This is a genomic window from Arthrobacter sp. NicSoilB11 (assembly GCF_019977375.1).
GTDB lineage: Bacteria > Actinomycetota > Actinomycetes > Actinomycetales > Micrococcaceae > Arthrobacter.
On the sequence record NZ_AP024657.1, the window covers coordinates 56437 to 514077 of the forward strand.

The following is a 457641-nucleotide window of genomic DNA, read 5'->3' on the forward strand; positions in this document are numbered from 1 at the left end:
TCGAAGACGTCCAGGATGGGGTTCCACCGGTCCGCGAAGTCCTGGTAACCGGCGTCGATCATTGCCTGCGAGGCCGGCGGGAACATGGCGACGGCCTTCCAGATGGACGAACCGGTGAACCCCGTCACGGTCTTGACGCCAAGCCGTGCGGCCGCCCGCGCGGTGTCCTTCATGGCCTCCGCCGCCCGCCGGCGCACCCCTTCAGGCTCGCCATTGCCCCAGACTTCCGCGGACAGGATGCCCTGGTGGCGCTCATCGATAGGGTCATCGCAGACGGCCTGGCCCGTGAGGTGGTTGGCGATGGCGAAGACCTTGAGGTTGTTCTTCTCGAGGATGTCCAGCCGGCCCTGGAGGTAGTTGTCGTCCTCCGCAGCCCGGCGGGGGTCCAGGTGGTCGCCCCAGCAGGCGATTTCCAGCCCGTCAAAGCCCCACTCGCCGGCAAGCCGGGCCACTTCCTCGAAGGGCCGGTCGGCCCACTGGCCGGTGAACAGCGTGATTGGTCGTGTCATTGGGTGTTCCTTGGTTTCTTGAAGCTGTAGGTCGCTCAGACTTTTTGCCACTGGCTGGAATTCGCGGCGCTGGACTCCACTGCGGCGAGGACCCGCTGTACCTGCAAGGCGTCGCCGAACGACGGTTCCGGTTGGCGGCCCTCGCCGATGGCCGTGACCAGGTCCACCACCTGGTGGGTGAAACCGTGCTCGTACCCCAGGCCGTGGCCCGTGGGCCACCAATGCCCCACGTACGGGTGCTCGGGCTCGGTGACGAAAATCCGGCGGAAGCCGGCGTCCGGCGATTCGGCCGAATCGTAGAAGGACAGGACGTTCATGTCCTCGAAATCAAAGGCGAGGGAACCCTTGGTGCCGTTGACCTCCAGCCGCATGGCATTTTTCCGGCCCAGGGCGTAGCGCGTTGCCTCAAAGACGCCGATCGCGCCCGCGGAGGCGCCGCCGTCGAACTTTGCGCTGAAGATGGCCGCATCATCAACGGTGACGGTCCCGCGGGGGGTGTCACTGCTGAGGTCGCCGTGGCCCCCAAGGCCCACCAGGTCGCCTGCCAGCGGACGTTCCCGGACAAACGTTTCCAGCATTGCCGACACCCCGCTGATGTTCTGCCCCGTGACCCACTGGGCGGCGTCGATGCTGTGTGCGCCGATGTCGCCCAGGGAGCCGGAACCGGACTTGTCCTTGTCCAGCCGCCAGGTCATGGGGGCGTTGGCGTCGGAGAGCCAGTCCTGCAGGTACTGGGCCCGGACGTGCCGGATGTCGCCAATCCGTCCTTGCTCCACGAACCGCTTGGCCAGTGCCAGTGCCGGGGTGCGGCGGTAGCTGAAGCCGCACATGGAGAAGACGCCATGCTTTGCGGCGGTCTCCGCTGCCAGTGTCATCCGCTCGGCTTCCTCCACGGAGTTGGCCAGCGGCTTTTCGCACAGCACGTGCTTTCCGGCCTCGAGGGCTGCGATGGCAATCTCTGCGTGGGTGTTGCCGGGCGTGCAGATGTCGATGAGGTCGATGTCGTCGCGCTCGATCAGGCGCCGCCAGTCGGTCTCCACCGACTCCCAGCCCAGCTTGTCAGCTGCCGCGCGGACGCCGTCGGCATTCCTGCCGGCGACCGCGGTGAGCTGTGGCTGCAGCGGCAGGTCGAAGAACCGTGGCGCGGTCCGCCAGGCGTGGGAGTGGGCGGCACCCATGAAGGCGTAGCCCACCATGCCGACCCGCAGGGGTTTGGCGGTGGTCATGGACGTGTCCTTTCTACTTGCTGAAGCCGGCCGTCAGGCCTGCCAGCAGTTGGCGGCGGCCGATGACGTAAAGCACCAGGATGGGCAGCGTGCTGAGCATCACCGAGGCGAGAACGGCCGGGATATTGACGCTGAATTCACCCTGGAAGCTCCACAGGCCCAGGGGCAGGACGCGCAGGCTGGGGCTCTGGGTCAGGACCAGCGGGAGCAGGAACCCGTTCCAGACATGCAGGCCGTTGTAGATGGCAACGGTCACAATAGCCGGGCGGGTCAGGGGCAGGGCGAGCCGCCACATGGTCTGCCACTCGCTGCAGCCGTCCAGCCGCATGGACTCGAACAATTCGTTCGGGACGTCGCGGATGAAGTTGGACAGGATCAGCACTGTGAGGGGGATGGCAAAGGCAATGGACGGCAGCATCAGTGCCAGCAGGCTGTCGTACAGGTTGAGCCGGATGATCATCAGGTAGATCGGGATGATCGTCGCCTGGAGCGGGATGGCCAGCCCCATGAGGAACATGCCGTTGACCAGCTTGAGGAACCTTCCGCTGCCCCGGACGATCGCGAACGAGGCCATGAACGAGATCAGCACCGTGGGAATTACGGAACCGAGCGTGACGATGACGCTGTTCATGAAATATGTGGCGAAGTCTTTCTCAAGGACCAGTTGGTAGTTCTCCAGCGTGGGCGAGGTGGGAACGGCCAGGGGATTCTGGCCGAAGTATCCCGCCTGCGTCTTCAGGCTGGTGATCACCACGTAGTAGATCGGGAGGATGATAATGGCCAGCCAGATCCACCCACCGAGGCCGCCGGGGATGTTGAGCCGCCTCAGCCGTTGGCCGAGTCCCTGCTTGGGTGCGGCGGAACCGGCCGTGGTTCCGGTCCGGGCCTCCTGCGAATTGCTTTTCAGGACGGTACTCACCCTACAAACCTTCCAATTGGCTGCCTTGTTTGTCCTTGCCGCCAAGACGCTGGAGGAACAAGGCCAGTGCAAGGCCGATGATGACGAGAATGACGGCGATGACGCTGGCCGGGCCCATGAGGTTGGCCCGGAAGCCCCGCAGGTACATGTCCAGGGCCAGGATCCGCGTGGAGTTTCCCGGTCCGCCGCCCGTGAGGACGAAGATCAGGTCGAAGTAGGTCAGCGAACCCACCACCATCAGCGTGGAGGACGTGATGATGGTGTATTTCAGCTGGGGCAGGGTGATGTGGAAGAACTGCTTGATGGTTCCGGCACCGTCGATCTGCGCTGCCTCGTAAAGGGACTTCGGGATCTGCCGCACCCCGCCCTGGTAGATGAGGGTGTGGAACGGGACGAACTGCCAGGCGATGACGAAGATGACCAGGCCTACGGCCAGTTGGGGTACCCCCAGCCAGTCCTGTGCCAGGAAGGGCAGCCCCAGGCCGGTTGCCAGGCCGAAATTCGGGTCCAAAAGGGCCTTGAAGGCGATGGCGACGGCGGCTGAGGACAGCAAGAGGGGCAGGAAGTACAGGACGGCAAGGGCAGCCCGGTAGCGCTGGCTTCCCGCCGTGAACACCCCCAGGAGCAGGCTGATGGGAGTCTGGACCAGCCACGAAACGATCATGATCAGGAAGGTCAGGCCCAGGGCGTTGTACAGTCCCGGATCCGCCAGCACAGAGAACCAGTTGTCCAGTCCAGCTGCCCCGATGGCACCGATTCCGTCCCAGCTGCTGAAGCTGAGGATGAGCACCCCGGCCAGCGGGATGACTGCGAACACCAGGAAGAAGAACAGTGCCGGCAGGGTCAGCCACGCCAGGGCGGCCCTGCGCTGTTCGGTCTGCTTGGAATCTTTCGCCCTCGTGGCGGCCCGCGGGGCAGTGGAGACGGCGTTGCTCATTTCCCTAGGGTGCCGTTCATGTTCTCGGCGAACTGCTGCGGCGTGATCGACTTCAGGAACAGCTGGTCGATGTTGTTCAGCAGGGCCTCAGCTGCGGTGGGGCTCAGCGCCTGGTCCCAGGACTGCTGGAAGTTGGGTGCGTTCTTGGCCATGTCGTAGACGAAGTTCAGGAACTCCTTGTCCGGGGAGGTGTTCAGCTTGTCTTCGATGCCGTTGACAATCGGCACGGAGCCGGAGTTGATGTAGGCGTCGACCACGGTATCGGTCAGGATCCCGTCCTTGAAGAACTTCTTGGCGGATTCCTTTTCCTTGTCGCTGGCCTTGGAAGAGATTGACATGTACGCCGCGGGGTTTCCGACGCCGTTCTTCGGGTCGCCCTTGCCGCCGGCAACCGTGGGGAAGGGGACGAAGCCCAGCTTTCCGTCCTGCACAAAGTTCTGGCCGGCCTTCTTCATGGCGCCATAGGTCCAGGAACCGTGCAGCATCATGGCTGCCTTGCCGGAGAACAGGAGGGCCTGGTCTGCCTGCGAGTCGGCAGTGATGGAGGAGAAGCCCTTGATGAAGCCGTCAGCAGAGACCAGCTCCTGGATCTTGGTGCCGGTCTCGATCACGGCCGGGTCCATCCAGGAATTGGGCTTGCCCTCGAAGATCGCCTTGAAGACGTCCGGCCCGCCGATGCGGTCCAGGAGGTATTCAAGCCACATCATGGAGGTCCAGCGCGACTGGCCGCCCAGGGAGAACGGGGCTACGCCCATGCCGTTGAAGGTCTTGACCAAGGACATGATGTCGTCCCAGGTCTTGGGCGGCTGGACGCCTGCCTTCTGGAACAGTTCCTTGTTGTAGAACAGCACGATCGGGGCGACGTACTGGTTGGGCAGGGCGTAGATCTTGCCGTTGACGGTGGCTGCACCGAACACGGACGGGAAGAACTTCTTCTTCAGGTCCGGATTCTGGTCGAACCAGCTGGTGAGGTCCTCAACCTGGTTGGCCTCGGCGTAGGTCTTCAGGCCACCGCCGCCCCAGCCGTAGATGATCGTGGGTGCCTGGTTGGCGCCGATGGCGGTCTTGATCTTGGTCTTGTAGGCGTCGTTCTGGAAGTACGTGACCGTGATCTTGTCGGCGGAGTTTGCCGAGTTAAAGGCATCCACGGCTTTCTGCATGGTGGTCTGGTTCGGCTCGCCGGACAGGTACCACATGCTGGCGCCCCCGCCGCCGCTGGAGGCACCGGGGCCGGACGTCCCGCAGGCAGTGGTCGCGGCAACGGCAAAGGGAGTGAGGGCAGCGAGGGCGAGAAAAGACCGCCGGGAGGACTGGGGTTGCTTCATTGCTTCTCCATTGTGAATTTGCGTCGGGGTACGGGGCGTCAGCTCCGCCGTTCGTTCGAAACATTTCGAACGGTGATATAAGTCACGCTGTAAACTAAAGCCCTAATTATCGGCGGCGTCAAGGGATCGTAGAGGATCTTTTCTGTCTACTCCCTATGTCCCGGTGCTCTTGACCGGAGAAGGCCCCACTCTGCACAATGAAAACGTTTCCCCACTTTCGAAAGATTGCGAACCGATGACGAGCAAATTGCAGGAGCGGACCAAACCCACGCTCGCTACCGTGGCCAGGCAGGCAGGGGTTTCGGCGCCTACGGTGTCCAAAGTGGTGAACGGGCGTGAGGACGTGGCCCCCGAAACCAGGGCCCGGATCCTTGCCGCACTGGAGCAGGCGGGCTACCAGTCGCCTGTCCAGCGCCGGGCGGCCGCCGAAAGCGGGACCGTGGTGGAAGTAGTGATCGACGTGCTCGACTCCGCATACACCATCCAGGTCCTCAACGGCATCCTGCAGTTCGCTGCCGCCGCCGACGTCGAAATCCTGGTCAGCGTGACCGGCCAGTCCACCCCCGCCCGCCACACCCCCGAGCGCCGGGCGCAGCGGATGCTCGAAGAGGGCAGGGCCGGGATGATCGTGGTGACCTCGGCCTTCAGCGAGGCGCAACTGCACGCGTTCAGGCGCCGCCACATCCCCGTCGTCGTCATCGACCCGCTTAACCCGCCCTCCGCCGACGTCGTCAGCGTTGGGGCCACCAACTGGGCCGGCGGCAAAGCTGCCACCGAGCACCTGCTGGGACTGGGACACCGCCGCATTGCCTACATCGGCGGCATAGAGGGCGCTGAATGCAACCAGGCGCGGCTGCACGGATACATGGCAGCCCTGATGGCACAAGGGATCAAGGTGGACCCCCAGTACGTTGTTTCCGGCGGCCGGTTCCGGACGGAGAGTGGGGTCAATGGATTCAAAGAGCTGCTGAAGCTTGACCCACGCCCCACGGCGATCTTCGCCGGAAGCGACACCATTGCCCTGGGCGTCCTCAGCGAAGCGCGGCGCCACGGAATCAGGGTTCCCGAGGACATCAGCCTCATCGGCTTCGACGGCACCAACCAGGGTGAGCAGTCCGTTCCATCGTTGAGTTCCGTGGCCCAGCCCCTGGAGGAGATGGGGCGGGCGGCCCTAAGGTCGCTGCTGCGGCAGGTGCAAGGCGAAGTCCTCGATTCCCACCGAGTGGAACTGGCAACCCAGGTAATCGTGCGGGAATCCACCGCCCCTCCCGCGGACTGAAAGACAACCATGAAAATCACCCATCTCGACACCGTGGTCGTGGACTTCTACCGGACGAACCTCATCTTCGTCCGGCTTACAACTGACGAGGGGCTCACCGGCATCGCCGAGGCGACCCTCGAAGGGCAGGAACATGCTGTCCTCGGGGCGGTGGCTGTCCTTGCCGAAGCCGTCAGGGGCAAGGACCCCACGCGGATCACCCAGACCATTTATGAGCTCAACCGCGACGCCTACTGGCGCGGCGGTCCGGTATCCATGACAGCCCTGAGCGCCCTTGAGATGGCGATGTGGGATGTTTCGGCGCGGGCATTGGGCGTCCCGGTCCACCGGATGCTGGGGGGACAGGTCCGCGACCGGGTCCGCGCCTACGCCAACGGCTGGTTTTCCGGGGCCATCACTCCGGAGGATTTCGCCGAGGCCGCTGTACGGACGGTCGGCCAAGGCTTCCGCGGCCTAAAGTGGGACCCTTTCGAGGCCGCGGACCTTTTCCTGGAACCGCGGGACCTGGGGCGCATGCTTGAACCTGTTGAGGCAGTGCGGGCGGCAGTGGGCGACGACGTTGAACTGTTCATAGAAGGCCATGGCCGCTTTGATGTCCCCACAGCCATCCGGGTGGCCCGCGAACTTGAACGGTTCCAGCCGGTGTTTTTCGAGGAACCGTGCCCGCCGGACGGGATCGACGCCCTCGTGGAGGTGCGCAGCAGGTCCCCTGTTCCCATTGCCGCGGGGGAGAGGTGGATGGGCCGGAACACCTTCATTCCCGCCCTGGCCCGCAACGCCGTGGATTACATCCAGCCGGACGTCACGCACGCCGGCGGGCTGCTGGAACTGTCATTCATTTCCACTCTGGCGGCAGCCCATTATGTGCCGTTCGCACCGCACAACCCCAGCGGGCCACTCAGCACTGCGGCAACCCTGCAGCTCGGGGCCACACTGCCGAATTTCCGGTACCTGGAGATCATGGCCACGGACGTGCCGTGGCGCAGCGACATCTCCAGTGAGCGCCTTCAGCTGACGGCAGACGGCGATGTCATGATCCCCGAAGGCGTTGGGCTGGGCATCGACCTCGACTATGACGCGATCGCGGAGCATCCTTTCACGCCGCATCCCATGCGGATCTTCAGCGACGTGGTGGCCGATATCCGGCCGCCGGACGCCCGGTCCTACTTCAACCTCGCAGGCGCAGGCGTCCGCTGACGCGTCGGACAACGAAAAAACGGCGGCGTCCGCCCGGCCTAATAACCGGACGGAGGCCGCCGCTGCGGGTGTGCCTAGCGCTTGACCGCCTCGAGCTTGAGCAGCTTGGCGATAACGCCGTCGAGTTCGGAGTCGTCGAAGATCTTCTTCCAGTCGTCCTTGATGATGCTGTCCTTGCCGTACCAGGGTTGGCTCCAGGATGGCGTGCTGCTTGACGGTGACCCAGTGCACGTCGATGACGGGAGCGTAGATGGTGCGGATGACGGCCTCGGCAGAGTCACGGGAGGCGCCGGACTTCAGATTGTTTCGCTTGGGAGGTGTCCGTAGAATCTGCCGCCTCGACGGCCAAGATCAGTGCCGCCCTGGGCTCCCTGGGGCGCCTTGGAAATCCTGGGCATCGTGGTGGTCCGTCCCGGCTCCGACACCTATCTTAGGGACGGCGTCTCCGAACTCCTGCCCCGGACCCTCAGTTGGGGACTGATGCTGGGTGCGCCGCGGACGCGTGAACTCGTTGAGCTGCGCGGCGGCCTGGAAGTCCAGGCTTCCCAGCTGCGCTGAAGGAACACACGGAGATCTATGAGGCTCTGGCGGTCCGCGATGCGGAGGCCGTCACGGCCACCATGCGATCGCATATGCAGACCGCGTCCCGGCGCCTGCTGGCCGGTTTCGACGCCTCGCAGTAGGTTCCCGCGTATCAGTTGAGCGAGGCCGCCAGCTTTTCCCGCTGTGGATCGTCGCCCGTCCGGCGCGGGCCCACTGAACCGCGGCGCACCAGGGTGGCCGTGAACTGCGCCGGAGCGGCGGGCGGCAGCCCCTCCATCTGGCGGATCAGTGCCTTGGCTGCCGCCACGCCCATGTTGTAGACCGGCTGGGCGATGACCGTCAGGGGCGGCGTGGTGAGCCTGGTCCATGCGAAGTCGTCGTACATCAGGAATGACACATCGGCCGGAATGGACAGGCCCAATTCCTGGATCGCTTCCACCACGCTGAGGGCAATCAGGCCGTCCGAAGCGACCACTGCCGTGGCTTGGTCCGGGCCCCGGAGCACTTCGCGGGTGATGCTGCGGATCGAGTCGGCATCGCCGGCATTCAACCTGACCAGGTCTTCCGGGAAGGGCAGCCCCGCCGCAAGGAAAGCGTCCCGCATCCCCTCGATGCGGTCCGCAATCTGGGAGGACTCCAGGGTCATGCCCGGCGTGTAGGGGGTGTCCGTCCGCAGTGTGGAGATGAAGGCGATACGCCGGTGCCCTGCCTCGAGCAAATACTGCGTAGCTTCCCTGGAAATCCGCGCCATGTCCACGGCCATGGTCTCCACCTTGAGGTCGCCGGCGGTGCGGTCGATGAACACCAGGGGGCGTCCGGACCGGTGCACCTCCTGCAGGTGTTCGGTGTCCACTGATGATGCCGGGGCGACGATGAGGCCGTCCACCCGCTTGTCCAGCAACACCCGCACCGCGTCCACTTCCGCCGCCCGGTCCTCGTCGGTGTTGACCAGGATGACGTTGTACCCGGCCTTCTTGGCAGTGTCCGTGATGCCCCGGGTAGCAAGGCCGAAATGCGGGTTTTCGATGTCACCCACCACCACGCCGATGGTGTGCGATTTTCCGGTGTTCATGCTGCGGGCCAGCTCGTTGGGACGGTAGGAAAGCGCCTCGGCAGCGGCGAGGACGCGCTCGCGGACGTCGTCGCTGACCGCGCCGTAATTGCCCAGTGCACGGGCGGCCTGTGCCTTGGAGACCTGCGCAGCTTTTGCGACGTCGGCAACGGTTACGTCCCGCCGTCGTGCTCCATCACCGTTCATCTTCACCTTTCGACGGGGTTGTTGACGCCCCATGTGACATCGGCTACATTTCTATCAATCGATGTGAGTCCGGTCTCAATCCTAAGCTGTGAGACCGGACTCAACAAGAGCATCGACGACTTTCTTCGGCGGCCCTGACAGCACCGCCTTCCCACCAACGATTGGACAACGCTGTGAAGAAAAAGAATCTCCGACCTGCCGGATTTGCCGCGGCAGCCCTGGCCGCGGTCCTGGCGCTCTCCGGCTGCAGCTCCACCTCCGCCGCCTCCACCACAGAGAACAACCCCTACGGACTGATCCAGCCAGGCACCATCCGGGTGGCAAGCCTGGGTGACTCAAAGCCGTACACCTTCGCCGATGCCTCCGGAAACTTCACCGGCTTCGACGTGGAACTCTTCAAGGACGTGGCCCACCGGGCCGGTGTGGACAACGTGGTCTTCACCGGGCAGGACTTCTCGGGGCTCCTTGCCGCAGTGGCAAACGGACAGTTCGACGCCGGCGTCGCAGCCATCGGCATCACCGACAAGCGCAAGGAAACCGTGGACTTCTCGGACGGTTACCTGGCCGGCTACCTCACGGTCATCACCACCAAGACCTCCGGCATCACCAGCGCGGACGGGCTGGCCGGCAAACGCCTGGGCGTGGTCCAGGGAACCCTGCAGGAAGCCTATGCGGTGAAGAACTTCACCTCGGCCAGCCTGGTCCGCTTCCCTGACAACAACACCGCCATCGCCGCCGTGAACAGCGGAACGGTGGACGCGCATTTCCTGGATTACGAGGCCGCCAAGGCTTACGAGGAGCAGCACGGCCTGGTCAGCGCCGCGGACATCCCGTCCTTCGACGCCCCGGCCGGGTTCGCAGTGGCCAAGGGCAAGACGGCCTTCAAGGAAGCCCTGAACAAGGGCCTGGCCGCAGCCATGGAGGACGGCACCTGGAAGAAGCTCTACCAGAAGTGGTTCCCGGGCTCACCGATGCCCGAGCAGTACCTGCCCAAGGCCGAGCAGACCGCATCACCCTCGCCAAGCAAGTAGCCCCCAAGCATTATTTGCCGGGCTGTCAGGCCTTATGGCCACCTGGCCGGGCGGGCCGCCGTAAGCGGCCTGCCCGGCACCTCCCCTTCATCTACGTCTGAGAGCAATCATGGACTGGCTCAACACCATCATCCGTACCTTCTTCGACTTCGGCGCTATGGCCGAGGTCCTGCCCCAACTCCTGGCGGTCGGCCTGCTGAACACGCTGATCATTTCCATTGCCGCCACCGTCCTTGGCACGGTGCTGGGAATGGTGGTGGCCGTCATGGGCATCTCACCATCCAAGTGGCTGCGGGTCCCGGCCAGGATCTACACGGACCTTTTCCGTGGCCTGCCCGCCATCCTCACCATCCTGCTGATCGGCCAGGGCTTTGCCCGCCTGAGCCAGTCGATCTTCGGCCCGTCACCCTACCCGCTGGGCATCATCGCGCTGAGCCTGATCGCCAGCGCCTACATCGGGGAGATCTTCCGCGCCGGGATCCTCAGCGTGGACAAGGGCCAGGGCGAGGCCTGCCGTGCCCTGGGCATGAGCTACGCCAAATCCATGGCCCTGGTGGTGGTACCCCAGGGCGTCCGCCGGGTCCTCCCGGCCCTGGTGAACCAGTTCATCGCCATCGTCAAGGACTCCTCCCTGGTGTACTTCCTGGGCCTGCTGGTCACCGAACGCGAACTCTTCCGCGTGGGCCAGGACGCCGCCGTGCTGTCCGGGAACCTTTCACCCCTGGTGGCCGCCGGACTCCTCTACCTGGTGATTACCGTCCCGCTGACGCACCTGGTGAACCACTTCGACAACAAGTTCCGCACCGGCCGCCGCCGCGCCGCACCACCCACCAGCGGCCTGAAGGAAGTCAAGGAACTCGACGCGGCATCGCCGCTCACAGCCGGGAGCAACACATGAACACCCCCACCCCCACCACCATGAATGCGGCCACCTCGGAGGAACAGTCGTTCCGCGGCTCAAGCCTGGAACTGCGCAACCTCACCATGGCCTACGGCGACATCGAGGTACTGCGCAACGTCAGCCTCACCGTGGCGCCGGGCACCACCACCTGCATCATTGGCCCCTCAGGATCCGGAAAATCCACCCTGCTGCGCGGCGTCAACCGGCTGCACGAACCCAAGAGCGGGAACGTCCTGCTCGCTGGCGACAGCACCCTGACCGTCAACCCGGACACACTCCGCACCCGCATCGGCATGGTGTTCCAGCATTTCAACCTCTTCCCGGACCACACCGCCGAGGAAAACGTGGCCCTGGCCCTCTGGAGCGTCAAAGGCATGCCCAAGGCCCAGGCCATGGAACGCGCCCGCCAACGGCTCGCCGAGGTTGGCCTCGCCGAACGCGCCGACCACCGCCCCCGTGACCTCTCCGGCGGCCAGCAGCAACGCGTCGCCATCGCGCGGGCCCTGGCCATGGAACCCGAAGTGATGCTCTTCGACGAGGCCACCAGCGCCCTGGACCCCGAACTGGTCAAGGGCGTCCTGAACCTAATGGCCGGCCTGGGCCGCCGGGGCATGACCATGCTCGTCGTCACCCACGAAATGGGCTTCGCCCGGAAAGTGGCAGACCAGGTGGTCTTCATGGATGAAGGCGAAGTAGTGGAGGCCGGGACACCCGCCCAACTCTTCGACAATCCCCGCAGCGAACGCCTCCAGCGCTTCCTTTCCGAGGTGCTCTGATGGGTGCGGTTGCAGCGGCACCCATCCGGACCGCCGTCGTCGGTTTTGGAATCTCCGGCAAGGTCTTCCACGCGCCCCTGGTGGCGGCCAACCCGGACTTCTCGCTGGACGTCATCGTCACTGCCCAGCCGGAACGTGCGGCGGAGGCGGCACGGCTGTATCCGCAGGCACGGATTGCCGGCACCCCGGAGGAGCTGTTCGCCCTGGCCGCGGACCTGGACCTGGTCATCCTGGGCACCCCGCCGCACACGCACTACGGGCTGGCCGCGACAGCCATCGCCCACGGCCTGCATGTGGTGGTGGACAAGCCTTTCGTCCCCACGTCCGACTTGGGCGGGGAGCTGATCAGCAGGGCGGCCGACGGCGGGGTGCAGCTAACGGTGTTCCAGAACCGCCGGTGGGATGCAGACTTCCTCACCCTGCAGAAGGTGCTGGCGTCCGGAGACCTTGGCGGGGTCACCAGCTTCGAATCGCGGTTCGAATGGTGGCGGCCCGAAGGCTTCGGAAACTGGCGGGACACCGTGTCCCTGTCCGAGGGCGGCGGCATCCTGCACGACCTCGGCGCGCACCTGATCGACCAGGCCATCCACCTATTCGGCCCGGTGGAACGGAGCTACGGCGAGACGGCCAACCGCGGTCCGCATCCGGACGCGGCGGATACGGAAGCGTTCGTGTCGTTGCTGCACGCCTCCGGCGTCCGCACGCGGCTCTGGATGAACGGCATGGCCGCCCAGGCCGGGCCGCGGTTCCACGTCCTGGGTTCCCGCGCCGGCTACACCAAGTGGGGCCTGGACGGACAGGAACCTGCCCTCGCTGCCGGGACGCCGCCGTCGGACCCCGCCTATGGTGTGGAACCCCAGGAGCGTTGGGGGCTCCTGGGCGTGGACGGGGCAACGGCGGCCGTCCCCGCCGAACGCGGCGCCTACCCGCAGTTCTACGTCCAGCTGGCCGCCGCCCTGCACGGGAACGGGCCGCTGCCGGTGGATCCCGCCGAACCGCTTGAGGTGCTGAAGGTGATCGAGGGCATCCACGCCCTGACCTGACGCCACACCCAATTTCCCCTGCTTTCCCTGACGCGTCGTCAGCGTCTTCCGCAACCACGAATTCCACAGAAAGGGACACCATGTCCTCTCTTCCAGCCACCAAGCGCGTTGCCGTCATCGGCGGCGGCATCCTCGGCGTCTCCACCGCGGTCCACCTGCTCCGCGAAGGAGCGTCGGTGATCCTGCTGACCGAGCGCGGCCTCGCCAGCGAAGCCAGCGGCCGCTCGCTGTCCTGGCTCAACTCCGCCGGCGAACGGTCCACCCCGTACCACCAGCTGCGGGTGGCCGGCGTGGACCGCTACCGCACCCTCTTCGCCTCGGACCCCAGCCGCGACTGGCTGCAGTTTGGCGGCGGCCTGATGTGGAACGCCGCGGGGCAGGGCGAGGCCACCGCGGCCCGGCACGCCTACGAAAAGTCCATCGGCTACGACTCCCGGCTTCTCGCCCCCAGCGGTATCGCAGCCACCACCCCCGGCATCGATGCGGACGCCGTGCCGGAGAATGCCATCTTCAATCCCGGCGAGGGCTGGGTGAGCCTGCCGGACCTGATCGACTTCCTCATGGAGGAGTTCCACGCCCGCGGCGGCGAACTGGTCCTGAACGCGGGAAAAGCCTCCGTCATGGTGGAAGGCGGCCGCACCTCCGGCGTGGAGACAGCGTCGGGCGGGACATACCCGGCCGACGCCGTGCTGGTGGCCTGCGGCGCGGCGACGCCCGCCGTCGTCCAACCCCTGGGAGTGCACATCCCCAACGGCTCTCCCGTGTCCATGCTGGTGGTGACCAAGCAGGTGCAGCACGACGTGGCCGCGGTGATGAACACCCCGCGCGCAGCCTTGCGGCCCAACCCGGGCGGGACGTTTGCCCTGGACCACGACTGGTACGAGGAACACATTACCGAGCACGCGGACGGCTCCTTCAGCATCCCCGATGAGGTGGTCCAGGAACTGGCCGATGAGGCATCGAAGCTTGTTGCCGGCAATCCGGAACTCAAGCCCGCCTCCTGGAAGATGGGCTATAAGCCCATTCCCGGGGACGGCGAACCCGTCCTGGGCGAACTGGGCCAGGTGCCCGGATGCTTCGTTGCCTTCACGCACTCCGGCGCCACGCTGGGACTCATTGCCGGTGAGCTCCTGGCCGGGGAAATCCTGACCGGCAGGAAGCACCCCATGCTGGCCACCTTCCGGCCGGGACGCTTCTCCTAAGCCGGGCTGCAAAGGGGCGGGGCCGTGCGGATTGCGGCTCCGCCCTTTGCCTGTGCCGTCCGGACTGGATGCCGTCCGGCGTGTCAGGCGCCCAAATGACCGGTGAGCCGGCGGTGGAATCCGGTGCTGCGCTCATCGAGGCCTTCGATCCTCACCGTGGCCCCGTGGTCCGCGTATTTCGTTTCAATGGAGTCGAGGGCGGCCACCGTCGAGGCGTCCCAGATCTGTGCACGGCTGAGGTCGATGGACACCAGGCCCGGATCGTCCGCGTAGGCGAAGTGTTCCACCAGGTCGTTGCTGCTCCCGAAAAACAGCGGGCCCACCACCTGGTAGCGGACACTCTCCCCGTCGCCGGCCAGGGTCCTCTCAACAGTGATCACATGCGCCACCCGGCGGGCGAACAGGACCATGGCCAGGATGACGCCGACGAGGACGCCGTAGGCCAGGTTCCCCGTCAGCACCACGACGGCCACAGTAACAGCCATGACCAGTGTCTCCGGTATGGGCATCCGCTTCAGGGTGGACGGTTTGACGCTGTGCCAGTCCACCGTGGTGACGGCAACCACCATCATGACCGCGGCGAGGGCCACCATGGGAATCTGCCCCATGATCGAGCTGAGCCCGGTCACCAGGGCCAGCAGGAACAGTCCGGCCACGAACGTCGAAATGCGGGTGCGGGCCTGGCCGGTCTTCACATTGAGGACGGTCTGCCCGATCATGGCGCAGCCGGCAATGCCGCCGTAGAAACCGGCGAGGATGTTCGATACGCCCAGCCCCCAGGACTCGCGTCCCTTATGGGACGGGGTGCCGGTGATGTCATCGACGAGTTTCGCTGTGAGGAGGGTTTCCATGAGGCCGACGAACGCCACGCTCAGTGCCGTGGGCAGCACCAGCTGGAAGGTGGCAAGGTCAAGCGGGAAAAGGAACGGGGTGATCCCCGGCAGCTTGCCCGTAAGGGGACCTTCGTCCGCGACGCTCGGAACGGCCACGCCGGCGATGATGACGATTGCCGTGACGGCCACGATGGCAACCAGCGGCGACGGAACCACCTTGGTGAAGCGCGGAAGGACGAAAATGATCGCGAACGTCAGGGCGAACAGGACGTAGGCGGGCCAGGGGACATTGAGGACATGGGGCACCTGCGCCATGAAGATCAGCACGCCCAGGGCGTTGACGAATCCGATCATCACCGATCTGGGGATGAAGCGCATCAGCCGGGCAAGGCCGGCCAGGCCAAAGACCACCTGGATCACGCCGGCGAGCAGCACGGCGGGCAGGACGTACTGGACACCGTGCTGGTGCACCAGCGGGGCGATCACCAGGGCGACGGAACCGGCTGCGGCGGTAACGACGCCGGGCCGGCCGCCAAGGACCGACATCGCAAGGGCCAGCACGATGGAGGCGACCAGGCTCACCATGGGATCCACCCCGGCCACGATCGAGAAGGATATGACCTCGGGGACCAGGGCCAGGGTGGTGACCATGCCGGCCAGGACCTCGCGGGAGAGCTGCCGCGGGGAGCGCACGGCGGTCAGGACAGTGGTCGGTTGCCGGACGGGGCGGGGGCGGGCGGTGACGGCCAAGGAGCGGCTCCAGGGGACATGGCTCTGCTGGGAGAGCGGGTGTGCAACGTTTCTGCGCGCCACGGTGCGCACGGGTCCAGCCCGGCCATGGAAGACAATGGGGTGGGAAGGGAATGCGCCGGTGGCTTTCGGCTGCATAGGCAACACTACCCGCCAGGGTTTATGGAGGGGCAGCCAACCGCGATACGCAGTTCCGCAGCCGTTGCCAAACTGTGGCGCTTCCGCCCGGCCCGGCCCCGGGCGGAAGTAAGCTCGGCTGATAAAATGGCCGGGTTGCAGGGCGGCCATTTGAAGCTGGGGCGAGCAGTGCCGTAACAAGTCAGGGGACCACACAAACATGACGGCAGGCGGGTCACACCTCAGGATGTCGGAGAGCCGGCCGGGCACACCGGCCGGGGTTTCCGTGCCCGCCAAAGGCCGTGCCTACCTGGCAACCCTCGAAGGCTTTGTCGGCGCCCTCATGATGTTCGTCGGTTCCATCGGAACGGGCTGGATCGCCAACGGGTCGCCCATGATCCGGCAACCGGTGGTGATCGCACTCCGTACCGAAGGCTGGGGCGTGGCGGTATCCACCGTGCTGCTTACGGCCGGTGCCATGCTCCTGATGCGCTCCTGGCTTCGCCTGGGCCAGAGGCTGGGGGACTGGGGACAATCCTCCCTGCGGTCCGTGGTGGTGGCCATATCCGCCTGGTCCCTGCCGCTCTTGTTCTGCGTTCCGGTCTTCTCCAGGGACGTCTACGCCTATACGGGGCAGGGCCGCCTGGTCCAGGAAGGCCAGAACCCGTATGAGGTGGGCATTTCCACCCTCAACAACTGGTTCTCCCTGGGGGCCGACCCCGCCTGGGCGGAAAACCGGACCCCGTACGGGCCGTACTTCCTGTGGCTGGCGCGCGCGGTGGTGGGACTGACAGGAGCCCAGCCTGACGCGTCCGTCCTGCTGTTCCGCCTCCTGGCCGGCGTCGGCGTGCTGCTCTGCGTCATCTACGTGCCCAGGCTCGCCGAACTGCACGGGATCAACGGTGCCCGCGCGCTCTGGATCTCCGTGGCCAACCCGTTGTTCCTCATCAGCTTCATCGCCAGTGCCCACAATGACGCCCTGATGGTGGGGCTCGCCGTGGCCGGTGTCTACCTGGCCGCCACCCGCCGCTACCTCCTGGGCGTCCTCCTGGTCACCGCCTCCATCGGCATCAAGCCCATCACCGTCCTGCTGCTGCCGTTCATCGGTGTGATGTGGGCGGGGCCCGCTGCCTCCTGGCCGCGAAAATTCCTGATGTGGGGTGCCACGGCGGGCATCAGCTTCGGCGTGCTGGCCCTGAGCGGCATCCCCTACAACCTCGGCATCGGCTGGACGTGGGCCATTATGGACCCCACCCCCGGCTACACGGGCTACTCGCCGTCGGGCTTCCTGGGCCAGCAGGTGGAGATGCTGGCCAACGCCCTGGGACTGCCCGGCGGAACGCTGGCCACCTGGCTGCGGACCGCCATGAAGTGGGCGGCGATCGCACTGGTCCTGCTGCTGATGTTCCGCGGCGACTACTCGCGGGCGGTGCGGCGGATGGCCCTGGCGTTCACCGCCGTCGTGATGCTCTCGCCCATCATCCAGCCCTGGTACATCCTGTGGTTCCTGCCGTTCCTGGCGGTCACGGGAATCCGGGACGACTGGCAGATCCGCTCGCTGTACGTGGGCGTGACGTTCTTTGTGGTATTCGGCGCCCAGGACCAGCTTTCGGTCTGGTCCTTCGTGGAACTGCCCATCGACGCCTCGTCCCTGGCCTTCTTTACGGCCCTGGCCTTCACCTTCTACCTGCTGGTCCTGGACGTCCATACCCGCAAGCTGCTCATCGAGGGCAAGCCGCTGGACGTTGCCCGGCGGGCCTGGCGGTGGGTGGCGGAGCGCCGGGCCGCGCGCCAGGCTGAGGCCCGTGACGCCGTCGACCGGTCGTCCGGGGGCAGCTAGGCTCCGGCCGGCACCTGGGCTGACGTTTTCCGGCCCAACTCCGCGGTGCGCTTCACCGACCACCACAGCAGGACCACCAGGAGCACGTTGCGGGTGGTCAGGATGGCTGCCATGACGGGGTGCGCATGGATGAGCGGGGTGTAGAACAGCGGGTAGATCACGAACGTTGTCATGGCAATGCCCATCATCAGGGCGGCCGGGACCTTCCAGCGCTCCCAGTCATGCGCCAGGCCGGCGATGATCACCGGTGCCAGCCAGATGATGAACTGCGGCGAGCCCACCTTGTTGAACACGATGAAGGCGGTAACCATCATGAGCGCGCCTTCGAGGAACAGTTCCTCGCGTTCGGCGCCGCGCCGCAGGGCGCGGACCAGAAGAATGGCCGCGGTGACGGCCGCAAGGACCAGCAGCGGCTGCATCAGGAATGCGGCGGTGCCGGCACCGGGGCCGTAGACCTCGGTGGAATTGATGGCGGTGTTGTCGGCCATCCGTGAACCGGCGATGTGGAAAACGCTCAGCCACACCCAGGGCGTGGAGACGGTGGCCTCAAGCTGCATTCCGCGCTCGCCCTGGTTCAGGAGGAAGTCCATGATGTGCGGCAGCCCGCCGGTCAGCCACGTGCCCAGGCCCACCACCGCGGTGACGGCGGCGCCGGCGAGGACCACCTGGATCCGCTTGTGGCTGGCGATGACGATCGGGACCAGGACGGCTGCGGGCCAGACCTTGATCCAGGTGGCGATGCTGAGCAGGACGCCGGCCACGACGGGCCGTTCAGCGGCATAGAGCAGGGCGATCAGCACGATCGGCGCCGTGATGCCCTCCACCCTGGCGAAGCTCAGGTAGCCCATGAACACCGTGAAGAACAGCCACCACCAGGCGGGGGCAATGCCCGTGACCTTCCGCGGGCCACGGGTGAGGTAGACCAGGCCGACGGCGTTGAGCGCCGTGATGATCAGGAACCACACCAGCAGGTAGAGGCCTGGCCCGGCGATGTTGGCCAGGAAGATGGGGATCTGAGCCAGCACCGGGTAGACCCAGGGGCTGATCTTCCCGGTCAGGTCCGCCGGGTTGTAGCCGTCCAGGGCCCACTGCCGGTACTGCTCGGTGTCGCTGAACGTATCGCCGTTCAGGAAAAAGGATGCCATCCAGCCCAGGAAGTACAGATGGACGACGGCGAAGCCCCACCAGACGCTGGATGGGCGGGCGAACCAGTCCACCACTTTTGCCGGGAGCAGTCTGGTGCGGACGGTCACCAGGCGGTCAAAGAACCTCGTGGAAATGTCAGGTCTCCTTGAGCGCGGGGGCGGGGGCTGCGGTCTTCTTGCCCAGCGTGTAGAGGCGCCGGACGCTCCACAGGAACAGGACCACCAGCAGGACGTTGCGGATTGTCAGTACCAGGGCCATCCAGGGGTTGTTGTGGCTCAGGGCGTCGTAGAAGAGCGGGTAGATGAAGTAGGTTGCCACGGCGATGGCGATCAGCATTGCCGCCGGAACCCGCCATTCACGCCAGCTGTGCGCCAGGCCCACCGCGACGGCGGGGCCGAGCCACACCATGAACTGCGGCGAACCCACCTTGTTGAAAACCACGAACGCGGTGGCCAGGGTCAGGGCCCCGGCCAGGAGCAGCTCGGTGCGGTCCACGCCGCCGGCCACCTTGTGCTGCTTTCCGTTGTGGAGCGCCCAGAAGGTCAGGCCGGCCACCAGGAGTGCCGCCAGCACCAGGAGGGGCTGCATCAGCACGGACATGGTGGCGGTGCCCGGGCCGTCCACCTGCATGGAGTTGATGTCCGTGTTCATGTACATGCGCGAGCCGCCGATGTTCAGGACGGAGAGCCAAAGCCAGGGGGTGGTGAAGGTGGCCTCGAGCTGCATGCCGCGGTCGCCCTGCTGGGTGAGGAAGTTCAGGAGCTTGGGGACGCTGCCCAGGGCTGCTGCCAGCGCCACCACGCCCGCCGTCGTCGCGATTCCTGCCAGCACCACCAGCAGGCGGTTCTTTACGACGGCGAAAAGGGCCAGCATGATGGCCGCCGGCCAGACCTTCACCCAGGTGCCGACGGCCAGCAGGACCGAGGCGACGAACGGGCGCTGGACGCCGTAGGCCAGGGCCACAAGGACCAGCGGGGCGGTGAGGCCGTCCACCCGGGCGAAGCCCAGCCAGCCCATCAGGAAGGTGAAGGCCAGCCACCACCAGCCGGCGGGGATGGCGCTGGCGTTGCGGCCCCGCCCGGTGAGCTTGAGCAGGGCCCAGGCGTTCAGGAGCGTGGTCATGAGGACCCAGATGAAGAAAAACGGTCCCGGTCCCGCCAGGCCTGCGATGGCCATGGGGATGAGCGCCAGGATGGGGTACACCCACGGGCTGGGGCCGCCCCGGAGGTTCGCGTCGTTGAATCCCGCCATGGCCCAGTCACGGTAGATGAAGGTGTCGCTGAACGCCTCGCCGCGAAGGGAGAGGGAAGCGGCGAAGACCAGGAAGACAAGGTGCACCACGATGAATCCCGCCAGCAGGCCGCCCCCGGTGTTCAACCGGCTCCGCACCGGGGTGGGGAGGATGACGTTGCGGATCCTGGTGAGATTGCCGAAGAGAGCGTCGGTGGAAATGGCGGATCCTTGTCAGGTCGTGGCACACGTGTGGTGTCGTGCTGGTGGCTTGGTTCTGCCGCAGGGCTGGGTCAGGGGCAGCGGAGCCGTTCGGAAACAGCTTCCACTCCTGTCCAACTCTAATTCACGGTGCTTTAGCGCCCGTAATTGCTGAGGCAGGCTCGAGCCGTCACGCCTTGACCTGCGGCGACTTATTACTTGATTTTTCAAGTTGCTGGTGATCCATCCCTCGGGCATTATGAGCTGGGCACAAAGGTTCCCAAACTTCGCCTGCAGCCTTGGGGAGCGCAGGTGTTGGATATCACCCCCTACCCCCAACACACAAAGGCTAGACCCATGAACTTCCCGCTGACCCTCACCGTGTCCGACCGCCAGAGCATGGACCGCGAGCTCGACGCCGCCGTCGCTGCCGCCAAGGCCCACGCCCTGGACGGCAAGAGCCACGGCATCCTCGTTACCCGGCACGGCGCGAACAAGTTCACCGTTGCCCTCAGCGACGCGGTTCCCTTCGGCCTTACCCGCGAACACCAGGCCTGGTAGGTCCTGGCCTGGCGTTGGCGCCACAGGATCTTGACGCCAACGCCTGGTGCCGGCCCGGCTGTCCTTTTCTGCTGACGCTCGGATTTTTTACCTGACGGACTCTTCGGCCGCCGGCGGCACCTTCCCGCGGGAGCGTGCCCGCCAGCTGCGCCACAGCCGCTCCAGGGCGTCGAGCTCCTCCGGGGTGGCGTTCCGGAAGGGCGGGTCCGCGGGAAGGTGCGGTTCCTGCCGGCCCGTGCGCCGGGTGGCGATGAGGCTCGCCCCGACGGAAACGCCCAAAATGGCGGTGATGACGGCGAGGGAGACCGGCGTCGGAATGTAGTAGACGTCGATCTTGAGCGCCATCTTGATGCCCACCCAGATCAGCACCAGGGCCAGGCCCGTCTTCAGGTATACGAAGCGGTGGATGAGGTCCGCCAGCAGGAAGTACATGGCGCGCAGGCCGAGGATCGCGAACGCGTTGGCCGTGAACACCAGGAAGACCTCGTCCGTGACCGCGAAGATGGCCGGGATGGAGTCGACGGCGAAGATGATGTCCGTGACTTCAACCAGCACCAGGACCGCCAGCAGGGGAGTGGCAAGCAGTGCACCGCCCTTCCGGATGAGGAAGCGCTGGCCATGGAAGGCGTCCGTCATGGGCACGTGCCGGCGGAACAGCTTCAATGCCTGCGACTTCCCGGGGTCGATGTGCTCGTCACGCTGCCTGAGCATCCGGTAGCCGGTGAAGAGCAGGAATGCCGCGAACAGGTAGAGGACCCACCCGGCGCTGGCGATGATCGCCGAGCCCGCGGCGATGAACAGGCCGCGAAACACCAGCGCCCCCAGGACACCGAAGAAGAGCACGCGGTGCTGGTACTCGCGGGGAACGGCGAAGAACGTAAAGATGATTGCCCAGACAAAGACGTTGTCCACGGCGAGCGACTTCTCGATGAGGTATCCGGCGAAGTACTGCTGGCCGAACTCCGCGCCGTACAGGAACCACACCAGTGCGCCGAATGCAACGCCGAACAGCACCCAGATCCCGGACCAGGCTGCGGCCTCGCGGACGCTGATGACATGGGCGTGGCGGTGGGCCACGAGGTCGACGACAAGCATGAGGAGGATGAATCCGATGACGGCGAACCACATCCAGAGGGGAACGTTCATGGGGCACCTGCTTCCAGTCAGTGACAACCAACTGGAGGTCTCTCCCGGCCGTCATGCGGCCCGCCCACCGGAAGGCTCAGGGGCCTCCGTACTGACGATGGACTGTGAAGTGGGGATACTCCCCTCCGTATGAATAATTTACAGAATCCTGGAGACGTTGGGTAGGTATGGAGAACACCAAACCTGGACCGGAAGGCGGATTCGATGGATACGAAACCCAAGGTGGCTGTGCTGGGGACGGGAATCATGGGAGCGGCCATGGCGCGCAACCTCCTGCGCGCCGGTCATGAGGTCTCGGTGTGGAACCGGGACGCGGCCAAAGCGGAACGGCTGGCCGCGGACGGTGCCCGGCATGCCGCTGCCCCCGCCGAAGCTGTCGAGGCAGCCGACGTGGTCCTGACCATGCTCCACGACGTTGCCGCGGTGGAGCAGGTCATCCGGAGTGCCGCACCCGGCGTCCGGCCGGGCACAACGTGGGTCCAGTCCACAACGGTTGGGGTGCAGGACGCGGCCGCTTTGGCCGCACTGGCCGGCGAACTTGGCCTGGACCTGGTGGAGGCGCCCGTTTCCGGAACGCGCGCCCCCGCAGAAGCCGGCCAGCTTCTGGTCCTCGCCGCCGCTCCCGAAGCAGTGCGCCAACGCGTGGGGCCGGTCCTCGATGCCATTGGCGCCCGCACCATCTGGACAGGCGACGACCCGTCCAAGGGTTCCGCGGCCCGCCTCAAGCTGGTGGTCAACAGCTGGGTCATCGCGGCGTCCAACGCCGCCGGCGAAGTGGTTGCCCTTGCCCAGGCGCTGGGCGTCGATCCGCAGCAGTTCCTCGACGTGCTCGACGGCGGCCCGCTTGACCTGCCCTATCTCCGCCTGAAGATGGACCTCATCCTCAACGACCAGCTGGAGCCTGCCTCCTTCGCCGTGGACACCGCGCGCAAGGATGCCCACCTCATTGTGGATGCCGCCGTCGAGCATGGCCTGACGCTTGACGGCGCCGTTGCCTCCACAGCCCGGCTGGACCGGGTGGCCGGCCAGGGCCGCGGCAGGCAGGATATGGCCGCGGCCTACTACGCCAGCCGGTAGCAGGACCCCGCTCATCCTGGCGCGGACCGTTCGGGATAGCGCTTGCCCATTGACGTAACCGGCATCACCTCCTATATTGGATGAATCGATTCAAAGAGCTGCCGCTCCAGTCCATGACGGACTGCGGCGGCGCAGACACCACCACGAACATCGGCTGAATTCCAGCGGTTCCGGTTCCTTGCCAATGAAGACGAAGGACATAAGCACATGAGCACCACCCCAACCCGCGTGGCCCTCCCCAGCCAGGGTGCCGGCACCGGTTCGCGGGACCCCAGGAAAGCGGCGATGAGCGGCTGGATTGGAAGCGCCCTGGAGTACTACGACTTCGCGCTGTACTCGCTGGCCGCGACCCTGATCTTCCCCACCATCTTCTTTCCCTCGGAAAACCCCACTGTCGGCATTATCGCCTCCCTGGCAACGTATGCCGTGGGCTATGTCTCCCGTCCGGTAGGCGCGGTTGTCCTGGGGGCGTACGGTGACCGGCACGGCCGCAAGAAGGTACTCGTCTTCGCGATGCTGCTCATGGGCTTTGCCACCTTCGCCGTCGGGCTCCTGCCCACCTATGGGCAGGTGGGCCTCCTGGCGCCCGCCCTCCTGGTGCTCCTCCGCCTGATCCAGGGCTTTGCGGTGGCCGGCGAGCTCGGCGGCGCCAGCGCGATGATCGTTGAACACTCTCCCGATGCCCGGCGCGGATTCTTTGCCAGCTTCAGCCTCCAGGGCACCCAGGTGGGCTCGATCCTGGCCACCGCCGTCCTGCTCCCGCTCGCGGCAGTCCTCCCCGCCGACCAGTTCGGCACCTGGGGCTGGCGCATCCCCTTCCTGCTCAGCGCCGTCGTGATCCTGGCCGGCTACTTCATCCGCCGCCGGGTCCAGGAACCGCCCGCCTACGCAGCACAGTCCGGCAAGCCCGAAACCAAGCGCTTCCCGCTCGTCGAACTCCTGCGAACGCGGCCGGGCGTCCTGGTCCGCTGCATCGCGATGACCTTCACCAACGTGATCGGCATGGCCACCCTGATCTTCGGCGTCTCCTTTGCCACCCAAAAGGGCTACGGCAACGGCTTCTCCAGCAGTGAGTTCCTGTGGGTGACACTCGTGGCCAACATTGCCGCCGTCATGACCATCCCGCTGTTCGGCGCGCTGTCCGACAGGATTGGCTGGCGGACGCTCATGGCTGCCGGCGGGGTGGCGGGCGGCCTCCTGGTGGGCGGATACCTGTGGGCCATTGAACAGGGGAGCCTCCCGCTGGTCTTCGTCTGCGTTGTGATCGTGCAGGGCATCTTCTTCCAGATGTGGAATGCCACCTTCGCCACGTTCTTCCAGGAGCAGTTCCCCATGCGGATCCGCGTGACCGGGTTCGCCGTTTCGCAGAACATCGGGCTCATGATTGCATCGTTCTTCCCCAGCATCTTCACGGCGATTGCCCCTCCGGGCTCCACCAACGTTCCGTTCACCATCGGACTGGCCACGCTGGGCATCTGCCTCATCTCCGCAGTGGCCACCCTGATGTCCCCGGACACCAAGGGCAAGTCACTCGAGGACCTCGAGGTGCAGAAGGTGGCACCTGCCGGTACCGCCGGCAAGTAGTCCAGCCGCAGTGCGTCCGGCCCGGGGCGCGCCACCGGGACAGGGGGAGGGGCGGTGGATGCTGCCCCCTCCCTGGTGTTTCCGTGACTCGGGACTACTTGTATAGATGTATACAAGTATGATGGCCGAGGAGGTACACCATGGCCGAATCACCTGCCCGGAACACCGGGGCACACGTTGTCTACGCCGAGCTGAAACGGCGGATCCTGAGCCTTGAGCTCAAGCCGGGGGAGCGCATCTACGAGCCGGCAATGGCCTCGGCCCTGCAGGTGAGCCGCACACCGCTCCGGGAGGCCATCCGGCGGCTCATTTCGGAGAGCCTGCTGGAACAGCAGCCCACCGGAGGCGTGCTGGTGCCCGCGCTGGACGAGGCAGCCATTTCGGAACTCTACGAGGTCCGCGCAGCCATGGAGTCCCTCATGGCGCGCAATGCCTGCATAAAGGCAACGCCGGCTGACATCGAGGCCCTCGAAGGCATTCTTGAACGCAACGCGGCCATGGTGGCGTTCGCCGATGACGCGATGCAGCAGGGCATGGCACTGCACGCAAAGATCGCGGGCATTGCCGGGAACTCCTGGGCCCGCCGCTTCCACAACCAGATTTCAAGCCACATGGAACGGTACCGGCACTTCACCAACAGCACCCAGGAACGGCGCGACCAGGCCCTGGCCCAGCACCGCACCCTGGTGGCTGCCCTGGCCGGCGGCGACCCGGAGAAGGCAGCCAAGGTGGCGTTCGACCATGTCATAGGCGCCCGCGACGCCGCCGTCCAGGCCATGTCCGGCACCAGCGTCCCCGGCTCATGATCGGCGAGCTGGGCCGCCGCTCGGCCACTGCCCTCCTGGTCCACTCGGCGCTGATCCAGGCCGTCACCTTCCTGGTCCGGCCGGCGGCCACCTACCGCGCATTGGAGCTGGACGTTCCGGACTTCGCCCTGGGCCTGCTGGCTGCCAGTTATGCGGTGTTTCCGCTGCTGCTTGCCGTCCCCACGGGCACCCTGGTGGACCGCCTGGGTGAGCGGCGGCTCATGGCGATCGGGGCCGCCGTCGTCCTTTCCTGCTCTGCCTTCCTGCTGCTGTGGGGCTCGTCGATCGTGGCGCTGGTGGCGGGAACCGCGCTGCTTGGTGCCGGTCAACTGGCCTGCGTGGTGGGGCAGCAGGCCGTGGTGGCCAATAATGCTGCCTCGTCCCGGATGGACTCCGCGTTCGGCTACCTGACGTTCGCCGCCTCCCTGGGGCAGGCCCTCGGACCGCTGGCGATTGCGCTGGTGGGCGGCGCCTCGGTCCGGCCCGACACCCAGGCGATCTTCCTGCTCTCGGTGGTCATGAGCCTGGTGCTGTTCGCTGCCACGTTCGCCGTATCGGCGCACGTCAGCGGCGGCAGGAAGAAGGGAGCGTCCGCTGGCAGCAGCGCCAGTGGCGTCTCACTGCTGAGGGCTCCCGGCGTGGCCCGGGCGCTGGCCACCAGCGCCACCGTCCTCGCCGTGGTGGACCTGACCGTGGTTTACCTGCCCGCGCTCGGCGCCGACCGCGGACTCACAGTGGCAACAGTGGGTGCCATGCTGACGGTACGCGCCGTGTTCTCCATGGTTTCCCGTCTCATGCTGGGCCGGGTGTCCCGGCGGATCGGCCGCATGAGGTTGCTGGTGGTGAGCCTGGCCCTGTCCACGTTTGCGCTGGCTGCGCTGGCAATCCCCATGCCCCTGTGGCTGCTGTTTGCCGTCATGGCATTGCTCGGGCTGGGGCTCGGCATCGGCCAGCCGCTGACCATGTCCTGGCTGTCGGCCCAGGCGCCGGCCGGGCAGCGGGGCAGGGCGCTGGCGCTGAGGCTCGCCGGCAACCGGGTGGGGCAGGGTGGTCCTTCCGAGCGCCATCGGCGGCGTGGCGGCCGGGCTGGGGGCGGGTGGAGTCTTCCTTGCCTCGGCGGTTGTGGTGGGCGGGACGCTCCTGCTGCTCCGGGGCGTGCAGCTGGACTGACTGCGGATGCCCTCGCGTCACGCCGGGCATGCTTTGGAGGAATGGACGACGGCGGGACCCCGCGTTTCCGGGGCCACGGCCACCTCAGGTGGCCCGAAAGCGCGCCGTGCGTGACGCCGTCGTGTGCTTTCCCTGCCGGCCGTTTCCCCGGGTGCCGTCAGTAGACGGAGCCCTCAAGCAGTTCCGCCAACCTGGCTGCCGCCCGCTTCAGCTCCGGAACGCCCACCTTCAGCGTGTCCTCGGAGGCGGCCTCCACGGGGCTGGTCAGCGAAATTGATTCCGTTGGCTGTCCTGACCTCCTGGGCAGGGCTACAGCCACCGACAACACTCCTGAAGCGCGCTCGTCGGCTGAATACGCGTAGTCGGCATCCGCCGCGGGCAGCCGCGACTGCAGCTCCCCGAGCGTGAAGGCCTTGCCTTCATGGCCTGCTCCGATGGCGGCCTCCACGGCCTCCTGCAGTTCCTCCACGGAGGCCGTTGCCAGCAGGATCTTTCCGGCCGCACCGGATGTCAGGGGCAGCCGCTTGCCCAGCGGGAGGTCATAGCGAAGCGGGGCCTCTCCATCCACCCGGGCCACCAGGATCCGTTCATAACCCAGGCGCGTGTAGAGGGAGGCGGTGAGGCCGGTCTGCGTCGCCAGCTGCTGGAGGACGGGCCGGGAAGAGACCACCAGGGGGTCGTTCTCCAGGTAGCTCCTGGCGGCCGGGAGGACGGCAGGGCCGATCCGGTAGGACTTGTCCGTCTGGCTCACCATCCCGAAATCCTGCAGGACCCGAAGGATCCTCAGTGTGGTGGGCAGGCTCATGCCGCAGTTCCGCGCAAGATCGCTGAGCCGCTGCGGGCGTTCCGCCCGCTGCAGTTCCGCGAAGACCTCCAAGGCCCGGGAAAGGGAGCGCATGTTCGAGGACTTGGGGCTGTCCTCCGTCGGGCTGCCTGAAGTGGAAGTCATCGCCATCATTTCATTCTATGTAAGTTTCTTGCGCTTGACAGCCGATGTGTCTGCTGTCACTATTTCTCAGTACGCAATATAGTTTCATTCTGTGAAACGCAATGACGCGCAGTGAAAAGGAAATCCATGACAACGGAGTCAGTCACGACGAAACCCGGAAGTCCCGTACGGGTGGCCCGCAGCGTGCTGGTAGGAATCGGTGCGTTCGCCGCCGTCGGCGTCTATGTCCTGGCCAGCTCGATCGGCCTGGGACTCTGGACCTCCCTGGGCCCGGGCCCGGGCCTGTTCCCCTTCGCCATGGGCGCAGTCCTCGCCGCCATGGCCGTCCTCTGGCTGTTCCAGGAACTCCGCAACCCCAGCGAAACCGCAGCCGGCGTTGACCGGGGCCTGGTGATCGCCGTCGTTGCCAGCCTGGTAATCCTTGCGGCCGTCATGGACCTGCTTGGCTTCCAGCTGAGCATGTTCCTGTTCCTGCTGTACCACCTGAAACTTCGCGGGCGCAGGACCTGGAAGTCCTCGCTGATCATCGCGGTGGCCGGAAGCTTCGGAGCGTTCTATGCCTTCAACTACGGCCTGAACGTCGCGCTGCCGGTGTCCGCCCTTCCCTTCCTTAACGCGATCGGACTCTAGACGTGGATACCCTCAACGAACTGGTCAACGGCTTCGCGGCCGCCATGACCTGGCAGAACCTGCTGTTCGCCTTCCTCGGCTGCCTCCTGGGCACCATCATCGGCGTGCTGCCCGGCATCGGGCCCGTGGCAGGCGTCGCCCTGCTGATCCCGCTCACGCTGAACATGGACGCCACCGGGGCGATCATCATGCTGTGTGCCATCTTCTACGGCACCGCCTACGGGGGAACCATCACCAGCGTGCTGCTCAACACCCCCGGCGAAGCAGCATCAGCCATCACCACCATCGACGGCTACGCCATGACCAAGATGGGCAAGGCCGGCGCCGCGCTGACCATCGCCGCCGTCGGATCCTTCGTTGGCGGAACCATCGCCACCCTCGGCCTGGTGGCGGCAGCCAAGCCGCTGGGAGAACTGGGCCTGCTGGTCGGGCCGCCGGAATTCTTCGCCCTGATGGTGGTGGGCATCTCGCTCCTGGTGGCCCTGGCCGGGAAATCCATGGTCAAGGCCGTCATCTCCGGCGCCCTGGGCCTGCTGATCTCCATGGTGGGCATCGACCCCGTGGCCGGTGCTCCACGCTTCACCTTCGGCATGGACCGGCTCCTGGACGGCGTCAGCTTCGTGGCCGTCATCGTCGGAGTCTTCGGCCTCTCGGAACTCCTGTCCTACCGCAAGGGCGACCAGCCCGCGGCGGTGCACGCCCCCAACCTGCGCTCGCTGCTGCCCACCGCCACGGAGTGGCGGCGCAGCGCCCCGGCGATGGCCCGCGGCACCGGCATCGGCTTCGGCCTGGGGCTCATCCCCGGCATGACCGGGTCTGTGTCCTCGCTGCTGTCCTACGGGGCGGAAAAGAAGTTCTCCCGCCACCGCCACGAACTGGGCAGGGGTGCCATCGAAGGCGTGGCCGGACCCGAAACGGCCAACAATGCCCACGCCAACGCGGCCCTGATTCCGCTGTTCACGCTCGGCATCCCGGCCTCGCCCACCATCGCCGTGCTGATGGGCGCCTTCCTGCAGCAGGGCCTCACACCGGGACCCACCCTCTTCACCGAGAACTCCGAGATCGCCTGGGCCATCATCGCCAGCCTCTTCATCGGCAACCTGATCCTGCTCCTGCTCAACGTCCCGCTCGTGGGGCTCTGGACCTCCATCCTCCGTGTCCCGTCAACAATCCTGACGGCCCTGATCCTGCTCTTCATGGTCATCGGCGCCTACACCATCAACTTCAGCGTCTTCGATGTCTTCGTGATGATCGGCTTCGGGCTCCTGGGCCTCGCCCTCCGCCACCTGGACATCCCGCTGGCGCCCATGGTGCTGACCCTGGTCCTTGGTCCCCTGATGGAGCGGTCCCTCCGTGAGTCGCTGGAGATCTCCCAGGGCGACTTCGGCATCTTCACCAGCCGTCCCATTTCCGCGGTCCTGATCGGCATCGGCCTGCTGATTGTCATCAGCCCGCTGCTCAAGCTCCGCAAGCCCAAGGCTCTTACCGAAGACCCCGAAACCTAAACCCCACCCGCGCACCTGAACCCCGCACCCCTGAACCCCCCCACCCCTGAACCCCGCACCCCTTCAAAGGAGAAGACCTATGAAAACCCGCCTCCGCCTCACCGCCGCCCTTGCCGCGGCCTCCCTGATCGGCCTCACCGGCTGCGGCGCCAATACCGGCGCCACCAACAACAATGCCGCCAGCGACTTCCCGAAAAAGGGCAAGTCCATCGACCTCGTGGTCGCGTTCGGTTCCGGCGGTGCCGTGGACACAGCCGCGCGGCTCATCCAGCCCGTTCTCGAGAAGGAACTCGGAACCAACGTCGAGGTCATCAACAAGCCCGGCGCCGGCGGCCAGATCGGCTACACCCAGCTCACCAGCGCCAAGCCGGACGGCTACACCATCGGCGCCACCGGCTCGCCTTCCGTGGTCGTCTCGCCCCTGGACCCGTCCCGCGGCGCCAAGTACACCCGGGACAGCTTCCAGCCCCTGGGCCGCCAGGTCATCGATCCCACAGTCATCGCCGTCCAGCCGGACAGCCCGTACCAGACGCTGAAGGACCTCCTGGAAGCGGTCAAGGCCAAGCCGAAGTCCATGACCGCCAGCACCACCGGGCTTCAGACCGGCGAGCACTTTGCCCTGGCCCAGATCCAGCAGGCCACGGGTTCCGAGTTCGCCCCGGTCCACTTCTCCGAAGGCGCGTCGCAGGCAACCACCGCGTTCCTCGGAAAGCACGTGGACGTGCTGGTGGCGAACGTCAGCGACGTGAACGACCTCACCAAGCAGGGCAAAGCGCGGGTGCTGGGCGTCATGTCCGCGGAACGCGCACCCTCCCTGCCGGAGATCCCCACCTTCAAGGAATCCGGCTATGACCTGACGGCGGGAACCGCCCGCGGCTACTCGGCCCCGGCCGGCCTGCCCGCGGATGTGGCCAAGAAGCTCGAGGCCGCCATCCAGAAGGCCATCGAGGACCCCACCGTGGTGCAGAAGATGAAGGACCTGGGCCTGCAGACCAGCTACCTCAACGGCGCCGACTACAAGACGTTCTGGGCCGGCCAGGAAGAGGACTTCAAGGAAGTCCTCCCGCTGGTCCAGAAAAAAGACTGACCCCCACTGCCCGGAACGGAAAGATCCATCATGACAACTCCTGCCATTGACGCCATTGGCGCTGACTTCGCACGTCCCAGCAGCGACATCGTGGAAAGGCTCGGCAAGCTTCCCGCGGCCAATATCGGCGACGCCATGGACCGGCTTGGGGTGGCGGACTCCGCCATCCAGGCGGTCTGGCCGGGCGCAAAGCTCGCCGGCCCGGCGTTTACGGTGTGGACCCGCCCCGGAGACAACAAGGGCATCCACGCCGCCCTGCAGCTGGCCCGTCCCGGAGACGTCATTGTGGTGGCAGGGGGCGGCGATGAATCCCGCGCCCTGCTGGGCGAACTGATCGGGGAGCGCGCCATCAACCTTGGTGTCGCGGGATTCGCGCTGGACGGAGCAGCCCGCGACGCCGGGGCGCTGGCAGAGATTGGCATGCCCGTCTTTGCGAGGGCTACTTCGCCGGCCGGCCCCTACAAGGACGGTCCCTTCCGGCTGGGAACCGCCCTCGCGTTCGGCGGCGTCCCCGTTCTGCCCGGCGACGTCATCGTCGGCGACTCGGACGGCGTGGTGGTCATCCCCCGGGAACAGGCTGCCGCCGTCGCCGATGCCGCCGAAGCGGTCTTCGCGGACGAAACCAGCCGCCGCCAGGCCATCGTCGCCGCCCGCAACTGAACCTTCACCAAAGCCAAGAAAGAACAGAGCAAACCATGACAGCGTGCACCGTCATCGGCCTCGGCGAAGCCGGAGCCACCTACGCCGCGGCCCTGACCGCCGCCGGCCACACGGTTACCGGCTTCGATCCGGTGGCCCCCAGTACGCCGCAGGGAGTAACCCGGGCAGCAACAGCCGCCGAAGCATGCACCGGTGCAGACATCGTCCTGGTGATGACCGGCGCTGCCGCGGCCCGCAGCGTGGCACAGGAGTGCCTTCCGGTCCTTGCCAGCGGCAGCGTCTACGCCGACTTCACGTCGTCCTCACCGGCTACCATGCAGGAACTGGGGCAGCTTCCCGGCAAGGCCGCCTTTGCCGATGTCGCCATCCTGGGACCGGTCGCGGCGTTGGGCGAGAAGACACCCCTGATGGTGAGTGGCCCCGGCGCCCAGGCCGTGGCCGACCTGCTGCGGCCGCTGGGAGTTGATGTTGAAATCACCGGCGGCGGCCCGGGGGCGGCGATGGCGCACAAACTGCTGCGCAGCGTCCTGATGAAGGGCCTGGCATCTGTGGTGGTGGAAGCCGTGACGGCCGGCCGGGCGGCCGGCCTTGAGGAGTGGATCCGCGCCCAGATCGCCGGTCAGCTGGCCGGCGACGGGCAGGCCGTGATCGACCGGTTCCTGACGGGCACCGCCAAGCACGCCGTGCGCCGCTCCAAGGAGATGCAGGACACCGCAAGCTACCTCTCGGACCTGGGTGTCCCCGCCGAGATGACCAACGCCTCCGCCGCCGCGCTGGCCCGTATGGCGCAGACCTCGGAGCCGGCCTTGCGCTGACCGCGCAGTCAGGCACAATCAGGAACGGGTAATACACGTGACCACAACAACCGGCATCTTGCCGTCAGGAGCAGCAGCATGATCGGCATTTGGGCACTCGGCGCCTACCTTGCCGTCATCCTGCTCTGGACCACGGCCTTCAAGCGGAGCGTGGGCGAAGCCATGATCCTTGGCTTCCTGGCCGTCCTTCCCTTCACCGGTGCCGCAGCAGCGGCAATCGGCTGGGACGCCCTGTACTCTGCCATCACCGACGAGATCGTGTACGCCACCATGGCGTTCGTCTTCATGGGCTACCTGCTGGACAAGGCCGGCGTGCTGGACCGGCTGATCGACCTGCTGAACTCCCTGATCGGCGGGGTCAAGGGCGGGCCGGCCTGGGTCTCCACGGTGGCCTCCGCAGGCCTCGGCGGCGTGGTCCACAACCAGGCGGCCATCGCCGCCACGGTGGGCTCGGTGACCATTCCCTGGATGGAGAAGTCCAGGCTGGACAAACCGTCAGCAGCCACGCTGGTGGCGGGGAACGCCGGCATGGGCATCACATTCCCGTTCAGCGCCTCGATGTTCGTCCTGGTCGGTTCCGCCACCGTGGGACCGCTGCTGGACATCAACGCACTGGTCCTGCCCCTGCTGTTCGGCGGACTGTGGTGCTTCCTGCACCGGCTGGTGGTCACTTGGCTGCTGGTCCGCAAGAGCGGGATGACCCCGCTGGACGCCGCGCACCGCCTGTCCGTCCGCTCGGCGTTCGGCCGCGGCTGGGCCACCCTGCTGCTGTTCGTCGTGGTGGCCGTCCCGCTGGTCATCACCACCGGCGCCATCGCCAAGAGCCTGTCGGAGTGGACGGGCGGGGACGTTACCAAGTCGGTCAGCGTCATCGTCTGGATCCCGGTGGTCCTCATCATCACCGGTCTCCTGCTGGGCAGGAAAACGCTGCCCCGCGACGGGCGCGGCTGGTGGGCGCTGCTCCGGGAATCCGCTCCGCGGTTTGGAATCGTGGGCGTCACCGTGGTGTTCGCCTTCGCCGGCGCCAACGCCCTGGCTGCCACCGGCCTGCCCAAGCAGATGACCTCGCTCCTGAACGGGATGAACCTGCCGCTGTGGCTGCTGGCCATCCTGATCGGCCTGATCGTCATCGCGGTGGCGGCCCCGCTGTCCGCCACCGCCACCATGGCCGCCGTGGGGACGGTGGGAGTGGCAACCCTGGTGGCCGCCGGGGTTCCGGCCACCACCGCGGCCGTGGCCGTGCTGGTGTTCTCGTCCTGCGAAGCGGCGGTCCCGCCCGGCGGCGCCCCGCTGTACGTGGCCTGCGGCATCGCTGACGTGGACCCGCTCAAGACCTTTGCCCGCCTGCTGACCCATTACGCCCTGCCGCTGCTGGGCATCGGCGTCCTGATCATCCTCGGCATCCTGCCAATCTAGGAAACATTCCATGAACACCATCCGAAGGGCCATCGAAGTCCTCTTCGTCCTGACGCTCGCCGCACTCCTGGGCGGGGGCATCCTGTTCGTCCTCGGCCAGGCCATTGGCCTGGTTGCGGGGCAGGCCCAGTGGCTCACCCTGCTCAATGACGCCATCAAGACACCCATCTGCACGCTGCATCCGTCTGCGCCGTTGCCGGGTTCCTGCTCAGCTACAAGCGCCGCCAGCCCCAGGAGCAGCACCAGAAGGCCGGTGCACGGTGAATGCCGCTGAAGGAATATATCCGGATTTTGAAGGTCTGCTGCAAAGGGAGGGCCGCCTGGCCGGCACCTCCTGGGGCCTCTTTCCGCACCAGAGCCGCGGGACGCCGTCGTTCATTACACCCCAAGGTGTGCTGGATGCCCGGCAGTGCATCCGCACCGGAACGGTGTTCGGCCTGGACTACCCGGCTGACGCCTTCGATCCCGGGATGTCCCTCAAGCGCGGCGCCCCGCGGCACACCATCTACTCCTCGCACCCGGCGCACCGGGACGACTACTACCTTCAGGGGTCAACCCAGATTGACGGGCTCAGGCACCGCCGGGCCGATGATGTCGGTTTCTACAACGGCACCCCGGATGACCGGATCACCGAGGGCACCCCGGACCTCGGCATCCAGGAATGGGCGGAAAACCCGATTACCGGCAGGGGCGTGCTGGTGGACCTCGAGGGTCACCGGGACGAAGCAGGGGAGCCCATCGACCACGCGGGCGGGGAACCACTCACCCTGGACCTGGTGGAGTCCGCCTTGAAGGCCCGGTCCCTCTGCACCCAGCCCGGGGATATCCTCATGCTCCATACAGGCTGGTGCGAATGGTTTCTGGGTCTGTCCGCGGAGGACAAGCAGCGCATCCGCCAAAGCCGGAAGGCCTCAGGCATGGCGCAGTCCCGGGAGTTTGCCGCCTGGGCGTGGGATAACCGCTTTGCCGTCCTCGCCGCCGACAACTTCGCCCTCGAGTGCCTGCCCGCGGTCCCGGACAGCCCCTACCGGCATTCGGCCGCCAACGACAACGGCATGATGCACCAGCAGCTCCTGGCCAAACTCGGCCTGCCACTCGGGGAACTATGGAAGCTGGGACCGCTCGCCCGGCATATGCGCAGCACCGGCAGATGGGACGCCTTCATCACCATTAAGCCGCTGAACATCACCGGGGGCACGGGCTCCCCGGCCAACGCCACCGCCATCACGTGACGTGAGGAAGGGGCGCCGTCGGACGCCCTCCTAGGGAAGCCGCGACGGCCGCAGCAGGCTCGCCCGGCCCGCCTGGGCCGGGTCCAGCGGCACCGGGCTGACCAGCACGGCCGGACCCCGGTGCAGCAATCCGCTGGACAGGGCACGGCAGCGGATGCCGCCGCGGCCCCGCATGGCCGGGTGCGCCCCCGGTGCCAGCATCCCGTTCATCCACGCGCACGGTTGGGCGTGCCGGCCGCCATGGAACGAAACAGCCGAGCCGCCGGACTCCAGCGCAAAGTCCTGCCCCAGCAGGGGAGCCAGCTGCGCTCCGCGGAGCACCACGTTCCGCCGGGTCAACAGGGGATTGAACGGCCCGGCGCCAAGCTCCGCGGCGATGGCCTCAAGGGATTCGACGGCGAACAGGGTCACCGCCGCGTCCATGTGGGCGGCCTTCCCGAAGAACCTGTCGCCCACGATGCCCTTGCCGGCCACCACCTCTGCCGTCTGCGCATCAGTGGTGGGAACGTCCGCCGCGCCGTCCCGGGCGCGTCCGAAATAGGCGTGCGCGGGCGACACCAGCAGGTGCAGGATCTCGACGTCATAGCGGTAGGTTTCGGGCATAAGCCCAGCGTAGGCCAGCGTTCAGCCACCCACGTACGTGGCCAGGTGCTGCCCGGTGAGCGTCGCCCGCCCGGCCACCAGCTCGGCCGGCGTGCCCTCGAAGACGATCCTGCCGCCGTCGTGCCCTGCGCCCGGACCGATGTCGATGATCCAGTCAGCATGCGCCATCACGGCCTGGTGGTGCTCGATGACGATAACCGACTTGCCGGAATCCACCAGCCGGTCCAGCAGGCCCAGGAGCTGTTCGACGTCGGCCAGGTGCAGGCCCACCGTTGGCTCGTCCAGGATGTAGGTGTCACCGGTCTCCGCCATCTGCGTGGCCAGCTTGAGCCGCTGGCGCTCGCCGCCGGACAGGGTGGTCAGCGGCTGGCCGAGGGTGATGTAGCCCAGGCCGACGTCCGCCAGGCGTTCGAGGACTTTGTGGGCGGCCGGGGTCTTGGCCTCGCCCCCGGCAAAATAGGCAAGGGCCGCGTCCACGGACATGTCCAGCACGTCGGCAATGTTCTGCCCGCCCAGCGTGTATTCGAGGACGGCGGGCTGGAAGCGGCGCCCCTCGCAGTCCTCGCAGGTGGACTCGACCGTGGCCATGACACCCAGCTCGGTGAAGATCACGCCCGCGCCGTTGCAGGTGGGGCAGGCGCCCTCGGAGTTGGAGCTGAACAGCGCCGGCTTCACGCCGTTGGCCTTGGCGAACGCCTTGCGGATGGGCTCCAGCAGCCCGGTGTAGGTGGCCGGGTTGCTGCGCCGGGATCCCTTGATGGCGCCCTGGTCGATCACGATCACGCCCTCGCGCCTGGCCAGTGAGCCGTGGATCAGCGAGCTCTTCCCGGACCCGGCCACGCCCGTCACCACGCACAGCACTCCCAGCGGGACGTCCACGTCCACGTTGCGCAGGTTGTTCGTCGAGGCCCCGCGGACTTCGAGTGCCCCGCTGCGTTCGCGGAACGAATCCTTCAGCCGGGCCCGGTCGTCCAGGTGGCGCCCGGTGATGGTGCCGCTGGAACGCAGCCCGTCGACGTCGCCCTCGTAGACAATCTCGCCGCCGCCGGTGCCGGCCTTGGGGCCGAGGTCGACGACGTGGTCGGCGATGGCGATCATCTCCGGCTTGTGCTCCACCACCAGGACGGTGTTGCCTTTGTCCCGAAGCTGCAGCAGGAGGGTGTTCATCCGCTCGATGTCGTGCGGGTGCAGGCCGATGCTGGGCTCGTCGAAGACGTAGGTGACATCGGTGAGGGAGGAACCCAGGTGGCGGATCATCTTGGTCCGCTGCGCCTCGCCGCCGGAGAGGGTGCCGGCCGGGCGGTCCAAGGAGAGGTAGCCCAGGCCGATTTCGGCAAAGGAATCGAGGAGGTCCCGCAGCCCGATGAGCAGGGGACGGACGGAGGGCTCGTCCAGGTCGCGGATCCACTGCGCCAGGTCACTGATCTGCATGGTGCAGAGGTCCGCGATGTTCTTGCCGTTGATCCGTGCGTTGAGCACTTCCGGGGTGAGCCGCGTCCCGCCGCAGTCGGGGCAGGTGGCGAACGTGACCGTGCGTTCCACGAACCTCTTCACGTGCGGCTGCATGGCCTCCACGTCCTTGGAGAGCATGGACTTTTGGATTTTGGGGATGATGCCCTCGAACGTGAGGTTGACGCCCTCCACCTTGATCTTGGTGGGCTCGGCGTAAAGCATCGTCTCCAGCTGCTTCTTGGTGAACGTGGCGATGGGCTTGTCCATGGGCAGGCCCATGCCTTCGAACAGGCGCCCGTACCAGCCGTCCATGGAGTAGCCGGGGACGGTGAGCGCGCCTTCGGCGAGGGACTTCGACTCGTCGTAGAGGGCGGTCCGGTCAATGTCGCTGATGTTGCCCATGCCCTCACAGCGGGGGCACATGCCGCCCAGGTAGGTGACCTGGCGGACCACGTTCTTTTCCACCCGGCCGCCCTTTTCGGTGCTCATGATGCCGCTGGCCTTGCGGGTGGGAACGTTGAAGGAGAACGCGGTGGGCGGGCCGACGTAGGGTTTGCCCAAACGGCTGAACAGGATGCGCAGCATGGCGTTGGCGTCGGTGGCGGTGCCCACGGTGGAGCGCGGGTTGGCGCCCATCCGTTCCTGGTCCACGATGATGGCGGTGGTCAGTCCCTCCAGCCGGTCCACGTCGGGGCGGGCCAGGTTGGGCATGAAGCCCTGTACGAACGCGCTATAGGTCTCGTTGATCATGCGCTGCGATTCGGCGGCGATGGTGGCGAAAACCAGGGAGCTTTTGCCTGAGCCGGACACACCCGTGAATGCCGTGAGCCGCCGCTTGGGCAGCTCAAGGCTGATGTCCTTGAGGTTGTTCTCCCGCGCCCCCTGGACGCGGATCAGGTCGTGGGTGTCGGCGATATGGGTCCCGGCCTTCGTGGCCATGCCCTCGTCGGTGGTGATGTCCGTGCTCAAGATGTCCCCCTTCTCCCGGAGCGGCGCGGAGGGAAGCTGCGCTGGCAGCCTCCCTCCGGCGTCGTCCCTTATATACGTGAATGGTTATATGCCTAGGACTGCTGGTTGATCCGGACGGTGTTTCCCGCGGGGTCGCGGAACGCGCAGTCGCGGATGCCGTACGGCTGGTCGATGGGCTCCTGGACGACGTCCGCCCCGGTCGCCTCCACTTTGGCGAACGCGGCATCCACGTCCGGGGAGGACAGGACGATGGTGGCGTAGGTGCCTTTGGCCATCATCTCCGTGATGGTGCGGCGCTCGTCGTCGGTGATGCCGGGGTCTACGGCCGGCGGGTGCAGGACGATGGAGACGTCCTTTTGGCCTGCGGGGCCAACGGTGATCCAGCGCATGGTGCCCTTGCCCACGTCGTTGCGGATTTCGAAGCCCAGGGCCTCGCGGTAGAACGCCAGCGAGGCGTCCGGATCGGTAGCGGGAAGGAAGGTTGAGGAAATGTTGATGTCCATGGCAGTCATGCTAGTAACGGCTCGGGGGCGGACGCTTCTCGATTCCTGACCGGTCTGGTGACCTGCTTCGCCACGCAGGCGGGGATGCCCGCCGTCGCGCTTTGCGCTTCCTGCTTGTAGATGCTGGGCGGCATCCCCACCAGTTCGCTGAAGCGGGTGCTGAAGGTTCCCAGCGAGGAACAGCCGACGGCGAAACACACGTCGGTGACGCTGAGGTCACCCATCCGGAGCAACGCCATGGCCCGTTCGATGCGGCGGGTCATGAGGTAGCTGTAGGGGGATTCGCCGTAGGCGAGTTTGAACCGCCGGCTGAAATGGCCCGCGGACATATGGACGTCCCTGGCGAGGGATTCGACGTCGAGCGGCTGGGCGTACTCCCGGTCCATGCGGTCCTTGACGCGCCTCAGCTGGGTGAGCTCGCGAAGGTAGGGATCGGAAGCGGGACTGGTGGTCACAGCTCTGATCGTGCTACGCGGGAGGGGTCTTGTCCACCCTTCGGGCGGTGGGGGATTCGGCGTCAAAGTGACCCTCGGCAGCGGGGTATGATTGTGCCGCTGCCAGCGCATGAGGTCCTCGCCCGAACAGGGCTCGAGGCAACGCAGAGCTGGCGAAACCAAACCCTGAATCACCATCTTCAGCCCTGCCCGGATACTGCGCAGGCACCACTTTGGAAGGACACCATGGAACTGCTGTGGGAAATTGCCGGCTGGGCAGGCGCTGTTGCGATTCTCAGTGCTTACCTTGCGGTTTCCATGGGCTGGCTGAAGGCAGGCAAGGGTTTCCAGACGGCCAACCTGTTCGGATCCGTTGCCTTCATCATCAACGGGACGCTGCACGGGGCATGGCCGTCCGTGGTTACCAATGTGGCGTGGTTCCTGATCTCTGCCGTTGCGCTGGTCCGCATGCGTTCCGAAAACCCAGCTGCTGCCGTCGAGCCGGCGCAGGTTCAGTATCCCGGTGTCCCCGACACCACCGGCCAGATGACGGTTGTTGAGGCCCTGACCGGTTCCATGCCCGTTGTGGCTTCCAGGCCTGTTGGGGGTTCCGCCCCGGTTGGAGCGGACGGGCCGCGCCTGGCGTTGTAGGGTTCGACGGCGGCCCGCGCGTGGTGGCGGCGGTTACAGCAAAGGGTGTGGCTGGTTTGTCAGATTTCCGGCCCGCCCGGTTGCCCGTTCCACGATTTCCTGTGCGATCGCGTGCACCTTGCGGTTCGTATCCTGGCTCAGCTGGCTCATGAGGTCGTAGGCCTTGTCGGCGTCAATGCCGGTGCGCCCCATGAGGATGCCTTTGGCCTGCTCAATGACTGCCCGGCTGCGGGCTGAGGCGGCGACCGCCTCGGTAGCCAGTTGGTGCCGGTCGGTATGAATCGATGTGGTGAGGTCCACCACCACGCCCCAGACGCCAACAGGGGTGTCCCCGTCCCCCTCAAGGATGAAGTCCGCGGAGTAGAGCAGTTTGTGTTGACGGTCCTTGCGGTCCCGGATGGAAACGTAGATCGATGATGGGCCGCCAGCGGATGAGACGTGGTCCCAATACGCCTGGACCCGGGGCCGGTCTGCCGGCTCGATGTGGGCCATGGCCATGTCCATGGAGGGGACAACCTCGCCGCGCTCATACCCGTAGATCCGGTACAACCCGTCCGACCAGCGGAAGATGCCGTCCGCGAAGTAGTACTCGACCAGTCCGGTGGGACAGTCGAGAAAGACATCATTCGGGATATCGACGGATCCAAGTCCTGGAAAACTGCTGCTGGAAGTCACTGAAGGGCCATTCGACGTGCTGTGTCCCGGCTACCCCCGGCCTGGACGTGAAAGCAACAGAATATAGCAGCGGCCCCCACCCCGCGGATCCCGCACGCATGAGTGCGGGATCCGTGGGGCGTGGGCGGGACGGCGCCGGTTGTTACCTGGCGTCCTCTACGAGCACCAGGTCGCGGCCATTCGTTTCCGGGGTGAAGAACGTGGTGGCGAACGAGATTGCCGCCAGGACCAGCGAGTAGACCGCCGGGACCAGCCAGGAGTGGTTGGTCACTGCCAGCAGTGCCACGCCGATCATCGGGGCGAAGCCGCCGGCAAGTACGGCAGACAGCTCGCGGCTGAGGGCCACGCCGGTGAAGCGGTGCTGGGAGCCGAAGAGTTCCGGCAGCAGCGCGCACTGCGGGCCCAGCATGGCCTGCACGCCGAGGGCGATGCCCATCACCATGACCACCCACACCAGGGTGACATTGCCCAGTGTGACCAGGTAAAAGGCCGGCAAGGCGATAACGGCCTGGAAGAGTGCGCCGTAGCGGTAGACGGGAACCCGGCCGAAACGGTCGGACAGGGCGCCGAAGGCAACAACCATTACCGCGGCGAAGCCCGCGGCAATCAACAGGCCCGTGGGGCCGATGAACTTGTCGCCGGCGAAGACACCTGCAGGCATGCTGATGAAGGACACCAGGAGCGCGGAATAGATGGACGAGTTGCCGTTTTCCCCCATCCGCAGGCCGATACCTATGAGCACGTTTTTCTTGGAATGCTTCCAGATCTGGCCCACAGGGTTTTTGGCCACGGCCTTGTGCTTCTCGAGTTCCTGGAAGACCGGCGTCTCTTTGAGCCGAAGCCTGATGAAGACGGCAATCGCAATCAGGACGACGCTTGCCAGGAACGGTACGCGCCACAGCCAGGCCTGCAGGACTGCCTTGTCCGCCAGCGCCATCAGGGCAAATGTCCCGGCGCCCAGGAGGGTGCCCAGCTGGATGCCAACGAACGGCAGCGAGGCGAAGAAACCACGACGGCGGCGCGGAGCCACCTCCGAAATAAGGGTCGTGGCGCCTGCCTGCTCGGCGCCGGCGCCAAGGCCCTGCAGGATACGCAGGGCCACCAGGAGTACCGCACCGAGCATTCCCGCCTGTTCAAAGGTGGGCAGGAGGCCGATGGCGCAGCTGGACAGGCCCATCAGGCCGATGGTCAGGATCAGCACCATCTTCCGGCCAAAGCGGTCACCAATGTAGCCGAACACCACGCCGCCGAAGGGCCGGGCGGCGAAGCCGACGCCGTAGGTGGCGAAGGAGGCGATGACTGCTCCACTCTCACCCAGTGGTGCGAAGAAGAGCGGGCCGAAGATCAGGGCCGAGGCAAGGCCGTAGATGTAGAAGTCGTAGTACTCCAGGGCGGAGCCCACGGAGCTGGCAAGAGTTGCCCTTCGCAGCTGGTCCGGATCGACGACGGCGCCGTCCGCGGTGGCCTGCGGTGATTTAGTACGAGTTGTCACGAGAACTCCCTCTAACGCACTCCAGGCCCCCGTTGGCCTGGTGGGATAGCGACAACGCCCATTGCGTCGATCACTATGCTGAACACGATACAGCAAGTTGAACAACTGGCAATAGTCTCTGGCTGTTATATGTCGCAGAAGGCCGCCGCTTGGCGTTCAGCCCATCGGGTTGCCCAGCGAGTGGGCCAGTTCCTGCAGCTCCTTGACTATCTGGGAACCCTGTTCCGGCGTGTAGGTGGCTTTGAGGGCCGTGACGGACAGGCCCAGGCTGGGGCCGTGCGCGCCCCGCGTGGGAACGGCAACGGCCAGGCAGACCACGCCGGTGGTGGATTCTTCGTCCTCGAAGGCAAAGCCCTGCTCGCGGATTTCCCGCAGCTGCGCCTTCAGCTCCGCCCCTGTCCGTAAGGACTTTGGCGTGAGGACGGGCAGTTCTGCGTCATCGGGGAACATCTCCTCGATGTCGTGCACATTCAGCCGGGCGATCAGCGCCTTCCCCACTGCGCAGAGGGATACGGGCATCTTGTCGCCGATATTGGAGGTGAGCCGCACGGCCGGGTGGCCCTCGTACCGGGCAAGGTAAATGACGTTTGTTCCGTCCAACATGGCGATCCGGACCGTCTCGCGGGAAAGGACGGAGGCCTGTTCGCAGTAACGGTAAAACTCCTGGACTTCGTCCATGCGGCCCAGGTAGGCGGCACCCAGTTCCACCAGCTTGCGGCCAAGGGTGAACTCCGAGCCCTGCCTGCTGATCAGGCGCGCCTCCTCCAGGGCCAGCAGGAGATTGGAGGTGGATGACTTGGGAATTCCCACTTCGCGCGAGAGATCGCTGAGCGTCAGCCGCCCGGTTGCCGAGGCGGCCAGGGCATCCAGGACGGCCGCGGCGCGGGTGACTGCGGGCGCCGGAGAGGCGGTTCCCGATTTTTCGGATGACGCAGGAATGGGGGAATCGGCCATGATTCTCCTTGGGTTTGCCGGGGCGGGCTTCGCTGTTGTTCAGTCCTCTGAACGTTATCCATCTTAACGTCCTGCGACGCCCGCTGACGCCGGCCCGGCTCAGGCCACGCGGTTGCTCAGGGTTCCAATGCCCTCCACCGTGATGTCCACACGGTCCCCGGGCTCGACGGGAACCACTGTGGCGGGCGCTCCGGTCATCACCACGTCGCCGGGTTCCAAGGTCAGCCATGAAGTGACATAGATGAGGCAGTCCACCACCGAGGAGGGGAGGTTGAAGGTCCCGGAAGTGGCCTTTGCGGCCCCATTGACGTAGACGTCGATGGCCACCCTTTCGGGATCCGGGAGTCCGGTTTCTATCCAAGGGCCCAGGGGTGTGTAGTTGACGCCGGCCTTGCCCTGGAAGTTCCGCTCGTCCACCGCGTTCTGATCCACGTTGGTGACGTCGTTGACGCAGGTGTAGCCGAAGACGTGCTCCAGGGCGTTTTCCGCGGTCAGGTTGGCGGCGGTCCTGCCCATCACGACGGCGAGTTCACCCTCGGCATTGACCGTGCCTTGTCCACGGACCGCGGTGATGGCATCGCCCGGCCCGGCGATGGTGTGGACGGACTTGTGCCACGCCTGGATGGGCAGGGGATGGTCATTCAAAGTGCGGTTATGGCCAATGCCCAGGACGACGGCGGGCCTCACCGGGGCGAGGAATATTGCCTCGTTGTGGGTGGTGGCACCGCCGGTGTAGCGGAGGCTTTCCTCAAACGGGTCGACGATGTGGTCCCAGCCGCTGTCGCTCTCAACGGCGTAGTGCGGACCAGCTGCTGTATTTAGTCTTGCGATGCGCACCGGTTCTCCGCCCCGTCCTAGTAGAAGTGGACCGTGTCCACGAGGTGGGGGAGATCCCCACCGTCGAGGAAGGTGCGCAGGTTGCTGCAGAAGCGCTCGGTGATGAGTCGGTTCTCGGCTGCGCTGAGGGCCGAGGTGTGGGGCGAAACCATGACCCGGGGATGGTTCCATAGCGGGCTGTCCTGCGGCAGCGGCTCCACGGCGAAGACATCCAGGCAGGCGTAGCCCACCTGGCCGTTGTCCAGTGCCTCCAGCAGGGCGTCCTCGTCCACCACGGTGCCGCGGCCTACGTTAACGAACGTCGTGCCGGGCTTCATGGCGGCGAACAGTTGGCGGTTAAACAGCTTCTCCGTGTAGGCAGTGCCGGGCAGGGTGTTGACGACGGCGTCTGCCGTGGCCAGGAGGGCAGGAAGGCCGGCGTTGTCCACAACCTGATCGATCCCGTCGATGGGCTCTACGGACCGTTTGGTGCCGCTGACCTTCATGCCCAGTGCGCGCGCGATCCGGGCCGTTTCCAATCCGATTTCCCCCAGGCCGCTGACCACGAGGTTGGAGCCGTTGACGAGCCGGGTGGGGACGCGAAGGGTGGGCCAGGCCTTCGCCGCCTGGTCCTGGGCAAGTTCGGAACTCCGTTTGAAGCCGTTCAGGATTCCCATCGCAGCGAATTCCGCGAGGGGCAGGGCGTGCACTCCGGCGGAGGTGGTGATCCTGAATTTCTGCAGGACGTCCTGGCTGAGGCCGGACGCCTTCACCGCTCCGCCCGCTCCCGCCGCCATGGCATGGATCCATTGCAGTCCGGGATTGTCGCGGGCGATGCGGGCAAGGCCCGCAGGGCTTTCGTTGGGGAATCCGTAGAGCACTTCGGCGCGGTTGAGCATTGCCCAGTAGCGCTCCTCCTGCTCGTCGGTGCGTTTGAAGGCGGGATCGCCGGCGTGGTCGGCTGGATAGCGTTCCGGGGGCAGGAGGTCGGGCTCGTAAAGGACGGTAATCGAAGGATCAATGGCGCGAATCTGGTCCACAAGCTCTGCTTCGAGCGGGACGGCGATGGCTACGGTCGTACGGGAAGTCATCTGTTCACTATAATGGATAACGTTCGGTAGGTTGGACTTCGTAGGACTTCTGTGAAGCTTGCGAGCCCTGACAGGCGCCCTGGTAGTTGGGCACCGAACTAACTGGTTCCCGGCTGGGACAAACCTTGGCTGCGTGTCAGGTTGGGATCTATAGAGGTTGGATTAGCACGTCAGGAAAACGGGTTTCCGACTTCAACCTGACGTAGCTCATACGCCTGGCTGACGTCAGGTTGGGGTGTGCCCCAACTATGCAAGTGCGGGAGGAACCTGTCTCGAAGCCCTTCCCTGTGGTGCTCCCCGCAAGGCTTGTCTTAAACGCGGTTAGAGGCAGCGGTTCATGTTTCAGCCGTGGAGAACAGGGACTAAGTCAGACAGCTCCTCTCAGCGAGGCAGAAGTCCGATGCAGTTCGTGTAATTACTGGACGGCATGCACTCTTGGGAGTACTCTCACCGCTAACCCTAGACAGAGGTGCATCATGGGCAAGGACGCCAATGACGGGCAGGTTGACGCAACCGGACGCGTGCTGGGCATGAGCGGAGTTGCTATTCTTGCCGTCGTGTTATTGGCGGTGGTTATCATGATCTCTTTCATAGTCCCACCCCTGATGGACCGGGAGAATAGACCAACCGCGGAGATGGCGCTTTCTGGATGGCTGGTCGTGGGATCGGTCGTCCTTCTCGTTGTTCTGATGGCTGTTGCACTCTTGTCGAATTTTGTGATTGGAAATAGATCGATACCAGGGCCTTTGGGCATGCCAGAGGGATCAGTAAGCGCTGTCATCGCCTTAATGCTGCTCTTGATTTTTGCAATAACCTCTATTTACCTTTTTAGTCAGTTGCAAGGTGCGGAAAATAATGGCCGCGATTCCTCGGGGGTGACCTCGGCAGTACTGCAGGGACTCCCGCAGGACAGGATTCTTGAACTACGGGTCGAAAATCCGGCCGCACCGGTGGCGGACCGCACCTACACTGTAAAATTGTCGGCGACGAACCGCGTTAGCGTCGATTTCGCACAAGCAACCTCATTGACGATCGGAACATTGCTGACGGCCGTGGCGGGATTTTATTTTGGGCAGCGTGCCACGCAGTCTGGCATCAAGCAGGCCAAAGACATTAGGGACGGCCAGCGTTCCAAGGCACAAATCGATGGGAAGACGCAGCAAGACATGGCGGTAAGTACCGGGAAAAAGAACGGGGAGAAGACACCTCAAGAAAACCCGAACTTCGGCGGCGAGCCGCCGAAGGAACCTTAGAAAGAGCACCATTCCCTAACAGGGGGCCCTAGTCAGATGACGATCTAGGAAATCACAGTTCTGGTGGGATACGGCGCTTCTTCGAAAAACTGGTGGTTTCCTATTCACGGGGAGGACGTGTGATGGCCGGAGAGCTGGAGTTGGCGGAGTTGGTAGCGGGCCTGCGGGCCGAGCTTGAGCGGGCACGTGAGGACGGCGCGAATGCCGGTATCCGTTTTGCAGTGGGACCGGTGGAGTTGGAGCTAAGCGTTGTCACGGAGAAGAAAGGGACCGTCGAGGGCGGCATAAAGTTCTGGGTCGTTACCGCCCAAACGGGCGGCGAGATATCCATGACCGGCACTCAGCGCATCAGGCTGACTCTCCAGCCCAGCACAGGGGAGGGCCCGTTGGATATTGGCGATGAATCGAAACAGGGCGAGCGGTAAGGATAAGCACGGTGCCCGTTGGATGGGACGTTCGCCGAGTAGCGGAGATTATCTCTACCTTCCCGGATGGTCGGGAAGAGCGCGGTTCCGGGTACCGAATAACCGAGGCCCGGGTGCTGACTTGCTGGCATGCGGTGAAGGACGCTATAAGGGTCCGGGCCAGATTCGAAGCCGGCACTGTGGAACCTTCTGCCACGGAATGGGAAGTAAATGCTGGCCCCCCGGTCTTCCTAGGAAATGATATAGCTGTTCTTCCGGTTGCAGCCCCTGAGGACATGAATGCGCGTCCTGTGTTCGTTCCTGCCTACGGACGGGTCAGAGCAGGGCTTGCGTATCCCTCGGCTGTCGCGGTGGGTTTTCCCTCGGCCCAGGCACGGGAAAATCTCAAGCGTGCGGACGGGTCTGCTGCTTCATATCGGGACTCCAAACAGGCCATAGGGAATCTGACCCCTTTGAGCCAGTTGAAATCAGGCAACTGGGAGTTCAGCGTCAGCAACCCCCCACCCGGGAGCACGCAACCGGATAAATCATCTTGGGCGGGCATGTCCGGGGCATCAGTATGGGTTGCTGAGCGTCTGGTCGGGGTGATAACCGAAGACGTCCATCCGAAAGGCGCGAACACCCTCACGGTCTCACCGCTGGCCGGCCTCTGGGAGCTTCCCCCGTCCTTAGCTGCTGGTTCGCTTGAGGAGTTTTTTGAGTGCAGCGATCCGGCCGCTTGGGTGGATGTTTCGGTCGCGGACAGCCTCCAGTCGGTGCTTTCAGATCATTACCGGCAGGTACTTGATATTGCCCCGGAGGGCGGGGCGAAGGACCGGCAGCAGGAACTGTCACGGATGACCGCGTTTTGCCGGGACGAAGTGACAGAGGGGTATTGGTGGTGGCGGGCTCGTCCCTGGGCGGGAAAGACCGCGCTGATGGCAAGTTTCGCCGCGGAGGCGCCGCCGGACCTGCGGGTGGCCTCGTTCTTTATCAATAGTCAGCGGGAGAGCCGGCGGGACAGCCGCGCGTTCAGTGAAGCGATTCTGCCCCAGCTGGATGCTTTGGCAGGAAATGTTCGACCGACCCCCGTCACACCGGGTGCGGAGGATCAGACATTGAACCGGTGCTTGGATGCTGCGGCAAAGGCCTGCCGGGAGCAAGGAACCCACTTAGTGCTCGTGGTGGATGCCTTGGATGAAGATAATTGGACCGATATTGGCGGCATCAGGCCAAGCATTGCTTCTCTGCTGCCCACCAGGACCCCTTACGGCCTGCGGGTTCTGGTTTCCAGCCGCTCGAACCCGGAACTCCCGGTTGATGTCCCCGCCAACCACCCCCTCAAGGCGGAGACAGTCAGACATGAACTCCTTCCATCTCCGCATGCTGCGGAAGTAAAAGAAAGGGCCACGCAGGAGACCAAAAAGATTCTTGGAAGTGAGGGAATCGAAAACGAAGCCCTGATCCTCATCGCCTTGGCCGGTGCACTCTCACCCAAGGAAATCGCAGACATCACCCGTGGGCGCTCCTTCAAGGTTGAGGACGTGCTATCCCACTGCCGTGTCCTCGCAGGCGAAGACCGGCACTTCATCGAAGATACCCCGGAACGGGTTTACGCACTCTCCCATACCACCCTGCCGGAACTCATAAAGGATCTTCTGGGAGAGGATGAAGTGCGCGTCTATCAGGGCCGGATCAATGAATGGGCAAGAAAATACAGCCGAGACGGATGGCCGGACGCTACGCCAGCGTTCTTTCTCACAGGGGCGTACCCTAAGTTCCTTGCCTCCGCGGGCGAGCTGAAACTGCTGGTCGAGTGGGCACTGGACCGTCAACTCCAGACCCGCCTCTGGCAGCTAACCGGTAGCAGTCTGCAGTCGCTGGAAGACATCCGGCTGGCACAGGACCAAAACATCAAGAGGCGGGAGATCGACCTTGCGGCGGCTTTGCGGCTTTGCATGATGCGCAACGAAATCGAGGCCGCCACGACAAACCTGCCCGCCCGGATACCGGTACTCTACGCTCGGATGGGGCAGCACCGCAGGGCATTCATCCTGGCCATGAGCATCAGGGATTCGTCTAGTAGAGAGCAATCGCTCACTGAGATGTCGCAGGTGCAGGCCGACACCGGGCATCTCCATCAGGCCAAGAGCACGGCAAGCGCCATCACCAACCCCCGGGCCCGGTCTGTTGCGTTGGTTCGCATCGCGCGGGCGTGGGCGGGTGCCGGGCAAGACCCCATCCCCGCCCTCGAAGACGCCTTGGACGCAGCCCGCAGCATTAACGACCCTATGTGGCGGTCGAAGGTGCAGCAGGACATCGCGCGGGCTTTAGCGGACGCCGGGCAGGACCCCGCCCCTGTTTTTGAGGAGGTTCTGGACGCGGCCCGCAAAATCGACGACTACGAGGACGACGCCTTTGACCCTGGACGGCGACCGAAGGCGCTGCTGGAAATCGCGCGGGTTATGACGGAGACCGGGCAGGATGCGACGGCTGTCTTTCAGGAGGCCGTGGACACAGCCCGCAACGACGATCCTGCGCGGCGCCCGCAGGCGCTGCTGGGCATCGCCCGTGTGCTGGCGGACATCGGTCAGGATGCGGCCCCCGTCCTCCCGGATGTCCTAAACGCGGCCCGCAACATCGATGACCCTGGGTGGCGCTCTTTAGTGCTGCTGAACATCGCCCGGGTGCTGGCGCGCCTCGGGCAGGATGCGGCACTCGTCCTCCAGGACGCCTTGGACGCGGCCCGCCACGAGCTTGTCCCTGAGCAGCGTTCGAAGGTGCTGCTGGACATCGCGCGGGTCTTAGCCAGTGTCGGGCAGGATGCAGCCGCTGTCCTTCAGGAGGCCCTGGACGTTGCCCGCGAGGTTGATGAATGGCGCCGCTCTGACGTGCTGCTGGACGTCGTCCAGGCCTTGGCAGACACCGGGCAAGACTCGGCCCCCGCCCTCCGGATTGCCCTGGCGACAGCCCGCAGCATCACCGACCCTGGGCGGCGATCGAAGGCGCTGCTGGACATCGCGCAGGCTTTGGCAAACGCTGGGCAGGATGCAGCCACTGTCTTTCAGGAGGCCCTGGACGCAGCCTGCAACATCGACGACCCTGGGTGGCGCTTGAAGGTGCTGCTGGATATCGCGCGCGCCTTGGCGGACGCCGGGCAGGGCCCGGCTCTGGCCCTCCAGAATGCCCTGGACGTTGCCCGCGAGGTTGATGAATGGCGCCGCTCTGACGTGCTGCTGGACGTCGTCCAGGCCTTGGCAGACACCGGGCAAGACTCGGCCCCCGCCCTCCGGATTGCCCTGGCGACAGCCCGCAGCATCACCGACCCTGGGCGGCGATCGAAGGTGCTGCTGGACATCGCGCAGGCTTTGGCAAACGCTGGGCAGGATGCAGCCACTGTCTTTCAGGAGGCCCTGGACGCAGCCTGCAACATCGACGACCCTGGGTGGCGCTTGAAGGTGCTGCTGGATATCGCGCGCGCCTTGGCGGACGCCGGGCAGGGCCCAGCTCTGGCCCTCCAGAATGCCCTGGACGCAGCCCGCGAGGTCGATGAACGGCGCCGCTCTGACGTGCTGCTGGACATCGCGCAGGCCTTGGCAGACACCGGGCAGGACCCGGCCCCCACGCTCCAGGATGCACTAACCGCGGCCTCCACCCTGAGCCCCCGACTGGACTCAGGTGCACTGGAAAACCTCGCTCAGGGACTGAGAGAGAGCAACCGTATTACCCAAGCCCTCGGCTCGGCCTATAGCATTCCCGACCCCAAACGACGTTCTATGGTGCTGCTGGATATCGCGAAGGCAATGGTGCACACCGGGCAGGATGCGACCTTCCTCTTTCAGGAGGCCCTGGATGCTGTCCGCAGCATCGACGACCCTGGGCAGCGCCCGAATGTGCTGCTGGACATCGCGCGGGCTATGGCGGACACCGGGCAGGATGTGACCTCCGTTTTTCAGGAGGCCCTGGACACGGGCCGCAACTACTATGCGAGCACCGACGATGCTCCTATAGGCGTCAAATCTCATCCCGGGCTCCGAGTGTGGGCCTCCTCCTGTCGCATATCTCGTAGCAGGGTTACCCTGAGCCATGGCTGGTGATGATCAGATTTGGGGAATGCCTAGATTGTTTCTGCGGATCGTAGTCGGCGTCCTGGTTGGGGTTGTCGCCGGGCTGCTAGGCGGATGGCCGATTGGTTTGACCTTTGCCCTGATCTTTTTCCTTCTTGGGTGGGCAGCAAGAAAGGGCCAGCGGCAGAAAGTGGAGCTAGAAGCCTACCGAGAGCAGTGGCTAATCAAGCGCAGGACCGGCAACCATGGCGGGCCGCCGCCGGAGTAGCTCTCTACGGACGTGGTTTGGGGGGAGACGAGGCTGTCACCTAATTCTGGCCCGGCTGGACGGCTATGACGGCCCCGCTGAGCGGCTGACCGGAGCCGAAGGTTCTTCTCACCGTTTTGTTGGAGTTGCTACCTGCGACGTGGATCAACCGAGGTGTGGAGCTTGTCCCCGCTAGCGACGAGATATTTCAAGGGGGACGGTCCCGTTGATGGTCGCGATGTAGATGGCCATGAAGGCGTATCCGAGAACGTAGACCAGCGTATAGGGCCACCTCGTTTTGGCTTGAGCATCTGCGGGGAGAGCCCTGCGTCCGTCATTGCTGGCGAGCCTGGTCCGCAGGTCCATGACCTTGACACGGTATAGGAATAGCGACGATAGAAAGAGCGCTGCCGCGATGAAGGCCAGCGCGGGTATCCCGACGAAATTGGTAGTCAGGGGAAGAATCATCGCCAGAAGACAGAGGCCTGCGTTGCAGAAGACGTTGATCACGCCAAGGATTCTATCCATCCGCGACTCCCTCTTCAGAGGAAATCTGTACCGTCCCCAGTAAGCTCCAGCCTGGCCAACAAAAACAGCAAAGACATAGATCAGGATTCTATTCACGGCTCACCACAGACTGAATGCATCGGTGGCCTTGGGGTAGCCAAGTTCCTCCAAACATGCGAGCACGGTGGCGGGCTCGCGTGTTACGAATGTCCATGGGCGACCGACCACGGGTATGGCTCTGACACCTTGGTAGGGAGCTAACCATGTCCGCACATGCTGGATCTCCACTACGTCTTCACGCTTAAGAATCCAGGGTCCAAAGAACCGCGCCAGGCCATACGAGAGGCTGAATTCCAACGCTTCCGCCGTCGGGCTCAGCACCAGCATCCGAAACTGCGGAGAGACCGAAAAGACCACCGGCTGGTTTCCCCACATCTTGGATAGGGCTCCCCCTTTCACCGGTATGGTCCCGCCGCCGTCGAAGTGCTCCTCCTCAAGAAATACTTCGGGGGGTGCCGGTTCTTTCCTCAGGTTGGTGACGGTCATTGCGATTCCGACCAGCGCGAGCTGTACTCCGGAGATTATGAGCTGGCCGCGCGTGGGATTCATGGCAGCGAAAATGACCGCCGTGAGCAGAAGAAAGAGCTCAAGAACTGTGATCCTGATTCGAGGGATCCGCCACGATTGACGTTCCTGCGCATTCATCGCGGCCCCCGACGCCTGATGTTGACGGAATGGACAGCCAACTGGTTGATCACAGGCTCATCTTGGCATGAGCGGGGCGAATCGCAAGCACATCCGCTTCAGGATTGAGGCCGCCGGCGAGGGAACTCTTATTCCCACCTTCAGCAGGGAAGCCCAAATGGGAATGTACGAGTGCTGAAATTAGCAGAGGAGATGAGTGATTCCGGGTTGCTCTAGCGAAACAAGCCACGTCCTCGGCCAAGCCGGGTGGAGAGCTAAGGAGACGCGAACGTCACCCTTTAGGGCTTTGCCAACCTTGCGGCCAACGGCTCATCTTGGGTCGTTTCTTTGCGTTGCTGAACTAACCATTCGCGATATGTCGAGGCCAGGCTGTCGTTGCGGATGTGTCCGCGTTCCAGACGGGAAATGATGGAAACCCACTGGCCAAGTTCGAGGGCTGCGGTCGTGATGGTGATCCCGAATTCGGTCCGCATTTGGCGGAGGTCGGAGTTGTTAGGTGCTGGCCGGGGGTTGGTGATCTGGCGGTAGATTTCTCTGGCTGCGTAGCGTTTGAGGCAGCGCATGATTTCGCGTTTGCTCTTGCCCTCGGCCGTGCGTTTAGCCACGTAATCCTTGGTTCGTTGGCACGAGGCCATGCGGACCAGGACTACCTGGTGCAGGGCGTTATTGGCGCTGCGGTCGCCGCCTCTACTGAGCCGGTGGCGGGTTGTCTTGCCTGATGAGGCTGGTACCGGGGCGACCCCGACGAGGGATGCGAATTGGGCTTCGTTTCCCAGCCGGTCCGGGTTGTCGCCGAAGGTGATCAACAGCTGACTGGCTACTTCGCTCCCGACACCTGGGAGATCACACAGCATTGGAGCATAGCTGGCGAGGATCTCCTTGAGTGCCACATCAGCGGCCTCGATTTCTGTGGCCAGCGCTTGGCAGCGTGCTGCCAACGCCTTGAGCGTCAGCAGGGTCACGTATTCGGGGTCAGCCAAGTGTCCCGAAGGCCTGGTTCGCTGCAAAGCGGCGATCAAAGCGGTGGTAGCCAGCGCCCGGTATTTCGCCCGGACTTTGTCCGGGGACGAAACGAGGAGCGCCTTGATCTGGTTGATGGCCGCGGTCCGGGCCTTGATTGCTGATGCACGCCCGGAACGCAGGATCCGCAGGCATTCAACGGGGCCGTCCTTGGCCTTCGGGATCGCCTTCGTCCGTCCCTCGAGTACCGACTTGGCCGCCTGGTAGGCATCCAGCGGGTCGGATTTCCCCTTGAGCCGGCGGGCGGCCCGATTTGGGCGGTTTACCTCCAGCACGGTCAGTCCTTCACCCCGGAGGGTTCTGGCGAGCTCGGCGCCGTAGGATCCTGTTCCTTCGACCCCGACGGCGGTGACTGTGCCGTAGGAGGTGATGAAGTCGATGATTTTCCGGTATCCGGATCCCACGGCCAGGAATTCCTTGTCCGCGAGGGGTTTGCCGTGTTCGTTGATGACGGCTACGTGGTGTGTGTCGGCGTGGGTGTCGATACCCGCGATGACTTTTGTTGGTTCGCTTGCCAAGATGGAAATGCCCCTCAGTCGCGTCGAATGCTGATTGATCGGGCGCGGGCCAGGTGGGCAGACAAAACGGTAATGGGACTGGTCGTATCAGGCTCCTATGAGGTCATGTCCGCCTGGCTCGACACCCCTTGTAAACGACCTTGAGCCGGCGGACAGATCGTCGGGAAGACAGTGCCGCCTGGTACGTCAATTTTTGGCTGGGTCACGCCGGCTCAAGGACTGTTCCAGTATTACCGTTTTGGCTTGCATCATGCGGGCACTGGCGGACGTCGGACAGGGTTCGGCCTCCGTCTTTCAGAGCGTCTTGGACGCCGCCAGCAGCACCGAGGACTGGGGGCGCCCGCAGGTGCTGCTGGACATCGCGCAGGCGCTGTCGGACACCGGGCAGGATGCGACACCCGTCCTCGCGGATGCCTTGGAGGCAGCCCGCCACATGCGTGTCCCTGAGCAGCGTTTGAAGGTGTTGCTGGGTATCGCGCGGGCCTTGGCTGACACCGGGCAGGATGTGACCTCCGTTTTTCAGGAGGCCTTGGGCGCGGCCCGCAACACGGAGGTATGGCGGCGCGATGACGCCTTGATGGAAGTAGCCCGGGCACTGGCCGATGCCGGGCAGGATGCAGCCACCGTCTTTCAGGGTGTCCTGGACGCAAGCCAGAATATCGACGACGCCGGGCATCGCTCGGCTGTGCTGCTGGTTATGGCGCGGACCTTGACGAACGTGGGGCGGGATGCGGCCTCCGTCTTTCAGGAGGCCCTGAGCGCTGCCCGCAATGCCGAGAACTGGCGGCGCCCTTACGCTTTGTTGGAAATAGCCCGGGCACTGGCCGGCACCGGGCAGGAGGCAGCCCCCGTCTTTCAGGAAGCCCTGGACGCTGCCCGCAATGCCGAGAACTGGCGCCCCTACGCTTTGTTGGAAATAGCCCGGGCACTGGTCGACACCGGGCAGGAGGCAGCCCCCGTCTTTCAGGAAGCCCTGGACGCTGCCCGCCACATCGATGGCTCTGACTCGCGCTGGCGGGCGCTGAGGGACATCGCGCGGACCTTGGCAGACCTCGGGCAGGATTCGGCCCCCGTTTTTCAGGAGGCCTTGGACGGGGCCCGTAACATTGACGACAGTGGGAGGCGCTCTGAAGCACTGCTGGACATCGCGCGGGCCGTCGCTGACACAGGGCAGGATGCAGCCTCCATCTTTCAGGAGGTCCTGGACACGAACCGCAATACAGTTGGCATCGCGCGGGCGCTACTTGATGCAGATCTGGTGGTGGAGGCTTTCAGATGTCTCGAAATGACGCCCCACCCCAGTGAAGCCGGCGGCAAATTGTGGTTGGAGATTGCAGGAAAGGCCTTCGAATCAGGGAACACGACGTTAGCACGCAGCGCGGCCGCATATTCTCTGGCTATGTCCTCATGGGACTCCACCATTGGCACCATAACCAAGATCGATCCTGAATTGTGGACGGAAATTGAATGCTTTGCTCGGACTAAAGGGTAAGGACTGGTCGAAGCTCCAAGACTTCTGACGTTGTTCCCAGTCAACCTTCCACGAGTTCTAAGGCCTGCTCGAAGGAACCGTATTTGAACCCGGCCGGTGTTCGCCAGCTGGAAGCCGCCGGATACCTGGAGAAGGTCCAGGTCGACCACCACGGGGACACGCGTGGTGCGACCCCATCACCCAGGGCAATGCACTGGCGGTTGCAATTCCCGGAAGCATGATCAGCCGCAAGACAGACGATCGGCTGGTGAATGAACTGGTGGAGCGGGCCCGACTGACGGTCGGCGCCCGGCGCGGGCCTCTCGGAGGTTCCAGCGGTTTTCCTGGCTAGGAGGAGATCATGGATGCCTTGGCCCACACGGCTCATTCTGACCATGCCGAACACTTTGCGTCGGTGGCCGACATACCAGGCTCCGATGTGCCTTTTGACCCCACCTTCATGGAAATTTCTACCGTGAACCGAGTGCTGGCTCAGCACTTCTGACATACGGAATCCGGGAAAACGTCACGAATGCCGCAGGCCCAGCCACCCAGCCCTTTTCCGGGCCTTTCCCCCAGCCTTTGGCCAGCGCCGATAATGGAGATTCTGTAAGGTTGCGACTCCTTGCGCGTTTGGCCGCTACGCCATCCCGAGCGAGACCCGGTTACGTTCGGGCTGGATCTCAAGAATCTTCACGGAAATACTTTGCCCAACTTCAAACTTGCTCACTTGGTTCCCATTCATTGTCTGTGGCAGTCGAGAGTTGTGAATTAGTCCGTCGATTCCATCTCCAAGAGTTACGAAAACTCCAAAGTTCGTGAGGTTCTTGACTGTTCCCGCGATGGTGCTTCCGACCTTAAGCCGCGACCAATCTTCCTCATTTGGGGTTCTTCGCTGCTTCCTAGCCACCGAAGGCTTTTCCACGCCCTCCCGATTCTTTCGAGTATGATTCGCAGCCGTTTGAGGCGGGACCATTGGTGCGGCGCGAGAAGCAGACCTTCCCCGAGGCTCGGGAAGGTCTCCAACTACCTCTATGGCCTGCTGTCGGATCTGGTCCAGGTACCTCTCGTAAGCTTGATCAGCAAGAGCTCGATCGCGAATTAGAGTCCCTTCCTCCATCCGATAGCGCCGGCTGCTATCACCCCTGAATGAAAGCCAGTTGAAGCTTGTGGTTACGTAAAAGTCATCGCCGACTAGAACTTTGGCATGAGTGTTTTTCAACCTCACTACCGCCAATTGATTCTTTCTGCCGGCTGCTGCGTGAAGGCCGGCCAAAGCCGAGTCGATTTTCGGGTTGTCCTCGTAACCCCAAGCAATGGTCACTGGACACCTGTGTGCCAGCCTCTCAAGCTGGCGGATCCACTCTTTCGTTACCACCGCACTCGTTATCCATGGACTGATGATGAGCAGCCGCCTCCGGCTCTTCGTCAAAGCCTCATCGAGAATGAGCGGATGCTCGTATGTTCCTAACCACCGGACTGCCGCTGATTCAATGGTTTTCCCAGCCTCAAGCTGGTCGTCAGTTGTAGCACTAGCCCCGTCCGTCGCTTGTTCCACCGTATCGGCCAGGGCTTGTAGTCGGAGAACCTCGTCACGCCCCAACTTTTTGGCAGGCTCAGGGAAGCCGAGGGAAAGGTCGCTCGGTGGCAAGGGCTGCGGCCCCTCAACTCGGATACCGAGTCGTTCGGCGACGCCCATCCTTTCAAGAGCTACTTCGTGGTCCGGGCTCCAAATGCCGTCAATGTCGATGCCAAGACGAATTGAATCATTATCAATCCCCTTATAGATCAGCAGAGTGGCTTCCTTAAAATACCTCCGGTTCTCCGTGACGCCTAGCGCGCCAAGGATCCTGTTGACCTGGTTCCTGCCCGCCAAGATAGGGCCAAGGTTTGCTGGAGAGAGTTCGTCTATAGTTACCGGCTCACCTGTCGCCGGCGGCAGCCTAAAGAGGCCTTCCGTGTTCCTCGCGTCCCACTCACGTGTAAGGGATCTCTTTGTCCACGCGACAGGAGTGCGGGTAATCCGATCGAACATGACCGACAGGGTGACAACTTTGGGAGCTGCGGCTACTACGCCGTCCACGGCGTCCAGCCCAGGAGGCAATAGTTGAATGTTGCGCTGCTTGTTGTCCTGTGCCCGGTAATCGATCATCTCGAGTTGCAGCAAAGAACTGATTACGTTGGCCGTGTCGGTACTCTCAAGGCCTAAGAACCAGGAAAGCTCTTCTAGGGTGTTTATTCCCTTTGAGACCGCCAGTAGGGTGTATCGCTCCGCCACGCCAAGGTCAGTTGCTCGCTCTGCCAACACGTCGACGGTAAGTACGGAAGCCGGGATAGCGCAGGGCTCGGCGGCCACGAGGAGGTGGCCGGGAATTGCGTGGGCGTGTCGGCGGGCTGCTCGAACCAGTGCGTCAGTCACACAAACTCCATTCCACAGCCCTTGGCATTGCTGATGTGTTCAAGCACTCTCTTGAGTGGCCCATCCTTGGCAGCGCAGAACTCCGAGTCTCCTACAACCCACAGAAGTTCCCTCGCCCGAGAGAGCGCCACGTTGATGCGTCCTTCGCCGAAGGATTCAGCTAGGAACCCCATCTCGAGACGAGCATTGCTCCGGGTGACGGAGAAAATGACGACGTCGGCCTCCTGTCCCTGCACCGCGTCGATTGTCTTTACTTTGACCTCGAGGTGGGGAAGCCGGAGACTTCGGATCGCGCGATCCAGCATTAGAAGCTGTCGCTGGTATCCCGTGAGAACTAGAACCTCGACGGAGGCTCCGTCAAGTCGTCGGACCTCACCTTTGGCGACCTTTTCGTCGAGCTGGCGGAGGCGGTCGCACACGATATCAACCTCGACTGAGTTAGAGGAACTTCTAACCTGTGACGAGTCCTCATATCGTTTCTCTCGTCTGCTAGTCGAATACCAAACGACCCGAGATTGGTCACGAAGCGCATGTCCGTCTAGGGAGGGATGTGGGTCATGCACCAACTGCTCGCCGTAAAAGGTCTTGGAAATCAAATTCCCTATGGGAAGCGCCATTCGGTGCTGAGTGATGAGGCTGGCCCGACACTCTTGGGGTGATTCAGCCACCAAGATACTAAAGAGGGAATCAGTTCCAAGGAGTTCGTTGAGATCATAGGCTTCGACAATTTCAGGGTAATCCATGACCTCTTCGCGCATGGGTGGGAGTTGCTTAGTATCGCCAACGAGAACCCACCGCCTTGAACGGACCATCGGCACGAAGAGTTCAGTCGACGTCGCTCGGGAAGCCTCGTCGACGATACAAAGATCGAAGTCGATGTCGCGGACGTTCTGGTTGCTAAGGAAGCCCATACAAGTGCCAGCGATAACAGATTGTTTAGGTAAGAAGAGCAATTCAGCTGAACGGGGATCCTGGAGACTGGCGAGCCAATCTGCTTGGGCATGCATGATGTCCCTCAGATTTTCGGCCTCCGCCTGGCCGTCCAAACAGGATGTGGACAGTTGTGTGAGCCCACTTATGCTAAGCGGTACATCGACTCTTACACCCTGCCTTTCCACGTGGGCCTGAACTGCCTCTACTGCCGCATCAGCGGCCTGCTCAGCTCTCGTGAGCCGATCCCGCAGTTCGTCCGCGACGTCATCGTCGCCTGTCGCGGAGTCGAATGCTTCGAGCTCCTCTTGGCGGCGGTCCTTCAGTCTTAATGCGGCGGCAGCTTCCTCAGCAGCGAAGGCAAGGTGGAGGCGTGGGGCTGAGACCCCAGCCGAAGCAACGAGTTGTTCGAGTCCCTGCGCAGCCCGCTGCCTGACCTCCGCGATCCAAGCCCGCAACTTATTCGGTAGCAGTAGGTGAGCCGCGTCTACGGCAACCCGATCCTCACGTGTGGAAAGACGGACGATGCCAGATACACCGGCTTTGTCTAAGCGACTTACTGCGTTGTCCAACGCAACGTGCATCTGACTTACGAGCAGGATTCGGTCGTTTGGCCGGGCCTGAAGATGCTGTGCAACCAGCTCACATATAAAAGAGGTCTTACCAGTTCCCGGGGGACCTTCCACCAGAAAGAGATCCGGGGCACCGAGGGCGTTTGCCACCGCCACGCGCTTGTCATCGTCGAGGTTCACGTGCTGGGATGCAAATTCGACCGGACGAGAAGGGGAACTTCCTGATGGATCTAATACGAGACTCCGTAGATCCGTGCGGAGGCTTCGTTCGTCTCGGATGGCGCCGAGTGCTTCTCGTTGCCGTCGCACAGCCGAGGTAGAGGCAGTGCGGTTGCGGACGAGGAGACCGTCCTCGGGAAAATCGTCAGGATTTCCATTTATTCGGACGAGGGCTTCATCACCGTCAACCTCCTCCACGTTGCAGGGCACGTTGATCGTGGATGGACGTGAGTTATCGCGGGCCAGCAGATCCTGGTCAACGATGTCCTCGCGAGGTTCGTTGGTCAATCGCAGTTTCGCAGTGTTCCATGAACGGGACTCAAGGCTGTAACCGACCGGGTCTTCCAGCTTCCGGTCCAATTCCTCCTTAGCCTCGATGAGCCGTGACCACCCGTCGAGCCGCGCTTGGCGAAATCGTTCACTTTCACGGTCTTCAGCATCCTGGATGGCTTGGCTCAGAAGGCTACGCAATGCCCTGGCCGCTTGAATTGCAGCAAGCTGCTGCCTTGGTGGTCGTGCCGTCCAGATGTATTCGTCCGACGGAAGGAGTACTGCTCCGGGCATTCGCCGGCGGCGCTCCAACTCGTAAAAGTCACGGACGCCTGCTCGATTGCACACCATGCCCTGACTCGTGTGTTGCACATGAAGAAGCAGCTCGTCTCCTACAAGATCAAATTCATCGGGTGTAAGAGGTGCCCCCGGCCCTGGCATCGACACGGACCTGCGGGGCACGGCGTACGTCGCACTACCCATAAGGGTTTCGACAGTTTGCTCGGGGCTTAGGTCCAGACGTTCACGTTGCAGTTGCGCTCTTGCTTGCGGTGCAAGCGTCAGCACCAGCTGGGTCTGGGCGCGCCATTTCCTGCTTCTATCGGTGTGCATCTTCCGCAGCTCGAAGTCTAAAATCTGGCCGTCCTTCGGCCTGACGCTCGGGTCATTGCTCAGGCAGCGCTTCAGGAGATCCATGGCGCGGTCGGGGACGTCAATGCCGTCGCGACTATCCGAAAGTGCCCTGTCGATGTCCGAATACGTCTTTAACTCGAAAGGAACAAGACAGCGTAAAAGGGTTGCCGCCAGTCCATGAACATCCCTATTCGAAGCTGCCTTCGTTACTCGCTCAGGTGGTGCAAAGGGAGTTGAAGCATGATCGACAACTGTTGCATCACCTGGAGCTGCAACTTGGCTTTTGATCTTGCTGATACCAAAGTCAGCCAGAAGCGGCTTGCTCCCGTCCCAAAGAATGTTTGTTGGTTTGATGTCCCGGTGGAGCACATTCTGAGCGTGCGCGTGGGCCAGGGCATGTGAGAGGGGAAGCCCGACATTTTCGCACAAATCGTCCCACCCAGGGGGCTCATCGAGAGCCGCTAGCCAATCGACCAAGGTGCTCGGAATCCACTCGAGCACGATGTAGTAAACGCCCAACGAGGCGTCGAAACCCTTATCGAGAAGACCGGTGATATTCGGGTGATCGAGCCTGGCGAGGGCATCCGTCTCCCTATGAAAGAAGACAGTATTTATAGGGTCTTGCGTTCCTGGGATTACCTTGACGGCAACAAATCGTCCGTTGTCGACAAGGTCGACAGCCTTGAAAACGTCACCCTGTCCACCCTGCCGCCGACTACCAATAATTTCCGCGTACCGACCAGCGATGAACTCTTGCGCCATTCCCCCACCTTGAACCAAGAATACGTGTGCTTCATCATCCTAGATACAAGCACCGACAGCGCGGATTTCCAGGCTCCAAGAGGACAATTTGCGCAAACCTTGATGTCCATCCAGTCTTCAGGATTTGTCATCGTGCCAAGGGTATCGACCCAGGGGATGGATTGCGAGCAGGCAGATATAAGCTCAAGGCAGTAAATGAATTCGTTCCATCGTTGGGCGCAGAATTTGCTTGGAGCAGAGAAGCTTTCCGCGGGGGAGGAGACGGGCTTACTCCACTCTTGCTTGACGGAGGTATTGGCAGACGGTTTCCCTGTTGATTCCGTGGTCACGTGCAAGGACGACTTTCGGGATGCCATTGCCGGCGGGGTGGACGAGTTCGGCCGCCCGCTCCGGTGTGAGCGTCTTCTTCCGGCTCTTGTGGACGCCGCGCTGCTAGGCCAAGGCAATGCCTTCGCGCTGGCGTTCCCGGCTCAGGGCCCGCTCGAAGTCGGCGAAGGCACCCATGACGGCAGCATAAGGTTCGCCATGGGGGAGTCCTCGCCGGTGAAGACAGGATGCTCTTTGAGGAACTCCAACTGCACCCCTCGTTACGTAAGTCCCTGGACCAGTGCGCGCAGATCGTCGAGGTTCCGGGCTAGGCGGTCCATGCTGTGCACAACAACGGTGTCCCCGTCCCGGACGAACCGCAGCAGCTCGTTCAGCTGCGGCCGCGCGGTGTCCCTGCCGGAGGCCTTGTAGGTGAACAGCCGGTCCAGGACCTCGCCCTCCAGCTGACGTCGCTCATTCTGGTCAAGCGTGTTGACCCGCACGTAACCGATTCGCTGTCCATGCTCGCCGGCCTCCAACCCTTAGGTATGAACGAGTGTCAGCTCGGGCAAGGAAACACGTCAAGACTTCCGCGCAGGCGGACCGGCTCGCACCCGGTGGATTGTCCACGGGCGGCACGGCAAAGCCATCGCCGCTGATGCACGTGTCGGGACGCTCTTCCCGGGAAACAACGCCGCCATGGTGTACGTTGCTCTCTGGTCAGACAGGAAGCCGACAGAGAACAGAGAAGAGAACCGCCAAACATGGCTACCGACTACGACGAAGTCCGCTCCGACGTCAAGGAATCTCAGGAGAGTTCCTTGGAGGCGTTGAAGTCCGCCAGCGCTCCGGATGCCCGCAGCGTCGTCACCGAGCTCGATGAAGCGGACGCCCTGGACGAAGGGCTGACTCCCGGCGGGGAAATCGTCTCCGAGGAGCTCATCGTCCAGGTCATCCCGCAGGGTGCGGACGAGTTCACCTGCTCATCCTGTTTCCTGGTCCGTCACCGGTCCCAGCTGGCACGGCAAAGCAATGGCCAGTGGTACTGCATCGAGTGCGAAGGCTGAGCCCCGGAAACGGCAGAACCGGGCGGCCGACGGCCAGTGCACAAAGTCCCAAAATGATGCAACTGATGCAGTACGCCGTTCTCTACTTGACATAACGTCGGCTATCGGTCAGAGACGTTTTCTTAGCCGAGGCAGGGGAGTGGCTGCCTTCCGATCCTGGGCGGTCGCAGCCCAGGATCGGAAGCAGCACCTAGCGCTTTCCGTATTTACGGTGGACGGCTTGCTTGCTCGCGCCCAGGCACAGCGCGATGGCTTCCCAGGAAAGGCCGGCCTGCCGGGCCTTCCTGACCAGTGACGCTTCTGTTCGCCCGACTTCCTTCTGCAGCTGGGCGACCGCCTGCAGGGCTTCAGCCGGTCCTTTCCCGTCCATGGATGCAACCAAAGTCTTCATCCGATCCACCTCCATGCGTCAACATTAGTTGACGCCAGGGGGTGGGTCAACATATGTTGACGACCTGCCGAGCACTGAGGCTGTCTCGTGAACCCACGAGGAACGTGCGCGTGGACTGGACACCCGAGAGCAGGTGATCACTTCTGTTGGATGCCGGGCGACATCTTGCGCCGGCAAGCGGTCCCACGAGAAACTCGAGGAACGCGCGCTGAATTGATGAAAATTTGGACGGCGGGATACCAGGGAAAACGGAGGCAACGATGCCGCCGCTCCTGTCTGGCGGCAAAGATGCCGCCACAAGATCCCGCAGACGAAAGGATCGGAATGGCAGGAATGTTCGAACTATTTATCGACACCGAATCTGCGTTCAGGTTCCGGCTCACAGCACCAGATGGAACTGTCATGGCAGTGTCCAAGCCCTTCGATACCAAGACCGACGCCGTTGCCGGCATCGCCGCCGTGCGCGAATATGCCGGCATGGGACTGATCACCGACCACAGCACAACAACCACAAATGCGGCACCGCCGGCCACCTGGACTGACCCCGGCAGTCAAACTGACGATTCCCCGCGCATGCCAAAAATCGACTTCCACACCCGCGCCAGGGCGGTCCGCCGGGCCGTCTCGGGCCCCCGCTGGGCCGGGGCAATCCACAGCCTTTCCTGAACCGCCGGGGAGGGGCGCGGGGACCCCTTTCAGCGCCAGCTTTACATAAGGTCCACGGCCTTGATGAGAGTCTGCTGCGTCCGTCGGCCTCTTGTCCCAACATACGAAGAAGGTCAAGGGTGGTCATCCTCAGCTCCATAGGCGTGCTGGTAAAAGAGCGGCGTCAGGTGGACCTGAGGAGTGCTGTCGAGTTCTCGGATCAGCTGCCGTGCCTCCGCAATAACCTCCCCATCGTTCCGGGAATCTGGTTAAGGTCGCGGGTTCGATCCATATAAACGGGCCGTCAAGGTACCTACCCCTACTTCTTCGTCATCCGATACCGTTCGATCTGCCGCAGCCGCCGCAGGAGGCTGTCGCGCCGCGGGTGCGGGACGGCGTCGGGCCCTTCCGCGGTGAGGTCGATGTGCTTGGTGCCGTACTGCCACAGGAGGAGGTCGTCCAGGAGCCGGTCCGGCCCGGGGGAGTAGCGGTGGTCCAGGGCCTTGCGGACCTCCGTGATGCGGTTGGCACTGAGCAGCCCGGCCAGCTGCATGGTCTGGTTCAGGCCGTGCGCGGCGAGGAGTTCGGCGGCCCAGCCCCAGTCGTCGTCCACCTTGCGGTCAACGTGGGGGAGCAGCGTGCGCCACACGTCCCGGATCCGGTTGGGCGTGAGCGGCGCGGCCCCTTCGCCGTCCACGTCCCAGAAGCTGCGGACTTCCTCATACCGTTCGTGCAGGTCGGCGAAGGCCGTCTCCACGGTTTCCAGCATGGCCGCGGTGGCGGTGAACTGCCGGTCGAAGTGCGGGGTCCAGGCGCGAGGGTCCTCGGCCTTGAACCGGATGTCGTGCTCGATCTCGCTCCATGCGTGGGCGAAGATGGTGCGGATCTGGCACTCGAAAAAGTAGCTGCCATTGGGCTGCAGGTCCGGGTTGAAGACCTGCTGGTATTCCTTGACGGCCTCGTTCTGGATGGTGCGCAGGATGAGGTGGCGGCTGGAATACCCGTATGTGCCGCTCTCGATGGAGCCGATGTCCTTCTCGCGGTCGCCGCGGCAGTCAAACAGCTGCCGTTGGCGCTTGATGATGTTGGCCACGGCGGCGTTCTCGGCCGGCAGCTTGGTGATCACCCGGATGCCCACCATGTCATTCAGCGTGCGGAAGGGGTCCGGGAACTTCAGGAGCCGCCGGCCGCCGGGTTCCAGCGGCTCCTCCGTGCGGGAGATCTTCTCCTTGAACGATTCCACCGTCTTGGTGCGGCCGGTGACAAACAGCGGCGTGACCTCGCTGTCCTTCAGCATGTCCCGCAGAACCAGCAAAACGTCCCGGGTAACCAGCTTCAGGGCAGGCCGGACGCGCTCATAGATCTCCACGTTGTGCTGCACCGACTCACGCAGCGGCTCGTCCAGGTTTTCCCAGTTACTCGGCATGGTCCCAGCTTACGGCGGGGGTCCGACAGGAAGCCTTTGGGCCCCCTACGTTTCGGCGGCCGACGTGGACCCGCGCACCACCAGGGAGCTCTCGAGGATGAGTTCCTCCTGCTCCAGCGGCCGGCCTTCCATCAGGCGGCGGAGCTGCTCCCCGGCCTTCAGGCCCAGCAGCGCCGCGGGCAGGTGCACGCTGGTCAGGCCCGGGCTGCTGGTAGCGGAGTACGGCAGGTCGTCGAAGCCGGCAACCGCCAACTCCTCCGGAATCCGGACCCCTTCCACCCGGGCTTCCTGCAGCACACCGTAGGCGTGGGTGTCCGTGGCACAGACGACGGCGGTCACCCCCTGGCGCTGCCAGTCCGGCCACGCTGCGGCAAAGGCCGCCGCGGCCTCGCCAACGTCGATGGTGGTGGCAGGGATATGCTGCGGATCCACCGCCATGCCCCGGGCGGCCGCTTCGGCCAGGAACGCCTCGCGGCGGATGGCAAAAGTTTCGGTTCCGGTCACGCTGTCCAGGTAGGCCACGCGCCGGTGCCCGGCCCCGGCGAGGTGGGCGGCCAACTCCCGGGCGCCCTGCGCGACGTCCAGATTGACCGCGGGAGCAACCGATTCCAGGCCGGGTGCGTCCAGCAGGACCAGGGGCCCGGCCACGGACAGATCGGCCAGGAAGTCCGCGTTCGGTGCGTCAACCAGGAGCCCTGCCGGCCGCAGGGACATCAGCTTCCGGACGTCGTCGGCCTTGGGGAATTCGCCCGAATCGGTGACGGAGAGCAGCAGCTGGTAGTTGGGCCCCAGGGATTCCCGCACCCCGCCGATCACCTTGGCGAAGAACGGATTGGAGATGTCCGGCGCCACCAGGATCACGATTGAACTGACGCCCTTGGCCAGCGAGCTCCCGATGCCGTCCACCACGTACCCCAGCTCGGCGATGGCCTCCCGCACCCGGGAAATGTTGTCCTCGGACACCCGGCCCGCCGTCTTGCCGTTGGCCACCAATGACACCGTGGCCACGGAGACGCCGGCCCGCGCCGCCACCATGGCTGCCGTCACCCGCCGGGGCCGCGCCCGCTGCTGCACCTGTTCCCCGGAATCCATACTTCGATCCTATCCGCCGCAGGGAACACCAGGGGCAGCAACGCATCAAGCGTTTGACGTGCGGCAATACCTCCCCAACGTTAAGCGTTTGACGTTGGGCGCAAAAGCCTGCCATGATCACTCCCGGAAGACTGAATCCCTGCCTCCCCGGCAGGCCCCAATGACGTGGAGAACCATCGTGGAACTAGATCCCCGGCCCGTAGACAGCCACCCAAAGCCCCGGAAGATCATCCTGGACTGCGACCCCGGCCACGATGATGCCGTGGCCCTGCTGCTGGCGCACGGCAGCCCGAACATCGAACTGCTGGCCGTCACCACGGTGGTGGGCAACCAGACCCTTGAAAAGGTCACCCGCAACGCCCTGGCCGTCGGTACCATCGCCGGGATCACCGGCGTCCCCTTCGCCGCCGGCTGCCCGCGGCCCCTGGTCCGCAGCATCGAAACCGCGCCGGACATCCATGGCGAGTCCGGCATGGACGGCCCCGCCCTCCCGGAGTCCACCATCGAACTGGACCCGCGCCACGCCGTCGACCTCATCATCGACACTGTCATGGCGCACGAGCCCGGCACCGTCACCCTGGTCCCCACTGCCGGCCTGACCAACATCGCCATGGCCGCCCGCAAGGAACCGCGCATCGTGGAACGCGTCCGGGAAGTGGTCCTCATGGGCGGCGGCTACCACGTGGGCAACTGGAGCGCCGTGGCGGAGTTCAACATCATCATCGACCCCGAGGCCGCGCACATCGTCTTCAATGAAAAATGGCCGGTGGTGATGGTGGGCCTTGACCTCACCCACCAGGCGCTCGCCACCCCCGAGGTCGTGGAAAAGATCGCCGCCATCGGCACCACCCCGGCCAAATTCGTCACCGAGCTGATGGACTTCTTCGCCCACACCTACAAGGACGCGCAGGGCTTCGATCACCCGCCGGTCCATGATCCGTGCGCCGTGGCCTACGTGATCGACCCCAGCATCGTCAGCACCCGCAAGGTGCCGGTCAACATCGAACTGCAGGGCGCCCTCACGCTCGGCATGACCGTGGCGGACTTCCGCGCCCCCGCCCCCGCCGACTGCCACACCAGCGTGGCCGTGGACCTGGACCACGCGCGCTTCTGGGACCTGGTCACCGACGCGCTGGAACGCATCGGCGAGCCAATCACCAAAGGCAACGCGTCCGACGTCGAACGCCAGGCCAGTGCCTCCCTCACCGCCGGAGGGGTCAAGTAAATGACTGCCACGATGACCGAAACCAAGACCGGCCGCGGCAACATCGCCGCCCTCATGACCGCACTGCTGGCAGCCTGCGTGGCCTTCCAGCTCAACGCCTCCATGCTCAGCCCCGCCCTGGTCACCATGGGCGAGGAGCTCAACACCGACCAGGCCGTCATCGGCCTCTCCCAGACCTGGTTCTTCACCGCCGCCGCCCTCTTCTCCCTCTTCCTGCCCCGGCTCAGCGACATCGTGGGCCGCAAGAAGGTCCTGGTGGGCATGATGGTGCTGATGGCCGCGGGGTCCGTCATCGCGGCCCTCGCCCCGGACGTCACGTGGCTCTTCGTGGGCCGCATCATCCAGGGCGTCAGCGGACCCACCGTGCCGCTGTGCCTGATCATGCTGCGTTCTGCGGTCAGCAACCCGCGGAAATACGGCACCCTGATGGGCCTCATCACCGCGGTCAACGGCGGCGTGGCCGGCGTGGACTCCTTCGTGGGCGGCTACTTCGCGGAGCACTTCGGCTTCCGCAGCATCTTCTGGCTCATGGTGGTGCTGGCCGCCGCCGCCACCGCCCTGATCATGGTCCTCGCGGCGGAAAGCAAGCCTGCCGCCGGCACCCGGATGGACTGGCTGGGCGTGTTCTTCATCGTGGTGGCCGTCGGCGCCCTGCTGACCGCACTGAACGAGGCCTCCAAGCTGGTGGGCGGCTTCTCCGCCACAACGCTGATGCTGAGCCTGGCGCTGGTACTGGTGTCCGCCGTCGCGTTCTTCGCCTTCTGGCGCACCGAACAGCGCGCCGCGCAGCCCATGGTGGAAACCGTGCACCTGCGCCAGCGCTCCACCTGGGCTCCGCTGCTCACCACCACGCTGACCATGACCGGCATCTTCGCCGTCATCAACGGCATCGTTCCCGCCTACGTCCAGGCCGCCAACCCCGGGTTCGGCGTGGGCCCCACCGAAATGTCGCTGATCATCCTCACCCCGTACGCCCTGCTGGGCTGGCTGGTGGGCCCGATCAGCGGAAAACTGGCTCCGGTCCTTGGCTACACCAGGGTGCTCCGGATCGGCCTCCTGGGCAGCATCGCCGCGCTGGCGCTGATTGCCTTCCTGGGCCTGGACAGCCTGCCCCTGATGATCGCCGGCACGGTCTTGCTGGGCATCATGTACGCCGGTACGGTCAACATCATGCTCAACGGACTCGGTGTTGTCCTCTCGCCCGCCGGAAACCCCGGCTTCCTGCCCGGCATGAACGCCGGCGCGTTCAACCTGGGCGCAGGCCTCAGCTTCCTGATCCTGCCGGCCGTGCTGGTGGCGACGTCGGCACTTGGCGACGCGACGGCCTCCTACCTCACCGTCGTGGTCGTCGGCTTGGCACTGACCGTCGCCGCCTTCGCCGCGTCCCTGCTGATCCCCAAGCCGGTTGAAGCTGAGGTGGCTGAATGAGTACCGCGGCCGGCAGCACGGGCCGGATCGTCGTCGTCGGCTCCCTCAACGCCGACCTCACCATCTACTGCGAACGCCTGCCGCAGCCGGGCGAAACCGTCCAGGGCAACGGATTTGCCGTGAACCCGGGCGGCAAGAGCGCCAACCAGGCGGTGGCCGCCGGCCGACTGGGCGGCCACGTCAGCCTGGTGGGTGCCGTGGGAAAGGACGCCAACGGAGCCATGCTCGAGGCCTCGGTGGCAGGGGCCGGCGTGGATGTGGGGCACGTGCGGACCTCCACTGAGCCCACCGGCGTCGCGGTCATCGCCGTGGACGCCCGTGGCGAGAACAACATCATCATCTCCGCCGGGGCCAACGGCACTCTGTCCCCGGCCGACGTCGCGGACGCCGGGGACGTGCTGGAGGAGGCCGCCGTGGTGAGCCTCTGCCTTGAGGTCGGCATGGACACGGTGCTGGCCGCAGCCCGGGCAGGGCACGACGCCGGCGCAACGGTCCTGCTGAACCTCTCGCCCTACGCGGAGATTCCGTCAGCCCTGGCCGGATTGGCTGACGTGCTGCTGGTCAACGCCCACGAGGCCGCGCTGTTCCTTGGTGTTTCCGTGCCGGGTGCCGGCGCGCCAGCCGACGAGTGGGAAGCGGCGCGGGAGCGGTTTGCCGCCCGGGGCATCCAGCAGGTACTGGTGACGCTCGGTTCGCAGGGCTCCGTGGTGCTGGACTCGCTGGCGTCTCCCGGCTCCCGCGTGACGTCCGTTCAACCCACCCAGGTGCACGCGGTGGACACCACCGGTGCCGGGGACGCGTTCACGGGAGCAGTTGCCGTGCGGCTTGCGGCGGGGGATGCGCTCGCCGATGCCGCCGCCTTCGCCTCCGTTGCCGCGGCCCTGGCAACCACCCGCAAAGGGACCCAGGCAGCGTACCCGGACACGGCCGACGTCGAACGCCGCCTCCGCGCGTCCTGACGCCGCCGGCGGGGCCGGCCGGTGAGGCTAGGCCCGCGCCTGGGCCCGGACCGAGGCCCGCTCCACTGGCGGGCAGTGGATCTTGGCGGCCCCGTCTGTGGCGGCGTCGATGCCCAGGAGGGTCCGCACACCGGCCGCGCCCAGCTCATAGTGCGGCAGGGACACGGTGGACAGCGGCGGGCGAAGGTGGGCGGCGATGACCTCCTGGTTGTCGAAGCCCACCACCGCCATGTCGTCCGGGATGGACAGGCCCCGCTCCCGCAGGCCGTCGTACAGGCCCATGGCCATTCGGTCGTTGTAGCAGTACACCGCCGTCACGTCGCGCGTGAGGAGTTCCGCGGTTGCCCCGTAGCCGCCCTCCTGGTCCGGATAGGCCTCCATCACCAGCCCGGGATCGAACGCCACCCCGGCCTCCTCGAGGGCTTCGCGGTAGCCGGCCAGGCGTCCGTCCTTGGCCGGAGCGGGAATGGTGGCGTTGATGAAGGCGATGCGGCGGTGGCCGTTCCGAAGCAGGATTTCGGTGGCGGAGCGGCCGCCCTGGACCTCGTCCGGAACCACGGCGCGGGTGCCCGGCTCGTCGGAGAAGCAGTTGACCAGGACGAACTCGGCTTCGCGCAGCGGCTCCGGGATCTCGGTCTGCCGGTGGAACCAGGTGGAGTACAGGATGCCGCGCACCTTGTACTCGAGCATCATCTTGATGGCGTCCTGTTCCAGTTCGCCGTTGCCCTCGGTGTTGGCGATGAGCAGGGCGTACCCGTGCTTCCATGCCTCGTCCTGGGCGCCGTGGATGATCTGGCCCGCGAAGGGGGTGGTGGCCACGCCGTCGGCCACGAGCCCGATGAACTTCGAAGTCCCGCTGACCAGCGTCTTGGCCATGGCGTTGGGCCGGTATCCGAGGGTGCGGATGGCGTCCTTGACGCGTTGCCGGGTCTCCTCGGCGATCCTGGCGCTCTTCTTCTTGTTGACCACAAGGGAGACGGTGGCCGTGGAGACTCCGGCGGCTTCGGCCACTTCGCGGAGGGTCACCGGATGGGCGCGTTCTGGCATCCGCGGCGGTTGGGCGCTGGGCGCCGGCCCGCCTGGCTTGTTCTCCGTTGACATCTTCTGGCCTCCGTCTGGAGTATATCTGCCTGCCGTGGCGGTCATCCCTTGGTCGCCCCGCTTTCGAGGCCCTGGATCATGGCCTTGTTGAGCACCAGGAACACCAGCAGCAGCGGCGTGATGGTGACGCACACGGCGGCGAAGGTTGCCGTCCAGTCCACCTTGCCCATGGCGCCGATGTAGTTCTGCAGGCCCAGCGGAATGGTCTTCAGCTCCTCGGACAGGACGAACGTGTTGGCGAAGATGAAGTCGTTCCAGATGAAGATGCTGTTGACCAGCACCACCGTGACCACGGTGTTCAGGGACAGCGGCAGGGTGATCAGCCCGAAGATCCGGTAGGGCCCGGCGCCGTCCAGGGAGGCCGCCTCATAGGTTTCCTTGGGGATGTACTCGTAGAACGAGCAGAACAGGTACACGGACATGGGCAGGGAAAACCCGGCCAGCGGGATGATCATGGACTGGTACGTGTCCAGCAGGTTCACCGTGGAGTAGTCGATGAACAGGGGGACCAGGGCGATCTGGACCGGCACGATGATGCCGATCAGGAACAGCCCGCGGACCAGTTTGCTGAGCCGGAAGCCCAGCACCTGGATGGCGTAGGCGGCCATCATGCCCAGCAGGACGATGAGGATGTTGGCGCCCATGGTCACCACGAAGCTGTTGAGGATGTTCCGGCCCAGGTCGCCTGTTTCGAATGCCCTGGCGTAGTTGTCCCACGTCAGGGCGCCGGGCAGGGCGAAGGGGTCGCCGGTCGCGAAGTCGTGTTCGGTGCGGAGGCTGGTGAGGAACAGCCACGCGAGCGGGTAGACCTGCACGATCACGATCAGCATGATCAGCACGCGGGACAGGGTCCGGAACAGGTCCGGCCGGCGCCTGCGGCGTGGTGCGGCCGGCGTGGGCGGGACGACGGCGGCGGGCCGGGTGGGCGGGGCTGCCTGGGTGATCATGCGTCTGCCTTCCGCTTGAGCAGGAACAGGATGAGGCCGACGGCCACGAGGCACTCCACCACGATGAACACCGAGATGGTGCTGGCGTAGCCGAAGTCCGTGCTGGTGAACGCGGTCTTGTACATGTAGGTGGTGAGCAGTTCCGAGGACTGGCCCGGACCGCCGTTGGTCATCAGGTAGGGGATGTCGAAGCCGCGCAGCCCGTAGGTGGTGGCCATGATCGTGGTGGTGATCCACACCGGGCGGATGTACGGGAAACGGATCCTGGTGAACAGGGTCCACCGGGAGGCGCCGTCAAGGACCGCGGCTTCCTCCAGCTCCTTGGGCACCGCCAGCAGCGCCGCGTAGATGATGAGCATGTACAGCCCGGTGAAGCGCCAGCCTTCCGGCGCGGACACGGCCGCCAGGACGGTATTGACGTCCGAGAGCCAGGGCCGTTCCAGGCTGCCCAGCCCAATCCAGTGCAGGAGCTGGTTGAGCAGGCCTACCGGCTCCAGCGAGTAGATCCGCACGAAGAGGAAGGCGATGGCCACGGTGGAGATCACGGCAGGCAGCAGGTACAGGGTCTTGATGAGCTCCCGTCCGCGGCGGAGGGAGGTAAGGAGGCTGGCCACCACCAGGGCGCCTCCCAGCTGCAGGACCAGGCAGATGGCCAGGTAGAGGAGGGCGTTCAGGAACGCCCGCCAGAAGATGTCGTCCGCGGTGAACATGCGGAGGTAGTTCTCCAGTCCCACGAATTCCATGTCGCTGATGCCGTTCCAGGAGAAGAAGCTCAGGAACAGGGACTGGAGGATGGGAAAGAGGACGGCCGCGCCGTACAGCAGCAGCGGCGGGAGCAGGAAGACCAGGACTGAGGTCCTCGATCTGTTGGGAAGCATCCTGTTGGGGAGCATGGCTGGCCTTTACTTGAAGAACTTGGGGGCGTTCTGGGCGATGGTGCTGTCCATGGTCTCCGTGAACTGCTGGGGCGTGATTTCGCCCTGGACCAGCAGGACGAGCTCCTGCTGCAGCCGCCCGTTGGTGGTGGGGTCCAGCTGGGTGTCCCAGGGCATGGCCTGCTTGGCGCCCAGGTCCTTGGCCTGGTCCAGCGCCTTCCGGTACAGCGGCGTGGCGTTGGCAGGAATGGCGGTTTCGACGTCGGTGGTGGGGGAGAGTGCCCCGGTGGCGGCGTATTCAGCGGGGTACTTCTGCAGGGCGAACTTAAGGAAGTCGCTCACCAGCGGATCGTAGGTCTTGGCGTTGACCGCCATGCCGATGCCCGACGGGGACACGAACTCGTTGGCCGCCGTCACCGAGCCGGCTGTGGTGGGCAGGGTGAAGAAGTCGATGTCGTCGCGCACGGCAGGGTTGAGCTTGTCCGTGGCCAGGCTGGGCAATTCCCAGGTGCCGATGTTGTACATGGCGGCCTGGCCGGAGGTGAACTGGTTCTGCGCGTCTGAATAGCCCTGCGCGGAGAACCCGTCCTGGAAGCACTTGGCCTTGCCCAGTTCCGCCAGCCAGTTGACGGTCTTCTGTCCTGCGGGGTCGGTGAACTTGGCCTCGCCCTTCTTCAGTTTCTGGACGAACTCCGGTCCGGCTGCCCGGAAGGGCTGGTAGGCGGCGTACCGTTCCAGCGGCCACTGGTCCTGGCCGTCGATGGCAATCGGCGTGATGCCGGCGCCGCGGAGGGCGGTGCACATGGCGGGAATGTCGTCCAGGGACTTGGGCACGGCCACCCCGGCCTTTGCCAGCAGCGCCTTGTTGTACCAGATGTATTCCAGCTCGTACTGGAACGGGATCATGTACAGGGATCCGTCGTCGAACCGCTGGTAGTCCAGGGCCCCGGGGCGGTATTTGTCGTAGATGTCCAGTGTCTTCAGCAGCTTCTCGGCGTCCAGCATCTTGCCCTGCTTTGCCAGCTGCTGCGCGAACGGAGTGGCGTCGGTGTCGAACAGTTCGGGCAGCTTGTTGGCCGCCGCCAGGGTTTCGAGTTTCTGGATGTAGGAGGGGCGGTCCGGGGTGGTGATCAGGTTCAGCTTGAAGCCCGGGTGGTCCTTGCCGTAGTCGTCGGCCAGCTTCTTCATGATGTTGATGACCGCGCCGTCGGCCGGGCGGGACAGCAGCCACGAAATTTCGCGGGGCTTGATCTCGCCGGTGGGGGCGACGTTGGTGGAACTGGTGGAGCTTCCGCCCCCGCAGCCGGTCAGGGCCAGGGCGGTGACTGCTGCGACGGCGGCAGCGCGGAACAGGTTCTTCATTGCGGCAATCTCCCTTGATTGGAGTGGATCATGTGGAACGGGTCGGGTGGAACGGAGGAGTGGTATTTCAGTTGTCGGTGCGCTTGCGTACTTCGAGGTCGGTGACGGTAACGCATCCTTCGCCGGCGAACACGCCTATTGCGCCGGCGGGAAGGTCGTAGATCCGGGTGCTGAGCGCCACCTGGCGGTCCACGACGGCGACGCAGAGGTCCCCGTCCACCACCACTTCCAGCGTGTGCCGGCCGGGTGGAAGGTTGCAGGGGCGTTCGAGTTCGATGGCGAAGGGAACATCGCCGGACACGTGCCACTGGGCGTCGCCGGTGATGGTCCGGGGCCAGCGGTCGAACACCAGGCGCCCGCGCTTCGGTTCGAGGCGGAGGACGTAGGAGCGGTCACCGTCCGGGCTGGAGCGGAGCAGCATTCCGCATTCGGTGGTTCCGGCCTGGATATCGAACACCGCCCTGGCGTGGAACTGGGCGGGCAGGTTGTTGGTGGCGACGGCGGCACCGTAGCCGTCCGGCACGTCCAGCCGGAGGGGCAGCCCGGTTTCAAGCTCCAGCGGCACGTCGTCCCAGAAGCTGTCCACCAGCTCGTCGGCGAACCCGAACGCCAAAGTCCCGTCCGGGTTCTGCCGCGCCTCCAAGACCGCCATGGTGCCCGCCCACTGCCAGGCGCCGTCGTCGGAATTCCCTTCCTTGCTGGCAATCCAGCCGAAGAAGAACCGCCGGCCGTCCCGCTCTGCCGTCTTGGAGGCGTAGAAGGCGCGGCCGTCCACGCTGTCCAGGGCGGGGACGGTCCACGGGCCGGTGGGGCTCTTGGCCATGCGGTACCTGGTGGTGAAGGTTTCGGAGAATTCCGAGTAGACCATGTACCACCAGCCGTTCCATTCAAAGGCGTCGGGGCACTCGTGGGTGATGTAGCGGCGGGGGTCCCAGAACGGGTCCGTGTGCGTCCAGGTCATCAGGTCGGTGGAGACGCACTGGGCGATGACGCCGCGGCGCCGCTCGGGCCCGTCGGAGTGGCGGGCGGCGAGCAGCATCCGCCACAGGCCGGCGGCTTCGTCGCGGAAGACGAAGGGGTCCCGCCAGTCAGCGGATTCATACCCGGTGGGTGCCCCGAAGGTGAGCCCGGGGTGCTTGGTCCAGGTGTCCATGCCGTCCGTGCTGGTGGCGTGCATGACCAGCTGCAGGGGCAGCCCGTCGGTGCCGAGGTTGGCGGGGTTCTGTCCGGTGTAGAACAGGTGGTGCACCCCGGACCCGTCGGCCACGATGCTGCCGGTGTAGCAGTTGAAGTCCGGCTCCTCCGTTGTTCCGTGGGGGAGGGCCACCCCGTGGTCCTGGAACTGGGTGAGGTCCTTGGTGGTCACCAGGTTCCAGGCGGTGCCCGGCTTGGGTTCGGCCCGGACTTCGTGAAGGTAGAACAGCCAGAACTCGCCGTCCTTCTGGAAGGGGATAAGGTCTCCAACCCAGGCATCGGCGGGCTGGAAGAAGACGGGATAGCTCATCGGCGGTGATGTCCATTTCTGCTAAAGCGTTTGATCACCACGAAGGTAGCGTGGAATGCGCCACTTGATCAAGCGTTTTAGCAAAAATACTTTCCCCGGTCGTTTTCGGCCGCATTGGGACGGGTGCCATTTTGCTGAAACGCTTGACCAGTCGAGTGGATGGACATTACCCTCTCCAGCTAAAGCGCTTAAGCACGGCGGTGAGTCCTGGGCTGACGAGGGTCCCGGCGCCGTCGAGCGCCCCGGCGATGACGCCGGCCATGAGAGGAAGTCAACGATGACCCACGCCCTGTCCCGCCGCCACGTCCTGCAAGGTTCAGGAGCAGGCGCGCTCGCCCTGTTCCTGGGCAACGGACTGACCGTCCCCGCGCGCGCCCAAACCTCACTGCGGGCCGCCTACCACATGACTCCGCCGTCGGGCTGGCTCTGCGACCCGCAGCGTCCGGTTCACCTGGACGGCACCTACCACCTCTACTACCTGCATTCCGAGCAGAACAACGGCCCCGGTGGCTGGGACCACGCCACCACCGCGGACGGTGTGGCCTTCACGCACCACGGGGTTGCCCTTCCACTGCAGCCGGACTTTCCTGTCTGGTCCGGCTCCGCAGTGGTGGATACGGGCAATACCGCAGGCTTCGGAACCGGTGCCGTCGTTGTGCTGGCAACGCAGCCCACGGGCGGCATCCGCAAGTACCAGGAGCAGTACCTCTACTGGTCAACGGACGGCGGCTACACCTTCACCTCCCTGCCCGAACCGGTCATTGCCAACACCGACGGGCGTACGGCCGTTACCCAGGCGGAAATTGAAAATGCGGAATGGTTCCGCGACCCGAAGATCCACTGGGACGCGGCCCGCGGGGAGTGGGTGTGCGTGATCGGCCGGGCGCGCTACGCTGCCTTCTACACGTCGGTGAACCTGCGGGACTGGCAGCTGAAGCGCAACTTCGACTACCCCAACCACGCGCTGGGCGGCATCGAGTGTCCGGACCTGTTCCAGATAAAGGCCGACGACGGGACCTGGCATTGGGTGCTTGGCGCCAGCATGGATGCGTACAGCATCGGGCTGCCCATGACCTACGCCTACTGGACGGGAACCTGGGACGGTAACCAGTTCCTTGCCGACGACGTGGACAATCCGCAATGGCTGGACTGGGGCTGGGACTGGTACGCGGCGGTGACCTGGCCTGCGGCCGAAGCACCGGAGACGCGCCGCTACGCCGTTGCCTGGATGAACAACTGGAAGTACGCCGCCCGGGATGTCCCCACCGATGCCACGGACGGGTACAACGGACAGAACTCGGTGGTGCGCGAACTGCGCCTGGAGCGCCAGGCAGGGGGCTGGTACAGCCTGCTGAGCAGCCCCGTCAGGGCGCTCGCCGGGTATGCCACGGCCACCACCGGGCTCCCGGACCGGACCGTGGAGGGGAGTGCCGTCCTGCCCTGGAACGGCCGCGCCTACGAGCTGGAGCTCGACATCTCATGGGAGGCGGCCACGAATGTGGGGGTCTCCGTTGGCCGCTCGGCGGACGGGACCCGCCACACGAACATCGGCAAGTATGGGGCCGAACTGTACGTTGACCGGGCGCCCTCGGACCTCCCCGGCTACTCGCTGGTGCCCTGCACACGGGCGGCGGCGCCCATCGACCTCAACGCCAAGTCCGTCCACCTGCGCGTCCTGGTGGATACCCAGAGCGTGGAAGTGTTCGTTAACGCCGGCCACACTGTTCTGTCGCAGCAGGTGCACTTTGCGGACGGCGATACCGGCATCTCGCTGTACACCGACGGCGGCCCGGCCATCTTTTCCGGCATCACCATCCGGGAACTGGCGGCCCCCGCGTGAAGGGCTAGGCCAGCGCGTCGAGGGTGACCCCGGTGTGGTCCGCAAGGCGGGCCAGGAGGGCGTCCTGGAACCGGGGGTCGGTGGCCGCCGGATGCGGCGTTTGCCGGTGCTGGTGGTACCAGTAGCCCCCGCTGGCCAGGGCCCCGGGATCATCACTGGTGGCCAGCCACTCCTGGGTCCGGTGCCCCAGTTCCAGGTCATCCGGAGCTGACCGGCCGCCCATCCGCGTGGGTACCCAGCCGGGGTCGACGGCGTTGCTGGCGACATGCGGGACAAGGCGGGCCAGCGCTGCCGACAACGCAGTGACGTGCAGCTTCGTTGTGGAGTAGGAGGCCGTCGTCGTCCGTCCTGCCCAGTCCAGGCCGTCCAGGCCGATGCTGCCGCCGCGGTGCATGCCGCTGCTGAGGTAGATGAGCCGGCGCGGGCCGGGAATGATGGCGGTGAGCAGGTACGGGGCCACCACGTTCACCGGGAGCAGGGCCGCACCGTTGAGTACGCCCGCGTTGTGGATGACCGCGTCGATGCCGCCGATCGCGTTGGCCTGGTCCGCGATCTGCCGGACTTCCTGTGCAACCGCGAGGTCACCGGTGACGCAGTGCGCCCCGCGGTCCAGCAGGTGCTGCACCGCGGGGACGCGCCGGGAGGACCGCGCATGCACGATCACGTCGTGGCCGTCCTGCAGCAGCGTCTCCGCCGCGGCCAGGCCAAGCCCGTCGGTGGATCCGGTGATGAAAACGCGTGCCATGCGCGGCCCTCCCTTGTTCCTGGGTTTGTACCCAGTATCACGGTGTCAGACGGCGTCGGTGGGGGCGGCGCGGTGGTCAATCGCAGCTGTCAGGTCGTCGATGCGCTCCATGGCTCCGTTGAGTTTCTCTACGGCGGCCCACAGGTCCGGATGCTGTTCCCGGACCTGGTCCAGGGTTGCACCGGCGGACCGCAGTGACCCGAGGTCAAAGCTGACGTTGGTGCGTGCCCCGGCAACGGCAGCCCGAAGGGCGCCGAACGCGACGACGACATCGGCCACGAGCGACCGGTTGCCGTTTGTTGCCAGCCAGCCCAGGTCGTCGATGGCCCCGATGGCCCGTTCGCCCAGGAGGGCGGAGGACGCCGCGGCTTCCAGCGACGCGGAACGGATCGCCTCCTCCCGCTCCTGGCCCGGCTCCAGCCGGAAGGCGGCGCCGAACGCCTTGGAAGCGGACGCGTCGTCATCTGCCAGCCGCAGGGCTTCCTGGCGCAGTGCGTGCGCCCGGGCGCGTATCCGGGCCGGCTCCCCGCCGTCGTCCCCGCTGTAGCCGGCCACCATGGACGTCAGCGAGGCGGCGACGGCGAGCATCAGCCCTGTCCCCGCCCCTCCGCCGGGTGAGCCTGTGGATTCCGCCAGCGCGCGCGTCCAATCTTCCACCGTTGACCCTTGGGTGGTCACTGCAGGTTCCTCCATGCCAGGGACCGTGCCCAGAAAAGTGAGGGGCTAAACGTCAGGGAACGGCGGCACCGCGCGCTTCTGGCCCAGTTTTGATGGGCCTGGCCGCGGAAACACGGGGCTCTTCCGGCGATCCGGGCCGCTAAAGTGGGCCAGTGTGACGCGACGCTACCGCCATGATTACGGCGACGACCCCAGCCAGTGGGGCGAACTCTTCCTTCCCGACCTTCCGGTTGGCGGGAGGCACCGGGGCGTGGTGGTGGTCATCCACGGCGGGTACTGGCGCTCCACTTACGGGGCCGAACTGGGGGAGCCGCTGGCCAAGGACCTGGCGGAACACGGCATGGCGGCCTGGAACCTCGAGTACCGGCGTGCCGGCAACGGCGGCGGCTGGCCGGGCACCTTCCAGGACATCCTGGCCGGCATCGACAAGCTGGCCGACCTGGCAGCACCGCACGCGCTGGACCTGGGCAGAGTAGTGGCGCTGGGCCATTCCGCCGGCGGGCACCTGGCGGTGTGGGCGGCAGGCAGGAACAGGCTGGACGGGCTCGGACCCGCAGAGGGCAGCCAGGTGGAAAACAGCATCGACGGCGTCCGCCTCACCGGGGTGGTGAGCCAGTCGGGGGTCCTCAACCTGGGCGGGGCCGAGCGGCTCAGCCTCAGCGATGGTGCGGTGGCAAACCTGCTGGCCGGGCCGTCGTCGGAATTTCCCGGACGCCACCGCATGGCCGACCCCATGGCCGCGCTGCCGCTGGACGTTCCCGTCTATGCCGTCCACGCGCTGGGGGACGACGACGTCCCCCTCAGCATGTCCACCACCTATGTTGAGGCCAGCCAGGCCGGACCCGTGCCGGCACAGCTGGTCAGGGTGCCGGGGGACCACTTCGCCCTGATCGACGTCACGGCGGAGGCGTATCTCACGTGCCGGGAACTGGTGGGCGGGCTGCTCCGCTGACACGAACTGCTGACCGGTCCGCTTTCTGGCAGAGTATGACCATGCTCACAGTGATCGGCGAAGGCCTTGTTGACGTTGTCCAGCGCGCCTCCGGAATTGAGGCCCATGTGGGCGGCAGCCCGCTGAACGTTGCCGTGGGCCTGGCCCGGCTGGACCATCCGGTGCAGTTCATCGGCCGCTACGGCCGGGACGCGTACGGCGATTCGGTGGCTGCCCACCTGCGCGCCAGTTCCGTCATGCTGCCGGTACCGCCGGATGAGTTGCCCACCAGCGTGGCCACCGCGTTGATTGACGACGACGGCGCCGCCACCTACACGTTCGACCTTACCTGGGAGCTCCCGGGCCTCGCGGACCGGCTCGGCTTCATGCTGCAGGGCACCACGCTGCTGCACACGGGTTCGATAGCCACGATGCTGATGCCTGGTGCCACCGAAGTCCTGGCCGCCGTCGAGTACGCCCACCCCTCGGCCACCATCAGTTTCGATCCCAACTGCCGGCCCAGCATCATCACCGACGTGGACTTTGCGCGGCGGCAGGCGGAGAAGTTCGTCACCCTGGCGGACGTGGTCAAGGCCTCCGACGAGGACCTGGAATGGCTTTATCCGGGGCAGGACGTCCTGGACTCGGCGCGGAAGTGGCTGGCCCTGGGAGGCTCGGAGGGGCCGGCGCTTGTGGTGGTGACCCGGGGCGCGGATGGGCCGTGGGGAGTGTGCCGCGCCGGCGAAGCGTCCGTTCCCGCACCGAAAGTTGACGTGGCGGACACCGTGGGGGCTGGGGATTCCTTCATGGCGGCGCTGCTGTCCGGCCTGGTGGACCGGGACCTGGACGGCGCGCAGAACCGCGGGGCGCTGCGCGACCTGCCTGCCGAAGGGCTGGCCGAACTCCTTGCGCATGCTGCCCGTGCAGCGGCTGTCACGGTGTCGCGGCCCGGCGCCAACCCGCCGACGCGGGCTGAGATGGACCGGCTGGGAACGGCCGAAGAGGGTTAGTACAGCTAGCAAGCGATGGGCTCCCAGGGCCCGCTACACTCCGTGGTCGTAGTAGGGCCACGGCAGGAAGCGGCGTTCGCCGCGCCGGTCCGGGCCGTCCAGCGTGACTTTCCCCGTCGCGGCCCATTCGACGCCGCGGGGGAACATCCGGATGAACTCGATCCGCCGGAAGGTGTCGATGTCGTGCCCGATGGTGATGGTGAAGCTGCGGCCTTCCCCGTAGTGGTTGATCCAGGCCAGGGGCTGGAGGGTGTTAATGCCGGGCAGGCCGCTTAGTCCCTCCACCGGGATGGCCACCGGGTAGTGGGACATCGGCCACATGGGTGCATTCCCGTACGACTCCACGTCATCGAAGACCGAGACCAGCACCTGTGCTCCTTCGTACAGCTGCACTCCGGTCAGGATGTCGTCGCCGGTCACAGTCCAGGTTTTGCTGATGCCCTCGGTGATGGCGTGGCGCGGTTCAGCGGTTTGCACCAGGGCCTCCCCCCACGGCCTCGGCCGCAGTCCGGTGGGCACGCTGAGCTTGGCACCCCGCATTATGTTGTACTCCTCCGGATATCCCCAGTCGTCCTCCTGGACGGCAGAGCCATGGAACCAGACGATGCCCTTCCCGTCCTGGTGGACAAACTTCAGCAGGGCAGCGTCGGTTACCGCGCCGAAGCCCACGGCCTTCTCGTGGTATCCGTCGCGGCCCTCGAACACCACCAGGACAACGTCGTGTCTGTCGATCACGTCGGACCCCAGTCCCCGGGGGTCCTCCACCACCCTGACCCGGAACCGGCCCGTGTCCTCGAGGAGGGTGGTGAGCCACTGATTGTGGGCCCTGAAACTGCGGAATTCATTGTCATGCTCCCGGGTCATATGCCCGGAGAGGATAAGGGCGTTCAGGATGTCGGCCATGGCAGCACTGCCTCGTTTCAGCGGTTTAGGAGAATGCATACATACTTATGTATGAAAACAACATAACGATGTTACGCTGGTTCCGCACCTAGAGAGAGTGAGCAACGATGCTTCTCGAGAGAGATCTCATCCAGTCATCCGGCTTCCGCAATGTTCGTGAGGGCGGCCGCATCACCGGTTTCCAGTTCCGGGTCCGGATGCCTTCCTACCGCGGCATGACGGCGTCCCTTATCGATGGAATTGCAGTGCGCGTAGGCAACCTCGTGGACGTGCCCGCCGATGTTCCCCTGTGGACTTTTGACGGCAGGCAGTACTCGCTGCAGGAACTTTGGAACAGCGATGGCGTCCGCTGGCCCCTTGAGGAGGCGGCGCTGGTCACGGTTCCGTTCGACGGCGGCCTGCCGCAGGGTGTCCACGAACTCACTATCGAGCTGCGGCTGAGGATGTCCTACATCCCCCTTGAGCACCAGCCCTCCACCTACCGCGTCAGCCGCACGGTGACGCTGGCTCCCGAAGGCGGCGAGGGTATCTTCCGCTACGGTGTGTCCCTCTACAGCTACATGGACGACTTCGGCACGGTGATGGACCTGGAGACAGCCTTGGCCGCCGTCGCCGACGTCGGGGCCACCGGCGTGGAGATTCTCGGCGAGGGGCATGTGGCCAGCTACCCGGAGCCCTCTCCGGCCTGGATCGACAATTGGTTTGCGCTGCTGGAGAAGTATTCGCTGGAGCCAACCAACTACGGGTCATGGATCGACACCCGGCTGCACCCGGGCCGGTCCATGACCGCCGCAGAAGGGGCGGAAGCACTGCAGCGGGACCTAAGGCTGGCCAGCCGCCTGGGTTTCAGCTTTGTCCGGCCCAAGATTGGAGTGGTGTCCGGCGACCTTGTCCCGGATCCCATCTGGACGGAATCCGTGGAGCGCTCCCTGGACCTGGCCCATGAGCTGGGAGTCATCATCTGCCCCGAGATCCACTCGCCGACGCCCATCAAGCATCCGGTGGTGGACGACTACATCGCCCTCATTGAGCGGACCGGCACCAAAAACTTTGGCCTGCTGATCGACACCGGGATTTTCCAGGACCGGCCCATCCCCCTGCGGGAAGGGGAAACCCGGGAGGCGCGGCCCGCCTTCCTGGACGGCATCGGCGTGGACCCGGCCGGCTTCAAGGACATTGCGCAGTACGTGGTGTTCATCCAGGCCAAATTCCATGACATCAACGAGGGCCTGGAGGACCAGCAGATCCCCTGGCGCCCGGTGCTGCAGGCCCTCAAGGACTCCGGCTACACCGGCTACCTCTCCAGCGAATACGAAGGCGAGCGGACTCCCTGGCGGGCCATCGAACAGGTCCGCCGCCAACACGCTCTGATCCGGCGCATCACGTCCGAACTCGCCTGACCCATCCCGACTCCCACGAATGAGACCCCATGCCCAACGGACTTCTTAACGAATCCAGCCTCCGCTCCCATCCCGACGGCCTTGCCCTTGCCCTGACCCTGCCGTGGTACCGGAGCCTTTGGCTTTCCTCCGTCTCCAGCCTCAGGCTGACGGTCGACGGCGAAGAGATTTCCACGGAGGACCTCTCGCTGGAACTGGGCGGCATCCGCTACGCGCTTCCGGAGCTGCCCTCCCAGAGCGAAACTCTCTGGTACCTCCAGGAACATCCGCTCCTGATCGCCACACGGGAAACCCCTGTAGTCCTCGGCGGGCAGCACACGGTTCAGGTAGTTGGCGAACTGCGGCTGCCGTACATGCAGATTGCTCCGGGACAGGACGGCGGCCCAGGGATGTATGTCCCCAACTTCGTGAACCAGACGCTGGAACTCACCGTCACGGACAAGGCGACCCCGGCTCCGGCTCCGGCCCTGGCGGCCGCGGTCCCGCCGCCTCCGCCGAAGGCCGAAGAAGACCCGTTCTCCCTCGGGCTCACCCTGTACTCGGCCAGCGCTGAGTACAGAGCAGGCTGGTATGACTTCGACGGACTGTTGAACAGGGTGGCAGAACTGGGTATTGGCCCGGGCATCGAGATCGTGGCGTCGCAGGTCCTGCCGACCTATCCGCAGGTCACGGGTGATTTCGCCCGGTCCTGGCACGAAACTTTCGACAAGCACGGCTTCGCCGCCAGCTCCTTCGGCGCGAACCTGGACATGGGCCGGCGCCGCGACCGGGACATGACGCCGGATGAGGAATACGAGTTCACCGAAACGTTGTTCCAGGGCGCGAAGAAACTTGGCTTCCCCCTGGTCCGCATCCAGAGCGCCAAGCCTGACCTGTTGCGCCGCCTCCTGCCGCTCGCCGAGGATTTGGAGCTCAAGCTCGCTTATGAGATCCACGCGCCATTGGGGCCCAACTCACCGGAGATCATGAAGGTCCGCGATGTGTATGCGGAGCTTGATTCGCCCCTGCTTGGGTTCGTGGCGGATTTCTCTTCCACCATGCACAGCATGTCACCGACGCTCCTGCGCGCTGTCCGCCGGGCCGGGCTGGACGACGAGGCCGTCCGGACGCTGCAGGCCATCTGGGCAACGGACGTCCCGATGCGGGCCCGGCAGGAGGAGTTCATCGGCTACCTCAAGGACCGCGACTTCGATCCCGCCCTGCTGGGTTCCTTTGCCCACCTGGCGTTCAACATGCACGGCCATGTCGACCCGCAGGAATGGGCGGACATCATGCCCCAGATCCTGCATGTGCACGCCAAGTTCTACGACATCGACGAGCAGGGCAATGAGCCGGCAATCGACTATCCGGAGCTGGTGCGCGTGTTCGTGGAGGGCGGCTACCGGGGTTACTGGTCCAGTGAATGGGAGGGCCACGCCTTTGCCGAGCTGGGCGAGGTGGACCCGTTGCTGCTGGTTCGCAAGCAGCACGACCTGATCCGGAGGAGCATGCGTCCGGTATCTGTTTCAGCCTGATCCGCCGGCAGCGGAGCAGGGCCCGGCCGGTACTCCCTGGCCGGGCCCTTTGCTTACAGCGCCTCTCTGGCTGCGGAAGCCGCAACGATGTCGCCGGCCTCCTTGAACAGGGCCCGCATCCACTCGTGCTCGGAGTCCCGGTCATGGCTCGGGTGCCACCACAGCGCATTAACCAAAGGGGTTGCGTCGAAGGGCAGGGGCAGGACCCGCACGCCGTCCAGCTGCAGGGCAATGGGTGCCAGGGCTGCCTGGATAAGCCCTATCCGTTGCGTCCCCAGAACGAAGTGGGGGAGGGATAGGAAACTCTCAACCGCGACCTCTACGCGCGGTTCAATCCCGAGTTGCTGGATCTGGCGCTGGGCCGACGTAAATGCGGACCGGGACTGGAAGGTCATGACCCACGGAAGCTCCGCGACGTTTTCCATGGTGATGCGTTCGGCCACTGCCTCGTTGGATGAGGAGACAACGGCCATCCAGCCATCCCGCCACAGGTCCTGGTACGGGAGGCCGCTGAGGAAGCCGTGCGGAATCACCATTCCGTCCACGGCGCGCAGACGGTTTGCGGCGTCCTCAACCACGAGCGGGTTGTGCAGCATGAACCGGAAGCGGACCCCGGGAGCGCGTTGGGCTGCCAGCTCCGAAACGACCCGGCCAATGGTGCTGAAACCGTAGTCGGAGCCATAGATGGCGAATTCGCGCTCTGACTCAGCCGGCTCCCACGACGCCTGGCTCTCAAAGACGCGGCGGGCAGCCTCCAGTGCGGTGGTGGTGTGTTCGGCCAACCGCAGCGCGAAAGGCGTCAGTTCATAGGCATTGCCGCGCCGGGCCAGGATGGGATCACCAAAGTGAGAACGGAGCCGCGCCAGTGAAGCGCTCAATGCCGGTTGGCTCAAGTGAAGGCGCTCCGCTGCCCGGGTCACGCTGCGTTCCGTGATGAGCGCATCCAGCGAAATCAGCAGGTTCAGGTCAAGCCGGGCGAGCGGTGCGTAGTTGGTCACGGAGCTGTCTTTCGATCGTGAAGTACGTCACCGGATTCTATCAGTGCCTTCAATGCGTCGAGCGGTGTGTATCACCCTCTCTAATGCGACCTGGGGCGCTCCGGCAACGGTGCCCGTTCCGCAGACCCCCGTCAAACTTATGTCTTTCATAGCAAAGACTTATGTGCTTTTCCTACACATCTCCTTCATACTGGTGAGTGACCGGGATCACCGCTCCCGGATGTTCTTCGACAACGAAGTCTGAAAGGCTGAACATGACACAGCACCGACGCTCCCTGGGCCTGAAGGTTGCCGGCGCCCTTGCCGTCCCCACCCTGGCTGCCCTGGCCCTTACCGGCTGCTCCTCTTCCGCTGAAAGCGCCAGCTCGTCGGGCAGCAAGGAGTTCTCGCTCTCCTTCGCCACCTCCAACACGATCGAAAGCCCGTTCCAGAAGCTGGGCGAGGACTACATGAAGGCGCACCCGGACGTAAAGATTACGTTCAACCCGCAGCCCAATGACTCCTACGACCAGACCCTGCGTACGCAGCTCCAGGCCGGCAACGCCTCCGACGTCGTGGTGACTTCCCCTGGCGCGGGCCAGGGGCGCAGCATCCTCCCGCTGGCCGAAGCCGGCTTCCTGGAGCCGCTGGATGACGCTGCCAAAAAGCTGCTTCCGGCAGGAAGCGACAGCACTTTCGGGAAAGACGGCAAAGTCTACGGCCAGGCAACGGAAATAACCGTGGCTGCCCTGGTCACGAACGAGACCGCGGTCAAGGCCGCCGGCCAGTTCCCGGCTGACTTCGCGGCCCTGGAGGACCAGTGCAAGACCCTTGCGGCATCCGGCAAGTCGCTCTTTGCCATCGCCGGCTCGGCCCCGCCCAACACTGGCCTGATGGCCATGTCCCTGGCTGCCACGCGCGTCTACGCGGAAGACCCCAAATGGAACGAAAAGCGCGCAGCCAAGGAAGCGACCTTCGCCGGTTCCGATGGCTGGAAGTCCGCCCTGGAGTCGGTCAACACCCTCAAGGACGCCGGCTGCTTCCAGAAGGGCGCCGCCGGTGCCGGTTTTGACGCCATCACCAAAGGCCTTGCCGGCGGAACGTCGGTAGCAGGCTTCATTCCCGCTCCCAGCTGGAAGCAGCTGCAGTCCGCCGCGGCCGGAACCGACTTCGCCGTGCGCGCACTTCCAGCGGAGAAGGGCTCCGGCAAGGACTACGTTTACGCCAGCGCCAATTACGCCTTCTCCATCAACGCTGCCTCCAAGAACAAGGACGCTGCCAAAGCGTTCCTGGACTGGGCAGCCGAGCCGGAGCAGACCAAGGCTTTCGCCGAGATCGACGGCGCCCTCCCCGTCAGCGGGCTGGACAAGTACGACTTCGAAAGCGGCGCCTACAAGAACGTCGGCGAACTGATCAAGAACGGCAGCTACAGCCCCCTGCCGAACATCCAGTGGCCCAACTCCGCGGTCTACGACGCGCTGGCCACCGGGGTCCAGGGCATCGTCACGGGCCAGAAGAGCCCTGACCAGGTCCTGCAGGCCATGGACGCCGCCTGGGGACAGTAAGCGTTCGTCACCATCAACGTTCCGACATGACTCAATGGGACAAGCAAGGAAATACCATGACTGCGACGATGCAACCCAAAAGCGAAGCAGCTGAAGCACCCCGGCGAGGCAGGCGCACCCCGGCGGCGGGCCAGGACGCCCGCCCCCGCGGCCGCGGCCTGGAGTTCGGACACTGGTGGTGGGCCCTGCCCGGGATTGCCTTGGTGTTTGCCATCCACTATGTGGCAACAGGAATCGGCGGCTTCTTCGCGTTCACCAACTGGACGGGCATCGGCGCGTTCAAGATCACGGGCTGGGCCAACTTTGAAGCGATCTTCAGGGACCCCACCAAACTCGGGGCACTGTCAAACACCCTCTTCCTGGCCTTCGGCTCGGTCCTCCTTGGCAACATCGCAGGCCTGATCATTGCACTGGGGCTTAACCGCGTAATCAAGACGCGCTACATCCTCCGCACCCTTTTCTTCATGCCGGTAGTGCTCAGCCCGTTGGCCACGGCCTACATCTGGAAGTACATCTTCGACTTCGACGGCCCGCTCAACGCTTTCCTCGCAGCGATCGGCGCCGGCGACCAGGCCAAACCCTGGCTGGCGGACCCGCAATGGGCCATCTGGACCGTCCTGGTAGTGCTTGTCTGGTCCTCCACCGGCTTTGCCATGGTCATCTTCATGGCCGGCCTGGCCGGCGTCCCGGTCGAAGTGGAGGAAGCGGCAGCCATCGACGGCGCCAACCTGTGGCAGCGGTTCCGCAACGTGACCCTTCCCGCCATCCGCCCCGCCGTGGCCGTTGCCACTACGCTGGGGATCGTCCAAGGCCTCCGGGTCTTCGACCCCATCATGGCGCTCACCGGCGGTGGGCCGGCCGGGGCGACGGAAACTCTGGCCACCCAGGTCTACAAACAGGCCTTCGCGCTGGGAAACTTTGGCGGCGGCGCCGCCCTGGCGCTGGTACTCGCCGCGATCATCCTGATCTTCGCCGTAATCCAGCAGCGGCTGACGCGATCGAACCCCGAGGACTAACGCATGTTCCGCTACACCAAACTGACCCTGCTACGGGAAATCGGGCTCTGGGCCCTGGCCCTGGTTTTTCTCGCCCCGTTCTACTTCCTGGTGACCACGGCACTGAAGCCAAACGGCGAACTGTTTACTACCTCGGCGCTGGCTCCGCCCGTCAACCCCGATTTCAGCAACTTCATTGCGGTGCTGTCCGCAAAGGGAAATTCCAACGTGGTGATGGGCCTGGTTAACAGCACCATCATCACCGCCGGCAGCATCCTGGGGCTCGTTGCCCTCGGCTCCATCACCGGCTACGTCATCTCGCGCAGCACCAGGCGCTGGAGCAAAGGAGCTTACTACCTGTTCCTGATCGCCATCATCCTTCCGGGCCAACTCGGCGCTGTGCCTCTGTATATGGGTGCCCGCGCCCTCGGCCTCACCGGCTCTGCCTGGGGCCTGATCGTCCTGTACACCGGCATGCTGCTGCCGCTGTCGATCTTCCTGTATTCAAACTTCTTCCGCGGCCTCGGCACGGATTATGAGGAAGCGGCAACGATTGACGGCGCCAGCAAGTCCCAGATCTTCGCCCGGGTGGTGTTCCCCATGATGGCTCCGGCCACGGGAACGGTCACCATCTTTGCCGGGCTGATCGTGTGGAATGACTTCTTCACATCGCTGATCTTCCTGGGCGGCTCCGCCAACCAGACACTGCCGGTGGCCATGTACTACTACATCGGGTCCCTGGTCTCCCAGTGGAATTCGATCTTCGCCATCGTGATCGTGTCCATGATCCCCATCCTGGCCCTGTTCCTGTTCGCCCAGAAGCGCTTCATCCAAGGTTTCTCCGGCGGCCTCAAGGGCTAAGCGCCACCCACGACCATGCGCCCCCAGGCGCCTGCCCTGGTCCACCGCGCCCAAAAACGGCACCCGGGGAAGAACAACCTCACCTCCTTAAACAACCCATCCGACTTCAGGAGACACCCATGTTTCAACTTGCACCCAATATCGACCTGCTGTTCACCGAAGCTGGAGAAAGCGCCGCCGACCGAGTCCGCGCCGCCGCCGCGGCCGGCTTCGACGCGGTGGAGATGTGGGGCCCCACGGGCAAGGACATCCCGGCCCTCAAGGCAGCACTTGAGGAAACCGGGGTCCAGCTCACCGCACAGCTGGCCGAGCCCCGGATGCAGTTCATGATCCCGCCCAAGGACCACGCCCCCTTCTACACAGGCCTGGACGCCGGAGTCGAGGTGGCCCGACAGCTCGGCTGCCCGCGGATCGTGGTTGGCAGCGGCACCGGTTTCGGCGGGCGCAAGCGCCAGGACCAGCTGGATGAACTGATCGAGATCTTCACCAAGGGCGTGGCCCATATCGAAGGTTCCGGCATCACCCTTGTCCTTGAGCCGGTGAACATCAGGGTGGACCACCCCGGGGCACTCCTGGACCGGACCTCGGAGGCAGTCTACGTGGCCAGGGGAGTCAACTCGCCCGGTTTTGGTGTCCTTTACGACCTCTACCACTCCACTGTCGAGGGCGAGGACGCCGTGGCCGAGCTGGCCAACGCCGGCGACCTCATCAAGTACGTTCAGATCGCCGACGCCCCGGGGCGCGGTGAGCCCGGCTCCGGTTCCATCGACTGGCCCTCGCGGCTCGCGGACCTGCGCAACAGCGGCTACGCCGGCCCCATCGGGCTTGAGTACTACCCGACGATCGACTCTGCGAAATCCGTGCGGCGGATCCAGGAACTGGCGGCGGAACGGTGAGCGGCAGCCGCTACCCCGGCTCCGTGGACGTCGCCATCGTCGGCAGCGGTCCCACGGCTTCGGCCTACGCCCGGATCCTCAGCGAGGAAGCACCGGGCGCCACCATCGCCATGTTCGAGGTGGGCCCCACGGTCAGCAATCCACCCGGCGCCCACGTCAAGAACATTGAGGATCCGGAACGGCGGACCCTTGCGCAGCGTGCCTCGGAAGGGCCCGGTGCGGGAGCTGAGACGGTAAATTCCCCCGGAGCGGTCAAGAGCGGGCAGCGAAGGGCCAGGCCGGGCACCTACCTGCTCCAGGACGGCTACTCCTTCCCCGGCGAAGACGGCATGCCCGTAGCAGCCATGTCCAGCAACGTGGGCGGAATGGCCGCGCACTGGACGGCCGCCTGTCCACGGCCCGGCGGCAATGAGCGGATTGCGTTCCTTCCGGACCTGGAACAGCTTCTTGACGACGCGGACCGCCTCCTGGGTGTGACCAGCTCCGCCTTTGACGGCGCACCGTTCTCCGACCTCGTACGGGAACGCCTCGCCGCCGCGGTGGACAGCGGCCGGGCCCCCGCCTACCGGGTCCAGCCCATGCCGCTCGCCGTCCACCGGCGGGAGGACGGCCGGCTCGCCTGGTCGGGGTCCGACGTCGTCATGGGCGACGTGACCCGGGAAAACCCGTTGTTCCAACTGTTCGACGAATCCCTGGTGACGAAGGTCCTGGTGGAGGATGGCGCGGCAGCCGGCGTCGAAGTCCGGGACCGCCGCAACGGAACCATCTCCCGCGTGGCCGCCCGCTACGTGGTGGTGGGCGCCGATGCACTGCGCACGCCCCAGCTGCTGTGGGCTTCCGGCATCCGGCCCGATGCCCTGGGCCGGTACCTCAACGACCAGGCTCAGGTGGTGTTCGCCAGCAGGCTGCGCGACGTCTCCGCGGGCGGCACGCACCCGGCGGCCGCCGGCGCGCTCAGCGAGCAGGCCGGGGTGGCGTGGGTTCCTTACACCGATGAGATGCCCTTCCACGGGCAGATCATGCAGCTGGATGCATCCCCCGTCCCGCTGGCGGACGACGACCCTGTTGTTCCGGGCTCAATCGTTGGGCTGGGGCTGTTCTGCGCCAAGGACCTGCAGCGTGAGGACCGGGTGGCGTTCGACGACGGCGCCCGCGACTCCTACGGAATGCCCGCCATGCGCATCCACTACCGCCTCACGGAGCGGGACCACGAGGTGCTGGACCGTGCCGGCAGGGAGATAGTGCGGCTGGGCAAGGCGGTGGGCGAGCCGCTCGACGAGCGCCCGTTCGTCCTTCCGCCGGGATCGTCGCTGCACTACCAGGGCACCACGCGGATGGGAAGGACCGACGACGGCGAGAGCGTCTGTTCCCCGGACAGCCAGGTGTGGCAGGTCCCCGGCCTCTTCGTGGCTGGCAACGGCGTCATCCCCACCGCCACGGCGTGCAATCCCACGCTGACGGCGGTGGCGCTCGCCGTGCGTGGGGCCAGGAAAATCGCTGCCGATATCAACAGCGCTTTACTTATGTCAGAATCAGACAATAGACTGTCAAAACAATGAAGAAGAGGCCCGGTGTGGCCCTTCACAGCAAGTGCAGGCTAGGCATGCCGCAGACAAGGAGGTCTCGATGATCGCCGACCGCATAATCGAGCAGGGAACACTCACCACGCAGGGCGGCCGCACCGCCGTCGAAGTCCGGATCCCGTGGTACCGCGCCCTTCCGGGTTCCTGCATTGCAGGGGCAGCCCTGACGGTGGACGGCGTGGCCGCCGCCGAAGGTTCGCTGAAGTGGACCATGAACAACCGCACCTTCAGCTTTGAGGAACTCGTGGAGGAAACCGGCGAATGGTGGTTCCCGCTGGACTCCGCCGTCCTGTCCGGGGACCTTCCCGTGGCGGAGGGCGAGGCTGAGCACGAAGTCCGCGTGGACCTGAAGCTTTATATCCCATACATCATCACCGACCACGGCGTGCTGCACATCGAAGAGCACGACACCAAGACCATGAAGGTGGCACAGCGATGACCAGCCTTGGCACGCCCATCCAGGGCGTCACCCTCTACAGCTTTACCCGCGCCTTCCACGGCCGGCAGTACGACCTCGACGGCCTCATCCGCCGGGTCGCGGCCGAAGGATTCGGTCCGGGACTGGAGGTCATTGGCTTTTCCAGCCTTCGCGGCTTCCCCGACCGCATCGATGACAACTTTGTGGGCCAGTTCCGGGACCTGGTGGCAGAGGCGGACCTGGTTCCCACCTCCCTGGCCGTCAACGTGGACACCGGCATCCGGCGCGATCGGCTGATGAACCATGGCGAGCTGGTTGAGTACATGCGCAAGCAGATCGAAGTGGCTTCCAGGCTGGGCTTCCCGATCGCCCGGGTCCAGATCTCGCTGACCCCGGACGCCATGGAGAGCCTGCTGCCCGTCGCCGAACAGTACGGCGTCACGCTGGCCCTGGAAGTCCATGCCGACCAGCACGGCGCCCACGAACGGGTGCTCGCGCTCCGTGACCGCTACGAAAAGCTCGATTCCCCACTGCTCGGGTTCACTGCCGACTGGGGTGCCACCGTGACCGGTTTTGCGCCGTCATTGCTGGAGGCCTACCGCCGCCGCGGCGCCTCGGAAGACCTGCTCTGGCAGGTTGTGGAGCTGTGGAACGGCTTCTACGCCGAGGGCCCGCCCAACACCCAGAAGGTTCACGGTGAACGCTTCGGCGCCTTCATCGGGCTTGCTGCCCGCAACGGCAGGCCGGACCTCGGCATCGACTTCGCCATCAACGGCACCGGCCTCTTCGGCCCCGCACCGCTGGACACCTGGCTGGAAATCATGCCCTGGGTCCGCCACGTCCACGGCAAGTTCTTCGGCATCGACGAGAACGGCGAGGAACCCTCCGTGCCGGTCCGGGACCTGGTCCGCCAGCTCGTGGAGAACGGCTACTCCGGGGCCATCTCCAGCGAATACGAAGGCTGGCACTGGAACAACTGGCAGGACCCGTTCGACATCATCCGCGGCGAGCAGGCCGTCCAGCGGTCCGCAGCCGCCAACGCGGGCTCGGCCATGATCACCGACCCCGCAGAAGCCCGCCGCATCCTCAACAGCCACCTCGCCCAGCCCGTCCGCGGCTGACACTGAAGGGAACACAAACATGACTGAAGGCATCGCCGGCTCCGGCATCGAGCTTGGCATCACCCTCTACTCACTCACCTCCGAATTCGCCGCCGGGCACTATACGCCGGAGACATTGATTAAGGCCGTGGCCGACGAAGGCCTCGGCCCGGGCGTCGAGTTCAACATCGCGCAGATGCTGCGCACCTACCCCGACGTCGACAACGACTTCGTGAAGCTCTGGCGCGACAGCATGGACCGCTACGGACTGACCCCCAGCGCCGTGGGCACCAACCTGGACATGGGCCGCCGCAAGGACCGTGACATGACGCCGGACGAAGAGTTCGACTTCTTCGCACGGCAGCTCAAGACCGCCAACACGCTGGGCTTCAACAAAATCGTCATCCGGTCCGCCGGCAAGGAACTGCTGCGCCGGCTGCTTCCGCTGGCCGAAAAGTATGACCAGAAGCTGGGCTACGAGATCCACGCCCCCCAGGGCCCCAACGATCCGAAGATCCTGCAGATCCGCGAGATGTATGAGGAGCTCGGCAGTGACCGGTTGGGCTTCACCGCGGACTTCAGCTCCACCATGCACAGCCTCTCGCCCACCCTGTTCCGCACGCTGACCCAGATGGGCCTGCCGCAGGAACACTTTGCCGTCATGCAGGACATCTGGCGCAAGCCGCTGCCCATGCAGGAACGCAACCAGGAGTTTGAGGACTACCTGCGGGAGAACAACTTCGACCCGGCGCAGCTGGGTCCGTTCACCCGGCTGGCCTTCAACATGCACGGCCTGGTTCCACCGGAGGAATGGTTGGACATCATGCCGCAGATGTTCCACGTCCATGCCAAGTTCTATGACATCGACGGGAACGGCAACGAGCCCGCCATGGATATTCCGAGGATTGTCCGGCAGTTCGTCAAGGGCGGCTACCAGGGCTTCCTCTCCAGCGAATGGGAAGGCCACGCCTTCGCCGACCTTGGCGAATCGGATCCAATCGACCTGGTCAAGAAGCAGCATGCCCTTATGCGCCAGGCCATCGAGGAATCAGTGGTTCCCGCCTAAGGAGAAATCAATGCCTGCGACCGACACCGACCTCACTGCCGAGGTGGAACGGCTTCGCTCCGAGCTTGGCGAAGCGCTCCGGCTGGCGCGCCGCGCCAACGACCGGGGCGACATCGAGAACCTGTTCAACCGCTACATGTACCTCCATAATGCGTTCGAGGATGAGCAGATCATCCCGCTCTGGGTCAAGCCGGGAACGCCGGGCATCCGGGCCCGCTACACCAACGCCGGCCAGTACACCGACTACGACAGCGTGATCCGCTATCACCAGGGCCGCCCCCGCCCTGAAGGCAAGCTCATCCTGCACTACACCACCACTCCGGTCATCGAAGTGGCGGCCGACGGCAAGACCGCCAAGGGCGTCTGGATCATGACCGGCAACGAGTCCGGCCTGACCGACCCGGACGTGGCCAAGGAGAGCCCCGATTACATGTACTCGCCGGGCGAAGTCCAGGGCAAGAAAGTCTGGGCCCACTGGGTCTGGTGCAAATATGCGGTGGACTTCCTGCGTCAGGACGGCGAATGGAAGATCTGGAAGTTCCGCTGCTACGAGTTGCTCCGGGCACCCTTCGAGGAAAACTGGATCAGCTTCGCGGAGAAGAACCAGCACGCCTTCGCCCTGGACCTCATGTACTTCGGTGACGACGGAAAGCCCGTCTTCATGCCGCCCGCGGACCAGCCGGTCCCCAGCCAATACCACCCCTACAATCCGTCGGCCCGGCAGACGCTGGAACCGCAGCCGCCGCTACCCCACCAGACATTCGTCGACACCTTCGAGTAAGGACCATCATGGCAACCCACAACTCCCTTTTCCAGGACGCTGACGTCCGCCGGCACCCCGAGGGCATTTCCGTTTCCGTCCAGCTGCCCTGGTACCGCAGCCTCTGGCTGTCCGCCGTTGACGACGTCGCGGCCACCGTCAACGGGAAAGAAATCCCCAAAGAATCACTCCGCTTCGAACTGCAGGGCCAGTCGTACTCCATCGCGGAACTCCCGGAGCAGTGGGAAACCCTGTGGTTCGTGGCCGACAAGCCGGACATCATCATCCCGCTGGACCGTGTCCCCGACGCCGGCGAGGAAATCGACGTCGAAGTCATCCTGACCCTCCGCCTCCTGTACATGCAGATCGCCCCCATGCACTACGTGGGCAACCGCGTCGCCGTCGAACGGAAAGTAGTGCTGGCATGACACGCCTGCGCGTGGCCATGATCGGCTATGGCTTCATGGGTGCAGCGCACTCCCAGGGCTGGCGCACCGCGCCCCGCTTCTTCGACCTGCCGGCCGAACCGGACATGGCCGTCGTGGTGGGCAGGAACGCCGACGCCGTTGCTGCCGCCGCCGGGAAATGGGGATGGGCTGAGTCAGCCACGGACTGGCGCGAGGTGGTGGCGCGTAACGATATCGACGTCGTGGACATCGTCACGCCCGGCGACTCGCACGCGGAAATCGCCATTGCGGCGCTCGAAGCGGGCAAACACGTGCTGTGCGAAAAGCCGCTGGCCAACACGGTGGCGGAAGCAGAAGCCATGGCGGAGGCGGCTGAAAAGGCGGCAGCCCGTGGCGTACGGGCCATGGTGGGCTTCACCTACCGCCGGGTCCCCGCCGTCATGCTCCTGCGCAATCTCATTGCCGAAGGTGCCGTAGGCAAGGTCAACCAGGTGCGCGCCTCCTACCGGCAGGACTGGCTGGTTGACCCGGACATGCCGTTGGCGTGGCGCCTCCAGAAGGAACATGCCGGCTCCGGCGCACTCGGCGACATCGGTGCCCACGCCATCGACCTGGCGCAGTTCGTGACCGGACAAAACATCGACAAGGTGTCCGGCGTCATCGACACCATCGTGAAGGAGCGGCCGCTCCTGGACTCCGGGTCCGGGCTGTCCGGCACGGCCACGGCCGGCTACGGCCAGGTGACTGTGGACGACATCGCCATCTTCACCGGCCGGTTCGCATCGGGCGCACTGGCATCGTTTGAGGCCTCGCGTTTCGCCACCGGGCGGAAGAACGCGCTGCAGATCGAAATTTCGGGAGACAAGGGTGCCCTGGCCTTCGACCTGGAAGACCTCAACAGCGTCCAGTTCTACGACCGGACAGTACCGGCGGACAGGCAGGGCTTCCGGAAGATCCTGGTCACCGAGCCGGACCATCCCTACGTTTCGGCCTGGTGGCCGGCCGGCCACATGCTTGGCTACGAGCACGGCTTCTCGCACCAGGTCAAGGACCTCGTGGAGGCCATCTCCAGCGGCATTGACCCGCAGCCGACCTTCGACGACGGGCTCGGGGTGCAGCGCGTGCTCGACGCCGTCGAGCGCAGTTCCGACAATGACTCCGCCTGGACGCGCGTGGCCGCCCGTGTCCCCGTCCAGGCCGGCTAGGAAAGGGAAACTACATGGCACGACCAATCACCCTCTTCACCGGCCAGTGGGCCGACCTCCCCTTCGAGGAAGTGGCCCGGCTCGCCGGCGAATGGGGCTACGACGGGCTGGAAATTGCCTGCTGGGGAGACCACCTGGACCCGTGGCGCTGGGATGACGAGGCCTACGTGCAGGGCAGGCTGGACATCCTGCAACGGAACAACCTGAAGGTGTGGACCATCTCCAACCACCTCAAGGGCCAGGCCGTCTGTGACGACCCCATCGACGAACGGCACCGGGGAATCCTGCCGGACGTCGTCTGGGGTGACGGCGACCCCGAGGGCGTCCGCCGCCGTGCCGCCGAGGAAATGAAGAACACTGCACGCCTTGCCGCGAAGCTGGGCGTCAAGACCGTGACAGGCTTTACCGGATCATCGATCTGGAAGTACGTGGCCATGTTCCCGCCCGCCTCCGAAAAGATGGTGGACGCCGGTTACCAGGACTTTGCGGACCGGTGGAACCCCATCCTTGACGTCTTTGACGAGGTGGGTGTCCGGTTCGCCCACGAGGTGCACCCGTCCGAGATCGCCTACGACTACTGGACCACCCAGCGGGCCCTGGAGGCGATCGGGCACCGGGAGGCCTTCGGGCTGAACTGGGACCCCAGCCACATGGTGTGGCAGGACATCGATCCGGTGGGATTCCTCTGGGATTTCAAGGACCGGATCTACCACGTGCACTGCAAGGACACGAAGAAGCGGCTGGCCAATGGCCGCAACGGCCGGCTGTCATCCCACCTGCCGTGGGCCGACCCCCGCCGTGGATGGGACTTCATCTCCACCGGCCACGGTGATGTGCCCTGGGAGGACGCCTTCCGGATGCTGAACTCGATCGGCTACCGGGGACCGCTGTCGGTGGAATGGGAGGACGCCGGCATGGACCGCCTGGACGGTGCGCCGGAGGCCCTGGCGTTCGTGCGCCGGCTCTCCGGGTACCAGCCCTCGGCGGCGGCCTTCGACGCAGCCTTCAGCACTAAATAGCGACGCCGGCAATGGAACGGCCGGCCCTGGAAGATCCCGGGGCCGGCCGTTTCCCTGCTGGTGGAACCAAGCGCCGCGCAGGCTCAGCCGAAAGGGGCCAGTGCCGTTTCCGCCAGCGCCAGGTGCTTCCGCGTCATCTCCGTGGGGTCGTTCGTCAGCCATTCGTGGCCGCCCCATTCGCTGGTCAGCGTGCCGCTGAAGCCGCTGCGGCCAAGCAGGCAACCAAGGTCCCGCAACGGCTGGGAAACCCGGCCGCCGTCGTCGTCCAAATCCCAGAACTTCAGGTGGAAGGCACCCACGCGCGGCAGGATGCCCGCCAGGTCGGCGGCGCCGCTGCGGCCAAAGCGGATGAGCAGGTTCATGAAGAGGGTGTGGATCTGCGGAGGCACGTCGCCCGAACGGAGCAGGGCGGTAACGGCGTCGAGCGTGGCGGGGTCCCGCCATTCGTCTTCCAGGCGGCGGATGAGGTCCGGGGAGATGCCTCCCCGCCTTAGTTCCTCAAGGTAGGTGACGGGAAGGGTGGGCATCAGCATGCTGATGTCAACGAGGACCCGCACCCGGTCGTCGTCAAGCCGCGCAATCGCCTCCAGGGCCGGTGCCACGGCGGGATGGTCCGGAACCTGCTGGCCCTGGATTTCCTCGTACAGGACCAGATCGAGTTCGTGCAGCAGCGGCCGCACCATCGCAAGGAGCTCCGGGCCCGCCTGCCCGATGGGGAGCCGGACGCCGCCCGCTCCCACCCGGTGCGCCGCGCGGAGCTGGGGGACCAGGAAGTCCAGGCGCTCCTGCGCGGAACGGCGCTGGGTACGGGTAACGAAGTCATCCAGGCTCACGCCAACGATACTGACGCGTCCGCCCCGGGCCACCAGGCTCTCCCGGAGCTCATCCACCTCGCCGTCGCTTGGATCCGGGAACGACCGCCACACCAGCCCGGGTTCGAGCTCGATTGTCTTTACGGTGGAGTCGGCGATTCCGGCCACGATGTCAGGGGCCCTTCGGCGGGCCGCGACAATGTCCGGCGCCCAGTTAAATGTGCTGGCACACAGAGTCCAGCCCTCCGGAAATACCGTTTCCACAGCAAGCCCTCCCGGTTATGCTTTTTACCTGCAAACTTATGCCTAATTCAGGATAAAGGATATCGACTATGTTGGAAATGGCCCTGCGGCATGATGCGCTGACTGCCACCCCGGAAGGATTCGAACTGCGCCTGGGCCTGCCCTGGATCCGTTCCATGCCCCTGGCCAGCGTGGCCGGTCTCCGGCTGGCGGTGGCCGGCGTTGCGGTGGCACCCCCTGAGCTGGCGGTGGTGCTGGGCGCCCGGCGGGTCCCGGCGGACGCCCTTCAGGCGGAGGCCGGGTGGTGGTTCATCCAGGACCGGCTCGTCCTTGCCGCCCCGCGGGAACTCCCGGCCGGGACGCACGCAGTCGCCGTCGATTTCGAGCTGATGGTGCCATATCTGCAGGCACGTCCCGGCTCGCCGCTGGTCCTGCCGTTCCACGTGGAGTCGCGGCTGGACGCTGGCCGGACGGCGGAGCCAGGTACCTCGCGCGACGTGGCCTGACCTGCACCCAGGCCGGTTCCGAAAAGGAGCCTAGGCGGGTACCGCCACCCGCTCCGGAGACGGCCTGCCTTCCGCGAACCAACGGGGGAACGTGATCTCAAACAGCTGCTCGCGGGCCAGTTCGGCGCCGCCACGAAGGGGCTCCCGCTCATCATTCACCGACAGGGTAATGGTGAGGTCCCGGGTAGCCAGGGGCAGGGAGAGTTCGTAGACGCGCCGCCGCACCTCGGCCAGGAACACTTCGCCTGCCGAGGCGATGGCGCCGCCAATGACGATGACGCCCGGATTGAACATGTTGACCAGCGCGGAAATGGTTTCACCCGCCACGCGCGCCGACTTCTGGATGAGTGAGATGGCAAGGGAATCCCCGCCCTGCGCAGCGAGGGTGATGTCCTCCAGGGTCAGCGGGGCCTTCTTTGTCCGTCCGGCGAGGGAGGTTTGGACTCCCTCCTTGATGGCCTGCTCGGCGTCCCGGACCAGGGCCCAGCCGCCGGCCACCGCCTCCAGGCAGCCCACCTTGCCGCACCGGCACTGGGCGTCGGAGTCGGCAACCCGGACGTGGCCGATATCGCCGGCCGCCCCGTTTGCACCACGGTGGATCCGGCCCTTGGACAGCAGGCCGGCCCCCACTCCGGACCCGATCTTGCAGTAGATGAGGTCCGTCAGGGAGTCGCGCCGCCGGGCGCGCTCACCCAGGGCAAGCAGGTTGGAGTCGTTGTCCACCCACACCGGTGCATTGAAGCGCTCCTCGAAGGGGGTGCGGACGTCGAAACCGTTCCACCCCGGCATGATGGGCGGGGCCACGGGTTGTCCTGTTGCGAAGTCGACGGGGCCGGGAAGCCCCACTACCACGGCCCACACGGGCACTGCGGGGTGCTTCTTCAGCACATCGTCGACCAGTGACATGACGGCGGTGATTGTTTTCTCCGGCCCCTGGGCGATGTCCCATGGGCGGTGCGCGTGGTCCTGGATGTCCCCGTCCAGCGCGGCTATGCCCACCCGGATATGTGCTGCCCCGAGGGCGCAGATCACGATCCGCCCCTGTTCCGCGCGGAAACGGAGGGTGCGTGGAGCGCGTCCGCCGGACGACGCTCCAAACTCTCCATCGCCCAGGAAGCCGATCTGGATGGCCTGGTCCACGCGCTGGCTGACGACGCCCCTGCCCAACCCTGTGACCTTGCCGATCTCGGGCCGCGTGGTCGCCTCGCCTGTCCGGACCAGGTTCACGATCCGGAGGAGGCTGGTCACTTCATCCGTCTGGGCTCCAAAGCGGAGGGTGGAGTCTGTCGTCATGGCAACAATTCTCACACAGGGAGGCTCACTAACGCGCTGTTTGTGGGAACTATGGCTGCAACATCCCAAACTTATGCATAATAAATACATAAGACGGGAGGCTGGGATGCCGTGGAATGTGGGAATACTGGGAGCAGGACCCGGGGTGGTGGCCCTCCATCTCCCCGTGCTTCGACGGCTGCCGGACCAGTTCACCGTGCGGCATATTGCCGATGCCGGCAGTGGGCGCGCCCGGGGGCTGGCGCAAGGGTGCGGTGCCCGCTGGTCGACGGGCGAGGCGGACCTTCTGGCGGACCCGGACGTGGACGTCATTGCCGTTTGCAGCCCGCCCGGTGAACATGCGCGCCAAATCCTGGCTGCCGTGGCGGCCGGAAAGCGGGCCATCTTCTGCGAGAAACCGCTGGCCATTTCCCGGGAGGAGGCCGGCGAAGTCATAGACGCGTGCAGGTCCGCGGGCGTCCTCCTGCTGGTGGGCACCAACCATCTCTTTGATGCTGCCTGGGGACGCGCCAAGCACCACCTGGTGGCACGTGAAGGAAAGGTCCAGGCCGTCTCGGTCACCGTGGCGCTTCCTCCCAATGACAGGTACCACCAGCTGGTAGCGGAAGGCGGTCCCTTCCAGGCTCCCCGCCGCGGCCACCCGGATTTGGATGACCCGGCCGTGGCGGCCGGAGTCCTGCGGCAGCTGCTGACCGGGTTTTCCGTCCATGACCTGCCTGCCGTCAGGGACGTCGCGCCGAGTATCGACGAGGTGGCCTACGCGCGGCTGGTTCCGCCAATTGGTTATCTGGTGGGGTACCGGGCCGGCGGCGTCCTGGTCCATCTGGCGCTTACCATGCTGCCGCAGGGGCCGGATGCCTTCTGGCGCATGACAATCGCCACCTCCCGCGACAGGATCGAGGTTGATTTTCCGACTGCCTTCGTCCATGCGGGCAGCGCTGCTGTCCGCGTACGCAGTGTGGGCGGGCAATGGACGGAGTATCGGCGGGACGAGGACGACGGCTACCTGGCGCAGTGGCGGCTCTTTGCCTCCCTCCTCGAAGGATCCGCCCCGGTGGAGTACGACGAACTGCTCGCGGACGCGCAGTATGTGGTCGACCTTGCTGATGCCGCTGCAGCCCGGCTTCTTGAAGCAGCGCGGGCATGAGCAGCGCGGGCCGCGTGTGGAGCGTCTTCACGGACCTGCCGTCCTATCGCGCCGCCGTCGCCGAACTGCCCGTCACCACCATCCGCTCCACGGGTGCCAGGGGAAGCGTGGTGGTGGTTCCCGGGGGAGGTGACTGGTGGAGCGGCATGCTGGACGCCCGGGACGAGGGAGCGGTGGCCGTGGTGATTGCCGGCCCGGGGATGCCGCGGAAGGCTTTGGTCCAGGAGGCGTGGCCCGGAGATATCCCTGTGATTGTCGAGCGGCCCCGCCTGCGCAAGGACGTTGTTGAAGACGCCCTCCGGGCAAGGGGCCGCAGCGCGGCGCGCCTGGTATCCGTGGAGTGTGCGGGGCCGGTTGCGGCGCTGGATGCCCTTGCCTGCGACGGATTTGGCTGGCTGCGGTCATTGGCGGGAGCATCGCCGGCGCTCAAATCGGCCGCGGCGACGGGTGGGGGCAGGATGGCGCTCCTGCACCACCCCGGACGCCCTGCAATGGCTCCCGGCACCCTCCTGGCGACGCCTGTCGGCGGGGCCCATCCGGGAGGCCTGCTGCAGGTCCTTGCCCTTGGGGAGGTTCGGACGGAAGTGACCGTGGACCAGCCGGCCGGACTGACCCGCGTGGAGACGGCCACCGAGGAGGGATCCGTGCGGGCCTCGCAGCGCTACGAAACGTCGCCCCGCCTGGCTCTTCGCCGGGCAATCGCGGCGCTGACCTCCGGGGTGCCCGTGATGGACCTGGCGGAACTGTTGGACGACATGGCGCTGGCACTCGCCCTCCGGGATGGGCGCTTTGACCCGCAGTCATGATGTCAAATTGAAGCATTCTTATGTTGCTTTCCAACGTAAGTCTCGATAGGGTGGAAGTGGCGCCGGGGTTCCAACCGGACCCGTTCTCCGTCGTGATGCTGCGCCGGAGGCACACCACGTCGCGCCGACGGCCCGATCGTTCGGGCAGACCACAATGACACTCTCGCCTGTAAAGCTCCGCTTCCTCGTCGCCTCCCTCCTGTCCGTCTCCTTCCTCGGGGCACTGGATCACACTGTCGTCTCCACCTCCCTGGCCACCATTGCCGGCGAACTCGGCGCGCTTCAACTGATGAGCTGGGTGGTCGTGGGGTACACGCTGGCCAGCACTGTGCTCCTGCCCGTGCTCGGCAAACTCGGCGACGTCCTGGGGGCCCGCCGGGTCTTCCTGGCTTCCCTGGTGATGTTCCTGGCCGCCTCCCTGGTGTGCGGCTTTGCCACCAGCATGGAGTGGCTGATCGGCGCCCGCGTCCTGCAAGGCATGAGTTCGGCCGGCCTGCAGCTGATGTCGCAGACCATCATTGCCCGCGTGACTACGCAGCGGGAGAGGCCGCGCTACATGGCCATCATCGGCGCTGCATTTCCCATCGCCATCCTGGTAGGCCCCGTCCTCGGCGGTGCCATCACCGATTACTGGGGGTGGCAGTGGGTCTTTTGGATCAACATCCCGGTCGGGGCTGCGGCACTCGCCTTCGCGCTGGCTGCCGTCCCGCGCCTGGAGCCAGGCCCCGCACCGCGGCATTTCGACGTTGCCGGCGCTGGAGTGTTCACCGCCTCGCTCGTGGCACTCGTCCTCGCCGCCTCCTGGCTCGCAGAGCCTGACGCCGGCGTGGCCACCGCAACCGCGGTGGCCATCAGTGTCCTGGGCTTCATTGCCTTTTTCCTTATCGAGCGGCGGGCCCCTGAGCCCATCATCCCGCTCCACCTCTTTGCCAACCGCACCATTGCCGCAAGCACCGCACTCTCGGCGATTATCGGTGTCGGCCTTTTCTCCATCACTGCCTACCTGCCCACCTACTTCCAGATGGCGTACCAAACCACCGCCACGGTGTCCGGCCTGGTTCCCATCGCCACCGTGTTCGGGATGCTGATCAGCAACCTGCTCACGGGCTGGGTGGCCAGCCGCACCGGCCGGTACAGGATTTTCCCCATCCTGGGGACAGTGCTGGGAGCCGCCGGGCTGCTGGTGATGGCGGTGCTGCCTGCCGGGCTTCCGCTGTGGGTGCCCATGATCGTGATGGGCTTTGTGGGCATGGGCACCGGGGCTTTCATGAGCCTGATCATCGCGGTTGTCCAGGGCGCCGCACCCGCCACCCAGACCGGCACCATGACCGCCACCATCAACCTGGTGCGGCAGGTAGGTTCAACGGTGGCCACGGCAGTGATCGGCGGAGCGATCGGCTCCGGCGTCGCGGTTCTCCTGCCGGCAGGCCTGGATGCCGGCAGGCTGACCCCGCAGCTGGTGCATGCGGCCGCGCCGGCGGTCCAGTCCGCTGTTGCCGGGATCTACAGCTCGGTGTTCACCCCCATTTTCATCAGCCTGGCAGCTGCCTACGCCCTGGGCATCCCCGCGGCCGTGCTGCTGCCGTCCGGGCGCCTCTCGGACGAACCCGTATCCGCTCCCCGCACACCTTCCGAAACCCTCTCGGCCTGATCTCAAAGGAGACATCATGTCCAACCCCACCATCGCCGTCGTCGGCAGCGGGCCCATTGGCTCCGCTTACGCCCGCGTGCTGCTGGAACAAGTCCCCACTGCCCGGGTGGTGATGTTCGAAGCCGGCCCGCAGCTGACCGCCGTTCCCGGCGAAAGCGTCCGCAACATCGCTGATCCCGCCGAGAAGGCCCGGGCCCGGGAGATGTCCCAGGGGCCACAGGCTGGGGAGTTCCGGGAATCCCTGGGCATTCCGGCCGGAACCGTCACCGAAGGCATGTTCACCGCCCGCCAGGGAACCCATCTCCTGGACTTTGGCGGGGAAGGCTCCGCCCACGCGCCGACCTTCCCAGCCGCAGCAGCCGCCACCAATGTGGGCGGCCAGGGTGCGCACTGGACCTGCGCCACGCCGTCGCCTGCCTTCAGCGAGAGGATCCCCTTCATCGCAGATGAGGAGTGGGATGGGCTGATTGACGAGGCAAAGCAGCTGTTGCACGTCCACAGCGCGGCGTTCGCCGACTCGAAGGTGGGGGAGGCCATCCGCAGCCTCCTGGACGAGGAGTTCGGTGCGGAGCTTCCCGAAGGCTACGGGGTGGGCAGGCTTCCGGTCGCCGGAGACCCGCAACCGGACGGATCCGTGCGGTGGGCCGGTGCCGACGTCGTGCTGGGCCCGCTGGTGGACGCTGGCAGTCCGCTGTCAGAACGGTTCGAACTCCGCGACCTCACCCTGGTCCGCCGGGTTGAGCTGGACGGAAACCGTGCCACCGGTGTCACCGTGCAGGACCTGCGGACGGGGGAGGAATCCTTTGTGCCGGCGGACGTGGTGGTGGTGGCGGCCGATGCCTTCCGCTCGCCCCAGCTCCTGTGGGCCTCGGGCGTCCGTCCTAAAGCGCTGGGCCACTACCTGACCGAACACCCGGTGGTGATTTCCACGGTGGCCCTCGACGCCGAAAAAATGCGCCGCTTCGCCGCGGAGGAGGACCTTGATGCCGAACTGGCACGACGGGCACAGAACCCCGCGGATCCCGTCGCTGCTGTGAACCGCATCCCTTTCTCCGAGCCGGAACACCCTTTCTCCGTCCAGGTCATGTACTCGGAGTCCACACCGTTCCCGATGGAACCCGGCAGCGCGTACTCGGACAACAGGTGGGGTTACGTCAACATGGGCTATGGCCTGCGCAAGCATCCCCGCTACGAGGATGCCGTCAGCTTCGACGACAATGAGCCCGACTACCGCGGCTTCCCCAACATGACCATCGAATATGCGCTCACCGACCGCGAAGAAGCGGAAATTGCCCAGGCCACCGAGCGGCTGCGGCGTGCCGGCAAGGCCCTGGGTGTCTTTGTGGCCGAGCCCCGGCTGATGCCCAATGGCTCCAGCCTGCACTACCAGGGCACCATGCGCATGGGGGCGGCCGACGACGGCAGCTCAGTGGCGGATCCCTGGTCCAGGGTGTGGGGCTACGAGAACCTGGTAGTGGGCGGGAACGCGCTCATTCCGACGGCCACGGCCATGAACCCCACGCTGATGAGCGTGGCCATCGCGGTGCGCGGTGCCCGGAAGGTGGCCGAGGAGCTGGGTTCCTGACCCGGCAGTCTGCAGCAGGCGGCATTTGAAAAGGCACGATCCGGGCACGGATAACCTGTGGGTATGAAGAATCTGGACCTGAACCTGCTGCCCCAACTTCAGGTCCTGCTGGAACTGCGCAACATTTCCCGGGCGGCGGAGCGGCTCCAGCTGAGCCAGCCGGCCACCAGCGCGGCGATGGCCAGGCTCCGGCGCCATTTCGACGACGAGCTCCTGGTCCGCAACGGCCGCACCTATGACCTCACGCCCTTTGCCCAGTCGTTGGTCCCGCTGGTTGATGAAGCCATGCTTCACATCCAGCGGGCCACGCGCGTGCGGTCCGGGTTCGACGCCGCCACCAGCGAGCGCGAGTTCATCATCGCCGCCTCGGACTACGCTGCGGCGCTCATCGTGGGGCCGCTGCGTGGGATCCTGCGGGAAGAAGCGCCGGGTGTTTCCGTGGACTTCGTCCCCACGGCCGGTTCGGGCATCCAAGGCCAGATGGCCGACTACTCCAAGATCGACCTGTTGGTGGGGCCAACGGGATACCAGATGCAGGGAGCCAGCAAGCAGCTCTTCCGTGACAGCTTCGTGGCCGTGGCCGACGCCGGCAATCCGCTGCTCCAGCAGCCCCGCCTGACCCTCGAAGACCTGACCGCGGTGCCTCACGCCGTCGGCTATTTTGGTGAGGGCATCAGCACCCCGGCGGACAAGCTGTTCGAGTCCCGGGGCATCCAGCGCCGGGTGGCTGCCGTGGTGGCCGGCTTCCTGTCCCTGCCGCTCCTGGTTGAAGGCACGGACCTTGTGGCACTGGTCCCGAGGATGCTGGCCGGACGGGCGCAGCGCGGCGCGGATATCGTGGTGCTGGAGTTCTCCGGCGGCACCGAAGCGTCCCTGGTGGAGGCCATGTACTGGCACCCGTCCCAGGCGGAAGATCCCGCGAGTGTGTGGCTGCGGTCAGTGGTCCAGCGCTCCTGCGCCCGGCTCCACGAGCTGTTCCCCGTCAACGCCCATCCGGTGGCTATCCACGCGGCGGATACCCCGTGAAGCCAGGCTTATTTTCTCCCGTGTCGGGGTGTCCTGGCCGATAATTCCTCCCGTGACGGGGTGGTTGGGCAGTCGTAGACTCGTGCGCAAGCGAGCCGTGCAGCGACTCAAACAACCCAAGGAGGACTGTCATGAGCAGTGTAACCACCAGCCCTGAGGCGGCGGCCGCGGCGCAAACCTTGTTCCGGGTGGCACTGGGAGGAGTGCTCGTCGCTCACGGATCCCAAAAACTCTTCGGCTGGTTTGGCGGGGGAGGCGTCGAAGGCACCAGTAAGGGCATGCACGCCATGGGGTTCCGCCCCGCTAAAACAAGCGCCGTCCTTGCGGGCGTAGGTGAAGCGGGAGCTGGGCTTGCCTTGGCCCTTGGGTTTGCCACGCCTGCCGCCGGTTCTGCTGCTGCAACCACCATGGGCGTAGCGGCCAGCGTCCATGCCCCGAACGGATTCTTCGCCCAGGAGGGCGGCCTCGAGTACCCCGCGGTGCTGGGCCTGGCAGCAGCGGCCTTCACTATCGGCGGCTCCGGGCCCTACTCCCTCGATGCCCTTACCGGCCATGTCCTGGACCGGCCCTGGATGCGGATCACCGCTTTGGCCGCAATCCCCACCGCCATTGCTGTCCAGGTTGCCCGTCGGCGCAAAGCCCTCGCCGCGGACGCTGCGGCACCGGCAGCAGGCACTGCCGCGACGGAAGAGGGCTGAACCCGTCCTGGCGATATCTGCGGGACTATCCGCGCGGCGGATACCACCTAGACCCAAGACGCCGTTCCGTGCCGGGCGAATTCCTGCGAAAGTCGTGAAAACACGCTTTCGGGAGGACTCCTTATGCCTGTCTCCAGCCACCGCCTGGCCGGCAGAACCGCCGTCATTACCGGAACGGCCAGCGGCCAAGGCAGGGCGGCCGCGCTCGCCTTCGCTTCCGAAGGGGCCTTGGTTGTCGGGTGTGACATGGACGACGACGGCGCCGCGGCTACCGTAGCGGCGGTCACCGACGCCGGGGGACGGATGAGCAGCAGCCGGGTGGATCTTACCGATGAGGCAGCAGTGGCTGGTTGGGCTGCCAACGTTGCGGAGCGCCACGGCCAGGTCCACATCCTCTACGCCAATGCCGCCGTCACGCGTTTCTCCCCGGTGGAGCAACTGACCTTTGCCGACTGGAAGTGGAACATTGAACACGAGATGGACGTGGTGTTCCTGCCGGTCAAGTACTTCTGGCCCCAGCTGATCCAGGCGCAGAACGGGGCCATCGTGTTGGTGGGATCCACGGCGGGGGTCACCGGGTCCATGACCAACGGCCGGCTGGCGCACACCGCCACGAAGGGCGCCGTGGTGGCCATGACCAAGCAGCTCGCGGCGGAAGGGGCCAGGCACGGCCTGCGCGTGAATGCCGTCAGCCCCGGCATGATCCGGACGGCCGCCACCGAGGGCAACCTCCTCGCCCCCGACCACCCCATGCGCACCATCGCCGGCAGCATCCCGCTGGGCCGGATGGGCGCAGCCGAAGAAGTGGCAAAGTGCGCACTGTTCCTTGCCTCGGACGAAGCGTCCTACGTGACCGGAGCCAACCTGATGGTCGACGGCGGCTGGTCGGCGGTGCTCCCGGGCTGACCCGTCTTCCGGGTCGGTCAGCGCAGCGCGTCGGAGACGGACTTGGCGCCGCCGTGGGAGGACTGGCCGCCGTCCACCGGAATTTCCGCACCCGTCACGTAGGACGAGAGCGGGCTGAGGAGGAAGAGCACGACGCCGGCCACTTCCTCGACGCCTCCGGTACGTCCCAGCGGGGTTTCGGCCAGGGTTGCCTGCCGGAACTCTGGTTTTGCGCCCGCTGTCATGGGTGTTTCGATGAAACCCGGATGGACGGTGTTCACACGGATCCCGCGCGGGCCCAGTTCCAAGGCGGCTAGCTGGGACAACCCGCGCAGCGCCCACTTGCTGGTGGTGTAGGCCACGGGATAATGCGCGGTCAGGCCCGCCACAGAGCCGACATTAACAATCGAAGCGCCGCTGCCCATCAGGGGCGCGAGCGACTGGATCCCCAGCAGGGCTCCGGCGACGTTCACCCCATAGACCTTCTGCAGATCGGCCACTGACGCGTCCAGCAACCGGCTGCGCTGGGTGATGCCTGCATTGTTGACCAGTCCGTCCACCCGCCAGCCGTGGGACTGGAGCCAGGAGGCGAGTTCGGACCAGCCGGAGGCATCGCTGACGTCCAGCTGCCGGTACAGCAACTGCCCGGCAGGGCCTGATTCTGCACGGGCCAGCTCCGCGGGCATGTCCGCCGCAAGGTCAGTGGCGATGACGCGTGCCCCGGCTTCCACCAGGAGCCGCGCCTCGGCAGCACCCTGGCCCTGGCCAGCGCCGGTGACCACCACCGTCCGGCCCTCGAGCTGAAGCGAAACCACCCTAGATTCCGGAAGGAGCAGCAGCGGCAACACGGTTCCGCGGCCGGTTCCGGGCGGGAACCCGGGTCGCGGCTTCGCGCCGGGAGCCCACGGTGTTCTCGATGGTTCCGATGCCTTCCACGGTCATGCGGACCACGTCACCTGTTTTCAGCGGCGGGGGAGTCTGTGCCCCGTTCCGGCCCCAGAGCTCGGCCAGGCAGCCGCTGCCGCAGGTGCCGGAGCCCAGCACGTCGCCGGGCCGGACCACGGAATCCTGCGACGCATAGGCCACCAGTTCGGCGAACGGCCAGCCCATGTTGGAGAGCAGGTCCTGCCCAATCAGCCGCCCGTTGACTTCCACAGCCATGGAGATCGGCAGGAACCCGTCTGCGTCGTGGCGGTCCTCGAACTCGTCCGCCGTGACAATCCAAGGCCCCAGGGTGTTGGCAAAGTCCTTGCCCTTGCACGGTCCCAGGCTGACCTTCATCTCCCGGCGCTGCAGGTCGCGCGCCGACCAGTCGTTGAGTACGGTGTAGCCAAAGATGTGCCGGTGCGCCTCCTCTGCGGTCAGGTTCCGCCCGTCGCTGCCGGGGACGCGGCCGACGACGGCTGCCACCTCTGTTTCGAAGTCCAGGTCCGTGCAGCCTGCGGGAATGCCAATCACCTCGCCCGTACCGGTGACGGTGTGCGGGTTGGTGAAGTAGAACGTGGGTGCTTCGTACCATTCGGGCACCACGCCCGCCACGCCGTCGATGCTCTTCCGCACTCCTTCCACGTGTTCCTCAAACGCCACGAAGTCCCGGATGGTGGCCGGTTCCAGTGGGGCCAGCAGCCGCACCTCCGCCAGCGGTACGGGTGCGGCGGAAGCGGTGACTTTCCGGGCAAGGTCCAGTGTCTCCTGCAGCCCGGCATCGAGCAGTGTCTGCACGGACTGGCCTGCCGGCAGCGCATAGCAGTGTTCGCCGTCCACGAAGCCGGACCGCGTCCCGCCGTCGTGGTTCCAACGGGCAATCTTGACCATGTGGGTGTTCCTTAGGCGTTGGGGCGGGTGGCCAGGGCGGCTGCCGCGGTGATGCCCAGGGCCCGTGCGTTGCCGCCCAAGACCCGGGCCGCGTCGTCGGCCGGGAGTGCGGCAGCCTCCACTTCGTCCACCGGCAGGTCGGACCCCATGTCGAATGGGTAGTCCGAGCCGAGCAGCACCTGCCCAGGCCCGGCGGCAGCCACCAGGGCCCGCAGTTCAGCCGGGCTGTGGACCAGCGAGTCGAAGTACAGCTTCCGCAGGTAGGACGACGGCGGCGCGGCGCACCCATGTGCCTCCGGCCGCACCTTCCAGGCATGGTCCGACCGGCCCAGCGTAGTGGGCAGGTAGCCGCCGCCGTGGGCGGCCAGGACCTTCAGGGCGGGGTGCCGGTCCAGGACGCCGCTGAAGATCAGGTGGGACAGGGCCACCGCGTTCTCGGCCGGCTGGGACACCGTGTTGGCGAGGTAGAAGCGGTCCAGCCGCTCATCCAGCGAGCAGCCGAACGGATGCAGGAACACCAGGGCGTCCAGCTCTTCGGCGCGGGTCCAGAACGGTTCCAGCCGGGGGTCCGAGAGTTCAATGGTGCCTCGTTCCGGGTCACCCGGAGTGGCGGCGAAAGACCCGATTTCGACTCCCAGCAGCCCGCACTCCAAGACGGCGTGTTCCAGGGCATCCACCATCAGGCCCGGGTGCTGGAGCGGGACCAGGCCCAGCCCGTTCAGCCTCCCCGGCGCGCGGTCCACGAACTCGCGCACCGCCTGGTTTGCGGCCCGGGCGAGTTGCAGGGACAGCTCCTCCCCGGCGAAGTAGTAGAAGTGCGACGGCGACGGCGAGACCAGCTGCACGTCCACGCCCTGGGCGTCCATGTCCGCCAGCCGGCGGTCCAGGTCGGTCAGCTGCGGCCAGCGTTCCTTGATCATCCGGCCCGAGGCGGCCATGGATTCGGGTCCGTTGCGGCGCACCTCCAGGGCCTGCTGGGCGCCGAAGGCCTCCGGATCGGCCTCGGCCACCAGCTGCTGGAGGGCCGGCAGCAGGATATGGGCGTGGACATCCACCGTGGGGTTCGTGTGGGGACGGGTGCTCATGCCGGCTCCTTCAGCATGACGGACAGGCCGTGCATCAGCCCGGGCATATCGGCATCGCGGACGCCGTCGAGCATCCACTGGCCCAGCTGGACCGAGGCGTTCACCACTGCCTTGGCGCGGTCCAGCCGGCGGTCGCTGAACTCCTTGAACAGGGTTTCGGTGACGTCGTCGGCCCTGATCAGCAGCTCGGCCAGGACGGAGGCGTCCTCCAGTGCCATGGCTGCACCCTGCGCCACCGTTGGGGGGCAGCTGTGCGCGGCGTCGCCGATGATCACGGTGCGGCCGCGGTTCCAGGGCCCGTCCACCAGGTGGGTGGTGAACCACGTGTAGTTGATGCGGGCACTGTGGTCCAGGTTGGCGCGGATCTCGTTCCAGGGCCCGCCGTAGGCTGCCGCGAGTTCGGCCATGATGCGGGGGCCGTCCTCGTGCTTGCGTTCCTGGGCCTTCTCCACCAGGTAGGCGTAGATGGTGTCCGGGCCGGTGGGGCAGTAGCCGGCGATGAAGCAGGGGCCGCCATAGGTGAGGTCGGTCCGGACCACTTCCTCCGGCCGTTCCACGAACGCCCGCCAGATGCCCATGCCGGTGGGCTGGGGTTCCACGTCGATGCCAATGGCCTTGCGCACGGCCGAGTGCAGGCCGTCGGCGCCGATCAGGAGGTCGTAGGTGGCTGTGCCGCCGTCGGCGGTGCCCACGGTGACCGAGCCGCCGTCGTCCGTGATGCTGGTGACCGTCCGGCCGTAGCTGATCCGGGCCCCCGCCTGTTCCGCCCGTTCACGGAGGATGGCCGTGAGGTCCGGCCGGTACATGCCCATGGTGGCGGGGAGGTCGTCACCGCCGGTGCGGATATCCTCCAGGACGGCGAGCACCGTGCCGGCCGGGTTCGGGGCGCGCAGGCCGAGCGTGCTGAAGGCGTAGCCCTTGGCCTCCACCTGGTCCCAGACGCCGAGGTGGCGGAGGACGCGCAGGGCGTTCCCCTGCAGCGTGATGCCGGACCCGAGGGTCTGCGGGGCGTCTGCCTTCTCGAGGACTTCCACCTGGATTCCGGCGTCGGCCAGGAGGATGGCGGCGGCCAGCCCCGCGGCTCCCGCCCCCACGATTCCGACGTTCTGTACTGCTGCCATCGCTGACTCCTTTGTATTGACGGCGTTACTGCTGGTGGTTTGTTGTAGTGAAAGCTACCGGACGGCGATCGGGTTGACCGGTGATCCGACGGCCCCGGTGATGGGGAGCGGTGCTGCGGTCAGCAGGAAGTCGTACCTGCCGTCCGCCGCGCATGCCTCCGCCAATGCGTCGGGGTCCCACATCTCGCCCAGGAACAGGCCCAGGTTGGGGATGGCGATCTGGTGGAGTGGCTGGAATGCGCCGTCGAACTCGTTGGGCCGGACCTCGAAACCCCAGGTGTCCGTGGCGATCCCGGCGATCTCGCTGCGGTGCAGCCAGGGTGCCGTGCTGAAGGACAGCCCGGGGGCGGAGCCGCCGGCATAGTCGCCCCAGCCGTCGCGGCTCACCCGGGTGTACTGCCCGGTGCGGATCACAACAATATCGCCCCGGCCCACTGTTGAGCTGGGCCCTTGGAGTTCGATGGTCCGCTGGAGGTGTTCCGGAGTGATGGCGAAACCGTCCGGCAGTTCGCCGTCGTTCCGTCCCAGCCCGGGGCCCAGCGCCCGGCCGACGTCGAGCAGGACGCCGCGGGTGACGATCTTGGCGGCGGCGGTTTCGATGCCGGTCACCAGGTCACCCTCGGAGGTGACCACGTCACCTGCGGCGCGCCCGTTCCAGGCCTTGCCCTGGTCGAAGATGTGGCCCAGGCCGTCCCACTGCGTGGAGCACTGCAGCGGCATGGCGATCACGTCATCAGCGCCGCCGAAGCCGTGCGGGAAACCCTGGTTGCCGCGTTCGGCGTCCACCCCGGTGTCCGTCATGGTGTGCACGGGGTTGGTGCGGCGGCGCCAGCCCTTCTGCGGGCCGTTGGTGTCGAAGGGCTGGGACAGCGAGAAGGCCTCGCCGGTCTTCACCAGGGCCGCTGCTTCGATGCGCTTGGCGGCGTCAATGAAGTTCAGGGTGCCCAGGACGTCGTCCTGGCCCCACCTTCCCCAGTTGTTGTGTGCCCGTGCCATGGCACGGATGCTGCCGAGTGGATCGTCACGCCGGATGACCGGGGAATCCGCGGATTCCCCGGCGCCGGTGACTGGTGCTGTGTCCTGCGTGGTCACTGCCTGCTGCTTTCCATTGTCACTTCGTCCTTGCAGTGGATGAGCTGGGTGCCCAGGCCCGTGATGGTGCCTTCCATGACGTCCCCGTCCTGCAGCAGCCGGCCCCAGTGCTGGCCGTTGCCGGCCGGGCTGCCCGTGAGCACCAGGTCGCCCGGGCGCAGCGGCATGATCTGGGAGGCTTCGCTGACCAGCTTGGCTACACCGAAGATCATGTCCTGCGTGGATTCGTCCTGCATGGGCTTGCCGTTGAGCTTCAGCGTCACCTGGACGTCCTGCGGGTCACCGAAGAACTTGGCGGGCACCAGCAGCGGCCCGGTGGGCAGGAAGCCCGGGGCGTTCTTGGCGCGGTACCAGTCGGAGCCGATGGCGGGCATGTCCTTGCGGAAGACATACTCACGCGTGGTGATGTCGTTGACCATGGTGTAGCCGAACACGTACTCGAGGGCCTCCTCCGGGGTGACCCGGAACGCCGTCCTGCCGATCACCGCGGCCAGTTCCAGCTCCCAGTCGTGGGACTTGGAATACGCAGGCAAGGTGAGATCGTCCGTGGCGGACGCGACCGCCGTCGGAAGTCCGATGAAGAAGTACGGCGTGCCCTGGCCTGCGCGCTTGTCCATCATCGCGGCCGTCTTGGCGCGCACTTCCTCCTCGTCCTCGCCGGGTTCGCGGTGCGCCGCGGCGAGGTCGATGACGTGCTTGCGGTAGTTGGCGCCCGTCTGCAGCACCTGGGCGGGCTCCACCGGGGCGAGGATGTCGACGTCGGCAAGCGCCAGGCCGGTGGCCTTACCTGCCGTGGCGGCCAGGGCGTCCAGCTGTCCTTCGGTGGTGTCCCAATGCTCGATCAGCGAGTTGATATCCCCGTCCAGGGGCAGGACCCTGTCATCAACCAGCAGGCCCGCGCGGGGCTTGCCGTCACCGGCCTCCTGGAACCGGATGAGTGCGTACTGTGCTTCGGCCATGGTGCCGTTAGCCCCGTCCGTGCTTGGCGTAAGGGTTCAGGAGCGCTTCCTTCATTTCCGGGGACGCGCCTTCCTCGGTGGCGGTGAAGCCTTCGGCCGGTGGGAAGGATTCGGTCATGGAGTGCGGCATGGCGCCGTTCTTGTAGAAGTTGTTGGACCCTTCGGACGGCTTCCAGGTGTTGGCCTCCCAGTCCGGCACGTAGTTGCGGTAGCCGCCGGAGTTGAGCTCGACGCGCAGGCCGGACGGTTCGCGGAAGTAGAGGAAGTTCTGCTCGCCCACGCCGTGGATGGAGGGGCCGTATTCCATGGGGGTGCCGTTTTCCATCATCACGTCGGCGGTGCGGAGCAGGTCCTCGGTGGTGTCCACCCAGAAGGCGATGTGGTTGACGCGGCCCGGGCGGTTGGAGGTATCGGCCACCACGCCCAGGTCGTGGGACTTTTCGTTGGTGGTGAGGACTGAGAAGACGGTGATGGGGGCCTCGTCCAGGTCCACGAAGGCCATGACGCGGAAGCCCAGGGCCTCGTTGTACCACTTGGCGAAGCCGCGGACATCAGACGCGGCAACGGTGACATGGTCCAGGAACCGGGGTGCTGCGGCGTGGCTGCTGCGGCGCTCGGGCCGGTCCGGGTAAGTGGATTCGAAGCCGGGCTCCGCCACGAACTTGTCCACCTCGTAGAAGAGGCGCATGTGGTGGCCGTAGGGGCCGGTGAATTCGTAGGCCTTGCCGTAGCCGTGGCCGCCGGCGGTCCAGGTTCCCTGCACGCCGGTCGCTTCGATGCGCTGGGCTGCTGCTTCCAGGGCTGCCTGCGAATTGGTGCGCCATGCCATCCGGCCAAGGGAGGCTTCGGGTCCTTCCGTGACCACCAGGCTGTACCGGTAGTAGTCGCCCCAGCAGCGGAGGTAGAGGTTACCGTCCACGCGGTCGATGATGCGCATGCCGAACTTTTCCTCGTAGAACCGTGCCGAGGCTTCGACGTCCGGGCTGGTGATCTCGAGGTGGGCAAGATGGGAGAGGGGAGTTTCCACGTTGAAGTCCTTCTGGTTACTGGCTGCCGTCTGATTGGTGCAGGTCCTGTAACTACTGTGAAGTACTTCATATATTTGGGGAAGACGAGCTTTTCGATATCAGATATCCACGAAGCTGATACTCCGCAATCTTCCTCCCTGCCGGGGAGACGGGCCGATGTTCCCTAGAGTTGCGGCACGCACGGGCCGGCTCCCAGCAGGGCAAGGCCGGCGCGGTCACCCGCGGCAAAGTCCATGATGCCCATGTTTTTCGCGTTCATCAGTTGAGCCGGATCATCGACGTGATCAAGGCCCAGCACGTGTCCGAGCTCATGCATGATAATTGCGCGCACCTCTGCCGTACCGTCAGGGCGGCTGGCGATGATGCCGCCAAGATCTGGCGCGTCAAGGCGCACCTGTCCGGCGGCGAGGACCAGCGGCACCAGCGGCTGTCCGGGGGCCTGGGCGTAGCCGCTGCCGCCGTTGCCCGCAACATCGCCGGCAAGGCCGGGAGATTCCGCAGGGGTGGACCAGGCGATCAGCACCGGCGCCCACCGCTTCCCGTAGCGGTCAGGCTGGAACGCCTGCCGGTCATCCGCCGGGGCCTCCGTGGTGGTTCCGTCATACACAAACTGCAGGCCGGAGGCTTGGGAGGCTGCCGCTATTGCTTCCCGGACGAGGATGTCGCCACCCTGCACGGCGTTGTCCGGCCGGACAACGTAATGGATCGGGCGGCACGGATCGTAAGCCACAAACGGCTGGCCCTCCTTTGGCGACTCCTGCAGCACAAAGGCGGTGGAACCGGTGGTTGCGGGAGGCGTGCCGAGGGGCGATGAGGAGGCCTCGTACCCGGGCGGCGGCACTTTCGCGCCAGGCAGGTACGGGGCCGCAACAGGAAGAATCACGCGGTCAAAGAGCGCCGGCGCGAAGTACAGGCAGACAACCAGGGCAATCCCCAGCACGGTCTTGAACTGCATCGACCGTTGTGGCCGCCGTCGCGTCCTTGACCAGGCCCAGGACGTCTTCCGTCGAGGCCGGGGAGGCTCGGCGCGCCATGGAGATGGTGTTTCCGCCCTGCCGAAGGCCTCATCGATGGCCCATTGGGGGATCCGTCCGCTGGGGGAACGCCGAACATGAGGTGGGGCAAGTCCGCCAGGAATGTCTGGCTGTGACCGGTTGCTCTTCCCGTAACCATGCATTGGCATCCCCCTGGCTCCCGCGGCCCGCCACGGGCCAACCTCCATAGCCTAGTGGCGTGCTCCTGAGCCTCAGCGCCGGAAATGCACAGGATTTCCGCAGGAATCGGCTGCTCCGCAGGTGCCGTTCTGAGGACTCAAAAGGACACCTGCGGAGCAACCGATGGAGGGAGGGCCTACTCCTTGCCAAGCCCCGCTGCCGAGGTCTTCCCGTCCGAGACGCTGTTGAGGGCCCGCAGATCGAAGATGCCGTTGATGTCCGCCTGCTTGGTGGTGCCGGCAGTCACGCCGTCGGCCAGGAGCTTCTGGTAGGTTCCGGCGAGCGGGTCCACGGTGAAGACGATGTTCTTCAGTGAACGGTCGATGACGTCGGCCTTCAGTTCGGCCCCGGCGGCTTCCTTGAGCGCGGCGTTGATGGCAGTTGCCTTTTCGTTGGCCGGTGCCGCGTTCAGCCACTCGACCGACTTCACATGCCCCTTCAGGAGTGCCCTGACGGTGTCCGGATGGTCGGCGGCGAACTTCCGGTTCACGATCAGGATGGTGGTGGGGAACTCGCCCGGCTTGCCGGACAGTGTGCCATCCCACAGGTCCTTTTCATCGACCAGGACCTTCGCTCCGGCCGTCAGCACCAGCCGTGACGCCCACGGTTCAGGCAACCACGCGCCGTCGAGCTTGCCGTCCTGGAACAGCTTTAGGGTCTGGGCGTTCTCGGTGGGATTGATGGCCACGTCCCCGCTGCCGTCCACGTTGGTCTTGTAGCCCTGGGTGGCAAGCCAGGCCCGGAGGGCGACGTCCTGCGTGCCGCCGAGCTGCGGCGACGCGAGCGTCCTGCCCTTCAGGTCTGCAGCGGAGCCGATTTCCGGCTTGACCACCAGCTGTGCGCCGCCGGCCGCGGCACCGGCGATGATGTTGACGGATTCGCCCTGGCTCTTCACGAAGGAGTTGATGGCCGGGTTCGGGCCGATGTAGGTGGCGTCGATGGCGCCGGCGTTCAGCGCTTCGATGGCTGCGGGGCCGGCGTTGAACACCTGGGTGCTGAGCTTGGTGCTGCCCAGTTCATCGGCGATGAAGCCCTTGCTGACCCCTACCAGGGCGGGGGCGTGGGTGACGTTGCCGAAGTAGCCAAGCTTCAGCTCGGCCGCCGGGTTGCCGGCGGGCGCCACGTCGGCTGCCGGTGCAGCGGTGCCGTTGTTGACGGCGGAGGCGACGGCGGCACCCCCGCCGATCAGGGCCAGCGCGGCTGCCGCGATGCCGATTTTGAGGCCGAGCGGGCGCTGGGGCTTGGCTGACCCGCCGGCGATGATGCGGGTGGATGCTTGCTGGTTTTGCGGACTCTTGTCCTGCGGGTTTGCCATGGGGAAATCCTTTGCTGGGGCTGATGCTGAGACGAGATTACGGAGCGCCCGGCGGCCCCACAATCATTCGTGTCGCAGTGGTTCACGGGGAGACGCGAAGCCTCAATGCGGCGTAGCAGGGCGTTAAAAATCGTCGCGGAGCGTCTTGATTCGGCCCTCCTGGTGCCCCTACGCGGCCTTCACCAGGGGGAGCTCGTCCCAGTGCGTGGTGTAACGGGGCGAACGCATGTCCCGCTTCATGGTCCAGTCCAGGCCCGACTTGATGCCCGCATGCCCCAGCCCGATGGACCCCCGTCCAAACCGGCGGCTCACATCCTCAAGCAATGGCCCGATGCCGCGTTCCTCGTGCCGGTTCTCGAACAGTTCGAGCGGGGGCTGGTTTCCCGTGGGCCGCAGGTCGGTGAGCATCAGGCCCGCTTTGGCATATTTCAGTCCATCCCGGATATTGGGCAGCAGCGCGTGGGCGGCTTTGGTGAGCAGGAGTGGATCCGCGGTGGGCATGGGCAACGAGACGCAGACCGAAGGGTAGGCCTGTTCGTAATCCCTGAAGGGGGACGTGGCAGCGAAGGCCGTCAGCACTTTCGCCTGCAGTCCGTGCTTGGACAGCCTGGCGCTCGCCTGCTGCCCGTAGATGCTCAGAACCTCGCGCAGGCCGGCGGCGGTGGTCACGGGAGTGGCGAAGGAACGGGAAAATATCAGCTGGTCGCGGCCGACGCGCTCCTCCTCCATGGGAATGCACGGGGTGCCGCGCAGTTCCAGGACGGTGCGCATCAGCACCACCGAAAACTTGTCCCTGATCGCCACCGGATCCGCCCGGACCAGGTCCAGCACGGTGAAGATGCCCAACACGTTGAGCCGCTTCATCAGCCGCCCGGCAATGCCCCACACCTCGTCCACCGGCAACCGGCCCATGAGGGCCTCGCGAACGTCGGCCGGGACCGACTCCCAGAGGCAGACCCCGCCAAAAGCGGCGTTGTTCTTGGCCCACTTGTTGCAGAGCTTTGCCAGGGTCTTGGTGGGGGCGATGCCCACGCAGACCGGCACCCCCACGTGCCGCCGCACGGCCTCTTTCATCCTGCGGCCCAGGGCCAGCAGCTCGTCGGGTTTTCCCTTCACGCCCAGGAACGCTTCGTCGATGCTGTAAACCTCCAGCCACGCCGAGTACCTGCCCAGCAGCTCCATCACCCGGGAGCTGATGTCCCCGTAGAGCTCATAGTTGCTGGACTTCGCCACCAGGCCCCACTCCTTGGCCCGCGGCGCGAGCTTGAACCAGGGCTCGCCGGTGGCGATGCCCAGGGCCTTCGCCTCGGGGGAGCGCGTCACCGCGCAGCCGTCATTGTTGGACAGCACCACCAGCGGGCGGCCCTCCAGGGAGGGGTCGAAGGCGCGCTCCGCGGAGGCGTAGAAGCAGTTGACATCCACGTGGGCGATCTGCGGCATCCGCCGCATGAGCACCGGCTTAGGCATGCTGCTCCTCAAACGTGGAATATCTCAGACATGGTGCAGGCACCTGGTGGCGACACCCCAGATGGTCAGCTCGGACAGGGCGGGGACGTGGATATCCGGATATTTGGGGTTCTCCGCCTGCAGCACCACGCCGGTGCCGGTGATGCGGAGGCGCTTAACCGTCAGCTCCCCGTCCAGCACCGCAATCACCACACACCCGTCCTTCGGCTCCAGTGCCCGGTTCACGATCAGTTCGTCACCGTCGCTGATGCCGGCGCCCTCCATGGAGTCCCCGGTGACCCGGACCACGAAGGTGCTGGTGATGTCCTTGATGAGGTGCGCGTTCAAGTCGATCCGCCCGTCAAAGTAGTCCTGCGCAGGAGACGGAAACCCTGCCGCCACCGCCACGGGGGAGATCAGCACCGAGAACAACGAGGCGCCCGCATCTATCACGCGGGGACCGATAATAACGCCCACAACACACCCTTATTCGAATATATGTTCGATAGTTTCAGTGTAGACCCGGAGGCTGACAACGGCACCACCCCGGCCGTCCCTGGACAGCCCGCGGACCCGAAGCGGCCGCCCCGGCGGCGACGGTGCGCAAACCCCCACGTAGACTGGCATCATGCGGCTGGTAGCAAGCGATATTGACGGAACGATCCTTGGGCACGACGGAAAAATCAGCCCCCGCACCATCCGCGCCTTCCACGCCTGCCGCGATGCCGGCGTCGAGCTCGTGTTTGTCACGGGCCGTCCGCCGCGCTGGCTGCACCCCCTCGAGGAGCAGCTGGGCCACACGGGACGGGTGATCTGCTCCAACGGTGCCGTGGTCTGGGACCTGGAGACGGACCGCCTGGTCTCCGCCCGCACCCTGGCGATCCACACCGTCCTGGAGGTCCGCGGCATCATCAAGGCGCTCCGCCCCGCGGCCCTGTTCGCAGCGGAAACGCTCACCGGATTCCATCTGGAACCGGGCTTCATCGAAAACGAATCCAGCGAGCTGCTGGCCGAATTCACCCCGGCCCCGCTGAAGGACACGCTCACCAGTGACGATTCGGTGGTCAAATTCCTTGCCATCGTCCGCGACGGCACACCCGATGATTTCCTCGCCGAGGTGGCACCCGCCGTCGAGCACCTGGCCGCGACGACCCACTCCTCGCCCGGCGTTGCCATGCTGGAACTCTCCCTGCCGGGTGTCAACAAGGCCGTTACCCTGGCCGAGTACGCTTCGGGGCTGGGCATTGACGCCGCGGATGTGGTGGCCTTCGGCGACATGCCCAATGACATCGAGATGCTCCGGTGGGCGGGTCACGGCTATGCCATGGCCAGCGGCCATCCGGAGGCCATCCGCGCGGCGGGGCAGCAGGCACCGCATTTTGACGACGACGGCGTGGCCCAGGTTTTGGAGGCGCGGCTCGCCTCCCTGGGCGTCCAGTTTTCCTGACCGCAGCAGCCCCCCGTATTCACAGCTGCCGCTCACCTGGCGTTTACCTTCGCCCCCTAGCGTGAACCATGGAAAGCAGGCACTACTTACGCCGGCTCATAGGGGGCAACCATGGCAAGGAACGTCAAACAGCACATGGCCGATGGGCCGCACCGGCCAGCAACCCCGGCTCCGCACTGGAAGCAGCTGCGCCAGGGCGACCGGGTCCGCGTCCTGCTTTCTCCCGGTTTTGAGGCGGGCGGCGTGGTGGACACCATCACCGCCGACCACACGGCAGTCTGGGTCCACCTGGACGGCGGCCGCGGCCGGACGCTCCTGCACTGCGGCGACGGGGTGGACATTGTGCCATGCGGGGAAACCGACTGCGCTGACTGACCCGCCGGCCCCAACCCCGCGCGGCTCGGGTACGCTCACATTGTGACCCTGCCCTTTTTCGAGCACAAGGACGACGCCGGTCGGCAGCTACCCATCGCCATGGCCCACCGCGGGTTCTCGGCTGAGGGGCTGGAAAACTCGATGGCTGCGTTCCGCTCCGGCGTCGAACTGGGCTTCCGGTACCTGGAAACGGACGTGCACACCACGGCCGACGGCGTGCTGCTGCTCTTCCACGATGAAGCCCTGGACCGCCTGACCGACGGCAGCGGCCGCGTGGCGGACCTGCCGGCCGCGGACGTCGCCAAGGCCAGGATCAACGGCCGCGAGCCCATCCCCACGTTCGATGAATTGGTGACCCAGCTGCCACACGCCCGGCTGAACCTGGACGTCAAGGACTGGGGCTCCGTCCACAGCACGGCCGCCGCCATCGAGCGGCACCAAGTGCACCAGCGGGTGCTGGTCACCAGTTTTTCGGACCGTCGACGGCGGGCGGTGCTGAAACTGCTCAGCCGGCCGGTTGCCTCCTCCGCCGGCGTGTCCTCCAATGCCCTCTTCACCCTGCTGGGCCCCGTGCTTCCACGCCCGGTGTTCCACCGGCTCATGCGCCGGGTGCTCAGGGACGTCCATGCGCTGCAGGTCCCCGTCCGCTATGGACGGATCCCTGTGGCCACCGCCGGGTTCATCCGCCGCGCCCACGCCCTTGGCCTGGCGGTGCACGTCTGGACCATCAACGATGCCGCGGAAATGCACCGCCTCCTCGACCTGGGCGCGGACGGCATCGTCACGGACCGCGCGGACCTGCTTCGCGAAGTGCTCATGGAGCGCGGGGAGTGGCCGCAGGGCCACCCGCCTGCGCCGGGTTCCTAGCCTCCGGACGGCGCGGTGGCGTCGCCGGTAAGGCCGTCGCGGTCCGCCTGGCCAGGGTCAGTTTCGTCGGTGTCACCGCCCAGGGGACGGTTGGAGACCGGTGCCGGGGCAGCGCCTGTCTTGAGGCCGGGCGCCTTCTGCTTCTCCGCCTCCATGGCATTTGAACCTTCACTCAGGGACGAGTGGACTTCCACGCCGTCATTGGGGTTCGTGGGGTCGGGCACATTCATCTTCTCCGTCGGCTTGGATGTTCCGGCCAGGTCCTCCATGGCGTTTTCTGCTGCCTTGCCGATGCTGTCGCCGATTCCCATCTGACTGCTCCTTCCGACATTGCGTGCCGGCGCCCAGCGGCATACCGGCCCTACTCCTCCAGAATTATCAGCATGCTTACAATTAGTCCAGTGCTGGGGAATCGGACCGCAGCCGGAGAGGAAGGAAGATCAGCATGAGCACTTACCATCCGGAGAATGACCCCGCGAACCCCGACCGCCCGGGGAAGGAAGACGTTGGCGCCGCCCAGCCGCACCTGGCGGAGCAGCGCAGCAGGGAGGCGGCCGGTTCGCCAAACCCCGACCCGGCAGAGGGCAATGTCACCGGGCTGGAACCGGGCGGGGGAGTGCCCCCGGGAGAGACGCCGCCGGCAGAGGACCAGATGAGCCGGGACCAGGGCCACTCCGAATAGCGGTTAATGGCAGGCGCGGCGCCTGGCGTCATGCCATGCGCCGCGCTGCTCGCCTTAGGTGTGAGCGTGCTGTGTGTCAGGAAGTCTCTTTGCCATGGCGGCCCCGCGACTCCCCTGGTCCCGCCAAATGGCGCTCCAGGCCGTCCACGTCCAGCCGCGTGTTCCAGTTGGCCCAATCCTGGGGCCGCACTGACGGCCGCCCCAGCAGGTAACCCTGGCCGGCGCTGATGCCAAGTTCGGTGAGGACCTTGAGTTCGCCCACCGTTTCGATCCCCTCAGCCACCAGGATGGTGCCGATCTGGTCGGTGAAGTCCACCAGGCAGGCCGACAGGGCCCGCTGGAGGCCGTCCTTGTCGACGTCGCCGATTACGTTGCGTCCCACCTTGAGGAAGTCTGGACGCAGGTGGATCATGCGGCTGAGGGCGCCGGCCCCGGTGTGGGTGTCATCGACGGCAATCCGCAGGCCCTTTTCCCGCAGTGGATTGATCGCGGAAATGAACTGCAGATATTCCTCTTCCGGAATGTCCTCGGTCAATTCGAGCACTATGCGGTCGATGGGGAGTTCAATATGGTCGAACAGTTCCGGCAGCCGCGGGTCCATGCAGGAGGTGGGCGAAATATTGAGGGACACATAAAGGTTGTCCGGCAGGTCGCGGGCTGCCGCCGCGGCGGATCCCAAAGCCGAGAACTCCAGGTTTGCGCCCAGGCCCACGGCCGCGGCCTCGGCGAACCACAGTTCTGCAGCGGCACCGTCATCGCTGACGAAGCGCGAGAGGGCTTCCGCGCCGACCACGGTTTTTCCTTCCAGGCCGTAAATGGGCTGGAATGCGGTCATCAGCATTTGGTTCTCGAGCAGGGCGCTGATCCGTGAGATGCTGCGGATGGCGTCCAGCTGCTCAGCGAACTGCGGCGGCAGGGTGGGCGCTGTGAGGCGCATGTCCCTGGCCGCTTCCAGTGTTTCCACGGTGTTGGCATCGCTGCGCCGGGTCTCCAGGAGATACTCCAGCAAAGCGCGTTCCGGCACGCCAGGATTCTCGTCAAGGCTCCTGCTCAGCCGTTGCCGGACAGCGGCTCCCGCAGGATCCGTATCCGCCAGCACGGCAGCGATAATTCCCCATGCCTGTACCCGAACCGACATTAGCAACGCCCCCAGTTGACGAAGTAATGACCCGATGGCCCAATAATGTTCAAATTTCCAAACGCCTTATAAAAGTACGGTGTTGCCAGACCTGAATTTCGCGGCGGCGAAAAACCAGACACCGCACGCTGATCGTATAACGGCGGCCACAAAAGCGCAGTAGTTTTGCGTTACTGGTTAGCGCTTTCCTGCTGGTCAGCCAGCAGTTGGGGTATCTGGTCCGGCGGAACCGGACGGCTGAAGTAGTAGCCCTGCGCGCTGCGGCAGCCAAGCCCGCGCAGGATTTCCGCCTGCTCAGCGGTTTCCACGCCTTCCCATACGGCTTCCAGCCCGCACGCCCGTACCAGCTGCAGCACGGCGGCCACCAGGGCAGGCTGGCTGGGATCGGTCTCCAGCCCGGTAATCAGCGTTCTGTCCACTTTGACCCGGTCCACGGGCAGCCGGCGGAGGTAGCTGATGGAGGAGTAGCCGGTGCCAAAATCGTCAATTTCGATGCCCACGCCCAGGCCGCGCAGCCCGCCCAGCGAGTACCGGTCCAGTTCATTGCCCTTGACGATGGCCACTTCGGTCAATTCGAGGACCACCTGGTCGGGCCTGACCCCGGTCTCCTGGAGCACGTTCCGCACGTCCTCGATGAACTGCAGGCTCTGCAGGTCCGTGGCGGAGATATTGACGCGCACGGAAAACGTACTGTCCAGCAGGCATGCGTCGATCCAGGCCCGGAGCTGCCTCACAGCCGTCCTGAGCACCCACAGGCCCAGTTCCGAGATCAGTCCCGCCTCCTCGGCAAGGGGAATGAACTCGTCCGGCATGATGAAGCCGCGGGTGGGGTGGTTCCAGCGGACCAGTGCCTCCACGCCCTCGATCCGTCCCGTGGCGAGCTCCACCACGGGCTGGTAGTAAAGCGTCAGCGCGTCATCCTTGATGGCGGCCCGCAGGTCGTCCACCAGCTGGCTGCGGAGCCGCCGCATCAGCAGCAGGGCCGGCTCGAACCGGTGCAGCCTGTTCTGCCCTTCGGCCTTGGAGGCATACATGGCGACGTCGGCCTCCATCAGCATGTCCTCCGGGCTGTGGCCTTCACTGCCCACGCTGAGCCCGATGCTGGCACCGCAACGCACGCTGCGGCCGGGCAGTTCGATGGGTTCGGTGAGCGCGGCCAGGATGCGGTGCGCCACGATGGCGGCCTGGTCTGCCGACGCCGACGGCATGACGATCGCGAACTCGTCACCACCCAGCCTGGCGACGACGTCCGCCGCGCGGACCGCGGTCCGGAGCCTTTCGCCCACAGTCACCAGGACCTGGTCGCCGGCCGTGTGTCCCAGGCTGTCATTGATGGATTTGAACGCGTCCAGGTCCATCAGCAAGATGGCGGGGCCTTCATCCGGCGGCTCGCCGCCGGCCGCGGTGCGGGCTTCGAGGGCGGTGCGCAGCGCTTCGATCAGTGCGGACCGGTTGGCCAGGCCGGTCAGCGGGTCCTGCATTGCCATCTTCTGCATCTCAAGGTGCGCCTCGTGCAGCAGCTGGGTCCGGACCTGCACCCGCTGCTCAAGCTCCTCGTAGATGATCTGCAGGTCCTCGGCCAGGAGATTGGTGCCCATGATGATTGCGTCCAGTTCATCCCGGGCGGGTGAGACCTCGATCCGGGAGCTGAGGTCCCCGGAAGCCAGCCGGACAATACCTTCCAGCAGCTGCGAAAGCCGGGGATCGTCGTCGGCAAACATGGCAGGTCCTCCTTCGGCGCCTAGTTGGCCTGGACGTGGTCGGTGCCGAGGGGAAGGCTGACGGTGACAGTGGTCCCGGAGCCCAGGGTGGAGGCGACGTCGATCCGGCCGCCGTGGCGGTCCACGATGTCCTTGGAGATGGCAAGGCCCAGGCCTGTTCCCGGGATGGCGCCGTTCATCGCGTTGGAGGCGCGGTAGAACCTGGTGAATACGTGGTTGATTTCATCGCTCGAGATGCCGATGCCGGTGTCGGCGATGCGCACGGTGGCCCATTTGGAGCCGTCCGCGGCGGCATGGGACTCGCTGCCCACCTCGATCCGTCCACCACTGGGCGTGAACTTGATGGCATTGGACACCAGGTTGGTGAAGACCTGTTGCAGCTGCACTTCGTCCGCGAGTATCTCCGGATCCTCCGGAACGGGGTCCACGTCGATGGTGACGTTCTGCAGCGTGGCCAGCGGACGGAGCGCCGCGGCCACCAGATCCAGGGTCTGACCCAGCCGCACGGGTGCCAGCTGCATCGCGGCGTTGTCCAGCCCGCCGCGGGAGACGCTGAGCATGTCCTCGATGAGGGTGCGGAGGCGTTCGGTGTTGCGGACCACGATGTCCAGCATCTGGTGGACCTCCCGGGACACCGGATGCTCGGTGCTTTCCTGGATCATGTCCAGGTACGCCATGATCGAGGTCAGCGGCGTCCGCAGCTCGTGGTTCACCGTTGCCAGGAAGTCAGTCTTGGCCTTGTCGAGTTCCCTCAGCTGCTTGACCACCTGCTGCTGGCTGCTGATCAGGTGGCTTTGGATGAGGCCGTAGGCGGCGTTGCCGGCCACGTGCTGGATCAGCCCCAGTTCAGCGCTGGACCAGGTCCGGGGCCGGTCCATCATGGCGATCCAGATGATGCCCAGGGAGGAATTTCCTTCGCCGATGGGCACCGCCAGGGTTGAGGCGGCTCCAGCGATGGCGGGACCGGGGCCGGGCCTCGCCTCGCTGCGGGCGGCCGGTTCGTTTCCGTCGGCGGAGAGCGTCTCGGTCCCGGCCCAGAGCATGTCCGCCGTGGCACGGGCGTCTTCCTCGCGTGGAAGGGCGTCAGCGGGCAGCTCCGCGAGGCCCCGCCTGTGCCACCCGGCCGTGATGACGGGGACGCGGTGATCCTCGAAGGTTGCCAGGACAACGTGGTCGGCCTTGAAGGTGCGGCCGAATCCCGCGACGACGTGGTTGGCGATTTCCTGGGGGTCGTTGGTGGCGCGCACCGCGGCAGAGACTTCACGCAACTGCTCCCGGAGCGCTTCGGCTTCCTGCCTGGAGGCGCGGCGGCGGGATACCTGGTCGATGAGGACGGACGCGCGGTGCACCAGCTCCTGGGGTGCAGGCGGCTTGGTGATGCAGTCGTGGACACCTGGCGGGTTGGCAGCTGCGATCTCCGCGGGGCTGTCCAGGTCCACCATCACCAGGACCGGGGCGGCGGACGTGGTGGTGGACAGGACGCCGGAGAGGAAGGCATCGGCGACGACGACTGACGGTTCACCGCCGTCCAGCACCGCGGCGAGGCTGCCGGCGTCGGTGGCTTCGAGGACGGTGTATCCGGCGTCGCGCAGCGCCTGGGCGTTACGGGCCCTCCGGCCTGCGTCGGGATCGGCCACGACGGCCGTGCGGGGCAGGCGCGCGTCACTCGGGACAGCCGTCACAGTGCTCCCTTCCCTCCCAGTTGACTACATTCTAGGGGGATGCGGGCGAAGCGGGTCCACGGCGTGCGCACCCTTACCCCCGCTTTCCGCGCTGCCAGGGAGTTGTGGCACGCCGTAATGTTGCCGAAGGTCCGCCACCGGGACGGGCAGGACCATATATTTGAGCCGTGTCTCCAACAAAGTCGCCACGGTCCACCTGGCAGAAGTACCTGATGATCCCCAAGCTCATCAGGCTCTCACGCAGCGCCCCCAAGGACCGGCATAAGGCGTGGGACCGGTACTGGGCCGGCATTACTTCCACCGGTCCGGGCGGCGAGGTCCTCTGGGACTCGGGGAGCAACCATGAGTTCCAGGGCTACCAGGACAGCCTCCTTCGTAACCTGGACCCTGCGCTTCCCGTTGTGGACACCGGCTGTGGGCACGGCAGCTTCACCCGCGCGCTCGCCGGGATCTTTCCACGGGTCATCGGCGTGGATGTCTCACCCCATGCTGTTGCCCGGGCGCGGGCGGAGTCCGCAGGAATCGGAAACGCCGCCTTTGAAGCCAGGGACATGACGGCGGAGGGTGCTGCCGGGCAACTGGCGGAGTCCTTCCAGTTGGGCCCTGACGGCGCCAACGTCTTTATCCGCGGCGTGCTGCATGTCCTCGATGCGGCCCACCAAACGGCGATGGTCGACAACCTGCGGATCCTGGTGGGCGGCCGCGGGACGGTCTTCATGGCGGAAACCAACTTCCAGGGAAACCCGCTGGAGTACGTCACCCATCTTGGGGCAAGCACGCATGGCATTCCGGCGCCGTTGGAGCTGGCCATCCGCGGGCTTCCCATGCCGGGGCACTTCGGGCCGGAAGAGCGCGAACGTGCGTTCCCGGCGTCGGACTGGGAACTCCTTGAGGATGGCCATGTGGCCATCGAAACCAACCCGGTGACCGGCGTGCCGGGCCAGGACAGGGTGCCCGGGTATTACGCGGTGGTCCGCCCCCGCCGGTAGCCCTGGCAACGGGGTGTTCGAACTGTTCCGCAGACTTCACGCATATCCCCGCAGTCCGGCCGCAGGCTGCCTTCCATCCCCTTGACAGGGGCCGGATCCGGAGGCTCCATGGTAAGTAGACTTACTAGTTAGCTGGGGATGGAGGGAAGACTGCCATGGCAGGAGATAAAGGCAACCGGATCCGCGATGCGGATGCTGCGGACCGCGAAGACGCCTAAGCCGCACCCGCGCCACCCCGTTCGGCCGCCACCGGATCACCCTCCGGCGCCGCCACCCCGACCGCCGGCGCAAGACCTACAGGAACCATCATGAGCAACTTCATTCCATCCGGCGCCCTGCGCCGGATGCTCCTTCCCCCCACCTACGGGCGGCACGTCACCTCCGCCACGGAGTTCACCATCCTCTCAGTGGAGGTTTGGGCATCCGGCCTGGTGGTCAACATCCACCTTCCCTCGGATGACGCGGCTGAACCGCACCTCATCGTGGAGGACCACTTCGGCACGGAATACACCCTGCAGGAATCGGCCACCGTCGGTTCCCGCAACCTGCAGGTGTTTACCCCGTCGGTGCCGCCCGGCACCAGGAGCCTGACCATCAGGTCGGCGGACGACGGCGGTGCCCGGCCGGTGGTGACCTTCGCGGTTCCGTTGATGGCCGTGCCCGAACCACAGCCGGAGCCCCGGGAAGCCGGCGGCAGCCCGGCCACCGCCGCCGACGAGTCCTACCAGCCCGATCTCCGCCGCCCCGCCTGACGCAGAGCCGCCCTGACAAGACCCGCCCTGACAAGACCCGCCAGACCTGACGAAAGGCCCCGCCATGCCGGATACCAGCAACTTCACGCCCACCACTGCCATCGTCACCGCTTCAGACTCAGGAATCGGCAAGGCCACCGCCGTGGCGCTCGCCCGCGCCGGCATGGACGTGGGTGTCACCTGGCATTCGGATAAGGCAGGCGCCGAGGGTACCGCCGAAGAAATCCGCGGCTTGGGGCGCAAGGCCGTGGTCCGGCAGCTGGACACCACCGAGCTCCACGCCGCTGCCGGCGTGATCGATGAACTCGCCGGGGAGCTGGGCGGCCTGGATGTCTTCGTGAACAATGCCGGGACGGGTGCGAGCACAAAGTTCCTGGACATGGGGATCGATGACTGGATGAGGATCCTGGACACGAACCTCAACGGCGCATTCGTGTGCCTGCAGGCGGCAGCAAGGCGCATGGTCAAGGCCGGGAAGGGCGGCCGGCTGGTGGCGGTGTCCAGCGTGCACGAGTTCCAGCCGCGCGTCGGATCGTCCGCCTATGATGCGTCCAAGCACGGCCTGGGCGGCCTGATGAAGACGCTCGCCCTGGAGCTGGGCCAGTACGGCATCACCGCCAACACGGTGGCGCCGGGGGAGATTGCCAGGCCAATGACGGGGCAGGAGGACCAGGACCCGACGACGACGAAGCGCCCCGGGGTGCCGCTGGGCCGGCCCGGGCATGCCCGGGAGATCGCCGACGTCATCGCCTTCCTCGCCTCGCCTGCCTCCAGCTACGTGACCGGTGCGGCGTGGGTGGTCGACGGCGGGATGCTCCAGATGGGTCCGCAGGCGGGATCGCACATCACCAGCAACGACTGGCGCGAAGCGTAGGCCCCTTGTGCCTTTCGCTGGCTGTTCTCCTGACCGTGGGGCAGTCACAGAGTCCATATCGCGGATCTGGCAAGCGCTTTCCGGTGGCTTGCTGGCATGATGGAGCGCATGCGCATTCTTATCGCTCCGGACAAGTTCAAGGGGTCCCTGACGGCGGCCGAGGCTGCCGCTGCCATCGCGGAAGGCGCCTTGCGGGTGTATCCGGACGCCGTCGTCACGCAGTTCCCCATCGCCGACGGTGGCGAGGGCACCCTTGAGGCGGCCGTGGCCGCAGGCTACGAAGAGCGGCTGAACGCCGTGGTGGGGCCCATCCTTGCCCCGCTGGGCGCTGCCTGGGCCATCCACAAGGCCGGGGAAGGCAAGGTTACGGCAGTGATCGAAACGGCCCAGGCCTCCGGTTTGGCGGACATGGAACCAACGCCCGCCAACGCCCTGCGTGCCCACAGCTATGGCTGCGGCCAGCTCATTGCTGCCGCTCTGGATGCGGGCGCCACCGAGATCGTCCTGGGCCTGGGCGGCTCGGCCATGACCGACGGCGGCAGCGGCGCCCTGCGCGCCCTCGGCCTGAAGCCCCTGGACGGCGCGGGGAACGTGGTGCCCCTGGGTGGCGGTTCCCTGGCGGACATCGTCGCCCTGGACACCACCGGGCTGGACCCGCGGCTGTCTGCAACCACGTTCCGCATCGCCGTCGACGTCCGCAACCCGCTGTACGGGCCGTCCGGTGCCGCGCACGTTTTCGGCCCCCAAAAGGGCGCGGACCAGGACAGCGTGGAAATGCTCGACGCCGGGCTGCGCAACTGGGCGTCAGTGCTGCGGGAAGCAACGGGCCGGGACGTGAACGTCCCAGGCGCCGGCGCCGCCGGCGGCTTCCCGGCGTCGTTCCTTGCCTTCACCGACGCCACGCTGGAAGGCGGCTTCGCACTGGTGGCCGGACTGACCGGCCTGGCCGCGCAGCTGGACCAGGCAGACCTGGTGATCACCGGTGAGGGATCCATGGATTCCCAGTCACTCACCGGCAAGGCGCCGATCGCGCTCGCGGACGCAGCCCGGGAACGCGGAATTCCCGTCATCGTGGTGGCCGGCAGGATCCTGGTGACCCTTGAGGACCTTGCCGGGCACGGCGTGGTTTCCGCGGCGCAGCTGCTGGACGTCGCATCCAGCCCACAGGACGCTGTGGCGAACGCCGGCAAGTACCTGGCCTGGGCAACAAGCCAGGTACTCGAAGGGGCCTAGCCCACGGCCACTTGGGTGGGGCTGGTTGGATTGCCGGCTGGATTGGGCCGGGTGTTGGATCGGCCAGGTGGGCCGGGCCTTCAGGTCCCGGTCTCGTAGTGGGGTTCGGCAACGGGCTTCGATTCCGGGGACCCCTTCTCCCGGAGGTAGACCGACGCGCCCACCAGGACCGCGACGGCCAGGAACTCGCTTTGCCAGTTTTGGAAGGACTCAAACCAGAAGCGGCTGGTGCCCAGGTACTGCAGGTACGTGATGGCGGGCTGGCCATGGCTTTGCTGGTCCTGGTTGTACTCGTCCACACCGCCGGCGGCGTGCAGGAAGAACGAGCCAAGGAACAGGGAGAACAGCAGGATCGACAGTGAATGCTCGTACACCTTGAGCACCACTCCGCCCCGCCGCACCGGCCAGGGCGTGGCCTTCCGCAGGGCCGCCTGGCGGGGATCTTCATCCTGCGGCGCCTCCTTGCCCATTGGCTTGGATTCGGATGAGCCTTTCTGGAACAGGAACACGGTGAGGACCACGTACATGGCCATCTGCAGGAACTCCGATTCCCAGTTCTCGAAGGTGGCCTCGACGAAGGCGCCCGTGCCCAGGAACTCCAGGACCGAGACGGCGGGCTCCCCGTGGGCCTGCTGGTCTTCACTGTAGGAAGCGGCTCCGGAGAGGATCATGCCCACGAAGAACGCCAGGAAGCAGCTCAGGTTGGCCAGCAGCAGGCCATGTTCCCTTGCCCATTTGCGCATGTCTTACTCCTTGTCCGATGGTGGCGGGAGGATCCTGCCTGTAGCCCGCTTGTTCAGGCGGAGCGGAACGAAAACCAGCATGATCACCATGACGCCCAGGAGTGCACCCCCGGCCGTGACGCCGGCAGACCGCCCGGCGGCAACATCGAACACCAGGGCGGCTGTTCCGGCGCTCAGCAGGGCGATGCCGCCCAGTGCGATCTTGGTGATGCTGTCGGCGCTGGAGACCAGTGTTTCCTTGAGCCGCTTGCGGAAAAGCCGGCGGTGCACACTGACCGGGAGGAGGATGAAGGCCGTGGTGAGCGCGGCGATGACGACGTTGACGAGATACAGGCCAACCTCCCAGCCGTCCAGCTTTTCGAACCGCTGCTGGAACGGCAGCGTCAGCAGGAAGCCGGCCAGGATCTGCACCCCGGTCTGAAGTACGCGGAGCTCCTGCAGGAGTTCCGCCCAGTTGCGGTCAAGCTGCTCCTCGCGGGTTTCATTGCGTCCCGTCCGGCCCGTGTAGTCCTCAACCTCAGACATCGGCCCTCCTTCCTCTCCGGCCGCGGCCCAGGCTTTCTTTCTACTCCTCCCGTACCCAGAAACAAGGCAGGCCGTTGCGCGTGCTCCTACATTTGATAAGTTTACTGATTATTAGTCTTGGGCGGTGGACTTGGTCCTCCGCCCGGGATAGCTTCGAAGGGCCGGAGCACGGCGGGCCCTTCGCACCGACACAGGTCAACCGACACAGGCAGGCGGACTATGAGCGAGACCGACAAGCAAACAGACCAGCCGAAGGATCCGCGCGGCGGCTACCACTCGGGCCCGTTTCCCGAGCAGGAACAGAAGCAGCCCGGGCTGACCGGCCCCATGGACCCCAAACCAGACCACGGGGAGCGCAGCTACGAGGGGCACGGCAAGCTCGACGGCAAGGCAGCCCTCATCACGGGCGGGGACTCGGGCATCGGCAAGGCTGCCGCCATCGCCTTCGCCCGGGAAGGGGCCGACGTCGCGATCTCGTACCTGCCTGAGGAGGAAGACGACGCGCAGGATACGGCGGAATGGATCCGGAAAACCGGCCGCCGCGCGCTCCTGCTTCCCGGTGACGGACGTGAGGAGGAGTTCAGCACCCGCATCGTGGAGGAGACGGTCTCCGGATTCGGCCGCCTCGACATCCTGGTCCTGAACGCCGCGTACCAGAAGAACCGCGAGAGCCTCGAGACGCTCCCCACCGAGGAGTTCGACAGGGTCTTCCGCACCAACCTCTACTCGCTGCTGTGGTCCGCGCGGGCGGCCGTGCCGCACCTGAAGGCGGGTGCCTCGATCATCACCACGGCCTCCATCCAGGCCTTCAACCCGTCACCCGGGCTCATCGACTACGCCATGACCAAAGCGGCGCAGGTGGCGTTCACCAAGGCCCTGGCCCAGGAACTGGGTCCCAAGGGGATCCGCGTCAATGCCGTGGCCCCGGGCCCCATCTGGACACCGCTGATCCCGGCCACCGAATGGCCGGACAAGCTCCCCTCCTTCGGGCAGGACACGCCGCTGGGGCGCGCGGGGCAGCCGGCCGAGCTTGCCGCGGCGTACGTGCTGCTCGCATCCGAGGACGGGTCCTACATTTCCGGTGCAGTCCTCCCGGTCACGGGCGGCAAGGGGCTTTAATGGGCGTCCCACCCGCTGGGGCATCCGGGCCGGCATCACCAGACCAGCAATATCGGCAACGAACAACAGGAGGAAGCATGACGCAGGAAAACCAGCAGGCTGAACCCGAGACGGCTCCGGGCGGCTACGGCACCCCCACGGCCGAGCAGGAGGCGGCAGGCACGCAGGGCGGCCAGCAGTCCGGCGGCGCGTCCACGGCCGGCGCGGACACGAACGAACCGCAGTCGGGCGCGGGCCAGGCTCCCGTCCCGCACGACATGGATCTTCCGTCCAGCGCGGCCGAGATCGACGAGTCCAATGACGATTCCCAGGGGTCGGCGCCGGTGTCCTCGGAGTCGGGCCAGGAAGCGACGGGCCTTCCGGACGGCAGCGGAAACGACCTTCCGAAGGAAGAGTCGCCCAATGACGACGACGAGAGCTTCGACGCCGGATAAAGCCTCCTGACCAAAGGCCCCCGTTTCCGCTGCCCCCGGGCAGTGGAAGCGGGGCCTTTGCGGTTTCGCCAAGGCGAATACATCCCGTCCCTCGGGGTACGGAACACGCGGAACCCCATCCCGCCGGCAGGCAGCAGCAAGCAGCCTGCGCTGCCGCCGGCACCAACGTCAACGCCAGGAAGGTGGAGTGTGGGCAGGAGATCTTCCGAACAGTGGGCGCGGCCGCAGGACCGGCCGGACAAGGTGGCGGTGGACGTCCTGGTGCCCACCTGCAACCGGCCTGCCGAACTCGCCGTCACCCTCGCGGGACTGGCCGCACAGTCCGAGCCCGCGTTCGCCGTCGTCATCAGCGACCAGTCAGCCGGACAGCCGGCCTGGGACCATCCCGCTGCCGCCGCCATGGTGCGGGTGCTGCAGGCGCAGGGCCGGCCCGTCACGCTGCTGCGGCACCTTCCGCGGCGCGGACTGGCCGAACACCGCCAGTTCCTGCTGGACCAGTCCACCGCGGATCAGTGCCTCTTCCTGGACGACGACGTCTGGCTGGAGCCCGGTGCCGTGGAACGGCTGAGCAAGGCACTGGACCAGCTCCAGTGCGGTTTCGTCGGGATGGCACCGCAGGGCCTGTCCTTCCTGGACGACCGCAGGCCGGAACAGACGGCCTCCTTCCAGGCCTGGGACGGACCGGTGGCTCCGGAGCGCATCCGTCCGGGTGCCCCGGGTTTTGAACGCTGGCCGCTGCACAGCGCCGCCAACCTCAGCCACGTCTGCGCGGAACTGTCGCTGCAGCCCGGCGAGTGGGTGCCCTACCACGTGGCCTGGCTGGGCGGCTGTGTGCTCTACCGCAGGGAGGCGCTGGACGACGCCGGCGGGTTCCGTTTCTGGAGCACGCTCCCTGCAGACCACGCCGGGGAGGACGTGGTGGCGCAGTGGCAGGTGATGGAACGGTACGGCGGGGCCGGGATCCTGCCGTCCGGCGCGGTCCACCTTGAATCGCCCACGACCGTGACGGACCGGCGGGTAGAGGCGTACGACGTGGTCCTGAACGAGGACGCTGTGTGACCAGGCCCTAGTGGCCCTGCGCGGCGTCCAGCGGGTAGGCCACATACGCGAACCGCTTCGAATCCGGCGCCCAGCTGTTGACGTTGAGCGTGCCCTGGCCGCCGAACAGCGGCCAGGTGTGCAGCGGCGCGGTCCAGTCGCCGGTGGAGACAAGGACGACGTCGACCGGCAGGTCTGCGGGGTGGCCCCGGGTTCCAGCGGGAAAGCGCACATAGCTGGCCAGGCGCCCGTCGGGGGACAGGTGCGGGAACCAGTCGACGGTGTCACTGCTGACGAGCCGCTCGAACTGGCTGCCGTCCGGGCGGACCCGGGCAAGCTGGGCATGGCCGGGTGCCGTGGTGAACGACTCCGTGTTGAGGTACAGCCAGTCGCCATCGGGTGAATACTCGGGCCCGTCGCAGTGTCCCCCGCCCACCTCCACGTCCCAGGGCGGGCCTCCGCCAGCGGGGATGGTGCGCAGCCGGCCGGGCCGCGTGAAGTCTCCCGCCGCAATGTCCACGTACGCCAGCCTGCGCCCATCCGGACTGACGCCGTGGAGGAAGTGGAAGGATCCGTCGTCGTCCGTGATCCTGGTGGCCCGCCCGCCTGCCAGTGGTGCGCGGTAGATGTGGCCGTCCTCGCCCGAGAGGAAGATGCTGCTGCCGTCAGGGTCCAGGACGTGGTCATTGTTGAGGTCCGGGGCGCCGGTCAGCGGGAGGGGCTCCAGCGAACCGGCCGCCAGGTTGAGCCGCCACAGTTCCCCGTTTCCGTTAAGGATCAGCGCCCGGCCGTCGAGGGTCCAGTTGGGCGCCTCGAGCAGCATGTCCCCGGTGCGGAAGACCAGCGAGGATTCGCCGGTGACCGACGCGGTCCACACCTCGCAGCGCTGGCCTGGTTGAAGGGTGCGGACCACGTCAGTTCGTCCTAGTCCTTGCTGCTGAAGGCGGCGTCGAAGCTGGTTTGGGAGGCGGGGAAGTCGTACTTTTTCAGGGCCGTGAGTGCTTCGGGGGCGCCGTGCAGGCGGTCCATGCCGGCGTCCTCCCATTCGATGCTGATGGGCCCGGTGTAGCCGATGGCGGCGAGGGCGCGGAAGGAGGCTTCCCAGGGGACGTCACCGCGTCCGGCGGAGACGAAGTCCCAGCCGCGGCGGGGGTCGCCCCAGGGCAGGTGGGAGCCCAGGACGGTGTTGCGGCCGGTCTGGCGGATCTTGGTGTCCTTGCAGTCCACATGGTAGATCCGGTCCTTGAAGTCCCAGATGAAGGAGACGGGATCGATGCCCTGCCACATCATGTGCGAGGGATCCCAGTTCAGGCCGAACGCTGCCCGGTGCCCGATCGCTTCGAGGGTGCGGACGGTGGTCCAGTAGTCGTAGGCGATCTCGGAGGGGTGGACTTCGTGGGCGAAGCGGACGCCGCATTCGTCGAAGACGTCCAGGATGGGGTTCCAGCGGTCGGCGAAGTCCTGGTAGCCGGCGTCGATGACTTTTTCCGGGACGGGAGGGAACATGGCCACGTATTGCCAGATGGAGGAGCCGGTGAACCCGACGACCGTGTCCACGCCGAGGGCTTTGGCCAGCCGGGCTGTGTGTTTCATTTCCTCGGCGGCGCGTTGGCGGACGCCTTCGGGGTCGCCGTCGCCCCAGACTTTGGAGCCGACGATGGCCTGGTGGCGGAAGTCGATGGGGTCATCGCAGACGGCCTGGCCTTTGAGGTGGTTGGAGATGGCCCAGACCTTGAGGTTGTACTTGTCCAGGATTTCGAGTTTGGACTCGACGTAGCCGGGTTCGTCCCAGCGCCAGGCGTCCAGGTGGTCGCCGGAGACGGCGATTTCCAGGCCGTCGTAGCCCCAGCCGGAGGCCAGGCGGGCGACTTCTTCGAAGGGCAGGTCGGCCCACTGGCCGGTGAACAGGGTGAACGGGCGGGGCATGCAGGGCTCCTTGGAAGACGGGGGTGCTAGTGGCGGACGACGGTGAGGGTGCTCTTGTTGGCAGCGGATTCCTCCACAGCGTCCAGGACGTACTGGACGTTCAGTCCTTCTTCGAACGACGGCGAGGGCTGGTTTCCGTCCCGGATGGCCAGCAGGAAGTCGCGGACCTGGTGCGTGAAGGTGTGTTCCCAGCCGATGATATGGCCCTGCGGCCACCACGCGTCCAGGTACGGGTGCTCCGGCTCGTTGACCAGGATCCGGCGGAAGCCCTGTTCGCGGACCGGGACGGTGGCATCCAGGAAGCCGAGTTCGTTGAGGTTTTCCAGGTCGAACAGGAGGCTGCCCTTGTCCCCGTACACCTCGATCTGCAGCGAGTTCTTCCTGCCGGTGGCCACCCGGGAGACCTCGACTGAGGCGACCGCCCCGGAGGTGAGGGACAGCGTGGCCCAGGCGGCGTCGTCGACCGTGACGTCCTCGATGCCGTCCGTGCCGGGGCGGCGGCCCACGAAGGTGTTCAGCCGGCCGCTGACCTCGGTGACCTGGTCGCCCAGGAGGAACAGGACCTGGTCGATGGCGTGGCTGGCGATGTCCCCCAGCGCGCCGGATCCGGCGGTTTCCTTCCGCAGCCGCCAGGTCATGGGGGCCTGCGCGTCGGCGAGCCAGTCCTGCAGGTACGCGGCGCGGACGTGCCGGACCGTGCCCAGGCGGCCTTCGGCGATGAGCTCCTTCGCCAGTGCCAGTGCCGGGACGCGCCGGTAGTTGAAGCCGATCATCGACTGCACGCCCTTGGCCCGGGCCTTGGCCGCGGCGGCGGTCATGAGCTCGGCCTCCGCGAGGGTGTTTGCCAGGGGTTTTTCCACCAGGACATGCTTGCCTGCTTCCAGGGCGGCGATGGCGATCTCGGCGTGCATCCACCCCGGGGCGCAGATGTCGACGATGTCGATGTCGTCCCGGGTGATCACCGAGCGCCAGTCGGTGGCTGATTCTGCCCAGCCGTACTTGGCCGCCGCCTCGGCGACGGCGCCGGCGTCCCGGCCCACGAGGACCTTCTGCTCGAAGGCCGGGACGTCGAAGAAGCTGGCCACGTTCCGCCACGCGTTGGAGTGGGCCTTGCCCATGAAGGCGTAACCGATCGCGGCTACACCAAGCGGGCGGGGAGCCGGTTGGGAGGCCGAAGGTTCGGACGGGTGTGCGGGTGTGGTCATGATGCGTTCCTGCGTGCTTCCTGCTGGCTGGACTACGTGCTGGATTTAGAGGGTGGCGGTTTCCGGTGCCCAGTCCTCGGGGAGGGCGGGGGATACCGGGGCCGAGCTTTCGACGTTCACGAATGTGCCCGCATCGATGGACTCGGAGATCGAGACCATGGTGTCCAGGACGTGGTACGCCAGTTCGCCGGTGGCCCTGTGGGCTGTTCCTGCCCGCAGCGAGCGTGCCATGTCCAGCACGCCCATGCCGCGGCCGTTGGCGGGCCCGGTGGCCGGAACGGTGGTCCAGTCCTCGTCGCCGGCGCGCCAGAGCTTGATGTCGCCCGTGAAGTAGTTGGGATCCGGCAGCGAGATGGTGGCTTCGGTCCCGGTGATTTCCACGAATCCCATCCGGGTCCGGGGGGACTCGAAGGAGAAGACGCTGTGCGAGGAGGCGCCGGATTCGAACTGCGCCATCGCGGAGACGTGGGTGGGCACCTCGACGGTGAACTCCTCGCCGGCTTTGGGCCCGGAACCGATCACGCGCACATCCTTGGCCTTGGACCCGACGGCGGCCACCTTGCGGATGGAGCCGAAGGCCTGGACCAGGGTGGTGAGGTAGTACGGGCCCATGTCGAACAGCGGGCCGGCGCCGTGCTGGAAGAGGAACGCGGGGTTGGGGTGCCAGGATTCCGGGCCGGGGGTCTGGAACGTGGTCATCGCCGTCAGCGGCGTGCCGATGTCGCCGCGCTGGATCAGGCGCAGGGCCGTCTGGATGCCGGCCCCGAGGAAGGTGTCCGGGGCGCAGCCAAGGCGGATCCCGGCGGCGTCGGCGGTCTTGAGCAGGCCCAGCCCGGATTCGCGGTCCAGGGAGAACGGCTTTTCCGTCCAGACGTGCTTGCCGGCGTTGACGGCGGCGGTGGCCACCTCCACGTGGGCGGCGGGAATGGTGAGGTTGACGATGATCTCGACGTCGGGGTGGTTCAGGGCCTTGTCCACGCCGCCCCACTCCGGGACGCCGTACTCCTTGGCCCGGGCCTCGGCGGCTTCCTCGAAGAGGTCGGCGATCACGTGGACCTTGAGGTCCGGGAACGCGGTCAGGTTGTCCAGGTACTGCTTGCTGATCACGCCGGCGCCGATGACGCCGACGCCCACCGGCCCGGTGCGGGCCGGCTTGCTTGCGGGGGTACTCACGCGTTGGCTCCTTCGGCTGCGGTGTTGCTGTCGGTGTCGCTGTTCAGGAAGGCAAGGCTCTGGGCGATGCCATCGAAAATGTCGCCGGCGTAGTCATCGAACTCCACCACGCCCACCTCCAGCGACTTTGCTGCGGCGATGACCTCCATGACGGGCACTTTGCCCTGGCCTGCGGGCTGCTGGGCCTTATTGTCCTTGTTCAGGGGGCCGTCCTTGATGTGGATGAACTTCACCCGGTCGCCCAGCCTGGCCAGGAGTTCCACGGGGTCCTGGCCGCCCACGGCTGCCCAGTAGGTGTCCACCTCCAGGACCAGTTCCGGGTCCAGCAGGGATGTGAAGTACTCGAGGGCCGTGCGGCCCTCGATGGTGGACTCCAGTTCCCAGGCGTGGTTGTGGTAGCCCACGCGGATGCCGTATTCAGCACCCTTTTTGGCGGCCGCGTTGAGCTTTTCGGCGGTGGCCTGGATGTCTTCGGCCTTTTGCCAGTGCTCGGCGGGAAGGAAAGGATCAATGACGGTGGTGATGCCCAGTTCCTTGGCCGCCGCGAAGATTTCGTCCTGGTCCTGGCTCATCAGGGGCGCGTGGCCGGACGGCGCGGTGAGGCCGTACTCCTTCAGGGCGGCGCCGAGTTCCTTGGCGGTGGCCACGAAGTTGTACGGCTCAACCTGGGTGAAGCCGATCTCCGCCACCTTCCTGATGGTCCCCGGAAGATCCTCGGAAATGGCGTTGCGGAGCGTGTAAAGCTGCAGTGAGTAGGACATGGGTTTCCTTAGCGGTTCTGTAGAGGTCGTTGGGGTTGGGGTCAGCGGCCGGCGAGCGAGCCGCCGATGCCGCCCACGCTGAAGTACTTGTTCAAGGTGGCGAAGACGATGACGGGCGGGAGCATCATGACCACGGCCAGGGCCATGACCGAGGTCCAGTCCGTTGCATTCTGCTGGAAGAAGGACTGCACGCCCATGGCAAGGGTGAAGATTTCATTCGAACGCAGGAACACGATGGCCACCAGGTAGTCGTTCCAGGCCAGGAGGAAGGCGAAGATCGCGGTGGAAAGGACACCGGGCAGGGAGTTCCGCAGGACCACCTTGGTGAAGGAGCCGAAAACGGAGCAGCCATCGATCCAGGACGCCTCCTCCAGGCTGATCGGGATGGAATCGAAGTAGGCGGCCATCATCCAGGTGGCAACCGTCATGGTGGAGCCGACGTAGATGATGGTCAGGCCCAGGAGGTTGTCCACCAGGCCCATGCCGGCGAACAGGATGAACAGCGGCACCACGGACGTGATGATGGGCAGCGACTGCATCACGAACAGGAGCAGTGAATATCCGGAAACTGCCTTGCTGCGGCCCCGGGAGAGGACGTAGCCGGCAGGTGCGGCCACCGCCACGGACACCACCACCGTGGAAAGGGTGGTGATCAGGCTGTTCTTCAGCCAGGTGGCGGCCAGGGTCTTGGAGAAGACGTTGCCGAGGTTTTCAAAGGTCAGGCCGGTGGCCGTGCTGTTCGGTCCGGGCATGAAGGCCAGGAGGATGGTGACCATGATGGGCACCAGCACGATCCCCGTGATGATGAGGATCGCGGCGAACCGCCACCAGCGGCCGCGCTGCCCCGCCTCGGAGAGGACCCTGCGGCGTTTGCCGGCATCGACGCCGAGCGTGGGGCCGGATTCGGGATGGGCGTGGAGTACTGCGCTCATTATTCGACGCTCGACTTTCGGATCTGGCGGTACAGGATGACCGAGATGACCACCAGGGTCATGGTCATGAGGAAGGCGATGGCCACGCCGGGGCCGGTGGCGAAGTCCTGGAACACGGTCCGGTACGCCAGGACCACCAGGGAGGTGGTGGCGTTGACCGGGCCGCCGCCGGTGAGCAGGTAGATGGTGGGGAAGTCGTTGACGCAGAAGATGGTCATCAGGATCCAGCTGATGTAGTTGGAGCGGGCAATCAGGGGCAGGGTGATCTGGCTGAACTGCTGCCAGCGGCTGGCCCCGTCCATGCTGGCCGCTTCGTAGACGGTGCTGTCCACGGAGGCCAGGGCCGCGGAGATCATCATCATCATGAAGGGAAAGCTGACCCAGACCTTGAACACCATCACCGTGACCGAGGCCAGGGTGGGGTCCGCCAGGAAGAGCGGTGTGCCCAGGCCCAGGTTCCGGAACAGGGACGGAACCAGGCTGTCCGGGGTGGCCACCAGCCAGTTCCAGGCGGTGGAGGACACCACGACGGGCACCACCCAGGGCAGCAGGAGCAGGACCTTGAAGGTGTTGCCGGCCGGAATCCTGGTACGCAGGAGCAGGGCGAGGCCCAGGCCTACAAGCCAGGATCCGAAGACGCCCACAATGGTGAACCAGAGCGTGAACTGGGCGGCCTTCCAGAACGCCGGCGAACTGAGGACGGTGGCGAAGTTCTGCGCGCCCACGAAGTTGCCGGTCTGGAGCAGGTCCCCGTCATGCGTGGCCTGGACGGCGGCGTAGATCAGCGGGTAGCCGTGGATCAGGACAAGCAGGACCACGGAGGGAAGCAGGAGCCAGAAGAACGTCTTGGTGGCCTGCGCGGAGAGCTTGCTCCTGCGTTTACCGGGGGCGGACCCAGACCCGCCGGGGGCGAGTCCCCGGCGGGCCCGTGACAGGCCGGACTGGGTGGTAGTGCTGGACATGGGCGCTCGGTCCTACTTCTTCAGGACCGACTCGAGGCCGGACTGGAAAGTCTGCAGGGCAGTCTTGGCGTCGGCCTTGCCGGTGATGATGGTCTGGCTGAACTGGTTCAGTGCCTGGCCGCCGTCGAGGGCCGCCAGGTTCGCATTGAGCCGGCTGCCTTGGGCGGCGAAGGTCTTGGCAATGGGCTGCCAGTCCTTGACGATCTTGACGTTGTTGGGGTCGTTGGCGAACTCGGGGATCTCCGTGATCGACTTGAAGACCGGCAGGGCGGACATCAGCTTCTTCTGCCACAGCTGCTTGAGCTGGCCCAGGTAGTACACCAGGAACTCCTCCGAGGCTTCCTGCGACGGGGTGTTGGTGTACATCATGATGTTGTTCGGGAAGACGATCGTTGCCTTGTCGCCGTGCGGACCCTTGATGGGGTCAGCCACCAGCAGGTCGCCCGAGGTATCGCCCACACGCTGCGGAACGTTGACCTGGAACAGGCCGTAGCCTGCCTTGCCGTCCTTCCATTGGGCGGACATGTTGTCCGTGGTGTAGCTGACCGCGGCGGGGTCGACGATGCCGTTGGACACGAGTTCCAGGACGAACTCCATGGCCTCCACGTTGCGGTCGTTCATCAGGTCCAGCTCGCCGTCCTTGTTCCAGACACCGCCGCCGTTGTTGACCATCATCATGATCATGGAGTGGTTGGCGTAGTTGTTGCCCGCGCCTGCGCCGGTGGTGAAGCCGAATGCGCCCACCTTCTTCAGGGCCTTGCCTGCTTCCAGCAGGGACGGCCAGTCCGTGGGGAGGGCAACGTTTGCCTTCTCGAACAGCGACTTGCGGTACCAGAAGACGCGCATGTCCAGCTGCCACGGGACCGCCACGTAGCCCTTGTCCGACTTGAAGGGGTCCAGCACGCCGGGCAGGAAGTCGTTGAACTGGCCATTGGCCTTCAGCTTCTCGATCACCTTGTCCGCGTACGCGATCTGGCCCTGCTGCTCGAACTGGAAGGCTTGGAAGCCGCCGCCGGTGGAGACAGCCGGGCCCGTCTTCGAGGCGATCGCGGAGGAGAAGGTCTGGTAGAAGTTGTTCCACTGGATGATCTGGTACGAGGCCTTGGCGCCGTTGGCTCCGGAGAAACCTTCCGCGATGCCCTTGGCGGCGTCGTTGTAGGCGGGCGTTGCCCACGGCATGTCCCAGAACTTGACCGTTCCGCCCGCGCCGCCTCCGCCGCCCTGCGATGCCGAGCCGCCGCCGCAGGCGGCGAGGAGGGGTGCTGCGGCGGCGGCAGCCGTCAGGCCCAGGAAACCGCGCCGGGAGAAGGGGCGGCGCTGTTCGGAAGTTGCGTTCATGATGTGTCCTTTCGGGACCGGCCGGCGCAGTGCGCCGTTGGTGCGGTCCTGCTCATCGTCGAGAGTGGAGGTGGGACTGGACTGCTGTTCAGGTTGCGTATCGGTGGGTCTGGTTACGTGGCAGCGAGGGTTGCGTAGAGGTCGGTCAGCCGGGCGAACCCGGCCAGATCGTCCGGCCGGGTGCCGGCGCCAAGATGGTCCTTCAGGCGCCGCCACGCTGACCGGTGGGCGGATTCGTAAAGCGTGGGAAGCAAGAGTTCGCCATGGGCTCCGGTGACCCGGACTTCGGCCGGCCAGGCGGCGTCCGGATCCGGGACCTGGACGGACACCCCGCCGTCGGCGGTGTAGAGGCGGATGTCGACGGCGGCCGGGCGGGCAGCGGTCAGCACGCCCTGGGCGGTGAAGGGCGCGCCGTTGGCCAGCCTGCCGGCCACCGTGTATCCCGTGGCGTCGCTGCGGAGGAGGCTTACGCCGTCGAGCGGTCCGCTGACGGCCAGCAGCGCGGCGAGGTGTTCGCCCAGGAGCCGCTGCGGGTCGGTGCCGGGGGCCGCCGTCGCAACGCTGTCCAGCAGGGACGCGCTGCCCAGGGCACTGCGCACTGCGTCGCGGGCGTCCGGGGTGCTGCCTTCCGCCACCAGGGCGGGGTTGGAGGCCCAGCGGAGGTCCAGGACGACGGCGGTTCCTGCGGCGTCAACGGCGGCGGCCAGTTCCGTGGTGTCCTCGGGTGCCGGGTTGGCCACCACAACGCCGCGGGCGCCGGCGGCAACGGCGTGAAGGGCTTCGGTGGTCCAGCCGGGTCCGCCTGCGACCACCAGGACGTCGGCGGTGCCCTGCCGGCTCTCCGGAGCCGGGCCGAAGGTTGCAGGCAGTGAGGCCACCGTTTGGGTAACCGCGCCCTCTTCCCGCGCGGCGGGTGATGCCGAGACCGTGTACTGGCCGCTCATGGCGTAACTCCTGCTTTTCCCGCGGCACCGGCATGCCCCGCCCCGGCGCTTGCTGCCGTGGCGTCGGCGATGGCGAGGGCAAAGGTGAGGTCGTCGATCAGGGTTTGTGCGGCGGGTGCCTGGCGGGTTCCCCGGGCAAGCCCGGCAAGTTCACGCCATTCGCCCTCATAACCGTTGTGGCCGTACGGGCCGAACGTGCGGGTATCGCTGCCGTTGCCGCGGGTGAGGGTGGCCACTGCGGAGCCGGCCTGGACATACGACGGTGTGAAGTCGATGTGAAGGGCCGCATCGTCCCCGATGGCCTCGAAGGTCCACTCGGGCTTCCAGGTGCCGTTCATAACGGCACGCAGTTCGATGACGCGGGTTGGGGTGCGCAGCGAAACGGCATAGCCGAACGGGCGGACGTGGAACACCTGGAGGACTTCGAGGTCCGTGAAGTCCGGGGTGAACCGGCGGACCAGCGGCAGGTCGTGGATGGCCAGGCCCATGATCCCGCCCCGGAGTGCGCTCTTGATGACGTCCGGGTCCGAGTAGTCGGGCCGGCCTGCGGCCGGCCGCGTGACGATCTCGGTGGCGAAGTCCTCGAACCGGGCATTGGGCGGCAGGACGATGGAGGAACGGATGGTGTGGACCTGCCCGGGAAGGTCGCCCCAGTTCTGTTCGGCCGCGAGCCAGCCGGGGTCGAAGGTGTGCATGGCCCCGACGACGATTGGCACCCCGGTTTCGGCGCTGACGGCCGAGATGCGGGCGGCTTCCTCGGCGTTCATGGCGAAAGGCTTTTCGCAGAGGACGGCCTTCTTGCCGGCCCTGCAGGCGGCGATGACCTGGTCGGCGTGGAACTGGTGGGGGCTGCAGATTGCCACGACGTCCACGGCGGGATCGTCCAGCAGGGCAGCCATGCTGGTGCCGGCCGTGGCGCCAACGCGGGCCGCCACCGACGAGGCCACGGCGGCATCCACATCCATGATGTGCCGTACTTCCAGGATGTTCTGGAGGCGGGCCAGTGCCGGGAGGTGGATGGCCTGCGTGACGGGCCCCGCGCCGAGGATGCCGACGCCGAGGAGCGGCCGGTCTGCCGGCGCTGCGTGCTGGGACGCTGCTTGCTGGGACAAGGTCAGTTACCTCTTTGTAAGCGGACTCTGGGGGTGTAAGCGGATTACGGTGCCGGAATCAGTGCGGCTGATGTTCACCATCGGATCCGCGAATGTGCCTTGAGTCACAACGTAGAACTACTTTTGACGCACGTCAAGCAAAAGTTGTTTGTTGCGCGTCATTCTTCTGATTGGTGACAGCAGAAAGTAAGAGTGTTATGACTTAGACATGACTTCAGTGACAGGTAAGCAGGCCGGAAAAGAGTCCGATGTCGGCAGCCTGTCGCGCGCCGGGGACCTCTTCCAGCTGCTTCGTGACGGCCGGGCCCGCACCCGCGCCGAGCTTGCGCTGAGCACGGGTCTGGCCCGCTCAACCGTCGCCTCGCGGATCGATGCGCTGATGCTGTCCGGCCTGGTGGGTCCCGCGGGTGAGGCGCTCTCCAGCGGCGGCAGGCCGCCGTCGCGCTTTGCCTTCAACCCGTCAGCCCGCCTGGTGCTGGCCGTGGACGTGGGCGCCACGCACGTCATCGTTGCGGTGACGGATCTCGGCGGAAACATCCTGGCCGAACACCGGCTGGCGCAGCAGGTGGCCGACGGGCCGGAAGCCGTGCTGGACCAGGTGGTGGCGCAGGGCAAGGAACTGCTGGCGTCCACCGGACGGACCGTTGCGGAACTGGCCGGGATCGGCATCGGGCTGCCCGGGCCCGTGGAACATGACACCGGCAAGCCCGTCAAGCCGCCCATCATGCCGGGCTGGGACGGGTTCGACGTGGTCAGCTACGTCCAGCGGTCCCTGCCCGTCCACGTGCTGGTGGACAATGACGTGAACATCATGGCGCTGGGGGAGCAGTCCGCGCACTGGCCCGAACACAACAACTTCTTCTTCGTGAAGGTGGCCACCGGCATCGGCTCCGGCATCATCAGCAACGGGGAACTGCAGCGTGGTGCCAACGGCACGGCAGGCGACCTGGGCCACGTCCAGGTGGCCCGCGGCGCGGATGTCCTGTGTGCCTGTGGAAACTATGGGTGCCTGGAGGCGCTGGCGTCCGGTCCCGCCGTCGTGCGCTCCCTCCGGGACCAGGGACTGGACGTGGCAAAGGGCTCGGACGTGCTCCGGCTCGCCGCCGACGGCAACCTGCAGGCCATCCAGGCGCTGCGCCAGGCCGGCCGGGACATCGGCGAGGTTCTGGCCACCGTGGTGAACCTGCTCAATCCGTCCGTGATTGTGGTGGGCGGCAGCGTTGGCGAGACGGGCGAGCACCTGGTGGCCGGCATCCGCGAGGTGGTGTACCGGCGCTCCCCGCCGCTGGCCACCTCGCACCTGCGCATCAACGGCTCCCGCGCCGGGAGCCAGGCGGCGGTCCTTGGCGCAAGCAAACTGGTCACCCAGTACGTCCTCTCGCCGGCCGTCATCGAAGCCACGCTGGCAGGCGCCATCGCCGGGTAAAGCCGGGAATCCCCGGCCTACCCGGCGTGGGCTCTACGCCTCCGCCTCCGGCTCGGGCGCTTCGGCCAGGATCAGTGCCGTGCCGCCGTACGCGGGCAGCTCCAGGAAGAAGCTGTGCAGGTCATCCACCTGCCCCACCGTCTCGCCGCTGAACAGATCCTTGACGTTGGCGCCGGACGGCAGCTCGTTGGACTGGATGCTGCCGGCGATGTCCTGCCCGGAGAAGTTGAGCGCCGTGACCTGCAGGCTGCCGTCCTTCAGCCGGTTGACCAGCACCAGTGCGCTGCGGTTGGAAACGTCCGGGACGTCGAGCAGGGTGCCGGTGGCGATCCCGTTCTCTTCCCGCACGGCGAGGATCCGCTGCAGCCGGCGCGCGAACGAGTCGGGGTCCTTGAGCTGTTCGGGCAGCGGCCCGTACAGGCTGCGGGCCCGGGGCATCCCGGCGGACGAGGTGGTGGCGTCCGGACTGGTTCCCATGAGGTCGTGGGCGCCGCGGTTGATCCAGCGTGTATCGCCCTGCGAGGTGAGCTCGCGGACGCTGCTCCGGTCCAGGGCCAGGATGCCCGTGAGGTCCCAGCCGGAAAGGGCAAAGACGCCCGGCTGCAGGGCGTTGTACATGGCCAGGAGCAGGTGGACGTCCCGGATCTGGGCTTCCTGCTCCGGGGTGGTGGTGGACGGGTCCTTGATGCCCAGCGCGGCCATGATGAAGCTTACCGAGGTGCAGGCAATGCCGTTGGTGGTGAAGACGGCGTTGTAGGGCCCGTTTTCGCCGGTGAGCCGTTCCCGCAGGGTCTGCTGGACCTGTTCGGCCAGCTGCGCCCCGGTGAGTTCCTCGCCGTTGAGCTCGAACATCTCGTCCCGGTGCCCGGCGGCGAAGTGCAGGAGCTCGTAGGTGAGTTCGTCATGGTTCTGCAGGGCATGCACCAGCGACGCCTGGTCCACGCCGATTTCCAGCGATAGCCGGAGGGTCAGCCGCAGGAACTCGGTGTCGGCCGTGACCAGGGAGTAGTGGTACGCAGGCCGGGTGATGAAGTCGTAGGACAGGTCGGGGCCGGCATCGGAGGTTGCCTTGATGTCGTCGATGGTCAGGTTCAGTTCCTGGAAGGAGAACCCGCCCACCTTCCGGATCATGGAGCCGATGAGCTGGTTGGCTGCCTCGGACAGTGGGTGCCCCTCGGACCAGCCGGGTTGTTCTTCGGCGCTCTTCTCCACGCCCAGGAAGCCGTTGGCGTCCAGGCGCAGCGCCCCCGTGCCCAGGTCCACCAGCGAATGCAGGGCATCGCCCACCACCAGGCGCATTCCGGCGAAGGTGGGGTCCAGCCAGTTGATGGAGGGCTGGCCGGCCTTGAAGTAGTGCAGGTAGACCCAGCGGCGGGTCTTGCCGGTGGTATCCACGATGGGCCGCGTGGCGCTCCAGTTGGTTTCCTTCACCCCGGGTTCGTAGAAGATGACCCGCTGCAGCCTGCCGATGATGTAGCCGGCCTTCTGCAGCGCCTGCTCGGAGTCGGGGCTGAGGTTGACCGAGTCCGCCCCCTCCGGGACGTCCGGGAGCAGGTTCCAGTCCTCCTCCGGAATATCGATCATGTGGTAGATGCCGGGGTAGTCCCGGAAGTTCATTTCGGCCAGGCGGAAGTCCGCGCCCTTGCCGGTGTGGCCCGGGACGATGTCGTCGATGACGGTGCCGTCGTGCTCGGCGGCCACCTCGCACATCCGCCGGAACTCATCCTCGGTGCCGAAAACAGGGTCGATCGCCATGCTGATGCGGTCGAAGTGCCCGTCCACGCTGGGCGTGTGGGACCAGCCGCTGATGCCGCCGGCGAGCTTCACGGGCCCGGTGTGGATTCCGCGGATACCGATTTCGCGGAACGCCTTCCACATGGCCGGATCGCCCAGCGCCGAAAGGAATGACTGGCCGGACGGGGTGATGAAGGACAGCGGGTAGGCGGTGAACCACACGGAGGCGCGTTCGACGGCGGCCCGCGGGTTGGGATGGGCGTACGAGTTCTGCCACATGCTGGCCTGGCCGGACAGCTGCCGGGCCAGCGTGTTCGCGTCCCCGAGCATCGCCTGGTTGCGGAGCCAGTCCACGTACGCCGCGTTCCGCCCGTCGAACTCAAAGGACGGCCTGCTGCCGACGAACTGGCGCCGGCGCGCGATGGGCCGCAGCGCCTTTGGCCTGGCCGCGAAGAACTGCTCGTCGAAATTGACGTCCAGTTCCGTTGACGGCTCCGCAGCGCCCGCTTCCACTTCCCCGATGGGGGCGGCTGCATCCGCTTCCGAAGTGTTCCCGCTGGTGCCCGGCTCAGGCATAAGCTCCTCTTTCCATTGCTCGTTTCCGTGCTGGCATGGATGCTCCAAGACCCCTTGCCCAAGGAAACGTACCCAGGGCAACAGGGAGTATTCGGCGTTCCCTCTCCCGATGCTACTGCTCAGCGGAGCCGGTGGAGGGGACGCCGGCGTGCCGTCCGTCCCCAACCAGACGAAACCCCCTTGTTTCGCCAACTTTGCCCACTATGGCGGCCAGCGGTCGTATTCTTAGAGCAAGGTTTTGCAGTGGGCCCGGTGCGCTGATAGCAGGGCTGGAGCATGGCCGCTGAACCCACGGGGCAGGTTGGCTGGGGACCGCTTCCAGTTACCCCGGAGCCGGTTTTCGACAGCAAGGACGTTGAAGACTACCTCCGGGACGTCACCCGCGACTTCATGGCGGGTATCAAAGGTGAGCGCCGCAGCATCAGCTGGGCGGCCACCCTCTTCCGCCTGGGCACGGCGCGGACCATCGCAGCCAGTACGGAGCAGGCACGCGAAGCGGACCGGGAGCAATGCTCGTTCGCTGACGGGCCGGTCATGGAAGCCATGCGCACCGCAGAATTCGTCCTGGTGTCGGACCTGAGCCGGGACCGCCGCTGGCCGGGGTATTCCAGCGCTGCCGCGGCCCATGGGGTGCAGTCCCTGCTCTCCGTCCCCATCCTCACCGAAGGCGGGACCAGTGCCGCCATCAATCTTTACGCGCCTTTCCCGCACGCCTTCACCAGCGATGACCTGGTGCGCAGCCAAAGCTATGCCCGTGAGGTGGCGCGGGCCATGCATGTTGTGGTCCGGGTGGCCGAACGCGCGGAAACGACGGCGGGTCTCGCCGTCGTCCAAAGCTCCCTGGTCCTGGTGGACCTCGCCGTGCGCAGCCTGATGAACGAATACGGACTCACCCGGGAGGGTGCGCTGCGGTTCCTGCAGACGCAGGCGCTGCACCACGAGCTGGATCTCCGGGACGTGGCATTGAACGTTGTGGCCCCCGCAGGGATGGACCTCGGGGTTGGGCAGCCGTCGGGGCTGCGGCAGGAAACGTACGACGGCGTGGCGGAGCTCCCGCGGCCGTCGCCGGCGGGGCGGGACTTTCCAACCGGAAGGTCGGCCCGCAAGGACGCTGCGGCGGGGACGGAACCCCCGCCTGCTGCGGAAGGGAGGACGGCATGACTATCGGGAAACAGGAACTGCGCTCCATCACGGAAGGACCGGGCAGGCACCCCTGGCACCGGTTCGTCGCCCTGGGGGACTCTTACACCGAAGGGATCGGCGATCCCGAGCCGCACAGCCTGGGCGGCCTCCGGGGCTGGGCTGACCGCGTGGCGGAGGAACTGGCGGACAGCCAGCCGGACTTCGCCTATGCCAATCTGGCCATCCGCGGCATGCTGCTGCGGCAAATCCTCGACGGGCAGCTGGCACCGGCCCTGGCGTTGAAGCCCGACCTGATTGCCATGTCCGGCGGTGGCAACGACATCGTGTTCCGCCACGGCGACCCGGACAAGCTGGCGGAAAAGATCGACGAGGCCGTGGGTATCCTGGCTGACACGGGCGCCACCATCCTGCTGTATGCAGGTCCCGATTGGGGGAACACGCCGGTCTTCGGCAAGATCCGCGGCCGCGTGGCGGTCTACAACGAACACCTCCACAGGATCGGGGCCCGGCACCACGCCATCATGGTTGACCTTTGGTGCCTGCCGGAGCTGCAGCATGCTCTGATGTGGGACCCGGACCGGCTGCACCTGTCCCCGCTGGGCCACCATTCGGTAGCGGTGGCCACCCTCAACGCCTTGGGCGTACCGCATACGCTCAGGCCGCTGCAGCCGCGGCCGCTTCCCGCGCACGGCTGGACGCAGGCCCGGGCCGAAGACCTGGTCTGGGCCAAGCAGTACTTTGTGCCGTGGGTGCTGAAGCGGATGCGGCCCCACCAGGTCAGCGGGTTGGCGGCCAAGCGGCCGCAGCCGGTCCCGGTGTTTGGCCTTGGCCGTCCCGGTCCCTTCCCGCCCGGACATCCCGCGGCCAGGACCTCCGGACCGGGTTATGACGGACAGCCTGGAGTGGACCCCGGGGTGGAAACCGGCAGGGTGGCTTAGCGCTTCCTGGGGGAGCGCTTGGCCGCGGCCTTCATCGCGGCCTTCGCTGCCGGAGGCAGTACGCCCTGCTCGGTTTCGGGTTCGGCCACCGTTCCGCGCGCCTTCGCGACGGCCTTCATGCCGTGGTAGATCACCAGGGCGGCAGCAGAACCCAGGGCGATGCCGGTGAACTTCAGGTCGCCAATGGTCCAGGTGTAGTCCGCGATGCCGATGATCAGGGCCACTGCGGCAGTGGTCAGGTTGACCGGGTTGGAGAAGTTCACCTTGTTCTGGACCCAGATCTTCACGCCCAGGATGCCGATCATGCCGTACAGCATCGTGGCGGCGCCGCCCAGCACGCCTGCCGGGACGGTGGCGATCAGTTCGCCGAACTTCGGCGAGAAGCTGAGCAGGATGGCGAACATGCCCGCCACCCAGTAGGCCGCCGTCGAATACACCTTGGTGGCCGCCATGACGCCGATGTTCTCCGCGTACGTGGTGGTGCCCGATCCGCCGCCCAGGCCGGCCAGCACGGTGGCAGCACCATCTGCCATCAGCGCGCGTCCGGAGACGCCGTCGAGGTTCTGTCCTGTCATGGCGGCAACGGACTTCACGTGGCCGATGTTCTCTGCCACCAGCACCAGGACCACCGGGACGAACAGGCCCAAAACGCCGATGTGGAACTCGGGGGTCTGGAAATGCGGCAGCCCAACCCAGGCTGCGGCGTCCATCTTGTCGTACTTCACCTCGCCGCGGAGCATGGCCACCAGGTAGCCCACCACAACGCCAACCAGGATGCTGAGCCGGCCCAGGATTCCGCGGAACAGGACGCTGACCAGGATGATGGTAACCAGTGTGATGAGGGCCGTAATCGGGGCGGCGTCGAAGTTCTGCTTGGCGGCGGGGGCAAGGTTCAGGCCGATCAGTGCCACGATGGCACCCGTGACGATGGGCGGCATCAACCGGTTGATCCAGCCGGCGCCGAACTTCTGCACCACGGCCCCCACCAGGGCCAGGGTGACGCCGGCAAGCACCACGCCGCCCAGGGCGCCGGGGATGCCGAACTGCGCCTGCGAGGCGGTGATGGGTGCAATGAAGGCAAAGCTTGAACCCAGGTAGCTGGGCACCCGGCCCTTGGTGACCACCAGGAACAGCAGCGTGCCGATCCCCGAAAAGAACAGCGTGGTGGCGGGCGGCATCCCGGTGATGATGGGAACCAGGAAGGTGGCGCCGAACATGGCCACCACGTGCTGCATGCCCACGCCGATGGTCAGGGGCCACGCCAGCCGCTCATCCGGGGCCACCACCTGGCCGGGCTTGATGGTTTTGCCGGTGCCGTGCAGCTTCCATTTGATTCCGAGCATGCTCATGGGAAGGAAAGCCTTTCAGGGGGTGCCGCGAGGGGGCGAAGATCAACTCGCTCCAGAATACCGCCAAGTGTTTGTGCGGGCCCGCTGTGGCCAAGGTCACCCGGCGTCACGGGAAGAGGAGGAAAGCAGTTGAAGTTGCAACTATGGAAAGCATCAGAGGCCACCCCGGCAGGCGGGCGGCGCAGCGAAAGGTAAGCCAATGACCATTGCCCACGAAGAAGCGGTTATCGATTCGGCAGCCGTGGACGCCATCTTCGCCCAGGCCCGCACCGCCAACTCCTTCACCGGCGAGGTGACCGAGGAGCAGGCCCAGGCCATCTACGAGCTCACCAAGTTCGGCCCCACCGCGTTCAACTCCCAGCCGCTGCGCGTCACCTATGTCCGCTCGCCCGAGGCCCGCGCCACCCTGGTGGATGCCCTGTCCCGCGGCAACCAGGCCAAGACGGCTTCCGCCCCGCTGGTGGCCATCCTCAGCTACGACACCGACTGGGCCGGCAAGTGGGACGACTTCCTCCCCGGCTACAACGCCCCCAAGGCCATGTACGACGCCGACCCGCAGCTCGCCGCAGCCACGGGCAACAACAATGCCCACCTGCAGGCCGGCTACTTCATCCTGGCCGTCCGTTCGCTCGGTTTCGCCGCCGGCCCCATGACCGGCGCTGACTTCAACGCCATCGACGCCGCCTTCTTCCCGGCCGGCGACCAGAAGAGCTTCCTGGTGGTCAACATCGGCCAGCCGGGCGAGGACGCCTGGGGCGAGGCAAAGCCCAAATTCTCCTACGACGAGGCTGTCCGCACCGTCTGACGCCCCATCACTTCCTGCGTCTTTTCTCCAAACGCCCCATCACCTGGTGATGGGGCGTTTGGGTTTTTTGGGCGGGATGTGATGGGGCGTTCAGAGGCGTGGAGGTCGGCCGGTGGGAGACTGGGCGTATGCCGATGCGGAACCTCATTTTTGTGGCCTTCGTGGAACCGGTGGCGGACGGCCAGGTTTTTCTGCGGACGGAGTGGCCGCTGCACGTCACCCTGGTGAGGTTCGACGCCGCCGCCACGGACGGTGCCGACGCCGCCCAAAGCATCGCCGCGCTTGCAGATGGGCCGGCCAACGCAGCGCTTGGCGCGGAGCTGACCGTGGGGGAGGACGCCGCCTTTGGCCGCAACGGGTCCGTCCCCGTCAACCTGGTGGAGCCGCACCCCGCCCTGCAGGAGCTGCATGAGCGGCTGGTGCAGGTGGTGGTGGACGCGGGCGGCAGGATCCTCACGCCGCGCCACACGTTGTCCGGCTACCGGCCGCACGTCTCCCACCAGGCCACCCCAGGCCCGGACGCCAAGCGCCTCCACCGGGGCGACGCCGTCGTGCTTGACCGCGTGGCTTTGGTGGACATGGCGCCCGGCGGCGACCACGCCATCAGGCGCATCCTCCGGTTGTGGAGCCAGGAACCTTCGCAGTACTAGGCGATGACGCTGTCCACCAGCGCCTTGGCCTCCGCCTGCACCTGCTTCAGGTGTTCCTCGCCCTTGAAGGACTCGGCGTAGATCTTGTACACGTCCTCCGTGCCGGACGGGCGCGCCGCGAACCAGGCGTTTTCGGTGACCACCTTCAGGCCGCCGATGGGCGCGCCGTTCCCTGGCGCCTCGGTGAGCTTGGCGGTGATCGTCTCGCCCGCCAGTTCCGTGGCGGTAACGTCCGACGGCGACAGCTTGCCGAGTGCAGCCTTCTGCTCGCGGGTGGCGGCGGCGTCGATCCGGGCGTAGACGGGGGCGCCGAACTGGTCCGTCAGCCCCTTGTACAGCTGGGACGGGGAGCTGCCGGTGACCGCGGTGATCTCCGAGGCCAGCAGTGCCAGCAGGATGCCGTCCTTGTCCGTGGTCCAGACGCTGCCGTCCAGCTTGTTGAAGGAGGCACCGGCGGATTCCTCGCCACCGAACGCCCCTTCACCCGAGAGCAGGCCGGGAACGAACCACTTGAAGCCAACGGGCACCTCAACGAGCTTGCGGCCCAGGCTCTCGGCCACGCGGTCGATGATGGAGGAGGACACCAGCGTCTTGCCGATCACCGAGGCGGGGTTCCAGCCGCTGCGGTTGCGGTAGAGGTAGTCGATGGCGACGGCCAGGTAGTGGTTGGGGTTCATCAGCCCGCCGTCCGGGGTGACGATGCCATGGCGGTCGGCGTCGGCGTCGTTGCCCGTGGCCACGTCGAATGCAGGCTGGCCGGAGGCGGCGGCGTCGGACATCCGCTGGATCAGCGACGCCATGGCCGACGGCGAGGAGCAGTCCATGCGGATCTTCTCGTCCCAGTCCAGGGTCATGAAGGCCCACTGCGGGTCCACCGTGGGGTTCACCACGGTCAGGTCCAGGTGGTGGCGCTCGCCGATCTCGCCCCAGTAGTCCACGGACGCGCCGCCCATGGGATCGGCACCGATCCGGACCTCGGCATTGCGGATGGCGTCCAGGTTCAGGACGGACGGAAGATCGTCCACGTAGCTGCTCAGGAAGTCGAACTTGCCGGTGGTGTCTGCGGCCTGGGCGTCCGCCAGCGGGATCCGCTTCACGCCGCGCAGCCCGTTCTCCAGCAGCTCGTTGGCGCGGTTGGCGATCCAGCCGGTGGCATCCGAGTCCGCCGGGCCGCCGTGCGGGGGGTTGTACTTGAAGCCGCCGTCGCCGGGCGGGTTGTGGCTGGGGGTCACCACGATGCCGTCGGCCTGCGGGGCGCCCGGTGCGGCTTTCCGGTTGTACGTCAGGATGGCGTGGCTCAGCGCCGGGGTGGGGGTGTACCCGTGCCTGGCGTCGACGAGGACCTGGACGCCGTTCGCGGCGAGCACCTCCAGCGCGGAGTTCTGCGCGGGCTCGCTCAGTGCGTGGGTGTCCTTGGCCAGGAACAGCGGGCCGGTGACGCCCTGCGCAGCCCGGTATTCCACGATTGCCTGCGTGATGGCAACGATGTGCTGTTCATTGAACGAGGCCTTGAGGCTGGAGCCCCGGTGCCCGGAGGTGCCAAAGACGACGCGCTGGCCGGGATCACCCAGGTCCGGCGCAACGTCGTAATACGCGTCAAGAAGCGCAGTGATGTCAACAAGGTCCTGGGGTTGGGCAACTGTACCCGCGCGGCTAGCCATGGCTCCAGCATGCCAGAACCTGGCAGGAGTCCAAACGACCCGCCCATAATCCGGACCCTGTGACGCGCAATGTGCTCGTCAAACCAAGTAGTCCACCTGAGTACCCGGCCCGGAAAGTACCTATATACCGGCCCTTTGACGCCCTGCTACCTTTCAAAAAATTCCAGGAAACAAGGGAAAGGAACGGACGACGGCGGGCCGCCGCCGGAGTCCTGTCCGGCTAGGAAACGGGGACGTCCAATGGGGGCAGGAGACGGGGCAGCGGAGCAGTCCAGGCTGGCTGCCGAGCGCGTTGCGAGGCTGAAGCGCCAACTCGACCAGGCCGAACGTTCCACGAAGGCGTGGGACGCCGGCGCCGCAGGGGAGCGGGTGGTGGCCGACAAGCTCAGCGAACTGGTCCCGCGCGGCTGGTACGTCCTCCACGATGTCCACTGGCCCGGCCGGCCCAAAGCGAACCTTGACCACGTCCTGGTGGGCCCCGGCGGCGTGGTGGTGATCGACTCGAAGAACTGGACCGGTGAGGTGCGGGTGGCTTCCGGGGTGCTGTGGCAGGGCCGCTTTGCGCGGACCCAGGCAGTGGAAGGGGCCCTGGCCCAGTGTGCTGCCGTGGCCTCGGTGCTGACTCCGCCGCACCGGCGCCTGGTGCGTCCACTCATCTGCATGTCCGCGCAGCCCGACCTTTTCGGGGTGACTGAATCCGACGTTGCCGTGGCCGGTTCCCAGCGGGTGGTGGGAGCCATCGAAGCGCTGCCGGCCGTGCTCGACCAGCAAACAGTGGTGGGCCTGTACGCGCACCTGGGCCAGCAGCTCACCCATGAACAGGAACCAGGCATCACCGCTTTTCGCAGCGTACGGCCGGGAACCGTGGTGCGCCCGGCGGGAGCATTGCCCCCGGCCGGCCCCGCAGCAACTCCCCGCGGGAAGCCCGGCTCCCCGGACGAAACGGGCCGCAGCCAAAGTGCATCCCGGCACCCCGCAGGGCGGGCCCTCCCCCCGGGCGGAACGAAGGCAGGACAACCCACAGGGCACAGGGCGGGAGCGCCGGCCGGAACGCGGACCGGGGCGTCGGCGGGATCGGCGCGCCGCGGCAGGAACGGCAAAGCGCAGCAGCATGGCGGCACCAGTGGAGGGAAGCTTGCCCTGCTGGCGGCCTTCGTCATTTTTGCCGTCTATATCCTGCCCTACTTGGGCCGCTAGCCTCCGGCGCATCTCCTGGCAGCAGCCGGTCTTTGGCGGCCGCGCGGACTGCTCCGGTCATCCGGTTGAGCCGTTCCGAGTCCAGGGTCCAGGCCTGCCAGTACAGGGCCACGTCCTGGTGGGGGCCGTCCTCGAGCCGCACCAGGGCGCCGGACTCCAGCTCGTCCGTGAGCTGGAGCTCCGGAATCATCCCCCAGCCCAAACCGGCTTTGACTGCCGCGAGGAATCCCTGGGACGAAGGGACCGTGTGCGTTGGAGGAAGCTGCCGCAGGCTCCTGGCCGTAAGCAGCTGCTCCTGCAGGTTGTCTTTCGTGTTGAATTTCAGGACCGGCATTGCCGCCCAATCCACGCCGCCGGACACGGAAAACCGCCGGCGCAGCCCGGGGGTGGCCACCGGAACGTACCGCATGGAGCCCAGCAGTTCCACCCTGCACCCGCTCACCGGGACAGGGTCCGACGTCACCGCTCCCATGACCTCGCCCTCGCGGAGCAGCTGGCTGCTGTAGCCCTGGTCCTCAACGTGGAGATCGAGGGCTGAGTCCTCCCACGGGGCGGCCTGATGCAGGACGGGGACGAACCACGTGGCCAGTGAGTCCGCGTTGACGGCCACCGGCAGCTGGGCCCGGGCCGGCGACCCTGCGCCCAGTGCCGCCGCCGTCTCCGCTTCCAGCACCTGCACCTGGCGGGCCATCCGCAGCAGCAGCGCGCCGGCGTCGGTGGCCGTGCAGGGCAGCCTTCGGCGGACCAGGACCTGGCCTACCGACGCTTCCAGTGCCTTGATCCGCTGGCTCACGGCGGACGGCGTGATCCGGAGCAGATCGGCCGCTGCCTCGAACGTTCCTTCGTCGATGACAGCCATCAGGGCCTTCAGGTGCTCAAGATTCATGAAGACATCCTAATGAATACTAAGAATCATTCATTTGCCTGCATGTCATGCGGATCCTACCGTCAGTAGGTATGTGGACTGCTGGAATAACGGGAATGCTCACCGGGATGGCGCTGATCGTGGCGATCGGCGCCCAGAACGCCTTCGTGCTGCGCCAGGGCATCCGGCGCGAGCACATCGGGGCGGTAGTGGCCGTCTGCATGGCCGGCGACGCCTTGCTCATCGTCGGTGGCACGGCCGGCATCGGGGCGTTGGTCACCCGGTTCCCCGAGGCGCTGGAAGTCCTGCGCTGGGCCGGCGCCGCGTACCTGCTGTGGTTCGCCGCGCGGTCCTTCATGGCGGCGGTTAAACCCTCCACCCTGGCGGAGCAGGCGCCCAAGTCGAAGAACTCGGTCATCGCCGCCACGGCCGCCCTGACCTTCCTGAACCCGCACGTCTACCTGGACACCGTGGTGCTGCTGGGCAGCCTCGCCAACCAGCAGGGAGCCGATCTGCGCTGGGTCTTTGCCGCAGGCGCAGTCACCGGAAGCGTGCTGTGGTTCTCCGCCCTGGGGTATGGGGCACGCGCGCTGGCTGGAGTGCTCGGCAGCCCGCGAACGTGGCGCTGGATTGATGCTGCCATCGGTGTGCTGATGCTGGCCCTGGCCATCCGCCTGGTCCTGCACTGAAGTAGGCTGGAGCCGAGATCCGCAGGGGAGAAACCATGAGTAACCAGCCATCCCAGGGGCCTGACTACCAGCGTGACGGTTCGCCGTGGCCCAGCTACCGGCCGCCGGCCGAGTACGGACGGGGACAGTACGGGCAGGGACAGTACGGCCAGCCCCAGTACAACCCGGGCTCCTACAACCAGGGCCAGTACGGCCAGCCGCAGTATTTCGGCCAGCCGTCCTACTATGGCCGGCCGGTGGAAGCGAAGACCCTGAGCATCGCAAGCATGGTCTGCGGCATCGCCTCGGTCATCACGGGTTGGCTGTTGCTTCCGCAGTTTGCCGCCATCATCACCGGCCACCTGGCCCTCCGGCGCGAACCCTCCGGCAGGGGGATGTCCATCACCGGCCTGGTGCTGGGCTACCTGTGCCTCCTGGGCTACGGCGCCCTTTGGCTGCTGCTCATCATCGGCCTGGCCATCGCCGGCACCGCCGGTTCCAATACGGGCACCTTCTAGCCCTGGCCGGCTGGGAAAGCACGGCGACGGCGGCCGGGCACCTGCGCCCGTGCCGCCATCGTGCCTTACCCCTTGACTGCTGCGGTGGCGGGCACCTCTACCGGATACCCGGGGTAAATGGTCTCCGCCGGCGCGCGGTTGGTGGCCTTGGCCCAGGGGTAGTAGACGGCCAGGGTGGCAACGATTCCCACCAGCCAGGAAATGTCCGCGCCGCCCAGCAGCTTGGTGACGGGGCCCGTGTACAGCGCCTGTGCCAGGAACGGGACCTGGATGACGACGCCGATTCCATAGGAAACCAGGGCGGCCACGTTCCAGCGGCCGTAGCGGCCGTCCGGGTTGTAGAGGGCGGGGATGTCCAGCCGGTCCCGGGAGACCTTGTAGTAGTCCACCAGGTTGATCACGGACCAGGGCGTGAAGACCATGAGCAGCAGGAGGACGAAGTTCTTGAACAGGTTCAGGAAATCCTTGCTGGCGAACAGTGCGATGAGCACGCTGGCGCCGATTACCGCCACGATGAAGGCAATCCGCACGACTTTGGAGACGGTATCCCTCCGGTTGACGGCGGTGCTGATGGTCACGCCGCACATGAAGGCGCCGTAGGCATTCAGGCAGTTAACCGTCAGCTTGCCGGTGACGATCATCAGGTAGATGAAGATGGCGATCAGCCCGCCGCCGGCGAGATCGCCCATGTAGCCCACCTGGTTCTTCAGGAAGTCCCCGCCCAGCTTGGCGGCGGAGAGTCCGCCGGCCAGGGCGCCCAGGGTCATGGCCCACTGCGCCCCGCCCACCGAGCCGGCGAAGGTGTACCAAAAGGTCTTCCGTTCCGAGGTGTCCGCGGGAAGGTAGCGGGAGTAGTCGGCAACGTATGGGCCGAAGGTGAGCTGCCAGCCGGCACCCAGGGCAACGGCGGTGAGGAACGTGGGCCATTCAAAGCCCTTGACCATCATCACCTGGGTGATGTCGAACTTGGTGGCAACCGCCAGGGTCAGGTACAGGAAGCCTGCCAGGCCCAGTACGGTGGCGATGCGGCCCAGCGCGTGGATGTACTTGTACCCCAGGATGGCCAGCAGGGCCGTTGCGGCACCGAAGACCAGGATTCCGACGGCGGGCGCGTCCACTCCCAGCATGAGGTTGATCGCCTGCCCCGAGAGGACGGTGCCTGTTGAGGCGAACCCGACGTACATGAGGATGACCAGCACCAGCGGAATCACGGCCCCGTAGACGCCGAACTGGGCGCGGCTGGAGATCATCTGCGGCAAGCCCAGCTTGGGACCCTGGGCTGAGTGGAGGGCCATGACCGCGCCGCCCAGCACATTTCCCACCAGCAGGCCCACTATTGCCCAGAAGGCGTCCGCGCCGAACACCACGGCCAGGGCGCCGTCCACGATAGCGGTGATCTGGGCATTGGCACCAAACCACAGGGTGAACTGGCCGCGCGGGTGGCCGTGCCGCTCGCCCGGTGGGATCATGTCGATCGATCGTGCCTCAACGGCGGTACTGCCTCCGGCCATGGCCTAACTCCTCAGTGATGGAAACGTAGGGTCCATCACACCGGGTTTGGCGGCCGGCCAACACCCGCAACCGGGTCCTGCTGTCCGGGAAACCAGACGCCTCCGCGTGTCGCGCGGCCTGGCTAGCGGAGCAGCTCCACGTCCGAGACAAGCTCGATGTGCGCCAGCATGGCGTCCGCGGCCGCCTCCGCATCCTGGGCCCGGACGGCATCCGCGATTTTCCGATGCGACGCCAGGGACTGTTCGGGCCGGCCGGGCTGCCCCAGCGACTCCATCCGCGTTTCCAGGATCATCTCGGCGATGAAGGCCATCAGCTGTGCCAGGACGGACGAGTGTGCTGCCGCGGTGATGGCCTGGTGGAACAGTTCGTCGCCGTGGGTGCCGCGGTCGCCGTCGTTGATTTCCCTGGCCATGACGTCCAGGGCATCGTCGATGGCGGCAAGGTCCTGGTCGGTCCGGCGTTCGGCGGCGAGGGCGGCAAGCTTCACTTCCAGGGTGCTGCGCGCCTCCACGATTTCGGGCAGCCGGCTTTGGTGCTCGCGCAGGCCCTTGATGACCGAGGCTACGCTGGGCCGCCGGGCCAGGACTGCGCCGGTGCCGTGCTGCACGTCGATGACGCCAAGCACTTCCAGGGCCACCAGCGCCTGCGCCAGCGTGGCGCGGGAAACCCCAAGCCGTTCGGCAAGGTCGCGCTCCGCCGGCAGGAGATCGCCCGGCCGGAGCTGGGCGGACTCGATGTAGGCGAGGATCTGCTCCACCAGCTGCTCGTACAGCCGGGGCCGGGTGACGCGTTCCAGGCCCAGCCGTGCTGTCTTCTCCACAAAGCCCTCCCTTGGGGTCGTAGGGACCAGAATACCTCCTTCGTCTATTGACAGATAGACTCACTGTCTAAGAGGCTAGTCCAGTGAGCCAGTAACTCACGTCACATTCTTTCTTTCCCCAACGGAGGACCAACGATGTCCGCTCCTGTCTTATCGATCATCATCCTCGCGGCGATGTTCCTGCTCGCCACCGTCCTGCCCCTCAACATGGGCGCGCTCGCCTTCGTCGGCGCGTTCCTGCTCGGCGCCCTGGTGCTGGGCATGTCCACCAACGAGATCCTGGCCAACTTTCCCGGCGGCCTCTTCCTCACCATCGTCGGCGTCACCTACCTGTTCGCCATAGCGCAGAACAACGGAACCATCGACCTGCTGGTCCGCGGCGCAGTCCGCCTCGTGGGCAGCCGCGTTGCCCTCATCCCGTGGGTCATGTTCGCCATCACCGCCGTCATCACCGCCGTGGGCGCCCTGTCTCCCGCCGCCGTCGCCATCATTGCCCCCATCGCCCTGAGCTTCGCCGGCAAGTACAAGATCAGCCCGCTGCTCATGGGCATGATGGTGATCCACGGCGCGCAGGCGGGCGGCTTCTCGCCCATCGCCGTCTACGGTGTCACCGTCAACGGCATCCTGGCCAAGACGGACCTTGCCTTCAGCCCCACCGCGCTGTTCCTGTCCAGCTTCATCTTCAACCTGGTCATCGCACTGGTGCTCTTCGTGGTCCTCGGCGGCAGGAACCTTATGTCCTCCAAGGTGGGACAGTTCGTGGAGCAGGCAGCTGAGGCACGGATGGCCGTCAGCGTCGGCGCCAAAGCCGGCGCCGACGTCCCCTTCAAGGGCTCCGGCTCCGGCATGTACGGTCCCAGGGACCCCGCAGGCGACGGCGTCGCGGCCACCAAGGAGCGCAAAGAGCGGATTCCGCAGCTGGTCACCATTGCAGGCCTGATCGTGCTGGCCGTCGTGGCCCTTGGCTTCAAGATGGACGTCGGCTTCGTCTCCATCACCATCGCCATTGTGCTGGCCCTGGTGTCACCCGCAGCCCAGAAGGGGGCCATCAACAAGATCAGCTGGTCCACCGTGCTGCTGATCTGCGGCATGCTGACGTTCGTCGGAGTGCTGGAGGAAGCCGGAACCATCAAGTTCGTTTCCAGCGGCGTTGCCGGAATGGGAATGCCGCTCCTGGCCGCCCTCATCATCTGCTTCATCGGTGCCGTGGTATCCGCCTTTGCCTCCTCCACCGCCATCCTTGCAGCGCTCATCCCGCTCGCGGTTCCGTTCCTCTCCACCGGCGAGATCGGCGCCGTCGGCGTCATCTGCGCCCTCGCAGTGTCCGCCACCATCGTGGATGTCTCACCGTTCTCCACCAACGGCGCGCTGGTGCTGGCCAATGCCCCGGAAGGCGTGGACAAGGACCAGTTCTACAAGCGGATCCTCGGCTACAGCGGCATCGTGATCGTGGCCGGCCCCGTCCTGGCATGGCTGGCGCTGGTGGTGCCCGGCTGGCTCTAGCCGCCGCTGCCCCACACCGGCGGCCGTCCGCCACCCGTTCCAGAAAGGAAACCCAAACCATGAGCACCGAGAACCGCCAAGGCCCCCTGGCCGGGCACACCGTCGTCGACCTCAGCCGCGCACTGGCCGGGCCCCACGCAGGCATGATGCTGGCGGACCTCGGCGCCCGCGTCATCAAGGTGGAGAACCCCGGAACCGGTGACGACACCCGCGGCTGGGGGCCGCCCTTCGTCGGCCCCGAAGACGACCTCCAGTCCACCTACTTCATGTCCTGCAACCGCAACAAGGAGTCCATCAGCCTGGACCTGAAGAGCGGCGACGGGCAGGCGGTGCTCCGCGGCCTGCTGGAGCGGGCGGACGTGGTGATCGAAAACTTCCGGCCCGGGGTCATGGACCGGCTGGGCTTCTCCACCGCGGCGATGCATGAGATCAACCCGCGGCTGGTGATCCTGTCCATAACCGGCTTTGGCCACGACGGGCCCGAGTCCCAGCGCAGCGGCTACGACCAGATCCTGCAGGGCGAGGCCGGACTCATGTCCCTCACCGGGTCAGGGCCGGACAACCCCCAGCGCGTCGGCGTTCCAATTGCCGACCTGCTTTCCGGGATGAACGGCGCCTTCGGCGTGCTCGCGGCGCTGGTGGAGCGGACCCGGACCGGCCAGGGCAAGGTGGTACGCACGTCGCTGCTGGCATCGCTGATCGGCGTCCATGCCTTCCAGGGCACCAGGACCACCGTTGCAGGCGAAGTTCCCCAGGCCCAGGGCAACCACCACCCGTCCATCGCCCCCTACGGCCTGTTCAACTGCAAGGACGGCAGCGTACAGATCAGCGTCGGCAGCGAGAAGCTGTGGGCGTCCTTTGCTGCGGCCTTTGGCCTGGAGCCGGGTGCCCCCGGCTTTGCCAGCAATGTCGAAAGGGTGCGGAACCGTGCGGGGGTGATTGCCGCCGTCGAACGCGCCTTCGCCGGCTACGGTGCGACGGAACTGCTGACGAAACTGAACGACGCCGGGATCCCGGCAGGGAAGGTCCGCTCGCTGGACGAGGTGTACGCCTGGGAGCAGGTGGCATCCCAGGGGCTGGTGGTGGATGTGGACCACCCGCTGCTCGGAAAAGTGAGCCTGCCCGGCCCGCCGCTGCGGTTCTTCGCTCCCGGGGATGCGGCCGAAACCACCCCCACCCAGCACGATGCACCGCCGCTGCTGGACGAGGACGGGCCGGCAATCCGCGAGTGGCTGGGCCTGGCTTCTGCAACGGCGGGGGCCAAATAGCATGCCGACGAGGGAAAAGGTGCGGCACCTGAACGCAACCGAACTGCTGGACGCCGTGGTGGACCAGGGCTCGTTCGTCTCCTGGGACACCGAACCGGAACAGCCGGACGTCTCTGACGAGTACGCCCGCGACCTGGCAAAAGCGCGCGAACGCAGCGGCGCCGATGAGTCGGTGGTCACCGGCGCCGGCCTCATCCGCGGCCGCCGCGTTGCGCTGATCGTCAGCGAATTCTCCTTCCTGGCCGGCTCCATCGGCCACGCGGCGGCGCAACGGATCGTTGCCGCCGTCGAACGCGCCACCGCGGAGGGGCTGCCGCTGCTGGCCGGGCCTGCGTCCGGGGGAACCCGGATGCAGGAAGGGACGCTCGCGTTCCTGTCCATGGTGAAGATCACCGGCGCCGTCCGGGCGCACCGCCAGGCCGGGCTGCCGTACCTGGTCTACCTGCGGCACCCCACCACCGGTGGCGTCATGGCATCGTGGGGTTCCTTGGGCCACATCAACGTGGCGGAACCTGGGTCCCTGCTGGGCTTCCTGGGTCCCCGGGTGTACGAGGCGCTGTACGGCGAGGCGTTCCCGGAGAACGTGCAGGTGGCGGAGAACCTCTTCCACAAGGGACTGATCGACGGCGTGGTGGAACCCGGCGATCTTGCAGACCTTGTGGGCCGGGCACTGGACATCCTCTCTCCCGGGGGTCCGGTGGCTGCGCGCCCTGCCCCTCCCGAGACCCTCAACGTCCGGCCTTCAACAGTTGACGCCTGGACGTCCATCGGGATCTCCCGGCGTCCCCGGCGGCCGGACCTGCGCCAGCTGCTGAAGGTCGGCGCCACCGACGCTCTCCCCCTGAACGGAACCGGACAGGGGGAGAAGGACCCCGGGTTGCTGCTGGCACTGGCGCGTTTTGGCACCCAGTCCTGCATCGTCCTGGGCCACGCCCGCCCGCTTCGGAAGGACGCCGCCGGGATGGGACCGGGTTCCTTGCGGGAGGCGCGCCGCGGCATGAAGCTGGCGGAGGAACTGCGGCTGCCGCTGCTCACCGTGATCGACACCGCCGGCGCTGCTTTGTCGCAGGAGGCGGAGGAGGGCGGACTTGCCGGCGAAATTGCGCGCTCGCTGCACGAACTGATCGGTCTGGAATCGCCGTCGGTGTCCGTGCTGCTTGGCCAGGGCGCCGGGGGAGGTGCGCTGGCACTGCTGCCCGCGGACAGGACCATCGCGGCCCAGCACAGCTGGCTTTCACCGCTTCCTCCGGAAGGTGCCAGCGCCATCGTGCACCGGACCACCGCGTTCGCCCCGGCCATGGCCCAGGCGCAGGGAGTGAACGTGGCCGCGCTGTACGCGAACGGCCTGGTGGACCACATTGTGGATGAGCGGGACGATGCTTCTCTGGAGCCGCGCGAATTCTGCACCCGGATGGCCCGGGCGATTGAGTTTGAGCTGGGCTCGGTGGCCGGCGTTCCCGTGCCGGAACTCGTGGCTGCCCGGGCGCGGAAGTTCGCATCCCTCGGCGGCAGCTGACGGTTGCCACTTGGTCGTGGGGCAGGCCCGGGAGGCGCCGGAGTATCGGTTCCGGCGCTTCCTACGGCTGGTCCGGCACGTAGAGGGCCATAATGACGCCCGTGGCGGTGTGTGCGGCTTCGAGGAGCCGCAGCGGCGTTTTTGTTGCCCCGGTGAAAAGCTGGTGACCGTTGCCCAGCACCAGGGGATGGATCATGAGCAGGTACTCGTCGATTTGATCTGCCGCCATAAGGCTGCGGATCAGCACTCCGCTGCCCATGATCACGAGGTTCCCGGGGAAGGTTTCCCGGAGCTCCTTCACAGCCGCCGGAACGTCCCCGCGAAGGAGCGTTGAGTTTGGCCACTCAAGCTTCAAGGCGGGGTCACCGGAGGCGACGTACTTGGGCGTGTTGTTCAGGGCTTCCTTGAATGGACCGCCCTGGGCGTTCCATGACGACAGGAGCTGCACGTAGGTGCGCCGTCCAAAGAGGAAAGCGTGGCCGGCGCCCATGCGCCCGCCCATCTTCTGGACCGTCGCCTGGTCGGCATGCGGAACGGCCCAGCCGCCGCCGGTGAATCCTCCCCGCGGATCTTCATCCGGGCGCCCCGGTCCCTGCATGACGCCATCGAGCGTCACATGGTTCATCACCACGACCTTGCCCACTGCGGTCAGCCTTTCCGTGGCGGGAAGCGCCCGCGGCGGCGGGCGGCACCCGCTGCCAAGGGACTACCTCCTGGACTGGACTCTGGTCCGGTGGGCGTTCCTGCGCAGCTGCAGGATGCGCGCTCCGCCTGCCACGGCCACCAAGACGCCGCCTGATACGGCAGCGATGAACAGTGCCATCCCCAGCGGGACGGAACCCTCAAAACCAAGGAACCGGACCAGGGCCTGGTCCTGGTTCTGCAGGATGAAGACGATCAGCAGGATCAGGAGCACCAAGGATGCCACTACACCTGCCCAGATGACTCCGGCGCGGGTGACCTTGCGTTCAGGGACTCCACGGCCCGTCGCCGCTGTCCCGGTGGCCGGTGTCCCCGTTGTTCCGACTGTTCCCCCTGCGTCCGGTGCGTAGGACGGCGCGCCGCCGTAGGTTGCGGCCCGGTCTCCCGATGGCTGCGCTGCGTTCGACGGCGTGGTGGCATCCGGTTCCTGCCGGCCTTCCGGCCCTGGCGTGTACTGTCCTGCGCTCATGTCCGTCCCCTTTCCCAAAATGCTAAGCATGCTTATTGTCTAACCATAGACGCCCCGGTTGACGCGGCACAACGACCGGTACCGCGTCCTGCGTTAGGAATTGCATCATGACCGGCGCAATGACCTGCGCAGGAAAAGGGTGCGGGGGAGCCGTCGGCCAGGAGGGGCCCTCACGTGAGAACCCCTCCTTCCGGCAGTCTGGCCGGGCCATTTTCGGTCCGGTCAGCCCGGCCCGGGTCTCACCGCCCGGGTCAGACCCTCTCCTTGCTCCGTTCGGCGGAGGGGGTGCGGGGCGCAGGCATCCTGCGCCAGTTGGGGAAGGCCCAGAACGTGAAGTCCGGTGCCTTGACCGGCTCCTCCGGAGTTTCCGCAGGGGCTTCCGTTTCGGCTTCAGGCCGGCGCTTGGTTTCTTTCCTGGCGCCCCACCCGAAGTCCTTGTTCGATGCGTAGCACATCACAGACCTCCTCATGGTGACTGCCCTTTAATCGTCCTCCTGATTGGCGGGGGAGTCGATATGCCAACGCAGTCCAGGGGCAACGAACGCACCAGAGGCCTCAGCGGCCGCATGAGTGATGTCCGCGCTTGTCAGGCGCCGTCAACCACGTCCTGTGCCTCCTGCGGGCGGTGGAACTCGCAGGGCCCCTGATGCCGGAGGGGGAGGAGGCAGGTCCGTCCCGTGGGCAGGTGGACCAGCGCGCACCGGCCTGTCATCGCCAGGTCTTCCCTGACGTTCGAGTTGCTCATGTCTGGACGTCCGTCGTCTGCCGTCATGGTGGCTTCGGTGCCTGGGGCAGGGTGTTCAACGTTCATGGTGGGGCAACTCCTCATCGGGCGGAGGGCGAATGGAGGGTGCTGAAAGGTGCTCCTTCAAGTGTGCGCCGCCAGGGTTACCAGCGGATTAAGCCGGTGTTAGGAGCAGGTCAACATCTGCCCTCCGGCGAAGCTTCCCGAAGTTTCCCTAGTAGCCCAGTTGGTGGGCCACCTGCAGGAGGAGGGCTTCGGAGCCCATGGGGCCAACAAGTTGGATTCCCATGGGAAGTCCACTGCCGGCGCTACCCCCGGTCCAGTGCACGGGAACGGTGATGGCCGGCAGGCCGCACACATTCACCATGGAGGACCACGGGGCGTATTCGCACTGCTTCCGGTAGTCGCCGTCGGCGTCCCCGGGCCACTGCGCCGACGGCCAGCGCTCCCCGCCATGCGCCGTGCCGGTGAACCATCCCACCGGCCGCGGCGTCTGCGCCAGGGCCGGCATCAGCATCAGGTCCCACTGCCCGTACTGCGCCACCGTGTCATGCTGGAACTGCCGCAGGAATGCCAGTGCCTCCGCGAGCTTGGCGGGGCTGCGCTGCTGTGCCCGACGGCGGAAGGTCCGCGTCAAGGGGGCCAGTAGAGCTTCACGCGTCGGACTGATCCTGGCTGCGCCCACCCCGGCGGTCCACGCCGTCGTGAAGGCATCCGGGTAACGGTTGTCGTAGCGGATGGATGCATCACCCAGGCTGTGGCCGGCGTGTTCCAGGAGGGCCTCACCGGCACGGAGCGCGTCCAGGGCGTCCTGTTCGGGCGTGAAGGGAAACGTGCCGGACCACGGGCTGTCCAGGGTGACGCCGATCCGCAGCCGCGGCGGCTCCTCTTGTTGCACTGCCCGGAGGTAGTGGTTTTCCGGGACCATGACGTCCATCATCAGCGCCGCGTCCTCCGTGCTGTGGGCAAGGGGACCGGGCACCACCAGCCGCGCGGGATCGCCGGCACTTTCCCCGGCTGCCACCAGCCCCCGGCCCGGCTTCAGGCCCACCAGGCCGCATGCTGCCGCCGGGATGCGGACTGACCCGCCGCCGTCGGTCCCCGGAGCGAAAGGCAGCAGCCCCGCTGCCACGGCCGCTGCACTGCCGCCGGACGAACCTCCCGAACTCCTGCTGGGTGCATGGGGATTGCGCGACGGCGGTGCGATGCGGTTTTCGCTGTAGGCCGTCAGTCCGAATTCAGGTACCTGTGTCTTGCCCAGCGAAACCACGCCGGCATCCTTGAAGAGGGACACCAGCGGAGCGTCGGCGGGGGCGGGTTTGTGGTCAAGGGCGGCACTGCCGTGCGTGGTCACCACCCCGGCCACGTCCGTCAGGTCCTTGAAGGCAAGGGGCATGCCGTGCAGCACAGGCAGGTCATCGGCGTCGGCGCGGGCATGCAGGGCATCGGCCGCCTTGGCCTGGTCCATGGCCTGTTCCGCGGTCACGGTGATGAAGGCGCCGAGAAGGGCGTTCCGCTGGCCGGTCCGGGCCAGGAAATGGGCGGCGGCCTCCGCGGCGGACACTGCTCCACTCCGCAGGAGGTCCCGCAGGGCCAGTGCCGAAAGCTCATGGAGTTCAGTCACGGAACCGGGACTCCGTTTGCGCACCGGCAGGCCGTTCCGTGCGGGCGGCCGGAGCCGGGGGTGCGGGGAGGGCGGCGGGCTGTTGGGACATGAAAACCTCCTTGGGCTTCACCAGCCTAACCCGGGGCTTTTTGCATACCTGTTCACGGTGGAAGGGGGCGGAAGAGCTAGGCTTAAACCTGACTCTGATCCGCCAAGACAGGACTCCGATGAGTGACTTCGATACCGTCCCCGTGCATGACATTCCCGCTGACGCGGTGATCCTGGACGTCCGGGAGGACTACGAATGGGTCGCCGGCCACGCTGACGGCGCACTCCACATCCCCATGGACCAGATCCCGGCCCGGCTGGGTGAGCTCGATCCGGACGAGGACCTCTATGTCATCTGCCGTACGGGCGGCCGCTCCTTCCGCGTTGCCCAATGGCTCACCGGCCAGGGATATTCCGCCATCAACGTCTCGGGCGGGATGGACCAGTGGCTGGAGGCCGGCAAACCTTTGGTTTCGGACAACGGACTCAAGCCGTTGGTGCTTTAGTGGCCGGTACTTCCCGCACCTACACGTTCCTGGGTCCGGAAGGCACCTTCACCGAGGCTGCCCTCCTCCAGGTACCCGATGCCCTTGAGGCGGTGAGGATCCCGGCGTCGAACGTCAACTCCGCCCTTGGGAAGGTCCGTGAAGGTGCGGCCGACGCCGCCATGGTCCCCATCGAGAACTCCGTGGAGGGCGGTGTCACGGCCACGCTGGACGCCATCGCCACCGGCCAGGAACTGCGGATCATCCGCGAGGTCCTGATCCCCATCAGCTTTGTCCTGGTAACCCGTCCCGGGGCTGGGTTGGAAGATGTCCGGCGCGTTTCCACGCACGGCCACGCCTGGGCCCAGTGCAGGCTGTGGATGGACAAGAACATACCCGATGCGGAATACGTTCCCGGTTCCTCGACCGCCGCCGCGGCCTTGGGGTTGCTGGCGGCCGACTGCCACTACGACGCGGCCATCTGCGCGCCGCTGGTGGCCAGCGAACATGCTGGACTGTCCGTGCTGGCGGAGGATATCGGTGACAACCCGGGTGCGGTCACCCGCTTCATCCTGGTGAGCCTGCCAGGCGCCCTGCCGGCGCGGACCGGTGCGGACAAAACCACGGTTGTGGTGCCGCTTCCGGAGGACCGTCCCGGAGCCCTGATGGAGATCCTGGACCAGTTCGCCAGCCGCGGCGTCAACCTCAGCCGGATCGAGTCCCGGCCCACGGGCCAGTACCTGGGACACTATTTCTTCAGCATTGATGCCGACGGCCACGCAGGCGAGGCGAGGGTGGCCGACGCGCTGGCGGGGCTGCACCGCATCAGCCCGGGGACGCGTTTCCTTGGCTCGTACGCCAGGGCAGACAAGCAGGAGACGCCGGTCCCGGCCTATGTCTCCGACGCGGCGTTCTCTGCGGCCCAATCATGGGTGGAATCCATACTCGATGCAGAATCCTTCGCAGGTGAAACCGGTTCCGCAGCTTCGCCCAGAGCGTAGGCAAATGGCTTGGGAACTACTTCCGCGGGCTGCGGACAATGCGTATGCTTGCTTGATCCACACGGGGTATGGCCCCTGACGAAGGGAGAGGGTCATGACCAGCAGCACTGAGAACGACGGCCAGGGGATGATCGTCAACCCCAAGCCGACCGCTGACAACCAGGACTGGGACGGGGATGACGCTGACCGCGCCGACCGCCTGCGCTTCGAGGAAGAGCAGGCCATGATCCGCGAGCAGTCTGAAGCCCACGCTGCCGCCAAGGCGGCCGCCGATGCAAAGAAGCAGGCCAGCGCCTGAGCCGCGCAGCACTCTTGCTTTTGTCACGTAACAGCGCTGTCAGCGCTCTTTTGTCAACGCACCTTTGCTAACGCACCGCCGTGGCACTGCTGCCATGGACGTCCCGCTTGACCCGGACCAGGAGTGACCGCGGCAGAACCTGGACGGTGAGCTGCGTGGCTTCACCCGAAGTGTCGCCGTCGAGCTGTGTGGGCATGGGTTCGGGGCACTTGATCACCACCCTGCCTGACCGGTAAACGGTCATGATGGGCAGCTTGCCGCTGTGCTTGAACATGATTTTCACGTACATCAGCAGCCACCCCAGCGCGCTGCGGGGGCTCATCACCACAACGTCGAGCATGCCGTCGTCGATCATGGCCTGCGGGATCAGGTCGATGCCGCCGGGGACAAGGCCGCAATTGGCGAAAAGCACACTGCGGATATTCCTTACCTGCTCCGGGTTTCCGTCCAGCGCAATGGAAACCTTCTTTCGCCGGCCCGGCAGGTGGCGTACGCCCGCCTCCGTGTACGCGAGCCAGCCCACCGCCTTCTTCAACCCGTCATTGGTGTCGGCCAGGACCTCGGCATCCATGCCTATCCCGGCGATCACCAGGAAGATGTGCTCGGAGTAGTGGCCGGTCCGGGAGTTCTCGATGGCCATCCGTGCGGTGTCGATGTAGCGCTGGCGGCCGAACAGTGCTGTCTGGACGTTGCCGTGAAGGTCGTTCACATCCAGGTCCACGTTCCGCGCCAGCAGGTTGCCGGTACCCAGTGGAATCAAACCCATGGCAATGTCCGTGTGCGCCAGGGCCTCGGCCACCACCCGGACGGTACCGTCGCCGCCGCCCGCAAGGACGACGTCCGGCTTGCCGGCCAGAACCGCCTGCATCTGGGAAAAGCCGGGGTCCTCCGCGGTCGTCTCGAAGAAGACAGGCTCCTCCCACCCGGCTGCCAGGCAGGCGCGCTGGATGATTTCCCTCGCTTCCCCGGCCCGCGCCTTGATTGGATTCAGGACCACGGCCACCCGCTGCTGCGCCAGCCCGGAGTCGTAAACTTCCCCCGCCACGGTGCTGCGCATATGCAGTGCTTTGAGGCGGCGCACCCCCCACCAGCTGGAGGTGGCGAAGGCAAGCGCCACCGCAATCAGCAGGTAGAGAATCCAGTCGCTCATGGTGCTTCAACAGTAGCCGTGCGGGCGGCGCGTGGGGGCACGCACCCTGCCGCCCGCCGTCGTGCGCGGTATTGGATACCCTTGTGTGGTGATCGACGTAAAAGACCTCAGCGAAAACCCGGAGAAATACCGTGCCAGCCAGCGTGCCCGTGGCGCGGACGAATCAGTGGTGGACGCGATCATCTCCGCGGATTCCGCCCGCCGCGCTGCCCTGATCCGCTTTGAAAACCTCCGCGCCGAGCAGAACGTGTTCGGCAAGAAGGTGGCGCAGGCCAAGGGTGAAGAGAAGCAGGCGTTGCTGGCAGAGGTCAAGGAGCTCGCCAACTCGGTTAAGGCTGCGTCTGCCGAGGCCGATGCCGCGCAGACCAAGCAGGAAGAACTCCTGCGCACCATCCCCAACCTTATTGAGGACGGCGTGCCCGAGGGCGGCGAGGACGACTACGTGGTGGTCAAGACCGTCGGCACCCCCCGCGAATTCCCCGACTTCGAGCCGCGCGACCACTTGGAGATCGGCGAGCTGATCGGCGCCATAGATATGGAACGCGGTGCCAAGGTCTCTGGTGCCCGGTTCTACTTCCTGCGCGGTGTGGGTGCCCGGCTGGAGATGGCCCTGCTGCAGATGGCCATGGACCAGGCCATCGAGGCAGGGTTCGTCCCGATGATCACCCCCACGCTGGTGCGTCCCGAGACCATGCAGGGGACCGGCTTCGATGTGAAGCACGACGCCGAGATCTACCGACTCGCCGAAGACGACCTGTACCTGGTGGGCACCTCCGAGGTTGCCCTGGCCGGGTACCACGCAGACGAGATCCTGGACTTCTCCAAGGGCCCCATCCGTTACGCCGGCCAGAGCTCCTGCTACCGCCGCGAGGCCGGCTCGCACGGCAAGGACACCCGAGGCATTATCCGCGTCCACCAGTTCAACAAGGTGGAGATGTTCATCTACACCACTGTTGAAGAGGCCGCCGCCGAGCACCAGCGCCTCCTGGCGTGGGAAGAGGAAATGCTGGCCAAGTGCGAACTGCCGTACCGCGTGATCGACACCGCTGCCGGTGACCTCGGCACCTCCGCCGCACGCAAGTACGACTGCGAAGCCTGGGTTCCCACGCAGGGCGCCTACCGCGAGCTGACCTCCACCTCCAACTGCACCACCTTCCAGGCGCGCCGCCTGAATATCCGTGAGCGCGTGGTGAACTCCGAGGGCGTCGCCAAGGGCACCCGGGCAGTGGCCACCCTGAACGGCACCCTCGCCACCACGCGCTGGATCGTGGCGCTGCTGGAGCACCACCAGAACCCGGACGGCTCCGTCAACGTGCCCAAGGCGCTGCAGAAGTACCTGGGCGGCCTCGAGGTCCTGCCGGTCCTCTAAGGGAGCTTTCATAAGCTTGTTCGCGGATCAGGACCTTCATGGTTCTGATCCGCGAACATGCTTAGGCCTGACGGACGCTTGTCCACATACAGGCAGCGGACCGGTGACGGCGCTTCCATGGTCCAACATCCTGTTGGAATGGACATGCCGCCCGGACTGATTGATACTGCCGCCATTCTCCGCACGGGCGCCGGCACCGACGGCGTGCACCGCGCCTTCAAGGCAGGGCAATTGGTGCGGATTCGGCGCGGCTTCTACGTCTCCACCGAGGACTGGCTCAACGCGCTGCCGTCCCAGCGCTTCGCATGGACGACGACGTCACTCGCCAGATCGGTCAAAGGTGCCGTTTTGTGCGGGCAAACGGCAGCGGTGGCGAGCGGTCTGCCGACGCTGGGAACGCCACCGTGCGTGGAGTTGGCGACTGCCTTGCCCGGCCGAAGCGGCATCAGGAAATCGCCGCTGTTGGTCCTGGGCGGGGACGGAACGGCCCAAGACGTGCGCCGCACGCGTTCCTATCCGCTTAGGTACCGGCTCAAGAGCGTGCTGGAACCTGTCCGCCATGGGGAGTTCCTCTGCACAGGACTCATGGAGACCACCGTGGATGTCATTTCCTCCACGAACCTGAGCCAGGCACTGGTACTCGCAGACGGGGCCGCCCGCAAACTCCTGGCCGACGGCGTTGTGGATCCTGGCGCCAGCCTTCTGTCCGTGCCGGGCATTGCCGCCGGCATAGCGGCTCTTCCGTCTGCGGCTGCCCGGCGCCGCGCGGAGCGGGTCGCTGCCCTGGCGAGCCCCCAGCCGGAGTCCGTTGGGGAGTCGTACAGCCGGGCCATCTTTGAGTTCCTTGGTTTCGAACAGCCCGAACTTCAACACGTCTTTAAGGACGGCAACGGGCTTCATCGGCAGGAGCGATTTCTGGTGGCCTTCCCAGGGGGTGGTGGGTGAGTTCGATGGCAAGGGGAAGTACGTCCAGGCCGCCCTGCGTGACGGGATGACGGCTGACGAGGCCGTATATCGGGAGAAGCTCCGCGAGGACCGGGTCCGGGCGCTGGGCCACGGCTTTGTTCGCTGGCGATGGGCTGACCTCACGGACCCCGGCCGGCTGCGGTGCAAGCTCCTGGCAACCGGACTCCGCCCGGGGTGCGGCACGTCCTCGCCCGCGAATCAGAAGCTTGTTCGCTAATCAGAACCGTGAAGGCACGGATATGCGAACGAGGTGAGGACTGTCGGTCCAGGGAAGACGGGGACTCGTCCGCCCAGGGGGATCTGCTGCGCGAGGGACCGCCGGGATGTGGGAATCCGCCGTGTTTACCAACAGTTCAATAAACCTGTGTCCTGCGTCCTAGCGCGTGTCAGTTACGTCTGGTTCACTATGTGGATGACAACGCTGACTGAAACCTCAGTCGCCGGCAACGATGACCGGCGAGACAACAATCCGAACAACAACACCAACACCCTCGGCTTCGCCGCTGTGGACCAGAAGTTCATGGTCGCCCTGGACGTGGACGGCACCTTGGTGAACCACGACGGCCACATGTCCCCAGGTGTGCGGGAAGCCGCCCAGGCCGTGGTTGCAGCGGGGCACGAGGTGATGATCGCCACCGGCCGCTCCCTGAACGCCACCCTTCCCATCATCGAGAAGATCGGAATCGAGCGCGGATACGCCGTCTGCTGCAACGGCGGCGTAACGCTCCGGCTCCACCCTGAACTCGAAAACGGCTACGAAGTGATCCACAAGGCCACGTTCGATCCCGCTCCGGCCCTGCGTGCGCTCCGGGAGCGCCTCCCGTCCGCCAAGTACGCACTCGAGGATGCCGACGGCAATTTCCTCTCCACCGAGCGGTTCCAGGACGCCAGCTTCGGGGTGGAGGCCGTGGGCGTGGACTTCCACACCATGCTGGAAGCCACCGCCGTCCGCGTGGTGGTCTTCAGCACCGAAAACACGCCGGAGGAGTTCAACGAGGCCATCAACCATGTGGGCCTGGCGGGAGTGACCTATTCGGTGGGATGGACTGCGTGGCTGGATATCGCTGCCGCAGGGGTGACCAAGGCCAGCGCCCTGGAAAACCTTCGGGTCCGCCTTGGTTTTGAAGAGCACCTCACCGTCGCCGTCGGTGACGGCCGGAACGACATCGAGATGCTCACCTGGGCCGCCCGGGGTGTAGCCATGGGCCAGGCTCCGGCGGAGGTGGTGGCCGCCGCTGATGAGGTCACCCATTCAGTGCACGACGACGGCGCCGCCCACGTGCTGCGCAGCCTCCTCTAGGCCGGGGTACTTCCGTCCGTCCCGATTCCGGACCGCGTCCTGGGTCAAGGCAGAATAGAAGCATGACCCTTACGACGTTCGCCCTCGTCCGCCATGGCCAGACCGACTGGAATGCCGAGCGCCGGTTGCAGGGAGCCACCGACATCCCCTTGAACGACGTCGGACGCGGCCAGGCGAGGGACGCCGTCGCCGTCCTTGCCCCGTACGAATGGGACGCAATCGTTTCGTCGCCCCTCAGCCGTGCCGCGGAAACCGCAGACCTGATTGCCGAAGGGCTCGGGCTGGGGGTTTCCCGGCGCGTTCCGGAACTCACCGAGCGCAGTTTCGGCCCGGCCGAAGGGATGCAGGCCGGACCCGAGCTGGACGCGCTGCGCATTCCGGGCGGCTTCAAGGGCGCGGAAAGTGAAGACGAGGCCGCCGGCCGCGGCCTTGCCGCACTGGAGGCGCTGGCGGAGGAGTTCCGCGGCCAGCGGCTGCTGGTGGTCACCCACGGCACCCTGCTGCGCGTGAGCCTCAGCCGGGCCATTGGCCAGACCCTGGCGAGCGTGGACAACGCGGTGCTGAACCTGGCGCACCACCACGCGGTGGACGGCTGGAAACTGGAGTACTTCAACGGCGAGCCCGTGATGGCAGCCGCCGGCAACTAGGCCGGCCGGCCCTGAAGGTAACTAAAGAGCGCTGGCAGGACAGTCAGCTGGCTACCGGGCTTCGAGGATCAGTGCCAGCAACCTGGCAGCTGCGGGCCGGGCGCCGTGCTCCTCGTTCCACTGCGCCCGGGCCACCGCCTTACTGACGGCCTGGGTGGTGATGCCCAGTTCCTGCGCCACGGCTTTTTGCTGCCCCCGGACCCCGGGGGTCAGCAGGTCCAGCACCCGCCATTCAGCATCGGAACGGTCACGCACGATATGGCCCAGCAGCCTGAGGATGGCCTCGGCGTCGTGGGCGACATCGGCCAGCGGTCCTTCCACCGCCACCGGGATCCGCTCCTTGCTGCTGCGGAGCCTGTCCACGGCCCGGCGCGCGTACACCAGACCGTGGCCGGAGGCGTCCTTGATCTGGTTGGGCAGCGGCTCATTTACCGGCCCCGCGCCGATCCCCACGTACCAGTGCCCGCTGCGAAGTGCGATCAGTGCGGCATCCACGGCCTGGTGCGGGCAGTCGACGATTCCCTGGACTTCGTCCTCCACCGACCGGTCGAAGTCCAGGCGCGCAGGGATGTGCCGCAGCGCCTTGAGCAGCTGCGGCACCTGGTCGCCGTCGCGCCGGCTGTCCGTCTGATTGATGGTCAACGTGAACATTTCTGGATCCACACTACCCGGAAGTAGGAACTACGGAACGGCCGATTGCAGGGCCCGGTTGCCGGTTGGGCAGGAGATTTTCCCGGCCCGGGCGAGCCCATGCCGGCTGGCGCGGGGTGGCAAGAGCGGAAAGCCCGACGGCGGGGCTTGCCTGCCTGCCCCTCCATCTGTTGCCATGGGGGAACGGCCGCCTGCAGCGGCACACCCGACGTGAGGATGGTTATGGCCGGCAGCACTGGGCAGGATGAGATGCAGCAGGACGACGTGCAGCAGGGCGGCGCACGGCAGGAGGGGCCGGGGCAGGAAGACCTGGGCCTCGTCGACAAATGGTGGCGGGCCGCCAACTATCTTTCCGTGGGGCAGATCTACCTCCGGTCCAACCCCCTGCTGCGGGAACCGCTGCAGGCAGAGGACACCAAGTCCCGCCTGCTGGGGCACTGGGGCACCACCCCCGGACTCAACTTCGTCTACGCCCACCTGAACCGCGTGATCCGCCGCGACTCCCTGGAGATGCTCTTCGTCGCCGGTCCCGGCCATGGCGGTCCCGCCGTCGTCGCCAATGCCTGGATGGAGGGGACCTACTCCGAAATCTATGCCCACGTGGGCAATGACGAGGCAGGCCTGGCCGAACTCTTCCGGCAGTTCTCCTACCCCGGCGGAATCCCCAGCCACGCGGCCCCGGAAACCCCCGGCTCCATCAGCGAAGGCGGGGAGCTGGGGTACTCCCTGGCCCACGCGTACGGATCGGTGTTCGACAACCCGCAGCTGGTGACCGCCGTGGTGATTGGCGACGGCGAGGCGGAAACCGGTCCGCTGGCCGCCAGCTGGCACTCCCACAACTTCCTGGATCCCGCCGTGGATGGTGCCGTCCTGCCCATCCTGCACCTGAACGGCTACAAGATCGCCAACCCCACCATCCTGGCCCGGATGCCCCAGGACCAGCTGGAGCAGCTGCTGCGCGGATACGGGCACCAACCGTACTTCGTCACGGTGGCGGACCCGGACGACACCGAAAAGGCGCACCGCGATTTCGCCGGCGTCCTGGACCGGTGCCTGGCGGATATCAAGGCCATCCAGGATGCCCACCGGCAGGACGCTTCCGGTGAAGAGGCGGGGGAGGGCGGACACCGCTGGCCCCTGATCGTGCTGCGCTCGCCCAAGGGCTGGACCGGACCCCGCATGGTTGACGGGCTGCAGGTGGAAGGCACCTGGCGGGCCCACCAGGTGCCGCTGTCCGAGGTCCGCACCAACGGCGAGCACCTGAAGCAGCTGGAGGAGTGGCTGCAGTCCTACCGGCCGGCGGAACTGTTCGACGGCGACGGCCGGCTCCGGCCCGACGTCGCCGAAGGTGCGCCCACGGGCGACTTCCGCATGAGTGCCACACCGCATGCCAACGGCGGATTGTTGAGGCGCGCGCTGAAGCTGCCCGCCTACCGCGACCACGCCGTGGAGGTTCCCAGCCCGGGCACCGAGCGGGTCAGCCCCATGGTTACGCTCGGATCCTGGATGCGGGACGTGATTGCGCAGAACATGGATAACTTCCGGCTGTTCGGCCCGGACGAGACGGCCTCCAACCGGCTGCAGAACGTCTATGAGGTCACCGACAAGGTGTGGCAGTACAGGATCGATGACGTCGACGAGCACCTTGCGCGCTCCGGCCGGGTCCTGGAGGTGCTGAGCGAGCACCTGTGCCAGGGCTGGCTGGAGGGGTACCTCCTCACCGGCCGGCACGGCGTCTTCAACTGCTACGAGGCCTTCGTCCACATTGTCGACTCCATGTTCAACCAGCACGCCAAATGGCTGAAGGTCTCCCGGAAACTGCACTGGCGCCAGCCGGTGCCATCCCTGAACTACCTGCTGTCGTCGCACGTGTGGCAGCAGGACCACAACGGCTTCTCGCACCAGGACCCCGGCTTCATCGACCACGCCGTGAACAAGAAGGCCGAGGTCATCCGGGTCTACCTGCCGCCGGACACCAACACCCTGCTCTCCGTCATGGAGCACTGCCTGGCCTCCACGGACTACGTGAACATCGTGGTGAGTGGGAAGCAGCCCTCACCCACCTGGCTCGGTCCGGCCGATGCCGCCAACCATTGCCGCCGCGGCCTGGGGATCTGGACGTTTGCCGGTTCCGAGGTGCCCGGCGAGGAGCCCGACGTCGTCCTGGCCTGCGCCGGTGACGTCCCCACCGTGGAGACCGTGGCGGCCGCCGAACTGCTCCGGAAGGGCGCGCCCGGACTCAAGGTGCGGGTGGTGAACGTGGTGGACCTGATGCGGCTGCAGGACGACAGCGAGCACCCACACGGCCTCCCCGGCCATGACTTCGACGGGATTTTCACCGCCGACAAGCCGGTCATCTTCGCGTACCACGGCTACCCGGCGCTGATCCACCGGCTCGCCTACCGGCGGACCAACCAGCAGGGCCTCCACGTGCACGGCTATAAAGAAGAGGGGACCACCACCACACCGTTCGACATGGCCATGCTCAACGGAATCGACCGGTTCACCCTGGCTATCGACGCGATCGACCGGGTACCCGGCCTGGCTGAGAAGCACTCGCTCCTGCGCCAGGACCTGCAGGACCGCCGCAACCGGGCGCGCGAGCACACCCGCACCCACGGCGAGGACCCGGAGGAGATCCGGGACTGGAAGCTGGGCGGCTGACCCCCACCTAGTTGCGGAGTTCGTCCAGCGTGCAGGAGGGCAGGTGGATCCAGCCCTCGCTGCGCGCTGCCCGCGCATGGGAACCGTCCGGCAAGAGCGTACGACGACGGGCGGCGGCCCGGGCAGTCAGGGAAGCGATGACGGCGTCGAAGAGATCGTCCGAGCCGGCCAGGGCGCCCCGGTGCCAGCCCAGGTCCAGCCATGGCGCCTGCTCTTCGAGGGCCGCCAGCAGGAGGCCGAGGCGTTCGGCTTCCAGGACGCCCCGGCCCTTGTAACCGCGCCCGTTCAGGCCCCAGATCTTCAGGGATGCTGCCGGGTAGACCTCGGCCAGGCGTCCTGAGCCGTCACGCGCCTGTGGGCCGTGCAGCGCGGCGATCTTTGCCTGGATCACGGCGCAGCGCATGGCAGGATGGGCCAGCCGGTCGGCGGAGACGCTGAGCGGGATCAGCCCGGTTTCGCGCGTGACGAAGCGGTCGGTGTCCCGGTAGGCGAGCAGCCTCCGGCCGGCAATTCCGTCGTACTCGAGGACGGGATCGGCGTCGAAGTTCAGGTGGCCGGTAAGGAACGGGATCAGCGCGTCGGGCCAGCCCACCGGACAGTCGACGCCGGTCATCTCGCAGGAGCCGAACAGCTCCACGATGTCCTGGTCGTCCACGTCCAGGGCCAGGTGGGTGAGCCGGGCCGTATCTGGCTCCCACTCGATCACCGCGACGGCGGTCTTCCTGGTGGCCGCCGCCAGGTCCACGCCCAGCGTTTTCACGCTCTCAGGCTGCCTGATACTGCAGGACTCCGGTGATGCCGCCGGACTTCCCAAGGTCGGCGCCGCGGGCGAAACCGGCCCACAGGGCCCGCATCTTCCGGCCAGCCGCCTCCACGTCCTCCCAGCGGGCGCCGGCGATCAGTCCCACCCCGTCCCATGTTTCCCTGGTGCCGAGCAGCAGGGGCAGGTCCACGGTGTGGGCCGCGCCAAAGATATTGCCGGGGGCATGCCAGGTCAGGAGGTACCGGTGGGCGTTTCCGCCCGCTTTGGCGTGGCGCCGGGCGAACCGGCGCGTTGCCCGGCCGTACACGGTTTCGGTGACCACCCAGTCGATGGCACGCACGGCGTGCTGACCCACCAAGGGGATCCCGGCCAGCCGCATCAGTCGAGGGCTGCGGGGAAGGAACAGGCGCGCCTCCTCCGAGGTATGGCCGATCAGCACCTCGATGCCGGGCGCCGTCCGGTCCCACGCCGCTTCGATCCCGGCTTCCTCCGGGAGTGGATCGTGCCCGTACTGTGTGCCAAAGGGCATGGCGGCCAGCATGCCGAACTTTTTGGCCACCTGGGTGACCTGTTCCTCGACCGCCACCACGTCCATGGCCGGTGTCTGTTCGGTGACCGATTCGGCGGCGATGCCCATGGCGTGGTTCATTTTGGCCCGCCCGCGGGTGATGCCCAGCGGTGCACTTTGGATGATGGCGCGCTGGAAGAGTGTGGGCGCCTCGGGTGTGGCCATCAGGTGGGCGATCGCGTCACCACCGGCGGACTGGCCGAATGCGGTGACCCGGCGGGGGTCGCCGCCAAAGGCCTGGATATTCCGCCGCACCCACCGGAATGCCTCCAATTGGTCCAGGAGCCCCAGGTTGCCGGGACGCCCCGCGGGTGTGGCCAGGAACCCGAACAGCCCCAGCCGGTACGTCACGGAAACCACGATGACGCGGTTCTCTGCCACCAGCCGGGCGGGGTCGAAGATGGCCAGGTCCCCGGAGCCGGTGGTGTAGGAGCCGCCGTGGATCCAGACCATGACGGGCAGCTTTTCGTCCGGCCTGACGTCGCCGGGCATGGTGATGGAAAGGTTCTGGCAGTCCTCGCTCCCCGGAAGCTCCCCGTATCTGGTGCCCAGGACGTCGTCGAGGAACGGCACGGGCGCCTGGGGGCAGGCAGGGGAGAGGGACGTGGCGGACAGCTCGGAGGTCCAGTCCGGGACCTGCACGGGCGGCTGGAACCGGGCGGCCTCGGCGTACGGGATCCCTGAGGCGCGGATAACCTCGCCGTCCCGCCAGCCGGCGACAGGGCCGCAGGGCGGATGGAACAAGAGCTGGGAAGTCAGTGCTGGCTCAGAACTCACAGCCCCACGATTCCACAGATTTACCTTAGTGGGGACAACGACAAATCCCCGCCTCCCGGACCTATCCCCCTTGCATGAAGCGGGGACTTGTCCGGCCGACGGGGATTCAGGGCCTGGCCGCCCTAAGGCGGTGGCCCGGTGGAACCAGTGCGCCGGTGGAACCAGTGCGACGGTGGAACTAGTGCGACGCGGGCGCGTAACGCTTGATGGAGGCTTCCAGCTCGGCTTCGGCCGCGGCGCGGTCGCCCCAGCCCTCGGCCTTGACCCACTTGCCGGGCTCCAGGTCCTTGTAGCGGGTGAAGAAGTGCTCGATCTCCTTGATCAGGAATTCGTTGACGTCGCTGACTTCCTGGATGTGGTCAAAGCGGGCATCCACGGGGACGCAGAGGATCTTGGCGTCCCCGCCGCCGTCGTCCGTCATGTTGAAGACACCGATGGGGCGGGACTCGACGATGACGCCGGGGTGCAGGTCGAAGTCCTGCAGGAGCACCAGCGCGTCCAGCGGGTCGCCGTCCTCGCCGAGGGTGTTTTCGAAGTACCCGTAGTGCGTGGGGTACTGCATTGAGGTGAAGAGGACGCGGTCCAGGCGGACACGGCCGGTCTCGTGGTCAACTTCGTACTTGACGCGCGATCCCTTGGGGATCTCGATGGTCACGTCGTGCTTCATGGAATGCTCCTCGGCAATTGCAGGGGGTGCGCGGCACACTTGACGGGCCCACAAAAAAGAGTGTCGGTGCCGCCGACTACTATTGAGGATATAGCGAGAGGCCCTGGAATCAGGAACTTGTGGGGAAATTTCAGGACTTGAGGACCAGCACCAGCATGACCAAAACAACCGGCCAGGAACCGTGGCGCGCGCACCGGTCCGCGCGCGCCGGCAGCCTTGGCCGGACCCCCGCGAAAGGGCCGCGCAAGCCCTGGCCCCTGGCCCTGGCGGCCTTGATCCTGCTTGTCCTCGCCCTCCCGGGAGCCCTGCTGGTGGCACCAGGGTTCCTGGGCCCAGGGGTCTCTGGCGCCGGGGTCTTTGGTGCGGCTCCCCAGCCCGCCCCGGCGCCTCCAGCCTGGCAGCAGGCCCCCGCCACCCTGTCCGCCCCGCAGGCGCTCGCCCCGCTTCAGCAGTCCGCCCCAGTGCCCCTTCCGTCAGCGGTGGCAGCCCAGGTGGATCCGGCATTGAAGGCCGACGGCGGCGGTACCTTCACCGGCATGGTGCAGGACGCGCTCACGGGCCAGGTCCTCTTTGACCGGGGCGGCGCGGAAAGCCGGGTGCCGGCGTCGAACCTTAAACTGCTGACGGCCGTGGCCGCACTGCGCACCCTGGGGCCGGACCACCGCTTCGCCACCAAGGTGGTGCCGGGCTCCGCCGCCGGGGAGGTGGTGCTGGTGGGCGGCGGCGACGTCCTCCTGGCCGCCGGGGAGTCGAAGCCGGACCAGGTTATGGGCCACGCCGGCCTTGCCACCCTTGCCGCCCTTACAGTGCAGGCCCTGCAGGCCGCCGGAACCACGGGAGACATCAAGGTAGTGGTGGATGACTCCCTCTTCACCGGCGCGGCGTTGAATCCGGCCTGGCAGAGCGGCGACGTGGAAGCGGGCGAAATAGCGCCGCTGTACCCCCTGGCCCTCAGCTCTGCACGCTTCGACCCCGCCGTCACCACCGGCCCCCGGCCCCAGGATTCCGCCATAACCGCCGCGGAGGAGTTCGCGGCCCGGCTCCGTGCGGCAGGTGCCGGGGCCGGCCTCACCGTGGCGGCCGGCGTCGAACGCTCACCCGGCGCGTCCCAAGCCGCCGCCCCAGCCCTGGCTGCCGTCCAATCGGCCACCGTGGCTGAGCAGGTGAACCTGATGCTGCAGGTATCTGACAACTACCTTGCCGAAACCATGGGCCGGATGGCCGCGGTGGCCACCGGCCGGCCCGGAAGCAATGACGGTGCCACGGCCGTGGTCGCGGCCGAACTCGCGGCAGCGGGCATCCCCTCTGACGCCGTGAAGCTGGTGGATGTGTGCGGGCTGGCCATGGGCAACCAGGTTGCGGCCCGCCAGTTCACTGACGTGGTGCGGGCCATCACCACCGGCGCCGACACCAGGCTGCGGGCCGCCCTGGACGGCTTTCCGGTTGGTGGCCTGTCAGGAACCCTGGACACCCGCTACGGGGATGCCACCACGTCCGGCGGTGCCGGCCTGGTTCGCGCCAAGACCGGGACACTGAACACCGTTCTGGCGCTGAGCGGATATGTGGTGGACTCCGACGGGCGGCTCCTGGTCTTCTCCTTCATCGGCAACGGCCTGACCCCGGGCGCGGCCGGCAACAAGGAAGCCCTGGACCGGGCCGCCACGGCGCTGGCGGGCTGCGGCTGCCGCTAGCACGGCTGCCATTGGTACTCCATGAGGGGGATTCTTCCGGCACTTCCAACGTGCCGGCCTGGACTGGGACGGCGCTTCTGGCCTCCTGTGCCGGGGCTGTGCAAGTTCGCCGGTCAGCGAACTTAAGGACGATCCCCAGCCTGCTGTGTTCTGATGGGAACCATGGAGTCCACTGCGCGCGAATCCGCATCGACGTTGTCCCCAACAGCCCAGTCCCTGATCAACTGGGACCTCGCTGCGTCTGCCGCAGCGCGGCTGGCTCCCGCCGGGCCGGAGCTCGATGAAAAGGCCATCGGGGAAGCGGTGGACAGCCTTCGACGGCTGGCGGACGCTTCCGTTCCGCACGTGCACGACATCACCGGCCTGGAGGCGGCGCGCGACCTTCGCGATTCCTCGGTGCTGGTGGTGGACCGCGCGTCCTGGGCCAAAGCCAACACGCAGAGTTTCGCGGTGATGCTCAAACCCGCAATGCAGAAGATGCTGGACAGCCGCCGCGGAAGCCTCAGCCCCGCTGCCGCCCAGGTCAGCGGCGCCATCACCGGCAGCCAGTTGGGCGCCGTGCTTGCCTTCCTGTCCAGCAAGGTCCTGGGCCAGTACGATCCCTTCGCGGCGCTGGCAGAAAACTCCACGGCTCCCGCGGCCGGCCGGCTCCTGCTGGTGGCCCCCAACATCGTGTCGGTGGAACGGGAACTCAACGTCACGCCCGAGGACTTCCGGCTCTGGGTCTGCCTGCACGAGCAAACCCACCGTGTCCAGTTCGCGGCCGCCCCCTGGCTGCGGCACCACATGCTGGAACAAATCGACGAACTCAGCGGCCACCTGCTGGGCAACGTCGACACCCTGATGGAGCGCGCCACCGCTGCTGCCCGCTCCCTGAAGGACCGCTCCGCCACCGGAAACACTCCCGGCCGCGGCGCCATCCTGGACCTGCTGCAGGATCCGGAGGAAAAGGCCGCCATCTCGCACCTCACCGCCGTCATGAGCCTCCTCGAAGGGCACGCCAACGTGGTGATGGACGCCGTCGACGCCAGCATCGTCCCGTCCGTGAAGACCATCCGGCAGCGGTTCAACGACCGCGGCAAGGACCGGGGCGTGATCGAGAAGTTCATCCGCAGCCTCCTGGGCCTGGACGCCAAGATGCGCCAGTACTCCGACGGCGCCCGCTTCGTCCGGGCCGTGGTGGACGTGGCCGGAATGGACGGCTTCAACAAAGTCTGGGAGTCCGTGGACCACCTGCCTACCGAGCCCGAAATCCACGACGCCAAGCTGTGGCTTGAGCGGATGGGTCACTGATTGACGGACACACCTGTACCCGGGACTGAGTGGCCTGCCGGCACCGCCGGGCCACGCAGCGGACGGCGCCGGCCCGGAAGGCTCGCGCCCGTCGTCGGGACTGCGCGCAGGATGCTGCAAAACGCGCTCGCCGATGCCGGATATCCCGGCCACGTCGTCGTGGCGTGCAGCGGAGGCCCCGATTCCCTGGCGCTGGCCGCCGTCGCTGCGTACTTTGCCCGGCGCGGGCATGTGGACGGACGCCCGCTGACCGTGGGAGCCGTGGTGGTGGACCACCAGCTGCAGGAGGGGTCCGGCGACATTGCCGCGCGCACCGCCAAGACCCTGGAGGAGCTGGGCCTTTCACCGGTTGAGATCCGCACGGTCACGGTGGCTGGTGCCGGTATGGGCCCAGAGGCCGCCGCACGCGAAGCCCGGCACGCCGCGCTCGAAGCCGCCGCGGCGGGACAGGGCGCCGGCGCCATCCTGCTGGGCCACACGCTCGACGACCAGGCGGAGCAGGTACTGCTGGGCCTGGCCCGGGGCTCCGGCTCCCGCTCGCTCGCGGGCATGCGGCCGTCCCGGGCAGGCGTCGGAAACAGTGTCCTGCTGCGCCCGTTCCTCGGCCTGCGCAGGGCGGACACCGAGGAGATCTGCGCGGTGGAGGACCTGGATCCCTGGCACGATCCCACCAACGCCGATCCCGCGTTTGCACGCTCCCGGACCCGCGTGGAGGTCCTTCCGCACCTCGAGGAGAACCTGGGCCCCGGGGTTGCCGAATCCCTGGCCCGGACCGCCGCCATCCTGCAGCTTGACGCCGACTACCTGGAGGCTGTGGCGGAAAGCACCTTCGCCTCCCTGGTGGAGCGGGACGGCGGCACACTGGCGCTGCCCGAGGAGGCGTTGCGTGCCCTGGCCCCGGCCATCAGGTTCCGTGTGATCGCCAAGGCAGCGGCCGACGTCGGCGGCCAGCAGCCCAGCTACCAGCGCCTTTTGGCGGCGGAAGCGCTGCTGCGGCGCCAGGGTTCGGCGGGTCCGGTGGAGCTTCCCGGCGGCGTCAGCGTGTACCGGCTGTCGCTGGCACAGCTGGAGGGATCAAAGGACGCCGGCGTGCCGGGTGCCCAGGGCGGCCCCGGTTCTGTTCCCCGCGAACGGGCGCGCTGTGGGAAGCTAGTATTCCGGTCCCAAAAACCGCCCGCAAAATAGTCGCACCCCGCATCTAAACAGGAGCCATTGGTGGATTCAAACGACGTCCAGGCAGATCTCAAGCACGTTCTCTACACCAAGGAGCAGATCCAGCAGCGGATCACGGAGCTCGCTGCGCAGATCGACAAGGACTACGAAGGGCGCGAGATCCTCCTGGTGGGCGTGCTCAAGGGCGCCGTCATGGTCATGGCTGACCTTGCCCGCGCACTCCACAGCCACATCTCCATGGACTGGATGGCAGTGTCCTCCTACGGTTCGGGCACCCAGTCCTCGGGCGTGGTACGCATCCTGAAGGATCTGGACACCGACCTGATGGGCAAGGACGTGCTGATCGTCGAGGACATCATCGACTCCGGCCTCACCCTGTCCTGGCTCAAGACCAATCTGGAGTCCCGCGGCACCGCGTCCGTGGAGATCTGCACGGCGTTCCGCAAACCCACAGCCGCCAAGGTGGAAATCGACGTCAAGTACGTCGGTTATGACATCCCCAACGAGTTCGTGGTGGGTTACGGCCTGGACTACGCCGAAAAGTACCGCAACCTTGACTTCGTGGGCACCCTGGCCCCGCACGTCTACGAGTAAGCGGCGCCGCACACTCCGCCGCCGTACTCCGGTAAAACCGCGCCATGTGGGCAACTCCTGGGCTGTCCCGGCACTGCTACGCCCACAGGGAACTTTTGCTTTTCGCTATGCGTGATGTACTCCGGACGGTGTATAGCTAGAAGCTGACGCAGCACCATCACGCGCGCAGACTACTCGCCGTGAAGCACTACCGGAAGGGACGGGGCCAGCCCCCGAACAGATGAAAGCTAAGAACTTCTTCAAAGGCCCGGGCATCTGGATCGTCGTTGTGGTCGGTCTGCTCCTGGTGGCCTTTGCAACGCTCGCCCCCGGCGGTGCCGCCCGCATCGATACGGACAAGGGCCTGGAACTGCTCTCCGGCAACAAGGTGGAGCAGGCCAAGATCTTCGACGGCGAGAACCGCGTTGACCTCACGCTGAAGGACAACCTGCAGGTGGACGGGCAGGACAAAGGCAAGAGCGTCCAGTTCTTCTTCGTTGACGCCCGCGCACAGGACGTGGTGAAGGCTGTCACCGACGCCAAGCCGGCCCAGGGCTTCACCGACCAGCCGATTGAAAGCAACTGGTTCTCCGGCCTGCTCTCCCTCCTGATCCCCGTCATCCTGCTGGGTGCCCTCTTCTGGTTCCTGATGACCCGGATGCAGGGCGGCGGCTCCAAGATCATGCAGTTCGGCAAGTCCAAGGCCAAGATGGTCAGCAAGGACATGCCGCAGGTGACCTTCGCCGACGTCGCAGGCGCGGACGAGGCCGTCGAGGAACTGCAGGAGATCAAGGAATTCCTGCAGGAGCCTGCCAAGTTCCAGGCCGTTGGCGCCAAGATCCCCAAGGGCGTGCTGCTGTACGGCCCGCCCGGCACCGGCAAGACGCTGCTGGCCCGCGCAGTGGCCGGTGAGGCCGGCGTCCCCTTCTTCTCCATCTCGGGCTCGGACTTCGTGGAAATGTTCGTCGGCGTCGGCGCATCCCGCGTCCGCGACCTCTTTGAACAGGCCAAGGCCAACTCGCCCGCCATCATCTTCGTGGACGAGATCGACGCCGTTGGCCGCCACCGCGGTGCAGGCATCGGCGGCGGCAACGACGAACGCGAGCAGACCCTCAACCAGTTGCTGGTGGAGATGGACGGCTTCGACGTCAAAACCAACGTGATCCTCATCGCCGCCACCAACCGGCCCGACGTCCTGGACCCGGCACTGCTGCGCCCCGGCCGTTTCGACCGCCAGGTTTCGGTGGAGGCGCCGGACCTCATTGGCCGCGACCAGATCCTGCAGGTGCACGCCAAGGGCAAACCGATGGCGCCCGGCGTCGACCTGAAGGGTGTGGCGAAGAAGACGCCCGGCTACACCGGCGCAGACCTCGCCAACGTCCTCAACGAGGCCGCACTGCTCACCGCGCGCTCCAACGCCAACCTGATTGACGACCGCGCCCTGGACGAGGCCATTGACCGAGTCATGGCCGGCCCGCAGAAGCGCAGCCGCGTCATGAAGGAACACGAGCGCAAGATCACCGCCTACCACGAAGGCGGCCACGCCCTGGTGGCGGCAGCCCTGCGGAACTCGGCTCCGGTCACCAAGATCACCATCCTTCCGCGCGGCCGGGCCCTGGGCTACACCATGGTGGTCCCCGAAAACGACAAATACTCCATCACCCGCAACGAACTCCTCGACCAGATGGCCTACGCCATGGGCGGGCGCGTTGCCGAGGAGATCGTGTTCCACGACCCCTCCACCGGCGCCTCCAACGACATCGAGAAGGCCACCGGCACCGCCCGCAAGATGGTCACCGAGTACGGCATGAGCGAACGCGTCGGCGCGGTCCGACTGGGGCAGGGCGGCGGCGAACCCTTCCTGGGCCGCGACGCCGGCCACGAGCGCAACTACTCGGACCAGATCGCCTACGTGGTGGACGAGGAAGTGCGCCGGCTGATCGAGCAGGCCCACGACGAGGCTTACGAGATCCTTACCGAGAACCGCGACATCCTGGACATCCTGGCCCTTGAGCTGCTGGAGCGCGAAACCCTCAACCAGTCCGAGATTGCCGACATCTTCCGCGACGTGCGCAAGCGCGACTTCCGCGAAGTGTGGCTGTCCAAGGAAACCCGTCCTGTCCAGATGGCAGGCCCCGTGGAGTCCCGCCAGGAAAGGGCGGAACGCGAGGCGCAGGAAGAGGCAAAGAAGGCCCGGCTGGACGAGCCTTTGGACGCCCAGCCGCCGCACTCGCAGGGCGTTCCGGAGGACGCTCCGTTTCACGGAGGCACCTCCGACTCGGGGCCTGACACCCTTCGCGGCTAAGCTTTCCCTGTGACTTCTTTCGACGACGACGACGTTCCCGCCTCCGCCGTACACCTGGCGGAGGACGGATCCCACCATTCGAAGCGCGAAAAGGTGGACCGGCCGAGGATCGAGGCGGCCGTCCGCGAGATCCTCCTTGCCATTGGCGAGGACCCGGACCGCGGCGGCCTGCGCGACACCCCGAAGCGGGTTGCGAAGGCGTACGCCGAGGTCTTCGCTGGACTGCACCACGATCCTGCTGACGTGCTGTCCACCACCTTCGACCTGGACCATGAGGAACTGGTCCTGGTCAAGGACATCCCGTTCTACTCCACCTGCGAGCACCACCTGGTGCCGTTCCACGGGGTGGCCCACGTGGGGTACATTCCGTCCCACGACGGCAAGGTCACCGGGCTGAGCAAGCTGGCCCGCCTGGTGGACATCTACGCCCGCCGCCCGCAGGTGCAGGAGCGCCTCACCACTGAAATCGTCGAAGCGATGGTCCGCTACCTCAAGCCCCGTGGCGCCATCGTGGTCGTTGAATGCGAACACATGTGCATGTCGATGCGCGGTATCCGCAAGCCCGGAGCGAAGACCGTCACCAGTGCGGTCCGCGGGCAGCTTCATGACCCGGCCACCCGTGCCGAAGCCATGAGCCTCATCCTCGGAAGGTAACTACAGACCATGGATTCACTCGCTGCAGCCCCTGGAACGGGGCCCGCAACCTCCCCGCTGCCCATCCTGCGCAAGCCCCGCCCGGCCGCGCGCTTCGAAGGCCTGCCCACCGACCGCACCCTGGTCATGGGAATCCTCAACGTCACCCCCGATTCCTTCAGCGACGGCGGGAAGCACGCCACGGCGGACACCGCCATCGCCGCCGGCCTGCGGATGTTTTACGCGGGTGCGGACATCATCGACGTCGGCGGCGAATCCACCCGGCCCGGCGCTGACGATGTCAGCCCGGAAGAAGAGCAGCGCCGCGTCCTGCCGGTGATCGAGGCCCTGGTGAAGGCCGGCGCACTGGTCAGCATCGACACAACGCATGCCTCGACGGCGGCAGCGGCGGTAAAAGCCGGCGCAGCCATCATCAACGACATCTCCGGCCTGAGCATCGAGCCCGAAATGGCCGAGTTCGTGGCGGCCTCCAAGGTGCCGTACGTCCTCACCCACCGCCGTGGGGACGCCCGTACCATGAACTCCCTCGCCGAGTACACGGACGTTGCCGGTGAAGTGGTGGCCGAGCTGGCAGGAGTCCGCGACAAGCTCTACGCCGCCGGTGTCAGCCAGGAACAGATCATCATCGACCCCGGCCTGGGGTTCGCCAAGAATGACGCCCAGAACTGGGAACTGCTGCAGAACCTGGACCAGCTGGACAGCCTGGGCCACAAGGTCCTGGTGGGCGCTTCCCGCAAGCGCTTCCTCGGCACCCTGCTCACGGTGGCCGGCAAGTCCGCCGCCCCGGAGGAACGGGACGGGGCCACAGCGGCGATCACAGCCATCAGCGCCTACCGCGGGGCCTGGGCCGTCCGCGTGCACGAGGTGGGGTCCAGCCTTGACGCCGTCAAGGTGGCTGCACGCATGGCCGCAGCATCCACGGCACAAGCCGTACCCAAAAACCAATAGGGCCGGGGGACCCATGGACAGGATTACGCTGACCGGAGTGACCGCCGTCGGCCATCACGGCGTCTTTGATTTCGAACGCCGGGAGGGCCAGCCTTTCGTGGTGGACGCAGTTCTCCACCTGGACTTCACCGAAGCGGCAAAGTCCGACGATGTCCGGGACACCGCGCACTACGGCGAGGTGGCGCAGCGTATCACCGACTGGATCTCCGGTGAGCCCCTCAACCTCATCGAGGCACTCGCGGTGCGGATCGCCGACAGCCTCCTGTCCGAATTCAAGCTCCAGGCCGTGGACATCACCGTGCACAAGCCACAGGCTCCCATCGCGGTTCCTTTCGGGGACGTGGCTGTCACCGTCCACCGGGCACTGGTCCCCGCTGGCCAGGACGGCTCCGGGGTGCAGACGTGAACGGGACCTATACCAAGGCCGTGCTGGCCCTGGGCAGCAACCTTGGTGAACGGAACGAGACCTTGACCGAGGCTGTGGGGGACCTGGTGGATCCGCCGGAGGTCCGGCTCCTTGCCGTTTCACCCATAGTCCAGACCAAAGCCGTGGGGGGCCCGGCCGGGCAGCCGGACTTCCTGAACATGGTCATCACGGTGGAAACCAGCCTGAGCCCCCAGGAACTGCTGGAACACTGCCAGGCGGTGGAGAACAAGCACCACCGCGTCCGCGAGGTCCACTGGGGGCCGCGGACGCTCGACGTCGACATCATCACCTACGGCGACCACCGCAGCGATGATCCCGCGCTGACCCTGCCGCACCCGCGTGCCGCGTCGCGGGCTTTCGTCCTCTACCCCTGGTCGCTTATCGAACCAGCCGCTACGCTGGACGGCGAACGGATCAGCGCCCTGGCAGCCCGGGCAGAGGATTTCAAGGACCTGTCGCCGTTCGACGGGTTCGGCGACTTTGACGGCATGCCCACGGCGGGAGCGGTGGAGGAGCGATGAAGCCGATCAACCCGCTGCGCCTCCTGCTGATCTGCGTGATCCTCGCCGTGGCGGGCTGGTCAGCCACGGTAGTCACCAGCCGGTACAGCATGGCCACGCCTGTCCTGCCCGCCACAGCGCTGGCCACCATGGGCGTCATCGTTGCCATCACGCTGATTCTGGGTATCCGGGTGCTGCGGTGGCGCAACAGCCTCAAGCCCAACAGCACGGCCACGAAGACTCAGCTGGACCCCCTTCTGGCCGCGCGGACGCTGATTCTGGCACAGGCGTGCGCCTACGCTGGAACGGTGCTCCTGGGCTGGCACGTGGGCATCTTCCTGGACCAGCTGCGGATCTGGAGCCTGCGCAGCGACCAGGGCATCACCTGGCTGGCCCTGGCCATGGCCGGCGGCGGCCTGGTGATGATCGTGGTGGGGCTCCTCGTGGAGCGCTTCTGCAAGATCCCCCCGGAGGACGGCGACGCCAACAGCCTCGACGGGAAGAAGGGCCGCCCTGCCCGCGGGGAAGCCGCCGGGGAAGGCGAATATGCATACCGAGGCGATTGACCCGCCGGGTATCGCCTGGCAGCGGGTTTCACCGAAATACATCACAGTCCGCCTGGTGGAATGGGCTGTGGCCAACCTTGTCACCGTAGTGGTCCTGGCCGCTCCGCTGCTGTTTGTCCTCCTGGGCTGGTGGCGGTGGCCGCCGCTGTGGCTCGCCATCACTGTTCCGTCTGCCACGCTCCTGGCTGCCCTGTGGCGGCTGGTGCTCATTCCGCGGCAGGTCAGGGCCATCGGCTACGCCGAGCGCGACGAGGACCTGCTGATCCGGGGCGGGATCTTCTTCCAGCGCACCATGGCCGTCCCCTACGGCCGCATGCAGTACGTGGACATCGGCGTCGGACCCGTGGAACGCGCGCTGGGCCTGTGCACCGTGAAGCTGCACACCGCGTCACCCGGAACGAACGCACGCATCCCCGGCCTGCCGGCAGCGGAGGGCGCACGGCTCCGGGAACAGCTGGCCGCCCGCGGCGAAGCCAGGCTGGCAGGGCTGTGACCACTGACGGCCAGCTGCCCGGGCAGGCAGCGGTTCCGCCTGCAGCGGCCGGGCCGCAAACCAACGGAACGCCCGACGGCGAATGGCTGCGCGTACATCCCGCCTCGCCGTTCGTCCGCGGCTGGGTTGCCCTGGCAGCCATCACGTTCTTCTTCGGCCGGGACCTCTTCGAGCGGACACTGCAGGGCCAGCCCGTGTTCGAGGAGGGGTTCGCCAGGCGCGCACCATGGCTGCTGGGCGGCGGGGCCGTGGTGCTGGCCGTGGCGGTGCTGGGATTCGTGCTCACCTGGTACTTCACCAAGTACCAGGTATCCGGCGGCTACGTCCGGGTCAACAGCGGGCTCATCTTCCGCCAGCACCGGCAGGCACGGCTGGACCGGGTGCAGGCCATTGACATCGTGCAGCCCCTGCTGGCCCGGATCTTCGGACTGGCCGAACTCAAATTCGAGGTGGCCGACGCCGGCGAATCAGCGGTGCGCCTGGCCTACCTGAAGATCGATGACGCCCGCCAGCTTCGTGCCACCATCCTGGCGCAGGCTTCCGGAGCAGTCTCCAGCGCCGGTTCCCATACCGGTGCCGGCGCTGGTTCCGCCCCGGATGGTTTTTCCGGGGATTCTGCGGGGCCGGGACGCTTTCCCCAACCCGCACCCGAGGCGCCGGAAATCACTGTCCTCGCCGTGCCGCCGTCGCGCCTTCTCGGATCGCTGATCCTCAGCGAGCAAAGCGTCTTCATTGTGGTGGGCGGCATTGCGTCGGTGGTTCTGTCGGCACTGACGGACAACCGCGCGTTCTACTTCTACCTGGTGCCCGCGGCCCTGGGCCTTGCCGCCGGCTACTGGAACTATTTCAACAAGGGATTCAACTTCACCGCAGCGGTTTCGCCCGACGGCATCCGGCTGCGGTACGGGCTGCTGGACACCCAGGCGCAGACGCTTCCGCCCGGCCGGATCCAGGCGGTGAAAATCGCCCAGCCTCCGCTGTGGCGGCCGTTCGGCTGGTATCGGATGCAGGTGAATGCGGCCGGCTACGGGGTTTCCGGCAACGCCGTCGAGGGCAACACCAGGACCATCCTCCTGCCCGTCGGCAAGCTTGCCGACGTCATGGCAATGCTGTCGCTGGTCCTGCCGGACCCCGGGACGGACCGGCCGGAGCTGGTGTTCACCACCGGGCTTGCAGGCAGGGATTCCGACGGCGGATTCGTCACCACGCCGCGCCGGGCCCGGCTGCTGGCGCCCCTCGCGTGGCGCCGGAACGGGTTCACGTCAACGGACACGGCCCTCCTGATCCGTTCCGGGCGGTGGTGGCGTGAGCTGGTGCTGGTTCCCCATCAGCGGACCCAGTCGCTGGCCCTGCACCAGGGGCCCCTGGCACGCCGGTTCCGGGTGGCGGACCTGGTCCTGCATACAACCGCCGGGCCGGTTGTGCCGCGCCTGAGGCAGGCCGGGCTGGACGAAGCCAGGCAACTCTTCGACGACCAGTCAGCACGCGCACGGCTGGCCCGGAAGCGGCAAACCACCGAACAATGGTTGCTGCAGGTTGTTCCGGCAGTTGCGCCCACGCTGCCGGGTGGCATGCAATTGGGCGTGCAATTGCCTGCCGGGCCGACCCCTGCCGCGCCGATGTCCCAGGCGGCGGCCGGCGAAACCCGCACCCACCACCAACAGGAAGGCCAGCAGCATGGCTAAGCCCGGACGCCTCGGCGTCGGAATCATCGGTGCCGGCAAGGTGGGAGCCGTGCTTGGCGCGGCTTTGCGCGCAGCCGAGCACGCCGTCGTCGGGGTGTCGGCGGTGTCCGACGCAAGCCGGGAACGGGCTGAAGCGCTGCTGCCCGGCGTGCCCATCCTGGAAGTGCAGGACATCGTTGAGCGCGCGGAACTGGTGTTGCTGGCAGTGCCGGATGACGCCCTCCCGGGCCTGGTGGAGGGCCTGGCGAAGCTTGGGGCATGGCAGCCCGGCCAGCTTGTGGCACACACTTCCGGTCGGTTCGGCGTCGGCGTGCTGCATCCCGTCCGCGCCGCCGGTGCCATTCCATTGGCGCTGCACCCGGCCATGACTTTCACCGGAATGAGCCTGGACCTCACCCGGCTGCTGGACTGCACCTTCGGGGTGACGGCCGATGCCGCCATGCTGCCCATCGCCCAGGCGCTGGTAGTGGAGATGGGGGCGGAACCGGTTGCAATCGCCGAGGCGGACCGGACGCTTTACCACGCTGCCCTGGCGCACGGCTCCAACCATTTGGTGACCCTGGTGGCGCAGGCGTCGCAGCTCCTGCGGGAGGTTGGCGTGGAGGCGCCCGAACGCATGCTTGGTCCGCTGCTGAGGGCCACGCTGGAAAACGCGCTGGCCTCAGGGGAGTCTGCGCTGACCGGCCCGGTGGCCCGCGGGGACGTGGGGACGGTCCGTGCCCATGCGGAGGCTTTGCGGGAGTTCGATGGCGGCGGGCACGGTGATGTGCTTGAGGCCTACCTTGCGATGGCGCGGGCCACTGCCCTCAGGGCAGAAGGACGTGGACTGCTGAAACCTGACCAACTGAAGGGGCTGCACGAGGCCCTCGATCCAAAGGAGGACTGAATGTCCATTCAACTCGTCAAAACCGTTCACGAACTGCACGCGGAAAGCGCCAGGCTCCTTGGCGCCAGGCGCGGGACCTCGCAGGGCCTGGTGCCCACCATGGGCGCACTCCACGAAGGCCATGCCGCTCTGGCGCGCACCGCCGTCGAGCACAATGACGTTGTGGTGGCCAGCATCTTCGTCAACCCCCTGCAGTTCGGCGACGCTGTGGACCTGGACCGCTATCCCAGGACGCTGGACGCCGACCTTGCGCTGCTGGAGGAACAGGGTGTTGACCTGGTGTTCGCGCCGTCCGTGGAGGAGGTTTACCCCGGTGGGGAGCCGTTGGTCCGGATTACCTCCGGCCGCCTGGGGGAGAAGTGGGAGGGCGCTTCCCGGCCCGGACACTTCGACGGCGCCCTGACCGTTGTGGCAAAACTGCTGCACTACGGAATGCCGGCAGCGGGCCTTCCTTCCGGTTCCACTGACGGGGCTTCACAAGCAGGCGGCCTGCCGGCGTACCGGGCCTACTTTGGGCAGAAGGACGCACAACAGCTGGCCCTGGTCCGGCGGATGGCTGCCGACCTGAACTTTCCGGTCGAGATCGTCGGCGTGCCCACGGTCAGGGCGGAGGACGGCTTGGCGTTGTCCAGCCGCAACCGCTTCCTGTCCGACGCCGAGCGGGATGCCGCGCTTGTTCTGTCCAGGGCCCTGCGGCTGCTGGAGGAGCGGGCAAACGCGCATGAGCCGCTGGACCTGGACTCCGCGCTGGCGCTTGTGAGGTCCCAGCCACTGGTGGAACTGGACTACTTCGAGGTAGTGGATCCGGGAACCCTTGAACCGTTGGCCGAGAACTGCCGCGAGACTCCCTTCCGGGGTGAGGCCCTGGCGCTCATCGCCGCCAAGGTTGGCCCGGTGCGGCTGATCGACAATATGCCGCTCAGTTCCTGACTTCTTGTTTCACTGGCCTCCAGCCGGGCTGAAGCGCCGGGAACGAGGATGGCGGGTTAAGGGGCAAGCCCGTCCTCGCTGGCCATCAGCTGTTCCAGGAGTGCTTTTTCCGGACGGCCGGGGTTGCGTGCAACGAACTGTCGAAGCCGTGCCCTGGAGAGTTCTTCGGCCGGATCCGTGCTGGAAAGCTGTTCGTCGATAATCTCCTGCGCCTGCCAGCGCAGGGATTCGATGGCGAACTGGCGGATCTCCACAGGAGTATCACTGGGGATCCACGGCTCGGGAGCCGATGGCACGCCTTGGACCGACCGCTCTACGGTCATAGTGGCCTCCTTGCATCAAGCTGCAGTGGCCGGGGAACCACCGCGACGTTCGAATGCACTGCACGTAGGACAAACATTACAACGGGGAAGACAAGTCTGTCTCATGACAGAATTACCCCATGGACGTGACGAATCCGGAGCCCGAAAATTCATCGTCCCCAGCATCGTCAGGGCCGGAATCGCCAGTGCCACTCCCAGCGGCGCCGGCTTCGCCGAGCGGCCAGTCGAGCCCGGAGGAACGGATCCTGTCCGTGGCGTACGAGCTCTTCTCGCGCCGGGGGATCCGGGCTGTGGGCGTCAACGAGCTCATCGAGCGTTCGGGTGTAGCGAAGGCGACTTTCTACCGGCATTTCCCATCCAAGGATTCGCTGGTCCTGGCCTTCCTGGAACGGCGGGATAAGCAGTGGACGGAGGACAGCATCATTTCCAAGGCCCGCGGCAAGGGAAGCACTCCCGTTGAGCAACTATTGGCGATCTTCGACGTCCTGGGCGACTGGTTCCAGCAGGACGATTTCGAAGGCAGTGCCTTTATCAATGTCCTGCTGGAGATGGGGCCCTCCCACCCCCTGGGCCAGGCGAGCATCGACTACCTGGCGAAGGTCCGCGGGCACGTCCGGGGGCTGGCGGAGGAAGCCGGTTTGGCCCGACCGGAGGAATTTTCGCGTTCCTGGCACATCCTGATGAAGGGCTCCATAACTTCAGCCACCGAGGGTGACCTCCAGGCCGCCCAGCGCGCCCAACAGATGGCGCGCTGGCTCATCGAGCACCACCGGGCATAGCGCCCGATGCCAGATAGGCGTCCGAGGCGAGGCATAAGGTACGACGCGATGCATTGCTCCGGCGCCACAGTTAATACTGCCCGGCGCCAACGCGGTCCGGAAAGGGCGCGAATGGCGTGGTGTAGAAGTCTGCCCAGAGGGGGTCTTCCGGTGACAGGTCGTTGAGGTCTATGAAGGTGTCGTCGTCTGGTTCCCACTGTGGGTGCTCCGGGCCGGGATCTCCACCCTGGTTTGCAGCAGCGGGCATGGGCCATTGTGGCCGGTGGGTTGGTTGGGGGTCGTGGTGTTCGGGGTTGTAGTGGCGGCCGGTGGGTGAGGTCCAGCCGGGTGGTCCGTTGTTGGTGGCGGGGTCGGGGGTCCAGGTGCGGGCGTGCTTCAAACGGTGATGTTTGGGGCAAAGCTGCGCCAGGTTCCGGACGGCTGTTCTGCCGCCGTGTTCCCAGGCGGTGAGGTGGTCGGTGTGGTTGTCGGGGGTGTGGTTGCTGCAGCCGGGGAAGGTGCATTTCCGGTCCCGCATGCGGATCCATTGTTTGATGGTTTCGGGTAGCCGGTAGCGGGTGCGTCCGATCTCCAGGGGTGCCCCGTCGCGGGGGTCGACCAGGACGCGGTAGAACGACTCCGCCCCGTCCGCGACAAGCCTCCGCGCCATCGACGCCGGGATCGGGCAAAGGCCGTCCAGCACGGCCGGCTCATCGGTGAGGCCGAGCAGCGAGAACACCGGGACGGTGACCAGGACATCGGCCCGTGGGGCGGGAACCTTTCCAACACCACCAGTGCTCCCTGTGCCGGAAACGCTGCCTGCGGCCGCCGTATCACCTGTAGCCCGTGCAGCCCCACCCGGAGCAGCCTCACCCGCGGCCGTGGTGATTCCTGCGCCGAGGAGGAATGATGCTGCGATGTCGGGGCGGAGTTGGGTGAGGGTGCGGTGCTCGTTAGGGCCTTGGAGGCCGCGGGCGGTGGCGGTGGTGCGGTTCCAGATGGCGCAGGCGGTGTCGCCGGGGAGGTAGAGCGAGAGCCAGGCCATGCCGTTGCGGTCCGGGGTGTATTCCATCCGCCGGTCCGCGACGCCTTTGGCGTGGCGTTTTTCGAGGGTTTCGGGGTGGTGGCGTTCCCGCCAGGCGCGGACCTTGGCGCGGAACCGGGCGGGGACGAGTTCACCGGGCGCGGCGCCGCGGGCGGGGTTGGGGGCGTCGGGGTCGAAGAAGTGCGCCACCAAGGCAGAAGCCCCGTCGGGGGTGAGACCTTCGGTTTCGTCGGCGACAATCCTGGCATGCTGCCACGACAGGTCACCGGCTGACAGGGCGCCCAGGAGCGGCGGCAGGGAACACACCCGGCGGGATTGTTCCACCAAAGCACCCGCGGCCGCGGAACTGATGCTCAGGACTCCGGCGATCTCCTCCACCGCGGACATCTCCGAAAACATGCGCTCATCCACCGGGACGTCCGGGGGCAAGGAGTGCCTGCTGGATCTCGACCGCTTCTGCCGCGTCACGGGCCTTCACCGCCGCGAGCTGAGCCTCGACCCGGGAGACTGCCTCCAGCCGTTCCAGCCGGAGCTCATACCGCCGCTGCAGCACATCCACGTCAGCGCCAACACCGGTCCCGGCGGCAAGGAAATGATCCTCACGGTCCAGCGCATCGAGGGCAGCAACAGAGGCAGAAACACCCTCCAAAACCACCCCAACATCCGTGCCGATTCCCATACCCACATCATCCAGCGAGGCACTGACAATCAGACCTGCCGACCAGCCCTGCCCCCAGGCTCCTGCCCGTACCCCAACGTCAGCCGCAGCCAAGGTGCCGCGAGCGTGCCAGCCCCGTGCCGCCGTCGTACGCCTTATCGACCGCACATTCCTTTTCGCACCCCAAATATGCCGCGCGAAAAGGAAGATGCGCAGCGCCAAAAGATATCCGCAGCGAAAAGGGCGCCGAGGCACAATCCGCAGGACTCGCAGCTCCCTTTGCCGTGCGCAGAAGGAACCCGAAAGGCCCGCAGACAACCCGCCAGCGTGCAGCCCCGTGCCGCCGTCGTCCTTGCCGGCCCGCAGCCGCCGTACCGAACAAAGCACGTACCTCGGAAAGTAAATAGTCAGCTTGCTTATGACTTTCAACTTTCCTAGGCTGGAAAGCGTCAGGCAAACAACTCTCGAAGCGGGACCTGTGCGCCAAAAGCGTGCAACCGCAAGCATGAGGAGGATCAATGTCAGAGCACAGCATCGCAGGCAAGAAGGTGGCATTCCTGCTCACTGACGGCGTGGAGCAGGTGGAGCTCACCAGCCCCTGGCAGGCAGTGAAGGATGCCGGCGGCGAGCCCACCCTGGTGGCACCCAAGAGCGGCAAGCTGCAGGGCTACAACGGCACCGAGAAGGGCGACACCTTCGACGTCGACCTCACCGTGGCAGAGGCGAATGCCACGGACTTTGACGCCCTGGTGCTTCCCGGGGGCGTCGTCAACGCGGACCACCTGCGGGTGGACAAGGATGCCCAGAGCTTCACGCGCAGCTTCTTTGAACAGCACAAGCCCGTGGCATCCATCTGCCACGGACCCTGGCTGCTGATCGAGGCGGGAGTCATCAGGGGCCGGAACGTCACGTCCTACTTCACGCTTGAAACCGACCTGAAGAACGCCGGCGCCAACTGGACGGACCAGGAAGTGGTGGTGGACCAGGGCCTGGTGACAAGCCGGAACCCGGACGACCTCCCGGCCTTCAACAACAAGCTGGTGGAAGAGATCTCCGAAGGCCAGCACGCGGGCCAAACCGCCTGACCCCCAATGTTCCCTCAGGGTTGAAAAACCCGTATGGAGGAATTACTCCAGCGGGTAGAGTGTTTGCATCTGCAGCGGCGCCGGCCGTGCATCACTTCCAAAAACCCCTGAGGGAACACCCATGTCTACCGAAGTCTCTCCGAACGCCAGCGGCAAGCCCGTTCAGGGCGAAGGAATACGCGCTGAAACCCGCGAAGGAACCCAGTCCGCAGCGCCGGAGAAGATGTCCCGTGAATCGGTAACCATCATCAGCACGCTGCTGGTGGCGACATTCGTGGTGATCCTCAACGAGACCATCATGAACGTCGCCCTGCAGCGGCTCATGGTGGACCTTCGCGTGGACGCTCCCACGGTCCAGTGGCTATCCACGGGGTTCATGCTAACCATGGCGGTGGTGATCCCCACTACCGGCTTCATCCTCCAGAGCCTGTCCACGCGCGCCGTCTTCATGCTGGCCATGGGCCTGTTCGCGGGTGGAACGGCGCTTGCGGCGGTGGCTCCCGGGTTCGAGGTCCTGCTCCTGGCGCGCATTGTCCAGGCCGGCGGCACCGCCATCATGCTGCCGCTGCTGATGACCACCATCCTCACCCTGGTCCCGTTGGCCAAGCGCGGCGCCGTCATGGGCAACGTGAGCATTGCCATCTCTGTGGCACCCGCAATGGGTCCCACAGTGTCCGGCCTGATCCTGGAGCATTTCACCTGGCGCTTCATGTTCGTCTTCGTGCTGCCGGTTGCCCTGGCGGCGCTGGCCATCGGCGCCAAATACCTCACCAACGTGGGGAAGCCTGAAAAGGCCAGGCTGGATGTGCTGTCCGTCATCCTCACCGTCCCGGCCTTTGGCGGCCTGGTCTACGGGCTCAGCCAGATCGGCGGCGGCCATGGCGGCCAGGCCGGCCCCAGTGCCGGCGCCATCGCAGCCCTGGTCATCGGCGTGGCCGCCCTGACGGTTTTCGTCCTCCGCCAGGTGCGCCTACAGAAAGCAGCCGCGCCGCTGCTGGACCTGCGCGCCTTCAAGTTCCGGATGTTCACCGTCTCCGTCCTGCTGATGGTGGTGGCCATGATGGCCCTGTTCGGCGGCGTCATCCTGCTGCCGCTCTACCTCCAGCAGGTCCGGGGCCTGGGGTCGCTGGAAACCGGCCTGGCATTGCTCCCCGGCGGCCTGGCCATGGGCCTGCTGGGCCCGGTCATCGGCCGGGCGTTCGACAAGGTGGGTCCGCTGCCGCTCACCATTACCGGGTCCGTCCTGATGGTGGTGACCCTCTGGCAGTTTTCAATGCTCGACGCCGGAACAGCGGTGTGGTGGATCGTCACCTTGCACGTTGGGCTGAGTTTCGGCCTCGCGCTGCTGTTTACCCCCGCCTTCACCACCGGGCTCAACCCGCTCCCGCCGCACCTTTACTCGCACGGCTCCGCTATCATGAGCACCACCCAGCAGGTGGCCGGTGCCGCTGGAACGGCGCTGCTGGTGTCAATCTTCGCGGTTGTGAGCGCGACGTCGGGACTCGTCGCCGGGATGAGCGCCGCCTTCCTGACGGCAACCGTCATAGCCCTTGCCGCCGTCGTGCTTTCAGCGATGATGCGCAAGACCGAAGGCGCCGGCGCGGGCCACGGCGCAGGACATTAGCCCAGGCCGCGCTAGCCGGCGAAGAAGTCGCTCAGTTCCTTGATCAGCCTGTCCGGGGCCTTGATGGCGCCGTCGTGGCCCAGCCCGGGCAGGATGGTGTAGCTGGAGCCGGAAAGCACGTCGTGGATCTGGCCGCAGGCGATGCCGAAGTAGGCGGGGCTCTTTTCGCCCACCACGATCAGCGTCTCCAGGGGGAGCGCCTGGAACGGTTCGGCCGGCATGTCGGCGGCAATGATGGCTTTGATCTCGCGGACTCCGGTGCGCATCAGCTCGCGCTGCTGCTTGCCCTCGGTGGTGCCGGCGGTCAGTTTGTTGGCCAGGGTCAGCATGGACAGCGGCATGCGCGATGAGAAGGAGCCGCCGGCTTCCAGCCCGCGCTGGATCACGGCGAGGGCGCGGTCATGGTCTCCTGCGGCGATGGCACGCTCGTACTCCACGATCCAGTCGGCCGTGACGCTGCCGTTCACCGAGACCGCGGGGTCGTAGACGGCCAGCCGTTCCACCGGAAGGGTCCGGGCCGCGTGCAGTGCGACGGCGCCGCCGAAACTGTGCCCAAAGACGTCCGTGCTGGAGGTGTGCTTCATCACCGTGTCCAGGTCCCGGATGTCCACGTCCAGCGTGTAGTCCTCGGGCTGCGGTGACGAGGATCCGCGGCCGCGCCGGTTGAAGGTGTGTACGGGGCGGCCCAGGGAGGCGCTCAGTTTCTGGGCGAACTTGGTGTAATCCGCGGCGGTCACCATGGAAGGCGGCACAACCACCACGCCCGAACCGGCAGAAGCAAGCTCAGCGCCGGTGGAGAAGAGCTCCACAGTGCCGCCGTCGGGGGTCCTGATGTTCTCTCGCGTCATGTTCCGAGCCTAGCCGAGCAAGCCGGGCGGGGCATCCCGGCTACCGGCGGCCCGGAGGTCAGGCAAGGCGGTCGATGATGGCCTGGCTCGCGGCACGGATGGCCGGCAGCCGGTCCCCGAGCCCGCACAGGATCAGCCCGGCGTCGGCGGCCTGCAGCGCCGATTCGGCGTTGGCCGCACCGTCCGCGCGGAGGTAGATCAGGGATTCGACCAGGCGGAAGGTGAAGTCGCCGCCGTCCGGTCCGTGCGGGGAGGCTGACAACCCGGCGCCCAGTTCCCCGTAGAGCCGCCTGAGTTCCTGGCGGTTGTTGAGGAACCGGGCAAAGCGGGTGCTCCGGACCTCGGGCAGGTGGTACAGCACGCCAAGGTTCCACCGGGCGCTGCACAGTTGGGTGCCGTCATAAAGCGCGACGGCGTGCAGCCGGCTTCCAGCCGGACTTTCGGTTCCAGGTGCGTCGGCAGGAAGCGCGGCCACCGAGCGTGCGAACGTCAGCCCACCGGACACCGTCCCCTCGAGGAGGTCCTCGAGGATGTCGTCCTTGGTCTTGAAGTGGTGGTACAGGGACGACTGCCGGATGCCCACCGCGTCCGCGATGGACCGGGTGGAGGTGCTGGCAAAGCCGTGGGTGGTGAAAAGCTCCGCCGCGGCGTCCAGGATTTCATCGCGGGCGGTGGCACCTGGCCGCGAGGGCTGCTGGTGGCGGGGGCGTCCCGGTCCGGCTGAAGTCACGGCCCCATTCTTGCATTGCCGGGCGCGGCGGAAATGACGCCCGGACGTTGTGAGGGGACGGAAATCTGCCGGAAACAGGATGTCTATCCGCCTTTTACAGAGGCGAAACTGTTTGGGGACATCCCGCTGGAAAACTATCAAGTGACCGGTAATCCGCAGCCTTCGGCCGAGCGCTGCAGTGCCGGGAGGCTTCGCCCCCAAGATCCCTTTCCAGCCCCGGAGATTCCCGATGACATCAACCGTTCTCCCTACCGTCCACCAGGACGACGCAGACCTGACGTCCCTTGGCTACCAGCCCACCCTCCACCGGAAGCTCGGCCGCTACGCTTCGTTTGCCGCAGGCTTCTCGTTCGTTTCCATCCTCACCACCATCTTCCAGCTCTTCGCGTTCGGCTACTCCTTCGCCGGGCCGGCCTTCTTCTGGACCTGGCCCGTAGTGCTGGTGGGCCAGCTGCTCGTGGCCCTGAACTTCGCCGAACTTGCGGCCCGCTACCCCTTGTCCGGTGCCGTCTACCAGTGGGCGCGGCGCGTGGGCGGGGAAGGCGTAGGCTGGTTCGCCGGCTGGTTCATGGCGATCGCACAGGTGGTCACCGCAGCTGCTGCCGCAATCGCCCTGCAGGTGGTCCTGCCCCAGCTCTGGGACGGTTTCCAGGTGGTGGGCGGCGACTCCGCGCTCAACACGGTGACCGGCGCTTCCAACGCCGTGGTCCTCGGCGCCGTCCTCCTGGTCGCCACCACCATCATCAACTCCCTGGGCGTGAAGCTGATGGCCCACGTCAACTCCGTGGGTGTCACCTGCGAGATCGTGGGCGTCGCTGCCGTCATCCTGGCCCTCGTCAGTGCCGCCCAGCGCGGACCCGACGTGGTTGCGGACACCACCGTGCTGCAGGGATCGGACCTGGGCGCCGTGGGAGCCTTCCTGGTCTCGGGGCTGATGGCCGCCTACGTCATGGTGGGCTTCAACTCCGCCGGTGAACTGTCCGAGGAAACCAAGGACCCGCGCCGCACCGCACCCCGGACCATCCTTTCCGCCCTCCTCATCTCCGGCATCGGCGGGGCGCTGATGATCATCACCGCCCTCATGGCAGCGCCCAGCCTCGACGACGGCCGCCTCGCCACCGAAGGCCTGCCCTACGTCCTCACCGCGGTCCTGGGCACCTTCTGGGGCAAGGTCCTGCTGGTGGATGTCGCCATCGCCATCTTCGTCTGCACCCTGGCGATCCAGACCGCCGGTTCCCGCCTGGTCTTCTCCATGGCCCGCGACGGCAAGCTCCCGGCGTCGGCCCTGCTCTCCTCCGTGCACCCCACCCGCGGCACCCCCATGTGGCCCTCCATCGTGATCGGCGCCCTTGCAGTCGCCGTGCTGGCCATCAACGTCGGCAACGCCGCCCTGTTCACCACCCTGTGCAGCGTCTGCATCGTGATGGTCTACCTCGCCTACCTCCTGGTCACCGTCCCGCAGCTGGTCAACCGCCTCCGCGGCGACTGGAACCGGGTGGGGCAGACCATGCCGGCAGGCCTCTTCTCCCTGGGCCGCTGGGGCCTTCCGGTCAACATCCTCGCCGTCCTCTACGGCGGCGTCATGGTGGTCAACCTGGCATGGCCCCGGCCCGAGGTGTACGACCCCACAGGCGAGAACGGCATCCTTCTCTGGTCAGCGCCGCTGATGGTCACCGCGGTGCTGCTCCTGGGCATCTGGGTCCGGAGCAGGAACCTGGCCGCCAAGGCCTGACCCGCGGCCCCGCACCCAAAAACCACGCTTCCGCAAGCCACGCTTCCAAGACCTACAGGACTGACATGACACAGACCATCGAAACGCCAGCCGCCGGGACGGCCACCACGGCCGGTGCCCGCGCCCATGCCCGGGAACAGCACGGCAGGACCGCTGAAACCATGCGCCACGTACCGGCAGCGTCCGCGCCCGCGCACCTTCTGGCCGGACTGCCCGGAGTGGACGGGGCCGGCGCCGCGTCCCCCACATGGGCGGAATCCGTCGCCTTTGGCCGCTACACCACCATGTCCCTGGCGCGCGGCACCCGGGTCCGGCTCACCGACACGGCAGGCGACGCCTGCGTGCACGCCCTCCTGTACCGCGCCGGGGCCACCCACGAACGACTGAACGTCGCCGACACCGTCAAGGTCCCGTGGCAGGCCTACCCCGCCGCCGGGCACCCGCTGCTGTCCGACGCCGGCCGACTGATGGCAACGATCGTGGCGGACACCTCGTCGCGGCATGACGCACTCACCGGCGCCACAACCCTCGCCGGCAACACCGCCAAGTACGGCGCCGGAACCGCCCACAGCCCCTCCCCGGCAGCACGCGAACTGCTCACCCTGGGCGCCCTCAAGAACGGCCTGGGCACCCGCGACGTGGCGCCGTCCATCTCCTTCTTCAAAGGCATCACCGTCGACCCTGCCGGCAGCATCACCTTTACCGGAAGCGCCGGGCCCGGTGCCGCCGTCGAACTCCTGCTCCAGCTGGACACCGTGCTGGTACTGGCCAACACCGCCCACCCCCTGGACCCGCGCGCTGACTTTGCGGGGACCGCCGTCGACATCGTCGCCTGGCACGCGCCGCAGGACCTGGCGGCACTGGAGGCCGGCCACCTGGCCGGACCATTGGCCCCGGAACACCTGCAGGCCCTCCGCAACACCGAACACGATCTCGCCGCAAGGAACGCCCGATGAACACTGCCGTTGACACCACGCCCATCCCGGACGCCGCCGCCATCGCGCTGGCCCCTGGCGCCGTTGTACTTGATGAGTTCGTCGAAGCCCGCGGCCCCTGGTCTGCCGTGGTGGCAGCAGGCGACGTGCTGACCATCGTGGACCTGGAAGGCAACCAGGCGGTTGACTGCCTGCTGTACGCCGCGGCGGACACCACCGTGCGCTACTCGGCGGCAGCCACCATCGCCGCACAGCAGTCCATCGTCCTCACCACCGGTTCGGTCCTGCGCGCCGACAACCGCGCTGCCCTGATGACCGTCGTTGCAGACGAAGTGGGCGTGCACGACACCATCGGGGGCGCCTGCTCACAGGAATCCAATACCCTCCGCTACGGCCAGCACACCCGCGAACAGCACGCCTGCGTGGAGAACTTCCTGATCGAGGGCTCGCGCTGGGGCCTGGGCAAACGGGACCTGGTGTCCAACATCAACTGGTTCATGAACGTCCCGGTGGACCCGGACGGCGCCTTGGGCATCGTTGACGGCCTGTCCGCCCCCGGAAAGCGCGTGGCACTGAAGGCGGAGGTGGACACCCTGGTCCTGGTCTCCAACTGCCCGCAGATCAACAACCCCTGCAACGGCTTCAACCCCACCCCCGTCCGCATGATCGTCACCCGGCCGGAGGCTGCACTGTGAACCCCTTTGACACGCCGAACACCTTCGACACACTGTTGATCGCAAACCGCGGCGAGATCGCGTGCCGCATCATTGAGTCCGCCCGCAGGCTGGGCCTGCGCACCGTTGCCGTCTTCTCCGAGGCGGACCGCGGCGCCAAGCACGTCCGGCTCGCCGACGAGGCCGTACTGCTGGGGCCCGCGCCGGCCAAGGAATCCTACCTCCGGGTGGACGCAATCCTGGCGGCGGCAAAGGAAACCGGCGCCGGCGCCATCCACCCCGGCTACGGCTTCCTCTCCGAGGATGCGGCCTTCGCCGAGGCCGTGGAAGCGGCGGGACTGGTCTTCGTGGGCCCCACCGCCGAGCAACTGCGCATCTTCGGCACCAAGCACACCGCGCGCGACGCCGCCCGGGCAGCCGGGGTGCCGATGATCGCCGGTTCAGGGCTGCTTGGGGACGTGGACGACGCCGTTGCGGCCAGCACCGCGATTGGCTTCCCGCTGATGCTCAAGGCCACCGGCGGTGGCGGCGGGATCGGCATGACGGTCTGCCGCAACGAGGCCGAGCTTGTGGACAGCTTCCCCCGCGTGGCCCGCCTGGCGGGTGCCAGCTTCGGCACCGCAGGGGTTTTCGCCGAGCGGTACGTGGAGAACGCCCGGCACGTCGAGGTACAGATCTTTGGCGATGGCGAAGGCCGCGTGGTCAGCCTGGGGGACCGCGACTGCTCCCTGCAGCGCCGCCACCAGAAAGTCCTCGAAGAGGCACCCGCACCCGACCTCCCGGACGAACTGCGCGAAGAACTGCACCGCAGCTCCCGGGCCCTCTGCGCCTCCCTTAACTACCGCTCCGCCGGCACCGTCGAGTTCGTCTACGACTCCGCCCGCAAGGAAGCCTCCTTCCTGGAAGTCAACGCCCGGCTCCAGGTGGAGCACCCCGTCACCGAAGCCGTCACCGGGGTGGACCTGGTGGCATGGATGCTCCGCCTGGCCCAGGGCGGCAGCCAGGCCCAGGCAGTCCTTGCGGACGTGCCGGACAGCCTGCCCGTGACCGGCCACGCCGTGGAGGCCCGCGTTTACGCCGAGGATCCGGCCCGGGGCTTCCAGCCCAGCGCCGGAACCGTCACCAACGCCGCCTACCCCACGGCGGCAGAAGCACGCGTGGACGCCTGGGTGGAAACCGGCACCGACGTTTCCACCAACTACGACCCCCTCCTGGGCAAGATCATCACCTCCGGCACTGACCGCACCGAAGCTTTCGACCTCCTCGCCGCAGCGCTGGGCAACACCCGGATTGACGGCATCGAGACCAACTTAGGGCTGCTCCGCGCCGCCACCGGCCTGGAGGTGGTTCGCAGCGTTCAGCACTCCACCAGCACCCTGGACAACGTGGGGGACCCGGAGCCGCGCATCACCGTGGGCCGGCCCGGCCTGCAGACCAGCGTGCAGGACTGGCCCGGCCGCACCGGCCTCTGGCAGATCGGCGTTCCGCCCAGCGGCCCCATGGACGATCTCTCATTCCGGCTTGGCAACACCGCGCTGGGCAACCCCGAAGGCGCCCCGGGCCTCGAGTTCACCATGACCGGCCCCAGCCTGACCTTCACCCACGCCACCACCGTCTGCGTTACCGGCGCCGAAGTGGCTGTGACAGTTGACGGAACGGAGGTGCCCGCCTGGACGCCCGTGACGGTCCCGGCAGGCGGAACGCTCGACGCCGGCACCGCAGCCGGCAAGGGCCTGCGCGGCTACATCCTGTTCCAGGGCGGCCTGGACATTCCCGAGTACCTGGGCAGCGCCTCCACCTTCACCCTTGGCCAGTTCGGTGGCCACGCCGGACGGGTCCTGCGCGCGGGCGATGTGCTGCGGACGGTCAAGCCTGCCGCCGGCGCACCCGAGGAAGCCGCCGCGGCAGCGGTGCCCCTCGACAGCCGTCCCGCCCTCACCTCCACCTGGGAACTGGCCGTGGCCGAGGGCCCGCACGGCGCCCCGGAATTCTTCCAGCGTGAGGACATCGAGGAACTGTACAGCGCGGAGTACGAGGTCCACTTCAACTCCGCCCGGACCGGCGTGCGCCTCACCGGCCCCAAGCCCCGCTGGGCACGCACCGACGGCGGCGAAGCAGGCCTGCACCCCTCCAACATCCACGACACCGCCTACTCGGTGGGTGCCCTGGACTTCACCGGCGACACCCCCATCCTGCTCGGCCCGGACGGCCCCAGCCTGGGCGGTTTCGTCTGCCCCGTCACCGTGGTGACGGCTGAACGCTGGAAGCTCGGCCAGCTGCGCCCGGGGGACAAAGTCCGCTTCGTGCCCATCAAAGCCAGCCAGGCGCCGTCGGCCAGGGACCTGGGACCCGGCCGCCAGCTGGTGCTCCCGGGCGACGCCGGCTGGTCCGGCAATCTTTCAGCGCACCTCCCGGCGGTGAGCCCGGCAGCCGGCCGTCCCGCACGCACGGTACGCGGCGACGGCGACGACGGCGTGCTGGGCCGGGTGCCGGAAGGTTCCGGCCGGCCCGCGGTCACGTACCGCCGCTCCGGAGACGACAACCTGCTGGTGGAATACGGCGAGATGGTGCTGGACCTGGGCCTGCGCGCCCGGGTCCACGCCCTGCACCAGCACATCGAAGCGCTCCGGGTACCCGGCATCGTGGACCTCACCCCGGGTATCCGGTCGCTGCAGATCAAGGTGGACCCGTCCGTCCTCCCCACCGGGCGGCTGCTGGACCTGGTCCAGGAAATCGAGGCCGCCCTGCCCGCCAGCTCAGAATTGGTGGTCCCCAGCCGCACCGTCCGGCTGCCGCTGTCCTGGGACGATCCGGCCACCCGCGAAGCGATCGAACGCTACATGGCAGGCGTCCGCGACGACGCCCCTTGGTGCCCGTGGAACATCGAATTCATTCGGCGGATCAACGGCCTGGACTCCGTCAGCGACGTCTTCGACACCGTCTTCAACGCGGAGTACCTGGTCCTGGGCCTGGGCGACGTCTACCTCGGCGCCCCCGTGGCCACCCCGCTGGACCCCCGCCACCGCCTGGTCACCACCAAGTACAACCCCGCCCGGACCTGGACGCCCGAGAACGCGGTGGGCATCGGCGGCGCCTACATGTGCATCTACGGCATGGAGGGCCCCGGCGGCTACCAGTTCGTCGGCCGCACCACCCAGGTGTGGTCGCGGTACGCCGGTTCGGCCCCGTTCGAACCCGGTTCGCCCTGGCTGCTCCGGTTCTTCGACCGCATCTCCTGGTACCCCGTCAGCCCCGAGGAACTCCTGGACCTGCGCGCGGACATGGCAGCAGGACGCGGCCGCGGCGTGGAGATCGAGGAGGGCACGTTCTCCCTCGCCGAGCACGAACAGTTCCTTGCCGACAACAGCCAGTCCATCGACGCGTTCCGGGAGAAGCAGGGCGCAGCGTTCGCGGTGGAACGGCAGGCCTGGGCCGACGCCGGCGAGTTCGACCGGGCGGACGCGCTCGCCGCCGTCGTGGCCCCCGCTGTTGACGACGTGGTGGTTCCCGACGGCGGATCGCTCATCTCCGCACCGTTCGCCGCCAGCGTCTGGAAGGTGGACGTCAAGGCCGGCGACCGTGTCGCCAAGGGCCAGCCGCTGGTCTCGCTGGAAGCAATGAAGATGGAAACGGTCCTCGAAGCGCCGTGCGAGGGCGTGGTGCTCCGCGTCCTGCCGGCCGCCGGCTCCCAGGTGGTGGCCGGCGAGGCGGTAGTGGTCCTCGGCGCCGACTTGGGCCTTGAACCGGCAGACGACGCCCAGGAACTGGAAGAGGCAGCAGTATGAGCCCGGCAACCAACAGCAGTGCCACCAGTCGCGCCAAGGCGGCACTCGCGGCGCTGGAATCAGTAAACCGGCCTGAAATCTGGATCACGGTCCGCAGCGGCGAGGACCTCCTGGCGGAGGCTGCCGCGATCGACGCCGCCGTGGCAGGTGGCGCGGATCTGCCGTTGGCCGGGCTGCTTTTGGCCGTCAAGAACAATGTTGACGTGGCGGGCATCCCCACCACGGCAGCGTGCCCTGGCTTTGCCTACACGCCGGAAAAGGATGCGGAAGCGGTGGCCCGCCTCCGCGCCGCCGGTGCCCTGGTCCTGGGCGCCACCAACCTGGACCAGTTCGCCACCGGGCTGGTGGGGACGCGCAGCCCCTACGGCGCCGTCCGGGATTCGCGCCGGCCGGAGTACATTTCCGGCGGTTCCAGCTCCGGCTCCGCGGTGGCGGTGGCACTGGGACTGGTGGACATCGCGATCGGCACGGACACGGCGGGCTCCGGCCGGGTCCCCGCCGGGCTGCAGGGCATCGTGGGCATCAAGGCAACACTGAACGCCGTCTCCACGGAGGGGGTGGTGCCCGCCTGCCGGTCCTGGGACGCCGTCACCATCTTTGCCCGGCACCTGTCCACCGCCGAGCTGGCCATGGGCTTCATGGCCGGCAACTCCCGGTCCTGGCCCGCGGACATCAAACTGGCCGCGCCGGCACGTCCCCGCGTGGCATATCCCGCCAGCCTGCCCGCATTGCCCCCTGAGTGGGCGGCGGAATTCAAGCGGCAGGTTGACCGCCTGCGGTCCAGCGGGGTGGATGCCGAAGCAATCGAATTCGACGACTTCCTGCAGGCAGCACGGCTGCTGTACGACGGCGCGCTGGTGGCCGAACGCCACGCTGCGTTGGGGGCCTTCCTGGCAAAGCACGACGCCGGCACTGACGGCCAGGCGGGCATCGATCCCACCGTGGCGGGCATCATCCGGGCGGCCGGTACCGTTTCCGCCTCCCGGTACGTTGCCGATACCGCCCGGCTGGAGGAACTGCGGACCAGGGCGCTGGCCCGGATCGCCGGCTTCGATGCCCTCCTGGTTCCCACGGCGCCCTTCCACCCCACGCTGGCTGAGGTGGCCGCGGACCCGGTAGGCGTGAATTCGCTGATGGGCACCTACACCAATTTCTGTAACCTGTTCGACCTCTGTGCCGTGGCTGTCCCTGCCGGGGAAGTGGACGGCGCGCAGTTCGGCCTCACGGTGGTCGGCCGGACCTTCGACGATGCCGTGGCGGCCGATATCGCCCGCCGCGTGGAGCTAACCCCGGACGCTCCCGCCCTCTTCGCTCCGGGCGCAGCAGCGGAGGTTGGCCGCACCGGCGCCCACCCGTCGTCGTCCACGCCCTGGCCTTTGGCGGCGGGCGCAACGGCCGTGCCGCTGGTGGTGGTGGGTGCGCACCGCAAGGGCCAGCCGCTGGCGCCGCAGCTGGAGGAACTCGGGGCCTCGTGGGATGGTCCGGTCCGGACCGCCGCACGCTACCGCATGGTGGCGCTGGACACGGTGCCGGCAAAGCCGGGCGTTTACCGGTCCGACGACGGCGCGGAACTGGTGGGGGAGCGGTGGCTGCTGTCCCCTGCGGCCCTGGGGACGTTCCTGGCCGCCCTCCCGGAACCCATGCTCCTGGGATCCGTGGAGCTGTCGGACGGCTCCAGCGCCGTCGGGTTCGCCTGTGATGCGGTTGCCGCTGCGGGCGGGAAGGACATCACGGCCTGGGGTGACTGGCTGGCGGACCGGAGCGTGGAACCGAAGCCGCGGACCGTGTGGCGGGACCTGGGGGAGGCGGCCCTGGCCGGGTTCAGCCGCGGCGAGCGGGGATAGTGCCGGTGGCATCCGGGCGGGTTCCGCCGTCCGGATGCCCGCCCGTGAAATACGCCGCGATGTCGGTCACAAGCTCCTTGACGGCCGCCGGAATGGACCCGTGGAAGCACTTGGGGGAGAGCTGGTAAGTGCTGCCTGGAACTGCCTGGTGCAGCCGCTCCGCCGTTTCCTTGTAGCCCGGGCTGGTGGCCTTCTTCATGTGCGCCAGGGCGTGGCCCACCTTGCCGCCGTTGACGGCGTCCTCGAACCCGTCCAGCCACGCGGTGTCGATGCTGCCGTCGATGTTCACCGCTGCGTCGTACACCGCAAGCCTGTCCGGGACCTTTGCGGTTCCGGTGAACTCCTGCACGGTGTTCAGCGCCACCGCTCCGCCCAGCCCTCTCCCAGGCCTTTCGCCAGGGCGATGGAGAACTGGCGGTAGATCAGGGCCGTGAGGAACGCGCCGCCGATCAGCAGCACCCGCTTTTGCCCGGGCGCGTCTTCGGTGCCGTAGCTGTACAAAGCCAGCCTGCCGCCGTCGTGCGCTGGAAGTACCCGTTCTTTCACCCGTCCATCCCAGGGTGTGAGCCTGCGGGCCAGCTGCAAGTCCTGGCACCCAATGCCCGGTAAACTTGATGATTGTGACTTCCCAAAACACCCCCTCGCCCAAGAACGCCCCGGAGCCCGTTGATGCCAGCGAGCAGATGCGGATCCGCATGGAAAAGCGCGCCAAACTTCTTGAGCGCGGCACGGAGGCGTACCCCGTGGGGGTGGAGCGGACGCATTCGCTCGCCGAGATCCGGGAAAAGTACGCCCACCTCGAAGCCGACGACACCACCGGCGACACCGTGGGCGTCACCGGCCGCGTTGTCTTCATCCGCAACACCGGCAAGCTCTGCTTCGCCACCCTGCAGGAAGGCGGCACCGACGGCAAAGCCACCCGCCTGCAGGCAATGCTGAGCCTGGCCAACGTGGGTGAGGAGGCGCTCGCCGACTGGAAGGCCCTGGTTGACCTCGGCGACCACGTGTTCATCAAGGGCGAGGTCATCTCCTCCCGCCGCGGCGAGCTGTCCATCATGGCGGACTCCTGGTCCATGGCCTCCAAGGCCCTGCGCCCGCTTCCGGTCCTGCACGCGGACCTGAACGAGGAAACCCGCGTCCGCCAGCGCTACGTGGACCTGATGGTCCGCGACGAAGCCCGCGAAATGGTCTACACCCGTGCCGCCATCACCCGCTCCATCCGCGAAACACTGTTCCGGCACCGCTACGTGGAAGTGGAAACCCCCATCCTGAACCTGGTCCACGGCGGCGCCCTGGCCCGGCCGTTCGAAACCCACATGAACGCCTTCGACCAGAAGATGACGCTGCGCATCGCCACCGAGCTGTACCTCAAGCGCGCCGTTGTTGGCGGCATCGACCGCGTGTATGACATGGGCCGCGTGTTCCGCAACGAGGGTGTGGACTCCACCCACAGCCCCGAATTCACCACCCTTGAGTGCTACGAGGCCTGGGCGGACCAGTTCGTGATGGCAGAGCGGATCAAGGAGATCATCCTCGACGCCGCCGACGCCGTGGGTGCCGGACGCGTCCTTCAGACCGAGGCGGGGGAGATCAACCTCGACGGCGAGTGGGCCTGGCTGGCCGTCTACCCCGGACTTTCCGACGCCGTGGGGCAGGAGATCACGCCGGAGACGCCCGTTGAGGTGCTTCGTGAGATCGCGGAAAAGCACGACGTCAAGGCGGACCCCAAGTGGGACGCCGAAAAGCTGGCGGTGGAACTCTTCGGCGAAATCGTGGAGCCCACCCTGCTGAACCCCACCTTCGTCTACGACTACCCGCCCTCCGCCCAGCCGCTGGCCCGCCCGCACCGCGAGGACGGCCGGCTGATCGAGGCCTGGGACCTGATCATCGGCGGCATGGAGCGCGGCACCGCCTTCTCCGAGCTGATCGACCCCGTCATCCAGCGCGAACGGCTCACCGAGCAGTCCCTGCACGCAGCCGCCGGTGACGTGGAGGCAATGCAGCTGGACGAGGACTTCCTGCGCGCCCTGGAATACGGCGCCCCTCCCATGGGCGGCATCGGCCTGGGCATCGACCGGCTGGTCATGCTCTTCACAGGCGCCGGCATCCGCGAAACCATCCTGTTCCCCCTGCTGAAGCCCGAAGGGCACTGATCATGGAATACGTAGCGGTTATCCTGCCCTCCCTGGTGGTGGGCCTGCTGTTCTGGTTCGCCATGAAGGCAATCTTCAACGCGGACAAGGCCGAGCGCCAGGCGGAGGCCCGTGCGCAGGCCGAGGCGGATTCCCTGCCGGTGCAGCCTACGGACCGCCCGGGCCCCGAATCCAAATAGATAAACCCCCTTCTTTCCGGTTTTATCCCCAAGGAACCAATAGGCGCTTTGACGCGTTGCCAAGATAAGAGTCATAATTTTTTTGGGAAACATCCTGCTTTTCTGAAAACCCAAGAGGAAGACCTTTAATGGCACAGAAAGTAAACATCATCCTCGTTGATGATCTGGATGGGGGATCCGCAGACGAGAATGTTAAGTTCGGCCTCGATGGGGTCAACTATGAGATTGACCTGTCGGCAGCCAATGCCGCTGAACTTCGGTCTTCACTGGAGAGGTTCATCAACGCTGCACGCAAGGCTTCCGGAGGCCGCACCGCCCAGCGGGCGAAGGCTCCGGCCGGTGGCCGCAGCCACGATTCGGCACAAATCCGGCAATGGGCCCGGGATAACGGCTACACCGTTAACAGCCGCGGCCGAATTCAGGCTGAAATCCAGGAAGCCTACCAAAAGGCAAATTCCTAGGTACGCGCGTGGCCTGACTAAAAAGCCCTGCTTCCCACCTTCGGGAGGCAGGGCTTTTTGGCTGGGTGCAGGTATTTAGCGGTACGGGCGTAATTACTCCCGCGCCGCAGCCGGGGATTCACCGCTGTGCGATTCACGGCGCAGCAGGCTGCCGGCAGCAAACTGCTCGGCGACATAGAACACGAAAGGCGGAATATCGCCTGTTTTCGCCAGTACCACTCCACACCCGGCACTGGCGAGGGCCAGCGCTGCCGCCTCCTTTTTCCGGTGCGGCAAGGTTGCCAGGGTGCCGGACAGGGACCCGAGCGCGAGCACATGCAGCCACGCATAGGCGTGAAACGGCCACGCCGGGAAGCGGCGCGCCGCGAAACGCTCCAGGTCCGAGGCACGCATTGCAAGTTCGGACACAAATAACGGCGCCCCGGCGGCAAGTGCGACGGCGGCTGTGCCGGCGAGTGCCCTGCTCCTTCCGGGCGGGAGGGCCAGGGCCAGCCGGGCAAACGCCGCGGGCATGGCAGCCGTCCCCGCCGCCGCCACATGCTGTCCCGCAACCCACCAGCGCTGCCCCTTCCGGAGCATGTCCAGCCGCCGCGCAGCGTCGGGCTCCAGGTAGACCCCCGGCACCGGGCTGATGCCGGCCAGCCAAACCGCGCCGGCCGCGAGGGCAACCCCCGCCGGGCGCCTGACGCGTTCCAGGTCCACCTGCGACATGTTCCCGCCCTCCCCGCTGATTCACGCTGCCCATGTTGCTCCCGCTGGAGCGGCCAAGGCCGCCGTTAGGGCCAAGAATGGCCCATCACCCGGCGCGGGACAAGGGCTTCTTGGAGGGTTCCTTTGCCCGCTGCTGCCCGGCGGCCGAAGTCCGTGGAAGGGGGCGCGGCAATATTCCCGGAAGTCCCATGTTTCCCCTGTGGCGAACACGCTCCACAACTTCGGACCGGCCACGTAGCATCAAAGTACGTCGTAGCTAGGAGTGTGGCGAAATGTTTGAGCGATTTACGGACCGTGCCCGTCGCGTAGTTGTGCTTGCCCAAGAAGAGGCACGCATGCTGAACCACAATTACATCGGTACCGAACACATCCTCTTGGGTCTGATCCATGAGGGTGAGGGCGTTGCCGCCAAAGCTCTTGAGTCCTTGAGCATTTCGCTCGACGGCGTGCGCGAGCAGGTGCAGGAGATCATCGGGCAGGGCCAGCAGGCCCCCTCCGGCCACATCCCCTTCACCCCCCGCGCCAAGAAGGTGCTGGAGCTCTCGCTGCGCGAAGCCCTGCAGCTGGGCCACAACTACATCGGCACGGAGCACATCCTGCTTGGCCTGATCCGCGAGGGTGAAGGCGTCGCCGCCCAGGTGCTGGTCAAGCTCGGCGCCGACCTCAACCGGGTCCGCCAGCAGGTCATCCAGCTCCTCTCCGGCTACCAGGGCAAGGAAACCACCGGCGCAGGCGTCGGCGGCGGACAGCCCGAAGGCGCACCCGCCGGTTCCGTGGTCCTGGACCAGTTCGGCCGCAACCTGACCCAGGCTGCGCGCGAGAACAAGCTGGACCCCGTCATCGGCCGCGAGCAGGAAATGGAACGCGTCATGCAGGTCCTTTCCCGCCGCACCAAGAACAACCCGGTCCTCATCGGCGAGCCCGGCGTCGGCAAGACGGCCGTCGTCGAAGGCCTGGCCCAGGCGATTGTCCGCGGCGACGTTCCGGAGACCATCCGGGACAAGCAGCTGTACACCCTGGACCTCGGTTCCCTGGTGGCAGGTTCCCGTTACCGCGGTGACTTTGAAGAGCGCCTCAAGAAGGTCCTCAAGGAGATCCGCACGCGCGGCGACATCATCCTGTTCATCGATGAGATCCACACGCTGGTGGGTGCCGGTGCCGCCGAAGGCGCCATCGACGCAGCCTCGATCCTGAAGCCCATGCTGGCCCGCGGCGAGCTGCAGACCATCGGCGCCACCACTCTGGATGAGTACCGCAAGCACATCGAGAAGGATGCCGCCCTGGAGCGCCGCTTCCAGCCGATCCAGGTCAAGGAACCCTCCGTGGCGCACGCCATTGAGATCCTCAAGGGCCTGCGCGACCGCTACGAGGCGCACCACCGGGTCACCATCACCGACGGCGCCCTGGCCTCCGCTGCAAGCCTTGCCGAGCGCTACATCTCGGACCGCTTCCTGCCGGACAAGGCGATCGACCTGATCGACGAAGCCGGCGCCCGGCTGCGCATCCGCCGCATGACCGCTCCGCCGGAGCTCAAGGCCATGGACGAGCGCATCGCCAAGCTGAAGATGGAGAAGGAATCCGCCATCGACGCGCAGGACTTCGAAGGCGCCGCTTCGCTCCGCGACAAGGAACAGAAGATGATTTCCGAGCGCGCGGAGAAGGAACGCCACTGGAAGTCCGGCGGCATGGACGACATCTCCGAGGTGGATGAGGATCTCATCGCCGAGGTGCTGGCCAACTCCACCGGCATCCCCGTCTTCAAGCTGACCGAGGAAGAGTCCTCGCGGCTGCTCAAGATGGAAGACGAACTGCACAAGCGCGTGGTGGGCCAGGACGAGGCCATCAAGGCACTGTCCCAGGCCATCCGCCGTACCCGTGCAGGGCTCAAGGACCCCAAGCGCCCCGGTGGCTCGTTCATCTTCGCCGGCCCCACCGGCGTCGGCAAGACCGAGCTCGCAAAGGCACTCGCGGAGTTCCTGTTCGGTGAAGAGGACGCCCTCATCACCCTGGACATGTCCGAGTACTCCGAGAAGCACACCGTCTCGCGGCTCTTCGGTGCCCCTCCGGGCTACGTCGGCTACGAAGAGGGTGGCCAGCTGACCGAGAAGGTCCGCCGCCGTCCGTTCTCCGTGGTGCTGTTCGACGAAGTGGAAAAGGCCCACGCGGACCTCTTCAACTCGCTGCTGCAGATCCTGGAAGACGGCCGCCTCACCGACTCCCAGGGCCGCGTGGTGGACTTCAAGAACACCGTGATCATCATGACCACCAACCTGGGTACCCGGGACATCTCCAAGAGCGTTGCCACCGGCTTCCAGTCCGGCACCGACACGCAGACCGGCTACAACCGCATGCGTGCCCGTGTGACGGAGGAGCTCAAGCAGCACTTCCGTCCCGAGTTCCTGAACCGTGTTGACGACGTCGTGGTGTTCCCGCAGCTGACCCAGGACGAGATCATCGAGATCGTGGACCTGTTCGTCACCCGCCTGGAGAAGCGCCTCAAGGACAAGGACATGGGCATCGAGCTCACCAAGGCCGCAAAGGTGCTCCTCGCAACCCGCGGCTACGATCCCGCCATGGGTGCCCGGCCGCTGCGCCGCACCATCCAGCGCGAGATCGAGGACCAGCTCTCCGAGAAGATCCTCTTCGGCGAGATCCACCCCGGCGACATCGTCGTGGTGGATGTCGAAGGCGAAGGCGACGACGCGAAGTTCACCTTCGCCGGCAACGCCAAGCCCCGCATCCCGGAGATCGCCCCGAGCGTCTAGTCTCCACAGCCAAAGCCCCGCCACTCCGCAAGGAGCGGCGGGGCTTCCGCTTGTTAACCACCCCTCCGCCGGCTGGGTCCGGCGCTTTCATCTCTGGCTGGGTCCGGCGCCGGGGCCGGAGCGAACCCAGCCACGGAAAACGCACCCGGGCGCGCAGCCGGGCAGTGCGTGGCGGCTGTGCTCCAGGACACAAAACGTGTTGAATCGGGGGCATGGCTAACTTGGAACCGGCGATCCCGGATGAGCAACCACTAACCCCTTTCCACGACCTCGACCACTACCTGTCCATCCCGCGGGTAAGCGGCCTGGCCCTGAGCCCGGACGGCTCGCGGCTGGTCACCACCGTCAGCACCCTGAACGGCAAAGGCACCGAGTTCGCCACTGCACTGTGGGAGCTGGACCCGGCCGGGCAGAAGCATGCGCGGCGAATTACGCGCAGTGCCAAGGGCGAAGCCGGTGCCGCTTTCTCGGCCAACGGCGACGTCTACTTCACGTCCGCGCGTCCCGACCCGGACAGCCCCGACGAGGAACCGGTGAACGCCCTGTGGGTGCTTCCGGCGGACGGCGGGGAAGCCAGGGTGGCCCTCAGCCGGCCCGGCGGCATCAGCAAAGTGCTGACGGCCAGGGGCGCGGACGCGGCGTTCGTCACCGCCGAGGTCCTTGCAGGGTCCATGGACGAGGAAGACGACGCCGACCGGCGCAAGACGCGCAAGGACCGGAAAGTCTCTGCCATCCTGCACTGCGAATATCCGGTCCGCTACTGGGACGCGGACCTGGGGCCGGGCCAGCCGCGGATCTTTGCGGTGGAAGCGGGGGAGGGCAATGCGCCCGGCAAACCGGCAACGGTTGACGCCACCGCCCCGCTGGTCCTGCGTAACCTGACGCCGGACGCCGGGCCCCGGCTGCGGGAAGCGGAGACCGTGGTCAGCCCTGACGGCAAGACCATCTACAGCAGTTACACCAAACCACTTCCCAAGGCGGACAGCAGGTCCGTCCTGGTGGCGGTGGATGTGGCATCCGGCGGGCTCAAGGTGCTGTTGGACCAGGAGGGAATGAGCTACTTCCCGGGTCCGGTCAGCCCCGACGGCCGGACCCTGGTGGTGGTCAGCGAAAGCGACTCCACCCCGCAGCAGGCCCCCGACATCAAGATGCACCTCCTGGACGTCTCCGGCGGTGCCGCCGGGAACGCCGCGGGCCTGCAGCCCCTGGCCCACGACTGGGACCGTTGGCCCAAGCCTGCAGCGTGGCTCCCCGATGGCTCTGCCCTCCTGGTCACAGCGGACGACGACGGCGCGTCGCCGGTTTTCCGGGTCAGCATTCCGTCGGCTGCCGCTGAGGTTGGCGTCACCCGGGTGACGCAGGACGCCGCGGCATATTCCGACGTCGTCATTTCTCCAGAGGGGCGGAGCGCGTATGCCCTGCGCAGCTCCTACGAATTTCCGGCCGAAGCCGTCCGGATCGACCTGGCCACAGGGGAAACAACCCGCCTCCCGGCTCCTGCGGAACGTCCCAGCCTCCCGGGGCGGCTGGAACGCATCGCGGCCACCGCGGCCGATGGGTCCCGGGTGCCTGCCTACCTGGCCCTGCCGGAGGGCGCCTCCGCAAGTGAGCCGGCGCCGCTGCTCCTGTGGATCCACGGCGGTCCACTGGGATCCTGGAACGCCTGGACGTGGCGCTGGAACCCGTGGCTTCTGGCTGCCCGGGGATATGCGGTGCTGCTGCCGGATCCCGCGTTGTCCACGGGATACGGGCAGTCGTACATCCAGCGGGGCTGGGGCTCATGGGGGAAGGCGCCCTTCACCGACCTGATGGCCGTGACCGATGCGGCGGTGGAACGGCCCGATGTCGATGAGTCCCGGACCGCGGCGATGGGCGGCTCCTTTGGCGGGTACATGGCCAACTGGGTTGCAGGCAACACGGACCGGTTCAAGGCAGTTGTCACCCATGCCAGCCTGTGGGCCCTGGACCAGTTCGGGCCCACCACGGACGCCTCCCAGTACTGGCTGAAGGAAATGACCGAGGAGATGGCACTAGAGAACTCGCCGCACCTGCATGCGGAGAACATCGGCACGCCCATGCTGGTGATCCATGGGGACAAGGACTACAGGGTGCCCATCGGCGAGGGCCTGCGGCTTTGGTACGAGCTGCTGTCCAAGTCCCGGCTCGCGGCGGACCAGGACGGGCAGACCCCGCACCGGTTCCTGTACTTCCCGGACGAAAACCACTGGGTCCTCCAGCCGCAGCACGCCAAGGTCTGGTACCAGGTGGTGGAGTGGTTCCTGGCACGGAACGTCCTGGGCAAGGACATCGAACTGCCGGCAGAACTCGGCCTCTAAGCTGTTGGATACTCCGGCTCGGAGGCTGGGGCATTTGCCGCTTGCTGCTCGTTCCTCCCCGCTGGCCCCCTGCCTCGCAAGCTCGGCCGGGGACCCTCACCAGCGTGGGCCCAGCTTTGACGCAAGCTACGCAAATGTCCCAGCCTCCTTCGCCTCGTAGGATAGCTCTGTGACCGACTCCTTCCACATCCGCCCAGCACGCACCAGCGATGTCCCTGCCATCAAGAAGCTGGTGGCGCCCCTGGCAGAGGAGCGCATCCTGATGGCAAAGGAGACGGTGGCGTACTACGAGAGCCTCCAGGAGTTCCGCATTGCCGAGTCCAGCGACGGCGAAATGATCGGCTGCGGCGCCCTGCACGTGATGTGGGAGGACCTTGCGGAAATCCGCACCCTCGCGGCTTCGGGTGAATGGCGCGGCAAAGGGGTGGGGCACGTCCTGGTGGAAAGCCTGCTGGAGGAGGCCCGTGCCCTCGGTGTCTCCCGGGTCTTCTGCCTCACCTTCGAAGTGGACTTCTTCAAGCGCCACGGTTTCGAAGTGATGGCGGACCAGTCGGCGGTGGACCCGGAAGTGTACTCGGAGCTGCTGCGCTCCCATGATGAAGGCGTGGCGGAGTTCCTGGACCTGGCCCGGGTCAAGCCCAACACCCTGGGCAACACCCGGATGATCCGCACCCTCTGACGCTGTTCCGCACCCTTCAAAGCCAACCGCGGGAGCACGGGGGACTGTCGTATTGGCTTTACTCGAATTGATGGATAAACTACTGCAGGCCGGTATGTGGGGGGCCTCAGGAAAGGGACAGTCATTGGGGGCTGTCCCTTTGCTGCGTCCCGGGCCGGCGGTTCCGGGAAGCGGGCGGCAAACCCGGGCAGGAAGAACCTACCGCCACCTGCGATGACGGTAGTAGGGTCGGAAAACACACCCTTCAGGAGCACAGCCAGGAGCAACGCCGTGAAGAAACTCATCAACGATCCAAAATCCGTTGTCCAGGAAGCTGTCCAGGGCTTCGGCATGGCGTACGCCGGACTGGTGACGGTCAGCGAAGACCCCATCTACATCACGCGCAAGGACGCGCCGGTGGCGGGCAAGGTGGGGCTGGTTTCCGGCGGCGGAAGCGGCCACGAGCCGCTGCATGCCGGCTACGTGGGGAAGGGAATGCTCGACGCCGCGGTGCCGGGGGCGGTGTTCACCTCACCCACGCCGGACCAGATCCTTCCCGCCACCCTGGCAGTCGACTCAGGTGCCGGCGTCGTGCACATCGTCAAGAACTACACCGGCGACGTCCTGAATTTTGAGACGGCGGCCGAACTGGCCGAGGCGGAGGGCGTGAGCGTCCGCACCGTCCTGGTCAATGACGACGTCGCCGTGGAGGACTCCCTGTACACGGCCGGCCGCCGCGGGGTGGGCGGCACAGTGCTGGTGGAGAAGATCGCAGGAGCCGCCGCCGAGCGCGGGGACGATCTGGACGCCGTCGCTGCCATCGGCGAACGGGTCAACGCCAATGTCAGGACCATGGGCGTGGCCCTGTCCGCGTGCACCGTGCCCCACGCGGGCACGCCCAGTTTCGACCTCGCAGAGGATGAGATCGAGATCGGCATTGGCATCCACGGCGAGCCGGGCAGGCACCGCATCCCCATGGAAAACGCGGACAGCATCACCAACCGCCTGCTGGAGCCGGTCCTGGCTGATTTGAAGATCAGTTCGGGGGACAGGGTGCTGCTGTTCGTCAACGGCATGGGCGGCACACCGCTGAGCGAGCTGTACATCGTGTACCGGCGGGCCGTGCAGGTGCTCGCCGAAGCAGGTGCCACGGTGGAACGGTCGCTGGTGGGCAACTACATCACGGCCCTGGAGATGCAGGGCTGCTCCATTTCGGTCCTCCGGCTGGACGACGAGCTCACGGAACTGTGGGATGCACCCGTGCACACCGCCGCCCTCCGCTGGGGCGTGTGACCGTGGTCCTGGACGCCAATTGGGCCGTGAAATGGCTGACCCTGTGCGCGCAGGCCATGGCTGAACACCGCGTTGAACTGATCGAACTGGACCGTGCAATCGGGGACTCGGACCACGGCGAGAACATGGACCGCGGCTTCCAGGCCGTCCTGGCCAAGCTGGGCGAATCCACGCCGGAGACGCCCGGGGCGGCGTTGAAGATGACGGCCATGACCCTGATGTCCAAGGTGGGCGGAGCCGCCGGTCCCCTCTACGGCACCGCGTTCCTTCGCGCCGCCACCGCCTTCGGCGACGCGCCCGAGATTGATCCGGCAGGGCTGGCCTCTGCCCTGGAGGCTGCCCGGGACGGGATCGTGGCGCGCGGGAAGGCGGAGAGCGGCGACAAGACCATGGTGGATGCGTGGACGCCGGCAGTTGATGCGGCCCGGGCCGCGGCTGACGGCGACGGCACGGACGTCCTTGGCGTCCTGGTGGCAGCCGCGGAAGCCGCCGAGGCCGGGGCAGTGGCCACCGATCCCCTCATCGCAAGGAAAGGCCGGGCCAGCTACCTTGGCGAACGCAGCGCCGGCCACCGGGACCCCGGCGCTGTGTCCAGTGCGCTGATCCTGCGTGCGGCCGTTGGGGCGGCTGCGTGACCGTAAGCATCGTGGTGGTGTCCCACAGCGAAAAGATCGCCGACGGCGCCGTGGAGCTTGCCGCCCAGATGGCTCCCGACGTGGTGATCCTGCCCGCCGGCGGCACCGACGACGGCAGGATCGGCACCAGCCTGGAGAAGGTGCTGGCAGCCCTTGAACAGGCCGGCGATAAACAGCGCAATGCACAAGAGGCCGGCGCGGAACAGCCCGGAGTGCAGCCCGGCGGGAACGGCACGGTAATCCTGACGGACCTTGGATCAGCGGTGATGACGGCCGAAGCGGCGCTGGAGTTCCTGGAGGATGCCGCCGGCGTCCTGCTCGCCGACGCGCCGCTGGTGGAAGGGCTGGTGGCCGCTGCGGTCGCCGCCCAGGGCGGAGCAGATGTGCAGGCGGTCCGGGCGGCGGCTGAAGCGGCAGGCGGTCCGGCCCGCCGGCCCGAACCCGCACGGGCCGGGGGAGCGGGGCAGGGACCTGTCAGCAGCGCCGCACCGGATTCCGCCGGCGACTTTGAACTTGTGAACCAGGCCGGGATGCACGCCCGGCCGGCCGCGAAAGTGGCAGGGGGCCTGGCCTCGCTGGATGCCGAGGTCACCATCAACGGGGTGGATGGCGCGTCCATGACGGGGTTGATGACCCTCGGCGCCGGCAAGGGCACCGTGCTGCACGTGGAAGCGTGGGGGACGGATGCGGAACGGGCAGTGGAGTACGTCGGCGGCCTGGTGCAGGCCGGCTTCGGCGAGCCCTAAGCCCGATGGCGGGTTCCTGCGAATAAGCTCGATGGCATGGAACGGCCGCTTGCAGAGAACCCCCAGGAAATCGAAGTGCTGGACGGCCAAATCTCCGTGGAGGAACTGCTCGCCGAACTCGGCTTCGATTGGAGCGCCCAGCCCGTGGGTGGCGGTCCGGCGGCCGGAACTGCCGAAGGCGAAACCTTCACCCAGCCCGTGCTGTTCTAGTCCGGTGCCGCCCGGTCCAGTTACCCGGATGCAGGCTGCTGGTGCAGTCCGGCGTCGTCCAGGACGACGGACGCGGACAGGACCTTGCCGCATTGTTCACCGAAGGGGTAGGCCACCTGCGGCCTGAATTCCAGGGTGCGTACCGGCAGTGCGGTTCCCTCGGGCGCTGCACCGGACACGGTCACCGTCATGGGCGATTCGGTCAGGGTATCCAGCATCAGCACAGCGGTCTTGGTGCCATTGGGCGAGGCCGTGGCCGAACAGGCGCCCTCGCGGCTGCACCCCGCGTCCACGGAAGTGCTGCCCGGGCGGAGTTCGACGTCGGACTCCTTGCAGGTGCCGTCCTGGCAGGCGCGGACGTGCAGCGCCGCCACCTTCGGCGAGTAGCCGGCGCTGACGGTGATGGAAACGGCGGTGGCCTGCGCGATTGCGGGGCAGGCGCTGCCGGCAGGCCCGCAGGCGGAGATAAGGGCGGAGATGAGCGCGGTCGTCAATGCCAGGAGCAGTCCGGGCTTGTGCATGCTTTCAGGCTACGTCGGGCGGGCCCGCGCAGGGCCGGATCGGCGTCAATTGGAGGCAGCATTGTTATGCCTCCACGGCCTAACCCAGCGGGAAGATGCCGATGAACCAGAAGAGCGCGATGGCAAAGACCGAGAAAAACGCGATCAGGCAGCCCATGGCGGTGCGCGGCTCCGGGGAAACCTGCAGGGATTCGTTGGGGTTCTGCGGGTTGTAGGCCACCTCGATGAGGGCTCCCGGCACAGGCTGCTCCACCCCGGAGATCTCCGACTTGCCCATGAAGAGGGTGCCCTGCGGATCGGTGAACTGGTAGGTGGGGTAGTGGCGGAGGTTCCGGTTGGCGCCGCCCACGCCGCTGGTCCAGCCGGTGGTGCTGCCGGTGACGGTCGCCTGTACCTTGGGCCAGGCCGCCATCTGGTGTTCCTGGCGCTTGGTCCTGCGGGCCGCACGGACCAGCGAAAATATCGCAGCGGCAACGAACAATGCCCACACGATGTACAGAATGGTTTTCATGGCTCCCCCGGTTCCGGTCACCAAGAAGTATGCCATCCCGGCCTGGCCCTTGAGGGTCCAGCAGGTCAGGCGGGGAGCCGGTAGCCGCCGTCGTGGATCTCGGCGAGGCCGTCCGCCAGCAGTCCCGCCAGCGCCCGCTCCAGCTGCTCGGGGGCGGAGTTGAGCCGGTGCAGCGCGGCGAGGGGCACGCCGATGCCCTCGGCGGTGAACTCAAGGTCGGCGGGCTCGCGCTGGAACATGTCGGCCGGCACGGGAGTTTCGGCCAGCCGCAGCACGGCCAGCACCGCACCGCGGACCTGGCGGTCAGTGCCGTGCCACGCCTGGCCTTTGGGAACGTACGACGGCGGGGGCTCACCCGCGGCGAGCCACGCACAGGAGTCTTTCACCGGGCAGGCAGCGCACTTGGGTGCCCGGGCCCTGCACACCAGCGCCCCCAGTTCCATGACCGCAGCGTTCCAGCGCACGGAGGTTTCTTCGTCGTCCGGCAACAGGGCGGCGGCCAACCGCATCTCCGCAGCGGTCAGTGCAGGCGCGGGGAGCGCGACGCCGGACACCAGGCGGGCGTGCACCCGCCGGATGTTGGTGTCCACCACAGTCTCGCGGCGGCCATATGCGAAGGCGGCCACCGCGGCGGCCGTGTAGCTGCCCACTCCGGGCAAGGCCAGCAGTTCCGTGTAGGTGCCGGGGACATGGCCGCCGTGGTCCTCGACGATTGCTGTGGCTGCGGCGTGCAGGCGAAGGGCACGCCGGGGGTAGCCCAGCCGGCCCCATGAACGGACCGCTTCACCTGCCGGTTCGCCGGCCAGGCCGGCCGGCGTGGGCCACCGCTTGAGCCACTCGTGCCAGACCGGGAGGACCCGGACCACGGGGGTCTGCTGCAGCATGATCTCGCTGACCAGCACACCCCACGGCGAGCAGCCAGGTTCGCGCCAGGGCAGGTCCCGGGCGATTCCGGCGAACCAGGAGTTGATCCGGTGATGGAGCAACTCCAGGTCTGCAGGGCCGGTGGGAGCGACCGCGGCGCGGGCGGCGGTGGAGGTTTCAGTGTCGATGCCAACACTGTAGTGGATAGGTTCGGGCGGGCTGAAAACCGGGGTGTGACCAGTGCGATGGGCCTGCGGCGGCGTGGTGGCAGTGCAGATCCGGCGGCGTTCCCTAGCCTAGGAGGATGGGCAGGCAAGGCGATTCACCAGCACGCGGCACGGCATCCGGTTCCAGCAGCGTCCGGAAGCCCAGCCCCGCCGTGTACCGCCGCCGCCGCACGGTTGTTGGCGGCGCGCTCCTGCTGGTGATTGCGCTCGTGATCAGTGGTTTCGCCCTGGCCGGTGCCTTCAAGGGTGGTTCGCAGCAGGCGTCCTCCACGCAGCCGTCTTCCACCGATCCCGCCACCTCCCAGGCTTCCCCGTCTGCTGCCGCCAGTCCCTCTGCGTCCGCGTCGGCAACCCCGTCCGCCACGCCGTCGGCCACTGCCTCCGCTGCCCCCTCGTGCAACCAGAACCTGGTGACTGTTTCGGCGTCCACTGACAAGCCCGCCTATGGGCCGGGGGAAAACCCGATGCTCACCCTGAAGGTGACCAACGGCGGCACCGTCCCCTGTGAGGTCAACATCGGTACCTCGCAAATGGAATTCCTGGTGACCAGCGGTTCCGACCGGATCTTCTCGTCCAAGGACTGCCAGGCGTCCAGCGAGGACCTGGTGAAGGTGATCGCGCCCGGCGCCAGCGAAACCGCGAACTTTCCATGGAACCGGACCCGCAGTGCCGATGGCTGCAAGGCCGTGGCGGCGGCACCCGGCGGCGGTGGCGCTTACTACATCTTCACCGCCAAGCTTGGCTCGCGGGCCAGTCCAAAGGCCGTCTTCCAGCTGAACTGACGCATCCCGCCGGCGTGGTGGGAGCGGGCCGTGGGGTTGGGGCTTGGGGTTACAGGAAGCGGTCCAGGAGGCTTGCTTCGGCCATCCGGCTGAGCCCCTCACGCACGGTGCGGGCGCGCTGGTCGCCGATGCCGTCAACGGTCATGAGGTCGTCAATGGTGGCCGCCATGAGGAACTGCAGGCCACCGAAATGGTCCACCAGCCGGTCCGCTACCGCCTTGGGAACCGCCTTCAGGCCGGACAGGAGCCGGTATCCGCGGGGCTGGACGACGGCATCGAGGTTTGCCTCGCCGCCCGCGAACCCCACGATCGCGGAGATCTTGCCGAGATCGATCAGCTCTGTCGGGCCCAGGCTGACCAGTTCGTTGACGGCCTTTTCGATGTCCTCCGCGGAGGCGTTGGGGCTGGCGTAGTCGCGGATGATCACGTCGCTGCCCGGTCCACGGCCCACGGTGAGCTCGTCGAGCTGGAGCGAGAGGAGCCGGCCGTCTTCGCCAAGTTCCAGGACGTACTGCGAGATTTCCTCCGAGATGCGGCGCACCATCTCCTGCCGCTGCAGGGTCACGGCCACATCGCGCACCGTCACCATTGCCTCGATTTCCAGGGCCGAGAGCGAACTGGTGACCTGGTCCAGGCGGGCAACATAGCGCTCCAGGGTGGCCAGGGCCTGGTTGGCGCGGGCAAGGACGTTTTCCGAGCCCTCCAGGACGTGCCGCAACCCGTTGACGTACAGGGCGATGATCTGCATGGACTGGCTCACGGATATGACCGGGACCCCGGTCTGCTTGGCCACCCGTTCCGCCGTGCGGTGGCGGGTGCCCGATTCCTGCGTTTCGATGCTTGAGTCCGGGACCAGCTGGACCGCGGCACGCAGGATGTTGCCGGCATCCTTGTCGCAGATGATGGCGCCGTCCATCTTGGCCAGTTCGCGCAGCCGGGTGGGCGAGAATTCGATGCCGATATCGAATCCGCCGGAGCAGATGGAATCGATGGTGCGGTCGGAGCCGAGGACGATCAGTGCGCCGGTGCGTCCGCGGAGGATCCGTTCCAGGCCGTCGCGGAGGGGCGTTCCGGGTGCAACCCTGCCCAGAGTGGCCCTCAGCGATTCTTCGGGGCTCCGCGCCATAGGTTTTTCCCTTCAAAGGTGCGGACCGCCACCCGCAGGAATGCCGGCGTCCGCAGTTTGCCGGCAGGATCAAAAAGTGCACTGATTCCCGCAAGCTCAATGATAGGGGTAAGAAACCCAACTTCCGCACGGGCAAGCCCCAAAGTGCCCCATTAGGGGGTGCCCGGAACGGCGGCAAAAACGCTGGTTGGGGGCATTGCGGGGCGGCCACTTTCGCCGCTTTGGACCCCCGCCATTTTCAACCCTGCCCCGGCTTTGACCCTGCCCGGCCTTAGCTCTGCCTTTCAGCGGGTTGCTCAGGCGGAGGCTCCCAGGGGTGTGACTGTTCTGGTGCTGCTGTCCCAGAGCCGCGCTCCCGTGCAGCGGCCCTCGAGGCGCAGGTCCAGCAGGTCCACCGCCGTTCCGAGCTGATGGCCGGGAATACGCCGGGAGATGGTGACGTGCGGTGTCCAGGCCCCCGGACACGTCAGCGGCAGCGCCCCTGACAGGCCCTGGTGCAGGATTCCGTGCAGGTCCAGCAGGGGAGCAGTCGGCAGCACGGCGCGGGCAAGGACATATTTTCCTGCGCCGGCGGGAAAGACGACCGCTCCGGAGAAGGTGACATCCACGGGCAGCACCTCCCAGGGACCTTCCCGGGCGGCAACCAGGTCCGTGCCTGCCGCAAGGGTGATGTGCGGGCTGTTGCTGGGGGAGGTATGCCCTGCCAGGCTGGGGAGGCCGGCGGCCGCGAGCCGTGCCCAGTCAGCCCTGACCAGGGATTCGGTGGGGCCGTCAAAGACCAACTCGATGCTGCGCATGAACCCATCATGCCGTTGCCGGGTACCCGTTGCCGGGCACCCCCATGCCTGCCAGGTTTTGCCGCCGCGGGGACGTCAGCGCTTCCGGTCCCTGAGCATCCGCTCCAAATCCCGGCTGACTTTCGACAGTGAAGCGGCACGGAGTGCTTTGTGTTCAGCCGCTGTTTGCACTCCCCGTTTCCGGGACGGGCCGGTAGGAAGGACCGAACCCGGCGGCTGGGCCGCGGCGGTGCCAAGGACCGCACCCGCGTTGGCGCCCAGGTTGGTGGCCAGGGGGTCGAAAAAAAGGTTGCCGGTGAAAGTGGCGCCATGCATCATGCGCCCAAAGCTAACTGCCCCGCATTTCGCCGCCTTGAACGTCCGGTTTCGCCCGCGTTAAGCGGAACCCGTCCGGTTTGCAGCCCTGCGATAAACTGTACTTTGGCCGTTTGCCAATCACCTTCCCCGCCCTTGAGTCGCAGCGCAGTACCCGAAAGACACCTGGGCAGCCACAACCGCAGCGAAAGTAGCACCGTGTCCCAAGATGTCCTGACCCCCGCCCGGATCTCCGGTATCCACAAAGAGGCTGGCCGCCGCAGGACCTTCGCTGTCATCTCCCACCCTGACGCGGGCAAGTCAACGCTCACCGAAGCGCTGGCGCTGCACGCAAAGGTGATCGGCACCGCGGGCGCTTCCAGTGGCAAGGCCAACCGCAAGGAAACAGTCTCGGACTGGATGCAGATGGAAAAGGACCGCGGCATCTCCATCAGCTCCGCGGCCCTGCAGTTCTCCTACCGGGACACCGTCATCAACCTTCTGGACACCCCCGGCCACGCCGACTTCTCCGAGGACACCTACCGCGTGCTCGCCGCCGTTGATTGCGCCGTGATGCTGGTGGACGCCGCCAAGGGCCTGGAAACCCAGACCATGAAACTCTTCGAGGTCTGCAAGCAGCGCAACCTGCCCATCATCACGGTCATCAACAAGTGGGACCGCCCGGGCCTGGACGCCCTGGCATTGATGGACGAGATCACCGAGCGCACCGGGCTGCAGCCCATGCCGCTGACCTGGGCCGTGGGCATCTCCGGTGACTTCCGCGGCGTCTGGGACCTCCGCAACGACCGCTTCGCCCGGTTCCAGCGCAACAACGCCGGAGCGCAGATCGCCATCACCGAGTACTTCACTCCCGAGGAAGCGGCGGAAGACCAGGGCAGCAACTGGTCTGACGCGGTGGACGAGGCCGGACTGGTGATTGAGTCCAACCTGGAGTTCGACGTCGACGCCTTCCACGCCGGCAGGGCAACCCCCATCCTGTTCAGTTCTGCTGCGCTGAACTTCGGCGTCAAGGAACTGCTGGACGCGCTGGTGGACTTCGCCCCGCCGGCAGCGCCCCGCCCCGACGTGGACGGAAACCCCCGTCCCGTGGAATCCCCGTTCTCCGGGTTCGTCTTCAAGGTCCAGGCCGGCATGAACAAGGCGCACCGCGACCACGTGGCCTTCATCCGCGTCTGCTCGGGCGTCTTCGAGCGCGGCATGGTGGTCACCCAGACCCGCACCGGCAAGTCCTTCGCCACCAAGTACGCACAGCAGGTGTTCGGCCGCGAACGCGAAGTCATTGACGAGGCCTACCCCGGTGACGTGGTGGGCCTGGTCAACGCGTCCTCGCTGCGCGTGGGCGACAGCCTGTTCCTTGAGAACCCGGTGGAATACCCGGCCATCCCGCTGTTTGCCCCCGAGCACTTCCAGGTGGCCCGGTCCAAGGACCCCAGCAAGTTCAAGCAGTTCCGCCGCGGCATTGAGCAGCTGGAACACGAGGGCGTCATCCAGGTGCTCCGCTCCGACGTCCGCGGTGACCAGGCGCCGGTGCTTGCCGCCGTCGGGCCCATGCAGTTCGAAGTGGTGGAGGACCGCATGGCGCACGACTTCAGCGCACCCATGCGCCTGGAACGCCTGCCCTACTCCCTGGCCAGGATTTCGACTGCGGATGCCATGCCCGCGCTGGCAAACGTCCCGGGCGCGGAGGTGCTGCTGCGGTCCGACGGCGAATACCTCGCCCTGTTCAACGACGTCTGGGCGCTCCGGCGGATCGAGAAGAACCACCCCGACCTGACGCTCGTGCCCATCGGCACCCATAACCCCGCAAAGTAGCCAACCATGACGGCAGTACAACCACGCGCGCTGGTCACCGGCGCCGGCACCATCAACCCGCTGGGTTCCAGCGTCAAGGAAACCTGGGAGGCCCTGCTTGAGGGCCGGTCCGGGATCGGGCCGCTGGAGCAGGACTGGGCAGGGCAGTTGCCCGTCAAAATCGCAGGGCAGGTCACCGCAGACCTTTCGGAGCACCTCAGTACCCGCGAGATGAAGCGGATGGACCGGTGCGGCCAGTTGGCGCTGATCGCGGCGCGCGAGGCATGGGCGCAGGCCGGCGCCCCCGAGGTGGATCCGGAGCGGTTCGCCGTGGTGATCGGCTCCGCTTACGGCGGGCTCGGTTCCACCATCGAGCAGGACCGGGTGCTGGCCGAATCGGGCCCCCGGAAGGTTTCGCCGCATACCCTCACCCGCCTCATGGTCAACGGTCCGGCCGCGTGGGTGTCCATCGACCTTGGCGCCCGTGGCGGCGCCCGGACGCCTGTCAGCGCCTGCGCCTCCGGGGCTGAGGCGATTGTCCAGGCAGCCGAGATGATCCGCTCCGGTGCTGCCGACGTCGTGATTGCCGGCGGCGTGGACGCCTCCGTCAACGACCTTGTGATCACCGGCTTCTCCCAGATCCGTGCCCTGTCCACCCGGTCGGATGACCCCAAGCTGGCCTCGCGCCCGTTCGACGGCGGCCGCGACGGGTTTGTGCTGGCAGAGGGCGCCGGCGTGGTGGTGCTGGAGAGCGAGGAGCACGCCCGTGCCCGCGGCGCCGCCGTCCTTGGTGCTGTGGCAGGCGGAGCCGTGACCTCCGACGCGAACGACATCGTGGCCGCGGACCCCGCCATGCAGCGGCGGGTCATGCAGAAGGCGCTGGACTCGGCGGGCATGCGGCCGGCTGATATCGGATTCGTCCACGCGCACGCCACCTCCACCCCTGTGGGGGACCGGCTGGAGGGCCAGGCGATCAACGCCGTCTTCGGCGCTGACGTGCCGGTCACTTCCACCAAAGGGCATACCGGCCACCTGCTGGGCGGCGCCGGTTCCCTGGCCGCCGTCGTGGTCCTCGAAGCCCTGCGGACCGGGAAGGTCCCCGGGACGCTGAACGTGGAAGCGCTGGACCCGGAAGTGGACCTTAACGTCCTCACCGAAGGCACCCACCAGCTTCCGCCGGGTTATGCCCCGGCCGGGCTGGTGAATGCCTTCGGTTTTGGCGGCCACAGCGTGGCGCTGGTGCTTACCGCGGGTTAGGCCCTGCTGGGGAGCGGCGCCGTGTTGGGCAGTTCCGGCGTCTCGGGCGACGCCTCAGCCCCGCTGCGGCGTTCCTTCAGGAAGTAGACCAGGCCGGCTGCCGCCGCCGAAGCCGCAGCCAGGGCGAATAGTCCCGGGATGACGCTGCCGGTCTGCTCCTTGATGATGCCGAAACCGAACGGTGCCACGAACCCGCCCAGGTTGCCCAGCGAGTTGATGATGGCGATGGCCGGAGCCAGCACCAGCGGGTGCAGTCCGGACTGCGGAATGGTCCAGAACAGCGGTGAGGCGCTCTTGAACCCCATGGCTGCTACGGCCAGGAACACCAGCGCCAGCACGGGCGAGGCCACGGCCGCCGCGTAGGTACCGATGGCTGCCACCAGGAGCGCGACCACCAGCAGGGGCTTCCTGGACCTGGCCTTGTCCTGCCACTTCGCCGCGAAGTACATCGCGAACACGGCGCAGATCCAGGGGATGGAGGAGAGGAAACCTGCGGAGAGGTCGGTGGTCCCGGGGATCCGCTTGATGATGCCTGGCAGCCAGAAGGTGTTGGCGTAGATGGACAGCTGGATGGCGAAGTAGATGCCGCACAGGAGCAGGATCTGCGGGTTCAGCAGCATCTTCCAGCGGTTGACCTTTCCACTCTCCGCCTTGGCGTGCCCGGCGTCCTCCGCATCGATGGCCTGGGACAGCGCGTCCTTTTCGGCGGGGGAGAGCCACCTGGCGTCGGCGATTTTCGCGTCCAGCAGGAAGAACACAGTGACGCCCACCAGGACGGACAGAATGCCCTCGAACCCGAAGAGCCACTGCCAGCCGCGCATTCCCAGGGCGCCGTTGAGGCTCAGCAGCATGCCGGCGATGGGGCCGGAAATCGCCGCGGCAACCGAGGAACCGGCGATGAAGACCGCCGTCGCCTTCCCGCGCTGGCCGGCAGGAACCCAGCGGGCGAAGTAGAAGATGACGGCCGGGAAGAAGCCGGCCTCTGCGGCGCCCAGGAGGAACCGCAGGACGTAGAACATGGTCTCGTTCTGCACGAACGCCATCAGGAAGGAGACGATGCCCCAGCTGACCATGATCCTGGTCAACCAGACCTTGGCGCCGTATTTTTCCATCATCACGTTGCTGGGGAGCTCAAAGATGGCATAGGCGATAAAGAACAGGCCGGCACCGAAACCATAAGCGGCGGCGCCGATTCCCACGTCAGCCTGGAGGTGGTCCTGGGCGTAGCCGATGTTTGAGCGGTTCAGCTGGTTGCAGACCAGCATGACCAGCATGACCGGGAGCACGCGCTTGAAGAATTTCCTGGTGGCAGATGCCAGGTCCAGGACGGCGTTGTCCACAGACTTCATTGAATGTTTCCTTTGGGAGGGGTGTTGGCAAGGCGGGGGCCTTGGAGAAACTTACCGGACTTGCGGTTGCCGGCTTTCGTTACCTGCTGTCGTGGCCTGGCCCATTACCTGACCAGGCACGGCCGCTTGGGGTCGAAGGACCAGCCGTCGATGTAGTACTGCATGCCGATGCTGTCGTCACGGGCATCCAGGCCGTGCTCAAGGTACAGCTGGTGCGCCTTGTCCAGCGCGTCCCGGTCCAGCTCGATCCCCAGGCCGGGAGCCGCCGGGACTTCGATGGCGCCGCCCTTGATCTGCAGCGGCTCCTTGGTGAGGCCCTGTCCGTCCTGCCAGATCCAGTGCGTGTCCAGTGCCGTGATCCCACCGGGGGCGGCGGCTCCGGTGTGGGTGAACATGGCCAGCGAGATGTCGAAGTGGTTGTTGGAGTGCGAGCCCCAGGTGAGGCCGAACTCGTTGCACAGCTGGGCCACCCGGACCGAGCCGTGCATGGTCCAGAAGTGCGGATCGGCCAGTGGGATGTCCACGGCGTTGCTGCGGATGGCATGCGACATTTCGCGCCAGTCCGTCGCGATCATGTTGGTGGCGGTCTTCAGTCCGGTGGCCCGGCGGAACTCGGCCATCACTTCGCGGCCGGAGAACCGACCTTCGGCGCCGCAGGGGTCCTCTGCATACGCCACCACGCCCTGCATCCGCTTGCCCAACCGGATTGCCTCCTCCAGCAGCCAGCCGCCGTTCGGGTCGAGCGTGACCCTGGCCTCCGGGAACCGCTTGGCGAGTGCCGTGACCACGTCCACTTCGTCGTCGCCGGACAGCACGCCGCCCTTGAGCTTGAAGTCGGAGAAGCCATAACGTTCCTGGGCGGCTTCGGCCAGCGCAACGACGGCTTCCGGAGTCATGGCCTCCTGGCGCCGGAGTATTTCCCAGCGGTCCGACGGCGACTCCTCCACCAGGTACGGCAGGTCGGTTCGCGTGTGGTCGCCGATGAAGAACAGGTACCCGAGCATCGGCACGGACGTCCGCTGCTGCCCGTCGCCGAGCAGTTCCGCGACGGGAACGCCGAGGAACTGGCCGTGCAGGTCCAGCAGGGCGGACTCGACGGCGGTGACGGCGTGGACGGTGGTGCGCAGGTCGAACGTCTGCAGCCCGCGCCCGCCGGCGTCCCGGTCCGCGAATCCCGCGGCGATTTCCCGCAGCAGGGAGCGGTACCGGGCCACGGGCTTGCCCTTGATCAGGACGCCGGCTTCCTGGATGGTGCTGCGGATTTTTTCGCCGCCGGGAACCTCACCGAGGCCGGTGCGGCCGTCCGAGTCGGTAATGATCACCACATTGCGGGTGAAGAACGGGCCGTGGGCGCCGCTGAGGTTCATCAGCATGCTGTCGTAGCCGGCTACCGGTACAACTTCGATGGCGGCAATGGTGGGCTGGTTGCTCATGCGTTGCTCTCTGCTTTCTCTGCGGCGGAAACCACTTCGCCGTCGATGCGCCGGTTGAGGTGCCAGGGGTTGGCGTCCTGCAGGGCTGCCGGGAGCAGTTCCTGGGGGAGGTTCTGGTAGGCCACGGGACGCAGGAAGCGGTTGATCGCCAGGGTTCCAACGGAGGTGGTGCGCGAGTCCGAGGTGGCGGGGAAGGGGCCGCCGTGGACCATGGCGTGGCCGACTTCGACGCCGGTGGGCCAGCCGTTGACAATGATACGTCCCACTTTTTGCTCCAGGACGGGGATAAGCGGCGCCGCTGTTGGATAGTCCTGCTCGGTGAGCTGCAGGGACGCGGTGAGCTGGCCTTCCATCCGGCCGGCTGCCTGGAGGAGGTCCTGGATGGAGCTGTAGCGGATCACCAGGGACGCGGCGCCGAAGATTTCCTCATGCAGGACGTGGTTGCTGGTGAATTCGGTGACGCCCGTGCCGAAGATGGTGGGCGCCGGGGCGTTCTCGGTGGGGCCGGGAGTGCCCTGGCCGATGAGTTCGACGCCGGCTGCCGCGCCAAGGTTTTCCGTCCCGGCGTTCCAGGACTTGGCAATGCCTTCGGTGAGCATGGTCTGACCGGCGCAGTCGGACACGGCACGTCCGACGGCGGCAGCGAGTTTGTCCCCTGCCTCGCCTTCGGGGGCGAACAGGAGTCCGGGGGAGGTGCAGAGCTGGCCGGAACTTCCGGTGACGGCGGTGACGTACTGCTGTGCAAGGGCATCGACGTCGCCCTCGAGGGCGCCCTCGAAGACAAAGACCGGGTTCAGTGACGACATCTCCGCGTACACGGGAATCGGCTCGGGGCGGGCGGCCGCGGTTTTCATCAGGGCGATGCCTGCAGCCTGGGAGCCGGTGAAGCCGACCGCCTTGATGGCGGGGTCCGCCACGAGGGCCTGGCCGATGCTGGAACCGGGACCGTAGATCAGGGAGAACACGCCGGGGTGCAGCCCTGCGTCCTTGACGGCCTGGGTGACCGCCTGGCCCACCAGTTCGCTGGTGCCGGGGTGGGCGTTGTGGGCCTTGAAGACCACCGGGCAGCCTGCGGCGAGGGCCGAGGCGGTGTCTCCGCCCGCCGTCGAGAATGCCAGCGGGAAGTTGCTGGCGCCGAACACGGCGACGGGACCCAGGGGGAGCTGCCGCTGCCGGATGTCAGCCCGGGGGAGCGGGTTCCGGTCCGGGAGGGCGGGGTCGATGCGGACGCCGCGGAAGTCGCCTTGCCGCACCACGTCCGCGAAGAGGCGAAGCTGGCCGGTGGTGCGGGCCCGCTCACCGGTGAGCCGCGCCGCCGGGAGCCCTGTTTCCTGGCCGGCGCGGATGATCAGTTCCTCGCCCAGGGCGTCGATGTTGTCCGCGATCGCTTCGAGGAAGGACGCGTGGGTTTCCGGGTCAAGGGTGCTGAAGGACGGGAAGGCCTCGGCGGCCGCTGCCGTGGCGGCTTTCAACTGTTCTTCCGTGATCAGTGAGTAGGCGGGCTCCAGGGCCTGGTTGGTGGCCGGGTTGAACCCGCTGGTGGTTTTGCCTTCGCCGGTAACGGGCCGGCCGGCGATGAGTGAATGTCCGTTGAGGGTCATGGTGGGGCTCCTGTGTCTGCAGCGACGGCTAGGAAACGGTGGCGATCAGGGCTTTGAGGTCCGCGAAGTCCTGATCGTTGAGGTTCTGCAGCGGCGGCCGCACCGGGCCGGCGGGACGGCCCACGGCATCAAGGCCGGCTTTGACGATGGAAACAGAGTAGCCCTTCACGCGGTCGCGGATGTCCAGGTAGGGGATGACGAAGTCGTTGAGCTTCCTGTTCACCGCGGCCCGGTCCTGGTTGCGGACGTCCTGGTAGAAGTCCAGTGCGAACTGGGGGACGAAGTTGTACATGGCGCTGGAGTACGTGCTCATGCCGAGCTGCAGGAGGGGAAGGGCGAAGGTCTCGGCGGTCGGGAGGCCGCCCAGGTAGAAGAGGCGGTCGCCGAGCTTGGCGTAAACGCGGGCATCGTGTTCCAGGTCGCCCACACCGTCCTTGAAGCCGATCAGGTTCTGGTGCCGCTCGGCGAGGGTTGCCACCGTGGTGTCCCGGTAGATGGCGTTGGCCCGGTTGTAGATGATGACGCCCAGGGAGGTGGCCCGGCAGACCGCGCTGACGTGTTCCACGAGCCCGTCCTGGTCTGCCTCCGTGAGGTACGGGGGCAGGAGGAGGATGCCTTCTGCGCCGGCAGCCTCGGCAGCCTTCGCATTTTCGATGGCCTGCGCCGTGGAGCCACCGGCGGAGGCAAGGACGGGGATGCGGCTGCCCACCTCCTCGACGGCTGTCCGCACCACGTGCTCCGACTCGGCAGGAGTCAGGGAGAACCCTTCGCCGGTGCCGCCGGCCGCGAACAGGCCCGCCACCGGAAAGCTCGCCTGCCACGCCAGGTGCTTGCGGTAGTTCTCCTCATCGACCTGGAGCTGGGCATCGAACGGGGTCACGGGAAAGGACAGCAGGCCTTCCTTGAGCGTGTCCGCCAGTTCCTGGGGTGTGTACTTTGCCACGGTGTGGGTCCTCCGGGTGTGTGCGCCGCGGGCGGCAGGCTGATGATTCCGTTCCCACAGTAGGAGCGCCCTCGATGCCTGTCTAAGTGCATTTTTATATGCGTTGATACCTTTGCTGCATTACTGACCGGAGGGGCGCCGGTTACTCCATGGCGAACTCAAGGTCCCGGAGGAGGCGCGACAGCGCAGGATTGGTGACCCTCCGGTTCCACAGCGCATGCAGCTCCACCTGTTCGTGGTCGCCACCCTCCAGCGGGAGGAATTCAACGCCGCGGATACCTAGCATGGTGGCCGAGTGGGGCACGAAGGCCAGCCCGCGCTTGGCCGCCACCAGCGACACCATGGTGAGGATCTGGCTCACCGTGTGCACCACGTTGGTGTGGCGGATGGGGAGCATGCGCACCACCAGGTCATAGAAGTAGCGGGCCTGGGTGGCCGAGTGCATGATCAGGGGCTCATCGCTGAAATCGTCCGCGGCAATGCTCCGTTCCAGCTTCGTCAGCGGGTGCCCCTCGGGGACGGCCAGCATCATGGACTCGCGGTAGAGGAGATGCGAGTCAAAGGTCTCCCGGTCGAACGGCGGCCGTGCCAGCCCCAGGTCCAGTTCGCCCGTCAGCAGCCCGGCCAACTGGTCTCCGGTCACCAGTTCCTGCAGCTCGATGTCCACATCGGGGATGATGCCCGCGAGTTCCTCCAGCAGCGGACCCAGGATGCTGAAGCCGCTGGCCGCGGTGAAGCCTATCCGCAGGACGCCGGATTTGCCGGAAGCGATGCGGCGTGCGGTGACAGGTGCCCGCTCCGCGAGTGCCATGAGCCGGCGGGCCTCGTCCAGGAACGTCCGGCCGGCAGATGTCAGCTCCACTTTCCTGTTGTCCCGCTCCAGCAGTTCGGCGCCCACGGCCTTTTCGAGTTTCTGGATTTGCCGGCTCAGTGGCGGCTGCGTCATATTCAGGCGTTCTGCCGCCCTGCCGAAGTGGAGTTCCTCCGCTACGGCGATGAATCCGGCCAGTTGGTCGAAAGTGAACATGATGCCTTCCGGGTATCAAATGATGCAGATATGGGCTTAGACAGGCATCATAACTGCTCCCTACACTCAACACAGCGAGGCGGGGGTGACCCGCTTCACAGATGTACCGGGCGTCCCAGCCCGCACCTGCGCTTGCACCTAGGAGTCCCAATGATGCACTTCCCGTCCCGCCGCGCCGTTCTCGGAACGGCGTCGGCCTTCACCCTGCTGGCACTGACAGCCTGCGGCGGCAACGTTGCCGGCGGAGCCGCAGCCGGCAACCCGTCCAAGTACCCGGCCGGGCCCGTAACAATGACCGTGGGACAGGCCGCCGGCGGCAGCACGGACCTGATCGCCAGGGCGCTTGCAGACGGCGCCGCCAAGACCCTCGGAGCCCCGATGCCCGTGGTGAACAAGCCGGGCGCCAACGGCGCCCTCGCCACCAAGGAAGTTGCCGGCAAGACGGCCGACGGCCAGGAGCTGGTACTCCTCACAGCCTCCCTGGTCACCATCACCCCCCTTGCCGTGAGCAAGGACGAGGCAGTGAACCTCGACGACCTGGACATCATCACTGGACTTTCGCAGGACGACTACGTGCTGGTGGCCAGCCAGGGCTCCGGGTTCAGGAGCTTCAAGGACGTCACCGCCGCCGGCCGGAACGTCACGTTCGGGACCACCGGCGTGGGCACGGGCAGCCAGCTGGCCCAGACCGTCCTGTTCAAGCAGGCCAACGTGCAGGGCACCGATGTGCCGTTCGACAGTGGTAAGCCGGCACTGACCGCCGTCCTGGGCAACCAGGTGGAGCTGGCCACTGTCCAGCTGGGCGAAGCCATGGCACAGATCCAGGCCGGAAAAGTCACCCCTCTGCTGGTCTTCTCCGAAGGGCGCAACAGCTTCCTGCCTGACGTTCCGTCCGCCAAGGAAGCCGGCTACGACGTTCCCGTGGCACAGTACCGTGCGGTCGCGGCTCCCAAGGGCACTCCCCAGGAGGTCAAGGACAAGCTCGCCGCTGCATTCAAGGACACGTTCAAGACCGACGCCTACCAGGAGTTCAACAAGAAGAACCTCCTGACGCCCAAGGAGATCTCCGGCGAGGAAGTGGTAACGCAGTGGAAGGACTACGCCGCGAAGTACAAGTCCCTGGTGGAGAAGTACGGCATCAGCCTCAACGGGAACAAGTAACGGCCATGGGGACTACTCCAGCAGTGGCTGCCGGGCGGGGCGGCAGCTCCGCCCTTCCGCCGGGCTGTGACGGCCCGGAAGACCTGCCCGAGGCCCTGACCCCCGAAGAACTGGCTGCGCAGTGGGAGGAGGAAAAGCCTCCCGCTGCAGGCCCGCTCGCCAACGCGGCCTCATCCCTGGTGGTGCTCGCCGTCGGAACCGCCGCCCTGGCGCTGTCAGTTTCCATGGGCCTTGGCACTCCGGAGAAGCCCGAACCGGGGCTGTGGCCCTTCCTGACCAGCTGCGTGATGGTGGCCCTGGCCACCTTCCAGCTGGTGTGGGGCCGGCACAACCGGGACGCGGAGAAGTTCACCCGGATGTCCTTCGCGCCCCTCACTGGCCTGGCCACGCTGGCCGCCATGGTGGCGCTGATGCCGTTGATCGGGTTCGAGATTCCCGCCCTCATCCTGTGCATCATCTGGATGAAGTTCCTGGGCAGCGAGACCTGGCGTTCCACCCTCGTGATCAGTGCCATCGTCGTCGCGTCCTTCTACGGGATCTTCGTGCTGGCGCTGGGCACTTCCATCCCCCACCTCTTCTAGGAGACCGCCGTGGATTTCCTCAATCCTGTGATCAACGGTTTTTCCGTCGTCCTGGAACCAATGAACCTTCTCTACTGCCTGATTGGCGTGGTGATCGGCATGCTGATCGGCGTGCTGCCCGGGCTGGGCCCGGCCGCCACCATCGCCATCCTGCTTCCGCTGACCTACAGCGTGGAGCCGGTCACCGCCATCATCATGCTCGCCGGCATCTTCTACGGCGCCCAGTACGGTGGCACCATCACGTCCGTCCTGCTCCGGCTTCCCGGTGAGGCATCCTCCGTGGTCACCGTCTTCGACGGGTACCAGATGGCCAGGCAGGGCAAGGCCGGCACGGCCCTGGGCCTGGCGGCCATTGGGTCCTTCATCGGCGGAACCGCCTCGATTATCGGCCTGACCTTCCTGGCTCCCGTGGTGGCGGGCTTCGCGCTCGACTTCGGACCCGCGGAGTACTCCGCGCTGGCGCTGCTGGGCATCCTGCTGGTGGCAACCATCAGCGGAGGCGCCAAGGCCAAGGCACTCATCGCGGCCGCCGTCGGACTCCTGCTCGCTACCGTCGGCCGCGATATCTTTACCGGCGAAAGCCGCTTCACCTTCGGCAGCTTGCAGCTCGCGGACGGGATCGACTTCGTGCCCATCGCCATGGGCCTCTTCGGACTGGGCGAGATCCTCTACAACCTCGAGGAGCGGCACCGGGCTGCCAAGGCGCCGTCGAAGGTCTCGAATGTCTGGCCCTCCAGGTCCGACCTCAAGCAGGCATCGGGAGCCATTACCCGCGGCTCGGTCCTGGGCTTCTTCCTGGGCATTCTGCCCGGCGGCGGCGCCACCATCGCTTCCATGGCCTCCTATGCCATGGAGAAGAAGCGGGCCAAGCAGCCGGAGCGGTTCGGCAAGGGCGCACCGGAAGGCGTGGCCGGCCCGGAAACAGCGAACAACGCGGCAGCAACGTCGTCGTTCATCCCGCTGCTGACCCTCGGCATCCCCGCCAACGCCACCATGGCGCTGATGTTCGGCGCGCTGCTGATCCAGGGCGTCACCCCGGGCCCGCAGCTGGTGGAGCAGAACCCGGAGCTCTTCTGGGGCGTGGTCAACTCCATGTACATCGGCAACATCCTGCTGCTGATCATGAGCCTGCCGCTGGTAGGCATCTTCGTCCGGATCCTCCGCGTCCGGGCAGCCATCCTGGCGCCGGTCACCGCCCTGATCACGCTGCTGGGTGCCTACACCATCAACAACAGCATGTTCGACGTGACCCTTGTGGTGTTCTTCGGCGTGCTGGGCTACCTGATGAAGAAGTTCGGCTTCGAACCGGGGCCGCTGGTCCTGGCCTTCGTCCTGGGCGAGCTGTTGGAGAGCTCGCTGCGGCGCTCGCTGCTGGTCTTCGGCGGCGATCCCACCGGGTTCTTCACCCGCCCCATCTCGGCAACACTGCTGGTGGTCTTCGTGCTGGTGGCCGTGCTGCCGGGCCTCCGCAGCATGCTGGCCAAGCGCAAGGGCACGACGGCGGCAGTCGCCTCCGCCACGGACAGCACCAACAACATCAAGGAGAAGGTATGAGCATCATCGTTGGGTTCGTCCCCACGCCTGCCGGCGAGGCAGCCCTCGCCGCTGGGATCGCCGAAGCGCGGCTCCGGCAAAAGGACCTGTACATCGTGAACTCCGCCCGCCAGGGGGCGCTGGTGGACAAGTCCGTGGCCCCGGAGGACGTCCTGGCCCAGGCCGCGAAAAAGGCGGCCGACGCCGGAGTCAATGCCACCGTCATTCAGCCGCCGTACGAGCACGACCTGGCGGACGAGTTCCTGGACGTGGCCAGGGAAGTTGATGCTTCGCTGATCGTGATCGGCCTCCGCCACCGCACCCAGGTGGGCAAGTTCATCCTCGGCAGCCACGCCCAGCAGATCCTGATGCAGGCGGACCGGCCGGTGCTGGCCGTGAAGGCAGGGGTGCGTTCTTAATGGGTCGGGGCTTCACGCCAGCGCGGCGTCGCTGACCAGGGCACTAAGGATGGGCAGCTGGCCCTTCACGAGCTTGAGCCGCGCCTCCTGCTCGGGGAACCAGCGGGCGTCGTCGATTTCGGGGTAATGCTGGATCCTGCCGGACCCCTTGGGCCATTCCAGCGGAAACGTGTTGCTGCTGATCACGGCCGGGGCGAAGTCGGCCTGGGCCGCGAAGACCGTGATGAGCTTTCCGGACGGTTGCCGGAAATCGCCCAGAAGCCGGTACTCGGCGTCCGGGGCCGCGGTGCCCATTTCCTCGGCGAACTCGCGCAGCGCGGCAGCGCGTGGGTCTTCGCCCTCGCTGTATTCGCCTTTCGGAATCGACCAGGCATGCGCGTCCTTGCGGGCCCAGAACGGGCCGCCCATGTGGGCGATCCACACCTGCAGGCCCTCCCGGGCGCCGGCGGGCATGGCCGGGTCCTGCCGGTACAGCAGGATGCCGGCGCTTCGAATGGGCATTGATCCTCCAAGAAAGCCGCTGGGAACAGGAAAGGAAGTTGCCGTCCGCCGTTAACGTGGAGTTCACGGCCCTGCTTTAGGTTATTCCTTCAGGCACTCTGCCAGGCACTCTGGTCGAAAGGGACGGGACCACTCATGGCCAACATTGTCGAGGTTTTGGGGCGGCTTACGCCCGAAGAAGTCGATGAACTCCGCAGCCTTGGGCCGCAGGGCCACCTGCCGCGGCATCTGGTGGATGCCCTGGACCGTGCCGCCGGGGGAGCCGGATCGGGCCGCGGCTATTACGTGGTGAACGGCAACGTGAGCGCCACCGGCGGCCCCCTCCTCGTGCTGCGCAGCGACGTTTCCAGCTGGCTGGCCGGCACGGGTTCCTGACCCACGTCGCCTGCCGACGGCGCGGTTCCTCCTGAGGGGCAGAACGGGAGCTCCCTGCGATGGCGGGTCAGGATTCCGGCAGGATGAATGTTGCCCTGGTACCCCGGCCGGGTTCACTCTCCAGGCTGATTGATCCGCCGTGGCCCTCAACAATGGTCTTGCTCACCGGCAGGCCCAGGCCGGCGCCGGGAATGGCGGTTTCACGCGACCGGGCCGAACGGAAGAACTTGCTGAAGGCCTGCTCCTGCTCCTCCCCGGTCATCCCCAAGCCGGTGTCCGTGATGGAGCAGGCCAGGCCCTCCCGGGTCCGGAAGGCCCGGGCGGTTATCAGGCCGCCGTTGGGGGAGTACTTGATGGCGTTCGAAAGCAGGTTCCGGATCACCTGGCCGATCCGTGCCGGATCCATCCTGGCATGAAGCGGCTGCTCCACATCGAGCACCAGCTGCAGTCCGTTGCCGGCAGCCGTGGGCGAAGCTGCGTCCACCTCCCGGGCCACCAGCCGGGCAAGGTCCGCCTGCTCCAGCGCGAGGTCCACGCGTTCCGAGGCGACCGCAATGAGGTCGTTGACGAGTCCCAGCAGGTGTTCGGCATTCCGGCGCACCACCAGGAGCTCGTCGCGGATGTCCTCATGCCCGGGTTCGTCCAGGACCAGTTCCAGGTAGCCGAGGATGGATGTCAGGGGGGTCCGCAGCTCGTGCGAAACCGTGGCAACGAAGTTGTCCTTGGCCGCCAGCGCACCGATCAGGCTGGTGACGTCCACAAACGTGATGACGGCGCCGCCTTCCTGCCCGCCCGCCGGAGGAAACCCGTGCGAGCTCACGGAATAGGCGCGCTGCCGGTCCGCCGGGCCGGCCCAGTACAGCTCGTCAATGAAGGCTTCTCCCGCTGCGGCGCGGGCAGCGGGAAGCAGGTTTGCCGGCACTGGAGTGGAGCGGTCGGCGGACATCAGGGGTGCCTGGCCCCCTGCCGGGCTGATGACGCCGGCAAGGGCAGGGTCCGCGTGCATTGCCCTGTTTGCCAGCACCGTGTTCCCTTTGGCGTCCACCACCCAAACGCCCAAGCCAACCGCCCTGAGCACTGCGTCGAGCAGGGCCTGCCGGCGGACGCTTTCACCGAGTGTTCGGCCCAGGTGCAGTTCGTTTTCCATGAGCTTGATCCGCTGGCGCCGGATGGTTGTGGCCATCACATGCGCGGTCACCGCTATGACTGACAGGACCAGGGGAAGGATCAGGGTCCTGATCATCGATCCCCCCAGCACCGGGGAGCCCTGGACAACAGACGGAACCACGGTACTGAGGACTGCCCCGGCCATGGCCAGGACAGGCATGTACGGCCGGTCGTGGACGGAGAGCCAGATGACGGGGAACACCAGCATGATGCTGAGGACGTTGAAGGGCGGGCCTCCCGCCTCACGGGTGAACCCGATGGCCAGGCAGTCGAGCAGCGGGATGACGGCGAACGCACCTGCAGGGAGCCGGCCCCAGGGTGTTGCAAAGCACGCCGCGGCAATTGCCAGATGGAAGAGCAGCGCCGCCACGAACAGGTTGTCGTCGAACGTCTTCGGGCTGAAGATTGCCGTGGCGATCACCACGAGTGCAACCGTGGCCGTGACCGGCAGCTGGCTTGCGGCCACGCGCTTCCGGATGCTCAGGCCTTCGAGCAGTCCGTCAATCCGGTCCGACACAACCGGCTGCACAGGCGCCATGCGTACGCGGCCCGCACGGTCGGCGGTGCCCTGCTGTTCCTTGATTGCCATGCTTCCCCCAGCGCAGAAACCAAAAGCCTCCGTCTGCAAGAAGGTTTTGCACCAACAGTACCCGCCGAAAGCCCTGCAGAAACCAGGGCAGGGCGTTCCGTGGGCGCCGGCAATCTCCTGCCGCTACCCGATCAGGAGGCTGAGCGCTTCCGTGAGGTGTTCCACTTCCCGGACCGAAAACCCTGCAGGCACAGGGCCCGGGCCGGTGTGGCTGGCCGGAACCACGGCGTGGGTGAATCCCAGCCGGTGTGCCTCCTGGATGCGCTGGTTGATGCCCGGTACTGGCCGGACTTCACCTGCCAGCCCCACCTCGCCGAAGGCGATCAGCCGGACAGGCAGGGGCTTGCGGGCCTTGGCCGACGCCACGGCGAGGGCCACCGCAAGGTCCGTTGCCGGTTCGCTGAGCTTCACCCCGCCCACGGTGGCAACGTACGAATCGTCCTTGTGCAGCTGGGTCCCTGCGCGCTGCTGCAGCACGGCCAGGAGCATGGAAACCCGGGAACTGTCCAGCCCGCTGGTGGCCCGCCGCGGCTGAGAGTTGGGGCTTTCCGCCAGCAGCGACTGCACCTCCGCCAGCAGGGGGCGGCGCCCCTCCATGGTGACGGTGATGCAGGTCCCGGAAACCGGATCCTTGGTGCGGCTGACGAACAGCCCGCTGGGATCGGCCAGGCCGTCGATGCCGTTTTCATTCAGGTCGAAGCAGCCCACGTCATCCGTCGGCCCGTACCGGTTCTTCACGGCACGGAGCAGCCGCAGCCGGGAGTGCCGCTCACCTTCGAACTGGCACACCACATCCACCAGGTGTTCCAGCAGCCGCGGTCCGGCAATGGAACCGTCCTTCGTGACGTGGCCCACCAGCAGGGTTGTCATGTTCCGCCGCTTGGCTGCGGCAATGATGGAAGCCGCCACTTCCCGGACCTGGGACACGCCACCGGCACTGCCGTCCACGTCCGCGCTGCTGAGCGTCTGCACCGAGTCCACGATCAGCAGCCGAGGTTCGATCTTCTCCACCTGCCCCAGCGCCTGCCCAAGGTCCGTCTCCGCTGACAGGTAGAGGGATTCGGCGACGGCGTCGATCCGCTCCGCCCGCAGCTTCACCTGGGCGGCCGACTCTTCGCCGGTGACATACAGGACGTCCTGGGCTGTCCGCGCGAACTTGGCGGCAACGTCCAGCAGCAGGGTGGACTTGCCGACCCCGGGCTCACCCGCCAGCAGGATGACGGCGCCGGGAACCAGTCCGCCGCCCAGCACCCTGTCCAGTTCATCCACCCCTGTTGGCAGGAACGCCGCGGTGGTGGCGTCCACGTCCGCGATCCGCCGCGCCGGCTCCACGACTGTTGTGGCCGCGGTGGTCCGCGCCACCGCCGTGCCTGTTTCCTCAACCGTGCCCCACGCCTGGCACTCGCCGCAGCGGCCCACCCACTTCACGGTGGTCCAGCCGCATTCGGCGCATTTGTATGCGGGCGCCTTGGAGGCCCGGGAAGTCTTTGTTGCCATGCGTCCAACCCTAGTGGCGGGCACCGACATCGGGCCCACCCCGCGCTGGGCCCGGCCCATCCCGCCTACAGTGCGGGCAGCACGTCCCTGGCCTCGTCCGCGTCCATGCCCGTGGCCTCCAGCAGATCCACCATCAGTGGCCGGAACAGCATCACCACCGTTTCGCCCTCCAGCCGCTGCACCTCCAGGAGTTTGGGGTGCAGGCGAAGGGCGATTTCGCTCAGGTCGCGCCGGGCCGTACGCAGATGGGCGCGGCGGACGCCGTCGTGCGATTCCGCAAGGCCCAGCGAAAGCTCATCAATCGCGGCAGCGGTCTCCTGCAGCACCTCCGCGATGCTGTCCGTGGCCTCGTCCGAGAGGGCGGCGTGGTTGATGGCGCTGGTGAGCCGCCGCGCAAAGACTCGGCTGTTGCGCAGGGCCAGGTCGATGAAGTCCAGCGACTGCTTGAGCCGGTCCAGTTCATCCCGGTGCCGGCGGTAGGCGGGCGCCAGCGTGGCAACTTCCCCGGAGGCCCGCAGCGACTGCCGCATGGCATCGACCAGGGGCTGGCAGTTCCTGCCGCGGATCAGCGCATGCCACGCTTGGGTAGAGTCGCTGTTGGCCAGCGCGGAGGCGCATTCCCGCAGCACTTCCGCCAGTTCGTGCAGCAGTTTCTGGACGTCGCGGCGTGGTTCCCGCCGTGGGTCCTTGGGCATGAGGATGGTCACCAGCAGGGCGCACAGGCCGCCCACCACCGCATCGATGCTCCGGGTGAACGGTCCGCCCGACGGCGCCGGAAGCAGCACCACCAGCAGCGACTGCAGGGCCAGTTGGGTGGTGAAGATGTTCCCGCTGTCAAGGAACCGCGCCAGCAGGATGGAGAAGAGAAGAACGACGGCGGCCACCCAGATTTCCCCGCCCAGCCAGTGCAGGAGCAGGTCGCCAACGGCGATCCCGATGGTGCAGCCCAGGCCCACTTCCATCACGCGCCGCAGCCGCGGTTCCCGCGAAAACCCGAGCGCGATCAGCGAGGAGGTGGCGGCAAACAGCGGGCCGGAGTGGCCCAGGACGTATTCCGCGAAGGCGTAGGCGCCCACCGCGCAGACGGTCATCTGGATGGCAGGGACGAACGAGTTGCGGCTCCGGATCAGGCCGGTCCGGACGCGGCTGCGCAGGAACCGTTGGGTTGCCGAGAGTCCTGCTTCGATTGCCATGGGTTCAAGTCTATTCAGTGGCGGTGGAGCACCCGGGCAGGCCACTACGGCCGGACCTGTGATCCGCGCAATGGTGACCCGGCATTTGTCAGCCAATATCCCGCCGTCGTTAATCCTCCGTTCACTTTGGACAGCCCATCCCGTTACCTGCAGCCCATAACTTACTGAAAGGTACACACCGTACGCATCGCGCAGCAGGGTTCTCCGGCCCTGTCCCGCACCTGAATAACCCTGGAAGGGGTACATCTAAGTGAAGGCACTCCGCTTCGGCCGCCACGCGGCTATCGCTGTCATCGCAGCCGGCGCACTCGCGCTCAGCGCCTGCGGTTCAGACAATGCCACGGGCACCGCTCCTGCCGGCAGCCAGTCCGCCGGCGGCACCAAGGTCACCGGCACGCTGACCGGCATCGGCTCCTCCGCCCAGGGCGCCGCCATGGACGCCTGGAAGACCAACTTTGCCTCCGCCAACTCCGGCGCCACCGTGCAGTACTCCCCGGACGGCTCCGGAGCAGGCCGCAAAGCCATCCTGGACGGCTCGGCCCAGTTCGCCGGCTCCGACGCGTACCTGAAGGATGACGAATACGCCTCCTCCAAGTCCGTCTGCGGCCCCGACGGCGCCATCAACGTCCCGGTCTACATCTCCCCGATCGCTGTGGCCTTCAACGTTCCCGGCGTCACGGACCTGAAGCTTGACGCCACCACCGTGGCCAAGATCTTCCGCGGCCAGATCACCAAGTGGAACGACCCCGCCATCGCCGCCCTGAACGCCGGCGTCTCCCTGCCCGACCTCAAGGTCACCCCGGTGAACCGCTCCGACGACTCGGGCACCACCCAGAACTTCACCGACTACCTGGCCGCCGCTGCCTCCGACGTCTGGACCGACAAGGCCGCCGGTGTCTGGCCTGCCAGCCTGCAGGGTGAGAACGCCAAGGGAACCTCCGGCGTGGTCAAGACCGTGACGGACACCCCCGGTGCCGTGACCTACGCCGACGACTCCGCCGTGAGCGGCAAGCTGGGCGTGGCCCAGATCAAGGTGGGCGAGTCCTTCACCAAGATCTCCGCCGATGCTGCCGCCAAGGCAGTGGACGCCGGCAAGCCGGTTGAAGGCCGCGCCGCCAACGACCTGTCCATCAAGCTGGACCGCAAGACCACCATCGAAGGCGCCTACCCGATCGTCCTGGTGTCCTTCCACGTCCTGTGCACCACGTACGACAAGCAGGAGACCGTGGACCTGGTCAAGGCCTTCGAGCACTACGTAGTTTCCGCTGAAGGCCAGAAGGCCGCAGCAGACTCGGCCAAGTCCGCTCCGCTGTCCTCGGACCTCGCAGCCAAGGCTGTCAAGGCGATCGACTCGATCAAGGCCAAGTCCTAGCCATCGCTGCGAACCGGGTTCCCCGCCTGCCGGAAGGCAGTGCGGGGAACTTGGCTTTGCACCCTGCATTCCCAATCCAGCAACGACTCGAAGGGCCGTCGAATGACCGCCACCCCCCTGACAAGTACCCAAGGCGCCGGACGCGCCGGGGATAAAGTCTTTTCCGGCGCCACGCTGGCAGCCGGGTGCCTGATCCTTGCCGTCCTCTTCGGCGTCGCACTGTTCCTGGTTGTCCAGGCAGTTCCCGCCCTGACCGCGCCCGCCGACAAGATCCAGGGCGGCCAGGGCTTTTTCGCCTACATCTGGCCCATCGTGATCGGCACTCTCATCGCGGCCGTCATCGCACTGGTCATCGCCACCCCCATCGCCATTGGCGTGGCGCTGTTCATCTCACACTTCGCACCGCGCCGCCTTGCCTCCGGACTGGGCTATGTGGTTGACCTGCTCGCCGCCATTCCATCCGTGGTCTACGGTGCATGGGGTGCAGCGTTCCTGGCAAAGGAAATTTCTCCGGCGTACGTCTGGCTGGCGGCCAACATGGGCTGGCTTCCCATCTTCCAGGGTCCGGCCTCCACGACCGGCAAGACAATCCTCACCGCAGGCATCGTCCTGGCGGTCATGGTCCTGCCGATCATCACCTCGCTGTCGCGCGAGATTTTCCTGCAGACCCCCAAGCTGCATGAAGAAGCCGCGTTGGCCCTGGGCGCTACCCGCTGGGAAATGATCAAGATGGCAGTGCTGCCCTTCGGCAGGCCGGGCATCATCAGCGCCGTCATGCTGGGCCTGGGCCGCGCGCTGGGCGAAACAATGGCCGTTGCCCTGGTCCTGTCCTCCGGCGCTTTGACGGCCAGCCTGATCCAGTCCGGCAACCAAACCATCGCTGCCGAGATCGCCCTGAACTTCCCGGAAGCCAGCGGCATCAGGGTCAGCACGCTGATCGCCGCCGGCCTGGTCCTGTTCGTCATCACCCTGGCCGTGAACATGATCGCCCGCTGGGTCATCACCCGGCACAAAGAATTCTCGGGAGCCAACTAAATGACCTCCACGCTTACCCCCGTCCGCAGCAAGCGGTCGGCGCTCACCAAGGGCCAGCTGCCCAAGTATGCCCCCTACGCCGTCCTGGCTGCGGCCCTGATTGTTGGCGCCGCCATCCTGGCCCTGGTCGGCTTCAATGCGTTCGGCTGGGGACTGGTCTCCGCGATCCTGTTCGCCATCGGCCTGGTGTCCTGGAGCGCAGTGGTGGAAGGGTCCCGCAAGGCCAAGGACAAGCTGGCCACCTGCCTGGTGGTGGGCTCGTTCCTGGTGGCCCTCCTGCCCCTGGTTTCGGTGATCTGGACGGTGCTGGTGAACGGCATCCCGGGTCTTATGGACCCCGGGTTCCTCACCACCTCCATGAACGGCGTCACGGGCGCCTATGACAACAAGGCCGTGGAAAGCGGCGGCCCGGTGATGGGCGGCATCTACCACGCCCTCCTGGGCACGGTGCAGATCACCTTGCTTGCCACCGTGATTTCCGTTCCGGTAGGGCTGCTCACCGCCATCTACCTGGTGGAGTACGGCCACGACGGCCGCCTGGCCAGGGCCATCACGTTCTTCGTGGACGTCATGACCGGCATCCCCTCCATCGTGGCGGGCCTGTTCGCTGCCGCGTTCTTCTTCGTGGTGGTGGGCCCGGGCACCAAGACCGGTGCGGTGGCCGCCGTCGCGCTGTCGGTGCTGATGATCCCCGTGGTGGTCCGCTCCAGCGAGGAAATGCTCAAGATCGTCCCCAACGAACTCCGCGAGGCCGCCTACGCCCTGGGCGTGCGCAAGTGGCGCACCATCCTCAAGGTGGTTATTCCGACGGCGATTTCAGGCATCGCGTCCGGCGTCACCCTGGCGATTGCCCGGGTCATCGGCGAGACGGCGCCCATCCTGGTCACCGCCGGTTTTGCCACCAGCATCAACTCGAACGTCTTTGGCGGCTGGATGGCTTCGCTGCCCACGTTCATCTACACCCAGATCCTCAACCCCACCTCGCCCTCCAACCCGGACCCGTCCTCGCAGCGGGCCTGGGGCGCGGCGCTGGTGCTGATCATCCTGGTGATGGTCCTGAACCTGGTGGCCCGCCTGATCGCCAGGATCTTCGCCCCCAAAGCCGGCCGGTAACCAGGCCCTCCCTTCCGCCATACCGCGGCGGATCCTAGACTTCAATCCATACCCAGTAAGTGAAGGAACTCCATGTCTAAGCGCATCGACGTCAAGGACCTGAACGTGTACTACGGCGATTTCCTTGCCGTGGAGGACGTCAGCATCAACATCGAGGCCAAGTCCGTCACCGCGTTCATTGGCCCCTCCGGCTGCGGAAAGTCCACCTTCCTCCGCACCCTGAACCGCATGCACGAGGTCATCCCCGGCGCGCGCGTCGAGGGTGAGGTCCTGCTGGACGGCGACAACCTCTACGGCCCCGGCGTGGACCCCGTCACCGTGCGTTCCCAGATCGGCATGGTCTTCCAGCGCCCCAACCCGTTCCCCACCATGTCCATCCGCGACAATGTGCTGGCCGGCGTCAAGCTGAACAACAAGAAGATCTCCAAGGGTGAGGCCGACGTCCTGGTGGAGCGCTCGCTCAAGGGCGCCAACCTCTGGAACGAGGTCAAGGACCGGCTGGAGAAGCCCGGTTCCGGCCTTTCGGGCGGCCAGCAGCAGCGGCTCTGCATTGCCCGCGCCATCGCCGTGGAGCCGCAGGTGATCCTCATGGACGAGCCGTGCTCCGCCCTGGACCCCATTTCCACGCTGGCCATTGAGGACCTCATCAATGAGCTCAAGGACCAGTACACGGTGGTGATCGTTACCCACAACATGCAGCAGGCCGCGCGGGTTTCCGACCGGACGGCGTTCTTCAACATCGCGGGCACCGGCAAGCCGGGCAAGCTGATCGAATACGGCGACACCCACACGATCTTCAGCAACCCCGTCCAGAAGGCTACTGAGGACTACGTGTCCGGCCGCTTCGGATAGGGCACTCCAGCGTTGGCGATCTACTGGCCGGTTTAGTACGCTCATCTAGATACTTTTGAATCTAGTAGTAAGTCAGCTAAAGGAGTTTCGCCATGACGCAGACGGCCAGCAACGCCCTGGGCCCACAGCTTACGGTGTCCGTCCCCGGGCCGGGCGCACCGGCCCGGGATGCCGTGCTGCCCGTGGAGGGCTTTGCCGCAGCCGCCGGCCTGGCAGGACCCCTTGCCGCCGGCCCCCTGGCCCCTGAGCTTCAACCACACCTCGGGCTGGCTGCGGCCGGCCTTGAGGAAGAGGGCGATGTCCTGTCGGAGGTGTGGCGCACCAGCTCCCACCTCGAAAGCATGCAGTGGGAACTGGACAACGCCCTGCAGTCCCTGCACCAGGCGGTCCGCAACGCCTCCGCGGCCGGAGTGGCACACCACGAACTCTGCACCGCGGCGAACCTGACCGCCGAGGAGCTCGCGGCCGTCCTGATGGCCGAAACCGATGGCCCGGCCGCCATCCAGCTCTGACCGGCGCCCGCCCGGGCCCGGGCGGGCTTATTCCGGAACTTCCAGCTGGAATCCGCAATGGCAGCGCAGGACCCGGGTGGGCAGGGACACCGCGTTGAGGCCACTGCCCGTGTTGCTGCTGCGATAGCAGAGCCGCTCAACCTCGTGTTCCGCTTCCTCCATGGGGCAGCCGCAGTGGATGTACTCGTCCCCGAAGAGGATCACTTTCGCCATCCAGCGGACCTGGTTCAGGGCGGCCGCCACGTCGGCAGCGAAGGCACTGTGTTCCTGGAACAGGTTGCAGTCGTTGCAGGTGTAGGAAACCGTGACAAGGTCCCCGCCGGCGGCGCCGATGGACGTGATGGCATGAATGGTCAGCTGGTGCCCGGTTCCGCAGGCCTCGCACTGAAGTTGCCGTGGCTGTGGCAGGGGGCGCCGGAAATACGGGGAAGACATGACGCCTGCTCTTTTCCGCTTTGTGCATCCAAGCCGCCGTGTTGCTGCAGCGGTTGCCCGTCCGCGGCCCTGCACGCGGCCCGGACGCCGGTCCCCGCACCTTTGGCCCGGGGCGCTTTTTTCGAATCTACGTCACGGGGGTGCCCCTGTACAGGGGAGCTCCACCCTCCGCTGCCAGGGCCCACCGGGGGTGGATTCGACAGGGGTGGGCTAGGCAGAAACGGGGGACAGGGCCAGGGCCAGCACGAAGGCCAGGGCGCAGGTGGCCAGGGGCGTCAGGGCCCAGAGCCACAGGATCCTGATCACCAGCTTCCGGTTCGTTACCGAAAAATTCTGGTTCTCCCCGGCGCCCAGGGCCCCGGCGGTGACGGTATGGGTGGTGGAGAGCGGCCAGTGGAGCCCGATGGCGCCCACAAAGAGCATCAGTGCGCTGAAGGTCTGGGCCACCGATCCGCGCAGGGGGTCGATCCTGGTGAGCTTGTAGCCGATGGTGTGCGAGATCCGCCAACCTCCGAAGAGCGTCCCGGCGGTCATCATTACCGCGGAGAGTCCTGCCACCCACATGGGGATGCCGCCGTCGGAATAGCCTGCCGCCAGGAGGGCCAGCAGCAGTACCGCGCTGACGCGCTGGCCGTCCTGCAGGCCGTGGCCAAAGGCCACCGCGCCGGCGGCAACGGCCTGGCCCCTGCGAAAGCGCTGGTTCACCACATTGGGCTGCGTGTACCGGGCCACCCACGTGGCCGGATACACCAGCAGGAAGGAACCGCTGTAGGCCACAAGCGGGGACAGCACCAGGGGCAGCACCACTTGGAACAGCAGCGACTGGTCCACCCCGGCAACCCCCGGGCCGCCGATGGCAAGGCTGGCAAGGCCTGCGCCGGCAAGACCACCCACAAGGGCGTGGGTGGAGGACGCGGGGATGCCCCGCCGCCACATCAGCAGCCCCCAGGCGCAGGCGCTGGCCAGGCCGGCCACCAGGATGGTGAGCCCGTCGGCCCCGGCGGGAAGATGGATCCAGGTCTGGCTGGCGGCGACGGCAAGCAGGGCGCTCACCAGGGCGCCGACAAAGTTGAAGAACGCGGCAAGGAGCACGCCCACGCTGGGGGTGAGGGCCCGGTTCCGGACGGCAAGGGCCACTGAGGTGGACGCATCGCGGAAGCCGTTGAGGAAGGCAAACGCCGCCGCCAGCAGGACCACCGCCGCGAAGATGACTGCCGCCACCTCAGGATTCCTTGACGATGATGCTGCCTACCTGGGTGGCCACCCGCCGCATGTCCTTGGTGACCTCCACCAGCTGGTTGGCGATGTCCCGGTTGCGCGAGTACTGCGCCCATTTCATGTCCGCGATCATGTCCGCCACCCAAACCCGGTGGGTCCGCTCGGCACGCTTGGCCAGGCGCAGGATCTCGATCCAGTAGTCCTCAAGGTCATCCAGGTTGTTGAGCCTGCACATGGCGTCGACCGTCAGCTCGGCCTGCCGGCTGATGATCTCCAGCTGGTCCGCGGCGCGCTTGGGCAGGCGGTCCAGCTTGTACAGCGCCACCAGTTCCGCGGCGGCATCCATTTTCTCCATGGCCTCGTTGAGGTACCGGGAGAGGGCGTACATGTCCTCGCGGGGGAGCGGGTTCACGAAGCTGGTGCGCATGTGGGTCAGCAGGGCGAAATGCAGTTCGGCGGACTTGGCCTCGAGGTTGTGCATGTCCTCCACGAGGTTGCCGTGCTCGTCCGCGGGTACGCCAAGGATTTCGGCCAGGGTGGCGGTGGCCAGCACGATCTGTTGTGCCATCTGCGAGAGCAGGTTCAGCCCTGAGGGCTCCTGGGGGAAAAGGCGCAGCTTCACGTGTTTACCGGTCTCCGGGGACTTATCAAGGCGGGGGTCGCTGCCGTGTGACTTGACTCCGGCGCGCAACTGTCGCCTACTCTACCGGCCCGAAAGAGCACCTCTGAATTGTCCACCCTGAAGAGGGCAGAAAAATGGTGCCGAACCGGATACGCCTCTCGGCGGTAGGCCGCTCTAGGCGGCTAATTGTTGAAGCCCGGGGGTTTCGCGGCTCGGCACCGGTTTCAGTCTTCTACTTCACCCGGCCCAAGTCAATCTTGACAGCGGCGCCCTTGTTCGTCCCGAAAATAAGGGCCAGAGGGTGCCGGGCAGGCTCGAGCAACCAGCCCTGTACGGCCGGTTACCGGGTCCCGGCGGCCACTCAGTCCAGTTCGCCCAGGCGCCACGCGTTGGCGGCGTGCTCCAGGTCCTCGGCGGTCTTGACCAACTGGTGGGAGTTGCGGGTCAGCTTGCTGGCGTGTGCCTCGTTGGCGTGTTCGGCGCCGTCGGCAAGGGTGGCCTGGCCCAGCGCCACCACCCGGCAGAAGGCGGCGGACCGTTCCAGCGCGACGTCGAAATCGCCGTCGAACGCGCCGGAAAGGATTGCGTCGGCCATGGTGCGCATTTCCTCCGCGCCGGGTGGTTCAGCCGCGCCGGCCACCACGTTGGAGACCTGCGCGGTGTCCCGGCCCGCGCGGAAATACACGGAGATGCGTTCCGGATCCTGGACCGTAGCAGCGCGCAGCGCGTAAAGCCGCCACAGGGCGCCGGGAAGGGAGCGGGCCGGGCTCTCGGCCCACATCTCGGCGATGGCCTCCAGGCCCTGTTCGTCGGCAAGCTTCACGAGGCGTTCGGTGACCACCGGATCATCGCTGTCCCGGCCGTGGCGGACCAGGGCCTGCGCGGCGAGGTGGGCGGCCTCCGAGACGCGGGCGGGATCGGCCCCGCCGGCGAAGGGCTCGAAATCCATCGGGGCGAAAGGCTTGGGCTTGTGGTGCCGGTTGCTGCCGCCGTAAGGACTGGTTCCTGCTTGCTCGCTCATGCCCCCACGCTACTCCTGTGCCGCGGCGGAAATCGAGCGTCTGCGGCGCCCGGCTTCACCTGCGGGAAGAGGCGTCAAAAGGGGGATGAAAGCGTCCGACGACGGCGCCTGGGCCATGTGCGAAGCCGCCGGAACCATGGGTTAGAGTATTAACGTCCAGAAATGGATTGGGCCGGATGGGCAGACACAGCGTGTTTGGCTGGCCGGCAGGGGCCTTTAGCTCAGTTGGTAGAGCATCGGACTTTTAATCCGTGGGTCGTGGGTTCGAGCCCCACAGGGCCCACCGTTTACGCAGGCCAGAGGCATCCAGCCTCTGGCCTGCCGGTGGTTTCAGGGCCGTGGCCAACTATTGCGCGGGCGTCCGCGGGCCCGGCCTGCAAGCGTTTGGGTGCCTCACGGCCGGGATGGCGATGCCGGGGGAATCTGGCTGACCAGCCCCAGGGTGTTTCCCTCGCTGTCCCGGATGAATGCCATCCACTCCTCCGTGCCGGCGGGCCCCAGCAGGCCGTCGTCGTGGCTGAAGATCACCCGCGGTTCGGCCACTATTTCCACTCCCCGGCCCTTGAGTTGCTCCACAGTGCGCTTCACATCGGGAACGCCAAGATAGAGAAGCGAACTCGGCGCGCCCTGCTCCAGCAACAGCCGTACGCCGTCAAGGTCGAAGAACAGCAGCCCGGGCGGATCGAACACGGCCGTGTATCTTGCCGAAAGCAAGGCGCTGTAAAACTCCGCTGCCCGCTGCAGATCACTGGCGTGTTGAGCGACCTGAACCAAGCGCATGACCCCCGCCTTTTCCCAACCGTTCGATGCGTCCATCCTGCTCGTGTAGCACGTGTGCGGGCAAGGGATCCCACACCGCCGGGCCCTGACCGGTCCCATCCATTGCTCCGGCCCTTGGTAACCCCCGCCTCAGGCATGCACGATGGTCCCGTTGCGCGGCAGTCCGCCGGGGAACGAGAGGGGAACGCCGGAAGCCCGGGCCGGATCGGCGGAATCCATGGCCTGCACATGCAGATGCGGTTCCGTGCTGTTGCCGGAGTTGCCGCAGCGGCCCACCATCTCCCCGCACTCAACCGGCTTGCCGGGCCGGACGCAGACGCTCCCGCACTGCAGATGACACAGGGCGATGAACACCGCGCCGCTCCCGATGATCACGTGGTTGCCTGCAAGGCCCGGCCATCCCTCCCGCACCCGCCTGGCCTGCGAAGCGGCGTAACGTATGGATGGAAAGCCGCGGAAGGCGGCATGGTCCGGCTCCCCGTCATGGGCGGCGAGGACAATACCGGAGGCCGGGGCTGTCACAGCCCTGCCAAACCCCACGAACTGCTCCGGCGGCTCGGGCCGGAACAGCGACGCCAGGGTGACCGGCGCAGACCGCCCGTTCCGGTCCAGCGGGGTGAAGTCGATGGCGTGGCTCGTGGCGAAAAGCCGTGTCCCGTGGCTGGGGATCCGGTTGGCGGGAGAATTCTGCACCAGCCAGGGGCCGGTGAACGGATACTCCAGGTCCGCAGGGGTCGCCGCAGGCATGGTTTGGCGGGGCTTGATGGGTCAGCTGGCGGGATCGTACTGGAAGGCGCGCACTTCCTGTGCGCAGCGGCAGGCCGCGGCGATCTTCGCGGCCCAGTGCAGTGCGGCTTCGTAGCCGGGCAGTTCCAGCACTGTGTAGCCGCCTTCGATCTGCGCCGTCTGGGGGTAGGTGCCTTCGCTCACCGTACCGTCGCCGTCGACCATCACGGGCGGAACGCTCTCGTCGATGCCGCCGCCGAACACCCAGACGCCGGCGTCCTTCGCCTCCTGGACCACGGCATGCGCGGCGTCCGCTACGGCCTGCAGGCCACCATCCGGGATGTCCATGGCGCCGCTGGGAAACGAGATCAGGTATTTGGTCATTCTCACGGCTCCTTCGTTGGCAAGTCGATCAGCTTCATCCTTCCCATCGCTCCGCTGCCGCGCAAGGATTCAGGCGCGCTGTGCCGGCGCCCGGGGACGCCGCCGCGGGGGCTGCAACAGGCACAATAGGCTCATGGCAAATACCAGCAAGGGCCGGATGCCGCGCCTGGAAGACGTGGCCAAGGTGGCGGGGGTCTCCCACCAGACCGTCTCCCGGGTGGTGAACAACCATCCCAACGTCAGCAAGGCGACCCGGGAAAAGGTGGAGGCCGCCATTGCCGAACTGGGGTACCGGCGCAACACCGCGGCCCGGAGCCTGGTCACCCGGCGCTCGCAGACCATTGGCGTGCTGGCAAGCGAGCTTTCGCAGTACGGCCCGGCCAACACCCTGCTGGGGGTTGAACATGCCGCCCGCAACGCCGGTTACTTTGTCAGTATCGCGGCCCTGCGGGAAATCAGCCGGGATGCCATCTCCAACGCCGTGGGCCACTTCATGGACCAGGCCGTGGACGGGATCGCCGTGCTGGTGCCGCACTCGGACACCCTCGCAGTGCTGGAGCAGATGAATCTTCCCGTGCCCGTGGTGGCAGTGGGCTCGGCCGGCAGCGCTTCCGTCAGCGGTGCGATGGTGGACCAGCGTGCAGGCGCCAGGCTCGCCGTCGAACATCTCATCAGTGAGGGGCACCGGCAGATCGGGCACATCGCCGGCCCGCCTGACTGGACGGACGGCGCTGAGCGCGCGGAGGGGTGGCGTGCTGCCCTCCGGGATGCCGGCCTGGATGATTCCCTGGTGGTTGAGGGGGACTGGAGCGCGGGCAGCGGTTACGCGATCGGCCGCAAGCTGGCCTCCGGGCTCAGGGCCACGGCCATCTTCGTTGGAAACGACCAGATGGCCCTGGGCCTGCTGCGCGCGTTCACCGAGGCGGGGGTCAGGGTGCCCGACGACGTCTCCGTGGTGGGCTTCGACGACCAGCCGGAGGCGGGGTACTTCACGCCGCCGCTGACCACCGTCCGCCAGGACTTCGAGGAGCTGGGACGCCGCTGCATGGACATCATGCTGAAGGAAATCGAGTCGGGTGCCGCGGTGAGCTCCACTGTGGTCCCGCCGGAGCTGGTCCTGCGTGCCAGCACCGCCGTTCCAGCGCGCGCCTAGGCGGACGGCAACAAGCGCCAAAAAAAATCTCCATGATTCTGCATCCAAATCCGGGGCTGCGCCGGTAGTAGGAGTGTCAGCAAAATACGCCCGTCAGCCGGGCCGTTCAAGGAGATGGACATGCGCAACAAAATCTTCACCGCAGGTGCCGGTGCAGCAGCCATTGCAGCCGCAATCGCTCTGGCCGGTCCCGCCCACGCAGCAGACGGGGATGCCCAGCTGTCCGTGCTGCATGGCGTTCCCGGACTGACCGTGGACGTTTGGGTCAACGGTGACCGCACCCTGGATGACTTTGCCCCCGGAACCCTTGCAGGGCCACTGGCCCTTCCGGCCGGCACCTACGAAATCGCCATCACGGCAGCCGATGCCGCCGACGCCTCCGCGCCGGCCATTGGTCCGGTGAGCGTCACCCTTGCCGCCAACGGAAACTACACGGCCGCAGCCCACCTCGGCGCCGACGGCAAGCCCACCGCCAGCCTGTTCACCAACGACGTGTCCCAAATTCCCGCCGGGAAGGGCAAACTGACGGTCCGGCACGCAGCCGCAGCCCCCGCCGTCGATGTCCTGGCAGGCGGCACCGCCGTTGTCACCAACCTGGCCAACCCGAACGAAAAGACCCTGACCCTGGATCCCGGCACCGTCCCGGCCGCGGTGGCTGCCGCAGGCACCACCACCCCGGTAGTCGGCCCGGCCGACGTGGCGGTGGCTGAAGGTACCCACACCATCGTCTACGCCTGGGGCAGCCTGGCCGACCAGAACCTGAAGCTTGCAGTCCAGACCATCGAGGGCCTGCATTCCGCACCGGCCTCTGTGCCAGGTGCCCTTGACGGGTCCGCGGATGCCGGTGGAGCGGGCCCTGCCGTTGCCACCGCCGGGTTTGGCTTGGCAGCGCTGGCCCTCCTCGCGGGGGCGGTGGGCGCAGCCCGCGCGGTCCGCGCACGGCGGGCGGAACTGTAACCGGGCCAGACGCCCGCTGAAGGACCACACCGCAGGGGCCCGGCCGGCTACGGACGGGCCCCTGCACCGGCCCCGCCAATGGCCGGCATACATGGAAGGGAGGCGGCAGGCATGATGGCAGGCACGACGCCGGCACCCGGGTACCGCCGTCGCCATCCGGCAGGCGGCGCGGCCGCAGCGATGGTGGCTGCCGCGTTGGTTTTGTCCGGCTGCGGTCCTGCCGGTCCCACTGGTTCCCCCGGTCACACTGGTTCTGCGGGTCCCACCGGTTCTGCCGGGCAGGCGGCCCCCTCCACGGTTGCCGCGGCAACCGGCTCTCACGAGCCGGCGCCCTCGCCGGGGGCGCCGGCCCCTGCCGGCTCCGCTGTACCTCCCACCGGGGCCATCCCGGTCCGGCCCGCGGCCCCAATCGCCGCGGCGGTTGTGCCGGCACCAACGTCACTGACCGTGGCGGGCACTGCCATCGACATGCCGGTGGTGCCCGGGGGAGTTTCCGGCGGGGGAGCGATGGAAATCCCTGACGCCTTCGACCGGGCGGCCTGGTACAAATTCGGTCCGGCCCCGGGAGCAGCCGAGGGAACCGCCGTCATCGCCGGCCATATCGACACCACGTCCGACCGGGCACCGTTCTCGGCATTGAAGTCCCTCTCGCCGGGAATCCTCATCCGCGTGGGCAGGGATGGGGCCGGGCCGCTCGCCTACCGGGTGGTGGGAGTGGAACTGATGGCAAAGGACAAGTTCGACGGCGGCGCCCTGTTCCGCCGGTCCGGCCCGCACGAACTCAAGCTGGTCACCTGCGGCGGCCGATGGCTGGACGAGCGGATGGACTACAGCGACAATGTCATTGTCACCGCAGTTCCTGCATGAACCTGGTTTTTGCATCACCGGTGGCCAGCCATGTAACTCGTGCGCCGACGCCGGGAAGGAGTTGCCTGTGACGCTTCCCGGGCACGCTTTCCGCGGATGGGATGACGCACTGACCGACTCCTTCCTGGCCGGGGATGAGCACGCCCTGGCAGCGGCCTACCGTGAGTTCGCGCCCCTGGTGCACACCCTTGCCCTGCGTTCCCTGCCGGACAGGGCAGCGGCGGACGACGTGACCCAGGAGGTCTTCATCCGGGCCTGGCGTTCGCGGAGTACCTTCAACCCGCAAGTGGCCAGGCTGCCGGCGTGGATCGTGGGAATCACCCGGAACGCCATCACCGATGCCCATTCGGCGGCAGCCCGGGAAGCACGCAAGGCCTTCGCCGCGGCCGGAGCCGGTATGGGAGAAGACGCCGGAACGGGAACAGAGGCGGCGGAAATGCTGGCGGACAGGCTGCTCCTGGACGGCGAACTGGAGAGGCTGGGCGAGCCCCAGGGGTCCATCATGAAGCTCGCCTTTTACGAGGACCTGACCCACGAGCAGATTTCACGCAAACTGGGCCTTCCCCTTGGTACGGTCAAGAGCCACATCCGCCGGAGCCTGTCGCACCTGCGAAGCAGATTGGAGGTAGACCATGCCGCATCTTGATCCGGAACAGTTGAGCCTCCTGGCACTTTACGACGGCTGGGAGGACCCGGGTGCCCGGGAGCACCTGGCTGCCTGCCCCGAGTGCGCCGCCGATTTTGCCGCCCTGCGCCGCACGGTGGACGCGGTGAAGACCGCACCGGACACCAGCCGCCTGGCCGTGCCCGGGCCACAGGTATGGGCTGGAATCCACCGGGAACTGGGCCTTTCGGGGTCCGTGCGGGAGGATCCGCTGGCGGCGGACGCCGCCAAGGGAAACAGCGTGGGTCCGGCGGCCGCACCTGTGGACGCGCCGCCGTCGAACGTTATCCCTATCCGCCGGCGGACCAAAGGTGCCTGGTGGCAGCGCCCCGGTACGTGGGTGGCAGCTGCAGCCGCAGCCGTCCTGGTGGTGGTTGGTGCGGTGTTGACCTTGACCCGTCCGCCCCAGCCCCAGCAGCTGGCCTCTGCCCAGCTGGCGCCGCTGGCGCAGCACTCCGCCGCAGGATCGGCCAAGGTGGTGACGGCGCCCGACGGTTCCCGCAACCTGGAAATCAGCCTGGACAAGGATGAAGCCAAGGGTTACCAGGAGGTGTGGCTGATTGCGCCGGACCTTTCCCGGCTGGTCAGCCTGGGCGTCATGAACTCCACATCCGGAACGTTCCAGGTGCCCAGCGGCCTGGACCTCTCCCAGTACCCGGTGGTGGATGTTTCCGACGAACCGATGGACGGCAATCCTGCGCACTCCAGCGTGAGTATCGCCAGGGGCACCCTGTCATCCTGACGCGGTCAGCCGCCGAAGTGTGAGTGCGGGGCACCTTCCGGCAACCGCTCCAGCAGTTCCTCCGCCACCTTGCGCAGCTTGATGTTCCGGTGGCTGGAAGCCTTGGCAAGGATGGAGAAGGCCTCCTGGTACGAGCACCTGTTCTGGGCCATGATCACGCCGCAGGCAACGTTGATGGAGGTGCGGCTGTCCAGGGCCGAACGGAGGTCGGTGGCCAGCGAGCGGGCGGAGTGCAGGTTGATGGCCATCTGCAGGCTCTTGGCTGCCAGGGCGGCAAAGGTGCGTGCCTCGGCGATGGCCTGCAGCGGGAAAGCCTTCGAGTCGTGCGCGAAGAAGGCAAGTGCGGCGGCGGTCCGGCCGGGGCCACTGCTGCCGATCGTTTGGTCATCTTCCGCGGGGTCCGCTTCCAGACGGAGCCGTACGGCAAGGGCACTGCCGAACCCTGATAACTGCAACTGCGACGAATAGTGCTGCCACCGGAAATCCCCGTTCCGCTGGAGCACCGCGACGGGGTGCCCGCCTGACATGACGTCAGTTACCGGCCCCTCGTCCATTTCCCGTTCCCAGTCCAGCATCCGCACTACTTCACCGGTGGTGCCCGTTATGGCAGGAGTCCGCTTGGCCTGGTGCAGCACCAGGCCGCAGCCCACGTCAATCCCGGCGGTGGCGGCCACATGGTCAGCCGAGGCGGCCACCAGCAGCCTAAGGGAATCGGAGAGGGTCTGGGCGTCGTTGACCAGGTCCAGCACGAGGGCGGGGTTTCGGGGTGCACCGCGTTCACGGCCGCGCGGCTCCGGATGGGGCACGCGCGTCCTGCGGGCGTTCGCTGCGGAAAGAGGGCCGGCGACGGCTGGGGGAGAGCCCTTGGTCTCAAAGGACTCCTCGTCGCCGGCCCCGCTTAGTACCCGGGTCCTATGAACCGGGAAGCCTGGGTTTACCTGTCGTGCATGCATTGCCAGTCTCACACCCCCTAGTGAGCCAAGTACCGGAAAGCAGAACAGGTCTTGTCTCTGTGAAAAACCTAATGGCCGTCCAGCCCCCAGTGGATGCGTAACCAGTACCTGTTTTTCCGATTAGGGAGTACTTGGGCGCGCCCTGCGGAAACCCCTCAGGCGTGTTGCCGCAGGTGGGAAGCGGGTCGCTTGGCGGCCCAGGGGTGAGGCCGCGCTGCCGCCCGGTCAACGGAGCACTTGACTCCCGAGGCGGGCCCCCCAACAATAGTTTCTATAACGTTGTAGAAACCAAGCCGAGGATGCCTTCGTGACCCAGCCAGAACCCGCCGCAGCAAAAATCACCGTCGACCCGTCGTTCACCGTGGGGCCGGTCCGCCGTCGTACGTTCGGTGCCTTTGTTGAGCACCTTGGCCGGTGCGTCTACACCGGCATTTTTGAACCGGACCACCCGGATGCCGACGACGACGGGTTCCGGAGGGACGTCCTCGCGCTCACCCGCGAACTGGGGGTATCCACCGTCCGCTACCCCGGCGGCAACTTTGTGTCCGGCTACCGCTGGGAGGACGGGGTGGGCCCGGTTGACCAGCGGCCAGTGCGCCTGGACCTGGCCTGGCACTCCACCGATCCCAACACGGTGGGCGTGGACGAGTTCGCCACGTGGTCCGCCAAGGCCGGCGTTGAACCCATGATGGCGGTGAACCTGGGCACCCGCGGGGTCCAGGAGGCGCTGGACCTCCTGGAGTATTGCAACATCGACGCCGGCACGGCGCTGGCCGGCCAGCGCCAGGCGAACGGTGCCCGGGACGGCTATGGCATCAGGATGTGGTGCCTGGGCAACGAAATGGATGGCCCCTGGCAGATCGGCCACAAGAACGCGCTGGAATACGGCCGCCTGGCCGCCGACACTGCCCGTGCCATGCGCATGATGCAGCCGGACGTGGAGTTGGTGGCCTGCGGCAGTTCAGGGCCCACCATGCCGACTTTCGGTGAGTGGGAACGCGTGGTTTTGACGGAGACCTACGAGCTGGTGGACCTGATCTCGGCGCACCAGTACTTCGAGGACTTCGGCGACCTGCAGGAACACCTCGCCGCGGGACACAAGATGGAGGCCTTCATCCGCGACCTCGTCAGCCACATCGACCATGTGAAGTCGGTCAAGAAATCTTCCAAGCAGGTGAACATCTCCTTCGACGAGTGGAACGTCTGGCACATGAGCCGCGACGAGTCCAAGGTGCCCACCGGCAAGGACTGGCCCGTGGCCCCCGTCCTGCTGGAGGACACCTACACGGTGGCGGACGCCGTCGTCGTGGGGGACCTGCTGGTCACGCTGCTCCGCAACACGGACCGCGTCCACTCCGCCAGCCTGGCGCAGCTGGTGAACGTCATCGCCCCCATCATGACCGAGCCGGGCGGCCGCGCCTGGAAGCAGACCACCTTCCACCCCTTTGCCCTGACCTCACGGCACGCCTCCGGCACCGTCCTGCAACTCGCCGTCGAATCCCCACTGGTCAGCGGCGGCACCACAACTGACGTCGCCGCCCTGTCCGCCGTCGCCACGTATGACGCGGACAAGGGCGAAGCCGTGGTGTTCGCCGTCAACCGGTCCGCCGGCCAGGCACTGACGCTTGACGCAGCCGTGGCCGGGCTGGGCGATGTCCGGTTGCTGGAGGCGGTGACCTACGCCAACAAGGACCCGTACTGGCAGGCCAGCGCCGACGATTCCACCTCCGTCCTGCCATCGGAAAACGGCACCGTGAAGGTGGACGGCGGGAGGCTCACCGCCGAACTCCCCGCCGTGTCCTGGTCCATGATCCGGCTGTCCGTGGACAGCTGACCCCCCGGGGGCGGGAGGGCAGGGGCGCCCTTATGACGACGGCGGGCCGCAGGTGGGAGGATGGACGGCATGGAACTGCACATCACGGGCGATCCCGCCGCGGACAAGTTGTTGAGCGAGGACGACTTCGCCCTGCTGACCGGCATGCTGCTGGACCAGCAGGTGACGATGGAATCGGCCTTTGCCGGGCCCGAGAAGATCCGCAGCCGGATCGGGTCGCTTAAGCCGGAGGCCATCGCAGCGCAGGACCCCCAGGCGTTTGTGGAGATGTTCAAGGAACGGCCCGCCGTACACCGCTTCCCCGGTTCCATGGCCGCCCGGGTGCAGGCGTTGGCCGAGGCCGTCCAGAGCGAGTGGGACGGGGACGCCGCGGCCATCTGGACCAAAGGGTCACCGGACGGGGCCGAGGTGCTGCGCCGCCTCAAGGCCCTGCCCGGATTCGGCGAGCAGAAGGCGAAAATCTTCCTGGCCCTCCTGGGCAAGCAGCGCGGCCTGAATGCGCCGGGATGGCGTGAAGCCGCGGGACACTATGGTGAGGACGGCAGCTACCTGTCAGTGGCAGACATCGTGGACCCGGAATCCCTGGCAAAAGTGCGCGCCAGCAAGCAGGCCGCCAAAGCAGCGGCGAAAGCAGGAAAAGAACGTTAATGGCAGTCACCATGAACGACGTCGCACGGGCGGCGGGCGTTTCCCTCAAGACCGTTTCCAACGTCCTGAATGACTACGAGTTCATCCGTCCGGCCACCAAGCAGCGGGTGCAGGATGCCATTGCGGAGCTGGGCTACGAAGCCAACCTCACGGCGCGCAGCCTCCGGTCCGGCAAGACTTCCATGCTAGGGCTGGTCCTGTCCGACCTCTCCGCCCCGTACTACGCCGAGCTGGCGTCCAGGCTGATGAAGGCCGCTTCCCGCCGGGGTTACCGGGTGCTGGTGGAGCAGTCCGACGCGGAAGCGGCCGCTGAACTGGGCGCCCTGCAGGGGACGTTCCGGCAGCTCACCGACGGCCTGCTGTTCACGCCGCTGATGGTTGACGCGGAGGCCATTGCCGCGCGTGCCGGCAGCAAGCCCCTGGTGATGCTCGGCGAGCACATCATGGATCCCCGCTTCGACCTGGTCACGATGAAGAACGGGGAAGCCGCGGCGGCGCTCACGGCGCACCTGCTGGCCGGCGGCCGCCGCCGCATTGCCGTGATCGGGGCGAAGGCCGGGGAGACCTCCGGCAGCGGGGGCCTGCGCCTGAACGGATACCGGAAGGCGCTGGAGGCAGCCGGCATCGCGTTCGACCCTGCCCTGGTGGTGCCTGCGGAGTGGCGCCGCGACACCGGCGCCGCCGCCGTGGCCGGCCTCCTGGCATCCGGCGTGGAGTTCGACGCCGTCTTCGGGCTGAACGACGTGCTGGCACTCGGCGCATTGCACGAACTCCTGATCCGCGGGGTTAAGGTGCCCCAGGACGTGGCCGTGGCAGGCTTTGACGACATCGACGAAGCCCGGTTCGCGTCCCCGTCCCTGACCACCGTCTCGCCGGGCATGGACGAGATCGCGGAACGGTCCATCGGCCTGCTGCTGGACCGGATCGCCGGGCGCGAGACATCCGGGGCGGGCGTGCACGTGGAGGCCGGGTTCGAACTAAAGATCCGCGAGTCCGCGCCGTAGTTCCGGTGCTCTGGTCCCGGCGCCCTGGTTCCGGGCGGGCAGGTTTCGCCTGCTCCGCAAGCGGGTACGCCTATGCCACCGGTTCAAGAGACGGAAAGGTGCCGCCATGATTGCCCTCCTGGTCATCGACATGCAGAACGCTTTCTTCGAAACCCCCGAACTGGCAGCCCAGCGGGAACGGGTGGTCAGCGAGTGCAACCGGCTGCTGGAAGGGTTCAAGGCCGCCGGCCACAAGGCGCTGCTGGTGGGCACCGAACACGAGCGGGACAAATCCACCTGGACCCTCAGCATGCTCGACGACGACCAGGGGTTCATCTTCCGCGGCAGTGAACAGGCCCAGTCCGTGCCGGGGCTCATCACCGAAGACCTGCCCCAGCTGAACAAGACCCGCGACAGCGCCTTCGTGGGCACCAACCTGCTGGCCCGGCTGCGGAACTGGGGAGCCGACCAGGTGGTGCTCGCGGGCGTCTCAACCCACAACTGCATTGCCCAGACCGCCGCCGATGCATTCGCGCACAACATCCGCGTGACGTATGCCAGGGACGCCATGGCCTCCGAAGCCGACCAGGACGCCGCCGACATGCTCCGCATCCTTTCCGCTACCTACCGCCAGCCCGTCCAGTCCAGCGGGGAGATCCTTTCCGGGCTCAGCAAGTAGGCCCCACCGGTCAGCAAGCAGGCTCCGGATAGACCGGCCTGATGCTGCTGAAACCTGGCGGAAACGTGCCGGGTCTACGCTGGAGCCCACGCCGTTGGCCGTCGAAGGGAAATCCATGCATCTGATGCCGCGTGAGCAGGAAAAGCTCATGATCGTGGTGGCCGCGGACCTGGCCCGGCGCCGGCAGTCCCGCGGCCTGAAACTTAATTACCCGGAGGCCGTGGCCATCATCAGCTATGAACTGATCGAGGGCGCCAGGGACGGCAGGACCGTTGCCGATCTCATGAGCTACGGCACCACCCTCCTCAGCCGCGAGGACGTCATGGAGGGCGTGCCGGAAATGATCCACGACGTGCAGTTCGAGGCCACCTTCCCCGACGGCACCAAGCTCGTCACCGTCCACAACCCCATCCGCTAAGGAGAGCCGCAATGATCCCAGGCGAGTACGTTCTCCGGCCGGAGCCCGTGACCGCGAACGCGGGCAGGGACGCGATCGAGGTGGCCGTGACCAACACCGGCGACCGGCCCGTCCAGGTGGGTTCCCACTTCCACTTCGCCGAGGCCAACGCTGCCTTGTCCTTCGACCGGGACGCCGCCTACGGCCGGCGGCTGGACATTCCCGCGGGAACGGCTGCACGGTTTGAGCCGGGGGACTCCCGGAGCGTGCGGCTGATCGAACTGGCCGGGCGCCGCGAGGTGTTCGGGCTCAGCAACGCGGTCAACGGAAAGCTCGACGGCGGCACCCGCCAGGAAGGGGACGTCCAGTGAGCTTCGAGATCCCGCGCCGGCAGTATGCGGACCTGTACGGGCCCACCGCCGGTGACAGGATCCGCCTGGCGGACACCGACCTGTTCCTCGAGATCGAACAGGACCTCACCGTCTACGGTGAGGAAGTAGTGTTCGGTGGCGGCAAGGTAATCCGCGACGGCATGGGCCAGAACGGCCAGGCCACCCGCGACGAGGACATTCCCGACACCGTCATCACCAACGCGGTGGTCCTGGACTACACCGGCATCTACAAAGCGGACGTGGCACTCAAGGACGGGCATATCTTCCGCATCGGCAAAGCCGGGAACCCGCAGATCACCGACGGCGTGGACATCGTCATCGGGGCCAGCACCGAAATCATCGCCGGCGAACGGAAGATCCTCACTGCCGGCGGAATCGACACCCACATCCACTTCATCTCCCCGGACCAGGTGCCCACGGCCCTGGCCAGCGGGGTGACCACCATGATCGGCGGCGGCACCGGCCCTGCCGAAGGCACCAAGGCCACCACCGTCACACCCGGAAAGTGGCACATCCAGCGGATGCTGCAGGCGGCTGAGGGGCTGCCCATCAACATCGGGCTGTTCGGGAAAGGCCACGCGTCCGCCGTCGAACCTTTGGCCGAGCAGATCCGCGCCGGTGCCATCGGGCTGAAAGTCCACGAGGACTGGGGGTCCACCACCTCCTCCATCGACACCTCCCTGAAGGTGGCGGACGAGTACGACGTCCAGGTGGCCATCCACACCGACACCTTGAATGAGTGCGGATTCGTGGAGGACACCATCCGCGCCATCGACGGCCGCGTCATCCACACCTTCCACACGGAGGGTGCCGGCGGCGGCCACGCCCCGGACATCATCAAGATTGCCGGCATGCCCAATGTCCTGCCGGCCTCCACCAACCCCACGCTGCCCTATACGCGGAACACCATCGAAGAGCACCTGGACATGCTCATGGTGTGCCACCACCTCAACCCGGACATCCCCGAGGACGTGGCCTTCGCCGATTCCCGGATCCGGGCCGAAACAATCGCCGCCGAGGACGTCCTGCAGGACCTGGGCATCTTCTCCATCACCTCCTCCGACTCCCAGGCAATGGGCCGGGTGGGCGAGGTGATCACCCGCACCTGGCAGGTGGCGGACAAGATGAAGAAACAGCGCGGGGTGTTGGAAGATTCCGCCGCAGGAATCCATGGCAGCGCGGGCAGCGACAACTTCCGGCTCAAGCGCTACGTGGCGAAATACACCATCAACCCCGCCATCGCCCAGGGCATCGCCGACTCCGTAGGGTCCCTGGAGGTGGGCAAGTTCGCGGACCTGGTCCTCTGGGATCCCGCATTCTTCGGCGTCAAACCGGAGCTGGTGCTCAAGGGCGGGCAGATCGCCTACGCACTGATGGGGGACGCGAACGCCTCCATCCCCACTCCCCAGCCCCGCACCATGCGGCCCATGTTCGCCACGTTCGGCAAAGCCATGCAGCAGTCCTCCATCACCTTCCTGTCCCAGGCCGCGATCGACGCCGGGGTACCCCAGGAACTGGGGCTGGAAAAGGTCATCCGGGCCGTCTCCGGCATCCGGACCCTCACCAAGGCCGACCTCAAGTACAACGACGCCACCCCCGACATCCAGGTGGACCCGGAAACGTACCAGGTAACCGTCGACGGCGAGGACGTCACCTGCGAACCCGCGGACGTCCTGCCCATGGCCCAGCGTTATTTCCTGTTCTAGACCCCACCGGAGCCCCCACGTGATCATCGACAAAGTCCTCGGCAACCTGCACGACCTTCCGGACCCCGAAACCTACGCCGGGCTGCACCGGGAAAAGGTGGTGCTTCCCAGCTCCCAGCTGGTCAAACGCATCCAGCGCGCCACCACCGACCACGGAAAGGAAATCGGCATCCGCCTCCCCTCCGGCTCCGGGGACCTCCGCGACGGCGACATCCTCCACGTGGAAGAGGCCAACATGATCGTGGTGTCCGTGCTGCCCACCGACGTCCTGGTCATCGCACCCCGCACCATCTCCGAAATGGGCGTCACCGCGCACTCCCTCGGCAACCGCCACCTCCAGGCCCAGTTCTTCGACGCCGCTTCCGAATACGGGGCGGACGTCATGGTGTGCGCCTACGACCACACCGTCGAGGACTACCTCCGCCACAATGCCGTCCCCTACACCCGCCAGGAACGCGTCATGCCTGTACCTTTCCGCCATGCTGAGCACAGCCACTAACTATCAGCTGGCGCTTCAGCAGCTTGTCGATTCCGCTTTGCCTACCGGGGCGTTTGCGCACTCCCTTGGGTTCGAGACATACATCGAGCGGGAGCTCGTATCTGATGAAGAGTCCTTCGGTATCTGGCTCGGCGCGTTCATCGGGCAGCAGCTGACATACTCTGACGGGCTCGCCATCCGCTTTCTCTACGGGGGTGTTGATGTGGGGGAGCTGGATACTTTGCTCTCTGCGTCCCTGTTGCCCCGGCAGGTGCGGGAGGCGGGCATCAAAATGGGGCTTCGGTTGCTGGAGATCGGGGCGGAGGTGTTTCCGTCGCCTGCGCTGGAACTGTACCGGGACCTGGTGACCACGGGCCGGGCCGCCGGGCACCAGCCGCTGGCGTTCGCCGTCGTCGCCCGCTCCCTGGGCGTGCCGCTCCAGGAGGCGCTCGCCGCCTACCTCTTTGCCACCGCCACCTCCCTGACGCAGAATGCCGTCCGCGCCATCCCCCTGGGGCAGAACGCCGGGCAGCGGGTGCTGCGGAAAGCGCACGACGACGTTGCTGCCGCCATCGACAGCATCGCCCGCCTGACGCTGGACGACTTCGGCGCCCTCAGTCCGGGGCTGGAAATCTCGCAAATGCGGCACGAACGCCAACGTGCCCGGATGTTCATGAGCTGACCGTGCTTGTAAATACTGTGCTTTTGAGTCAAAGGAGGACATATGTCTGAACCCATCAAGATCGGCATCGGCGGCCCCGTGGGAGCCGGCAAGACCCAGCTCGTGGAGCGGCTCACCCGGCACATGAGCGGCGGGATCTCCATGGCCGCCATCACCAACGACATCTACACCATCGAGGACGCCAAGATCCTCGCCGCCAACGGCATCCTCCCCGTGGACCGGATCATCGGCGTCGAAACCGGCGGCTGCCCCCACACCGCCATCCGCGAAGACACCTCCATGAACACCGCCGCCATCGAGGAACTCAAAGCCCGCCACCCCGACCTGCAGGTCATCTTCGTCGAATCCGGCGGCGACAACCTCTCCGCCACCTTCAGCCCCGAACTCGTGGACTTCTCCATCTACATCATCGACGTGGCCCAGGGCGAAAAAATCCCGCGCAAAGCCGGCCAGGGCATGATCAAGTCCGACCTCTTCATCATCAACAAAACCGACCTCGCGCCGCACGTCGGGGCTGACCTGGCCGTCATGGAGCGGGATTCCAAGGAATTCCGAGGCAACAAACCGTTCTGCTTCACCAACCTGAAAACTGACGAGGGCCTGGACAAGGTCATCGACTGGATCCGGCACGACGTCCTGATGCTCGACCTGGCGCACTAGACATGGCAGTCGTGGACTTGCCCAAATCCGGCGAAGCCGCCGGATCCAGCCACGGACAGTCACCTATGGGGCGGCTTGAGCTGGGCGTCACTTTGCGGGGCCGCCGGTCCCTTGCCTCACATCAGTTCCATGAGGGGGCCCTTCGGGTACTCCGCCCGCACTATCTCGATGACTCCGGGCAGGTTTGTTATGTCGTGGTGAATCCTGGCGGGGCGTATCTTGGCGCTGACCTCTTCCTTGTTGATGTTGAGGTCCAGGCTGGGGCCGACCTTCTCCTGACCACCCAGTCCGCCACGAAGGTCTACCGGACTCCCGGGTCCTTTGCAGAGCAGCGGATGACTGTGCGGCTGGGGGAGGGGGCGCGGCTGGAACTCATGCCCGACCAGCTCATCGCCTACCGCCAGGCCAGTTACCGGCAGCGGACCTCCGTGACCCTGCGGCCGTCGTCGAGCCTGGTCATGGCCGAGGTAGTAACCCCCGGCTGGTCGCCCGACGGAGCCGCCTTCCGGTACCAGGAAGTCCGGCTGCGCAACGACATCCATATTGAGGCCGCTGATGGTGACCCGCAGCTGCTGGCACTGGACAACCTGCTGATCCGGCCGCCACTCCACGACGTCACCGGACTCGGCTTCATGGAGGGATACAGCCACCTGGCGTCGCTGGTGGTGGTGGACGCACGGGTGGACCAGGCGCTCGCCGACCAACTCCACGGCCTCACCGCCGGCCGGGAATCGCTGACCGGCATCTCCCTGACCCGCACCGTGGCAGGCACAACCGGACTGGTGCTGCGGAGCCTCTCCCACAGCACCGACGAACTGAACCTGCTGCTCCGTTCCTGCACGGACCTGCTCCGCGGACTCTGGTACGGCCAGGCCCCGCTAAACCTGAGGAAGCACTGATGACCAGCATCGGCATCCTCTACCGTGCCCGGGACCTGCTGCCGCTCCGGACCCGGGTGCTGTTCACTTTCGGTGCGGTAGCCGCGCTCCATGCCGCCGCCGTCGTCCTTTTGCTAGCCGGGACCTTCGGCGCAGGAAGCCGGCCGCTGTCCTCGGGGCTGGTGCTCACCGCTTACCTCGCAGGCGTGAAGCACAGCTACGACTGGGACCACCTCGCCGCGATCGACAACTCCACCCGCAGGTTCGTTGCCCAGGGGCAGGACCCGGTGAGCGTGGGCTTCGCCTTCAGCCTGGGCCACAGCTCAGTGGTGACCCTGGCAGGCGTGCTGGTGATCGCCGGCGCGTCCGTGGTGGGCGGACTGATGCAGGACGGTACGGCCGGAAACCTGGTCCTGGGCCTGATTGGCAGTGGTGTGTCCGGCCTGTTCCTGCTGGCCATGGGACTGTTCAACGGCTCCGCGTTCACCCGCTCACTTTCTGCCTACCGGCGCGCCCGTGATGGCGCCACCATAGGCCACCGGGACCTGGCGCCGCAGGGGCTGGTGGCGCGGCTGCTCGCCCGTCCGCTGTCCCGGGTGCGCCGGCCGAGGAGCATCTATGTGATCGGCTTCCTGTTCGGCCTGGGCTTTGATACTGCCACCACCATCGGGCTGCTGATGATGGCGACGGCGGCCTCGCTGGCCGGGGTGCCGCCCTTCGCCTTGCTTGCGCTGCCGCTTGCCTTCGCTGCCGCGATGACCCTGTGCGACTCGCTGAACGGCATGGCCATGATGCGGATGTACCGCTCCGCGTTGGATGATCCCCGGCGGAAGCTCGGCTTCAACGCGCTGGTCACGGGCATTTCCGCGGTCTCGGCGCTGTTCATCTCGGTGATTACCTTGGCCGGGTTCTTCCACGCGGCCTTTGCCCCTGAGGATCCGCTGACCGCGTGGCTGGCGTCCGTCGATCTGGGCGACGCCGGCCTGCTGCTGGTGGCGCTGCTCCTGGCCGTGTGGGGCGGGGCCGGGCTGCGAGGGAAGGCACTTCGAAACACGTAGCAGGGCGCGGTGCGGCCTTGACTGCCGCACCGCGCCCTGCGGTGGTCCTGAGGGGGTTCTTTAGCCGAAGTCGGCTACGTAGCTGGGAACTCCGACGGCGTCGGTTGACACCGGTGCGCCGGTGTCATTGACCACGTGGTCCAGCGTTCCCGCGCCGAGGTTCACCGTCAAAAGGCTGTGCAGCCTCACACCCGGCGTTACCGGAACCTCAAAGCCACGGGTGGCGTGGATGCTTGGATCCACGTTGTTGTACACGTAGCTGCCGCCGCCCCACAGCTCGTGGGTTTTGACGGAATCTGCCACCTTGTAACCTGCCCAGCCCAGGACGCCGTCGTGCTGCCACGCTGCCTGGTTGGGCGCGTCGTAGGGGAGCTCATTCTGGAAGAAGACGGTCTTGCCGCCTTCGCCGTTCCAGATGACGTTGTACTGCTGGTAGTGCTCCACGAACAGGCCCGTGGCGGTGACGTTGTTGCCGTTGACGATCACGCCGTTCGCGCCGGTGTTGGTGGTCCAGCCGACGCCGTTCCCATGGTCGGCGCGCCAGGCCCAGATGTGGTCCAGGAGGACGTTGTCGCTGTTGACTTCCAGGCTGACCGAAGCCTTGCCAACATGCGGGCCGCCGATGCGGAAGAACACGTCATGGAGCGTGGTGGGGTTGACCGGATCACTGAGGGCGGCGGAGTTGGCCGGCCCGCTCCCTGCGCCCTGGCGGGCCTTGCCGACGCGCATCAGGGCAGGTGACTCCATCTCTCCGGCATCTATGGTGACGGCGGCGACGTCGACACCAGGGACATCCGCCACCGTCAAGGGGACCGCTCCGTTGACGGCGGTGAGGGTCGCCATGCCCAGCCCGAGAACGACGGTTCCTGCCCGCTTGACCTCGATGCTTTGGTCAACGTCGTACACCCCCGGGGTCAGGAGGAGGTGCTTTCCCCTGGCCAGCTGGGAGTTGATGGCCTGCACTGAATCGCCGGGCTTCGCGACATAGAAGTCGGCCAAGGGGATGCTGCGGCCCTCTGTGGGACCGTTTTCCCACGTGGTCCCGGCAGAGTCCTGGCGGACGGCGGGCAGGAACACGTTGTACTGACCGGCCTGATCCAACGTCAGGTACGGCTTCTCGCGGCTGATCGGCGTGGCGGCCAGGGTGGTGTACGGCGGGTTCGGGAAGGACTGCGGAGGCGCCCCGTTTACGCCCGAGAACACCTGGTTCCACACTCCGTTGGACCAGCTGCCGATGCTGCTGTTGCGGACCAGGTACTGCTGCTGTGAGCCGTTGATGACGGCGCCCGTCTTTGAATCCGCGATGAAGCCGCCACTGGCGTACTGCGGCCCTGCCGTGCAGTAGTCCATGAGGGAAAGGTTGCCGCCGGTGATGTTGATCCGCCGCATGGGTGAGGCCTGCGAAGCCGCCCAGAAGTTCGCCGAGCTGCGGCAGCCTTCAAGTCCGGTGACGTTGATGGTGAGGTTGGACAGCGAACGCCAGAAGTTGTTCAGCGCGATGCAGTTGTCCGCGGACAGGCAGCGGTTGTAGACGTCCACGTGCCCGTTGATGGTGACGTCGGTGGGTGCAGCACCCAGCCCCGCAACCTCCGTGGAGTAGCCCACCTGGACAATCAGCGGCTGCTCCGGGGTTCCATAGGTGCCGGGTTTGAACAACAGGGAATAGCGTTTGGTCCCCATTTCGTCGTCCACCTGCTGCGCCGCGATGGAGTCCATCGTTGCCTGGATCCGGGCCACCGGCATGCTGGGGTCGAAGACGTACACATTGGGTCCGAAGGGGTGTTGCGTCGCCTGTGGAGGAGCCGGGATCGCGGCCGGCAGGGGGGCCTGGGGCGCGGCTGCCTGGGTCGGGGCCCATGCCTGTGGTGCGGCGGGCGACGCGACGGCCATTCCTCCTCCGCTGCCTATCAGGCCGGCCAGGAGGACCGCCGTGCCGGTGACGTGTCTGAGGGGGCTTTTCATTCGCCGCGGTTGCGGGCCGTTGGGCCTTTCGGCGCGCGGCGGTTGGGGCAGGTGGGCTAGCGGCATTGCTGGTCCTGTTCGTCGGTGGGATTCGTCGAGACGGATGTGGGCGGCGAAAAGACGCGGCCGTGGGAGCGCTCTCGTCGGGGAAGCCTAACACCGCAACGGGGTGTCGACAAGGGCATATGGGAGCGCTCCTACCTCGCCTTGACAACCATCTGTGAGATGGGACACCATTTGGTGAGAGCGCTCCCACCACGGATCGGCCTCCGACCCGTCCCCACCGCTCCCCAGCCCCACCGTCCATCGGACCAATGGGGCATTTCTGACGAAGGAGTCTTCCCCTGTGAAAAACCCCAGCAAGTTCTCCGTGCTTTCGGCTGCCGCCGCGTGCCTTGCCCTGTCGTTGACCGCGTGCGGTTCCTCATCGCCCGAGAAGGCAGGAGTCAACGGTGCAACGGGATCCGAGCCCGTAACGCTCACGGTCGGCACGTTCAACGAATTCGGCTATGAGGCGCTCTTTGAGGAATACAAAGCCCTGAATCCGAACGTGACCATTGTGCACAAGAAGGCGGCAACCACGAATGAAGCACGGGACAACCTCACGACGCGCCTGGCTGCCGGCTCAGGCTTGTCCGATATCGAGGCCGTAGAGGTGGATTGGCTCCCGGAACTCCTGCAGTATCCGGACCGCTTCGCGGACCTGAGCGACCCCGCTGTTGAAGGTCGCTGGCTGGACTGGAAGGCCGAGGCCGCCACAACCGCCGACGGCAAGCTTCTTGGCTACGGGACCGACTCCGGCCCTGAGGCCGTCTGCTACAACGCTGAGCAGTTCAAAAAGGCCGGCCTGCCCACCCAGCGTGAGGAAGTTGCCAAACTGCTGGGCACCACGTGGGACAGCTACTTCCAAGCCGGGAAGGCATTCAAGGCCGCCAGGCCGGAGTCCGCCTGGTTCGACTCCGCCGGGGCTATCTACCAGGGCATGAGCAACCCAGCTTGACAAGGTCTACGAGGAGGAAGACGGCACCGTCATCGCCACGGAGAACCAGAAGGTCAGGGACACCTACAACCAGGTCCTCAAAGCCTCCACCGAGGACGGGCTGTCAGCTCATCTCAAGCAGTGGAGCGATGACTGGGCGTCCGGTTTCCAGACCGGCGCCTTCGCCACCACCCTTTGCCCGGGCTGGATGCTCGGTGTCATCGAGGGCAACGCGGCGGGGGTCGCCGGCTGGGACGTGGCCAACGTCTTCCCCGGCGGCGGCGGAAACTGGGGTGGGTCCTACCTGACGGTCCCCACCCAGGGCGCGCACCAGGCCGAGGCGAAGAAGCTGGCAGGCTGGCTGACCGCACCCGAACAGCAGATCAAGGCATTCACTGCCAAGGGCACCTTCCCCAGCCAGAAGAAGGCCCTGGAAAGCAGTGAACTGTTGGACCAGACGAACGGGTTCTTCAACGGTGCGCCCACCGGCCGGATCTTCGCCGAACGCGCCAAAGCCGTTGACGTGACGCCTTTCAAGGGAACCAAGTTCTTTGCCATCAACGACGCCATGCAGCAGGCCCTCACCCGGGTGGATGTGGACAAATCCGACGACGCCGCCTCCTCCTGGGAGAAGTTCGCCGCCGCGGTGAAAGCCCTCTAGGCATGACTGTCACCGACCGGGTCAAGCCCCAAAGCGCCGGGGGACAGTCCCCGCGTCCGGCGGGCGCGAAGAGTGTCCGGCGCCTGGCCTTCTCGCAGCAGGTCTCCAGGTGGGACGTAAAGCTGTCCCCCTACCTCTACATCTCGCCGTTCTTTATCCTGTTCGCGGTCACCGGGCTGTTCCCGCTGGTATACACGGCATGGGTTTCCCTGCACAACTGGAACCTCATCGGCGGCCAGGGGAAGTTCACGGGCCTGGAAAACTACGCCTTCATCGTGGCCCAGCCCTACTTCTGGAACGCCGTGGGCAACACCTTCAGCATCTTCATCCTGTCCTCCGTTCCCCAGGTTGTTATCGCCCTGGTGATAGCGGCGGTGCTGGACGCGAACCTGAGGGCGAGGACGTTCTGGCGGATGGGGGTCCTGGTCCCCTTCGTCGTGGCGCCGGTGGCAGTAGGCCTGATCTTCAACAATCTCTTTGCGGACCAGTTTGGGCTGGTTAACGGGATGTTGACGGCGGCAGGGCTGGACCCGGTCCGGTGGCATTCAGAGTCCGTTGCGAGCCACCTGGCTATTGCCACCATGGTGAACTTCCGCTGGACCGGCTACAACGCGCTGATCTTCCTCGCAGCAATGCAGGCCATACCCCGGGATGTGTTCGAGGCGGCAACAATCGACGGCGCGGGCAGGCTGCGGCAGTTCTTTTCCGTGACCGTTCCCATGCTGCGGCCAACGGTGATCTTCGTGGTGATCACATCGACCATCGGTGGTCTTCAGATTTTCGACGAACCGCGGGTTTTCGACCAGTCCGGCCTGGGCGGAGCGGACAGGCAGTGGCAGACGCTGACCATGTACATCTGGGAACTCGGCTGGGGCCAGCGCAACTTCGGCAGGGCATCTGCCGTGGCCTGGCTGCTCTTCCTGATCATCGTGCTGATCGCCCTGCTCAACTTCCTCATCACCAAACGCATCGCAAGCAACGGAGGCCGCAAGTGAGCTCCATTCCCATGATCGAACAGTCCGCCGGGAAGGGGGCGGCCAAGGCAGCAGCGCGGCGCGGGCCAGGTACCCGGAAACAAAGGTCGGGCCACGGAAGTGACCGCCGGCCCGGCTTCCTCATCTACGGCTTCCTGGGCGCTGTCCTCCTGGCGTCCCTCTTTCCGCTCTATTGGTCCTTCCTGGTGGGCAGCCACGACAACACCGTACTGAGCCGCGGCATCCCGCTGCTGCCTGGCGGGAACTTCCTGGCCAACGCCGCCAAAGTCTTTGACAGCATTCCGTTCTGGAAGGCAATGGGCAACAGCCTTATCGTCTCCTGCGTGACGGCGGCATCCGTCGTCGTGTTCTCCACCCTTGCCGGATTCGCCTTCGCCAAGCTCCGCTTCCGCGGCAGCAAGGCGCTGCTGGTGTTTGTCATCGCAACCATGGCCGTTCCCACCCAGCTCGGCGTAGTCCCGCTGTTTATCCTGATGTCCAAACTGGGATGGACCGGATCCCTCTGGGCCGTCATCATCCCCGGCGTTGTTACCGCATTCGGCGTCTTCTGGATGACCCAGTACCTGCGCGACGCCCTCCCGGATGAACTGATTGAAGCTGTGAGGATGGACGGCGCTTCCATGATCCAGGCCTTCTGGCACGTCGGATTCCCGGCGGCAAGGCCTGCTGCCGCCATGCTCGCGTTGTTCACTTTCGTGGCCACCTGGACGAACTTCTTCTGGCCGTTCATTGTCCTTGACCCTTCGAACCCCACCCTTCCGGTGGCCCTGCAGCTGCTCCAGGCGGCCCACTTCGTGGACTACTCTGTGGTCCTGGCCGGCGCAGTCCTGGCCACCATCCCGCTCCTGCTCCTCTTTATCGCTGCAGGCCGGCAACTCGTATCTGGAATTATGCAAGGAGCAGTCAAAGGATGAGTCCCACCCGACTTGAATTTCCGGAGGGTTTCCTCTGGGGCGCGGCAACAGCTGCCTATCAGATCGAAGGCGCAGCACACACCGGCGGCCGAGAGGACTCCATCTGGGATGTGTTCGCCCGGCTGCCCGGTGCCGTCGCGGACGGCCACAACGGTGACGTGGCCTGCGACCACTACCGGCTCTACAAGCAGGACGTGGCGCTCATGGGCAAGCTGCACATGAAGGCGTACCGGTTCTCCACGTCCTGGGCGCGCTGCGTGCCCGACGGCGTCACACCCAACCCGGAAGGGATCGCCTTCTACTCCCGCCTGGTGGATGAACTGCTGGCCGCCGGGATCACGCCATGGCTGACCCTCTACCACTGGGACCTGCCACAGGCACTTGAAGAGAAAGGCGGCTGGGCCAACCGGGACACCGCATACCGTTTCGCCGAGTACGCGGCCCTGATGCACAGTGTGCTGGGGGACCGGGTCCGCATCTGGACGACCCTTAACGAGCCGTGGTGTTCGGCTTTCCTTGGCTACGCTGCCGGCATCCACGCCCCGGGGCGTCAGGAGCCCCGTTCAGCCCTTGCTGCGGCACACCACCTTTTGCTGGGTCACGGCCTGGCGGTCCGGGAACTCCGGCGCCGAGACGCTTCAACGTCCCTGGGCATTACCCTGAACCTGACGGTCGCCGATCCCAGGGACCCCGGCAGCGCCGGCGACCGGGACGCTGCCAGGCGGATCGACGGGCAGTTCAACAGGATTTTCCTTGACCCGTTGTTCCGCGGCGAGTATCCGGACGATCTCCTGGCAGACGTCGCACACCTGGGAATGGCTGACCTGGTGCATGACGGTGACCTGGATCTTATTTCCACGCCGCTGGACCTGCTGGGCGTCAACTACTACCACGGTGAATCCCTCACGAAGGACCCGGCGGACCCCGGGGAACAGGCGGGGCAGGAGACGACGTCGGTCCCCGGGCAGGCAGCGCGCCCGGTGTCCTCCCCTTTCGTGGCGGCCGACGGGGCGCGGTCGGTTCCAAGGGGCCTGCCAAGAACGGGCATGGGCTGGGAGGTCCAGCCGGAGGGGCTGCGGCGCCTGCTCAACCGGCTGCATGGAGACTACACCGGCCCGGCCGGGATCCCCATCTACATCACCGAAAACGGGGCCGCCTACAATGATGTTCCCAATGAAGCGGGGTTCGTGGACGACCAGGACCGGCTGGGGTTCTTCGCAGCCCATCTCCAGGCCGTCCACGGGGCCATCGAAGACGGCGTGGATGTCCGCGGCTATCTCGCATGGTCCCTGCTGGACAACTTTGAATGGTCCTTTGGATACCATCAGCGCTTCGGCCTGGTCCGGGTGGACTATCCAACCCAGAATCGTGTCCCGAAAGCGAGCGGTTTGTGGTACGCGGCGGTGGCATCCGGCAACGCCATGACGGCGGCCAGCAACCTCGTGCCGGCATCAGGTCAAGGTGTCGTATTGTCGGTGTAATGAACGCAAACTCCAGCCGCCCGGCCCCGGCAGGGGCGGGGCGGCCAAGTCCAACGCTGGAGGACCTGGCGTCGGCCGCCGGCGTGTCCCGCTCTACTGCCTCCCGTGCCATCAACGGCGGATTGAAGGTGAGTCCCGAAGCCAAAGCGGCCGTCGACGCCGCGATCGTCGCTTTGGGCTACACGCCCAACCGTGCTGCGCGGAGCCTGGTTACCCGGCGTGCGGGTTCGGTGGCCCTGGTGATCCCTGAACCTGATGCCAGGGTCATGATGGACCCTTATTTTGCTGCGGTGATCACGGGAGTCAACGAGGCACTGCGCGATACGGACCTGCAGCTGGTCCTGCTGATGTCCCGGGCAGGGGACGATTCTGCACGGACCATCCGCTACCTGCGCGGCGGTCACGTTGACGGCGCGATCGTGGTGTCCCATCACCGGGCGGACGACTGGGTGGAGACCCTGGGAGCCACCGGGCTGCCAACCGTCTTCATCGGCAGGCCGTGGGACACGGCATCCGGGATTCCCTACGTGGACCTGGACAACTTCGAGGGCGGCCGGTTGGCAGCGCGGCACCTGGCCGGCATCGGCCGCACCAGGCTCGGAACTGTTGCCGGCCCTACGGACATGACAGCCGCCGTCGACCGCCTGGAAGGTTGGCTGCAGGGATTGCGGGAAGCCGGCCTCCAGCCCGGGCCCGTCATCCACGGGGACTTCACGACGGCGGGAGGTGCGGAGGCTACGGAGCACCTGCTGTCCACGGCGCCTGAGGTGGACGGGATCTTCGCTGCGTCCGACCTCATGGCGCTTGGCGTCGTGGACACTCTTCGAAGTGCGGGCCGCCGTGTGCCCGTCGACGTGGCGGTTGTCGGCTTCGATAACCATTCCATCCAGGCGGCGAACGGCCTGGGACTGACAACGGTGGCCCATCCCATGGTGGAGATGGCTGCTGCGGCAGGAAAGCTTCTGGTCAGCGCCATCGGAAACCCCGAAGAGGCATCGGAACCGGTCATCTATCCGGCGGAACTGGTGGTGCGCGCGAGCACCGCCCCGTGACCCATTAACCCAGTAACCCGCGAACCTACAGCCCCGGGTTAGGCCGCTATCCCGCCCTTGACTCTCCGGTGCTGCCGGTGCCGGGCCGGTGCCAGGCGTGAGTGCGCCCCGGCGAGGACCTCGCTGCCGTCAGGCACCGTGCTGTCGCTGTCCAGGTGGGCGCCGTGTTCGATCAGGACGCTGGAACCAATCCTTGAGTGGCTGCCAATGTGGACCCGGTTGCCGATCACCGTGCCCCGGCCAATGCGCACGCCATCGCCGATCACCGTCCGGTCACCGATCGTCGCGTCCCGGTCGATCCAGCTGCCGTGTCCAATCCGGCAGCCTGCACCCACCCTGGCCCCGTGTTCCACATAGCTCATGGAGCCGATCCTGGCGCTGTCGGCCACGATGGCTCCAGGTGCAATGAGGCCGCCGCCGTTGTCGTGGCGGGCATACCGGGTGACCTTGCCGGCGTCGTCCTCAACTGACACAAACTTTGCGGTCATACCATCCCTCGTTAACGCCGCGGTTATTTACCGCGCAGTAGGTTAACGGCTGGGAGTGCCGTGGGATTCCCAACCGGGAAGGTAAAGAGGCCGAAAGCTACGCCACCAGGTTGGCTGCCGCGGTGTCCATGTGTTCCAGGATGGTCTTGCGGGCCAGGGTGGCATCCCCGGTGTCGATGGCGGCGACGATGTCCTTGTGCCGGTCCACGCTCATGTTGCTGACGCCTTTTTCCAGGCCGGCGAACATGATGGACATCCGGATGGAGCCCTCCAGGGATTCCCAGGAGTGGAGCAGTGTTTCGTTGCCGGTGAGCCGGCACAGCGTGCGGTGGAATTCGAGATCGGATTCGATCCGCGCCTCAAGGCTGCCGCTGGCCGCGGCCTCCATGGCGTCAATGGCCTTGTGCAGTGATTCGGTGACCTGCTGCCGGTCCGGCAGTTCGCACAGGGTCCGGGCAGCCAGGGACTCCAGGGCGGCGCGGACGGAGTAAATGTCCCGGATTTCCTTTTCGTCCAGGTGCCGGACGGACAGCCTGCCGCGGGGGCCGGCGGACAGCAGGCCCTCCTGCTCCAGTTGGCGGAGGGCTTCGCGAAGGGTGCCGCGGCTGATCTGCAGCATCTCGGACAGCTCGGTTTCCACCAGGTGGCGGCCGGGTTCCAGTTCTCCGCTGGTGATGGCGGTCCTCAGCGCCGAGAGCGCCTGCTCGCGCAGGCTCTTCTTTTCCAGTCCCAGCAAGGGGGCGGTCAGTCCGGCCATGGCTTCTGTCCTCAATGTCATAAGTCGACTGTTTACAGTCGGTAGTAGTTTCGATAGTACGGCAGAATGCACGGCACCGGCTTAGGACCGGTGCCGTGCATTTTCCATCTGGTGCCTGGCCTTTAGCCGAGTTCGGCCAGGACCTTGGCGACGATGCGGTCTGTGGCCAGCCCGTAGCGCTCGTGCAGGGTGGGCAGGGCGCCGGCGTCCAGGAACTGGTCGGGGAGCGCCACGGGCACCACCCGCTTGCCCAGGCCCGCGGTGACGACGGCGGAGGCGACGGTTTCGAACAGTCCGCCCACCACGGAGTGGTTTTCCAGGGTGACGGCGAGCCGGTCGGTGTTGATCTCCTTGAGGACGGTTTCGGCGTCGAACGGCTTGATGGTGGGGGTGTGCACGACGGCGACGTCCACGTTGTGTGCCGCCAGCGCCTTGGCTGCCTGCAGCGCACGCATGGTCATCAGGCCGGAGGAGATGAAGACGACGTCGTTGCCGCCGCGCAGCACCTTGGCCTTGCCGAGTTCGAACGTGTAGTCGTACTCGTCCAGGACGGTGGGCACGTTGCCGCGCAGCAGGCGCAGGTAGGTTGGTCCTTCGGAGGCGGCGAGCTGCGGCACTGCCTGTTCGATGTCGATCGAGTCGCAGGGGTCCACGATGGTCAGGTTGGGCATGCCGCGGAAGATCGCCATGTCCTCCGTGGCCTGGTGGCTTGGGCCGTAACCGGTGGTCAGGCCGGGCAGGCCGCCCACGATGTTGACGTTCAGGTTCGGTTCGGCCGCGTCCAGGCAGAGGAAGTCGTAGGCGCGGCGGGCGGCGAACACCGAGTAGGTGGACGCGAACGGAACGAGGCCGGTTTCGGCCAGGCCGGCGGCGGCGCCGAAGAGCAGCTGCTCGGCCATGCCCATCTGGAAGAACCGCTCCGGGAAGGCCTTGGCGAAGATGTGCATGTCCGTGTACTTGCCCAGGTCCGCGGTCAGGCCCACGATCCTGTCGTTCTCCTGCGCGGCCTTGACCAGGGCGTGACCGAACGGCGCGGAGGACGTCTTCTGTCCCGGGTCCGCGAAGGATGCGATCATCGCCGAGGTCTTCAGCTTCGGCTTGGCCGCGGCTGCGGTATCGGGAGCCTCGGTGGTGGTGCTCATGCTGGAGCCTTTCCTTCATATCCGGCGGTGAGTTGCTCGCGGCAGGTCTGCCATTCGTTTTCTTCGATGCGCATGAAGTGCGCCTTTTCGCGGTCCTCGAGCAGGGGGACGCCGCGGCCCACCTTGGTGTCGCACAGGATCACGGAGGGACGTCCGACGGCGGCGGCCTGGGCGGCTGCGTTGTCGAACGCTGCCAGCAGCGCGCCGACGTCGTTCCCGTCCACCCGCTGCGTGTACCAGCCGAACGATTCCCACTTTTCGGTGACCGGCTCAGTCCGGAGCACGGTGTCGGTCTTGCCGTCGGCCTGCAGGGCGTTGATGTCCACCATGGCGGTGAGGTTGCCCAGCTGGTGGTGGTGCGCGCCCATGGCCGCTTCCCAGGTGGAGCCCTCGTCCAGCTCACCATCGGAGAGGAAGTTGAACACCCGGGCGCTTGAGCCCTGGTAGCGCAGGCCCAAAGCCATGCCGACGGCGATGGTCAGGCCGTGCCCCAGGGAGCCGCCGGAAATTTCCATGCCGGGGGTGTAGGTGGACATCCCGGACATGGGCAGCCGCGAGTCGTCCGAGCCGTAGGTTTCCAGCTCCTCGACCGGGACGATGCCGGCCTCCGCCAGGGCGGCGTAGTGGCCGATGGCGTAGTGCCCGGTGGAGAGCAGGAACCGGTCCCGGCCCTCCCAGTGCGGGTCATCCGCGCGGAATTTCAGCTGGTCCCCGTAGACGGTGGCGAGCATGTCCGCGGCGCCCAGTGCCTGGCCCACGTACCCCTGGCCCTGCACCTCGCCCATGTTCAGGGCGTGGTGCCGGATCCGGTAGGCGGCGGCGCTGATCCTGTCCACACGTTCCGGGGTCACTGCGGTCTGCAGTGCGTTGTCCTGGACTGTATCTGTAGGCATTACTGGCTCCGTGATCGTTTGGTGCGTGCGGGTCATTCAGGCGTTGACGGTGTTGGGGGTGCTTTTGGTGGCTTCGTCGGCGAGCTCCCGTTCGCGCTTGCCCCAGGTTTCCCGGGTGGCGATGGCGGCCCAGAGGCCGATCAGGGCGTAGGCGCCGAAGAGCAGTGCCGGGCCCATCCAGCCGAAGCTGACGAACAGCAGGGTGGTGATGAACGGGGTGAAGCCGGAGACCATGGCGGAGATCTGGTAGGCCAGGCTGGCGCCGGAGGCGCGGGTGCGGGCCTGGAAGAGCTCGGGGAACCACGAGCCCTGGGCACCGGCGAGCGAGTTCTGGCAGACAGCGTACGAGATCACGATGGTGATGATGATGGCAATGAACAGGCCGGTGTTGACCAGCAGGAACATCGGGATGGCGAACAGTGCGGCAAAGGCGGTGGACCAGACGTACAGGGGGCGGCGCCCGATGCGGTCCGTCAGTGCTGCCCAGGCCTGGGTGGCGAAGATGCCGATGGCCGACGCGATGCAGAGGGCGATCAGGGTCTGGCTCTTGTCCGCCAGGTGCTGGCTGTTGATGTAGGAAATCATGTAGGTGATGGAGACGGCGTAGCCGGCGGTCTCGGCGATGCGCAGGCCGATGCCCTTGACGATGTTGCGCCAGTCAGTCTTGATGACCTCGACGATCGGGGCCTTGACGATGGTGCCGCTGTCCTTGACTTCATCGAAGACCGGGGACTCGGGAACCTTGGAACGGATGATGAGGCCCACGATCACCAGCAGGATGCTGGCGAGGAACGGGATGCGCCAGGCGAGTTCGTTGCCGAGCTGGACGCTGAAGAGGAAGGTCAGGTTGGCCAGCAGCAGGCCCACGGGGAAGCCGGCCTGGACGATCCCGGTGTACTTGCCCTTTGATTTCCAGGGGGCGTGCTCGTAGCTCATCAGGATGGCGCCGCCCCACTCCGCACCGAAGGCCAGGCCCTGGACGATGCGGACGAAGACGAGCAGTGCGGGGGCAAGCAGCCCCACCGCTGCGTAGGTGGGGAGCAGGCCGATGGCGAACGTGGCCAGGCCCATCAGGATCAGCGAGGCAACCAGGACGGGCTTGCGGCCCACCTTGTCACCAAGGTGGCCGCCGATGATGCCGCCCAGCGGACGGGCCGCAAAGCCGACGCCCAAGGTGGCGAAGGAGGCAAGCGTGCCGGTGACGGGATCGCTGCCGGGGAAGAACGCGGTGCCGAAGTACAGTGCGGCAGCGGTGCCGAAGCCGATGAAGTCATACGTCTCGATGACGGCCCCAACGCCGGATCCGATGGCAACTCGGCGGGCGTCCTTGGTGCCGTGCACCGGGCCGCGCATGGTCAGAGCATCTTTGCTCATGGTGGTTCCCTTTCGAAAAGCGGCTGAAGAAGTCCGCCGCTGTCGACTGTTAACAAATTGGTACGACCCAGTGTGACGCACATCATCTACACTGTCAACAGTCGACTTTCAGAGTTGACTGTTGACAGTTAACGCGACTACTGTGGTGTCCATCACTACCGCTCGGCACGATTCAAAGGATCAATGATGTTCCATTCCAGACTTGGGTGCTCATCCATCAGCTTCCGGCACCAGGACCTGGACACTGCCCTGGGCACCATGAAGGGTCTTGGTTTCGAGGAGATCGATCTGGGCGCCCTGCCCGGGGTCTGCGACCACGTGCCGTACGAACTTGACGGGGCCGCAGTGGCGGCGGTGTCGCAGGAAGTCGTCGCCTCCGGTGTGCGGGTCCGTTCAGTGAACGGCGACATCGGGGACCTGAACGCAGTCCTCGACGCCGATGGGCAGGACGCCAGGCGGCGCCACCTGGACGCCCTGCTCACCCTCACGGCCAACATCGGGGCCAAAGCCCTGGTGCTGCCCTGCGGCGCCCTGGACCACAACCCGGTCCGGAGCGTCGAGGGAGACCTGGACCTCATTGCCGCGCAGCTCGCTGCTGCTGGCCGGCGCGCTGCAGAGTTCGGCGTCGAACTCTGGACCGAATCCCTGCACTTCCTGCGGTTCTGCTGGAATCTGGAACGTGCGGGACTGCTGGCCGACCGGCTGGCCGGATCCGGCGTCGGAATCGTCATGGACTTCAGCCACATCACGGCTGCCGGCGAGGACGTCCAGGCGTATCTTGACCGGCACCCTGGCCGCATCAGCCATGTCCACCTGCGCGACGCCGTGCCGGGGAACATCAACCTCAGCATCGGCAACGGCGAGGCCGACTTCGCCGGCGGCCTGAAGCGGCTGGCCGCGGACGGCTACACGGGCCACTTCTCCCTGGAACTGGAGACCCGGGACGTCACCCATGACGAACGCCCGGCCGCCGCCGCCAAGGCTGCAAGCTTCATCACCGACCTCATCTGAACTGAACAACCCAAGGAGCACCACCATGACCGCCATCCAGCGCACCGCCGTCCTCACCGGAGCAACTTCGGACCGGGGCATCGGCATCACCACCGCCCGCCGCTACGCCCGTGAGGGCTGGGGCATCGTCATCCTGGACCTTGACGGCGAGAAGTCCGCCAAGGTCGCAGCCGAGATCGGCAATGAATTCAACGTTCCCGCCTTCGGCCACGAGATCGACGTCGCCAACGAAGCCTCCGTCAGCGCAGCCCAGGCCGCCGTCGCCGCAGAGGTGGCCGCCGGCAACCTCCCGCCCGTCGGCGCCCTGGCCAACATTGCCGGCATCACCTCCCCGGTTCCGTTCCTGGAAACCACCCTTGAGCTGTGGCACAAGGTCATGGACGTCAACGCCACCGGCACCTACCTGGTGACCAAGGCGTTCCTGCCGGAGATGATCGAGAACGGCTGGGGCCGGATCGTGAACATGTCCTCCGTCTCCGCCCAGCGCGGCGGCGGCGTCTTTGGCAAGGTCCCCTACTCCGCCGCCAAGGCAGCCATCCTGGGATTCACCAAGGCCCTGGCCCGCGAACTGGGCGCCACCGGCGTCACCGTCAACGCCATCACCCCGGGTGCCGTGGACACCAACATCCGCGTGGGCAGCACCGAGGAGCAGGAAGCCGCCATCAACGCGGGCATCCCGCTGGGCCGGAACGCCACCACGGAAGAAGTGGCCTCCGTCATCACCTTCCTGTCCTCCGAGGACTCCGCCTACCTCACCGGCACCACCATCGACATCAACGGCGGCAGCCACATCCACTAGCAGCAACAGCTCCCAGACCACCCCGGATGCCGGAGAACCCCCATGACCAAAATCTTCAATGACCCCTCAGAGTTTGCCGAGGAGGCCCTGGCAGGCTTCTGCGACGTCCACTCCGACCTGGTCCGGCAGGTTCCCGGTGGCGCTGTCCGCCGGTACCGGCCGGCGCAGCCCAAAGTCGCCGTCCTGGCCGGCGGCGGCTCGGGGCACTACCCCGCCTTCGCCGGGCTGGTAGGCGCCGGCTTCGCCGACGGCGCGGTGGTGGGAAACATCTTCACCTCGCCCTCCGCGCAGCAGGCCTACTCGGTGGCCAAGGCCGCAGAGTCCGGCGCCGGCGTCGTCTTCACCTACGGCAACTACGCCGGCGACGTGATGAACTTCGGCATGGCCAGCGAACGCCTGGCCGCCGAGGGCATCCCCGTGGAGAACGTCCTGGTGACGGACGACATCGCCAGCGCCCCGCCGTCGGAATCCGCTAAGCGCCGTGGCATCGCCGGTGACTTCACCGTGTTCAAGGTAATGGGGGCGGCGGCGGACAACGGCGCGGACCTCGCGGAGGTGGTGCGGCTGGGCCGCAAGGCCAACGACCTGACGCGGACCATCGGCAGCGCGTTTGCCGGCTGCACCTTCCCGGGCGCCGACTCACCGCTGTTCACGCTGCCCGAAGGGCAGATGGGCCTGGGCCTGGGCATCCACGGCGAGCCCGGCCTGCACGACACGGACCTGCCTTCGGCGAAGGACCTCGGGCAGGAACTGGTGTCCCGGGTGCTCTCTGAAACGCCACCTCACGCCGGCAAGCGCATCGCCGTCATCCTCAACGGCCTCGGCTCCACGAAGCATGAGGAGCTCTTTGTCCTCTGGGGAGCCGTGGCGCCGCTGCTCCGCGCGGCCGGCTACACGCTGGTGATGCCCGAGGTGGGCGAGTTGGTGACCAGCCTGGACATGGCCGGCGTCTCGCTCACGGTCACCTGGCTGGATGAGGAACTTGAGCGGCTGTGGGTTGCCCCTGCGGAGACGCCCGCCTACCGCCGTGGCAACGCGGCCCTGGAGTCCGGGGCCCGTGGCGTTGAGGAAACGTCCGACGGCGGCGCGGCCGCCGCTTCGTTCGTCGCCACGGACGCCTCCCGCGGGTACGCCGCCGCCTGCGTAGCGGCCATTGACGCCGCCCGTTCGTCGCTGCACGACGCCGAAGAGCGGCTGGGCCGCATGGATGCTATTGCCGGCGACGGCGACCACGGACGTGGAATGGTGCGCGGCGTGGATGCGGCAGCCGCCGCAGCGTCGGATGCCCTGGCCGGCGGGGCCGGCGCCGGGGATGTACTTGCCGCTGCCGGTGATGCCTGGGCGGACAAAGCCGGCGGCACCTCCGGCGTCCTGTGGGGAGCGGCGCTGCGTGCATTTGGCGAGACACTGGGCAACTCTTCCGCGCCCGAACCCGGTGCCCTTGCGGCAGCCGTGACCGCATTCGCTGACCGGATCATCCAGTTGGGCAAGGCCCAAAGAGGCGACAAGACCATGGTGGATGCCCTGCTGCCCTTCGCCTCCGCCTTTAGCCGCGCAGTGGCCGAGGGCGTGGAAACGGGCCGTGCATGGCAGGAAGCCGCGCAGGAGTCCGCTGCTGCGGCGGAAGCCACCGCGGACCTCCTTCCGCTCAAGGGCCGTGCCCGCCCGCTGGCCGAGAAGAGCCTGGGCACGCCGGACCCCGGTGCAACCTCCCTGGCGATGGTCTTCGCCGTGATGGGGCCGCACTTCACCCGCGCAACCGCTGCCACTGTGCAGGCGTCAGCAAAGTAATGGCAACGAAAGGAAACACCATGGGGCTGCGGCTCATTGTCGGCGCGGACGAGGCCGGCGTCGATTACAAGGACAAGATCCTGGCGGACCTGCGCACCGACCCCCGGGTCAGCGAGGTCCTCGACATCGGCGTCAACCGAAGCGACGCCCCGGACGACTTCACCAGGCCCTACCCCTACGTGGGCATCACAGCCGGCGAGATGATCCGGGACGGTGCCGCTGACCGGGCCATCCTCTTCTGCGGCACCGGAATCGGCGTGGCGATCGCTGCGAACAAAGTGGACGGCATCCGCGCCACCGCTGCCCACGACTCCTTCTCCGTGGAACGCTCCATCCTGTCCAACGACTGCCAGGTGCTCACCATGGGCCAGCGCGTGGTGGGCATCGAGCTCGCACGGCGGCTTGCGAAGGAATGGATCGGCTACACGTTCGATCCGACGTCGGCCTCCGCCGGGAAGGTCAAGGTCCTCACCGACTTTGAGGGCTGCTAGCGCTGGCGCGAAGCTGGGCGGGCTTACCCGTCCAGCTTCGCGCGGAGCCCTCCGATGATGACGTCGAGCCCGAAGTCGAACGCATGGTTGCCGCGCTCCGCCGGAGGGCCGGCATGGCTGACGGCGCGCTTGAGCGTGGGATAGCCCTCCGCCGGCGGATCCCAGACGACGTCCGGCGCGGCCAGATCCAGGGCCGCGCCCAACGCAAAGCTGTCAATCGTGGAAATCGCCGACACCACGTCCCGGCCACGGAAACCGGCAGCCTCCAAGGCAAGCGCGAGGTCCTCGTAAAGCCCGATGACCTCGGGGTCGGTAATGGACTGGAGCACCATCAGGGGTGCCAGCCGCGGATGGCGGGCAAAGGCGTCCCGGTAGGCGCGGATCAGGATCCGCAGGGCACCTTCCCAGTCCTCATGGTCCACCGGCGGATACGGCTCCTCGGTGATGATGCGGTGCCTGAGCAGTTCCAGGATCTGGTCCCGTCCCGAGACATGGTTGTAGATCGAGGACTGACTCACGCCGATCTTCCTGGCGAGTTTGGGAAAGCTGAAATCCCCGCTCTGGTCCACCAGTTCAAGTGCGGCCGTCGTGAGGGCCTCCACGGAAATCAATGGGAGGGGCGGGCGGCCCATCGGTTCTCCTGACTGCAGCTCTTGGACATCGGCTCCAGCCTAGCGGGCTGACACATATCCGCCCGTGCCGGCAAAACTATTGTGCTCTGGACCACTTGGTCCCATACTAAACGAAAGCCTTTCGTTTAAGTGGGCTTCAAGGAAAGGACAGAGCTGTGCCCGAGACCAAAACAAAACCAATTGCGCCGTCCGTGGATGGCGCACTCAAGCGCAATGCCCTGGGCACCGGAGGCATAGCCTTCCTGGTGATCTCGGCTGCGGCACCCCTGACAGTGATGGCGGGCGTAGCCCCGGTGGCGATCGGAGTAGCGGGCATCGGCGCCCCTGCCGGTTACCTCCTGGCGGGCATCGTCCTGACCCTCTTCGCCATCGGGTTCATGGCGATGACGCGCCACGTCAAAGCCTCCGGCGGCTTCTACACTTACATCTCGATTTCTTTGGGAAAGACCGTGGGGCTGGCGTCCGCCATCCTTGCGATCGTCTCCTACAACTGCCTCCAGATCGGCGTCTACGGGCTCTTCGCCGTCCAGACGCATGACATGCTGCAGGTCCTCTTTGGGCTTGAGGTTCCGTGGCCCGCCATTGCCCTCATCGCCGTCGCGGCTGTCTGGTTCCTGGGATACCGGGGGATCGACGTGGGCGCCAAAGTCCTCGGCGTCCTCCTGGTCGCGGAAACGGGCATTCTCGGCGTGATGGGCGTGGGCATCCTCAGCAGCGGTGGCGCACACGGTATCAGCCTGGGCTCCTTCAGCGCCGGGCAGGCCTTTGGACCTGGCGTCCTGGCAATCCTGGGCATCTGCTTCGCCGCCTTCATGGGCTTTGAATCCACGGTGTTGTACCGCTCCGAAGCCCGCAACCCGGATCAGTCCGTTCCCCGCGCCATGTACATCGCGGTGGGCTTCATGTCCGTGTTCTATGCCTTCATCGTCTGGGCCGTCATCCAGGCCTTTGGCGACGACCAGGTGGTGGAAGCCGCGGGCGAACTGTCCGGCGGGATGTTCTTCCAGACCATAGGGCAGTATGTGGGACCCTGGGCTGAAACTGCCATGTACGTCCTGATCGTCACCAGCGTCTACGCATCACAACTGGCGTTCCACAACGCCATCAACCGCTATGTCTACATGCTGGCCAGGGACGGGGTCCTGCCGGCGTTCCTCGGCCGCACGCACCACCGGTTCAGGTCACCGCACCGTGCCGGGCAGCTGCAGACCATGTTGGCAGCGGTGGTCATCACTGTTTGCGCCATCCTGAACGCGGACCCGTACCAGCAGCTCCTGATCTGGGTGAACACCCCGGGCATCTTCGGCATCGTGGGCCTCCAGGGGCTGGTGTCCGTGGCAGCATTCCTGTACCTCCGCCGGAACCCTGCTGCTGCCCGCAACAAACTCCTCGCCCCGCTCAGCCTCGTATCAGCGGTCCTGCTCTTCGGCGTCGTCCTCCTCATCGCACTGAACATCGAACTCCTTACCGCGGCCGACGCCCTGACCAACACCATCCTGATCCTGGTTACGCCTGTGGTGTTCGCCGGGGGCCTGCTGGCCGCCCGGTGGCTGCGCCGCCGTCGTCCTGCCACCTTTGACCGCATTGGAAGCTTCGAAGCACATGAATGACATGAATCCTGACCTGATTATCCTTGCCGGCACAGTCCACACCATGGACGGGACACCCAATGGACCTGCGCCCCAGGCTGTAGCGGTCCGGGACGGGCACATCCAGGCGGTTGGAACGCGGCGCGACGCGCAGTCCTGGGGTCCGGCCGAGGTCATCGATTTCGGTGACGCCGTCCTTACCCCGGGGTTGGTCGACTGCCACGTCCACCCCGTCATGGGCCTGGACATGACACGCGGCTGCGACCTCTCCGGCATCACGGACCTTGCCGCCGTGCGCGCCTTGCTGCGGGCAGAGGCGGCGGCAACGCCGGCGGGCGAATGGGTCCGCGGCTGGGGACTCGACCCAAATGCCTTCGGGTCAGCGCCGCCGCACCGGGAGCTGATCGACGACGTCGTGGCCGGCCGCCCGGCCGTGATCCGGCTGTTCGATGCCCATTCCGCCCTGGCGAGCACGGCGGCGCTGGAGACCGCCGGCATCACCGGGCCACGGCACTTCGACCAGGCAGCGGAAGTGGTCTGCGACGGCAGGGGGAACCCCACCGGTCTCCTGCTCGAAGCCGCGGCTTTGGACCTGGTCCTGAAACATATGCCCCAGGAGACTTTCCAGGAACGGAAGCGCCGGCTGGGTGAGCTCTTTGATTCGTTCTCCCGGGCAGGCCTGACAGGCATCCATGTCATGGACTGCGGGGAGGGAACCCTGGAGCTCCTTGCCGCCCTTGAGAACGATTTGGCCGGATGCGGCAGGGGCCTGCCGGTGCGCGTGCGGGTTTCGCCATGGTGCATGCCGGGAAGCGGGGAGGCCGACTGGCGGCGGCTGGTGGAGCAGGTCAGGACTGCTCGGGGCTCCCGGTGGGAAGTGGCCGGAATCAAGCTGTTCGTGGACGGCACGGTGGACAACGGCACGGCCTGGCTTTTTGAGCCCGACAGCCACGGCCAGTCCGTCGCACCCTTTTGGCCAAGCCCGGAGGAGTACAACCGGGCCATCAGGTTCTTCGCAAGCCAGGGCATTCCCACCGCAACCCATGCCATCGGTGACGCCGGCGTGGCGGCAGTGCTGGCAGCGTTCGAGGATCTTCCGGCGGACCTGCCCCGGGCTCCGCACCGGATCGAGCACCTTGAAACGGTCCCGGACGGACTCATCCAAAGGTTCGCCGGTTCCGGCCTGATCGCCAGCATGCAGCCCAGCCACTGCACCCACTATTCGCGCGCGGACCAGACGGACAACTGGTCAAGGCGGTTGGGAAAAGAACGGGCGGACCGTGGATGGCGGTCCGCTGACCTCCGGTCCGCAGGCGTAACGCTCGCGCTTGGCTCCGATTGGCCTGTCGCCCCCTTTCCGCCCCTTCCGATCCTCGCAGACGCGCAACTTCGGCGGCGGTCGGGCCACCCGGATGAACAGCCGATTGTGCCGGGCCAGGCGCTCACAGCACGCCAGGCGCTGGAAGGCTACACCTCGCACGCGGCCGAAGCTGCAGGGGAGCGGACGGTATCGGGCTCGGTAACGGTGGGCAAGCGCGCTGATTTCACCGTTTTCGACGTTGATCCACTGTCAACGGCCCCTGATGAGCTGGCGCAGGGTCACGTGCTGGCCACTGTGGTGAACGGCCTGCTGCAGCACTGTTCCGTGGGCGTCGCCGGCTAGCGGCGGCGGATTTTGCTCCAGGGGTTTTGCCCCAGCCCCCGCCGCGCGGGGGCTGGGCTTACGTGATCCCCCTTCCTAGACTGGGGTGATGATCACAGTCACCGGAAGTGTGGAAACCAACCTGTCCGCGGAGAAGGCCTTTGCCTTCATGAGTGAGTTCGAGAACACCCCCAAGTGGGACCCCAACACGCCCGTCATGGACAAAACCACCCCGGGGCCGGTGGCCGTGGGGCACAAGTACCATGCCGAGTCCGAGTTCCGGGGGAAGCGCCAGACCCTGGTCTACGAGGTCATCGAGCTGACCGACAACCACATCAAGCTGCGCGGCGAGAACAAAACTGTGACTTCCTTCGATTCCATCGACGTCACCCCCAACGGGACCGGTTCGGTGGTGAAGTACACGGCCGAGTTCAGCATCAAGGGACCGGCCAAGATCATCCAGCCCCTCCTGAAGCCCGCCTTCATGTCGCTGCGGGATCCGGCGCTGAACGGCATCCGGGACACCCTCAACGCGCTGGCAGCAGCCTGACGGCTTCGAAAAACTCCCTGATCTCATGGCGGGGGTCGGCTTCAAGCCGGGACTCGCCGTCGAGCACCATGGTGCGCCGCTGCCCTCCAACTCCCGGCCACGGAAGGCGTTCCGTGCCAGGTGACCCGGTTCCGGCGAAGGCCGCCCAGGCCCGGCTCATGGCGTCGCTGAGGGGCGCCGGTGCCTTGCCCCGTGTGAGGAAGGCGGCCTCCGGCGCGTCCAGGTGCCGGAAGACGAATGGGATGTCCAGGGCGTGGCAGGCACCCAGTTTCCCGCCCATGGCCGGGCTGCGCCATGTGAACAGGTAGGCGAAGTCCTTCCCGGCGGCTCCTTCACCGGTCGCTCCGTGGGCCAACCGGCCTGCGGCAGCCGCCTGCCTCGCGTCCAGCAGCCGGTTGCTGGGCTGGCGGTAAAGGGAATCCGCGATGGCGGCTTCCAGGAGTTCCTTGCCTGACGGTTCCCTGCCCAGCACCCTGGTGAGCGCCTCCGTATAGCCGGGGGCAAGCGCCGGCGGCACCCCCGCTCCGCACAGCACGGCGGCTGCACGGTCCGGGTAGCCCGGGTCCGACCCCGTGTCCGGGCGCATCTCGACGGCGAATGAGCCCTCGTTCAGGTTGGTGCCGATCAGCAGGTCCACCCCGAAGTTGACCCCGTTGCCGATACTTTCCAGCGGTGGCAACGGAAGCGACGGCGTGCCCACCGTGGGCTGGAATGGCAATGGAACCGCGAAGGACTCCGCCGCAGCACGCTGTTCCAGGGCGGCCTGCGCTTCCAGCAGCCGCTCCACAGGGACGGTCAGCAGTTGGTTGGCGGAGGAGGCATCCAGACCACACAACTCAAGGAATGTGGCGCTGATCCGCGCCGAGTCCTCCGGCCGGCGGCAGCGCTCGGCCGTGCCGCTTTGCATGATGGCCCGGCGGAAGAGCCCTTCCGACGCCGGCATGCCCAGCAGGGTGCCGATGGCTGCGGCGCCTGCGGACTCCCCGAAGATGGTCACGTTGTGCGGGTCGCCGCCGAAAGCGCCGATGTTGCGGCGGATCCAGCGCAGGGCCTCAAGCTGGTCCAGCAGGGCGAGGTTGGACGAATCGCCGTAACCGGGCCCCAGCAGGTCCGCCAGGTGCAGGAAACCCAGCGCGCCCAGGCGGTAGTTGATGGATACCAGCACCACGCCCGCCGCAGCCGCCAGCCGGGCGCCGTCGTACATTGCGTCACTGTTGGCGCCCATGAGGTAGGCGCCGCCATGGATCCATACCATTACGGGCCTGGCCGGGCCTTCCGTTGCCGGCGTCCAGATGTTCAGGTTGAGGCAAGCCTCTTCGCTCCAGGTGCGCGGCGTAGTGCCGGGAGGGGCATGGGACTCGGGATTCTGGGGCGCGGCGGGGCCAGGTGCGGTGCAATCAAGCACCCCGCTCCATGGCGATACCGGTACCGGCGGGCGGAATCGGTTGCTTCCCGACGGCGGCTCCGCGTAGGGGATGCCAAGGAACCGGTGGACGGTGGTCCCGTCAGTCTCAAGTGAATTGCCCAGGACGGATCCGTCCGGAGTGGAGAGGGGCGTCATGGTTGACAGGTTACGACACGGGCGAAGGTAGGCTGGCATCACCGTTCGGCAGTGGGCGGCCACAGAGGTGTGGCTTTTAACCAATGTCCGGGAGGTAAGACGCGTGCTCCATGCCGGCGTGCCTGAAGACGAGGATTTTGCAGACGTTGCCCTGCATCTCCAGGAGTCCTTCCTGCAGAACCCTGAAGTTGAGGCATTTCTCCAGGATCTTGCAGCCTACGCGGCGGCCCGGCTTGGCGGGGAGGGGCACGTGTGCTCCTGCGAAATCGTGGTGCTGCGGCCCAAAAAACCCGCGGCATGTGCCAGCAGCCACCGCAGTGCACAACTCCTCTGCCAGCTGGAGGCCACGCTTGGCGATGGTCCCGGCGCCACGGCCATGCGGGCAGGAAAGACAGTGCTGGTTTCCGACCTCCGGCGCGAAGACCGCTGGCCGGAGTATGTCCACGCTGTCCAGGAGCAGGGCTTCCGCTCGGTATTGAGTATCCCCGCGCTGCTGGAAGGCGATTCCCAGGGCGTGATTACGTTCCACTGTTCACAGCCCCTCGTCTTTGGCAGCCATGGCATCGGTGCCGCGGAAGCGTTTGTCCGGCAGGCCTCCAAGGGGCTGACACTTGCCCTGCGGATGCTGAAGCTGGAAGAGACCAGGGACGGCATGAGCGCCGCCATGCAGACGCGTACCGTGATCGACCTGGCAACCGGGGCCATCATGGCGCAGAACCGGTGCAGCCAGGCTGCGGCCTTCAAGCTGCTGCGGGACGCGTCCAGCACGCGGAACATGAAACTCCGGGATGTTGCGGCCGCCGTCGTCGCGTCAGTCGCCGGCGCCGCGGACACCTTCACCTACTTCGACGAGTAGGGATCCTTCCGTTCCGGGTCACGGTGTTCCGGCTGCAGGGTGGAAAGGGCGGAACCGCTGAGCGGAGCACGGAGCGGCAGGCCTTCGGAAGCGCAATGTTCGTTGACAGCCTGCGCCAGTGCGTCGCGTTCCTTCGTTGAAAGGGCGGCTTCGCCTGCGCAGTAGTCCCGGATGAGCTGTTCAGAGGCGTCCCCGCCCAGCCCAACGAACTCCAGCCACAACTGTGCCAGATCCAGCCGGTACTCCTTTATCAGAGCGCCGGTCAGGGCCTGCTGGTCCACGGCATCCATCGTCACGTCCTTGCCTTTGGTTGCACTCCTACGGTTGGGATTCGGAACCGGCGGCACCGTGGATGGGAAATGATCCAGGAAAATCCACAAGGGGAATTGACCCAGGCAGGCCGTGGGACCTTTGCCCCTAGGCAGGCAACTCCCGGAAGCAGTCAACTGGAGTGTCCGGAGCAGGCGAGTACACCCGGCGAGCACAACAGGAGGCAGAGACCATGGGCGCATGTGATGTCTGCGGCAGCAGCGAGGGCCGCATGTTCACCGTCAATATGGGGAACCAGACAGGCACGTTCGACAGCTTCGAATGCGCCATCCACATGATGGCTCCCGCATGTGAGCACTGCGGTTGCCGGATCCTGGGCCACCCCGTGGAAAGCCAAGCAGGCATCTACTGCTGCCTGCACTGTGCCAAGGAAGCAGGGAATCCCCACCAGTCCGCCAAACCTGAGCACTCCACGGTGGCCGTTCCGGCACACGGTGCATCAGCGGGTCAGGCCTAGTCCCGCCGGCACTACCGCAACAGGAAAAGGGAAGCCGTGGCCGGTAACGGAAGCTTCAGGATCGTGGTGGGCGTGGACGGTTCCGACCAGTCCCGGTCGGCAATGGACTGGGCCATCGAGGAGTCCAGGCTGCGCAAGGGTGAGGTCCAGGCGTTGACCGCCTGGAGCTTTCCTTATGTCAGCGATGCCCTGGGCACCGCCTGGGACTACGAGATCTTCCAGAAGGACGCCCAAGCGATCCTGGAGGCGGAGCTTGAGCGCATCAAGGACCAGGGCGTGACGATCACAGGACGGGTCGTGGAAGGCAACCCGGCAGCGGCACTCATTGACGCCTCCCGCGATGCCGACCTGGTTGTCGTCGGCTCCCGGGGCCATGGCGGATTTACCGGCATGCTGCTCGGCTCTGTATCCCACCAGACCATCCACCATGCGCACTGCCCGGTACTGGTCATCCGCGAGCCTGCCGCAGATTAGGACGGACCTTCCACCTTTCGGTGAATGGAAAGTGTCGTCGTGTGATGCTGCCTGCGCTGCAAGGCTTGCAGGATGGACATGATTCGGATTGAACCCCGGTGCCGCGTGATTGTCGACAACGACTGGGCCGGTGACCCCGACGGCCTGCTTGGACTGGCCCACCATGCCCTGTCCCCGGCAAACAGGATCGCAGCCGTCACAAGTTCCCTGACGAATCCGATGTTCGGGGTGCCGGAGGGCAGATCCCAGCGGGGCGCCTGCCTGGCCGGGGAACTGCTCCGGGTGCTCGAGCGCCCCGAACCGGCGGCGGTGCATCCCGGACCGGACAGCCCTTTTACCGGACAGCCACGGAGCTCCGCTGCGGCGAGCGCGATCATTGAAACCGCAATGACGGCGGATGACCTGCCCTTGATTCTGGTGTGCGCCGGTCCGCTCACCAATGTTGCGGACGCGCTCCTGCTGGAGCCGGGCATCGCCCGGTTGCTGACGCTTGCCTGGGTAGGCGGAGCCGCCCGGAACGACGACGAGTACAACTACTTCACGGACCCCGCCGCTGCGGACTTCGTGCTGGCGAACCAGGAGCTCGCAGTCTGGCAGTTCCCCGCCGAAACGTACCGGCAGATGGTGGCGTCCGTCGCGGAACTCGATCATGCCTTCAGGGTTGCCGGCCCGGCCGGCGAGTGGCTGTGGGAGCACTTCAACAGTCTTGAGGTGCCGGACTTCGTGAAATTCGGGCCGGTGTGGTGCCTTGGAGACAGTGCACCCCTGGTGGTCACCGGGCTGGATGACGTCACCTCGGTGTTCACCGAAACGTCCGCGAGGCCGTCCCGCCGGATTTATACGGGTGTGGACAGCCGGTTGGTTGTTGCGGACTTCTTTGCGAAGCTGCACCTGCACGCCCGGCGGCCGTAGACAAGGGCAAAAGGCCTGCGGCAGAGGAATGGCCCGGACTTCACAGGGAAGTCCGGGCCACTATGAACCACGCTTAAGCGGGTTGCGGTGCCCCGGCCCCGGCGTGCTCCCTGGCCAGGTTCCCCAGCCAGCGCGCGCTCTCCTTGGGAGTCCGCTCCTGCGTGGAGCGGTCCACGGCGATCAGGCCAAACTTGGGCCCGTAGCCGAAGATCCACTCGAAGTTGTCGAACGCGGTCCAGGCGATGTACCCGCGGACATCGATGCCGTCCGCAAGGCAGGAAGCAACCCCGTCGACGGCCGTCTGCAGGTACGCCACCCGCTGCGTGTCATCCTCGGTGGCCAGGCCGTTCTCGGTGACGATCACCGGGATGCCGGCGATCCTGTGGGCCTCGCGGATGGTGGCCTCCAGCGCCTGGGGATAGATTTCCTCGCCCATCTGGTTGGTGGGCACGCCCTCCGGTGCGGGGGCATGGCCATCGGGGCCGTACACGGTGCGCCCGTAAGTCTGGATGCCCACGAAGTCGTCACCCCGGGAGGCTTTGAGGAAGCGTTCGTTGACGTCCCGGCGCACCCGGTCTGCAATCCCTTCGCCACCGGGCAGCGCCTGGATATCGGAGTTTGCGAGGGTCCACCCCACCTGGAGGTCCGGGCGATGGGCTTTGATGGCCTTGGTGGCGGCCCGGTGCGCCGCCACCTTGACCTGGAACCCCGCCTCCGTGGAGCAGAACTGGAACGGGGCAACAGTGCTGGCATCCACGCCCAGGCGCTGGGCGGCGGCCGCCCAGATGGGCACCGAACCGCGGTTCTCCGGGGCTTCCCCGCCGATGCCGAATGACTCCAGCAGCCAAGGGAGGTTCGGCTCGTTCAGGGTGCAGGCGACGCCGATCAGGTCACCCAGGTGGGCCATGACCCGGTCGCAGTAGCGTGCGAAGAGTTCGGGCGTCCGGCTGCCCTCCCAGCCGCCGATCCGGAGGAGCCACAGCGGTGACGTGAAGTGGTGGAACGTGACCACCGGGGTGAGTCCATGTTCGTGGCAGGCTTCCAGCACCCGCTTGTAGTGGTCCAGCGCAGCCACCGAGAACTGGCCTTCCTCCGGTTCGATCCGGGCCCATTCAACGGAGAACCGGTAGCTGTTAAAACCGAGGCCGGCGATCAGTGCGATGTCCTCGCGGTAGCGGTGGTAGTGGTCCACGGCGTCCCCGGACGGCTCCGCGAAGATCGTTCCGGGAAGGTGCTCCAGGAACCAGGTATCGCTGTTGACGTTGTTGCCTTCCACCTGGTGGCCGGCGGTGGCCACGCCCCAAAGGAAGTCGCGGGGGAACGGGTTGGTCATGGGGTTCCTTTCGTGATGGACGCGTGCAGGCGTCCGAGGCTTCGTTGCCTTCCATCCATCCTTCCGCCCGGCGTGACCGCCGCCACAATACCTTTTCAATCAATGACATTGTCATGTTTGGCGCCTGTGGTCCCGGCTGATTCTTGAAGGGAGCCGGCGAGCAGCCAGCCCCCACAACCGTTCCTCCGTCATCACATCAGAATGCAAAGGCGCACTACATGAAACTTCCGAACTCCACCGCCCGTGCGAGCTCCGCCGTTCTGGCCGGTGCCCTGCTGATGGGTTCCCTGGCCGCCTGCGGCGGCGGGTCCAGCCAGGCCGCCGCAAAGGCTGATACCAGCAGCCTCACCCTGGCCATCGACAGCGACTCAGCCTCCTTCGGGTTCGACCCGCTGCGCGTCTCCGCAGCCCAGCGCCAGTTCTTCGAAGGCCTCTACGACAGCCTGATGACCCTTCAGCCGGATGGTTCCGCAGGTCCGGGCCTGGCCAAGGACTTCAGCTACAACGCGGACAACACCGTCCTGACGCTGAACCTCAAGGACGACGTCACGTTCACCGACGGCTCCAAACTGGATGCCGCCCTGGTCAAGGCCAACCTGGACCGCCGCTCCGATCCCGCGCTGAGCGCCTACTCCGCCGTCGCGAAGGGCGGCGCCCAGGAAATCACCTCCGTGGACGTGGTCAGCCCCACCCAGGTGGCCCTGACCTTCGCCAAGCCGCAGCCCGGATTCGAGAAAAACCTGGCCTCCACCACCGGCATGATCGTGGGCAGGAACGGCGTCACCGACACCTCCAGCCTCGCTGCAACCCCTGACGGCTCGGGACCGTACACCCTTGACCCCTCCACCGTGAAGGGCAACAAGTACGTCCTGGTGAAGAACGACAAGAGCGCGGACGCCTCCAAGTACGCCTACAAGAAGGTGGTCTTCAGCGTGGTCCAGGACCCGCAGGCCCGCGCCAACGCCCTGGTCTCCGGCCAGGCCGACGTTGCCATGCTGACGTCCTCCACGGTGGACTTCGCCAAGTCCAAGGGCGTTGGCGTTTCCCAGATCGGCGGCACTGTGAACACCATGATCTCCTTCGACAAGATCGGCAAGACCGCACCGGCGTTCGCCCAGGAGAAGGTCCGCCAGGCCATTCAGTACGCCATCAACCGCCAGGCCCTGGTGGATGCCCTGCACAAGGGCGACATCCCTGCATGGAACGCCCTGCCCAAGGATTCGGCCGGCTTCACCAAGGACCTGGAAACCACATTCGCGTACAACCCGGACAAGGCCAAGAGCCTGCTGGCCGAGGCCGGATACCCCAACGGCTTCGAGTTCACCATCATCGCAAGCGCGCAGACCCAGACGGACCTGCAGGCCGTCCAGAAGGACCTCGCCGCCGTCGGCATCACCATGAAAGTCAAGATGGCAGCCTCCACCGACGAAGCGTTCGCCGCCGTCGCCACCACACCCCTTGGCTACGCTCCCCTGAACTGGGACAACCCCGTCGGCGTGATGTACGGAGCCATCCTGAACGGCTTCACCAACGTGCAAAAGGCCACCGATGACAAGCTCAGCGCCGCTACCGGCGAGCTGGCCGCGGCCAAAGACGACGCCGCCGTCAAGGCAGCCGCCACCAAGCTGAACACCCGCCTGGTGGAGTCAGGCTGGATGATCCCGCTGTATGAGGCGCTGACCAACCAGGGCTACAACACCAAGAAGGTGGCCCAGGTGAAGTTCGCCGGCACCAACGCCTACCCGCTCCTCTCGTCCTACACGCCGGCCAGCTAATACCCGCACCTTCCCGCCGGGCCCTCCCCAAACAGGAGGGCCCGGCCGGGCAGGGCCTGACCGATGGAGGTCACCATGGCACTATTCATCACTAAGCGCCTGCTGATGGCGCTGGCCACCGTGCTGGTGGTTGCGGTGCTGGCATTCCTGCTGGTGCACGCAATGCCCGGCAGCCCGGGAGCCGTCTCCCTCGGCGCAGGCGCCTCCCAGGAAGCCATCGACGAGGTCAACCAGAGGATGGGCTGGAACGATCCGCTGTTCACACAGTTCTTCACGTGGCTTGGTTCCGCCGTCCAGGGCGACCTGGGCGTCTCGCTCATCGATGGCCGCTCCGTCAGCGCCGACCTCGCCGGCCGCCTCCCCGTCACAGCCTCGCTTGCCGCCGGCGCCACCGTCCTCAGCGCGGTCCTGGGCATCGCCCTGGGCGTCACCGCAGCGGTCCGCGGCGGCCTCCTGGACCAGGTGATCGGCGGCTTCGTTGGACTCCTGGTCGCCCTGCCGGCGTTCTGGGTGGGCGTCCTCTTCGTGTACCTGTTCGCCGTCCAGTCCTCCATCTTCCCGGCCACCGGCTACGTGCCGTTCGAGGCCTCACCGCAGGACTGGGCCCTGTCCCTGGCGCTGCCGGTGATCACCCTCGCCGTGGGCGGCGCTGCCTTCATAGCCCGCCAGACCCGGGCGTCCATGCTCGAGGCGCTGCAGCAGGAACACATCCGCACGCTGCGCGCCACGGCCACCCCCACCTGGAAGATCCTCTACGTCCATGCCCTGCGCTACGCCAGCCTGCCCATCGTGGCCGGCATCGCCCTGCAGTTCATCGGCCTGTTCGGCGGCTCCGTCATCGCCGAGCAGCTGTTCGCCATGCCCGGCCTGGGCCAGGCCGTCCAGACCTCCGTCAGCACCCATGATGCCCCCGCCGTCCAGGGCGTGGTGGTGATCGCCACCGTGGTGGTGGTTGCCGTCAACCTGGTGCTGGAGCTGGCCACCAAGTTCCTCGACCCGAAGTTGCGTGCCTCATGATCCCAACAGTTACCCCGGCCCCCGCGGACGCGGACCAGGCAGGAAGTACGACGCCGGCAGCAGCCCCCGCGCGCAACGCCGGCAGGGCGGCCATCACCAAGGTATCCCGGCACGGGCTGTTCACTTCGCCGGGCGCCGTGGCCGGCCTGGCCTGGCTTGCGGCGCTTGTCACCGCGTCGCTGACAGCGCCGCTGTGGCTGCCCTTCAAGACAGAGGACCAGGATTTCACCTCAGTCCTCTCCGGCCCCATCGCCGCCCACTGGCTGGGAACGGACGAACTGGGCCGCGACATCCTCAGCCGGATCTTCGCCGCCGCAGCCGGCACCCTGGGGACGTCCATGCTCACGGTGATTGTCGGCGTCGGGCTCGGCACCATCCTGGCCATGCTTGCTGCCGGCACCGGCGAACGCGTGGAGGCCGTGATCAGCAGGGTTACCGAGATCATGATGTCCCTGCCGGGAACCGTGATCATCCTGGCCGTCATCGGCGCGGTGGGAACCAACATCCCCGTGGTTATGGCCATCCTGGGCATCCTGATGTCCGCCGGCATCTACCGCGTGATCCTGGGCCAGGCCAAGTCCCTGCAGTCCCAGCTCTACGTGGATGCGGCCAAGGTGGACGGCGTCAACCCACTGCGGATCAGCCTCCGGCACGTCCTGCCCGGCCTGGCGAACACCATCGTGGTCCAGTCCGCGCTGATCTTCGCTGTGGGCATGCTCATCCAGGCCGGCCTCGCGTTCATCGGCTTCGGCCCGCCCATCCCGCAGCCCAGCTGGGGCGGCATGATCCAGGGCGCCTCACAGCACGTCTATGACGCCCCCTGGATGATGGTGCCCACCGGTGCCGTGCTGGCGCTCACCGTCCTCTCCGCCAATGCCATCGGCAATGCCCTGGGCAAGGCCCCCAACGCGGCCGCACCGCACCTGCCCTCCGCCGCGGCACGCCGGCAGCGCGCCAAGGCCGTCGCCGCCATCGCGGCGGAGGCGCCCGGATCGGAGGACTTGGCCGCATTGGACGGCGCCTCTGCCGATAAGGAGACGCTCAGCGTCCGTAACCTGTCCGTCGGCGTCGACAGTGCAGGTACAGGCACCGGCGTCCGCCTGGTCACCGATGTCTCGTTCGACGTCCAGCCCGGCACCGTCCTGGGTTTGGTGGGGGAGTCCGGCTGTGGCAAGACCATGACCGCGCTGTCCTTGTTGGGCCTGCTGCCCTCGGGCGTAAGTGTCACCGGCGGCCAGATCCTCTGGAACGGAAGAAACCTGGCAGCGGTGGCGGAGAGGGACATGGAAGCAGTGCGCGGCCGGGAGATCGCGCTGATCAGCCAGGAACCCATGCGCGCCCTGGACCCGATGTTCACCGTGGGGTACCAGCTCACCGCGACCATCCGCCGGCTCCGCGGCATGGGCAGGACCGAGGCCCGCCAGGAGGCGCAGACCCTGCTGGAAAAGGTGGGCATCGTGGACGCGGCGCGGATCCTGAAGACCTATCCGCACCAGATCAGCGGCGGCATGGCCCAGCGCGTGGCGATTGCCCTGGCACTGGCCGGGCAGCCGAAGCTGCTGGTGGCGGACGAGCCCACCACGGCCCTGGACGTCACGGTGCAGGCCGAAATCCTGTCCCTGCTCCGGACCCTGGTGAAGGACACAGGCATGTCCGTGGTGATGGTGACCCACGACCTTGGTGTGGTGGCGGACATCTGCGACCAGGTGGCCGTCATGTACGCCGGCCAGGTGGTGGAGAACGGCACAACCCAGGCCGTCCTGGACCACCCCCGCCACCCTTACACCCTGGCGCTCCTGGCCGCAGACCCGCACGCCAACCACGCAGACGACATGCCGGAACGTCTCGCCACCATCAGCGGACAGGTGCCGCAGCCCAAGGACTGGCCCACCGGCTGCCGGTTCGCGGCCCGCTGCCAGTTCGCCGGCTCAGCCTGCATGGAACCCGTGCAGCTGCTGCGCTCCGGCGCCGGCGAAGGGCTGGTGCGGTGTGTCAAAGCGGACCAGCTGGCCGTCGAAGGCATGGACTGGCTGGCCACGGACGTGCCCGCCTCCCGCGTTTTGGAGGTCACCCCCAAGCAAAACCCGATCGTTGAAAAGGACCCGGCATGAGCACCGCAGTGACCGAGCGCCAAGATTCCGCGGCTTCCTCCGCCGCCACCCCCATGCTTGAGATCAAGGACCTGGTGGTCCGCTTTGGACGGGGCCGGAAGGCAGCCGCCGCACCGGCCGCCGTCGACCATGTCAGCTTCAGCATCGCACCCGGGGAGACTGTGGGACTGGTGGGGGAGTCCGGATCCGGAAAGTCCACCATTGGCAAGGCAATCCTGGGCCTGCAAAAGGTCTCCGGCGGCACCATCACCTACCAGGGCAAGGACATCACCTCCGCCAGCGCCAAGGAGCGCCGGGCCCTGGGCGGGGAACTGCGTGCCGTCTTCCAGGACCCCAACTCATCGCTGAACCCGCGGAACACCATCGGCACGTCCCTGGCCGAACCGCTGCGCCTGCGAGGGGTTTCAGCGGCAGAGGCACGCGCCAAGGCCGGGGACATGCTCGAACGCGTGGGCCTGCCGCGGGACGCCGTGGACCGCTACCCCAGCCAGTTCTCCGGCGGCCAGCGCCAGCGCATTTCAGTGGCGCGTGCCCTCATCTGCGATCCCCAACTGGTGGTCTGCGACGAAGCCGTCAGCGCCCTTGACCTCTCCACCCAGGCGCAGGTGCTCAACCTCCTGGCCGACCTCCGCGACGAGCGGGGCCTGAGCTACCTGTTCATCGCCCATGACATCGCCGTGGTCCAGTTCCTGGCCCAGCGCGTGGTGGTGCTCTACCGCGGGCAGGTCATGGAAAGCGGACCTGCCGCGGCCGTCACCGGGAACCCCAGGCACCCCTTCACCCAGGCCCTCGTGGCAGCGTCCCCGGTGCCCCGGCCGGCGGAACAGGCCGAACGCCGCGAAGCCCGCGAATCGCTTGGCGTCCGCACCGGGGCGGCCGCGGTCCCCGGGCCCGGCGGATGCCCCTTCCGGCTCCGCTGCCCCCTGGCCACTGACCTGTGCGCCACCGAACGGCCGGCCCTGCGGCGTGTGGGTGCGGCGGATGTGGCCTGCCACTACGCCTGACCGGCACTTCTTCCACCTGCTTTTGACCAGCTTCCACCAGAACGGAACCCTCCTTCCATGACCTCCACGCCCTGGCACGCCGCCATGATCACGCCCCAACAGGACTTTGACGGCGCCCCCCTGCTCCGCAAGGAATTTACGCTCGACGAGGGCCACGGCGGCGTGGTGAAGGGGACACTCCGGGCCACCGCCCTCGGCGTCTACGAGGCATCCATCAACGGCACTCCGGTGGGGCCAGACGTCCTGGGCCCCGGCTGGAGTTCCTACGAATGGCGGCTGCGCTACCGCAGCTACGACGTCACCTCCCTGCTGGCGCCAACCAGCGTGCTGGGGGTGGAACTGGGCAACGGCTGGTACCGCGGACGGCTGGCCTGGCACGGGATGTCCAACCTGTACGGCAGTGAGCTGGGGTTCCTCGGCCAGCTGGACATCGAGTTCGACGACGGACACGTCCAGTCGGTCGCCTCTGACACCTCCTGGCAGGCAGGCCCCTCCGCCACCACCTTCAACGACCTCTACGACGGCCAGACCATCGACGCCCGCCGCCTGCAAAAGGGCTGGGCGGAGCCCGGCTTTGTACCCGGTGCTGACTGGACGGGTGTGCGTGGGCTGGCGTTCGACGGCGGCCGGCTGGCTGAGCCGGTGGGCCCGCCCGTGGTGCGTGCCGGCGTCGTGCATCCCGTGGAAATCCGCACCTCACCCACCGGCCGGACGCTGGTGGACTTCGGCCAGAACCTGGTGGGCTGGCTCCGCTTCACGGTGCGGGGCGAGGCCGGGCAGGCCATTACCGTGCGGCACGCCGAGGTCCTGGAAAACGGCGAACTCGGCGTCCGGCCCCTGCGGTCAGCCAAAGCCACGGACACGTTCATCCTCTCCGGCGGGAAAGACGACTTTGAACCCACCAAGACCTTCCACGGCTTCCGCTACGCCGAGATCACCGGCTGGCCGGGCGACCTCACCGATGGTGACTTGGAAGCCGTGGTGGTCCACTCCGACCTCGAGCGCACCGGCACCTTCGAATGTTCCAACGAACTCGTCAACCAGCTGCACCGCAACATCGTCTGGGGCCTCCGCGGGAACTTCCTGGACCTGCCCACCGACTGCCCGCAGCGCGACGAGCGGCTGGGCTGGACCGGCGACATCGCGGTCTTCGCCCCCACTGCTGCCTACCTGTACGACGTCAAAGGGTTCCTGCAGGACTGGCTGCTGGACCTGGCCGCCGAGCAGAAGGCCGCGAACGGTCTGGTGCCCATCACCGTGCCCGATGCCCTGAAATTCTGCCCGCAGCCGCCCGAATTCCCGGCTCCGGAATCGTCCGCCCTGTGGAGTGAAGCCTCCGTGTGGGTGCCATGGGCACTCTGGGAGGCCTACGGGGACCTCAGCGTGCTGCGGAACCAGTACGAGTCGATGGCCTCGCACACCCGCCGGGTGGAGGGGCTGCTCTCGCCCACCGGCCTGTGGGACTCCGGCTTCCAGTTCGGCGACTGGCTGGACCCCGACGCCGCGCCGGACCAGCCATGGGCGGCCAAGGCAGACACCGGCGTGGTGGCCACCGCCTGCATGTACCGCACCGCGCGCCTAACCGCCCAGGCTGCCGGGCTGCTGGGCAGGCACGACGACGAGGCCCACTTCGAGGCGCTCGCCGCCCGGGTGCGTACCGCCTTCGCCGAGAACTACGTCGCTGCCGACGGCACCATCCGCAGCGACTGCACCACGGTCTACGCGCTGGCTATCGCCTTCGACATCCTGGCCACCCCGGAGCTGCGGGAGTTCGCCGGGACCCGCCTGGCCGAGCTGGTCCGGGACAACGGCTACCGCGTGTCCACCGGATTCGCGGGCACCCCGTTCATCACGCACGCGCTGACGGACACCGGCCACATGGACGAGGCCTACCGGCTGCTGCTGGAGAAGGGCTGCCCGTCCTGGCTGTACCCCGTGACGATGGGAGCCACCACGGTCTGGGAACGCTGGGACTCCATGCTCCCCGACGGCACCATCAACCCCGGCGAAATGACCAGCTTCAACCACTACGCCCTGGGCGCCGTTGCCGACTGGATGCACAAAGCCATCGGCGGCATCCGACCGCTGGAACCGGGCTACGCGCGCGTCCTCATCGCCCCGCAGCCGGGCCAAGGAATCGACTGGGCCAGGACCTCCCTGAAGACTCCGCACGGTGAGGTCCGGGTTGAATGGACGCTCGACGGCGGTGCGTTCCGCCTCGAGGCGACCGTCCCTGACGGGGTGGCGGCCGACGTCGTCCTTCCCGACGGTGCGCAGCGCACCGTTGAGGGCGGCACCCACTCTTTCGAAGGGCGCGTTGCCCCCATGCCCGATTACGAGGCAAGCCGCTGATGGGCAGACAGGAGACGGTTCGGCTCCTGCGCCTCGATCAAATCCGGATGCGGGACCCTTTCATCCTGGAACCGGTTCCGGGGGAGTTTGTCCTGTTCGGAACCAGCGACAGGAACGTGTGGAGTGGCCCCGCCACCGGCTTTGACTGCTATACCAGCAATGACCTTGAACACTGGGAAGGCCCCTTTGCGGCCTTCCGGCCGCCAGCGGATTTTTGGGCGGACGCGCAGTTCTGGGCTCCGGAGGTGTACGCCCTTGACGGACGGTTCTTCATGTTCGGCACCTTTGCGACGTCAACGGGCAACCGCCCCCGGGGCGTCGCGGTTCTTGCCTCGGATCTGGCCACGGGCCCCTACCAGCCCTGGAGTGACGGAGCCGTGACGCCGGCGGCCGAACCGTGCCTCGACGGGACGCTGTATATCGACGAGGATTCCACCCGCTGGCTCGTCTACAGCCGGGGGACGGAGGGAACCGCTGATGCACCAGGGATCACTGACGGCGAGATGCGTGCCGTCCGCCTGGCGCCGGACCTGCGCACGGCAGTCGGTGAGCCTGCTCTCCTGTTCAAGGCATCCGCGGCGGCCTGGACCCGGCCGCTGCGGTTCCCGGAGGGGGTGGAACCCCCAAAGGACCTGAACCTTGCCGCAGATCCCCTGTTCACCGATGGACCGTTTGTTGTCCGTTCGCCGGAAGGGTCTTTGCTGATGCTGTGGTCAAGCCACGGCGAGGCCGGGTATGCAATGGGCATCGCCGAGTCGAAAAGCGGAACCATCAAGGGGCCCTGGATCCAGCAGGCGGACCCTGTGTGGTCCAGCAATGGCGGGCATGGAATGGTCCTCCGCACATCCGGCGGGCGTGACTATCTGGTCTTTCACGGGCCGAACGACACACCCAACGAAAGGGTCAGGATCACTGGCGTGGAAATCGACGGGAACAGCATCCGCGTCCTTCGATGAGGTGCAGCGGAGGCGCTGATCTGCAACGATGTGGCAAAAGATCATTCCCAGGGAGGACTCATGCCGTACACCGTGGATTTCAAGAACGTGTCCACCGCCGGTCTGGAATCGTCACCGGTAGCGGAGGCGTTGGCCGGGCTCCGCGCCAACGAGGCCCGCTACTACAAGAATAAATACGACCACGACTTCACGGTGGTCCCTGCCGGGGAAGCGCCGGAAGTGCTGGACTATGTGAACAACATCCTGTCCGCCGAGCGCAACCTGGTGATTGCCTCCAAACCCCTTGAGGTGTCCTCCTTCGAAGTGGACGGGCTGCGAATGGCCTACGTGTTCTACGAGTCAGGGCTGTCCATCAACGTCATGTACGGCATTGAGGAAGGGGGCAAGCGGGCGGTCGGATTCAAGCTCTCGGACGGCATGGACGTTCCGGAAGAGCTGGCGTCCAGCTTCAAGTTCGCCCGCCAAAAGTCGAAGCTGGCGGGCACCATCCGCGGCTCGTACTTCGTGATCAAGGGCGAGTACGCCTAGATGGTCACGTTAGACGCCGCCGCATAGACCGTCGCCGCGGATCCGGTCATGGTGGCCAGCTGGTAGATGCCGCCGTCGTCGCCGAACACGTTGTCTGACTGCAGCGTGGTCCGGGTCATGTTGGTGATGCTCTTTTCGTAACCAGGAGTTGCGTAGACGTCGTCACAGGCCGCTTTGGTCAGGGCAATCTGCGAGACGGTGAGCACCTGGCCGGCGGCGGTGGCGTTGTTCATGGATTCGAACACTTCGAAGTGGATGTGCGGCCACCGTCCGGCGTAGGCACCCGGGAAGATGGACGTGAAGGTGACCTGGCCGTTGGCGTCTGCCTCCTGGACGCCGCGCAGGTAGTTTTCGTTTTTCAGGCTCGAGTCGTACATCGAGTACTTGCCGTCGCGGTCGCAATGCCAGGCGTAGACCGCCGCGCCCGCCAGCGGTGTGCAGCCGTTGGCGTTGTCCAGCAGGGTGAGGGTGAAGGTCAACGGGACGCCCACCGCTTTAGCGGACGCGGTGCCGAAGCTGGAGGTGATGTCCTGCCGCACCACGCCGGAGGCTTCCAGGACGTTGGGTCCGTTGGAGCCGTCGCCCGGGTACGGTCCGGCGGTTTCCTGGGGAATCTCCACGCCGCACTCGGCAATGGCCCGGGTAATGGTGGGTGTCGACGTGGCGGAGGACGATGCCGTAGCCGAAGCCGATGCGGATTCGGTGGAAGCCGCCGTGGCGGTTGCGTCCGTGGCTGACGGCGCAGCCGTGGTTGATCCGTTGGGGCTGCAGGCAGCGAGTGCGACGGCGGCGCCGCCGGCACCGAGGAACATGCCGAGGGAGCGGCGGCTCATCAGCGTCGACAGGTCGATCAAGGCCGCGGTCGTGATCCGGGTGCGGCTGGTGCGCGTTTTCGGGGAGCTCATTGCGGTTGTGCGAAGTGGTCATGAACCCATCAGAAGCCACCGCACTATGCATCCGGTAGGCGGATTCTGTGAGCCACCTGTGTGACGTTGCCCCGCGACCCCGGCCTCGGCCGCGTAGGGCCGCTACCCCTGCGAGTGCGTCCGGGTGCCGGCGCTGACGGCAGCCTGGTGCCCCAGGTTCCTGGAGACGGCGCGGGCGGCCGCGCGGACAGCGGGGGCCAGTACGTTCGGGGGAGTGGACCCGTCCGGGACCACGATGGACAGTGACGCCACCACGGAGCCCTGGGCGTCGAAGATGGGGGACGCCACGGAGACGGTCCGGGACGGGACGGTACGGCGGATCATCGCAATCCCGGTGCGCCGCACATCCGAAAGGGTCCTGCGCAGCTGGCCCTCCGGCAACTCCGGCACTCCGGGCTCGTTTTCCGGCGGCCGCTTCAGGATGGTCTCCTGGAACTGCTGGTCCGCGCCCGCCAGCAGCACCAGCCCGATCGCCGTGGACCGCAGGGGCGCCCGGCCACCCACGCGGTACGCCACCTCCGTGGCATCCTTCGCGGACAGCCGCTCGATCAGCACCGCCTGCTCGTTGTCCCGCACCGCCAGCAGCACGTGGTGCCGGGTGACTTCGAACAGGTCTTCCAGGTAGGGAAGGGCAATTTCCCGCACCCCGTGACCGCGGGGCGACAGCGACGCCACTTCCCACAGCCTGACCCCCACGACATACCGGCCGTCGTCGAGTCTTTCAAGCGCACCCCATGCCACCAGCCGAGCGATCAGCCGCAGTGCGGTGGGCGCGGGCATGTCCGCATACCGGGCGAGTTCCGAGAGCGTCAGTGCCCGCCGCCGGTCGGAGAAGACGGCGAGCAGGCTCAGCGCGCGGTCGATGACGGGTTCGCCCTGTTTGGGCCGCTTTCCGCGGGCAGGCGGGGTGTCCGGGTCCGGAATGACAGTCATGGCGGTGGTTCCTAGCGCTGATGCATTGGTGAGCTGCCCCACAATACTATTTCGACCAATGAAAATGCTGTGTGGGGGATAGGAGCACGCCAACCAAGCTGGAACTCCCAGCACCCGCACCCCAGGAGCCCTGCCGCATGACCGCCCCCACCCGGCTTCGGGCCGAGCACCTGTTGGAAGCGATGGGCCTGACCATCCGGGAGCCCAGCCTCAGCTGGACGCCGCCCGCCGGAACCACAGGCCAGGCGGCATACCGCATCACCGCAAGCAACGGCTGGGACACGGGGAAGGTCGAGTCGGCCGCCTGCAGCGGCATCCCGTACGGCGGGCCGGCGCTGCGCTCGCGGGACCGGTTCGAGTGGCGCGTCCGCACCTGGGACAGGGACGAAAAAGGCACCGAAACACCGAGCGGCTGGTCCCGTCCGATGCCGGTGGAGCTGGGGCTGATGCATGCCGAGGACTGGACGGCGCAGTGGATCGGGCCAGACGAGCCCCAAGTTCCGGCGCCAGAAGACCGGCCCGGCTATGCCCTCACCAAAACCTTCTTCCTGCCGGCGGCCCCGCACAAGGCCCGCGCCTACGCCACCGCGCACGGCATCTATGAGCTATTCATCAACGGCCACCGCGTGGGCGACCAGCAACTCACCCCAGGCTCCACCAGCTACAACACCACGCTCCAGGTCCAGGCCCACGACGTCACCGCCCTGATCCGTGAAGGCAGCAACACCGTGCGAGCCGTCCTCACCGACGGCTGGTACCGCGGCACGTTCGGATACACGCGCGACGCCGACATGTACGGAACGCACACGGCCTTCCTGGCGCAGCTCGAACTGGAGTCACGGGCCGGCAGGCAGGTCATCGGCACCGACAGCTCGTGGCTGGTGTCCGCCACGGAGATCCTCCGTGCCGACCTTATGGCGGGCCAGGGCGTGGACTTCAGGAAGGCCGACGGCGGCAGCGCACCTAAGGCGGGCAACGGCGCCCCGGTTGCCCGCGCACCCCGGCCGTGTTCCGCAGTCGTCCGTCCCGGCAGTTTCACCGCACTGGCCGGACCCCTTGCGCCGCCCACCCGGGTGGCGCAGGAACTTGTTCCGGCGTCCATCACGCGGCTGGCCAACGGCAGCCAGGTGGTGGACTTTGGCCAGAACATCCACGGCTGGGTCCGGCTCACCCGGCTCGGCGCACCGGGCGAAACCGTCACCCTGGAATACGGCGAAGCGCTCGGAGCGGACGGTGACGTCAACCGGGACCATCTGCGCCCCCTCGACTTCCGGGCGCCGGGAGCCTTCCGGGACGCAGGCCAGGTGGACACCGTCACCGCCTCGGGTGCCCCCGGGGAAGTCTTCGAACCCCGGCACACCACCCACGGCTTCCGGTACGTCTCGGTCCAGGGCCTCGCCGCGGGCCTCCAGCCGGGAGACATCACCGGCTGCCTGGTGCGGACGGACCTGGAACGTACTGGCACCTTCAGCTGCAGCGATGCGCGCCTGAACGCACTGCATGACATCGTGGAATGGAGCTTCCTGGGTAACTCCTGCGAGGTCCCCACCGACTGCCCGCAGCGCGAGAAAGCCGGCTGGACCGGGGACTGGCAGCTGTTTGTCCCCACTGCCGCATACCTTTTCGACGTCACAGGCTTCTCCCGCAAGTGGCTGCGCGACGTCCGTGCAGACCAATGGGACAACGGCGTCATCACCAACATCTCGCCGTCCCCCGGGCCCGCGGCCACCTCGGCGGAGTTCATGGGCTTCACCAACGGGTCCGCCGGCTGGGGCGATGCGGTGGTGATGGTGCCCTGGGAGGTCTACCTGGCGTCAGGGGACGCCAGGATCCTCGCCGAAAACTGGGAGGCCATGCAGCGGTGGCTTCACTTTGTGCAGGCTACCGCCGAAACGGAGCGGCACGCCGCGCGCGCCGCCGCAAGCGCAGCGCCCGCGCCGCACGAGCGGTACCTGTGGGACACCGGCTTCCACTTTGGTGAATGGATGGAACCGGACGGCCCCGAACCTGACCTGTTCGCCGCCCGCAGCGCCGACCACGGGATCGTGGCCACGGCCTACTACCGGCACACCACGGACGTGATGGCACGAATCGCTGCTGTCCTGGGCCTGGATACAGAGGCCGCCGAGCTCGCGGAACTTTCACACCTGATCCGGGACGCGTGGGAGACGGAATACCTTGATTTTTCGGGCAGCGTAATCCAAGCCACGCAGGCCAACTGCGTCCGCGCCCTGGCCTTCGACCTTGTCAGCCCCGAACACCGCCCCACGGTCACCTCGCAGCTGGCCGCCCTGATCCGGAACGCCGGCACCCACCTGGGCACCGGCTTCCTGGCCACGCCCTACCTGCTCCCGGTCCTGGCGGACAACGGACAACTGGACCTGGCCTATGAACTCCTGATGCAGGACTCGGAACCGTCCTGGCTGACCATGGTGGACCGCGGCGCCACCACCGTGTGGGAGTTGTGGAACGGCATCGATGCCAACGGCACGCCGCACCAGTCGCTCAACCACTACAGCAAGGGTGCCGTGGTCTCCTTCCTGCACCGCTACACCGCCGGCCTGCGGCAGGCGCCCGGAAGCGCAGGCTGGGAGCGCATCATCATTGAGCCCCGCCCCGGCGCCGGCCTGGCATCCGCCTCCACCTCACACATGGGGCCACGGGGCCTGATCCAGGTGGCCTGGACTGCGGCGGAAGGAGCAATGGACGGCGGCGTGCTGACGCTCACAGCCACGATTCCCTCCGGCACCACCGCGGAGGTGCGGCTCCCCGGCGCGCCGGCCGCCGTCGTCGGGCCGGGACACCACACTTTCCCTGCCGCCACCGGCCGGGGCACTGCACAACCTGCGCTGATGAGGAGCACACTATGACAGTGGATGACGCTACCGGGGTACTCGACCTGTCCCCTTCCGACATGTCGCGTTCTGACATATCCCGTTCCGACACCTCCCGTCCCGGAGGCAGGAAGGTTCCGCCGTTCCCTGTCTTCGATGCCCCGGGCACGGCGGGGCAGGTCTCGGACGTATCCTCCGTGCACCGTGAAGTCACCTACGCCCGGGCCATCGGATTCCGGCCGCTGAAGATGGACATCTGGCTGCCCCGCAAGGCCTTTGGGACCACGCCGATGGTCCTCTGGGTGCACGGCGGAGCGTTCCAGCTGGGCGACCGCCGCGAACTGCCGCCCACCTTCGCCCCCGATTCCGTGTTCCGGCTGCTCAACGAGGCAGGCATCGCCTGCGCCACGGCAGACTACCGGCACTCGCTGGAAGCACCGTTCCCGGCACAGCTCCACGACCTCAAAGCCGCGGTCCGCTACCTCCGGGAGTTCGCCGGGGACCTCAACATCGACCCGGACAGGTTTGGCGCCTGGGGCGAATCAGCAGGCGGACACCTGGTAGCGCTCCTGGGACTCACCGGCAAGCGCGAAGACCTGGAGGGCGGTCTCGGTGCGCAGGGGCACCCAAGCAGCGTCAGCGCCGTCGTCGACTTCTACGGCGTGTCTTCGCTGGTGGACATCCCGCCAATAGTCACCCCGGACGGGCTCTTTCCCCCTTCCTTGACTGCCGCTGTCCCGCCGGGAATGTCGCTGCAGCCCGAGCAGATGCTGGTGGGCGGGTCGGACGACCCGAAACTGCTGGCCGCGGCCAGCCCCGTCATCTACGTATCGGCGGATGCCGCCCCGTTCCTCCTGGTCCACGGCGATTCGGATGGACTGGTCCCGCACTCGCAGACCGAGCTTCTGGCCGCCGCGCTCGCTGGCGCCGGCGTGGAACATGACGTCATGACCATCACGGGCGGCGACCACTGCTTCTTCGGCGCCGAGGACCAGCTGGATACCATCCTGGCCACAGCCGTTGACTACTTCTCACGGAAGTTGGGAACACCATGACACCCCGCACAAAACCAGACGTGGCTTCCCCCGACGCCACCCCGGCCGGCCCACAGGGGGAGGCCGCCGCCGGTTTCGCTGAGTACCTGGCCAGCCCGGAAGGACCGCAGTTCCTTAACCCGGACGCCCTGCGCTCACCCGGGCCGGACGTCCCCATCCGCGCCGTGACGGCCGACGGCCGGCACGGGCCGGTGGCCATCCGGATCTACGGGGAACCAGCCGGCGCGGACAGCCCCGCCCTCGTGTGGCTGCACGGCGGCGGATTCGTCAGCGGCAGCGTGGATAGCCCGGAGTCGGATTACCTGGCGCGGGTGTTCGCGAACCAGGGCACGCCGGTGCTGTCCGTGGACTACCGGCTGGCCCGCGACGGCGTGTCCTTCCCCATCCCGCACGACGACGCCCTGGCCGGCTGGTTTTGGGCCCGGAAGAACGCCGAAAGCCTGGGGCTGGATCCGGACCTGCTCTGCCTGGGCGGTGCCGGTGCCGGTGGCAACCTGGCGGTGGGCGCCGCGCTCTACCTGATTGACGCCGGAAAGCCGCTGCCCGCCAAGCTCCTGCTGGCCTACCCCTTCCTGCACGCGGAACTCCCGCCGCCGGCCGGGGGACTGGATCAGCGGGTCATGGCCGGGCTGCCCCGGCACCTGCGGTTCACCGTGGAGGACTGCATCCGGACGGCCGAGAACTACGTGGGCGGCCCCGTCAGCATGGCATCGTCCTATGCGATGCCCGGCTACGCGGACCCTGCCGGACTGCCGCCCACGGCCTTGCTCGCCTGCGAGTACGACGACGCCCGCGGCTCCACAGAGCTGTTTGCTGCTGAGCTGGAACGCGCAGGGGTTCCGGTGTCCTGCTTCCTCGCCCAGGGCGCGGTCCACGGCCACCTCAACCACACCGCCGGCCTGCCGGAAGGGCAGGCGGCCCTGGATTTCCTGGCGGGTGAGCTGCTGGCAGTCCGGCGGGCGTAACGCTTCCGGCGTCCGCTGGTGCTGCCGGCACCTGGCTTACCCGGGGTTGGCCGCGCCGTCGTTGACGGAAGCATGGCTGCTGGACCAGATGTCACCCATCTCCTCGGTGGACTGCTCCACAATTCGGCTCATGGCGGCATGCGCGGCGGCTGCCTGGCCCCGCTGGATGGCGCTGGCCACATCCACGTGCATCTGCAGTGCCTCATGGTCCGGAAGATGGGGCATCAGGCCGTGCTGGGTCCGCCCCGCCAGCACTTCCGCCACGAGTTTATGCAGCTGCGAAAACATCAGGTTGCCGGAGGCGTTGAGGACAGCGGCATGGAATTCGATGTCCAGGCGCAGGAAATCCTCCTGGTCTCCCCGCTGCCCGGCGGCCCAAAGCCGGGCTGCCATGGAAACAAGGTCGCTGGCCTGGTCGAGTGAAGCGCGCTCGGCCGCGAGCCGGGCGGCCTGCGGCTCAATGGCGCCGCGCAGTTCATTCAGGGACCGCAACTGCTCCAGCCGCTTGGCCGAGGCCAGCCGCCACCGGATCACCTGGGGGTCATAGAGGTTCCAGCTGGCTTCCGGCTGAACCACCGTTCCCAGTCGGCGGCGCGATTCCAGCATGCCCATCGACGACAGGACACGGGTGGCCTCCCGGATCACGGAGCGGGACACCTTGTGCTGCGCCTCCAGCTCATCCAAGCGCAGGATCGAATTCGGGGCCAGCGTTCCCTCGGCAATGGCGAGCCCCAGGTTCTCGACCAGCGATGAATGCAGGTCTGGGGACAACGCCGCCTTTGGGATGGTCATGAATAAATCATATGGGGGCATGGCAAGGTCTTGTATATGTCTGCCTTATTTGTTTATGCTCGCTGAACACAACAGACGTAACGAGGCGTCTGTCACCCGCCCGCGAAGCTGCGGGCCTGAAGGCAAAGGAAGTCGTAATGAAGCGGCATTCAATTGTGAAGTACGCGGCAATTGCCGCAGCGATGTCGCTGGGGCTGACCGCCTGCAGCGGCGGCGGAGGCGGCAGCGACCAGGCCAAGCAGTCCGGCACCGTCCGTGTCACCCTGGCCAACCACGTGTGGACCGAGGGCATCAAGGCCGCGATTCCGGAATTCGAGAAGTCCAGCGGGCTCAAGGTGGAGCTGACCCAGCTCGGCGAGGACCAGCTCTCCGACCAGTACAACGTCAAGCTCAACGCAGGCAGCGACGAGATCGACGTGATGATGTACCGCCCGCTGCAGGAAGGCAAGGCTTTTGCCAAGAACGCTTACCTTGCGGACCTGACCAAGAACGTCTCATCGGACTCGGGCTGGGACTGGAAGGATTACCAGGAGGGCCCGGTCAAGGCCACCACCGTTGACGGCAAGGTGGTTGGTGTTCCGATCATCACCGAGCGCGAAGTCCTGTACTACCGCAAGGACCTGCTGCAGGCCGCAGGCCTCCAGGTCCCCAAGACCATGGAGGAACTGGAAGCGGCGGCCAAGGCCATCAAGGCGTCCTCCCCTGACACCGCAGGCTTCGTGGCCCGCACCGGCAAGTCCGCCGCGGTGACCCAGTTCTCCAGCTTCCTGTACAGCTTTGGCGGCGACTTCATGGACTCCAGCGGCAAGGCCACTGTCAACACCGACGCCGCCAAGAAGGCCTACGCCTACTACGGCGGCCTGATCCGCAACTACGGTCCCGCCAACGTCAGCACGGACATGAGCTGGCCGGAGGCGATGGCCATCTTCACCCAGGGCGGTGCCGCCTTCTACACGGAGGCAGATTCGCTCTACAAGAACGCCACCGACCCCGCCAAGTCCAAGGTTGCGGACAAGGTTGGATTCGCTGCGCTGCCTGCCGGTCCCGCCGGTTCCAAGCCGTACAACATCCCCTCCTGGGCGCTGGGCGTGAACCAGAACTCCAGCAACCAGGACAACGCCTGGAAGTTCATCCAGTGGGCAACCAGCAAGGAACGCACCCTGGCAGCCCAGAAGGCCGGCGTCCCGGGCCCGCGCACCTCCGTCTGGTCCAACCCTGACGGAACCTCCACCTACCCGAAGGACCTTGCCGACGCGATCTCCGCCAGCGCCAAGAACGGCGTGGGCCACGACCGGCCCGAGGTTGTCACCGTAGGCAAGGCACGCGAAATCGTGGGCGCCCCGATTGTCGCCACCATCACCGGCGGGGACGCCGCCGCAGCGGCAAACGACGCCCAGACTGCTTTCCAGACCTTCCTGGACAGCGAAAAGAAGTAGGACACCGGGCGCCTATCGCGCACCTACATCCCGCCGGGACGGCCCATGGCCGTCCCGGCGCGGCCCACTTCACCCCCAAACTCCTTAGGTGAACCATGTCTGTATTGAACCCTCCCCGCAGCGCCCGCACCCGCCGGCCCGGTGGCCCCGCCGGTGCCGGGGGGAACTTTTCCGCCTGGGCCAACCGGCACCGAAAGTGGCTCTTCGCGGCACCGGCAATGATCTTCGTCGGCGTCCTGATCATCTTTCCGCTGGCCTGGACCGTGTACCTCAGCCTCACCGACTCCCAGGGATCCGTGCGGGCCGCAACGGAGTTCATCGGGCTGCAGAACTACATCACGGTCCTCAGCGATACCGAGCGTTTCTGGCCCGCCGTGGGCCGCACCCTTTCCTTCACCGGCGTCGCCCTGGCCTTCGAAGTGGTGCTGGGCATGGGCGTGGCGCTGCTTCTGTGGCGGCCCTTCCGGGGTGAAAAGTGGGTCCGGGTGGCCATCCTGCTGCCGCTCGTGGCCACGCCCGTAGCGGTGGGCATGATGTGGCGGCTGATCTTCGATCCCAACATCGGCTTCGTCAACCAGCTCCTGGGCATGGTGGGCATTCCGCCCCAGCCGTGGCTGTCCGGCCAGGACACCGCCCTGGGCACCACCATCTTCATGGACGTGTGGCAGTGGACCCCCATGGTGGTCCTGATCCTGCTGGCCGGGCTGACCTCGCTGTCCGACGAACCGGACGAGGCCGCCCGCGTGGACGGCGCCAACGCCTTCCAGCGGTTCTTCTACATCACGCTGCCCCTCATGATGCCCACCGTGATCGTGGCCATCCTGCTGCGCGGCATCGATGCGCTGAAGACCTTCGACATCCTTTACGCCACCAAGGGCAAGGGCGGCGGCTCGTTCCACGAAGTGGAGACGCTGAACGTCTACGCCTACGGACTCAGCTTCGACTACAACCAGTACGGGCTTTCCTCGGCGGTGCTGATCCTGTTCTTCATGATCATCATCGGCTCCATGTGGCTGCTCACCATGCGCAAGAAAGCGGTAAGCAAATGACCGTCATGACAGATTCCGCCGCCACCGCCGCGGACCGCCGGCCCCCGCGCCGCCGCAAGCCCCTGGCCACGCGCGCCTACAAGGTGTTCCGGGTCGTCGCCCTCATCCTTGTGGTGCTGTTCCTGCTTGCGCCGCTCTTCTGGATGCTGCTGGCATCGCTGAAGACCAACGTGGATATCTACGACACCGGCAAGGCGTTCCTGTTCTCGCCCACCATCGAGAACTACGCCAACGTGCTGCAGCGCAACAACTACTTCGTGTTCATCTTCAACAGCTTCTGGGTTGCCTTCGTCTCCACCGCGCTGTCAATCGTCCTCGGCGTCCCGGCTGCCTACGCCATGAGCCGGTTCACCATGCACCGCTCGGCGCTGGTGGTCCTGATGGCCCGGGTCATTCCCGGCGTCTCACTCCTGGTGCCTTGGTACTACGTCTTCTCCAACCTGCGGATGGTGGGGAAGTTCGAGGTGCTGATCCTCAGCCACATGTTCGTGGCCCTCCCGCTGATCGTGTACATCATGATGAGCTACTTCGACTCGCTGCCCCTGGAGCTGGAGGAATCAGCCGAAGTGGACGGGCTTACGCCGATCGGTGCGTTCCGGCTGATCACGCTTCCGCTGGCGGTGTCCGGCATCGCCACAGCCGGCATCCTGTCCTTTATCTTCTCCTGGAACAACTTCATGTTCGCGCTGGTGCTCTCCGGCTCCAAGACCAAGACCCTGCCGGTGGCGATCTTCGACTTCGTCTCCTACGCCAGCATCGACTGGGGCGGGCTGATGGCCGCGGCGACTGTTGTCACCATCCCCATCATGATCATTGCGCTCTTCACGCAGAAGTACATCGTCTCCGGCCTGACCGCCGGCGCCACCAAGGGTTAGGACCGCGGCGTGACCGTCATCAGCCGGATCGAAACATTCCTTGTTCCACCCCGCTGGCTCTTTGTCCGGGTCGAGACCGAAAGCGGCATCGTGGGGTGGGGCGAGGCCACCTGCGAGGGACGCAGCGAGACGGTGCGCGCCGCCGTCGGGCAACTCTCGGAGCTGCTCATCGGACGGGACGCCCTCCGGATCGAAGACCACTGGCAGGTGATGACCAAGGGGTCCTTCTACCGGGGCGGACCCATCCTTGCCAGTGCCGTCTCCGGCCTGGACCAGGCGCTGTGGGACATCGCGGGCAAGCACTTCAACACTCCGGTGCACCAGCTGCTGGGCGGCCACGTCCGCGACCGCATCCGGATGTACGGCTGGGTGGGCGGCGACGAGCCGAACGAGGTGGCGGACCAGATCAGCGCCCAGCTGGACGTGGGCCTCACTGCCGTCAAAATGAACGCCAGCGGACGGATGAGCCCGGTGGCGTCGGTGGCAGAGATCGACGGCGTCATCCGCCGTGTTGCCGCGGCCCGGCAGGTCCTGGGCGACCACCGGGACGTCGCCGTCGACTTCCACGGCCGGTTCAGCCTGGCCAACGCCAGGCGGGTGGCCCCCTTGCTGGAACCCTTCCGGCCCTTCTTCCTCGAAGAGCCCGTGGTGCCGGAAAACACCCACCTGCTCCGGGAATTCACCGCGTCCACCACCACCCCGGTGTCCACGGGGGAGCGGCTGTACAGCCGGCAGGAGTTCCTGCCGGCGCTGCAGGCGGGCATCGCGGTGGCCCAGCCGGACCTCTCCCATGCCGGCGGCATCACCGAGGTCCGGAAGATCGCGGCCCTGGCCGAGGTCTACGAAGTCCAGCTGGCACCGCACTGCCCGCTGGGACCGCTGGCGCTGGCCGCCTGCCTCCAGGTGGGCTTCGCCACGCCCAACTTCCTCATCCAGGAACAAAGCATCGGCATCCACTACAACCAGGGCGCCGAAGTCCTGGACTACGTGGTGGACAAGACGCCGTTCAAGTTCGTAAGCGGCCACATCGAGCGTCTCACCGGGCCCGGACTGGGCATCGAAATCGACGAGGCCGTGGTGCGGGCAGCGGACAAGCGCGGCCATGCCTGGCGCGGACCTGTGTGGCGCCACCCCGACGGATCCTTCGCAGAATGGTGAATCCCATGACATCCCAAAATCCAGCCGTCACCTCCGCCGGCCTGCTGGCCGGCATCCGGCAGTCGCGGCTTGTCGGCATTGTCCGCGGGAACGACGGCGGTGCTGCCGCCAAGGCGGCGCTGGCCGCCATGGAGGAAGGCTTCCGGTACGTGGAGATCGCCCTCACCACGCCCAACGCGCTGGAGGCAATCCGCGAGGTCCGCGCGGCTGCGCCGACCGGCTGCCTGGTGGGCGCCGGCACCGTCCTGAGCGAGGCCGACGTCGAACACGTCACCGCTGCCGGCGGCCAGTTCATCGTCACCCCCTCCCTTGCCCCCTCCATCAGCGAGGCGGCCAGTGCCGGCATCCCGGTCCTGGCCGGGGCGCTGACGCCCAGCGAGGCGTACGACGCGATGGAACGCGGTGCCACCGCCATCAAGCTTTTCCCGGCATCGATCGGCGGGCCCGGCTACCTGAAGGCAGTCCGCGATCCCTTCCCGGACATCCCCTTCATCGCCGTGGGCGGCGTGGGCCTCGGCGAGGCGGCCGGGTACTGGGAAGCCGGGGCGATCGCCGTCGGCCTGGGCGGTCCGCTGTTCGGCAGCGCAGCCTCCGGCGGCGACCTCACGGAAATGCGGGAACGTGCCCGCAGCTTCCTGGCCCTTGCGGCCGAATTTGCTGCCCGTGCCGGAACCGGGACCCCTTCATGAGCGTTTGCCTGCTGACCTTCGGCGAGTCCATGGTCTCACTCCGCGCCGGCGGCCCCCTGGCGAACGGCGGCACCCTGAACATGCAGGTGGCGGGGGCAGAATCGAACGTTGCCATCGGCGTCGCACGGCTTGGCCACAGCGCTGCCTGGGCCGGGGCGGTGGGCGCGGACCCGCACGGCGAGTTCATCCTGAAGCAATTGCGCGGCGAAGGCGTCCAGCTGCACCACACCGTGCATGCGGACCGGAGCACCGGGGTGATGTTCCTGGAGCAGCGCACCGCCGACCTCAGCCGGGCCTTCTACTACCGCGCCGGATCGGCGGGAGCCACCATCTCCCGCGGCCAGGTTGCTGCGGCCCTGGATGGCGGAACACGGATCCTGCACCTGACCGGCATCACCCCGGCACTCAGCCCGGAAGCGCGGGACGCGGTGGAGTACGCCGCGGAACGGGCAGCGGCTGAAGGCGTGGTGGTCTCCCTGGACGTGAACTACCGGAGCAAGCTTTGGTCCCGGGACCAGGCGGGAGCCGTGCTCGGCCCCTTGGTCCGGCACGCCACCATCGTCATAGCGTCCGACGACGAACTCGACCTGGTTGCCGTCCCGCCGGATGGGAGCAGGGAGGCCACATCCCCGGCCGATGAGGCCCGTGCGGCCGCCCACCTGTTGGACCTGGGAGTCAGCGAAGTGGTGGTGAAGCGCGGCGCCGCAGGGGCCGCGGTCCATACAACCGACGGCCTTCTTGAAGCTCCGGCCATCCCGGTTACGTGCGTGGACACCGTGGGGGCCGGGGACGCGTTCACCGCCGGTTACCTTTCCGCCCTGCTCGACGGCGAAGACGTCGCCGGCCGCCTCAAGCGCGGCATCCTCGCCGGCGCCTTCGCCGTCAGCACGCGCGGCGATTGGGAGGGCCTGCCGCGCCGCGATGAACTCGCCCTGCTCGACTCCGCAAGGGGCAGTACCCAGCGCTGACAAACTGCCCACCCCAACGGGAAATTCCCATCTACCCAAAGCCCCTACCCGAAAGCCAGCTGTGAAGATTATTGCCGCGGAAGTGTTCGTTACCAGCCCCACCCGAAACTTCGTGACCCTCCGGATCACCACGGACGACGGCGTGACGGGCATTGGCGACGCCACCCTGAACGGCCGCGAGCTGGCTGTGGCCGCCTACCTGAAGGAGCATGTGGCGCAGTTGCTCATTGGCAAGGATCCGCACCGGATTGAGGATACGTGGCAGTTCCTGTACCGGAGTGCGTATTGGCGGCGGGGTCCGGTGACGATGGCGGCGATCGCTGCGGTGGATATGGCGTTGTGGGATATCAAGGGCAAGGTGGCCGGGTTGCCGGTGTACCAGTTGCTCGGTGGTGCGTCGCGGAACGGGTTGCGGGCGTATGGGCATGCTTCGGGTGCGGATATTGAGTCGTTGTTTGATTCGGTGCGGGAGCATCTGGAGTTGGGGTACAAGTCGATCCGGATCCAGACGGCGATCCCGGGGATCAAGGCCGTTTATGGGGTTGCGGCGCAGGCGCAGGCGTCGGGGGAGCGGTATGACTATGAGCCTGCCGGGCGGGGTGCGTTCCCGCAGGAGGAGGACTGGGATACCCGGGCGTACCTGCGGCACCTGCCCACGGTCTTCGAAGCGGTGCGGAACGAGTTCGGCCCGGAGATCCCGTTGCTGCATGACGGGCATCACCGGATGACGCCGATCCAGGCGGCGAAGCTGGGCAAGGCGCTGGAGCCGTATGACTTGTTCTGGTTGGAGGACTGCACGCCGGCGGAGAACCAGGAGGGGCTGCGCCTGGTGCGGCAGCACACCACCACGCCGTTGGCGATCGGGGAGATCTTCAATACGGTGTTTGACTTCCAGACGCTGATCAAGGAGCAGTTGATTGATTATGTCCGGGCGGCGTCCACGCACTTCGGTGGGATCAGTCCGTTGAAGAAGGTGATGGATTTCGCGGCGCAGTACCAGATCAAGTCCGGTTTCCACGGTCCGACCGATATTTCCCCGGTGGGCTTCGCGGCGCAGCTGCACGTGGGGTTGGCGATCCATAACTACGGGATCCAGGAGTACATGCAGCACTCGGCCAAGACCAACGAGGTCTTTGAGCAGTCCATGACGTTCGTGGATGGGTACCTGCACCCGGGCGACAAGCCGGGCATCGGCGTCGAATTCAACGAAGAAGCCGCCGCGGCCTACCCCTACCAGCAGGCCTACCTGCCCTACAACCGCCTCGTCGACGGCACCGTCCACGACTGGTGAGACCGCCACGACTGGCAAGGACCGCCACGACGCGTGAGGCTGGCCACGACCTGCAAGCCGCTGCTTGCGGGGGCGCCCTAACCCTTGAGCCGGAAGGCCCGGCTCTCCCCGGCGAGTTCGGGGGCGAGCCGGGCTACCGTCTCCTCCGCGTAGGAGGCAGCCCCCTCCATCAGTGAGTTGTAGAGGGTGACGAAAATCCGGCGCGCCTCGAACAGTGGAAAATCGTGAGGCAACAGGTCCGGAGGCAAGCCCGGGTCCTCCCAGGGGAAAGCGCGCCACGCATCCATCACCTCGGTCCTCAGCCGGAAGGCCTCCTCCCCGCTCAGGCGCTGGGTGTCAAGGGTCTGGGCCTTCCCACGGTAGGCATCGATAAAGGGTGCGTACTGCCCGCGGAGTTCGTCCAGGTCCCAGGCCTCGATCAACGGCCGGCCGCGTAGTTCCTCCTCAGGCGTGCGGAAGATGGCATAGTTGTCCACGCCCAGATGGCGGCAGGAGTCCTCCAGATCCTGCACCGTGTCCCACGCGGAAACCCAGACCGCGCCGTACAGCGGAGCGAAACCAAGCCACTTGAGCCGGCTGCGGAGCAGGTCACGCACCTCCCTGGAGCTCTCGGGAACGGTGAAGGCCATGACAGTCCACATTCTGTCCCACCGGCGGTCCTCGGAACCGAAACCACTGACCTGGCCCACACCCACGTCGAGGCGGGCCTGGGCTTCCGGCGTGAAGCGGTAACGGGACGTTCGTCCCGCGTTCGACTGTTCCAGCACCCCGCGTCCGGCCAGGCGGCTCAGCGCCGTAGAGGCGGCCGACGCGCTGATGCCCAGTGCTCCCGCCAGGGCCACGATCAGTCGCGAGGGCAGCCATCCGGTGTACTCCCGCCAATAGTCCGCCATCATCGTCACCACCAGGTGCTGGGAAGCGGATCCCTTCAACGGCCGCGGAAAATTGACCTGCTCGGCGGCAATGCGGTGTGCGGCGGGGTCGCCGGAGTGGACGTGGAGGTTGCTGGTCACGGTCCATCTTCTCAGGCGTAGAGGGAACGGCAAATTGAACTTTGCAGTTTCCTTGACGGCCGTTGCAATAAGCGCATAACATCTATCCAAGTGATCCGGCCCACACCCCGCGCCGGTAGCTTTTCCCGCCGCAGGAGCGAGTCAGGCCCTGCTTCAAAACTTTCCAGGAGATCCGCAATGACCGCAGGTCCCGGTCCGCTGACGCCGTTGTCACCGGACACCGTTTCCGTCCCCGCCACAGCTTCCAAGGGCAACGCCAACGCCCGCCGTGCCGCTGCCGCAAGCTTCATTGGCAGCACCCTCGAGTACTACGACTTCTTCATCTACGGCTCTGCTTCGGCGTTGATATTCAACAAAATCTTCTTTCCCGGCATCGACCCATCCCTGGGCATGGTCCTTTCCATGGCCACGATCGGCATCGGCTACGTGGTGCGGCCCCTGGCCGCCGGCGTGATTGGCCACTTTGGTGACCGCATAGGCCGTCGCCAGATGCTGGTCCTGACCCTGGTCCTCATGGGAGTCGCCACGTTCCTGATCGGCTGCCTTCCGCCCGTGTCGGTGATCGGCGCCGCCGCCCCGATCCTGCTGGTACTCCTGCGCGCACTGCAGGGGGCTTCGGCCGCCGGCGAGTCCGTGGGTGCCGTGACCATGACCATGGAACACGCCCCTACCCACAGGAGGGCCTTCTACGCCAGCTGGGTCAACACGGGAGCGGTGGCCGGCATCATGCTGGCGTCGCTCGCGTTCCTTGCGGTATCGCTGCTGCCGCAGGACGATTTGCTCGCATGGGGATGGCGCCTGCCGTTCCTTGCCAGCATCCTGGTTGTCGTGGTGGGCCTGTACATCAGGCTCCGCCTCCCGGAATCGGAAGTGTTCGAGGCCGCCAAGGAATCTGCGGCCGGCCAGGAACTGCCCATCAAGGTGGTCCTGCGCGACCATTGGGCCACCATCCTCAAGGTGATCCTGTTCGGTCTCTAGAGCGTCGTTTCCTCGGTGTTCGCGGCCTTCGGTCTTGCCTACGCCGGCAAGCTCGGAGTCCCCGCGGCCGTCATGCTCACCGTCACTATCGTCACCGCGGCCCTGGGCATCGTCGTCCAGCCGTACGCAGGCATCCTGGCCGACCGGATCGGACGTAAACCGGTGTTCATCACCGGCAACATCGTCTGCGCGGCGTCGGTGTTCGCGTTCTTCTGGTCGATCAGCGCCGGCTCCATCCCGCTGATCTTTGCCACGGCCATCCTCTTCATGACCGTCGGCTACGGCATGGTCAACCCGCTTGGCCCATCCATGACCGCGGAAATGTTCGAAACCAGGATCCGCTACACCGGAGCTGCCACTGCCTCCCAGCTGGGGCTCGTCGTCACCGGCTTTGCTCCCGCCATTGCCGCCGCCATCGTCCAGCCCGGCCCTGACGGGTGGCTGCCCGTTGCCTTCTTCACGGCCGCCTGCTGCCTCGTCTCCGCCGTCGTGACCGCCGTGTGGGTCAAGGAGACCTACCGGACCCGGACCGAAGACCTCGGCAAGCAACCCGCCTCCGCGGCCTAGCACCCCCACCCAAACGAAAGGCACCCACGTGCGCTACCCTGTCGTCGTCGACGGCGATGTTGAAGCAACCATGACCGACGGAACCATCCTCCGGTCCACCGTCTACCGGCCGGACGCGCCGGATGAAACCTTCCCGGTGCTGCTCACGCGCACGCCCTACGGGCGGGACCTGGCGGTCAACTCGGCGTACTTCAATCCGCTGACCGTTGCGGCGGCCGGGTACGGGGTGGTGATGCAGGACTGCCGCGGCAGGTTCGGCTCGGACGGCAGGTTTGAGCCTTCGGTCAATGAAGCGTCCGACGGCGCCACAACAGTGGAGTGGGCCGCGCGCCTTCCGTGGTCCAACGGCAGGGTGGGCATGTGGGGCCGGTCCTACTTCGCGGAAACCCAGTGGCGTGCCGCCCGGCAGTCCCCGGCAGCGCTCAAGGCCCTGGCGCCGGGGGTCTCGGCGGGCGGCAACGCCAACAACGGTGCGCTGTACAGGGGCGGTGCCCATGAGCTGGGCAGCCGCCTGGCCTGGGGGCACGCCTCGATTTCCCTGAATGAACTGATGCGGGAACATGCTGACGATCCCGAGCGGCGCGCGAAGGAGCTCCAGGAATGGCTTGCCCTGGACACTGGATTTGCCGATGGTTCCTGCTACGGAGTCCTCCCGCTGCGGGACCTGGAACCCAGGCTGGGCACCTTCCTTCGCAACGAGGTCACCCCGTCCGCGGGGGAGGGGCCGGGGAGTGATTTCTGCCGGTTGTGGGATGCCGCTTCCGATGCGGCGGTGCCGCTGCCAACGCTGCACATCGGCGGCTGGTTCGATATCTTCGCCCCGAACACGCTGGACCAGTACCGCCGCCAGGCGGTCCTCAGCAAGACCTTCCCCGGCATTGAACCCCGCCTCATCCTTGGCCCCTGGACACACACCAACCTCACGGGCGGGTACCCGGACATCCACTTCGGCGCAGCCGCGTCCTCCGGCATCGTCGATGGCCGCGGAGATCTGTCGTCCCTCCACACGGCCTGGTTCGACGCCGTCCTCAAGGAGGACGGAGCGGCCATCGCCGCGGTCCCCAAGGTGCTGCTGTATTTCCTGGGCGAGAACCGCTGGCGCGGCTTTGATGAACTGCCGGTTCCCGCCGGGCAGAGGTCGTGGTTCCTTTCCGCCGAGGGGGACCTGCTGGACCAGGCGGGTGCGGACGGAAACGTTGAGTACGCCTACGACCCCCTGGATCCCGTGCCCACCACGGGCGGGGCCACCATGCTCGCCGGCGCCTTTCCCGCGGGACCGGCGCGGCAGGACGCCGTCGAGGCGCGCACCGACGTCGCCGTCTTCACCACGGAGCCCTTCACCGAAACCACCACCATCTTCGGTGCCGTCACCGCCACCTTGTTTGCATCATCCAGTGCCGTGGACACGGACTGGGTGGTCCGGCTTTGCAGGGTGTCAGCGGACGGAGTTTCACTGGGCATTGCCGACGGCATTGTCCGGGCGTCCTGGCGCGACGCGTACGCCGGTACCGGGCTCTTCGAGGAAGGGCATCCGCCGTCTCCCATCGAGCCAGGCCAGGTCTACGAGTACACCATCAGCCTTTGGGAGACGGCTCTGACTCTCGCCCCGGGGGAGCGCCTGCGCGTCCAGGTCACGTCGAGCTGCCACCCGCGCTGGGACCGCAACCTCAACACCGGCAAACTGGCCTACGAATCGGGAATTGCCGTAACCGCCAACCAGCGCATCCATCTGGGCACCTCCCACCCCAGCCGCCTGACGGTTGGCCTGCTGTGACGGCCCCGCCACCGCCGCCCCTTGAATTCCTTACCGAGCTCAACGTGACGGTGGATCCACCTGTAGATGGTGGCCCTGCCCCCACGGGCCACCGGAGGATCGTGCCAATCACGGGCGGAACGATGGTTGGCCCCGCACTTAACGGCACGGTGCTGCCAGGCGGTGCCGATTTCCAGGTCCTCCACAGCCCGGAACTGACCGAACTCGATGCCCGCTACATTATCCAAGCCGACGACGGGGCATTGATCCACGTGCACAACAACGCGCTCCGCCACGGCTCAGCGGCGGACATTGCACGCCTCAACCGCGGCGAGGAGGTGGACCCGGGTGCCATCTACTTCCGTTGCTCCCTGCGGTTCTCCACGGCCTCCGAAGAGTGGGCATGGCTCAATCACGTGATCGCCGTGGGCACTGGTGAGCGCTACCCGGATTCGGTGCGGATCGCGGTCTTCATCGTCCGCTAGGCACTGTCCCGGCCGGGCATTGCGGAACCCGGCCGGGACGGGCAGTACTATTTAGGCCTCCGCGCCCCACAACGCCTTGCGCAGCAGCCGCTTCAATTCCTGCGACTCCCCGTCGGAAAGCCCGGCCAGCTGGTTCAGCTCGGCCTCGTCCAGGGCTGCCCGGGCCTTGGTATGCATCCTGCGGCCCTCGGCCGTGGAGACGATGATCTTGGCGCGCCGGTCTTGCTTCCCCTGCGCCCGCTCCACCAGTCCGCGGCGTTCCAGGTCGTCCACCAGCGTGACCACCTGGCTCGGGTCCAGGCTGAGGAAGTCGGCAAGCTCCCGCTGCGTCGGCTCCAGCCCGCTGCACGCCAGTGTCAGGACTGAGAAGGAGCGCTCCCGCAGGCCGAAGTCCGCCAGTGCCTTGTTGTTCAGGACCGAGCCTGCGGCATGCAGCTTCGCCAGCAGCAGTCCCACGTCACTGCCGATCCTGGCTGCCGCAAGGCGCGGGGTCTGAACGTCTGTGCCCAAGGTGGCCATCACAACTCCGGTACTGGTAAAAAACAATCGTTGACTTTTTCAATGATCCGTAATTTCATTGAATCCAACAAGGATCTCACACCGCAGTGGGACCACCCCAACGGCTTCGGCCGGCGCATGCGAAGGAGCAGGCCATGAGCTTGAACGGCAAAGTTGCAATCGTCACCGGGAGCGGGCAGGGCCTCGGCCTCGCCTACGCAAGGGAACTGGCCCGCCAGGGTGCCGCCGTCGTTATCAATGACGTCAACGCTGAAACCGCCGCGCAGGCCGTGGCCCGGATCGAGGCCGACGGCGGCCGGGCCACCGCTGTGGTGGTTCCGGTGGGAACCACGGACGCGGCCAAGGCCCTGGTGGCCGGCGCCGTCGACGCGTTCGGGCGGCTGGACATCCTGGTCACCAACGCCGGGATCCTGCGGGACAAGTCCCTGCTGAAGATGACTGACGAGGACTTCGACCTGGTCATCAACGTGCACCTCAAGGGCACCTTCACCTGCGTCCGGGAGGCGTTTGGCTACTTCAAGGAAAACAACGTGCAGGGCCGCATCATCACCATCGGTTCCCCCACGGGCCAGCGCGGCAACTTCGGCCAGACCAACTATGCTGCGGCGAAGGCCGGGATCGTGGGCATGGTCCGCACCTGGGCGCTGGAAATGAAGAAGGCGGGCGTGACGGTCAACAGCGTCATTCCGGTGGCCGCCACCGCCATGACCAAGACCGTGCCGTACTTCCAGAAGGCAGTGGAGGCGGACGAGCGTGGCGAGGCCATGCCGTCATTCTTCCGCCATGACCTCGGCTTTGGAACGGCCGACGACGTCTCCGGACTGGTTGCCTTCCTCGCCTCCGACGAGGCAGCCAACATCACCGGCCAGGCCATCGGCGCCGGCGGTGACCGTCTGCAGGTCTGGACCCACCCGGAAGCGGCCACCACGGAATACCGCGACGGCGGCTGGACCTATGAGGCCCTGCTGGACAATGCCGGCCAGCTGTTCAACCGGGACACGCTGCAGGGCTACGGCGAGGAATTCCTGCCGCTGCCTGCAGAACTGCAGCCCGAACCGGTCCAGGCGCGCTGATCATGGCAGACCGATACGAACTGGGCGTCGACCCCGCCAAACTCGAGGCGATCGACATGCACGTCCACCTCGAGGTGGACAGCTGCGGGCACGGGTCGCTGCCTGAGGCATTGACCGAAGCATCGGCCAAGTACTTCAAGGCTGAAGACCGCACCCCGTCCCTGGACCGCATCGCCGAGGTCTACCGCGGACTGAACATGGCCGCCGTCGTCTTCACCGTGGACGCCCGCACCCAGCTCAAGCATGAGCCCAACAGCATCCCCGAACTCATCGCCGGCGCCGCCCGGAACAACGACGTACTGATTCCGTTCGGCAGTGTCGACCCGCGCACGGGTGAGGACGCCATCGCCGGGGCCAAGCACCAGGCGGTGGAGCTCGGTGCCCGCGGCTTCAAGTTCCACCCGTCCCTCCAGGGCTTCGACCCCTCGAACGAGCGCTTCTACCCCCTGTGGGGGACGCTCCAGGAACTGGGCCTGCCCGCCATCTTCCATACCGGCCAAAACGGCATGGGAGCGGGCCTGCCCGGCGGGTATGGCATCAAGCTCGCTTACTCCAACCCGTTGCTGCTGGACGCCGTGGCCGCCGATTTCCCGGGCCTGCAGATCATCATGGCCCACCCGTCGGTGCCGTGGCAGGACGAGGCAAACTCCATCGCCACGCACAAGGCCAACGTCTTCATCGACCTCTCCGGCTGGTCGCCCAAGTACTTCCCGGAGTCGCTGGTCAAGGCCTCCAACTCCTACCTTGAGGACAAGGTGCTGTTTGGCACCGACTTCCCGCTGATCACCCCGCAGAAATGGCTGGGAGCGTTCGCCGACCTCCCGCTGAAGGACGAGGTCCGGCCCAAGATCCTCAAGGACAACGCGGTCCGCCTGCTCGGGCTGGGCGGCTGACATGGGCACGCTGACGACGGCGGATGCCGCCCTGGGTGCCCGGCTTTACGAAGCAGCGGATTGGTACGACGCCGAGTCCCTGCTCACGCTCGAGGAGCGCCAGGTCCTGTCCCGGCTGCGGTCATTCCTGGACGCGGAAGCCAGGCCGCTCCTGGCCGAGTACTGGGAACGCGGCGAGTTTCCCGAACAGCTGGCGCGGCCGCTGATCGACCTGGACCTGATGGAACCGGCCGGGCTCACGGCGGACGGACCCGCACGGGGCATCTACCAGGGCTTCCGGATCTTTGAACTTGCCCGCACCGACGCGTCCCTGGCCACCTGGTACACCGCCCAGGCCGGCCTGTTCCGGACGGCCATCCGCGTGGGTGCCTCGGCGGAACAGCAGGCCGAATGGATGCCCAGGGTCATCGACTTCTCGCTCAAGGGCGTCTTCTCGCTGACCGAACCCGGGTCCGGTTCGGACATCGCCGGCGGACTGTCCACCACCGCCCGGCGGCAGGCTGACGGCAGCTGGGTCCTTGACGGCGCCAAGCGCTGGATCGGGGGCGCAGCCACCGCGGACGTCCTGGCCGTGTTTGCCCGGGACGCCGCGGACGGGCAGGTCAAGGCCTTCCTCGTGGACCGCGCCGCGGACGGAATCACGCTGGAAAAGATCCACGGAAAGACGTCGCTCAGGATGATGCAGAACGCCCACATCACCCTCACCGGTGTCCGCGTCCCTGAGTCGATGCGCCTGCAGAACGTGAACTCCTTCAGGGACGTCGCGGCAATGCTCCGGGCCATGCGCTCGGATGTGGCCTGGATCGCCACCGGCATCGCCGCCGGCGCGTTCGAGGCCGCGCTGGCCTACGTCAACGAACGCCGGCAGTTCGGACGCACCCTTGGTTCCTTCCAGCTGGTCCAGGAAAAACTGGCCCGTATGCTGGGGAACGTCACCTCCGCCCTGTCCCTGGTGGTCCGGCTTACCGAGCAGCAGGCCAAAGGCATCTACCGTGACCAGGACTCTGCTTTGGCAAAGATGCAGACGTCCCTTTTCATGCGTGACACCGTAGCACTTGCCCGCGAGGTGGTGGGCGGCAACGGCATCACGCTGGCCACGGATGTGGCCCGCTTCCACGCCGACGCCGAAGCCGTCTACTCCTACGAGGGCACCCACGAGATCAACGCCCTCATCATCGGCCGCGCCCTCACGGGCGAAAGCGCCTTCACCCGCTGAACCACCCACCCGCTGAACCTAACTTCCACACCCAACAAACAACTCCCAGGAGGCAACGATGCCCAATCTCGTCGTCGATTTCGACACCCTGCTCACCCTGTCCGGCAAGGACCTCGGCACCACCGACTACCGCCAGATCACCCAGGAACAAATCAACCTCTTCGCCGACGCCACCGACGACCAGCAGTGGATCCACACCGACCCCGAACGCGCCAAGGACGGCCCGTTCGGCGCCCCCATCGCCCATGGCTTCCTCACCCTGTCGCTGATCATCCCGTTCTGGGGCGAGCTGTTCGACGTCGACGGCGTCACCACCAAGGTCAACTACGGCCTGGACAAAGTCCGCTTCACCTCCCCGGTGACGGTCGGCTCCAAGGTCCGCATGCAGGCCACCATCGCCGAGGTCACCGAGGTCAAGGGCGGCGCCCAGATCAAGGTCAACGCCACCATCGAAATCCAAGGCCAGGAACGCCCCGCCGTCGTCGCCGAATTCCTCGCCCGCTTCTACAAGTAGGCCGCACTACCGGCAGTAACCCCTTCACCACGACGGCGGCACCACGCGGCGCCGCCTCTTCAGGCAACCCCAAAATCCCCTTCCCTCCGTACCCCATTCCCCAAACCCTAGGAACAGCCATGTCCGGACACACCACGCTCGCACCCGCGGGCACGGCCGCCAAGCGCAAGGAAGCGCGCACGGTCATCCTGTCCAGCTATCTGGGCAGCACCATCGAGTTCTACGACTTCCTGCTGTACGCCACGGCCGCAGCGGTAGCTTTCCCCAAGGTCTTCTTCGCCGGCACGGACGAATGGGTGGGCGTGGTGGCGGCCTACGCCACCTTCGCCGCCGGGTACGTGGCCAGGCCGTTGGGCGGGGTGATCTTCGGCCACTTCGGTGACAAGGTGGGCCGCAAGGGAATGCTGATCATCTCCATGGCCATGATGGGCATCGCCTCCACCCTCATCGGCCTGATTCCCGGCGCCGGCGTCATCGGGCCGTGGGGCGCCGTGATCCTGGTGCTCCTGCGCGTCTGCCAGGGCATCGCCGTCGGCGGTGAATGGGGCGGTGCCGCGCTCATGGCCCTGGAGCACGCCGACCCCAGGCGGCGCGGTTTCGCCGCCTCCTTCGTCAACGCCGGCGCCCCCACCGGCGCCGTGCTGGGCACCGTGGTGATGGGCATCTTCTCGGCATTGCCGCAGGACGCGTTCCTGGCCTGGGGGTGGCGGGTGCCGTTCCTGCTGTCCTTCCTGCTGCTGATCGTGGGCATGTTCGTCCGCCTGCGGGTCTCGGAAAGCCCGATCTTCGCCGAGGCCGTGGCCAAGGAAGTGGCCCAGGCAACCACCAAGCGCAAGATTCCGCTGCTTGAGGTGCTGCGCCGCCCCAAGGCCCTGATCATGATCATGTTTGCCGGCGCCGCCGGGTTCGGCCTGCAGGTGGTACTGCCCACGTTCTCAGTGACGTATGCCGTGTCCAAGGGGGCGCCGCAGCAGGGCGTGCTCTACGCCTTCGCCGGAGCCTCGGCCATCTCCATCATCTTCGTCCTCCTGGGCGGCCGCCTGTCCGACCGTTTCGGCCGCAGGCCCGTGATGATTGCCGGACTGGCCCTGTTCATCGCCTACCTTTTCCCCATGTTCGGCATGCTGGGCTCCGGCAACGTCGGGCTTGTCTTCGTGGCCTTTACCGTGGCACTGGTCCTGCACTCATCCCTGTACGGGCCGCTGGCAGCCTTCGTCTCCGAACAGTTCGGCACCACGTCCCGCTACACCGGCGCTGCGGTCGGCTACCAGCTGGCCACCCTGATCGGGGCGGGTTTCACCCCCGGCATCCTGGCCGGGCTCTACAAGGACTCCGGCCAGAGCATCGTTCCCGTGGTGGTGTTCCTGTCCGTCATGGCCCTCGTCTCGATTGTCTTCATCGCCCTGACGCGCGAGTCTAAGAACAACGACCTCACCACGGTCCGTTAGGAGAACCATGGACAACAACGGAGTTGGATCCTGGCTGCACCGCCGCCGCCGGAAGTCAGGCGCCAAGGCAGCCATCCTGTCCGGAGCCCGCACGCTGAGCTATGAAGAGTTGGCCGACAGGACCGACCGCCTGGCCAGCGCGCTCCGGGACAGGGGAGTGGCAAAGGGCGACCGGGTGGCCTACCTGGGCGAGAACCACCCTTCCTTCGTGGAAACGTTCTTTGCCTGCGGCCTGCTCGGTGCCATCTTCGTGCCGCTCAACACCCGGCTGGCTCCGCCGGAACTGCAGTTCCAGCTGCAGGATTCCGGGGCCCGGCTCCTGGTCAACGCCGGCGCCCTGGGGGCGTCTGCCGCTGCTGCCCTGGAAGGTACGGGCGTCACCCACCGGCTGGTTGTAGCGGCCGACGGCGGGACTGAACCTTCCGCCGGCACCTCACCCGCCGCCGTCGTTCCCTGTGAGGTGGCACCCTACGAGGAGGCGCTGCAGGCTGCGGCACCGGATCCCGCCGACGTGCCGGTGGGGCACGATGACGCGGCGATGATCCTCTACACCTCCGGCACCACGGGCAAGCCCAAGGGTGCCCTGCTGACCCACGGGAACATCACGTGGAACTGCATCAACACCATCGTGGACATGGACCTGAACCGAAACGATGTGGCGCTGATGATCTCGCCGCTGTTCCATGTGGCGTCGCTGGACATGGGCCTGCTGCCGATGCTGCTGAAGGGTGCCACCGTGGTGCTTGAGGCGAAGTTCGATCCCGCCAGGGTCCTGGAACTCATCCAGGAGCACAAGGTGACCACCCTTAACGGCGTGCCCACCACGTTCCAGCTCCTCTGCGAGCATCCGGGATGGGCCGCGGCGGACGTCAGCTCCCTGGACAAGCTCACCTGCGGCGGCTCCGCCATCCCCCGCCGCGTCCTGGATGCGTACGAGGACCGCGGCATCGGCTTCACCAGCTGCTACGGCATGACCGAAACAGCGCCGGGCGCCACCATGCTTCCAGTCGACAGGTCCCGGGACAAAGCGGGCTCGGCAGGCCTGCCGCACTTCTTCACGGACGTCCGGATCGCCGACCCGATGGGCGGTGCAGTGGACCCGGGCGGGGTGGGGGAGATCCAGATCTCCGGCCCCAATGTGATCAAGGAGTACTGGAACCGGCCGGAGGCCACCGCCGCCAGCTACGCGGACGGGGCCTGGTTCCGCTCCGGGGACATGGGCTACCGGGACCAGGAAGGCTTCCTGTTCGTCTCGGACCGGCTCAAGGACATGATCATCTCCGGCGGGGAAAACATCTACCCGGCCGAGGTGGAAGCCGTGATCGCGGAGCACAGGGCTGTCAGCAGCGTGGCGGTCATCGGGGTTAGCGATGACAAATGGGGCGAGGTTCCCCAGGCCATCGTGACCCTGCGGGAGGGCGAATCGCTGACGGAGGAGCAGCTGCGCAGCTTCCTGGACGGCCGGCTGGCCCGGTACAAGATTCCCAAGTCGCTGGTGGTGGTGGCGGACATGCCCCGCACGGCCAGCGGCAAGATCCGCAAGATGGAGCTCCGCAAGCAGCTCTGAGCACCAAAACGGGGCAGGTGCCCGCTGGCCCGTATGGTTCCGCCGTTGTTACCGTTCACGGTCATCAATTGGCGGAACCATACCAGCCGGTGACAGCATGGTTGGATGCTTGAGGCAACTAAATCCCATAATTCCCCGGACGGGACACCCGTCAACCCTGCGCTGCAAGCGGAGAGCAAGATCGCCCGCATCGCGGTGACGATGTTCCCCATCCTGGTGGTGGCCGCAGGTGTCATCGGCTTCCTGCTCCCCGGGGTCTTCAAACCCATGGCGCCCAGCGTGCCCTACCTGCTGGGCATCATCATGTTCTGCATGGGCCTGACCCTGACTCCGCCGGACTTCGCCGCCGTGGCCAAGCGTCCGTGGGCGGTGGCACTGGGCATCGTTGCCCACTACATCATCATGCCCGGGGCCGGCTGGCTGATCGCCGGCGCCCTCAACCTCGAGCCCGAGCTGGCCGTCGGCGTCATCCTGGTGGGATGCGCACCCTCCGGTACGGCCTCCAACGTGATGGCGTTCCTGGCCAAGGGCGACGTTGCCCTCTCGGTGGCGGTGGCATCCGTCTCCACCCTGATCGCCCCGATCGTCACCCCGCTGCTGGTCCTGTTCCTGGCCGGTTCCTACCTTCAGATCGACGCCGCCGGCATGGTCCTGGACATCGTCAAGACCGTGCTGCTGCCGGTGGTGGCAGGCCTGCTCGCCCGGCTCTTCCTCAAGAAGCTCGTCGCAAAGGTGCTGCCCGCACTGCCGTGGGCGTCCGCCGTCGTGATCTCCCTGATCGTGGCCATCGTGGTGGCCGGCAGCGCCGGCAAGATCATCGGGGCCGGCGCCATTGTGTTCCTTGCCGTGGTGCTGCACAACGGCTTTGGCCTGGGCCTGGGCTACCTCGCCGGCAAAATCGGACGCCTGGACGACAAGGCGCGCCGAGCCCTCGCCTTCGAGGTGGGCATGCAGAACTCCGGCCTGGCGGCGACCCTGGCCACCGCCCACTTCAGCCCGCTGGCGGCGCTCCCGTCCGCCGTCTTCTCCCTGTGGCACAACATTTCCGGCGCCATCGTGGCTGCCTGGCTCGCCCGGCGCCCGCTGCAGGAAAAGCAGGCCTGACCAGCGCCGTCACGCTCCACGGCCTGGAAGCCGGCCTGTTTCCATCCGTACTTCGTGGGTACAGGATCGGGTAGGGACAACGTCGTTCCCGATGTTGCCTGCCGGTTCCGGACAGGAGATGGACAGATGGCTCGGATTGACCGAATAGCTGAACCATGGGGGACAAGGACACCGTACGGCAGTGGCGGTGAGTGGCCGGTCAGGGTGGACACCCACCTGGCCGAAGGGGTGGCCCCGGAGGACGTGGACAGGTGGGTCCAGACGGCGTCCCTCCTGCACTCCAACGGCGACGCCATGGACATCGCGGTCAAGGACAACCGCATTGTCGGGGTGCGCGGCCGGGCTGTGGACCGCGTCAACCACGGCCGGTTGGGACCGAAGGACCTGTACGGCTGGCAGGCGAACGCGTCAGCCGACCGGCTAACCACGCCCCTGATCCGCGAGGGCGGAAAGCTGGTGGAAACCGACTGGGACACGGCCATGCAGCGCGTGGTGGACCGTTCCAAGGCGCTGCTGGCCGAACAGGGCCCCAGCGCCATTGGCTTTTACACCACGGGCCAGCTCTTTTCCGAGGAGTACTACACCTTGGGGACCCTGGCGCACGGCGGCATCGGCACCAATCACGTGGACGGAAACACCCGCCTGTGCACTGCCACTGCCGGAGAGGCGCTGAAGGAATCATTCGGCTGCGACGGCCAGCCCGGCTCCTACACGGACGTGGACCACGCGGACGTGATCGCCCTCTACGGGCACAACGTGGCGGAAACCCAGACCGTCCTCTGGACCAGGATGCTGGACCGCCTGGCCGGACCCAACCCGCCCAAGATCATCTGCGTGGATCCCCGCCTCACCCCCGTGGCCAAGGCGGCCACCCTGCATCTGGCGCCACGGCCGGGCACCAACGTGGCCCTGATGAATGGGATCCTGCACGACATCATCGCCAACGGCTGGGTGGACCACGAGTACATCAAGGCCCACACGGTGGGGTTCCCGGAGCTCGAAAAAGAGGTCAGGAACTACCCGCCCGCACTGGTGGCGGAGATCTGCGGCGTCCCGGCGGAGCAGATCTCCGAAGCCGCCCGTATCATCGGCCACGCCGAGCGGCTGCTGTCCACGGTGCTTCAGGGTTTCTACCAGTCCAACCAGGCCACCGCCGCCGCTGTCCAGGTCAACAACATCAACATCATCCGCGGCATGCTGGGCAAGCCAGGCTGCGGCATCCTGCAGATGAACGGCCAGCCCACCGCGGAGAACACCCGCGAATGCGGGGCCGACGGCGACCTGGCCGCCTTCCGCAACTGGTCCAACGACGCCCACATCCAGGACCTCGCCAGGGTGTGGAACATCGACCCCATGTCCATCCCGCACTACTCACCGCCAACGCACGTCATGCAGATGATGCGGTACGCGGAGGACGGCTCCATCCGGATGCTGTGGGTCAGCGGCACCAACCCCGCCGTTTCGCTGCCCGAACTGAAGCGGATCCGCAGCATCCTGGAACGGGACCGCCTGTTCCTGGTGGTGCAGGACATCTTCCTGTCCGAGACCGCCCAGCTGGCCGACGTCGTGCTTCCAGCTGCGACCTGGGGCGAAAAGACGGGCACCTTCACCAACGTGGACCGTACCGTCCACCTGTCGGAGAAGGCCGTGGACCCACCCGGTGAGGCCCGGCCCGACCTGGAAATCTTCATCGACTACGCCCACCGGATGGGCCTGCAGGACAGGGACGGGCAGCCGCTGATCAAGTGGCACGATCCAGAGTCCGCCTTCGAAGCGTGGAAGGAATGCACCCGCGGCCGCCCCTGCGACTACACCGGCATCACCTATGACAAGCTGCGCGGCGGCTCCGGCATCCAGTGGCCGTGCAACGAGGAAAACCCGGACGGCACGGAGCGCATCTATGCCGACGGGAAGTTCTGGGCACACCCGGAGTACTGCGAAACGTACGGCCGCGACCTGATCACCGGGGCGCCCGTGGAGCCGTCCGAATACAAGGCCCTCAACCCGGAGGGCAAGGCCATCATCAAAGCCGCCGAGTACATGCCGCCGCACGAGCTGCCCAGCCGGGACTTCCCGCTCCAGCTCATCACCGGCCGCACGCTCTACCAGTTCCACACCCGCACCAAGACAGGCCGGGCGCCGGAGCTGCAGGCGGCCGCGCCGGACGTCTGGGTGGAGTTGTCAGCGGACGACGCCGGCGCGTACGGGATTGCCGAGGGCGACCTTGCAGAGGTGGAGACACCCCGCGGTTCAGTCCGTGCCAGGGTGCGGATCAGCGGGATCCGGAACGGGGTGCTGTTCCTGCCGTTCCACTACGGCTACTGGGACACCAACGGCGGCCACCGGCCGGACGGCCCGGGCCGGGCGGCCAATGAGCTGACCATCACGGACTGGGACGCCGCCTCCAAGCAGCCCATCTTCAAGACAGCGGCGGCGCGCATTACCCGGGTTTCCGGCGGTGACGGGCCGTCCCTGGCGCCCACCACCACGGCGTCGGCTCCCGTCGGCGACTTCCCGGAAGAGGCCAGGACCAAGGGGACCGCCGCCGCCCTGGCTGACGAAGAAACCGGCACGGCAGGAGGGGCACGATGAAATTCGGGCTTGTACTTCAGGAAATGCACCGCTCCGAGAACGACCTGGCACACCACCTGCTGGTCATCTCGGAGCGCCACAAAGTGGACCACGAGATCTACCATCTGGCCCGTGACCTGGCGCGCTGGTCCCAGCAGCACGTGCGGGACATCGCGGAGATCGGCAGGAACTACGGCCAGGACCTGGACCCGGAGCCGCGCGGCGAAGCGGGGCTGATGGAGACCCTTCGCGAGAAGGGCAGTGAGATGGTGGGCCGGCGTCCGGAAACCGGGATGCTGCTGCTGCGGGACCTCCGGGAGCTGTACCTGATGGCGTGTGGGGTCTCGGCCGACTGGGAGCTGCTGGCCCAGGCTGCCCAGGGAATGAAGGACAAGGACCTGCTGGCCCTGGCCGAAAAGTGCCATCCCCAGACGATCCGCCAGATGAAGTGGGCCAACGGCAAGCTGAAGGAATCCGCCACCCAGGTCCTGGTCAGCTGAGGGGCTTGGTCAGCGGGTTATCCCGCCTCACGGGCTTCCTGCAGGTGAGCCACCAGTGCCTGCATCTGCTGCACCGTCCACGGCAGGTCCTTGCTGAGTTCGGCGCTGTTGTCGCTCCACATGGCGCGGGCGGCCGCCTTGGTGCCCTCGCTGCTGTGGAACCGGGAGCCCAGCTCATCCCAGCGGCGCACCAGCTCCCTCGCCTCCGGGCTGTTGGCAGGGACACCGGCGTCCACCTGGCGCAGGCCCTCCTTGACCATCCCGGCCCATTCGGTCCGGGATTCCTCGGTGGCTTCCGGGCCCAGCCGTTTGCGCTGTTCCTCGAGCTCCCGGCGCTGGTCCTCGGTGAAGTAGTTCTCGAACATCGTCATCCTTTCCAAAACGGTCATGAAATAAGCGGGGGCGGCGTCCCCCTGGTTGATGCGGCCCAGCAGGTCCCTGATGGTCCGCTGGAGCTGCCCGAGCTGGAGAGCCTGCCCGTCCAGTGCGTCCAGTTGGCGCTGCAGGAGATCCCGCATGGACTCCGGACTGCCACCCGACCGGTCCAGCACGGCGGCGATCCCGCCCAGCGGCACCCCCAGGCTCCGCAGGGCCCGGATGCTGTAGAGGCGCCTGAGGTCCTGGCCTGTGTAGCGGCGGTGGCCTGCCGCGGTCCGGGCGCTTGCCTGGAGCAGCCCGATGCTGTCGTAGTGGTGCAGCGCCCTGACAGTGACCCCCGTGGCCGCGGCCAGTTCGCCAATGCTCCAGCGCGGTTCATCCAGATGTTCCATACCGCCAACGGTAGGACCTAACGCCGCGTCAGGTTCAAGTCCTGGGACGGCGCTCCTTGAACAGACGGCGCTCCTTGAACAGAAGGCGCTGCTCGAACAGAAGGAAGGTGCAGCCGAAGGGGTTTCATTCAGTGAAACCGGCGGCGCGTCCGGAGCCGTCCATGGCCCAGAGTTGAGTCCATGAACGCGGAGCCCAGGATTGGCCCGCTCAAAGGCACAGGACAGAAACGGCGCGGCATACATGGAGTCAACGATGACGGTACTGCGGATCCAACGGGGGATCGAGTTCGCCCGGCCCCAAAACGCAGTCCCGCTGCTGCTGGACCTCTACCTTCCCGGTACTCCCGGGGAGGGCCCGGACCAGGGCGGACGCCCTGCCGTGATCCACTTCCACGGGGGCGGCTGGCGGATGGGTGAGCGTTCCTCGCTGGGGCCCGGGGTGGACGGTTTCGGCCTCAGCCCCATCGAACAGCTGGTGGACGCCGGGTTCGTGGTGGCCTCCGCCGACTACCGCCTGACGGACGTTGCCACCTTCCCTGCCCAGCTGCTGGACGCCAGGGCGGCGGTCCGCTGGCTCCGCGCCCACGCTGCCCACTATGGCGTGGATCCGCGCCGGATCTACGCCTGGGGCGATTCGGCAGGCGGCCACCTGGCCGCGCTCGTGGGCCTGACTGGCGGATCCTCCCAACCGGCCGGCACCCTGGACCACGACGGCGATGACCAGGTTGCCGCCGTCGTGGCCTGGTACCCGCCCACGGACCTGGAACGCATGGGCGAACAGGCCAGGACGGATGCCATAGCCCGCGCCGATGACCCCGGCTCCCGTGAAGCGCTGTTGATCGGAGCGCAGCCGGCCGCCGCCCCGGACAAGGCCAGGGCGGCCAGCCCCCTCACCTATGTGCATCCAGGCGTGCCTCCCTTCCTCCTGATCCACGGAACGGCGGACCGGTTCGTCCCCGTGGAGCAGTCCACCAGCCTCGCCGCAGCGCTGGAAGGTGCCGGTGCCGCCGTCGAACTTCTCCTGCTGGAAGACGCGGACCACATGTGGCAGCTGCCGGACGGCGGCAGCTCGGCGGCCGGGCAGGCAACCGCCGCCACCATTGATTTCCTTTGCCGGCAGGCAAAGCAGCACTGATTTCCCCACTTCCTTCGGTGCGCCATGCGCCCGGAACACACCCGAAAGGCACCTCCATGCAGTTCATTGGCATCACGCACCACGGCGAACCCTGGGCAGCAGCGCTCGCCGGTTCCCGCGTCCTCCCGCTGGCACCCGTCGCCGGCTTCTGGACCGACGCGGAAGGCTGGCAGGACAAAGCGGCATCGTTGGTTGCCGACGCGGCAGAGCATGACGCGTCCGACGCCGGCGCCTGGCTGGAGCGCGGCACCGTCACCGAAGTGCCGCTCGTCCCGGCGTCCGCACGGGTCATCTGCGTGGGCCTGAACTACAAGGCGCACGTGGCGGAAGGCAGCTTCAAGGACCAGGAACTGCCGCCGTACCCCACCCTGTTTGCCCGCTGGACGGCGTCCCTGTCCGTGGGCAAAGTCCCGGTTCCCGTCCCGGCCGGCGAGTCGGGACTGGACTGGGAGGGCGAAGTGGCCGCCTACATCGGCCGGCGCGTCGAGTCCGCGGATGAGGTAACAGCTGCCGGCGCCGTCTTTGGTTACTCCACCTTCAACGACATCACCTCCCGCAGGGCCCAGAAACTGACGTCGCAGTGGACCCTGGGCAAGAACGGCGACTTCAGCGGACCCCTTGGTCCACTGGTCAGCCGCGACGAGGTGGGCGACTTGCGGGACGGCCTGCAGGTGCGCACGCGCGTGAACGGAATCGAAGCCCAAAACGGCAACACCCGCGACATGATCTTCTCCGTCCCGGCCATCATCGCGCTCATCAGCCAAACGTTCACCCTGCACCCGGGCGACGTCATTGCCACCGGAACACCGGAAGGCGTGGGGTACGCCCGCACCCCGCAGTGGCTGCTGCAGCCCGGTGACACCGTCGAGGTGGAGATCGAGAAGCTCGGCACCCTGACCACGCCCGTGGGCGATCTCTCCCTCCGGAGCCGTGCCTGATGAGCACGTTCCCGAACGCCGGCCCCGCGGACATCCCGGAGGAGGCGCGGGTCCTGGTTTCCGGCGGCGGCCCCAGCGGGCTGTTCTTGGCCCTGGACCTGGCATCCCGCGGGATCCCCAGCACCGTCATCGATCCCCGGACCGCCGTGGACCCCAGCCGCCCCCGGGCCAAGACCACCAATGCCCGCACCATGACGCACCTGCGCCGGCTGGGCCTTGCCGACGCGCTCCGGAAGGCTTCGCCGCTGCCGGTGGACTACGCCCAGGACGTCATCTTCTGTACCGCGCTCACCGGGCCTTCCGCACATGAACTCCGCCGGTTCCGGCACGCCTTCCAGCTGGTTCCCGGCACCTACGGGCCCCAGCCGGAGTGCGGCCAGCAGGTGCCGCAGCCGGTCCTCGAAGAGGTGCTCCGCGCGGCTGTCGCGGACAACCCGCTGGTCACGTTTGTGACCGGGTGGTCCGTCCAGGAGGTCCAGGAGGTTCAGGAGGTTCAGGGGCCGGGCGCCCGCGGAGAGGAAGCCGGCAGCCATCACGCCGGACTTTCCCACGCCGCCGCTCCCGAAGATGCCGCTGATCCGGAAGGCGTGGCAGCCACGGCGCCGTACGCCGTCGTTATCGCCGATGTTTCCGGTACCCGGCGCACCATCCGCGCGAACTACGTTATTGGCGCCGACGGCGGATCCTCTGCGGTGCGCCGCAGCCTGGGCATGCGCCTGGAGGGCGGCTCCGCAGCCCTGTCCAACATCAGCATCCTGTTCCGTTCACGGTCACTGGCCTCCGCCGTCTCGCTGGATCCTGCCGTGCAGTATTGGGTGGTGGGATCGGAGACCTCGGGAATGGTGGGGCCCATGGACCGCACCGACACCTGGTGGGCGATTGTCCAGGGCGTGGATCCGGCCGTGACCGTCACCGCCGCCGATGCTGCCGCGATGGTCCGGGCGCTGGTAGGCACTGAGGTGGACGTCGAGGTGGTGGCCACGGACCCCTGGACTGCCCGCATGCTGCTGGCCCCGGAGTACAGCCGCGGCAACATCTTCCTGGTGGGCGACGCCGCCCACCTCAACCCGCCATGGGGCGGCCACGGCTTCAACACCTGCATCGGCGACGCCGCCAACCTGGCCTGGAAGCTCGCCGCCGCCATCAACGGCTGGGCAGGCCCCGGCCTCCTGCCCAGCTATGGGGAAGAACGCCGGCCCGTGGCAGCCCGCACCATCCGCGACGCCGCGGAGAACGGCAAGGCCCTGGCGTACCATTTTGCGGATCCGCACCTGGCGCTTGCCGGGACCCGTGGTGACGCTGCGCGCCGGGCTGCCCACGACGCGCTCGCCGTGAAGCAGAGCGAGTTCGACTCCCTGGGCCTGGTCCTGGGCTACTCGTACGCGGAGTCGGCCCTCGTGGTTCCCGACGGCCTGCCAGTCCCGGCCGAAGACCCCATCCGCTACGTACCTTCCGCCAGCCCGGGCGCCCTGCTGCCGCACGCATGGCTGGCGGACGGCACCTCCCTGTACAGCCATCTGGGCACCGGATTCACCTTGCTGGTGGACGCCGGCGCGGCAGGCGCGACCGCGGCTGAAGTCGCCCAGCCGGTGCTGGCGGCCGCCGCCCGGACGGGCGTTCCGGTGACCGTCGCAGTCGTCGGACCTTCCGACGACGGCAGGCCCCTTTCCCATGTGTGGGGCGCCAACACCGTGCTGGTCCGCCCGGACCAGCACGTGGCCTGGCGCGGGAATTCCGCCCCCGCCGCGGGCGCAGCCCTATCCGTGGTGGCCGGATGGTCGCCCACTTCCCTTGAGAACACCAGGAGCAACCGTGTCGACGCCGTCATTCCGTGATTACCTGTTTCCCCCGGACCACCCGCGCGTGGCGGACATCCGGGGCCTGAACGCCCGCGAGTACGCAGAAGCTGCCAAGACCGACCCGTTCGCCGGGCCCATGATCGAAGGCTGGCAGAAGCTGTACCCGCAGCCCTTCACCGGCATCACCAGCGACGGCGTTCGCCGGGAAGGCCTGTACCCGCTGGCACCGGCCCGGCCCGGGGAGGAAGCGCCTGCCGCGGAGATGGTGGCCGCGGCCTGCAAGCTGCTGGGCACCGTCACTGCGGACCAGGCGCGGAAGCTCAGCTACGCCGTGGATGCGCCCGAGTGGCAAAGCTGGGCCAACCCCGAATTCATGCAGCACGATACCGGGCTGCGCCTGGATGAGCTGGAACCACCGGTCCGCGACGCTGCCCTGGGCGTGGTGGAAGCAAGCCTGAGCCCGCAGGGGTTTGAGCTGGTGCGGAACCTGATGCGCATCAACGGGTTCCTGGGCGACCTGGTGGAGCTGCCGCTGCTCATGAACGAGTTCAGCTACAACTTTGCCCTCTACGGCGAACCGTCCGGGACCGAACCGTGGGGGTGGCAGCTCTTCGGCCACCACGCGGCGCTGAACTGCCTGGTGGCGGGGACGCAGCTGGTGGTGTCGCCGGTGTTCATGGGCGCCGAACCGGACATGATCGACGCCGGCCCGCACCGGGGCGTGAAGGTGTTCAAGGAGCGCATCGCCCTGGCCCGGCAGCTGATGGGCGCGCTGCCCGCCCAGCTCCGGGCTGGCGCCACCGTCTACGCGTCGATGGTGGACGCGGCCATGCCCGAAGGCCGCCTCCACCCGGGCGACGAGCGGCACCTTGGCGGGTGCTTCCAGGACAACCGGGTGATCCCCTGTGAGGGCATCCCCGTGCGGGATATGCCCACGGAGGCCCGTGAACTGCTGGACGCGGTGGTGGATGACTTCATCGCCTACCTGCCGGACGGGCCCCGCGCCGCGCGGTGCCGGGAGATCCAGCAGCACTACGGTGAATCGTTCTTCAGCTGGATCGGCGGCTGGGAGGGGGAGGAGGCCTTCTACTTCCGCCTGCAAAGCCCTGTGGTGGTGCTGGAACTGGACCACCACACCGGCGTGTTCCTCAGCAACGACGAACCTGCCCCGTTCCACATGCACACCGTGGTCCGCACCCCCAACGGCAACGACTACGGCCGCGAACTTGTCAGGCAATACCCATCGGCTGCTCCGTAACTGCCGTTTTGAGTGTCCGGAACGGCCGCTACGGAGCAATGGATTGATGACAAAGCCAGGGCCCGGATTTCCTTTCGGAAGTCCGGGCCCTGGCCTTGGGAGCAGCGGTTAGGGGATGTCCAGTGCCGCGCGGCGCTGGGGCGGCGGCCCCACCACCGTCAGGTCCATTTCGGCCTGGGCGCGGCCGAAACCTTCCATGTCCATATAGGGTTCGCCGCCCTCGGTGTACATGTAGTCCTCGGTGGGCTGGTTGAAGTACTCGAAGAACCCGTTGAAGACGGACGGCGTCAGGAACCCCACCATCTGGGTGTTGTGGGCGTCAAACGCGAACGAGTGGATGGTCCCGGCGGGGGCGTGCACAAAGTCGCCCTTGGTCAGCAGCATTTCCCGGCCGTTGGCGTACAGCCACATCCGGCCCTCCGTGCAGAGGAAGTTTTCCGTGTGCTGTGAGTGGAAGTGCAACGGGATGTAGGGGGACTTGGCGCCCTTGGTGTGCACGGCGAAGTAGTTCGAACCGGTGTTCGCCGGCCGGGACAGGTAGGTGAACATGGTCTGGTAGCTGACCAGCCGCTCACCCTCCCCGGCACTCAGGAAGTAGGGGCTCTGCGCAGGCGGGAGGCCGGCGTCGTGCTTGAACGACGGCGCCACGCGCTGGACGTCGGGGAAGGTGATGCCGAACTCGGCGCCCACCTCCGCCTGCTCCTGCAGGCTGGCCTTGTGTCCCGCGCGCACCGGCGGGATGTGCGAATCGATGGGCGTGCCCACCCGCTCGTAGTACTTTTCGCCGCCGCCGGGCGTCATCCAGTTCAGGAACCGCGTGTAGTGGCTCGCCATCCGGTAGGCGTGCGGGGTGTTCGGCGGGATGACCACCGAGTCTCCGGGGGTGAGGATCCTGCTCTCGCCGGGCAGCCAGACGTGCAGGATCCCGTCGAAGACGTAGAGGGTCTTGTGTTCGATGCTGTGGCTGACAAAGGGGGATTCGGTCCCCATTCCGCCGGAGATGTAGGCCGCGCTGAAGATGCCGCCCGTATCGGCGGCGCGGGCGATGACAGTTACTAACTGGCCGTTGATTTCGTAGCGCGCGCCCTCGCCCGACGCCATGTAATACGGGACTGCCTCTCCGGGCAGCACGTTGGCCGCCGGGAGCTGCTTGTTCATTTCCTCAACGCTGAGGGACATGGTTTCCTTCTTTCCAGTCGGCCGGCCTTTGCCGGAGCGTGACCTACATCATGGCTGTCCATCGCTCCGGCCACGAGTGCAGATTCCAATGGTTGGAAACCGAACGCAGTTGGCCGTCGTGCCCCTGCTAGCCCTCACATTCCTTGCAGTACTTCTTGCCATCCTTCTCGCGCGCCAACTGGCTGCGGTGGTGGACCAGGAAGCAGGACATACAGGTGAATTCGTCTGCCTGCACCGGGACCACCTGGATGAGGAGTTCCTCGTTGGAGAGGTCCGCGCCGGGCAGCTCGAAGCTGTCCGCCAGGTCCGTTTCGTCCATATCGGGAGCTGCCTCCCGGCGGCCGGACTTATCGGACTTCAGCTCCTCCAGGGCGACGTTCGGCTCTTCCTCGGGCGTGACCCGTGGAGCGTCGTAGTCAACTGACATGTGGTGTGTTCTCCTGTCCAGCTGCTGATGTCCAGATTGTTCTGGACAGATCGACAACGCCGGACGCGGGCAACAAATTCCCGTGCCCCGGCATCCGGCGCCGCCCCGGCATGCGGCCCGTGCGGCGGGCATGAACGGTGGCGCTCACCGGAAGTCAGTCCCCGCCAGACCGGCACAGGCGTCCCACAGCCGCCGCCGCGCCTCCGGGTCAGAACCCATGCCGGGGGTGGGAAGCTCTTTCCGGCCTGCCCACAGCTTGCCGGTCAGCACCGCCGTCTCGGGTGAGGTTGCCAGCCAGAGCGGCGTGTCGGCAGCCTTCTCTGCCGACTTTCCCAGGGTGTTCGTGATCCACCGGAACGGGCCGCCCACGTCCTGCAACAGCCCCGTGTTCTTCACCAGTCCGGGATGGACGGCGTTGACCACCACCCCTGTTCCACGCAGCCTGGCGGCGAATTCCTGGGTCAGGAGGACCCGGCCCAGCATGGTGGGCGGCGTGGAACGGAGGAAGCTGTATTTCCCCTTCGCCGTCTGCAGGTCATCGAAGGGGATCCGGACATTGCCGTACTTGGACGCGATGTTGATGACGCGCGACGGCAGGGCGGCGGACGCACCCTTCCCGAGATCGTCCAGCAGGAGCCCGGTGACCAGGTAGTAGGACATCACGTTGGTGGCGAAGGTGAGCTCCAGCCCTTCGGCAGTTTCAAGGCGTTCCTTGCGGAACACGCCGGCCGCGTTCACCAGCACATCCAGCCTGCCGTGACGGGAGCGGAACCCGTCCACGGCAGAGCGGATGGAAGACTGCAGTGACAGGTCGCAGGCCAGCGGCTCAAGCTCCGCGCCCGGAACGCGGGTCCGGATATCGGCCATCGCCGCCTGGGCACGCGCCACGGTCCGGCCCACCACCACGACAGTTGCGCCTTCGCGGGCAAGGCCGGCAGCCACTGCCCGCCCGATCCCACCGGTGGCACCGGTCACCAACGCAATACGCCCGTTCAACCGTGCCATGCCCATCGCCTCCACATCGCCAGCAGTTGCCGGCACTATCCCAGCACTTATTGGGGCGGCGGGCCAGGGTCTTCCGGACCGGACTCAGGTGCCCGGGCCGTTACGGTGCAGCGATGCCCCTGGTCAGCTTGCGGATCCCGTCGTGCTTCGGGCCGGTGGCCGCGGCCGTTGAAGTTTTGGTTGGCGTGCTGCAGCCAGCCGGAGCGGCCCTGGCGACAGGAAGACCTCTTAGTGGTTGGCTGTTGGTGCCGTCATTAAGAGGTCTTCACTTGTTCACAACTGAATCAACGTTGTGGGACGTTCAGCGAGTCCGTGATCATCTCAAGGGAGATATCCCGTCATCCAGCTTTTGGGTCTAACCGGCGAGGCCGCGGGCAGCTGAGCTTGGGGACATGGCCGCGGCCGTGAGGACGGACGTTTCCCGTTCGCTCTGCTGCACCTCGTCGAGCTCCTTGAGGGTGTACTTTTTGGTCTCCTTGGCGGTCAGGGCTGAGGCTCCGGCCAGGACCATGAACCCGAGCGCGACCATGGACGGTCCGACCCAATCTTTCAGGTCGGGGCCAGCGAGGGCTGTCGAGAGAACGGGGCCGATGACGCCCGAGATGGCGAAGCCGACCTGAGTCCCAAGGGCGAGTCCGGAGACGCGCAGGCGGCCGGGGAACATCTCCGCGAAGAATGACGGCCAGGACGCGTTCACCATTGAGTAGAAGAGGGAGTAGTTGATGATGCCGAACAGGAAGATCAGCGACCAGTTCCCGGTCGTGATTGACCACAGGTAGGGGACCATCGTGACGCCCACGCCGCCCGTTGCGATGAGGAACATCGTTTTGCGGCCGATCTTGTCCACAAGGAATCCTGCCAGGGGCGTGATGCCGAGCGCGATCACGGCCGAGACTGTGGTCGTCAGGAGCATGGTCGGCTTATCCAGCTTGTATCCGGCGGTACCGAATGCCACCGAGAAGGTCTGCATCATGTAGCTCGTGCCCGCGATGAGGGCACAAAACACGATCCGCAGCACCGCACGCCAGTGGAAGCGCAGAAGATGCCGGAGGGGAGCAACGTTCACCTTGGCGGCCTGGGCCTTTACGAACTCCGGCGGCTCCTCAATGTGGCGGCGGATCAGGTAGGCGGCGACGACTACGAGGGCGGAGGCCCAGAACGGCAGCCGCCAACCCCAGCTCAGCAACTGCTCCGAGGGCATGGCGGCGATCGGGATGAAGACCAGCAGGGTGAGCAGCGTGCCCGAGGAGGAACCCAAAGTGGTGAAGCTCGCGAGGAACCCGCGCCGGCCTTCGGAAGCATGCTCCAGGCTCATGGTGATGGCACTGGGCTGCTCGCCGGAAAGGCACAGTCCCTGGATGACGCGGATCAGCACGAGCAGGACTGGAGCAAGAGGCCCGATTTGGGCGTATGTGGGCAGGCACCCGATCAGAAAGGTGCAGCCGCCGATGCCGAACAGTGTGATCATCATGACGAACTTGCGGCCGCGACGATCGCCCAGCGGCCCCAGGATGAGGGAGCCGAGGGGGCGCACCGCGTAGCCGACCGCGAAGGTGATCATGGCGAGCAGTACGCTGAGGCCCTGGGGCAGCTCGGGTGAAAAGAAGAGCACGTTCAGAACCAGCGCCGACGAGGTGCCGTACACCGCGAAGTCGTAGTACTCCAACGTCGTACCGATCCAGGCCGCGATTGCGGCCTTGACCGGGGTCTTCCTGGGAAGTGTGGTTTCTGTCATTTCGTCTCCGTGGGTGATGGGTGAACACCGGTTGCCGCTAAACCTGGGCTCTCGGAAAGAGATCTTGAATGGAATGTCCTGTTGGTCCTGCTGTGAGCTCTCTCGCAAATCGTGTTTACGGCTTTGCGGACCGGCCTCAAACATCAAGTTAACGTTTGCGGTATGGGTCACACAAAGTCGGCTTTTATGTACCTACATAGCGATTTGTTATGGCTTGGAGTCGAAGGACCGGAGACCTTGGACAACACGGAAGCTCGCCGTGGAACGGGGATGGGAGGGCGGAAGGCCCGCCGGCCCGCCGGCCGGGGATCAGGCGGGACGATTACTGCGGCTGGGCCACACGCAAGCCGACGCCCCTGGTCATTTTGCGGATTTCGTCGGACTTAAGCCCGCTTGCCCCGGCAAGTTGGTAGTCGTCAAGGAGCCGGGATTTCCTGGCCAGGGCCAGAACCTGCGTTCGTTGTTCTTCCGCGTCGCTCCGGGCGCCTTCTGCTGCCGCCAGCTCTGAAGCCAATCCCGCAATGAGGTGAAGATGCCCGCTCCGGGTTTGGCCGGACGGGTACAGCTCGCCGCGTGCCAGCGCGGCAGACCGGATACTTGCTGCAGGCTGTCCGGCGGCCTTCGCGACGGCGGCAACCTTCACGCCATCGCACACGGCCTGGGCAAGGCAATCACCCAACTCGGCGGTGAGGGCACGTACCCTGCTGGACCGAAGTGCGAGGGTCGTCCTCAGCTGGGCCAGCATGGCCAGGACTTGTTGGGCTCGGGCCGTGGCGGGGTCCGGCTTCGGGACGCCGCGGTACCGGTACGCTGCCACGCCGGCCGCGCCCGTGCCGGTCCTGGCTGTACGCGGAGGTATCTGATCGTGAATTTTTCTGCCGGGCACCTCTGCTCCTTGTCTCCGTTGGTGTTCGCCTGCCCGCGCGGCTTCCCGCCCGTCGGACGTGGAGGCGTCGCGGGGGCCGGCGGTGTGCCTTCATTGGGCCCGTTATCCACCCTGCAGGTTACGCCCCGGTCAAACCGGCAGGGCAATACCGAAAGTACTTGGAGCAATAGGCGAAAGTTCTAGGTGCTCCGTCATAAGGGCTGCTTATCTGTCCACGCACTTTAGGTCTTATCCAAGGGGGCGGCTCCTTCCCTAGGCTCAAATGAACCACCCCCATCCGTACCGGAAGCCTGGAAGACACCATGCCTGAATTCGTGCCCGCATCACGCGTAACCCGTATCAAATCCTCACCCAGCGTTGCCGCGGCGGCCCGTGTCCGGGAGCTCAAGGCCGAGGGCCGCCGGATCCTGGACCTGACGGTCGGCGAGCCGGACTTCGACACGCCCCAGCACATCAAGGACGCTGCCGTCGCGGCCATCGACCGTGGTGAAACCAAGTACACATCGGTCACCGGGACGCCCGAACTGCAAAAGGCCATCCTGCAGACGCTGCACCGCAAAACAGGGCAGCAGTACACCGCCGGCGAAATCACCATCGGGGGAGGCGGCAAGCAGGTCATCTTCACCGCGTTCATGGCCACCCTCGATCCGGGCGACGAAGTTGTCATTCCAGCGCCGTACTGGGTCTCCTACCCGGACATGGTGCTCGCCAACGAAGGCACCCCCGTCATCGTTTCCTGTGGTGAGGACACCGGTTTCAAACTAACCCCCGAGGCACTGGCAGGCGCACTGACGGAGCACACCAAGTGGGTCATCCTCAACACGCCCTCCAACCCCACCGGAGCGGTCTACTCCCGCCAAGAACTGGCAGGCCTGGCCGCCGTCCTCAAGGACCACCCTGACGTCTATGTCCTCACCGATGAGATCTACGACGAGATCCACTTCGGCGAAGAGCCCATAACGGGTCTCGTGGCCGTTGCCCCTGAGCTTAAGGACCGTGTGCTGGTCACCAACGGGGTCTCCAAGGCCTACGCGATGACCGGATGGCGGCTGGGTTACGCCGGCGGCCCGGCGCCCCTGGTGGCTGCCATTAACAAGCTGCAGTCCCAAATGTCCTCCTGCCCGTCCTCGATCAGCCAGGCGGCTGCCGCCGCGGCGCTCACGGGAGACCATGCGTTCGTCCGCGAAAGCGTGGAGGTGTACCGCGAACGGCGTGATGCGGCAGTCGCCGGGCTTAACGCGGTCAATGGCCTGCAGTGCGCGACGCCGGAAGGCGCCTTTTACGCGTACGTCAACTGCGCCGGGGTCATCGGCAAGACGACACCCGACGGCAGGCGGATCAGCAACGACGAGGACTTCACGTTGTATCTCCTGGAAGCGGCGTCCGTTGCCGTCATCCAGGGTTCGGCGTACGGACTAAGCCCCTACTTCCGGATTTCCTATGCCACCGGCCTGCCGGTGATCGAGGATTCCATCGCTGCCATCGAAAAGGCCGTCAGGGCGCTGGCCTGACCCAATCACTGCTTTGCCCACGCTTTCTACAAAACAGGAGCACCTCATGATCCATGTCAAAACGAAATTCGACCGCCCTTCCGAAGATGCCGTTCAGCGGCTCTCCAAGTTCTCATCTGCCACCGTGCATGAAGCCCAGGGCCGCAAAGGTGCGCTGAGTTCGAAGATCAAGCCGATTGACCGCAGCATGTCCTTCTGCGGCCCCGCCGTCACCGTGGTCTGTGCACCGCGGGACAACCTGATGCTTCAGGTGGCCATTCACTACGCCAAGCAGGGCGACGTTGTCCTGGTGGCAGCCGGTGAGTACGAGGAAGCCGGGACATTCGGCGATGTGCTGGGCAACGCCATGAAGGCGAAAGGCCTGGCGGGTATGGTTACGGATTCAGGCGTCCGCGACACCAAGGACCTGATTGAACTCGGATTGCCGGTGTTCTCCGGCAGTGTCTGCATCAAGGGGACCGTCAAGGAAACCATTGGCCCGATCAACCATCCCCTGGTGTTCGGCGACGAAATTGTCTACCCGGGCGATGTCCTGCTGGGTGATGCCGACGGTGTGGTGGTGGTCCGCAAGGATGAGATCGAGGAAGTCATCAGGCTGTCGCAGGCACGCGTGGACGCTGAGGACGACCTCATCCGCCGCTACAAGGAGGGTGGCACCACCATCGAGTTGTGCAAGCTGACCGAGGTCCTGAAGGCCAAGGGGCTGCTGGTGGAGGACGCCGAATTGGAACCTGCGCTGTAGCTTCACACCGATGGGGTTAAACCACAGAGGCCCGGAGTTCCTTCTGGAACTCCGGGCCTTCTGTTGGCCGCCGGCGGTGCGGTGGTTCAAGCCACCTCAGTTCATCCCGGGAAGAAGATACGCAGGCGGCCCCACCTGGGAGTCGTCCAGGTACCACATGGTGGATCCCCGCTTGCCCGGCGGCATCATGCTGCCCTCGAAGACAAACACCGGATCCGAGGCAGCGCCGTCCTCGGCCCGCCAGAAACCATTGGTGGGGCAATGCGAACCGGTGCTGGCCTTAAGCTGGATCCTTCGTTCCGAGGATTTCCGGTATTGCAGGCTGGTGATCTTTTTCATGCTGGGCTCCAAGGGAATCATTTGTGCCGGGTAAACGCCGTTGGCGAACCTTTATGGCTTTTATCCTAGGACGCAGCAAAATCCATGGATAAGACGAATGGAGCGTGACCTGATAAGGGCCGCTTATGATGCATCCGCGCCAGCGGAGGGTGTTCCGCTGGAAAGCGGCTGGTATTTGCTGCGCAGCATTTCCTGGAGCATTTCCTTCAGCACCAGCAGAACGGCGGAACCGGCCTCAGAGAGCGGTTCGTGGTCCGGAGTGCACAGCGCGATCTTGCACTGGAGTGCAGGCCCGGTGATCCGCAGGACCCGGAAGTCCTCCTCATGGAACAGGGCATCCGCGGCCGACTTTGGCAGGATGGTCGCACCCAGGTCGCTGCGCAGCAGCCGGGTCAGGGACGGCACCGATTCCACTTCCCCCACCAGGTGCAGCGTGAGGCCCTTGCTGTCGAAGCCCGCCTCCACCACCTGGCGGAGGGTGTGGATCCGTTCGGGCAGGAACAGGCCCAGCGTGGCCGCCGCTTCCAGGGCGATGGTGCCGGCCCCGGGATCCACCGGAAGCTCCCGCGCGGCGTTGACCACCAGGTACAGGTCCTCGACGATGAGGGTGGTGAATTGCACACCCCGGATGGGCCCCGGTTCATAGATGAGGGCCATGTCCAGCCGCCCGTTCTTGATGGCCTCGCTGAGTACGCCGCCGTATATCTCCGTCAGGTGCAGCACGATGTCGGGGTAGCGCCGCCCTACTTCGCGGATAATCCGCGGGGTAAGGCTTGAGGCCATGCTGTAGGGAGCGATTGCTATGGAGACGCGCCCGGAAGGTGCCGCTCCTGAAGCTGCCACATCGATCCTTGCCTGCTCCACTTGGCGCAGGATGGTTTGGGCGTGCCGGTAGAGGGTATGGCCGGCCGCCGTGGGCTCCACGCCCTGCTTGCTCCGGATCAGGAGCCGCTGCTTCAGCTCCGTTTCCAGGGCCGACACCTGCTGGCTCAGCGCCGGCTGGGCGACGTGGAGGGCGGCGGCCGCCTTGGTGATGCTTCCTGAGTCGACGATCTTCACGAAGTACGCCAGCTTCCGGGTGTCCATAGCGCTCCTCTTTTCCAGCCGGGGACGGCACAGCATGCGGGGTCATACGTTGGCGCTATGGCGGGACAGGCAATACGTCTTTGTGTGATCCGAGTCTCGGGCATAGGTTAATTGCAGATGACTTTTCCAATGACCAGATCATTCTATCCCGGCCCAAGCCATCGCCGGTTTTGATGCCGGCATATGTTTTGTGCATAAGCAGGAAAAAATTTGTTGGAAAAGCCAGTCTTGTTGTTACGAAATAAGGGCCGCTTGAATTTTTCGGGGTCGCCAATAGCGCCCCTAAAGGTCATAACTGTTCCCTATAGCGTGATACCGCATTCGTCTTTGTGTGGCTCCAATCCCGATGCCACACTGATTTACACCCGCAGCACCAGCAGAGGAAGGCCCGCAATGCCCACAGTTGATCTCGTAGCGGATCTTGGTGAAGGTTTTGGCGCCTACTCGATCGGCGACGACAACGCCCTCCTGGAAATCGTCTCCAGCGCCAACATCGCCTGCGGCTTCCACGCGGGGGACCCTGACATCATGGACGCCACCGTGGCTGAATGTGTCAGGACGGGAGTCGGCATCGGCGCCCACCCGAGCTTCCCGGATCTTCGCGGCTTCGGCCGCCGGGCCATGGACCTCACGGCTGACGAAGTCCGCAACGATGTGATCTACCAGCTGGGTGCCCTGTCGGCGTTTGCCGCCTACCACGGCGGTACCGTCTCCCACCTGGCTCCCCACGGCCGCCTGGGCAACCTGGTGGCCACCCGCGCGGACTACGCCCGAGCCGTAGCAGATGCCGCCGCCCGGGTGGACCCGAAGCTGATCATCCTGGCGCAGGACGGTGAACTCGCCACTGCGGCGGCGGAGCGCGGCCTGCGGGTGGCCATCGTTGGCATCGCGGACCGCGCCTACCAGGATGACGGTACTCTGGTGCCGCGCAGCCGGCCCGGCGCCGTGATCCACGACCCCTCCGTCATTGTCCGGCGCACTGTGCGGATGGTGACCGAAGGACTCATCGAAACAGTCTCCGGCAGCGACATCGCCATCCATGCCGACACGGTGCTGCTCCACGGCGACAATCCGGGCGCCGTCGAACTTGCCCGCCTGGTTCGCAGCGAACTGATCGCCGCAGGCGTCACCATTGCCCCGTTGGCACAAGTGCTCGCCGCAAAGCAAAAGGTTTCCTGACCATGGCCGCCCCAACGACAACCAGCCGGACAATGCTGGACATCTACGAGTCAGGCGACGCCGCCCTGCGTGTGGTGGCACAGGCCGGTGACGCAGAAGCCAACTGGGCCACGGTCCACTCCCTGGCCGGCTGGCTGGCGACCGCCGGCGTCGAAGGCATCCATGGCGCCGTTCCCACCTACGACTCCGTCCTGGTCGAATTCGACCCCTACCTCACCTCCGCCCGCCAGGTCAGGGCGTTCATCCTCCTGGGGATGCGCCAGCTGGACTTTGTTGGCACCACCCTGCGCGAGCCGCGCCGCTTCGAGGTACCGGTCGTGTACGGGGGCAGCTACGGGCCGGACCTGGAAAGCGTGGCAGAGCACCAGGGCCTGGACGTCCAGGACGTGATCGCCCGGCACACGGCCAAGACCTACGTCATCCGCTGCCTCGGAGCGCCGGCAGGCTCGCCCATGATGGACGGACCAGACTTCCCGGTCCCCGTCCCCAGGCTCAAAGACCCGCGGCTGTCCGTACCCGCCGGTGCAGTATCCGTGGCCGGACGCCAAGCCGTGATCGCGCCCGCCGTCGCACCAGGAGGCTGGTGCGTCATCGGCCAGACCCCCCTTACGGTCCTGGACGCAGCACGCGAACCCCTGGTGCCCTACGTCCCCGGCGATGAACTGCGCTTCTACCGCATTCCCGCGGAGGACTTCGGAAAGTACGAGGGGCAGTTCCTGGAGGCCCGGCCATGACCGGGTCACTTATCGTCCTTCAGCCCGGACACTCCGTCGTCACCGACCTTGGCCGGACGAAGGGTCCTGCATTCGGACTTCCCGTCAACGGCGCCCTGGACCAGTTTTCGGCCAAGGCCGCGAACATCCTGGCCGGCAACGGGGACAACGATCCGCTGCTGGAACTAACCGCCCTGGACTTCAGGATGCGCGCCACCACGGACCTGCTGATCGCCGTGACCGGCGCGCCGCTGGACCTCTCGGTGGGCGGCCGCGACTGCCCCCAGTGGGAGCCCGTCTCCGTACGGGCCGGCGAAACAGTGGCGGTCCGCGGAATCCGCACCGGTCTCCGGGCCTACATCGCCGTCCGCGGATCCTTCACTGTCCCCACGCTGCTGGGCAGTTGCGCACCGGACACGGTGGTGGGCTTCGGACTGAAACTTGTTGAGGGCACCCGGCTTGCAACGCAAAAGACCACCGCGCCCCTCACTCAGCCATACTTCGGCTTGCCCCTGTTCCGGCTGGGGCTGGCAAAGCCGGAATTCACCACCCACCCGGTCATCGACGTCACCGACGGGCCGGACGTAGCCGAATTCGGCGACACCGCAGACCTGCTTTTCACCACGCAGTACACCGTGAGCCCCCGAAGCAACCACATCGGACTCCGGCTCGGCGGCGCACTTCCCGAACGCCAACTCACCTCCGAGGTCCTCTCCCGCGGTGTCCCGGTGGGGGCCATCGAGGTTCCGTCCCGGGACGAACTGCTGGTCCTGCACCGGGGACGCGGCGTTACGGCGGGCTATCCGGTCCTGGGGGTCGTCACAAGCCGCTCCCTGGATGTCCTGGCACAGTCCAGGCCCGGACACACCGTCACCTTCAGAAAGACAACCGTGGCTGAAGCAACAGCCATGCACCGCACAGCCTGCCTGGAGCTGGACAGACTCCGGAACACCGTGAACACAGTCTTTGGACTCCTGGGGGTCGGCGCCGGCCAGCGCTGGCACGAACTCAGCCCGGCGTCAGGAGCCTGAACATCATGAATGCCCGTCCCACCGCCCGGGACCGCACCCACAAACCGCTACGCGATCCCTAACCCCCTGCCAACCACTACGCCCAGCCCATTGCCGGACCTAAGAGCCCCGCCATTTACCACTTATTGGAGTCCCTGTGCCTTTTTCCGACTACACCACAGCCCTCGTCACCGGAGCGTCCACCGGCATGGGCGCGGCCATCGCCGAACGTCTCGCCAAGCGCGGATTGACCGTGCACGCGGTGGCCCGCAACGAGGAACGCCTCGCCGAACTGGCCGACCGCACGGGAGCAGTCCCGCATGTGGTGGACCTGACCGACACCGCCGGCCTGGCCGGCGTCGTCCGCGACCTCAAGGTGGACGTCCTGGTGAACTGCGCCGGGGTCTCCCGGACCGGCAACATCCTGGACTCCTCCGAGCAGGACATCGACGAACTCATCGACGTCAACCTCCGCGGCCTGCTGCAGCTCACCCGGCTGGTGCTGCCCGGCATGGTGGAGCGGGACCTGGGCCACGTGGTCAACATCAGTTCGATCGCCGGGCTCTACAACTTCTACGGCCACACCGCGTACCACGCCACCAAGGCCGCCGTGCACCAGATCTCCCGGCAGTTGCGCAACGACACGGTCGGCAAGCGCATCCGCGTCACCGAAATCTGCCCCGGCCGGGTGGAGACCGAAATCTTCGGCCGCAACCTGGGCGGCAGCCCCGAGGCCATGGAAGAAGCCTGGCAGACCTACTACGAGGGCTACGAGTCGCTCACCACGGACGACATCGTCAATGCCCTTGATTACGCCATTGAAACCCCGCGCCACGTGAATGTGGGCATGCTCGAGCTCATGCCCACCTTCCAGGTCCCCGGCGGACTGACCTTCGACCGCCGCGACGCATAACGATCCGCCCGCAGCACCTTCCCACCAACCGATAGGCCTTCAACGATGCAGCACGTGCAAACCGTCAGTTTCCCCGAACCCCAGCTCCTGGCCGATTTGTCCCCGCTCCCGGAGGGACTGACGGGAGTGGTGTGGGACATGCAGGGGGCCCCTGACGAGGCCCACGGAAGCATCGACGGGGTCATCCTGCCGTACCTCAATGCCGGTGCGGTCCTGGCGAACCTTGGCAAGGTCCCGGACCTGAAGTTCGTGCAAACTCAGTCAACAGGGTTCGACGGCGTCCGCGAGGCAGCGGGTCCGGCCGCCGCCGTGGCAAACGCCTCGGGCGTCCATGCAGCTGCCACCGCGGAGCTGGCCGTTGGCCTCATCCTCGCCAAGCTCCGCGGCATCGACCAGGCCGCCCGCGATCAACAGGCCGAACGCTGGAACCCGCAACGCCGCCAGTCGCTGGCCGACCGGAAGGTCCTGCTGCTGGGCATCGGCGGAATCGGGAAGGAGCTGGCCCGCCGCCTGGAGCCCTTCGAAGTCACACTGACCCGGGTGGGAAGCGCCGCACGGACCGATGCGGACGGCCAGGTCCACGGTCCGGATGAACTCGTGGCGCTCGCCGCCGGCCACGACATCCTGGTCTCCGTCCTTCCCCTCACCGAGGCGACCCACCACCTGGTGGGAGCCAAGGTCCTGGCCGCCCTGCCGGACGGCGCCCTGGTGGTCAACGTCGGCCGCGGCGCCGTGATCGACACCGACGCCCTAACGGCTGAAGTGGTGTCCGGCCGCCTGCACTGCGCCATCGACGTTGTCGACCCCGAACCGCTGCCCGCCGGCCACCCGCTCTGGTCGTCGGAGAACGCCCTCATCACCCCCCACGTTGGCGGCAACGCCTCAGCGTTCGAACCACGGATCCTGAAACTCCTGAAACGGCAGCTTGAGGCCCTCGCCGCCGGCGACACCCCGGTCAACCTGGTGCAGCAGGGACCGTTCGCATGAGCTCACTGTTTGACCTCACCGGCCGCGTCGCATTGGTCACCGGCTCCAGCCGCGGCATCGGCTCGTCACTCGCCCGGGCACTGGCCGACGCCGGTGCCACGGTTGTGCTGAATGGCATCAACCCGGAGCGGCTCAAGGAAGCCGAAGCCGCGCTCGCCGCCGACTTCCCGGCCGGCCGCATCGCCAGCATCGCGTTTGACGTCACCGACGGCGAGGCGGCAGCCCGCAGCATCGCGTGGATCGAAGAGCACGTGGGTCCGTTGGAGATTCTGGTGAACAACGCCGGGATCCAGCACCGGGTGCCGATGCTGGACCTTGAGGTGGCGGATTGGGAGCGGGTCATTTCCACGGACCTGACCAGTGCGTTCCTGGTGGGGCGGGAGGCGGCCCGGCACATGATTCCGCGCGGCCGGGGCAAGATCATCAACATCTGCTCGGTGCAGACGGACCTGGCCCGCCCCACTATCGCCCCGTATGTTGCCGCCAAGGGCGGGCTGCGGAACCTCACCCGGGCCATGACGGCCGAGTGGGCCGCTTCCGGCCTGCAGGTCAACGGGATCGCGCCGGGGTATATCCACACCGAGATGACGCAGAACCTGGTGGACGACGAACAGTTCAATACCTGGATCCTGGGCCGCACCCCGGCCCACCGCTGGGGCACGCCGAAGGACCTGGCCGGGCCCGTGGTCTGGCTGGCCTCGGACGGGTCGGACTTCGTGAACGGCCAGACCATTTTCATCGACGGCGGAATGACGGTGGTGGTCTGATGCCCGCGAACACACCCGTCCAGCCAGGCCCCAACACGCTGCCCGCCTCCGGGCCGGCCGTGGTGGCCCACGCCGCCGGGGACCTCCGGATCGATGAGGTCCCGCTGGCCCTGCCGGCGGATGACCAGGCCGTCGTCGAGGTCTTGTACGGCGGCATCTGCGGCTCGGACCTGCATTACTGGCTGCACGGCGCGGCCGGGGAATCCATCCTGAAGGCACCCCTGGTCCTGGGCCACGAAATCTCCGGCCTGGTGGTCCGCGCCGCCGCCAACGGCCAGGGACCGCAGCCCGGAACCGCCGTCGCCGTCCACCCCGCCACCCCGGGACCCGGCGCGGCCAGGTACCCCGCGGACCGGCCCAACCTCTCACCCGGCTGCACCTACCTGGGCAGCGCCGCCCGCTACCCGCACACCGACGGCGCATTCAGCCGGTACGTGAACCTGCCCGTCCGGATGCTGCGGGCCCTGCCCGAGGGCATCGACCTGCGCACGGCCGCCCTGGTCGAACCCGCGTCCGTGGCCTGGCACGCGGTCTCCCGCGCCGGGGACGTGGCCGGGAAGACCGCGCTGGTGATCGGGTCCGGCCCCATCGGTGCCCTCGCTGTCGCGGTCCTCAAACGCGCCGGTGCAGCGCACATCACCGCTGTGGACCTCCATCCCAAGCCGCTGGAGATCGCCAAGGCCGTCGGCGCGGACCAGGTCATCAACGCCGCAGACACGGAAGCGATCGCCGCCGTGGAGGCGGACGTGGTGATCGAATCCTCCGGCAACCACCACGGACTGGCCTCCGCCATCCGCGGCGCGGTGCGGGGCGGGACCGTGGTGATGGTGGGGCTGCTGCCCACCGGCATGCAGCCGCTACCCATCTCGCTGGCCATCACCCGCGAACTGGACCTCAAGGGCTCCTTCCGCTTCAACGACGAAATCGACGAGGTCATCGCGGCGCTTGCCGACGGGTCACTGCACATCGACCCCGTCATCACCCACCAATACCCCGTGGAGGACGCCCTGCACGCCTTCGAGGTGGCCAAGGACTCCACCAGTTCCGGCAAAGTCCTCCTCAGCTTCGACGGGAACGGGGAGGAACGGTGAACGCCCCGTTGCCGCCCCTGGTGGTGATGGGCGTGTCCGGCTCGGGGAAATCCACCATGGGCTCCCTGCTGGGCCTGCGCCTGGACATGCCATTCTTCGATGGCGACGATTTCCATCCGGCCGCCAACAAGCAGAAAATGGGCGCCGGCAAACCGCTCACGGACGTTGACAGGGAGCCCTGGCTTGGCACGCTGGGGGAGCTGCTCGCAGGAAAGGCCGACGGCGTCACAACAGTCCCGCCTATCGTCGCCTGCTCAGCGTTGAAGCGCCGCTACCGGGACCTGCTGCGCAGCGCAGCGCCGGATGTTGTCTTCATCCACCTGACCGGAAGCGCGGGCACCATTGGCGCGCGGATGGAAGCCCGCGCCCACGAGTTCATGCCGCGGACCCTGCTGGAATCCCAGTTCGCAGCCTTGGAGGAACTGGACGAGGACGAGGCCCACCTCCTGGCCGATATCACCGAGCCCCCGGAACTCCTGGTGGAACGGCTGGCCACGGAGCTCCAGGCCGTGTCCGCTAAGACGGTCCGCACCGCCTGATTCACAAACGGGTGTTCCGCCCTTGTGGTGGTAGTAGGTAGACTGGCCTACCTACTACCACCGCAAGGAGCCCCATGCCTGTGTCACGCGCTTCGGCGACCAGCCGCCGCCCCGCCCGGGTGCTGCTGCTCGACGCCGCCGCACGCCTCTTCTATGCCCAGGGGGTGGCCGCCACGGGAATCGACACCATCACTGCCGCGGCGGGCGTTGCCAAAAAAAGCCTCTACAACAACTTCACGTCCAAAGCGGACCTCGTGGCCGCCTACCTGGAAGCACGGCATGAGGAGTGGCTCGGCCTTTACCGGACGCGGCTGGAAAAGGCCGGGACCCCGTCGGAGCAGGCACTGGCGGTCTTCGACGCCTACCTCGACCACGCAAATGCCGCCTACCAGCACGGATTCCGCGGCTGCGGGCTGCTCAACGCGGCGGCTGAACTGCCCGCAGGGGACCCCGGGCGGACTGCAGTGCGGCTCCACAAGGAGGAAGTGCAGGAACTCCTGGCCCGGCACGTCACGGCACTGTTGCCCGGGAGGGAGGGGCAGGCGCCTGCCGTTGCCGCCCACTTGGCCTTCCTCCTCGAAGGTGCCATGGCCAGGGCAGGCCTGGAGGGCGGCGACGTGCCGCTGCGGCAAGCCCGGGCCATCGCCGGGCAACTGCTGGACGACCTGTGAACAACAAGCCAAACCATCAGCAGGCCCAGCCCTGGGGAGCGCTCTCCATAGTGGCGGCATCCATCCTCTGGGGAACCACCGGAACAGCGGCCACCTTCGCGCCCGCCGTGAGCCCACTGGCCATCGGCGCGGTGGCAATGGGGCTGGGCGGACTGATGCAGGCACTGTACGCCGCACGGCACATTGCCGTTCAGTCAGGCAGCCTGCTTGCGCGATGGCGCCTGGTATCTCTCGGTGCCGTGGCGGTTGCTGTCTACCCCCTGGCCTTCTACAGTTCCATGCGCCTCTCCGGAGTGGCCGTGGGTACGGTGGTTTCCATCGGTTCAGCTCCGGTAGCGGCCGCCCTGATCGAACGTTTCGCGGACGGGAAGCCGCTGAGCCGACGCTGGATTCTCGGGGCGCTGCTGGGAATTGGCGGCGCAGCCCTGCTGTCCCTTGCCGGGCACTCGCCGGCAGCACCCGCACACGGGGCTGCTGGCGCCGGGGCTGATTCCTGGAACTCGACTTCCTTGACTTTGACTTCCTTGGCGCCGACGGCGGGAATCCTGCTGGGGCTGCTGGCCGGAACTACTTATGCTCTGTACTCCTGGGCGGCACACCGGCTGACCGGTGACGGGGTCTCTTCACGGGCGGCCATGGGCGCCGTTTTCGGACTCGGCGGGCTCCTCCTGGTGCCTGTCCTTGCCGCAACGGGACGCCCGCTGCTGGAGTCCTGGACCAGCGCCAGCGTCGGCGCCTACATGGCGGCGGTCCCCATGTTTGCCGGGTACCTGCTGTTCGGGTGGGGCCTGGCCCGGGTAGGGGCGAGCACGGCCACCGGCATCTCGCTGCTCGAAACCGTGGTGGCCGCCGTCCTGGCCGTGCTCGTGGTGGGAGAACGGCTCCCAGCACTTGCCTGGCTTGGCGCCGCCGTCGTCCTGGCAAGCATGTTCATCCTGGCGCCGCGGCGGCAAACTGCTGCGGCACCCGGGGGCCGCGCAGGTGCACCACCACGGCCATCAGCCGGTGGTCTGCCGGCCGCCGCTCCGGGCCAGCACCGTGGGACCGAGCAGCAGGCAGGCGCCCAGCCCCAGCAACAGAATCCCTAGCACCACCGCACCGGGAGCCGGCAGCCCGGCCCCCGCGATAATGAGCACCACACCAATCAGTGCCGCCGCCATGCCCGGGAACAGGCCTGCGGGGAAACGGCGTGCCGGATAGCCGGACAGCAGTTCCATGGCCAGGTGGGGATCGTCCGCGATCAGCCCCAGTTCCAGCTCCTTGAGCAGGCGTCGCTCCTCATCGGACATTGGCATGGCAGGCCCCGGCTTCCTTGGGCGGCGGTATCGGTATCGACCGTAGGAGCCTTCCACCGGTTAGTCAATAGTCCGGGGTCCGGGCTGGAAGCCGCCTACCGGCGTCGTAATTCCGCGAACTCGATGGACGGCACGATTGCGCCCGCGTCCCGCTCCACAAAGTTGGTTCCCGGCGGCACCAGGTCGTCGATGGCATCCAGTACGGTCTCGCCCAGCTGGACATCCGCCGCGCGCAGGTACGCCCGGAGGTGTTCCTCGCTGCGCGGGCCGATGATCACGCTGCTGATGGCGGGATGGGTCAGGGCAAACCCCACGGCCAGGTCCACCAGGGACATTTCCAGCTTGTCCGCCAGCCGGGCCAGCGAGTCCGCGGCCAGCAGCTTCCGCTCGCTGGATGGCCCGGAGATGTCGTACCGGCCGGGCAGTGTGTGGACCCGGGTGGGCGGCTTGCCCGATTCGAGGACGAAGCTGCCGGACAGCCAACCGCCCGCGAGTGGGCCGTAGGCCAGCACGCCCAGGCCATACTGCTGGGCGATGGGCAGGACGTCCCGCTCGTTGCCGCGGACCAGCATGGAGTACGGAATCTGGTTGCCCAGCGGCGGGATCAGATGGTTTGTGGTGGCCAGCCACTGGGCCTCCACCAGCTGGGCCGGCGTGAACACCGAGGTCCCGTAATACAGGATCTTGCCCTGGCGGATCAGGTCGTTGAGGGTGGTGATGGTCTCCAGGACGTCGGTGTTGTAGTCCGGCCGGTGCGCCTGGTACAGGTCGATGCGGTCCGTCTGCAGGCGCCGGAGGCTGCCCTCCACGGCCTGGGTGATCCAGCGCCGCGAGTTCCCGGAGTGCGCCGGGTTGGGGCTCATCTGGCCGTGGAACTTGGTGGCCAGGAAGACATCGTCCCGGCGGCCGCGGAGGGCCCGGCCCACCACCTGTTCGGACTCACCCTGGGAGTAGACGTCAGCGGTGTCGATTGCGGTGATGCCGGCGTCCAGGGCTTCATGGATGATCCGGATGCTCTCGTCCGCGCCGGTGGGGGCGCCCTGGGAGCTGCCGTTCCCCTCGCCGAAGTTCATGGTGCCAAGGGTGAGGGGACTGATGGGGGTTCCCGACCGTCCGAACACCCGCAGTTCGCTCCGGCTCATCTGCGGCCTCCTCCATTCAGTTGCCGTGCCTTGGATCGTCACGAGGCTACACAGATTCGGCAGGCCGCCACAGATTCCCGCCTTAGTCCTTCTCTTTTCGTCGTACGGAGTAACCGGCGCCCCGCAAATGACGTTTTGTGGCGCGCACGCGGCACTCCATAGCGCCTATATTGAGGGATGGGCTCCTCCAATCGTGACGGCCAGTTCGTCCAGTTGCATGACATCATCATGGGCAGCGGCAATGTTGCTGATTTCCTGACTGAGCTGTCCTCTGTTGCAGCCTCCGCCGTCAGCGAGGACGCGGGCGTGTTCGTCGAGTGCGGCGTGACCCTCCAGCGCCGCAAACGCAGTGCCACCATTGCGGGCAGCAGTGAACGCGCCGTTGTCCTGGACAAGCTGGAGCAGGTCCTGGGTGAAGGTCCGTGCATTGCGGCGCTGGAGGCCATGAAGCCCGTCATCCTTTCCAATGTGGAGACCGATACCCGCTGGCCCAAGTACCAGAAGTTGCTGGCCGAGAACGGCTGCCGCAGCGTCCTGGGCGTCCCGCTTGCCCTGGACGGGCACCAGTCCGCCGCGTTGAATTTTTTCGCTTCGGAACCGGACGTCTTCGCTGACGAAGTCGTTCGCAGGGCTGAGGGGTTTGCTGACCTCGCGGGCCGCGCATTGAGGCTGGCACTGCGGATCGCCGACGCCCAGAACCTGGCGGACGACATGAGGGCCGCAATGGCCAACCGCACCACGATCGACCTGGCGTGCGGGGTGATCATGGCCCAGAACCGGTGCAGCCAGGATGAAGCCATGGCCCTGCTCACCAAGGCGTCCAGCCACCGGAACCAGAAGCTGCGGGACCTGGCAGCGGGAGTCATCGGCCGGGTCAGCGACGGAGCCGTGACCACGCACTTCGATCCGTAACGTCCACCTCCGGAACCCGTCCTGATCCGCCTGGATGCCGTCCCGGTTTCGCCTCCGCGCCGCCCTGCAATAATCTGAACCAACGGTTGTGCACGGGGGTGTCAGCGCCCGGTACAACAGCACTGTAAGTTCCGGGACCATCACAGACGAGGCGGACACCCATGACGGCTTCAGACCAGCAGCACGCACCAGGCCCAGCGATCCCAGCAGGCCCTCCCGCCGCTGCGGCCGGGCCAGTCGATCCGCACCTGCTGCAGCAGCTGGCCGACGCGCATGGTGTGGGTACGTCCTTCCAGGGCTGGGATGGGCTGCCGCATTCCGTTGCCCAGGAGACGCTGGTCAAGGTGCTGGCAGCCCTCGGTGTTGAGGCACACACCAACAGTCACATTGAGGCTGCCCTGGCCGAAGCCGAACTGGCGCCGTGGCGGCGGATGCTGCCGCCCGCCGTCGTCATTAAGCAGGGCGAACCGGCCCAAGTGCCGGTCCACGTGCGCGACGGCGCCACCGCGCGCCTGACCGTCACCCTGGAAGGTGGAACCGGACAGCGCGAAGCGGTCCAGCAGGATGTCTGGGTCCAGCCCCGGGAGGTGGACGGCGTCTCCACGGGACGTGCCACCTTCGCGCTTCCCCAAGACCTGCCCTTGGGCTGGCACACGCTGCACGTCGAGTCGGAGGGCGCTATGGCCAGCGCCGCCCTGGTGGTAACCCCTGCGCGGCTGGCCACGGCAAAGCCGCTGGAGGAACGCCGCGGCTGGGGGCTGGCCACGCAGCTGTATTCGGTCCGCTCAAAGCGGTCGTGGGGCATCGGCGACTTTGCGGACCTGGCGGACCTGGCCGCGATCAGTGGTGCGCGCGGCGCCGACTACGTGCTGGTCAACCCGCTGCACGCGGCCGAGCCGGTACCGCCGGTCCAGCCGTCGCCCTACTCGCCGTCCACCCGCCGGTTCTTCAATCCGCTGTACATCCGCATCGAGGCCATTCCCGAGCTGGCATACCTCCGGCCGCGGAAACGTGCGGCGCTGGAGAAGCTGCACGAGGAAGTGGCAGGGCTGAACCGGGAAGGCACCCGCCTCGACCGCAATGCCGTGTACGCGGCCAAGCTGCAGGCGCTGGAAATGCTTTATCACACGCGCCGTTCACCGGCCCGGCAGGCCGCCTTCGATGAGTTCTGCCGCAGCTCCGGCCGCGGCCTGGAGGACTTCGCGCTCTGGTCAGCCATCCGCGAGGACCTGGCGCCGGACGACCCCCTGTGGACAGACCCGGAGTGCGCCATCGGAACACCGGAAGCCGAAGCCCTCCGGGAGAAGCTGGCGGACCGGATCGGGTTCCACCGCTGGCTGCAGTGGATCTGCGACGAGCAGCTCGAGAACGCCCAGAGGGCCGCGCTCCGGTCGGGGATGCGGCTGGGCGTGGTGCACGACCTTGCAGTAGGCGTGGACCACAGCAGTGCCGACGCCTGGACGCTGCGCGGCGTGCTGACCCCGAACACCAGCGTGGGCGCACCTCCTGACATGTACAACCAGCAGGGGCAGGACTGGGGCCAGCCCCCATGGCACCCCGCACGCCTGGCCGAGGCCGGATATGAACCGTTCCGCAACATGCTGGCCAACGTGCTCAGGCATGCCGGCGGCATCCGCGTGGACCACATCCTGGGACTCTTCCGGCTGTGGTGGATCCCCATGGGGAACGCTCCGGGGGATGGCGCCTACGTCCGCTACGACCACGAGGCCCTGATCGGCATCCTCGCGCTCGAGGCGCACCGCGCCGGTGCCGTGGTGATCGGGGAGGACCTGGGCACTTTCGAGCCCTGGGTGCGTGACTACCTTGCGGCCCGGGGGATCCTGGGCACGTCCATCCTGTGGTTTGAGTACGACGGCGATTCGCCCCTTGCGCCCGAAAAGTACCGCACGCAGGCGCTCGCCAGCGTCAACACCCACGACCTGCCACCCACCGCCGGCTACCTTGCCGGGGACCATGTGGGGCTCCGAAGCCGGCTGGGGCTGCTGGAACGGTCCGAGCAGGAGGAGCGCGCGGAGCACAACGCGTCTTTGGAGAAGATGTTCGCCCTGCTGCGCGAGCGCGGGTACCTCTCCGAGGGCGCCGCCGGCGGCGTGGAGGGGCAGCCGTCCGAGGAGCACACCATCGAGGCGCTGCACCTGCTGCTGGCCCAGGCGCCGTCGGTCCTGCTCGGCGTGGCCCTGGTGGATGCGGTGGGGGAGCGGAGGGTCCAGAACCAGCCCGGAACCACAGAAGCCCTGTACCCCAACTGGCAGGTGCCCCTGGGTGGGCCGGACGGCAAACCCGTCCACCTTGATGACCTCCCCGCCAACAAGCGGTTCAACTCGCTGCTCGCGGCGGTGGAGGGAGCCCTGCACCGGGCCTAAGCGGTTCTCAAGGCAACAGGCCCCGCCGCTTTTGTAAGCGGCGGGGCCTGTTGCCGTAGTTGCTTTGCCTGGTTTGCCTTGTTCGGCGGGTGAACTAGTTAGCGGCGATCACATGGGTGAAGTGGTCGTACCGGATGGTGACCGGGCCGCCGTCGTGCTCAAACACTATGTTGGCACCCGGGGAAGCGCCGCCGGCCCCATAACTGATGTCCCAGCTGCGGTTCAGGGCCGCCTTGAACTCGTAGCTTCCCGCAGGAAGGTCCGGAACGGACAGCTTCCACACGAGGTCTGCCGGGTCCAGCACCAACTGCGCCTGGTTACAGGACGGCTCCCAGTCCGAGGCGCAGCCCAGCTCGCTGTCCATGCTTCCGGCTGCCGCCACGGCGGCCGGCTGCTGCGAGGCGTAGACGGCGCTGAGCAGGTGGGTGCTGTTGTCATAACGGAAAGTCACCGGGCCGCCGGGATGGTCCAGCACGATGTTCTGCCCGTTGAGCTGGCCGTCGGCGCCGTAGTTTTCGTCCCAGCCGCCGTTGAGCGCTGCCTTGTATTCGTACTTCCCGGCCGGCAGGTCCACGGTCAGCCGCCAAATGCGGTCCGCCGGGTCCAACACCATCCGGGCCTGGCTGCAGCCTGGATCCCATTGTGCGCTGCAGCCCATCGCCTGGTTCAGTGATCCGGCCACCGTGACCGAGTCGGGCTGCGGGGCCTGGCCCACCGTGACAGTCCTGGTTTCGCTGGTGACGTTGTAGCCGGTGCCGGTTATGGCCGCCCGATATTGGACCTTGGTGCCGTCCGCCAGCCCGGTCACGTCGTCGGTTGCTGAGTAGACGGGCGAGGACGAGTCGGTGCCCACAGCGGTCCAGACCCCGCCGCCAACACTGCGCTCGAAGGACACCACGTGGTTGGCCTTCTCCGGGTCAGCGGTGGCGCTGAGCTCAACCTTGCCTTCCACGCTGCTGCCCTCCGCAGGCTTCTGCAGGGTCAGCACGGGCGCGGGTACGGCCGCGGAGCGGCTTTGGCTGGTGGCGGAATGCCCGCCGTTGTCCAGAACGGTGGCGCGGTACTCCAGCGGTGTGCCGGCATCCAGCGCCGCGACGTCGTGGAAAACCTGGTACGGAGCGGTGTCGTCCGTGCCGATCGGCTGCCACGCGCCGCTCGCCGTCCGGGCTTCAAAGGTGACCTCGTAGAACGAAGCACCGTCGACGTCGGCCGTTACGTTGATGCGTCCGTTGTCACCAGGCGCGGCGGCCGGCTGCCGGAGGGCGACGGCGGGAGCCTCCTTGGAGTGCGGAATGCGGCCCGAGGATTCGTAGACGACGGCGGAAAGCGGCGGCACGGTCACGGTCAGTTTTGCGTCGTCAGAGGTTTTGGCTTCATCGGCGCCTTCGCCGTAAACGCGCATGTAGCTGCGCTTGGCGATGTAGGTGGGGACTTCCACCGTCTGTGTCTGGGTGCTGTTGTTCAGTGCCACCACGTATTCGCGCTGGTCCTTGGCATCGGTGCGGGAGAAGGCGTAGATGCCCGGCCCGTCAGAGGCGTAGCGGTGCTGGTGTGCGCCATTCCGCAGTGCCGGGTGCTCTTTGGTGAGGGCTGCAAGCTCCCGGATTTTGGCGTAAAGCGGGTGGCTTGGATTGAAGTTGTCCGTGGCGTGGGTGGCGTCCGTGCCCAGCAGGTCGTCGTCCAGGTAGTCCGGGACTTTGCTGGCGAAGAGGGTCTGGCGGGCATCCTGGTCGCCGCCCGGGCCGGTGAAGCCCTGTTCGTCGCCGTAGTACACCACCGGGTTGCCGCGGGAGAAGTACATCAGCTCGTGGGCCAGCTCGTCGCGTGCCACCTTCTCGGCATCGCCTGCGGCGGGGTTGTCCTGGGCGATAAAGCTGCCGATGCGGCCCATGTCGTGGTTGCCCAGGAACGTGGGCAACTCATAGACGTTGGAATCGGCGTCGGTGTACCAGTCGTCACCGGCGAAGAACGCCTGGAGCGCCTTGGCGTCCTGGCTCTTGGAGGCAAAGTTGCGGGCGGCATCCTGGAAGGGGAAGTCCAGCACGGCCTGCATCTTGTTGCGGGTGGTGAACTGGGACGTGAAGCTCTTGGTGGTGTCGAAGACCTCGCCGAACATGAAGAACTCGTCCTTGCCGTGCTCCTTGGCGTAGCTGAGGACGTTGGGGCCGAATTCCTGCCAGAACTCGTTGTTCACGTGCTTCATGGTGTCGATCCGGAAACCGTCCACGCCAAAGTCGCCGATCCAGGACTTATAGATGTCCTCCATGCCGTGCACCACGGCGGGGTTTTCGGTGAAGAGGTCATCGAGGCCGAAGAAGTCGCCGTACATGGAGTCCTCACCCGTGAAGGTGGTGTCGCCGCGGTTGTGGTACAGCGTGGGGTCGTTCAGCCAGGCGGGAACCTTGAGGTTTTCTTCGCCCGGTGCCAGGACCGGCTTGTAGGGGAATGACGTGTTGGCGTCCAGCCGGGGGAAGGTTCCGGTACCGGCGTAGTCGCGGTCGTCGAACGCTTCGCCGGAGGCTGTCTTGTAAGGGACTGCGTCCTTTGAGATGTAGCCTTTCCGGTTGCCCTCCTGGTAGCCGATGACGTCGGCCGTGTGGTTGGTGATGATGTCGAAATAGACCTTCATGCCGCGGGCGTGGGCCTCGTCGATCAGGGCCTTGAGCTCACCGTTGGTGCCCAGGTGGGGGTCGATCTGGGTGAAGTCGGTGACCCAGTAGCCGTGGTAGCCTGCCGACTTGTCCTCGGGCTGGACCGCCTTGTTCTTGAAGCTGGGGGTCAGCCAGATGGATGTGGTGCCCAGGCCCTGGATGTAGTCGATCCTGCTGCGCAGGCCGGCCAGGTCGCCGCCGTTGTAGAAGCCCTTCCTGGTGGGATCGAAGCCGGAGACCATGGGATCCGGCCCCAGGCCGCCCTGGTCATTGGCGGTGCTGCCGTTGCTGAACCGGTCTGCCATGACGAAGTAGAAGTTCTCGTCCGTCACGGGACCGCGGAGCGAATGCAGGGCGGTGGAGGATCCCTGGCCCTGGGCGCCGGGATTCTTGGAGCCTGAATCCTTGAGGCCCACCGCGGCATGGGCCGGGAGGACTGCTGCGGAAACGGCCACCGCAGCGGCAAGGAGGCCGGCCGCCGACCTCGCCGTGATTGCCCGGCCCGGGGCCCGGCGGCGGGTTGTGGGGTGCTGTGTTCCTGCGGGCTTTGCCTGCAGTTGGGCGCGTGGGGGCGCGCCGGGAGGGGTGCGGAATAACAAGGGTGAGACCTTCCTGGGAAGCAGCGCTGCTGTACAGGCTTGCCGTTGACAAGGGATGCGGCAGGAGGGTTCTAAGGACAGCATGTAGACCTGTGAACCAAGTCACAACTGTAAGCGCTTGCACTGAATTACTCCAGCGTCTGGGGAAGAGTAAGGGGAGGAAGCCGTAGCGGGCATCGCAGTTAGCCGGCGGACACCAAGGCAGTGGGAGAGGGGGTGCGAAGATCATGAAGCACGGGGCCCGGGAGCCCGGTGACGGGATCCAGTTCAAAAGTGGCAATGTTGTCCGACCTTTCGTGGGCCACGTGCAGCCAGCTGCCCCGGACCATGTGGTGCCGCGGCCAGTCCCCGCCGCTGTCGAAGTCCTTGACGGGGATCAGTTCGGTGCCGCCGGCTGCTACTTCCAGGACGCTGAGGAGGTTGGATCCACGCACGCCGGCGTAGGCGAAGTTCCCCTGCGGGCCAAGGCAGATTTCGGCGGCCGAATCACCGTCCTGGCTGCCGCCCGCAGTTGCAGGTCCGCGGAATATCAGCTCATAGGTGCCGGCCTCGGGCCGGACCACGAAGACCTCCACGGAGTACTCCGACACAATGAAGACGTTGCCCGTGGGGTGCTCCACCATGTGCCGGGGACCGGTGCCGCAGGGGAGGACCACCTCGTGGTCGGCTACCAGGCCGGTGCCCGGCTCATAGGTCCAAATGCGGAGGGTGTCGTGGCCCAGATCGGTCGTCATGATGCGCCCGTCGCGCAGCATCAGGCTGGCATGGGCGCGGCTCGGCCTGGGGCTGCCGGGGAAAAGGCCGGCGTGGGGGTCAACCGACGGTGCCGCGGGGAACCGTGCCGTCATGCCGCCGTCGTCATCCAACTCGTAGAGCAGGACCTGCCCGTCACCCCAGCATGCAGCGGTGACAAACCGGCCGTCCGGGTCCACGGCGACGTGGCAGGTGGCCTCTCCGGCAGGCTCCGGTGCCCCGGACAGTTCCAGCGCAAAGTCACCCCGTCGGCGGTAGGCCTGAACCATTTTGCGCTGCTCCGCCGCTGCGTAAACCAACGGCAGCGTCGGGTGCACGGCCAGGAACGACGGCGACTGTGCCTGGACTGCCGTGCCCAACCATTCAAGGCTTCCGTCCTGATGCTCCCGCACGGCCCCGATGCCATTGGCGCGGCCGCCGCCGTCGGGGGTGTAGGTGCCGATCCAAAGAATGTTGCTGGCTGTTCCCGTGGTCATTAACCCATCCTGCCAAGAGTTGGCATCCATTCCCGAGCACAAGGCCACCTATTAGCATGGGATTTCCAGCAGCGGACGAAGGAGGTGGATCCCATTACCGCAGTCACAGTTTTGGGTATTCCCGTTCGGTGCCGTCCGGAGAGCTTGGCCTAGCCGCCATGGGGACGCCCGTCTTCCCACCGAAAGGCGTTGCTGTGCCCCCTCTCGACTCACGGACTGCCGGCAGTCCTGCCCCGTCGCCGGTCTTCGAAGGCATTGTCTCCGCATTGCGGTCCGCCGGCTGCGTTTTCGCGGAGGAAGAGGCCCGCCTGCTGCTGGCGGAGGCCTCACTTCCCGGCGACTTAGCGCGAAATGTCCGGCGCAGGGTGGAAGGCGTCCCCTTGGAACTCATCCTGGGCTGGGCCGAATTTGCGGGCCGGCGCATTCTGGTGGAGCCCGGTGTCTTCGTGCCGCGCCGCCGTACCGGGCTGCTGGTAAATGAGGCCCTCGCCCTGCTGCCGGCGACGTGGCCGGAGGGGCCCCGGCGGAAGCCCGCTGTTGTAGTGGACCTCTGCTGCGGGTCCGGAGCCGTGGGAGCGGCCATTGCTCATGAGGCGCCATGGGCGGAGGTGCATGCGGCGGACATCGATCCTGTGGCCGTCCGGTGCGCCAGGCGGAACGTCGGGCCCGTGGGCGGCCAGGTTCACGCGGGGGACCTGTTCGATGCCCTGCCGCGTGAACTGCGTGGCCGCGTCCGGGTGCTCGTGGTCAATGCTCCCTACGTGCCCACGGAGGCAATCCGCACCATGCCCCCCGAAGCGCGGCTGTACGAACCTGCGGCATCCCTCGATGGCGGTCCTGATGGACTGGACTTCCACCGACGCGTCGCCGCCGGGGGCATCGGATGGCTGGCTCCCGGCGGGCACCTGATCATCGAAACCAGCCAGCGGCAGGCATCCGGCACCTCCGCGATCCTGGCCGCCGCCGGGTTCGGCACCCGGACAGTCCATTCGGAGGAAGTGGACGGCACCGTGGTCGTGGGGCGCGTGGCGGCAGGGACCCACTAACCCGTCCTCCCGCTCCCCAATATCTTGCCTGCCGCCTGGAGGATCGAGCCAACCAGGCCCAGCAGCCGTGGACCGCACGTAACGGTCCTTCTGAACCGTCCGGAAAACCCCAGTACGCCAGGCTGCGTTCCCTACCAGACTGCGTTCCCTATTCGTATTGGTGGGGTGGTGGTGGGGGTTTGAAGTAGTGGTTTTGTTGGGGTTTTTGGGTGGGGTCGATGTGGGGTGGGGGGATGAAGGTTGGGGTGTGGTTGGTGGTGGTGATGGTCCATTGTTCTTTGTGGATGAGGTGGTGGTGGTGACTGCAGAGCAGGACGCCGTTGTTGGTGGTGGTGGGTCCGCCGTGTGTCCAGTAGGTGATGTGGTGTGCTTCGCACCAGGGTGCGGGGATGGTGCAGTTGGGGAAGGCGCAGCCTTGGTCGCGGGTGGTGAGGGCGGTGCGTTGGGCTGGGGTGAAGAGGCGGGTTTTGCGGCCGAGGTCGAGGATTTCGTTGTTGGTGCCCAGGAGCGCGGGGATGATGTCGGCGTCGCAGGCGATTTTCCGTAGGGTGGTGGCGGCGACGGGGCCGGTGAACGCGAAAGCCCCTGTCCCTGCCTCTGTCCCTGTGCCTGTCTGTGTCCCTGGTGGTGCGGGTATTCCCGGCCGTTCTCCTGTCGCTGTTGCTGTGGTGTGGGTGGGGAAGAGGTCCCGGTAGTGGATGGTGGCGATGATTTGGGGTTTGTTGCCGCCGGTGGTGGGCAGGGTGTTGGTGGCGAGTGCGGTTTTGGCGGCGGTGATGATGCCGTCGAGTTGTTTTTGGGCGCGGGTGCGCCGGTCCAGGTCCGGCAGGGCCGGCTGGGCAGGCAGGTCGGGCACGGCTGCTGTTTCGGCTGTTCGTCCGTGGTGTTCGGTGCCGGTGGTTGGGGTGGTAGTGCCGGTGCTGGTGTTTGGGGTGGTGGTGCGGGGGTTGGTGGCGGTGTTCATGACGGTGAGGAGGTGTTCGTATTGGTCGGTGGTGGCGAAGATTTCGAGGTGGTGCAGGCCGTGGCGTGGTTTGCGGATGAAGGCGCCTTGGGTGTGGCGGAGGGCTTCTTCGGTGGGTTCGGTGCCGTCGGCGTCGATGGTGTCGGTCCAGCGTTGGGCCAGGCGGGTGAGGAAGTCGGGGTCGGTGGTGGTGGCTGCGGTGGTGAGGTGCTTTTCGATCCGGTCCAGGGTGTGCGGGGTGGTGTGGTGTTGGAGCCGGTCCAGGGTGGCGGTGATGAGGGTCGCGGCGTGGGAGGACACGGCCGGTGCCTGGAGGGTGGTTCCGGTGGGCGGTTGCGGGGTCCGGTCCGTGGCGGGGTGGGGTGTGAGGGCGGTGGCGAGGTGGGGCCGGGTTGGCGGGAGTGGTTCGCCGGTGAGGCTGGTGCGGGGCAGGGTGTGCTGGGCGAGGGTGAGGCGGCGGCGTGCTTCGCGGATGGGGATGCGGAGCCTGAGGCGGAGGAACTCTGCGGTGTTGCGGCAGCCGTCATCGGCAGGGGAGGGCACGGCAGGGTGGGTGGTCCTGGCCGCGGCCTGGGTGATGGCCTGGGTGCGGGTCCGGTCCACAGTCAGGGCTGAGATGAGTTGCAGGTACTCCACGGTGCGGGCAAGGTTCTCGACCCGGGCGGCGTAATCGGCGGCCTCGATGTAGGTGGCGGTGGCCAGCACGCCCGGGGCGGCCAGGGCGGCGGTGGCGAGTTCTTCGGCAAGTGCCCCGAGGATGGCAGGGCCGGATCCCTCCCCGCCGGGGACGGCGCGAAGGCGGGCCGGACTCGTCCGCCGGCTGCCGGCGTCGTCAGCGTTCCCGCCGAGCAACCCACCGTATAACCCGCCGAACGGCCCGTCCAGCTGCTCCCCAATGGCCTCCATAACCCAACTCTGCCAGCCACCACCGACAATCAAGAGCCCCCAAAACCCCTATGTGGAAAACCCGGCAGGGCGGCAATGCAGGCCGCGTTAAACGCTGCCGGCCGCCGCGTCCCCCAAGGATCGCGACGGCCGGCAAGGCGATTCAGTTGTAGCACAAAGCCCGCATCTTCCCATGTCATACGCACTTTCATGCGTAATGATGAGGGCGGAAGCGGGAATCAGGCCTTTGTGCCCGTCCCGTCGGACGTACCAAGGTTGGTGGTGTCCGGGTGCGTGCTGTGGGCCGGGATGTGGTCTTCGCCCAGGCTGTTGGCATCGCTCCCCACGGAAGAGGTGGTGGGAGTACCTGTGGAAGGCCCGGATGACTGGCTTCCGCTGGAGCTGCCCTCCCGGTGCATCGCAGAGCCAATGACCGTGCCTGCCCGGCGTGCGGCTTCACCCAACTGGTCCGCAACCTCGGGAGCCTTTTCCTTGATGGCCTCGGTGGCCACGGATACCTTGTCCTGGACCGGCTTGCTGTCCCAGATGCCGGCTGCCCGGGCCTTGAGCTTGTCATAGGCGGCACGGCCTGACCGCGAGCCGAGGACATAACCTACAGCAACGCCTACACCCAAAAGAAGCTTGTTTTTCACGATGAACTCCTGCTCTGCGAGAAGGTTGTCAGTCCCGGCCGGCGTATCGGGCGCCTAATACCGGAGAAAAAGAAAGCCGGCCTGGGGATGGTGTCCCCAGGCCGGCTTCCTGGCTTGCCCGTACAGTTATCCGCGGGCGCTTCGCTTGGTGACCATGCCGTAGATGGCAAGGACGATCAGCGAGCCGACGATCGCCAGCAGCCACGTCTGGATCGAGAAGAACTCCTGCAGTCCGCTGCCGAAGATCATTCCACCCAGCCAGCCACCGAGGAAGGCGCCAACGACGCCCAGGATCAAGGTGATGACCCAGCCGCCACCCTGCCTGCCCGGGAGGATCGCCTTAGCGATCGCACCAGCAATAAGTCCGAGAATCAGAAATGCAATAAATCCCATTTGTTGCTCTCTTCCTGCTTAGAGGAGGCCTCCGGGTTCCGGAGGCACTTCATCCTTCTGCCCCAATAGTAATCATGCTTACTATCTATTTGCCAACCCCGCTTTTGGGAAAAAGAGCAGTTCAGGAGTGTTTTAGTGCCCGGTTTTGTCCGAGTCGTTGCCCGCACCGGGGCCCTCGTCGAGGATCGATAATTCCGCTAGATCCTGCGGGTCCAGGGCGAAATCGAACACGTCCAAATTCTCTGCCATCCGCTCCGGGGAAGCGGTCTTGGGAATCGTTACCAATCCGTTTTGTATGTGCCACCGAAGGACCAGTTGGCCGGGTGTTTTTCCATGCTTTTCGGCCAACTGGGTAAGGATGGGAGCACCCAATAAGCCGGCGCCCGATCCGCCAAGCGGGCTGTAGGATTCCGTGACAATCCCGTGGCGTGCGTGGAATTCACGTTCTGCGGTTCGGGTGATTGCGGGGCTGAGCTGGATCTGGTTTACCGCCGGAACCACATCAGTCTCCGCCATCAGCCGTTCCAGGTGCGCGGGCTTGAAGTTGGACACCCCGATGGACCGGACTTTCCCCTGTGCCTGCAGCCGTTCGAACGTCTGCCACGTGGAGACATACTGGTCCCGTCCCGGCAGCGGCCAGTGGATCAGCAGCAGGTCCACATAATCCAGCCCCAGGCGCTTCAGGGATCCATCCAGGCCCGCCACAGCGCGGTCGTGGCCCTGGAATTCCCCGTCCAGCTTGGTGGTAATGAAGAGTTCGCTCCGGTCCACCCCGCTGGCGCGGATGCCGTTGCCCACGCCGCGTTCGTTGCCGTACTTCACGGCGGTATCGATGTGCCGGTAGCCGGCTTCCACGGCGTGTACGACGGCGGCAGCCACCTGTTCGTCGTCCAGCGGCCAGGTGCCAAGCCCCAGTTGCGGAATCCTGTTGCCATCATTGAGGTCGATGAGGGGTGCAAGTGTCATGCCATCAGTCTGCCCTCCCACGGCCGTTCCTGTCCCTAGGCGGGGTCCTCAGCCAGCTTCCGCTTCAAAATCTTCCCGCTGGGCCCCAGCGGGAGTTCGGAAAGAATCCTGATCACCCGAGGGTACTTGTACGCCGCGAGCTGGTTGCTGGCGAAATCCATCAGCTCAGTTTCGCTGACGGTTGCCCCGGCATCCAGCACGATCGCCGCTGCGATTTCCTGCCCGTGGACGTCATCGGGGATGCCGTAGACGGCAGCACTCACCACAGCCGGGTGGGTCAGCAGGACTTCCTCCACTTCCCTGGGATAGACGTTGTATCCGTTGCGGATGATCATGTCCTTCTTGCGGTCCACGATGGTGAGGTACCCGTCGTCGTCCTTCGTCCCCAGGTCACCGGTGCGGAACCAGCCGTCCACCACCGCCTCCGCCGTTGCCTCCGGCCGGTTCAGGTACCCCTTCATCAGCAGGTGCCCGCGGATGACGAGTTCACCGAGTTCCCCGTTGGGCAGCAGCTCAATGCTCTCCACCGTCTCCGGGCGGGCGATTTCGATGTCGACGCCCCAGATCGGGATCCCGATCGTTCCGGGCCGCGGCGCCGTGCCCACATGGTTGAAGGCCGCCACCGGGGAGGTCTCCGTCAGGCCGTAGCCCTCATGGATTTCCACCCCGAAGACGTCGCGGAACTTGTCCATGACGGCCAGTGGAAGCGATGCTCCGCCGGAGATGCCGTAGCGGAGCGCCGTGGGCCGGTCCGGCACGGTCTTGGCGGCTTCCAGGAGCGCCACATACATCGTGGGTACGCCCAGGAAGATGTTGACGTTGTGCCGTGCCAGCAGCTTCAGGGCGTCCTCGCCGCTGAAGCGCGGCATAAGCACGATGGTGGCCCCGGCGCGCAGTCCGGTGTTGAGGACCACGGTCTGTCCGAAGGTGTGGAAGAGCGGCAGTCCGCCGAAGAGGACGTCGCCAGGCCGGAAGTCCATCACGCTGGTCAGCAGGACACTGGTCTGTTCCACCAGGGCGAAGTGCGTGCCCAGCGCGCCCTTCGGTTTACCGGTGGTGCCCGAGGTGTACAGGATGGTGGCTGTATCCGACGGGCGGCACGGCTCATACGTCCGGATCGGCTCGGTGCGGGCGGCCTCCGCTTCCAGTCGGCGGAACCCGCCGTCGTCGGGAGCCATCACGGTCAGCACGTCAATGCCGTTGGCCGCCGCGCCGGCGGCCCCCTCCGCCAGCAGGGGAGCGGCGCAGACCAGCAGCTTGGAACCGCTGTCCTGGAGGACGTACTCGATTTCGCGTGCCTTCAGCAGGGCATGCACCGGGACAACGATGGCGCCGAGCGACAGGATGGCGTAGTACACCCGGGCGAAGTCCGGGACGTTGGGGATCAGGACGGCGACGGCGTCTCCCGGGCCGATGCCGCGGGCCCGCAGGGCTCCGGCGTAGGCCCGGGTCTGGCTCCAGAGGTCGGCGTAGCTGACCTGGTCCTCCCCAACGACGAGGGCAATGCTGTCCGGAGTCCTTTTGGCTGATTCAGCCAGAACGGCTGCGACGGAGATGGTGGCGAAGCCGTCGGCGGAGTGGGTATTGGTCATGGCCTGCTTCTTCGGTGGGAGGGTCATGCTTTGAGGATGAGGGCGTCGCCCTGTCCGCCGCCGCCGCAGAGGGCCACGACGCCGGTGCCACCGCCGCGGCGCTTCAGCGCCAGCGCCTGGTGCAGCACCAGGCGTGCGCCCGAGGCGCCAACGGGGTGGCCCAGGGCGATGGCACCGCCTTCGGCGTTCACGGCTTCGGGGTCGATGCCCAGGTCGTTGGCGGACTGGATGAGGACCGAGGCGAACGCCTCGTTGATTTCCACCACGTCCAGTTCCTGGACCGTGAGCCCCTCGTCCTTGAGGGCACGTTCGATGGCCCGGGCAGGCTGGGAGTGCAGGGACCCGTCCGGTCCCGCCGTCTGGCCGTGTGCTCCGATCTCGGCGATCCACTCCAGCCCTGCGGCAATGGCGGCCGCCTTGCTGGCGATGACCAGGGCTGCGGCGCCGTCGGAGAGGGGAGACGATGAACCGGCGGTGATGGTGGCCGTCTCCTCCTTGGAGAACGCAGGGCGGAGCTGCGCCAGTGATTCGGCCGTGGTTTCCGGGCGGATGCCCTCATCGTGTTCAAGCGTCACGGCAGGGCCCTTCCGCTGGGGCACCTGGATGGGGGCGATTTCCTCAGCCAGCACCCCGGCGGCCCGGGCCGCTTCGGCGCGCTGGTGGGAGCGGGCCGCCACGGCGTCCTGCCCGGCACGGGTGATCCCGCGCTCGGCGTTGCCGGCGTCGGTGGCCTCGCCCATCAGCTTGCCGCTCACCGGATCCTGCAGCCCGTCGTGGTTCAGGGAGTCGAGCATGGGAGCGTCGCCGATCACGACGCCGGCGCGAAGCCCGGGGACCAGGTGCGGTGCGTTGGTCATCGACTCCTGGCCGGCGGCGACAATGAAGTCGGCTTCCCCGGTGCGGATCATCCGGGCGGCGTCGATCACGGCCGTGAGGCCGGACAGGCAGAGCTTGTTGATGGTGATGGTGGGAACGTCCCAGCCGATTCCGGCGGCCAGGCTGGCCTGGCGGGCTGGGCCTTGCCCGGCACCGGCCTGGATGACCTGCCCCACGATGACGGCGCCGATCTGCTCCGGGGCAACGCCGGTCCGTTCCAGGGCCGCCCGGATGGCGTGGGCACCGAGCTGGCTGGAGGAGAAGGGCGTGAGGCCACCGCGGAACCTGCCGAACGGGGTGCGGGCGCCGCCCAGGATGACGGGGATGTTGGCGTTCTGGTTCAAGAACAGTCCTTTCGGGGATGCGGGGCGGAGATCAGGCGAAGGCGGACATGCCGGTGATGCCCCGGCCGATGATCAGGGCCTGCACAGTCTCGGTGCCTTCGTAGGTGTGGATGGCTTCGATGTCGGCCAGGTGCCGGGCCACGCGGTTTTCCAGCAGGATGCCGTTGCCGCCCAGCAGGTCGCGCGCATTGGACGCTATGCCCCGGGCGGTCCGGGTGCAGGTGTACTTGGCCAGCGACGCCTGCTCCGGGGTGAGTAATCCGGCGTCGTCCAGCCGTGTCATCTGCACCACCATCAGTTGCATGGTGGCCAGTTCGCTGAGCATCCGGGCCAGCCGTTCCTGCACGATCTGGGAGGCGGCCAGCGGCCGCCCGAACTGCTTGCGCTGCCTGGCGTACTGCACGGCAGTCTCGTAGCAGGCGGTGGCGTGCCCGACGGCGGACCAGGCCACGCCCAGGCGGGTGGCCAGGAGGACGCGGGCTGTGTCCTTGAAGGTCCGGGCGCCCGGCAGGACGTTCCCTTCCGGGACAAAGACGTTTTCCAGCCTGATATGGGCCTGCCAAATGGCGCGCAGGGCCAGCTTGCCCTCGATTTTGGTGGCGGTGTAGCCGGGGGAGTCCTGCGGGACCAGGTAGCCATGGACCTGGCCGTCGTCGCCGCGGGCCCACACAACGGTGACGCCACCTACGGAGCCGTTGCCGATCCACTTCTTTTCGCCGTTGAGCAGGAAACCACCGTCGGTACGGGTCGCCGTGCTTTCCAGGGCCACCGAGTCGGAGCCGTGGGTGGGCTCCGTCAGGGCAAAAGCGGCGTACTCGCTGCCCCTGGCGATCGGCGGGAGCCAGCGCTCCCGCTGCGCGGCTGATCCGCATTCCGCCACGGACCGCAGGGCCAGGCCGCCCTGGACAGCGATCATGGTTGCCACGGAGCCGTCACCGCGGCTGATCTCCATGTTTACCAGCCCGGCGGCCATGCTGCTCATCGGCGCGAAACCATCAACCGCCACGCCGTCCCGCAGCAGGTCCAGTTCGCCAAGGCGCCGGAGCAGGTGCAGCGGGTACTCGCCGCGTTCCCAGTAGCCGTCGATGACGGGGAGGACCTCATCCTGGACGAAGCGGCGGGCCCGGTCCCAGTACGCGCGGTCCTCATCGCCGATGCGGGTGAAAACGGATGCGGGGTCAGTCCCGAGGGCCTCGGTCAGAAAGTAGTCCGGCTCCACGGTGCCTGCAGGAAAGCCTGCGGGGCTTTCGGTGCGGCCGGACACGTCGGTCCGCGACGTCGTCGTCATTAATCTGCATCCTTTAAATCAGTGGCGGGAAGCATGTGGCTTGCACCACACCGACTAAGGATGCCTTGAAACTCAGTTCCACGTCAAGAAACTGGGTACCACGGAGGGATGCAGCGGACTAGGGAAGGGCGTCGAGGACGGCCTGGGCGATCGCCTCCCTGCCGGCCTGGCCCGGGAGAACGGTGACGACGACGGTCGGCGCGGGTTGGGCGGTGGCGGCGGCACCAAGGAGTGCAGGCCGGAACGTATCTGAGAGGGCACGAAGTTCGGCCGCGAGGGCTGCAGCCCTTTTCCGGTCCCCATCGTCGGTTTCCCCGGCGCCGGGCGAGGCGCGCAACCACTGCCGCAGGAAGGCGTTGTGCACGGCCACCACGGCTGCGGCGAAGGCCACGGCCTTGTATCCGCTCCGCTGGTCGTCGGGCAGCCTGTCGTTCAAGTATTTCAGGAATGCCCGCTCGTACCGGTGCGACGTGACCAGCTCGCGGTCCCTGAGGGCCGGAACCGCCTGCAGCAGTCGATACCGGGCCCGGGACGTATCGCGGTTCCGCATATGGTGTTCGAAGACCAGCAGTGCCGCGTCCGCGACGGCGGCCAGGGGCTCGAGCCTGGATTCCGCGAGCCGGTCATTCACCTGGCGCAGGATCCGTTCGTGGTCGGCGAAGACCACGTCCTCCTTTGACCCGAAGCGTCGGAAGAACGTGCTCCGGCTCATGCCCGAGGCCTCGGCAAGCTCCTCAACGGACGTTGCATCGAAACCCTGCGAGGCCAGGAGCGCGATGGCGGCGGCGACAGGCTTATCGACGGGCTGTTCGGAAGGGGGCAACGTCATGCGCCGAAATTAGCACAGCCGGCAGGCATCGCTGGCCCGCCGCTGGATGCGGCGGCCCCAGCGATACCGGCGACGCAGGCTCAGGCGCCCTGGCGGGACCAGCCGGTGAGCTTGTCCGAAAGCTGCATATAGGCTTCGTCCACCTGCTGCAGCTCCGGGTGGCTGTCGTACCAGTCCACAATTTCCCGGGCCCCGTCCGCGAACGGGATGGTTGCGGTGTAGTCCGGGACCAGGGACTTGATCTTGGTGTTGTCAAAGACCACCGAATGGGACCGGTCGCCCAGGAGGTTGGAACCGAGTTCCTGGTCATGGGCGGCGATGGTCTCGGACGCCACGTGCACCAGTTCCGGCTCCCGGATCCCAGCTGCCCGGGCGAACAGCCGGTAGATCTGGTTCCAGGGCAGGTACTCGTCAGAGGTGATGGTGTAGCTCTCGCCCACCGCCTGCGGCCTTCCGAGCAGCCCGACGAACGCCTTGGCGAAGTCCTTGCTGTGCGTCAGCGTCCACAGCGAGGTGCCGTCGCCGTGGACCATGACGGGGAGGCCGCTGCGCATCCGGTGGATGTCCGTCCAGCCGCCCACCATGGCGATCTTGGTGCGGTCGTAGGTATGCGACGGCCGGATGACTGTCAGGGGGAAGTCCTGCTCCCGGTAGGCCCGGAAAAGCAGTTCCTCGCACGCGATCTTGTCCCGGGAGTACTGCCAGAAGGGGTTCTTCAACGGCGTCGACTCCAGGATAGGCAGCCTGGTGGGCGGCTTCTGGTACGCGGAGGCGGAACTGATGAAGACGAACTGGCCAGTCCGCTCCCGGAACAGGTCCATGCTTGTTTGCGCCTGGTCCGGGGTGTAGGAGATGAAGTCCGCGACGGCGTCGAACTCCCTGCCTCCCAGGACCTCCCGGACCGACGCCGCATCCCGGACGTCCGCGTGCAGCACTTCGGTCCCGTCCGGGACCGGCCGGGTGGACCGGCCCCGGTTCAGGATGGTCAGCCGGTGGCCGAGCTCGACGGCCCGTTCCGCCGCCGCGGTGCTGATGACGCCGGTGCCGCCGATGAAGAGGATGCTCCGCGGCGCCACCGTATCGGCAACAGGCGGGGTTACCACGCGTAGTCTTCCGGCGCCGTGCGGTGTCCCGGGAAGATGTCGTCCAGCCGCTTGAGCGCGTCGTCATCGAGGGAGACGTCCAGGGCGCGGATGGCGGCGTCCAGCTGTTCCTGGGTGCGCGGGCCGACGATCGGGGCGGTCACGGCAGGCTGGTGCAGGAGCCACGCCAGGGCAACGTCGCCGGGCTCATGGCCCAGTTCATCGGCGAAGTCCTCGTACTGGCGGATCTGGTCCTGGTGCTTCTTCAGGGTTTCGGCCGCCCGTCCTTCGGTCCGCCGCACGCCCTGGCGTTCCTTCTTCAGCACACCGCCCAGCAGCCCGCCCTGCAGGGGCGACCAGGGGATCAAGCCAAGGCCATATTGCTGTGCCGCCGGGATGACTTCAAGTTCCACCTGGCGCATGAACAGGTTGTAGATGGACTGCTCGCTGACCAGGCCGGTGTAGTTCCGGCGGCGGGCTGCTTCCTGGGCCTGGGCGATGTGCCAGCCGGCAAAATTGCTGCTGCCCGAGTAGAGGATCTTCCCCTGCTGGACGGCAACTTCGATGGCCTGCCAGATCTCGTCCCATGGCGTGTCACGGTCAATGTGGTGGAACTGGTACACGTCGATGTAGTCGGTCTGCAACCGCTTGAGGCTCGCATCCAGGGCCCTGCGGATGTTCAGTGCCGAGAGCTTGGATTCATTGGGCCGGTCCGTCATGGTGCCGTAGAGCTTGGTGGCCAAGACGGTGTGCTCGCGGCGCTCGCCGCCCTTGGCGAACCAGCGCCCAATAATTTCCTCGGTCCAGCCGCGGTGGTCTGCCCCGCCGTAGACGTTGGCGGTGTCAAAGAAGTTGATGCCGGACCCGTGCGCGGAGTCCATGATGCTGTGGGCGTCCGCTTCCTCCGTCTGAGGCCCGAAGTTCATGGTGCCCAGGCAGAGGCGGGAAACTTTCAGGCCGGAGCGGCCAAGGTGCGTGTACTGCATGGAAAATCCTTTCGGTGGCGGAGCGTTCCGGCGGCTGGGTTGCCGGACGCTACATCTGGGTGAAGGCGGCGACGGCGGGATCGGACCCGATGCGGGCACCGGACTCCAGTGCCGTGATGGCGGCCAGTTCGTCCTGGGAAAGCTGCAGGGACGAGGCTGCGAAGTTTTCCCGGATCCTGTCCGGGTTCGCCGACTTGGGAATGACGATGTTTCCGCCGGCAAGGTGCCAGGCGAGCACAACCTGGGCTGCCGTGGCGTTGTGGGCATTGGCGATTGCCGTGACGGCGTTTCCGTTCAGGTCCCCGCCCTGCCCCAGCGGACTGTAGGCCTCCACCGCGATGCCCAGGCCCCGGCACTTGGCTGCGAGGTCCGCCTGCTGGTAGCTGGGGTGCAGTTCGATCTGGTTGACGGCCGGAACGGTTTCAGCCGACTCCAGCAGTGTGTCGAGGTGGTCGGAGAGGAAGTTGGAGACGCCGATGGCGCGGATTTCCTTGTTCTCGTACAACCGCTCCATCTCCTTCCAGGCCTGGACGAAGAGCCCCTGTGAGGGGACCGGCCAGTGGATGAGGTAGAGGTCGATGAAGTCCAGGCCCAGTGCCTTGCGGCTGTTCTGGAACGCTTCCTGCGCCCGGCCCTGCTCGCCGTTGCGGAGTTTGGTGGTGACGAAGATGTCCTCACGTGCTATCCCGGTGGCGGCAAGTGCCGCCCCCACCCCTGCCTCGTTGCGGTAGGCCGCGGCGGTGTCAATGTGGCGGTAGCCCGCTTCCAGCGCGTCCTCCACGGTCCGCTGGGTGTCCTCCGGAGGGACCTGGAAGACGCCGAAGCCAAGCTGCGGGATGGTGACGCCATTATTCAGGGTCAGGTTCGGGGTCAGCTCTGACATGGTGTGCTCCTTGGAAAGTCTGGTGCTGGGATTTAGGGCCGGGTGGTGCGGGGGTATGACGCCGTCCAGAAAGCGGTTTCCACCGGCTCACTCCCGAGCCTATGCACTTTTCGCCATCAAGTCAGCAGGCAAGGCTGTTCCTGTTTTTCCTAGGACTGCCAGTCCTACCTTCGTTGTAGAGGAGGGCAGTCATCGCAGGCAGAATGGTCTGCATGGGTCAAAGCGCGGAGTTCGGAAAGTTCCTCAAAGCCATGCGGTCCCGGTTGAGCCCGGACGTTGCCGGAACGGGTCCCAGCACCGGGGCCCGAAGGGTTCCGGGGCTGCGGCGGGAGGAGGTGGCGCGGCTTGCCGGCGTCAGCACCGACTATTACGTGCGGCTGGAGCAGGGGCGGAACATCCACCCCTCGCGGACGGTCCTGGATGCAGTGGGCAGGGCGCTGCGCCTGGACAGCAGCGAACACGCGCACATGCTGGACCTGCTGGAGAACTGCGCCGGCGCTCCCCGCGAACCCGGCGCGAACACTGCGCAGGGTGTCCGCCCGGCGCTGCGCCAGCTCCTCGACGCCGTGGGGGAGGTGCCCGCTATGGTGCTGGGCCGGCGCAGCGATGTCCTTGCAGGCAACCGGATGGCCTTCCTGTTGTTCACGGACTTCCCGGCACTGCCGCCCGCGGAGCGGAACCTCACCCGCTGGACCATCCTGGACCCCGCAGCCCGGGAACTGTTCAGGGACTGGAAGACGGTCGCGGCGGAGGCCACGGGATCCCTTCGGCTGGACGTGGGACGGCACCCCAACGACCCCCAGGCCAGCCACCTGGTGGGCGAGCTCGCGGTCCACAGTGAACACTTCCGCCAGTGGTGGGCCGGGCACCGGGTGGCCACCCGCTCGGCCGGCACCGTCCGGCTGCACCATCCCGCGGTAGGGGACCTGGAGCTGAACTTCGAAAACCTTGTCCTGCCGGAGGATCCTGACCAGACGCTGCGGGTGTACTCCGCGCGGCCGGGATCGCCGTCGTCGGACGCCCTTGCCCTGCTGGGCAGCCTTGGCGCGGGGACGGACGTCCGCCCGGGCCGCGACCCCGCGGCGGTGGGCGAAAGCGGAGAAGCGGGCTGAAAGCCGCCGTGCTCCTGTACATTCGTCCAGCGAAGGGCGGTGATTCTGGCCAGCCGCCCATTGGCCGTTGACCAGGCGTTTCCTAGGGTGGGAGTACACGTTTTCCCTGCCCAGTCTTCACACCCAGGATGGTCTCAACGATGAAACGCATCGCCCTGCTGAAGGAGCGCCAGGCGTCCGCCGGCGCCGCTTCCACCGCCACCGGTTCGCACTGCCCGGTTTCGGGTCTTTGGAGCCCGGACCTCGATCCGCACACGGTCCTGTCCTTCTTTGAGGGCCACGTTTTCCCCGCGTTCGACGGCGTCCCAACAGTCTGGCGGCGGCGCAGCCAGGGCACAGCGAACTAGGGCGCCTTAAAGCAGAACTGACCCGCAGTCACCGTCGTTAAAACCAGGTTTTGCGACGATGGCTGCGGGTCAGTTGCTTAAGTCAGTGCTCTTCCAGGCGGAAGCCAATCTTGATGGTGACCTGCCAGTCTGCGATCTTCCCGTCCTCCAGGTGGCCGCGGACCTCCTTGACCTCAAACCAGTCAAGGTTCCGCAGGGTCTGGGATGCCTTGGCAATACCGTTGCGGACGGCGTCATCCACGCCCTGGGTGGAGGTGCCGACAATTTCAGAAATGCTGTACGTGTGGTTGGACAACTTCGCTCCTCGTGATCATCGTTGCTCCCGGTTGCGGGCCGTCCCTGAAGCCTAGTGGGACTGCGGGAGCGTTGAACAGACCCTGTCCGCGCGCCGGCTACTTGGCTTCCAGCACCAGTTGCTTCAGGTCGTCGAGGGTTTGCTGCATGTGGGCGTCCATGGCCTGGCGTGACCGGGCTGCATCGCGGGACTCCAGGGCCTCGGCAATGTTCTGGTGATGGCCGATGGCGTGCTCCTGGATTGCCGGAACGGCAGAGGTCTCAGTCCGGCGCTTTTCCAGCACGCGGTGCAGCGGCTCGAACAGGACCGATACGAAGACGTTCCCGGATGCGTGCAGGATGACGTCATGGAAGGCCAGGTCTGCCTCCACGAAGGCCGCGACGTCGTTGATGCTGTGGGCGGCCTTCATTGCCGCGATGTAGTTGAAGAGGGCCTTGATGTCCTCCTCGGCGATCCGTCCGGCCGCAAGCTCGCAGGCTCCCGTTTCGAGCATCCGGCGGAGTTCGATGAGCTGGATGGAGGCGTCTGCATCATTTTTGCCCTCGGACGCGGCCCGGAGCACGGCTTCCAGCGAAGCCCAGCGGCTCAACGGGTTGACGAATGTTCCCCGGCCCCGCTCCACGCTCAGGATGCGTTGGGCCTGCAGCGTCTTCATGGCTTCGCGGACGGTCATTCGGCTGACCTCGTGGCGGGCACTCAGTTCGTGCTCGCCGGGAACGGTGGAACCGGGTGGAAACTCGCCTTCGATGATGCGGTCCAGCAGTTCGTCCGCCACCACGCCTACCAGTGACTTCCGTGCCATGTTGCCCCCCGATCCCTGTGCCCGGCCGACGCCTGGCGGATATGTCAGACAAGTGTACTTGCGCGTCCGTATGCCGTGTGCCACACTAACATTCAAATGCAAGATGTCAGACATCTTACAGTTACCCTTACATCAGGATCCGTCCGCCCGGATCGCTACACAACGGAGTGCACTGTGACGCTTGAAGCAGACGTTCTGGCCGCCTACCCGGCTGACATGGAGATCCCCGCCGGGCTGGTTGCCGGCGCGCTGGCCGCTTCCAACGCGGAGGTTCCCCGTGTCCTGGTAGTGCTCGACGACGACCCCACCGGCACGCAGTCCGTGGCGGACCTGCCCGTTCTCACCCGCTGGGACGTGGAGGACTTCACCTGGGCCTTCGGCCAGGACAAGCCCGCCGTCTACGTCCTCACGAACACCCGCAGCCTCGACCCGGCAGAGGCCGCGGCCCGCAACGGCGAAGTGGTCCGGAACGCCCTGGCAGCAGCAGGTTCCGGCCTGCGCCTAGGCTTCGTCAGCCGCAGCGACTCCACCCTCCGGGGCCACTACCCGCTGGAACCGGACGTCATCGCAGCCACTGTTGCCGCAGTGAGCGGGGAAAAGACCGACGGCGTTGTCCTGGTTCCCGCATTCCCCGACGCCGGCCGGCTCACCATCGGCGGCGTCCACTACATGCGCGGCACCGGTGACGCCAAGGGCACCCTGGTCCCCGTCTCCGAGACCGAGTTCGCCAGGGACGCCTCCTTCGGCTTCAGCACATCCGTCATGGCCGACTACGTGGCGGAAAAGTCGCAGGGCAGGTTCCCCGCAGACTCCGTGATCGTCCTGGACCTGAACATCATCCGTGCAGGCGCCGCCGCGCAGGACCCGGCCATCTCCGCCAAGGCCATTGCCGATGCCATCGAGCCGGCCACCGACTCCACGCCCATCGTGGCCGACATCGTCACCGAGAACGACTTCCGGGCACTGGCCCTGGGCCTTGAAGAAGCGGAACGCCGCGGCAAGAACCTCCTCTACCGCGTCGGCCCCCCATTCGTCCGCGGCCGCATCGGCCAGGAAATCCGCACCGCGCTCACGGCCGAAGAGGCCTATGCCGGCAACACCCCGTCAGAGGCGGGCGGCCTGATCGTGGTGGGCTCGCATGTTGGCCTCACCACCCGGCAGCTGAACGTCCTCACGGCCCAGCACAGCTCCGCGCGCATCATCGAGATCGACGTCGAAAAGCTCCTCGGCGCCGAACCGGACGCCAAGGCGCACCTGGACCAGACGGTGGACGCCGTCGTCGACGCCCTCCGCGCCGGTGACGTCATCGTCCACACCAGCCGCCTGCTCATCAAGACGGACGACCCCGCCGAGAGCCTGCGGATCGCCCGGACCGTCTCCGCCGCCGTCGTGGACGTGGTCAACCGGACCCTGAAGACCTTCCCTCCGCGGTTCGTCATCGCCAAGGGCGGCATCACCTCCTCCGACGTCGCGGCCCACGGCCTGGAAATCCGCCACGCCATTGTCCGCGGCCCCATGCTGCCCGGCATCGTCAGCCTCTGGGAACCGGTGGACGGACCTGCCAAGGGCATCCCGTACATCGTGTTCGCCGGCAACGTTGGCGACGACGACTCCCTGGCCCAGGTCACCCGCAAACTCAGCAACACCTTCTGATCCCCACCCGGCACGAACCCTGATTCCCGCAAGAATTCAATGGAGAACACCATGACCAGCAATTACACCGTCACCGTCCTGGGCCTTGGCGCCATGGGCCTGCCCATGGCCACCCGCCTGGCATCCCAGCTGACCGTCCACGGCTTCGACATCGCCGAGCCCCGCCTCAAGTTGGCGGAAGAAGCCGGCATCGCCACCTTCACCACGGCACGCGAAGCCGCCAAGGGCGCCAACGCAGTCCTCCTGGCCGTCCGCAACGGCGAACAGCTCAACGACGTCCTCTTCGGCGAGAACGGCGTGGCCTCCGTTCTCGAGCCGGGCGCCGTCGTGATCCTCGGCAGCACCGTGGGCACGGACGCCATTCCCGCCACCGTGGCCAAGCTGGCCGAATACGGCGTGGACCTGGTGGACGCCCCGCTGTCCGGCGGACCCAAACGCGCCGGCGAAGGTGACCTGTTGATCGTCGTGGGCGCTTCCCCCGAAGCCCGCGAGAAGGCCGCCCCGGCCCTGGACCTGCTGGCCTCCACGCTCACGGTGGTGGGCGACAACCCCGGCGACGGCCAGGCCCTGAAGACCGTCAACCAGCTCCTGTGCGGCGTGCACATCGCCGCTGCGGCCGAGGCCCTGGCCCTGGCCGACGCGCTGGGACTGGACCAGGCCAAGACCCTCGCCGCCCTGGAAGCCGGTGCCGCAGGTTCCTTCATGCTCTCCAACCGCGGCCCCCGCATCCTTGAGGCCTACGACGAGGACGGCGCCGAGGTCCTGTCCCGCCTGGACATCTTCGTCAAGGACATGGGCATCGTGGGCAAGGCCACCCGTGCCGCCGGCCTGGCAGCCCCCGTTGCCGCCGCCGCCGAGCAGCTCTACCTCCTGGGCCAGGCCCAGGGACTCGCCGCCGCCGATGACTCCGCCGTCATCAAGGTCGTTGCGCCCACCAAGCGCACCAAGTAGGCCTACCCGGCAGTAGGCCCTCAAACGGTGCGACGACGGCGGTCCCCCCTCCGCCGTCGTCGTACCTCCCAGCGCTGCCGGCTTTGTTCCGCAGCGTTCCATCCCCGCCGTAAGACCTGATGCCCGTCTGCCCCGGACGGCACGTCAAAGGAGACATTTTCCCGTGAACCACCTCATGACCCCGCTGATACAGCGGGCGGCCGACGCCCCGGCCATCAAGCCCGCCGTTGAGCTGGGCACCCCGGTACTGCTCACCATCGCGGCGGTGGGCATTGCCATCCTGCTGGTGATGATCATCCGCTTCAAGATCCAGGCCTTCGTGGCCCTGCTTACCGTCAGCATCCTGGTTGCCGTGGCTGCCACCATCCCGCTGCAGGACATCTTCACGGTGGTGTCCGGCGGCGTGGGCAGCACCATGGGCAAGGTGGCCATCCTGATTGCGCTTGGCGCCGTGCTGGGCCGGATGATCGAGGTGTCCGGCGGCGTCCAGTCCCTTGCGGACCACTTCACCCGCAAGCTGGGCGCCAGGCGGGTGGCCGTAGCGCTCACCGCCGTCGGCTTCCTGGTGGCCATCCCCGTCTTCTTCGAAGTCGGCATCATCGTGCTGGTGCCCATCGTGTACGCGTTCGCGAAGATCGCCAAGGTCCACCCGGTCAAGTTCGGCCTGCCCATGGCCGGCATCATGCTCGCTATCCATGTGGCAGTCCCGCCGCACCCCGGGATTGTGGCCGGTGCGGGCGTGCTCGGTGCCGACATCGGACTCATCGCCCTGATCTCCCTGCTGATCTGCATCCCGCTGGGGTTCCTGTCCTACTGGGTTGCCGCCATCATGAACCGCAAGGATTACGAATTGCTGCCCGCCGTCAAGGCCCAGGTGGAGGAGTTCGGCTCCGACTCGCTGGTCAAGGTGGGCCACGACGGCCCCGGTGCCGCCGCCATCGCACCTCCCCGGCCGGCCCTGATCATCTTCCTGATTGCCGCGCCCATCGTGCAGATCCTCCTGGGTACCGCCGGCACCCTCATCCTCCCCAAGTCCCACCCCCTGTATGGCCTGGCGGCCTTCGTTGGCAACCCCTTCCTGGCGCTGCTGGTGGCAGTAGCGCTGTCTTTCTTCCTGCTGGCCGTCCGCCGCGGCTGGTCCTTCAAGGAAACCGGCGAAATCTTCGAAGGCTCCCTGCCTCCCATCGCCTCCATCCTGATGGTGGTGGCCGCCGGCGGCGTGTTCGGCAACGTGCTGCAGGTTTCAGGTATCGGTTCGGCGCTCTCCAAGACCCTGGACACCCTGGGCGTACCCCTGCTGCTCCTTGGCTTCATCATTTCGCTGGCGCTGCGTGCGGCCCAGGGTTCAGCCACGGTGGCCATCGTGACCACCACCGGCCTGCTGTCCGCAGCGGTCAGCGGCGGCGGCTACAGCCCGGCGCAGATCGCCGTGATCGTGATCGCCATCGGCTTCGGCGCCCTGGGCCTGTCCCACGTGACGGACGCCGGCTTCTGGGTTGTGGTCCGCTACTACGGGCTCACCGTTTCCGACGGCCTGAAGACCTGGACCGTGCTGACCACCATCCTGGGCCTGGCCGGCTTCGCGCTGACCTTTGTGGCCTGGATCCTGGTGGGAGGACTGGGCGCCTGATGCAGACCCGACTGGACCACCTGGTCACCTCCGCCCTGCAGCAGGGTTCCGCGGTACCCGCTTTCACCTGCTACGACTTCACCACCGCGCTGGCCGTGGTGGGCGCCGCAGAGGAATCCGGCCGGGGCGTAATCCTGCTGGTGGCACCCAAAACCGCCGCCACCGCAAACGGACTCCGGCTCATCGCGGCGCTGCGCGGCCTGGCCGACGCTGCCGCGGTGCCTGTCGCGGTGCAGCTCGACCACGCCTCCGACCTCAAGGTCATGGCCGACGCCGTCGCGGCAGGGGCGGATTCCGTCCTCGCCGACGGTTCATCACTTCCGTATGAGGAGAACATCTCACTTGTCCGGGCGGCCCGGGCCCTGCTGGGCGCCGACGTGGTGCTGGAAGCGGAACTGGGCGGCCTTGCAGGCGACGAGGACCGTGCCTTCTCGGCCGAGCAGCCGGCCGGCCAGTCCGGCGTGGACGTGGCAGGACTGACGGACTCGGCGCAGGTGGAGGACTTCGTAGCCCGCACCGGTGCGGAACTGCTGGCAGTGGCCGTTGGAAATGTCCACGGCAAGTACAAGGGTGAGCCGCGGCTGCGCTGGGACGTGCTGCAGGACATCGCGGCGCGGGTCCACATTCCGCTGGTCCTGCACGGCGCCTCCGGCATCCCCTCCGCGGAGCTCGTCAAGGCTGCGGCCATGAACGTGGGCAAGGTCAACTTCAACACCGAGCTCCGGACCGGGGTGCTGGCCACCCTCCAGGACCAGCTTCCCGCCCACCGCGCGGACGGGGAGAACCTGCAGGGCCTGCTGGCCACCTGGAACCGGTCGGCCAAGGGCTTTGCCGCCACCACGCTGGCCACGCTGGCACGCTGACGTCGCAGCAGGCGCCGCCGCTGGATTGGCGGACCCCACAGGGAGGCTAGGATCAAGCAATGGTCCTGGCCTCCCTTCTTTTTGCCTTCCTTGCCGGCACGCTGCACGTCTTCATCTTCACCATGGAGTCGCTTACCTGGACACGTCCTGCCACCTGGAAGCGCTTCGGCCTGGCCTCCCAGTCCGATGCCGAGACCACCAGGCCCATGGCCTACAACCAGGGCTTCTACAACCTGTTCCTGGCCATCGGGGCATTCATCGGCATAGGACTCGTGGCGCTTGGCGGCCCGGGATCGGCGCAGGACGTGGCAGGGTGGACGCTCATCTTCAGCTGCTGCGGCTCCATGCTGCTGGCGGCCGCCGTCCTGGCCTTGACCGGGCGAAAGTACCTCCGCGCCGCCCTGACGCAGGGCACCACACCGTTGGTCGCCGTCGTGCTGGGACTCCTGGCAACGCTGCAGTAAGGATCCACAACCGGCTTAAGTCCTTAAATCCGCGCGGCCACCGGGGGCACAATGGTGGCATGGGCAGCGTCAAGTCCTTATAGGCCCCCATGGGAAGCGCCGGGACGCGGGGGACAGTAACCGGAACGGACACGGCAGACCGTGATCCGGCCATCGACCTTGTCCGCCTGGTCTGCCTGGTCCTGGTGGTGGTGGGGCACTCCATGATGGTCAGCCCGGTCCTGCACCCTGATGGGACCGTGACCACCGAGAACACCCTGGCCGAGCAGGACTGGTTCGAGCCCGTCATCTGGATCTTCATGGTGATGCCCCTGTTCTTCGTCACCGGCGGCATCACGGGCCTGCAATCCTGGCGCCGGCTCAAGGCAGGCGGCGGGACGGCGGCCCAGTTCATCCGTGCGCGCCTCCTGCGGCTGGTCCGCCCGGCCACGGCGCTGCTGGCAACCATGGTGGCGGGCCTGTCCGCGGCAGCCGCGCTGGGCGTGGACCGGCAGGTGGTCCAACTCGTGGCCACCGGGGCGGGCATGCCGTTGTGGTTCCTGGCAGCCTACCTCGCGGCGCAGTTGAACATTCCAGTCCTGGCGGCGCTCCACCACCGCGCGCCCTGGCTGACCCTTGCGCTGCTGGCCGGCCTGGTGGTTGCCGTGGACTGCTTCAGGGGGGCGTTGCCGGACCTTGCCAATGTCAACCTGGTGTTCGTGTGGTGCGCCGTACAGCAGCTGGGTTTCCTGGCCGCCGATGGCTACCTGGCCCCGCTCTCCCGCTCCGGACTTGTGGGCGTCGCGGTGGCGGCACATCTGCTGCTGGGACTCGTTACGGGGCTGGGCCTGTACCGCGGCAACATGCTGGTCAACCTCAACCCGCCCAACCTGACCCTGGTGATTCTGGGCGTTTCCCAGCTGGCGGTGATGGAACTGGCGCGGCCCGTCCTGGCACCCCTCGCCGGGATCCGCTGGATCGCCCGGCTCCTGCAGCTGGCGGGTGCCAGGTCGCTGACGGTCTACCTGTGGCACCTGCCCCTGTTGGGCGCCATGTCCGGGTTGCTGCTCCTGACGCCGGTCCCCAAACCGTCGTCCGGTACCGCTGGATGGTGGTGGTCGCGCCCCCTGGTGGTCCTTGCGCTGGTCCTCCTGCTCCTGCCGGCGACCGCAGCCTTTGGCCGCCTGGAGGAACGGACGACGGCGCCCCAGGCCTTCCGCTGCAGGCCCGCCGCCGCCGGGGCCGCCGTCGTGGTGGTCTTTATTCCCGTGGCGGACGCCGCCCTCAACGGCCTCTCACTGGGCCTGCTGGCAGCGGGTACCGTCTGTTTCGCCGTGGCGATCCTCCTGCTGGGCGGTTTGCCGCTGCGGCGGCGGAGAGCCGTCCCCGGGGGCCGGAAGCGGGGTCCGGGGAAGAGGGGCCCACGGGGCATTGCCAGCGGCGTGAAGTAGTGCCAGTGTCGAACCATGACCGAGAACACCGCGTCCACGGAGGACACCTTCACCGCCAATGTCTCGCTGCAGCGCAATGACGCCGAGCACCGGTATGAGCTTCTGGTGGATGGAAGGCTGGCTGTCAAGGCCTTCTTCCGCGACCTTCCCGGGCACATCGACTTCACCCACACGGAGACGGGCGAGGAGTTTGAAGGCCAGGGCCTTGGCAAGGTCCTGGCGCATTTTGCCCTGGACGACGTGGTGGCCACCGGTAAGCGCATCATTCCGCACTGCCCGTTCATCTCCAGCTACCTCCGCAAGCACGAAGGCTACGGCCAATTCGTCGACTGGCCGGAGCGCTGAGCGGCGGGAGCGCTGAGCGGAACTAGCTGGCCAGGGCCTGGTCGGTGACGGGCATGGCGGCGCCGGGATCGTCGATGGTGAAGCCGCAGGCGCACCGGTAGGTGACTACGCTCTCCGGGACGGACCCGGGCCGCAGGGCAACGATGGAGTTCCCGTCGACGTAAACGGGCTCCCGGACCGGCATCTCCGCATGGTCTACGCGCTGCATCGGCACGCGGCAGTGCATGCGGGAATTCAGGGTCATGAGCAGCCCAGCGTCCACGGGTACGGTGGTGGCCAAGAGCTGCCCAGCTGCCTCGCTGCGTTCCCCAAACGCCGTCAGCTGGTTTTCCGGTGCGGTGGTCATTATGTTCTTCCTTGGGCTTCTTTCACGGAACCGCCGGCGTTGGCAGCCCCGCCGCGAACTGCTTGCGGAGGTTCATCTACGCCATAAGCAAAGCATGCTTACTAAATAATGCACAAGTCAGGGCTGGCCATACGGTGGTGGTCCATCCGGTGGCTAGGCTTGCAGCATGACGCCTACCACCTCCCGAACCACAGCACTCGTCACCGGGGCCAGCGCCGGGCTCGGCCATGAATTCGCCAGGCAGCTTGCCGCCCAGGGGCATGACCTGGTCCTGGTGGCGCGCAACGCGTCCCGGCTGGCGGAAACAGCAGAGGACCTCCGTCGCCGGTACGGAATCACGGCTGAGGTCCTTCCCGCAGACCTGACGGACGATGACGACGTTGCCGCCGTCGTCGAACGCCTGGAAGACACCAGCCGCCCGGTGGGAATCCTGGTGAACAACGCAGGGATCGGCCTGCTGCACAACTTCGAGGACAACCACGCGGCAGAGGAGAAGAAGCACCTGAAGCTGCACACGGAAACGGCCATGGTGCTGACACATGCGGCGCTCAAAGGCATGCTGGAGCGCGGGCAGGGCAGGATCATCAACGTGGCCAGCATGGCGGCGTTCCTGCCGCGCGGCACGTATTCGGCGGCCAAGGCCTGGCTGGTGAGCTTCAGCCGGTGGGCCAATCTGGCTTACCGCAGCCGGGGCATCAAGGTCACGGCGGTCTGCCCCGGCTTCACCCACACCGAGTTCCACGACCGGATGGGGATGGACAAGTCCGTGGCCCCGTCCTGGACGTGGCTGCGGGCGGATCGGGTGGTCCGTGAAGGGCTGGCGGACAACGAGCGCGGCAAGGCCGTGTCCATCCCGTCCAAGCGCTACAAGATGGTGGCAGCGGTGGCCAAGGTTGCTCCGGCGCGGCTAATGGCGGGGCCGGCGCGGAAACCGAAGTAGCGCCGGGAACGCGGCAGGCGTGCGGGCGCCGGGGCGGCGGACAGCCACCACCACCAGGATCCCCAGCAGTGCGCCCACCAGCGTTTCCACCGCACGCTCAAGGATCAGGACCTGCGGTTCGGCAGGGAAGGCCAGCTGGGTCATCAGCAGAATGACCGGCGTGAACCAGACCATCGCCAAGCCATAGTGCCGGGTCATGAACAGCTCGGTGGCGAACTGGAAGAGGATGACCAGCAGGGCCAGCACCGTGGCGTGGTGCACCGGCTCCTCAAAGGCGGGGTAGAGCGCAGCGAGCGCCCAGGGGCCCGGAAGAATGACGACGGCGGTGACCGCCAGGCCAAGGAACGTCCCCACGATGCGGTGGACACCGCGCCGGACGCTGCTGGGCAGGTCTGCGCCGGCGAGCGGTACGGCGGCTGCGGCCATGGCCCAGTGCGGGTGGCCGCTGCCGCTGATGACCCCCACGGTCCCGGCAGCACCGACGGCCAGGACGTACCTGGCAGCGTGGACGGCCAGTTCGCGCCGTCCCGCCGACGAGCGGGCCGGCACGCTCCTGGTGGCGCCGGGTTTCCAGGCCCTCCGGCGCATCCAGCCGCTGAAGCCGATCAGTATGGAGAAGAGCGCGGACCCGCCCGCGATGAGTATGGCGGCGTACCAGGGGACTGTGGTGGGAACGGAGGCGCAGGCACCCAGGGCAAGGATGCCGAAGAAGGGCCCGTTCGGTTTCAGGTGTACCCGGTCCGAGTACACCGAGCCCACTCCAGCCAGCGTGGCTTCCACCGCCACCAGCCACCAAGAGTGGATGTGGTTGATGGACAGCGTCACCCCCACGGCTACCCCGGTGAGCAGCACCAGGGCGGCCTGGCCCTGATGCCGGAGCCGCAGCTGGTGGGGTTCTGACCGGCCGTACATGCCGGTCAATGCGCCGAACACGGCGTAGATCATGAGGTCAGTCCGGCCCGCGGCCAGCAGGAGCAGCGACGGGACCGCCACGCTGAGGGCCACGCGCAGGGCGGCAAGATGGTCGTTGTTGGCAGGTTCAAGCCGGTGCAGCGCGCGGACCTGTTCCATGACGCGCTTCATTTTCCCGACCTGTCCTGTCCTGTTGTCCTGCAGCGGCCCGGGGGCCTTTGGGAACGTATCACCGGCACCGGACGGAGTCATATTGCCGGCAGTCACACTTGGACATCCGGCAGGAACGCCAAGGCCCGTCCGGCGTGCTTCCCCCAAGGAAACACGCGGGACGGGCCTGTGAGCGTGGGCTACAAGAGTGCCCGGGCGGCCGGCGGGATTATGCTCCCGCCGGAACCTTCCGGCCAGCCTGGGCGTCGATGCCGTCCTGGGTTTCAAACGGCAGTTCGTCCAGGTCGATCAGCGGGTTCTCATCCTGGGTGGCCACCAGTTCCTTCGCCTCCGCCTGGGTGTCCACGCTGGGCATGGAGCCCGGCAGGGGACGGTTGGCGGATTCCTTCAGGAAGTAGATGGCGATGGCGCCCACCAGGGAGGTTGCCATGAGGTAGTAGGCAGGCATCATGTCGTTGCCCGTGGCGCTGATCAGGGCTGCCACGATGAACGGCGTGGTCCCGCCGAAGATGGCCACGGCGAAGTTGTAGGCAATGCCCATGGCTCCGTAGCGGCTGGACGTGGGGAACTGTGCCGGCAGGGCCGAGGCCAGGTTGGCCACGTAGAAGGTCACGGGGAAGGCAATCAGCGAAAGCCCTGCAAGGGTGGACCAGATCTGCCCAATGCCGATCAGCATGAATGCGGGAACAGCCAGGACGATGGTGCTCACGGCGCCGATCCAGAGCACCGGACGGCGGCCGATCCGGTCGGACAGCTTGCCGGTCAGCGGGATGCACAGGCTCATGACCACCAGCACCGGAATGGTGAGCAGCGTGCCGTGGACTTCGTCGTAGCCCTTGGACTCCGTCAGGTAGGTGGGCATGTAGGAGGTGAGGGCGTAACCGGCGGTGTTGGCAGCGGCCACCACCACCATGGCAACGATGATGGGGCGCCAGTAGGCCTTGACGATGCCCACAGGTCCCTTGGCCGTCGCGGTGTCTCCGGCGGATGCATTCTTGGCGTTTTCTTCCTGGGCATCAAGGGTTGCCTGGAACTGCGGCGATTCCTCGATCTTGCTCCGGAAATAGACGGCGATCAGGCCCAGCGGACCTGCCACCAGGAACGGGATGCGCCAGCCCCAGTCCTCCATGGTGTCCTGGCCAAGCGTGAGCTGCAGGACGGAAACCAGGGCGGCGCCAATGGCGAAGCCGAGGTAGCTGCCCAGGTCCAGGAAGCTGGCGAAGAAGCCGCGGCGCTTGTCAGCCGCGTATTCGCTCACGAACGTGGTGGCACCGGCATACTCGCCGCCGGTGGAAAAGCCCTGGACGACCTTTAGGAGCACCAGCAGCGCGGCGGCCCACAGCCCGATCTGTGCGTACCCGGGCAGGAGGCCGACGGCGAAGGTGCTTGCCGCCATGATCATCAGCGTGGTGGCCAGGATCTTTTGGCGGCCCACCTTGTCGCCCAGCCAGCCGAAGATGACGCCGCCCAGGGGGCGGGCGATGAAGGTGGCGGCGAAGGTTCCCAGCAGGAACAGCGTCTGGGTGGTGGGGTCGGACTCGGGAAGGAATACCGGCCCCATGGTGGTGATGAGGTAGCCGAAGACGCCTACGTCGTACCATTCCATGGTGTTGCCAACAATGGTTCCGCCGAGTGCCTTTTTGAGCATGGGCTGGTCCACCACGTTGACATCTGATTCCTTGAGCCGGCGGCGCGGCAGCAGCCTGGGCTTCTTGGCAGCCACGGGGGCTGCCGGGTCTGTTCCGCTGGCGTTCCTGGCGCCTGCTGGAGAGTCGGTCCTGCTTCGGTCTGTGGGCATTTGGGCAACTCCTATGGAGGTCATTTGCTTGCGACTTGTAGCTGCCCCGCTCTGGGCAGGCCTTCAATTTTACGGGATTTCTGTAGCGCGCCGGCAGTTCAATGGCGTAGAGTGCGCCCTTTTGGGCCACTCCAGGGGGGATTCCGCAATTTTTTGTGCCGCGTTTTCCCGCGCCATTACTGGGAAGCACGCTGATCAACGGCGGTGTTACCAAAAATTTTCCGTCCGGAACCGTTTCAGGTCCCATTTTTGGGTGATGGCGGCCGCGAAAGTGACCGGGGCCACGGCCTTTGGAGGGGGTTCACAGGACCCCGTGGCATGCCTATGGTAGAGCGATGAACACACCTCTTTCCGGGTAACAGTCCGCGCGCGCCCGGACGCTTTTCGTTGGCGTTTCGTTTCAAGGAAGAACGAAGGAAAGAAGGGAAGAACCACAATGGGTGAACAGTCCAACCAGTTCCATATCAACCCCGAGGTGGCGGACCACCTTGCGGCGGCCATGGATGCGCCGGTGGCCCCGGGCCCTGCGGTCATGGGCACCGGCCCGATGGAGCAGCAAAGTGGATGGCCGGACGGCTACGGGAAGCGCCGGCATCCCAAGGACCGGGCTGCCGGCCATGGCCGGATGGGACATGAGGCGGCCGTGACCGCCGTCCACCGCACCGGCCGGCCGCAGATGCCGCACTCCTCGTAACCGGCACCTAAAGTAACCGGCACCTAAAACCGCCGTCGACCCGCAAATTACCTGGCGCCCCCGAAATCTGGCGGGCGCCAGGTAATTTGCGCGTCGTGGGGTGGTTGGCGCGTCGAAAACCCGGGTCAGGCTTCCCGAACCACTTCGGCCGGGTCCTTGTCCACGCGCCAGCCGCGCCACCGGGGATGCCGCAGCCTGCCCGGCCCGGTCCATTCGCCGTAGGTCACCTCACCCACGAGTTCCGGCGAGACCCAGTGGGCGTCGGCGGCGTCGGGGCGGGGGACGTCATGGAACGGCGACGTCTTCCGGCCAAGCCGCTCCACCGTCTGCCGCAGTTCCGTGAGTTCGCGCATGCTGAAACCGCTGCCCACCCTGCCGACGTATTGCAGCTTGTCGCCGTCGGGAATTCCCACCAGCAGCGACCCCACCGTGTCCTGGCGTCCGCCCTTTCCCGGCCGCCAGCCGCCCACCACCACTTCCTGGGTCTGTTCCGTCTTGAGCTTGATCCACGTCCGGGTCCGCTGGCCGCTCACGTAGCGGCTGTCCGTCCGCTTGGCCATGATTCCTTCCAGCCCAAGCTCCTGCGCGCTTTCCATTAGGAGGTCCACAGGTTCGTCCAGCACCATGGAGAGTTCCACGGGGCAGCCGGACGGGCGGAAGAATTCCTCCAGCCGGCGCCGCCGGGTGCTGAGCGGCTTGCGCCGGAGGTCTTCTCCGTTGTCGAAGAGCAGGTCGAACAGCATCAGCTGGACCGGGATGGTGGTGCGGGCTTTGGCGACGTCGGCGGCCCGGGTCAGCTTCATCCGTCCCTGCAGCAGGCCGAAGTCGGGTTTCCCGCCGGGCCCGACGGCGATGATCTCACCGTCCGCCACGAAAGGGTGCTCCGGCCAGCAGGCCCGGTCCGTGAACTCGGGATAGGTGCGGCTGACGTCGTTGCCGTTGCGGGAGAAGATCCGGACCCTCTCACGGTCTGCCACCAGGATGGCCCGGACGCCGTCCCATTTGAGCTCGTACTGCCATGCGCTGCCCTGCAGGTCACTGGTGTTCCCGGAGGTGGCCATCATGGGCTGGTATTCCAGTGGGTCTGCGGGAGCGCCGTTGGCGAGGTCCGCAGTTTCAGCAGGCGCGGCGGCCGGTGCAGGGTCCACTGCGCCTGCTTCCTGCGACGGCTCCGTCGCTGCCGGGGCCGCGTGCCGCCGTCGTCCGCCTTGATGCTCCTGGTCCATCAGGTGGACCAGCCATTGGCTTTCGGCGTCCTTGCCCTGTCCGCGGCCCGTATGGATAAGCGCGATCTTCCTGGTCCCGCCAAGGCCGCCGCCCTCCGACCCGGTCAGGGTGACGATGACTTCCTTTCCGTTGATCCACTTGTGCAGTTCGTACGTGCCGGTGTCCCAGATGGTCATGACGCCCGCCCCGTACTGTCCCTTGGGGATTGTGCCGTGGAAGGTGAGGTAGTCCATGGGATGGTCCTCGGTCTGGACCGCCAGGTTGTTCTTGGCCCCGGACTCCGGAATGCCCTTGGGCAGGGCCCACGACACCAGGACACCCTCGTGTTCCAGCCGGAGGTCGTAGTGCAGCCGGCTGGCGTGGTGCTCCTGGATCACAAAGCTGTTGCCACCGGCCGGGATGCCCGCGAAGGGCTCGGGCGTTGCCTTGGGATCGCGCATGGAACGGTACCTGCCCAGGCGGGGATCGCCGTCGTGGGATGCCTCCCCCTGGCCGGGGCCGCCGTCGGGAGTGCCGTCAGCGCCTTCCGCAGCGCCGGCTGCGGCACGGGCCCCGGCATTGACGACGGCGGCGAAAGGGTCCTTGCCGTCGCGCACCCGGCTCAGGACCTCCTGGTAGTCCAGGTGCTTGAGCCCCTGGGATGCGATTTCCCGCCAGGTCCGTGGTGCGGCCACCAGGGGCGTGGGCCGGCCCCGCAGTGAGTAGGGGACCACGGTGGTCTTCGCGGCGTTGTTCTGGCTCCAGTCCACCAGTACCTTTCCCGCACGGAGCGATTTCTTCATGTCGCTGACGGCGAGGTCCGGGTGGTCCGCTTCAAGGGCCCGGGCCAGTTCCCGGGCGAAAGCGGAGATCTGCTCAGAGGTCTGCGTCCCGTCCAGCGCCGCGTAGAGGTGGATGCCCTTGCTGCCGCTGGTGACCGGCACCGGGTCCAGGCCCACATCCTGCAGGATGGACCGCGCCAGGAGGGCCACCTCGCGGCATTCGGGCAGCCCGGCCCCTTCGCCCGGGTCCAGGTCGAGCACCAGCCGGTCCGGGTTGAGTTGGTTGCCATGCGAATCCACCCGCCACTGCGGTACGTGGATTTCGATCGAGTTGATCTGGCCGAACCAGGTCAGGGTGGCGGCGTCGTTGACCAACGGGTAGTAGATGGTCCGGTCCTTGTGGGTGATCGCCGCCCGTGGCAGCCAGCCCGGCGCTGAATCCTCCAGGTCCTTCTGGAAAAACACCTCACCCGGCTTGTCCCCGGTGCCCACGCCGTTGACCCACCGCTTGCGCGTGGCGGGACGGTTGGCCGCCGCCGGGATCAGGACGTGGGCCACCGCGGCGTAGTAGGCCAGCACGTCCGCCTTGGTGGTGCCGGTCTCCGGATAGATGATTTTGTCCAGGTTGGTCAGCGTCAGTTCGCGCCCCGCTACCCGGACACGTTCCCTACTCCCGGCCACGGGGCTTCACCTCCGGCCCGCTCTGATGTTGACTGTATGAATGAGAGCCATCTGGAAAGGTGCCATCGCGTTCGGGCTGGTCAACGTGCCCGTCAAGGTCTACAGCGCCACTGAGGATCATGACATCAGTCTGCACCAGGTTCACAATGCCGACGGCGGCAGGATCCGTTACCAGCGCCGGTGCGAAGTGTGCGGCGAGGTGGTGGACTACTCGGACATCGAGAAGGCGTTCGAGGAGGACGGCCGCACGGTGGTCCTGTCCAAGGATGAGCTCAAGTCCATTCCCGCGGAGAACAGCCACGAGATCGAGGTGGTGCAGTTCGTTCCGTCTGAGCAGCTCGAACCCATGATGTTCGAGAAGAGCTACTACCTGGAGCCGGACTCCAAGTCGCCCAAGGCCTACGTGCTGCTCCGCCGGGCCCTGGAGGACACGGACCGGGTGGCCATCGTCCAGTTCGCGCTGCGGGAGAAAACCCGGCTGGGGGCCCTGCGGATCAAGGACGACGTGCTGGTGCTGCAGTCCCTTCTCTGGCCCGACGAGGTACGGGAGGCGAACTTTCCCGCCCTGGACGCCGACATCAGGATCTCCGCCCAGGAACGGGACATGTCCGCGGCGCTGGTGGAGTCCATGGCTGCCGATTTCGACCCCACGTCCTTCACCGACGAGTACCAGGTGCAGCTCCGCCAGCTCATCGAGGCCAAGCTCGAACAGGGTGAATCGCTGGACACGGAGGAGACCTTCGGCGTCGAAGCCGGTGAGGGCGGCAAGGGCGAGGTCATCGACCTGATGGAGGCCCTCAAGCGGAGCCTGGACAGGAAGCGTGGCGGCGGCGAGGCCGCTGCCACGGGGACTTCCGACGACGAAGCAGATACCGGGGAGGAGGAGGCCGAGCCCGCCAAACCGGCGCGGAAAGCGTCCGCGAAGTCCCCGGCTCCGAAAACCGCTGCCGCCAAGTCGAGCGCAGCCAAATCGACGGCTTCCAAGTCAACGGCCGCCAAATCGGGTGCAGCCAAATCAACCGCCTCCAAATCAACAGCGTCTAAATCAGCGGCCAAGTCCACGGACACCAAGTCCACTGGAACCAAGACCGCAGAAAAGCCTGCGGCCAAGGCCACCAGGGCGCGCAAGCCTGCCTGACCCGGGCGCCCAGCCGCAATCCTGCCTTTACAGCGGCCTGTATCGCGTCCACAATGAGTCGCATCGCAGCCTCCGCTGTGCCAACAGTGTGCTGTCGCCCATTTTGAACGGACACGTAGAGGGGCACGGACATGGACAACCAGACCGACGTGATGGACGCTGACCGGGAGCTGAAGAAGAAGCACCGGGCCATGTGGGCGTCAGGTGACTACCCGGCCCTCGCCGATGAGATGCTCCTGGAACTGGGCGCCGTCCTCGTCGAAGCCTCCGGTATCAGGCCGCGCCAGCGGGTCCTCGACGTGGCGGCAGGAACCGGCAATGCAGCCATTCCCGCAGCCATGATGGGTGCCAAAGTGGTGGCCAGCGACCTCACCCCCGAGCTTTTCGAGGCGGGGCGCCGGGAAGCCGCGAACCGCGGCGTCAGCCTCGAGTGGCAGGAAGGGGACGCCGAAGCCCTGCCCTTCGGCGATGCAGAGTTCGACGCTGTGATGTCCTGCATCGGCGTCATGTTCGCGCCGCACCACCAGGCGGCGGCCGACGAGTTGCTCCGGGTGTGCAAGCCGGGAGGGTCCATAGGGCTGCTGTGCTGGACGCCGGAAGGGTTCATCGGGCAGATGTTTACCGCGATGAAGCCGTTCGCTCCACCGCCCCCGCCGGGCGCGCAGCCGGCGCCGCTGTGGGGGAGCGAGGAGCATGTCCGCAAACTGTTGGGCGACAGGGTTACCGAAATCCATACCCGCAAGCAGAACCTGGCGGTCAAGAGCTTCCACCAGCCCGCGGACTTCGTCAGGTACTTCAAGTCCCATTACGGCCCCATGATCTCCGTGTACAAATCACTGGGCGAGGACCAGGACAAGGTCAAGGCACTGGACCAGGCCCTCACGGAACTGGCGGACTCGTTCGGCGACGCCCACGGCGACGTGCCTTTCCAGATGGAATGGGAGTACCTGCTCTTCACGGCCAGGAAAGCCTGAGCCATGGCGGAGAACCATGTGGCAACGTCCGCCACCACCATCAACGCAAGTCCTGGGCGGGTGTGGGAGGTGATCACGGACCCGGCTGCCGTAAAGGAGTTCATGTTCGGGACCACGCTGGAGACCGACTGGAACGTTGGAAGCCCCATCACCTGGCAGGGCGAGTGGGAAGGAAAGGCGTACCAGGACAAAGGCGAAATCCTGGCGGTTGAACCGGGACGGAAACTGGTCCACACCCATTTCAGCCCGTTGTCCGGCCAGGAGGACGAGCCGGACAACTACCACACACTCGAATGGACGCTCGAGGACCAGGGCGGCGCCACCCGGCTGACACTGGCCCAGGACAGGAACCCCACCGAGGAAGCCGCCGCGCACTCGAAAGCCATGTGGGACAAGCTCCTGGCCGACGTCAAGGCGCTCGCTGAACGCCGCTGACCCGCCCTCCCTTGGAACCAACGCTTAACCGGGGTGCCCAACGCTTAAAAGCCAAGCGGCCGCCGTCGGATGTTCTTCCAATGGGGGAACATCCGACGGCGGCCGCCGGCTTGTGTGCTGCCCTCAGGCAGCGTGGCTGCTGCTAGGCGTCGTGGTCCGTTTCCAGGATCTGCACCAGGTGGTCCAGCGCATCGTCCGCACCGGCACCTTCGGCGCGGAGCACCACCACGTCGCCGTGCGACGCGCCCAGGCTCATAAGGGACAGGATGCTGGCGGCGTCCATCGCCTCGTCGACCGGCTCGCCTTCACGGGCGATGGTGATGTCCAGGTCGTACTCGCCGGCTGCCTCTGCAAAGATGGCGGCGGGGCGGGCGTGCAGGCCCACGCGGCTGGCGACGGTTGCGGTGCGTTCTGGCATTGTTGCTCCTTAGTCTTTCGGCGTGCTGAGGGTTCAGCGGCCGGTGGGGTATGCGGCTAAGCCGGTTCAGACGGTTACGGGAACCGGTTCAACCGTATCAACGGTCTTCTTGACTGCCCAGCGCTTCAGGGCGATGACCGACAGCGCGGTGATTACCGTGCCGACGGCGATTGAGACGACGAACATCAGGAAGTTGTCGATGGCGAAGAACACGAAGAGTCCGCCGTGGGGCGCCTTGGACCCCACGCCCGCCGCCATCGAGATGGCTCCGGTCACGGCCCCGCCCAGCATGCTGGCGGGGATGACGCGCAGCGGGTCGGCTGCGGCGAAGGGGATGGCACCTTCGGAGATGAAAGAGGCCCCCAGCAGCCAGGCGGCCTTGCCGTTTTCCTGCTCAGCCAGGCTGAAGAGCTTCTTGTTCAGGACGGTGGAGGCCAGTGCCATGGCCAGCGGGGGAACCATGCCGGACGCCATGACGGCTGCCATGATCTGCCACGGTGCCTGGTTGTCCATGGTTGCTGCACCCAGGCCGGCGACGGCGAAGGAGTAGGCAACCTTGTTGACCGGTCCGCCGAGGTCGAAGCACATCATCAGGCCCAGGATTACGCCCAGGGCGATGGCGCCGGCGCCGGTCAGGCCCGACAGCCACGCGTTCAGGCCCTTGGTGATGGCCACGATCGGTCCGCCAAGGATGACGAACATCAGGCCGGAAGCCACCAGGGATGCCAGCAGCGGGATGATGACCACCGGCATCAGGCCGCGCAGCCACCGGGCCACCTGCAGGCGGCCCACCACGTGGGCGATGTAACCGGCGAGCAGGCCGCCCACGATACCGCCGAGGAAGCCGGCTCCCATGAATCCGGCCACTGCACCGGCAACGAAGCCGGGGGCGATACCCGGACGGTCAGCGATCGCGTAGGCGATGTAGCCGGCCAGCGCCGGGACCAGGAAGCCCAGTGAAAGCGCACCGATCTTGAACAGCACCGCGCCCAGGTAGGCGCCCAGCGGGCCCCAGGCGTTGTCAGGGAACTCGGTGGGCAGGTTGAAGAGGCTGTTCTGGACCACGATGTTGTCTGCGTACTTGGTGATCAGGTAGCCGCCCATGAGGAAGCCGAGGGCGATCAGGAGGCCACCACCTGCCACGAACGGAATCATGTAGCTGACACCGGTGAGCAGGGCCTTCTTGAGCTTCTGCCCGATGTGCTCGCCCTTTTCCTCAGCCTCGTGCTCGGCCTGCTCCTCAGCCCCGAAGTGCGGGACGCGCCGGGCATTGGGGTTGTCGGCTGCGGCGAGCGCTTCCTGGACCATCTTGTCCGGCTCGTCGATGCCGCGCTTCACGGGGGCGTTGATGACGGGCTTGCCGGCGAAGCGCTCCTTGCCGCGCACGTCAACGTCCACGGCGAAGATCACGGCGTCCGCCGCGGCGATGACGGCGGGGTCCAGCGCCTTGGCGCCGGAGGAACCCTGGGTTTCCACCTGCAGGTCCACGCCTGCTTCCCTGGCGGCTGCCACGAGGGAATCGGCCGCCATGTAGGTGTGTGCGATGCCGGTGGGGCATGCGGTGACGGCGACGAGGCGCTTGGGGCCCTTGCCGGCGGAACCTGCCGATGCCCCTGCGGGCGCACCGGCAGCAGCCGGGGAACCGGTTGAACCGACGCCGGCGCCAACCGGGACTGCGTCAGCGGGGGCGGGTGCGGCGTGTGCGGCCGGCTTGTCAGCCAGTGCGCCTTCGACCAGTTCCACAATCTCCGTTTCCGATGAAGCGTTGCGGAGGGCTGCGGTGAAGTCCTTCTTGATCAGGGACCGTGCCAGCTTGGACAGCAGCTTCAGGTGCTCCTGGTCCGCGCCGTCCGGAGCGGCAATGAAGAACACCAGGTCTGCCGGTCCGTCCTTGGCGCCGAAGTCCACCTTCGGGTTGAGCCGGGCCATGGCCAGGGTGGGCACGGTGACCGCTGCAGAGCGGCAGTGCGGGATGGCGATGCCGCCGGGGATTCCGGTGGCCGTCTTCTGCTCGCGGGCGAAGGCGTCTGCGAACAGGCCTTCGACTTCTGAGGCGCGTCCGGCGGCAGCTACCTTGCTTGCCAGATGCCGGATCACCGTTTCGGGGGCATTGCCCAGGTTCTGGTCGAGCTCGACCAGTTCCGTGGTGATGAGCTGGGTCACTGTCAATCCTTTCGAAGGGCCGTGATGGTTACGGCATCCGGGGTGGTTTGGTTTACTGCCGGAACAGTGGAACCCGGCAGGGAGGCAGCGGCGGCACCATGGGCCACCGCCTGGCGAAGGCAGTCGGCAGGGGTGGCGCCCCGGCCGTGGGCAAGCAGGTAGCCGGCAAGAGCGGAATCGCCCGCGCCAACCGTGCTGACCGCGGCGACCGGCGGGTGCGTGGCCAGCCACGCGCCGTCGGCCGTAACAAGGACAGCTCCCTTGGAACCGAGAGTTGCCAGCACAGCACCCACACCGGAACGTACGACGGCGGCTGCGGCGGCCGCGGCAGCAGCCGGGTCCGCTTCCAGTTCGTCACCGGAGGCCGGGGCGAAGCCGGCGGCTGCGGCCAGCTCCGCCAGTTCCTCGGCATTGGGCTTGAGGAGGTCCGGTTTCCCGGAACCTGTGGTTGTTCCGCCGCCGGTGCCTGGTCCGCCGCTGGTTCCGGCGTCAGAGGCGCCGTTGCCAGTCAACGCGGCGGCCAGGGGCGCCCCGGAGGAGTCGACGGCGATCAGCGGCGCAGTGCCGTTGCCCGCCTCCCGGATCCGCCGGGCCACCGTGGCGTAGAAGTTGTCCGGGAATCCAGGCGGCAGCGAGCCGGCCAGGACCACCCAGCTGGCACCGCGGGAGCTTTCCAGCAGCAGCTTGACGAGGGCTTCCTGCTGGTCGGCGCCCAGGACGGGGCCGGGTTCGTTGATCTTGGTGGTCACGCCGCCGGGCTCGGTGAGCGCCACGTTGGTGCGCAGCGGCTCATCGATGGGGAGCGAGACGAAGGGAACTGCGCTTTCACGCAGGCCGGCGAGGACGGGATCGCCGTCCGCCCCGGGGAGGACGGCAAGCGACTCCAGGCCGGAAGCCACCAGTGCACGGGAGACGTTGACGCCCTTGCCGCCGGACTCCTGGCGGACGGAGACGGCGCGCTGCACTTCACCCCTTTCCAGCGGGCCCGGGAGGGCGACGGTCCGGTCAAGGCTGGGGTTGGCCGTGAAGGTGATGATCATGCGACCACCACGTCTACGCCGGCATCTTCCAGGGCGGCTGCGAGCTCAGGTCCGGGTTCACTGTCTGTGATCAAGGTGTCCAGATCTTTCAGGGAGGCGAACTGGACCAGGGTTTCCGTGTCCAGCTTGGAGGAGTCGGCCAGCACCACAATGCGGCGTGCCGACTGGACGAAGGCTGCCTTGACGGCTGCTTCTTCAGGATCGGGAGTGCTGACGCCAAAAGTGGCGTGGATGCCATTGGTGCCGATGAACGCTAGGTCGGGGCGGATGCGGGCGGCGGCGTTCACGGTTGCCTGTCCCACGGCCACCTGGGTGATTCCGCGGACCCGGCCGCCCAGGATCTGCAGGGCAACGCCGGGGACGTTGGAGAGCTTGCTGGCGATGGGGACGGCGTGGGTGATGACCACCAGTTCGTGGTGGGGTCCGTTCCCGTCGGAAGGTTCGACGGCGGTGCGCCGCGCCAGCATGTCTGCCAGCACCTCGGTGGTGGTGCCGCCGTCCATGAGGACGCTGGCGGACGAGTTCCGGGGGATCAGGGCCAGGGCGGCTTCGGCAATCCGGATTTTTTGGTCCGGCCGCTGGATGGCCCGGTCAGTAACGCTTTCCTCGGTGGTGCTGAAGCGGTCTGCCGCTACCGCGCCGCCGTGGACACGGCGGACAGTGCCGGCATTTTCCAGGGCTGCAAGGTCCCGGCGGACTGTTTCGGTGGTGATACTGAAGCGCTCAGCCAGCAGGGTCACACTGACCCGGCCACTGCCGGCGACAAGCTCGGCAATCTTTTGCTGGCGCTCCTCGGCGAACACGTACCCTCCGTTGCGTAGGTCCTGCTGTTTCTGTTGCCTTGCGGGTTCCCGACATCGACGTGACTGGCATCACATCGATGTTGAGTTACTTGACTTTATCTTTGCTTCTGTTGGTTTGTCAATGGAAACCAACATGAAACAATATTTGCGTTTCTTGGGGGGCGTTGCCGGGAATGGCGAAAGCCGGGCTGGACAGGTTCTGTCCAGCCCGGCTTTCCGGGTTTTCATCGACGCCTCTCCGGGCACCTGCCCCGAATTGCGCCTTGCTTAGACGCCGCCGTCGCGGCTTTCGTGCCGGGTGATGCGCTCGCCGGTATTGGGGTCAATGACGGAGCGGGACTCGCTCACGCGGCGGCTGCGGCCGGGGGAAGCGAGGATGAGCGAAGCGATCAGTCCGATCACGCCCACGGCCATCAGGATGTAGCCCACCAGCTGCTGGTCCACGAATGGAATCAGCCCTGGAGCAACGGCCCAGGCAAGGATGGCGCCGAGGGCGATGAGGAAGATTGACGAGCCGATTCTCATGACTTGCTCCTTAGGGCCGCGTCCTGCGCGGCGCTGGTAGGGCCTGACGGAAAGGTGGTGCGTACACTTCGAAAGCTAAGCCTGCTGTCTGTCAAGCGTCACGCTACCTCCCTGTGATTCCGGATTCAACGACCCGCCCGGGACGGCGCGGTTCCATGGCTAGGCTTGTCCGGTGGAAACAGTTGTGTGGTCCAGGCCGGAAGGGCAACGCGCCGGCACTCCCTTACTGGTGATGATGCATGGATACGGGACGGACGAGTCGCGGATGGTGCGCCTGTTCGAGTACCTGCCGCAGGAGTTCACCTTCGCGGCGCTGCGGGCCCCCATGCCCATCGGCGACCACTGGGGCTGGTTCCTGCTCGACTACTTCCTGGCCAACGACTTTGCGGACGTCATCTCGGCCGCCAACGCGGTGCACGCCTGGATCAGTTCCGTCAAGGACCGGCACAGCAGCGTCAGCCTCATGGGGTACTCCCAGGGCATGGCCATGGCCAGCACCCTCCTGCGGCTGCATCCCGAAGACTATAAGGCCGTCGTGGGGCTGTCCGGCTTCGTACTCAACAACGAGCTCCTCTCCGTGATGGATTCGTTCGAGGCCAAGCCGCCATTCTTCTGGGGCCGGGACAAGGCGGACCTGGTGATTAACGAAGACGCCGTTGCCTACACCGCCGAATGGCTCGAAAAGAACACGCTGTTGACTGCCCGCACCTACCCGGGGATGGGGCACGCCATGTCCAAGGCGGAAATGGTGGACGTCAGCGCCTTCCTGCGCCATTACGTGCTGCGCTGACCCCTATGCCGTTGCATGGCCGTGGGCAGTTGTGTGAACGGCTAAAAAAACATTTGCAAGTCAAATTTGCAAGCGCTTACACTCGTCTACGGCCATGATCGGTCCTGCAGTGGGCGGGCAAGGAAGCGATGCTGTGCGCAAATGCGCCGGCAGCACCTTCCTTCAGGCTGTCCCGGCAGGGCCGGTAGTCCGCAACCCGAGAGGACACCGCACTGCTGATGACACAACAAACTGCAGCTGATACCGCCGCCTGGACCGGCGCGGCAGCAATCCTGTTTGACCTGGACGGGGTGCTGACGCCCACGGCCACTGTGCATGAGCGTGCCTGGCAGGAACTGTTCGACGGATACCTGGCCTCGCAGCCGGGGGTCTCCGGTTACAGCGAAAGCGACTACTTCGACCATATCGACGGCAAGCCCCGCTTTGACGGAGTGCGCGACTTCCTGGCTTCCCGGGGACTCACGCTGCCGGAAGGCCCGCTGGATGACGACCCTTCCAACGACACGGTCCAGGGCCTGGGCAACCGGAAGAACGCGATCTTCAACGACATCGTGAGCGCCGGCGTCGAACCGTTCGAAGGCTCGGTGCGCTTCCTCCAGGCTGCGCTTGAGCGCGGACTCAAGGTCGCCGTCGTCTCCTCCTCCCGCAATGCCCCCGCCGTCCTGAAGGCCGCCGGACTCAGCCACCATTTCGCCGTCGTGGTGGACGGGGTGGTGGCCGCAGAGCGTGGCCTCCCCGGAAAGCCAAGCCCGGCCACCTACGAATACGCAGCCAAGCTGCTGGACCTGTCCAGCTCCGGGTGCGTGGTGGTGGAAGACGCCGTGTCCGGCGTGCAGGCCGGACACGCGGGATCGTTCCACTCGGTCATTGGCGTGGACCGGGGCGCAGGGCGGCAGACGCTGCTCGATGCCGGAGCCACCCTGGTGGTCAACGACCTCCAGGAACTTCTTCCCTAAACCCGCCGCCAGAAACCCCGTTGCCTTTCCCCGGGCAACCCCTGCTGCTTCCCCGGCAGCACCAATTCGAATACCGCATTCCCCCGAATACTCCGTGCCGGCCCGCCCGCCCGCACGGCATCGCCAAAAGGACCCCGACCATGGCACTGATCACCGCGGACCGCGAACGGTTCCCCGACACCCCCTGGCAGCTCGTTGAAACGCGCCATGAATCCGAAAACGCGGGAACGCTTGAGACCCTGTTTGCCCTGGGCAACGGGCACCTGGGCATCCGGGGTGCCCATTGGGCTGCGGCCGACGCCGAACTCCCGGGCAGCTTCATCAACGGGCTGCACGAAATCTGGGACATCAAGCACGCCGAGAATGCGTTTGGGTTCGCCCGGACGGGGCAGCGCATCCTCTACATCCCGGACGCCAACAACTTCACGGTGGTGGTGGACGGGGAAAGCCTGAGCCTGGCCGAATCCGAGGTCGTCGACTATCGGCGCAGCATCGACTTCTGCACCGGCATCTACGAATGCCGCATCACCTGGCAATGCCGGTCCGGCGCCGTGGTGACCACCACGGAACGGCGGGCCGTTGGCTTCGCCTCCCGCGGCAGCCTTGGTATTTCGCTTGACGTTGCCACGGACCGCCAGGTCTCCCTGGACGTCACCTCCTCCGTCATCAACCGGCAGGACCAGCCGGTGGAAGACCACTCCGTGCATGATCCGCGCCGCGCCGGCCGCCACGCCGGGCGCGTGCTTTTGCCCGTGCGGCTCGACGGCGGCGATGGCTCCCTGCGCCTGTCCTGGGAGGCCTCCGAATCAAAGCAGCGCGTGGGGATCGCGGTTGACCACTGGACGTCCCCCGGGCACCAGCCGTTCGAGACTCTGGTGGACCAGGACGACAGCAGCGTCCGGTACGTCCTGGCAGTGGATGCCGCCGAGCCGTTCCGGCTGGAAAAGAGCGTCAGCTACGCCGCCGGCCGCACGGTGCAGGACCCTGACGTCGACGCAGCTGCAGTGGCCGAAGAGGCGCTGCGCCCGGTGAATGACATCTTTGCCGAGAGCGAAGCCCATTTCCGCGGCTACTGGGCCACATCGGACATTGTGGTTGAGGGCGGCGGGCCCGGCCTGCAGCAGGCTATCCGGTGGAACCTGTTCCAGCTGGCGCAGGCCACCGCGCGCGCCGATGTTGCCGGCATCCCTGCCAAGGGCGTGACGGGCTCGGGTTACGAGGGGCACTACTTCTGGGACCAGGAAGTGTACCTGTTGCCGTACCTCACCTACACCAATCCCGACGGCGCCCGGCAGGTTTTGGAGTTCCGCCACGGCATGCTGCCCGAAGCCAAGATCCGCGCCAAGGAGCTGAGCGTTGACGGCGCCCTCTTCCCGTGGCGCACTATCAACGGGCTCGAGGCCAGCGCCTATTACGCCGCCGGCACCGCGCAGTTCCACATCGCGGCCGCCATCGCCTTTGCCACCAACAGGTACCTCTGGGCCACCGGCGACGCCGCCTTCCGGGAAGGAATGGGTGCCGAGCTGCTGATCGAGACCGCCCGGATGTGGATCTCCCTGGGCTTCTTCGGCAAGGACGGCCTCTTCCATATCCACGGCGTCACCGGCCCTGATGAGTACACGGCCGTGGTGAACGACAACCTGTACACAAACGTGATGGCCCGCTTCAACCTGCGTGCCGCCGCCGCGCTTGAGCATGCCGAAATCACCAACGAAGAGCGCCAGATGTGGGAAGCCGCGGCCAGCCGGATGCAGCTTCCGTTCGACGAGCGGATGCAGGTGCACTCCCAGGACAATGACTTCATGACCCTGGAGGCCTGGGACTGGACCACGCCGCGGTCCAAGTATCCGCTGCTCCTGCACTTCCACCCGCTGGTGATTTACCGCCACCAGGTCCTCAAGCAGGCCGACACGGTGCTTGCCATGTTCCTGCAGTGGCAGGATTTCACGGCGGAGGAAAAGCAGCGCGCCTTTGACTTCTACGATCCCATCACTACGGGCGACTCCACCCTGTCCGCCTGCGTCCAGGGCATCATGGCTGCCGAGGTGGGCTACTTCAAGGAGGCCCTGGACCACTTCACCAACGCCGTGTTCATCGACCTCGACGACACCCACGGCAACACCATCGACGGCGTGCATATCGCGTCCACAGGCGGCGTATGGAGTTCCCTGGTGTGCGGCTTCGCCGGACTGCGCGACCAGGGCCCGGTCCCGTTTTTCGATCCGCGCCTGCCCGGACAGTGGGAAGGGCTTGCCTTCCACCTGAAGATCCGCGGCCGCCTGCTGCTGGTCCGGCTTTCTGCCGACGCCATTACGCTCACGGTCCAGGAGGGCGAACCCCTGGAGGTGGACGTCCGCGGCCAGCGGTTGATGGTCACGGGCCAGCCCGTGCAGGTGCACCTGGAGCGCATCCCGGAGCCGGAGCCCACGGTCTTCCCGAGCGGACCGCCGACGGCGAGCATTCCCGTGGTGCGCGGCAGAAGCTAGGTTCACGGGTGCGTGCAGGGGCTCCTTAGCCTGCCAGGAGGGTGGCGGCTTCCTGGCGGGTGGTGCCGGAGTCCTGGATGCCGTCGGCGATGTGGGCGAGTTCGGCGGGGATGTCGCGGCCTTTTTTGCGCATGGCGGTGGCCCAGAGCCGGCCGGCGCGGTAGGAGGAGCGGACCAGGGGGCCGGACATGACGCCGAGGAAGCCGATTTCCTGGGCTTCGTGCTGGAGGTCCACGAATTCCTGGGGTTTGACCCAGCGGTCCACGGGCAGGTGCCGTTCGGAGGGGCGCAGGTACTGGGTGATGGTGATCAGGTCGCAGCCGGCGGCGTGGAGGTCGCGGAGTGCTTCGCTGATTTCTTCGCGGGTTTCGCCCATGCCCAGGATGAGGTTGGACTTGGTGACCATGCCCAGGTTCCGGCCCTGGGTGATGACGTCCAGGGAGCGGTCGTAGCGGAACGCGGGGCGGATCCGCTTGAAGATCCGGGGCACGGTTTCGACGTTGTGCGCGAAGACCTCGGGGGCGGAGTCGCAGATGGCCTTGATGTGCTCGGGTTTGCCGGAGAAGTCCGGGATGAGCAGTTCCACGCCGGTGCCGGGGTTCAGTTCGTGGATTTTGCGGACGGTTTCGGCGTAGAGCCAGACGCCTTCGTCTTCCAGGTCGTCGCGGGCGACGCCGGTGACGGTGGCGTAGCGCAGCTGCATGGATTGGACGGAGCGGGCCACCTTGGTGGGTTCGAACCGGTCCAGGGGTGAGGGTTTGCCGGTGTCGATCTGGCAGAAGTCGCAGCGGCGGGTGCATTCGGAGCCGCCGATCAGGAAGGTGGCTTCCTTGTCTTCCCAGCATTCGAAGATGTTGGGGCAGCCGGCCTCTTCGCAGACGGTGTGCAGGCCTTCCTTTTTCACCAGGTTCTTCAGGCCGACGAATTCCGGGCCCATCTGGACCTTGGCCTTGATCCACTCCGGTTTGCGTTCCACCGGGACCGCAGCGTTGCGCTGCTCAATCCGCAGCATCTTCCGGCCTTCAGGTGCCAATGTCATGGTTGTTTCCTTTGCTTGCTTGGGGATTCGCGGCAGGTTGTTGCCGGTCAGCATTCGACGACGTTGACGGCGAGGCCGCCCATGGCGGTTTCCTTGTATTTGGAGGACATGTCCTTGCCGGTTTCGCGCATGGTGATGATGACTTCGTCCAGGGACACGCGGTGGGTGCCGTCGCCCCAGAGCGCCATTTTCGCGGCGTTGATCGCTTTCGCGGCCGCGATCGCGTTCCGTTCGATGCAGGGGACCTGGACCAGCCCGCCGATCGGGTCGCAGGTCAGGCCCAGGTTGTGTTCCATTGCGATTTCCGCGGCGTTCTCCACCTGCGCCGGGGTCCCGCCCATGACCTCGGCCAGGCCCGCGGCCGCCATCGAGGACGCCGACCCCACCTCGCCCTGGCAGCCGACCTCGGCCCCGGAGATCGAGGCCTGTTCCTTGTACAGCACCCCCACCGCGCCCGCGGCCAGCAGGAACCGCACCACCACCGCGTCCCGGTCCTCCTGGGTGGCCTTGTCCATGCCCGGGGCGAAATGCAGGGCGTAGAACAGCACCGCGGGGATGATCCCGGCCGCCCCGTTCGTCGGGGCGGTGACCACCCGCCCGCCGGAGGCGTTCTCCTCATTCACCGCCAACGCCACCAAATTAACCCACTCCTGCCAATACCTGGCATCGAACGGGCCCGCGTCCCACGCCGCATCCGTCTCCTCGACCGGGGCGCCCGCGGATTCCTTCTTCAACCGGTCGTGCCAGTCAGGGGCGCGGCGGCGGACCTTCAACCCGCCCGGCAGCACCCCTTCCCGCCTCAACGAGGCGCCCACGCAGCCTTCCATCACCGACCAGATCTGCAGCAGCCCCGCCCGGATCTGCTCCTCGTCCCGGGAGACTTTTTCGTTCACGAGCATCACGTCGGCGATGCCCAGCCCGGTCGCCGCGCAGTGCCCCAGCAGCTCCGCCGCGGTCCGGAACGGCAGCGGCAGTTCCTGTTTGGACGCGTCCAGTTCCTGCTGCGCCGCGTCCTCCTCGCCCTCCCGGACGATGAACCCGCCACCCACCGAGAAAAACGTCGCCGCATGCAGCACCTCCCCGGCCGCATCAGTGACCGTGAACGTCATCCCGTTCGTGTGCCGCGGCAACACCGTCAACGGCCGCAGCACCATGTCCTTCACCCCGTACGGCAAGGCCACAGCACCGGCCAGGTTCAGGACCCCGGTCTCCGCGATCGAGGCCAGCCGCTCCTCCACCTCGGCGGGCAGGATCAACTCCGGATGGAACCCCTCCAACCCCAACAAAACGGCGGTCATCGTCCCATGCCCATGACCCGTCGCCGCCAACGACCCATACAAATCAACCCGCAACCCCGCCACATCACCCAGGACACCCAGGCCCTTGAGCTCCTCAGCGAACACCGCAGCAGCCCGCATCGGCCCCACAGTATGCGAAGACGAAGGCCCAATCCCGATCGAAAACAGGTCAAAGACTCCGACTGCCATAACTAAATCCTTACTGAAACTGTGGTTCGGTTGGTGTGGCCGGGCTGGGGTGGGCGGGCAGGACATCCTCTGCGTGCTCGGTCGCGAAGACGCCCGCTAAGCGGACGTGACGCTCCCTTGGACGCACGCTGCCGGATGCCCCGCCCACTCCCAGGGTCTGTCACCAAGGCGACATGCCCACGAGGGGCCGGCGGAGCCGGACTTTTCGAAAGCCTGCGTCAAAGCGACGAAGGAGCAGCAGGCGTGAAAATGTCCGGTCCGCCGGGCCCGTTAGCGATCACGATCCCTCAGGACAGAGGTGCCACGCCCGGGTAGAGCGGATGCGCCGAAGCCAGGACCTCGACGCGGTGACGCAGACCGGAGAGGTCGGCGTTGGCGTCGGCGATCAAAGCTTGGGCGATGATGTCCGCAACCTCGCGGAAGGCGTCCTCGCCGAACCCGCGGGTGGCCAGTGCGGGCGTGCCGATGCGCAGGCCTGAGGTGACCATGGGCGGGCGGGGGTCGAAGGGAACGGCGTTGCGGTTGACGGTGATGTCAATGGCGGCGAGCCGGTCTTCGGCCTGCTGCCCGTCGAGGTCGCAGTTGCGCAGGTCGACCAGGACCAGGTGCACGTCGGTGCCGCCCGAGATCACGCTGATGCCCTTGGCGGTGACGTCCGGCTGGACCAGGCGTTCCGCCAGGAGGCGGGCACCGGCAAGGACTCGCTCCTGCCGCTCGCGGAACTCTTCGGACGCCGCGATCTTGAACGCCACGGCCTTGCCGGCGATCACGTGTTCCAGCGGGCCACCCTGCTGACCGGGAAACACAGCCGAGTTGATCTTCTTGGCGATGTCGGCGTCGTTGGTCAGGATGATGCCGCCGCGCGGACCGGCGAGGGTCTTGTGCGTGGTGGACGTGGTGACGTGGGCGTGCGGGACCGGCGACGGGTGCAGGCCCGCGGCGACGAGCCCGGCGAAGTGCGCCATATCCACCATCAGGTAGGCCCCCACGGAGTCGGCGATCCGGCGGAATTCCGCGAAGTCCAGCTGGCGGGCGTAAGCGGACCAGCCGGCCACGATCAGCTGCGGCTTGTGCTCCTGGGCCAGCCGTTCCACCTCTGCCATGTCGATGGTGTGTGTGTCCTCGCGGACCTGGTACGGGACCACGTTGTAGAGCCTGCCGGAGAAGTTGATCCGCATGCCGTGGGTCAGGTGGCCGCCGTGCGCCAGGTTGAGGCCCATGATGGTGTCGCCGGGCTTGATCAGGGCGTGCATGACGGAGGCGTTGGCCTGTGCACCGGAGTGTGGTTGGACGTTGGCGAACCCGGCGCCGAAGAGGTCCTTGACCCGGTCGATGGCGAGTTGCTCGATGACGTCCACGTGCTCGCAGCCGCCGTAGTAGCGCTTGCCGGGGTAGCCTTCGGCGTACTTGTTGGTCAGGACCGAGCCCTGGGCCTGCATGACCGCAGCGGCCGTGTGGTTCTCGGACGCGATCATCTCCAGGCCGTCGCGCTGGCGGCCAAGCTCGTCGTCAATCTTCGCGGCAACCTCAGGGTCCAGGATGGACAGGTCGGCGTTCAGGCTTGGGGAGGCCACCTGCTCGAAGGCGCCCACTTCTGCCGGGGCGCTCACAGCTCGCCGCCGTTTGCTGCGGCGTATTCCTCTGCCGACATGAGCGGGCCTTCCTCGGTAACGGCCACCTTGAAGAGCCAGCCCGCACCGTAGGGATCGCTGTTGATCAGGGCGGGGTCCGTGACCACGCCGTCGTTGATCTCGGTGACCTCACCGGTCACGGGGGCGTAGAGGTCGGAGACGGATTTGGTGGATTCCACCTCGCCGCAGGTCTCGCCGGCCGTCACGGTGGAGCCGACCTCGGGGAGGTCCACGTACACGATGTCGCCCAGGGCGTCGGCAGCAACGGCGGAAATCCCGATCCCCGCTGGGCCGGATCCGTCAACAGCAACCCACTCGTGCTCGGCGGAGTACTTCAGTTCAGAAACAACTTTGCTCATTGTCTACTTTCCTTCTCTTCAAAACCTGTGGTGGTTGGGCGAAATCGATTTACTTCTGGCGCTTGTAAAAGGGGAGGGGGACGACTTCGAAGCGCTCGGGCTTGCCGCGGAGGTCGATGTCCAGGACGGTCCCGACTTCAGCAAATTCGACGTCGACGTAGGCCATGGCGATGGGGTATCCGAGGGTGGGGGAGGGCTGGCCGGAGGTTACTTCGCCCACCAGGGTGCCGTCCTTGAGGACGGGGTAATGGGCGCGGGCAGCGCGGCGTCCGGCACCCTTGAGGCCCACCAGCTTCTGCCCGATGCTTGAACCGACTCCTGCGGCCTTGATGGCGGCCAGGGCGTCCTTGCCTACGAAGCCGCTCTCCTTCGCCAGCGACACCACGGGGCCCAGGCCGGCCGCGTAGGCGTTGACGTGGCGGGAGAGTTCGTTGCCGTAGAGCGGCATCCCGGCTTCGAGGCGGAGCGAGTCGCGTGCGGCCAGTCCGGCTGGAACCAGGCCGGAGCCTTCGCCGGCCTGGAGCAGGGCCTCCCACAGTGCGGGGGCGTCCAGGTTGGGAACATAGATCTCGAAGCCGTCCTCGCCGGTGTAGCCGGTCCGGGCCACGAGCAGGTCCTGGACCGTACCGTTGACGGCGATGCCCACCTCGACGGCGGCGTAGTACTTGAGCCCGGTGAGCAGTGCGTGCTGTTCGGCCGGGACCAGCGTCAGGAGGATCGCTTCGGAATTCGGTCCCTGGACGGCGATCAGCGAGGTGTCGGCGGAGGCGTCCTCCACAGTGACGTCGAAGGCGGCGGCGCGTTCCAGCAGTTCCTTGGCCACCACTGCGGCGTTGCCCGCGTTGGGCACCACCAGGTACCTGTCCACGCCCTCTTCGGGGGATGGCCGGCGGTAGGTGATGAGGTCGTCGATGATGCCGCCATCGGCGTTGCAGATCAGCGAGTACTTTGCCTTGCCCACGGCCACCGCGGACAGTTTGCCGGCAAGGGCGTAGTCCAGGAACGCGGCGGCGTCGGGGCCTGTCACCCAGACCTCGCCCATGTGGGAGAGGTCGAACAGGCCGGCCGCCCTGCGCACGGCATGGTGTTCCGCGAGTTCAGACTCGTACTTGAGCGGCATCTGCCACCCGCCGAAGTCCGTGAACGAGGCCCCGGCCTTCTTGTGCTGCTCGAAAAGAGCGGTGTAGTTCTCAGTCATTGGAAGTCCTCAGTTCTCAAATTCGGCTGTGCTGTCCTCGAACGCTTCGAGGGGCGGGCAGGAGCAGATCAGGTTCCGGTCGCCGGCGGCGCCGTCGATCCGGCCGACGGGCGGGAAATACTTGTCCTGGCGGAGCGAGGCAACGGGGAAGGCCGCCTGCTCCCGCGGGTAGGCGCGGTCCCAGCCAGAGCTGACGACGGCGGCCGCCGTGTGGGGTGCGTTGCGCACCGGGGATGCCTCCAGGGTGATGTCGCCGCTGGCCACCTGCTGGATCTCGCCATGAATGGTGATCATGGCCTCGATGAAGCGGTCGATCTCGGCCAGGTCCTCGGACTCGGTGGGCTCCACCATCAGCGTGCCCGCGACAGGGAACGAAAGGGTGGGGGCGTGGAAACCGAAGTCGATCAGCCGCTTGGCCACGTCCTCGGCCGTGACTCCCGTCTTCGCCGTGAGTTCGCGCAGGTCCAGGATGCACTCGTGCGCCACCAGCCCGCCTTCACCGGTGTAGAGGACCGGGAAGTACTCGTTCAGGCGGGACGCGACGTAGTTGGCCGCCAGCAGCGCGGACTTGGTGGCCTCGGTCAGGCCCTCACCGCCCATCAGCTTCACGTACGCCCACGAAATCGGCAGCACGCCGGCCGAACCGAACCGGGACGCCGAGATCGCCACACCGTGCCCGGCTTCGTGCGCCGCCTTGTTCGCGTCGCCCGGCATGAACGGTGCCAGGTGCGCCTTGGCGGCAACGGGCCCGACGCCGGGTCCCCCGCCGCCGTGCGGGATGCAGAAGGTCTTGTGCAGGTTCAGGTGGGACACGTCCCCGCCGAACTGGCCCGGCTGGGCCAGCCCTACAAGTGCGTTGAGGTTGGCGCCGTCAACGTAGACCTGGCCGCCGGCAGCATGCACAGCGTCACAGACTTCGCGGACATCGGAGTCGTACACGCCGTGCGTGGACGGGTACGTGATCATGATGGCCGAGAGGACGTCCTTGTTGGCCTCGATCTTGGCCGTCAGGTCGTCGTGGTCGATGGTGCCGTCGGCAGCCGTGGCAACCACGACCACCTTCATGCCCGCGAGCACGGCGGAGGCGGCGTTGGTGCCGTGCGCCGAGGCCGGGATCAGGCAGACGTTGCGCTGCTGCTCGCCCCGGGAATGGTGGTAGCCGCGGATCGCGAGCAGCCCGGCGAGTTCGCCCTGCGAGCCCGCGTTGGGCTGGATGGACACCTGGTCATACCCGGTGATCTCGGCGAGGTCCGCTTCCAGGCCGGCGATGAGTTCGCGCCAGCCTTCGGTCTGGGAGTCCGGGGCGAACGGGTGGATCGAGGCGAACTCCGGCCAGGAAATGGCTTCCATCTCGGCCGTGGCGTTCAGCTTCATGGTGCATGAACCCAGCGGGATCATGGTGCGGTCCAGCGCCAGGTCGCGGTCCGAGAGCTTGCGGATGTAACGCAGCAGCTGGGTTTCGGACCGGTGCGTGTTGAAGACCGGGTGCTGCAGGTAGGCCGAGGAACGCAAAATAGTGTCGGGCAGTTCGAATCCCTGGGCGTCACCCACCGGACCGGCGCCAAAGGCGACGGCGACGGCGGAAAGTGTTGCCGCCGTCGTCGTCTCATCAACGGAGACGCCCACCGTGTCCGGATCGATGAAGCGCAGGTTGATGCCGCGGGCTTCAGCGGCGGTGATCACCTTGGCGGCCTTGCCCGGAACGCGGACGGTGAGGGTGTCGAAGAAGGAGTCCGTGACCAGTTCGCGGCCCAGTGACGTGAGTGCTGTTGCCAGGACCCTGGCCTTGTGGTGGACGGTCTCTGCGATCGCCTTCAGGCCGTCGGGGCCGTGGTAAACGGCGTAGAAGGAGGACACGATGGCCAGCAGCGCCTGGGCGGTGCAGATGTTGGATGTGGCCTTCTCGCGGCGGATGTGCTGCTCGCGGGTCTGCAGTGCCAACCGGTAGGCAGGCGTGCCGGCGTTGTCCTTGGAGACGCCCACGATCCTGCCCGGGAGGGTACGTTCCATTCCCTTTTGGACGGCCATGTAGGCGGCATGGGGGCCGCCGAAGAACAGCGGCACGCCAAAACGCTGGGTGGAGCCGACGGCAATGTCCGCGCCCTGCTCGCCCGGAGGTGTGATCAGTGTCAGGGCCAGCAGGTCCGCAGCCACGGTGACCAGCGCGCCCCGGTCCTTGGCAGCGGCGATCACGGCGGATTGGTCCCACACGCGGCCGGAGACCCCGGGCTGCTGCAGCACGACGCCGTTGATGTCGCCGTCGGGCAGGCCCTTGGACAGGTCGGCGACCTCCACCTCGAAGCCGAGCGCCTCCGCCCGGCCCAGCACGATGGCGATGGTCTGGGGGAGGCAGTCGGCGTCGAGCACCGTCTTGCCGTCCTTCGCGGGCTTGGTCTTGTTGGCGCGGCGCATCAGCAGCACGGCCTCGGCCACGGCCGTTGCCTCGTCCAGCAAGGAAGCGTTGGCTACCGGGAGCGCCGTCAGGTCCTGCACCATGGTCTGGAAGTTCAGCAGCGCCTCAAGCCGGCCCTGGGAAATCTCCGGCTGGTAGGGCGTGTAGGCGGTGTACCAGGCCGGGGATTCCAGGATGTTGCGGCGGATCACCGGTGGAGTCACGGTGTCGTAGTAGCCCTGGCCGATCATCTGGACTGCCGTCTTGTTCTTGGCGGCAAGCTTCCGCAGTTCCGTGAGGACTTCAACCTCGCTGAGGGCGTCGGTCAGCTTGAGCGCAGTTTCCTGGCGGATGGGCGCGGGGACGGCCACGTCAACCAGGCCATCCAGGCTGTCGTAGCCGATGGCCTTGAGCATGGTGTCGATGTCGGCCTGGCGGCGCGCGCCGATATGGCGGTCAACAAACGATGTTGGATGCGAATGAATCGTCATGAGGAACTCCAGATCTGGCCGGCCGAAGGTGGCACGGCGTGGGATGGGTTCCTCCCCGCTCTGTATTGGACCTGAGAGATTCCGCGTTGCCTGCTGTTGGCAGGGGACCGCTTGCACCGTCGGTGAACCAGGCAGAAGCCTGATTGCTTTCCAGAGTCGCCTCGCCGTGACGGTACGGGGGCCTGAGAGATTCCTGGGGAGGATTTGCTCCTACGGCGCCTGACCGGTGTTTCGCCGGGAGGACTCTCCCGTCACAGCTCGAAAGGCTTATTCAAATGTGGGTGATTCGGCTCACAAGGTACCGGGATAGACCCGTCCGTGGCAAATCGGGCGGCTTCCGTGCGGGGCTCGAGGGGCACGTGACGCCGTTCTTCCCCGCTTGTGTCGGGAGGGGTTTGACATTCGATCGTGACGGACACCACACTGAACCCCGGGAATGGCGCCGCCGGTGGCTGGCTCAGCGTATCCGGAGCAGCCCACCAGTCGGTGCCTGTCCCATTGCATGACCGGCCGTGGCCCAAAAAGCCTGCGGCTTCCAACTGAATACGCCTTCGACCTGCGGCGGGAGAGCCCTGCCGGGTACATCCAGCAGGCGCCGTAGGAGCAAACCCTCCCCAGGAAACTCTCAGGCCCACGTACCGCCGCGGACAGGCAACTCTGGAAAGCAGCCGGGCATGACCCTGGCTCACCGGCGGTGCAAGCGGCTTTTGCTGCGGAAACTCTCAGGTCCACTACAGAGCGGGGAGGAACCAAATCTTTTGCGGCACCCAAAAGCCGCTTTATCGATGGAGTTCCTCATGGCGATTCATCCCCCCACGTCCAACGGCGAACCAGCCCGCAGCCAAGGCGCTGCCACGGCAGCCCGCAGCGAGCCTCCCCACCTGGAGCGGCAGCTCACCAACCGGCATATCCAGCTCATCGCCATCGGCGGCGCGATCGGCACGGGCCTGTTCATGGGTTCCGGCAAGACCATCTCCGCGGCCGGCCCATCCGTGATCTTCGTATACATGATCATCGGCTTTATGCTTTTCTTCGTCATGCGGGCCATGGGTGAACTGCTGCTCAGCAACCTGAACTACAAGTCCTTCAGTGATTTCGCCGCCGATCTCCTGGGGCCGTGGGCCGGATTCTTCACCGGCTGGACGTACTGGTTCTGCTGGGTGATCACCGGAATCGCGGACGTCATCGCCATTGCAGGGTACTCAAAGGAACTTTGGCCGGCGCTGCCACTTTGGATCCCGGGCCTGGCCACGGTGGGCATCCTGCTCCTGCTGAACCTCGCCACCGTCAAGGCGTTCGGCGAGACCGAGTTCTGGTTCGCCCTCATCAAGATCGTCGCCATCGCAGCCCTGATCATCGTGGGACTCTTCATGATCTTCACCGGTTTCCAGAGCGACGCGGGCACCGCAAGCTTCACCAACCTGTGGAGCCATGGCGGGTTCTTCCCCAATGAGTTCATGGGCTTCGTGGCCGGATTCCAGATCGCAGTCTTCGCCTTCGTAGGCATCGAACTGGTGGGAACCACCGCCGCCGAGGCCAAGAACCCCGAGCGCACGCTGCCCAAGGCCATCAACGCCATCCCCGTCCGCGTGCTGCTCTTCTATGTCGGTGCGCTGGTCATCCTGATGGCGGTCACCCCGTGGACCCAGTTCGCCGCCGGCCACAGCCCCTTTATCGGGATGTTCTCCCTGGCCGGCCTCGGCGCCGCGGCCACGGTGGTCAACCTGGTGGTCCTGACTTCGGCGATGTCCTCCGCGAACTCCGGCATCTACTCCACGTCCCGCATGGTCTTCGGCCTGGCCCAGGAAGGCGATGCCCCCGGTATCTTCAGCCGGCTCTCCACGAGGAAGGTGCCCAGCAACGCGCTGTTCCTGTCCTGCGTCCTGCTGCTGTCCGGCGTCGTACTCATGTATGCCGGCCAGGATGTTGGCATGGCCTTTGAAATGGTGACCACCGTGTCTGCGGTCTGCTTCGTCTTCGTCTGGTCGATCATCCTCGCCAGCTACATCTCCTTCCGGCGCCGCCGGCCGCACCTGCATGCGGCGTCGAAGTTCAAGATGCCCGGTGGCATTCCCGCCGTGTGGGTGGTGTACGCATTCTTCGCCTTCGTCCTTTGGGCCCTTACCACCCAGCCCGACACTCTCGTTGCACTGCTGGTAACCCCCATCTGGTTCGTCATCCTGGGCGTGGCTTGGGCCATTCTGCGGCGCCGTCCCGCCCACCTGGCCCGCTTCGAGGTCTTCCGTGCCGAGCTTCAGGCAGACCAGGCCACTGCCGCGCGCAGCGGCGGCCAGGACGCCGGGGCGGCGGGGCGCGAGGTCCAGCAGGCCGGGAAGTAACGTCCGACGGCGGGTTGCAGCGGCGGCGGTGAGGTGCAGGTACCGCATCCTGCCGCCGCAGCCCGCCGGACGAAGCCACGGCCCGGAAGTTAAGCATGCTTAGTGTCTATCCACATAGGATGGAAAGGCACGGCAGCCTAGCCGCTGCAGGTCGATTTGAATGAAGGTGACCATGGCCCGGCGCAGCAACCCCGCAGTACGCATCGCACAGGAAACCGCCCACAACGCAATGTTTGACGCCGAGGGCAAGCCCAAGCCCGGCGTCCACAACATGCTCCTGAAAGCAGTGCAGATCCAGCGGCCCCTGGTGGTTGGCTACATCCGCAGGCTCCAGAAGAGGCATCCGCGGGCGACGGCCGCGCAGCTGGCGGACATCGCAGAGCGCGACTACCTGCGGGCTGTTGCCGGAGGGGGAGCCCTGGTGGGTGCCACCGCCGTCGTCCCCGGCGTTGGAACCGTGGCGTCGCTGGGACTTTCCGCAGCCGCCACCGTTGGCTTCCTGGAAGCCACAGCCCTGTACGCAACTTCGCTGGCTGAACTGCACGGCATCCGTCTGACCAACCCGGAAAAGGCCGGCACCATGGTCATGGCCATCATGCTCGGCGAGGAGGGCACCGCCCTGCTGGGCACGCTCAGCGGCCAGGCATCCGGCGGCGCCACCAACACCTGGGGCAACGCGCTGTCCAAATCCATGGTGGTGCCGGGTTTCGGCAGCGTCCGGAAGAGGATCCAGCATGCCTTCCTCAAGAACCTGCTCAAGCGCCAAGGGACTGCCTTGTTCGGGCGGGCCCTCCCGTTCGGCATAGGGGCCGTTGTCGGCGGAGCCGGTAACCTCGTGATGGGCCGTGCGGTGGCCAAGAATGCCCGGGAGGCGTTCGGGCCGATGCCGGACACCATTCCCGGGGAGCTGACTTCCGCTGCCGGGCCGGACAACCTGACGCTGGAAGGCAACATCATTGGATCTCAACGCTGACGTAGGCCAATCATTCGGCTCCTGGACCGCGGGAGGCGATCCGGCGATGCTCCAGCTGGCAACCAGCGCCAACGTAGCCTGTGGCCTCCACGCGGGGGATCCCGTCACCATGCTCGACAGCTGCAGGGCCGCGTACGAACTTGATGTCACCGTCGGTGCGCACCTGGGCTACCGGGACCTGGCCGGCTACGGGCGCCGCATGCTTGGCATGAGCTTCGACGAGCTCTTCGGGGACGTGCTGTACCAGCTGGGCGCGCTCGACGGGGTTGCGCATGCCGTGGGCGCCTCCGTGGACTATGTGAAGGCGCATGGAGCGCTGTACGACACCACGATCCATGACGCCGAGCAGGCCTCCGCCGTAGTGGCTGCGGTCAACGCCTACGATCCAGGCCTTCCGTTCCTGGGCTTCCCGGGCTCGGAGCTGCTGAAGCAGGCCAAGGAAGCCGGGCACCCGGTGTTCGTTGAGGCTTTCGCCGACCGTGCCTACCTCGCCGACGGCAGCCTGGTGCCGCTCTCCGAGGACGATGCCGTCCTGTACGACGTCGATGCGGTGGTCGAACGGGCCGTCCGCCTGGCCACGCAAGGCGAAGTGGTTGCCGTGGACGGATCCGTAATTGCGGTACGGCCCGACTCCCTGTGCATTCACGGTGGGACCCCTGACGCCGTAGAAATGGCGGCCCGGATCAGGGCAGGACTTCAGGACGCAGGCGTCGGGTTGGAGTCCTTCGCGTAGGAGCCTGCAGCCGTACGGCGGGCCGACTTCTTTCCAACAATTCCAGCGTCACTCCAGCCCTCCGTGCCGCCGTCGTACGCCTTATCGACACGCACATTCCTTTTCGCACCCCAAATATCCCCAGCGAAAAGGAAGATGCGCAGCGCCAAGATGAATCTGCAGCGAAAAGGAAGATGCGCAGCGCCAAGTCCACCCGGGACCTACAGCAGCGGAAAACTACCCAAAGATCAGCTGTGCCACCGTGAAAATCCCCAGCCCGGCCAGGGACCCCACCACGGTGCCGTTGATGCGGATGAACTGCAGGTCCTTACCCACCTGGAGCTCGATCTTCTGCGAGGTTTCCTCGGCATCCCACCGAGCCACGGTGTCCGTAATAACGCCTGCGATGTCCGAACGGTAGGTGCGGACCAGGTACCCGGCGGCGTCACCGATCCATGCGTTGACCTTCCCGGCCAGTTCGGGGTCGTCCACGAGCCGTGACCCAAAATCGCGCACCGCAGCCTTGAACTTGATGGTGAGTTCGCTGTCCGGATCATCCACGGCGCCCAGCAGCGCGTTCTTGACCGTTCCCCAGGTCCGCGAGGCCAGTTCGCGCACTTCGGGGTCGCCCAGGACCTGCGCCTTGATGTCTTCCGCGCGCGCAATCATCGCGGGGTCATGCTGCAGGTCCTGTGCCAGGTCGTTGAGGTACTTGTCGATTGACTGCCGCACCTGGTGGCGGGGGTCAGCCTGGACGGCACGGACGAACTTCAGGATCTCGATATAGACCTTGTCGCCCACCAGTCCGTCCACGAACTGCGGAACCCACGTGGGGGAGCGGTCGGACACCAGGCGGGTGACGGTTTCGTGGTTATCGTCCACCCAGTCCGCCGCGCGGTCCACCAGCAGGTCCACCAGCGTGTGATGGTGCCCGTCATGGAAGATGCGCTCCGCCAGCCTGCCCACGGGAGGTCCCCACGGCGGGGTGAGCAGATGCTTGCGCACCATGCCCTCGATGACGGCCTGGACGTCGTCGTCATTCAAAACCTTGAAGGCGCCGCGGATAACGGCAGCTCCCTCCTTGGCCACGCGTTCGGCACCACCAGGGCCAGCCAGCCAAACGCCGGCCCGGCGCGCGATGTTGACGCTGGCCAGCTTCTCCTGGACCACCTGCTCGGAGAGGAAATTGGTCTCCACGAACTCGCCCAGCGAGGCCCCGATCTGGTCCTTCCGGCGGGGAATGATGGCGGTGTGGGGAATCTTGATGCCCATGGGGTACTTGAACAGGGCCGTCACGGCGAACCAGTCGGCCAGCGCGCCCACCATTCCGCCCTCGGCCGCCGCGCGCACATACTGCAGCCACGGGTAGTCCTTCTGCAGCGCGAACGCAAAGACAAAAATCACGGCCATGGCGATCAGCAGGCTCAGCGCCAGCAGCTTCATCTTCCGCAGCGCTGCCGCTTTCTCGGCGTCGCCGGCACCGGGCTGGCGGCTTACGACGGCGCCTGCCGCCATAGTGCCAGGGCGCACCTGCTGCGCGGCCTCGGCGGGGGAATCCTGCGTGGTTGGCCCAGTAGTTGCCTCAGAGTTCACCTGCATGTGCCAAGCCTAGCCCCGAAGGCGGGGGCCGGTCGGCTACCGTGTGTCCATGACAATTGACGAGTCAGTGCCGCAGCGGCCGCTGGTCTTTGCCCATCGTGGTTCCAGCGGCGCATACGCCGAACACACCCGGGCCGCCTACCTGCAGGCATTGGCTGACGGGGCCGACGGGGTGGAGTGCGACGTCCACCTCACCCGGGACCAGCACCTGGTCCTGCTCCATGACGCCAACCTGGACCGGACGTCGGACGGGACCGGGCCGGTGGCTGAACGGACCCTGCGCGAGCTGCACCAGCTGGACTTCTCATCCTGGAAGGGGGTCCGCATTCCCGAAGAGTATGGAGCACGTTCGGAACAGCTGCTGACCCTCCCGGAGCTGCTGGACATCCTCCGCGGGGCGGGCCGCCCGGTGAAACTCGCCATCGAGCTCAAGCATCCCAGTCCCTACCAGCTCAAACTGGAGGACCGCGTGCTGGAGGTGCTCCGCAGCGAGGGCTGGGACCCGCAAAGCTCCACCGTGGACAACGTGGCCGTGACCTTCATGAGCTTCAGCCCGGACTCGGTCCGCCACCTGCTCCAGTCCGTCCCGCCGCAATACATCTGCCAACTGGTGGACGACCTCACCATCCATGAGATCCGCGGCGGGCTGGGCCTGGGCCTCATTACGGGGAGCGCCGTCGCCAACCTCATGAAGGCCACCCAGCTGGAGGGTGAACGGATCCTGGACGACCGGGAAGTAGGAATGGCCGGCCCCGGCATCGACTACGTCAGGGAGCGCCCGGCCACAATCCGCCGATGGCTGGACTCCGGGCGGCGCTTCCGGGTGTGGACCGTGGACTCCCCGGAGGATGTGGCACTTTGCCAGGAGCTGGGCATCCACGAGATCACCACCAACGTGCCGGCCCGCGTCCTGGACCAGCTCCACGCAGCCTCTCCGCAGGGAAAGTAGGGCGGACGTGGACGCGCACCACGTCAATCCGCTCCCGTATTCGCCCCGACGCTGGTGGGCCGGCGCCCTCGACGTCGAAGGCCTGGCACTGTACTCGGTGGGAGCCGCGGCGGAAGCGCTGAACCTGTATGCGCGCACGCCCGGCCGGTTCAGCACTACGCCGGCGCTTACCGCGGCTGCCTTCGATTCCTTCGGCCACCTGCGGATTGCCGGACGCAAGCCACAGGGCTTCGCGCCCCTGTCGGGCTTCCGGCAGACCCGCGATGGCTGGATCCGGCTCCACGCCAACTACCCGCACCACGAGCAGCGGCTGCTGCGCGCCTTGGGAGCCGCCTCCGCGGAAGGGGCGGAACAGGCTCTTCGTTCCATGGCGGCGCTTGAGGCTGAGGCCGCCATCCAGGGCCACGGCGGGATCGCTGCGGCCGTGAGGACGCGTGACGAATGGCTTGCGTCCGGCATGGGCCGGGCGGCGGGATCCGGACCCTGGATTGCCGTGGAGCATACCGACGGCACCACGGCCCGTCTGGGACTGCAGGACTTTGCCGCGGCGGCTACTACGGCAGGCGGCGAGGGCATCGGTGGCGGCCACAAACCGCCGCTGGAGGGGCTGCGGGTCCTGGACCTGACCCGGGTGATTGCAGGGCCGGTGGCCACCCGCCTGCTTGCAGCATTGGGAGCCGACGTCCTGCGGATCGACCCGCCAGCCTTCCCGGAAATCGAAGACCAGTTCGTGGACACCGCGTTCGGCAAGCGCAGCGCGGAAGCCGATCTGGGGCTTCCGCAGAACCAGCACAGCCTCCAGCAGCTCCTGGCCCGCGCCGACGTCGTGGTCACGGGTTACCGGCACGGCGCCCTGGACCGTTTCGGGCTCAACCCGCGGGAACTGCTGGCCTCGCACCCTCGGCTGGTGGTGGTCACCCTCAACAGCTGGGGGAGCGCCGGGCCATGGAGCGGTATGCGCGGTTTTGACAGCATTGTCCAGGCCGCCTGCGGAATCGCGCACGTGTACGGGAAGGACAATGACGACGGCGGGTGGCGCCCGGGTGCCCTGCCTGTCCAGGCGCTGGACCACGCCACAGGATACGGGGTGGCTGCGGCGGCCGTCCGCCTCCTGGACCGACGCCGGGAGGCTGGGATGGGTGCCTGTGCGCAATTGTCCCTGGCCCGCACCGCCGAGGAACTGTTTTCCCTTCCAATGGGCACCGAAGCAGGGGACACCGAACCAGGGGTCACTGACGGCCCGGCAGAGCTACCCGGACCCCACCACAACTCCATGGACAGCACCTACGGGCAGCTCCGCTACGTCGGTCCACCGTTGCTGGACGCGGGCCGGGCGGTGGACTACCTGTCCCCGCCGCCCCCGTATGGAAGCTCTCCGCCCGCCTGGAATTGAGGGACCTTGCCTCACAGGCCGGTTTCTGGCGGCCACCGTGGCTGTGATTGAGTGGTTCCATGCCTCTTCCCTGGTCCGGTCCTGCAGTCAGGGGCTTGTCCGTACCGAACTGTTCCCTTCAGGGCCCCGCCGTTCAGACCCTGTCCGCGGCTGCCATGGGAGCCCTCCTGCTGGCCAGCGCGGGCAAGCACTTCAGGGATCCCGGCTTCTACCGCGACGTCGTTCCGGACTACCTCTGCCGCCGGGACGCGGAACCGGATCCGGAACCCGGTGCGGCCCACACTGTGGTGCCCAACCATCCTGTGCCCAACCATCCCCTGGCCGTCCTGTCCCGGGATGAGTGGATCGCCGTGAGTGGACTGCTGGAGTTGGCCGCCGCCGTCGGAATCCTCCTCCCGCCCACCCGGAAGCTGACCGCCACCGCCCTCACAGCGATGTTTGCCGCATTCCTGGCGGGACACGCTGACGCACTGGCGAAGGCTTATGGTCCGCAGGGTACGCCCCGCCGGCGGAAGATCCACACCGTGCGGTTGCCGCTCCAGGCACCGTTGATCCTCTGGGCCTGGAGCCTCCGGAAGCCCATCCAAAAGGCACGCAAACCTGGAGGCTGGGTGTGAAACTCCTGGCCTCGCCGGCGGTCAGGGTGGGGATTTCCATCAGCATCGCCACCGGCCTTTATGGGGTGTCCTTCGGAGCGCTCGCAGTGACCTCGGGGCTCAACCTGTGGCAGACCATGGCCCTGAGCCTGCTCCTCTTCAGCGGTGGTTCGCAGTTCGCGTTTATCGGTGTGGTGGCAGGTGGAGGTTCGGGCATCGCCGCAATGAGCGCAGCAACCCTGTTGGGCATGCGCAACGGCATCTACGGCATGCAGTTGAACGCACTGCTGCGGCCCACCGGCTGGCGTAAGTTTGTCGGCGCGCAGCTGACCATCGACGAATCAACGGCCACCAGCACGGGCCAGACGGACCCGGCCGAGCAGCGGCGGGGATTCTGGACTGCAGGGATTGGCGTCTACGTGCTGTGGAACCTCTTCACCGCCGTGGGCGCGCTCGCCGGGAGCGGACTGGGCGATCCCAAGCAATGGGGGCTCGACGGTGCCGCGGTGGCCGCCTTCCTGGCGTTGCTCTGGCCGAGGCTTAAGGGCCGCGAGCCCATTGCCATCGCGGTGGTGTGTGCGGTGGCCACCGTTGTCGCCGTTCCCTTCGTGCCGGCGGGGGTGCCCATCCTGGTGGCCGCCCTGGTGGCCGCGCTGGTGGGCTGGTTCAGCCACGGCCGGCGCGACGAGGGCCTTGAGCCGGACGTCGAGCCCTATGGCGGACACCGTGACCATCACCCTGGCCGGCAGCAGGACGCAAGCCGCCCGTATACGGGTGCGCAGGGGAGCGAAGGCACGGATCCGGGGGCAGGCGCATGAGCCTGTGGATCTGGCTGCTTCTTGCCTGCGCGCTGGCGTACGCCTGGAAGATCGTGGGCTACTTCGTGCCCGCCAGGTTCCTCGAGGACCAGCGCACATCCCGGGTTGCGGGCACCATGACCATCGGCCTGCTGGCCTCCCTTACCGTGGTGAATGCCGTCGTGTCTGGCCAGGGACTCGCGGCTGACGCCAGGCTGGGGGCGCTTGCCGCGGCCGCACTCGCGCTGGCGTTCCGCGCACCCTTCCTGGTGGTGGTCATCGCCGGGGCCGGTACCGCTGCCCTGCTGAGGGCATTGGGCTGGAGCTAGTTTGGCAGGCGTCTGCATAAATTAGTGATGGGGGTCACTTCCCCGGCGCGGCGGCGGCTGTACTATGAAATCGGCTTATGCAGTTGGCCATGGCATTCCTACGAACGGCGACCATGGAAAATCAGCTGTATCCCGCAGGCGGCTTGGCGGGCAGACCCCGCCACAAGGACGCCCGACGGCGGGCGGGCCTCCCAGCCAAACGCTTCTTCAGGCGCTTTTCCCGCCTTTCGGACGTGCCGGAAGAGGACCTGGAAATTCTCGCCCAAAGGCTCCGGGAGGCATTCGACCTGGACCCGTCGTCGTCCGTTCCAGCGCTGCAGGCCCTGGTGCGTCAGGAACTCCGCAAGCGGGCAGACGCGGGCAACGCCTAGCGGGCCAGCATCGCGGGGCCAGGTGTGGTGGACTGGAGGAGATGCAGCCCACACCAGGCGGCCACCAAAGGAGGAATCGAGATGGACGAACAGTCACGGCCTGATAAGCCGCAGGACGGCCAGGGCACAGAGGACACCGAAGGGAAGGCTGGGGAAGCGCGCAGCACTGGAATTCCTGCCGCTGAGCAAACCGGCAAGCTGCGGCCCGCCTACCTGGACCCCCGCGGCTCCGAGGCAACGCGTGAATTACGGGACACTGCACGGCGGCGCCGGGATGCCGAGGAGAAACTCCAGCAGCACCTGATGGAGGCGAAGCACCACATCCCCAACGAGTTCCATGAGCACCATGACCACGAACCCCAGTCACACGGGCATCCTGAGCCAGGACAGCCATCAGAACAGCCCCGGCCCGGCACCCAAGGCGGAGAAACCGGCACTGGAGAAAACGGGGAAAATCCCTGACGGAACGCTCCCGATACCGGGGAAACACTCCTGACAGCCGGGCAGCGCCGGCCGGCTGTCAGGGGCTCGATACAGCGGTAGCTACGCCACGCCGTGGGCTGCGCCGTCGGGCGAGACCGACCTGCGGCAGCTTTCTTCCACGCCCATCTCGTACCACACCTGCGCGCCGAACTCGGGCTCGGGGGTATCAAGGTTTTGGTACAGGGCGTCAAGCAATTCGACGAGTTCCGCGGTTGTCAGCGCAGGGAGGACTTCTTCTGGCCCGCGGGCGTCAGTGAGGTAGTGGAAGAGTTTTGATCTGGTCATCGCAGCGCGGCGGTTGCAGGGTGGATACGCAGGAAAAGTTCCATGGGTCGCTCCATCTCGGACTATTCGAGGCTGGCTGCCTAACCCCGCTCTGAGTTTATTGCACGTGTTGTGTGCCGACAATGGTGCCCCCGGGGATGCCGGGTACTGCGGCAGCAGGGACGGGCACCAGCGCGGGAAGCGGGCGTGGCGGGCGGACCGTACGGATGGCGTCCTCGACCAGTGCCAGCGGACGGCGCCATGCATCGGAGCCCGGCTCCATGGTGTCGACAACGCCGATCAGCATGGCCAGCAGCCGGAACATGTCCGTCATGGTGATGTCCGTGCGCAGGCTTCCCTGGCCTTGCCCGCGCACCAAAAGGATGCTGATCGACTCCATGAGGGACCCGGTAATGCCGGTGAGGAGTTCGCGCCGGCCCGCCACAGCGCACAGCAGGTTGGCGTCGTCGCTTGCCGCAGCCATCAGGGCCTCGAGCACGCGCAGCAGCCCGGCAGCGGCATCGATATCGGCCAGGGCGCCGTCCATGACGGGATCCACGGTAAGCCGGAGCTGCCGGTTCAGTGCCGCCAGGACCAGTTCTTCCTTGTCCGCGAAGTTGCGGAACAGGGTTGCGGGGCCAACGCCCGCGGTGGATGCGATGGTTTGGAGCGGTACTTCCGGGCCGAACTCCCGGAAGCACTGGCGCGCCGCCGTGATGATTTTGTCCACGTTCCGCGCTGCGTCTGCGCGGAGGGGCTTACGGGCGACTGCGAGGCTCATGCCCAAAAGGGTAGCAACGGAGTCTTCGGCCACCATGGTTACTCCGGGGTAGGAGCTTATGTGACGGCGCGCTCCCGCGTTTGGGCCTGCGGCAGTCCGGGGACCGCGTGCGAAACTTGGAGGCATGTTGCTTGCATTTTCTGTTGCTCCGTCAGGCGTTCCCAGCGAAGGTTCCCGGCCAAACGATGCGTCCGTGCACGACGCCGTTGCAGCCGCCGTGAAGATCGTCCGGGAATCCGGGCTGCCCAACCAGACCGATTCCATGTTCACCACCATTGAGGGTGAGTGGGATGAAGTGTTCGACGTCGTAAAGCGCGCCACCGAGGCGGTCGGACGCTACGGCAGCCGCGTCTCACTGGTGATCAAGGCCGACATCAGGCCCGGTTACAGCGGCGAGTTGACGGCAAAGGTGGACCGCCTCGAAAACGCCCTGGCCCAGGAGTCCTAAGCCTGTCCTGAGCCTCCGCGCCGGGGCTGGCGTGGGCCCGGCTAAAGTGTCTGGACCGCCGGAACGCCGCGTGCCAAACTGTGCCCATGTTCGAGCACAAACCCCGGCCGGAATGGATTGCCACCGAGGAGTTCCTGTCCCGCACCGTGGTGCATCCGGACGAGGCGGTCCAGCAGGCCATCCGCACTGCGGCTGACGCCGGCATGCCGGCCATTGAGGTGGCGCCAAACGCCGGGAAGCTCCTGAAGCTCCTGGTCCAGTTGTCCGGCGCCCACCGCATCCTGGAGATCGGGACCCTGGCGGGTTACAGCACCATCTGGATGGGCCGCGGCCTTCCCCACCACGGCAAGCTCGTCACCTGCGAATACCTGCCGCAGCATGCAGAAGTGGCGTGGGCCAACATCGACGCCGCCGGCCTGGGTGAAAGGGTGGAAATCCGGCTGGGCCCCGCGCTGGAAACCCTGGCTGCCCTCGAGGAAGAGGACAGGGAGCCGTTCGACTTCATCTTCATCGACGCCGATAAGCAAAACAACAGCCGCTACCTCGACTGGGCCGTCAAGCTGGGCAGGCCGGGTGCGGTGGTGGTCCTGGACAACACGATCTGGGAAGGGGCCGTCCTGGACCCGGACATGGACCCGGTGAACGCGCCAGGAATCATCGACGCACTCCGGCTGCTCGGCAACCACCCGCGCCTGGACGCCACTGTCATCCAGACGGTGGGTTCCAAGGGGTGGGACGGGTTCGCGCTGGCGCGCATCCTCCCGCAAAAACAGTAAGTAAGCTGTGGAGATGCGTCCGGCGCAGTGCCGGGCATCGTAGAGGGAGGGCTTTTTGCACGCGGCACCTGCTCCTGTACTCCTGGACTCCACGCCCGCAGATTTTTCGCCATGGGTTCCGCTGGTCGAATCCGTCGGCGCCGCAACGGGTGACGTCCCTGCCCTGCTGGCCCTTGCCGTCGAGGCCGGGCGGACGTGGCCGCGGCCCGGTGAGGGGCGGACCGCCGTGTTGTGGGAGCTCCTGGCTTCCGTGGCTGCCACCGATGTGGCCGCGGCCCGGGTGCTTGAGCCGCACCTCGACGCCGTCGCCATTCTTGCCCAGGCTGCCCACGCAGCTGAGCCCGGACACCCGCTTCCGGACGGGAGCAGGGATGCCGCATGGGGCGTCTTCGCCGCAGAGGCGCCGGGTGCCCGGCTCGAAGCGCATTCCGCAGGTGCCGGCACCACCCTCAGCGGGTCCAAGCCGTGGTGTTCCCTCGCCGCGGCCCTGGACTGCGCGGTGGTCACCGCCCACACGGACGACGGCGGCAGGGCGGCCTTCGCGGTCAATCTTCGCCATCCCGGCGTGGCATGTGAGGAACCGGAGTGGATCGCGCGCGGGCTCCAGGAAATCCCCAGCGGAACAGTTCACTTCGACCAGGTCCCGGCGAGCCCCCTGGGTGGTACCGGCTGGTACCACAGCCGGCCTGGCTTCGCCTGGGGCGGGATAGGCGTGGCTGCCTGCTGGCTGGGGGGAGCAGTGGGCGTGGCACGGGACTTCCGCAACGGCTTGCTGGCAGGGGCCGAAGCGGGGCGGGAGCCCGACCAGGTGGCACTTGCGGCGCTCGGAGAGGTGGACCGCACGCTCTCGGCTGCCCTGCAGTATCTTGCCCGGACCGCAGCGGGCATCGATGCTGGCACCCTCGGCTCCGCCGGCAACCACAGCGCGTGGAGCGAAGCCCAGCGGGTCCGCGGAACTGTTGCGGCCGCCGTCGAACGCGTCCTTTCCCTGGTGGCTTCCAACCGTGGTCCAGGTCCGCTTGCCTTTGACGGGCCGTACGCCAAGAGGATGGCCGACCTGGCACTCTACGTCCGGCAGCATCACGGGGCACGGGATGATGCCCAATTGGGCCGGCTTGCGCTCAAGGGGGACTGCCCGTGGTGACCTTTTCGCACGCTGACCAGGGAACCGGCGAGGCCGCCTGGGCCGTGAGCGGCCTGGACGCAGCACCCGAGCTGCCGCTTGACCCCGCCGAACTGGCCGGCATGCGCTTCGTGGTCCTGGCGGCGCATCCGGATGACGAGACACTGGGGGCCGGTGGGCTGATGGCGTCCCTGGCGGCACTGGGAGCCGAGGTGGAAGTCCTGCTGTGCACGGCAGGGGAGGGGTCACACCCGGATTCGCCCACCACCTCCCCGGAACAGCTGGCCCACACCCGGCTGGCTGAATTCTCAGCGGCCCTGGCCGCACTGGGCCTGGCGGACCGCTGGGCATTCCTCGGGCTGCCGGACCGCGGACTTGGAGAGCATGCCGGAACCATCGCCAAGGCTGTCCGGGAGGCCGCCCGCCGGCTTCCCGGTGATCCCGACCGGCTGGCCCTCGTGGCACCGTACCGGGCCGACGGGCATGGTGACCACGATGCGCTCGGTGCGGCGGCGGCAGAAGTTGCGCGGCAGGACGGCCACGCGCTGCTGGAATACCCCATCTGGTTTTGGCACTGGGCCGCACCCCAGGTGCCGGAATGGCGGTCATGGCTGCGATTCCACCTGGATGAACCGGCCCGGGCGGCTAAAAGGCGGGCCATGGCGGAGCACGCAACACAGGTGCAGCCCCTGTCTCCGCTTCCCGGCGACGAAACACTCCTCAGCGGGCAATTCCTGGCGCACTTCTCACGCCCCTTTGAGGTCTTCGCCTGGACGCCGGCGCCCACTGCATCCGCGCAGGCGCATTCAAGCGATGACGCGGAACTGGTCTTCGACGGCGTGCATGGTGGCTCCACGGATCCCTGGAACTACACCGGGAGCTGGTACGAGCGGCGCAAGCGGGCGCTCACCCTTGCTGCCCTCCCGGAGGAATCCTATGAAAGCGGCCTGGAAGTGGGCTGCTCCATCGGGACGTTGACAGCCGGGTTGGCTGCCCGGTGCCGCAAGATGTTGGCGGTGGATGCCAGTGGAACCGCGGTCCACCGGGCCAGGCAGCACCTTGCAGGCTGCCCCGGGGTCCGGGTTGAACACTGCGTCGTCCCCGGGGCATGGCCGGGCGGAACTTTTGACCTTGTGGTGGTTTCGGAGGTTGGTTACTACCTGTCCGCGGGTGAGCTGGGCCAACTGTGGGACCGGATCGAAGCGTCCCTGAACCCGGGCGGAACCCTGCTCCTGTGCCACTGGCGGCATCCCATTGCAGGCTGGGAACTCGACGGCGACACCGTCCACGCGATGGCCCGGCAGCGTCTGGGCTGGCGGACCGCAGGACTGTACCAGGAACGGGACTTCGTATTGGAACTCATGGTGGCCCCCGGCCACAAAGCGTCGGCATGACGGTCACGGCTTCAGGGGGAAGCAGCGCTGCCAACAGCATCCGGCAAGTTGCGGTGGTGATTCCCGCGCACAACGAGGAGCAACACCTTAAGCGTGCGCTGACCGCAGCCCGTGACGCGGCAGACCAAGCCGAGTCGAACCTTACCGGCGTACGCGTGCAGGTGGTGGTTGTCCTGGACAGCTGCACGGATGGCTCCGCTGCGGTGGCGGCGGTCTTCGCTGCTGAGGACCCGCGGTACATGGTCCTGCCGGTGGACTTCCGGAGCGTGGGCAAGAGCAGGCAGGCAGGGGCCGAAGCCGCGCTGGAGAACGCAACCAGGCGTTCTCCTGCGGGTGGATCCACGGCAGGTTCTTCGCTGCGGCACGTTTGGCTGGCCAACACGGATGCCGATTCCTGCGTTCCGGAAAACTGGCTGGTGCGCCAACTGGAATTGGCCGCCGGGGGCGCCGACGTCGTCCTTGGATCTGTGGAGCCTGATGGCCACGGCATGCCCCACCACCTCGCTGCCCGATGGCATGCCCGGCATGTTCCAACGGAGAACCACCCCCACGTGTACGGTGCCAACCTTGGGGTGCGTGCCTCGTCCTACCTTGCGGCAGGCGGGTTTCCCGGGGTTGATTTCGATGAGGACCGGGCTCTGGTGGACCGGCTTCGCAGCAGCGGGGCGAGCATGGTTGCCACGGACACAACCCGGGTTCTCACCTCCGGAAGGACCGTGGGGCGGGCGCCGCGGGGGTTTGCCGCCTACCTCCTGGCACTGGCCCAGCCATAGCCGGGACCCTCAACGGCGGGGCAGCATGGGATGCAGAAAGGGCTGCTGCCTTCCGGCAACAGCCCTTTACGGTGCGGACGCAGGTTCCGCGTGCAGGCCTTATACCAAGTCCGGAGCGCTGGCTACGATGTAGTCCGCCGCGGCGGGTCCGGTCATGGAAAGGTTGTTGCTGTCCGGGTTGATCCCGGCATCGTGCATGGCTTCCCAAAGCGCAGCCGGCGGCTGCAGTTCAGCTTTGCGCAGGAGGCACCAGCTGGTGTAGAGGCCGTACAGCTCGTCGCGTCCCAGGCCCAGGCCTGGCTCCCTGTCCGCGACAACTGCTTCGGAAAGAAACTGTTCAAAATGGGTAGCAGGCATGTCCGCTCATAAGGGTTGACCGTGGTGCCGCCGTCTGCTTCAGCGGACCTGCCGGTCTCCAAAGGATCCCGGCGAGGTATTCAAGAAAGTATTGCAGTTCACTGCGCTTTGTCCAGTCAGGGCCTGACCCCCGGGGGGAGGCTGAGGGGGCCGACGGCGACTGGGGGGACTGGCCTCGGTCTCAGAAGAGGCCATCTCACCGCCGGCCCCGCATTGCCCCGGGCCGCATGCCACCCGGGAAACCTCAACAGGACCTCCAAGATGAATTTTCCTCCATCTTGAAGGTCCTGCCTAGTCCCTCTTCCGGTAGCCGGACCGCGCCCGCTACGCCTTCCCGCTTGGCCGGCCGTCGTCGTCGGACTCCCCGTTGCCAGCACGGTGCTGTACCTTCTCGCGGACCCTGTCGCGGTGCCGCTCACCGTGTTGGCCGCCGTCCTGGCCATTGCCGGCAGGCTGCCCGTCCTGGCTGTCGGCGGAGCCGTTACCGCCGTTCTCCGAGGAGTACTTCTCCCGGAGTTCACGGCCGTGCTTGATGTCTTCCTCAATCTGCTGCTGCATCTTTTCGCTCTTTTTGGTATCCCGCGGGGGCAACTGGATGGTCTCCTCCGCCTTGATGCCGGCCTGGAGCTGGCGCCCCCGCTCGACTTCGGCGTCGAACTCAGCACCGAAGAGCAGGGACATGTTCAGGATCCAGAGCCAGAGCAGCATGATGATCACGCTGCCCAAGGCGCCGTAGGTCTTGTTGTAGTTGCCGAAGTTACCCACGTAGAAGCCGAAGCCCAGCGAGGCGATCAGGAACACGACCAGCGCGATTCCGGAGCCCATGCTCATCCAGCGGAACTTGGGCTGCTTGACGTTGGGCGTGGCGTAGTAGAGGACAGCAATGATGGCGATGATCAGGACGATCATGACGGGCCACTTGGCGATGTTCCAGACCATGAGGAACGGGCCGCTGAGGCCGATGAGCCCGCCCACGGCCTCGGAGACCGGCCCGCTGAGGACCAGCATGCCGGCCAACAGTGCCACGATGACCACGGCCAGGAGGGTGACGGCCAGCATGGTGCCACGGAGCTTCACGAAGGCGCGCCCTTCATCCACCTCGTAAACCCGGTTCATCGCCCGCCCAAAGGCGCCAACATAGCCGGATGCCGACCACAGGGCGGTGGCAAGGCCGATCACCAGGGTGAGCCCGGCCGCCGGGGCACTCGTCAGTTCCGAGACGGGACCGCTGATCGTATTGACGGTCTCGGCAGGAGCGAAGCCGCGCACGATTTCCAGCAAGGCATTAGTGGTCTTCTGGGGATCGCCAAAGAGGCCAAGAAGTGAGACCAGTGCCAGCAGGGCGGGGAACAGCGACAGGACCGCGTAGTAGGTCAGGGCTGCTGCCAGGTCGGGGCACTGGTCCTTGCTGAACTCCCGGAGGGTCTTCCTGGTTATGTATTTCCAGGACGGTTTGTCCAGGTCCCTCGGGCTGGTGGGTTTCCTTGCGTCGTTTGGATCCGGAGCCTGGCCCGCCTTGGCGGTACTGGTCTCGGAATCGTCGTGAGTGGCCATGGGGTGTCCTCTCAATCAGGGGCGAAACGAACAGGCCGGCCCGCGGAGTGGCGGTGCCGGCCTGCCGAACGAAACTATTGCCTTACGGTGCGGTGCTGGACTGATCAGGTGTTTTGGACGTGGTCTTTGGCGTCGGTGGCGCGGTCTTTGACGTCGGTGGCGGCTTGTTGGCCTTCGAGTTTGACGTTTTGGGCGGCGTCGGTGGCGGTGGCCTTGACGTTTTCCATGGCTTCCTGGGCTGGTTCCTTGAGGTCCTGGGCCATGGTTTTGGCGGCGTCGGTGACCTGGGTTGCCAGGGGCTGGGCTGCGGTTTTGAGCTGGTCCGCGGCTTCGCGTTCCTTCTGGCTTGCCGGGATCAGCGAGGAGACCAGGAGTCCGGCGCCGAAGGCGATCAGGCCAGCGGCGAGGGGGTTGCCGGCGGTTTTGGCTTTGACCTGGTCCGGGGCGGCGGAGACGGCGTGGCCGGCGTCGCTGAGTTTGGTCGAGACGGTGTCGCCTGCCTGGTGGAGGCTGTCGCCGGCGGTGTGCATGGCGTTGGTGGTGTGCCCGGCGCCGGTGGCGGTGGTGTCGTGGACCCTGGTGGTGGCGTTGTCTGCGGCGCCCATGATTTTCTCCTTGACGCCGGTGACGGCGTCTTTGACCTTGTCGGTTTGGCGGTGGACGATGTTGGACGGGGTGACCTTGTCTGCCACGGCGTCCACGTTGGTGCCCAGGCGTGCCCGGGTGGCTTCTATGTCTGCGCGGATGACGTCAGGGTTTTCGCTCATCGGTTTACCTCACCTGGTTTTAGGGTTGGGGGAATTTCTGAGAGGGTTTCCCCGGTTTGGGGCAGGCCTTTGATCTGCTTGAGTTCCTTGCGGCCGATGGAGGCCAGGACAGCGGCGATGATGGCCCAGATGACGGCGACGATCAGAGCGGACCAGCCCAGGGGCATGATGGCGCCCAGGGCCCACATCAGGGCCAGGGAGAGGAAGAGCAGGACGAAGTGTCCGCCGACGCCGGCGCCGGCGAGCATGCCGGCGCCTTTCCCTGCGCGGGAGGTGGATTGTTTGAGTTCGGCCTTGGCCAGTTCCACTTCCTGGCGCATCAGGGTGGACAGGTCCCGGGTCACGTCGCCCAGCAGCTCGCCCAGGGACGCGTTGTCCGCTTTCACATGCGCCGCACTCGGCGGCATTTCCGGAATCTGGCTACTCATTACAGGCCACCCGTCTGGCCGCCCCGGCTGCGGTCCTGCGTGAGGGGGTCGTTTGCCATGGGATCGTCGGCGAGTGCGCGGTCACGCAGCGGATCGTCCGAGAGCTGGTTTCCGGACCACGGTTCTTCCACCAGCTGCGGGCTGTCCAGGCCGCTGGCCGGCCCCGCTGCCTCCGGATAGCTGCTGCCCGGTGCACCGCCGTCGTAACCGGCCGTAGTGGTGGCCGGGCCGGGGAGCTGGACCGGAGGCGGAGGAACGGTCCCGCCGGCAACGGGGCTTGTCTGGTTGTACTGGCCACCGTAGGGGGTGCCGGAGTACTGGCCGGACAGGCCGGATGTCCTGGTGCCGGCAGAAGTGGATGAAGTGTCGGGGGCGCCTGCGGTGAGGCCGCGGGTGAGGCGTCCGGCAAGGACACCGGCGCCGGCGGCGAGGAGCAGGAACGTGCCGGGATTGTTGCGGGCGTACCGCTGGACCTCGTTCAGGAGGTCACCGGGTTCCCGGTTCTCCAGCCAGGACGCAATGGAGGAGGTCCGCTCGGCTGCCTGCCGGACAAGGTCGCTGGCCATGCCCTGCTGGTCCGGGGCGCTGGCCATGCTGTGCAGCTGGCTGGAAATGTTGCGGATGCCCTCGGCGGCCTTCTGCTGCTGCGTGCCGGCCTGGGTGGTCAGGCCCGACTTGGCCTGGTGGAGCAGGTCCTGGGCATTGAGCTTGGCCTCGTGGGCCACATTCGCGGCCTCGCCCTTGGCGGTCTCCGCTACATTCTGGGCGGATCCGGCAGCGGTCCGGGCCACATCGGCTGCTTCTTCCTTGGCAGCGTCTTTGCGCGAGGACGCAGAGGTGTCACCGGTGGTGGGGTAGCCGGTTCCGGCCTCGCCCGCGTATGGGCTGGCGGTTGACGGGAAGGTGGTGGCCTCCCGTTCACCGGGGATTCCTGTGCTGCCCGGAGGAGTCGTGTAAGCGGGGTCCTCGGGCCATTGGTTCTCTGTCATCTTCGCTCTCTCTTTCCAAGAAGGCCGGTTGTTGATCAAGAACCAGCAATACTGGCCGTAAAATGATAAGCATGGTTACTAATAAAAAGTAAGTACCCTTGCTAAGCGAGTTATAACCGTTCCAAAAATGTCAGCCGGAATGGCGAGGGCCTGCCCGGTCACAACGAAGTGGAAAGTGGTGGGAAACATGGATACAGCTCCATGGGTTTGGGTGATAGTTGCCATCGTTGTCATTGCACTGATCGTGGTGCTCCTTTTGGCCGGCGGAAAGCGCCGGAAGGCCCTCCAGCAGAAGCGGGACCAGGAGCACCGGGAAAAGGCGGCAGAGATCCGGCGTGAAGCCGAGAACATGGAAATCGACGCCCGCGAGAGGGAAGCCAAGGCCACTCGGGCACGCGCCGACGCCGAACAGGCACAGGTCGACGCGGCGCGCCTTCGGCAGGAAGCCGAGCAGCGGGCCCATGAGGCGCAGGCCCTGCGCGGCGACGTAGCCAGCCACACCCGGAAGGCGGACGAGCTCGATCCCGACGTCGGCCGGGATGGCCGGCGGGACCAGGCGGCGGGCCCAGACGGCCGCCAGGCGGAATACGGGAATGCCGGCCATGACGGGCGTGGACCTGCCGACGCTGGTGCCGGCCGGGCTACGGGCGGGGACGCGGGATACGTGGAGGGCCGCCATGCCGACCTGCCACATGACGGCCGCGGCAGCCGCGGCACGATTGACGGCGGAAACGAGTCGGATATGCCGGTGGGCATGACTGGCGCCGAATCCGAGCGGAGGCGTCATCGCGATGAGACTGGCACCCCGGGAAATACGGGCACTTCGGAAAATCCAACTAGTTCGGAAAATCCAAACACCCCCACGGGACGTGATGCACGCGGCAGGGAAAACCCGCGTATCTAAAGCCCGCAAGCGGCCGCAGGCGGCGGCCGCAGTGGTTGAGCCCGGGGTCTTAAGCGCTAGGGCCGCCGCGGCTTGAGGACGGGGGAAGGGCCAACGCCTTCCCCCGTTCCCATGCCCGCGAGGACTTCCTTGACGGCGTCTATTGATGACACCCGTGGTTCCCACCCCAGGATCCGTTGTGCGCGGCTGGTGTCCATGATGGGCGCGCCCGCCGCCATCTCCACCCATCCGGAATCCGTGGGCTGGATACGTGCCCGCCACGTCAAGTCCACCACGGCGTGAAGCAGCCGCATGGGGATGGGGAGGATCCTCTTGGCGCCCAGGATGCGGCCCAGTTCCTGCGGGGTCAAAACCGGCTCGGCGGCGATGTTGAAGGCTCCGCTGGCCCGCTGGTCCACCACCCGCCAGTAGGCCTCTGCCACGTCGTCCGCGTGCACGGCCTGGAAGACCAGGTTGTCCGGGACCGGCAGCAATGGAACCCAGGGTTTGCGGGGTACGAGCTGCGAAAGAACCCTTCCCAGGAAGTACCTGCCAATTTCACTCCCTGCGTTTCCCTGGAAGATGAGGGCCGGCCGCAGCCTGGCGACCGAAATCTCCGGTTCAGCGGCGGCGAACTGGTCAAGGAGCTTTTCCTGCTCGGCTTTGTGGCGGCTGTAATGCGATCCGGCCATCCCGGTGGCGGGCCAGGACTCGTCCCTGCGCCGGTCTTTGTCCGCCTTGCTGTAGGCGCCGACGGACGAGGCGCAGACAACCTGTTTGACGCCCATCTTTCCGGCAGCGTCCAGGACATTCCTGGTGCCTGTGACATTGGTGCGGTGCAGGAGGGGCAAATCGCGGTTCGGCTGGATCTGCCACGCCAGGTGGACGACGGAATCAACCCCTTCGAGCGCCTTCTCGAGCAGCGGCCTGTCCTGTTCCAGGCCCACGTCCAGGCTGTGCCACTGCACGCCGCCGTAGGGGTCCCGGGACGTGTCAGGCACCCTCCGGCTGATGCCAACCAACTGCAGGCTCCCGGGCTTTCGGGCGACGTGGCCCTGCAGGTTGCGCAGCAGTGCTGTTCCCGCGTTTCCGCTGGCCCCGGTGATGGCAATGCGCATGCCAACGACTCCTTTGCACGCTTGGACTGGTTGCGGGCCCTTCAGGACGAGCCTACAGCGGAGGAGCATTGTTTTATAAGCAACCTTATGATTTGCTGCTTCTAAGTCTTGCCGCAGGCTTTCGGAACCAGACCGAGGGAAACCAACACTCATGCCCGAATCCTTTGCCGCATTTGCCGTGGACGCTGCCCCTGTCCGCTGCCAACAGCCCGAACCGGCACAACAACCCACTCCTCCCGCAACCTCAGGACGGCTGCGGGAAACGTTTGAAAACGAACTGGTCCTCCGGTACCTGGACCTCGCCGAGGCTTTGGCCGCCCGTTTTGAGGCCCGCGGCCGGGAGCGGGCAGACCTGAACCAGGTGGCCTACCTTGGCCTGGTCAAAGCGGCCCGCGGCTTTGACCAGGCCAAGGGCGAGAGCTTTCCGGCCTACGCCGCGCCCACCATCACGGGCGAACTCAAGAGGTATCTCCGCGACCGGACCTGGGTTGTGCGCCCGCCACGCCAGATCCAGGACCTGAGGACGCGGCTGTTCCGTGCAGAGCCGGAACTGACCCAATCCCTGGGCCGGAATCCCAGCGTCGCCGAACTGGCCAGCGAATTGGGAAGCGACCCGGCTGAGGTGCAGGAGGCCATCTCGGCATCCAGCAGCATGCACCCGGACTCCCTTGACGCCGCGAACCCCAACTCGGATGCCCCGTCCATCGGCGACGTCCTGGCAAGCCCCGAGACGCCCCTGGAACGGCTTGAGGAACTCGCCTGCCTGCGGGACGCCATGCAGGACCTGGATGACTCGGACCGGGAGCTTTTGTACCGGCGCTACTTCTGTGAGGAGACGCAGGTGCAGCTGGGGAAGCGGTTGGGGATGTCCCAGATGCAGGTGTCCCGCCGTTTGGCCAAGGTGCTGGTGGAACTGCAGCGGCGCCTGGAGGACGGCGCCCAGTTCGGCGCGCCGGAGGATGCCGCCGGCAACGGGACCTCATCCCGGGTTGTGCCGGCAGGCCGGACAGCCAACCACCCCGCGCCTTTCCGCCGTGCCCGGAACGGGCACACCGGCGCAGGTGCCGGCCGCCGCTTCGGCGGTGCGGAGACCAGGTAAAGCCCGGCCTTCGACCGGACCCGCGCAGTCAACGGACGACGGCGGGTGGCGGCCGCGGAAGCACATCATCGCCGGCTGCCGGGAGGGGCTGCGAAGCGCCCCGGAGGGAGTGCCTGCAGCAACAGGCATCCTATCTTGCCTGTTCAGCCGCCGAAAGGAAACACGCTCCTGCGGCTGAAAGAGGCCGTGGCCCTGTTTAGGAGCATCAGCAGGAGGGAACTGTTTGGTCATGGGAAGCTCTGAAAGATCCAAGCTCCGCGCTGTCCTGTTCGACCGGGACGGAACCTTGGTGATCGATGTGCCCTACAACGGGGACCCCGGCAAAGTACGGCCAATGCCCGGCGCCAAGGCCGTGCTGGACAGCCTGCGGGCGGAGGGTATCGCCACCGGCGTGATCAGTAACCAGTCGGGCATTGCCCGCGGCCTGATCTCGGCCGGGGACGTGGCAAGAGTCAACGCCCGGGTGGAAGAACTGCTGGGACCTTTTGACGTGTGGGAAGTCTGCCCCCACGCGGAGCAGGACGGCTGTACATGCCGGAAACCCGCTCCGGGGATGGTCCACAGCGCCTGCCGCAGACTTGGCATCCATGCCTCGGAGGCCGCCCTGATTGGGGACATTGGCGCCGACGTCGGTGCTGCCGAAGCGGCCGGCGCCACCGGAGTCCTGGTTCCCACCCCCGTGACCCGTGCCGAGGAGGTGGCTGCGGCGCGGCTGGTTGCTTCCGACCTGGCGTCCGCCGTCGGCCTGCTGCAGGGGACGCCCTGATGGGGCGCGTCCTGGTGGCCCGGCTGGACAGCATGGGCGATGTCCTGCTGGCAGGTCCGGCCGTGCGGGCGGTAGCCAACGGCCGTGCCCAGTACGGCGGCAGCACCAACCACGTGGTGATGCTGTGCGGCAGGCAGGGTGAAGCTGCGGCCGCGATGCTCCCTGGCGCCGCTGAGGTGTACAGCTGGGACAGTCCCTGGATCATGAACCCGGCGCCCGGGATGACCGGGCCGCACGCCGACCGGCTGATCGAGTATGTCCGCAATTCCCGGATCACCGAAGCAGTCATCCTCACGTCCTTCCACCAGTCGCCGCTGCCGCTGGCCCTGTTGCTGCGGCTGGCAGGAGTGGAACGCATCACCGGCGCCTCCACTGACTACGCCGGCTCCCTGCTGGATGTCCGCCTCAAGCCGGGGGAGGACTTCCCCGAAGACCAGCCCGAGGCGGAGCGGGCACTGGGCATTGCCGAGGCCGCAGGTTTCCGACTTCCCGCGGGCGACGACGGGAAGCTGCGCGTGAAGTCCGGTCCGGACGTGACGGGCCTGGTGGGTGACGAACCGTACGTTGTGGTCCACCCCGGAGCCGCTGTTCCCGCCAGGGCGTGGCCCCCGCTGCACCATGCCGCCGCCGTCGAACTCCTCCAGGGTGCCGGGTACCGGGTGGTGGTGACCGGCGGACCCGGCGAGGAGTCGCTGACCGCCACGGTGGCCGGCCCCTCTGCGGTGGACCTCGGCGGGCGCACCGACCTGCCCACCATGGCCGCCGTCATGGCCGGAGCCGATGCGGTGGTCAGCGGGAACACCGGACCGGCCCACCTGGCAGCTTCGGTGGGCACACCCGTGGCGTGCCTGTTTTCCCCTGTGGTCCCGGCCATCCGGTGGGCGCCCTATGGCGTGCCCCTGGAACTCCTCGGGGACCAGAACGCACCCTGCCGTATGTCCCGCGCCCGGCTTTGCCCCGTCCCGGGCCACCCCTGCCTCGACTCCGTATCGCCGGAGGAAGTGGTGGCAGCGGTGGAACGCCTGATCAGCGGAGTGAGCTCCTTCAGCACCCATGTCAGCACCCGTAGAAAGGCCCGCAACAGATGAGAATCCTGCTCTGGCATGTCCACGGTTCCTGGACGGACGCCTTTGTCCGCGGCCGCCACGAGTACCTGCTTCCCGTCCTGCCCGGAGGCGGCGCATGGGGCCTGGGCCGCGCCGGCAGGGACTGGCCGGAATCAGTGCGGGAGGTGGACCTGGCGACGCTCCACCCTGACGCCGTGGACGCCGTCGTCCTCCAACGCCCGGAAGAGATCGATGAGGTGGTCCGAACCCTGGGCCGGATGCCCGGCGTCGACCTTCCGGCCGTGTTCGTGGAGCACAACACGCCCAAAGGCAACTTCCCGAACACCAGCCACCCGCTTGCGGACCAAACCAGCATCCCGGTGGTCCACGTCACCCACTTCAACCGCCTGGCCTGGGACAACGGCTCCGCTCCCACCACGGTGATCGAGCACGGAATCCCGGACCCTGGCCAGCTCTATACCGGTGAACTGCCGGAACTGGGGGTAGTGGTCAACGAACCGGTCCGCCGCGGCCGGGTCACAGGAACCGACCTGCTGCCGGCCTTCGCGTCGGTGGCGCCGCTGCAGGTGTTCGGCATGAAGACAGAGGGCCTGGCGGCAGCCACCGGAATCGAGGCTTCACGCGTGACGTCCCGGGGCGACCTGAAGACCCGGGACCTGCACCGGGAACTTGCCCGCTGCCGGGTCTACGTCCATCCCATGCGCTGGACCTCGCTGGGGCTGTCCCTCCTGGAAGCCATGCACCTGGGCATGCCGGTGGTGGTGCTTGCCACCACCGAGGCCCCACGTGCCGTGCCGCAGGAAGCCGGTGTGGTCTCGGCCGACGTCGACGAGCTGCTCCGTTGCGCGGCGCGGCTGGTGGCCAATCCGGATGAAGCCCGACGGCGGGGAGTTGCCGCCCGGGAGGCGGCACTCGAGCGTTACGGCCTGGGCAAGTTCCAGGACCGCTGGGATGAGCTCCTGGCGGATCTGCGGAACCATCCGCGGCACCCCGTTAACGAGCGGCCGGACGAGCGGATCCTCGTTCCGGCGCGGGAGAGGAAGACACCATGAAGATCGCCATGATTTCTGAACACGCCAGTCCGCTGGCGGCACTGGGCGGGGTGGATGCAGGCGGGCAGAACGTACACGTTGCCGCGCTGTCCGAGGCCCTTGCCAAGCGCGGCCACCACGTCACCGTCTACACCCGCAGGGACGCAACGGAGCTTCCCGCACGGGTCCGGGTGGGGCGCCGGTTCGAAGTGGTCCACGTGGACGCCGGGCCCGCCCGCCACGTGCCCAAGGACCAGCTGCTGCCCTACATGGGCGACCTCGCGGACGGCGTGGCCAGGGACTGGGGGCATCGGCCGCCGGATGTGGTGCACGGCCACTTCTGGATGTCCGGCCTGGCAGCCCTGGAGGCGGCCAGGCGGCCCGATGCCGGATACCGCGTGCCCATGCTGCAAACGTTCCATGCGCTGGGCACCGTCAAGCGGAGGCACCAGGGCGCGGAGGACACCAGCCCGGAGGCACGCCGCTGGCTGGAACCCGGCGTGGGACGAGCTGCCGACCGGATCATCGCCACCTGCTCAGACGAAGTTTTCGAGCTCAAGGCCATGGGTATCGCCACCGGCAAGATCTCCATTGCACCCTGCGGCGTGGACCTGGGCTTCTTCTCTGCAGAGGGGCCGGTGGCAGCCAGGAAGCGCCGCTACCGGATCCTGTCTGTGGGGCGGCTGGTGCCACGCAAGGGTGTGGACCTGGTGATCCGTGCGCTCCCGTACCTCAAGGCGGCGGGATTCGACGACGTCGAACTCCTGATCGTGGGCGGGGGCGGCGACGCGAACGTGATGCACGCCGACCCCGAAATCCGGCGCCTGCTGGACCTCGCCGCCGGGCTGGGCGTGTCTGAACACGTGACCCTGCAGGGGCAGGTGTCCCGCGCGGAGATGCCCGGCATCTTCCGCAGTGCCGATGCCGTGGTGTGCGCACCCTGGTATGAACCGTTTGGCATCGTGCCGCTGGAAGCCATGGCATGCGGCATTCCGGTGGTGGCAGCAGCGGTTGGCGGCCTCCGGGACACGGTGGTTGACCACACCACCGGCCTGCACGTCCCGCCGCGGGACCCTGAAGCCATTGCCTCGGCACTGTCACTGCTGCTGGAAAACCCCGCCCTCAGGACGAAGCTCGGCCAGGCCGGGGAGCGGCGCGCGCGCACCCGTTACTCCTGGGACCGGGTGGCAGCGGAAACCGAAAAGGCATACCAGCTGGCCATGGCCGGTGCCCCGGCCAGCGTTTCGGCCGGGATCGTACCGATGGAAGGAGCCGCCCTGTGACTGCTGAATCGTCCCTGCGTGAAGCAGACCTCCGTACCCTGACCGCAGTACCGGCCCTGCCCGCTGTGCTCCCGGGCGCCACGTTCGTGGATGCCGCCAGCGCCGAGGCCGTCCGCACCCACCTGGACAACGTCATTCCGGCGCTTGATTCGCTCCGCAGCCAGTCGGGCCGGCTGGCTGCCTGGGGCGTGGAGCTGGCACAGCGCCTGCTGCGCGGCCAGCGGCTCCTGGCCGCGGGCAACGGCGGCTCAGCCGCGGAGGCGCAACACCTCACCGCCGAACTGGTGGGCCGGTTCGACAGCGAGCGGGTCCCGTTCTCCGCCATTTCCCTGCACGCGGAGTCATCGGCGGTCACCGCCATCGCCAACGACTACGGGTACGACGAAGTCTTTTCCCGGCAGGTCCGCGCGCATGGCCGCTCCGGTGACGTGCTGATGCTGCTGTCCACCAGCGGCAAGAGCCCCAACCTGCTGCGCGCCGCGGAAGCGGCCTCCCGGCTCAACGTGACCACCTGGGCGCTCACCGGCTCCGGCCCCAACCCGCTGGCCGACGTCTGCGACCAGGCCGTCATGATCGACGCCCTGAACGCCAACGCCCAGGAAGGGCACCTGATCGCCCTGCATGCCGTGTGCCGGGCCTTCGACCTTGAGGTTGCCCGGCACACCCCGTCAGTGGTCCCAGGGTTCCCCAGAGATGGCCGGCCATGAGGATCGTCGTCGTGGGAGACGTGATGCTGGACGTCGACCTTTCCGGTGAGGCCACCCGGCTCAGCCCGGACGCCCCTGTTCCCGTGGTGGACGTTTCGGCTGTCCGCCGCCGCGCCGGCGGCGCAGGCCTGGTGGCGCGCATGCTGGCCCAGGACGGCTGGCCCGTCACGCTGGTGACGGTCCTTGGCAACGACGACGCCGGCAGCCAGTTGCGTGCGCAGCTGGCCGGCGTGCGGCTCGTCGCGGGCAGCAGCAGCTATCCCTCGCCCGTCAAGACCCGGGTCCGGGCGGGTTCCCATCCGGTGGTCCGCTTCGACCAGGGCTGTGAAAAGACGCCGGTCCCGGAGGTCAGCCCCGCCATGCTCCGCGCCGTGGAAAAAGCCGGCGTGGTGATCGTGGCGGACTACGGCAGGGGACTGGCAGCCAACCCGCAGCTGCGCGACGTGCTGGCCCGGCTCGCGGACAGGGTGCCGGTCATCTGGGACCCGCATCCCTCGGGGCCCGATCCGGTGCCAGGCGTAACCGTGGTGACCCCGAATATCTCCGAGGCCACCAAGGCGGTGCAGTCCGGTCCGGGGAAGGGCTCCGCCCAGGCGGATTCCGCAGACCCAGCCGCAGCCGTGGCAGGGGTCCTGCTGGAACGCTGGCGCAGCCAGGCGGTGCTGGTGACCAAAGGCGAGGAAGGGGCCGTGCTGCTGCAGCGGGGCGGTACCGCCGCCCGTTCCGTTCCCGCGCCGAGGGTGGAGGCCGGCGATCCCTGCGGGGCAGGCGACCGGCTGGCAGCCAGCCTGGCGGTGCACCTCCTGGCCGGCCGCGACCTGCCGGATGCGGCGGCCCTGGCGGTCCACGATGCCGCCGATTTCCTGGCCGCCGGAGGAGTGTCGGCCCTGCCCGATGCCGGTGGGGAAGATGCCGCCCCCGGACATCGCGGGCCGGCGCAGGCGCCCGGCCGGCGTACCACCGAACCACTGCTCCTGGCCCGTTCGGTCCGTGAAAACGGCGGAAAAGTGGTTGCCACCGGCGGCTGCTTCGACCTGATCCACGCCGGCCACGTCCGAACACTCACCGCAGCCCGGGAGCTGGGGGACTGCCTGATCGTGTGCCTCAACTCCGACGATTCGGTGCGCCGGCTCAAGGGGCCGGAGCGTCCCATCATCGGCCAGCATGACCGGGCCGAGCTGCTCCTGGCGATGGAATGCGTGGACGCCGTGATGGTCTTCGACGAGGACACACCGGAAGCCGTCCTGGACCGTCTGCGTCCGGACATCTGGGTCAAGGGCGGCGACTACAAGGGCGCCCGCCTGCCCGAGACGGACCTGGTGGAAAGCTGGGGCGGCCGCTGCCTCACCGTCCCCTTCCACCCGGCCCGCTCCACCACCGGCCTGGCGGACGCACTCGCCAAGGTCAGCTGAACCTCCCTGCCCATCGACTTGTTTTCCCCATTGAAAGGAACACCATGACAGCAGAACCAACTGCAACCGCACCCACCAACCCCGGCCGCGTCCTGGTCACTGGAGGTGCCTCCGGACTGGGGGCCGCCGTCGTCGACGCCGTCCTCCGCTCAGGTGGCACCCCGGTGGTCCTGGACCGCGACATCAGCAGCGTCTCCGGGGTGAAGGCGTTCGAAGTGGACGTCGCTGACCGCGCTGCCGTGGAGAAGGCTGTCCTGGAAGCCGCCGAAACCCTGGGCGGCCTGGACGCCGTGGTCACCGCCGCCGGAATCGACCGCTGCGGCAAGCTCGCCGACGTCGAAGCCAACGAGTGGGAAAAGGTCATCGGCGTCAACCTGATGGGCACCGTTTCCGTGGTCCGCGCCGCCCTGCCCTACCTAAAGGAAACCCACGGCCGCGTAGTGACCGTGGCATCCACCCTGGGCAAGCGCGCCGTGGCTGATGCCACCGCGTACTGCGCCTCGAAGTTCGGCGTGGTGGGGTTCAGCCACGCACTGGCCGCGGAAACCGGCGGCGAAATCGGCGTCACCACCATGATCCCCGGCGGCATGAAGACCCGGTTCTTCGACGACCGCACCGAGCAGTACAAGCCGCAGGACGACTCCCGGCTCAACGACCCCGCCAACACCGCGCAGGCCATCCTGTTCGCACTCAACCAGCCCACCGGCTGCGAGGTGCGCGAGATGCTGATCTGCCACGAGGAAGAGGGCTCCTGGCCCTAAGCCGCCGCCGGCCACAACTACGCTGCCATCCGCAGTTTGCACAAGCGACATATCCAGCACCGACACATCCAGCACGGAAAGGCGGGAGGAACACCATGCCCACCACAGCCACCGAAACATCCGCAGGCCATGAGACAGTCCAGGGCTCCGGCATCACCATCCAGGACCCGCGAACCGGTGAAGTGCTTTGGACGGTGCCCGAAGCGGCGCCCGAGGCCATCAACCACGCCGTGGGTGTGGCCCGCAGCGGTGCAGCAGCGTGGGCCGCAACCGCACCGGCCGAACGGGGCGCCGCGCTGCGGGCAGCCGCCAAAGCCCTTGATGCAGCTGCGCGGGAGCTCGCGGGGCTGAACGCCAGCGAAACCGGCCGGCCGGAGGATGAGGCCCTGGCCGGCATCGCCGCCGGGGTTTCCACCCTGGAGCAGTACGCGGAACTTGGCCCGGTCCACCGTGGCCACAGCCTCCGCGGCAACCGGCTCGCCTCCGACTACACGCTGGCCGAACCGCGCGGCGTGGCCGTCCTGCTGACCCCCTGGAACGATCCGGTTGCCGTTGCCTGCGGGCTGATCGGCGCCGCGCTGGCCACGGGCAACACGGTCATCCACAAACCCAGCGAGCGGTGCCCGCGGCTTGGGGAGGCGCTGGGCGAAGTGCTGGCGCCGGCCTTCCCTGCCGGGGTATTCCAGACCCTCTCCGGTGGCGCAGGGGTGGGAGCGGCGCTGTCGCAGGCCGCCGTGGACGTCATAGCCCACGTGGGATCCAGCGCCTCAGGCGCCCGCATTGCCCAGGCCGGAGCCCTTACCGGCGCCCACGTCATCAGGGAAAACGGTGGCAACGACCCCCTGCTGGTGGACCGCGACGTGGATCCCGGGTGGGCTGCCCAGCAGGCAGCCATCGGAGCCTTCAGCAACAGCGGCCAGATCTGCACCTCCGTGGAACGGATCTACGTCCATAGGGACATTGCCGCCGAGTTCTGCAAAGCCCTGGAGGCCGAGGCAGCGCTCCGGAACAGCAGCGGCAGCGTGGCGCCGCTGGTGGACCTGCGGATGCGCGACGCCGTCCACGCCCACGTCGCCGAGGCCCTGGCCCAGGGCGCCCGCGCGGTGGAGGGCGGTGCCCTCCCGGCCGGCCCGGGTTCCTTCTACCCGGCCACCGTCCTGCTCGGCTGCACCGAAAGCATGCAGGTGATGGCGGAGGAAACGTTCGGCCCCGTGGCTCCGGTGCAGGTGGTGGACACGTTCGACGACGGCCTGCGCCTGGCGTGCAGCGGCAGGTATGGATTGGCGGCCACCGTCCTAAGCAGCAACATCGCGCACATCCAGCAGGCGGTGGCTGCGCTGCCCGTGGGAACGGTGAAGGTCAACGAGGTGTTCGGCGGCGCCCCCGGCGGAGCAGCCCAGCCGCGCGGCGAGAGCGGGGCCGGGTTCGGCTACGGGCCAGAGCTCCTGGACGAGTTCAGCCAGGTCAAGGTGGTGCACATCGCGGCCCCGCCGGCGGCCGGTTCCGGCGACGGCCCGGATACCATCATCAACACTGACGACCGGGACCTGCCGTGAACGCGTCCCCGGAATCCATCGACCTGTCCACCCAGCGGGCACTGTCCGACTGGCTCCCCGGCCGGCTCGCCGCGGAACATCCCTCCATCCTGGTCATCGGCGACGTGATGCTCGACGGCTGGTGGAGCGGCAGCATCGAACGGCTCTGCCGGGAAGCGCCCGCCCCCGTGGTGGACATCCAGTCCCGCGAATCGGTCCCGGGCGGCGCGGCCAACACCGCCATGAACCTGGCCGCCCTGGGAGCAAAGGTCTCGGTAGCCGGAATCATCGGCTCGGACGACGCCGGCGAAGACCTCCGTGCGCAGCTTGCCGCCGCCGGCATCGACGTCCGGCACCTGCACACCCACCCGGACATGGTCACCACCACCAAGATCCGGATCAGCAGCGGCGGCCAGGTGATGCTGCGCCTCGACGACTCGGCCGGCGCTGTCCCGGCCGACGCCCTGGCCGCGCTCGCCGCCTCGGTGCGTGCCGCCGTCGAACGCCAGGACGCCGTGCTGGTGTGCGACTACGGGACCGGCGTGGTGGCGGACCCTGTCCGCACGGAACTGGCGCGCGTCCTGGGACCTGACACCGCCGGCGAAAACCGTCCGCTTGTGGTGGTCGACGCCCATGATCCGCGCCCCTGGGCTGCCCTGCAGCCCCACTTGGTGACCCCGAACGCGCAGGAAACCGCCCGGCTCCTGGACCGGAAACTGCCGGAAGGGCAGGCGCGGGTGGAGGCGGTGTCCGCGGAGTCCGCGGCCCTGCTTCAGGCAACCGGCGCCCGGGCCGTGGTGGTCACCCTGGACCGGGACGGAACCGTGCTGTTGATGCCCGACGGCGTGCGGCACCGGACGTGGGCCCGGCCCGCCGCGGAGAAGCAGGCATCCGGGGCAGGGGACACCTTCGTGGCGGCCCTGACGCTTGCCCGTGCCGCCGGGCTGCCGCTGACCGCCAGCCTGGACCTGGCCCAGTCGGCCGCCGACGTGGTGGTCCACCAGCCCGGCACGTCTGTGTGCAGCACCGCCCAGCTCAGCCGGTACCTGGAGGCCTTCGCCGATACCGCCCTGAGTGCGGACGAACTGGAACGGCAGATGGAAATACACCGCGCCCAGGGCCAGCGGATCGTGCTGACCAACGGCTGCTTCGATGTGCTGCACAGCGGCCACACCAGGTAC

General features: G+C 66.6%; 432 protein-coding genes, 1 tRNA gene, 6 pseudogenes and 2 riboswitches (2 of these 441 cut by a window edge). Of the genes and pseudogenes, 261 read left to right on the forward strand and 178 right to left on the reverse strand.

Annotated features, from left to right (window positions below; translation table 11 throughout):
* The 5 genes in view from LDO14_RS00295 to LDO14_RS00315 are tightly spaced (at most 35 nt apart) and all read right to left on the reverse strand, a layout consistent with a single transcriptional unit that may run on beyond the window.
* A protein-coding gene (locus LDO14_RS00295; RefSeq protein ID WP_018770393.1) for a sugar phosphate isomerase/epimerase crosses the window boundary here: on the reverse strand, positions 1–509 show its 5' portion. 496 nt of this gene lie to the left of the window's left edge; the window shows 509 of its 1005 coding nt (coding positions 1–509); the start codon lies at positions 507–509; its stop codon lies off the left edge, out of view.
* A gap of 35 nt (positions 510–544) precedes the next feature.
* Entirely contained in the window at positions 545–1735 is a 1191-nt protein-coding gene (locus LDO14_RS00300; RefSeq protein ID WP_018770392.1) for a Gfo/Idh/MocA family oxidoreductase, read from the reverse strand.
* A 13-nt stretch (positions 1736–1748) separates the two neighbouring features.
* On the reverse strand, positions 1749–2654 hold the full coding sequence (locus tag LDO14_RS00305; protein WP_018770391.1) for a carbohydrate ABC transporter permease: 906 nt from the start codon (positions 2652–2654) through the stop codon (positions 1749–1751).
* Position 2655: 1 nt separating this feature from the next.
* Complete coding sequence (locus tag LDO14_RS00310) at positions 2656–3591, reverse strand: sugar ABC transporter permease (RefSeq protein ID WP_018770390.1); 936 nt, start codon at positions 3589–3591, stop codon at positions 2656–2658.
* Positions 3588–4916 carry an extracellular solute-binding protein gene (locus LDO14_RS00315; RefSeq protein WP_018770389.1) on the reverse strand — a complete coding sequence of 443 codons (1329 nt, stop codon included), beginning with the start codon at positions 4914–4916 and terminating at the stop codon, positions 3588–3590. The genes LDO14_RS00310 and LDO14_RS00315 overlap by 4 nt, the downstream gene beginning before the upstream one ends.
* Before the next feature lie 235 nt (positions 4917–5151).
* Here LDO14_RS00315 and LDO14_RS00320 point away from each other — a divergent pair, with 235 nt between their 5' ends.
* A complete protein-coding gene (locus LDO14_RS00320) occupies positions 5152–6195 on the forward strand; it encodes a LacI family DNA-binding transcriptional regulator (protein ID WP_018770388.1) in 1044 nt (347 codons plus the stop codon).
* Between the two features lie 9 nt (positions 6196–6204).
* Positions 6205–7392, forward strand: coding sequence for a mandelate racemase/muconate lactonizing enzyme family protein (locus LDO14_RS00325; RefSeq protein WP_018770387.1), 1188 nt, complete (start codon positions 6205–6207; stop codon positions 7390–7392).
* 74 nt (positions 7393–7466) lie between these two features.
* On the opposite strand, the pseudogene LDO14_RS00330 reads toward LDO14_RS00325, so the two are convergent.
* A pseudogene (locus LDO14_RS00330) lies at positions 7467–7686 on the reverse strand (phosphogluconate dehydrogenase C-terminal domain-containing protein); the annotation flags it as partial.
* Between the two features lie 60 nt (positions 7687–7746).
* Here LDO14_RS00330 and LDO14_RS00335 point away from each other — a divergent pair.
* Together LDO14_RS00335 and LDO14_RS00340 are read left to right on the forward strand one after the other, a co-directional pair.
* Positions 7747–7950 carry a hypothetical protein gene (locus LDO14_RS00335; protein WP_018770385.1) on the forward strand — a complete coding sequence of 68 codons (204 nt, stop codon included), beginning with the start codon at positions 7747–7749 and terminating at the stop codon, positions 7948–7950.
* Positions 7951–7976: 26 nt separating this feature from the next.
* Positions 7977–8075 (forward strand): hypothetical protein, encoded by a 99-nt coding sequence (locus LDO14_RS00340; RefSeq protein WP_223995340.1) that lies wholly within the window; start codon positions 7977–7979, stop codon positions 8073–8075.
* A gap of 11 nt (positions 8076–8086) precedes the next feature.
* On the opposite strand, the gene LDO14_RS00345 is transcribed toward LDO14_RS00340, so the two are convergent.
* Complete coding sequence (locus tag LDO14_RS00345) at positions 8087–9193, reverse strand: LacI family DNA-binding transcriptional regulator (protein WP_018770384.1); 1107 nt, start codon at positions 9191–9193, stop codon at positions 8087–8089.
* Positions 9194–9366: 173 nt separating this feature from the next.
* Here LDO14_RS00345 and LDO14_RS00350 point away from each other — a divergent pair, with 173 nt between their 5' ends.
* The 5 genes from LDO14_RS00350 (at position 9367) to LDO14_RS00370 (ending at position 14146) form a co-directional block, all read left to right on the forward strand.
* Positions 9367–10224 carry an ABC transporter substrate-binding protein gene (locus LDO14_RS00350; RefSeq protein ID WP_018770383.1) on the forward strand — a complete coding sequence of 286 codons (858 nt, stop codon included), beginning with the start codon at positions 9367–9369 and terminating at the stop codon, positions 10222–10224.
* Between the two features lie 109 nt (positions 10225–10333).
* Positions 10334–11122, forward strand: coding sequence for an amino acid ABC transporter permease (locus tag LDO14_RS00355; RefSeq protein WP_018770382.1), 789 nt, complete (start codon positions 10334–10336; stop codon positions 11120–11122).
* Positions 11119–11901: an amino acid ABC transporter ATP-binding protein gene (locus LDO14_RS00360; RefSeq protein ID WP_018770381.1), complete on the forward strand. Its 783-nt coding sequence runs from the start codon at positions 11119–11121 to the stop codon at positions 11899–11901. The genes LDO14_RS00355 and LDO14_RS00360 overlap by 4 nt, the downstream gene beginning before the upstream one ends.
* Positions 11901–12944, forward strand: a complete 1044-nt coding sequence (locus LDO14_RS00365; protein WP_018770380.1) for a Gfo/Idh/MocA family oxidoreductase — start codon at positions 11901–11903, stop codon at positions 12942–12944. Before LDO14_RS00360 ends, LDO14_RS00365 begins: the two co-directional genes overlap by 1 nt.
* 80 nt (positions 12945–13024) lie before the next feature.
* Positions 13025–14146, forward strand: a complete 1122-nt coding sequence (locus tag LDO14_RS00370) for an FAD-binding oxidoreductase (protein ID WP_018770379.1) — start codon at positions 13025–13027, stop codon at positions 14144–14146.
* 83 nt (positions 14147–14229) lie between these two features.
* Here LDO14_RS00370 and LDO14_RS00375 read toward each other — a convergent pair whose 3' ends face one another.
* Complete coding sequence (locus LDO14_RS00375) at positions 14230–15729, reverse strand: SulP family inorganic anion transporter (protein ID WP_056389664.1); 1500 nt, start codon at positions 15727–15729, stop codon at positions 14230–14232.
* A gap of 364 nt (positions 15730–16093) precedes the next feature.
* Here LDO14_RS00375 and mptB point away from each other — a divergent pair, with 364 nt between their 5' ends.
* The gene (mptB, locus tag LDO14_RS00380; RefSeq protein ID WP_018770377.1) at positions 16094–17686 is read left to right on the forward strand and encodes a polyprenol phosphomannose-dependent alpha 1,6 mannosyltransferase MptB; all 1593 of its coding nucleotides are present in this window, start codon (positions 16094–16096) and stop codon (positions 17684–17686) included.
* Here the strand turns inward: mptB and LDO14_RS00385 are convergent.
* Entirely contained in the window at positions 17683–18939 is a 1257-nt protein-coding gene (locus LDO14_RS00385; RefSeq protein WP_223993214.1) for a glycosyltransferase 87 family protein, read from the reverse strand. The genes mptB and LDO14_RS00385 overlap by 4 nt on opposite strands.
* A 28-nt stretch (positions 18940–18967) precedes the next feature.
* Positions 18968–20209 carry a glycosyltransferase family 87 protein gene (locus tag LDO14_RS00390; RefSeq protein WP_223993216.1) on the reverse strand — a complete coding sequence of 414 codons (1242 nt, stop codon included), beginning with the start codon at positions 20207–20209 and terminating at the stop codon, positions 18968–18970.
* Between the two features lie 411 nt (positions 20210–20620).
* Between LDO14_RS00390 and LDO14_RS00395 the strand changes: the two genes are divergently transcribed.
* Complete coding sequence (locus LDO14_RS00395; RefSeq protein ID WP_018770374.1) at positions 20621–20824, forward strand: hypothetical protein; 204 nt, start codon at positions 20621–20623, stop codon at positions 20822–20824.
* An 87-nt stretch (positions 20825–20911) separates the two neighbouring features.
* Here the strand turns inward: LDO14_RS00395 and LDO14_RS00400 are convergent, their stop codons facing one another.
* Positions 20912–21970: a TerC family protein gene (locus LDO14_RS00400; RefSeq protein WP_223993218.1), complete on the reverse strand. Its 1059-nt coding sequence runs from the start codon at positions 21968–21970 to the stop codon at positions 20912–20914.
* A gap of 204 nt (positions 21971–22174) precedes the next feature.
* On the opposite strand from LDO14_RS00400, the gene LDO14_RS00405 reads away from it, so the two are divergent.
* From LDO14_RS00405 to LDO14_RS00420, 4 genes and pseudogenes are all read left to right on the forward strand, one after another.
* Positions 22175–23047, forward strand: coding sequence for an NAD(P)-dependent oxidoreductase (locus tag LDO14_RS00405; RefSeq protein WP_018770372.1), 873 nt, complete (start codon positions 22175–22177; stop codon positions 23045–23047).
* A gap of 207 nt (positions 23048–23254) precedes the next feature.
* Positions 23255–24631, forward strand: coding sequence for an MFS transporter (locus LDO14_RS00410; protein ID WP_223993220.1), 1377 nt, complete (start codon positions 23255–23257; stop codon positions 24629–24631).
* Between the two features lie 140 nt (positions 24632–24771).
* A complete protein-coding gene (locus LDO14_RS00415; protein WP_223993222.1) occupies positions 24772–25437 on the forward strand; it encodes a GntR family transcriptional regulator in 666 nt (221 codons plus the stop codon).
* Positions 25434–26607 (forward strand): annotated as a pseudogene (locus LDO14_RS00420) (MFS transporter). The gene LDO14_RS00415 and the pseudogene LDO14_RS00420 overlap by 4 nt, the downstream one beginning before the upstream one ends.
* A gap of 157 nt (positions 26608–26764) precedes the next feature.
* Here the strand turns inward: LDO14_RS00420 and LDO14_RS00425 are convergent.
* Positions 26765–27565 (reverse strand): IclR family transcriptional regulator, encoded by an 801-nt coding sequence (locus LDO14_RS00425; RefSeq protein WP_026265941.1) that lies wholly within the window; start codon positions 27563–27565, stop codon positions 26765–26767.
* A gap of 117 nt (positions 27566–27682) precedes the next feature.
* Here LDO14_RS00425 and LDO14_RS00430 point away from each other — a divergent pair, with 117 nt between their 5' ends.
* From LDO14_RS00430 to LDO14_RS00465, 8 genes are all read left to right on the forward strand, one after another.
* Positions 27683–28186 (forward strand): tripartite tricarboxylate transporter TctB family protein, encoded by a 504-nt coding sequence (locus LDO14_RS00430; protein WP_018770366.1) that lies wholly within the window; start codon positions 27683–27685, stop codon positions 28184–28186.
* Positions 28187–28188: 2 nt separating this feature from the next.
* The gene (locus LDO14_RS00435; protein ID WP_018770365.1) at positions 28189–29691 is read left to right on the forward strand and encodes a tripartite tricarboxylate transporter permease; all 1503 of its coding nucleotides are present in this window, start codon (positions 28189–28191) and stop codon (positions 29689–29691) included.
* A 79-nt stretch (positions 29692–29770) separates the two neighbouring features.
* Complete coding sequence (locus tag LDO14_RS00440) at positions 29771–30778, forward strand: tripartite tricarboxylate transporter substrate binding protein (RefSeq protein WP_018770364.1); 1008 nt, start codon at positions 29771–29773, stop codon at positions 30776–30778.
* 30 nt (positions 30779–30808) lie between these two features.
* The gene (locus LDO14_RS00445) at positions 30809–31438 is read left to right on the forward strand and encodes a methyltransferase (RefSeq protein WP_018770363.1); all 630 of its coding nucleotides are present in this window, start codon (positions 30809–30811) and stop codon (positions 31436–31438) included.
* Between the two features lie 35 nt (positions 31439–31473).
* Entirely contained in the window at positions 31474–32253 is a 780-nt protein-coding gene (locus LDO14_RS00450) for an NAD(P)-dependent oxidoreductase (protein ID WP_018770362.1), read from the forward strand.
* 78 nt (positions 32254–32331) lie between these two features.
* Positions 32332–33669, forward strand: a complete 1338-nt coding sequence (locus tag LDO14_RS00455; protein ID WP_223993224.1) for a TRAP transporter large permease subunit — start codon at positions 32332–32334, stop codon at positions 33667–33669.
* 10 nt (positions 33670–33679) lie between these two features.
* Positions 33680–33943, forward strand: a complete 264-nt coding sequence (locus LDO14_RS00460; protein ID WP_346656243.1) for a hypothetical protein — start codon at positions 33680–33682, stop codon at positions 33941–33943.
* Positions 33930–34901 (forward strand): cyclase family protein, encoded by a 972-nt coding sequence (locus tag LDO14_RS00465; protein ID WP_223993225.1) that lies wholly within the window; start codon positions 33930–33932, stop codon positions 34899–34901. The genes LDO14_RS00460 and LDO14_RS00465 overlap by 14 nt, the downstream gene beginning before the upstream one ends.
* Positions 34902–34931: 30 nt before the next feature.
* Here LDO14_RS00465 and LDO14_RS00470 read toward each other — a convergent pair whose 3' ends face one another.
* The 4 genes from LDO14_RS00470 to LDO14_RS00485 all read right to left on the reverse strand — a co-directional run bounded on the left by LDO14_RS00470 (position 34932) and on the right by LDO14_RS00485 (position 38883).
* A complete protein-coding gene (locus LDO14_RS00470) occupies positions 34932–35504 on the reverse strand; it encodes an MOSC domain-containing protein (protein WP_056389528.1) in 573 nt (190 codons plus the stop codon).
* Positions 35505–35525: 21 nt separating this feature from the next.
* On the reverse strand, positions 35526–37895 hold the full coding sequence (locus LDO14_RS00475) for an excinuclease ABC subunit UvrA (protein WP_223995342.1): 2370 nt from the start codon (positions 37893–37895) through the stop codon (positions 35526–35528).
* Positions 37896–38017: 122 nt separating this feature from the next.
* Entirely contained in the window at positions 38018–38437 is a 420-nt protein-coding gene (locus LDO14_RS00480) for a VOC family protein (RefSeq protein ID WP_223993226.1), read from the reverse strand.
* A complete protein-coding gene (locus tag LDO14_RS00485) occupies positions 38434–38883 on the reverse strand; it encodes a helix-turn-helix transcriptional regulator (RefSeq protein WP_018770355.1) in 450 nt (149 codons plus the stop codon). Before LDO14_RS00485 ends, LDO14_RS00480 begins: the two co-directional genes overlap by 4 nt.
* Positions 38884–39108: 225 nt before the next feature.
* Between LDO14_RS00485 and LDO14_RS00490 the strand changes: the two genes are divergently transcribed.
* Positions 39109–39513: a YgjV family protein gene (locus LDO14_RS00490; RefSeq protein WP_223993227.1), complete on the forward strand. Its 405-nt coding sequence runs from the start codon at positions 39109–39111 to the stop codon at positions 39511–39513.
* 33 nt (positions 39514–39546) lie between these two features.
* Here the strand turns inward: LDO14_RS00490 and LDO14_RS00495 are convergent, their stop codons facing one another.
* The 5 genes from LDO14_RS00495 to LDO14_RS00515 form a co-directional block, all read right to left on the reverse strand.
* A complete protein-coding gene (locus LDO14_RS00495; RefSeq protein WP_223993228.1) occupies positions 39547–40188 on the reverse strand; it encodes a PAS and ANTAR domain-containing protein in 642 nt (213 codons plus the stop codon).
* A 142-nt stretch (positions 40189–40330) separates the two neighbouring features.
* Positions 40331–41680: an MFS transporter gene (locus LDO14_RS00500; RefSeq protein WP_144601409.1), complete on the reverse strand. Its 1350-nt coding sequence runs from the start codon at positions 41678–41680 to the stop codon at positions 40331–40333.
* 156 nt (positions 41681–41836) lie between these two features.
* On the reverse strand, positions 41837–42634 hold the full coding sequence (locus tag LDO14_RS00505; protein WP_018770351.1) for an IclR family transcriptional regulator: 798 nt from the start codon (positions 42632–42634) through the stop codon (positions 41837–41839).
* Between the two features lie 99 nt (positions 42635–42733).
* The gene (locus LDO14_RS00510) at positions 42734–43471 is read right to left on the reverse strand and encodes a fumarylacetoacetate hydrolase family protein (RefSeq protein ID WP_223993231.1); all 738 of its coding nucleotides are present in this window, start codon (positions 43469–43471) and stop codon (positions 42734–42736) included.
* A gap of 17 nt (positions 43472–43488) precedes the next feature.
* On the reverse strand, positions 43489–44541 hold the full coding sequence (locus tag LDO14_RS00515) for a D-2-hydroxyacid dehydrogenase (protein ID WP_223993232.1): 1053 nt from the start codon (positions 44539–44541) through the stop codon (positions 43489–43491).
* Positions 44542–45017: 476 nt separating this feature from the next.
* On the opposite strand from LDO14_RS00515, the gene LDO14_RS00520 reads away from it, so the two are divergent.
* The 3 genes from LDO14_RS00520 (at position 45018) to LDO14_RS00530 (ending at position 50295) form a co-directional block, all read left to right on the forward strand.
* On the forward strand, positions 45018–45794 hold the full coding sequence (locus LDO14_RS00520; protein WP_223993233.1) for a hypothetical protein: 777 nt from the start codon (positions 45018–45020) through the stop codon (positions 45792–45794).
* Between the two features lie 122 nt (positions 45795–45916).
* Complete coding sequence (locus tag LDO14_RS00525; RefSeq protein ID WP_223993234.1) at positions 45917–46219, forward strand: trypco2 family protein; 303 nt, start codon at positions 45917–45919, stop codon at positions 46217–46219.
* Between the two features lie 452 nt (positions 46220–46671).
* Positions 46672–50295 carry a hypothetical protein gene (locus tag LDO14_RS00530; RefSeq protein WP_223993235.1) on the forward strand — a complete coding sequence of 1208 codons (3624 nt, stop codon included), beginning with the start codon at positions 46672–46674 and terminating at the stop codon, positions 50293–50295.
* 409 nt (positions 50296–50704) lie between these two features.
* Here LDO14_RS00530 and LDO14_RS00535 read toward each other — a convergent pair whose 3' ends face one another.
* From LDO14_RS00535 to LDO14_RS00545, 3 genes are all read right to left on the reverse strand, one after another.
* Positions 50705–51136, reverse strand: a complete 432-nt coding sequence (locus LDO14_RS00535) for a hypothetical protein (protein WP_223993240.1) — start codon at positions 51134–51136, stop codon at positions 50705–50707.
* A gap of 3 nt (positions 51137–51139) precedes the next feature.
* The gene (locus tag LDO14_RS00540) at positions 51140–51724 is read right to left on the reverse strand and encodes a hypothetical protein (RefSeq protein ID WP_223993242.1); all 585 of its coding nucleotides are present in this window, start codon (positions 51722–51724) and stop codon (positions 51140–51142) included.
* 278 nt (positions 51725–52002) lie between these two features.
* Positions 52003–53262, reverse strand: a complete 1260-nt coding sequence (locus LDO14_RS00545; protein WP_223993244.1) for an IS110 family transposase — start codon at positions 53260–53262, stop codon at positions 52003–52005.
* A 250-nt stretch (positions 53263–53512) separates the two neighbouring features.
* Here LDO14_RS00545 and LDO14_RS00550 point away from each other — a divergent pair, with 250 nt between their 5' ends.
* Together LDO14_RS00550 and LDO14_RS00555 are read left to right on the forward strand one after the other, a co-directional pair.
* Positions 53513–54754 (forward strand): hypothetical protein, encoded by a 1242-nt coding sequence (locus LDO14_RS00550; protein ID WP_223993246.1) that lies wholly within the window; start codon positions 53513–53515, stop codon positions 54752–54754.
* Positions 54755–55094: 340 nt separating this feature from the next.
* Positions 55095–55238, forward strand: a complete 144-nt coding sequence (locus tag LDO14_RS00555; RefSeq protein ID WP_223993248.1) for a hypothetical protein — start codon at positions 55095–55097, stop codon at positions 55236–55238.
* Positions 55239–55373: 135 nt separating this feature from the next.
* On the opposite strand, the gene LDO14_RS00560 is transcribed toward LDO14_RS00555, so the two are convergent.
* From LDO14_RS00560 to LDO14_RS00570, 3 genes and pseudogenes are all read right to left on the reverse strand, one after another.
* Entirely contained in the window at positions 55374–57152 is a 1779-nt protein-coding gene (locus tag LDO14_RS00560; RefSeq protein ID WP_223993250.1) for a S1 RNA-binding domain-containing protein, read from the reverse strand.
* Positions 57149–60538 carry a serine/threonine-protein kinase gene (locus LDO14_RS00565; RefSeq protein WP_223993252.1) on the reverse strand — a complete coding sequence of 1130 codons (3390 nt, stop codon included), beginning with the start codon at positions 60536–60538 and terminating at the stop codon, positions 57149–57151. Before LDO14_RS00565 ends, LDO14_RS00560 begins: the two co-directional genes overlap by 4 nt.
* 267 nt (positions 60539–60805) lie before the next feature.
* Positions 60806–61383: pseudogene (locus LDO14_RS00570) on the reverse strand (recombinase family protein).
* 225 nt (positions 61384–61608) lie between these two features.
* Here LDO14_RS00570 and LDO14_RS00575 point away from each other — a divergent pair.
* Positions 61609–61911: a DUF4193 domain-containing protein gene (locus tag LDO14_RS00575; protein ID WP_223993254.1), complete on the forward strand. Its 303-nt coding sequence runs from the start codon at positions 61609–61611 to the stop codon at positions 61909–61911.
* Positions 61912–62101: 190 nt separating this feature from the next.
* On the opposite strand, the gene LDO14_RS00580 is transcribed toward LDO14_RS00575, so the two are convergent.
* Positions 62102–62317: an AsnC family protein gene (locus LDO14_RS00580; RefSeq protein ID WP_144601454.1), complete on the reverse strand. Its 216-nt coding sequence runs from the start codon at positions 62315–62317 to the stop codon at positions 62102–62104.
* 309 nt (positions 62318–62626) lie between these two features.
* Here LDO14_RS00580 and LDO14_RS00585 point away from each other — a divergent pair, with 309 nt between their 5' ends.
* Complete coding sequence (locus tag LDO14_RS00585) at positions 62627–62968, forward strand: DUF1508 domain-containing protein (protein WP_144601453.1); 342 nt, start codon at positions 62627–62629, stop codon at positions 62966–62968.
* A 298-nt stretch (positions 62969–63266) separates the two neighbouring features.
* Here LDO14_RS00585 and LDO14_RS00590 read toward each other — a convergent pair whose 3' ends face one another.
* Both LDO14_RS00590 and LDO14_RS00595 read right to left on the reverse strand, forming a co-directional pair.
* Positions 63267–64373 (reverse strand): (p)ppGpp synthetase, encoded by a 1107-nt coding sequence (locus LDO14_RS00590; RefSeq protein WP_018770343.1) that lies wholly within the window; start codon positions 64371–64373, stop codon positions 63267–63269.
* 45 nt (positions 64374–64418) lie between these two features.
* Complete coding sequence (locus tag LDO14_RS00595) at positions 64419–65465, reverse strand: LacI family DNA-binding transcriptional regulator (RefSeq protein WP_018770342.1); 1047 nt, start codon at positions 65463–65465, stop codon at positions 64419–64421.
* 160 nt (positions 65466–65625) lie between these two features.
* Between LDO14_RS00595 and LDO14_RS00600 the strand changes: the two genes are divergently transcribed.
* The 3 genes from LDO14_RS00600 to LDO14_RS00610 are packed head-to-tail and all read left to right on the forward strand — an operon-like array spanning position 65626 to position 69077.
* Positions 65626–66690, forward strand: a complete 1065-nt coding sequence (locus LDO14_RS00600; protein ID WP_056388509.1) for a nucleoside hydrolase — start codon at positions 65626–65628, stop codon at positions 66688–66690.
* Complete coding sequence (locus LDO14_RS00605) at positions 66691–68118, forward strand: MFS transporter (protein WP_223993256.1); 1428 nt, start codon at positions 66691–66693, stop codon at positions 68116–68118.
* Positions 68115–69077: a ribokinase gene (locus LDO14_RS00610; RefSeq protein ID WP_018770339.1), complete on the forward strand. Its 963-nt coding sequence runs from the start codon at positions 68115–68117 to the stop codon at positions 69075–69077. Before LDO14_RS00605 ends, LDO14_RS00610 begins: the two co-directional genes overlap by 4 nt.
* 27 nt (positions 69078–69104) lie before the next feature.
* Here the strand turns inward: LDO14_RS00610 and LDO14_RS00615 are convergent, their stop codons facing one another.
* From LDO14_RS00615 to LDO14_RS00635, 5 genes are all read right to left on the reverse strand, one after another.
* Entirely contained in the window at positions 69105–70124 is a 1020-nt protein-coding gene (locus LDO14_RS00615) for a LacI family DNA-binding transcriptional regulator (RefSeq protein WP_056388622.1), read from the reverse strand.
* Between the two features lie 95 nt (positions 70125–70219).
* A complete protein-coding gene (locus LDO14_RS00620) occupies positions 70220–71125 on the reverse strand; it encodes a carbohydrate ABC transporter permease (RefSeq protein ID WP_018770337.1) in 906 nt (301 codons plus the stop codon).
* Entirely contained in the window at positions 71122–72003 is an 882-nt protein-coding gene (locus LDO14_RS00625) for a sugar ABC transporter permease (protein WP_056388621.1), read from the reverse strand. Before LDO14_RS00625 ends, LDO14_RS00620 begins: the two co-directional genes overlap by 4 nt.
* A gap of 24 nt (positions 72004–72027) precedes the next feature.
* Positions 72028–73362 (reverse strand): extracellular solute-binding protein, encoded by a 1335-nt coding sequence (locus LDO14_RS00630; RefSeq protein WP_018770335.1) that lies wholly within the window; start codon positions 73360–73362, stop codon positions 72028–72030.
* 67 nt (positions 73363–73429) lie between these two features.
* On the reverse strand, positions 73430–74866 hold the full coding sequence (locus tag LDO14_RS00635) for a glycoside hydrolase family 32 protein (RefSeq protein WP_223993258.1): 1437 nt from the start codon (positions 74864–74866) through the stop codon (positions 73430–73432).
* A gap of 277 nt (positions 74867–75143) precedes the next feature.
* On the opposite strand from LDO14_RS00635, the gene LDO14_RS00640 reads away from it, so the two are divergent.
* Positions 75144–76706, forward strand: a complete 1563-nt coding sequence (locus LDO14_RS00640) for a glycoside hydrolase family 32 protein (RefSeq protein WP_223993260.1) — start codon at positions 75144–75146, stop codon at positions 76704–76706.
* Between the two features lie 4 nt (positions 76707–76710).
* On the opposite strand, the gene LDO14_RS00645 is transcribed toward LDO14_RS00640, so the two are convergent.
* Together LDO14_RS00645 and LDO14_RS00650 are read right to left on the reverse strand one after the other, a co-directional pair.
* Positions 76711–77451, reverse strand: coding sequence for an SDR family NAD(P)-dependent oxidoreductase (locus LDO14_RS00645; RefSeq protein ID WP_223993262.1), 741 nt, complete (start codon positions 77449–77451; stop codon positions 76711–76713).
* Between the two features lie 45 nt (positions 77452–77496).
* Positions 77497–78144 (reverse strand): cyclodeaminase/cyclohydrolase family protein, encoded by a 648-nt coding sequence (locus LDO14_RS00650; protein ID WP_223993263.1) that lies wholly within the window; start codon positions 78142–78144, stop codon positions 77497–77499.
* Between the two features lie 139 nt (positions 78145–78283).
* On the opposite strand from LDO14_RS00650, the gene LDO14_RS00655 reads away from it, so the two are divergent.
* Positions 78284–79081, forward strand: coding sequence for an alpha/beta hydrolase (locus LDO14_RS00655; RefSeq protein WP_223993264.1), 798 nt, complete (start codon positions 78284–78286; stop codon positions 79079–79081).
* A 41-nt stretch (positions 79082–79122) separates the two neighbouring features.
* The gene (locus tag LDO14_RS00660) at positions 79123–80070 is read left to right on the forward strand and encodes a carbohydrate kinase (RefSeq protein ID WP_056388619.1); all 948 of its coding nucleotides are present in this window, start codon (positions 79123–79125) and stop codon (positions 80068–80070) included.
* 33 nt (positions 80071–80103) lie between these two features.
* Here the strand turns inward: LDO14_RS00660 and LDO14_RS00665 are convergent, their stop codons facing one another.
* Positions 80104–80973, reverse strand: coding sequence for a ThuA domain-containing protein (locus LDO14_RS00665; protein ID WP_223993265.1), 870 nt, complete (start codon positions 80971–80973; stop codon positions 80104–80106).
* A gap of 107 nt (positions 80974–81080) precedes the next feature.
* Here LDO14_RS00665 and LDO14_RS00670 point away from each other — a divergent pair, with 107 nt between their 5' ends.
* Both LDO14_RS00670 and LDO14_RS00675 read left to right on the forward strand, forming a co-directional pair.
* A complete protein-coding gene (locus LDO14_RS00670; protein ID WP_223993266.1) occupies positions 81081–82373 on the forward strand; it encodes a DUF6379 domain-containing protein in 1293 nt (430 codons plus the stop codon).
* 29 nt (positions 82374–82402) lie between these two features.
* A complete protein-coding gene (locus LDO14_RS00675) occupies positions 82403–83887 on the forward strand; it encodes a DUF6379 domain-containing protein (protein WP_223993274.1) in 1485 nt (494 codons plus the stop codon).
* A 53-nt stretch (positions 83888–83940) separates the two neighbouring features.
* Here the strand turns inward: LDO14_RS00675 and LDO14_RS00680 are convergent, their stop codons facing one another.
* Positions 83941–84885, reverse strand: coding sequence for a LysR family transcriptional regulator (locus tag LDO14_RS00680; protein ID WP_223993276.1), 945 nt, complete (start codon positions 84883–84885; stop codon positions 83941–83943).
* A 254-nt stretch (positions 84886–85139) separates the two neighbouring features.
* Between LDO14_RS00680 and LDO14_RS00685 the strand changes: the two genes are divergently transcribed.
* The 12 genes from LDO14_RS00685 (at position 85140) to LDO14_RS00740 (ending at position 96739) form a co-directional block, all read left to right on the forward strand.
* A complete protein-coding gene (locus tag LDO14_RS00685) occupies positions 85140–86429 on the forward strand; it encodes an extracellular solute-binding protein (RefSeq protein WP_223993277.1) in 1290 nt (429 codons plus the stop codon).
* A 56-nt stretch (positions 86430–86485) separates the two neighbouring features.
* On the forward strand, positions 86486–87445 hold the full coding sequence (locus tag LDO14_RS00690) for a sugar ABC transporter permease (RefSeq protein ID WP_223993278.1): 960 nt from the start codon (positions 86486–86488) through the stop codon (positions 87443–87445).
* Between the two features lie 3 nt (positions 87446–87448).
* A complete protein-coding gene (locus LDO14_RS00695; RefSeq protein WP_223993279.1) occupies positions 87449–88285 on the forward strand; it encodes a carbohydrate ABC transporter permease in 837 nt (278 codons plus the stop codon).
* A gap of 119 nt (positions 88286–88404) precedes the next feature.
* Complete coding sequence (locus LDO14_RS00700) at positions 88405–89181, forward strand: TIM barrel protein (protein WP_223993280.1); 777 nt, start codon at positions 88405–88407, stop codon at positions 89179–89181.
* Positions 89178–90740 (forward strand): GMC oxidoreductase, encoded by a 1563-nt coding sequence (locus tag LDO14_RS00705; RefSeq protein WP_223993281.1) that lies wholly within the window; start codon positions 89178–89180, stop codon positions 90738–90740. Before LDO14_RS00700 ends, LDO14_RS00705 begins: the two co-directional genes overlap by 4 nt.
* A 67-nt stretch (positions 90741–90807) precedes the next feature.
* The gene (locus tag LDO14_RS00710; RefSeq protein WP_223993282.1) at positions 90808–91203 is read left to right on the forward strand and encodes a DUF6379 domain-containing protein; all 396 of its coding nucleotides are present in this window, start codon (positions 90808–90810) and stop codon (positions 91201–91203) included.
* Complete coding sequence (locus LDO14_RS00715) at positions 91200–92303, forward strand: sugar phosphate isomerase/epimerase (RefSeq protein ID WP_223993283.1); 1104 nt, start codon at positions 91200–91202, stop codon at positions 92301–92303. Before LDO14_RS00710 ends, LDO14_RS00715 begins: the two co-directional genes overlap by 4 nt.
* Positions 92304–92322: 19 nt before the next feature.
* Positions 92323–93348, forward strand: a complete 1026-nt coding sequence (locus LDO14_RS00720; protein WP_223993284.1) for a TIM barrel protein — start codon at positions 92323–92325, stop codon at positions 93346–93348.
* Between the two features lie 10 nt (positions 93349–93358).
* The gene (locus LDO14_RS00725) at positions 93359–94129 is read left to right on the forward strand and encodes a nuclear transport factor 2 family protein (protein WP_223993286.1); all 771 of its coding nucleotides are present in this window, start codon (positions 93359–93361) and stop codon (positions 94127–94129) included.
* Between the two features lie 8 nt (positions 94130–94137).
* Positions 94138–94536 (forward strand): DUF6379 domain-containing protein, encoded by a 399-nt coding sequence (locus LDO14_RS00730; RefSeq protein WP_223993287.1) that lies wholly within the window; start codon positions 94138–94140, stop codon positions 94534–94536.
* Positions 94533–95720, forward strand: coding sequence for a Gfo/Idh/MocA family oxidoreductase (locus LDO14_RS00735; RefSeq protein ID WP_223993288.1), 1188 nt, complete (start codon positions 94533–94535; stop codon positions 95718–95720). The genes LDO14_RS00730 and LDO14_RS00735 overlap by 4 nt, the downstream gene beginning before the upstream one ends.
* A 14-nt stretch (positions 95721–95734) precedes the next feature.
* Positions 95735–96739 carry a sugar phosphate isomerase/epimerase family protein gene (locus LDO14_RS00740; RefSeq protein ID WP_223993294.1) on the forward strand — a complete coding sequence of 335 codons (1005 nt, stop codon included), beginning with the start codon at positions 95735–95737 and terminating at the stop codon, positions 96737–96739.
* A gap of 83 nt (positions 96740–96822) precedes the next feature.
* Here LDO14_RS00740 and LDO14_RS00745 read toward each other — a convergent pair whose 3' ends face one another.
* A complete protein-coding gene (locus LDO14_RS00745) occupies positions 96823–97815 on the reverse strand; it encodes a sugar phosphate isomerase/epimerase (protein WP_223993296.1) in 993 nt (330 codons plus the stop codon).
* 68 nt (positions 97816–97883) lie between these two features.
* Here LDO14_RS00745 and LDO14_RS00750 point away from each other — a divergent pair, with 68 nt between their 5' ends.
* Positions 97884–98300, forward strand: a complete 417-nt coding sequence (locus LDO14_RS00750; RefSeq protein ID WP_223993298.1) for a hypothetical protein — start codon at positions 97884–97886, stop codon at positions 98298–98300.
* Between the two features lie 30 nt (positions 98301–98330).
* Here the strand turns inward: LDO14_RS00750 and LDO14_RS00755 are convergent, their stop codons facing one another.
* Positions 98331–99593 carry an ROK family protein gene (locus LDO14_RS00755; protein ID WP_223993301.1) on the reverse strand — a complete coding sequence of 421 codons (1263 nt, stop codon included), beginning with the start codon at positions 99591–99593 and terminating at the stop codon, positions 98331–98333.
* Positions 99594–99699: 106 nt separating this feature from the next.
* Here LDO14_RS00755 and LDO14_RS00760 point away from each other — a divergent pair, with 106 nt between their 5' ends.
* The 7 genes from LDO14_RS00760 (at position 99700) to LDO14_RS00790 (ending at position 107412) form a co-directional block, all read left to right on the forward strand.
* On the forward strand, positions 99700–100740 hold the full coding sequence (locus LDO14_RS00760) for a Gfo/Idh/MocA family oxidoreductase (protein WP_223993302.1): 1041 nt from the start codon (positions 99700–99702) through the stop codon (positions 100738–100740).
* Complete coding sequence (locus LDO14_RS00765) at positions 100737–101546, forward strand: hypothetical protein (RefSeq protein WP_223993303.1); 810 nt, start codon at positions 100737–100739, stop codon at positions 101544–101546. Before LDO14_RS00760 ends, LDO14_RS00765 begins: the two co-directional genes overlap by 4 nt.
* A gap of 154 nt (positions 101547–101700) precedes the next feature.
* The gene (locus tag LDO14_RS00770) at positions 101701–103197 is read left to right on the forward strand and encodes an MFS transporter (RefSeq protein WP_223993306.1); all 1497 of its coding nucleotides are present in this window, start codon (positions 101701–101703) and stop codon (positions 103195–103197) included.
* A 16-nt stretch (positions 103198–103213) separates the two neighbouring features.
* On the forward strand, positions 103214–104782 hold the full coding sequence (locus LDO14_RS00775) for a GMC oxidoreductase (RefSeq protein WP_223993308.1): 1569 nt from the start codon (positions 103214–103216) through the stop codon (positions 104780–104782).
* 63 nt (positions 104783–104845) lie between these two features.
* On the forward strand, positions 104846–105808 hold the full coding sequence (locus LDO14_RS00780) for a LysR family transcriptional regulator (RefSeq protein ID WP_223993310.1): 963 nt from the start codon (positions 104846–104848) through the stop codon (positions 105806–105808).
* A gap of 131 nt (positions 105809–105939) precedes the next feature.
* Positions 105940–106506 (forward strand): DoxX family protein, encoded by a 567-nt coding sequence (locus LDO14_RS00785; protein WP_223993312.1) that lies wholly within the window; start codon positions 105940–105942, stop codon positions 106504–106506.
* A gap of 123 nt (positions 106507–106629) precedes the next feature.
* Positions 106630–107412 (forward strand): SDR family NAD(P)-dependent oxidoreductase, encoded by a 783-nt coding sequence (locus LDO14_RS00790; protein ID WP_223993314.1) that lies wholly within the window; start codon positions 106630–106632, stop codon positions 107410–107412.
* Between the two features lie 17 nt (positions 107413–107429).
* Here LDO14_RS00790 and LDO14_RS00795 read toward each other — a convergent pair whose 3' ends face one another.
* The 11 genes from LDO14_RS00795 to umuD all read right to left on the reverse strand — a co-directional run bounded on the left by LDO14_RS00795 (position 107430) and on the right by umuD (position 118943).
* Positions 107430–108206: an SDR family NAD(P)-dependent oxidoreductase gene (locus LDO14_RS00795; RefSeq protein ID WP_223993316.1), complete on the reverse strand. Its 777-nt coding sequence runs from the start codon at positions 108204–108206 to the stop codon at positions 107430–107432.
* Between the two features lies 1 nt (position 108207).
* A complete protein-coding gene (locus LDO14_RS00800) occupies positions 108208–109206 on the reverse strand; it encodes a fumarylacetoacetate hydrolase family protein (protein ID WP_223993318.1) in 999 nt (332 codons plus the stop codon).
* 11 nt (positions 109207–109217) lie between these two features.
* Complete coding sequence (locus tag LDO14_RS00805; RefSeq protein WP_223993319.1) at positions 109218–110291, reverse strand: amidohydrolase family protein; 1074 nt, start codon at positions 110289–110291, stop codon at positions 109218–109220.
* Positions 110288–111412, reverse strand: a complete 1125-nt coding sequence (locus tag LDO14_RS00810; protein ID WP_223993320.1) for an FAD-dependent monooxygenase — start codon at positions 111410–111412, stop codon at positions 110288–110290. The genes LDO14_RS00805 and LDO14_RS00810 overlap by 4 nt, the downstream gene beginning before the upstream one ends.
* A gap of 54 nt (positions 111413–111466) precedes the next feature.
* Positions 111467–112504, reverse strand: coding sequence for a cyclase family protein (locus LDO14_RS00815; protein WP_223993321.1), 1038 nt, complete (start codon positions 112502–112504; stop codon positions 111467–111469).
* Positions 112501–113463 carry a fumarylacetoacetate hydrolase family protein gene (locus tag LDO14_RS00820; RefSeq protein WP_223993327.1) on the reverse strand — a complete coding sequence of 321 codons (963 nt, stop codon included), beginning with the start codon at positions 113461–113463 and terminating at the stop codon, positions 112501–112503. The genes LDO14_RS00815 and LDO14_RS00820 overlap by 4 nt, the downstream gene beginning before the upstream one ends.
* 7 nt (positions 113464–113470) lie before the next feature.
* Positions 113471–114490: a VOC family protein gene (locus LDO14_RS00825; protein ID WP_223993336.1), complete on the reverse strand. Its 1020-nt coding sequence runs from the start codon at positions 114488–114490 to the stop codon at positions 113471–113473.
* Between the two features lie 164 nt (positions 114491–114654).
* The gene (locus LDO14_RS00830) at positions 114655–115446 is read right to left on the reverse strand and encodes a matrixin family metalloprotease (protein ID WP_223993338.1); all 792 of its coding nucleotides are present in this window, start codon (positions 115444–115446) and stop codon (positions 114655–114657) included.
* A gap of 395 nt (positions 115447–115841) precedes the next feature.
* Complete coding sequence (locus LDO14_RS00835) at positions 115842–117020, reverse strand: ABC transporter substrate-binding protein (protein ID WP_223993339.1); 1179 nt, start codon at positions 117018–117020, stop codon at positions 115842–115844.
* A gap of 168 nt (positions 117021–117188) precedes the next feature.
* Positions 117189–118487: a Y-family DNA polymerase gene (locus tag LDO14_RS00840; protein WP_186447809.1), complete on the reverse strand. Its 1299-nt coding sequence runs from the start codon at positions 118485–118487 to the stop codon at positions 117189–117191.
* A gap of 24 nt (positions 118488–118511) precedes the next feature.
* A complete protein-coding gene (gene umuD, locus LDO14_RS00845) occupies positions 118512–118943 on the reverse strand; it encodes a translesion error-prone DNA polymerase V autoproteolytic subunit (protein WP_018770326.1) in 432 nt (143 codons plus the stop codon).
* Positions 118944–119094: 151 nt separating this feature from the next.
* Here umuD and LDO14_RS00850 point away from each other — a divergent pair, with 151 nt between their 5' ends.
* The 3 genes from LDO14_RS00850 to LDO14_RS00860 all read left to right on the forward strand — a co-directional run bounded on the left by LDO14_RS00850 (position 119095) and on the right by LDO14_RS00860 (position 121155).
* Complete coding sequence (locus LDO14_RS00850) at positions 119095–119913, forward strand: Cof-type HAD-IIB family hydrolase (RefSeq protein WP_018770325.1); 819 nt, start codon at positions 119095–119097, stop codon at positions 119911–119913.
* A gap of 111 nt (positions 119914–120024) precedes the next feature.
* Positions 120025–120288 carry a hypothetical protein gene (locus LDO14_RS00855; protein WP_018770324.1) on the forward strand — a complete coding sequence of 88 codons (264 nt, stop codon included), beginning with the start codon at positions 120025–120027 and terminating at the stop codon, positions 120286–120288.
* A gap of 42 nt (positions 120289–120330) precedes the next feature.
* Complete coding sequence (locus LDO14_RS00860) at positions 120331–121155, forward strand: glycerophosphodiester phosphodiesterase (RefSeq protein ID WP_026265936.1); 825 nt, start codon at positions 120331–120333, stop codon at positions 121153–121155.
* Here the strand turns inward: LDO14_RS00860 and LDO14_RS00865 are convergent.
* Positions 121152–121466, reverse strand: coding sequence for a hypothetical protein (locus tag LDO14_RS00865; RefSeq protein WP_018770322.1), 315 nt, complete (start codon positions 121464–121466; stop codon positions 121152–121154). The genes LDO14_RS00860 and LDO14_RS00865 overlap by 4 nt on opposite strands.
* Positions 121467–121600: 134 nt before the next feature.
* On the opposite strand from LDO14_RS00865, the gene LDO14_RS00870 reads away from it, so the two are divergent.
* Positions 121601–121837 carry a DUF6480 family protein gene (locus LDO14_RS00870; protein WP_018770321.1) on the forward strand — a complete coding sequence of 79 codons (237 nt, stop codon included), beginning with the start codon at positions 121601–121603 and terminating at the stop codon, positions 121835–121837.
* Between the two features lie 76 nt (positions 121838–121913).
* Here the strand turns inward: LDO14_RS00870 and LDO14_RS00875 are convergent, their stop codons facing one another.
* The 3 genes from LDO14_RS00875 to LDO14_RS00885 all read right to left on the reverse strand — a co-directional run bounded on the left by LDO14_RS00875 (position 121914) and on the right by LDO14_RS00885 (position 126378).
* Entirely contained in the window at positions 121914–122975 is a 1062-nt protein-coding gene (locus LDO14_RS00875) for an EAL domain-containing protein (RefSeq protein ID WP_026265935.1), read from the reverse strand.
* A 170-nt stretch (positions 122976–123145) separates the two neighbouring features.
* Entirely contained in the window at positions 123146–124696 is a 1551-nt protein-coding gene (locus tag LDO14_RS00880) for an EAL domain-containing protein (protein ID WP_018770319.1), read from the reverse strand.
* Between the two features lie 20 nt (positions 124697–124716).
* Complete coding sequence (locus LDO14_RS00885; RefSeq protein ID WP_018770318.1) at positions 124717–126378, reverse strand: ATP-binding protein; 1662 nt, start codon at positions 126376–126378, stop codon at positions 124717–124719.
* A 212-nt stretch (positions 126379–126590) separates the two neighbouring features.
* On the opposite strand from LDO14_RS00885, the gene LDO14_RS00890 reads away from it, so the two are divergent.
* The 4 genes from LDO14_RS00890 to LDO14_RS00905 all read left to right on the forward strand — a co-directional run bounded on the left by LDO14_RS00890 (position 126591) and on the right by LDO14_RS00905 (position 130226).
* Positions 126591–127367: a class I SAM-dependent methyltransferase gene (locus tag LDO14_RS00890; RefSeq protein WP_018770317.1), complete on the forward strand. Its 777-nt coding sequence runs from the start codon at positions 126591–126593 to the stop codon at positions 127365–127367.
* A gap of 308 nt (positions 127368–127675) precedes the next feature.
* Positions 127676–128119 (forward strand): hypothetical protein, encoded by a 444-nt coding sequence (locus LDO14_RS00895; protein WP_018770316.1) that lies wholly within the window; start codon positions 127676–127678, stop codon positions 128117–128119.
* Positions 128120–128183: 64 nt separating this feature from the next.
* Complete coding sequence (locus tag LDO14_RS00900; RefSeq protein ID WP_223993340.1) at positions 128184–128993, forward strand: SDR family oxidoreductase; 810 nt, start codon at positions 128184–128186, stop codon at positions 128991–128993.
* 108 nt (positions 128994–129101) lie between these two features.
* Positions 129102–130226, forward strand: a complete 1125-nt coding sequence (locus LDO14_RS00905) for a glycerate kinase (protein WP_018770314.1) — start codon at positions 129102–129104, stop codon at positions 130224–130226.
* A gap of 80 nt (positions 130227–130306) precedes the next feature.
* On the opposite strand, the gene LDO14_RS00910 is transcribed toward LDO14_RS00905, so the two are convergent.
* Positions 130307–130969, reverse strand: a complete 663-nt coding sequence (locus LDO14_RS00910; RefSeq protein ID WP_223993341.1) for a DUF6766 family protein — start codon at positions 130967–130969, stop codon at positions 130307–130309.
* A 3-nt stretch (positions 130970–130972) separates the two neighbouring features.
* Positions 130973–131494: a DUF6328 family protein gene (locus LDO14_RS00915; RefSeq protein ID WP_223993346.1), complete on the reverse strand. Its 522-nt coding sequence runs from the start codon at positions 131492–131494 to the stop codon at positions 130973–130975.
* A gap of 219 nt (positions 131495–131713) precedes the next feature.
* On the opposite strand from LDO14_RS00915, the gene LDO14_RS00920 reads away from it, so the two are divergent.
* The 3 genes from LDO14_RS00920 (at position 131714) to LDO14_RS00930 (ending at position 134106) form a co-directional block, all read left to right on the forward strand.
* Entirely contained in the window at positions 131714–132613 is a 900-nt protein-coding gene (locus LDO14_RS00920) for an SDR family oxidoreductase (protein WP_144601011.1), read from the forward strand.
* A 77-nt stretch (positions 132614–132690) separates the two neighbouring features.
* Positions 132691–133047 (forward strand): hypothetical protein, encoded by a 357-nt coding sequence (locus tag LDO14_RS00925; protein ID WP_018770310.1) that lies wholly within the window; start codon positions 132691–132693, stop codon positions 133045–133047.
* Positions 133048–133236: 189 nt separating this feature from the next.
* Positions 133237–134106, forward strand: a complete 870-nt coding sequence (locus LDO14_RS00930) for a glycosyltransferase family 2 protein (protein ID WP_223993348.1) — start codon at positions 133237–133239, stop codon at positions 134104–134106.
* A gap of 7 nt (positions 134107–134113) precedes the next feature.
* Here LDO14_RS00930 and LDO14_RS00935 read toward each other — a convergent pair whose 3' ends face one another.
* The 10 genes from LDO14_RS00935 to LDO14_RS00980 all read right to left on the reverse strand — a co-directional run bounded on the left by LDO14_RS00935 (position 134114) and on the right by LDO14_RS00980 (position 144438).
* The gene (locus tag LDO14_RS00935; protein ID WP_223993350.1) at positions 134114–134998 is read right to left on the reverse strand and encodes a biopolymer transporter Tol; all 885 of its coding nucleotides are present in this window, start codon (positions 134996–134998) and stop codon (positions 134114–134116) included.
* 11 nt (positions 134999–135009) lie between these two features.
* Positions 135010–136011: a sugar phosphate isomerase/epimerase gene (locus LDO14_RS00940; protein WP_223993352.1), complete on the reverse strand. Its 1002-nt coding sequence runs from the start codon at positions 136009–136011 to the stop codon at positions 135010–135012.
* A gap of 26 nt (positions 136012–136037) precedes the next feature.
* On the reverse strand, positions 136038–137216 hold the full coding sequence (locus LDO14_RS00945) for a Gfo/Idh/MocA family oxidoreductase (RefSeq protein WP_223993353.1): 1179 nt from the start codon (positions 137214–137216) through the stop codon (positions 136038–136040).
* Between the two features lie 45 nt (positions 137217–137261).
* Positions 137262–138389 carry a Gfo/Idh/MocA family oxidoreductase gene (locus LDO14_RS00950; protein WP_018770305.1) on the reverse strand — a complete coding sequence of 376 codons (1128 nt, stop codon included), beginning with the start codon at positions 138387–138389 and terminating at the stop codon, positions 137262–137264.
* A complete protein-coding gene (locus LDO14_RS00955) occupies positions 138386–139150 on the reverse strand; it encodes a sugar phosphate isomerase/epimerase (RefSeq protein WP_223993354.1) in 765 nt (254 codons plus the stop codon). Before LDO14_RS00955 ends, LDO14_RS00950 begins: the two co-directional genes overlap by 4 nt.
* 41 nt (positions 139151–139191) lie before the next feature.
* Positions 139192–140082, reverse strand: a complete 891-nt coding sequence (locus tag LDO14_RS00960; protein ID WP_223993355.1) for a carbohydrate ABC transporter permease — start codon at positions 140080–140082, stop codon at positions 139192–139194.
* Positions 140082–141044, reverse strand: a complete 963-nt coding sequence (locus LDO14_RS00965; protein WP_223993356.1) for a sugar ABC transporter permease — start codon at positions 141042–141044, stop codon at positions 140082–140084. The genes LDO14_RS00960 and LDO14_RS00965 overlap by 1 nt, the downstream gene beginning before the upstream one ends.
* A 12-nt stretch (positions 141045–141056) precedes the next feature.
* Positions 141057–142382, reverse strand: coding sequence for an extracellular solute-binding protein (locus LDO14_RS00970; RefSeq protein ID WP_018770301.1), 1326 nt, complete (start codon positions 142380–142382; stop codon positions 141057–141059).
* A gap of 113 nt (positions 142383–142495) precedes the next feature.
* On the reverse strand, positions 142496–143326 hold the full coding sequence (locus LDO14_RS00975; protein WP_144601006.1) for a hypothetical protein: 831 nt from the start codon (positions 143324–143326) through the stop codon (positions 142496–142498).
* Positions 143323–144438, reverse strand: a complete 1116-nt coding sequence (locus LDO14_RS00980; protein ID WP_223993357.1) for a Gfo/Idh/MocA family oxidoreductase — start codon at positions 144436–144438, stop codon at positions 143323–143325. Before LDO14_RS00980 ends, LDO14_RS00975 begins: the two co-directional genes overlap by 4 nt.
* 208 nt (positions 144439–144646) lie before the next feature.
* On the opposite strand from LDO14_RS00980, the gene LDO14_RS00985 reads away from it, so the two are divergent.
* A complete protein-coding gene (locus tag LDO14_RS00985; protein ID WP_018770298.1) occupies positions 144647–145864 on the forward strand; it encodes an ROK family transcriptional regulator in 1218 nt (405 codons plus the stop codon).
* Positions 145865–145897: 33 nt separating this feature from the next.
* Here the strand turns inward: LDO14_RS00985 and treS are convergent, their stop codons facing one another.
* Positions 145898–148174, reverse strand: coding sequence for a maltose alpha-D-glucosyltransferase (treS, locus tag LDO14_RS00990; RefSeq protein ID WP_056388456.1), 2277 nt, complete (start codon positions 148172–148174; stop codon positions 145898–145900).
* Positions 148175–148450: 276 nt separating this feature from the next.
* Here treS and LDO14_RS00995 point away from each other — a divergent pair, with 276 nt between their 5' ends.
* Together LDO14_RS00995 and LDO14_RS01000 are read left to right on the forward strand one after the other, a co-directional pair.
* Positions 148451–149335 (forward strand): GAF domain-containing protein, encoded by an 885-nt coding sequence (locus LDO14_RS00995; protein ID WP_018770296.1) that lies wholly within the window; start codon positions 148451–148453, stop codon positions 149333–149335.
* A complete protein-coding gene (locus LDO14_RS01000; protein ID WP_018770295.1) occupies positions 149332–150255 on the forward strand; it encodes an SGNH/GDSL hydrolase family protein in 924 nt (307 codons plus the stop codon). The genes LDO14_RS00995 and LDO14_RS01000 overlap by 4 nt, the downstream gene beginning before the upstream one ends.
* On the opposite strand, the gene LDO14_RS01005 is transcribed toward LDO14_RS01000, so the two are convergent.
* A complete protein-coding gene (locus LDO14_RS01005) occupies positions 150252–151604 on the reverse strand; it encodes a solute carrier family 23 protein (protein ID WP_056388450.1) in 1353 nt (450 codons plus the stop codon). The two genes, LDO14_RS01000 and LDO14_RS01005, sit on opposite strands and share 4 nt — an antisense overlap.
* A gap of 199 nt (positions 151605–151803) precedes the next feature.
* On the opposite strand from LDO14_RS01005, the gene LDO14_RS01010 reads away from it, so the two are divergent.
* Both LDO14_RS01010 and LDO14_RS01015 read left to right on the forward strand, forming a co-directional pair.
* A complete protein-coding gene (locus LDO14_RS01010; RefSeq protein ID WP_223993360.1) occupies positions 151804–152409 on the forward strand; it encodes a malonic semialdehyde reductase in 606 nt (201 codons plus the stop codon).
* Positions 152410–152543: 134 nt separating this feature from the next.
* Positions 152544–153059 (forward strand): 2'-5' RNA ligase family protein, encoded by a 516-nt coding sequence (locus LDO14_RS01015; RefSeq protein WP_223995344.1) that lies wholly within the window; start codon positions 152544–152546, stop codon positions 153057–153059.
* On the opposite strand, the gene pgm is transcribed toward LDO14_RS01015, so the two are convergent.
* Positions 153056–154720 carry a phosphoglucomutase (alpha-D-glucose-1,6-bisphosphate-dependent) gene (pgm, locus tag LDO14_RS01020; protein ID WP_223993362.1) on the reverse strand — a complete coding sequence of 555 codons (1665 nt, stop codon included), beginning with the start codon at positions 154718–154720 and terminating at the stop codon, positions 153056–153058. The genes LDO14_RS01015 and pgm overlap by 4 nt on opposite strands.
* Positions 154721–154960: 240 nt before the next feature.
* On the opposite strand from pgm, the gene LDO14_RS01025 reads away from it, so the two are divergent.
* Entirely contained in the window at positions 154961–155917 is a 957-nt protein-coding gene (locus LDO14_RS01025; RefSeq protein ID WP_056388444.1) for a nuclease-related domain-containing protein, read from the forward strand.
* Here the strand turns inward: LDO14_RS01025 and LDO14_RS01030 are convergent.
* The gene (locus LDO14_RS01030) at positions 155877–156803 is read right to left on the reverse strand and encodes a LysR family transcriptional regulator ArgP (protein ID WP_223993363.1); all 927 of its coding nucleotides are present in this window, start codon (positions 156801–156803) and stop codon (positions 155877–155879) included. The genes LDO14_RS01025 and LDO14_RS01030 overlap by 41 nt on opposite strands.
* Before the next feature lie 95 nt (positions 156804–156898).
* Here LDO14_RS01030 and LDO14_RS01035 point away from each other — a divergent pair, with 95 nt between their 5' ends.
* Both LDO14_RS01035 and LDO14_RS01040 read left to right on the forward strand, forming a co-directional pair.
* Positions 156899–157471 carry a LysE/ArgO family amino acid transporter gene (locus tag LDO14_RS01035; RefSeq protein ID WP_223993364.1) on the forward strand — a complete coding sequence of 191 codons (573 nt, stop codon included), beginning with the start codon at positions 156899–156901 and terminating at the stop codon, positions 157469–157471.
* A 35-nt stretch (positions 157472–157506) separates the two neighbouring features.
* Positions 157507–157968, forward strand: coding sequence for a DUF4190 domain-containing protein (locus LDO14_RS01040; RefSeq protein WP_056388438.1), 462 nt, complete (start codon positions 157507–157509; stop codon positions 157966–157968).
* Between the two features lie 65 nt (positions 157969–158033).
* Here the strand turns inward: LDO14_RS01040 and LDO14_RS01045 are convergent, their stop codons facing one another.
* Both LDO14_RS01045 and LDO14_RS01050 read right to left on the reverse strand, forming a co-directional pair.
* Positions 158034–159479, reverse strand: coding sequence for a cytosine permease (locus LDO14_RS01045; protein WP_223993365.1), 1446 nt, complete (start codon positions 159477–159479; stop codon positions 158034–158036).
* A gap of 122 nt (positions 159480–159601) precedes the next feature.
* Positions 159602–160300 carry a FadR/GntR family transcriptional regulator gene (locus LDO14_RS01050; protein ID WP_144601001.1) on the reverse strand — a complete coding sequence of 233 codons (699 nt, stop codon included), beginning with the start codon at positions 160298–160300 and terminating at the stop codon, positions 159602–159604.
* Positions 160301–160435: 135 nt separating this feature from the next.
* Between LDO14_RS01050 and LDO14_RS01055 the strand changes: the two genes are divergently transcribed.
* The 3 genes from LDO14_RS01055 to LDO14_RS01065 are packed head-to-tail and all read left to right on the forward strand — an operon-like array spanning position 160436 to position 164587.
* Entirely contained in the window at positions 160436–161803 is a 1368-nt protein-coding gene (locus LDO14_RS01055) for an SLC13 family permease (protein WP_134165324.1), read from the forward strand.
* Between the two features lie 59 nt (positions 161804–161862).
* On the forward strand, positions 161863–163071 hold the full coding sequence (locus tag LDO14_RS01060; RefSeq protein ID WP_223993368.1) for a CoA transferase: 1209 nt from the start codon (positions 161863–161865) through the stop codon (positions 163069–163071).
* A 1-nt stretch (position 163072) separates the two neighbouring features.
* Positions 163073–164587 carry a carboxyl transferase domain-containing protein gene (locus LDO14_RS01065; RefSeq protein WP_223993370.1) on the forward strand — a complete coding sequence of 505 codons (1515 nt, stop codon included), beginning with the start codon at positions 163073–163075 and terminating at the stop codon, positions 164585–164587.
* Between the two features lie 61 nt (positions 164588–164648).
* On the opposite strand, the gene LDO14_RS01070 is transcribed toward LDO14_RS01065, so the two are convergent.
* From LDO14_RS01070 to LDO14_RS01090, 5 genes are all read right to left on the reverse strand, one after another.
* Complete coding sequence (locus tag LDO14_RS01070) at positions 164649–165230, reverse strand: dihydrofolate reductase family protein (RefSeq protein ID WP_223993372.1); 582 nt, start codon at positions 165228–165230, stop codon at positions 164649–164651.
* A gap of 63 nt (positions 165231–165293) precedes the next feature.
* Positions 165294–165758 (reverse strand): lipopolysaccharide assembly protein LapA domain-containing protein, encoded by a 465-nt coding sequence (locus LDO14_RS01075; protein ID WP_018770280.1) that lies wholly within the window; start codon positions 165756–165758, stop codon positions 165294–165296.
* Between the two features lie 251 nt (positions 165759–166009).
* The gene (locus LDO14_RS01080; RefSeq protein ID WP_018770279.1) at positions 166010–166213 is read right to left on the reverse strand and encodes a hypothetical protein; all 204 of its coding nucleotides are present in this window, start codon (positions 166211–166213) and stop codon (positions 166010–166012) included.
* 131 nt (positions 166214–166344) lie between these two features.
* On the reverse strand, positions 166345–166569 hold the full coding sequence (locus tag LDO14_RS01085; RefSeq protein ID WP_056388427.1) for a hypothetical protein: 225 nt from the start codon (positions 166567–166569) through the stop codon (positions 166345–166347).
* Between the two features lie 148 nt (positions 166570–166717).
* Positions 166718–168127 carry an amidase gene (locus LDO14_RS01090; protein WP_056388609.1) on the reverse strand — a complete coding sequence of 470 codons (1410 nt, stop codon included), beginning with the start codon at positions 168125–168127 and terminating at the stop codon, positions 166718–166720.
* A 209-nt stretch (positions 168128–168336) separates the two neighbouring features.
* On the opposite strand from LDO14_RS01090, the gene LDO14_RS01095 reads away from it, so the two are divergent.
* From LDO14_RS01095 to LDO14_RS01105, 3 genes are all read left to right on the forward strand, one after another.
* Positions 168337–168663, forward strand: coding sequence for a rhodanese-like domain-containing protein (locus tag LDO14_RS01095; protein ID WP_056388424.1), 327 nt, complete (start codon positions 168337–168339; stop codon positions 168661–168663).
* A complete protein-coding gene (pheA, locus tag LDO14_RS01100; protein ID WP_223993380.1) occupies positions 168663–169643 on the forward strand; it encodes a prephenate dehydratase in 981 nt (326 codons plus the stop codon). Before LDO14_RS01095 ends, pheA begins: the two co-directional genes overlap by 1 nt.
* A 94-nt stretch (positions 169644–169737) precedes the next feature.
* Positions 169738–169941, forward strand: a complete 204-nt coding sequence (locus LDO14_RS01105; RefSeq protein ID WP_056388420.1) for a hypothetical protein — start codon at positions 169738–169740, stop codon at positions 169939–169941.
* Between the two features lie 67 nt (positions 169942–170008).
* Here LDO14_RS01105 and LDO14_RS01110 read toward each other — a convergent pair whose 3' ends face one another.
* Positions 170009–171091 carry a diacylglycerol kinase family protein gene (locus LDO14_RS01110; RefSeq protein ID WP_018770273.1) on the reverse strand — a complete coding sequence of 361 codons (1083 nt, stop codon included), beginning with the start codon at positions 171089–171091 and terminating at the stop codon, positions 170009–170011.
* 88 nt (positions 171092–171179) lie between these two features.
* Here LDO14_RS01110 and serS point away from each other — a divergent pair, with 88 nt between their 5' ends.
* The 5 genes from serS (at position 171180) to LDO14_RS01135 (ending at position 175373) form a co-directional block, all read left to right on the forward strand.
* Positions 171180–172460, forward strand: coding sequence for a serine--tRNA ligase (serS, locus tag LDO14_RS01115; RefSeq protein ID WP_026265933.1), 1281 nt, complete (start codon positions 171180–171182; stop codon positions 172458–172460).
* A 138-nt stretch (positions 172461–172598) separates the two neighbouring features.
* The gene (locus tag LDO14_RS01120) at positions 172599–173405 is read left to right on the forward strand and encodes a type IV toxin-antitoxin system AbiEi family antitoxin domain-containing protein (protein ID WP_223993381.1); all 807 of its coding nucleotides are present in this window, start codon (positions 172599–172601) and stop codon (positions 173403–173405) included.
* Positions 173398–173643 (forward strand): hypothetical protein, encoded by a 246-nt coding sequence (locus tag LDO14_RS01125; RefSeq protein ID WP_223993382.1) that lies wholly within the window; start codon positions 173398–173400, stop codon positions 173641–173643. Before LDO14_RS01120 ends, LDO14_RS01125 begins: the two co-directional genes overlap by 8 nt.
* 195 nt (positions 173644–173838) lie before the next feature.
* Positions 173839–174726, forward strand: coding sequence for an HAD family hydrolase (locus LDO14_RS01130; RefSeq protein ID WP_223993383.1), 888 nt, complete (start codon positions 173839–173841; stop codon positions 174724–174726).
* 62 nt (positions 174727–174788) lie between these two features.
* On the forward strand, positions 174789–175373 hold the full coding sequence (locus tag LDO14_RS01135) for a histidine phosphatase family protein (protein WP_223993384.1): 585 nt from the start codon (positions 174789–174791) through the stop codon (positions 175371–175373).
* 51 nt (positions 175374–175424) lie between these two features.
* On the opposite strand, the gene LDO14_RS01140 is transcribed toward LDO14_RS01135, so the two are convergent.
* Positions 175425–176024, reverse strand: coding sequence for a hypothetical protein (locus tag LDO14_RS01140; RefSeq protein ID WP_056388417.1), 600 nt, complete (start codon positions 176022–176024; stop codon positions 175425–175427).
* A gap of 222 nt (positions 176025–176246) precedes the next feature.
* Between LDO14_RS01140 and LDO14_RS01145 the strand changes: the two genes are divergently transcribed.
* Positions 176247–178688 (forward strand): phosphoketolase family protein, encoded by a 2442-nt coding sequence (locus LDO14_RS01145; protein WP_223993385.1) that lies wholly within the window; start codon positions 176247–176249, stop codon positions 178686–178688.
* Between the two features lie 7 nt (positions 178689–178695).
* Here LDO14_RS01145 and LDO14_RS01150 read toward each other — a convergent pair whose 3' ends face one another.
* The 3 genes from LDO14_RS01150 to LDO14_RS01160 all read right to left on the reverse strand — a co-directional run bounded on the left by LDO14_RS01150 (position 178696) and on the right by LDO14_RS01160 (position 181463).
* Positions 178696–179448, reverse strand: a complete 753-nt coding sequence (locus LDO14_RS01150; RefSeq protein WP_223993386.1) for a DUF429 domain-containing protein — start codon at positions 179446–179448, stop codon at positions 178696–178698.
* 4 nt (positions 179449–179452) lie between these two features.
* Positions 179453–180796, reverse strand: coding sequence for a carboxylesterase family protein (locus tag LDO14_RS01155; RefSeq protein ID WP_082581652.1), 1344 nt, complete (start codon positions 180794–180796; stop codon positions 179453–179455).
* 178 nt (positions 180797–180974) lie between these two features.
* On the reverse strand, positions 180975–181463 hold the full coding sequence (locus tag LDO14_RS01160; RefSeq protein WP_223993388.1) for an inorganic diphosphatase: 489 nt from the start codon (positions 181461–181463) through the stop codon (positions 180975–180977).
* Positions 181464–181618: 155 nt separating this feature from the next.
* Here LDO14_RS01160 and dacB point away from each other — a divergent pair, with 155 nt between their 5' ends.
* The 14 genes from dacB to LDO14_RS01230 all read left to right on the forward strand — a co-directional run bounded on the left by dacB (position 181619) and on the right by LDO14_RS01230 (position 195587).
* On the forward strand, positions 181619–183154 hold the full coding sequence (gene dacB / locus LDO14_RS01165; protein ID WP_223993396.1) for a D-alanyl-D-alanine carboxypeptidase/D-alanyl-D-alanine-endopeptidase: 1536 nt from the start codon (positions 181619–181621) through the stop codon (positions 183152–183154).
* Between the two features lie 162 nt (positions 183155–183316).
* The gene (locus tag LDO14_RS01170) at positions 183317–184447 is read left to right on the forward strand and encodes a zinc-dependent metalloprotease (protein ID WP_026265930.1); all 1131 of its coding nucleotides are present in this window, start codon (positions 183317–183319) and stop codon (positions 184445–184447) included.
* Positions 184448–184558: 111 nt separating this feature from the next.
* Complete coding sequence (gene tilS / locus LDO14_RS01175; RefSeq protein ID WP_208324279.1) at positions 184559–185632, forward strand: tRNA lysidine(34) synthetase TilS; 1074 nt, start codon at positions 184559–184561, stop codon at positions 185630–185632.
* Positions 185633–185662: 30 nt separating this feature from the next.
* Positions 185663–186214 (forward strand): hypoxanthine phosphoribosyltransferase, encoded by a 552-nt coding sequence (gene hpt, locus LDO14_RS01180; protein ID WP_018770260.1) that lies wholly within the window; start codon positions 185663–185665, stop codon positions 186212–186214.
* A 220-nt stretch (positions 186215–186434) separates the two neighbouring features.
* Positions 186435–188498, forward strand: coding sequence for an ATP-dependent zinc metalloprotease FtsH (gene ftsH, locus LDO14_RS01185; RefSeq protein WP_018770259.1), 2064 nt, complete (start codon positions 186435–186437; stop codon positions 188496–188498).
* A 9-nt stretch (positions 188499–188507) separates the two neighbouring features.
* A complete protein-coding gene (folE, locus tag LDO14_RS01190) occupies positions 188508–189152 on the forward strand; it encodes a GTP cyclohydrolase I FolE (RefSeq protein ID WP_018770258.1) in 645 nt (214 codons plus the stop codon).
* A 9-nt stretch (positions 189153–189161) separates the two neighbouring features.
* Positions 189162–190100 carry a dihydropteroate synthase gene (gene folP / locus LDO14_RS01195; protein ID WP_018770257.1) on the forward strand — a complete coding sequence of 313 codons (939 nt, stop codon included), beginning with the start codon at positions 189162–189164 and terminating at the stop codon, positions 190098–190100.
* Between the two features lie 13 nt (positions 190101–190113).
* The gene (gene folB / locus LDO14_RS01200; protein ID WP_043425107.1) at positions 190114–190506 is read left to right on the forward strand and encodes a dihydroneopterin aldolase; all 393 of its coding nucleotides are present in this window, start codon (positions 190114–190116) and stop codon (positions 190504–190506) included.
* The gene (gene folK / locus LDO14_RS01205; protein WP_144600989.1) at positions 190503–191048 is read left to right on the forward strand and encodes a 2-amino-4-hydroxy-6-hydroxymethyldihydropteridine diphosphokinase; all 546 of its coding nucleotides are present in this window, start codon (positions 190503–190505) and stop codon (positions 191046–191048) included. The genes folB and folK overlap by 4 nt, the downstream gene beginning before the upstream one ends.
* Positions 191045–191593: a DUF3180 domain-containing protein gene (locus tag LDO14_RS01210; protein ID WP_134165310.1), complete on the forward strand. Its 549-nt coding sequence runs from the start codon at positions 191045–191047 to the stop codon at positions 191591–191593. The genes folK and LDO14_RS01210 overlap by 4 nt, the downstream gene beginning before the upstream one ends.
* Positions 191574–192086, forward strand: a complete 513-nt coding sequence (locus tag LDO14_RS01215) for a PH domain-containing protein (RefSeq protein WP_018770253.1) — start codon at positions 191574–191576, stop codon at positions 192084–192086. Before LDO14_RS01210 ends, LDO14_RS01215 begins: the two co-directional genes overlap by 20 nt.
* A 14-nt stretch (positions 192087–192100) precedes the next feature.
* Entirely contained in the window at positions 192101–193771 is a 1671-nt protein-coding gene (locus LDO14_RS01220) for a PH domain-containing protein (RefSeq protein ID WP_223995346.1), read from the forward strand.
* On the forward strand, positions 193764–194657 hold the full coding sequence (locus LDO14_RS01225; RefSeq protein ID WP_018770251.1) for a DUF2520 domain-containing protein: 894 nt from the start codon (positions 193764–193766) through the stop codon (positions 194655–194657). Before LDO14_RS01220 ends, LDO14_RS01225 begins: the two co-directional genes overlap by 8 nt.
* Positions 194658–195587 carry a pantoate--beta-alanine ligase gene (locus LDO14_RS01230; protein ID WP_134165309.1) on the forward strand — a complete coding sequence of 310 codons (930 nt, stop codon included), beginning with the start codon at positions 194658–194660 and terminating at the stop codon, positions 195585–195587.
* Positions 195588–195643: 56 nt separating this feature from the next.
* On the opposite strand, the gene LDO14_RS01235 is transcribed toward LDO14_RS01230, so the two are convergent.
* Entirely contained in the window at positions 195644–195910 is a 267-nt protein-coding gene (locus LDO14_RS01235) for a hypothetical protein (protein WP_018770249.1), read from the reverse strand.
* A 185-nt stretch (positions 195911–196095) separates the two neighbouring features.
* Between LDO14_RS01235 and LDO14_RS01240 the strand changes: the two genes are divergently transcribed.
* Entirely contained in the window at positions 196096–196689 is a 594-nt protein-coding gene (locus tag LDO14_RS01240; RefSeq protein WP_166673124.1) for a TetR/AcrR family transcriptional regulator, read from the forward strand.
* A gap of 70 nt (positions 196690–196759) precedes the next feature.
* Here the strand turns inward: LDO14_RS01240 and LDO14_RS01245 are convergent, their stop codons facing one another.
* Together LDO14_RS01245 and LDO14_RS21640 are read right to left on the reverse strand one after the other, a co-directional pair.
* Positions 196760–198112: a DUF222 domain-containing protein gene (locus tag LDO14_RS01245; RefSeq protein ID WP_346656244.1), complete on the reverse strand. Its 1353-nt coding sequence runs from the start codon at positions 198110–198112 to the stop codon at positions 196760–196762.
* A gap of 4 nt (positions 198113–198116) precedes the next feature.
* The gene (locus LDO14_RS21640; protein ID WP_346656245.1) at positions 198117–198392 is read right to left on the reverse strand and encodes a hypothetical protein; all 276 of its coding nucleotides are present in this window, start codon (positions 198390–198392) and stop codon (positions 198117–198119) included.
* A 497-nt stretch (positions 198393–198889) separates the two neighbouring features.
* Between LDO14_RS21640 and LDO14_RS01250 the strand changes: the two genes are divergently transcribed.
* Both LDO14_RS01250 and LDO14_RS01255 read left to right on the forward strand, forming a co-directional pair.
* Positions 198890–199456 carry a type 1 glutamine amidotransferase domain-containing protein gene (locus tag LDO14_RS01250; RefSeq protein ID WP_134165307.1) on the forward strand — a complete coding sequence of 189 codons (567 nt, stop codon included), beginning with the start codon at positions 198890–198892 and terminating at the stop codon, positions 199454–199456.
* A 121-nt stretch (positions 199457–199577) separates the two neighbouring features.
* Positions 199578–201080, forward strand: coding sequence for an MDR family MFS transporter (locus LDO14_RS01255; RefSeq protein WP_056388398.1), 1503 nt, complete (start codon positions 199578–199580; stop codon positions 201078–201080).
* A gap of 11 nt (positions 201081–201091) precedes the next feature.
* Here the strand turns inward: LDO14_RS01255 and LDO14_RS01260 are convergent, their stop codons facing one another.
* Positions 201092–201928, reverse strand: a complete 837-nt coding sequence (locus LDO14_RS01260; RefSeq protein ID WP_018770971.1) for an alpha/beta hydrolase — start codon at positions 201926–201928, stop codon at positions 201092–201094.
* Positions 201929–201986: 58 nt separating this feature from the next.
* Positions 201987–202658: a helix-turn-helix domain-containing protein gene (locus tag LDO14_RS01265; protein ID WP_056388396.1), complete on the reverse strand. Its 672-nt coding sequence runs from the start codon at positions 202656–202658 to the stop codon at positions 201987–201989.
* Between the two features lie 229 nt (positions 202659–202887).
* Here LDO14_RS01265 and LDO14_RS01270 point away from each other — a divergent pair, with 229 nt between their 5' ends.
* The 5 genes from LDO14_RS01270 to atzF all read left to right on the forward strand — a co-directional run bounded on the left by LDO14_RS01270 (position 202888) and on the right by atzF (position 211628).
* Positions 202888–204390, forward strand: coding sequence for an amino acid permease (locus LDO14_RS01270; protein ID WP_056388394.1), 1503 nt, complete (start codon positions 202888–202890; stop codon positions 204388–204390).
* Positions 204391–204455: 65 nt separating this feature from the next.
* Positions 204456–205346 (forward strand): urea amidolyase associated protein UAAP1, encoded by an 891-nt coding sequence (locus LDO14_RS01275; protein WP_018770968.1) that lies wholly within the window; start codon positions 204456–204458, stop codon positions 205344–205346.
* Positions 205343–206020, forward strand: coding sequence for an urea amidolyase associated protein UAAP2 (locus tag LDO14_RS01280; RefSeq protein ID WP_018770967.1), 678 nt, complete (start codon positions 205343–205345; stop codon positions 206018–206020). The genes LDO14_RS01275 and LDO14_RS01280 overlap by 4 nt, the downstream gene beginning before the upstream one ends.
* On the forward strand, positions 206017–209784 hold the full coding sequence (gene uca / locus LDO14_RS01285; protein WP_223993397.1) for an urea carboxylase: 3768 nt from the start codon (positions 206017–206019) through the stop codon (positions 209782–209784). The genes LDO14_RS01280 and uca overlap by 4 nt, the downstream gene beginning before the upstream one ends.
* Positions 209781–211628 (forward strand): allophanate hydrolase, encoded by a 1848-nt coding sequence (gene atzF, locus LDO14_RS01290; RefSeq protein WP_018770965.1) that lies wholly within the window; start codon positions 209781–209783, stop codon positions 211626–211628. The genes uca and atzF overlap by 4 nt, the downstream gene beginning before the upstream one ends.
* A 46-nt stretch (positions 211629–211674) precedes the next feature.
* Here atzF and LDO14_RS21645 read toward each other — a convergent pair.
* Positions 211675–212174: pseudogene (locus LDO14_RS21645) on the reverse strand (alpha/beta hydrolase); the annotation flags it as partial.
* A gap of 68 nt (positions 212175–212242) precedes the next feature.
* Here LDO14_RS21645 and lysS point away from each other — a divergent pair.
* The 3 genes from lysS (at position 212243) to LDO14_RS01315 (ending at position 214421) form a co-directional block, all read left to right on the forward strand.
* On the forward strand, positions 212243–213781 hold the full coding sequence (lysS, locus tag LDO14_RS01305; RefSeq protein WP_056388386.1) for a lysine--tRNA ligase: 1539 nt from the start codon (positions 212243–212245) through the stop codon (positions 213779–213781).
* Positions 213782–213783: 2 nt separating this feature from the next.
* Positions 213784–213960, forward strand: coding sequence for a hypothetical protein (locus LDO14_RS01310; RefSeq protein WP_018770963.1), 177 nt, complete (start codon positions 213784–213786; stop codon positions 213958–213960).
* 128 nt (positions 213961–214088) lie between these two features.
* Positions 214089–214421, forward strand: coding sequence for an Lsr2 family protein (locus tag LDO14_RS01315; protein ID WP_018770962.1), 333 nt, complete (start codon positions 214089–214091; stop codon positions 214419–214421).
* Between the two features lie 93 nt (positions 214422–214514).
* Here LDO14_RS01315 and LDO14_RS01320 read toward each other — a convergent pair whose 3' ends face one another.
* Positions 214515–215132, reverse strand: a complete 618-nt coding sequence (locus LDO14_RS01320) for a hypothetical protein (RefSeq protein WP_142069538.1) — start codon at positions 215130–215132, stop codon at positions 214515–214517.
* Positions 215133–215404: 272 nt separating this feature from the next.
* Here LDO14_RS01320 and LDO14_RS01325 point away from each other — a divergent pair, with 272 nt between their 5' ends.
* The 7 genes from LDO14_RS01325 (at position 215405) to LDO14_RS01355 (ending at position 223775) form a co-directional block, all read left to right on the forward strand.
* Positions 215405–217897 carry an ATP-dependent Clp protease ATP-binding subunit gene (locus LDO14_RS01325; RefSeq protein ID WP_026266017.1) on the forward strand — a complete coding sequence of 831 codons (2493 nt, stop codon included), beginning with the start codon at positions 215405–215407 and terminating at the stop codon, positions 217895–217897.
* Between the two features lie 212 nt (positions 217898–218109).
* Positions 218110–220233, forward strand: a complete 2124-nt coding sequence (locus LDO14_RS01330; RefSeq protein ID WP_223993401.1) for a prolyl oligopeptidase family serine peptidase — start codon at positions 218110–218112, stop codon at positions 220231–220233.
* A 169-nt stretch (positions 220234–220402) separates the two neighbouring features.
* Positions 220403–220912: an amino-acid N-acetyltransferase gene (locus tag LDO14_RS01335; protein WP_018770958.1), complete on the forward strand. Its 510-nt coding sequence runs from the start codon at positions 220403–220405 to the stop codon at positions 220910–220912.
* A 270-nt stretch (positions 220913–221182) separates the two neighbouring features.
* Positions 221183–222184, forward strand: coding sequence for a dihydroxyacetone kinase subunit DhaK (gene dhaK / locus LDO14_RS01340; RefSeq protein ID WP_223993402.1), 1002 nt, complete (start codon positions 221183–221185; stop codon positions 222182–222184).
* Positions 222185–222186: 2 nt separating this feature from the next.
* Positions 222187–222819 (forward strand): dihydroxyacetone kinase subunit DhaL, encoded by a 633-nt coding sequence (gene dhaL, locus LDO14_RS01345; RefSeq protein ID WP_026266016.1) that lies wholly within the window; start codon positions 222187–222189, stop codon positions 222817–222819.
* Positions 222816–223565, forward strand: coding sequence for an HPr family phosphocarrier protein (locus tag LDO14_RS01350; RefSeq protein WP_223993404.1), 750 nt, complete (start codon positions 222816–222818; stop codon positions 223563–223565). Before dhaL ends, LDO14_RS01350 begins: the two co-directional genes overlap by 4 nt.
* A gap of 36 nt (positions 223566–223601) precedes the next feature.
* Positions 223602–223775: a hypothetical protein gene (locus LDO14_RS01355; protein ID WP_018770954.1), complete on the forward strand. Its 174-nt coding sequence runs from the start codon at positions 223602–223604 to the stop codon at positions 223773–223775.
* 20 nt (positions 223776–223795) lie between these two features.
* Here the strand turns inward: LDO14_RS01355 and LDO14_RS01360 are convergent, their stop codons facing one another.
* The 3 genes from LDO14_RS01360 to LDO14_RS01370 form a co-directional block, all read right to left on the reverse strand.
* Positions 223796–224296, reverse strand: coding sequence for a hypothetical protein (locus LDO14_RS01360; protein WP_223993407.1), 501 nt, complete (start codon positions 224294–224296; stop codon positions 223796–223798).
* 79 nt (positions 224297–224375) lie between these two features.
* Positions 224376–224807 (reverse strand): DUF3592 domain-containing protein, encoded by a 432-nt coding sequence (locus LDO14_RS01365; protein WP_223993409.1) that lies wholly within the window; start codon positions 224805–224807, stop codon positions 224376–224378.
* A 65-nt stretch (positions 224808–224872) separates the two neighbouring features.
* Positions 224873–225793: an A/G-specific adenine glycosylase gene (locus LDO14_RS01370; RefSeq protein WP_346656246.1), complete on the reverse strand. Its 921-nt coding sequence runs from the start codon at positions 225791–225793 to the stop codon at positions 224873–224875.
* 182 nt (positions 225794–225975) lie between these two features.
* On the opposite strand from LDO14_RS01370, the gene LDO14_RS01375 reads away from it, so the two are divergent.
* The gene (locus LDO14_RS01375; RefSeq protein WP_223993411.1) at positions 225976–226680 is read left to right on the forward strand and encodes a hypothetical protein; all 705 of its coding nucleotides are present in this window, start codon (positions 225976–225978) and stop codon (positions 226678–226680) included.
* A gap of 49 nt (positions 226681–226729) precedes the next feature.
* Here the strand turns inward: LDO14_RS01375 and disA are convergent, their stop codons facing one another.
* The 3 genes from disA to LDO14_RS01390 all read right to left on the reverse strand — a co-directional run bounded on the left by disA (position 226730) and on the right by LDO14_RS01390 (position 228921).
* A complete protein-coding gene (disA, locus tag LDO14_RS01380; RefSeq protein WP_018770949.1) occupies positions 226730–227806 on the reverse strand; it encodes a DNA integrity scanning diadenylate cyclase DisA in 1077 nt (358 codons plus the stop codon).
* Positions 227807–228102: 296 nt separating this feature from the next.
* Positions 228103–228603, reverse strand: a complete 501-nt coding sequence (locus LDO14_RS01385; RefSeq protein ID WP_018770948.1) for a 2'-5' RNA ligase family protein — start codon at positions 228601–228603, stop codon at positions 228103–228105.
* Between the two features lie 75 nt (positions 228604–228678).
* A complete protein-coding gene (locus LDO14_RS01390; RefSeq protein ID WP_018770947.1) occupies positions 228679–228921 on the reverse strand; it encodes a hypothetical protein in 243 nt (80 codons plus the stop codon).
* A gap of 195 nt (positions 228922–229116) precedes the next feature.
* Here LDO14_RS01390 and LDO14_RS01395 point away from each other — a divergent pair, with 195 nt between their 5' ends.
* Positions 229117–230730, forward strand: a complete 1614-nt coding sequence (locus tag LDO14_RS01395) for a peptide chain release factor 3 (protein WP_144600974.1) — start codon at positions 229117–229119, stop codon at positions 230728–230730.
* 6 nt (positions 230731–230736) lie between these two features.
* On the forward strand, positions 230737–231966 hold the full coding sequence (locus tag LDO14_RS01400) for a beta-ketoacyl-[acyl-carrier-protein] synthase family protein (RefSeq protein WP_018770945.1): 1230 nt from the start codon (positions 230737–230739) through the stop codon (positions 231964–231966).
* Here the strand turns inward: LDO14_RS01400 and LDO14_RS01405 are convergent.
* The 5 genes from LDO14_RS01405 to LDO14_RS01425 all read right to left on the reverse strand — a co-directional run bounded on the left by LDO14_RS01405 (position 231963) and on the right by LDO14_RS01425 (position 238319).
* Positions 231963–233315, reverse strand: a complete 1353-nt coding sequence (locus tag LDO14_RS01405) for an MFS transporter (protein WP_223993413.1) — start codon at positions 233313–233315, stop codon at positions 231963–231965. The genes LDO14_RS01400 and LDO14_RS01405 overlap by 4 nt on opposite strands.
* A gap of 104 nt (positions 233316–233419) precedes the next feature.
* The gene (locus LDO14_RS01410; RefSeq protein WP_223993415.1) at positions 233420–234748 is read right to left on the reverse strand and encodes an enolase C-terminal domain-like protein; all 1329 of its coding nucleotides are present in this window, start codon (positions 234746–234748) and stop codon (positions 233420–233422) included.
* Positions 234745–236349, reverse strand: a complete 1605-nt coding sequence (locus tag LDO14_RS01415) for an aldehyde dehydrogenase (NADP(+)) (RefSeq protein ID WP_223993417.1) — start codon at positions 236347–236349, stop codon at positions 234745–234747. Before LDO14_RS01415 ends, LDO14_RS01410 begins: the two co-directional genes overlap by 4 nt.
* Positions 236350–236377: 28 nt before the next feature.
* A complete protein-coding gene (kdgD, locus tag LDO14_RS01420) occupies positions 236378–237292 on the reverse strand; it encodes a 5-dehydro-4-deoxyglucarate dehydratase (RefSeq protein ID WP_056388364.1) in 915 nt (304 codons plus the stop codon).
* Between the two features lie 142 nt (positions 237293–237434).
* Positions 237435–238319, reverse strand: coding sequence for a LysR family transcriptional regulator (locus LDO14_RS01425; protein WP_056388362.1), 885 nt, complete (start codon positions 238317–238319; stop codon positions 237435–237437).
* A 150-nt stretch (positions 238320–238469) separates the two neighbouring features.
* Between LDO14_RS01425 and LDO14_RS01430 the strand changes: the two genes are divergently transcribed.
* Genes LDO14_RS01430 through LDO14_RS01445 form a run of 4 tightly spaced genes read left to right on the forward strand, consistent with a single transcriptional unit; the run spans position 238470 to position 242013 of the window.
* Positions 238470–239480, forward strand: coding sequence for a tripartite tricarboxylate transporter substrate binding protein (locus tag LDO14_RS01430; RefSeq protein WP_018770939.1), 1011 nt, complete (start codon positions 238470–238472; stop codon positions 239478–239480).
* A 5-nt stretch (positions 239481–239485) separates the two neighbouring features.
* Positions 239486–240061: a tripartite tricarboxylate transporter TctB family protein gene (locus LDO14_RS01435; RefSeq protein WP_223993419.1), complete on the forward strand. Its 576-nt coding sequence runs from the start codon at positions 239486–239488 to the stop codon at positions 240059–240061.
* A gap of 9 nt (positions 240062–240070) precedes the next feature.
* Positions 240071–241615 carry a tripartite tricarboxylate transporter permease gene (locus tag LDO14_RS01440; RefSeq protein WP_223993421.1) on the forward strand — a complete coding sequence of 515 codons (1545 nt, stop codon included), beginning with the start codon at positions 240071–240073 and terminating at the stop codon, positions 241613–241615.
* Entirely contained in the window at positions 241612–242013 is a 402-nt protein-coding gene (locus LDO14_RS01445) for a universal stress protein (RefSeq protein WP_018770936.1), read from the forward strand. Before LDO14_RS01440 ends, LDO14_RS01445 begins: the two co-directional genes overlap by 4 nt.
* 12 nt (positions 242014–242025) lie before the next feature.
* On the opposite strand, the gene LDO14_RS01450 is transcribed toward LDO14_RS01445, so the two are convergent.
* Positions 242026–242514, reverse strand: coding sequence for an NUDIX domain-containing protein (locus LDO14_RS01450; protein ID WP_018770935.1), 489 nt, complete (start codon positions 242512–242514; stop codon positions 242026–242028).
* A gap of 135 nt (positions 242515–242649) precedes the next feature.
* Here LDO14_RS01450 and LDO14_RS01455 point away from each other — a divergent pair, with 135 nt between their 5' ends.
* Positions 242650–242889: a hypothetical protein gene (locus LDO14_RS01455; RefSeq protein WP_223993422.1), complete on the forward strand. Its 240-nt coding sequence runs from the start codon at positions 242650–242652 to the stop codon at positions 242887–242889.
* A 67-nt stretch (positions 242890–242956) separates the two neighbouring features.
* On the opposite strand, the gene LDO14_RS01460 is transcribed toward LDO14_RS01455, so the two are convergent.
* From LDO14_RS01460 to LDO14_RS01470, 3 genes are all read right to left on the reverse strand, one after another.
* On the reverse strand, positions 242957–244645 hold the full coding sequence (locus tag LDO14_RS01460) for a HAMP domain-containing sensor histidine kinase (RefSeq protein WP_018770933.1): 1689 nt from the start codon (positions 244643–244645) through the stop codon (positions 242957–242959).
* 123 nt (positions 244646–244768) lie between these two features.
* Positions 244769–246142: a DNA repair protein RadA gene (gene radA, locus LDO14_RS01465; protein WP_018770932.1), complete on the reverse strand. Its 1374-nt coding sequence runs from the start codon at positions 246140–246142 to the stop codon at positions 244769–244771.
* Positions 246143–246207: 65 nt separating this feature from the next.
* Positions 246208–247335 carry an FUSC family protein gene (locus LDO14_RS01470; protein ID WP_018770931.1) on the reverse strand — a complete coding sequence of 376 codons (1128 nt, stop codon included), beginning with the start codon at positions 247333–247335 and terminating at the stop codon, positions 246208–246210.
* 250 nt (positions 247336–247585) lie between these two features.
* Here LDO14_RS01470 and pstS point away from each other — a divergent pair, with 250 nt between their 5' ends.
* From pstS to LDO14_RS01495, 5 genes are all read left to right on the forward strand, one after another.
* Complete coding sequence (gene pstS / locus LDO14_RS01475; protein WP_018770930.1) at positions 247586–248707, forward strand: phosphate ABC transporter substrate-binding protein PstS; 1122 nt, start codon at positions 247586–247588, stop codon at positions 248705–248707.
* A 102-nt stretch (positions 248708–248809) separates the two neighbouring features.
* Entirely contained in the window at positions 248810–249742 is a 933-nt protein-coding gene (pstC, locus tag LDO14_RS01480) for a phosphate ABC transporter permease subunit PstC (RefSeq protein WP_018770929.1), read from the forward strand.
* A complete protein-coding gene (pstA, locus tag LDO14_RS01485; protein ID WP_056388348.1) occupies positions 249743–250855 on the forward strand; it encodes a phosphate ABC transporter permease PstA in 1113 nt (370 codons plus the stop codon).
* 72 nt (positions 250856–250927) lie between these two features.
* The gene (pstB, locus tag LDO14_RS01490) at positions 250928–251707 is read left to right on the forward strand and encodes a phosphate ABC transporter ATP-binding protein PstB (protein ID WP_018770927.1); all 780 of its coding nucleotides are present in this window, start codon (positions 250928–250930) and stop codon (positions 251705–251707) included.
* Between the two features lie 92 nt (positions 251708–251799).
* Positions 251800–252219: a hypothetical protein gene (locus tag LDO14_RS01495; protein ID WP_018770926.1), complete on the forward strand. Its 420-nt coding sequence runs from the start codon at positions 251800–251802 to the stop codon at positions 252217–252219.
* 27 nt (positions 252220–252246) lie between these two features.
* Here the strand turns inward: LDO14_RS01495 and LDO14_RS01500 are convergent, their stop codons facing one another.
* The 4 genes from LDO14_RS01500 to LDO14_RS01515 form a co-directional block, all read right to left on the reverse strand.
* On the reverse strand, positions 252247–252654 hold the full coding sequence (locus LDO14_RS01500; protein ID WP_056388345.1) for a hypothetical protein: 408 nt from the start codon (positions 252652–252654) through the stop codon (positions 252247–252249).
* Positions 252655–252864: 210 nt separating this feature from the next.
* On the reverse strand, positions 252865–253875 hold the full coding sequence (locus tag LDO14_RS01505; RefSeq protein WP_142069482.1) for an inorganic phosphate transporter: 1011 nt from the start codon (positions 253873–253875) through the stop codon (positions 252865–252867).
* A gap of 1 nt (position 253876) precedes the next feature.
* The gene (locus tag LDO14_RS01510; protein ID WP_223993423.1) at positions 253877–254494 is read right to left on the reverse strand and encodes a nuclease PIN; all 618 of its coding nucleotides are present in this window, start codon (positions 254492–254494) and stop codon (positions 253877–253879) included.
* A gap of 361 nt (positions 254495–254855) precedes the next feature.
* On the reverse strand, positions 254856–255515 hold the full coding sequence (locus LDO14_RS01515) for a hypothetical protein (protein WP_018770922.1): 660 nt from the start codon (positions 255513–255515) through the stop codon (positions 254856–254858).
* 210 nt (positions 255516–255725) lie between these two features.
* On the opposite strand from LDO14_RS01515, the gene LDO14_RS01520 reads away from it, so the two are divergent.
* Positions 255726–255798 (forward strand) — tRNA-Lys (locus LDO14_RS01520).
* Between the two features lie 110 nt (positions 255799–255908).
* On the opposite strand, the gene LDO14_RS01525 is transcribed toward LDO14_RS01520, so the two are convergent.
* From LDO14_RS01525 to LDO14_RS01535, 3 genes are all read right to left on the reverse strand, one after another.
* Positions 255909–256295: a VOC family protein gene (locus LDO14_RS01525; RefSeq protein WP_018770921.1), complete on the reverse strand. Its 387-nt coding sequence runs from the start codon at positions 256293–256295 to the stop codon at positions 255909–255911.
* A gap of 129 nt (positions 256296–256424) precedes the next feature.
* Entirely contained in the window at positions 256425–257042 is a 618-nt protein-coding gene (locus LDO14_RS01530) for a M23 family metallopeptidase (RefSeq protein WP_223993424.1), read from the reverse strand.
* Between the two features lie 21 nt (positions 257043–257063).
* Positions 257064–257405: a YciI family protein gene (locus LDO14_RS01535; protein ID WP_056388341.1), complete on the reverse strand. Its 342-nt coding sequence runs from the start codon at positions 257403–257405 to the stop codon at positions 257064–257066.
* Between the two features lie 133 nt (positions 257406–257538).
* Between LDO14_RS01535 and LDO14_RS01540 the strand changes: the two genes are divergently transcribed.
* The 5 genes from LDO14_RS01540 to LDO14_RS01560 all read left to right on the forward strand — a co-directional run bounded on the left by LDO14_RS01540 (position 257539) and on the right by LDO14_RS01560 (position 261788).
* A complete protein-coding gene (locus LDO14_RS01540; protein ID WP_223993425.1) occupies positions 257539–258558 on the forward strand; it encodes a LacI family DNA-binding transcriptional regulator in 1020 nt (339 codons plus the stop codon).
* 120 nt (positions 258559–258678) lie between these two features.
* A complete protein-coding gene (locus tag LDO14_RS01545) occupies positions 258679–259515 on the forward strand; it encodes a DUF4397 domain-containing protein (RefSeq protein ID WP_223993426.1) in 837 nt (278 codons plus the stop codon).
* Between the two features lie 111 nt (positions 259516–259626).
* Entirely contained in the window at positions 259627–260382 is a 756-nt protein-coding gene (locus tag LDO14_RS01550) for a class F sortase (protein ID WP_134165281.1), read from the forward strand.
* Positions 260383–260449: 67 nt separating this feature from the next.
* A complete protein-coding gene (locus LDO14_RS01555) occupies positions 260450–261028 on the forward strand; it encodes a sigma-70 family RNA polymerase sigma factor (RefSeq protein ID WP_018770915.1) in 579 nt (192 codons plus the stop codon).
* Entirely contained in the window at positions 261015–261788 is a 774-nt protein-coding gene (locus LDO14_RS01560) for an anti-sigma factor (RefSeq protein ID WP_134165280.1), read from the forward strand. Before LDO14_RS01555 ends, LDO14_RS01560 begins: the two co-directional genes overlap by 14 nt.
* Positions 261789–261793: 5 nt before the next feature.
* Here LDO14_RS01560 and LDO14_RS01565 read toward each other — a convergent pair whose 3' ends face one another.
* Positions 261794–262594: an ANTAR domain-containing protein gene (locus LDO14_RS01565; RefSeq protein WP_018770913.1), complete on the reverse strand. Its 801-nt coding sequence runs from the start codon at positions 262592–262594 to the stop codon at positions 261794–261796.
* 454 nt (positions 262595–263048) lie between these two features.
* Between LDO14_RS01565 and LDO14_RS01570 the strand changes: the two genes are divergently transcribed.
* From LDO14_RS01570 to LDO14_RS01625, 12 genes are all read left to right on the forward strand, one after another.
* Positions 263049–264575, forward strand: a complete 1527-nt coding sequence (locus tag LDO14_RS01570) for an alpha-N-arabinofuranosidase (protein ID WP_018770912.1) — start codon at positions 263049–263051, stop codon at positions 264573–264575.
* Positions 264576–264635: 60 nt separating this feature from the next.
* Positions 264636–265223, forward strand: a complete 588-nt coding sequence (locus LDO14_RS01575; RefSeq protein WP_018770911.1) for an HhH-GPD-type base excision DNA repair protein — start codon at positions 264636–264638, stop codon at positions 265221–265223.
* The gene (locus LDO14_RS01580) at positions 265223–266227 is read left to right on the forward strand and encodes a LacI family DNA-binding transcriptional regulator (protein WP_223993427.1); all 1005 of its coding nucleotides are present in this window, start codon (positions 265223–265225) and stop codon (positions 266225–266227) included. Before LDO14_RS01575 ends, LDO14_RS01580 begins: the two co-directional genes overlap by 1 nt.
* Positions 266228–266333: 106 nt before the next feature.
* The gene (locus LDO14_RS01585) at positions 266334–266885 is read left to right on the forward strand and encodes an isochorismatase family cysteine hydrolase (protein WP_018770909.1); all 552 of its coding nucleotides are present in this window, start codon (positions 266334–266336) and stop codon (positions 266883–266885) included.
* Between the two features lie 115 nt (positions 266886–267000).
* Positions 267001–267303: an urease subunit gamma gene (locus LDO14_RS01590; RefSeq protein WP_223993428.1), complete on the forward strand. Its 303-nt coding sequence runs from the start codon at positions 267001–267003 to the stop codon at positions 267301–267303.
* A gap of 11 nt (positions 267304–267314) precedes the next feature.
* Entirely contained in the window at positions 267315–267653 is a 339-nt protein-coding gene (locus tag LDO14_RS01595) for an urease subunit beta (RefSeq protein WP_018770907.1), read from the forward strand.
* Positions 267650–269380: an urease subunit alpha gene (ureC, locus tag LDO14_RS01600; protein WP_223993431.1), complete on the forward strand. Its 1731-nt coding sequence runs from the start codon at positions 267650–267652 to the stop codon at positions 269378–269380. The genes LDO14_RS01595 and ureC overlap by 4 nt, the downstream gene beginning before the upstream one ends.
* A gap of 19 nt (positions 269381–269399) precedes the next feature.
* Positions 269400–269879: an urease accessory protein UreE gene (gene ureE / locus LDO14_RS01605; protein ID WP_018770905.1), complete on the forward strand. Its 480-nt coding sequence runs from the start codon at positions 269400–269402 to the stop codon at positions 269877–269879.
* Positions 269860–270540 (forward strand): urease accessory protein UreF, encoded by a 681-nt coding sequence (locus LDO14_RS01610; RefSeq protein WP_223993432.1) that lies wholly within the window; start codon positions 269860–269862, stop codon positions 270538–270540. Before ureE ends, LDO14_RS01610 begins: the two co-directional genes overlap by 20 nt.
* Before the next feature lie 42 nt (positions 270541–270582).
* Entirely contained in the window at positions 270583–271200 is a 618-nt protein-coding gene (gene ureG, locus LDO14_RS01615) for an urease accessory protein UreG (protein WP_223993434.1), read from the forward strand.
* A 65-nt stretch (positions 271201–271265) separates the two neighbouring features.
* Positions 271266–272099: an urease accessory protein UreD gene (locus LDO14_RS01620; protein ID WP_223995350.1), complete on the forward strand. Its 834-nt coding sequence runs from the start codon at positions 271266–271268 to the stop codon at positions 272097–272099.
* Positions 272099–273136 (forward strand): nickel transporter, encoded by a 1038-nt coding sequence (locus tag LDO14_RS01625; protein WP_223993436.1) that lies wholly within the window; start codon positions 272099–272101, stop codon positions 273134–273136. The genes LDO14_RS01620 and LDO14_RS01625 overlap by 1 nt, the downstream gene beginning before the upstream one ends.
* Before the next feature lie 60 nt (positions 273137–273196).
* Here the strand turns inward: LDO14_RS01625 and LDO14_RS01630 are convergent, their stop codons facing one another.
* Positions 273197–275098 (reverse strand): adenylyl cyclase, encoded by a 1902-nt coding sequence (locus LDO14_RS01630; RefSeq protein ID WP_223993438.1) that lies wholly within the window; start codon positions 275096–275098, stop codon positions 273197–273199.
* Between the two features lie 346 nt (positions 275099–275444).
* On the opposite strand from LDO14_RS01630, the pseudogene LDO14_RS01635 reads away from it, so the two are divergent.
* The 5 genes and pseudogenes from LDO14_RS01635 (at position 275445) to LDO14_RS01655 (ending at position 281180) form a co-directional block, all read left to right on the forward strand.
* Positions 275445–276738: pseudogene (locus LDO14_RS01635) on the forward strand (extracellular solute-binding protein).
* Between the two features lie 2 nt (positions 276739–276740).
* Positions 276741–277733, forward strand: a complete 993-nt coding sequence (locus LDO14_RS01640; protein ID WP_056388319.1) for a sugar ABC transporter permease — start codon at positions 276741–276743, stop codon at positions 277731–277733.
* On the forward strand, positions 277730–278647 hold the full coding sequence (locus LDO14_RS01645; protein WP_223993440.1) for a carbohydrate ABC transporter permease: 918 nt from the start codon (positions 277730–277732) through the stop codon (positions 278645–278647). Before LDO14_RS01640 ends, LDO14_RS01645 begins: the two co-directional genes overlap by 4 nt.
* On the forward strand, positions 278644–280128 hold the full coding sequence (locus LDO14_RS01650; protein ID WP_223993441.1) for a family 1 glycosylhydrolase: 1485 nt from the start codon (positions 278644–278646) through the stop codon (positions 280126–280128). Before LDO14_RS01645 ends, LDO14_RS01650 begins: the two co-directional genes overlap by 4 nt.
* Entirely contained in the window at positions 280128–281180 is a 1053-nt protein-coding gene (locus LDO14_RS01655; RefSeq protein WP_223993443.1) for a LacI family DNA-binding transcriptional regulator, read from the forward strand. The genes LDO14_RS01650 and LDO14_RS01655 overlap by 1 nt, the downstream gene beginning before the upstream one ends.
* Before the next feature lie 38 nt (positions 281181–281218).
* Here the strand turns inward: LDO14_RS01655 and LDO14_RS01660 are convergent, their stop codons facing one another.
* From LDO14_RS01660 to LDO14_RS01680, 5 genes are all read right to left on the reverse strand, one after another.
* Complete coding sequence (locus tag LDO14_RS01660; RefSeq protein WP_018770894.1) at positions 281219–281668, reverse strand: DapH/DapD/GlmU-related protein; 450 nt, start codon at positions 281666–281668, stop codon at positions 281219–281221.
* A 97-nt stretch (positions 281669–281765) separates the two neighbouring features.
* Positions 281766–282425, reverse strand: coding sequence for a GntR family transcriptional regulator (locus LDO14_RS01665; protein WP_018770893.1), 660 nt, complete (start codon positions 282423–282425; stop codon positions 281766–281768).
* 122 nt (positions 282426–282547) lie between these two features.
* Positions 282548–283567 carry a transketolase C-terminal domain-containing protein gene (locus tag LDO14_RS01670; RefSeq protein ID WP_018770892.1) on the reverse strand — a complete coding sequence of 340 codons (1020 nt, stop codon included), beginning with the start codon at positions 283565–283567 and terminating at the stop codon, positions 282548–282550.
* The gene (locus LDO14_RS01675; protein ID WP_018770891.1) at positions 283564–284460 is read right to left on the reverse strand and encodes a transketolase; all 897 of its coding nucleotides are present in this window, start codon (positions 284458–284460) and stop codon (positions 283564–283566) included. Before LDO14_RS01675 ends, LDO14_RS01670 begins: the two co-directional genes overlap by 4 nt.
* A gap of 36 nt (positions 284461–284496) precedes the next feature.
* Positions 284497–285834 (reverse strand): MFS transporter, encoded by a 1338-nt coding sequence (locus tag LDO14_RS01680; protein ID WP_018770890.1) that lies wholly within the window; start codon positions 285832–285834, stop codon positions 284497–284499.
* 186 nt (positions 285835–286020) lie between these two features.
* On the opposite strand from LDO14_RS01680, the gene LDO14_RS01685 reads away from it, so the two are divergent.
* The 4 genes from LDO14_RS01685 to LDO14_RS01700 are packed head-to-tail and all read left to right on the forward strand — an operon-like array spanning position 286021 to position 289926.
* Positions 286021–286845: a sugar phosphate isomerase/epimerase gene (locus LDO14_RS01685; protein ID WP_134165344.1), complete on the forward strand. Its 825-nt coding sequence runs from the start codon at positions 286021–286023 to the stop codon at positions 286843–286845.
* A 25-nt stretch (positions 286846–286870) separates the two neighbouring features.
* Positions 286871–287644, forward strand: a complete 774-nt coding sequence (locus LDO14_RS01690) for an SDR family NAD(P)-dependent oxidoreductase (RefSeq protein WP_018770888.1) — start codon at positions 286871–286873, stop codon at positions 287642–287644.
* 42 nt (positions 287645–287686) lie between these two features.
* Positions 287687–289435, forward strand: a complete 1749-nt coding sequence (locus tag LDO14_RS01695; protein WP_018770887.1) for a dihydroxyacetone kinase family protein — start codon at positions 287687–287689, stop codon at positions 289433–289435.
* Positions 289435–289926: an RpiB/LacA/LacB family sugar-phosphate isomerase gene (locus tag LDO14_RS01700; protein ID WP_026266011.1), complete on the forward strand. Its 492-nt coding sequence runs from the start codon at positions 289435–289437 to the stop codon at positions 289924–289926. The genes LDO14_RS01695 and LDO14_RS01700 overlap by 1 nt, the downstream gene beginning before the upstream one ends.
* A gap of 23 nt (positions 289927–289949) precedes the next feature.
* Here the strand turns inward: LDO14_RS01700 and LDO14_RS01705 are convergent, their stop codons facing one another.
* Positions 289950–290558, reverse strand: coding sequence for a TetR/AcrR family transcriptional regulator C-terminal domain-containing protein (locus tag LDO14_RS01705; protein ID WP_018770885.1), 609 nt, complete (start codon positions 290556–290558; stop codon positions 289950–289952).
* 155 nt (positions 290559–290713) lie between these two features.
* Here LDO14_RS01705 and LDO14_RS01710 point away from each other — a divergent pair, with 155 nt between their 5' ends.
* The 3 genes from LDO14_RS01710 to LDO14_RS01720 all read left to right on the forward strand — a co-directional run bounded on the left by LDO14_RS01710 (position 290714) and on the right by LDO14_RS01720 (position 294339).
* Positions 290714–292168, forward strand: a complete 1455-nt coding sequence (locus LDO14_RS01710; protein WP_018770884.1) for an APC family permease — start codon at positions 290714–290716, stop codon at positions 292166–292168.
* Entirely contained in the window at positions 292161–293810 is a 1650-nt protein-coding gene (locus tag LDO14_RS01715) for an amidohydrolase (RefSeq protein WP_018770883.1), read from the forward strand. Before LDO14_RS01710 ends, LDO14_RS01715 begins: the two co-directional genes overlap by 8 nt.
* Before the next feature lie 88 nt (positions 293811–293898).
* Positions 293899–294339, forward strand: coding sequence for an SRPBCC family protein (locus LDO14_RS01720; protein ID WP_018770882.1), 441 nt, complete (start codon positions 293899–293901; stop codon positions 294337–294339).
* Here LDO14_RS01720 and LDO14_RS01725 read toward each other — a convergent pair.
* A complete protein-coding gene (locus LDO14_RS01725) occupies positions 294317–295900 on the reverse strand; it encodes a carboxylesterase/lipase family protein (protein WP_026266010.1) in 1584 nt (527 codons plus the stop codon). The two genes, LDO14_RS01720 and LDO14_RS01725, sit on opposite strands and share 23 nt — an antisense overlap.
* 118 nt (positions 295901–296018) lie before the next feature.
* Between LDO14_RS01725 and LDO14_RS01730 the strand changes: the two genes are divergently transcribed.
* On the forward strand, positions 296019–296756 hold the full coding sequence (locus LDO14_RS01730) for a GAF and ANTAR domain-containing protein (RefSeq protein ID WP_223993445.1): 738 nt from the start codon (positions 296019–296021) through the stop codon (positions 296754–296756).
* Here LDO14_RS01730 and LDO14_RS01735 read toward each other — a convergent pair.
* The gene (locus tag LDO14_RS01735) at positions 296741–297046 is read right to left on the reverse strand and encodes a hypothetical protein (RefSeq protein WP_018770879.1); all 306 of its coding nucleotides are present in this window, start codon (positions 297044–297046) and stop codon (positions 296741–296743) included. The genes LDO14_RS01730 and LDO14_RS01735 overlap by 16 nt on opposite strands.
* Positions 297047–297258: 212 nt before the next feature.
* On the opposite strand from LDO14_RS01735, the gene LDO14_RS01740 reads away from it, so the two are divergent.
* From LDO14_RS01740 to LDO14_RS01750, 3 genes are all read left to right on the forward strand, one after another.
* Positions 297259–297543, forward strand: a complete 285-nt coding sequence (locus LDO14_RS01740) for a hypothetical protein (protein ID WP_018770878.1) — start codon at positions 297259–297261, stop codon at positions 297541–297543.
* Positions 297544–297579: 36 nt separating this feature from the next.
* Positions 297580–298017, forward strand: a complete 438-nt coding sequence (locus LDO14_RS01745; RefSeq protein WP_018770877.1) for a universal stress protein — start codon at positions 297580–297582, stop codon at positions 298015–298017.
* A 78-nt stretch (positions 298018–298095) separates the two neighbouring features.
* Positions 298096–298929: a nucleoside hydrolase gene (locus tag LDO14_RS01750; protein WP_223993448.1), complete on the forward strand. Its 834-nt coding sequence runs from the start codon at positions 298096–298098 to the stop codon at positions 298927–298929.
* Positions 298930–299002: 73 nt separating this feature from the next.
* Here the strand turns inward: LDO14_RS01750 and LDO14_RS01755 are convergent, their stop codons facing one another.
* Positions 299003–300262 (reverse strand): family 1 glycosylhydrolase, encoded by a 1260-nt coding sequence (locus tag LDO14_RS01755; RefSeq protein WP_018770875.1) that lies wholly within the window; start codon positions 300260–300262, stop codon positions 299003–299005.
* Between the two features lie 218 nt (positions 300263–300480).
* Here LDO14_RS01755 and LDO14_RS01760 point away from each other — a divergent pair, with 218 nt between their 5' ends.
* The 7 genes from LDO14_RS01760 to LDO14_RS01790 all read left to right on the forward strand — a co-directional run bounded on the left by LDO14_RS01760 (position 300481) and on the right by LDO14_RS01790 (position 310005).
* The gene (locus LDO14_RS01760) at positions 300481–302037 is read left to right on the forward strand and encodes an ABC transporter substrate-binding protein (protein ID WP_018770874.1); all 1557 of its coding nucleotides are present in this window, start codon (positions 300481–300483) and stop codon (positions 302035–302037) included.
* A gap of 63 nt (positions 302038–302100) precedes the next feature.
* A complete protein-coding gene (locus LDO14_RS01765; RefSeq protein ID WP_018770873.1) occupies positions 302101–303054 on the forward strand; it encodes an ABC transporter permease in 954 nt (317 codons plus the stop codon).
* Positions 303051–305165 (forward strand): dipeptide/oligopeptide/nickel ABC transporter permease/ATP-binding protein, encoded by a 2115-nt coding sequence (locus LDO14_RS01770; protein WP_018770872.1) that lies wholly within the window; start codon positions 303051–303053, stop codon positions 305163–305165. The genes LDO14_RS01765 and LDO14_RS01770 overlap by 4 nt, the downstream gene beginning before the upstream one ends.
* Positions 305162–306169 carry an ABC transporter ATP-binding protein gene (locus LDO14_RS01775; RefSeq protein WP_018770871.1) on the forward strand — a complete coding sequence of 336 codons (1008 nt, stop codon included), beginning with the start codon at positions 305162–305164 and terminating at the stop codon, positions 306167–306169. Before LDO14_RS01770 ends, LDO14_RS01775 begins: the two co-directional genes overlap by 4 nt.
* Before the next feature lie 57 nt (positions 306170–306226).
* A complete protein-coding gene (locus LDO14_RS01780; protein ID WP_223993452.1) occupies positions 306227–308521 on the forward strand; it encodes a family 78 glycoside hydrolase catalytic domain in 2295 nt (764 codons plus the stop codon).
* Positions 308521–309477: a glycoside hydrolase family 43 protein gene (locus tag LDO14_RS01785; protein WP_051081419.1), complete on the forward strand. Its 957-nt coding sequence runs from the start codon at positions 308521–308523 to the stop codon at positions 309475–309477. Before LDO14_RS01780 ends, LDO14_RS01785 begins: the two co-directional genes overlap by 1 nt.
* Positions 309478–309537: 60 nt before the next feature.
* On the forward strand, positions 309538–310005 hold the full coding sequence (locus LDO14_RS01790; protein WP_018770868.1) for a hypothetical protein: 468 nt from the start codon (positions 309538–309540) through the stop codon (positions 310003–310005).
* Here the strand turns inward: LDO14_RS01790 and LDO14_RS01795 are convergent.
* Together LDO14_RS01795 and LDO14_RS01800 are read right to left on the reverse strand one after the other, a co-directional pair.
* Positions 310002–310932: pseudogene (locus LDO14_RS01795) on the reverse strand (intradiol ring-cleavage dioxygenase). The gene LDO14_RS01790 and the pseudogene LDO14_RS01795 overlap by 4 nt on opposite strands.
* A gap of 101 nt (positions 310933–311033) precedes the next feature.
* Positions 311034–311864 carry an IclR family transcriptional regulator gene (locus tag LDO14_RS01800; protein ID WP_018770867.1) on the reverse strand — a complete coding sequence of 277 codons (831 nt, stop codon included), beginning with the start codon at positions 311862–311864 and terminating at the stop codon, positions 311034–311036.
* 137 nt (positions 311865–312001) lie between these two features.
* On the opposite strand from LDO14_RS01800, the gene LDO14_RS01805 reads away from it, so the two are divergent.
* Genes LDO14_RS01805 through LDO14_RS01815 form a run of 3 tightly spaced genes read left to right on the forward strand, consistent with a single transcriptional unit; the run spans position 312002 to position 316718 of the window.
* Positions 312002–314734, forward strand: coding sequence for an alpha-L-rhamnosidase (locus tag LDO14_RS01805; RefSeq protein ID WP_223993457.1), 2733 nt, complete (start codon positions 312002–312004; stop codon positions 314732–314734).
* On the forward strand, positions 314731–315753 hold the full coding sequence (locus LDO14_RS01810) for an alpha/beta hydrolase (RefSeq protein WP_018770865.1): 1023 nt from the start codon (positions 314731–314733) through the stop codon (positions 315751–315753). The genes LDO14_RS01805 and LDO14_RS01810 overlap by 4 nt, the downstream gene beginning before the upstream one ends.
* 20 nt (positions 315754–315773) lie before the next feature.
* Entirely contained in the window at positions 315774–316718 is a 945-nt protein-coding gene (locus LDO14_RS01815; protein WP_223993459.1) for an alpha/beta hydrolase, read from the forward strand.
* Between the two features lie 36 nt (positions 316719–316754).
* On the opposite strand, the gene LDO14_RS01820 is transcribed toward LDO14_RS01815, so the two are convergent.
* On the reverse strand, positions 316755–317510 hold the full coding sequence (locus LDO14_RS01820; protein ID WP_018770863.1) for an FCD domain-containing protein: 756 nt from the start codon (positions 317508–317510) through the stop codon (positions 316755–316757).
* A gap of 137 nt (positions 317511–317647) precedes the next feature.
* Between LDO14_RS01820 and LDO14_RS01825 the strand changes: the two genes are divergently transcribed.
* From LDO14_RS01825 to manD, 7 genes are all read left to right on the forward strand, one after another.
* Complete coding sequence (locus tag LDO14_RS01825; RefSeq protein WP_018770862.1) at positions 317648–318946, forward strand: sugar ABC transporter substrate-binding protein; 1299 nt, start codon at positions 317648–317650, stop codon at positions 318944–318946.
* A gap of 95 nt (positions 318947–319041) precedes the next feature.
* Positions 319042–319995 carry a sugar ABC transporter permease gene (locus tag LDO14_RS01830; protein ID WP_186447807.1) on the forward strand — a complete coding sequence of 318 codons (954 nt, stop codon included), beginning with the start codon at positions 319042–319044 and terminating at the stop codon, positions 319993–319995.
* Positions 319992–320870: a carbohydrate ABC transporter permease gene (locus tag LDO14_RS01835; RefSeq protein ID WP_018770860.1), complete on the forward strand. Its 879-nt coding sequence runs from the start codon at positions 319992–319994 to the stop codon at positions 320868–320870. The genes LDO14_RS01830 and LDO14_RS01835 overlap by 4 nt, the downstream gene beginning before the upstream one ends.
* 9 nt (positions 320871–320879) lie before the next feature.
* A complete protein-coding gene (dgoD, locus tag LDO14_RS01840) occupies positions 320880–322028 on the forward strand; it encodes a galactonate dehydratase (protein ID WP_056388271.1) in 1149 nt (382 codons plus the stop codon).
* Between the two features lie 5 nt (positions 322029–322033).
* Entirely contained in the window at positions 322034–322717 is a 684-nt protein-coding gene (locus tag LDO14_RS01845) for a bifunctional 4-hydroxy-2-oxoglutarate aldolase/2-dehydro-3-deoxy-phosphogluconate aldolase (protein ID WP_223993461.1), read from the forward strand.
* Positions 322714–323685 carry a sugar kinase gene (locus LDO14_RS01850; RefSeq protein WP_223993462.1) on the forward strand — a complete coding sequence of 324 codons (972 nt, stop codon included), beginning with the start codon at positions 322714–322716 and terminating at the stop codon, positions 323683–323685. The genes LDO14_RS01845 and LDO14_RS01850 overlap by 4 nt, the downstream gene beginning before the upstream one ends.
* Before the next feature lie 61 nt (positions 323686–323746).
* Positions 323747–324976, forward strand: a complete 1230-nt coding sequence (manD, locus tag LDO14_RS01855; RefSeq protein ID WP_223993464.1) for a D-mannonate dehydratase ManD — start codon at positions 323747–323749, stop codon at positions 324974–324976.
* A 77-nt stretch (positions 324977–325053) separates the two neighbouring features.
* Here manD and LDO14_RS01860 read toward each other — a convergent pair whose 3' ends face one another.
* Positions 325054–325989 carry a PaaX family transcriptional regulator C-terminal domain-containing protein gene (locus LDO14_RS01860; RefSeq protein ID WP_223993466.1) on the reverse strand — a complete coding sequence of 312 codons (936 nt, stop codon included), beginning with the start codon at positions 325987–325989 and terminating at the stop codon, positions 325054–325056.
* A 177-nt stretch (positions 325990–326166) separates the two neighbouring features.
* Here LDO14_RS01860 and LDO14_RS01865 point away from each other — a divergent pair, with 177 nt between their 5' ends.
* From LDO14_RS01865 to LDO14_RS01880, 4 genes are read left to right on the forward strand one after another with little or no spacing between them, the layout of a single operon-like run.
* Positions 326167–326967 carry an MFS transporter gene (locus LDO14_RS01865; RefSeq protein WP_223993468.1) on the forward strand — a complete coding sequence of 267 codons (801 nt, stop codon included), beginning with the start codon at positions 326167–326169 and terminating at the stop codon, positions 326965–326967.
* 15 nt (positions 326968–326982) lie between these two features.
* Positions 326983–327534: an MFS transporter gene (locus LDO14_RS01870; RefSeq protein WP_223993473.1), complete on the forward strand. Its 552-nt coding sequence runs from the start codon at positions 326983–326985 to the stop codon at positions 327532–327534.
* 28 nt (positions 327535–327562) lie between these two features.
* Positions 327563–329308, forward strand: coding sequence for a CocE/NonD family hydrolase (locus tag LDO14_RS01875; RefSeq protein ID WP_223993479.1), 1746 nt, complete (start codon positions 327563–327565; stop codon positions 329306–329308).
* On the forward strand, positions 329305–329772 hold the full coding sequence (locus LDO14_RS01880; RefSeq protein WP_144600933.1) for a DUF3237 domain-containing protein: 468 nt from the start codon (positions 329305–329307) through the stop codon (positions 329770–329772). The genes LDO14_RS01875 and LDO14_RS01880 overlap by 4 nt, the downstream gene beginning before the upstream one ends.
* Positions 329773–329823: 51 nt before the next feature.
* On the opposite strand, the gene LDO14_RS01885 is transcribed toward LDO14_RS01880, so the two are convergent.
* Positions 329824–330291 (reverse strand): MarR family winged helix-turn-helix transcriptional regulator, encoded by a 468-nt coding sequence (locus LDO14_RS01885; RefSeq protein WP_223995352.1) that lies wholly within the window; start codon positions 330289–330291, stop codon positions 329824–329826.
* Positions 330292–330425: 134 nt separating this feature from the next.
* Between LDO14_RS01885 and LDO14_RS01890 the strand changes: the two genes are divergently transcribed.
* The 9 genes from LDO14_RS01890 (at position 330426) to LDO14_RS01930 (ending at position 341177) form a co-directional block, all read left to right on the forward strand.
* On the forward strand, positions 330426–331364 hold the full coding sequence (locus LDO14_RS01890; RefSeq protein ID WP_223993480.1) for an SDR family NAD(P)-dependent oxidoreductase: 939 nt from the start codon (positions 330426–330428) through the stop codon (positions 331362–331364).
* A gap of 2 nt (positions 331365–331366) precedes the next feature.
* Positions 331367–332257, forward strand: coding sequence for an amidohydrolase family protein (locus LDO14_RS01895; protein ID WP_223993481.1), 891 nt, complete (start codon positions 331367–331369; stop codon positions 332255–332257).
* A 1-nt stretch (position 332258) separates the two neighbouring features.
* Complete coding sequence (locus LDO14_RS01900) at positions 332259–333473, forward strand: acyl-CoA dehydrogenase family protein (RefSeq protein WP_223993483.1); 1215 nt, start codon at positions 332259–332261, stop codon at positions 333471–333473.
* Between the two features lie 58 nt (positions 333474–333531).
* On the forward strand, positions 333532–333987 hold the full coding sequence (locus LDO14_RS01905; protein ID WP_223993484.1) for a MaoC family dehydratase: 456 nt from the start codon (positions 333532–333534) through the stop codon (positions 333985–333987).
* 119 nt (positions 333988–334106) lie between these two features.
* Positions 334107–335435: an MFS transporter gene (locus LDO14_RS01910; protein WP_223993485.1), complete on the forward strand. Its 1329-nt coding sequence runs from the start codon at positions 334107–334109 to the stop codon at positions 335433–335435.
* Positions 335436–335442: 7 nt separating this feature from the next.
* Positions 335443–337002, forward strand: a complete 1560-nt coding sequence (locus LDO14_RS01915) for a long-chain fatty acid--CoA ligase (RefSeq protein WP_018772158.1) — start codon at positions 335443–335445, stop codon at positions 337000–337002.
* 105 nt (positions 337003–337107) lie between these two features.
* On the forward strand, positions 337108–338106 hold the full coding sequence (locus LDO14_RS01920; protein ID WP_018772157.1) for a bile acid:sodium symporter family protein: 999 nt from the start codon (positions 337108–337110) through the stop codon (positions 338104–338106).
* Positions 338107–338232: 126 nt separating this feature from the next.
* Positions 338233–340698 (forward strand): nitrate reductase, encoded by a 2466-nt coding sequence (locus LDO14_RS01925; protein WP_223993486.1) that lies wholly within the window; start codon positions 338233–338235, stop codon positions 340696–340698.
* Positions 340695–341177 (forward strand): hypothetical protein, encoded by a 483-nt coding sequence (locus LDO14_RS01930; protein WP_018772155.1) that lies wholly within the window; start codon positions 340695–340697, stop codon positions 341175–341177. The genes LDO14_RS01925 and LDO14_RS01930 overlap by 4 nt, the downstream gene beginning before the upstream one ends.
* A 17-nt stretch (positions 341178–341194) precedes the next feature.
* Here the strand turns inward: LDO14_RS01930 and LDO14_RS01935 are convergent, their stop codons facing one another.
* Positions 341195–341947: a MerR family transcriptional regulator gene (locus LDO14_RS01935; protein WP_018772154.1), complete on the reverse strand. Its 753-nt coding sequence runs from the start codon at positions 341945–341947 to the stop codon at positions 341195–341197.
* 253 nt (positions 341948–342200) lie between these two features.
* Here LDO14_RS01935 and LDO14_RS01940 point away from each other — a divergent pair, with 253 nt between their 5' ends.
* The 4 genes from LDO14_RS01940 to LDO14_RS01955 are packed head-to-tail and all read left to right on the forward strand — an operon-like array spanning position 342201 to position 347077.
* On the forward strand, positions 342201–343082 hold the full coding sequence (locus LDO14_RS01940) for an alpha/beta hydrolase (protein WP_223993487.1): 882 nt from the start codon (positions 342201–342203) through the stop codon (positions 343080–343082).
* Between the two features lie 56 nt (positions 343083–343138).
* Positions 343139–344020, forward strand: a complete 882-nt coding sequence (locus LDO14_RS01945; protein WP_223993488.1) for a fumarylacetoacetate hydrolase family protein — start codon at positions 343139–343141, stop codon at positions 344018–344020.
* The gene (locus LDO14_RS01950; RefSeq protein ID WP_223993500.1) at positions 344020–345855 is read left to right on the forward strand and encodes an FAD-dependent monooxygenase; all 1836 of its coding nucleotides are present in this window, start codon (positions 344020–344022) and stop codon (positions 345853–345855) included. The genes LDO14_RS01945 and LDO14_RS01950 overlap by 1 nt, the downstream gene beginning before the upstream one ends.
* Positions 345833–347077 (forward strand): DUF3500 domain-containing protein, encoded by a 1245-nt coding sequence (locus tag LDO14_RS01955; protein WP_223993502.1) that lies wholly within the window; start codon positions 345833–345835, stop codon positions 347075–347077. Before LDO14_RS01950 ends, LDO14_RS01955 begins: the two co-directional genes overlap by 23 nt.
* A gap of 108 nt (positions 347078–347185) precedes the next feature.
* Here the strand turns inward: LDO14_RS01955 and LDO14_RS01960 are convergent, their stop codons facing one another.
* The 5 genes from LDO14_RS01960 to LDO14_RS01980 all read right to left on the reverse strand — a co-directional run bounded on the left by LDO14_RS01960 (position 347186) and on the right by LDO14_RS01980 (position 352309).
* Positions 347186–348256, reverse strand: a complete 1071-nt coding sequence (locus LDO14_RS01960) for a quercetin 2,3-dioxygenase (protein WP_144600923.1) — start codon at positions 348254–348256, stop codon at positions 347186–347188.
* A 127-nt stretch (positions 348257–348383) separates the two neighbouring features.
* Positions 348384–348683 (reverse strand): DUF4193 domain-containing protein, encoded by a 300-nt coding sequence (locus LDO14_RS01965; protein ID WP_018772148.1) that lies wholly within the window; start codon positions 348681–348683, stop codon positions 348384–348386.
* A 144-nt stretch (positions 348684–348827) separates the two neighbouring features.
* Positions 348828–349688: an SDR family NAD(P)-dependent oxidoreductase gene (locus LDO14_RS01970; protein ID WP_223993504.1), complete on the reverse strand. Its 861-nt coding sequence runs from the start codon at positions 349686–349688 to the stop codon at positions 348828–348830.
* 355 nt (positions 349689–350043) lie between these two features.
* Complete coding sequence (locus LDO14_RS01975; RefSeq protein WP_056388237.1) at positions 350044–351423, reverse strand: MFS transporter; 1380 nt, start codon at positions 351421–351423, stop codon at positions 350044–350046.
* 322 nt (positions 351424–351745) lie between these two features.
* A complete protein-coding gene (locus tag LDO14_RS01980) occupies positions 351746–352309 on the reverse strand; it encodes a hypothetical protein (protein WP_223993506.1) in 564 nt (187 codons plus the stop codon).
* 302 nt (positions 352310–352611) lie between these two features.
* Here LDO14_RS01980 and LDO14_RS01985 point away from each other — a divergent pair, with 302 nt between their 5' ends.
* Positions 352612–353820 (forward strand): aspartate transaminase, encoded by a 1209-nt coding sequence (locus LDO14_RS01985; protein ID WP_018772099.1) that lies wholly within the window; start codon positions 352612–352614, stop codon positions 353818–353820.
* Between the two features lie 46 nt (positions 353821–353866).
* Positions 353867–354562 (forward strand): 4-carboxy-4-hydroxy-2-oxoadipate aldolase/oxaloacetate decarboxylase, encoded by a 696-nt coding sequence (locus tag LDO14_RS01990; RefSeq protein ID WP_223993509.1) that lies wholly within the window; start codon positions 353867–353869, stop codon positions 354560–354562.
* A 96-nt stretch (positions 354563–354658) separates the two neighbouring features.
* Here the strand turns inward: LDO14_RS01990 and LDO14_RS01995 are convergent, their stop codons facing one another.
* Positions 354659–354901, reverse strand: coding sequence for a hypothetical protein (locus LDO14_RS01995; protein WP_056388231.1), 243 nt, complete (start codon positions 354899–354901; stop codon positions 354659–354661).
* A gap of 123 nt (positions 354902–355024) precedes the next feature.
* Positions 355025–355987: a nitrogen assimilation transcriptional regulator NAC gene (gene nac, locus LDO14_RS02000; RefSeq protein WP_056388229.1), complete on the reverse strand. Its 963-nt coding sequence runs from the start codon at positions 355985–355987 to the stop codon at positions 355025–355027.
* Between the two features lie 393 nt (positions 355988–356380).
* Here nac and LDO14_RS02005 point away from each other — a divergent pair, with 393 nt between their 5' ends.
* From LDO14_RS02005 to LDO14_RS02050, 10 genes are all read left to right on the forward strand, one after another.
* Positions 356381–357166, forward strand: coding sequence for a 5-oxoprolinase subunit PxpA (locus LDO14_RS02005; protein WP_056388227.1), 786 nt, complete (start codon positions 356381–356383; stop codon positions 357164–357166).
* A gap of 2 nt (positions 357167–357168) precedes the next feature.
* Positions 357169–357900: a carboxyltransferase domain-containing protein gene (locus LDO14_RS02010; protein ID WP_056388225.1), complete on the forward strand. Its 732-nt coding sequence runs from the start codon at positions 357169–357171 to the stop codon at positions 357898–357900.
* The gene (locus LDO14_RS02015) at positions 357897–358910 is read left to right on the forward strand and encodes a biotin-dependent carboxyltransferase family protein (RefSeq protein ID WP_056388223.1); all 1014 of its coding nucleotides are present in this window, start codon (positions 357897–357899) and stop codon (positions 358908–358910) included. Before LDO14_RS02010 ends, LDO14_RS02015 begins: the two co-directional genes overlap by 4 nt.
* A 136-nt stretch (positions 358911–359046) precedes the next feature.
* Positions 359047–359802, forward strand: a complete 756-nt coding sequence (locus LDO14_RS02020; RefSeq protein WP_056388221.1) for an SDR family oxidoreductase — start codon at positions 359047–359049, stop codon at positions 359800–359802.
* A gap of 45 nt (positions 359803–359847) precedes the next feature.
* Entirely contained in the window at positions 359848–360789 is a 942-nt protein-coding gene (locus tag LDO14_RS02025) for a 2-hydroxyacid dehydrogenase (RefSeq protein ID WP_223993511.1), read from the forward strand.
* Positions 360786–361556, forward strand: a complete 771-nt coding sequence (locus LDO14_RS02030; RefSeq protein ID WP_018772091.1) for an SDR family oxidoreductase — start codon at positions 360786–360788, stop codon at positions 361554–361556. Before LDO14_RS02025 ends, LDO14_RS02030 begins: the two co-directional genes overlap by 4 nt.
* Positions 361556–362647 (forward strand): L-idonate 5-dehydrogenase, encoded by a 1092-nt coding sequence (locus LDO14_RS02035; protein WP_223993513.1) that lies wholly within the window; start codon positions 361556–361558, stop codon positions 362645–362647. The genes LDO14_RS02030 and LDO14_RS02035 overlap by 1 nt, the downstream gene beginning before the upstream one ends.
* On the forward strand, positions 362644–363186 hold the full coding sequence (locus LDO14_RS02040) for a gluconokinase (RefSeq protein WP_223993520.1): 543 nt from the start codon (positions 362644–362646) through the stop codon (positions 363184–363186). The genes LDO14_RS02035 and LDO14_RS02040 overlap by 4 nt, the downstream gene beginning before the upstream one ends.
* Positions 363187–363260: 74 nt before the next feature.
* Positions 363261–363857: a TetR/AcrR family transcriptional regulator gene (locus LDO14_RS02045; protein WP_223993522.1), complete on the forward strand. Its 597-nt coding sequence runs from the start codon at positions 363261–363263 to the stop codon at positions 363855–363857.
* Positions 363854–364945, forward strand: a complete 1092-nt coding sequence (locus LDO14_RS02050; protein ID WP_223993523.1) for a DMT family transporter — start codon at positions 363854–363856, stop codon at positions 364943–364945. Before LDO14_RS02045 ends, LDO14_RS02050 begins: the two co-directional genes overlap by 4 nt.
* On the opposite strand, the gene LDO14_RS02055 is transcribed toward LDO14_RS02050, so the two are convergent.
* Positions 364856–365152, reverse strand: coding sequence for a DUF3040 domain-containing protein (locus tag LDO14_RS02055; RefSeq protein ID WP_223993525.1), 297 nt, complete (start codon positions 365150–365152; stop codon positions 364856–364858). The genes LDO14_RS02050 and LDO14_RS02055 overlap by 90 nt on opposite strands.
* 95 nt (positions 365153–365247) lie before the next feature.
* Complete coding sequence (locus LDO14_RS02060; RefSeq protein ID WP_223993527.1) at positions 365248–366294, reverse strand: aldo/keto reductase; 1047 nt, start codon at positions 366292–366294, stop codon at positions 365248–365250.
* A 177-nt stretch (positions 366295–366471) separates the two neighbouring features.
* Here LDO14_RS02060 and LDO14_RS02065 point away from each other — a divergent pair, with 177 nt between their 5' ends.
* Positions 366472–367206 carry a GAF and ANTAR domain-containing protein gene (locus LDO14_RS02065; protein WP_223993529.1) on the forward strand — a complete coding sequence of 245 codons (735 nt, stop codon included), beginning with the start codon at positions 366472–366474 and terminating at the stop codon, positions 367204–367206.
* A gap of 161 nt (positions 367207–367367) precedes the next feature.
* Positions 367368–369590, forward strand: a complete 2223-nt coding sequence (malQ, locus tag LDO14_RS02070; RefSeq protein WP_223993531.1) for a 4-alpha-glucanotransferase — start codon at positions 367368–367370, stop codon at positions 369588–369590.
* 94 nt (positions 369591–369684) lie between these two features.
* On the opposite strand, the gene LDO14_RS02075 is transcribed toward malQ, so the two are convergent.
* Complete coding sequence (locus LDO14_RS02075) at positions 369685–372840, reverse strand: alpha-amylase family glycosyl hydrolase (RefSeq protein WP_223993535.1); 3156 nt, start codon at positions 372838–372840, stop codon at positions 369685–369687.
* 182 nt (positions 372841–373022) lie between these two features.
* Entirely contained in the window at positions 373023–374069 is a 1047-nt protein-coding gene (locus LDO14_RS02080; protein ID WP_018772081.1) for a beta-propeller fold lactonase family protein, read from the reverse strand.
* A 194-nt stretch (positions 374070–374263) separates the two neighbouring features.
* Between LDO14_RS02080 and LDO14_RS02085 the strand changes: the two genes are divergently transcribed.
* Positions 374264–375115, forward strand: a complete 852-nt coding sequence (locus LDO14_RS02085) for a putative protein N(5)-glutamine methyltransferase (RefSeq protein ID WP_223993537.1) — start codon at positions 374264–374266, stop codon at positions 375113–375115.
* Positions 375116–375263: 148 nt separating this feature from the next.
* Here the strand turns inward: LDO14_RS02085 and LDO14_RS02090 are convergent, their stop codons facing one another.
* The 11 genes from LDO14_RS02090 to LDO14_RS02140 form a co-directional block, all read right to left on the reverse strand.
* Positions 375264–376985 (reverse strand): HNH endonuclease signature motif containing protein, encoded by a 1722-nt coding sequence (locus LDO14_RS02090; protein WP_223993539.1) that lies wholly within the window; start codon positions 376983–376985, stop codon positions 375264–375266.
* 218 nt (positions 376986–377203) lie between these two features.
* Positions 377204–377617: a hypothetical protein gene (locus LDO14_RS02095; protein WP_056391090.1), complete on the reverse strand. Its 414-nt coding sequence runs from the start codon at positions 377615–377617 to the stop codon at positions 377204–377206.
* A gap of 126 nt (positions 377618–377743) precedes the next feature.
* Positions 377744–378010, reverse strand: coding sequence for a GlsB/YeaQ/YmgE family stress response membrane protein (locus LDO14_RS02100; RefSeq protein ID WP_018769627.1), 267 nt, complete (start codon positions 378008–378010; stop codon positions 377744–377746).
* A 132-nt stretch (positions 378011–378142) separates the two neighbouring features.
* A complete protein-coding gene (locus LDO14_RS02105; RefSeq protein WP_018769628.1) occupies positions 378143–378976 on the reverse strand; it encodes an aldo/keto reductase in 834 nt (277 codons plus the stop codon).
* Positions 378977–379011: 35 nt separating this feature from the next.
* Complete coding sequence (locus tag LDO14_RS02110; protein ID WP_134166076.1) at positions 379012–380568, reverse strand: long-chain fatty acid--CoA ligase; 1557 nt, start codon at positions 380566–380568, stop codon at positions 379012–379014.
* A 23-nt stretch (positions 380569–380591) separates the two neighbouring features.
* Complete coding sequence (locus tag LDO14_RS02115) at positions 380592–381788, reverse strand: acetyl-CoA C-acetyltransferase (protein WP_056391084.1); 1197 nt, start codon at positions 381786–381788, stop codon at positions 380592–380594.
* Positions 381789–381819: 31 nt separating this feature from the next.
* Complete coding sequence (locus LDO14_RS02120; protein ID WP_223993541.1) at positions 381820–383076, reverse strand: acyl-CoA dehydrogenase family protein; 1257 nt, start codon at positions 383074–383076, stop codon at positions 381820–381822.
* Positions 383077–383194: 118 nt separating this feature from the next.
* Entirely contained in the window at positions 383195–383905 is a 711-nt protein-coding gene (locus LDO14_RS02125) for a TetR/AcrR family transcriptional regulator (RefSeq protein ID WP_223993542.1), read from the reverse strand.
* Between the two features lie 80 nt (positions 383906–383985).
* A complete protein-coding gene (locus tag LDO14_RS02130) occupies positions 383986–385008 on the reverse strand; it encodes an SDR family oxidoreductase (protein WP_134166056.1) in 1023 nt (340 codons plus the stop codon).
* Positions 385002–385973, reverse strand: coding sequence for an aldo/keto reductase (locus LDO14_RS02135; RefSeq protein ID WP_056391073.1), 972 nt, complete (start codon positions 385971–385973; stop codon positions 385002–385004). The genes LDO14_RS02130 and LDO14_RS02135 overlap by 7 nt, the downstream gene beginning before the upstream one ends.
* A gap of 49 nt (positions 385974–386022) precedes the next feature.
* Complete coding sequence (locus LDO14_RS02140) at positions 386023–386856, reverse strand: aldo/keto reductase (RefSeq protein ID WP_018769635.1); 834 nt, start codon at positions 386854–386856, stop codon at positions 386023–386025.
* 212 nt (positions 386857–387068) lie between these two features.
* Here LDO14_RS02140 and LDO14_RS02145 point away from each other — a divergent pair, with 212 nt between their 5' ends.
* Positions 387069–387968 (forward strand): helix-turn-helix transcriptional regulator, encoded by a 900-nt coding sequence (locus LDO14_RS02145; RefSeq protein WP_026265828.1) that lies wholly within the window; start codon positions 387069–387071, stop codon positions 387966–387968.
* A 140-nt stretch (positions 387969–388108) separates the two neighbouring features.
* Positions 388109–388315, forward strand: a complete 207-nt coding sequence (locus LDO14_RS02150; protein ID WP_018769637.1) for a hypothetical protein — start codon at positions 388109–388111, stop codon at positions 388313–388315.
* A gap of 82 nt (positions 388316–388397) precedes the next feature.
* Here the strand turns inward: LDO14_RS02150 and LDO14_RS02155 are convergent, their stop codons facing one another.
* The gene (locus tag LDO14_RS02155) at positions 388398–388610 is read right to left on the reverse strand and encodes a dodecin (protein ID WP_018769638.1); all 213 of its coding nucleotides are present in this window, start codon (positions 388608–388610) and stop codon (positions 388398–388400) included.
* Positions 388611–388707: 97 nt separating this feature from the next.
* Positions 388708–389412, reverse strand: a complete 705-nt coding sequence (locus LDO14_RS02160; RefSeq protein ID WP_018769639.1) for a FadR/GntR family transcriptional regulator — start codon at positions 389410–389412, stop codon at positions 388708–388710.
* Between the two features lie 174 nt (positions 389413–389586).
* On the opposite strand from LDO14_RS02160, the gene LDO14_RS02165 reads away from it, so the two are divergent.
* The 7 genes from LDO14_RS02165 to LDO14_RS02195 all read left to right on the forward strand — a co-directional run bounded on the left by LDO14_RS02165 (position 389587) and on the right by LDO14_RS02195 (position 396748).
* Positions 389587–391065, forward strand: coding sequence for a four-carbon acid sugar kinase family protein (locus tag LDO14_RS02165; protein WP_018769640.1), 1479 nt, complete (start codon positions 389587–389589; stop codon positions 391063–391065).
* Positions 391066–391116: 51 nt separating this feature from the next.
* Positions 391117–392016: an NAD(P)-dependent oxidoreductase gene (locus tag LDO14_RS02170; protein WP_018769641.1), complete on the forward strand. Its 900-nt coding sequence runs from the start codon at positions 391117–391119 to the stop codon at positions 392014–392016.
* Positions 392017–392179: 163 nt separating this feature from the next.
* Positions 392180–393646, forward strand: a complete 1467-nt coding sequence (locus LDO14_RS02175) for a GntP family transporter (protein WP_134166059.1) — start codon at positions 392180–392182, stop codon at positions 393644–393646.
* A complete protein-coding gene (locus LDO14_RS02180) occupies positions 393646–394509 on the forward strand; it encodes a class II fructose-bisphosphate aldolase (protein ID WP_018769643.1) in 864 nt (287 codons plus the stop codon). The genes LDO14_RS02175 and LDO14_RS02180 overlap by 1 nt, the downstream gene beginning before the upstream one ends.
* A 59-nt stretch (positions 394510–394568) precedes the next feature.
* A complete protein-coding gene (locus tag LDO14_RS02185; RefSeq protein ID WP_018769644.1) occupies positions 394569–394973 on the forward strand; it encodes a DUF1304 domain-containing protein in 405 nt (134 codons plus the stop codon).
* An 89-nt stretch (positions 394974–395062) separates the two neighbouring features.
* A complete protein-coding gene (locus LDO14_RS02190) occupies positions 395063–396403 on the forward strand; it encodes an acyltransferase (protein WP_018769645.1) in 1341 nt (446 codons plus the stop codon).
* Positions 396404–396418: 15 nt separating this feature from the next.
* A complete protein-coding gene (locus LDO14_RS02195; RefSeq protein ID WP_018769646.1) occupies positions 396419–396748 on the forward strand; it encodes a GNAT family N-acetyltransferase in 330 nt (109 codons plus the stop codon).
* Between the two features lie 22 nt (positions 396749–396770).
* Here LDO14_RS02195 and LDO14_RS02200 read toward each other — a convergent pair whose 3' ends face one another.
* Positions 396771–397094 (reverse strand): hypothetical protein, encoded by a 324-nt coding sequence (locus tag LDO14_RS02200; protein WP_223993545.1) that lies wholly within the window; start codon positions 397092–397094, stop codon positions 396771–396773.
* Between the two features lie 166 nt (positions 397095–397260).
* On the opposite strand from LDO14_RS02200, the gene LDO14_RS02205 reads away from it, so the two are divergent.
* The gene (locus tag LDO14_RS02205) at positions 397261–398034 is read left to right on the forward strand and encodes an SDR family oxidoreductase (protein WP_223993547.1); all 774 of its coding nucleotides are present in this window, start codon (positions 397261–397263) and stop codon (positions 398032–398034) included.
* Here LDO14_RS02205 and LDO14_RS02210 read toward each other — a convergent pair.
* On the reverse strand, positions 398002–399117 hold the full coding sequence (locus LDO14_RS02210) for an FUSC family protein (RefSeq protein WP_223993549.1): 1116 nt from the start codon (positions 399115–399117) through the stop codon (positions 398002–398004). The two genes, LDO14_RS02205 and LDO14_RS02210, sit on opposite strands and share 33 nt — an antisense overlap.
* A 208-nt stretch (positions 399118–399325) precedes the next feature.
* Positions 399326–400915 (reverse strand): MFS transporter, encoded by a 1590-nt coding sequence (locus LDO14_RS02215; RefSeq protein ID WP_223993553.1) that lies wholly within the window; start codon positions 400913–400915, stop codon positions 399326–399328.
* 436 nt (positions 400916–401351) lie between these two features.
* Between LDO14_RS02215 and LDO14_RS02220 the strand changes: the two genes are divergently transcribed.
* Positions 401352–401609, forward strand: a complete 258-nt coding sequence (locus LDO14_RS02220; protein WP_018769651.1) for a hypothetical protein — start codon at positions 401352–401354, stop codon at positions 401607–401609.
* 125 nt (positions 401610–401734) lie between these two features.
* Here LDO14_RS02220 and LDO14_RS02225 read toward each other — a convergent pair whose 3' ends face one another.
* Complete coding sequence (locus tag LDO14_RS02225; RefSeq protein ID WP_223993557.1) at positions 401735–404278, reverse strand: ATP-dependent DNA ligase; 2544 nt, start codon at positions 404276–404278, stop codon at positions 401735–401737.
* Between the two features lie 40 nt (positions 404279–404318).
* On the opposite strand from LDO14_RS02225, the gene LDO14_RS02230 reads away from it, so the two are divergent.
* From LDO14_RS02230 to LDO14_RS02240, 3 genes are all read left to right on the forward strand, one after another.
* Complete coding sequence (locus tag LDO14_RS02230; protein ID WP_056391040.1) at positions 404319–405416, forward strand: Ku protein; 1098 nt, start codon at positions 404319–404321, stop codon at positions 405414–405416.
* A gap of 131 nt (positions 405417–405547) precedes the next feature.
* Positions 405548–406390 carry a class I SAM-dependent methyltransferase gene (locus tag LDO14_RS02235; protein WP_223993563.1) on the forward strand — a complete coding sequence of 281 codons (843 nt, stop codon included), beginning with the start codon at positions 405548–405550 and terminating at the stop codon, positions 406388–406390.
* A 3-nt stretch (positions 406391–406393) separates the two neighbouring features.
* Positions 406394–406825, forward strand: coding sequence for an SRPBCC domain-containing protein (locus LDO14_RS02240; RefSeq protein WP_056391037.1), 432 nt, complete (start codon positions 406394–406396; stop codon positions 406823–406825).
* Between the two features lie 142 nt (positions 406826–406967).
* Here the strand turns inward: LDO14_RS02240 and LDO14_RS02245 are convergent, their stop codons facing one another.
* The 5 genes from LDO14_RS02245 to LDO14_RS02265 all read right to left on the reverse strand — a co-directional run bounded on the left by LDO14_RS02245 (position 406968) and on the right by LDO14_RS02265 (position 411774).
* Positions 406968–407243 carry an HPr family phosphocarrier protein gene (locus LDO14_RS02245; protein ID WP_018769656.1) on the reverse strand — a complete coding sequence of 92 codons (276 nt, stop codon included), beginning with the start codon at positions 407241–407243 and terminating at the stop codon, positions 406968–406970.
* A gap of 66 nt (positions 407244–407309) precedes the next feature.
* Positions 407310–409406, reverse strand: a complete 2097-nt coding sequence (locus LDO14_RS02250) for a fructose-specific PTS transporter subunit EIIC (protein ID WP_056391033.1) — start codon at positions 409404–409406, stop codon at positions 407310–407312.
* Between the two features lie 2 nt (positions 409407–409408).
* The gene (locus LDO14_RS02255; RefSeq protein WP_223993565.1) at positions 409409–410446 is read right to left on the reverse strand and encodes a 1-phosphofructokinase family hexose kinase; all 1038 of its coding nucleotides are present in this window, start codon (positions 410444–410446) and stop codon (positions 409409–409411) included.
* Positions 410443–411249, reverse strand: a complete 807-nt coding sequence (locus LDO14_RS02260) for a DeoR/GlpR family DNA-binding transcription regulator (RefSeq protein WP_134166074.1) — start codon at positions 411247–411249, stop codon at positions 410443–410445. The genes LDO14_RS02255 and LDO14_RS02260 overlap by 4 nt, the downstream gene beginning before the upstream one ends.
* Before the next feature lie 267 nt (positions 411250–411516).
* Complete coding sequence (locus LDO14_RS02265; RefSeq protein WP_018769660.1) at positions 411517–411774, reverse strand: DUF6458 family protein; 258 nt, start codon at positions 411772–411774, stop codon at positions 411517–411519.
* 172 nt (positions 411775–411946) lie between these two features.
* On the opposite strand from LDO14_RS02265, the gene LDO14_RS02270 reads away from it, so the two are divergent.
* The 3 genes from LDO14_RS02270 to LDO14_RS02280 all read left to right on the forward strand — a co-directional run bounded on the left by LDO14_RS02270 (position 411947) and on the right by LDO14_RS02280 (position 416006).
* Entirely contained in the window at positions 411947–412564 is a 618-nt protein-coding gene (locus LDO14_RS02270) for a phospholipase (protein ID WP_056391027.1), read from the forward strand.
* Positions 412565–412782: 218 nt separating this feature from the next.
* Positions 412783–413520 carry an HAD-IA family hydrolase gene (locus tag LDO14_RS02275; RefSeq protein WP_223993567.1) on the forward strand — a complete coding sequence of 246 codons (738 nt, stop codon included), beginning with the start codon at positions 412783–412785 and terminating at the stop codon, positions 413518–413520.
* A gap of 140 nt (positions 413521–413660) precedes the next feature.
* Positions 413661–416006 carry a glycosyl hydrolase family 65 protein gene (locus LDO14_RS02280; protein WP_018769663.1) on the forward strand — a complete coding sequence of 782 codons (2346 nt, stop codon included), beginning with the start codon at positions 413661–413663 and terminating at the stop codon, positions 416004–416006.
* A 25-nt stretch (positions 416007–416031) separates the two neighbouring features.
* Here the strand turns inward: LDO14_RS02280 and lipA are convergent, their stop codons facing one another.
* From lipA to gcvP, 6 genes are all read right to left on the reverse strand, one after another.
* Positions 416032–417045, reverse strand: coding sequence for a lipoyl synthase (gene lipA / locus LDO14_RS02285; protein ID WP_223993568.1), 1014 nt, complete (start codon positions 417043–417045; stop codon positions 416032–416034).
* A gap of 47 nt (positions 417046–417092) precedes the next feature.
* Positions 417093–418532, reverse strand: a complete 1440-nt coding sequence (locus tag LDO14_RS02290; RefSeq protein WP_223993570.1) for an L-serine ammonia-lyase — start codon at positions 418530–418532, stop codon at positions 417093–417095.
* 287 nt (positions 418533–418819) lie between these two features.
* Positions 418820–420142 carry a serine hydroxymethyltransferase gene (gene glyA / locus LDO14_RS02295; protein WP_276573327.1) on the reverse strand — a complete coding sequence of 441 codons (1323 nt, stop codon included), beginning with the start codon at positions 420140–420142 and terminating at the stop codon, positions 418820–418822.
* Entirely contained in the window at positions 420139–420522 is a 384-nt protein-coding gene (gene gcvH / locus LDO14_RS02300) for a glycine cleavage system protein GcvH (protein ID WP_018772259.1), read from the reverse strand. Before gcvH ends, glyA begins: the two co-directional genes overlap by 4 nt.
* A 49-nt stretch (positions 420523–420571) precedes the next feature.
* A complete protein-coding gene (gene gcvT / locus LDO14_RS02305; protein ID WP_223993573.1) occupies positions 420572–421720 on the reverse strand; it encodes a glycine cleavage system aminomethyltransferase GcvT in 1149 nt (382 codons plus the stop codon).
* 9 nt (positions 421721–421729) lie between these two features.
* A complete protein-coding gene (gcvP, locus tag LDO14_RS02310; RefSeq protein WP_223993575.1) occupies positions 421730–424603 on the reverse strand; it encodes an aminomethyl-transferring glycine dehydrogenase in 2874 nt (957 codons plus the stop codon).
* A gap of 160 nt (positions 424604–424763) precedes the next feature.
* Positions 424764–424864, reverse strand: a riboswitch (glycine riboswitch).
* Positions 424865–425155: 291 nt separating this feature from the next.
* Positions 425156–425254: riboswitch (glycine riboswitch) on the forward strand.
* Between the two features lie 146 nt (positions 425255–425400).
* Here gcvP and cycA point away from each other — a divergent pair.
* From cycA to LDO14_RS02325, 3 genes are all read left to right on the forward strand, one after another.
* Positions 425401–426942 (forward strand): D-serine/D-alanine/glycine transporter, encoded by a 1542-nt coding sequence (cycA, locus tag LDO14_RS02315; RefSeq protein WP_223993577.1) that lies wholly within the window; start codon positions 425401–425403, stop codon positions 426940–426942.
* A gap of 172 nt (positions 426943–427114) precedes the next feature.
* Entirely contained in the window at positions 427115–427915 is an 801-nt protein-coding gene (locus LDO14_RS02320; RefSeq protein WP_026266216.1) for a hypothetical protein, read from the forward strand.
* Entirely contained in the window at positions 427899–428648 is a 750-nt protein-coding gene (locus tag LDO14_RS02325) for a 5-oxoprolinase subunit PxpA (RefSeq protein WP_144601437.1), read from the forward strand. The genes LDO14_RS02320 and LDO14_RS02325 overlap by 17 nt, the downstream gene beginning before the upstream one ends.
* A gap of 216 nt (positions 428649–428864) precedes the next feature.
* Here the strand turns inward: LDO14_RS02325 and LDO14_RS02330 are convergent, their stop codons facing one another.
* Positions 428865–430226 (reverse strand): DUF445 domain-containing protein, encoded by a 1362-nt coding sequence (locus tag LDO14_RS02330; protein ID WP_223993578.1) that lies wholly within the window; start codon positions 430224–430226, stop codon positions 428865–428867.
* 49 nt (positions 430227–430275) lie between these two features.
* On the opposite strand from LDO14_RS02330, the gene LDO14_RS02335 reads away from it, so the two are divergent.
* The 7 genes from LDO14_RS02335 to LDO14_RS02365 all read left to right on the forward strand — a co-directional run bounded on the left by LDO14_RS02335 (position 430276) and on the right by LDO14_RS02365 (position 435123).
* Positions 430276–431175, forward strand: coding sequence for a glycerophosphodiester phosphodiesterase family protein (locus tag LDO14_RS02335; RefSeq protein ID WP_018772223.1), 900 nt, complete (start codon positions 430276–430278; stop codon positions 431173–431175).
* 7 nt (positions 431176–431182) lie between these two features.
* Positions 431183–432568 (forward strand): CoA transferase, encoded by a 1386-nt coding sequence (locus tag LDO14_RS02340; protein WP_223993579.1) that lies wholly within the window; start codon positions 431183–431185, stop codon positions 432566–432568.
* 155 nt (positions 432569–432723) lie between these two features.
* The gene (locus tag LDO14_RS02345; RefSeq protein ID WP_223993580.1) at positions 432724–433185 is read left to right on the forward strand and encodes a hypothetical protein; all 462 of its coding nucleotides are present in this window, start codon (positions 432724–432726) and stop codon (positions 433183–433185) included.
* Positions 433182–433982 carry an AzlC family ABC transporter permease gene (locus tag LDO14_RS02350; protein ID WP_018772220.1) on the forward strand — a complete coding sequence of 267 codons (801 nt, stop codon included), beginning with the start codon at positions 433182–433184 and terminating at the stop codon, positions 433980–433982. Before LDO14_RS02345 ends, LDO14_RS02350 begins: the two co-directional genes overlap by 4 nt.
* The gene (locus LDO14_RS02355; RefSeq protein ID WP_223993584.1) at positions 433979–434290 is read left to right on the forward strand and encodes an AzlD domain-containing protein; all 312 of its coding nucleotides are present in this window, start codon (positions 433979–433981) and stop codon (positions 434288–434290) included. The genes LDO14_RS02350 and LDO14_RS02355 overlap by 4 nt, the downstream gene beginning before the upstream one ends.
* A gap of 233 nt (positions 434291–434523) precedes the next feature.
* The gene (locus tag LDO14_RS02360) at positions 434524–434661 is read left to right on the forward strand and encodes a hypothetical protein (RefSeq protein WP_223993586.1); all 138 of its coding nucleotides are present in this window, start codon (positions 434524–434526) and stop codon (positions 434659–434661) included.
* A gap of 81 nt (positions 434662–434742) precedes the next feature.
* Positions 434743–435123 carry a hypothetical protein gene (locus LDO14_RS02365; RefSeq protein ID WP_056389632.1) on the forward strand — a complete coding sequence of 127 codons (381 nt, stop codon included), beginning with the start codon at positions 434743–434745 and terminating at the stop codon, positions 435121–435123.
* 81 nt (positions 435124–435204) lie between these two features.
* Here the strand turns inward: LDO14_RS02365 and LDO14_RS02370 are convergent, their stop codons facing one another.
* A complete protein-coding gene (locus LDO14_RS02370; RefSeq protein ID WP_018772216.1) occupies positions 435205–435429 on the reverse strand; it encodes a hypothetical protein in 225 nt (74 codons plus the stop codon).
* 97 nt (positions 435430–435526) lie between these two features.
* A complete protein-coding gene (locus LDO14_RS02375) occupies positions 435527–436189 on the reverse strand; it encodes a TetR/AcrR family transcriptional regulator (RefSeq protein WP_056389672.1) in 663 nt (220 codons plus the stop codon).
* 124 nt (positions 436190–436313) lie between these two features.
* On the opposite strand from LDO14_RS02375, the gene LDO14_RS02380 reads away from it, so the two are divergent.
* The 5 genes from LDO14_RS02380 (at position 436314) to LDO14_RS02400 (ending at position 440703) form a co-directional block, all read left to right on the forward strand.
* Entirely contained in the window at positions 436314–436637 is a 324-nt protein-coding gene (locus tag LDO14_RS02380) for a thiamine-binding protein (protein ID WP_018772214.1), read from the forward strand.
* An 86-nt stretch (positions 436638–436723) separates the two neighbouring features.
* Positions 436724–437413: an O-methyltransferase gene (locus LDO14_RS02385; protein ID WP_056389630.1), complete on the forward strand. Its 690-nt coding sequence runs from the start codon at positions 436724–436726 to the stop codon at positions 437411–437413.
* Between the two features lie 55 nt (positions 437414–437468).
* Positions 437469–438557 carry a hypothetical protein gene (locus LDO14_RS02390; protein WP_056389628.1) on the forward strand — a complete coding sequence of 363 codons (1089 nt, stop codon included), beginning with the start codon at positions 437469–437471 and terminating at the stop codon, positions 438555–438557.
* The gene (locus LDO14_RS02395; RefSeq protein WP_144601445.1) at positions 438551–439930 is read left to right on the forward strand and encodes a bifunctional PIG-L family deacetylase/class I SAM-dependent methyltransferase; all 1380 of its coding nucleotides are present in this window, start codon (positions 438551–438553) and stop codon (positions 439928–439930) included. Before LDO14_RS02390 ends, LDO14_RS02395 begins: the two co-directional genes overlap by 7 nt.
* On the forward strand, positions 439927–440703 hold the full coding sequence (locus tag LDO14_RS02400; RefSeq protein WP_223993588.1) for a glycosyltransferase: 777 nt from the start codon (positions 439927–439929) through the stop codon (positions 440701–440703). The genes LDO14_RS02395 and LDO14_RS02400 overlap by 4 nt, the downstream gene beginning before the upstream one ends.
* 99 nt (positions 440704–440802) lie before the next feature.
* Here LDO14_RS02400 and LDO14_RS02405 read toward each other — a convergent pair whose 3' ends face one another.
* The 5 genes from LDO14_RS02405 to LDO14_RS02425 all read right to left on the reverse strand — a co-directional run bounded on the left by LDO14_RS02405 (position 440803) and on the right by LDO14_RS02425 (position 444798).
* A complete protein-coding gene (locus LDO14_RS02405; RefSeq protein WP_223993590.1) occupies positions 440803–441060 on the reverse strand; it encodes a hypothetical protein in 258 nt (85 codons plus the stop codon).
* Between the two features lie 324 nt (positions 441061–441384).
* A complete protein-coding gene (locus tag LDO14_RS02410) occupies positions 441385–442614 on the reverse strand; it encodes a YihY/virulence factor BrkB family protein (protein ID WP_223993591.1) in 1230 nt (409 codons plus the stop codon).
* 104 nt (positions 442615–442718) lie between these two features.
* A complete protein-coding gene (locus tag LDO14_RS02415; protein WP_134164841.1) occupies positions 442719–443381 on the reverse strand; it encodes a DUF3618 domain-containing protein in 663 nt (220 codons plus the stop codon).
* Positions 443378–443809, reverse strand: a complete 432-nt coding sequence (locus tag LDO14_RS02420; protein WP_026265945.1) for a phage holin family protein — start codon at positions 443807–443809, stop codon at positions 443378–443380. The genes LDO14_RS02415 and LDO14_RS02420 overlap by 4 nt, the downstream gene beginning before the upstream one ends.
* Positions 443809–444798 carry a hypothetical protein gene (locus tag LDO14_RS02425; RefSeq protein WP_223993596.1) on the reverse strand — a complete coding sequence of 330 codons (990 nt, stop codon included), beginning with the start codon at positions 444796–444798 and terminating at the stop codon, positions 443809–443811. Before LDO14_RS02425 ends, LDO14_RS02420 begins: the two co-directional genes overlap by 1 nt.
* 187 nt (positions 444799–444985) lie before the next feature.
* On the opposite strand from LDO14_RS02425, the gene LDO14_RS02430 reads away from it, so the two are divergent.
* A complete protein-coding gene (locus LDO14_RS02430; RefSeq protein WP_223993598.1) occupies positions 444986–445702 on the forward strand; it encodes a hypothetical protein in 717 nt (238 codons plus the stop codon).
* A gap of 56 nt (positions 445703–445758) precedes the next feature.
* Here the strand turns inward: LDO14_RS02430 and LDO14_RS02435 are convergent, their stop codons facing one another.
* Positions 445759–446799 carry an NAD-dependent epimerase/dehydratase family protein gene (locus LDO14_RS02435; RefSeq protein WP_134165215.1) on the reverse strand — a complete coding sequence of 347 codons (1041 nt, stop codon included), beginning with the start codon at positions 446797–446799 and terminating at the stop codon, positions 445759–445761.
* A 151-nt stretch (positions 446800–446950) separates the two neighbouring features.
* On the opposite strand from LDO14_RS02435, the gene LDO14_RS02440 reads away from it, so the two are divergent.
* From LDO14_RS02440 to rfaE2 (LDO14_RS02485), 10 genes are all read left to right on the forward strand, one after another.
* A complete protein-coding gene (locus LDO14_RS02440; RefSeq protein ID WP_223993599.1) occupies positions 446951–447898 on the forward strand; it encodes a sigma-70 family RNA polymerase sigma factor in 948 nt (315 codons plus the stop codon).
* Positions 447899–448127: 229 nt separating this feature from the next.
* A complete protein-coding gene (locus tag LDO14_RS02445; RefSeq protein WP_223993602.1) occupies positions 448128–448664 on the forward strand; it encodes an HAD family hydrolase in 537 nt (178 codons plus the stop codon).
* Positions 448664–449752: a glycosyltransferase family 9 protein gene (locus LDO14_RS02450; protein WP_018772193.1), complete on the forward strand. Its 1089-nt coding sequence runs from the start codon at positions 448664–448666 to the stop codon at positions 449750–449752. The genes LDO14_RS02445 and LDO14_RS02450 overlap by 1 nt, the downstream gene beginning before the upstream one ends.
* Positions 449749–450783, forward strand: a complete 1035-nt coding sequence (locus LDO14_RS02455; RefSeq protein ID WP_223993605.1) for a glycosyltransferase — start codon at positions 449749–449751, stop codon at positions 450781–450783. Before LDO14_RS02450 ends, LDO14_RS02455 begins: the two co-directional genes overlap by 4 nt.
* A complete protein-coding gene (locus LDO14_RS02460; RefSeq protein WP_223993606.1) occupies positions 450780–452045 on the forward strand; it encodes a glycosyltransferase in 1266 nt (421 codons plus the stop codon). The genes LDO14_RS02455 and LDO14_RS02460 overlap by 4 nt, the downstream gene beginning before the upstream one ends.
* Positions 452042–452752 (forward strand): SIS domain-containing protein, encoded by a 711-nt coding sequence (locus LDO14_RS02465; protein WP_223993608.1) that lies wholly within the window; start codon positions 452042–452044, stop codon positions 452750–452752. Before LDO14_RS02460 ends, LDO14_RS02465 begins: the two co-directional genes overlap by 4 nt.
* Positions 452749–454164 carry a D-glycero-beta-D-manno-heptose 1-phosphate adenylyltransferase gene (rfaE2, locus tag LDO14_RS02470; RefSeq protein ID WP_223993609.1) on the forward strand — a complete coding sequence of 472 codons (1416 nt, stop codon included), beginning with the start codon at positions 452749–452751 and terminating at the stop codon, positions 454162–454164. Before LDO14_RS02465 ends, rfaE2 (LDO14_RS02470) begins: the two co-directional genes overlap by 4 nt.
* A gap of 44 nt (positions 454165–454208) precedes the next feature.
* Positions 454209–454925 carry an SDR family oxidoreductase gene (locus LDO14_RS02475; RefSeq protein ID WP_018772198.1) on the forward strand — a complete coding sequence of 239 codons (717 nt, stop codon included), beginning with the start codon at positions 454209–454211 and terminating at the stop codon, positions 454923–454925.
* A gap of 95 nt (positions 454926–455020) precedes the next feature.
* Complete coding sequence (locus LDO14_RS02480) at positions 455021–456481, forward strand: aldehyde dehydrogenase family protein (protein ID WP_018772199.1); 1461 nt, start codon at positions 455021–455023, stop codon at positions 456479–456481.
* Positions 456478–457641, forward strand: partial view of a D-glycero-beta-D-manno-heptose 1-phosphate adenylyltransferase gene (rfaE2, locus tag LDO14_RS02485; RefSeq protein WP_223993611.1) — the 5' portion only. It continues 369 nt past the right edge of the window; only the first 1164 of its 1533 coding nucleotides appear in the window; it begins with the start codon at positions 456478–456480; the stop codon falls past the right edge of the window. The genes LDO14_RS02480 and rfaE2 (LDO14_RS02485) overlap by 4 nt, the downstream gene beginning before the upstream one ends.

Bases quoted from the DNA above. Each gene is read 5' to 3' on its own strand.
- LDO14_RS00300 (WP_018770392.1), bottom strand. From the start codon at position 1,735: ATGACCACCGCCAAACCCCTGCGGGTCGGCATGGTGGGCTACGCCTTC.
- LDO14_RS00310 (WP_018770390.1), bottom strand. From the start codon at position 3,591: ATGAGCAACGCCGTCTCCACTGCCCCGCGGGCCGCCACGAGGGCGAAA.
- LDO14_RS00315 (WP_018770389.1), bottom strand. From the start codon at position 4,916: ATGAAGCAACCCCAGTCCTCCCGGCGGTCTTTTCTCGCCCTCGCTGCC.
- LDO14_RS00320 (WP_018770388.1), top strand. From the start codon at position 5,152: ATGACGAGCAAATTGCAGGAGCGGACCAAACCCACGCTCGCTACCGTG.
- LDO14_RS00325 (WP_018770387.1), top strand. From the start codon at position 6,205: ATGAAAATCACCCATCTCGACACCGTGGTCGTGGACTTCTACCGGACG.
- LDO14_RS00345 (WP_018770384.1), bottom strand. From the start codon at position 9,193: ATGAACGGTGATGGAGCACGACGGCGGGACGTAACCGTTGCCGACGTC.
- LDO14_RS00355 (WP_018770382.1), top strand. From the start codon at position 10,334: ATGGACTGGCTCAACACCATCATCCGTACCTTCTTCGACTTCGGCGCT.
- LDO14_RS00360 (WP_018770381.1), top strand. From the start codon at position 11,119: ATGAACACCCCCACCCCCACCACCATGAATGCGGCCACCTCGGAGGAA.
- LDO14_RS00365 (WP_018770380.1), top strand. From the start codon at position 11,901: ATGGGTGCGGTTGCAGCGGCACCCATCCGGACCGCCGTCGTCGGTTTT.
- LDO14_RS00370 (WP_018770379.1), top strand. From the start codon at position 13,025: ATGTCCTCTCTTCCAGCCACCAAGCGCGTTGCCGTCATCGGCGGCGGC.
- mptB (WP_018770377.1), top strand. From the start codon at position 16,094: ATGTCGGAGAGCCGGCCGGGCACACCGGCCGGGGTTTCCGTGCCCGCC.
- LDO14_RS00395 (WP_018770374.1), top strand. From the start codon at position 20,621: ATGAACTTCCCGCTGACCCTCACCGTGTCCGACCGCCAGAGCATGGAC.
- LDO14_RS00400 (WP_223993218.1), bottom strand. From the start codon at position 21,970: ATGAACGTTCCCCTCTGGATGTGGTTCGCCGTCATCGGATTCATCCTC.
- LDO14_RS00405 (WP_018770372.1), top strand. From the start codon at position 22,175: ATGGATACGAAACCCAAGGTGGCTGTGCTGGGGACGGGAATCATGGGA.
- LDO14_RS00410 (WP_223993220.1), top strand. From the start codon at position 23,255: ATGAGCACCACCCCAACCCGCGTGGCCCTCCCCAGCCAGGGTGCCGGC.
- LDO14_RS00415 (WP_223993222.1), top strand. From the start codon at position 24,772: ATGGCCGAATCACCTGCCCGGAACACCGGGGCACACGTTGTCTACGCC.
- LDO14_RS00425 (WP_026265941.1), bottom strand. From the start codon at position 27,565: ATGATGGCGATGACTTCCACTTCAGGCAGCCCGACGGAGGACAGCCCC.
- LDO14_RS00430 (WP_018770366.1), top strand. From the start codon at position 27,683: ATGACAACGGAGTCAGTCACGACGAAACCCGGAAGTCCCGTACGGGTG.
- LDO14_RS00440 (WP_018770364.1), top strand. From the start codon at position 29,771: ATGAAAACCCGCCTCCGCCTCACCGCCGCCCTTGCCGCGGCCTCCCTG.
- LDO14_RS00445 (WP_018770363.1), top strand. From the start codon at position 30,809: ATGACAACTCCTGCCATTGACGCCATTGGCGCTGACTTCGCACGTCCC.
- LDO14_RS00450 (WP_018770362.1), top strand. From the start codon at position 31,474: ATGACAGCGTGCACCGTCATCGGCCTCGGCGAAGCCGGAGCCACCTAC.
- LDO14_RS00455 (WP_223993224.1), top strand. From the start codon at position 32,332: ATGATCGGCATTTGGGCACTCGGCGCCTACCTTGCCGTCATCCTGCTC.
- LDO14_RS00460 (WP_346656243.1), top strand. From the start codon at position 33,680: ATGAACACCATCCGAAGGGCCATCGAAGTCCTCTTCGTCCTGACGCTC.
- LDO14_RS00470 (WP_056389528.1), bottom strand. From the start codon at position 35,504: ATGCCCGAAACCTACCGCTATGACGTCGAGATCCTGCACCTGCTGGTG.
- LDO14_RS00475 (WP_223995342.1), bottom strand. From the start codon at position 37,895: ATGGCCACGAAGGCCGGGACCCATATCGCCGACACCCACGACCTGATC.
- LDO14_RS00480 (WP_223993226.1), bottom strand. From the start codon at position 38,437: ATGACTGCCATGGACATCAACATTTCCTCAACCTTCCTTCCCGCTACC.
- LDO14_RS00490 (WP_223993227.1), top strand. From the start codon at position 39,109: ATGGAACTGCTGTGGGAAATTGCCGGCTGGGCAGGCGCTGTTGCGATT.
- LDO14_RS00505 (WP_018770351.1), bottom strand. From the start codon at position 42,634: ATGGCCGATTCCCCCATTCCTGCGTCATCCGAAAAATCGGGAACCGCC.
- LDO14_RS00515 (WP_223993232.1), bottom strand. From the start codon at position 44,541: ATGACTTCCCGTACGACCGTAGCCATCGCCGTCCCGCTCGAAGCAGAG.
- LDO14_RS00520 (WP_223993233.1), top strand. From the start codon at position 45,018: ATGGGCAAGGACGCCAATGACGGGCAGGTTGACGCAACCGGACGCGTG.
- LDO14_RS00525 (WP_223993234.1), top strand. From the start codon at position 45,917: ATGGCCGGAGAGCTGGAGTTGGCGGAGTTGGTAGCGGGCCTGCGGGCC.
- LDO14_RS00540 (WP_223993242.1), bottom strand. From the start codon at position 51,724: ATGAATGCGCAGGAACGTCAATCGTGGCGGATCCCTCGAATCAGGATC.
- LDO14_RS00550 (WP_223993246.1), top strand. From the start codon at position 53,513: ATGCGGGCACTGGCGGACGTCGGACAGGGTTCGGCCTCCGTCTTTCAG.
- LDO14_RS00555 (WP_223993248.1), top strand. From the start codon at position 55,095: ATGGATGCCTTGGCCCACACGGCTCATTCTGACCATGCCGAACACTTT.
- LDO14_RS00565 (WP_223993252.1), bottom strand. From the start codon at position 60,538: ATGGCGCAAGAGTTCATCGCTGGTCGGTACGCGGAAATTATTGGTAGT.
- LDO14_RS00575 (WP_223993254.1), top strand. From the start codon at position 61,609: ATGGCTACCGACTACGACGAAGTCCGCTCCGACGTCAAGGAATCTCAG.
- LDO14_RS00580 (WP_144601454.1), bottom strand. From the start codon at position 62,317: ATGGAGGTGGATCGGATGAAGACTTTGGTTGCATCCATGGACGGGAAA.
- LDO14_RS00585 (WP_144601453.1), top strand. From the start codon at position 62,627: ATGGCAGGAATGTTCGAACTATTTATCGACACCGAATCTGCGTTCAGG.
- LDO14_RS00590 (WP_018770343.1), bottom strand. From the start codon at position 64,373: ATGCCGAGTAACTGGGAAAACCTGGACGAGCCGCTGCGTGAGTCGGTG.
- LDO14_RS00595 (WP_018770342.1), bottom strand. From the start codon at position 65,465: ATGGATTCCGGGGAACAGGTGCAGCAGCGGGCGCGGCCCCGGCGGGTG.
- LDO14_RS00600 (WP_056388509.1), top strand. From the start codon at position 65,626: ATGACGTGGAGAACCATCGTGGAACTAGATCCCCGGCCCGTAGACAGC.
- LDO14_RS00605 (WP_223993256.1), top strand. From the start codon at position 66,691: ATGACTGCCACGATGACCGAAACCAAGACCGGCCGCGGCAACATCGCC.
- LDO14_RS00610 (WP_018770339.1), top strand. From the start codon at position 68,115: ATGAGTACCGCGGCCGGCAGCACGGGCCGGATCGTCGTCGTCGGCTCC.
- LDO14_RS00615 (WP_056388622.1), bottom strand. From the start codon at position 70,124: ATGCCAGAACGCGCCCATCCGGTGACCCTCCGCGAAGTGGCCGAAGCC.
- LDO14_RS00620 (WP_018770337.1), bottom strand. From the start codon at position 71,125: ATGATCACCCAGGCAGCCCCGCCCACCCGGCCCGCCGCCGTCGTCCCG.
- LDO14_RS00625 (WP_056388621.1), bottom strand. From the start codon at position 72,003: ATGCTTCCCAACAGATCGAGGACCTCAGTCCTGGTCTTCCTGCTCCCG.
- LDO14_RS00630 (WP_018770335.1), bottom strand. From the start codon at position 73,362: ATGAAGAACCTGTTCCGCGCTGCCGCCGTCGCAGCAGTCACCGCCCTG.
- LDO14_RS00635 (WP_223993258.1), bottom strand. From the start codon at position 74,866: ATGAGCTATCCCGTCTTCTTCCAGCCCGCCGATGCCTGGGTTGGAGAC.
- LDO14_RS00640 (WP_223993260.1), top strand. From the start codon at position 75,144: ATGACCCACGCCCTGTCCCGCCGCCACGTCCTGCAAGGTTCAGGAGCA.
- LDO14_RS00645 (WP_223993262.1), bottom strand. From the start codon at position 77,451: ATGGCACGCGTTTTCATCACCGGATCCACCGACGGGCTTGGCCTGGCC.
- LDO14_RS00650 (WP_223993263.1), bottom strand. From the start codon at position 78,144: ATGGAGGAACCTGCAGTGACCACCCAAGGGTCAACGGTGGAAGATTGG.
- LDO14_RS00660 (WP_056388619.1), top strand. From the start codon at position 79,123: ATGCTCACAGTGATCGGCGAAGGCCTTGTTGACGTTGTCCAGCGCGCC.
- LDO14_RS00665 (WP_223993265.1), bottom strand. From the start codon at position 80,973: ATGGCCGACATCCTGAACGCCCTTATCCTCTCCGGGCATATGACCCGG.
- LDO14_RS00670 (WP_223993266.1), top strand. From the start codon at position 81,081: ATGCTTCTCGAGAGAGATCTCATCCAGTCATCCGGCTTCCGCAATGTT.
- LDO14_RS00675 (WP_223993274.1), top strand. From the start codon at position 82,403: ATGCCCAACGGACTTCTTAACGAATCCAGCCTCCGCTCCCATCCCGAC.
- LDO14_RS00685 (WP_223993277.1), top strand. From the start codon at position 85,140: ATGACACAGCACCGACGCTCCCTGGGCCTGAAGGTTGCCGGCGCCCTT.
- LDO14_RS00690 (WP_223993278.1), top strand. From the start codon at position 86,486: ATGACTGCGACGATGCAACCCAAAAGCGAAGCAGCTGAAGCACCCCGG.
- LDO14_RS00695 (WP_223993279.1), top strand. From the start codon at position 87,449: ATGTTCCGCTACACCAAACTGACCCTGCTACGGGAAATCGGGCTCTGG.
- LDO14_RS00700 (WP_223993280.1), top strand. From the start codon at position 88,405: ATGTTTCAACTTGCACCCAATATCGACCTGCTGTTCACCGAAGCTGGA.
- LDO14_RS00710 (WP_223993282.1), top strand. From the start codon at position 90,808: ATGATCGCCGACCGCATAATCGAGCAGGGAACACTCACCACGCAGGGC.
- LDO14_RS00715 (WP_223993283.1), top strand. From the start codon at position 91,200: ATGACCAGCCTTGGCACGCCCATCCAGGGCGTCACCCTCTACAGCTTT.
- LDO14_RS00720 (WP_223993284.1), top strand. From the start codon at position 92,323: ATGACTGAAGGCATCGCCGGCTCCGGCATCGAGCTTGGCATCACCCTC.
- LDO14_RS00725 (WP_223993286.1), top strand. From the start codon at position 93,359: ATGCCTGCGACCGACACCGACCTCACTGCCGAGGTGGAACGGCTTCGC.
- LDO14_RS00730 (WP_223993287.1), top strand. From the start codon at position 94,138: ATGGCAACCCACAACTCCCTTTTCCAGGACGCTGACGTCCGCCGGCAC.
- LDO14_RS00735 (WP_223993288.1), top strand. From the start codon at position 94,533: ATGACACGCCTGCGCGTGGCCATGATCGGCTATGGCTTCATGGGTGCA.
- LDO14_RS00740 (WP_223993294.1), top strand. From the start codon at position 95,735: ATGGCACGACCAATCACCCTCTTCACCGGCCAGTGGGCCGACCTCCCC.
- LDO14_RS00750 (WP_223993298.1), top strand. From the start codon at position 97,884: ATGTTGGAAATGGCCCTGCGGCATGATGCGCTGACTGCCACCCCGGAA.
- LDO14_RS00755 (WP_223993301.1), bottom strand. From the start codon at position 99,593: ATGACGACAGACTCCACCCTCCGCTTTGGAGCCCAGACGGATGAAGTG.
- LDO14_RS00760 (WP_223993302.1), top strand. From the start codon at position 99,700: ATGCCGTGGAATGTGGGAATACTGGGAGCAGGACCCGGGGTGGTGGCC.
- LDO14_RS00765 (WP_223993303.1), top strand. From the start codon at position 100,737: ATGAGCAGCGCGGGCCGCGTGTGGAGCGTCTTCACGGACCTGCCGTCC.
- LDO14_RS00770 (WP_223993306.1), top strand. From the start codon at position 101,701: ATGACACTCTCGCCTGTAAAGCTCCGCTTCCTCGTCGCCTCCCTCCTG.
- LDO14_RS00775 (WP_223993308.1), top strand. From the start codon at position 103,214: ATGTCCAACCCCACCATCGCCGTCGTCGGCAGCGGGCCCATTGGCTCC.
- LDO14_RS00780 (WP_223993310.1), top strand. From the start codon at position 104,846: ATGAAGAATCTGGACCTGAACCTGCTGCCCCAACTTCAGGTCCTGCTG.
- LDO14_RS00785 (WP_223993312.1), top strand. From the start codon at position 105,940: ATGAGCAGTGTAACCACCAGCCCTGAGGCGGCGGCCGCGGCGCAAACC.
- LDO14_RS00790 (WP_223993314.1), top strand. From the start codon at position 106,630: ATGCCTGTCTCCAGCCACCGCCTGGCCGGCAGAACCGCCGTCATTACC.
- LDO14_RS00800 (WP_223993318.1), bottom strand. From the start codon at position 109,206: ATGGTCAAGATTGCCCGTTGGAACCACGACGGCGGGACGCGGTCCGGC.
- LDO14_RS00805 (WP_223993319.1), bottom strand. From the start codon at position 110,291: ATGAGCACCCGTCCCCACACGAACCCCACGGTGGATGTCCACGCCCAT.
- LDO14_RS00810 (WP_223993320.1), bottom strand. From the start codon at position 111,412: ATGGCAGCAGTACAGAACGTCGGAATCGTGGGGGCGGGAGCCGCGGGG.
- LDO14_RS00820 (WP_223993327.1), bottom strand. From the start codon at position 113,463: ATGGCCGAAGCACAGTACGCACTCATCCGGTTCCAGGAGGCCGGTGAC.
- LDO14_RS00830 (WP_223993338.1), bottom strand. From the start codon at position 115,446: ATGCAGTTCAAGACCGTGCTGGGGATTGCCCTGGTTGTCTGCCTGTAC.
- LDO14_RS00835 (WP_223993339.1), bottom strand. From the start codon at position 117,020: ATGGCAAACCCGCAGGACAAGAGTCCGCAAAACCAGCAAGCATCCACC.
- LDO14_RS00840 (WP_186447809.1), bottom strand. From the start codon at position 118,487: ATGCCTAAGCCGGTGCTCATGCGGCGGATGCCGCAGATCGCCCACGTG.
- LDO14_RS00850 (WP_018770325.1), top strand. From the start codon at position 119,095: ATGCGGCTGGTAGCAAGCGATATTGACGGAACGATCCTTGGGCACGAC.
- LDO14_RS00855 (WP_018770324.1), top strand. From the start codon at position 120,025: ATGGCAAGGAACGTCAAACAGCACATGGCCGATGGGCCGCACCGGCCA.
- LDO14_RS00865 (WP_018770322.1), bottom strand. From the start codon at position 121,466: ATGGGAATCGGCGACAGCATCGGCAAGGCAGCAGAAAACGCCATGGAG.
- LDO14_RS00870 (WP_018770321.1), top strand. From the start codon at position 121,601: ATGAGCACTTACCATCCGGAGAATGACCCCGCGAACCCCGACCGCCCG.
- LDO14_RS00875 (WP_026265935.1), bottom strand. From the start codon at position 122,975: ATGTCGGTTCGGGTACAGGCATGGGGAATTATCGCTGCCGTGCTGGCG.
- LDO14_RS00880 (WP_018770319.1), bottom strand. From the start codon at position 124,696: ATGTTTGCCGACGACGATCCCCGGCTTTCGCAGCTGCTGGAAGGTATT.
- LDO14_RS00890 (WP_018770317.1), top strand. From the start codon at position 126,591: ATGATCCCCAAGCTCATCAGGCTCTCACGCAGCGCCCCCAAGGACCGG.
- LDO14_RS00895 (WP_018770316.1), top strand. From the start codon at position 127,676: ATGAGCAACTTCATTCCATCCGGCGCCCTGCGCCGGATGCTCCTTCCC.
- LDO14_RS00900 (WP_223993340.1), top strand. From the start codon at position 128,184: ATGCCGGATACCAGCAACTTCACGCCCACCACTGCCATCGTCACCGCT.
- LDO14_RS00905 (WP_018770314.1), top strand. From the start codon at position 129,102: ATGCGCATTCTTATCGCTCCGGACAAGTTCAAGGGGTCCCTGACGGCG.
- LDO14_RS00910 (WP_223993341.1), bottom strand. From the start codon at position 130,969: ATGCGCAAATGGGCAAGGGAACATGGCCTGCTGCTGGCCAACCTGAGC.
- LDO14_RS00915 (WP_223993346.1), bottom strand. From the start codon at position 131,494: ATGTCTGAGGTTGAGGACTACACGGGCCGGACGGGACGCAATGAAACC.
- LDO14_RS00920 (WP_144601011.1), top strand. From the start codon at position 131,714: ATGAGCGAGACCGACAAGCAAACAGACCAGCCGAAGGATCCGCGCGGC.
- LDO14_RS00925 (WP_018770310.1), top strand. From the start codon at position 132,691: ATGACGCAGGAAAACCAGCAGGCTGAACCCGAGACGGCTCCGGGCGGC.
- LDO14_RS00940 (WP_223993352.1), bottom strand. From the start codon at position 136,011: ATGCCCCGCCCGTTCACCCTGTTCACCGGCCAGTGGGCCGACCTGCCC.
- LDO14_RS00945 (WP_223993353.1), bottom strand. From the start codon at position 137,216: ATGACCACACCCGCACACCCGTCCGAACCTTCGGCCTCCCAACCGGCT.
- LDO14_RS00955 (WP_223993354.1), bottom strand. From the start codon at position 139,150: ATGTCCTACTCACTGCAGCTTTACACGCTCCGCAACGCCATTTCCGAG.
- LDO14_RS00960 (WP_223993355.1), bottom strand. From the start codon at position 140,082: ATGAGCGCAGTACTCCACGCCCATCCCGAATCCGGCCCCACGCTCGGC.
- LDO14_RS00965 (WP_223993356.1), bottom strand. From the start codon at position 141,044: ATGTCCAGCACTACCACCCAGTCCGGCCTGTCACGGGCCCGCCGGGGA.
- LDO14_RS00970 (WP_018770301.1), bottom strand. From the start codon at position 142,382: ATGAACGCAACTTCCGAACAGCGCCGCCCCTTCTCCCGGCGCGGTTTC.
- LDO14_RS00975 (WP_144601006.1), bottom strand. From the start codon at position 143,326: ATGAGCGGCCAGTACACGGTCTCGGCATCACCCGCCGCGCGGGAAGAG.
- LDO14_RS00985 (WP_018770298.1), top strand. From the start codon at position 144,647: ATGACTTCAGTGACAGGTAAGCAGGCCGGAAAAGAGTCCGATGTCGGC.
- treS (WP_056388456.1), bottom strand. From the start codon at position 148,174: ATGCCTGAGCCGGGCACCAGCGGGAACACTTCGGAAGCGGATGCAGCC.
- LDO14_RS00995 (WP_018770296.1), top strand. From the start codon at position 148,451: ATGGCCGCTGAACCCACGGGGCAGGTTGGCTGGGGACCGCTTCCAGTT.
- LDO14_RS01000 (WP_018770295.1), top strand. From the start codon at position 149,332: ATGACTATCGGGAAACAGGAACTGCGCTCCATCACGGAAGGACCGGGC.
- LDO14_RS01005 (WP_056388450.1), bottom strand. From the start codon at position 151,604: ATGAGCATGCTCGGAATCAAATGGAAGCTGCACGGCACCGGCAAAACC.
- LDO14_RS01010 (WP_223993360.1), top strand. From the start codon at position 151,804: ATGACCATTGCCCACGAAGAAGCGGTTATCGATTCGGCAGCCGTGGAC.
- LDO14_RS01015 (WP_223995344.1), top strand. From the start codon at position 152,544: ATGCGGAACCTCATTTTTGTGGCCTTCGTGGAACCGGTGGCGGACGGC.
- pgm (WP_223993362.1), bottom strand. From the start codon at position 154,720: ATGGCTAGCCGCGCGGGTACAGTTGCCCAACCCCAGGACCTTGTTGAC.
- LDO14_RS01025 (WP_056388444.1), top strand. From the start codon at position 154,961: ATGGGGGCAGGAGACGGGGCAGCGGAGCAGTCCAGGCTGGCTGCCGAG.
- LDO14_RS01030 (WP_223993363.1), bottom strand. From the start codon at position 156,803: ATGAATCTTGAGCACCTGAAGGCCCTGATGGCTGTCATCGACGAAGGA.
- LDO14_RS01035 (WP_223993364.1), top strand. From the start codon at position 156,899: ATGCTCACCGGGATGGCGCTGATCGTGGCGATCGGCGCCCAGAACGCC.
- LDO14_RS01040 (WP_056388438.1), top strand. From the start codon at position 157,507: ATGAGTAACCAGCCATCCCAGGGGCCTGACTACCAGCGTGACGGTTCG.
- LDO14_RS01045 (WP_223993365.1), bottom strand. From the start codon at position 159,479: ATGGCCGGAGGCAGTACCGCCGTTGAGGCACGATCGATCGACATGATC.
- LDO14_RS01055 (WP_134165324.1), top strand. From the start codon at position 160,436: ATGTCCGCTCCTGTCTTATCGATCATCATCCTCGCGGCGATGTTCCTG.
- LDO14_RS01060 (WP_223993368.1), top strand. From the start codon at position 161,863: ATGAGCACCGAGAACCGCCAAGGCCCCCTGGCCGGGCACACCGTCGTC.
- LDO14_RS01065 (WP_223993370.1), top strand. From the start codon at position 163,073: ATGCCGACGAGGGAAAAGGTGCGGCACCTGAACGCAACCGAACTGCTG.
- LDO14_RS01075 (WP_018770280.1), bottom strand. From the start codon at position 165,758: ATGAGCGCAGGACAGTACACGCCAGGGCCGGAAGGCCGGCAGGAACCG.
- LDO14_RS01080 (WP_018770279.1), bottom strand. From the start codon at position 166,213: ATGTGCTACGCATCGAACAAGGACTTCGGGTGGGGCGCCAGGAAAGAA.
- LDO14_RS01085 (WP_056388427.1), bottom strand. From the start codon at position 166,569: ATGAACGTTGAACACCCTGCCCCAGGCACCGAAGCCACCATGACGGCA.
- LDO14_RS01095 (WP_056388424.1), top strand. From the start codon at position 168,337: ATGAGTGACTTCGATACCGTCCCCGTGCATGACATTCCCGCTGACGCG.
- LDO14_RS01105 (WP_056388420.1), top strand. From the start codon at position 169,738: ATGACCAGCAGCACTGAGAACGACGGCCAGGGGATGATCGTCAACCCC.
- LDO14_RS01110 (WP_018770273.1), bottom strand. From the start codon at position 171,091: ATGAGCGACTGGATTCTCTACCTGCTGATTGCGGTGGCGCTTGCCTTC.
- LDO14_RS01120 (WP_223993381.1), top strand. From the start codon at position 172,599: ATGGACATGCCGCCCGGACTGATTGATACTGCCGCCATTCTCCGCACG.
- LDO14_RS01130 (WP_223993383.1), top strand. From the start codon at position 173,839: ATGACAACGCTGACTGAAACCTCAGTCGCCGGCAACGATGACCGGCGA.
- LDO14_RS01135 (WP_223993384.1), top strand. From the start codon at position 174,789: ATGACCCTTACGACGTTCGCCCTCGTCCGCCATGGCCAGACCGACTGG.
- LDO14_RS01140 (WP_056388417.1), bottom strand. From the start codon at position 176,024: ATGTTCACGTTGACCATCAATCAGACGGACAGCCGGCGCGACGGCGAC.
- LDO14_RS01145 (WP_223993385.1), top strand. From the start codon at position 176,247: ATGGCCGGCAGCACTGGGCAGGATGAGATGCAGCAGGACGACGTGCAG.
- LDO14_RS01160 (WP_223993388.1), bottom strand. From the start codon at position 181,463: ATGAAGCACGACGTGACCATCGAGATCCCCAAGGGATCGCGCGTCAAG.
- dacB (WP_223993396.1), top strand. From the start codon at position 181,619: ATGACCAAAACAACCGGCCAGGAACCGTGGCGCGCGCACCGGTCCGCG.
- LDO14_RS01170 (WP_026265930.1), top strand. From the start codon at position 183,317: ATGGAGTCCACTGCGCGCGAATCCGCATCGACGTTGTCCCCAACAGCC.
- tilS (WP_208324279.1), top strand. From the start codon at position 184,559: ATGCTGCAAAACGCGCTCGCCGATGCCGGATATCCCGGCCACGTCGTC.
- ftsH (WP_018770259.1), top strand. From the start codon at position 186,435: ATGAAAGCTAAGAACTTCTTCAAAGGCCCGGGCATCTGGATCGTCGTT.
- folP (WP_018770257.1), top strand. From the start codon at position 189,162: ATGGATTCACTCGCTGCAGCCCCTGGAACGGGGCCCGCAACCTCCCCG.
- folB (WP_043425107.1), top strand. From the start codon at position 190,114: ATGGACAGGATTACGCTGACCGGAGTGACCGCCGTCGGCCATCACGGC.
- LDO14_RS01210 (WP_134165310.1), top strand. From the start codon at position 191,045: ATGAAGCCGATCAACCCGCTGCGCCTCCTGCTGATCTGCGTGATCCTC.
- LDO14_RS01215 (WP_018770253.1), top strand. From the start codon at position 191,574: ATGCATACCGAGGCGATTGACCCGCCGGGTATCGCCTGGCAGCGGGTT.
- LDO14_RS01225 (WP_018770251.1), top strand. From the start codon at position 193,764: ATGGCTAAGCCCGGACGCCTCGGCGTCGGAATCATCGGTGCCGGCAAG.
- LDO14_RS01230 (WP_134165309.1), top strand. From the start codon at position 194,658: ATGTCCATTCAACTCGTCAAAACCGTTCACGAACTGCACGCGGAAAGC.
- LDO14_RS01235 (WP_018770249.1), bottom strand. From the start codon at position 195,910: ATGACCGTAGAGCGGTCGGTCCAAGGCGTGCCATCGGCTCCCGAGCCG.
- LDO14_RS01245 (WP_346656244.1), bottom strand. From the start codon at position 198,112: ATGTTTTCGGAGATGTCCGCGGTGGAGGAGATCGCCGGAGTCCTGAGC.
- LDO14_RS21640 (WP_346656245.1), bottom strand. From the start codon at position 198,392: ATGGGAATCGGCACGGATGTTGGGGTGGTTTTGGAGGGTGTTTCTGCC.
- LDO14_RS01250 (WP_134165307.1), top strand. From the start codon at position 198,890: ATGTCAGAGCACAGCATCGCAGGCAAGAAGGTGGCATTCCTGCTCACT.
- LDO14_RS01255 (WP_056388398.1), top strand. From the start codon at position 199,578: ATGTCTACCGAAGTCTCTCCGAACGCCAGCGGCAAGCCCGTTCAGGGC.
- LDO14_RS01260 (WP_018770971.1), bottom strand. From the start codon at position 201,928: ATGACGCGAGAGAACATCAGGACCCCCGACGGCGGCACTGTGGAGCTC.
- LDO14_RS01270 (WP_056388394.1), top strand. From the start codon at position 202,888: ATGACATCAACCGTTCTCCCTACCGTCCACCAGGACGACGCAGACCTG.
- LDO14_RS01275 (WP_018770968.1), top strand. From the start codon at position 204,456: ATGACACAGACCATCGAAACGCCAGCCGCCGGGACGGCCACCACGGCC.
- LDO14_RS01280 (WP_018770967.1), top strand. From the start codon at position 205,343: ATGAACACTGCCGTTGACACCACGCCCATCCCGGACGCCGCCGCCATC.
- atzF (WP_018770965.1), top strand. From the start codon at position 209,781: ATGAGCCCGGCAACCAACAGCAGTGCCACCAGTCGCGCCAAGGCGGCA.
- lysS (WP_056388386.1), top strand. From the start codon at position 212,243: ATGATTGTGACTTCCCAAAACACCCCCTCGCCCAAGAACGCCCCGGAG.
- LDO14_RS01310 (WP_018770963.1), top strand. From the start codon at position 213,784: ATGGAATACGTAGCGGTTATCCTGCCCTCCCTGGTGGTGGGCCTGCTG.
- LDO14_RS01315 (WP_018770962.1), top strand. From the start codon at position 214,089: ATGGCACAGAAAGTAAACATCATCCTCGTTGATGATCTGGATGGGGGA.
- LDO14_RS01320 (WP_142069538.1), bottom strand. From the start codon at position 215,132: ATGTCGCAGGTGGACCTGGAACGCGTCAGGCGCCCGGCGGGGGTTGCC.
- LDO14_RS01325 (WP_026266017.1), top strand. From the start codon at position 215,405: ATGTTTGAGCGATTTACGGACCGTGCCCGTCGCGTAGTTGTGCTTGCC.
- LDO14_RS01330 (WP_223993401.1), top strand. From the start codon at position 218,110: ATGGCTAACTTGGAACCGGCGATCCCGGATGAGCAACCACTAACCCCT.
- LDO14_RS01355 (WP_018770954.1), top strand. From the start codon at position 223,602: ATGGAACGGCCGCTTGCAGAGAACCCCCAGGAAATCGAAGTGCTGGAC.
- LDO14_RS01360 (WP_223993407.1), bottom strand. From the start codon at position 224,296: ATGCACAAGCCCGGACTGCTCCTGGCATTGACGACCGCGCTCATCTCC.
- LDO14_RS01365 (WP_223993409.1), bottom strand. From the start codon at position 224,807: ATGAAAACCATTCTGTACATCGTGTGGGCATTGTTCGTTGCCGCTGCG.
- LDO14_RS01375 (WP_223993411.1), top strand. From the start codon at position 225,976: ATGGGCAGGCAAGGCGATTCACCAGCACGCGGCACGGCATCCGGTTCC.
- disA (WP_018770949.1), bottom strand. From the start codon at position 227,806: ATGGCGCGGAGCCCCGAAGAATCGCTGAGGGCCACTCTGGGCAGGGTT.
- LDO14_RS01385 (WP_018770948.1), bottom strand. From the start codon at position 228,603: ATGCGCAGCATCGAGTTGGTCTTTGACGGCCCCACCGAATCCCTGGTC.
- LDO14_RS01390 (WP_018770947.1), bottom strand. From the start codon at position 228,921: ATGATGCATGGCGCCACTTTCACCGGCAACCTTTTTTTCGACCCCCTG.
- LDO14_RS01400 (WP_018770945.1), top strand. From the start codon at position 230,737: ATGACGGCAGTACAACCACGCGCGCTGGTCACCGGCGCCGGCACCATC.
- LDO14_RS01405 (WP_223993413.1), bottom strand. From the start codon at position 233,315: ATGAAGTCTGTGGACAACGCCGTCCTGGACCTGGCATCTGCCACCAGG.
- LDO14_RS01410 (WP_223993415.1), bottom strand. From the start codon at position 234,748: ATGAGCAACCAGCCCACCATTGCCGCCATCGAAGTTGTACCGGTAGCC.
- LDO14_RS01415 (WP_223993417.1), bottom strand. From the start codon at position 236,349: ATGACCCTCAACGGACATTCACTCATCGCCGGCCGGCCCGTTACCGGC.
- LDO14_RS01425 (WP_056388362.1), bottom strand. From the start codon at position 238,319: ATGTTCACTTTCGACCAACTGGCCGGATTCATCGCCGTAGCGGAGGAA.
- LDO14_RS01430 (WP_018770939.1), top strand. From the start codon at position 238,470: ATGATGCACTTCCCGTCCCGCCGCGCCGTTCTCGGAACGGCGTCGGCC.
- LDO14_RS01435 (WP_223993419.1), top strand. From the start codon at position 239,486: ATGGGGACTACTCCAGCAGTGGCTGCCGGGCGGGGCGGCAGCTCCGCC.
- LDO14_RS01445 (WP_018770936.1), top strand. From the start codon at position 241,612: ATGAGCATCATCGTTGGGTTCGTCCCCACGCCTGCCGGCGAGGCAGCC.
- LDO14_RS01450 (WP_018770935.1), bottom strand. From the start codon at position 242,514: ATGCCCATTCGAAGCGCCGGCATCCTGCTGTACCGGCAGGACCCGGCC.
- LDO14_RS01455 (WP_223993422.1), top strand. From the start codon at position 242,650: ATGGCCAACATTGTCGAGGTTTTGGGGCGGCTTACGCCCGAAGAAGTC.
- LDO14_RS01460 (WP_018770933.1), bottom strand. From the start codon at position 244,645: ATGGCAATCAAGGAACAGCAGGGCACCGCCGACCGTGCGGGCCGCGTA.
- radA (WP_018770932.1), bottom strand. From the start codon at position 246,142: ATGGCAACAAAGACTTCCCGGGCCTCCAAGGCGCCCGCATACAAATGC.
- LDO14_RS01470 (WP_018770931.1), bottom strand. From the start codon at position 247,335: ATGGCAATCGAAGCAGGACTCTCGGCAACCCAACGGTTCCTGCGCAGC.
- pstC (WP_018770929.1), top strand. From the start codon at position 248,810: ATGACCGCCACCCCCCTGACAAGTACCCAAGGCGCCGGACGCGCCGGG.
- pstA (WP_056388348.1), top strand. From the start codon at position 249,743: ATGACCTCCACGCTTACCCCCGTCCGCAGCAAGCGGTCGGCGCTCACC.
- pstB (WP_018770927.1), top strand. From the start codon at position 250,928: ATGTCTAAGCGCATCGACGTCAAGGACCTGAACGTGTACTACGGCGAT.
- LDO14_RS01495 (WP_018770926.1), top strand. From the start codon at position 251,800: ATGACGCAGACGGCCAGCAACGCCCTGGGCCCACAGCTTACGGTGTCC.
- LDO14_RS01500 (WP_056388345.1), bottom strand. From the start codon at position 252,654: ATGTCTTCCCCGTATTTCCGGCGCCCCCTGCCACAGCCACGGCAACTT.
- LDO14_RS01515 (WP_018770922.1), bottom strand. From the start codon at position 255,515: ATGAGCGAGCAAGCAGGAACCAGTCCTTACGGCGGCAGCAACCGGCAC.
- LDO14_RS01525 (WP_018770921.1), bottom strand. From the start codon at position 256,295: ATGCGCTTGGTTCAGGTCGCTCAACACGCCAGTGATCTGCAGCGGGCA.
- LDO14_RS01530 (WP_223993424.1), bottom strand. From the start codon at position 257,042: ATGCCTGCGGCGACCCCTGCGGACCTGGAGTATCCGTTCACCGGCCCC.
- LDO14_RS01535 (WP_056388341.1), bottom strand. From the start codon at position 257,405: ATGACCAAATACCTGATCTCGTTTCCCAGCGGCGCCATGGACATCCCG.
- LDO14_RS01540 (WP_223993425.1), top strand. From the start codon at position 257,539: ATGGCAAATACCAGCAAGGGCCGGATGCCGCGCCTGGAAGACGTGGCC.
- LDO14_RS01545 (WP_223993426.1), top strand. From the start codon at position 258,679: ATGCGCAACAAAATCTTCACCGCAGGTGCCGGTGCAGCAGCCATTGCA.
- LDO14_RS01550 (WP_134165281.1), top strand. From the start codon at position 259,627: ATGATGGCAGGCACGACGCCGGCACCCGGGTACCGCCGTCGCCATCCG.
- LDO14_RS01560 (WP_134165280.1), top strand. From the start codon at position 261,015: ATGCCGCATCTTGATCCGGAACAGTTGAGCCTCCTGGCACTTTACGAC.
- LDO14_RS01575 (WP_018770911.1), top strand. From the start codon at position 264,636: ATGGACGGCATGGAACTGCACATCACGGGCGATCCCGCCGCGGACAAG.
- LDO14_RS01580 (WP_223993427.1), top strand. From the start codon at position 265,223: ATGGCAGTCACCATGAACGACGTCGCACGGGCGGCGGGCGTTTCCCTC.
- LDO14_RS01585 (WP_018770909.1), top strand. From the start codon at position 266,334: ATGATTGCCCTCCTGGTCATCGACATGCAGAACGCTTTCTTCGAAACC.
- LDO14_RS01590 (WP_223993428.1), top strand. From the start codon at position 267,001: ATGCATCTGATGCCGCGTGAGCAGGAAAAGCTCATGATCGTGGTGGCC.
- LDO14_RS01595 (WP_018770907.1), top strand. From the start codon at position 267,315: ATGATCCCAGGCGAGTACGTTCTCCGGCCGGAGCCCGTGACCGCGAAC.
- LDO14_RS01610 (WP_223993432.1), top strand. From the start codon at position 269,860: ATGCTGAGCACAGCCACTAACTATCAGCTGGCGCTTCAGCAGCTTGTC.
- ureG (WP_223993434.1), top strand. From the start codon at position 270,583: ATGTCTGAACCCATCAAGATCGGCATCGGCGGCCCCGTGGGAGCCGGC.
- LDO14_RS01620 (WP_223995350.1), top strand. From the start codon at position 271,266: ATGGGGCGGCTTGAGCTGGGCGTCACTTTGCGGGGCCGCCGGTCCCTT.
- LDO14_RS01625 (WP_223993436.1), top strand. From the start codon at position 272,099: ATGACCAGCATCGGCATCCTCTACCGTGCCCGGGACCTGCTGCCGCTC.
- LDO14_RS01630 (WP_223993438.1), bottom strand. From the start codon at position 275,098: ATGAAAAGCCCCCTCAGACACGTCACCGGCACGGCGGTCCTCCTGGCC.
- LDO14_RS01640 (WP_056388319.1), top strand. From the start codon at position 276,741: ATGACTGTCACCGACCGGGTCAAGCCCCAAAGCGCCGGGGGACAGTCC.
- LDO14_RS01650 (WP_223993441.1), top strand. From the start codon at position 278,644: ATGAGTCCCACCCGACTTGAATTTCCGGAGGGTTTCCTCTGGGGCGCG.
- LDO14_RS01655 (WP_223993443.1), top strand. From the start codon at position 280,128: ATGAACGCAAACTCCAGCCGCCCGGCCCCGGCAGGGGCGGGGCGGCCA.
- LDO14_RS01660 (WP_018770894.1), bottom strand. From the start codon at position 281,668: ATGACCGCAAAGTTTGTGTCAGTTGAGGACGACGCCGGCAAGGTCACC.
- LDO14_RS01665 (WP_018770893.1), bottom strand. From the start codon at position 282,425: ATGGCCGGACTGACCGCCCCCTTGCTGGGACTGGAAAAGAAGAGCCTG.
- LDO14_RS01670 (WP_018770892.1), bottom strand. From the start codon at position 283,567: ATGAGCACCACCACCGAGGCTCCCGATACCGCAGCCGCGGCCAAGCCG.
- LDO14_RS01675 (WP_018770891.1), bottom strand. From the start codon at position 284,460: ATGCCTACAGATACAGTCCAGGACAACGCACTGCAGACCGCAGTGACC.
- LDO14_RS01680 (WP_018770890.1), bottom strand. From the start codon at position 285,834: ATGAGCAAAGATGCTCTGACCATGCGCGGCCCGGTGCACGGCACCAAG.
- LDO14_RS01685 (WP_134165344.1), top strand. From the start codon at position 286,021: ATGTTCCATTCCAGACTTGGGTGCTCATCCATCAGCTTCCGGCACCAG.
- LDO14_RS01690 (WP_018770888.1), top strand. From the start codon at position 286,871: ATGACCGCCATCCAGCGCACCGCCGTCCTCACCGGAGCAACTTCGGAC.
- LDO14_RS01695 (WP_018770887.1), top strand. From the start codon at position 287,687: ATGACCAAAATCTTCAATGACCCCTCAGAGTTTGCCGAGGAGGCCCTG.
- LDO14_RS01700 (WP_026266011.1), top strand. From the start codon at position 289,435: ATGGCAACGAAAGGAAACACCATGGGGCTGCGGCTCATTGTCGGCGCG.
- LDO14_RS01705 (WP_018770885.1), bottom strand. From the start codon at position 290,558: ATGGGCCGCCCGCCCCTCCCATTGATTTCCGTGGAGGCCCTCACGACG.
- LDO14_RS01715 (WP_018770883.1), top strand. From the start codon at position 292,161: ATGAATGACATGAATCCTGACCTGATTATCCTTGCCGGCACAGTCCAC.
- LDO14_RS01720 (WP_018770882.1), top strand. From the start codon at position 293,899: ATGATCACAGTCACCGGAAGTGTGGAAACCAACCTGTCCGCGGAGAAG.
- LDO14_RS01725 (WP_026266010.1), bottom strand. From the start codon at position 295,900: ATGACGCCCCTCTCCACTCCGGACGGATCCGTCCTGGGCAATTCACTT.
- LDO14_RS01735 (WP_018770879.1), bottom strand. From the start codon at position 297,046: ATGGATGCCGTGGACCAGCAGGCCCTGACCGGCGCTCTGATAAAGGAG.
- LDO14_RS01740 (WP_018770878.1), top strand. From the start codon at position 297,259: ATGGGCGCATGTGATGTCTGCGGCAGCAGCGAGGGCCGCATGTTCACC.
- LDO14_RS01750 (WP_223993448.1), top strand. From the start codon at position 298,096: ATGATTCGGATTGAACCCCGGTGCCGCGTGATTGTCGACAACGACTGG.
- LDO14_RS01755 (WP_018770875.1), bottom strand. From the start codon at position 300,262: ATGACCAACCCGTTCCCCCGCGACTTCCTTTGGGGCGTGGCCACCGCC.
- LDO14_RS01760 (WP_018770874.1), top strand. From the start codon at position 300,481: ATGAAACTTCCGAACTCCACCGCCCGTGCGAGCTCCGCCGTTCTGGCC.
- LDO14_RS01765 (WP_018770873.1), top strand. From the start codon at position 302,101: ATGGAGGTCACCATGGCACTATTCATCACTAAGCGCCTGCTGATGGCG.
- LDO14_RS01770 (WP_018770872.1), top strand. From the start codon at position 303,051: ATGATCCCAACAGTTACCCCGGCCCCCGCGGACGCGGACCAGGCAGGA.
- LDO14_RS01775 (WP_018770871.1), top strand. From the start codon at position 305,162: ATGAGCACCGCAGTGACCGAGCGCCAAGATTCCGCGGCTTCCTCCGCC.
- LDO14_RS01780 (WP_223993452.1), top strand. From the start codon at position 306,227: ATGACCTCCACGCCCTGGCACGCCGCCATGATCACGCCCCAACAGGAC.
- LDO14_RS01785 (WP_051081419.1), top strand. From the start codon at position 308,521: ATGGGCAGACAGGAGACGGTTCGGCTCCTGCGCCTCGATCAAATCCGG.
- LDO14_RS01790 (WP_018770868.1), top strand. From the start codon at position 309,538: ATGCCGTACACCGTGGATTTCAAGAACGTGTCCACCGCCGGTCTGGAA.
- LDO14_RS01800 (WP_018770867.1), bottom strand. From the start codon at position 311,864: ATGACTGTCATTCCGGACCCGGACACCCCGCCTGCCCGCGGAAAGCGG.
- LDO14_RS01805 (WP_223993457.1), top strand. From the start codon at position 312,002: ATGACCGCCCCCACCCGGCTTCGGGCCGAGCACCTGTTGGAAGCGATG.
- LDO14_RS01810 (WP_018770865.1), top strand. From the start codon at position 314,731: ATGACAGTGGATGACGCTACCGGGGTACTCGACCTGTCCCCTTCCGAC.
- LDO14_RS01820 (WP_018770863.1), bottom strand. From the start codon at position 317,510: ATGACCATCCCAAAGGCGGCGTTGTCCCCAGACCTGCATTCATCGCTG.
- LDO14_RS01825 (WP_018770862.1), top strand. From the start codon at position 317,648: ATGAAGCGGCATTCAATTGTGAAGTACGCGGCAATTGCCGCAGCGATG.
- LDO14_RS01830 (WP_186447807.1), top strand. From the start codon at position 319,042: ATGTCTGTATTGAACCCTCCCCGCAGCGCCCGCACCCGCCGGCCCGGT.
- LDO14_RS01835 (WP_018770860.1), top strand. From the start codon at position 319,992: ATGACCGTCATGACAGATTCCGCCGCCACCGCCGCGGACCGCCGGCCC.
- LDO14_RS01845 (WP_223993461.1), top strand. From the start codon at position 322,034: ATGACATCCCAAAATCCAGCCGTCACCTCCGCCGGCCTGCTGGCCGGC.
- LDO14_RS01850 (WP_223993462.1), top strand. From the start codon at position 322,714: ATGAGCGTTTGCCTGCTGACCTTCGGCGAGTCCATGGTCTCACTCCGC.
- LDO14_RS01865 (WP_223993468.1), top strand. From the start codon at position 326,167: ATGACCGCAGGTCCCGGTCCGCTGACGCCGTTGTCACCGGACACCGTT.
- LDO14_RS01885 (WP_223995352.1), bottom strand. From the start codon at position 330,291: ATGGCCACCTTGGGCACAGACGTTCAGACCCCGCGCCTTGCGGCAGCC.
- LDO14_RS01890 (WP_223993480.1), top strand. From the start codon at position 330,426: ATGAGCTTGAACGGCAAAGTTGCAATCGTCACCGGGAGCGGGCAGGGC.
- LDO14_RS01895 (WP_223993481.1), top strand. From the start codon at position 331,367: ATGGCAGACCGATACGAACTGGGCGTCGACCCCGCCAAACTCGAGGCG.
- LDO14_RS01900 (WP_223993483.1), top strand. From the start codon at position 332,259: ATGGGCACGCTGACGACGGCGGATGCCGCCCTGGGTGCCCGGCTTTAC.
- LDO14_RS01905 (WP_223993484.1), top strand. From the start codon at position 333,532: ATGCCCAATCTCGTCGTCGATTTCGACACCCTGCTCACCCTGTCCGGC.
- LDO14_RS01910 (WP_223993485.1), top strand. From the start codon at position 334,107: ATGTCCGGACACACCACGCTCGCACCCGCGGGCACGGCCGCCAAGCGC.
- LDO14_RS01915 (WP_018772158.1), top strand. From the start codon at position 335,443: ATGGACAACAACGGAGTTGGATCCTGGCTGCACCGCCGCCGCCGGAAG.
- LDO14_RS01920 (WP_018772157.1), top strand. From the start codon at position 337,108: ATGCTTGAGGCAACTAAATCCCATAATTCCCCGGACGGGACACCCGTC.
- LDO14_RS01925 (WP_223993486.1), top strand. From the start codon at position 338,233: ATGGCTCGGATTGACCGAATAGCTGAACCATGGGGGACAAGGACACCG.
- LDO14_RS01930 (WP_018772155.1), top strand. From the start codon at position 340,695: ATGAAATTCGGGCTTGTACTTCAGGAAATGCACCGCTCCGAGAACGAC.
- LDO14_RS01935 (WP_018772154.1), bottom strand. From the start codon at position 341,947: ATGGAACATCTGGATGAACCGCGCTGGAGCATTGGCGAACTGGCCGCG.
- LDO14_RS01940 (WP_223993487.1), top strand. From the start codon at position 342,201: ATGACGGTACTGCGGATCCAACGGGGGATCGAGTTCGCCCGGCCCCAA.
- LDO14_RS01945 (WP_223993488.1), top strand. From the start codon at position 343,139: ATGCAGTTCATTGGCATCACGCACCACGGCGAACCCTGGGCAGCAGCG.
- LDO14_RS01950 (WP_223993500.1), top strand. From the start codon at position 344,020: ATGAGCACGTTCCCGAACGCCGGCCCCGCGGACATCCCGGAGGAGGCG.
- LDO14_RS01960 (WP_144600923.1), bottom strand. From the start codon at position 348,256: ATGTCCCTCAGCGTTGAGGAAATGAACAAGCAGCTCCCGGCGGCCAAC.
- LDO14_RS01965 (WP_018772148.1), bottom strand. From the start codon at position 348,683: ATGTCAGTTGACTACGACGCTCCACGGGTCACGCCCGAGGAAGAGCCG.
- LDO14_RS01970 (WP_223993504.1), bottom strand. From the start codon at position 349,688: ATGGCACGGTTGAACGGGCGTATTGCGTTGGTGACCGGTGCCACCGGT.
- LDO14_RS01975 (WP_056388237.1), bottom strand. From the start codon at position 351,423: ATGACAGAAACCACACTTCCCAGGAAGACCCCGGTCAAGGCCGCAATC.
- LDO14_RS01985 (WP_018772099.1), top strand. From the start codon at position 352,612: ATGCCTGAATTCGTGCCCGCATCACGCGTAACCCGTATCAAATCCTCA.
- LDO14_RS01990 (WP_223993509.1), top strand. From the start codon at position 353,867: ATGATCCATGTCAAAACGAAATTCGACCGCCCTTCCGAAGATGCCGTT.
- LDO14_RS01995 (WP_056388231.1), bottom strand. From the start codon at position 354,901: ATGAAAAAGATCACCAGCCTGCAATACCGGAAATCCTCGGAACGAAGG.
- nac (WP_056388229.1), bottom strand. From the start codon at position 355,987: ATGGACACCCGGAAGCTGGCGTACTTCGTGAAGATCGTCGACTCAGGA.
- LDO14_RS02005 (WP_056388227.1), top strand. From the start codon at position 356,381: ATGCCCACAGTTGATCTCGTAGCGGATCTTGGTGAAGGTTTTGGCGCC.
- LDO14_RS02010 (WP_056388225.1), top strand. From the start codon at position 357,169: ATGGCCGCCCCAACGACAACCAGCCGGACAATGCTGGACATCTACGAG.
- LDO14_RS02015 (WP_056388223.1), top strand. From the start codon at position 357,897: ATGACCGGGTCACTTATCGTCCTTCAGCCCGGACACTCCGTCGTCACC.
- LDO14_RS02025 (WP_223993511.1), top strand. From the start codon at position 359,848: ATGCAGCACGTGCAAACCGTCAGTTTCCCCGAACCCCAGCTCCTGGCC.
- LDO14_RS02030 (WP_018772091.1), top strand. From the start codon at position 360,786: ATGAGCTCACTGTTTGACCTCACCGGCCGCGTCGCATTGGTCACCGGC.
- LDO14_RS02035 (WP_223993513.1), top strand. From the start codon at position 361,556: ATGCCCGCGAACACACCCGTCCAGCCAGGCCCCAACACGCTGCCCGCC.
- LDO14_RS02045 (WP_223993522.1), top strand. From the start codon at position 363,261: ATGCCTGTGTCACGCGCTTCGGCGACCAGCCGCCGCCCCGCCCGGGTG.
- LDO14_RS02055 (WP_223993525.1), bottom strand. From the start codon at position 365,152: ATGCCAATGTCCGATGAGGAGCGACGCCTGCTCAAGGAGCTGGAACTG.
- LDO14_RS02060 (WP_223993527.1), bottom strand. From the start codon at position 366,294: ATGAGCCGGAGCGAACTGCGGGTGTTCGGACGGTCGGGAACCCCCATC.
- LDO14_RS02065 (WP_223993529.1), top strand. From the start codon at position 366,472: ATGGGCTCCTCCAATCGTGACGGCCAGTTCGTCCAGTTGCATGACATC.
- malQ (WP_223993531.1), top strand. From the start codon at position 367,368: ATGACGGCTTCAGACCAGCAGCACGCACCAGGCCCAGCGATCCCAGCA.
- LDO14_RS02080 (WP_018772081.1), bottom strand. From the start codon at position 374,069: ATGACCACGGGAACAGCCAGCAACATTCTTTGGATCGGCACCTACACC.
- LDO14_RS02090 (WP_223993539.1), bottom strand. From the start codon at position 376,985: ATGGAGGCCATTGGGGAGCAGCTGGACGGGCCGTTCGGCGGGTTATAC.
- LDO14_RS02100 (WP_018769627.1), bottom strand. From the start codon at position 378,010: ATGGGATTTATTGCATTTCTGATTCTCGGACTTATTGCTGGTGCGATC.
- LDO14_RS02105 (WP_018769628.1), bottom strand. From the start codon at position 378,976: ATGACACTTGCACCCCTCATCGACCTCAATGATGGCAACAGGATTCCG.
- LDO14_RS02110 (WP_134166076.1), bottom strand. From the start codon at position 380,568: ATGACCAATACCCACTCCGCCGACGGCTTCGCCACCATCTCCGTCGCA.
- LDO14_RS02120 (WP_223993541.1), bottom strand. From the start codon at position 383,076: ATGACGACGACGTCGCGGACCGACGTGTCCGGCCGCACCGAAAGCCCC.
- LDO14_RS02125 (WP_223993542.1), bottom strand. From the start codon at position 383,905: ATGACGTTGCCCCCTTCCGAACAGCCCGTCGATAAGCCTGTCGCCGCC.
- LDO14_RS02135 (WP_056391073.1), bottom strand. From the start codon at position 385,973: ATGCAGTACACGCACCTTGGCCGCTCCGGCCTGAAAGTTTCCCGCCTC.
- LDO14_RS02140 (WP_018769635.1), bottom strand. From the start codon at position 386,856: ATGTCAGAGCTGACCCCGAACCTGACCCTGAATAATGGCGTCACCATC.
- LDO14_RS02145 (WP_026265828.1), top strand. From the start codon at position 387,069: ATGGGTCAAAGCGCGGAGTTCGGAAAGTTCCTCAAAGCCATGCGGTCC.
- LDO14_RS02150 (WP_018769637.1), top strand. From the start codon at position 388,109: ATGAAACGCATCGCCCTGCTGAAGGAGCGCCAGGCGTCCGCCGGCGCC.
- LDO14_RS02160 (WP_018769639.1), bottom strand. From the start codon at position 389,412: ATGGCACGGAAGTCACTGGTAGGCGTGGTGGCGGACGAACTGCTGGAC.
- LDO14_RS02170 (WP_018769641.1), top strand. From the start codon at position 391,117: ATGACCAGCAATTACACCGTCACCGTCCTGGGCCTTGGCGCCATGGGC.
- LDO14_RS02180 (WP_018769643.1), top strand. From the start codon at position 393,646: ATGCAGACCCGACTGGACCACCTGGTCACCTCCGCCCTGCAGCAGGGT.
- LDO14_RS02185 (WP_018769644.1), top strand. From the start codon at position 394,569: ATGGTCCTGGCCTCCCTTCTTTTTGCCTTCCTTGCCGGCACGCTGCAC.
- LDO14_RS02190 (WP_018769645.1), top strand. From the start codon at position 395,063: ATGGGAAGCGCCGGGACGCGGGGGACAGTAACCGGAACGGACACGGCA.
- LDO14_RS02195 (WP_018769646.1), top strand. From the start codon at position 396,419: ATGACCGAGAACACCGCGTCCACGGAGGACACCTTCACCGCCAATGTC.
- LDO14_RS02200 (WP_223993545.1), bottom strand. From the start codon at position 397,094: ATGACCACCGCACCGGAAAACCAGCTGACGGCGTTTGGGGAACGCAGC.
- LDO14_RS02205 (WP_223993547.1), top strand. From the start codon at position 397,261: ATGACGCCTACCACCTCCCGAACCACAGCACTCGTCACCGGGGCCAGC.
- LDO14_RS02210 (WP_223993549.1), bottom strand. From the start codon at position 399,117: ATGAAGCGCGTCATGGAACAGGTCCGCGCGCTGCACCGGCTTGAACCT.
- LDO14_RS02215 (WP_223993553.1), bottom strand. From the start codon at position 400,915: ATGCCCACAGACCGAAGCAGGACCGACTCTCCAGCAGGCGCCAGGAAC.
- LDO14_RS02220 (WP_018769651.1), top strand. From the start codon at position 401,352: ATGGGTGAACAGTCCAACCAGTTCCATATCAACCCCGAGGTGGCGGAC.
- LDO14_RS02230 (WP_056391040.1), top strand. From the start codon at position 404,319: ATGAGAGCCATCTGGAAAGGTGCCATCGCGTTCGGGCTGGTCAACGTG.
- LDO14_RS02235 (WP_223993563.1), top strand. From the start codon at position 405,548: ATGGACAACCAGACCGACGTGATGGACGCTGACCGGGAGCTGAAGAAG.
- LDO14_RS02240 (WP_056391037.1), top strand. From the start codon at position 406,394: ATGGCGGAGAACCATGTGGCAACGTCCGCCACCACCATCAACGCAAGT.
- LDO14_RS02245 (WP_018769656.1), bottom strand. From the start codon at position 407,243: ATGCCAGAACGCACCGCAACCGTCGCCAGCCGCGTGGGCCTGCACGCC.
- LDO14_RS02255 (WP_223993565.1), bottom strand. From the start codon at position 410,446: ATGATCATCACCTTCACGGCCAACCCCAGCCTTGACCGGACCGTCGCC.
- LDO14_RS02265 (WP_018769660.1), bottom strand. From the start codon at position 411,774: ATGAGAATCGGCTCGTCAATCTTCCTCATCGCCCTCGGCGCCATCCTT.
- LDO14_RS02275 (WP_223993567.1), top strand. From the start codon at position 412,783: ATGACACAACAAACTGCAGCTGATACCGCCGCCTGGACCGGCGCGGCA.
- LDO14_RS02280 (WP_018769663.1), top strand. From the start codon at position 413,661: ATGGCACTGATCACCGCGGACCGCGAACGGTTCCCCGACACCCCCTGG.
- lipA (WP_223993568.1), bottom strand. From the start codon at position 417,045: ATGACATTGGCACCTGAAGGCCGGAAGATGCTGCGGATTGAGCAGCGC.
- LDO14_RS02290 (WP_223993570.1), bottom strand. From the start codon at position 418,532: ATGGCAGTCGGAGTCTTTGACCTGTTTTCGATCGGGATTGGGCCTTCG.
- gcvH (WP_018772259.1), bottom strand. From the start codon at position 420,522: ATGAGCAAAGTTGTTTCTGAACTGAAGTACTCCGCCGAGCACGAGTGG.
- gcvT (WP_223993573.1), bottom strand. From the start codon at position 421,720: ATGACTGAGAACTACACCGCTCTTTTCGAGCAGCACAAGAAGGCCGGG.
- gcvP (WP_223993575.1), bottom strand. From the start codon at position 424,603: ATGACGATTCATTCGCATCCAACATCGTTTGTTGACCGCCATATCGGC.
- cycA (WP_223993577.1), top strand. From the start codon at position 425,401: ATGGCGATTCATCCCCCCACGTCCAACGGCGAACCAGCCCGCAGCCAA.
- LDO14_RS02320 (WP_026266216.1), top strand. From the start codon at position 427,115: ATGGCCCGGCGCAGCAACCCCGCAGTACGCATCGCACAGGAAACCGCC.
- LDO14_RS02330 (WP_223993578.1), bottom strand. From the start codon at position 430,226: ATGCAGGTGAACTCTGAGGCAACTACTGGGCCAACCACGCAGGATTCC.
- LDO14_RS02335 (WP_018772223.1), top strand. From the start codon at position 430,276: ATGACAATTGACGAGTCAGTGCCGCAGCGGCCGCTGGTCTTTGCCCAT.
- LDO14_RS02345 (WP_223993580.1), top strand. From the start codon at position 432,724: ATGGGAGCCCTCCTGCTGGCCAGCGCGGGCAAGCACTTCAGGGATCCC.
- LDO14_RS02355 (WP_223993584.1), top strand. From the start codon at position 433,979: ATGAGCCTGTGGATCTGGCTGCTTCTTGCCTGCGCGCTGGCGTACGCC.
- LDO14_RS02365 (WP_056389632.1), top strand. From the start codon at position 434,743: ATGGACGAACAGTCACGGCCTGATAAGCCGCAGGACGGCCAGGGCACA.
- LDO14_RS02370 (WP_018772216.1), bottom strand. From the start codon at position 435,429: ATGACCAGATCAAAACTCTTCCACTACCTCACTGACGCCCGCGGGCCA.
- LDO14_RS02375 (WP_056389672.1), bottom strand. From the start codon at position 436,189: ATGAGCCTCGCAGTCGCCCGTAAGCCCCTCCGCGCAGACGCAGCGCGG.
- LDO14_RS02380 (WP_018772214.1), top strand. From the start codon at position 436,314: ATGTTGCTTGCATTTTCTGTTGCTCCGTCAGGCGTTCCCAGCGAAGGT.
- LDO14_RS02385 (WP_056389630.1), top strand. From the start codon at position 436,724: ATGTTCGAGCACAAACCCCGGCCGGAATGGATTGCCACCGAGGAGTTC.
- LDO14_RS02400 (WP_223993588.1), top strand. From the start codon at position 439,927: ATGACGGTCACGGCTTCAGGGGGAAGCAGCGCTGCCAACAGCATCCGG.
- LDO14_RS02405 (WP_223993590.1), bottom strand. From the start codon at position 441,060: ATGCCTGCTACCCATTTTGAACAGTTTCTTTCCGAAGCAGTTGTCGCG.
- LDO14_RS02410 (WP_223993591.1), bottom strand. From the start codon at position 442,614: ATGGCCACTCACGACGATTCCGAGACCAGTACCGCCAAGGCGGGCCAG.
- LDO14_RS02415 (WP_134164841.1), bottom strand. From the start codon at position 443,381: ATGAGCGAAAACCCTGACGTCATCCGCGCAGACATAGAAGCCACCCGG.
- LDO14_RS02420 (WP_026265945.1), bottom strand. From the start codon at position 443,809: ATGAGTAGCCAGATTCCGGAAATGCCGCCGAGTGCGGCGCATGTGAAA.
- LDO14_RS02425 (WP_223993596.1), bottom strand. From the start codon at position 444,798: ATGACAGAGAACCAATGGCCCGAGGACCCCGCTTACACGACTCCTCCG.
- LDO14_RS02430 (WP_223993598.1), top strand. From the start codon at position 444,986: ATGGATACAGCTCCATGGGTTTGGGTGATAGTTGCCATCGTTGTCATT.
- LDO14_RS02435 (WP_134165215.1), bottom strand. From the start codon at position 446,799: ATGCGCATTGCCATCACCGGGGCCAGCGGAAACGCGGGAACAGCACTG.
- LDO14_RS02440 (WP_223993599.1), top strand. From the start codon at position 446,951: ATGCCCGAATCCTTTGCCGCATTTGCCGTGGACGCTGCCCCTGTCCGC.
- LDO14_RS02445 (WP_223993602.1), top strand. From the start codon at position 448,128: ATGGGAAGCTCTGAAAGATCCAAGCTCCGCGCTGTCCTGTTCGACCGG.
- LDO14_RS02450 (WP_018772193.1), top strand. From the start codon at position 448,664: ATGGGGCGCGTCCTGGTGGCCCGGCTGGACAGCATGGGCGATGTCCTG.
- LDO14_RS02455 (WP_223993605.1), top strand. From the start codon at position 449,749: ATGAGAATCCTGCTCTGGCATGTCCACGGTTCCTGGACGGACGCCTTT.
- LDO14_RS02460 (WP_223993606.1), top strand. From the start codon at position 450,780: ATGAAGATCGCCATGATTTCTGAACACGCCAGTCCGCTGGCGGCACTG.
- rfaE2 (WP_223993609.1), top strand. From the start codon at position 452,749: ATGAGGATCGTCGTCGTGGGAGACGTGATGCTGGACGTCGACCTTTCC.
- LDO14_RS02475 (WP_018772198.1), top strand. From the start codon at position 454,209: ATGACAGCAGAACCAACTGCAACCGCACCCACCAACCCCGGCCGCGTC.
- LDO14_RS02480 (WP_018772199.1), top strand. From the start codon at position 455,021: ATGCCCACCACAGCCACCGAAACATCCGCAGGCCATGAGACAGTCCAG.